At 68.8% G+C, this 450,922-nt stretch carries 410 protein-coding genes, 5 tRNA genes, 2 other RNA genes, 4 pseudogenes and 1 riboswitch (2 of these 422 only partly in view); of the genes and pseudogenes, 201 read left to right on the top strand and 220 right to left on the bottom strand.

Features of this window, described 5'->3' with window-relative positions; all coding sequences use genetic code 11:
• On the bottom strand, positions 1-1,241 hold the 5' portion of the coding sequence (locus AMK58_RS05900) for an ABC transporter ATP-binding protein (RefSeq protein ID WP_079285334.1). 307 nt of this gene lie to the left of the window's left edge; 1,241 of the gene's 1,548 nt are visible here — the first part of the coding sequence; the start codon lies at positions 1,239-1,241; its stop codon lies off the left edge, out of view.
• Positions 1,242-1,559: 318 nt separating this feature from the next.
• Here AMK58_RS05900 and AMK58_RS05895 point away from each other — a divergent pair, with 318 nt between their 5' ends.
• The 3 genes from AMK58_RS05895 (at position 1,560) to AMK58_RS05885 (ending at position 3,811) form a co-directional block, all read left to right on the top strand.
• A complete protein-coding gene (locus tag AMK58_RS05895) occupies positions 1,560-1,967 on the top strand; it encodes a GreA/GreB family elongation factor (protein ID WP_035672887.1) in 408 nt (135 codons plus the stop codon).
• A gap of 157 nt (positions 1,968-2,124) precedes the next feature.
• Positions 2,125-3,030: a CAF17-like 4Fe-4S cluster assembly/insertion protein YgfZ gene (gene ygfZ, locus AMK58_RS05890; protein WP_059398719.1), complete on the top strand. Its 906-nt coding sequence runs from the start codon at positions 2,125-2,127 to the stop codon at positions 3,028-3,030.
• Between the two features lie 160 nt (positions 3,031-3,190).
• Positions 3,191-3,811, top strand: a complete 621-nt coding sequence (locus AMK58_RS05885) for a PRC-barrel domain-containing protein (protein WP_035672880.1) — start codon at positions 3,191-3,193, stop codon at positions 3,809-3,811.
• Between the two features lie 70 nt (positions 3,812-3,881).
• Here AMK58_RS05885 and AMK58_RS05880 read toward each other — a convergent pair whose 3' ends face one another.
• From AMK58_RS05880 to AMK58_RS05865, 4 genes are all read right to left on the bottom strand, one after another.
• Entirely contained in the window at positions 3,882-4,295 is a 414-nt protein-coding gene (locus tag AMK58_RS05880) for a COG4315 family predicted lipoprotein (RefSeq protein ID WP_051140185.1), read from the bottom strand.
• 101 nt (positions 4,296-4,396) lie between these two features.
• Positions 4,397-5,095: an ATP12 family chaperone protein gene (locus AMK58_RS05875; protein ID WP_035672877.1), complete on the bottom strand. Its 699-nt coding sequence runs from the start codon at positions 5,093-5,095 to the stop codon at positions 4,397-4,399.
• A 21-nt stretch (positions 5,096-5,116) separates the two neighbouring features.
• Entirely contained in the window at positions 5,117-5,812 is a 696-nt protein-coding gene (locus AMK58_RS05870; RefSeq protein ID WP_035672873.1) for an HAD-IA family hydrolase, read from the bottom strand.
• 57 nt (positions 5,813-5,869) lie between these two features.
• Positions 5,870-7,081 carry a benzoate/H(+) symporter BenE family transporter gene (locus AMK58_RS05865; RefSeq protein WP_051140184.1) on the bottom strand — a complete coding sequence of 404 codons (1,212 nt, stop codon included), beginning with the start codon at positions 7,079-7,081 and terminating at the stop codon, positions 5,870-5,872.
• 83 nt (positions 7,082-7,164) lie between these two features.
• Here AMK58_RS05865 and AMK58_RS05860 point away from each other — a divergent pair, with 83 nt between their 5' ends.
• Positions 7,165-7,854, top strand: coding sequence for a GntR family transcriptional regulator (locus AMK58_RS05860; RefSeq protein ID WP_035672871.1), 690 nt, complete (start codon positions 7,165-7,167; stop codon positions 7,852-7,854).
• 10 nt (positions 7,855-7,864) lie between these two features.
• Here the strand turns inward: AMK58_RS05860 and AMK58_RS05855 are convergent, their stop codons facing one another.
• From AMK58_RS05855 to AMK58_RS31105, 5 genes are all read right to left on the bottom strand, one after another.
• Entirely contained in the window at positions 7,865-8,884 is a 1,020-nt protein-coding gene (locus AMK58_RS05855) for an RluA family pseudouridine synthase (RefSeq protein WP_035672869.1), read from the bottom strand.
• The gene (gene crcB / locus AMK58_RS05850) at positions 8,884-9,285 is read right to left on the bottom strand and encodes a fluoride efflux transporter CrcB (RefSeq protein WP_014240063.1); all 402 of its coding nucleotides are present in this window, start codon (positions 9,283-9,285) and stop codon (positions 8,884-8,886) included. Before crcB ends, AMK58_RS05855 begins: the two co-directional genes overlap by 1 nt.
• Positions 9,286-9,351: 66 nt before the next feature.
• Positions 9,352-10,263, bottom strand: coding sequence for a hypothetical protein (locus AMK58_RS05845; protein ID WP_059398718.1), 912 nt, complete (start codon positions 10,261-10,263; stop codon positions 9,352-9,354).
• A 169-nt stretch (positions 10,264-10,432) separates the two neighbouring features.
• Complete coding sequence (locus AMK58_RS05840) at positions 10,433-11,770, bottom strand: replication-associated recombination protein A (RefSeq protein WP_035672863.1); 1,338 nt, start codon at positions 11,768-11,770, stop codon at positions 10,433-10,435.
• Positions 11,771-11,798: 28 nt separating this feature from the next.
• Positions 11,799-12,200 carry a hypothetical protein gene (locus AMK58_RS31105; RefSeq protein ID WP_079285333.1) on the bottom strand — a complete coding sequence of 134 codons (402 nt, stop codon included), beginning with the start codon at positions 12,198-12,200 and terminating at the stop codon, positions 11,799-11,801.
• 125 nt (positions 12,201-12,325) lie between these two features.
• Between AMK58_RS31105 and AMK58_RS05830 the strand changes: the two genes are divergently transcribed.
• Positions 12,326-12,589: a hypothetical protein gene (locus tag AMK58_RS05830; RefSeq protein ID WP_035684173.1), complete on the top strand. Its 264-nt coding sequence runs from the start codon at positions 12,326-12,328 to the stop codon at positions 12,587-12,589.
• 63 nt (positions 12,590-12,652) lie between these two features.
• Here AMK58_RS05830 and AMK58_RS05825 read toward each other — a convergent pair whose 3' ends face one another.
• The 5 genes from AMK58_RS05825 to rpsM all read right to left on the bottom strand — a co-directional run bounded on the left by AMK58_RS05825 (position 12,653) and on the right by rpsM (position 15,966).
• Positions 12,653-13,231: a YqaA family protein gene (locus AMK58_RS05825; protein ID WP_014240057.1), complete on the bottom strand. Its 579-nt coding sequence runs from the start codon at positions 13,229-13,231 to the stop codon at positions 12,653-12,655.
• Positions 13,232-13,392: 161 nt separating this feature from the next.
• Positions 13,393-13,815, bottom strand: a complete 423-nt coding sequence (gene rplQ, locus AMK58_RS05820; protein ID WP_014240056.1) for a 50S ribosomal protein L17 — start codon at positions 13,813-13,815, stop codon at positions 13,393-13,395.
• A 217-nt stretch (positions 13,816-14,032) separates the two neighbouring features.
• Positions 14,033-15,052: a DNA-directed RNA polymerase subunit alpha gene (locus AMK58_RS05815; RefSeq protein WP_014240055.1), complete on the bottom strand. Its 1,020-nt coding sequence runs from the start codon at positions 15,050-15,052 to the stop codon at positions 14,033-14,035.
• Between the two features lie 131 nt (positions 15,053-15,183).
• The gene (gene rpsK, locus AMK58_RS05810) at positions 15,184-15,582 is read right to left on the bottom strand and encodes a 30S ribosomal protein S11 (RefSeq protein ID WP_012974490.1); all 399 of its coding nucleotides are present in this window, start codon (positions 15,580-15,582) and stop codon (positions 15,184-15,186) included.
• Between the two features lie 15 nt (positions 15,583-15,597).
• Complete coding sequence (gene rpsM / locus AMK58_RS05805; protein WP_014240054.1) at positions 15,598-15,966, bottom strand: 30S ribosomal protein S13; 369 nt, start codon at positions 15,964-15,966, stop codon at positions 15,598-15,600.
• Positions 15,967-16,300: 334 nt separating this feature from the next.
• Here rpsM and pyk point away from each other — a divergent pair, with 334 nt between their 5' ends.
• Positions 16,301-17,743 carry a pyruvate kinase gene (gene pyk / locus AMK58_RS05800; protein WP_059398716.1) on the top strand — a complete coding sequence of 481 codons (1,443 nt, stop codon included), beginning with the start codon at positions 16,301-16,303 and terminating at the stop codon, positions 17,741-17,743.
• Positions 17,744-17,754: 11 nt separating this feature from the next.
• On the opposite strand, the gene AMK58_RS29415 is transcribed toward pyk, so the two are convergent.
• A complete protein-coding gene (locus tag AMK58_RS29415; protein ID WP_236778186.1) occupies positions 17,755-20,085 on the bottom strand; it encodes an ATP-binding protein in 2,331 nt (776 codons plus the stop codon).
• Positions 20,086-20,287: 202 nt separating this feature from the next.
• Here AMK58_RS29415 and AMK58_RS05790 point away from each other — a divergent pair, with 202 nt between their 5' ends.
• From AMK58_RS05790 to AMK58_RS05765, 6 genes are all read left to right on the top strand, one after another.
• On the top strand, positions 20,288-20,713 hold the full coding sequence (locus tag AMK58_RS05790) for a YqaA family protein (protein WP_014240051.1): 426 nt from the start codon (positions 20,288-20,290) through the stop codon (positions 20,711-20,713).
• Positions 20,714-20,731: 18 nt separating this feature from the next.
• Positions 20,732-21,223 (top strand): YbaN family protein, encoded by a 492-nt coding sequence (locus AMK58_RS05785; protein WP_051140183.1) that lies wholly within the window; start codon positions 20,732-20,734, stop codon positions 21,221-21,223.
• A 184-nt stretch (positions 21,224-21,407) separates the two neighbouring features.
• Positions 21,408-22,871: a cytochrome c oxidase accessory protein CcoG gene (gene ccoG, locus AMK58_RS05780; protein ID WP_035672844.1), complete on the top strand. Its 1,464-nt coding sequence runs from the start codon at positions 21,408-21,410 to the stop codon at positions 22,869-22,871.
• A 32-nt stretch (positions 22,872-22,903) separates the two neighbouring features.
• Positions 22,904-23,443 carry a molybdopterin adenylyltransferase gene (gene mog / locus AMK58_RS05775; protein WP_035672842.1) on the top strand — a complete coding sequence of 180 codons (540 nt, stop codon included), beginning with the start codon at positions 22,904-22,906 and terminating at the stop codon, positions 23,441-23,443.
• 129 nt (positions 23,444-23,572) lie between these two features.
• Positions 23,573-24,139 (top strand): hypothetical protein, encoded by a 567-nt coding sequence (locus AMK58_RS05770; protein ID WP_035672839.1) that lies wholly within the window; start codon positions 23,573-23,575, stop codon positions 24,137-24,139.
• Between the two features lie 129 nt (positions 24,140-24,268).
• Entirely contained in the window at positions 24,269-25,477 is a 1,209-nt protein-coding gene (locus AMK58_RS05765) for an NnrS family protein (RefSeq protein WP_059398715.1), read from the top strand.
• Here AMK58_RS05765 and AMK58_RS05760 read toward each other — a convergent pair.
• The gene (locus AMK58_RS05760) at positions 25,429-26,187 is read right to left on the bottom strand and encodes an HAD family hydrolase (protein ID WP_035672833.1); all 759 of its coding nucleotides are present in this window, start codon (positions 26,185-26,187) and stop codon (positions 25,429-25,431) included. The two genes, AMK58_RS05765 and AMK58_RS05760, sit on opposite strands and share 49 nt — an antisense overlap.
• 167 nt (positions 26,188-26,354) lie before the next feature.
• Here AMK58_RS05760 and AMK58_RS30315 point away from each other — a divergent pair, with 167 nt between their 5' ends.
• Together AMK58_RS30315 and AMK58_RS05755 are read left to right on the top strand one after the other, a co-directional pair.
• The gene (locus AMK58_RS30315) at positions 26,355-26,495 is read left to right on the top strand and encodes a hypothetical protein (protein ID WP_155903434.1); all 141 of its coding nucleotides are present in this window, start codon (positions 26,355-26,357) and stop codon (positions 26,493-26,495) included.
• A gap of 167 nt (positions 26,496-26,662) precedes the next feature.
• Positions 26,663-27,541, top strand: coding sequence for a class I SAM-dependent methyltransferase (locus AMK58_RS05755; protein ID WP_059398714.1), 879 nt, complete (start codon positions 26,663-26,665; stop codon positions 27,539-27,541).
• On the opposite strand, the gene AMK58_RS05750 is transcribed toward AMK58_RS05755, so the two are convergent.
• The 5 genes from AMK58_RS05750 to AMK58_RS05730 form a co-directional block, all read right to left on the bottom strand.
• Positions 27,516-28,508 carry a threonine ammonia-lyase gene (locus AMK58_RS05750; RefSeq protein WP_035672827.1) on the bottom strand — a complete coding sequence of 331 codons (993 nt, stop codon included), beginning with the start codon at positions 28,506-28,508 and terminating at the stop codon, positions 27,516-27,518. The two genes, AMK58_RS05755 and AMK58_RS05750, sit on opposite strands and share 26 nt — an antisense overlap.
• Positions 28,509-28,511: 3 nt before the next feature.
• Positions 28,512-29,267: an SDR family oxidoreductase gene (locus AMK58_RS05745; RefSeq protein WP_035672824.1), complete on the bottom strand. Its 756-nt coding sequence runs from the start codon at positions 29,265-29,267 to the stop codon at positions 28,512-28,514.
• 6 nt (positions 29,268-29,273) lie between these two features.
• The gene (locus tag AMK58_RS05740) at positions 29,274-30,140 is read right to left on the bottom strand and encodes an NAD(P)-dependent oxidoreductase (RefSeq protein ID WP_059398713.1); all 867 of its coding nucleotides are present in this window, start codon (positions 30,138-30,140) and stop codon (positions 29,274-29,276) included.
• Positions 30,141-30,243: 103 nt separating this feature from the next.
• Entirely contained in the window at positions 30,244-31,362 is a 1,119-nt protein-coding gene (locus AMK58_RS05735; protein WP_059398712.1) for an NnrS family protein, read from the bottom strand.
• Complete coding sequence (locus AMK58_RS05730) at positions 31,359-31,721, bottom strand: winged helix-turn-helix transcriptional regulator (protein ID WP_035672814.1); 363 nt, start codon at positions 31,719-31,721, stop codon at positions 31,359-31,361. The genes AMK58_RS05735 and AMK58_RS05730 overlap by 4 nt, the downstream gene beginning before the upstream one ends.
• Before the next feature lie 132 nt (positions 31,722-31,853).
• Here AMK58_RS05730 and AMK58_RS05725 point away from each other — a divergent pair, with 132 nt between their 5' ends.
• From AMK58_RS05725 to AMK58_RS05710, 4 genes are all read left to right on the top strand, one after another.
• Positions 31,854-32,867, top strand: a complete 1,014-nt coding sequence (locus AMK58_RS05725; RefSeq protein ID WP_035672810.1) for a zinc-binding alcohol dehydrogenase family protein — start codon at positions 31,854-31,856, stop codon at positions 32,865-32,867.
• Between the two features lie 137 nt (positions 32,868-33,004).
• A complete protein-coding gene (locus AMK58_RS05720) occupies positions 33,005-33,424 on the top strand; it encodes a winged helix-turn-helix domain-containing protein (RefSeq protein WP_035672807.1) in 420 nt (139 codons plus the stop codon).
• 109 nt (positions 33,425-33,533) lie between these two features.
• Positions 33,534-34,190: a ribulose-phosphate 3-epimerase gene (gene rpe / locus AMK58_RS05715; protein WP_035672805.1), complete on the top strand. Its 657-nt coding sequence runs from the start codon at positions 33,534-33,536 to the stop codon at positions 34,188-34,190.
• A gap of 144 nt (positions 34,191-34,334) precedes the next feature.
• On the top strand, positions 34,335-34,592 hold the full coding sequence (locus AMK58_RS05710; protein WP_014240033.1) for a GlsB/YeaQ/YmgE family stress response membrane protein: 258 nt from the start codon (positions 34,335-34,337) through the stop codon (positions 34,590-34,592).
• Positions 34,593-34,672: 80 nt separating this feature from the next.
• On the opposite strand, the gene AMK58_RS05705 is transcribed toward AMK58_RS05710, so the two are convergent.
• From AMK58_RS05705 to AMK58_RS05695, 3 genes are all read right to left on the bottom strand, one after another.
• On the bottom strand, positions 34,673-35,452 hold the full coding sequence (locus tag AMK58_RS05705) for a PhyR family response regulator anti-anti-sigma factor (protein ID WP_035672802.1): 780 nt from the start codon (positions 35,450-35,452) through the stop codon (positions 34,673-34,675).
• A 194-nt stretch (positions 35,453-35,646) separates the two neighbouring features.
• Positions 35,647-36,159 carry a thermonuclease family protein gene (locus AMK58_RS05700; RefSeq protein WP_236778185.1) on the bottom strand — a complete coding sequence of 171 codons (513 nt, stop codon included), beginning with the start codon at positions 36,157-36,159 and terminating at the stop codon, positions 35,647-35,649.
• Positions 36,160-36,175: 16 nt separating this feature from the next.
• Positions 36,176-36,874 (bottom strand): SOS response-associated peptidase, encoded by a 699-nt coding sequence (locus tag AMK58_RS05695; RefSeq protein ID WP_079285332.1) that lies wholly within the window; start codon positions 36,872-36,874, stop codon positions 36,176-36,178.
• Between the two features lie 140 nt (positions 36,875-37,014).
• Between AMK58_RS05695 and AMK58_RS05690 the strand changes: the two genes are divergently transcribed.
• Positions 37,015-39,333, top strand: a complete 2,319-nt coding sequence (locus tag AMK58_RS05690; protein WP_035672795.1) for a xanthine dehydrogenase family protein molybdopterin-binding subunit — start codon at positions 37,015-37,017, stop codon at positions 39,331-39,333.
• Positions 39,334-39,462: 129 nt separating this feature from the next.
• Positions 39,463-40,245 carry an EAL domain-containing protein gene (locus AMK58_RS05685; protein ID WP_035672792.1) on the top strand — a complete coding sequence of 261 codons (783 nt, stop codon included), beginning with the start codon at positions 39,463-39,465 and terminating at the stop codon, positions 40,243-40,245.
• A 5-nt stretch (positions 40,246-40,250) separates the two neighbouring features.
• Here AMK58_RS05685 and AMK58_RS05680 read toward each other — a convergent pair whose 3' ends face one another.
• Both AMK58_RS05680 and AMK58_RS05675 read right to left on the bottom strand, forming a co-directional pair.
• Positions 40,251-40,574, bottom strand: coding sequence for a hypothetical protein (locus tag AMK58_RS05680; protein WP_137165192.1), 324 nt, complete (start codon positions 40,572-40,574; stop codon positions 40,251-40,253).
• Between the two features lie 180 nt (positions 40,575-40,754).
• A complete protein-coding gene (locus tag AMK58_RS05675; protein ID WP_035672786.1) occupies positions 40,755-44,102 on the bottom strand; it encodes a maltotransferase domain-containing protein in 3,348 nt (1,115 codons plus the stop codon).
• 244 nt (positions 44,103-44,346) lie between these two features.
• Here AMK58_RS05675 and AMK58_RS05670 point away from each other — a divergent pair, with 244 nt between their 5' ends.
• Entirely contained in the window at positions 44,347-45,174 is an 828-nt protein-coding gene (locus AMK58_RS05670; protein WP_035672784.1) for a polyphosphate kinase 2 family protein, read from the top strand.
• 116 nt (positions 45,175-45,290) lie between these two features.
• Positions 45,291-46,259, top strand: a complete 969-nt coding sequence (gene ppk2 / locus AMK58_RS05665) for a polyphosphate kinase 2 (RefSeq protein ID WP_035672781.1) — start codon at positions 45,291-45,293, stop codon at positions 46,257-46,259.
• A 24-nt stretch (positions 46,260-46,283) separates the two neighbouring features.
• Here ppk2 and AMK58_RS05660 read toward each other — a convergent pair whose 3' ends face one another.
• The 6 genes from AMK58_RS05660 to AMK58_RS05635 form a co-directional block, all read right to left on the bottom strand.
• Positions 46,284-48,032: a chloride channel protein gene (locus tag AMK58_RS05660; RefSeq protein ID WP_236778184.1), complete on the bottom strand. Its 1,749-nt coding sequence runs from the start codon at positions 48,030-48,032 to the stop codon at positions 46,284-46,286.
• A 151-nt stretch (positions 48,033-48,183) separates the two neighbouring features.
• Complete coding sequence (locus AMK58_RS05655; RefSeq protein ID WP_059398710.1) at positions 48,184-49,383, bottom strand: hypothetical protein; 1,200 nt, start codon at positions 49,381-49,383, stop codon at positions 48,184-48,186.
• A gap of 148 nt (positions 49,384-49,531) precedes the next feature.
• Entirely contained in the window at positions 49,532-50,239 is a 708-nt protein-coding gene (locus AMK58_RS05650) for an ABC transporter ATP-binding protein (protein ID WP_035672772.1), read from the bottom strand.
• Positions 50,239-51,954 (bottom strand): branched-chain amino acid ABC transporter ATP-binding protein/permease, encoded by a 1,716-nt coding sequence (locus tag AMK58_RS05645; protein ID WP_059398709.1) that lies wholly within the window; start codon positions 51,952-51,954, stop codon positions 50,239-50,241. The genes AMK58_RS05650 and AMK58_RS05645 overlap by 1 nt, the downstream gene beginning before the upstream one ends.
• A 13-nt stretch (positions 51,955-51,967) precedes the next feature.
• Positions 51,968-52,852: a branched-chain amino acid ABC transporter permease gene (locus AMK58_RS05640; protein WP_059398708.1), complete on the bottom strand. Its 885-nt coding sequence runs from the start codon at positions 52,850-52,852 to the stop codon at positions 51,968-51,970.
• Between the two features lie 7 nt (positions 52,853-52,859).
• On the bottom strand, positions 52,860-54,014 hold the full coding sequence (locus tag AMK58_RS05635) for an ABC transporter substrate-binding protein (RefSeq protein ID WP_035672758.1): 1,155 nt from the start codon (positions 54,012-54,014) through the stop codon (positions 52,860-52,862).
• Positions 54,015-54,083: 69 nt separating this feature from the next.
• A riboswitch (TPP riboswitch) is annotated at positions 54,084-54,181 on the bottom strand.
• 137 nt (positions 54,182-54,318) lie between these two features.
• Here AMK58_RS05635 and AMK58_RS05630 point away from each other — a divergent pair.
• Positions 54,319-54,696: an STAS domain-containing protein gene (locus AMK58_RS05630; RefSeq protein ID WP_035672756.1), complete on the top strand. Its 378-nt coding sequence runs from the start codon at positions 54,319-54,321 to the stop codon at positions 54,694-54,696.
• Between the two features lie 4 nt (positions 54,697-54,700).
• Here AMK58_RS05630 and AMK58_RS05625 read toward each other — a convergent pair whose 3' ends face one another.
• A complete protein-coding gene (locus tag AMK58_RS05625; protein WP_035672753.1) occupies positions 54,701-55,597 on the bottom strand; it encodes a DMT family transporter in 897 nt (298 codons plus the stop codon).
• A gap of 217 nt (positions 55,598-55,814) precedes the next feature.
• Between AMK58_RS05625 and AMK58_RS05620 the strand changes: the two genes are divergently transcribed.
• Positions 55,815-57,440, top strand: coding sequence for a phytoene desaturase family protein (locus tag AMK58_RS05620; protein WP_236778183.1), 1,626 nt, complete (start codon positions 55,815-55,817; stop codon positions 57,438-57,440).
• A gap of 9 nt (positions 57,441-57,449) precedes the next feature.
• Here the strand turns inward: AMK58_RS05620 and deoA are convergent, their stop codons facing one another.
• The 8 genes from deoA to AMK58_RS05580 all read right to left on the bottom strand — a co-directional run bounded on the left by deoA (position 57,450) and on the right by AMK58_RS05580 (position 65,907).
• Positions 57,450-58,772, bottom strand: a complete 1,323-nt coding sequence (gene deoA, locus AMK58_RS05615) for a thymidine phosphorylase (RefSeq protein ID WP_059398707.1) — start codon at positions 58,770-58,772, stop codon at positions 57,450-57,452.
• Between the two features lie 37 nt (positions 58,773-58,809).
• Positions 58,810-59,700: a deoxyribose-phosphate aldolase gene (gene deoC, locus AMK58_RS05610; protein ID WP_035672727.1), complete on the bottom strand. Its 891-nt coding sequence runs from the start codon at positions 59,698-59,700 to the stop codon at positions 58,810-58,812.
• Complete coding sequence (locus AMK58_RS05605; RefSeq protein WP_035672724.1) at positions 59,697-60,530, bottom strand: purine-nucleoside phosphorylase; 834 nt, start codon at positions 60,528-60,530, stop codon at positions 59,697-59,699. The genes deoC and AMK58_RS05605 overlap by 4 nt, the downstream gene beginning before the upstream one ends.
• A 15-nt stretch (positions 60,531-60,545) precedes the next feature.
• Positions 60,546-60,968 carry a cytidine deaminase gene (cdd, locus tag AMK58_RS05600; RefSeq protein ID WP_035672722.1) on the bottom strand — a complete coding sequence of 141 codons (423 nt, stop codon included), beginning with the start codon at positions 60,966-60,968 and terminating at the stop codon, positions 60,546-60,548.
• Complete coding sequence (locus AMK58_RS05595; RefSeq protein ID WP_035672746.1) at positions 60,968-61,942, bottom strand: ABC transporter permease; 975 nt, start codon at positions 61,940-61,942, stop codon at positions 60,968-60,970. Before AMK58_RS05595 ends, cdd begins: the two co-directional genes overlap by 1 nt.
• The gene (locus AMK58_RS05590) at positions 61,935-63,095 is read right to left on the bottom strand and encodes an ABC transporter permease (protein WP_051140177.1); all 1,161 of its coding nucleotides are present in this window, start codon (positions 63,093-63,095) and stop codon (positions 61,935-61,937) included. The genes AMK58_RS05595 and AMK58_RS05590 overlap by 8 nt, the downstream gene beginning before the upstream one ends.
• A gap of 115 nt (positions 63,096-63,210) precedes the next feature.
• Positions 63,211-64,746, bottom strand: a complete 1,536-nt coding sequence (locus tag AMK58_RS05585) for an ABC transporter ATP-binding protein (RefSeq protein WP_035672720.1) — start codon at positions 64,744-64,746, stop codon at positions 63,211-63,213.
• A 162-nt stretch (positions 64,747-64,908) separates the two neighbouring features.
• The gene (locus AMK58_RS05580; protein WP_079285331.1) at positions 64,909-65,907 is read right to left on the bottom strand and encodes a BMP family lipoprotein; all 999 of its coding nucleotides are present in this window, start codon (positions 65,905-65,907) and stop codon (positions 64,909-64,911) included.
• 202 nt (positions 65,908-66,109) lie between these two features.
• Here AMK58_RS05580 and AMK58_RS05575 point away from each other — a divergent pair, with 202 nt between their 5' ends.
• Positions 66,110-66,772 (top strand): LysE family translocator, encoded by a 663-nt coding sequence (locus tag AMK58_RS05575; protein ID WP_236778199.1) that lies wholly within the window; start codon positions 66,110-66,112, stop codon positions 66,770-66,772.
• A gap of 17 nt (positions 66,773-66,789) precedes the next feature.
• On the opposite strand, the gene AMK58_RS05570 is transcribed toward AMK58_RS05575, so the two are convergent.
• Positions 66,790-67,467, bottom strand: coding sequence for a DedA family protein (locus tag AMK58_RS05570; protein ID WP_035672715.1), 678 nt, complete (start codon positions 67,465-67,467; stop codon positions 66,790-66,792).
• A 254-nt stretch (positions 67,468-67,721) separates the two neighbouring features.
• On the opposite strand from AMK58_RS05570, the gene AMK58_RS05565 reads away from it, so the two are divergent.
• The gene (locus AMK58_RS05565; protein ID WP_059398706.1) at positions 67,722-69,383 is read left to right on the top strand and encodes a methyl-accepting chemotaxis protein; all 1,662 of its coding nucleotides are present in this window, start codon (positions 67,722-67,724) and stop codon (positions 69,381-69,383) included.
• A 23-nt stretch (positions 69,384-69,406) separates the two neighbouring features.
• Here AMK58_RS05565 and mrdA read toward each other — a convergent pair whose 3' ends face one another.
• The 5 genes from mrdA to AMK58_RS05540 form a co-directional block, all read right to left on the bottom strand.
• On the bottom strand, positions 69,407-71,284 hold the full coding sequence (gene mrdA, locus AMK58_RS05560; RefSeq protein ID WP_059398705.1) for a penicillin-binding protein 2: 1,878 nt from the start codon (positions 71,282-71,284) through the stop codon (positions 69,407-69,409).
• Positions 71,285-71,340: 56 nt separating this feature from the next.
• A complete protein-coding gene (gene mreD / locus AMK58_RS05555; protein WP_035672710.1) occupies positions 71,341-71,853 on the bottom strand; it encodes a rod shape-determining protein MreD in 513 nt (170 codons plus the stop codon).
• Positions 71,850-72,719 carry a rod shape-determining protein MreC gene (gene mreC / locus AMK58_RS05550; protein ID WP_035672707.1) on the bottom strand — a complete coding sequence of 290 codons (870 nt, stop codon included), beginning with the start codon at positions 72,717-72,719 and terminating at the stop codon, positions 71,850-71,852. Before mreC ends, mreD begins: the two co-directional genes overlap by 4 nt.
• A gap of 90 nt (positions 72,720-72,809) precedes the next feature.
• Positions 72,810-73,850, bottom strand: a complete 1,041-nt coding sequence (locus AMK58_RS05545; RefSeq protein ID WP_014240000.1) for a rod shape-determining protein — start codon at positions 73,848-73,850, stop codon at positions 72,810-72,812.
• A gap of 464 nt (positions 73,851-74,314) precedes the next feature.
• A complete protein-coding gene (locus AMK58_RS05540; RefSeq protein ID WP_035672704.1) occupies positions 74,315-74,857 on the bottom strand; it encodes a TIGR00645 family protein in 543 nt (180 codons plus the stop codon).
• A 183-nt stretch (positions 74,858-75,040) separates the two neighbouring features.
• Between AMK58_RS05540 and phoU the strand changes: the two genes are divergently transcribed.
• Positions 75,041-75,745: a phosphate signaling complex protein PhoU gene (gene phoU, locus AMK58_RS05535; protein ID WP_035672701.1), complete on the top strand. Its 705-nt coding sequence runs from the start codon at positions 75,041-75,043 to the stop codon at positions 75,743-75,745.
• Positions 75,746-75,938: 193 nt separating this feature from the next.
• On the opposite strand, the gene ilvC is transcribed toward phoU, so the two are convergent.
• The 6 genes from ilvC to AMK58_RS05505 form a co-directional block, all read right to left on the bottom strand.
• Positions 75,939-76,958, bottom strand: a complete 1,020-nt coding sequence (gene ilvC, locus AMK58_RS05530) for a ketol-acid reductoisomerase (protein WP_035672698.1) — start codon at positions 76,956-76,958, stop codon at positions 75,939-75,941.
• A 163-nt stretch (positions 76,959-77,121) separates the two neighbouring features.
• Positions 77,122-77,628 (bottom strand): acetolactate synthase small subunit, encoded by a 507-nt coding sequence (gene ilvN / locus AMK58_RS05525; RefSeq protein WP_014239995.1) that lies wholly within the window; start codon positions 77,626-77,628, stop codon positions 77,122-77,124.
• 50 nt (positions 77,629-77,678) lie between these two features.
• The gene (locus AMK58_RS05520; RefSeq protein ID WP_014239994.1) at positions 77,679-79,442 is read right to left on the bottom strand and encodes an acetolactate synthase 3 large subunit; all 1,764 of its coding nucleotides are present in this window, start codon (positions 79,440-79,442) and stop codon (positions 77,679-77,681) included.
• A gap of 305 nt (positions 79,443-79,747) precedes the next feature.
• Positions 79,748-80,962 carry an aminotransferase-like domain-containing protein gene (locus AMK58_RS05515; protein ID WP_035672695.1) on the bottom strand — a complete coding sequence of 405 codons (1,215 nt, stop codon included), beginning with the start codon at positions 80,960-80,962 and terminating at the stop codon, positions 79,748-79,750.
• A gap of 18 nt (positions 80,963-80,980) precedes the next feature.
• Positions 80,981-81,973 carry a tRNA (adenosine(37)-N6)-dimethylallyltransferase MiaA gene (gene miaA, locus AMK58_RS05510; protein WP_051140171.1) on the bottom strand — a complete coding sequence of 331 codons (993 nt, stop codon included), beginning with the start codon at positions 81,971-81,973 and terminating at the stop codon, positions 80,981-80,983.
• 80 nt (positions 81,974-82,053) lie between these two features.
• Positions 82,054-82,542 (bottom strand): cupredoxin domain-containing protein, encoded by a 489-nt coding sequence (locus AMK58_RS05505; protein ID WP_051140170.1) that lies wholly within the window; start codon positions 82,540-82,542, stop codon positions 82,054-82,056.
• A gap of 162 nt (positions 82,543-82,704) precedes the next feature.
• Here AMK58_RS05505 and serB point away from each other — a divergent pair, with 162 nt between their 5' ends.
• Positions 82,705-83,601 (top strand): phosphoserine phosphatase SerB, encoded by an 897-nt coding sequence (serB, locus tag AMK58_RS05500; RefSeq protein WP_059398704.1) that lies wholly within the window; start codon positions 82,705-82,707, stop codon positions 83,599-83,601.
• 87 nt (positions 83,602-83,688) lie between these two features.
• Here the strand turns inward: serB and AMK58_RS05495 are convergent, their stop codons facing one another.
• The 4 genes from AMK58_RS05495 to hflK all read right to left on the bottom strand — a co-directional run bounded on the left by AMK58_RS05495 (position 83,689) and on the right by hflK (position 87,908).
• Complete coding sequence (locus tag AMK58_RS05495) at positions 83,689-85,218, bottom strand: DegQ family serine endoprotease (RefSeq protein WP_059398703.1); 1,530 nt, start codon at positions 85,216-85,218, stop codon at positions 83,689-83,691.
• Between the two features lie 257 nt (positions 85,219-85,475).
• A complete protein-coding gene (locus tag AMK58_RS05490; RefSeq protein WP_035672689.1) occupies positions 85,476-85,664 on the bottom strand; it encodes a DUF2065 domain-containing protein in 189 nt (62 codons plus the stop codon).
• Between the two features lie 121 nt (positions 85,665-85,785).
• Complete coding sequence (hflC, locus tag AMK58_RS05485; protein WP_014239987.1) at positions 85,786-86,733, bottom strand: protease modulator HflC; 948 nt, start codon at positions 86,731-86,733, stop codon at positions 85,786-85,788.
• 11 nt (positions 86,734-86,744) lie between these two features.
• Positions 86,745-87,908: an FtsH protease activity modulator HflK gene (hflK, locus tag AMK58_RS05480; RefSeq protein ID WP_059398702.1), complete on the bottom strand. Its 1,164-nt coding sequence runs from the start codon at positions 87,906-87,908 to the stop codon at positions 86,745-86,747.
• Between the two features lie 184 nt (positions 87,909-88,092).
• On the opposite strand from hflK, the gene apbC reads away from it, so the two are divergent.
• Complete coding sequence (gene apbC / locus AMK58_RS05475) at positions 88,093-89,268, top strand: iron-sulfur cluster carrier protein ApbC (RefSeq protein ID WP_059398701.1); 1,176 nt, start codon at positions 88,093-88,095, stop codon at positions 89,266-89,268.
• Between the two features lie 140 nt (positions 89,269-89,408).
• Positions 89,409-91,217 (top strand): monovalent cation:proton antiporter-2 (CPA2) family protein, encoded by a 1,809-nt coding sequence (locus tag AMK58_RS05470; protein ID WP_035672681.1) that lies wholly within the window; start codon positions 89,409-89,411, stop codon positions 91,215-91,217.
• Positions 91,218-91,233: 16 nt separating this feature from the next.
• Here the strand turns inward: AMK58_RS05470 and AMK58_RS05465 are convergent, their stop codons facing one another.
• The 3 genes from AMK58_RS05465 to AMK58_RS05455 form a co-directional block, all read right to left on the bottom strand.
• Positions 91,234-92,031, bottom strand: a complete 798-nt coding sequence (locus tag AMK58_RS05465) for an ABC transporter ATP-binding protein (RefSeq protein WP_035672678.1) — start codon at positions 92,029-92,031, stop codon at positions 91,234-91,236.
• A complete protein-coding gene (locus AMK58_RS05460; RefSeq protein WP_035672675.1) occupies positions 92,028-92,927 on the bottom strand; it encodes an ABC transporter permease in 900 nt (299 codons plus the stop codon). Before AMK58_RS05460 ends, AMK58_RS05465 begins: the two co-directional genes overlap by 4 nt.
• Positions 92,928-93,099: 172 nt before the next feature.
• Positions 93,100-94,068, bottom strand: coding sequence for an ABC transporter substrate-binding protein (locus AMK58_RS05455; RefSeq protein ID WP_035672672.1), 969 nt, complete (start codon positions 94,066-94,068; stop codon positions 93,100-93,102).
• A gap of 80 nt (positions 94,069-94,148) precedes the next feature.
• On the opposite strand from AMK58_RS05455, the gene AMK58_RS05450 reads away from it, so the two are divergent.
• Both AMK58_RS05450 and AMK58_RS05445 read left to right on the top strand, forming a co-directional pair.
• Complete coding sequence (locus AMK58_RS05450) at positions 94,149-94,352, top strand: hypothetical protein (protein WP_035672670.1); 204 nt, start codon at positions 94,149-94,151, stop codon at positions 94,350-94,352.
• A 60-nt stretch (positions 94,353-94,412) separates the two neighbouring features.
• Positions 94,413-94,817, top strand: a complete 405-nt coding sequence (locus AMK58_RS05445) for a DUF983 domain-containing protein (protein ID WP_035672668.1) — start codon at positions 94,413-94,415, stop codon at positions 94,815-94,817.
• 3 nt (positions 94,818-94,820) lie between these two features.
• On the opposite strand, the gene AMK58_RS05440 is transcribed toward AMK58_RS05445, so the two are convergent.
• Positions 94,821-96,731, bottom strand: coding sequence for an O-linked N-acetylglucosamine transferase, SPINDLY family protein (locus tag AMK58_RS05440; RefSeq protein ID WP_059398700.1), 1,911 nt, complete (start codon positions 96,729-96,731; stop codon positions 94,821-94,823).
• Positions 96,732-96,763: 32 nt separating this feature from the next.
• Positions 96,764-97,702 (bottom strand): FAD-dependent thymidylate synthase, encoded by a 939-nt coding sequence (thyX, locus tag AMK58_RS05435; RefSeq protein ID WP_035672654.1) that lies wholly within the window; start codon positions 97,700-97,702, stop codon positions 96,764-96,766.
• A gap of 96 nt (positions 97,703-97,798) precedes the next feature.
• Here thyX and ssrA point away from each other — a divergent pair.
• The 3 genes from ssrA (at position 97,799) to AMK58_RS05420 (ending at position 99,170) form a co-directional block, all read left to right on the top strand.
• Positions 97,799-98,175: a transfer-messenger RNA gene (ssrA, locus tag AMK58_RS05430) on the top strand.
• 31 nt (positions 98,176-98,206) lie between these two features.
• Positions 98,207-98,782, top strand: a complete 576-nt coding sequence (locus AMK58_RS05425) for an SspB family protein (protein ID WP_035672651.1) — start codon at positions 98,207-98,209, stop codon at positions 98,780-98,782.
• A 10-nt stretch (positions 98,783-98,792) separates the two neighbouring features.
• Complete coding sequence (locus AMK58_RS05420; protein ID WP_035672648.1) at positions 98,793-99,170, top strand: TfoX/Sxy family protein; 378 nt, start codon at positions 98,793-98,795, stop codon at positions 99,168-99,170.
• Between the two features lie 4 nt (positions 99,171-99,174).
• Here the strand turns inward: AMK58_RS05420 and AMK58_RS05415 are convergent, their stop codons facing one another.
• Together AMK58_RS05415 and def are read right to left on the bottom strand one after the other, a co-directional pair.
• A complete protein-coding gene (locus AMK58_RS05415) occupies positions 99,175-99,882 on the bottom strand; it encodes a COQ9 family protein (RefSeq protein ID WP_051140167.1) in 708 nt (235 codons plus the stop codon).
• A gap of 1 nt (position 99,883) precedes the next feature.
• Entirely contained in the window at positions 99,884-100,426 is a 543-nt protein-coding gene (gene def / locus AMK58_RS05410) for a peptide deformylase (RefSeq protein WP_035672645.1), read from the bottom strand.
• A 216-nt stretch (positions 100,427-100,642) separates the two neighbouring features.
• On the opposite strand from def, the gene rpsU reads away from it, so the two are divergent.
• Both rpsU and panB read left to right on the top strand, forming a co-directional pair.
• Positions 100,643-100,846 (top strand): 30S ribosomal protein S21, encoded by a 204-nt coding sequence (gene rpsU / locus AMK58_RS05405; protein ID WP_012974546.1) that lies wholly within the window; start codon positions 100,643-100,645, stop codon positions 100,844-100,846.
• 192 nt (positions 100,847-101,038) lie between these two features.
• Positions 101,039-101,863 (top strand): 3-methyl-2-oxobutanoate hydroxymethyltransferase, encoded by an 825-nt coding sequence (gene panB, locus AMK58_RS05400; protein ID WP_059398699.1) that lies wholly within the window; start codon positions 101,039-101,041, stop codon positions 101,861-101,863.
• A gap of 68 nt (positions 101,864-101,931) precedes the next feature.
• On the opposite strand, the gene AMK58_RS05395 is transcribed toward panB, so the two are convergent.
• From AMK58_RS05395 to AMK58_RS05380, 4 genes are all read right to left on the bottom strand, one after another.
• Positions 101,932-102,219 carry a DUF1330 domain-containing protein gene (locus tag AMK58_RS05395; protein WP_059398698.1) on the bottom strand — a complete coding sequence of 96 codons (288 nt, stop codon included), beginning with the start codon at positions 102,217-102,219 and terminating at the stop codon, positions 101,932-101,934.
• Positions 102,220-102,315: 96 nt separating this feature from the next.
• Positions 102,316-103,710 carry an NAD(P)(+) transhydrogenase (Re/Si-specific) subunit beta gene (locus AMK58_RS05390; RefSeq protein ID WP_059398697.1) on the bottom strand — a complete coding sequence of 465 codons (1,395 nt, stop codon included), beginning with the start codon at positions 103,708-103,710 and terminating at the stop codon, positions 102,316-102,318.
• A gap of 2 nt (positions 103,711-103,712) precedes the next feature.
• A complete protein-coding gene (locus AMK58_RS05385; protein WP_014239968.1) occupies positions 103,713-104,135 on the bottom strand; it encodes an NAD(P) transhydrogenase subunit alpha part 2 in 423 nt (140 codons plus the stop codon).
• Between the two features lie 27 nt (positions 104,136-104,162).
• Positions 104,163-105,320, bottom strand: a complete 1,158-nt coding sequence (locus AMK58_RS05380) for a Re/Si-specific NAD(P)(+) transhydrogenase subunit alpha (protein WP_035673340.1) — start codon at positions 105,318-105,320, stop codon at positions 104,163-104,165.
• A 424-nt stretch (positions 105,321-105,744) separates the two neighbouring features.
• Here AMK58_RS05380 and AMK58_RS05375 point away from each other — a divergent pair, with 424 nt between their 5' ends.
• Positions 105,745-105,993: a DUF2312 domain-containing protein gene (locus tag AMK58_RS05375; protein WP_014239966.1), complete on the top strand. Its 249-nt coding sequence runs from the start codon at positions 105,745-105,747 to the stop codon at positions 105,991-105,993.
• Between the two features lie 35 nt (positions 105,994-106,028).
• On the opposite strand, the gene AMK58_RS05370 is transcribed toward AMK58_RS05375, so the two are convergent.
• From AMK58_RS05370 to AMK58_RS05360, 3 genes are all read right to left on the bottom strand, one after another.
• Positions 106,029-108,230: an anthranilate synthase gene (locus AMK58_RS05370; protein ID WP_059398696.1), complete on the bottom strand. Its 2,202-nt coding sequence runs from the start codon at positions 108,228-108,230 to the stop codon at positions 106,029-106,031.
• Positions 108,231-108,467: 237 nt separating this feature from the next.
• Positions 108,468-109,049 (bottom strand): cation efflux transmembrane domain-containing protein, encoded by a 582-nt coding sequence (locus AMK58_RS05365; RefSeq protein WP_059398695.1) that lies wholly within the window; start codon positions 109,047-109,049, stop codon positions 108,468-108,470.
• Positions 109,050-109,221: 172 nt separating this feature from the next.
• Positions 109,222-110,160 carry a cation diffusion facilitator family transporter gene (locus AMK58_RS05360; RefSeq protein WP_035676296.1) on the bottom strand — a complete coding sequence of 313 codons (939 nt, stop codon included), beginning with the start codon at positions 110,158-110,160 and terminating at the stop codon, positions 109,222-109,224.
• Between the two features lie 186 nt (positions 110,161-110,346).
• Here AMK58_RS05360 and AMK58_RS05355 point away from each other — a divergent pair, with 186 nt between their 5' ends.
• The 3 genes and pseudogenes from AMK58_RS05355 to AMK58_RS05345 form a co-directional block, all read left to right on the top strand.
• Positions 110,347-110,784: a CBS domain-containing protein gene (locus AMK58_RS05355; protein WP_035676298.1), complete on the top strand. Its 438-nt coding sequence runs from the start codon at positions 110,347-110,349 to the stop codon at positions 110,782-110,784.
• Positions 110,785-111,138: 354 nt separating this feature from the next.
• A complete protein-coding gene (locus AMK58_RS31690; RefSeq protein WP_059398694.1) occupies positions 111,139-112,146 on the top strand; it encodes a response regulator in 1,008 nt (335 codons plus the stop codon).
• A gap of 312 nt (positions 112,147-112,458) precedes the next feature.
• Positions 112,459-115,965: pseudogene (locus AMK58_RS05345) on the top strand (indolepyruvate ferredoxin oxidoreductase family protein); the annotation flags it as partial.
• A gap of 34 nt (positions 115,966-115,999) precedes the next feature.
• On the opposite strand, the gene AMK58_RS05340 reads toward AMK58_RS05345, so the two are convergent.
• The 5 genes from AMK58_RS05340 to AMK58_RS05320 all read right to left on the bottom strand — a co-directional run bounded on the left by AMK58_RS05340 (position 116,000) and on the right by AMK58_RS05320 (position 120,915).
• On the bottom strand, positions 116,000-116,926 hold the full coding sequence (locus AMK58_RS05340) for a hypothetical protein (protein ID WP_035676301.1): 927 nt from the start codon (positions 116,924-116,926) through the stop codon (positions 116,000-116,002).
• Positions 116,923-118,593 carry a tetratricopeptide repeat protein gene (locus AMK58_RS05335; protein WP_059398693.1) on the bottom strand — a complete coding sequence of 557 codons (1,671 nt, stop codon included), beginning with the start codon at positions 118,591-118,593 and terminating at the stop codon, positions 116,923-116,925. Before AMK58_RS05335 ends, AMK58_RS05340 begins: the two co-directional genes overlap by 4 nt.
• Positions 118,594-118,624: 31 nt before the next feature.
• Positions 118,625-119,287, bottom strand: coding sequence for an SGNH/GDSL hydrolase family protein (locus tag AMK58_RS05330; protein WP_059398692.1), 663 nt, complete (start codon positions 119,285-119,287; stop codon positions 118,625-118,627).
• Between the two features lie 162 nt (positions 119,288-119,449).
• Positions 119,450-120,406 carry an anti-sigma factor family protein gene (locus tag AMK58_RS05325; RefSeq protein WP_059398691.1) on the bottom strand — a complete coding sequence of 319 codons (957 nt, stop codon included), beginning with the start codon at positions 120,404-120,406 and terminating at the stop codon, positions 119,450-119,452.
• Positions 120,406-120,915, bottom strand: a complete 510-nt coding sequence (locus AMK58_RS05320) for a sigma-70 family RNA polymerase sigma factor (protein ID WP_014239953.1) — start codon at positions 120,913-120,915, stop codon at positions 120,406-120,408. The genes AMK58_RS05325 and AMK58_RS05320 overlap by 1 nt, the downstream gene beginning before the upstream one ends.
• 323 nt (positions 120,916-121,238) lie before the next feature.
• On the opposite strand from AMK58_RS05320, the gene AMK58_RS05315 reads away from it, so the two are divergent.
• Entirely contained in the window at positions 121,239-121,535 is a 297-nt protein-coding gene (locus AMK58_RS05315; RefSeq protein WP_035672621.1) for a DNA-binding protein, read from the top strand.
• Between the two features lie 61 nt (positions 121,536-121,596).
• On the opposite strand, the gene AMK58_RS05310 is transcribed toward AMK58_RS05315, so the two are convergent.
• Positions 121,597-123,519, bottom strand: coding sequence for a propionyl-CoA synthetase (locus tag AMK58_RS05310; protein ID WP_059398690.1), 1,923 nt, complete (start codon positions 123,517-123,519; stop codon positions 121,597-121,599).
• Between the two features lie 183 nt (positions 123,520-123,702).
• Positions 123,703-124,776, bottom strand: coding sequence for an extracellular catalytic domain type 1 short-chain-length polyhydroxyalkanoate depolymerase (locus AMK58_RS05305; RefSeq protein ID WP_158283094.1), 1,074 nt, complete (start codon positions 124,774-124,776; stop codon positions 123,703-123,705).
• A gap of 294 nt (positions 124,777-125,070) precedes the next feature.
• Between AMK58_RS05305 and AMK58_RS05300 the strand changes: the two genes are divergently transcribed.
• The 4 genes from AMK58_RS05300 (at position 125,071) to AMK58_RS05285 (ending at position 129,502) form a co-directional block, all read left to right on the top strand.
• A complete protein-coding gene (locus tag AMK58_RS05300; protein WP_035672633.1) occupies positions 125,071-125,427 on the top strand; it encodes a hypothetical protein in 357 nt (118 codons plus the stop codon).
• 170 nt (positions 125,428-125,597) lie between these two features.
• Positions 125,598-127,403, top strand: coding sequence for a M3 family oligoendopeptidase (locus AMK58_RS05295; RefSeq protein ID WP_035672630.1), 1,806 nt, complete (start codon positions 125,598-125,600; stop codon positions 127,401-127,403).
• Between the two features lie 93 nt (positions 127,404-127,496).
• Positions 127,497-127,898 carry a bacteriohemerythrin gene (locus AMK58_RS05290; protein ID WP_051140166.1) on the top strand — a complete coding sequence of 134 codons (402 nt, stop codon included), beginning with the start codon at positions 127,497-127,499 and terminating at the stop codon, positions 127,896-127,898.
• Positions 127,899-128,077: 179 nt separating this feature from the next.
• The gene (locus tag AMK58_RS05285; protein ID WP_035672614.1) at positions 128,078-129,502 is read left to right on the top strand and encodes an FAD-binding oxidoreductase; all 1,425 of its coding nucleotides are present in this window, start codon (positions 128,078-128,080) and stop codon (positions 129,500-129,502) included.
• Between the two features lie 42 nt (positions 129,503-129,544).
• Here AMK58_RS05285 and AMK58_RS05280 read toward each other — a convergent pair whose 3' ends face one another.
• Complete coding sequence (locus AMK58_RS05280; RefSeq protein ID WP_059398689.1) at positions 129,545-131,227, bottom strand: methyl-accepting chemotaxis protein; 1,683 nt, start codon at positions 131,225-131,227, stop codon at positions 129,545-129,547.
• Positions 131,228-131,553: 326 nt separating this feature from the next.
• Between AMK58_RS05280 and AMK58_RS05275 the strand changes: the two genes are divergently transcribed.
• From AMK58_RS05275 to queG, 5 genes are all read left to right on the top strand, one after another.
• Positions 131,554-132,900: an ABC1 kinase family protein gene (locus AMK58_RS05275; protein WP_035672612.1), complete on the top strand. Its 1,347-nt coding sequence runs from the start codon at positions 131,554-131,556 to the stop codon at positions 132,898-132,900.
• Positions 132,901-132,957: 57 nt separating this feature from the next.
• Positions 132,958-133,977, top strand: a complete 1,020-nt coding sequence (gene queA / locus AMK58_RS05270; RefSeq protein ID WP_035672610.1) for a tRNA preQ1(34) S-adenosylmethionine ribosyltransferase-isomerase QueA — start codon at positions 132,958-132,960, stop codon at positions 133,975-133,977.
• The gene (gene tgt, locus AMK58_RS05265) at positions 133,977-135,179 is read left to right on the top strand and encodes a tRNA guanosine(34) transglycosylase Tgt (protein WP_035672607.1); all 1,203 of its coding nucleotides are present in this window, start codon (positions 133,977-133,979) and stop codon (positions 135,177-135,179) included. The genes queA and tgt overlap by 1 nt, the downstream gene beginning before the upstream one ends.
• Positions 135,172-135,636 (top strand): preQ(1) synthase, encoded by a 465-nt coding sequence (gene queF, locus AMK58_RS05260; protein ID WP_035672604.1) that lies wholly within the window; start codon positions 135,172-135,174, stop codon positions 135,634-135,636. The genes tgt and queF overlap by 8 nt, the downstream gene beginning before the upstream one ends.
• A 163-nt stretch (positions 135,637-135,799) precedes the next feature.
• Entirely contained in the window at positions 135,800-136,873 is a 1,074-nt protein-coding gene (queG, locus tag AMK58_RS05255; protein ID WP_035672601.1) for a tRNA epoxyqueuosine(34) reductase QueG, read from the top strand.
• On the opposite strand, the gene AMK58_RS05250 is transcribed toward queG, so the two are convergent.
• From AMK58_RS05250 to AMK58_RS05200, 11 genes are all read right to left on the bottom strand, one after another.
• Positions 136,845-137,831, bottom strand: coding sequence for a lysylphosphatidylglycerol synthase transmembrane domain-containing protein (locus AMK58_RS05250; RefSeq protein WP_137165189.1), 987 nt, complete (start codon positions 137,829-137,831; stop codon positions 136,845-136,847). The genes queG and AMK58_RS05250 overlap by 29 nt on opposite strands.
• 36 nt (positions 137,832-137,867) lie before the next feature.
• Complete coding sequence (locus tag AMK58_RS05245; RefSeq protein ID WP_035672579.1) at positions 137,868-138,812, bottom strand: glycosyltransferase family 9 protein; 945 nt, start codon at positions 138,810-138,812, stop codon at positions 137,868-137,870.
• Complete coding sequence (locus AMK58_RS05240) at positions 138,809-140,044, bottom strand: O-antigen ligase family protein (protein ID WP_035672576.1); 1,236 nt, start codon at positions 140,042-140,044, stop codon at positions 138,809-138,811. The genes AMK58_RS05245 and AMK58_RS05240 overlap by 4 nt, the downstream gene beginning before the upstream one ends.
• Positions 140,045-140,152: 108 nt before the next feature.
• Positions 140,153-142,555 (bottom strand): methyl-accepting chemotaxis protein, encoded by a 2,403-nt coding sequence (locus tag AMK58_RS05235; protein WP_035672572.1) that lies wholly within the window; start codon positions 142,553-142,555, stop codon positions 140,153-140,155.
• 121 nt (positions 142,556-142,676) lie between these two features.
• Positions 142,677-143,900: a GNAT family N-acetyltransferase gene (locus AMK58_RS05230; protein WP_059398687.1), complete on the bottom strand. Its 1,224-nt coding sequence runs from the start codon at positions 143,898-143,900 to the stop codon at positions 142,677-142,679.
• Positions 143,901-143,905: 5 nt separating this feature from the next.
• Positions 143,906-145,561, bottom strand: coding sequence for an acyl-CoA synthetase (locus tag AMK58_RS05225; RefSeq protein ID WP_035672563.1), 1,656 nt, complete (start codon positions 145,559-145,561; stop codon positions 143,906-143,908).
• Between the two features lie 151 nt (positions 145,562-145,712).
• On the bottom strand, positions 145,713-146,195 hold the full coding sequence (locus AMK58_RS05220; protein ID WP_059398686.1) for a YbaK/EbsC family protein: 483 nt from the start codon (positions 146,193-146,195) through the stop codon (positions 145,713-145,715).
• Between the two features lie 6 nt (positions 146,196-146,201).
• On the bottom strand, positions 146,202-147,029 hold the full coding sequence (gene proC / locus AMK58_RS05215; RefSeq protein ID WP_035672594.1) for a pyrroline-5-carboxylate reductase: 828 nt from the start codon (positions 147,027-147,029) through the stop codon (positions 146,202-146,204).
• A 5-nt stretch (positions 147,030-147,034) separates the two neighbouring features.
• Positions 147,035-147,538 carry a type III secretion system chaperone family protein gene (locus AMK58_RS05210; RefSeq protein WP_014239927.1) on the bottom strand — a complete coding sequence of 168 codons (504 nt, stop codon included), beginning with the start codon at positions 147,536-147,538 and terminating at the stop codon, positions 147,035-147,037.
• Positions 147,539-147,741: 203 nt separating this feature from the next.
• The gene (locus AMK58_RS05205) at positions 147,742-148,077 is read right to left on the bottom strand and encodes an accessory factor UbiK family protein (protein ID WP_014239926.1); all 336 of its coding nucleotides are present in this window, start codon (positions 148,075-148,077) and stop codon (positions 147,742-147,744) included.
• A gap of 109 nt (positions 148,078-148,186) precedes the next feature.
• On the bottom strand, positions 148,187-151,627 hold the full coding sequence (locus AMK58_RS05200) for an AsmA family protein (RefSeq protein WP_079285492.1): 3,441 nt from the start codon (positions 151,625-151,627) through the stop codon (positions 148,187-148,189).
• A gap of 219 nt (positions 151,628-151,846) precedes the next feature.
• Here AMK58_RS05200 and AMK58_RS05195 point away from each other — a divergent pair, with 219 nt between their 5' ends.
• Together AMK58_RS05195 and AMK58_RS05190 are read left to right on the top strand one after the other, a co-directional pair.
• Positions 151,847-152,038, top strand: a complete 192-nt coding sequence (locus AMK58_RS05195) for a DUF4169 family protein (protein ID WP_035672557.1) — start codon at positions 151,847-151,849, stop codon at positions 152,036-152,038.
• Positions 152,039-152,184: 146 nt separating this feature from the next.
• Complete coding sequence (locus tag AMK58_RS05190) at positions 152,185-153,024, top strand: DUF2189 domain-containing protein (protein ID WP_035672554.1); 840 nt, start codon at positions 152,185-152,187, stop codon at positions 153,022-153,024.
• A 54-nt stretch (positions 153,025-153,078) separates the two neighbouring features.
• Here AMK58_RS05190 and AMK58_RS05185 read toward each other — a convergent pair whose 3' ends face one another.
• Positions 153,079-153,267: a DUF1192 domain-containing protein gene (locus tag AMK58_RS05185; protein ID WP_035672552.1), complete on the bottom strand. Its 189-nt coding sequence runs from the start codon at positions 153,265-153,267 to the stop codon at positions 153,079-153,081.
• A 198-nt stretch (positions 153,268-153,465) separates the two neighbouring features.
• Between AMK58_RS05185 and AMK58_RS05180 the strand changes: the two genes are divergently transcribed.
• From AMK58_RS05180 to AMK58_RS05160, 5 genes are all read left to right on the top strand, one after another.
• Positions 153,466-154,473, top strand: a complete 1,008-nt coding sequence (locus AMK58_RS05180; RefSeq protein WP_059398685.1) for an NAD(P)H-quinone oxidoreductase — start codon at positions 153,466-153,468, stop codon at positions 154,471-154,473.
• Positions 154,474-154,779: 306 nt separating this feature from the next.
• Positions 154,780-155,397 (top strand): DUF1013 domain-containing protein, encoded by a 618-nt coding sequence (locus AMK58_RS05175; RefSeq protein ID WP_035672550.1) that lies wholly within the window; start codon positions 154,780-154,782, stop codon positions 155,395-155,397.
• Between the two features lie 145 nt (positions 155,398-155,542).
• Positions 155,543-156,136: a UbiX family flavin prenyltransferase gene (locus tag AMK58_RS05170; protein ID WP_035672587.1), complete on the top strand. Its 594-nt coding sequence runs from the start codon at positions 155,543-155,545 to the stop codon at positions 156,134-156,136.
• 57 nt (positions 156,137-156,193) lie between these two features.
• Positions 156,194-156,886 (top strand): carbonic anhydrase, encoded by a 693-nt coding sequence (locus tag AMK58_RS05165; protein ID WP_035672547.1) that lies wholly within the window; start codon positions 156,194-156,196, stop codon positions 156,884-156,886.
• A gap of 199 nt (positions 156,887-157,085) precedes the next feature.
• Positions 157,086-158,456, top strand: a complete 1,371-nt coding sequence (locus AMK58_RS05160; protein ID WP_035672545.1) for a flagellar hook protein FlgE — start codon at positions 157,086-157,088, stop codon at positions 158,454-158,456.
• On the opposite strand, the gene AMK58_RS05155 is transcribed toward AMK58_RS05160, so the two are convergent.
• Entirely contained in the window at positions 158,440-160,212 is a 1,773-nt protein-coding gene (locus AMK58_RS05155) for a tetratricopeptide repeat protein (RefSeq protein WP_059398684.1), read from the bottom strand. The two genes, AMK58_RS05160 and AMK58_RS05155, sit on opposite strands and share 17 nt — an antisense overlap.
• A gap of 216 nt (positions 160,213-160,428) precedes the next feature.
• Here AMK58_RS05155 and AMK58_RS05150 point away from each other — a divergent pair, with 216 nt between their 5' ends.
• Positions 160,429-160,824, top strand: a complete 396-nt coding sequence (locus AMK58_RS05150; RefSeq protein ID WP_035672528.1) for a hypothetical protein — start codon at positions 160,429-160,431, stop codon at positions 160,822-160,824.
• Here AMK58_RS05150 and AMK58_RS05145 read toward each other — a convergent pair.
• Genes AMK58_RS05145 through AMK58_RS05135 form a run of 3 tightly spaced genes read right to left on the bottom strand, consistent with a single transcriptional unit; the run spans position 160,808 to position 162,999 of the window.
• A complete protein-coding gene (locus tag AMK58_RS05145) occupies positions 160,808-161,395 on the bottom strand; it encodes a GNAT family N-acetyltransferase (protein ID WP_035672512.1) in 588 nt (195 codons plus the stop codon). The genes AMK58_RS05150 and AMK58_RS05145 overlap by 17 nt on opposite strands.
• A gap of 13 nt (positions 161,396-161,408) precedes the next feature.
• The gene (locus tag AMK58_RS05140; protein WP_035672509.1) at positions 161,409-161,870 is read right to left on the bottom strand and encodes a TIGR02444 family protein; all 462 of its coding nucleotides are present in this window, start codon (positions 161,868-161,870) and stop codon (positions 161,409-161,411) included.
• Positions 161,871-161,913: 43 nt separating this feature from the next.
• Complete coding sequence (locus AMK58_RS05135; protein WP_014239910.1) at positions 161,914-162,999, bottom strand: ATP-dependent 6-phosphofructokinase; 1,086 nt, start codon at positions 162,997-162,999, stop codon at positions 161,914-161,916.
• A gap of 201 nt (positions 163,000-163,200) precedes the next feature.
• Between AMK58_RS05135 and AMK58_RS05130 the strand changes: the two genes are divergently transcribed.
• From AMK58_RS05130 to AMK58_RS05115, 4 genes are all read left to right on the top strand, one after another.
• The gene (locus AMK58_RS05130) at positions 163,201-163,401 is read left to right on the top strand and encodes a YdcH family protein (RefSeq protein WP_035672505.1); all 201 of its coding nucleotides are present in this window, start codon (positions 163,201-163,203) and stop codon (positions 163,399-163,401) included.
• 162 nt (positions 163,402-163,563) lie between these two features.
• The gene (gene purE, locus AMK58_RS05125; RefSeq protein ID WP_051140162.1) at positions 163,564-164,031 is read left to right on the top strand and encodes a 5-(carboxyamino)imidazole ribonucleotide mutase; all 468 of its coding nucleotides are present in this window, start codon (positions 163,564-163,566) and stop codon (positions 164,029-164,031) included.
• Positions 164,032-164,034: 3 nt separating this feature from the next.
• Positions 164,035-165,117: a 5-(carboxyamino)imidazole ribonucleotide synthase gene (locus AMK58_RS05120; RefSeq protein ID WP_035672502.1), complete on the top strand. Its 1,083-nt coding sequence runs from the start codon at positions 164,035-164,037 to the stop codon at positions 165,115-165,117.
• Positions 165,118-165,391: 274 nt separating this feature from the next.
• Entirely contained in the window at positions 165,392-167,107 is a 1,716-nt protein-coding gene (locus AMK58_RS05115) for an EAL domain-containing protein (RefSeq protein ID WP_051140161.1), read from the top strand.
• Between the two features lie 44 nt (positions 167,108-167,151).
• On the opposite strand, the gene AMK58_RS30310 is transcribed toward AMK58_RS05115, so the two are convergent.
• The 4 genes from AMK58_RS30310 to fumC all read right to left on the bottom strand — a co-directional run bounded on the left by AMK58_RS30310 (position 167,152) and on the right by fumC (position 169,911).
• Positions 167,152-167,328 carry a hypothetical protein gene (locus AMK58_RS30310; RefSeq protein ID WP_155903422.1) on the bottom strand — a complete coding sequence of 59 codons (177 nt, stop codon included), beginning with the start codon at positions 167,326-167,328 and terminating at the stop codon, positions 167,152-167,154.
• 142 nt (positions 167,329-167,470) lie between these two features.
• The gene (locus AMK58_RS05110) at positions 167,471-168,184 is read right to left on the bottom strand and encodes a DUF599 domain-containing protein (RefSeq protein WP_035672494.1); all 714 of its coding nucleotides are present in this window, start codon (positions 168,182-168,184) and stop codon (positions 167,471-167,473) included.
• Between the two features lie 103 nt (positions 168,185-168,287).
• A complete protein-coding gene (locus AMK58_RS05105) occupies positions 168,288-168,491 on the bottom strand; it encodes a ribbon-helix-helix domain-containing protein (RefSeq protein ID WP_014239903.1) in 204 nt (67 codons plus the stop codon).
• A gap of 19 nt (positions 168,492-168,510) precedes the next feature.
• The gene (gene fumC, locus AMK58_RS05100; RefSeq protein ID WP_035672491.1) at positions 168,511-169,911 is read right to left on the bottom strand and encodes a class II fumarate hydratase; all 1,401 of its coding nucleotides are present in this window, start codon (positions 169,909-169,911) and stop codon (positions 168,511-168,513) included.
• 221 nt (positions 169,912-170,132) lie between these two features.
• Here fumC and AMK58_RS05095 point away from each other — a divergent pair, with 221 nt between their 5' ends.
• Both AMK58_RS05095 and AMK58_RS05090 read left to right on the top strand, forming a co-directional pair.
• Positions 170,133-170,387, top strand: coding sequence for a hypothetical protein (locus AMK58_RS05095; RefSeq protein ID WP_035672488.1), 255 nt, complete (start codon positions 170,133-170,135; stop codon positions 170,385-170,387).
• 370 nt (positions 170,388-170,757) lie between these two features.
• A complete protein-coding gene (locus tag AMK58_RS05090) occupies positions 170,758-170,973 on the top strand; it encodes a hypothetical protein (protein WP_035672486.1) in 216 nt (71 codons plus the stop codon).
• Between the two features lie 107 nt (positions 170,974-171,080).
• Here the strand turns inward: AMK58_RS05090 and AMK58_RS05085 are convergent, their stop codons facing one another.
• Positions 171,081-171,572 (bottom strand): GNAT family N-acetyltransferase, encoded by a 492-nt coding sequence (locus tag AMK58_RS05085; RefSeq protein ID WP_035672483.1) that lies wholly within the window; start codon positions 171,570-171,572, stop codon positions 171,081-171,083.
• 98 nt (positions 171,573-171,670) lie between these two features.
• Between AMK58_RS05085 and AMK58_RS05080 the strand changes: the two genes are divergently transcribed.
• The gene (locus AMK58_RS05080; protein ID WP_059398683.1) at positions 171,671-172,783 is read left to right on the top strand and encodes a GNAT family N-acetyltransferase; all 1,113 of its coding nucleotides are present in this window, start codon (positions 171,671-171,673) and stop codon (positions 172,781-172,783) included.
• An 11-nt stretch (positions 172,784-172,794) separates the two neighbouring features.
• On the opposite strand, the gene AMK58_RS05075 is transcribed toward AMK58_RS05080, so the two are convergent.
• Positions 172,795-173,877: a glycosyltransferase gene (locus AMK58_RS05075; RefSeq protein WP_035672480.1), complete on the bottom strand. Its 1,083-nt coding sequence runs from the start codon at positions 173,875-173,877 to the stop codon at positions 172,795-172,797.
• A gap of 401 nt (positions 173,878-174,278) precedes the next feature.
• Positions 174,279-175,355, bottom strand: a complete 1,077-nt coding sequence (locus AMK58_RS05070) for a CgeB family protein (RefSeq protein ID WP_035672477.1) — start codon at positions 175,353-175,355, stop codon at positions 174,279-174,281.
• A 336-nt stretch (positions 175,356-175,691) separates the two neighbouring features.
• Here AMK58_RS05070 and AMK58_RS05065 point away from each other — a divergent pair, with 336 nt between their 5' ends.
• Positions 175,692-176,459 carry a phage tail protein gene (locus AMK58_RS05065; RefSeq protein WP_059398682.1) on the top strand — a complete coding sequence of 256 codons (768 nt, stop codon included), beginning with the start codon at positions 175,692-175,694 and terminating at the stop codon, positions 176,457-176,459.
• Positions 176,460-176,506: 47 nt separating this feature from the next.
• On the top strand, positions 176,507-177,274 hold the full coding sequence (locus AMK58_RS05060; protein WP_059398681.1) for a phage tail protein: 768 nt from the start codon (positions 176,507-176,509) through the stop codon (positions 177,272-177,274).
• A gap of 51 nt (positions 177,275-177,325) precedes the next feature.
• Here the strand turns inward: AMK58_RS05060 and AMK58_RS05055 are convergent, their stop codons facing one another.
• The 4 genes from AMK58_RS05055 to AMK58_RS05040 all read right to left on the bottom strand — a co-directional run bounded on the left by AMK58_RS05055 (position 177,326) and on the right by AMK58_RS05040 (position 182,573).
• Positions 177,326-178,633: a hydroxyacid-oxoacid transhydrogenase gene (locus AMK58_RS05055; RefSeq protein WP_035672472.1), complete on the bottom strand. Its 1,308-nt coding sequence runs from the start codon at positions 178,631-178,633 to the stop codon at positions 177,326-177,328.
• A gap of 82 nt (positions 178,634-178,715) precedes the next feature.
• A complete protein-coding gene (locus AMK58_RS05050; RefSeq protein ID WP_059398680.1) occupies positions 178,716-181,373 on the bottom strand; it encodes a DUF2339 domain-containing protein in 2,658 nt (885 codons plus the stop codon).
• 44 nt (positions 181,374-181,417) lie between these two features.
• A complete protein-coding gene (locus tag AMK58_RS05045) occupies positions 181,418-182,188 on the bottom strand; it encodes a DUF72 domain-containing protein (RefSeq protein ID WP_059398679.1) in 771 nt (256 codons plus the stop codon).
• 34 nt (positions 182,189-182,222) lie between these two features.
• On the bottom strand, positions 182,223-182,573 hold the full coding sequence (locus AMK58_RS05040) for a hypothetical protein (RefSeq protein ID WP_035683631.1): 351 nt from the start codon (positions 182,571-182,573) through the stop codon (positions 182,223-182,225).
• A 387-nt stretch (positions 182,574-182,960) separates the two neighbouring features.
• On the opposite strand from AMK58_RS05040, the gene AMK58_RS05035 reads away from it, so the two are divergent.
• Both AMK58_RS05035 and AMK58_RS05030 read left to right on the top strand, forming a co-directional pair.
• Positions 182,961-184,271: a lytic murein transglycosylase gene (locus AMK58_RS05035; protein WP_035683628.1), complete on the top strand. Its 1,311-nt coding sequence runs from the start codon at positions 182,961-182,963 to the stop codon at positions 184,269-184,271.
• Positions 184,272-184,279: 8 nt separating this feature from the next.
• Positions 184,280-184,672 (top strand): annotated as a pseudogene (locus AMK58_RS05030) (YkvA family protein); the annotation flags it as partial.
• A gap of 19 nt (positions 184,673-184,691) precedes the next feature.
• Here AMK58_RS05030 and AMK58_RS05025 read toward each other — a convergent pair.
• On the bottom strand, positions 184,692-185,111 hold the full coding sequence (locus AMK58_RS05025; protein ID WP_035683623.1) for a secondary thiamine-phosphate synthase enzyme YjbQ: 420 nt from the start codon (positions 185,109-185,111) through the stop codon (positions 184,692-184,694).
• 109 nt (positions 185,112-185,220) lie between these two features.
• On the opposite strand from AMK58_RS05025, the gene AMK58_RS05020 reads away from it, so the two are divergent.
• The 3 genes from AMK58_RS05020 to AMK58_RS05010 all read left to right on the top strand — a co-directional run bounded on the left by AMK58_RS05020 (position 185,221) and on the right by AMK58_RS05010 (position 186,632).
• Entirely contained in the window at positions 185,221-185,664 is a 444-nt protein-coding gene (locus AMK58_RS05020; protein ID WP_035683620.1) for a CoxG family protein, read from the top strand.
• A 120-nt stretch (positions 185,665-185,784) separates the two neighbouring features.
• The gene (locus AMK58_RS05015) at positions 185,785-186,411 is read left to right on the top strand and encodes a nitrogen fixation protein NifQ (RefSeq protein ID WP_035683618.1); all 627 of its coding nucleotides are present in this window, start codon (positions 185,785-185,787) and stop codon (positions 186,409-186,411) included.
• A 135-nt stretch (positions 186,412-186,546) separates the two neighbouring features.
• A tRNA-Tyr gene (locus AMK58_RS05010) sits at positions 186,547-186,632 on the top strand.
• A gap of 66 nt (positions 186,633-186,698) precedes the next feature.
• Here AMK58_RS05010 and AMK58_RS05005 read toward each other — a convergent pair.
• The 3 genes from AMK58_RS05005 to AMK58_RS04995 all read right to left on the bottom strand — a co-directional run bounded on the left by AMK58_RS05005 (position 186,699) and on the right by AMK58_RS04995 (position 188,087).
• Positions 186,699-187,058 (bottom strand): hypothetical protein, encoded by a 360-nt coding sequence (locus AMK58_RS05005; RefSeq protein WP_035683615.1) that lies wholly within the window; start codon positions 187,056-187,058, stop codon positions 186,699-186,701.
• Between the two features lie 8 nt (positions 187,059-187,066).
• Positions 187,067-187,471: a response regulator gene (locus tag AMK58_RS05000; protein ID WP_014239878.1), complete on the bottom strand. Its 405-nt coding sequence runs from the start codon at positions 187,469-187,471 to the stop codon at positions 187,067-187,069.
• Positions 187,472-187,706: 235 nt separating this feature from the next.
• Positions 187,707-188,087: a hypothetical protein gene (locus tag AMK58_RS04995; RefSeq protein WP_035683612.1), complete on the bottom strand. Its 381-nt coding sequence runs from the start codon at positions 188,085-188,087 to the stop codon at positions 187,707-187,709.
• Positions 188,088-188,606: 519 nt separating this feature from the next.
• Here AMK58_RS04995 and AMK58_RS04990 point away from each other — a divergent pair.
• From AMK58_RS04990 to AMK58_RS04980, 3 genes are all read left to right on the top strand, one after another.
• Positions 188,607-190,040: an ATP-binding response regulator gene (locus AMK58_RS04990; protein ID WP_059398678.1), complete on the top strand. Its 1,434-nt coding sequence runs from the start codon at positions 188,607-188,609 to the stop codon at positions 190,038-190,040.
• A 581-nt stretch (positions 190,041-190,621) separates the two neighbouring features.
• Positions 190,622-201,025, top strand: a complete 10,404-nt coding sequence (locus AMK58_RS31760; protein WP_059398677.1) for a SwmB domain-containing protein — start codon at positions 190,622-190,624, stop codon at positions 201,023-201,025.
• 307 nt (positions 201,026-201,332) lie between these two features.
• Entirely contained in the window at positions 201,333-202,079 is a 747-nt protein-coding gene (locus AMK58_RS04980) for an SAM-dependent methyltransferase (protein ID WP_035672449.1), read from the top strand.
• 9 nt (positions 202,080-202,088) lie between these two features.
• Here the strand turns inward: AMK58_RS04980 and AMK58_RS04975 are convergent, their stop codons facing one another.
• The gene (locus AMK58_RS04975) at positions 202,089-203,009 is read right to left on the bottom strand and encodes a LysR family transcriptional regulator (protein WP_035672446.1); all 921 of its coding nucleotides are present in this window, start codon (positions 203,007-203,009) and stop codon (positions 202,089-202,091) included.
• A gap of 106 nt (positions 203,010-203,115) precedes the next feature.
• Here AMK58_RS04975 and AMK58_RS04970 point away from each other — a divergent pair, with 106 nt between their 5' ends.
• From AMK58_RS04970 to AMK58_RS04945, 6 genes are all read left to right on the top strand, one after another.
• Positions 203,116-203,847 (top strand): SDR family oxidoreductase, encoded by a 732-nt coding sequence (locus AMK58_RS04970; RefSeq protein ID WP_035672444.1) that lies wholly within the window; start codon positions 203,116-203,118, stop codon positions 203,845-203,847.
• Between the two features lie 14 nt (positions 203,848-203,861).
• Complete coding sequence (locus tag AMK58_RS04965) at positions 203,862-204,374, top strand: carboxymuconolactone decarboxylase family protein (RefSeq protein WP_104675388.1); 513 nt, start codon at positions 203,862-203,864, stop codon at positions 204,372-204,374.
• Entirely contained in the window at positions 204,371-204,727 is a 357-nt protein-coding gene (locus AMK58_RS04960) for an Atu4866 domain-containing protein (protein WP_035672441.1), read from the top strand. The genes AMK58_RS04965 and AMK58_RS04960 overlap by 4 nt, the downstream gene beginning before the upstream one ends.
• A gap of 179 nt (positions 204,728-204,906) precedes the next feature.
• Complete coding sequence (locus AMK58_RS04955; RefSeq protein WP_051140157.1) at positions 204,907-205,536, top strand: calcium-binding protein; 630 nt, start codon at positions 204,907-204,909, stop codon at positions 205,534-205,536.
• A gap of 81 nt (positions 205,537-205,617) precedes the next feature.
• The gene (locus AMK58_RS04950) at positions 205,618-207,375 is read left to right on the top strand and encodes a type I secretion system permease/ATPase (RefSeq protein ID WP_059398676.1); all 1,758 of its coding nucleotides are present in this window, start codon (positions 205,618-205,620) and stop codon (positions 207,373-207,375) included.
• Between the two features lie 14 nt (positions 207,376-207,389).
• Positions 207,390-208,727, top strand: coding sequence for an HlyD family type I secretion periplasmic adaptor subunit (locus AMK58_RS04945; RefSeq protein WP_059398675.1), 1,338 nt, complete (start codon positions 207,390-207,392; stop codon positions 208,725-208,727).
• Here AMK58_RS04945 and AMK58_RS04940 read toward each other — a convergent pair.
• From AMK58_RS04940 to epsC, 8 genes are all read right to left on the bottom strand, one after another.
• Complete coding sequence (locus AMK58_RS04940) at positions 208,673-210,328, bottom strand: tetratricopeptide repeat protein (protein ID WP_059398674.1); 1,656 nt, start codon at positions 210,326-210,328, stop codon at positions 208,673-208,675. The genes AMK58_RS04945 and AMK58_RS04940 overlap by 55 nt on opposite strands.
• 435 nt (positions 210,329-210,763) lie before the next feature.
• Positions 210,764-210,838: transfer RNA gene (locus tag AMK58_RS04935), tRNA-Met, on the bottom strand.
• A 131-nt stretch (positions 210,839-210,969) separates the two neighbouring features.
• Positions 210,970-212,103 carry a tRNA 2-thiouridine(34) synthase MnmA gene (gene mnmA / locus AMK58_RS04930; RefSeq protein WP_035672431.1) on the bottom strand — a complete coding sequence of 378 codons (1,134 nt, stop codon included), beginning with the start codon at positions 212,101-212,103 and terminating at the stop codon, positions 210,970-210,972.
• 139 nt (positions 212,104-212,242) lie between these two features.
• A complete protein-coding gene (locus tag AMK58_RS04925) occupies positions 212,243-212,572 on the bottom strand; it encodes a ferredoxin family 2Fe-2S iron-sulfur cluster binding protein (RefSeq protein ID WP_035672428.1) in 330 nt (109 codons plus the stop codon).
• A gap of 45 nt (positions 212,573-212,617) precedes the next feature.
• Complete coding sequence (locus AMK58_RS04920; RefSeq protein ID WP_035672425.1) at positions 212,618-213,283, bottom strand: molecular chaperone DnaJ; 666 nt, start codon at positions 213,281-213,283, stop codon at positions 212,618-212,620.
• Positions 213,284-213,424: 141 nt separating this feature from the next.
• Entirely contained in the window at positions 213,425-214,537 is a 1,113-nt protein-coding gene (locus AMK58_RS04915; RefSeq protein ID WP_059398673.1) for a cysteine desulfurase family protein, read from the bottom strand.
• 27 nt (positions 214,538-214,564) lie between these two features.
• On the bottom strand, positions 214,565-215,047 hold the full coding sequence (locus AMK58_RS04910; protein WP_014239836.1) for an Rrf2 family transcriptional regulator: 483 nt from the start codon (positions 215,045-215,047) through the stop codon (positions 214,565-214,567).
• 77 nt (positions 215,048-215,124) lie between these two features.
• Positions 215,125-215,898, bottom strand: coding sequence for a serine O-acetyltransferase (gene epsC / locus AMK58_RS04905; protein WP_051140152.1), 774 nt, complete (start codon positions 215,896-215,898; stop codon positions 215,125-215,127).
• 265 nt (positions 215,899-216,163) lie between these two features.
• Here epsC and AMK58_RS04900 point away from each other — a divergent pair, with 265 nt between their 5' ends.
• Together AMK58_RS04900 and AMK58_RS30305 are read left to right on the top strand one after the other, a co-directional pair.
• Positions 216,164-216,826: an alpha/beta hydrolase gene (locus tag AMK58_RS04900; protein WP_014239834.1), complete on the top strand. Its 663-nt coding sequence runs from the start codon at positions 216,164-216,166 to the stop codon at positions 216,824-216,826.
• Positions 216,827-216,831: 5 nt separating this feature from the next.
• Positions 216,832-216,975, top strand: coding sequence for a hypothetical protein (locus AMK58_RS30305; RefSeq protein WP_156355534.1), 144 nt, complete (start codon positions 216,832-216,834; stop codon positions 216,973-216,975).
• A 12-nt stretch (positions 216,976-216,987) separates the two neighbouring features.
• Here AMK58_RS30305 and AMK58_RS04895 read toward each other — a convergent pair whose 3' ends face one another.
• Positions 216,988-218,055, bottom strand: coding sequence for an anhydro-N-acetylmuramic acid kinase (locus tag AMK58_RS04895; protein WP_035672411.1), 1,068 nt, complete (start codon positions 218,053-218,055; stop codon positions 216,988-216,990).
• Between the two features lie 106 nt (positions 218,056-218,161).
• Here AMK58_RS04895 and tyrS point away from each other — a divergent pair, with 106 nt between their 5' ends.
• Positions 218,162-219,415: a tyrosine--tRNA ligase gene (gene tyrS, locus AMK58_RS04890; protein WP_059398672.1), complete on the top strand. Its 1,254-nt coding sequence runs from the start codon at positions 218,162-218,164 to the stop codon at positions 219,413-219,415.
• A 151-nt stretch (positions 219,416-219,566) separates the two neighbouring features.
• On the opposite strand, the gene AMK58_RS04885 is transcribed toward tyrS, so the two are convergent.
• Positions 219,567-223,199 (bottom strand): YhdP family protein, encoded by a 3,633-nt coding sequence (locus AMK58_RS04885; RefSeq protein ID WP_059398671.1) that lies wholly within the window; start codon positions 223,197-223,199, stop codon positions 219,567-219,569.
• 102 nt (positions 223,200-223,301) lie between these two features.
• Here AMK58_RS04885 and AMK58_RS04880 point away from each other — a divergent pair, with 102 nt between their 5' ends.
• Positions 223,302-226,319: a bifunctional [glutamine synthetase] adenylyltransferase/[glutamine synthetase]-adenylyl-L-tyrosine phosphorylase gene (locus tag AMK58_RS04880; RefSeq protein ID WP_059398670.1), complete on the top strand. Its 3,018-nt coding sequence runs from the start codon at positions 223,302-223,304 to the stop codon at positions 226,317-226,319.
• Positions 226,316-226,798 carry a thioredoxin-dependent thiol peroxidase gene (gene bcp / locus AMK58_RS04875; RefSeq protein ID WP_035672382.1) on the top strand — a complete coding sequence of 161 codons (483 nt, stop codon included), beginning with the start codon at positions 226,316-226,318 and terminating at the stop codon, positions 226,796-226,798. Before AMK58_RS04880 ends, bcp begins: the two co-directional genes overlap by 4 nt.
• Positions 226,799-226,838: 40 nt before the next feature.
• Here bcp and AMK58_RS04870 read toward each other — a convergent pair whose 3' ends face one another.
• Positions 226,839-227,834 (bottom strand): glycosyltransferase family 61 protein, encoded by a 996-nt coding sequence (locus AMK58_RS04870; RefSeq protein ID WP_035672379.1) that lies wholly within the window; start codon positions 227,832-227,834, stop codon positions 226,839-226,841.
• A gap of 41 nt (positions 227,835-227,875) precedes the next feature.
• Positions 227,876-228,523 (bottom strand): ParA family partition ATPase, encoded by a 648-nt coding sequence (gene parA / locus AMK58_RS04865; RefSeq protein ID WP_035672399.1) that lies wholly within the window; start codon positions 228,521-228,523, stop codon positions 227,876-227,878.
• Positions 228,524-228,634: 111 nt separating this feature from the next.
• On the opposite strand from parA, the gene AMK58_RS04860 reads away from it, so the two are divergent.
• The 3 genes from AMK58_RS04860 to AMK58_RS04850 all read left to right on the top strand — a co-directional run bounded on the left by AMK58_RS04860 (position 228,635) and on the right by AMK58_RS04850 (position 232,000).
• The gene (locus AMK58_RS04860) at positions 228,635-229,606 is read left to right on the top strand and encodes an L-threonylcarbamoyladenylate synthase (RefSeq protein WP_035672376.1); all 972 of its coding nucleotides are present in this window, start codon (positions 228,635-228,637) and stop codon (positions 229,604-229,606) included.
• Positions 229,607-229,782: 176 nt separating this feature from the next.
• Positions 229,783-231,234, top strand: a complete 1,452-nt coding sequence (locus tag AMK58_RS04855) for an FAD-binding oxidoreductase (protein ID WP_059398669.1) — start codon at positions 229,783-229,785, stop codon at positions 231,232-231,234.
• Between the two features lie 100 nt (positions 231,235-231,334).
• Entirely contained in the window at positions 231,335-232,000 is a 666-nt protein-coding gene (locus AMK58_RS04850; RefSeq protein ID WP_035672373.1) for a hypothetical protein, read from the top strand.
• 16 nt (positions 232,001-232,016) lie between these two features.
• Here the strand turns inward: AMK58_RS04850 and AMK58_RS04845 are convergent, their stop codons facing one another.
• Complete coding sequence (locus tag AMK58_RS04845; RefSeq protein WP_035672370.1) at positions 232,017-233,048, bottom strand: lysozyme family protein; 1,032 nt, start codon at positions 233,046-233,048, stop codon at positions 232,017-232,019.
• A gap of 253 nt (positions 233,049-233,301) precedes the next feature.
• Here AMK58_RS04845 and AMK58_RS04840 point away from each other — a divergent pair, with 253 nt between their 5' ends.
• From AMK58_RS04840 to AMK58_RS04830, 3 genes are all read left to right on the top strand, one after another.
• The gene (locus AMK58_RS04840) at positions 233,302-235,101 is read left to right on the top strand and encodes an acyl-CoA dehydrogenase (RefSeq protein WP_035672367.1); all 1,800 of its coding nucleotides are present in this window, start codon (positions 233,302-233,304) and stop codon (positions 235,099-235,101) included.
• A 134-nt stretch (positions 235,102-235,235) separates the two neighbouring features.
• The gene (locus AMK58_RS04835; protein WP_051140150.1) at positions 235,236-235,913 is read left to right on the top strand and encodes a hypothetical protein; all 678 of its coding nucleotides are present in this window, start codon (positions 235,236-235,238) and stop codon (positions 235,911-235,913) included.
• 86 nt (positions 235,914-235,999) lie between these two features.
• Positions 236,000-236,275, top strand: a complete 276-nt coding sequence (locus tag AMK58_RS04830; protein WP_035672364.1) for a hypothetical protein — start codon at positions 236,000-236,002, stop codon at positions 236,273-236,275.
• 8 nt (positions 236,276-236,283) lie between these two features.
• On the opposite strand, the gene pcsA is transcribed toward AMK58_RS04830, so the two are convergent.
• The 8 genes from pcsA to AMK58_RS04790 all read right to left on the bottom strand — a co-directional run bounded on the left by pcsA (position 236,284) and on the right by AMK58_RS04790 (position 245,107).
• On the bottom strand, positions 236,284-237,021 hold the full coding sequence (pcsA, locus tag AMK58_RS04825) for a phosphatidylcholine synthase (protein ID WP_104675386.1): 738 nt from the start codon (positions 237,019-237,021) through the stop codon (positions 236,284-236,286).
• Positions 237,022-237,253: 232 nt separating this feature from the next.
• Positions 237,254-238,600 (bottom strand): glycolate oxidase subunit GlcF, encoded by a 1,347-nt coding sequence (gene glcF / locus AMK58_RS04820; protein WP_059398668.1) that lies wholly within the window; start codon positions 238,598-238,600, stop codon positions 237,254-237,256.
• Positions 238,601-238,607: 7 nt separating this feature from the next.
• A complete protein-coding gene (gene glcE / locus AMK58_RS04815) occupies positions 238,608-239,855 on the bottom strand; it encodes a glycolate oxidase subunit GlcE (protein WP_059398667.1) in 1,248 nt (415 codons plus the stop codon).
• 10 nt (positions 239,856-239,865) lie between these two features.
• Complete coding sequence (locus AMK58_RS04810; RefSeq protein ID WP_035672349.1) at positions 239,866-241,353, bottom strand: FAD-linked oxidase C-terminal domain-containing protein; 1,488 nt, start codon at positions 241,351-241,353, stop codon at positions 239,866-239,868.
• Between the two features lie 207 nt (positions 241,354-241,560).
• Positions 241,561-241,686: a type B 50S ribosomal protein L36 gene (gene ykgO / locus AMK58_RS04805; protein ID WP_012973122.1), complete on the bottom strand. Its 126-nt coding sequence runs from the start codon at positions 241,684-241,686 to the stop codon at positions 241,561-241,563.
• A 120-nt stretch (positions 241,687-241,806) separates the two neighbouring features.
• A complete protein-coding gene (locus AMK58_RS04800) occupies positions 241,807-242,769 on the bottom strand; it encodes an SAM-dependent methyltransferase (RefSeq protein WP_035672347.1) in 963 nt (320 codons plus the stop codon).
• 106 nt (positions 242,770-242,875) lie between these two features.
• Positions 242,876-243,793, bottom strand: coding sequence for a penicillin-insensitive murein endopeptidase (mepA, locus tag AMK58_RS04795; RefSeq protein WP_236778181.1), 918 nt, complete (start codon positions 243,791-243,793; stop codon positions 242,876-242,878).
• 180 nt (positions 243,794-243,973) lie between these two features.
• A complete protein-coding gene (locus AMK58_RS04790) occupies positions 243,974-245,107 on the bottom strand; it encodes an ABC transporter permease (RefSeq protein WP_035672344.1) in 1,134 nt (377 codons plus the stop codon).
• A gap of 144 nt (positions 245,108-245,251) precedes the next feature.
• On the opposite strand from AMK58_RS04790, the gene AMK58_RS04785 reads away from it, so the two are divergent.
• Positions 245,252-245,620, top strand: a complete 369-nt coding sequence (locus AMK58_RS04785) for a hypothetical protein (protein WP_035672341.1) — start codon at positions 245,252-245,254, stop codon at positions 245,618-245,620.
• A 71-nt stretch (positions 245,621-245,691) separates the two neighbouring features.
• Here the strand turns inward: AMK58_RS04785 and AMK58_RS04780 are convergent, their stop codons facing one another.
• The 3 genes from AMK58_RS04780 to AMK58_RS04770 are packed head-to-tail and all read right to left on the bottom strand — an operon-like array spanning position 245,692 to position 248,224.
• Positions 245,692-246,633, bottom strand: a complete 942-nt coding sequence (locus AMK58_RS04780) for an ABC transporter ATP-binding protein (protein WP_035672339.1) — start codon at positions 246,631-246,633, stop codon at positions 245,692-245,694.
• Positions 246,630-247,577, bottom strand: a complete 948-nt coding sequence (locus tag AMK58_RS04775; protein WP_059398666.1) for an HlyD family secretion protein — start codon at positions 247,575-247,577, stop codon at positions 246,630-246,632. The genes AMK58_RS04780 and AMK58_RS04775 overlap by 4 nt, the downstream gene beginning before the upstream one ends.
• Entirely contained in the window at positions 247,574-248,224 is a 651-nt protein-coding gene (locus AMK58_RS04770; RefSeq protein ID WP_035672327.1) for a TetR/AcrR family transcriptional regulator, read from the bottom strand. The genes AMK58_RS04775 and AMK58_RS04770 overlap by 4 nt, the downstream gene beginning before the upstream one ends.
• Positions 248,225-248,591: 367 nt before the next feature.
• Here AMK58_RS04770 and nifA point away from each other — a divergent pair, with 367 nt between their 5' ends.
• Positions 248,592-250,469 (top strand): nif-specific transcriptional activator NifA, encoded by a 1,878-nt coding sequence (nifA, locus tag AMK58_RS04765; RefSeq protein ID WP_059398665.1) that lies wholly within the window; start codon positions 248,592-248,594, stop codon positions 250,467-250,469.
• 22 nt (positions 250,470-250,491) lie between these two features.
• Here nifA and AMK58_RS04760 read toward each other — a convergent pair whose 3' ends face one another.
• Complete coding sequence (locus tag AMK58_RS04760) at positions 250,492-251,538, bottom strand: hypothetical protein (protein ID WP_156355533.1); 1,047 nt, start codon at positions 251,536-251,538, stop codon at positions 250,492-250,494.
• Positions 251,539-251,790: 252 nt separating this feature from the next.
• On the opposite strand from AMK58_RS04760, the gene AMK58_RS04755 reads away from it, so the two are divergent.
• The 12 genes from AMK58_RS04755 (at position 251,791) to AMK58_RS04700 (ending at position 260,777) form a co-directional block, all read left to right on the top strand.
• The gene (locus AMK58_RS04755) at positions 251,791-252,681 is read left to right on the top strand and encodes an adenylate/guanylate cyclase domain-containing protein (RefSeq protein ID WP_035672262.1); all 891 of its coding nucleotides are present in this window, start codon (positions 251,791-251,793) and stop codon (positions 252,679-252,681) included.
• A gap of 379 nt (positions 252,682-253,060) precedes the next feature.
• Positions 253,061-254,620 carry a nitrogenase cofactor biosynthesis protein NifB gene (nifB, locus tag AMK58_RS04750; protein ID WP_035672259.1) on the top strand — a complete coding sequence of 520 codons (1,560 nt, stop codon included), beginning with the start codon at positions 253,061-253,063 and terminating at the stop codon, positions 254,618-254,620.
• A 79-nt stretch (positions 254,621-254,699) separates the two neighbouring features.
• Positions 254,700-254,891, top strand: coding sequence for a 4Fe-4S binding protein (locus tag AMK58_RS04745; RefSeq protein WP_014239802.1), 192 nt, complete (start codon positions 254,700-254,702; stop codon positions 254,889-254,891).
• A gap of 44 nt (positions 254,892-254,935) precedes the next feature.
• Positions 254,936-255,469, top strand: a complete 534-nt coding sequence (locus tag AMK58_RS04740) for a hypothetical protein (RefSeq protein WP_051140143.1) — start codon at positions 254,936-254,938, stop codon at positions 255,467-255,469.
• The gene (locus AMK58_RS04735; protein WP_035672255.1) at positions 255,466-256,239 is read left to right on the top strand and encodes a 4Fe4S-binding leucine-rich repeat protein; all 774 of its coding nucleotides are present in this window, start codon (positions 255,466-255,468) and stop codon (positions 256,237-256,239) included. The genes AMK58_RS04740 and AMK58_RS04735 overlap by 4 nt, the downstream gene beginning before the upstream one ends.
• A 24-nt stretch (positions 256,240-256,263) precedes the next feature.
• Positions 256,264-256,560: a nitrogen fixation protein NifZ gene (locus AMK58_RS04730; RefSeq protein ID WP_014239799.1), complete on the top strand. Its 297-nt coding sequence runs from the start codon at positions 256,264-256,266 to the stop codon at positions 256,558-256,560.
• A gap of 23 nt (positions 256,561-256,583) precedes the next feature.
• Positions 256,584-256,895: a nitrogen fixation protein NifZ gene (locus AMK58_RS04725; RefSeq protein WP_051140142.1), complete on the top strand. Its 312-nt coding sequence runs from the start codon at positions 256,584-256,586 to the stop codon at positions 256,893-256,895.
• A gap of 34 nt (positions 256,896-256,929) precedes the next feature.
• Positions 256,930-258,081 carry a cysteine desulfurase family protein gene (locus AMK58_RS04720; protein WP_059398663.1) on the top strand — a complete coding sequence of 384 codons (1,152 nt, stop codon included), beginning with the start codon at positions 256,930-256,932 and terminating at the stop codon, positions 258,079-258,081.
• A gap of 41 nt (positions 258,082-258,122) precedes the next feature.
• Complete coding sequence (gene nifT / locus AMK58_RS04715) at positions 258,123-258,332, top strand: putative nitrogen fixation protein NifT (protein ID WP_035672252.1); 210 nt, start codon at positions 258,123-258,125, stop codon at positions 258,330-258,332.
• Between the two features lie 5 nt (positions 258,333-258,337).
• The gene (locus AMK58_RS04710; RefSeq protein WP_035672248.1) at positions 258,338-258,622 is read left to right on the top strand and encodes a hypothetical protein; all 285 of its coding nucleotides are present in this window, start codon (positions 258,338-258,340) and stop codon (positions 258,620-258,622) included.
• A gap of 14 nt (positions 258,623-258,636) precedes the next feature.
• Positions 258,637-259,818, top strand: a complete 1,182-nt coding sequence (locus tag AMK58_RS04705; RefSeq protein WP_051140141.1) for a DegT/DnrJ/EryC1/StrS family aminotransferase — start codon at positions 258,637-258,639, stop codon at positions 259,816-259,818.
• 80 nt (positions 259,819-259,898) lie between these two features.
• Positions 259,899-260,777, top strand: a complete 879-nt coding sequence (locus AMK58_RS04700) for an SIR2 family protein (RefSeq protein ID WP_079285660.1) — start codon at positions 259,899-259,901, stop codon at positions 260,775-260,777.
• A gap of 151 nt (positions 260,778-260,928) precedes the next feature.
• Here AMK58_RS04700 and AMK58_RS04695 read toward each other — a convergent pair whose 3' ends face one another.
• The 5 genes from AMK58_RS04695 to AMK58_RS04675 form a co-directional block, all read right to left on the bottom strand.
• Positions 260,929-261,555: an FMN-dependent NADH-azoreductase gene (locus AMK58_RS04695; protein WP_035672246.1), complete on the bottom strand. Its 627-nt coding sequence runs from the start codon at positions 261,553-261,555 to the stop codon at positions 260,929-260,931.
• A 149-nt stretch (positions 261,556-261,704) separates the two neighbouring features.
• Positions 261,705-262,472, bottom strand: a complete 768-nt coding sequence (locus AMK58_RS04690) for a class II glutamine amidotransferase (RefSeq protein ID WP_035672244.1) — start codon at positions 262,470-262,472, stop codon at positions 261,705-261,707.
• A gap of 305 nt (positions 262,473-262,777) precedes the next feature.
• A complete protein-coding gene (locus AMK58_RS04685; RefSeq protein ID WP_035672291.1) occupies positions 262,778-263,209 on the bottom strand; it encodes an ArsC/Spx/MgsR family protein in 432 nt (143 codons plus the stop codon).
• Positions 263,210-263,217: 8 nt separating this feature from the next.
• A complete protein-coding gene (gene draG / locus AMK58_RS04680) occupies positions 263,218-264,111 on the bottom strand; it encodes an ADP-ribosyl-[dinitrogen reductase] hydrolase (RefSeq protein ID WP_035672240.1) in 894 nt (297 codons plus the stop codon).
• Positions 264,112-264,138: 27 nt separating this feature from the next.
• Entirely contained in the window at positions 264,139-265,026 is an 888-nt protein-coding gene (locus AMK58_RS04675) for an NAD(+)--dinitrogen-reductase ADP-D-ribosyltransferase (protein WP_035672235.1), read from the bottom strand.
• A 337-nt stretch (positions 265,027-265,363) separates the two neighbouring features.
• Here AMK58_RS04675 and AMK58_RS04670 point away from each other — a divergent pair, with 337 nt between their 5' ends.
• The 14 genes from AMK58_RS04670 (at position 265,364) to AMK58_RS04605 (ending at position 280,210) form a co-directional block, all read left to right on the top strand.
• Positions 265,364-266,608 carry a hypothetical protein gene (locus AMK58_RS04670; RefSeq protein ID WP_236778180.1) on the top strand — a complete coding sequence of 415 codons (1,245 nt, stop codon included), beginning with the start codon at positions 265,364-265,366 and terminating at the stop codon, positions 266,606-266,608.
• Between the two features lie 271 nt (positions 266,609-266,879).
• Positions 266,880-267,761, top strand: coding sequence for a nitrogenase iron protein (nifH, locus tag AMK58_RS04665; protein ID WP_014239786.1), 882 nt, complete (start codon positions 266,880-266,882; stop codon positions 267,759-267,761).
• Between the two features lie 140 nt (positions 267,762-267,901).
• Positions 267,902-269,341, top strand: a complete 1,440-nt coding sequence (gene nifD / locus AMK58_RS04660) for a nitrogenase molybdenum-iron protein alpha chain (protein WP_035672289.1) — start codon at positions 267,902-267,904, stop codon at positions 269,339-269,341.
• A 30-nt stretch (positions 269,342-269,371) separates the two neighbouring features.
• On the top strand, positions 269,372-270,931 hold the full coding sequence (gene nifK, locus AMK58_RS04655) for a nitrogenase molybdenum-iron protein subunit beta (RefSeq protein WP_035672317.1): 1,560 nt from the start codon (positions 269,372-269,374) through the stop codon (positions 270,929-270,931).
• 211 nt (positions 270,932-271,142) lie between these two features.
• A complete protein-coding gene (locus AMK58_RS04650) occupies positions 271,143-271,673 on the top strand; it encodes an RrF2 family transcriptional regulator (RefSeq protein ID WP_035672287.1) in 531 nt (176 codons plus the stop codon).
• A gap of 146 nt (positions 271,674-271,819) precedes the next feature.
• Complete coding sequence (locus AMK58_RS04645; protein WP_035672284.1) at positions 271,820-273,028, top strand: NAD(P)/FAD-dependent oxidoreductase; 1,209 nt, start codon at positions 271,820-271,822, stop codon at positions 273,026-273,028.
• 439 nt (positions 273,029-273,467) lie between these two features.
• Positions 273,468-274,955, top strand: coding sequence for a methyl-accepting chemotaxis protein (locus tag AMK58_RS04640; protein ID WP_051140147.1), 1,488 nt, complete (start codon positions 273,468-273,470; stop codon positions 274,953-274,955).
• A 189-nt stretch (positions 274,956-275,144) separates the two neighbouring features.
• Positions 275,145-276,560, top strand: a complete 1,416-nt coding sequence (gene nifE, locus AMK58_RS04635; protein ID WP_035672278.1) for a nitrogenase iron-molybdenum cofactor biosynthesis protein NifE — start codon at positions 275,145-275,147, stop codon at positions 276,558-276,560.
• Between the two features lie 5 nt (positions 276,561-276,565).
• Positions 276,566-277,966 carry a nitrogenase iron-molybdenum cofactor biosynthesis protein NifN gene (gene nifN / locus AMK58_RS04630; protein ID WP_051140146.1) on the top strand — a complete coding sequence of 467 codons (1,401 nt, stop codon included), beginning with the start codon at positions 276,566-276,568 and terminating at the stop codon, positions 277,964-277,966.
• A 47-nt stretch (positions 277,967-278,013) separates the two neighbouring features.
• Complete coding sequence (gene nifX / locus AMK58_RS04625) at positions 278,014-278,415, top strand: nitrogen fixation protein NifX (RefSeq protein WP_035672311.1); 402 nt, start codon at positions 278,014-278,016, stop codon at positions 278,413-278,415.
• Between the two features lie 4 nt (positions 278,416-278,419).
• Positions 278,420-278,884: a NifX-associated nitrogen fixation protein gene (locus tag AMK58_RS04620; RefSeq protein ID WP_014239777.1), complete on the top strand. Its 465-nt coding sequence runs from the start codon at positions 278,420-278,422 to the stop codon at positions 278,882-278,884.
• 10 nt (positions 278,885-278,894) lie between these two features.
• Complete coding sequence (locus AMK58_RS04615; protein ID WP_035672275.1) at positions 278,895-279,101, top strand: CCE_0567 family metalloprotein; 207 nt, start codon at positions 278,895-278,897, stop codon at positions 279,099-279,101.
• A gap of 172 nt (positions 279,102-279,273) precedes the next feature.
• The gene (gene fdxB / locus AMK58_RS04610) at positions 279,274-279,567 is read left to right on the top strand and encodes a ferredoxin III, nif-specific (protein WP_014239775.1); all 294 of its coding nucleotides are present in this window, start codon (positions 279,274-279,276) and stop codon (positions 279,565-279,567) included.
• 52 nt (positions 279,568-279,619) lie between these two features.
• The gene (locus AMK58_RS04605) at positions 279,620-280,210 is read left to right on the top strand and encodes a nitrogen fixation protein NifQ (RefSeq protein WP_051140145.1); all 591 of its coding nucleotides are present in this window, start codon (positions 279,620-279,622) and stop codon (positions 280,208-280,210) included.
• A 34-nt stretch (positions 280,211-280,244) separates the two neighbouring features.
• Here AMK58_RS04605 and AMK58_RS04600 read toward each other — a convergent pair whose 3' ends face one another.
• On the bottom strand, positions 280,245-280,742 hold the full coding sequence (locus tag AMK58_RS04600; protein ID WP_051140144.1) for a tetratricopeptide repeat protein: 498 nt from the start codon (positions 280,740-280,742) through the stop codon (positions 280,245-280,247).
• A 281-nt stretch (positions 280,743-281,023) separates the two neighbouring features.
• On the opposite strand from AMK58_RS04600, the gene AMK58_RS04595 reads away from it, so the two are divergent.
• The 12 genes from AMK58_RS04595 to AMK58_RS04540 all read left to right on the top strand — a co-directional run bounded on the left by AMK58_RS04595 (position 281,024) and on the right by AMK58_RS04540 (position 292,910).
• Positions 281,024-281,404 carry a HesB/IscA family protein gene (locus AMK58_RS04595; RefSeq protein WP_014239772.1) on the top strand — a complete coding sequence of 127 codons (381 nt, stop codon included), beginning with the start codon at positions 281,024-281,026 and terminating at the stop codon, positions 281,402-281,404.
• 48 nt (positions 281,405-281,452) lie between these two features.
• Entirely contained in the window at positions 281,453-282,370 is a 918-nt protein-coding gene (gene nifU / locus AMK58_RS04590) for a Fe-S cluster assembly protein NifU (protein WP_035672268.1), read from the top strand.
• A gap of 3 nt (positions 282,371-282,373) precedes the next feature.
• Entirely contained in the window at positions 282,374-283,579 is a 1,206-nt protein-coding gene (gene nifS, locus AMK58_RS04585; protein WP_059398661.1) for a cysteine desulfurase NifS, read from the top strand.
• A 268-nt stretch (positions 283,580-283,847) separates the two neighbouring features.
• Positions 283,848-284,993, top strand: coding sequence for a homocitrate synthase (gene nifV / locus AMK58_RS04580; protein WP_035672220.1), 1,146 nt, complete (start codon positions 283,848-283,850; stop codon positions 284,991-284,993).
• Between the two features lie 13 nt (positions 284,994-285,006).
• Positions 285,007-285,891, top strand: a complete 885-nt coding sequence (gene cysE / locus AMK58_RS04575) for a serine O-acetyltransferase (protein WP_035672217.1) — start codon at positions 285,007-285,009, stop codon at positions 285,889-285,891.
• Positions 285,892-285,908: 17 nt separating this feature from the next.
• Positions 285,909-286,232, top strand: coding sequence for a nitrogenase-stabilizing/protective protein NifW (gene nifW, locus AMK58_RS04570; protein ID WP_035672214.1), 324 nt, complete (start codon positions 285,909-285,911; stop codon positions 286,230-286,232).
• 342 nt (positions 286,233-286,574) lie between these two features.
• Entirely contained in the window at positions 286,575-287,426 is an 852-nt protein-coding gene (locus tag AMK58_RS04565) for an electron transfer flavoprotein subunit beta/FixA family protein (RefSeq protein WP_035672210.1), read from the top strand.
• Positions 287,427-287,479: 53 nt separating this feature from the next.
• Positions 287,480-288,559 carry an electron transfer flavoprotein subunit alpha/FixB family protein gene (locus tag AMK58_RS04560; protein ID WP_035672206.1) on the top strand — a complete coding sequence of 360 codons (1,080 nt, stop codon included), beginning with the start codon at positions 287,480-287,482 and terminating at the stop codon, positions 288,557-288,559.
• A 30-nt stretch (positions 288,560-288,589) separates the two neighbouring features.
• Positions 288,590-289,891 carry an FAD-dependent oxidoreductase gene (locus AMK58_RS04555; protein WP_035672203.1) on the top strand — a complete coding sequence of 434 codons (1,302 nt, stop codon included), beginning with the start codon at positions 288,590-288,592 and terminating at the stop codon, positions 289,889-289,891.
• On the top strand, positions 289,888-290,181 hold the full coding sequence (locus tag AMK58_RS04550; protein WP_079285569.1) for a ferredoxin family protein: 294 nt from the start codon (positions 289,888-289,890) through the stop codon (positions 290,179-290,181). The genes AMK58_RS04555 and AMK58_RS04550 overlap by 4 nt, the downstream gene beginning before the upstream one ends.
• 223 nt (positions 290,182-290,404) lie before the next feature.
• Positions 290,405-290,704, top strand: a complete 300-nt coding sequence (locus tag AMK58_RS04545; protein WP_035672200.1) for a hypothetical protein — start codon at positions 290,405-290,407, stop codon at positions 290,702-290,704.
• Between the two features lie 214 nt (positions 290,705-290,918).
• A complete protein-coding gene (locus AMK58_RS04540; protein ID WP_035672197.1) occupies positions 290,919-292,910 on the top strand; it encodes a methyl-accepting chemotaxis protein in 1,992 nt (663 codons plus the stop codon).
• 50 nt (positions 292,911-292,960) lie between these two features.
• Here AMK58_RS04540 and AMK58_RS31755 read toward each other — a convergent pair whose 3' ends face one another.
• The 4 genes from AMK58_RS31755 to recD2 all read right to left on the bottom strand — a co-directional run bounded on the left by AMK58_RS31755 (position 292,961) and on the right by recD2 (position 300,269).
• The gene (locus tag AMK58_RS31755; protein ID WP_059398660.1) at positions 292,961-295,942 is read right to left on the bottom strand and encodes a DUF3369 domain-containing protein; all 2,982 of its coding nucleotides are present in this window, start codon (positions 295,940-295,942) and stop codon (positions 292,961-292,963) included.
• A 150-nt stretch (positions 295,943-296,092) separates the two neighbouring features.
• Positions 296,093-296,815 carry a Crp/Fnr family transcriptional regulator gene (locus tag AMK58_RS04530; protein ID WP_051140140.1) on the bottom strand — a complete coding sequence of 241 codons (723 nt, stop codon included), beginning with the start codon at positions 296,813-296,815 and terminating at the stop codon, positions 296,093-296,095.
• Positions 296,816-297,114: 299 nt separating this feature from the next.
• Positions 297,115-297,723, bottom strand: coding sequence for a cold-shock protein (locus tag AMK58_RS31830; RefSeq protein WP_059398659.1), 609 nt, complete (start codon positions 297,721-297,723; stop codon positions 297,115-297,117).
• Between the two features lie 350 nt (positions 297,724-298,073).
• Positions 298,074-300,269: an SF1B family DNA helicase RecD2 gene (gene recD2 / locus AMK58_RS04520; protein WP_236778179.1), complete on the bottom strand. Its 2,196-nt coding sequence runs from the start codon at positions 300,267-300,269 to the stop codon at positions 298,074-298,076.
• Positions 300,270-300,521: 252 nt separating this feature from the next.
• Here recD2 and AMK58_RS04515 point away from each other — a divergent pair, with 252 nt between their 5' ends.
• Both AMK58_RS04515 and AMK58_RS04510 read left to right on the top strand, forming a co-directional pair.
• The gene (locus AMK58_RS04515; RefSeq protein WP_035672183.1) at positions 300,522-302,693 is read left to right on the top strand and encodes a malate synthase G; all 2,172 of its coding nucleotides are present in this window, start codon (positions 300,522-300,524) and stop codon (positions 302,691-302,693) included.
• Positions 302,694-303,145: 452 nt separating this feature from the next.
• A complete protein-coding gene (locus AMK58_RS04510) occupies positions 303,146-305,137 on the top strand; it encodes a methyl-accepting chemotaxis protein (RefSeq protein ID WP_236778178.1) in 1,992 nt (663 codons plus the stop codon).
• Positions 305,138-305,479: 342 nt separating this feature from the next.
• On the opposite strand, the gene AMK58_RS04505 is transcribed toward AMK58_RS04510, so the two are convergent.
• Positions 305,480-307,624, bottom strand: a complete 2,145-nt coding sequence (locus AMK58_RS04505; protein ID WP_306345810.1) for a methyl-accepting chemotaxis protein — start codon at positions 307,622-307,624, stop codon at positions 305,480-305,482.
• Positions 307,625-308,127: 503 nt separating this feature from the next.
• Positions 308,128-308,202, bottom strand: a tRNA-Val gene (locus tag AMK58_RS04500).
• 235 nt (positions 308,203-308,437) lie between these two features.
• Here AMK58_RS04500 and AMK58_RS04495 point away from each other — a divergent pair.
• From AMK58_RS04495 to glk, 3 genes are all read left to right on the top strand, one after another.
• On the top strand, positions 308,438-309,316 hold the full coding sequence (locus AMK58_RS04495; protein ID WP_035672164.1) for an N-formylglutamate amidohydrolase: 879 nt from the start codon (positions 308,438-308,440) through the stop codon (positions 309,314-309,316).
• Between the two features lie 463 nt (positions 309,317-309,779).
• A complete protein-coding gene (gene otsA / locus AMK58_RS04490) occupies positions 309,780-311,177 on the top strand; it encodes an alpha,alpha-trehalose-phosphate synthase (UDP-forming) (RefSeq protein ID WP_035672161.1) in 1,398 nt (465 codons plus the stop codon).
• Positions 311,178-311,187: 10 nt separating this feature from the next.
• On the top strand, positions 311,188-312,162 hold the full coding sequence (gene glk, locus AMK58_RS04485) for a glucokinase (protein ID WP_035672159.1): 975 nt from the start codon (positions 311,188-311,190) through the stop codon (positions 312,160-312,162).
• A gap of 6 nt (positions 312,163-312,168) precedes the next feature.
• Here glk and AMK58_RS04480 read toward each other — a convergent pair whose 3' ends face one another.
• Positions 312,169-312,762, bottom strand: a complete 594-nt coding sequence (locus AMK58_RS04480) for a uracil-DNA glycosylase (RefSeq protein ID WP_236778177.1) — start codon at positions 312,760-312,762, stop codon at positions 312,169-312,171.
• A gap of 101 nt (positions 312,763-312,863) precedes the next feature.
• On the opposite strand from AMK58_RS04480, the gene AMK58_RS04475 reads away from it, so the two are divergent.
• Positions 312,864-313,265, top strand: coding sequence for a 4a-hydroxytetrahydrobiopterin dehydratase (locus AMK58_RS04475; RefSeq protein WP_035672153.1), 402 nt, complete (start codon positions 312,864-312,866; stop codon positions 313,263-313,265).
• Between the two features lie 177 nt (positions 313,266-313,442).
• On the top strand, positions 313,443-314,627 hold the full coding sequence (locus AMK58_RS04470) for a glycosyltransferase family 4 protein (protein WP_051140138.1): 1,185 nt from the start codon (positions 313,443-313,445) through the stop codon (positions 314,625-314,627).
• Positions 314,628-314,630: 3 nt separating this feature from the next.
• Here AMK58_RS04470 and AMK58_RS04465 read toward each other — a convergent pair whose 3' ends face one another.
• The 10 genes and pseudogenes from AMK58_RS04465 to minC form a co-directional block, all read right to left on the bottom strand.
• Positions 314,631-315,833: an aminotransferase class V-fold PLP-dependent enzyme gene (locus AMK58_RS04465; protein ID WP_035672151.1), complete on the bottom strand. Its 1,203-nt coding sequence runs from the start codon at positions 315,831-315,833 to the stop codon at positions 314,631-314,633.
• Positions 315,830-316,210: a cupin domain-containing protein gene (locus tag AMK58_RS04460; protein ID WP_035672148.1), complete on the bottom strand. Its 381-nt coding sequence runs from the start codon at positions 316,208-316,210 to the stop codon at positions 315,830-315,832. Before AMK58_RS04460 ends, AMK58_RS04465 begins: the two co-directional genes overlap by 4 nt.
• Positions 316,207-317,205: an N-acetyl-D-Glu racemase DgcA gene (gene dgcA / locus AMK58_RS04455; protein ID WP_035672145.1), complete on the bottom strand. Its 999-nt coding sequence runs from the start codon at positions 317,203-317,205 to the stop codon at positions 316,207-316,209. Before dgcA ends, AMK58_RS04460 begins: the two co-directional genes overlap by 4 nt.
• Before the next feature lie 79 nt (positions 317,206-317,284).
• Positions 317,285-318,391: a methyl-accepting chemotaxis protein gene (locus tag AMK58_RS04450; RefSeq protein ID WP_035672141.1), complete on the bottom strand. Its 1,107-nt coding sequence runs from the start codon at positions 318,389-318,391 to the stop codon at positions 317,285-317,287.
• A gap of 432 nt (positions 318,392-318,823) precedes the next feature.
• Positions 318,824-319,315 (bottom strand): annotated as a pseudogene (locus AMK58_RS31915) (methyl-accepting chemotaxis protein); the annotation flags it as partial.
• Positions 319,316-320,108: 793 nt separating this feature from the next.
• Positions 320,109-320,657: a PAS domain-containing protein gene (locus AMK58_RS04440; protein ID WP_051140137.1), complete on the bottom strand. Its 549-nt coding sequence runs from the start codon at positions 320,655-320,657 to the stop codon at positions 320,109-320,111.
• Between the two features lie 233 nt (positions 320,658-320,890).
• The gene (locus AMK58_RS04435) at positions 320,891-322,294 is read right to left on the bottom strand and encodes a CRTAC1 family protein (protein WP_059398657.1); all 1,404 of its coding nucleotides are present in this window, start codon (positions 322,292-322,294) and stop codon (positions 320,891-320,893) included.
• 238 nt (positions 322,295-322,532) lie between these two features.
• Positions 322,533-322,928 (bottom strand): cell division topological specificity factor MinE, encoded by a 396-nt coding sequence (minE, locus tag AMK58_RS32040; RefSeq protein ID WP_035672133.1) that lies wholly within the window; start codon positions 322,926-322,928, stop codon positions 322,533-322,535.
• Entirely contained in the window at positions 322,925-323,740 is an 816-nt protein-coding gene (gene minD / locus AMK58_RS04425; RefSeq protein ID WP_035672130.1) for a septum site-determining protein MinD, read from the bottom strand. Before minD ends, minE begins: the two co-directional genes overlap by 4 nt.
• Positions 323,741-323,881: 141 nt before the next feature.
• Complete coding sequence (minC, locus tag AMK58_RS04420; protein WP_211105166.1) at positions 323,882-324,643, bottom strand: septum site-determining protein MinC; 762 nt, start codon at positions 324,641-324,643, stop codon at positions 323,882-323,884.
• Positions 324,644-325,384: 741 nt separating this feature from the next.
• Between minC and AMK58_RS04415 the strand changes: the two genes are divergently transcribed.
• The 11 genes from AMK58_RS04415 (at position 325,385) to AMK58_RS04365 (ending at position 335,461) form a co-directional block, all read left to right on the top strand.
• Positions 325,385-326,122 (top strand): PhoH family protein, encoded by a 738-nt coding sequence (locus AMK58_RS04415; RefSeq protein WP_035672116.1) that lies wholly within the window; start codon positions 325,385-325,387, stop codon positions 326,120-326,122.
• A gap of 288 nt (positions 326,123-326,410) precedes the next feature.
• Positions 326,411-328,555 (top strand): bacteriohemerythrin, encoded by a 2,145-nt coding sequence (locus AMK58_RS04410; RefSeq protein WP_035672113.1) that lies wholly within the window; start codon positions 326,411-326,413, stop codon positions 328,553-328,555.
• Positions 328,556-328,591: 36 nt separating this feature from the next.
• Positions 328,592-328,813 (top strand): hypothetical protein, encoded by a 222-nt coding sequence (locus AMK58_RS04405; protein WP_035672110.1) that lies wholly within the window; start codon positions 328,592-328,594, stop codon positions 328,811-328,813.
• A gap of 72 nt (positions 328,814-328,885) precedes the next feature.
• Positions 328,886-329,488, top strand: coding sequence for an SCO family protein (locus AMK58_RS04400; RefSeq protein WP_035672108.1), 603 nt, complete (start codon positions 328,886-328,888; stop codon positions 329,486-329,488).
• 176 nt (positions 329,489-329,664) lie between these two features.
• On the top strand, positions 329,665-330,027 hold the full coding sequence (locus AMK58_RS04395; RefSeq protein WP_014239729.1) for an AtpZ/AtpI family protein: 363 nt from the start codon (positions 329,665-329,667) through the stop codon (positions 330,025-330,027).
• A gap of 12 nt (positions 330,028-330,039) precedes the next feature.
• Complete coding sequence (locus tag AMK58_RS04390) at positions 330,040-330,783, top strand: F0F1 ATP synthase subunit A (protein ID WP_035672105.1); 744 nt, start codon at positions 330,040-330,042, stop codon at positions 330,781-330,783.
• 73 nt (positions 330,784-330,856) lie between these two features.
• On the top strand, positions 330,857-331,081 hold the full coding sequence (locus tag AMK58_RS04385) for an ATP synthase subunit C family protein (protein ID WP_014239727.1): 225 nt from the start codon (positions 330,857-330,859) through the stop codon (positions 331,079-331,081).
• Between the two features lie 87 nt (positions 331,082-331,168).
• Positions 331,169-331,819 carry a F0F1 ATP synthase subunit B family protein gene (locus AMK58_RS04380; RefSeq protein ID WP_051140136.1) on the top strand — a complete coding sequence of 217 codons (651 nt, stop codon included), beginning with the start codon at positions 331,169-331,171 and terminating at the stop codon, positions 331,817-331,819.
• Entirely contained in the window at positions 331,816-332,295 is a 480-nt protein-coding gene (locus AMK58_RS04375; RefSeq protein ID WP_035672101.1) for a F0F1 ATP synthase subunit B family protein, read from the top strand. The genes AMK58_RS04380 and AMK58_RS04375 overlap by 4 nt, the downstream gene beginning before the upstream one ends.
• Positions 332,296-332,392: 97 nt before the next feature.
• Positions 332,393-333,193 (top strand): DODA-type extradiol aromatic ring-opening family dioxygenase, encoded by an 801-nt coding sequence (locus AMK58_RS04370; protein ID WP_051140135.1) that lies wholly within the window; start codon positions 332,393-332,395, stop codon positions 333,191-333,193.
• Between the two features lie 192 nt (positions 333,194-333,385).
• On the top strand, positions 333,386-335,461 hold the full coding sequence (locus AMK58_RS04365) for a sensor histidine kinase (RefSeq protein WP_059398656.1): 2,076 nt from the start codon (positions 333,386-333,388) through the stop codon (positions 335,459-335,461).
• A gap of 19 nt (positions 335,462-335,480) precedes the next feature.
• Here AMK58_RS04365 and AMK58_RS04360 read toward each other — a convergent pair whose 3' ends face one another.
• The 13 genes from AMK58_RS04360 to fdhD all read right to left on the bottom strand — a co-directional run bounded on the left by AMK58_RS04360 (position 335,481) and on the right by fdhD (position 346,477).
• Positions 335,481-336,179, bottom strand: a complete 699-nt coding sequence (locus AMK58_RS04360) for a class II aldolase/adducin family protein (protein WP_035672076.1) — start codon at positions 336,177-336,179, stop codon at positions 335,481-335,483.
• A gap of 62 nt (positions 336,180-336,241) precedes the next feature.
• Entirely contained in the window at positions 336,242-337,246 is a 1,005-nt protein-coding gene (locus AMK58_RS04355) for a WD40 repeat domain-containing protein (protein ID WP_079285104.1), read from the bottom strand.
• 84 nt (positions 337,247-337,330) lie between these two features.
• On the bottom strand, positions 337,331-337,708 hold the full coding sequence (locus tag AMK58_RS04350; protein WP_035672073.1) for a hypothetical protein: 378 nt from the start codon (positions 337,706-337,708) through the stop codon (positions 337,331-337,333).
• 11 nt (positions 337,709-337,719) lie between these two features.
• The gene (locus AMK58_RS04345) at positions 337,720-338,766 is read right to left on the bottom strand and encodes a formate dehydrogenase subunit gamma (protein ID WP_035672070.1); all 1,047 of its coding nucleotides are present in this window, start codon (positions 338,764-338,766) and stop codon (positions 337,720-337,722) included.
• Between the two features lie 32 nt (positions 338,767-338,798).
• Positions 338,799-338,993 carry a hypothetical protein gene (locus AMK58_RS04340; protein WP_035672067.1) on the bottom strand — a complete coding sequence of 65 codons (195 nt, stop codon included), beginning with the start codon at positions 338,991-338,993 and terminating at the stop codon, positions 338,799-338,801.
• Complete coding sequence (gene fdh3B, locus AMK58_RS04335) at positions 338,990-339,586, bottom strand: formate dehydrogenase FDH3 subunit beta (RefSeq protein WP_038529096.1); 597 nt, start codon at positions 339,584-339,586, stop codon at positions 338,990-338,992. Before fdh3B ends, AMK58_RS04340 begins: the two co-directional genes overlap by 4 nt.
• 20 nt (positions 339,587-339,606) lie before the next feature.
• Positions 339,607-342,495 carry a formate dehydrogenase subunit alpha gene (locus AMK58_RS04330; RefSeq protein ID WP_035672061.1) on the bottom strand — a complete coding sequence of 963 codons (2,889 nt, stop codon included), beginning with the start codon at positions 342,493-342,495 and terminating at the stop codon, positions 339,607-339,609.
• Between the two features lie 15 nt (positions 342,496-342,510).
• The gene (locus AMK58_RS04325) at positions 342,511-342,711 is read right to left on the bottom strand and encodes a hypothetical protein (protein WP_035672059.1); all 201 of its coding nucleotides are present in this window, start codon (positions 342,709-342,711) and stop codon (positions 342,511-342,513) included.
• A gap of 163 nt (positions 342,712-342,874) precedes the next feature.
• The gene (locus tag AMK58_RS04320) at positions 342,875-343,486 is read right to left on the bottom strand and encodes a TorD/DmsD family molecular chaperone (RefSeq protein WP_035672092.1); all 612 of its coding nucleotides are present in this window, start codon (positions 343,484-343,486) and stop codon (positions 342,875-342,877) included.
• A 290-nt stretch (positions 343,487-343,776) separates the two neighbouring features.
• Complete coding sequence (locus AMK58_RS04315; protein WP_035672056.1) at positions 343,777-344,346, bottom strand: DUF3306 domain-containing protein; 570 nt, start codon at positions 344,344-344,346, stop codon at positions 343,777-343,779.
• Positions 344,347-344,488: 142 nt separating this feature from the next.
• Positions 344,489-344,983, bottom strand: a complete 495-nt coding sequence (locus AMK58_RS04310; RefSeq protein WP_035672053.1) for a DUF3305 domain-containing protein — start codon at positions 344,981-344,983, stop codon at positions 344,489-344,491.
• Positions 344,980-345,606, bottom strand: coding sequence for a molybdenum cofactor guanylyltransferase MobA (mobA, locus tag AMK58_RS04305; protein ID WP_035672051.1), 627 nt, complete (start codon positions 345,604-345,606; stop codon positions 344,980-344,982). Before mobA ends, AMK58_RS04310 begins: the two co-directional genes overlap by 4 nt.
• Complete coding sequence (gene fdhD, locus AMK58_RS04300; protein ID WP_035672047.1) at positions 345,596-346,477, bottom strand: formate dehydrogenase accessory sulfurtransferase FdhD; 882 nt, start codon at positions 346,475-346,477, stop codon at positions 345,596-345,598. The genes mobA and fdhD overlap by 11 nt, the downstream gene beginning before the upstream one ends.
• 119 nt (positions 346,478-346,596) lie before the next feature.
• Here fdhD and AMK58_RS04295 point away from each other — a divergent pair, with 119 nt between their 5' ends.
• Complete coding sequence (locus AMK58_RS04295) at positions 346,597-347,292, top strand: ABC transporter permease (protein WP_035672043.1); 696 nt, start codon at positions 346,597-346,599, stop codon at positions 347,290-347,292.
• Positions 347,293-347,404: 112 nt separating this feature from the next.
• Entirely contained in the window at positions 347,405-348,241 is an 837-nt protein-coding gene (locus tag AMK58_RS04290) for an ABC transporter substrate-binding protein (RefSeq protein ID WP_079285105.1), read from the top strand.
• A gap of 78 nt (positions 348,242-348,319) precedes the next feature.
• Here AMK58_RS04290 and AMK58_RS04285 read toward each other — a convergent pair whose 3' ends face one another.
• Positions 348,320-349,531, bottom strand: a complete 1,212-nt coding sequence (locus AMK58_RS04285; RefSeq protein ID WP_236778176.1) for a D-alanyl-D-alanine carboxypeptidase family protein — start codon at positions 349,529-349,531, stop codon at positions 348,320-348,322.
• 481 nt (positions 349,532-350,012) lie between these two features.
• Here AMK58_RS04285 and AMK58_RS04280 point away from each other — a divergent pair, with 481 nt between their 5' ends.
• Positions 350,013-350,729: a hypothetical protein gene (locus tag AMK58_RS04280; protein ID WP_236778175.1), complete on the top strand. Its 717-nt coding sequence runs from the start codon at positions 350,013-350,015 to the stop codon at positions 350,727-350,729.
• A 112-nt stretch (positions 350,730-350,841) separates the two neighbouring features.
• Here AMK58_RS04280 and AMK58_RS04275 read toward each other — a convergent pair whose 3' ends face one another.
• Positions 350,842-351,603, bottom strand: a complete 762-nt coding sequence (locus tag AMK58_RS04275) for a proteasome-type protease (RefSeq protein ID WP_035672040.1) — start codon at positions 351,601-351,603, stop codon at positions 350,842-350,844.
• 420 nt (positions 351,604-352,023) lie between these two features.
• On the opposite strand from AMK58_RS04275, the gene AMK58_RS04270 reads away from it, so the two are divergent.
• From AMK58_RS04270 to AMK58_RS04245, 6 genes are all read left to right on the top strand, one after another.
• Positions 352,024-352,560: a phasin family protein gene (locus AMK58_RS04270; protein WP_051140131.1), complete on the top strand. Its 537-nt coding sequence runs from the start codon at positions 352,024-352,026 to the stop codon at positions 352,558-352,560.
• Between the two features lie 269 nt (positions 352,561-352,829).
• Entirely contained in the window at positions 352,830-353,315 is a 486-nt protein-coding gene (locus AMK58_RS04265; RefSeq protein ID WP_035672036.1) for a phasin family protein, read from the top strand.
• Between the two features lie 466 nt (positions 353,316-353,781).
• Complete coding sequence (clpS, locus tag AMK58_RS04260) at positions 353,782-354,108, top strand: ATP-dependent Clp protease adapter ClpS (RefSeq protein ID WP_035672033.1); 327 nt, start codon at positions 353,782-353,784, stop codon at positions 354,106-354,108.
• An 8-nt stretch (positions 354,109-354,116) separates the two neighbouring features.
• Entirely contained in the window at positions 354,117-356,432 is a 2,316-nt protein-coding gene (clpA, locus tag AMK58_RS04255) for an ATP-dependent Clp protease ATP-binding subunit ClpA (RefSeq protein ID WP_035672029.1), read from the top strand.
• A gap of 519 nt (positions 356,433-356,951) precedes the next feature.
• On the top strand, positions 356,952-357,221 hold the full coding sequence (locus AMK58_RS04250) for a hypothetical protein (protein WP_059398655.1): 270 nt from the start codon (positions 356,952-356,954) through the stop codon (positions 357,219-357,221).
• A 90-nt stretch (positions 357,222-357,311) separates the two neighbouring features.
• The gene (locus tag AMK58_RS04245; RefSeq protein ID WP_236778174.1) at positions 357,312-357,773 is read left to right on the top strand and encodes a DUF2155 domain-containing protein; all 462 of its coding nucleotides are present in this window, start codon (positions 357,312-357,314) and stop codon (positions 357,771-357,773) included.
• A gap of 21 nt (positions 357,774-357,794) precedes the next feature.
• Here the strand turns inward: AMK58_RS04245 and aat are convergent, their stop codons facing one another.
• Positions 357,795-358,436, bottom strand: a complete 642-nt coding sequence (aat, locus tag AMK58_RS04240; protein ID WP_035675247.1) for a leucyl/phenylalanyl-tRNA--protein transferase — start codon at positions 358,434-358,436, stop codon at positions 357,795-357,797.
• Between the two features lie 125 nt (positions 358,437-358,561).
• On the opposite strand from aat, the gene AMK58_RS04235 reads away from it, so the two are divergent.
• Positions 358,562-359,215, top strand: a complete 654-nt coding sequence (locus AMK58_RS04235; RefSeq protein WP_035675249.1) for a ribonuclease T2 family protein — start codon at positions 358,562-358,564, stop codon at positions 359,213-359,215.
• Between the two features lie 230 nt (positions 359,216-359,445).
• On the opposite strand, the gene accC is transcribed toward AMK58_RS04235, so the two are convergent.
• The 5 genes from accC to AMK58_RS04210 all read right to left on the bottom strand — a co-directional run bounded on the left by accC (position 359,446) and on the right by AMK58_RS04210 (position 364,121).
• On the bottom strand, positions 359,446-360,789 hold the full coding sequence (gene accC, locus AMK58_RS04230) for an acetyl-CoA carboxylase biotin carboxylase subunit (RefSeq protein ID WP_014241156.1): 1,344 nt from the start codon (positions 360,787-360,789) through the stop codon (positions 359,446-359,448).
• 20 nt (positions 360,790-360,809) lie between these two features.
• Positions 360,810-361,259, bottom strand: a complete 450-nt coding sequence (gene accB, locus AMK58_RS04225; protein ID WP_059398654.1) for an acetyl-CoA carboxylase biotin carboxyl carrier protein — start codon at positions 361,257-361,259, stop codon at positions 360,810-360,812.
• Between the two features lie 23 nt (positions 361,260-361,282).
• Positions 361,283-361,732: a type II 3-dehydroquinate dehydratase gene (gene aroQ / locus AMK58_RS04220; protein ID WP_014241158.1), complete on the bottom strand. Its 450-nt coding sequence runs from the start codon at positions 361,730-361,732 to the stop codon at positions 361,283-361,285.
• Between the two features lie 125 nt (positions 361,733-361,857).
• On the bottom strand, positions 361,858-362,595 hold the full coding sequence (locus tag AMK58_RS04215; protein ID WP_236778173.1) for a substrate-binding periplasmic protein: 738 nt from the start codon (positions 362,593-362,595) through the stop codon (positions 361,858-361,860).
• Positions 362,596-362,657: 62 nt separating this feature from the next.
• Entirely contained in the window at positions 362,658-364,121 is a 1,464-nt protein-coding gene (locus AMK58_RS04210) for a dynamin family protein (RefSeq protein ID WP_059398653.1), read from the bottom strand.
• Positions 364,122-364,330: 209 nt separating this feature from the next.
• On the opposite strand from AMK58_RS04210, the gene AMK58_RS04205 reads away from it, so the two are divergent.
• Positions 364,331-364,882 carry a hypothetical protein gene (locus AMK58_RS04205; RefSeq protein WP_035675262.1) on the top strand — a complete coding sequence of 184 codons (552 nt, stop codon included), beginning with the start codon at positions 364,331-364,333 and terminating at the stop codon, positions 364,880-364,882.
• Positions 364,883-365,076: 194 nt separating this feature from the next.
• Here AMK58_RS04205 and AMK58_RS04200 read toward each other — a convergent pair whose 3' ends face one another.
• The gene (locus AMK58_RS04200; RefSeq protein WP_059398652.1) at positions 365,077-365,421 is read right to left on the bottom strand and encodes a hypothetical protein; all 345 of its coding nucleotides are present in this window, start codon (positions 365,419-365,421) and stop codon (positions 365,077-365,079) included.
• A 90-nt stretch (positions 365,422-365,511) separates the two neighbouring features.
• Positions 365,512-367,947 (bottom strand): methyl-accepting chemotaxis protein, encoded by a 2,436-nt coding sequence (locus AMK58_RS04195; RefSeq protein ID WP_059398651.1) that lies wholly within the window; start codon positions 367,945-367,947, stop codon positions 365,512-365,514.
• Positions 367,948-368,452: 505 nt separating this feature from the next.
• Between AMK58_RS04195 and AMK58_RS30300 the strand changes: the two are divergent.
• A pseudogene (locus AMK58_RS30300) lies at positions 368,453-368,704 on the top strand (helix-turn-helix domain-containing protein); the annotation flags it as partial.
• Positions 368,705-369,242: 538 nt separating this feature from the next.
• Here AMK58_RS30300 and AMK58_RS04185 read toward each other — a convergent pair.
• Positions 369,243-370,418, bottom strand: coding sequence for a baeRF3 domain-containing protein (locus tag AMK58_RS04185; RefSeq protein ID WP_035675274.1), 1,176 nt, complete (start codon positions 370,416-370,418; stop codon positions 369,243-369,245).
• 173 nt (positions 370,419-370,591) lie between these two features.
• A complete protein-coding gene (gene mepK, locus AMK58_RS04180) occupies positions 370,592-371,188 on the bottom strand; it encodes a peptidoglycan L,D-endopeptidase MepK (protein ID WP_051140327.1) in 597 nt (198 codons plus the stop codon).
• A 332-nt stretch (positions 371,189-371,520) separates the two neighbouring features.
• Here mepK and AMK58_RS04175 point away from each other — a divergent pair, with 332 nt between their 5' ends.
• Complete coding sequence (locus tag AMK58_RS04175; RefSeq protein ID WP_059398650.1) at positions 371,521-372,753, top strand: L,D-transpeptidase family protein; 1,233 nt, start codon at positions 371,521-371,523, stop codon at positions 372,751-372,753.
• A gap of 71 nt (positions 372,754-372,824) precedes the next feature.
• On the opposite strand, the gene AMK58_RS04170 is transcribed toward AMK58_RS04175, so the two are convergent.
• Positions 372,825-373,409 carry an HPF/RaiA family ribosome-associated protein gene (locus AMK58_RS04170; protein ID WP_051140328.1) on the bottom strand — a complete coding sequence of 195 codons (585 nt, stop codon included), beginning with the start codon at positions 373,407-373,409 and terminating at the stop codon, positions 372,825-372,827.
• Between the two features lie 52 nt (positions 373,410-373,461).
• Entirely contained in the window at positions 373,462-373,755 is a 294-nt protein-coding gene (locus AMK58_RS04165) for a DUF2934 domain-containing protein (RefSeq protein WP_035675277.1), read from the bottom strand.
• 223 nt (positions 373,756-373,978) lie between these two features.
• On the opposite strand from AMK58_RS04165, the gene AMK58_RS04160 reads away from it, so the two are divergent.
• Complete coding sequence (locus AMK58_RS04160) at positions 373,979-375,307, top strand: polysaccharide deacetylase family protein (RefSeq protein WP_059398649.1); 1,329 nt, start codon at positions 373,979-373,981, stop codon at positions 375,305-375,307.
• A 33-nt stretch (positions 375,308-375,340) separates the two neighbouring features.
• Here AMK58_RS04160 and AMK58_RS04155 read toward each other — a convergent pair whose 3' ends face one another.
• The 9 genes from AMK58_RS04155 to AMK58_RS04115 all read right to left on the bottom strand — a co-directional run bounded on the left by AMK58_RS04155 (position 375,341) and on the right by AMK58_RS04115 (position 384,936).
• Positions 375,341-375,736, bottom strand: coding sequence for a hypothetical protein (locus AMK58_RS04155; RefSeq protein WP_236778172.1), 396 nt, complete (start codon positions 375,734-375,736; stop codon positions 375,341-375,343).
• Positions 375,737-375,808: 72 nt separating this feature from the next.
• On the bottom strand, positions 375,809-376,018 hold the full coding sequence (locus AMK58_RS30295) for a hypothetical protein (protein ID WP_137165187.1): 210 nt from the start codon (positions 376,016-376,018) through the stop codon (positions 375,809-375,811).
• A gap of 637 nt (positions 376,019-376,655) precedes the next feature.
• Complete coding sequence (locus tag AMK58_RS04145; protein WP_035675284.1) at positions 376,656-377,831, bottom strand: sensor histidine kinase; 1,176 nt, start codon at positions 377,829-377,831, stop codon at positions 376,656-376,658.
• 260 nt (positions 377,832-378,091) lie between these two features.
• On the bottom strand, positions 378,092-380,152 hold the full coding sequence (locus AMK58_RS04140) for an amylo-alpha-1,6-glucosidase (protein WP_035675286.1): 2,061 nt from the start codon (positions 380,150-380,152) through the stop codon (positions 378,092-378,094).
• Positions 380,145-382,118, bottom strand: coding sequence for a malto-oligosyltrehalose trehalohydrolase (gene treZ, locus AMK58_RS04135; protein WP_236778171.1), 1,974 nt, complete (start codon positions 382,116-382,118; stop codon positions 380,145-380,147). Before treZ ends, AMK58_RS04140 begins: the two co-directional genes overlap by 8 nt.
• Before the next feature lie 193 nt (positions 382,119-382,311).
• Entirely contained in the window at positions 382,312-382,566 is a 255-nt protein-coding gene (locus AMK58_RS04130) for a hypothetical protein (RefSeq protein ID WP_035675287.1), read from the bottom strand.
• Positions 382,567-382,595: 29 nt separating this feature from the next.
• The gene (locus AMK58_RS04125) at positions 382,596-383,771 is read right to left on the bottom strand and encodes a zinc-dependent alcohol dehydrogenase (protein ID WP_035675290.1); all 1,176 of its coding nucleotides are present in this window, start codon (positions 383,769-383,771) and stop codon (positions 382,596-382,598) included.
• Positions 383,768-384,505, bottom strand: a complete 738-nt coding sequence (locus tag AMK58_RS04120; RefSeq protein ID WP_059398648.1) for an SRPBCC family protein — start codon at positions 384,503-384,505, stop codon at positions 383,768-383,770. Before AMK58_RS04120 ends, AMK58_RS04125 begins: the two co-directional genes overlap by 4 nt.
• Positions 384,502-384,936 (bottom strand): DUF3775 domain-containing protein, encoded by a 435-nt coding sequence (locus tag AMK58_RS04115; protein ID WP_035675314.1) that lies wholly within the window; start codon positions 384,934-384,936, stop codon positions 384,502-384,504. Before AMK58_RS04115 ends, AMK58_RS04120 begins: the two co-directional genes overlap by 4 nt.
• A 204-nt stretch (positions 384,937-385,140) precedes the next feature.
• Between AMK58_RS04115 and AMK58_RS04110 the strand changes: the two genes are divergently transcribed.
• The 4 genes from AMK58_RS04110 (at position 385,141) to leuA (ending at position 389,060) form a co-directional block, all read left to right on the top strand.
• A complete protein-coding gene (locus AMK58_RS04110; RefSeq protein ID WP_035675318.1) occupies positions 385,141-385,800 on the top strand; it encodes an alpha/beta hydrolase in 660 nt (219 codons plus the stop codon).
• Between the two features lie 74 nt (positions 385,801-385,874).
• Positions 385,875-386,249 (top strand): CidA/LrgA family protein, encoded by a 375-nt coding sequence (locus AMK58_RS04105; protein ID WP_035675320.1) that lies wholly within the window; start codon positions 385,875-385,877, stop codon positions 386,247-386,249.
• Positions 386,246-386,968, top strand: a complete 723-nt coding sequence (locus AMK58_RS04100) for an LrgB family protein (protein WP_035675322.1) — start codon at positions 386,246-386,248, stop codon at positions 386,966-386,968. Before AMK58_RS04105 ends, AMK58_RS04100 begins: the two co-directional genes overlap by 4 nt.
• A 391-nt stretch (positions 386,969-387,359) precedes the next feature.
• Positions 387,360-389,060 carry a 2-isopropylmalate synthase gene (gene leuA / locus AMK58_RS04095; protein ID WP_035675324.1) on the top strand — a complete coding sequence of 567 codons (1,701 nt, stop codon included), beginning with the start codon at positions 387,360-387,362 and terminating at the stop codon, positions 389,058-389,060.
• Between the two features lie 206 nt (positions 389,061-389,266).
• Here leuA and glyS read toward each other — a convergent pair whose 3' ends face one another.
• The 3 genes from glyS to AMK58_RS04080 all read right to left on the bottom strand — a co-directional run bounded on the left by glyS (position 389,267) and on the right by AMK58_RS04080 (position 392,604).
• Positions 389,267-391,354 (bottom strand): glycine--tRNA ligase subunit beta, encoded by a 2,088-nt coding sequence (gene glyS / locus AMK58_RS04090; RefSeq protein ID WP_035675327.1) that lies wholly within the window; start codon positions 391,352-391,354, stop codon positions 389,267-389,269.
• Positions 391,355-391,358: 4 nt separating this feature from the next.
• Positions 391,359-392,246, bottom strand: a complete 888-nt coding sequence (locus AMK58_RS04085) for a glycine--tRNA ligase subunit alpha (protein ID WP_035675330.1) — start codon at positions 392,244-392,246, stop codon at positions 391,359-391,361.
• Between the two features lie 88 nt (positions 392,247-392,334).
• Positions 392,335-392,604, bottom strand: coding sequence for a hypothetical protein (locus AMK58_RS04080; RefSeq protein WP_035675333.1), 270 nt, complete (start codon positions 392,602-392,604; stop codon positions 392,335-392,337).
• Positions 392,605-392,797: 193 nt separating this feature from the next.
• Between AMK58_RS04080 and AMK58_RS04075 the strand changes: the two genes are divergently transcribed.
• Positions 392,798-393,025, top strand: coding sequence for a type II toxin-antitoxin system HicB family antitoxin (locus tag AMK58_RS04075; protein WP_038526563.1), 228 nt, complete (start codon positions 392,798-392,800; stop codon positions 393,023-393,025).
• 69 nt (positions 393,026-393,094) lie between these two features.
• Here the strand turns inward: AMK58_RS04075 and AMK58_RS04070 are convergent, their stop codons facing one another.
• Genes AMK58_RS04070 through AMK58_RS04060 form a run of 3 tightly spaced genes read right to left on the bottom strand, consistent with a single transcriptional unit; the run spans position 393,095 to position 394,980 of the window.
• A complete protein-coding gene (locus AMK58_RS04070) occupies positions 393,095-393,967 on the bottom strand; it encodes a S49 family peptidase (RefSeq protein WP_306345781.1) in 873 nt (290 codons plus the stop codon).
• Positions 393,968-394,018: 51 nt separating this feature from the next.
• Positions 394,019-394,762: a tRNA1(Val) (adenine(37)-N6)-methyltransferase gene (locus AMK58_RS04065; RefSeq protein ID WP_059398647.1), complete on the bottom strand. Its 744-nt coding sequence runs from the start codon at positions 394,760-394,762 to the stop codon at positions 394,019-394,021.
• A 2-nt stretch (positions 394,763-394,764) separates the two neighbouring features.
• Positions 394,765-394,980: a putative signal transducing protein gene (locus AMK58_RS04060; protein ID WP_014241194.1), complete on the bottom strand. Its 216-nt coding sequence runs from the start codon at positions 394,978-394,980 to the stop codon at positions 394,765-394,767.
• Positions 394,981-395,090: 110 nt separating this feature from the next.
• Between AMK58_RS04060 and AMK58_RS04055 the strand changes: the two genes are divergently transcribed.
• The 4 genes from AMK58_RS04055 to AMK58_RS04040 all read left to right on the top strand — a co-directional run bounded on the left by AMK58_RS04055 (position 395,091) and on the right by AMK58_RS04040 (position 397,125).
• Positions 395,091-396,107, top strand: coding sequence for a polyprenyl synthetase family protein (locus tag AMK58_RS04055; RefSeq protein WP_035675389.1), 1,017 nt, complete (start codon positions 395,091-395,093; stop codon positions 396,105-396,107).
• A 109-nt stretch (positions 396,108-396,216) separates the two neighbouring features.
• A tRNA-Pro gene (locus AMK58_RS04050) sits at positions 396,217-396,293 on the top strand.
• Between the two features lie 204 nt (positions 396,294-396,497).
• Positions 396,498-396,574 (top strand) — tRNA-Pro (locus AMK58_RS04045).
• Between the two features lie 137 nt (positions 396,575-396,711).
• Positions 396,712-397,125 carry a hypothetical protein gene (locus tag AMK58_RS04040; RefSeq protein WP_035675358.1) on the top strand — a complete coding sequence of 138 codons (414 nt, stop codon included), beginning with the start codon at positions 396,712-396,714 and terminating at the stop codon, positions 397,123-397,125.
• Positions 397,126-397,129: 4 nt separating this feature from the next.
• On the opposite strand, the gene AMK58_RS04035 is transcribed toward AMK58_RS04040, so the two are convergent.
• Positions 397,130-397,519 (bottom strand): carboxymuconolactone decarboxylase family protein, encoded by a 390-nt coding sequence (locus AMK58_RS04035; protein ID WP_035675360.1) that lies wholly within the window; start codon positions 397,517-397,519, stop codon positions 397,130-397,132.
• Between the two features lie 264 nt (positions 397,520-397,783).
• Between AMK58_RS04035 and AMK58_RS04030 the strand changes: the two genes are divergently transcribed.
• Entirely contained in the window at positions 397,784-399,919 is a 2,136-nt protein-coding gene (locus AMK58_RS04030; protein ID WP_059398646.1) for a hybrid sensor histidine kinase/response regulator, read from the top strand.
• A 28-nt stretch (positions 399,920-399,947) separates the two neighbouring features.
• Here AMK58_RS04030 and AMK58_RS04025 read toward each other — a convergent pair whose 3' ends face one another.
• Positions 399,948-400,136 (bottom strand): hypothetical protein, encoded by a 189-nt coding sequence (locus AMK58_RS04025; protein ID WP_035675364.1) that lies wholly within the window; start codon positions 400,134-400,136, stop codon positions 399,948-399,950.
• 162 nt (positions 400,137-400,298) lie between these two features.
• Positions 400,299-400,529: an SMc00767 family acetate metabolism repressor gene (locus tag AMK58_RS04020; protein WP_014241201.1), complete on the bottom strand. Its 231-nt coding sequence runs from the start codon at positions 400,527-400,529 to the stop codon at positions 400,299-400,301.
• Between the two features lie 363 nt (positions 400,530-400,892).
• Between AMK58_RS04020 and AMK58_RS04015 the strand changes: the two genes are divergently transcribed.
• The gene (locus tag AMK58_RS04015) at positions 400,893-401,774 is read left to right on the top strand and encodes an NAD(P)-dependent oxidoreductase (RefSeq protein ID WP_035675366.1); all 882 of its coding nucleotides are present in this window, start codon (positions 400,893-400,895) and stop codon (positions 401,772-401,774) included.
• A gap of 289 nt (positions 401,775-402,063) precedes the next feature.
• On the opposite strand, the gene AMK58_RS04010 is transcribed toward AMK58_RS04015, so the two are convergent.
• The 3 genes from AMK58_RS04010 to AMK58_RS04000 all read right to left on the bottom strand — a co-directional run bounded on the left by AMK58_RS04010 (position 402,064) and on the right by AMK58_RS04000 (position 408,007).
• A complete protein-coding gene (locus AMK58_RS04010; RefSeq protein WP_035675367.1) occupies positions 402,064-403,467 on the bottom strand; it encodes an FAD-linked oxidase C-terminal domain-containing protein in 1,404 nt (467 codons plus the stop codon).
• A gap of 266 nt (positions 403,468-403,733) precedes the next feature.
• Entirely contained in the window at positions 403,734-407,342 is a 3,609-nt protein-coding gene (locus tag AMK58_RS04005; RefSeq protein WP_035675368.1) for a hydantoinase B/oxoprolinase family protein, read from the bottom strand.
• Positions 407,343-407,452: 110 nt separating this feature from the next.
• Positions 407,453-408,007, bottom strand: coding sequence for a GNAT family N-acetyltransferase (locus AMK58_RS04000; RefSeq protein WP_035675370.1), 555 nt, complete (start codon positions 408,005-408,007; stop codon positions 407,453-407,455).
• A 335-nt stretch (positions 408,008-408,342) separates the two neighbouring features.
• On the opposite strand from AMK58_RS04000, the gene AMK58_RS03995 reads away from it, so the two are divergent.
• The 23 genes from AMK58_RS03995 (at position 408,343) to lpxC (ending at position 434,466) form a co-directional block, all read left to right on the top strand.
• Entirely contained in the window at positions 408,343-409,080 is a 738-nt protein-coding gene (locus AMK58_RS03995) for a TerB family tellurite resistance protein (protein WP_035675371.1), read from the top strand.
• Positions 409,081-409,199: 119 nt separating this feature from the next.
• A complete protein-coding gene (locus AMK58_RS03990; protein ID WP_014241208.1) occupies positions 409,200-411,026 on the top strand; it encodes an ATP-binding cassette domain-containing protein in 1,827 nt (608 codons plus the stop codon).
• Complete coding sequence (locus AMK58_RS03985) at positions 411,023-411,901, top strand: DMT family transporter (protein ID WP_035675372.1); 879 nt, start codon at positions 411,023-411,025, stop codon at positions 411,899-411,901. Before AMK58_RS03990 ends, AMK58_RS03985 begins: the two co-directional genes overlap by 4 nt.
• A gap of 22 nt (positions 411,902-411,923) precedes the next feature.
• A complete protein-coding gene (locus AMK58_RS03980; RefSeq protein ID WP_035675373.1) occupies positions 411,924-412,634 on the top strand; it encodes an N-acetylmuramoyl-L-alanine amidase in 711 nt (236 codons plus the stop codon).
• A 62-nt stretch (positions 412,635-412,696) separates the two neighbouring features.
• An RNA gene (gene rnpB, locus AMK58_RS03975) (RNase P RNA component class A) lies at positions 412,697-413,114 on the top strand.
• Positions 413,115-413,667: 553 nt separating this feature from the next.
• Positions 413,668-414,165, top strand: a complete 498-nt coding sequence (locus AMK58_RS03970; RefSeq protein ID WP_014241212.1) for a division/cell wall cluster transcriptional repressor MraZ — start codon at positions 413,668-413,670, stop codon at positions 414,163-414,165.
• Entirely contained in the window at positions 414,162-415,160 is a 999-nt protein-coding gene (rsmH, locus tag AMK58_RS03965) for a 16S rRNA (cytosine(1402)-N(4))-methyltransferase RsmH (protein WP_035675374.1), read from the top strand. Before AMK58_RS03970 ends, rsmH begins: the two co-directional genes overlap by 4 nt.
• Positions 415,157-415,882 carry a cell division protein FtsL gene (gene ftsL, locus AMK58_RS03960; protein ID WP_035675375.1) on the top strand — a complete coding sequence of 242 codons (726 nt, stop codon included), beginning with the start codon at positions 415,157-415,159 and terminating at the stop codon, positions 415,880-415,882. Before rsmH ends, ftsL begins: the two co-directional genes overlap by 4 nt.
• Positions 415,879-417,684, top strand: coding sequence for a peptidoglycan D,D-transpeptidase FtsI family protein (locus AMK58_RS03955; protein WP_035675376.1), 1,806 nt, complete (start codon positions 415,879-415,881; stop codon positions 417,682-417,684). The genes ftsL and AMK58_RS03955 overlap by 4 nt, the downstream gene beginning before the upstream one ends.
• A complete protein-coding gene (locus AMK58_RS03950; RefSeq protein WP_236778170.1) occupies positions 417,647-419,116 on the top strand; it encodes a UDP-N-acetylmuramoyl-L-alanyl-D-glutamate--2,6-diaminopimelate ligase in 1,470 nt (489 codons plus the stop codon). The genes AMK58_RS03955 and AMK58_RS03950 overlap by 38 nt, the downstream gene beginning before the upstream one ends.
• Positions 419,113-420,609: a UDP-N-acetylmuramoylalanyl-D-glutamyl-2,6-diaminopimelate--D-alanyl-D-alanine ligase gene (locus AMK58_RS03945; protein WP_035675378.1), complete on the top strand. Its 1,497-nt coding sequence runs from the start codon at positions 419,113-419,115 to the stop codon at positions 420,607-420,609. Before AMK58_RS03950 ends, AMK58_RS03945 begins: the two co-directional genes overlap by 4 nt.
• 10 nt (positions 420,610-420,619) lie before the next feature.
• On the top strand, positions 420,620-421,705 hold the full coding sequence (mraY, locus tag AMK58_RS03940; protein WP_035675379.1) for a phospho-N-acetylmuramoyl-pentapeptide-transferase: 1,086 nt from the start codon (positions 420,620-420,622) through the stop codon (positions 421,703-421,705).
• 13 nt (positions 421,706-421,718) lie between these two features.
• Positions 421,719-423,122: a UDP-N-acetylmuramoyl-L-alanine--D-glutamate ligase gene (gene murD / locus AMK58_RS03935; RefSeq protein WP_035675382.1), complete on the top strand. Its 1,404-nt coding sequence runs from the start codon at positions 421,719-421,721 to the stop codon at positions 423,120-423,122.
• Positions 423,122-424,243 carry a putative lipid II flippase FtsW gene (gene ftsW, locus AMK58_RS03930; RefSeq protein ID WP_173400344.1) on the top strand — a complete coding sequence of 374 codons (1,122 nt, stop codon included), beginning with the start codon at positions 423,122-423,124 and terminating at the stop codon, positions 424,241-424,243. The genes murD and ftsW overlap by 1 nt, the downstream gene beginning before the upstream one ends.
• Before the next feature lie 5 nt (positions 424,244-424,248).
• Complete coding sequence (murG, locus tag AMK58_RS03925) at positions 424,249-425,388, top strand: undecaprenyldiphospho-muramoylpentapeptide beta-N-acetylglucosaminyltransferase (protein WP_059398645.1); 1,140 nt, start codon at positions 424,249-424,251, stop codon at positions 425,386-425,388.
• Entirely contained in the window at positions 425,385-425,651 is a 267-nt protein-coding gene (locus AMK58_RS03920; protein ID WP_059398644.1) for a hypothetical protein, read from the top strand. The genes murG and AMK58_RS03920 overlap by 4 nt, the downstream gene beginning before the upstream one ends.
• A gap of 7 nt (positions 425,652-425,658) precedes the next feature.
• Entirely contained in the window at positions 425,659-427,074 is a 1,416-nt protein-coding gene (gene murC, locus AMK58_RS03915) for a UDP-N-acetylmuramate--L-alanine ligase (protein WP_014241223.1), read from the top strand.
• A gap of 13 nt (positions 427,075-427,087) precedes the next feature.
• The gene (gene murB / locus AMK58_RS03910; protein ID WP_035675399.1) at positions 427,088-428,014 is read left to right on the top strand and encodes a UDP-N-acetylmuramate dehydrogenase; all 927 of its coding nucleotides are present in this window, start codon (positions 427,088-427,090) and stop codon (positions 428,012-428,014) included.
• Positions 428,011-428,961 (top strand): D-alanine--D-alanine ligase, encoded by a 951-nt coding sequence (locus AMK58_RS03905; protein WP_035675402.1) that lies wholly within the window; start codon positions 428,011-428,013, stop codon positions 428,959-428,961. The genes murB and AMK58_RS03905 overlap by 4 nt, the downstream gene beginning before the upstream one ends.
• Complete coding sequence (locus AMK58_RS03900; protein WP_051140335.1) at positions 428,946-429,908, top strand: cell division protein FtsQ/DivIB; 963 nt, start codon at positions 428,946-428,948, stop codon at positions 429,906-429,908. The genes AMK58_RS03905 and AMK58_RS03900 overlap by 16 nt, the downstream gene beginning before the upstream one ends.
• An 82-nt stretch (positions 429,909-429,990) precedes the next feature.
• The gene (ftsA, locus tag AMK58_RS03895) at positions 429,991-431,253 is read left to right on the top strand and encodes a cell division protein FtsA (protein ID WP_035675408.1); all 1,263 of its coding nucleotides are present in this window, start codon (positions 429,991-429,993) and stop codon (positions 431,251-431,253) included.
• A gap of 142 nt (positions 431,254-431,395) precedes the next feature.
• On the top strand, positions 431,396-433,162 hold the full coding sequence (gene ftsZ, locus AMK58_RS03890) for a cell division protein FtsZ (RefSeq protein ID WP_059398643.1): 1,767 nt from the start codon (positions 431,396-431,398) through the stop codon (positions 433,160-433,162).
• 359 nt (positions 433,163-433,521) lie between these two features.
• Positions 433,522-434,466 (top strand): UDP-3-O-acyl-N-acetylglucosamine deacetylase, encoded by a 945-nt coding sequence (lpxC, locus tag AMK58_RS03885; RefSeq protein ID WP_051140336.1) that lies wholly within the window; start codon positions 433,522-433,524, stop codon positions 434,464-434,466.
• Positions 434,467-434,828: 362 nt separating this feature from the next.
• Here the strand turns inward: lpxC and AMK58_RS03880 are convergent, their stop codons facing one another.
• Both AMK58_RS03880 and ligA read right to left on the bottom strand, forming a co-directional pair.
• A complete protein-coding gene (locus tag AMK58_RS03880) occupies positions 434,829-435,227 on the bottom strand; it encodes a bacteriohemerythrin (RefSeq protein WP_035675418.1) in 399 nt (132 codons plus the stop codon).
• A gap of 110 nt (positions 435,228-435,337) precedes the next feature.
• On the bottom strand, positions 435,338-437,725 hold the full coding sequence (gene ligA / locus AMK58_RS03875; protein WP_035675420.1) for an NAD-dependent DNA ligase LigA: 2,388 nt from the start codon (positions 437,723-437,725) through the stop codon (positions 435,338-435,340).
• A 231-nt stretch (positions 437,726-437,956) separates the two neighbouring features.
• On the opposite strand from ligA, the gene AMK58_RS03870 reads away from it, so the two are divergent.
• Entirely contained in the window at positions 437,957-438,499 is a 543-nt protein-coding gene (locus tag AMK58_RS03870) for a hypothetical protein (RefSeq protein ID WP_035675423.1), read from the top strand.
• 93 nt (positions 438,500-438,592) lie between these two features.
• Here AMK58_RS03870 and AMK58_RS03865 read toward each other — a convergent pair whose 3' ends face one another.
• The 10 genes from AMK58_RS03865 to AMK58_RS03820 all read right to left on the bottom strand — a co-directional run bounded on the left by AMK58_RS03865 (position 438,593) and on the right by AMK58_RS03820 (position 450,431).
• Positions 438,593-439,156 (bottom strand): hypothetical protein, encoded by a 564-nt coding sequence (locus AMK58_RS03865; RefSeq protein ID WP_035675425.1) that lies wholly within the window; start codon positions 439,154-439,156, stop codon positions 438,593-438,595.
• A gap of 116 nt (positions 439,157-439,272) precedes the next feature.
• Positions 439,273-441,099, bottom strand: coding sequence for a carbohydrate-binding domain-containing protein (locus AMK58_RS31235; protein WP_059398642.1), 1,827 nt, complete (start codon positions 441,097-441,099; stop codon positions 439,273-439,275).
• Between the two features lie 221 nt (positions 441,100-441,320).
• Entirely contained in the window at positions 441,321-442,991 is a 1,671-nt protein-coding gene (gene recN, locus AMK58_RS03855) for a DNA repair protein RecN (RefSeq protein ID WP_035675426.1), read from the bottom strand.
• 8 nt (positions 442,992-442,999) lie between these two features.
• Complete coding sequence (locus tag AMK58_RS03850) at positions 443,000-443,818, bottom strand: outer membrane protein assembly factor BamD (protein WP_035675427.1); 819 nt, start codon at positions 443,816-443,818, stop codon at positions 443,000-443,002.
• A 168-nt stretch (positions 443,819-443,986) separates the two neighbouring features.
• Complete coding sequence (locus AMK58_RS03845; protein WP_035675428.1) at positions 443,987-444,724, bottom strand: protein phosphatase CheZ; 738 nt, start codon at positions 444,722-444,724, stop codon at positions 443,987-443,989.
• A gap of 200 nt (positions 444,725-444,924) precedes the next feature.
• Positions 444,925-446,112, bottom strand: a complete 1,188-nt coding sequence (locus AMK58_RS03840) for a protein phosphatase CheZ (RefSeq protein ID WP_059398641.1) — start codon at positions 446,110-446,112, stop codon at positions 444,925-444,927.
• 3 nt (positions 446,113-446,115) lie between these two features.
• A complete protein-coding gene (locus AMK58_RS03835; RefSeq protein WP_014241240.1) occupies positions 446,116-446,481 on the bottom strand; it encodes a chemotaxis response regulator CheY in 366 nt (121 codons plus the stop codon).
• A gap of 366 nt (positions 446,482-446,847) precedes the next feature.
• Positions 446,848-448,878, bottom strand: coding sequence for an aminopeptidase P family protein (locus AMK58_RS03830; protein WP_035675441.1), 2,031 nt, complete (start codon positions 448,876-448,878; stop codon positions 446,848-446,850).
• Between the two features lie 109 nt (positions 448,879-448,987).
• The gene (locus AMK58_RS03825; protein ID WP_014241242.1) at positions 448,988-449,449 is read right to left on the bottom strand and encodes a tellurite resistance TerB family protein; all 462 of its coding nucleotides are present in this window, start codon (positions 449,447-449,449) and stop codon (positions 448,988-448,990) included.
• Positions 449,450-449,516: 67 nt separating this feature from the next.
• On the bottom strand, positions 449,517-450,431 hold the full coding sequence (locus AMK58_RS03820) for a 50S ribosomal protein L11 methyltransferase (protein ID WP_035675455.1): 915 nt from the start codon (positions 450,429-450,431) through the stop codon (positions 449,517-449,519).
• Between the two features lie 305 nt (positions 450,432-450,736).
• Between AMK58_RS03820 and AMK58_RS03815 the strand changes: the two genes are divergently transcribed.
• On the top strand, positions 450,737-450,922 hold the 5' end (the start) of the coding sequence (locus AMK58_RS03815) for a PDZ domain-containing protein (protein ID WP_051140338.1). 888 nt of this gene lie beyond the right edge of the window; the window shows 186 of its 1,074 coding nt (coding positions 1-186); its start codon is at positions 450,737-450,739; its stop codon lies beyond the right edge, outside the window.

Below are 450,922 nucleotides of genomic sequence, written 5' to 3'. Positions count from 1 at the left end.
CCGATGATGAATTTCTGGAGGTTGCCGCCCGACAGCGACCGCGCCTCCGCCCGGTGGCCGTGGGTGACCACGTTGAAAGCGCCGATGATCCGCTCGGCGTAGGAGCGCGCCCGCCCGAAATGCACCAGCCCGCTGCGCACCAGCGGCTCGCGGGCGTAGCCGGAGAGCAGCGCGTTCTCCGACAGGCTCAGTTCCGGCACGGCGCCGCGGCCCAGCCGCTCCTCCGGCACGAAGGCGAGGCCGAGCAGCCGCCGCTCCCGCGGGCCGAGATGGCCGGCTGGCCGGCCCTCGATGGCGACCGACGCCGGGTCCGGCACCAGCGCCTCGCCGCTCAGCGCGGCCATCAGCTCCGCCTGACCGTTGCCGGCCACACCGGCGATGCCCAGGATCTCGCCGGCCCGCACCTCGAAGGACACATCCTTCAGGTTGGTGGCGAAGGGGTTGTCGGAGGTGGTGGAGAGGTGCCGGACCTGGAGCTTCGCCGCCCCGGCCTCGCCCTGCGGCAGCCGCTCCGGCGTGGACAGCTCGGTGCCGATCATCATCTCGGCGAGGCTGCGCGCGGTTTCCCTGCGCGGGTCACAGCTCCCCACGACGCGCCCGCCGCGCAGCACCGTGGCGGTGTCGCAGAGCGCGCGGATCTCCTCCAGCTTGTGGCTGATGTAGAGGATCGTGCAGCCCTCCGCCGCCAGCCGGCGCAGGGTCTCGAACAGGCGGGTCGCCTCCTGCGGCGTCAGGACCGAGGTCGGCTCGTCCATGATCAGCAGCTTGGGGTCCTGGAGCAGGCACCGCACGATCTCCACCCGCTGCCGCTCGCCGACCGACAGGTTGTGGACGTGGCGGCGCGGGTCCAGCGACAGGCCGTAGCGTTCCGACACCTCGGCGATGCGCGCCGACAGCGCGTCCATCGGGCCGGGCTGGTCCAGGCCGAGCGAAATATTCTCAGCGACCGTCAGCGTGTCGAACAGGGAGAAATGCTGGAACACCATGCCGATGCCCAGCCGGCGGGCGCCCGCCGGGTCGGGAATGTGGGTGTCATGCCCGTTCCACAGGATCCGGCCGGCGTCGGCGTGCAGGACGCCGTAGATGATCTTCACCAGCGTCGACTTGCCGGCGCCGTTCTCGCCCAGCAGCGCGTGGATCTCGCCCGGCCGGAGGACGAGATCGACCTGATCGTTCGCCAGACAGCCCGGAAAGCGCTTGGTGATGCCGCGCAGTTCGAGCCGGTGCGGTGGGGATGACACGGATGGGGAATCCAAGGAGACGGACCGGGTAGGGGTGAAGTCGGCAGGGCATTGCCAAAGCCATGCCACTTTCGGAGAGTCTTGCCCGTCAAGGCCGTTCGCCGTCAACAGGGGAAGCGATTGCCCAGCCTGCGGTCATTCGCCCCGTGTCGGGCGCCTGTCGCAGCCCAACAAAGCGGCAGATGACCCAACAAATCAGCAGTTGCTTCGCACACGGACAGATGCCACGCCGCCGCACGGTTGACAAGAGGCCGCCGTCGTCATCAGCTATGGAAAGGGCCGCCATTTCCGGCGGCCTTTGCTTATGGAGCTTTTGGAATGAACCGCAAGTCGATGCTCGGCGATCCGCCGCCGATCCGAATCACCCCCCACGACCTTGGGCGTCTCGACGTCCTTCTCGCCCATCTCAGCCAGCCCGCCGGCGTCATCGACTTCCTCCAGCGCGAGGTCGACCGCGCCGATGTCGCGGATTATTCCAGCGACGGCGGCACGCCCTTCGTCCGGCTCGGCAGCCGGGTCACCTTCGCGGACGATCGGGGCACGCGGCACACTGCCACACTCATCACACCGGACGAAGCGGCCCGGCGGCAGGATGGCATCTCGATCCTGACCCCGGTGGGCGCCGCCCTGCTCGGCCTGTCCGAAGGGCAATCCATCGCCTATGGCACGCTCGACGGCCGCACCAAGTCGGTGCAGGTCTTGCGGATCGAACCTCCAGCCGGCTGACCGCCTACCTGAAGGTCCATCGACCACGGCTTGCACCGTGGCGCGTCCGCGGAAAAGGCGGACGCGCCATGCAAGGGCACAGACCTCGCCACCCTTGCCTCCCCTTCCCCCTTCGCCCAACTATCGGGGACTTGAACGGGACAATCGGAGCAAAGGCATGACGGCGGAACAGGCGGGCTATGCGATCCTGGAGGACCGGGGCGTCATCGCGGTCGCGGGCGAGGACCGGGCGGCCTTCCTGCAAGGGCTGGTGTCCAACGACCTGCGCCGCGTCGCGGCGGACCGCGCCGTCTACGCCCTGTTCCTGACCCCGCAGGGCAAGTTCCTGCACGATTTCCGCATCGCCGAATCGGACGGCGCCCTTCTGCTCGACCCCGAGACGGACCGGCGCGAGGAATTCCTGCGCCGCCTGAAGATGTACAAGCTGCGCTCCAAGATCACGCTGGAGGACCGGGCCGGCGCCATGCTGGCCGTCGTCCTGTTCGGCGGCGACTCGCTTGCGAGACTGGGTTTGCCGGAGGAGGCCGGGGCCGCGATCGCCTTCGCGGGCGGCATCGCCTTCACCGACCCGCGCCTGCCGGCGCTGGGCGCCCGCGCCTTCCTGCCGCGCGAGAGCGCCGCGGCGGCGCTGGAGGCGGCGGGCTTCGTTGCGCGCGGCGCCGAGGACTACGACCGGCTGCGCCTGTCATTGGGCGTTCCGGAGGGCAGCCGCGACCTCACGCCCGACAAGGCGCTCCCCCTGGAGAACGATCTGGACGACCTCAACGCCATCTCCTGGGACAAGGGCTGCTACATGGGGCAGGAACTGACCGCCCGCACCAAATACCGCGCCCTGATCAAGAAGAAGCTGTTCCCGGTGACGCTGGACGGCCCCCTTCCCGCCCCCGGCACGCCGGTGACGCTGGAGGGCAAGGAGGTCGGCGAGATCCGCAGCGGCCATGGCTCGACGGCGCTGGCCTTGCTACGGCTGGAAGACCTCACCCGTGCGGGGCAAGACGGATTGGTCTTGACAGCCGGAGAGGCCACAGTCACGCCGGCAAAGCCAGTCTGGGCAAGCTTCTGAGTTCTTCACCACTTTTATTCCCGAAACTTGCACGGACTAGCCGAAAGATTTTTTCGATTTTCCGCGTGACCATTCCCGCCGGGGCCCTGTTGTCGTTCTGCCTTACCGAGACAAACCAAGGCACTCGACAGAAACGCCGAAACACGGAGAGGAGTGAGTTATGCGGAGGGAAATCATCGCGGCTGCGTCCGTCCTGGCGCTGATGACCGGCACGGCGATGGCGCAAACCACGTCGCCGACCACCGGCAGCCCCACCACCGGCGCCCCGACCGCGACCGAGATGAACAAGAGCGGCAGCGCCCCGGGTAACGCCACGACCGGCAGTGCCGCGACCGGCAGCGCCTCCGAGCTGACCGGCGGCCAGATGGCCAGCGCCGAGAACATGATGGGCAAGAACGTCTACGGCACCGACAACGAGAAGGTCGGCGAGGTCGAGGACATCATCCTCGACAGCAACGGCAAGGCCCAGCAGCTCGTGATCTCCTCGGGCGGCTTCCTCGGCATCGGTGAGAAGCAGATTGCCGTGGACATCGGCAAGGCCAACTGGGACGCCCAGCAGGAGCGCGTCCAGCTCTCGGGCATGACCCGCGACCAGGTGAAGGAGATGCCGGAGTTCGAGTACTCCGACACCACCACCTCGCTGAACCGCAACAAGGACAAGGCCGGCGACACGGTGAACGGCGCGGCGAGCCGCTCCTCCACCGGCACCTCCGGCACCATGACCGCTCCGGGCGGCGCCACCGGCACCCCGCCGGCCGCTCCGTCGGGCACCGGCCAGTAATCGCCGGTCCGGTCACGAAAAGCCCCCGCGGCCAAGCGCCGCGGGGGCTTTTCCCTGTTTGGAGTCATGCTTACGGACGCGCGACGTGCCAGACGTTGTTCACCCCGTCACCGGTGGTGTCCCCCGGCTTGCCGTCCTTCGCCCAGCCGTAGAGCGGCTTGCCCTTGTAGGCCCACTGCATGGAACCGTCGTCCCGGGTGACGACCGAGTAGTCGCCCATCGCCTTGGCGCCCGCCGGGGCCATCAGCGGCGGCCAGTTGGTGGCGCACTGGCCGTTGCAGGCGGACTTGCCGCCCGCATCGCGGTCGAAGACGTAGAGCGTCATGCCCTTGCTGTCGGTCAGCACGGGGCCGCCGGCCGACTGTCCGGTCTTGGCGGGCATGGCGCCCTGCGCGAAGGCGGAGGGCGCGAAGGCGGACGGCGCCGCGAGGCCGAGCGCCAGCGCGATCGCCGCGGCGGCGGTGAAATGGGTGAAGCGATGCATGGACGGAACCTCCCTGTCGTGACGGGGCGGGTGATTGGACCCGGCCCTCACTGACAGGACGCCCGCCGCGGCGCTTTATTCCGTCCCCACCCGAAGGATGATCAGGCCCGCAGCAGATCGACGAAACGGCGGCAGGCGGCGATGTCCACGCGCAGGGCGGCGCGGCGCTTGGTCGTCTCCGGGTCCTCGCCCCAGGCCTCGATCTGGAAGGTCTCGTCGAGCTGCGACACGGCGAAGGCCTCCTCGGCGTCGATGTGCCCCTCGACCAGCGCCAGCGCGACGATCAGCGAACCGCAGGAACCCGTGGCAGTCTGGAGCGCCGACAGCGTCCAGTCGTCGTAAGCCTCGACCGCGTTGCGCAGGGCGCGCAGCGCTTCGGGCGGCTGCGGCTTGGGCATCAGCCCGGCGTTGACGTGCAGCGGCGCGTCGTAGCGCAGCGTCGCCCAGTCGAGCAGCGGCTGCCAGCGCTGCGCCTGCAACTCCACCAGGTTCCGGGGATGCTCCGCGCGGTAGCAGAGCAGGTCCGTCTCCGCATAGGCGGCCACGCCGTCGACGATGGCGGCGCGCCCCTTGCCGATCAGGTCCACCGCCGTGCTGGCGAGCTGCATCAGCGGCATGCTGTCCGGGGCGATGTCCTCAGGCTGCGCGTCCCATTCGGCGGCGACGGCCTGGGCCAGCGGCCAGCTTGCGAAGACCAGCGGCGCCTTGGCCGGGCTGCGGATCGGGCGGTTGTCCAGGCGCACCTCGAAGCCGCCGCCGGCGGCCTCGTCGACGGAGGCGGTCTTGTAGAAGCGCTTCATCAGGGTCCTTCGAAGTCTCTCTTAACGGTGCAACAGGTCCAGCACGGCGCCGGCCACCGCACGCCCGCGGTGGACGATGCGGTCGGCCCCGGCGGCCTCCAGCTCGGCCACCGCGTGATAGCCCCAGGAGACGCCGACCGACGCGACCCGCGCGTTGCGGGCCATCTGAATGTCGTAGGTGGTGTCGCCGATCACAACCGTCCGCGCCGCCTCCACCCCGGTTTCGGCCAGGGCGCGGTAGACCATGTCGGGGTGCGGCTTGCCGGGACCGATGTCGCTGGTCTGGAGCGTGACGAAGCGCTCGGTCAGCCCGTGATGGGCCAGCACGGCGTCCAGCCCTCGCCGCGACTTGCCGGTCGCCACGCCGAGCAGCACACCCTCCGCCTCCAGCGCGTCCAGCGTGTCGCGCAGGCCGGGGAACAGCGGCTCGTGCAGGTCGCCGCGGTGGCGCAGCGCCGCGAAGGCGTCCTTGTAGCTTTCCGCGACGGCCACATGGCGGTCGGTGTCCAGGTGCGGCAGCAGTTGCGATACCGCCTGCACCAGCGGCAGGCCGACCATGCGGCGCACCTCCAGCGGGTCCGGCTCGCCCAGCCCGTGGGCGGCCCAGGCGGTGGTCATGGCGTCGATGATGGCGAACTGGCTGTCCACCAGCGTGCCGTCGCAATCGAACAGGGCCAGCCGCAGCGGACGGGCATTCTCTGAGCTGCTCACGGGCATCGCCTCCGGGACGCGGGTCGTACCGGACTTATGCGGCTCGCATTGGGAAAGCGCAACTCACTTCGCCGGCTGCGACACCGGGGAACGCCAATGGAGCAGATGGACCGCCCCGCCCAGCAGCAGGCCCCAGAAGGCCGAACCCACCCCGACGAAGGACAGGCCGGAGGCGGTGACCAGCATGGTGACCAGGGCGGCGGTGCGGTTCGCCTCCACCTGCACGGCGCCCATCAGGGCGGCGCCGAAAGCGCCGACCAGGGCAAGCCCGGCCACCGCCTCGATCAGGATCGGCGGGGAACGGGTGACCATCACTGCCGTCACCCCGGCGAGCCCGGCGAACAGGATGTAGCCGATGCCGCCGACAAAGGCGGCCTGCCAGCGCCGCGCCGGGTTCGGGTCGGCGTCCGGGCTGGCGCAGAGCGCCGCGGTGATCGCCGCGAGGTTGACGGTCGGAGCACCGCCCAACGCCGTCAGGGCGGAGGCCGCCCCCGTCACCAGGAAGATTGGGCGGGTCGGCGGCGCGTAGTTGTAGGTCGCCAGAACAGCAAGGCCAGGGATGTTCTGCGAGGCCATGGTGACGACGAACAACGGCAGGGCGATGCCGACCATTGCTTCCCAGGTGAACACCGGCTGGACGAAGGTTACGCCCGGCCACAGCGCGCCGGACAGCGCCGCCCCACCGGATGAGTCGAGCGCCATCGCCCCGAGCGCCACCGCCACCGCGGCGGGCACGGCGTAGAGACGCGCCACCCGCCCCACCACCGCCCAGGTCGCCAGCACCAGCAGCGCCATTCCCGGCGCCTGCGACACCGCCAGGAAGGGGGCGAGGCAGAGCTTCAGCAGGATGCCCGCCAGCATGCCGTTGGCCAGCGGCTTGGGAATCGCCGCGATCCAGCGGCCGAGCGGCGACCACAGCCCAGCCAGGACGATCAGCACACCGGTCACCACGAAGGCCCCCACCGCGGCGGGGAAGCCGCCTTCCACCGCGCCGGTGGCGGCGAGCAGCGCCATGCCCGGCGTCGTCCAGGCGATGCTGATCGGCTTGCGCCGGTGCAGGCTGAGCCCCATCGCCGTCAGCCCCATGGCGAAGCCCAGCAGGACGAGGCCCGACACCACCTGCTCCGTGCCGGCGCCCACGGCGGTCAGGCCATGGATCACCACCGCCACCGAGCTGGCATAGCCGACCAGGGCCGCCAACAGGCCGGCGCCGACCGCGCGCAGGGAAAGCCCCGTCGAAAGGCCCGTCGCCGGGACGGTATCGGAAGAGGACATGGCTTGGGACCCTCCATCGGGGGTGCAGGACAATGGGGAAGGTGATAGATTGGATCCAATATCCTGGCAAGGGGAGATCACGCATGGCGGTCAACGACGGGCTGTCGCGCCTCGTGGCGCGCGCGCGGCCGCGCCACCGCACCACCACGGAGTTCGTGGAGGCGACGCTGCGCGAGGCGATCCTGACCGGGGTCATCGCGCCGGGCACGCCCTTGCGGCAGGAGGAGCTGGCGGAAACCTTCGGGGTCAGCCGCATGCCGGTGCGCGAGGCGCTGCGCCAGTTAGAGGCGCGGGCGCTGGCCGAGTTCCACCCGCACCGCGGCGCGGTCGTCGCGGAAATCTCGGCGGCGGACGGCGCCGACATCGGGGCGATCCGCATGGCGCTGGAACCGATGGCGCTGCGCCTGTCACTGCCCGGCCTGACGGCGGCGGAACTCGATCAGGCGGAGGAGTTGATCGCGGAAATGGATGGCGAGGCCGATCCGGGTCGCATGGGGGAGCTGAACCGGCGCTTCCACATGACGCTCTACGCGCGGGCCGGGCGGCCCCGTCTGCTGGCGCTGACGGAGCAGCATCTGCTGGCCGCCGACCGTTACCTGCGCTTCCAGTTCGCGGCGCTGGGCTATTTACCGCGGTCGCAGGACGAGCACCGCGCGCTGCTGGCGGCCTGCCGGGCGGGCGACGCGGAGGAGGGGTGCCGGCTCGTCACCGACCATGTCGGGCAGGCGGCGGAGCAGCTTACGGCGTTTCTGGAGGGCCGCGAGGCGGGGTGAGCCCCCCGCCTTATTCGACCCCCTCGAACGGGTCGCCCTTCAGGCTGGCGCTGAAGCCCAGATACTTCCAGGTCGTCAGCATGTGGTCGGGCAGCGGCGCCGTCACGTCGATCATCCGGTTGCCGCCGCGCGGGTGCGGCAGGATCAGGCGGCGGGCGTGCAGATGCAGCTTCTTCTGGACCTCGGCGCCCGGCAGATAGGCCCCCTGCCCGGCGTACTTCCCGTCGCCGAGGATCGGCGTGCCGATGGCGTTCATGTGGACGCGGAGCTGGTGGGTGCGCCCCGTGCGCGGCCACATGGCGACGAAGGCCGCCTGCTTGCCCAGGTTTTCCAGAACCGAGTAGTAGGTGACGGCACGCTTGCCGTCGTCCTCGTCGCCGGCCACCCGCTCGCCCTGCGGCCCGCCTTCCTTGGCCAGCGCGAGGTCGATCTTGCCCTGGTAGGGCTTCGGCACGCCGACCGTGGCGGCCCAGTAGATCTTGCGCACGTCGCGGCCGCGGAACTGCTCCGTCAGCTTGGACGCCGCGAAGGTGTTGCGCGCCAGCAGCAGGACGCCCGAGGTGTCCTTGTCCAGCCGGTGCACCAGCTTGGGCCGCTCCTTCGCGTCGAAGCGCAGGGCGTCCAGCATGGCGTCGAGATGCTTGGTGGTGTTGGTGCCGCCCTGAACGGCGAGGCCCGCCGGCTTGTTCAGCGCGATGACGTCGCCGTCCTTGAAGAGAACCAGCGCCTGGAGCGCCGCGATGTCCTTGTCCGACATGGCCGGCTTCTTCGGCGCGGGGGCCGCGGCGGCGCCCTCCGGCTTGGCCCAGTCGGCCAGCGGCGGGATGCGGATGGACTGGCCGGCGGCGAGCCGGGTCGAGGTTTCCGCCCGCTTGCCGTCCACGCGGATCTGGCCGGTGCGCAGCAGCTTCTGCAGATAGCCGTGCCCCACGTCGGGGAAATGGCGCTTGAACCAGCGGTCGAGGCGGACGTCGGCCTCGTCGGACGTCACGGTCCGGGTTTCCACGCTGGGGGTTTTGTTCTCACTCATCAAACGGGCACCGAAACAAGAGAACGCACGACCGCAAGGCCGGCAAAGAAACCCGCGATGGTCAGAACCATCGAGGCCAGGATGTAACCCGCCGCCGCCGGCAGGGCGTTCCGCTCCACCAGCAGCCCGACGTCGAGCGTGAAGGAGGAGAAGGTCGTGAATCCCCCCAGCACCCCGACCATCAGCAGCGCCCGCAGCTCCGGCGAGGGCGACCACACCAGCGCGGCCAGCTCCGCCAGCGCGCCCATGGTGAAGCAGCCCACGGCGTTCACGATCAGCGTTCCGTAGGGAAACTGCGTGCCCAGCCAATGGCCGACCGCCGTCATCAGAAGATAGCGCGCCATGGACCCGACAGCGCCGCCGACGGCGACCGCGGCGAGCGTGGACGGTGATGCGATCACGAAACCTCCGGAACGGACGGGACGACGGGCATCCCGCTCGGATAGAGCCAGAATTGCGGCGGCTTGTCACGCGCCGGGCGCAGGAATTCCGCTATTCCGGTCGCCCACGCCGAAGATCCAGCCCTCCTGCCGCCGCGCCAGCGCGTCCATGGCCGGCGGGCTCCACACCGCCGGCCGCCCGGCCAGCCAGCGCAGCCCCGCCGCGGAGACCAGCGCGTCCGCGTCATGGTCGCTCACCGCCCCGGACAAACCGGCGGGCGGCGCGCCGAGGGCGGCCAGAGCGGCATCGACCCCAGCCCCGTCGCGGATCTTCCGCAGGCCGAAGCCGGCGCGGATCAGGAACAGGCGCGGGTAGATCTCGCAGAACACGGTGCGGCCCGGCTCCGGCGGATCGAAGGGCCAAACCGCCACCCGGTCCGGTGCCGCCCGCTTCAGCGCGCGCAGCACGCGCATCCCGGCCAGCCCGCCCTTCCCCACCTGCTTGGCGCCGATCAGCTTGTAGGGGCTCTGCGGGCTGCCGTAGCCGTCGGCGCGGCACATCCGCTCGGTCAACCGGTGCGGGTCGCGGTACCAGTCCGGCTGCGTCCCGGCGCGCCAGAAATCGGCGCCGTAGTCCGGGTGCGCCGCGAAGCCGCCCCCGGCGAAGTCCGGTTCCGCCCCGGCCACCGCTTCCACCCGGTCCCAGAGGTCGAAGGCCGTCGCCGCGTCGGGGTCGGGGAAGTAGCGACCGGCCACAGCGAAGGGCAGCGAGAAGGCGCAGTCGATCCCAACCAGCGCCGGCCCGCGCTTCAGCCCGTCGAGCAGCCAGTCGAACACGGCGGTGCGCGACCATTGCCGCTCCGTGGGCGCGACGACCCGCGGCGGCCCCTCGGCACCGCATTCGGCAACGGCAACGCCGGCGTAGCGCTTGCCGGCGGCGCCCGACCAGTCGATGGCGATGAAGCGTGAGAATGCCGGAACCGCGTCCTCCGCCGTCATACGCACGCCTCTCCTGTCATTTCACGAACCCTGATTTCGAGCGCCCGTGCTCCGACACAAAAGTGCGAGAACACCAGCGCAACCATGACCTGCGTGTTCGAACGGCCCGGCCCGCTGGTAGCCACAGCGTGGATTCTGAGAATTGCCCACTCGAAGCAGTGAAACGTGCCTACTCATCCCCGTCCGCGGCTTTGCGCTCACGCAGGCGCGCCCAATAGTCCTGGCGCTTCTTGATCTCGCGCTCGAATCCACGCTCCACCGGCTGGTAGAAGGCGCGCCGCGCCATGCCCTCCGGGAAATAGTTCTGGCCGGAGAAGCCGTCCGCCGTGTCGTGGTCGTACTCATACCCCTTGCCATAGCCGATCTGCTTCATCAGCTTGGTCGGGGCGTTCAGGATGTGCTTGGGCGGCATCAGGCTGCCGGTTTCCTTGGCGGCGCGCAGCGCGCTCTTGTAGGCGGTGTAGCCGGCGTTCGACTTGGGCGCCGTCCCCAGATAGATGACGAGTTGGGCGATGGCCAGTTCGCCCTCCGGGCTGCCCAGCCGCTCGTAGGCCTCCCAGGCGGCGGTGGCCTGGGCCAGCGCGTTGGGATCGGCCATGCCGATGTCCTCCACCGCGAAGCGGGTCAGCCGGCGCGCGATGTAGCGCGGGTCCTCGCCCCCCTCCAGCATGCGGGCGTACCAGTAGAGCGCCGCGTCGGTGTCCGACCCGCGCAGCGACTTGTGCAGCGCGCTGATGAGGTTGTAGTGCCCCTCCTGCGCCTTGTCGTAGAGCGGGGCTCGGCGCTGGATGGCGGTGGCGAGCGCGTTGTTGTCGAGACGCGCGCCGTCCTCCGGCACCGGCAGGGCGAACAGCTCTTCGCAGAGGTTCAGGCAGAAGCGCCCGTCGCCGTCGGCCATCGCCTTCAGCGCGGACCGCGCGTCCGGCGTCAGCGGCAGCGGGCGGCCCATCTCCGCCTCGGCCCGCGACAGCAGCTTCTCCAGCGCCGCGTCGTCGAGCCGGTTCAGCACGAAGACCTGGGCGCGCGACAGAAGCGCCGCGTTCAGCTCGAAGGACGGATTCTCGGTGGTGGCGCCGACCAGCGTGACGGTGCCATCCTCCACATAGGGCAGGAAGCCGTCCTGCTGGGAGCGGTTGAAGCGGTGGATCTCGTCGATGAACAGCAGCGTGCCCTGCCCGGCCGCGCGCCGCGCCCGGGCGGCGTCGAACACCTTGCGCAGGTCGGCCACGCCGGAGAACACCGCCGACAGCGGTTCGAAATGCAGGTCGGTGGACAGGGCGAGCAGCCGCGCGATGGTCGTCTTGCCGCAGCCGGGCGGCCCCCACAGGATCATGGAGGCCAGCCGGCGCGCGGCGACCATGCGGCCGAGCGGGCCGTCGGGCTTCAGCAGATGCTCCTGACCAACCACCTCGCCCAGGCTGCGCGGGCGCAGCCGATCGGCCAGCGGGCGGGGGGCACCCGCCTCGAACAGGCCGCCGGTGGCTCCGGAGTCGCCGCGTTTGCTCATCGGTAAGCCATGACCCTTGCGGACACGGTCACTGGTTGGTGGGCGCGCCGCAGCGCTGGTAGCACATGCGCAGCGAATGCTGGCAATTGTCGGTCGGCGAGAAGATGCCGCCGCGGTCCGGACGGTCGAGCCCGCTCTGCGCGCGCGCGGCCACCGAGTCCATGCAGGAGTTGTTGCTGCGCTCGCACTGGGCGCGGCAGGAATCGTCAGTTCCGACACCGCCATCGAGGCGGAGCGACGGGTCTTCGACCCCACGGGCCGGGCGCGAGGCCGCGGGCGACCCGGCAGGGGCCGCGGGGGCCGCGGTGGAGGCCGCCGGAGCACCGCCCACGGCGGCGCCGGACGAACGCCCCGGCGCGTCCGCGCAGGCGGCGAGCGCAACCAGTGCGAGGGCCAGCACCGGCCCCAGAATGAGTTTCGGACGGAACATCTCGGCTTTGACTCCCATTGTTCTTGCGTGACCCCGGACGTTGGCGGATGGTCCCCCGCATTGGACCATGCCACGGGCTCGGCGCCCACTATGCCGGGAACGCAAGCGATAAGGGAATGCCTCAAATGAGTCCCAACAATCCCGGCCCGTCACCGCGCCGCCGGACATCGACCACCATTTTCGTGGCGCTGCTGATCGGTGGCCTCTTGCTGCTTATCGTGCGCATGCTCGCCATGCCCACTGTCAGCGCCGGCGAGGTCGTGCTGCCCCTGCTGGCCGGCATCGGCATGGCGCTGGCCATCGGCGTGATGGTCATGCGCGACCGCCGCGAGCGCAACGCCCTGCCCCCGTCGGAGCGCAACCGCCAGGACCGCGGGATGCCCGACTGAGTTTGGCCGGATTGACGTTCGTCGGAGAATGAGGGTGACGCGCGGGGCCGAGCCCCGCGCCGCTCACACGAACTTGAAGCTGAGCAATCCGCCGATGATGATGACCAGCAGAACGGTCGTCACCAGCATCAGCCGCTTCTCGATGATGTCGCGCACCTGCGGTCCGTAGAAGTGCAGCAGGATCGCGATCATGTAGAATCGCGAGAATCGTGCGACGATCGAGCACAGGATGAACACCGTCAGGTCGAGGTGCGCGAATCCCGCGGTGATCGTCAGCAGTTTGTAGGGTATGGGCGTGATGCCCTTGAGGATCAGGAACCAGGGGCCGAATTCGGCGAACATGTCCTGGAAGCGCTGGAACGACTCCTGCGCGTTGTAAAGGTCGATGATCAGCCGTCCGATGCTCTCGAACAGGTAGAACCCGACCGCGTAGCCGAACAGCCCGCCGATCAGCGAGGCCAGTGCGCAGATGTTGGTGTAGCGCCAGAGCTTCTTGGGCTCCGCCAGACACATCGGCACCAGCATGACGTCGGGCGGCAGAGGGAAGAAGGAGCTTTCCGCGAAGGAGACGGCGGACATCCACCAGACGGCGTCCTTGCGGGCGGAGAGCTTGAGAATCCGGTTGTAGAGAGGTTTCAGCATACCGCGCGCGCGGCGCCCTCCCGAAGTGACGGAACCCGAAAACCGGAAACCCTCCCTCCGGGGATGAACCCGAAGGGAGGGCCGGTCGGTCACCTATATCGTCGTCCGGCGCCCGGTGGGCAACGGCGGCGACAAGATTTCACGATCGCTCAACCGTGGGCTCAGCCCTCGGCCTCGACCTCTTCCTTGATCTCCACCGGGCCCGAATCCTGGCCCTTGGCGGCGACATCGCGGTCGACCAGCTCGATCACGCCCATGGCGGCGGCGTCGCCGTAGCGGAAGCCGGCCTTCAGGACGCGGCTGTAACCACCCTGGCGGTCCTTGTAGCGGTCGGCCAGAACGGTGAACAGCTTGGTCACCATCGCGTCGTCACGCAGCTGCGCGAAGGCGAGACGGCGGTTGGCGAGGCCACCCTTCTTGCCGAGCGTGATCAGACGCTCGACGATCGGGCGCAGATCCTTGGCCTTCGGCAGGGTCGTCTTGATCTGCTCGTGCTTGATCAGGGCGTTCGCCATGTTCGAGAACATGGCCTTGCGGTGGCTGGTGGTCTTGCTGAACTTACGTCCGGAAACGCCGTGACGCATGACGGTCCTCCTTCATGGCATGGCCCCCCTCGGGGAGCCGGTGGTGAACCCGACCGCCCAGTTTTCGGCTGGTACGGCGCGGGGCGGGCCGGTTGGTGGCCCTGGGAACGATTGCCCCCTCCCCGGCCCTCCCCCGCTCTCGCGGGAGAGGAAGCTTGTTCCCTCCCTCGCCGAGAGCGGGGGAGGGTCAGGGAGGGGGCAATGGAACTTGCGAGACTTAGTACGGCTCTTCCAGACGCTTGGCCAGCTCTTCGATGTTCTCGGGCGGCCAGTTCGGGATTTCCATACCGAGGTGCAGCCCCATCTGGGCCAGCACTTCCTTGATCTCGTTCAGCGACTTGCGGCCGAAGTTCGGCGTGCGGAGCATCTCCGCCTCGGTCTTCTGCACCAGATCGCCGATGTAGACGATGTTGTCGTTCTTGAGGCAGTTGGCCGAACGGACCGACAGTTCCAGCTCGTCCACCTTGCGGAGCAGGTTCTTGTTGAACGGAACCTCCTCGTGCTTCTCCTCGGCGACCGCGTGGGTCGGCTCCTCGAAGTTGATGAACAGCTGCAGCTGGTCCTGGAGGATGCGGGCGGCCAGAGCCACCGCGTCGTCCGGCTTCACGGCGCCGTTGGTCTCGACGACCATCGACAGGCGGTCATAGTCGGTGACCTGCCCGACGCGGGCGTTGTCGACCTTGTAGGAGATCTTGCGGACCGGCGAGAACAGCGCGTCGACCGGGATCAGGCCGATCGGGGCGTCCTCCGGACGGTTCTGGCTGGCCGGGACGTAGCCCTTGCCGGTCTCGACCGTCAGTTCCATGTTCAGGCGCGCGCCGTTGTCCAGCGTGCAGATCACGAGGTCCGGGTCCATCACCTGGATGTCCGCGCCGGTCTCGATCATCCCGGCCTTCACCTCGCCGGGGCCTTCGGCGCGCAGGCGCATGCGCTTCGGGCCGTCGCCGCCCATGCGCAGGCCCATCGACTTGATGTTGAGGACGATGTCGGTCACGTCCTCGCGCACGCCGGGGATCGACGAGAACTCGTGCAGCACGCCGTCGATGTGGATCGCCGTGACGGCCGCACCCTGCAGCGAGGAGAGCAGCACGCGGCGCAGCGCGTTGCCGAGCGTCAGACCGAAGCCACGCTCCAGCGGCTCGGCCACGACGGTCGCCGTGCGGTCGGCGTCGTCACCGGGCTGGATGTCCAGCTTGTTCGGCTTGATCAGTTCCTGCCAGTTCTTCTGAAGAGCCACGGTATTACCTCATGCCATCGGGGTGGACACACGTCCGCGGGGACCGGCCGTTCCCATCCGATGGCGCCGCGATGGCTGCGGCGCCTGTCCCGGAACGGCGGGTCCCCGCGGGTGCGGAGTAGCGATGCTTCTTAGACGCGACGCTTCTTCGGCGGACGGACGCCGTTGTGCGGGATCGGCGTGACGTCGCGGATCGAGGTGATCTGGAAGCCGATCGACTGCAGAGCGCGCAGCGCCGACTCACGCCCCGAACCCGGACCCTTCACCTCGACCTCGAGGGTCTTCATGCCGTGCTCCTGGGCCTTGCGGCCCGCGTCCTCGGCGGCGACCTGGGCGGCGTAGGGGGTCGACTTGCGCGAACCCTTGAAGCCCATCGTGCCCGACGACGACCAGGCGATGGTGTTGCCCTGCGCGTCGGTGATGGTGATCATCGTGTTGTTGAAGGAGGCGTTCACATGAGCGACGCCGGCGGTGATGTTCTTGCGCTCGCGACGACGAAGACGCTGCGAAGCGGCTGAGGGCTTGGCCATGGTCCGTGCGTCCTCTTACTTCTTCTTGCCGGCGATCGGCTTGGCCGGACCCTTGCGGGTGCGGGCGTTCGTGTGGGTGCGCTGGCCGCGGACCGGCAGGCCCTTGCGGTGACGCAGGCCACGGTAGCAGGCCATGTCCATCAGACGCTTGATGTTCATGGCGACCGAACGGCGCAGGTCGCCCTCGACGCGGTAGTCGGCGTCGATGGTCTCGCGGATCTTGAGGATCTCGTCGTCCGTGAGCTGGTTCACACGGCGCTCCGCCGGGATCTCCAGCTTCGTGCAGATTTCCTTGGCCTTGAAGGGGCCGATGCCATGAATGTAGGTCAACGCAATCTCCACGCGCTTCTGCGCGGGGATGTTGACGCCAGCGATACGCGCCACGCCTGCTCTCCTCGATATCTCAACGGCAGCCCTCATGGGCCGCCTACACACCGATTGATCCCCGATCCGGACGCCGAGGCCCGAAGGCCGGATGGCAAAACACGGATACGGGACGCACAATGTCTCCCGCCGGGCCGGTTGGGCCGCGGGAGGGTGCGACTATAGAAAAAGCCGGAAATCTGTCAAGGCCGTTCTGCGGCGTTACCGTGCTTTTCCCGGTGCCCGACCATTGTGGGGAGGCGGACCGCGGTTGACAAGCCGGACGGCAGAACTTGAGATGAACAGCCCGCCCCGAACGGAACAACCCGAACGGCACATATCAGAAGGCAGACCCATGACCCGCAAAGTCATCCCCTTCCGGCGCTTCCGCCTGACCAAGATCGTCGCCACGCTGGGGCCGGCCACCGCGACGCCGGAGATGATCCGCGCGCTGTTCGAGGCGGGCGTGGACGTCTTCCGCCTGAACTTCAGCCACGGCACGCACGAGGACCATGGCCAGCGCCTCGCCACGCTGCGCGCGCTGGAAGCGGAACTGGACCACCCCATCGCGGTGATGGCCGACCTCCAGGGACCGAAGCTGCGGCTGGGCACCTTCGCCGACGGCCCCGTCACCGTCGAGCCGGGGCACCGCATCCGCCTCGACCTCTCCACCGAGCCGGGCGACGCGACCCGCGTCGGCCTGCCCCATCCGGAAATCTTCGCCGCGTTGGAGCCGGAAGCGGAGCTGCTGGTGGATGACGGCAAGGTCCGCCTGCGCGTCGTCGATTGCAGCCCCGACCACGCCGACTGTGTCGTGCTCTCCGGCAGCCGCCTGTCCGACCGCAAGGGCGTGAACGTGCCGGGCGTCGTCCTGCCGCTGACGCCGCTGACCCCGAAGGATCACGAGGATCTGGCCTTCGCGCTCGACCAGGGGGTGGACTGGGTGGCCTTGTCCTTCGTGCAGCGGCCGGAGGACGTGGCCGAGGCGCGCAAGCTGGTCGCCGGGCGGGCCGCCCTGCTGTCGAAGATGGAGAAGCCGCAGGCCATCCAGCATCTGGAACGCATCGTCGAGCTGTCGGACGGCGTGATGGTCGCCCGCGGCGACCTCGGCGTGGAAATGCCGGCGGAGGACGTGCCGAGCATCCAGAAGCGGATCATCCGCGAGTCGCGCAAGGCCGGCAAGCCGGTGATCGTCGCCACACAGATGCTGGAATCGATGATCGGCTCCCCGGCCCCGACTCGCGCCGAGGCGTCGGACGTGGCGACCGCGGTCTATGACGGGGCGGACGCGGTGATGCTGTCGGCGGAAACCGCGGCGGGCACCTACCCCATCGAGGCGGTGTCGATGATGGACCGCATCGCCCGCCGGGTCGAGCAGGACCCGCTCTACCGCACCATCACCGACGCCCAGCACCCGGACCCGCAGCAGACCTCCACCGACGCCGTCACCGCGGCGGCGCGGCAGGTCGCCCACACCATCCAGGCCGCGGCCATCGTCACCTACACCACCAGCGGCTCCACCACCCTGCGCGCCGCCCGCGAACGGCCGGAGGTGCCGATCATGTGCCTGACCTCCAGCCTGGAAACGGCGCGGCGGCTCCAGCTCGCCTACGGGGTGCACAGCGTGCACTCCGCCGACGTGGCCGACTTCAACGAGATGGTCCAGAAGGCCGCCCGCTGCGCCTACGAGGACGGGCTGGCGGTGGAGGGGCAGCGGTTGGTCATCACCGCCGGCGTGCCCTTCGGCACCCCCGGCAACACCAACATCCTGCGCATCGCCTGGGTGGATGCGCAGTAAGGGGAAAGCCGTCAGGCCGGCGGACGCTCCGCCGGCACGACGCGGGGAAAGCGCAGGGTGAAGGCCGCGCCGCGGCCCGGCGCGCTGTCGAGCGCGATGCGGCCCCTCAGCCGGCGGGTGGCGATGTTGTAGACGATGTTCAGCCCCAGCCCGCTGCCGCCCGTGCCGCGGCTGGTGGTGAAGAAGGGCTCGAACACCTTGCCATGGAGTTCGGACGGGATGCCGCGCCCGTCGTCGGCATAGACCAGTTCCACCTCGTCGCCCCCCACCGCGCGCACAGCGACGCGCAGCGTTCCGTGTTGCCCCGGAGCGTAGCCGTGGATGATCGAGTTCATCACGAGGTTGGTCAGCACCTGACTGAGCGCACCCGGATAGCCGTCGATCAGCAGATCCGCCGGGCAATCCACCTCCACGCCGTGGGCCGCCCGCTTGATGCGGACGCCCAGGCTGCGCAGGACCTCGTCGATGTAGTCGCGCAGGTCGAAGACGCGGCGCTCCTCGCTCGCCTGATCGACGGCGATCTGTTTGAAGCTCTGGATGAGCTGGGCGGCGCGGTCGATGTTCAGCAGCATCAGGTGCGCCGCCTCCCCCGCCATGTCGAGGAAGTCGGCAAAGTCGGGCCGACGCAGCGTTCCCGCCTCGAAATCGCGCCGGATGACCCGGGTCCGTTCCGCCATCAGCGAGGCGCCGGTCAGGGCGATGCCGATGGGGGTGTTGATCTCGTGCGCCACCCCCGCCACCAGCGACCCCAGCGCGGCCATCTTCTCGGACTGGATCAGATGGGCCTGCGCCTCCTTCAGGTCATGGAGCGCGCGTTCGGCCTCCTCCCGCGCGGCGTGGGCGCGCTCCTCCGCATGGACGCGGTCCGACACGTCGGTGTGCGAACCGACGATGCGGAACAGCTCGCCGTCCGGACCAAGAACGCGGATGGCGCGGCTCAGCATATGAACCACGGTGCCGCGCTTGTGGCGGAAGCGCATGATGAACTGGCATTCGCCCATCGCGCCATTGATAAGGTCGCGGGCCATCCGGGCCGACAACTCGCGATCCTCGGGCAGGATCAGCTCGGTCCAACGGGCGGCGGTGTTGACCATCTCATCCTCGCCGTAGCCGAGCATTCCCCACCAGTAGGGCGACAGCCACAATTCCCCCGTGCGCACGTCCCATTGCCAGATCCCCTCGCGCGCCGCCCGGATCGCCAGTTCGAACAGCTCCCGGCTGGCGATGATCTCCCGCTCGGCGTTCCGCCGCTCGGTCACGTCGGTGTAGGTGACGACGAATCCGCCGTCGGGCAGAGGCCGGATCAGGCATTCCAGCACGTGACCGTCGGAACGGGTGCACTCCCAGGACCGCTCGTCCGGGGCGGGGCGGGCGGGAAGCGGCGCCGCGAGGGCCGCGGACGGGCCGGTCCCGGACCCGGTCAGGGCGTCGGGGCACACGCTCCCCGGCCCAAAGGCCACCCCCTGCCCGACCCGCCGGGCAATGGCGGCGTAGGGCGTGTGATAGCTCAGGAATTCCGGCTCCACCCCCAGCAACTCCGTAACACGCCCGTTCCAGGCGACCAGGCGAAGCCCCCGGTCGAAGGCCATCACTCCCTGGCCCAGCCCGTTCAGGACCGCCCGGCTCTGGTCCCACTGGGCTTCGAGCGCCTGTTCGGTGCGCTTGCGGGCAGAGATGTCGCTGATGCAGGCGAGCATGGCATCCTCGCCCCGGAACCGGAACCGCCGGGCGGAGACCATCGCCCAGAGATCGCTGCCATCGGGCCGGCACAGCCGGGTTTCGAACCCATCCACGCCGCCCGCCCCGTCGCACAGGGCGGAAAGCAGCCGCTCCCGCTCCGCCGGATCGGTGTAGAAGGCCTTGGCGAAGCTGCGCCCCACCACGTCATCGAGCGGCACCTCGAACAGCAGGCCGGCGGGCTGGTTGACCGCCATCACCAAGCCGTCGGACAGCCGGGTTACCACCAGGGGAACGGCGATGGCCTGCATGATCGCCCGCTCCGCCTCGCCGGCCCGGTCGCCCAGAAGGTCCTCCAGGCCGAAGAAGCCGCTGTCCTCCTGCGGGGCGCCGCCATCACCGGCAAGGGTCAACACCAAGTCGCCGCCCTCGCCCTCCGCCGGAATCAGGAGTCCGCGTTCCCTATACGGCTCGACCGCAAGCGCCACCGTCTCCCCGGCGCGCAGCCGCTCCGCCGCCGCGGCGGCGTCCTCACGCAACGGAAGTGCCTCCAGTAGGGCATCGAGGCTATCCCCCGGACAACCGCCCAGCGACGCCCGGAACACGGCGTTGGCCCAGATCAGGCGCCCGTCGGCATCGAAGCGGGCAAGGCCGGCAGCGGCCATCCGCAAACACTCCCCTTCATTCCCCAAGACGACGGCCGCCGGATGAGACCGGTCGGGCGCCCCCGAGTCCATCCGCTGCGAATTCATACAAAATGAATCTACACCAGTTTATCGCGGCGGCACCATGGCGCCTCCCGCATTCCTGTATGCGCACCCATGTTCTAGCCTCCGCCACCCCCGGCCCGGAAGGACCGTCCGCCGCATGTCCGAGTTTGCCGCCTACGGCGGGCTGTTCCTCACCGCGTTCCTGGCCGCGACCATCTTCCCGGCCCAGTCGGAAATCCTGCTGGTCGGCATGCACGCCACCGGCAACTACGACCATCTGGCGCTTCTGCTGTTCGCCACGGCGGGCAACGTGCTGGGGTCCGTGGTCAACTGGGCTCTCGGGCGCTACCTGATGCATTTCCAGGACCGCCGCTGGTTCCCGGTCCCCGCGTCCATGGTGGCGCGGGCCACCCGCTGGTACCAGCGCTTCGGGGTGTGGTCGCTGCTGCTGGCCTGGATGCCCGTCATCGGCGATCCGCTGACTCTGGTGGCCGGCATCCTGCGGGTGGACATCCGGATTTTCCTGCTGCTGGTCACCGCGGGCAAGGCGGCCCGCTACGCGGTGCTGGTCCTGGCCGTGTGAGCGGCCTACATTCACCCCATGGATGACCAGACCGCCCTTGCGGAGGACGCACCCGTCTGCGCCTCCCCCCTGCGGCGCCGGCTGTGGCTGGCGCTGGGCTACGCCGCGGTCGGGCTGGGCATCGCGGGCACCGTGCTGCCCCTTCTGCCGACCACCCCGTTTCTTCTGCTGGCCGCCGGGGCCTTCGCCAAGAGCAGCCCCGCCCTGCGCGACCGGCTGTACCGTGACCCGCGCTTCGGCCCGCTGCTGCGCGACTGGCAGTCCGAAGGAGCGATCCCCCGCAAGGCGAAGGCGGCGGCGCTGATCGGCATGAGCGTGAGCTGGGCGATCGTGGCGCTGACCTCCAGCCGCCCGCTGGTTCCCATCCTGGCCGGCACCTGCATGGCGGCGGTGGCCGTCTACATCGTCACCCGCCCCTCCCCATCCCGGCCCGCACCGCAGGACGCGGCGTCCGACGACGCAGCGGCGGTGGAGGACGGAAACGTTTCCGCATTGCGAAACGAAGCTTGAGCCAATCGGCCGATGGACGTATTACAGCCGGAAATCCCGGCCGGTCACCAGCGCCGCTGAAAAATCCTTATAACCCATAGGGATTCTTCAAATCCGTTCTCGTCTTGATCCCGATCAAGAAGCGCTCGGGTCCCGTCCGCTATTGTCCGGTCTTGCGTCCCTATCCGGAGCCAAGGCAGACGATATGCCAGACGGAAGCGCTGTCACGCCGGCAAAAATCCAGTTTTTCGAGAGCCAGAAGAAGATCCACCCGAAAGCCGTCTCCGGACGCTACCGGCGGTGGAAGACCATCCTGACCTGGGTGCTTCTGGCGGTCTTCTTCATCGCCCCCTGGATTCGCTGGGAACGCGGCCCCGATGCGCCGGCCCAGGCGGTGCTGTTCGACCTGACGACGCCGCGCTTCTTCATCTTCTGGATCGAGATCTGGCCGCAGGAAATCTACTACCTCACCGGCGTGCTGATCGTGGCGGCGCTGGGCCTGTTCCTGGCGACGGCGCTGGCCGGGCGCGTGTGGTGCGGCTTCACCTGCCCGCAGACGGTGTGGACCGACCTGTTCGTCTGGATCGAGCGCGCCTTCGAAGGCGACCGGGCGGAGCGCATCCGCCTGGACAAGGCCCCCTGGACCGCGAAGAAGGTCCTGCGCAAGACCGGCAAGCACGCCGGTTGGCTGGCACTGTCCGTCATCACCGGCTTCGGCTTCGTCGCCTTCTTCACCGACGCGCCGCGCTTGGCCGTCGATCTTCTGACCTTCAACGCGACCTACGAGGCGGCGGGCTTCTTCGCGCTGTTCGCGGGCATGACCTACGTCATGGCCGGCTGGACGCGCGAGCAGATGTGCTACTACATGTGCCCGTGGCCGCGCATCCAGACCGCGATGCTGGACGAGCACAGCCTCGTCGTCACCTACGACACGCTGCGCGGCGACACCCGCGGCCCAAAGCGCAAGTCGCAGAGCTGGGACGAGCGCCGGACCAAGGGTTTCGGCGACTGCATCGACTGCGGCCAGTGCGTGCAGGTCTGCCCGGTCGGTGTCGACATCCGCACCGGCGAGCAGGCGGACTGCATCAATTGCGGCCTGTGCGCCGACGCCTGCGACAACATCATGGTGTCGCAGGAGTTGCCGAAGGGCCTGATCCGCTTCGACAGCCTGGCCGCCCAGGACACCCGCGCCCAGGGCAAGACCTACCAGTGGCGGCTGATCCGCCCGCGCACCATCGTCTACGGCCTGCTGATGCTGGTGATCACCGGCGCCATGGCCTGGAGCTACGCGCTGCGCCCGCGGCTGGACATCGCCGTGCAGCGCGACCGCGCCCCGCTCTTCGTCACGCTGCAGGACGGCACCATCCGCAACGCCTACACCTTCAAGGTCTCCAACAAGACCCGCCAGGACCGCTCCTACACGCTGGCCGCCGCCGGAATCGCCGGTGCCGAGGTGAAGGTGGTGGGCGAGCGCGACGAGGACAGCGGCAGCGCGGTCAGCCACATCTCCGCCTCGCCGGACAGCGTGGCGACCTACCGCGTCTACGTCACGGTGCCGCGCGACTCCGTGCCGGACGCCTCCACCCCGGTCACCTTCCAGTTGACCGACACCAACAACGGCGACCGGGACAGCTACAAGAGCGTGTTCCTGGCGCCGGGCAGCAAGTAAGCCTGCCGGACATTCCATAAGGACCGCCGCCCATGACCTCCGCGAAGCCCGCCCGCATCGGCATCGTCACCGTGTCCGACCGGGCCAGCCAGGGCATCTACGAGGACAAGGGCGGCCCGGCCATCCGGGAGGAGCTGACGCGCATCGTCGCCTCCCCCTGGGAGCCGGTGGCCCGCGTCATCCCCGACGACCGCGAGGGCATCGCCGCCACCCTGATCGAGCTGGCCGACCGGGAGCGTTGCGACCTGATCGTCACCACCGGCGGCACCGGCCCCGCTCCGCGCGACGTGACTCCGGAGGCGACGGAGCAGGTCTGCGAAAAGATGATGCCCGGCTTCGGCGAGCTGATGCGCTCGGTCAGCCTGACCGTGGTGCCGACCGCCATCCTGTCGCGCCAGACCGCGGGAATCCGCGGCAACAGCCTGATCGTGAACCTTCCGGGCAAGCCTTCGGCCATTCACGATTGCCTGATGGCGGTCTTCCCGGCAATTCCGTACTGCCTCGATCTGATCGGCGCGGCGCGCATCGACACTGACCCATTGGTCTGCAAGGCATTCCGCCCGAAGTCCTGAGCTTTTGCCTATACCCTTTTTGCGCGTGCGGAGAGGAATACCATACGCATGGCCATGTTGCCTTGCGGGAACCCGTGCTCACCTTTTTCGTTCGAGGGGAGCGGGGTCCCCGATCAAGGTGAGCCAGCCATGCTGTTCGATTTCGAGCCTTCGGGCATCAACGACACCTATCTGCGCCTGACCCGGCGCGGTGTTTCCTGCATCGTCGCTCCGGCCGGGGCGTGGAACGGGTTGCTTCGGGTCAACTACATCGTCGCCGGGTCGCCCGGCGGCGCCGATCCGCACATGATCTACCGCTGCCTGGACATCGGGTGGGACGACGGGCGCTTCTGCTGGAAGGGGCGCGCCGCGCCGGTCATGACCACATCCGCCATGGTCGACATCCTTCAGGAACGCGGGCTCGTCACCAGCGGCGAGGCCGAGCGGTTGCTGTTCGGCATCAACAGCCCGGCGTCGGGCGGGTCGTCGGACGAGACGCTGATCGCCCGCGCCATGCTTCTGGGCTGCACCTTCTCGCCGATCTACGAGGACGCGCCGCTGAGCAGCGGCCCGCCGCGCGTGGGCGGTTTCGCTCTGCGCACCCTGGCCGATCCCGGCGCCTTCGTGCTGACCGCCCGCGACGGACTTCCCGTGCTGGACGCGCCCGCCCGCGACGCGCTGAAGCGCCTGATGGCCGAAAACGGCATCACGGTCTGACCGCGGCTTTTTCTCCAACGCGCCAGATTTTTGTTTGGAGGGTTTCTATTTGACGGCGGTCAAAGAAGGGTGACCGCCCCCGGCGCAGTGTGACGGCATGACCGATGCCTCCAACGCGCGGGGAACGCCATGACCAGTTCCGTTGCCGACCAGCCGGACCGTCCGCCGGTCCCCCTGATCTTCGCCTATGGGTTCCGGCCCTTCTTCCTGCTTTCCGGCCTTGCCGCACCTGTCCTGCTGGCCGCCTGGATCGCCGTGCTGGCGACCGGGTCCTGGCCGGACGGCGCCGTCCCGGCGGCCTCCTGGCACGCGCACGAGATGCTGTTCGCCTTCGTGGTCGCCGCGGTGGCCGGTTTCCTGCTGACCGCCGTGCCGAGCTGGACGGGGACCAAGGCGCTGTCCGGCCTGCCGCTCGCCGGCCTGACGGCGCTGTGGCTGGCCGGGCGGGTGGCGCTGCTGCCCGTCCTCGGCGTGCCGCTGCCGGTTGCGGCCATCCTCGACCTCGCCTTCCTGCCGGCGCTCGGCGTCGCGCTGGCCGGGCCGCTGGTGGCGGCGGGCAAGATCCGCAACACCGCCTTCCTCGCCCTGCTGGGCCTGCTGACCGCCGCCAACCTGCTGTTCCATCTGGACTGGCTGGGCGTGCTGCCGGGCGGCACCGCGCTGGGCGAGACGCTGGCCATCGGCGTCGTGCTGATGATGGTCGCGGTGATCGGCGGGCGCATCGTCCCGGCCTTCACCCGCAACGCCCTGCGGCTGCGCGGGCTGGATGGCACCGTCGTCTCCCGCCCCTGGGTGGAGAAGGTGACGCTCGTCTCGACGCTGTTGATGATCCCTGCCGACCTCGCTCTACCGGGCAACGCTGTCACCGGTCTGCTGGCGCTCGTCGCGGCACTCGCCCACGCTCTGCGGCTGGCCGGTTGGCAGCCGGCGAAGACGCTCGACCAGCCGATCCTGTGGGTGCTGCATCTCGGCTACGCCTGGGTGCCGGCGGCGCTGGCGCTGAAGGCGGCGCATCTGCTGGGGGCGGGCGTGGAAAGCTCCGCCTGGATCCATGCCCTGACCGCGGGGGCCTTCGCCACGATGATCGTGGCGGTGATGACGCGGGCCTCGCTCGGTCACACCGGGCGGATGCTGGTGGTGACCCGCCCGACCGTGGCCGGCTACATCCTGCTGACCGCCGCCGCACTGCTGCGGGTGCTGGCGCCCGAGCTGCCGGGCGGCCTCTACTGGACCGCCCTGGAGGGGGCCGGCGCTGCCTGGATCGCGGCCTTCGCCTGCTACCTGTACGTCTACGCACCCATCCTGCTCGCCCCGCGGGCCGACGGCCGCCCCGGCTGAGGTCCACCGGGCTGTAGAAGGCCCATCGCGCGTGGGCTGCGTTTCCCGATGAGGCTGGTGGCGAAGCGGCGCTGGAGGTCTTCCGGATCACGGAAGATCTCCGCGCAGCCAGCCTTGCGCAGATCCTGCTCGGCAAAGCCGCCGCACAGAACCCCCACCACGGTCAGCCCCGCCCGCCCCGCCGCCTTGGCATCCCAGGGGCTGTCGCCGACCACCACCGCCTCCTCGGGCGGCAGGCCAAGCCTCTCCAGAGCCGCCTCGAAGATGTCCGGATGCGGCTTCGACCGCTCGGCGTCGTCGGACGAGGTCTCCACATCCACCAAGTCCGTGATCTCCGCCGCGCGCTTGTAGCGCTCCAGCTCGTCCCCCTTGGCGGAGGAGGCGAGCGCGATGCGCAGACCCTCGGCGTGGAGATGCTGAAACAGGCCGCGCACCCGGCGGAAACCGCGGACCTTCGGCATGTATTTGCGGGCGAACAGCTCGTGCCGGAAATGGTCCAGCTCGTCCTCGATGCGATCCAGATCCTTCTCCGGCACGAAGACCGGCATCAACTGGTCGCCGCCCTTGCCGATCTGGGAGCGCACCGCGTCGAAGTCCGCGTGGTAGCCGAAATGCCGGATCGCCTCTACCCAGGCGTGGGCGTGCAGATCCACCGAGTCGACCAGGGTGCCGTCCACGTCGAAAATGACGGCCTTCAGAACGCCGCTCATCGCCGCCTCCTCACCAAGCTTCGTGCGTATTTTCCGGGGTATTCCTTCTCGAACAAGTGGCGCGGCGCGGCGTTCCTCGGACCGATGTGCGGTGCGATAGAATTTGTCACATGGACCCGTCATAGCTGTGATCCGTTCACCCCTTACACAGATTGGGAAGAACGGACATGCCCAAGACGTTGAAGAGCTACGCCGCCCTCATCGGTCGCGCCCGCCACGCCGTCCAGCGCCTCAGCCGCCGCCGCGCCCAGCGCGTCCCGATGGAGCATCTTGACCTCGGCCTGTTCCAGAGCGACATCCGGCTGTAGCGCTACCCTTTCGGATGGGGTTCCACCAACCGGAGGGGCTCCCTTCACGCCACGCGATCGCGCTCCGCAATAGGACTCCCCCTCCGTCCTAGGCGGGCAAGCTGAATGTTTCCGCCGGAACCGGCGCGCTATCGTCGCGCCGTCCATCCAGCGGAGCCTCAGCCCCCATGACCGCCACCTTCGAGTCCGCCAGCGTCGAGACGACCAGTTTCGAGGATCAGTATTTCTCCGGCGCCGCCCTTTACGGCGACGACTTCGACGCGGCCCGGATCGCCCGCTGGTACGGGGTCGAGGCGCGGGCCCCAGAGGAGGAATTCGCGCGCACGGCGCCCGAGCGGCCCGGCTACCGCTACGAATACCACGCGCTGAATCACCGCCACGCCTTCCGCTTCCTGGCCGGGCGGCGCTTCCGGCAGGCGCTGGCCTTCGGCTGCGCGGCGGGGGACGACGTAGCGCCGATCGCCGGGCAGGTCGACCGCTTCCTGGCCGTGGAACCCATCGAGCGTTTCTGGCGGACCGACATCGCCGGCACCCCCGCCGAGTACCGCCGTCCCACGCTGGGCGGATGCATCGACTGCGCGGACGGGGCGAACGACCTGACCGTCTGCCTGCACACACTGCACCACATTCCGAACGCCGGCGCGCTGCTGGCCGAGTTCGCCCGCGTCACCGCCCCCGGCGGGCTGTTCATCCTGCGCGAGCCGATCAGCACCATGGGCGACTGGCGCCAGCCCCGCCGCGGCCTGACCGCAAACGAGCGCGGCTTCCCCGTGCAATGGCTGGAGGAACGCTTCGCCCGGCTGGGCTTCACGGTGCGGCAGCGCCGCTTCTGCTCCTTCCCGCTGACCGAGCGGTTGGGGCCGCTGCTGGGCGTCTCCCTGCCCTACGGCAACCCTTTGCTGGTGCGGCTGGACGAGGCGGCCTGCGCGCTGACGCGGTGGAACATCGCCTACCACCGCGACTCGGTCCGCAGGAAGTTTGCCCCCGGCGCCGTCTATTACGTGCTGGAGCGCGACGCCGTCACGACGACGCCAGCGCGTCCGTGAAGGTCGCGGCGTCGACGTTGCCGCCGCTCAACACCACGGCGACGGTGCGCCCCGCCGCCGGCAGCTTGCCGGTCAGCACGGCGGCCAGCCCGACCGCCCCGCCCGGCTCGACCACCAGCTTCAGCACGGTGAAGGCGTAGGCCATGGCGGCCTTCACCTCGGCGTCGGTGACGGCAAGGCTGCCGGACAGCAGGTCCTTCATCACCGGGAAGGTCAGGGCGCCCGGCGTCGGGGTCAGCAGCGCGTCGCAGATGGAGCGTTGCCCGGCGGCGTTCTCCACCCGCTCCCCGGCGGCCAGCGAGCGCGCGACGTCGTCGAAGCCCGCCGGCTCCGCCGCCCACAGGCGGGCGTCTGGGAAGCTGTGGCGGACCGCCGTGGCGACCCCGGACATCAACCCGCCGCCGCTGCACGGCGCGATCACGTCGTCGGGAACCGCGCCGATGGCCTGCGCCTGTGCGGCGATCTCCAGCCCGACCGTGCCCTGCCCGGCCATGATCTGCGGGTGGTCGTAAGGCGGCACGGTGGCGGCACCCCGCTCCTCCGCGATGGCCCCGGCGATGGCTTCGCGGCTTTCGGTCCAACGGTCGTAGAGAACCACCTCGGCGCCGTAGCCGCGGGTGTTGGCGATCTTCAGGGCCGGGGCGTCGCTGGGCATGACGATGACCGCCGGCATGCCGAGCAGCGCCGCCGCCGCCGCGACACCCTGGGCGTGATTGCCCGACGACCAGGCGACCACCCCGCCCCGGCGCTCCTCCGGCGTCAGTTGGGACAGGCGGTTGAAGGCCCCGCGGAACTTGAAGGAGCCGCTGCGCTGCAAAACCTCCGGCTTCAGCAGAACTCGGCCGCCGACCCGCTCGTTCAGCAGGGCGTTCTCCAGCAATGGCGTGCGCACGGCGAAGCCGTCCAGCCGCGCCGCGGCTTCCACGATGTCCTGGTGGCCGATGGCAAAGGAATTCGACGCGGGCATGGCTCAGCGGCCTCCGGAGACGTTGAGAAGGGCGCCGGTCACGTAGGACGCGGCGTCGGACAGCAGCCACAGCACGGTTTCGGCGACCTCGTCCGCCGTCCCGGCGCGCCCGGCGGGCGGGATCAGAGCGGGGTTGTCGAGCCGGTTGCCTTTGCCGGGGATGATCTGGATGTCGGTGTCGATCAGGCCGGGCCGCACGCAGTTCACGCGGATGCCCTCCTTCGCCACCTCGCGGGCGAGGCCGACGGTCAGGCTGTCCACCGCGCCCTTGCTGGCGGCGTAGCCCACATACTCGTTGGGCGAGCCCAGCACGGCGGCGATGGAACCGACGTTGACGATGCTGCCGCCTTGCCCGCCGTGGCGGGTGGACATGCGGCGCACCGCCTCCCGCGCACAAAGCACGGCGCCGGTCACGTTGATGTCCAGCATGCGGCGCAGATCGTCCGGCGCGGCCTCGTCGAGCCGTCCATAGGGGCCGATGATGCCGGCGTTGTTGACCAGCCCGGCGATGGGGCCGAAATGGTCCTCCGCCGCGTCGAACAGGGTGCGGATGTCCTCTTCGCGAGCCGCGTCGCCCCGCACCGCCTGGGCCTGCCCGCCGGCTTCGCGGATCGCCGCCAGCGTGGCCTCCGCCGCCTCGGCGTTGCCGATGTAGGAGAAGGTGACGGCGTAGCCGCGCTGCGCCGCCATGCGGGCGACCGCCGCCCCGATGCCCCGACCGCCGCCGGTGACGACAAGAGATTTGTGTGCCGATGACATGATTCCTCAGCCCTCCTGCGGGTTGCCGGCCAGCCGGTCGAAGATCCGGACGAGCGCGCCGTCGCTCTCGCGCCCCAGCCCCACCGCGGCGGCCATGGTGAAGAGTTGCAGAGCGGAGGCGGCCAAGGGCGTCGGAACGGTCATCCGCCGCGCGGCGTCCATCACGCTGCCCAGGTCCGTCCCGACGATGCTCAGCGGCCGTTGCGACGGGATGTGGAAGGGACCGGCGGCGATGATCTCGGCCAGCCGCTGCGGATCGACCCCGGCGCGGACGCCAAAGGCCGTGGCCTCGGCCACCGCGGCGGCGTGGATGCCGGTCAGCATCTGCTCCACGGCCTTCACGGCGGAGCCCTGCCCGTGTTCGGTGCCGACGCGGTGCAGCGTGCCCGACGCAGCGGCGATCAGGTCGGCCGCCCGCGCGAAGGCGTCCTCGGGGCCGGAGGCCATGACCACCATGCGCCCTTCCGCCGCGCGCACCGGGCCGCCGCCGACCGGCGCGTCCAGCATCAGCAGGTCCCGCTCGGCGAGGCGGCACCCGACGGCGGCGGCCATGTCCGGCGGGACGCTGGTAGAGAGGACGACCACGCCGCCCTTCGCCAGGGTCCCGGCCACCCCCTCGGCGCCGAACAGCACCTCCTCCGCCTGCTCCGCCGTGGCGACCAGGACGATGACGCGGTCCACCCGGCGCCCGACGTCGGCGGGGGAGCCCGCGGCCTCCCCGCCATGGGTGACGAGGCTCATGCATTTGGCGGCGTCGAGGTCGCAGCCGACGACCCGGAAGCCGGCGCGGAGCAGCGACAGCGCCACCCCCATGCCCATGGAGCCGAGCCCGACGACGCCCGCGCTGCGGACCGGTTCCAATGCGTCGCTCATGATCCCCCCTGCGGTCGCGCCCGCGTCTTCCCATGGCCCGTTAGCAATGGCCGTTGCGTCGGAGTGTCGGGGGCGCGGCGGAGAGCGTCAAGTGGTGGATGGCTCAGGCCCGTATCCGCTTCGGCACGCGCAGCAGCACCCACAGGACCAACAGATGCGCCCCCATCCAGGCCAGCGCCGCCGCGGGCATCAGCAGGTCCGGCGCGGTGCTGGCCGCGGCGACGCGCAGCGCGGCGGCCAGCCCGACCAGAGCGATGGCGGCGGTGGCGGGCCGGGAGAAGTCCGGCGGCAGCGCCTCCCGCTGCAGGGTCGCGCGCACCATCATGGAGGCGGCCAGCGTGCCGAGCGCGCCCGCCCCGATGACGTGCCAGCCCGCCCCGCCGGTGAGCGGAGCCAGTCGCTCGACGCCGAGAAACAGCCAGCCGAGCCCGAGCCAGCCGTAGCCCAGATGCAGGCTCCACAGGTCCGGGCGCTTCAGCACGGCGCCCGTCCGCCAGCGCGCCAGACGCGCCCAGGCCGTCACCCCGGCCAACGCCGCGCCCGCCGCCCCGATCCATGGCAGCGGACCGGTCGTCATCCCGACGGCCACGGTCAGGGCGGCCAACACCGCCCCGGCGACGCCGGCCCATTCCAGGCGCGGCTGCACCCGCTCGACCAGCATCCCGCCCTGCTTGCGGACTTCTCCCGCCGTGGCTGACGGGATGATGCGCCCGCCCATCACCAGCATCAGGATGCCGACGAGGTGCAGCGCGAACAGGGCGCCCGTCCGCCCGCCATCGCCGCCCCACCAGACCAGCGCCTCGGCCAGCGCGAAGGCGCCGATCACCGGGCCAAACAGCATGTTATGGCCGCTCTTGGCCGCGCGCAGGAAGGGCATGCCGGCCACCACGAACAGCGCCACCGGATAGGCCAGCGCCAGCGGTGCGGCAAATTCCGGCGGCAGGCCGCCCAGCACCGCCAGCCGCCCGGCCAGCCACGCGGCGAAGGCGACGCTCAGCGCCACCCCCGACGGCCGCGTCAGCAGGAAGCCGCCGACCACCGCCAGCGCGTAGCCCATCAGCATCTCGTGCGCGTGCACCGCCGGGGTCCAGCCGATGCCGAGCCAGCCGAAATAACCGGCCACCCACAACGGCACGCTGAGCGCCCCGTAAAGCGCCGCAGCGGGGAAGAACAGGCGGTGCCCCCAGGGACGCTGCGGTGGGGGCGGAACGAAGGCGCTCATGCCGCGACAACGGCCTTCGGGATGGCGGGACGCAGATGCTCCTCGCCCCAGGCCTTCAGCGCCAGGATGATCGGCTCCAGGCTCCGCCCGCGCGGCGACAGGCTGTATTCGACGCGCGGCGGCACCTCCGCATAGACGGTGCGGACCAGCAGCCCGTCCGCCTCCAGCTCGCGAAGCTGGGTCGTCAGCATGCGCTGGGTGACGTTCGGGACGCGGCGGCGGATTTCGTTGAAGCGCAGCGTGCCGTCCAGCAGATGGTAGAGGATCAGCCCCTTCCACTTCCCGCCGATGAGAGCGAGGACACCTTCCACCGGACAGCCCGGCGAGCAATCCAGGTTGGCGTGCGGGACGCGGGCCATGACGGTATCCTTTTCGACACTATGTGCGTTTCATGTGCATTCTTGCGCCCCGGTGCTGCAAGGCGCAAGTCTGTCGGCGGAGCACAACACGCCGCAACAAGCACGCAACAACAAGCACAAGGACTTGAGGCCATGCGCGCCGTCGCCTTCACCCGATCCCTGCCCATCGACGCCCCCGACGCCCTGATCGACGTGGAGCGTCCCCGCCCCGAGCCCCAGGGCCGCGACCTTCTGGTCGAGATCGAGGCCGTCTCGGTCAACCCCGTGGACACCAAGGTCCGCCGCAACATGCCGCCGGCGCCGGGCGCCATGAAGGTGCTGGGCTGGGACGCCGCCGGTATCGTAGTCGCCGCCGGGCCGCAGGCCACGCTGTTCAAGCCGGGCGACGCCGTCTTCTACGCTGGGGCCATCGACCGCGACGGCACCAACGCCGAGTTCCATCTGGTGGACGAGCGCATCGTCGGGCCGAAGCCGGCCAGCCTCGATTTCGCCCAGGCCGCGGCATTGCCGCTGACCAGCATCACCGCGTGGGAAGCCATGTTCGACCGGCTGGACGTGCGCCGCCCGGTGCCGGGGGCGGCAAACGCCATCCTGATCGTCGGCGGGGCCGGCGGCGTCGGCTCCATCGCCATCCAGCTCGCCCGGCAGCTGACCGACCTGACGGTGATCGCCACCGCGTCCCGCGAGGAGACGCAGGCCTGGTGCCGCGACCTCGGCGCCCACCATGTCGTCGATCACCGCAAGCCGCTGGCCGCCCAGGTGGAGGCGCTGGGCATCGGCGCCCCGGCCTTCGTCTTCTCGACCAACGACACCGGCGCCCACCTGCCGGAGATCGCCGCCCTGATCGCCCCGCAGGGCCGCGTCGCGCTGATCGACGACCCGGCGGGGCTGGACGTCATGGTGCTGAAGCGCAAGAGCGTGTCGCTGCATTGGGAGTTCATGTTCACCCGGCCGGTGTTCGGCACCGCCGACATCGACGCCCAGCACGCTCTGCTCAGCGAAGTGTCGCGCCTCGTCGACGCCGGCACCGTCCGCACGACGCTGGCCGAGACGTTCGGCACCATCAACGCCGCCAACCTGACGCGCGCCCACGCCCTGCTCGAAAGCGGGCGGGCCAAGGGCAAGATCGTGCTGGCCGGCTTCTGATCCGCGCCTTGCCTTTTCGGCGGGGGACGGCCAGTCTCCCGCCGAAAAGGGCGGAGCGGAGGAGCGCGCATGGCCGGGATGAACGGAAGCGGAGGCCGGGCGCGGCCCGCCACGGCGGCAGCGTCCTGGACGGCGCCATGACCCGCCTGCGCATCCGCATCGACTTCGACACGGGCGGCTCGGTCGGGCCGGGCAAGATCATGCTGCTGGAGCGGATCCGGAAAACCGGCTCCATCTCTGCCGCGGCGCGGACGCTCGGCATGTCCTACCGCCGCGCCTGGCTGCTGGTCGACGACCTGAACCGCATCTTCGCCGAACCGGTGGTCTCCGCCGCGGTGGGCGGCAAACATGGCGGCGGGACCGCGCTGACCGCCTTCGGCGAACGGGTGATCGAGCATTACCGTACGGTGGAGCGCGACGCCTTCGCCGCCGCCGCCCCCCGGCTGGAGGCGCTGGAGGGGATGCTCAACGCCGAATACGGCGCGGGAAGTGACCCGGCGGACGACGGCAGCTTTTCCGGCGACCCGGCGCTGAAGCCCGGCTGCAAGCCAGCCTGACAGTTCCTTCCAGACGGCGAGAGGGGTTGGGGCGGCGGGGGAGCCGTGGTATGGGAAGGCGGATTTTCCACCGCCCTTTCCCGCACCGTTCACGCCAAGGATTTCCGCCATGCGCCCGGTCAAGATCGCCCCGTCCATCCTCTCCGCCGATTTCGCCCGGCTGGGCGAGGAAGTGCGCGCCATCGATGCGGCGGGCGCCGACTACATCCACATCGACGTGATGGACGGCCATTTCGTCCCCAACATCACCATCGGCCCGGCGGTGGTGAAGGCGCTGCGCCCGCACACGGCGAAGCCCTTCGACGTGCATCTGATGATCTCTCCGGTGGATCCCTACATCGCCGCCTTCGCGGACGCCGGCGCCGACATCATCACCGTCCATCCGGAGGCCGGCGCGCATGTCCACCGCACCATCCAGCTCATCAAATCTCTGGGCAAGAAGGCCGGACTGTCGCTGAACCCGGCCACCCCGCTGGAGGCCGTCGACTATCTGCTGGAAGACCTCGATCTCGTTCTGGTCATGACGGTCAACCCCGGCTTCGGCGGGCAGAGCTTCATCGCCAACCAGCTTCCCAAGATCCATGAGCTGCGCCGCCGCATCGACGCGCTGGGCAAGCCCATCGACCTCCAGGTGGACGGCGGCATCAACGGCGAGACCGCCCGCATCGCCATCGAGGCGGGAGCCGACGTTCTGGTCGCCGGAACCGCCACCTTCACCGGCGGGCCGGACCGCTACGCCGCCAACATCCGCGCCCTGCGGAGCTGATTCCAGCCCTAACCCTTCTCCCTCCCGGCCATGCTCCAGGTGGGTTTATCCGCAAGGGGGTCCTCCTTCGGGCAGAACCAAACGCCGTTTTGGGCGTTATGGCTGCGTGGGATCGAGGACATCGATACTGGAGGGAGAGAGGTTATGGGTATTCTGTGGACGATCATCATCGGCTTCCTGGCCGGCATCGTCGCCAAGTTCCTGATGCCGGGCCGCGATCCGGGCGGCTTCATCATCACCACGCTGCTCGGCATCGCGGGTGCCTTCGTCGCCACCTATCTGGGCGAGGCCGTGGGCTGGTACCGGGCGGGTGAAGGCGCCGGCTTTATCGGCGCCATTGTCGGCGCCATCATCATCCTGGCCATCTACCGCATGATCGCCGGGCGCCGGACCACCGTCTAACCGGCGGCAACACGGCAGCACACATGCAAAGGGCGGCCCGACGGGGCCGCCCTTTTCGCATGTCCAATCCGAACCGCGTGTTACGCCAGCGCCACCGGGCTCGGCATGAAGACCGCGCGGGAGATCGCCGCCTGGATCGCCTCGTTGGTGAAGGGCTTGCGGACGATCTGGCCGAGATGGCGGGCGTCCGCCTCCTCCAGGTCGCCGTCGAAGGCCGTGACAAAAATGGTCCGCATGGCGCGCTTCTGGCGCAGCCGGCGGGCGACCTCCACCCCGCTGCCGCCGTCGGCCAACCGGACGTCGAGCAGGGCCAGCGTCGGCTTCTCGGCCTCCAGCAGTTCCAGGGCCTCCTGCTCGTTGTTGGCGGTGCCGCAGACGACGTGGCCCATGTCGGTGACCAGCGAGCCGATCTCCATCGCCAGGATCGGGTTGTCCTCGACCACCAGAACCCGCTGGGTCAGGGCGTTGCGCACCTTGTCGCGGGCAACGGTCAGCCGGTCCTGGCCCTCCGGCGCGGGGATCTGGAGCACTTGGGCGGCTTCAGGAACCGTCAGCCCTTCCAGCGTGATCAGCAGATACATGCGCCGCTCGCCTTCCGGCAGGGACGCCAGCGCCCGTTCGATGGGGTGCGGCGACGGGGTCGGCAGCCCGTCCCCGTCCTCGTCGAACAGCAGATTCAGCAGGGCGTAGAGCGGCACCCGCGCCCCGGCTTCCAGCCCGAAGCGGGACGGGGCCATCACGGCGACCTCGACGCAGCGCGTCACGAGATCGTCACCGCGTTCGGTCGCTCCGGTCAGCGCACGTGCGTAGCGGCGCAAGTAGGGGAGATGATCGTAAAGCTGGCGTGCGTAGACTCGCATGACCCGTTCTTCCGCGCCGGTGGGTGGGTCCGTCCGGCCTTCGGCACCGAAGGGCGCTGGCCGGTCGGCTTGATTAATAACTTGTTAACACTCTGAAACAGTATCACGCCCCCCAAGGAGGGCGAACCGAAAAAAAGGCCGAGTCCCCCTTCCTCCGTTGGCAGAGGCCAGATGGCCGAACCGGACCGCAGGACCTACCGCGCCTGCTCCCTCTGCTGACGCGACCGCCACTGCCAGGGCTTCTCCACCTGCCCCGCCCACAGCCCCAGCCGGCGGCTCTGCGCGAAGGCCTCGCTGGAGGCGTAGGCCGGCGAAAGGCTGCGGTAGGCGAAGGCCCAGCCACGCGCCACCATGGCCGCCCCCAGATCGACGCCGAGCACCCGGCATTCGCCCAATTGCTGGCCGTTGCGGTCGCGTTCGGCGATGGTGCAGGTCACCTCCTGGTCCTTGATCAGGCCGGCCAGCACCGCCGTGGCGATGCGGAAGCAATCGAGTTCGTGCCCGTAACGATTCCGGCATTTCTGCCCGACGTCGGGGGCGTCGATTCCCATGAGGCGAACCGGCGTCCCTTTGATGGACAGCGTATCGCCCTCCATGGAGACACCCTGCCCTTTTAACGTCTCGTTGGGGGTGTTGGCGACCTTGCCTTTGGTCGTCCCTCCCTGGGCATACGCCGTTCCGGTTGAGCCGACGAGAAGAATCGCCACCAAAAGACTTCGCCAGTCAGAACAAGGTCGGCGCGTCATCGGGCGGTGCATCGTCCAAGGGAGCCGCGCAGGCTTCGTCGTCGTTGCGCACGTTGTTGACGCGCGGCCCCACCGGATGAGCCTCCAGCAGCGCGTCCGGCGCCGGCTTCAGAAGCCCTTCCAGCACCGGCAGCGGGGCGGCGGGGTCCAGCCACAGGTCCCAGTCCGTCTCGTCGAGGATCACCGGCATGCGCTCGTGCAGCGGCTTCAGCACCGCGTTGGCCGTGGTGGTGACGATGGTCAGCGTCTCCAGCGGTTCCGCAGGGGCAGGGCCGCCCTTCGGCCCGTTCCAGCGCTCCCACAGGCCGGCGAAGGCGAAGGGCGCGCGGTCGCGGCGGCGGATGGCGAAGCCCTGCTTGCGCTTGCCCTCGGCCTTCCACTCATAGAATCCGTCCACGGGGACGAGGCAGCGCCGCTTGCGGAAGGCCTCCCGGAAGGACGGCTTCTCGGCCAGCGTCTCGCCGCGCGCGTTGATCAGCCGCGCCCCGATGGACGGGTCATCCGCCCAGAAGGGCACGAGTCCCCAGCGCAGGGTCACCAGATGACGCCCATCCTCCTCCCGCCGCACGGCGGGCACAGGCTGGGTGGGGGCCACGTTCCAGCGGGGCTGGAGGTTCGGCAGTTCGGGGAAGCCGAACAGCCGCTGGACCTCCGCAGCCGGCGTGGCGAGTATCATGCGTCCGCACATGGCCTAAGAATAGGTGGCCCGGCGCCCCCACGCCACCGCCGGCTTATGCCCAACCGAGGGTTTTCGCCGGCCAAGGCTCCGCCTATCTTCTCCGGGTGTCTCTCCACGCCATAGGAAAGCCCCGCCCCATGATGAAGTTCGGCATCGGCCAGCCGGTCCCCCGCACCGAAGACGCGCGCCTGCTGACCGGCGGCGGGCGCTACACCGACGACGTGTCGCTTCCCGGCCAGACCTTCGCGGTCTTCGTGCGCTCCCCCCACGCCCACGCCGACATCCGCGGAATCGACGCGGCGGACGCGGCGGCGCAGCCAGGGGTGCTCGGCGTCTTCACCGTCGCCGACCTGGAGGCCGACGGTGTCCAGCCGATCCCCTGCGCCGCAGCGCTGACCCAGCGCGACGGCTCCCCCTACGTCGCCCCGCCCCGCCCGGCGCTGGCCAAGGGACGCGTGCGCCATGTCGGCGATCCGGTCGCCGTGGTGGTGGCCGAAACGCTGGACGCCGCCCGCGACGCGGCAGAGCTGGTGATGGTCGATTACGACGACCGGCCCGCCATCGCCGGCACGGCGGAGGCTCTGGAAGCGGGCCGCCCGCAGGTGTGGGACGAGGCGCCGGGCAACCTCTGCTTCGACTGGGAACAGGGCGAGGAGGCCGCGGTGGAGTCGGCGATTGCCAAGGCCGCCCGCGTGGTGGAGCTGGAGATCGTCAACAACCGCGTCGTCGCCAACCCGATGGAGGGCCGCGCCTGCCTCGCCGCGGTGGAGGCGGAGACCGGCCGGCTGGTCATCTACGTCACCAGCCAGGGCGTGCACGGGCTGCGCAAGCAGTTCGCCCAGCTCTTCGGCCTGCCGGAATCGAAATTCCGCGTCATCACCACCGACGTCGGCGGCGGCTTCGGCATGAAGCTGTTCAACTACCCGGAATACATGGTCTGCCTGTTCGCCGCGCGCCGCCTGAACCGGCCGGTGAAATGGGCAGCGGAGCGGACCGAGGGCTTCCTCAGCGACGACCACGGGCGCGACCATGTCAGCCGGGCCCGACTGGCGCTGGACGGCGACGGGCGCTTCCTCGGGCTGCGGGTGGACACGGTCGCCAATCTGGGGGCCTACCTGTCGAACTACGGCCCCTTCATCCCGACCGACGCCGGGTCGGCGATGCTCGTCGGCTCCTACACCACGCCGGCGGTCTATGTGCGGGTGAAGGGCGTTTTCACCAACACCCAGCCGGTGGACGCCTACCGCGGCGCCGGCCGGCCGGAGGCGGCCTATCTGCTGGAGCGGTTGATCGACCACGCCGGGCGCGTCACCGGCCTCGGCCCGGCGGAGATCCGGCGGCGCAACTTCATCCCGCCGACCACCATGCCCTACGCCACGCCGATGGGCCAGACCTACGACACCGGCGAATTCGAGCAGAATCTGCGCGACGGGCTGGAGCTGTCCGACCACGCCGGCCTGCCCGCCCGCAAGGCGGCGGCGAAGGCCCGCGGGAAGCTGCGCGGGGCCGGGATCGCCACCTACATCGAGGCCTGCGCGGGCGGCGGCGCGGAGCAGGCCACGGTGCAGGTCAACGGCGACGGGCGCATCGTCCTGATGATCGGCACCCAGACCAACGGCCAGGGCCACGAGACCGCCTACAAGCAGATCATCGCCGACCGGCTGGGCGTCCCGCCGGAGGATGTCGAGGTGATTCAGGGCGACACCGACCGCGTCGCCTGGGGCGCCGGTACCGGCGGCTCCCGTTCCGTCCCGGTGGGCGGGGCGGCGCTGGCCGAGGGTGCGGCGCGCGTGGTGACCAAGGCGACCGAGGTGGCCGCCGACCTGCTGGAGACCGCCGCGGTGGACGTCGAGTTCGTCGAGGGCCGCTTCAGCGTCGTCGGCACCGATCGCAGCGTCTCCTTCAAGGAGGTGGCCGCCAAGGCCGCCGCGCAAGGCCCCATCGCCTTCACCGAGGTGGCCCGCTGGACGCCGCCGGCCAACACCTTCCCCAACGGCTGCCACGTGGCGGAGGTCGAGGTCGATCCCGACACCGGGGTGGTCGAGGTCGTCGGCTACACCGTCGTGGACGATTTCGGCACGGTGGTGAACCCACTGCTGGTCATGGGGCAGGTCCATGGCGGCGTCGCCCAGGGCATCGGGCAGGCGCTCCAGGAGCGGGTGGTGTTCGACCCGGACAGCGGCCAGCTGCTCAGCGGCTCCTTCATGGACTACCAGATGCCGCGTGCGGTGGATGTGCCGGACATCCGCATCAAGCTGAACTGCGTGCCCAGCACCACCAACGCGCTTGGGATGAAGGGCGCCGGTGAGGCTGGGGCCATCGGCGCGCCGCCCGCGGTCATCAACGCCCTCGTGGACGCGCTCTCGGACTATGGAATCGAGCACATCGACATGCCGGCGACCCCGCTGTCCGTATGGGCCGCGATTCAGGCGCGTAATAAAGCCGCCGCCGAATAACGAAGAACGGAGTAGTAACGTCATAGACCCTTTTTCCAGGCCCGATGTCACACCTTGCGTCGAATTAATTTGAGACAATATACGCACTATAATGAATTAACATAGAATCACCCCAAGAGAGAAACGGGCATGACGGCGGAGCGGATCAAGGGCGGCGGGTGCGGCGGGCAGTGCACCGAGGGTTTGGGGTTCGATTTCACCATGGCTTTCCAGCCGATCGTCGATGTCGGCGGTGGGCAGCCGTGGGCGCACGAGGCGCTGGTGCGCGGCCTCGACGGCCAGGGGGCCGGCTGGGTGCTGGGCCAGGTGACTGAGGCCAACCGCTACGCCTTCGACCAGGCCTGTCGGGTCAAGGCCATCGAATTGGCCGCCAGTCTCGGCCTGGGCCAACAGCCCGACACCCGGCTGTCGATCAACTTCCTGCCCAACGCCGTCTATCAGCCCGAAGCCTGCATCCGCGCCACGCTCGCCGCCGCCAAGCGCACCGGCTTCCCGCCGGAGCGCATCATCTTCGAGGTGACGGAGAACGAGCGGGTCGTCGACGGCGCGCACCTGAAGTCGATCTTCACCGAATACAAGCGTCAGGGCTTCCACACCGCCATCGACGATTTCGGATCGGGCTACTCCGGCCTGAACCTGCTCGCCGAGTTTCAGCCGGACATCATCAAGCTGGATATGGAGCTGACCCGCTCCATCGACACCGACCGCGCCCGCCGCAGCATCGTCAGCGCGATCCTCACCGTGTGCCGCGATCTGGGGATCACCCCGGTGGCCGAGGGCATCGAGACGCCCGGCGAGGCAAAGGCGCTGCGCGATCTGGGAATCACGCTGATGCAGGGCTACCTGTTCGCCCGCCCGGCGGTCGAGACGCTGGTGGCGCCCACCATGGACTTCGCGCCGGCGATGGCCTGAGCGGGCTACAGCATCCGCGGGCGGCGCACCGCCCGCGGCCGTGGGGCGGCGTAACGCCCCCTTTGCTCGGTCGCAAGGTTCAGCGCCTCGTGCGCGATCAGGCGGCGGTAGTCGCCGTCCACCCGCGAGAACATGGCGAAGGCAAACTTGACCGCGTCGGGGGTCGGGCTGGTGGCGGCCTCGCGGAGCGCGTTGCGCAGCATGCGCAGCTCCAGCACGCCTTTGACGCAGATGCGCTCGACCGCCTGAGCCAGGATGTCGATCGAACACAGGGACGCCTCGTCGTCGAGCCGGTACTGCACCCATCCCCCGCCAGGAAGAACCGTCACGGACCGGCCGGGTTCTAGCTTGGGTTGGGCGGGAATGCCAGAGTTTCGGTGTGGTGGTGGTGCGGGGAGTGGTTGCTACGAGCCCCCCTCCCGACCTCCCCCGCTGCGCAGGGGGAGGAGTTAAGCCCTCCCCTGCAAAGCGGGGGAGGGTTTGGGTGGGGCCCCTACGCTCCCCTTCCCTTACCGCCCTGGCGGACGGATGCGCCAGATCGCCGCCGGGTTCTGCTGCGGGTCCAGCCAGACATGCTGGAACTTGCCGATCCAGGTGAAGCGCTGGCCGGTGAACAGGTCCTCCACCTGGACATGCGCGCCGTCGTCCAGCCCCAGCTCCCACAGCGGAACCTCGATGGTGCCGCCATGGCCGTTGTGCGGGTCGAGGTTCACAGCGATCAGGATGACGTTGTCCTTGCTCTCGGTCATCTTGCCGTAGAGCAGGATGTTGTCGTCGTAGGCGTTGTAGAATTTCAGGTTCGTGAACTTATGAAGCGCCGGGTTCTCCGCACGGATCCTGTTCAGCCGCGTCACGTAATCGACGATGTTGCCGGGTTTGTTCCAGTTCCAGTGCCGGATCTCGTATTTTTCGGAGTGGTTGTACTCCTCCTTACCCGGATAGGGATCGGCCTCGCAGACGAAATACGGGGCGTAGAGGCCGTAGACGCCCGACAAGGTCCCGGCCAGCACGGCGCGCATCATGTGCGCCGGCCGCCCGCCATGGACCAGAATCGGCGGCAGGATGTCCGGCGTGTTGGCGAAGAAGTTGGGCTGCATGTAGTCCTTGGACTCGCCCTGGGTCAGCTCCGTCAGATACTCGGTCAGCTCCGCCTTGGTGTTGCGCCACGTGAAGTAGCTGTAGGACTGGGTGAAGCCGATCTTCGCCAGCCGCCGCATCAGCTTGGGCCGGGTGAAGGCTTCGGCAAGGAACAGCGCGTCGGGGAAGCGGTCCTGCACCTCGCGGATCATCCATTCCCAGAAGGGGAAGGGCTTGGTGTGCGGGTTGTCGACGCGGAAGATGCGCACCCCCTCGTCGCACCAGAACAGCACCACGTCGCGCAGCGCGTACCACAGGTCCGGGTAGGCCTCGCGGTAGAAGCTGACGTTGACGATGTCCTGGTACTTCTTCGGCGGGTTCTCGGCGTAGCGGATCGTGCCGTCGGGGCGCCAGTAAAACCACTGCGGGTGCGACTTGATCCAGGGATGGTCGGGGGAGCACTGGACGGCGAAGTCCAGCGCGATCTCGATCCCGTGCCGCCGCGCCTCCTTGACCAGCCGGCGGAAGCCCTCGAAGTCGCCGATCATCGGGTCGATGTCGGCGTGCCCGCCCTCCGTGGCGCCGATGGCGTAGGGCACGCCGGGATCGTTCGGGCCGGGGTTCAGCGTGTTGTTGCGTCCCTTGCGGAAGCTGCGCCCGATCGGGTGGATCGGCGGGAAATACAGCACGTCGAAGCCCATGCCCCGGATGAAGGGCAGCATGGTCGACACGTCGTCGAAGGTGCCGGGCCGCGACGGGTCCGGGGAGGCCGAGCGCGGGAAGATCTCGAACCACGCGGAGTAGCGGGCCGCGGTGCGGTCCACATAGACCTCCAGGTCGCAGCCGTAGCGGGACAGATACTGCCGCTCGCCGTATTTCGCCATGGCGTGGCGCGGTTCGTCCGACAGGGCGTAGGCGATCAGCTCCGGCCCATGGAGGCTGGTCATCCGCTCGACCACCCGCTCCAGCACGGCGCGGCCCTCGCCTTCATTCTGCCCGACCGCGTGCTCGACGAAGCGGCGGCCCTCGATCAGTTCCAGGCTCACGTCCATCCCGACGTCGTGCTTCTTCTTGAAGTCGGCGCGCCAGCTCTCCCAGACGTCGCGCCACGCCAGGATGCTGTATTGGTAGCGCGTGTTGCGGGTCAGCGGCAGCTTGCCCACCCAGCGGTCGTTGTCGACGAAGGTCATGGGCACCTCACGCCATTCCTCCTCGTCGACCGGGCGGTAGGTGACGGCGGCGCCGAGGACGAAGGTGCCATCGGTGTAGATGTCGGCCCACACCTCCATCACGTCGCCGACCACCCGCTTGACCGGGAAGCGCCCGCCGTCCAGCTCCGGATAGACGTTCTCGATGGTGACTCGGCGGGAGGCCAGCTCGTCCATCCAGGCGCGGGTGCCGGCGTCGTGTTCCGCCCCGCGCTCGCCCAGATGGTTCAGCTCGATGGGGCGGCTCTGCGCCGGGCGGGCGCGGAAGACGCGCATCTCCAGCGGACGCAGGCGCAGGTCGCGGCCCGGCTCGAAGGGCAGCGGCTCGGCCTCCGGGGTCACGTCCTCGAAGTCGGCGAAGCCGCCGCCGGTGCTGGCCAGCAGCGGGCCGGGGTCGATGGCGTGCGGCTGGTTCTCGTCCGGGTTGATGAGCAGGACGTTGCAACCCTCTCCGCTCCCGTTGGCCCAGCCGCCGGTGTCGCGGATCAGCCCGATCACCGGATTGTGGGGAGAGGTGACGCGCCGCTGCGGCCCTTCGACGTTCAGCGCCGGGCTGTCCGCCTTCATGGCGTTGACCGCCCCGATGAAGCCGGTCAGGTCGAGCTTCGGGTCCTCCCAATCGTCCGGCGTGGTGTTCACCACGTCCAGCTTCCGGGTGAAGCCGTACTCGTACCCCACCGGCATCATCACGCCGGTTGAGAAGGAGGCGGCGAACAGGTAGTGCATCTTCAGCTGGGCGGCCAGCCGTTCGGTGTCCTGGCTGCCGACCTCCGCCGCCAGACGGTCGGTGTCGTGGCTTTCCGGGAAGGCGATGGAGGGGGCGATCCAGCGGAACTCGTCATACTGGTCGAGCAGCCAGTCGGATTTGAAGTCCCACCATTTGGCGCTGTTGAACAGGAAGTCGAAACCCGCTCCGCAGAGGTCGCGCACCTGTTCCACCGTGCAGCCCAGCGTCTCGGCGAAGAATTTCACCTCGGGATCGACCTCGCGGGAGCGGTCGATGAGCGTCTTCCACACCTCCGCCGGGATCTGGTAGGCGGCGTCGCAGCGGAAGCCTTTCACCCCCAGCCCGATGAAATGGCGCAGGTAGCGCGTCCAATAGTCCGTCAGCCCGGCCCGCACATCCGCCCGCTCGTAGTCGAGCATGGCGAGGTCGCCCCAGACGGTCACCCGCGTCGGGTCCACCGGGTCGACGGCGCGCGGGCTGTAGAGGTCGCCGTTGGCGTCGCGCCGGTACCAGTCCGGATGCTCGCCCACCAGGATCGCGTCCTTGGCGGTGTGGTTGATGACGAGGTCCAGCATGACCGACTGTCCGTGCCGCCCCGCCTCGGCGATGAAGCCGCGCAGCAGCTCGTCCGGATGCTCCGGCGCGCCGCCCTGGATGCGGTCGTGCAGCCGGTAATAATCCTTCACGGCGTAGAGGCTGCCGGAGAAACCGGGGTAATGGATCGGGTTCAGGAACAGCCAGTCGAAGCCCATGCCCTGGATGCGGGGCAGATGCCCGGCCCAGTCGCGCATCGGGCCGACGAGCGTGGGAAACAGGTTGTAGATTCGCGGTCCGGCGGTGGCCATCGGGGAAATCCTCCTGGTCGGCAGCGGCACGCCAGCCGGTCGCCGCTGGTTGACAAGCGTGGCGCCCCCCGTGGATCGTCCGGACGACCGTCACCGGCCGAAGGACCATCACCGGAAGGACCATCGCGAGGTTGCAACGCGCGCCCTGCGGGGCGCACGCGCTCAACCCCTGCGAAGCGCGAAGGTTCCGAAACCTGACACTTGGGCCAAAACACTTGGGCCAGACATTTCGAAAGGTGCGTGCATGGGCAACGGAAACGGCAAGATCCGTCTCGACAAGCTCGATATGACGGCGGAGGGCATCGGCAGCAAGGACGACTACGAACGCCGCCTCGCCAAATTGCAGAAGGACCTGCTGCACATCCAGCAGACCTATTGGCACGAGAAGCGCCGGGCCATCCTGGTGTTCGAGGGCTGGGACGCCGCCGGCAAGGGCGGTTGCATCCGCCGCCTGACCGAACCGCTCGACCCCCGCGGCTTCCACGTCTGGCCGATCGGCGCCCCGGCGGCGGACGAACAGGGCAAGCACTACCTCTACCGCTTCTGGACCAAGCTGCCCGCCCCCGGCACCTTTGCCATCTTCGACCGCTCCTGGTACGGCCGCGTGCTGGTGGAGCGGGTGGAGGGCTTCGCCGACAAGGAGCAGTGGAAGCGCGCCTATGACGAGATCAACCAGTTCGAGAAGATGCTGACCGACGATGGGGCCCGCATCATCAAGATCTTCATGCACATCACGCCCGACGAACAGCTCAACCGCTTCCGCGAACGGCTGAGCAACCCCTACAAGCGCTGGAAGCTGACCGAGGAGGATCTGCGCAACCGCGCCCGCTGGGACGACTACAGCAAGGCCATCGAGGCGATGTTCGACAAGACCTCGACCGAGACGGCGCCCTGGCAGGCGGTTCCCGCCAACTCCAAATGGCACGCCCGCCTGAAGGTGATGGAGATCGTGACGGAGGCGCTGAGCCGCGGCGTCAACGTCGCCCCGCCGCCCATCGACCTGACCGTCGCCCGGATCGCCGCGGAGGTCCTGGGCGTCCACCTAACCTTCGACGCGAAGGAAAAGGACTGACCGCCGGCGCTCCTGGCCTCGGTCACTTCGTCGCGGTGGGCGCGCGGGCGGTTGCCTGACGCGCCGTCATCTCCTAGCGTTGGTTGGCGGGGACAACAATAAGCAGGGTGTGTTCGATGGACGAGGTCAAGACGGGTGCCGGGGCCGGGGCCGGGGCAGAGGAGACGCCGCGTAAGAAGCGCAAGGCGCTGAAGCTGAAGGACCTCGGGCTCGGTGTGCCGGCCACCGGCGGCGAGGTGCTGCGCGACGCCAAGGAGGTCGCGGCCATCGAATCCCACTGGCGCGGCCTCGGCGGCGGCAAGCCGGCGAAGGGCGGCAAGAAGGTCAAATACATCGACGAGCTGGCCCGCCTGCAGTTCGAGCTGATCAAGCTCCAGGAATGGGTGCGGGTCAACGGTCTGAAGGTCTGCGTGCTGTTCGAGGGGCGCGACGCGGCGGGCAAGGGCGGCGTCATCAAGCGCATCACCGAAAGCCTCAACCCCCGCGTCTGCCGGATCGTGGCGCTCGGCACGCCGACCGAGAAGGAGCGCGGGCAATGGTATTTCCAACGCTACGTGGCGCAGCTTCCCGCCAAGGGTGAGATCGTCCTGTTCGACCGGAGCTGGTACAACCGCGCCGGTGTCGAGCATGTCATGGGCTTCTGCACCGACGCGGAGTACCAGGAGTTCCTGCGCGCCTGCCCGCTGTTCGAGGAGATGCTGGTCCAGTCCGGCATCATCCTGATCAAATACTGGTTCTCGGTCAGCGACGAGGAGCAGGAGAAGCGCTTCACCGAGCGGATGCGCAACCCGATCAAGCGCTGGAAGCTGAGCCCGATGGACCTCGAATCGCGCAAGCACTGGGTCGAGTACTCCAAGGCCAAGGACGCCATGCTGGAGCACACCGACAAGAAGCTGACCCCCTGGTACATCGTCGACGCCGACGACAAGAAGAAGGCCCGGCTGAACTGCATCAGCCATCTGCTGCAGCAGATCCCCTACCAGGACATCGCCCCGGTCGAGCTGGACCTGCCGCCGCGGCAGAGCGACGACGGCTACAAGCGGCCGAAGAAGTCCAAGCAGAACTGGGTGCCGGAGGTGTACTGACCGTCACCACCACCGAACGGGCGGTCAGTCCCGCCCGTACAGGCTGCGCTCTCCCAGCTCCTCGCCGCGCTGCCGCTCCAGCTCCTGGCTGTAGCGGCGCAGGGCGTAGGCCTCGGTGACGTAGCCGACGATCCGCCGGTCGGTGGGCGACGTCACGACCGGCAGGGACTCCACCTCGGCGCTGCAGAAGCGCTGGAGCACGCTGCGCACGTCGTCGCCCGGCCGCAGGAAGTCGTCGGCGTGCTTGGCCAGTTCGCTGACCGGCGTTTTTGCGTCCTCCTCGCCGAGCGACGGGTCGTGCACCGCGCCCATGTCGATGATGCCGGCGTAGGACCCGTCCGGCTCCACCGCGAAGACGGTCTTGGCGGCGCCCAACGGGTGCAGGCGGCGCAGCGTGTCCAGCGTCTGGGTGGTCAGGATCGTCTTCACGTCGCCGCGCATCAGCCGCATCGCCGTCAGCTCCGACACCCAGCCGACGTCGTAGGCGCCGCGGATCGGCACGCCGCGCAGGTGGAAGCGCCACGTCGCGAAGGAGTAGCCGAAGGCCTGCCGGACCACGGTGGTCGACACCAGCACGCCGATCAGCACGCCGGACGCCGCCCAGAAATCCTGCGTCGCCTCCAGCACCAGAAGCACCATGGTGACCGGCGCGCCGATGATGCCGGCGGCCACCGCCCCCATGCCGGCCAGCACCAGCAGCATCCGGTCGAGCCCCAGTCCCGGCACCAGCAGCTCGACCACCCCATAGGCCAGCCCGCCGAACAGCCCGCCGAGAAGCAGCGAGGCGCTGAACAGCCCGCCGCGGAAGCCGGAGCCGAGCGACAGGGCCGACGCGACGATCTTGGCGGCCAGCAGCACCGCCATCGCCTCAAGCCCGCGGGCCAGCTGCGACGGGTCGGCGCCGGGCCCGGCCCCCAGCACCTGCGGCACCACCAGGGCCAGCGCGCCGAGCGCGAGACCGCCCAGCGCCGGGCGCGCCCAGACGGGGATGGGCAGCGCGCGGAAGCCGCGCTCGGCCACCGTCACCGCCTGCATGGCGAGGATGCTCAGCCAGCCCGCCAGGAAGCCCAGCACCCCGCAGGCCACATAATCCCAGCCCTCCACCGCCGCCGGACGGCCGAAGAACAGGGCCGGGGACGGGTCGGACAGCCAATGAGCCACCGCCACCGCGGCCACCGAGGCCGCCCCGATCGGGGCCAGCGTGGCGATGGTGTAGCCGCCCATGACCAGCTCGAAGGCGTAGAAGGCGCCGGCCAGCGGCGCGCCGTAGGCGGCGGAGATGGCCGCCGCCGCTCCGCAGCCGACCAGTGTGCGCAGATCCGCCCGCCGCAGATGGAGCTTTTGACCGAGCGTCGAGGCGATGCCCGCCCCCGCCTGGGTGTAGGCCGCCTCCATTCCCACCGACGCGCCGGAGCCGTTGGACAGCAGGGTCGCCAGGGTCAGGCGCAGGCTGTCGATCAGCGACATCTTGCCACCGTAGAGCGCGTTCGCTTCAACGGGATCGACGATGTCGTTGGAGCGCCAGCGCCGCACCAGCTTCACCATCACGCCGAGCAGCAGGCCGCCGACGGCGGGAACCAGCAGGGTCCGCCAGGGGTCGGCCAGCGCGGCCTCGCCCAGATCCTGCCCATGGGCCACCGAAAAGACGACGGACTGCGTCCAGACCACGGACTCATGCAGCATGGCCACGGCCAGCCCGACCCCGGCGCCGATGGCCCCGGCGAGCATCAACACGCCCAGGACGCTGTCGCGCAGGCTCCGCCGTGTCAGCACCCTGAGGAACCGCCGGCCGGGGTTTCGCGCTCTGGTCAGGGCGCCGGCCGCTTCCCCCGCGGCGCCCCGGATTCCCGTCATGTCATCCGGCATGCCGGACAATGTGTACCCTGCCTCCGCGCCGTCAACCGCGCGGCGCGGCCCTAACCCTTTAGGGCTTGCCCGTCTGGGCCGCAGCCGGGAAGGCGCCGGATGGCTGAGCCGAAGGCTGGGCAGACGGCGGATTGACGGCGAGGCGGCGCAGCACCTCCGCCAGATTGTCGCGCACCTTGTCGGCCAGCCCGATGTCGGCCTCCTGCGCCTCGTGGAACAGGATGGTGAACAAGCGGCCCGGCGACAGGAAGAAGGTCAGCGAGACGTGCATCTTGCCTTCCTTCAGCGCGCAGTCCACCGATCCGGTGCGCAGCATCAGGCCGGGAAGGTCCTCGACGGCGCTCAGCGACGCGGTCGGCGTGCCGCCTTCGCAGCGCTTCTTCATCGCGTCGACGTAGCCGGCGGACAGGTCCTCCAACTTGGAGCCCTCCTCGACCATCCGCTCGCGGATGCCGCCGACGATCGGGCCGATGCGCCACGCCATGTCGGCGGGACGCTCACCCTTCGGCACATTCTCCAGCGACACGCGCTTGACGTCGCGCACGCCGGCCGCCTTCAGCAGGTCGGCCAGCCCTTCCGGCAGTTCGTCGGGGCGGGTCGCGACCTTCTTGGTGCGGGTGTCGATGGACGGGACGGCGCCGGCCTTGTCCACACAGGTCTTCAGATCGGTGAGCACCTTCTTGGTGCCCTTCAGGGCGAAGGCCATGCGGTCGGCGTCGGAGGAGAACACCACCTCCTTGCCATTCATCAGGGCGGTGTAGAGTTCCTCGTCCTTGCCGTTGGGGATGACCAGCATGTCCGGCTTGGGCGCCAGCGCGCGGCGTTCGCGCGTCAGCTTGCCATCCACCACGACCTTGACCTTCCACTGCTCGCCGCCCGGCAGCTCGGCGCCGGGAATGCCCATGCCGAGATTGACCTCGCCCTTGATGTTCCGCGCGATCATCAGGACATGGCCGGTGTCGAAGCGGCCCTCGATGGCGCAATAGGCGAACTTGCCGTCCCGGTCGCGCGACGGGCCGCCTTCCCAACCGTCCTCAAGCTCGGCCGGCCCGGTCTTCTCGGCCGGATCGGCGGCGGCGGGCGCCGAGGGCCCGACGGTGCGGGGCGCCGGCGCGGGACCCGAGGACGGCGCCGGGTAATACATGGTCGGCGGGTTGACGGGGACCAGCTCCGCCACCTGCGCCCCATCGGCGTGGGCGGCGGCGGCGCCCAGCAGAAGAAGGGAGGAGAGTGCAGCAGCGACGGCTTTGTCCAACATGGCAGAGGTAATCCTTACGGGCAGGGCGACGCCGGAAGCTAGCCCCGCCATCCGGGATCGGCAAGCGCAAGACGAGAAAGTCACGACAAAGATCCCGGCCTGTTGCCGCAATGCCGAATTGCGTCCGGCACCACCCTCTCCAACGAAATCAGCCTCCCAAAAAGGCGTCCCGCAGCGCGTCGGTGGGCAGATTTTCCACCGGCCCGTCATGGACCGCCCGGCCAAGGCGCAGCAGCACGACACGCTCGGCGGCGGACAGGGCGCGGGCGGCGCTCTGCTCGGCGAGCAGAACCGCCGTCCCGGTCACGGCGATGGCGCGGACGGCGGCGAAGACCTCCCCGGCCAGCTTGGGCGACAGGCCGAGCGACGGCTCGTCGAGCAGCAGGACCCGCGGGCGGCCCATCAGCGCGCGGGCCACCGCCAGCATCTGCTGCTGCCCGCCGGACAGGCGCCATGCCCGCTCCTCCGCCTTGCCCGCAAGCGCCGGGAACAGGGCGAAGACGCGCTCCAGGTCCTGAGCGCGCCCGGCCCGGCCCAGCCAGCTCGCCACCTCCAGATTGTCGCGCACGCTCATGCCGGGAAAGACCCGCCGCCCCTCCGGCACATAGCCCAGGCCGCGGCGCACCCGCCGTTCCGGAGCGAGGGCGCCGATCTCCTCCCCGGCCAGCCGAACCCGCCCGCCGGTCGCCGGGACGAGGCCGAGGATGGCCTTCAGCAGCGTGGACTTGCCCGCCCCGTTGGCGCCCAGCAGGGCCACCGCCTCCCCCGCTCCCACGGACAGCGACAGGCGGTCCACCGCCAACGCCCCGCCATAGCCGGCGGTCAGCCCCTCGACCTGCAACAGGGGTTCGCTCATCACGCCCCCTCCCCCAGATAGGCGGCGACCACGGCAGGGTCGCTGCGCACCCCATCCGGCGGGCCTTCGTAGAGCGGGCGCCCCTGGTCCAGGCACAGCACATGGCCGGCGAGCGGCAGCAGGAAGCCCATGTCGTGCTCCACCACCAGCAGCGCGGTGCCCATGGCGGCGATGGCGCGCAGATGACCGGCCAGTTCCGCCTTCTCCCCGTCGGTCAACCCCGCGGCCGGCTCGTCGAGCAGCAACACGGCGGGCTGGCGGGCCAGCGCGCGGGCAAGCTCCACCCGACGGCGCAGCGCCGCGGGCAGACCGGCGCAGGGCTTGGCGGCAAGGTCCGCGGCGCCCAGCCGCTCCAACGCCCACAGGGCGTGGGCCTCGGCCTGGGCGATCGAGCCGTCGCGCTCCAGCCGCGCCGCGGCTACGGCGGCCAGAACGCTGGCGCCCTCCGGCAGGCTGACCGCTTGGAAGGTCCGGGCAATCCCGGCGCGGGCGATGCGGTCGGGCCGCTTTCCCGCCAAATCCACATTGCCCATCAACACCCGCCCGCCATCCGGAGTCTCAAGGCCGGAGATCAGGTTGACCAGCGTCGTCTTGCCGGAGCCGTTGGGGCCGATCAGCCCGGTGATGGTCCCGGCCTCCAGGGTCAGCGACACACCGTCCACCGCCCGCACCCCGCCGAAGCCCTTGGTCAGCCCTTCCACCCGCAGCAAAGGTCCATTCGGAATGGCCATTTCCGGCGGAGCTTCGGGCTTCGGCAGGGGTGCTGGGCGGGCCGGGAACAGCCGGTCAAGCAGGCCGGTCAGCCCGTGCGGCGCCAGCACGATGGTGGCAAGCAGCGCCACGCCGTAGACGATCAGATAGCTGCGCTCCAGGAAGCGGAACCACTCCGGCAGGTGGAGCAGCAGCACCGCCCCGAGGATCGCCCCGGCCACCCGTCCGCGCCCGCCGACCACGGCGATGGTCAGGACGGAGACCATGACGGGGAACTCCAGCACCTCCGGCGAGACGACGCGCTGGGTGTGCACGGCCAGCGCTCCCGCCGCCCCGGCATAGACGGCGCTCAGCGTGAAGGCGGCCAGCCGCAGCCCGCCGACGTCCAGACCCAGCGTGCCGGCGGCCAGCGGGTCATCGCGCACCAGCGTCAGCGCCCGCCCCCAGCGCCCGCGCGCCAGCCTCCAGGCGAGCAGGCCGCCCAGCGCCACAAAGCCCCAGACCACCACCGCCAGCGGCAGGCCGCGCGGCACCGCCCAGCCGAACAGGACGATCCCCGGCACCCCCGGCAATCCGTTGGCGCCTCCGGTCAGGCCGGGGCTGTTGACCGCCAGCAGGTGAACGACCTGCGCGATGCCCAGCGTCGCCAGCGCGAAGTAATGGGATTCCAGCCGCAGCACCGGCAGCCCGACGAGCAGGGCCAGCAGCAGCGGCACCAGCAACGACATCGGGAAGGTCGCGGCGAAGCCAAGCCCCCATTGGCTGCCCAGGATGCCGGTGACGTAGGCCCCGATCCCGAAGAAGGCGCCATGCGCCAGCGACAGCGCGCCGCCCAGCCCGAAGACGATCTGGAACCCGATGGCGGCCAGCGCGTACACCCCCGCCACGGTCAGCACGCGCAGCCCGTAGGGCGACGCGTACAGCAGCGCGTACGCCGCCAAGCCCGCAACCATCATCCCCTCCCCTGCGAAGCGGGGGAGGGTCAGGGTGGGGGCAAATGCCATTCCTTTCCGCAGCTTATGCACGGCGCCGCGCCGCCTCGCCGAACAGCCCCTGCGGACGGACGACCAGAATGACCAGCAGCGTGGCGTAGAGCAGCCCCAGCGCCACCGGATAGGACAACACCGACGATACCCCGACCTCGAACAGCGCGATCAGCAGCGCGCCGGCCACCGCTCCGGGGACGGAGCCCCAACCGCCGATGGTCACCGCGATGTACGCCTTCAGGATCAAGTCGCCGCCCGCCGTGGGGGTGACGAAGTAGCGGTTGGCGAGCAGCAAGCCCGCCGCCCCGGCGAAAGCAGTGCCCAGCGCGAAGGTGACCAGGATCATCGCCGTCACCGGCACGCCGCAGGCCCGCGCCATCTCCGGGTCCTGCGCCGTGGCGCGCAAGCGGCGGCCGAGTTGGGTCCGCCCGAACAGCCATTGCTGCCCGGCGATCAGCAGCGCGGCGACGGCGATGATGGCCAGCGACTGCTCCGCCACCACCAACCCGCCAAGGTCGAGCGTTCCCCCGCCCAGCAGCGGCGGTGCCGCCCGCGGCTCCGGCCCGAACAGGACGGAGGCGCCGTTCTGCAGGATGATGCCCGCCGCGATGGTGCTGATGAAGACCGCCACCGGCGGGCGGCGGCGCAGCGGCAGATAGGCCGCCGCTGCCAGCACAAGACCCAGCCCGGCCATCAGCAGCAGCACCACCGGCAGCAGGAGAAGCCCGGGCAGCGGCAGATACCCCGGCAGATAGGGCGCCAGCGCCACGCCGAGCAGCCCGCCGGCCATCACGAGATCGCCCTGCGCGAAATTCACCGCCGCGGTGGCGTTCAGCACCAGCACGAAGCCCAGCGCGACCAGCGCGTAGGCCGCACCCAGGGCGAGGCCGTTGACGAGAAGCTGCAGGGTGATCAAGGCTGGCTCACTTCACCATGCCGGTCACCACGCCGGTCAGGTTGTCGTAGCGCTTGGCGATCGCCGGCACGCGCGAGGCGCCGTCGTAGCAGACGATCACCGCGGAATGCGCCATGTTGCCCTTGCCGTCCGACTTGTAGGTCATGGCGAGGCCCTGGTGGGTCCCGGCGGACAGAGCCTTGCGCACCGCCTCCGCGCTGTCCGCACCGCCCTGCACCGCCGCCAGCACCATGCGGATGCCGTCATACTGGCCGAGCGCGAAGGCGTCCGGCTCCGCGTTGAAGGCGGCGCGGTAGGCGGCGGTGAAGGCCTCCACCTCCGGGCTGCCGCCGGAGATCGGCGAGGCCGCCGTCTCGGCGCAGACACCCTTCAACTCGGCCGGCTCCAGAAGCGCCGCCGTGCTCGGCTGGTGCATGGCGGAGCCGGCGACGATCGGCACCGCCACCCCGTTGGCCGCCGCCTGCCGGATGAACAGGGCGGTCGGGCCGGAATGCAGGTGCAGCACCAGCACGTCGGGCTTGGCGGCCAGCGCCTTGGTCAGGACCGGGAGCAGATCCTTGGCGGCGGGGTCCACCCCCTCCTCGAACACCGGCTCGACGCCGAGCTTTTTGAAGGCCTGCTCCAGATGGGCCTTGCCACTCTGCCCGTAGGCGGTCGTCTGGTAGATCACCGCCGGGCGCTTCTTGCCCAATTCCTCCGTCACGTAGCGGGCGTGGGCCTCCTTGGTCACGGCGTCGCCGGGGAAGAAGCGGAAGACCCAGGGATTGCCCTGCTCGGTGATGCTCGCCGTGCCCGACACGGTGACCAGCGGAATGCCGTAATCCTGGGCCAGCGGCAGCATCGCCAGCATCTGCGTGCCCAGCATGCTGGCCGCCACCGCCGTGACCTTGCCGCCCGCCGCGCGCTCCAGCGCCGTGACCGCGGCCTCCGGCGAGGTGCCGGTGTCGATCACCTCCGACCGCACCGCCACGCCCGCAGGCGCGTCCTTCAGCGCCAGGACGGCGCCGTTGCGCTGGCTCGTCCCCTCCAGCGACAGGAAGCCGGTCAGCGGCACCAGCACGGGGACCGAGGCCTCGCCCGCCCGCGCCGCGCCCGGCAGGAGGGACGCCGAAAAGGCCGCCGTAAAGATCGTTGCCGAGAGGATGGAAAGGAAGCGCCGCATGGATATGTCTCCTCCTGCCCGGCGAAGAACCGCGCGAGGACGAGGAGGCCTGGGGTGTAGCGGCGGCACAGCCTCGAACGCTTGGCTCCCTTCGCTGGCATGACCCAGATCAGGTTCGATGGGTGTGGTCTCAGCCCGCCTTGCGGCAGGCACCCCAGCCGTTCGTGTGCACAGTGTGTGCCCGGCGCGCGGCTGTCAAGCGGCGGCCCGGCGCCTTTTCACAATTTCGCAACGCAACAGACACCGGAGAGTCGCGCTTCCCGTGGTTCCTTCCGCCGCCCCAACCGGACAATCGCCCCGAACCATGCGGCCCACCCCGTTGCACAGCACCGTCACCCTGCACCCCTTCGCCACGGCGCGGGGCGGCTGCGGGCTGCGGGCCGTCCTGTCGGGGCGGATCGACCACGCCGCCCTGCCCGGCCTGACGCCGCTGCTCCGCCGCGTCGCCGAGGCACGGGCCGTGACCCTGTGCGTCGATCTGGAACGGGTGGAGGTCCTCGATTCCTGCGGCATCGGCGTTCTGCTGGCGCTGCGCAACGCGGTGCTCGACCACGGCGGCGCCATTGCCTTCGAGAACCACCCGCCGCGCATCCGGCGCGTGCTGGAGCGCAGCCGGATCGTCGCGCTGACGGACTGCCCGCGCGCCATCGACGGCGGGGTTGCGCTTCCCGCCGCCGCCTGACCCGTCAGTCGCCGCGGCGCAGCGTTTCCCGATAGAGGATGTAGAGCCCGCTGGCAATGATGATCCCCGCCCCGGCCAGGACCGTGGGGGTCGGCACGTCGCCGAAGACCAGGAAGCCGAGCAGCGTCGCCCAGATCATCCCCGTGTATTCGAAGGGCGCCACCACCGCGGCGCGGCCCAGGCGGAAGGCCTGGGTCATCAGCACCTGCGCCGCCCCGCCCAGCGTGCCGACCAGAAGCATCAGCCCGAGGTCGAACCCGCCCGGCCACACCCAGTCGGGAATCGCCGCCACGCCGCTCACCACCGTGGTGGTCAGCAGCAGATAGACGACGATGGCCGTGTTGCTCTCCGTCCGCGACAGGCCGCGCACCGCGATCATCGCCAACGCGTAGAAGAAGGCTGCGGCCACGCCGACGGCAATCGGCAGGAGCGGCGCGTCGGCTTCCGGGCGGGCCATCACCACCACGCCGCCGAAACCGACCAGCACCGCCGCCCAGCGCCGCCAGCCCACCGGTTCGCCGAGCAGCGGCATCGACAGCGCGGTGATGAACAGAGGCCCGGCGAAGCTCAGCACATAGACCTCGGCCAGCGGCAGATGCCGGAAGGCGTAGAAGAAGCAACCCATCGACAGCAGCCCGGCCAGCGAGCGGAAGACGTGGGCGACGGGCCGCCGGGTGCGCATCCCGCCCCAGCCACCGCGCGCCACCGAAATGCCGCCGACCAGCACCAGCGCCACCACCGACCGCGCGAACATGAGTTGCGCCACCGGATAGCCGCTGCTCAAGTATTTGATGAGCGTGTCCATGCCCGCGAACAGGAAGATGGCCAGCACGAAGCAGCCGATGGCACGGCGGGTGTCATCGTTGTTTTCGGCGGCGGCAAGAGCGGCGGCTTGGGTCATGATTGCACAGTATCTGAGCAACCATACCGCTGCCCAGTGCCGCAACCGCAGATCTGGCCCGCGCCACATCGCCCGGGGAAGGCACCGGCGATTCACGCTTCGTGAATCGACGGGCGGGCGCTTGGCGAAGCGGAGCCGGCCTTTCGCGGATCGGTGATGGCCCCGCCCGACGCTTTGGACAGTCTGGCGGGCATCCCCATCACCGCAAGGGTCCGCCATGCCGACCGTAGCCTCGCTCACCGCCACACTCGCCACCAAGGTGAAAGCCGCCGCTTGCCGTTTCCTGCCGGAGCGGGTCATTGCCCCGATCCTTGCCCGCCGTCTGGTCGAGCGGGAGCCGCACCGCTGGCCCGCGCCCGCTGTCCATGGGCAGAAGGACGGCGTCGTCGTCGTGGGCGCCGGCATCGGCGGGCTGACCGCGGCGGCCTTGCTGGCGGAGGCCGGGGTCCGCGTCACCGTCCTGGAGGCGCACGACCGGCCAGGCGGCTACTGCTCCTCCTGGGAGCGCAGGGTACGGCTGCGCGACGGGACGGTGGGGCGTTTCACCTTCGACGCCGGGGTGCATGACATCAGCGGCACCCGTCCGGACGGCCCGCTCGGGCATCTGCTGCGCACGGTCGGCGCGGCGGACGGCGTGCGCTGGCATCCGGTGACCCGCGGCATCGTCCGCGACGGTGTGCTTCAGCCACTGCCCGACGACGCCGCGGGGTTGGCCGCCCTGATCGCGCGGGAGCATCCCGGCAGCGCCGCCGGGGCCGTCGCCTTTCTGGAGGAGATGCGCGGGGTTTACCGCGACCTCTACCGCGGCTGCGCCGAGACCGGCCTTCCCCACATCCCGGACAGCGTCGCGGCGATGCGCGCCTACCCGCTGGAATGCCCGCAGGCCTTCCGCTGGCAGGACCGCGGCTTTCTGGAGATGCTGGAGCATTACGTCCCCGACGCCGGAGCCCGCGCCCTGCTGTCCAGCCTGACCGGCTACCTGTCGGACCGGCCGGAGCGGCTGGGCGCCACCCAGATGGCGCCGATCTTCGGCTATGTCTTCGATGGCGGCGCTTATCCGGAGGGCGGATCGCAGCGGCTGGCCGACGCGCTGGTCGCGGCGATCCGCGCCAAGGGCGGCGAGGTCCGGCTGCGCACCCCCGTCCGCCGCATCCTGGTCGAGGGTTGCCGGGCCGCCGGGGTCGAGATTCTGGACGGGGAGCGCATCACCGCCGCAGCGGTGATTTCCAACGCCGACGCGCGGCGAACCCTGTTGGAACTGGTGGGGGAAGAGCATCTGCCCGCCGGTTGCGTGGAGCGATGCCGGGCGCTGCGCCCTTCGACCTCCGCCTTCCTGGTCACGCTGGCGCTGGACATCCGTCCCGACCTGCCGGCCATGACCTTTCTGAAGGATGCCGGGATGGCGGTAGCCCTGCCCTCCGCCCACGACGCAAGTCTCGCGCCGCCGGGCTGCGCCTCGCTGACGCTGATGCGGCTCGACCCGGTGGGCGGCGCCTGGGACCGCTCCGCCCCCGGCTACCGCGCGCGGAAAACGCGGGAGGGCGACGCGATGATCGCCGCCGCCGCCGCCGTGATCCCGGAGCTGGAGCGCCACATCCTGCACCGGCAGGACGCCAGCGCCGCCACCTTCGCCCGCTACGCCCACACGACGGAGGGGGCGATCTACGGCACCGATCCGGCGCTCCCCACCAAGTCGCCGCTGCCCGGCCTGCTGCTGGCCGGCGGTGGGGTCTTCCCCGGTCCGGGGGTGGAGGCCTGCGTCATCTCGGGCCGCCGTGCCGCAGAGGCGCTGGTCGGGCCGGTGCGGGCGCGGCAAACCGAGGACGAACGCCGCGCCGCGTAAGCCGGCATGTTACAGCCGGATGCGATCGGCGATCAGCGGCCCGGCCGACGGGGCGGTGTCGGCCACGGTGAAGGCGCGGCGGAGCAGCGCCGCCGCGTCCTTCGCCTGCGCCGCGCTGCGCGCGTGGACGACGGCGAGCGGACGCTCCGCCGGCCCCACCGAGGCGCCCAACCCGGCGACGTCGGCCAGCCCGACCGCGAAGTCGATGGGATCGGTCGTCTTGGTCCGCCCGCCGCCCAGGGCCACCACGGCGATGCCGACCGCCCGCACGTCGATGGCCGCCACCACGCCCGCCCGCTCGGCGAAGACCGGCTGGACGACAGGGGCCGCGTCCAGATGGCGGTCCGGCGCGTCCAGCAGGTCCGCCGGGCCGCCCAACGCGTGGACCATGCGGGCGAAGCGCTCGGCGGCCTGCCCGCTGCTCATCGCTTGGTCGAAGCGGGCGCGCCCCGCCGCGACGTCCGGCGCCAGCCCGGCCAGAACCAGCAGTTCGGCGGCCTGGGCGGCGGTGACCTCGTAGAGCCGGGAGTCGGCCGCGCCGCCGCGCAGGATGTCGATGCACTCCCGCATCTCCAGCGCGTTGCCGGCGGTCAGGCCCAGCACCTCGTTCATGTCGGTCAGCAGGGCGACGGTGGGCAGCCCGGCGCCCTCGGCCACGGTGACGAGGCTGTCGGCCAACTCCCGCGCCTTGGCGATGTCGGGCAGGAAGGCGCCGGAGCCGAATTTCACGTCCATCACCAGGGCGTCCAGCCCCGCCGCCAGCTTCTTCGACAGGATCGAGGAGGTCAGCAGGTCGATGGTCTCCACCGTCGCCGTCACGTCGCGGATGGCGTAGAGCCGGCGGTCGGCGGGGGCGATGTCGTCGGTGGCGCCGATCACCGCGCAGCCGACCTCCTTCACCACCCGCTCCAGCGTCGCCCGGTCGGGCTTGGCGCGGTAGCCGGGGATGCTCTCGAACTTGTCGAGCGTGCCGCCGGTGTGGCCGAGCCCGCGGCCCGACACCATGGGCACGAAGCCGCCGCAGGCGGCCAGCGCCGGGGCGAGGATCAGGCTGACCTTGTCGCCGACGCCGCCGGTCGAATGCTTGTCGACCACCGGTCCCGGCAGATCCAGATGGTCCCAGCGCATCACCGTCCCGGAATCCCGCATGGCGAGCGTCAGGGCCACCCGCTCCTCCAGCGTCATGCCACGGAAGAAGACGGCCATGGCGAAGGCCGCAGCCTGCCCTTCGGTCACCGAGCCGTCGGTGATGCCGCGCACGAAGGCGCCGATCTCCGCCGCGTCCAGGCATGCGCCGTCGCGCTTCTTGCGAATCAGTTCCTGGGGAAGCATCCGTGCGTCCGTTCCGTGGTCTGGTCTGTCGCGCGGATCAATAGCCGGCGGTGGCCGGCTGGGCAACCACCCCACCGCCCTTGCCGTCACCCTTTCCGTCTTTGCCGTCCTTGTCCTTGCCCTCGCCTTTTCCCTCACCCTTGCCGCCATGGCCGGCGGTGGCGAGCAGCGAATCCAGCAGCGCCGACGCGCCGAAGCGGAAGGTGTCGGGCTTGGCCCAGCCCTTGCCCTGGATCGCGGTGGCGAGCGCCAGGAAGGCCGCCGCCCCGTCGGCGTCGCGGATGCCGCCCGCCGCCTTGAAGCCCACCGGCTTGCCCGACTCATGGATGACGTGAAGCAGCAGCGCCGCCGCCTCCAGCGTCGCCGCCGGCTGCACCTTGCCGGTGGAGGTCTTCAGGAAATCCGCCCCGGCGGCAATGGAATCGCGGGCCGCCCAGGCCAGCAGCTCCGGATCGGGGAAGCAGCCGGACTCCAGGATCACCTTCATCGTCACGTCGCTCCCGCAGGCCTCGCGGCAGGCACGGATCACGTTCATCGGCTGGGTGCGCGCGCCGTCGATGAAGGCGCGGTAGGGAAGCACCACGTCGATCTCCTGCGCGCCGTCCTTGATGGCCGCCTTGGTCTCCGCCGCCACCGTCGCCGCGTCCGCCTCGCCCGAGGGGAAGTTGACGACGGTGGCGATCTTCACGCCGCTGCCCTTCAGCGCCTTGCGCGCGGTCTTGACGAAGCGGGGCCAGACGCACACCGCGGCGACCTTGCCGGCGGGGGTGACGGCGCGCTTGCACAGCGCCTCCACCGTCTGCTCGGTGTCGTCGTCGTTCAGGCTGGTCAGGTCGAGCAGGCCGACGGCGCGGCCGGCCCCCTTGGCGTCGGCCTTGACGGTGGCCGCGCTGTCGAGCGCCCGTTGCAGATCGGCGGGAAGTTTCATGACCGGCGTCCTTCGTCTATGTTCAGCCCGTCGAGAAAGCCGGCCAGCAGCCGCTCCAGGTCGGAGGCGGCGGCCGAAGCGGCGCGCAGGGTCTGGTCATGGTCCACCGGCCCGTCGCCGAGTCCCACCCCCAGGTTGGTGATGACCGCGCAGCCCACGACCCGCAGGCCGCAATGCCGCGCGACGATGCATTCGGGCACCGTGGACATGCCGACCGCGTCCGCCCCCAGGACCTTCAACATCCGGACCTCGGCCGGCGTCTCGAAGGAGGGGCCGGGATAGGCGGCGTACACGCCCTCGACCAGATCGATGTTCAGCTCCAGCGCCCGGCGCCGCATCAGCGCGCGCAGGGCCGGGTCCCAAGCGTCGGTCATGCTGGGAAAGCGCGGGCCGAAGCTGTCCTCGTTGGGGCCGGTCAGCGGGTTGGCGCCCAGCATGTTGATGTGGTCGGAAATCGCCATCAGCCGCCCCGGCCCGACCTCCACCCGCAGCGAGCCGGCGGCGCAGGTCAGCACCAGCGTGTCGCAGCCGGCCAGCTTCAGCGCGCGGACCGCCGTCTTCAGCGCGTCGAAGCCGTTGCCCTCATAGGCGTGGACGCGGCCCTGCATGCAGGCGACGGGCTGGCCGCCAAGATGGCCCAGCACCAGCCGGCCCATGTGCCCCTCGACGCTGGGCAGCGGGAAGCCGGGCAGGTCGCCGTAGGGCATGACGGTCGCCCCCTCGATCCGGTCGGCGACCCCGCCCAGGCCGGAGCCGAGCACGATCCCCACCCGCGGCCGGAAGCCGGGGACCCGGTGCAGGATTTCCGCGGCGGCGCGTGCGGCGGTCATGGCGGTCAGTTCCCCTCAGAAGTCGAGATTGTCGGGGCCGAAGGAGTGCGGCAGCAACTCGTCCAACCGAAACGTTTGGCGAAGCCCTTCCGGTCCACAGACATGAATCGGCGTGTCAGGGCGGGCGAACTCGCGCAGGCGCTGGCGGCAGCCGCCGCAGGGTGTGCACAGCCGGCCGTCGCCGGTCTGGCCGCCCATCACCGCGATCGCCTGGATGCTACGGTCCCCGGCCAGGATCATCGCCCCGATGGCCGAGGCCTCGGCGCACTGACCCTGCGGGTAGGCGGCGTTCTCCACGTTCGCCCCCGCGTGGATGCGCCCGGATGCGCCCAAAATGGCCGCGCCAACCGAAAAATGGGAATAGGGCGCGTAGGCCTGCGCCATCGCGTCGCGGGCGGCGGCGATCAATGCGCCATGGGATTCGGTCGGTTCGCCCATCACCGCTCCTTCACGTAGGGGACACCGCTGGCCCGGGGCGCCACCGCCCGGCCGACGAAGCCGGCGAGCAGAAGCACGGTCAGCACATAGGGCAGCATCTGGATGAACTGCACCGGGATCACCCCCACCACCGGCAGCGGCACGCCTTGCAGGCGGACCTGCACCGCGTCGGTGAAGGCGAACAGCAGGCAGGCGAACAAGGTCGGCCAAGGGCGCCATTTCCCGAAGATCAGCGCGGCCAGTGCCAGATAACCCTTGCCCGCCGTCATGTCGCGCACGAAGCCGGCGCCGTGGGCGGTGGACAGATAGGCGCCGGCGATGCCGGTCAGCACCCCGGTGACGATCACCGCCTGATAGCGCAACCGCGTGACCGACAGACCCGCCGTGTCGACCGCTGACGGGTTCTCCCCCACCGCGCGCAGCCGCAGCCCGAAGCGCGAGCGGGTGAACACCCAGTGGGTCGCCACCACCAGAAGAACGGTCAGCCAGATCAGCACGTTAGCGTCGTCGATCAACTCCCGGTAGACGGGACCGAGGACCGGGATGCCGGACAGCGCCTCGACCCCCGGCAGATGGACCTGCGGCAGCCGGGCCTCCCCCGGCAGCAGCGGAGTCTGGCCGCCCTGGCGGAACCAGGCGTAGGCCAGAGTCGGCGCCAGCCCGGCGACCAGGATGTTGATCGCCATGCCCGACACCACCTGATTGCCCTTGTGGGTGATGCAGGCGAAGCCATGGACCAGCGCCAGCGCCACCGAGGCGGCGACGGCGGCGCCCAGCCCCAGCCAGGGGTTGCCGGTGGACGAGGCGACGGCGGCGGCGAAGAAGGCGCCGGCCAGCATCTTGCCCTCCAGCCCGATGTCCACCACCCCCGCCCGCTCGCTGTACAGCGCGGCGAAGGCGGCGAGCACCAGCGGAGTCGCCACGCGGATGGTGGCGTCGGCCAGCAGCAGGACGACGAGCAGGGCGTCATCCATGCGCTGTTCCCCCATCATGGCCTCCGCCGCGGCGGCGGAACAGCGCCTCGACCCGCGGCTTGAACAGGTTCTCCAGCGCCCCGGCGAACAGGATGACGAGCCCCTGGATGACCATCACCAGCTCCCGGTTCACGGTGGGGTATTCGAAGGACACCTGCCCGCCCCCCTGCGCCAGCACGCCGAACAGCAGCGCCGCCAGGATGATTCCCACCGGATGGTTGCGCCCCATCAGCGCCACGGCAATGCCGACGAAGCCCACCCCGCCGGTGAAGTTCAGCAGAATGCGATGCTGCACCCCCATGATCTCGTTCACACCGACGAAGCCGGCAAGCGCCCCGGAGATCGCCATGGCGAGGATGATGTTCCGCGCCGGGGAAATGCCGGCGTAGACCGCCGCCCGCTCGTTCCGCCCGACCGTGCGGATCTCGTAGCCCCAGCGGGTCCGCCACAGGAACAGATAGAACAGCGCGCAGCAGGCCAGCGCCCACAGGAAGGACAGGTTCAGCGGCGAGGCCGGGATGGCGACGCCGATCCAGCCGAGCGCCCGGTCCATGGTCGGCAGCCAGACGCCGGGATCGAACTCCCGCGTTTCCGGCGACTGCGATCCGGGGCGGATCAGCACGTCCACCAGCAGATAGGTCATGATCGCCGCGGCGATGAAGTTGAACATGATCGTCGTGATGACGATGTGGCTGCCGCGCCTGGCCTGGAGCCAGCCGGGAACCGCTCCCCAGGCCGCCCCGAACAGCGCCGACAGGGCCACCGCCCCCAGCGCCGCCACCGGCCAGGGCCAGCCGGTCAGCGCCAGACCGACCAGCCCGGCCCCCAGCCCACCGAGATAGGCCTGCCCCTCCCCGCCGATGTTGAACAGCCCGCAATGGAAGGCGATGGCGACCGCCAGCCCGGTGAAGATGTAGCTGGTTGTGTAGTAGAGGGTGTAGCCGATGGCCTCGGGATAACCGACCGCCTCGGTCACCAGCAGCGCCAGCACGTCCAGCGGGTTCTCGCCGATCACCAGGATGACCAGCCCGGACAGGACCAGGGCAGCGAGCAGGTTCAGCAGCGGCAGGAGCGCGTAGCCGACCCAGCCGGGCACCTCGCCCGGCCGGCCGAAGCCCCGGCTCGTCACCCCCTGCGCCGCGTCCTGCGCCATCCCGGCTCCATCCGTGGTCACGCCCGTTCACCAGCCGGACGGCTCGAACGTCCCTGCCCACTGGAAAGTGCCCCGCGCACGGGGCCAGCGCAAGCGGGAGCGTTCGGGGTCAACCTTACGCTGCCTCCGCCACCCCGGCCATCATCAGGCCGAGGCGCCGCTCGTCCGCGTCGTCCGGGGCGACCTCGCCCACCAGACGGCCGTCGAACATGACGAGGATGCGGTCGGACAGGGCGCGGATCTCGTCCAGTTCCACCGACACCAGCAGAATTGCCTTGCCCTGGTCGCGCAGAGCCACCAGACGGCGGTGGATGAACTCGATGGCGCCGATGTCCACGCCGCGGGTGGGCTGGCCGACCAGCAGCAGGTCGGGGTTCCGCTCCATCTCGCGGGCCAGGACGATCTTCTGCTGGTTGCCGCCGGAAAAGTTGGCGGCGGGCAGGCGCGGGTCGCGCGGGCGCACGTCGTAGGCGTCCATCTCGGCGGCGCAGCGGTCGAACAGCGCGCGGCGGTCCATCAGCAGTCGCCCGTTGAAGGCCGGATCACCCTGGTGGCCGAGGATCGCGCACTCCTGCGCCTCGAAGCTCGTGACGAGGCCGACCCGCTGCCGATCCTCCGGCACATGGCCGACGCCGAGCGCGCGCAGCCCCCGCGCGGTGAAGCGCTCGGGCGTGGCGGTCAGTTCCTCCCCGCGCAGGCGGACGGAACCGCCGGCCGGCCGGCGCATCCCGGCCAGCGCCTCCAGCAGCTCGGACTGACCGTTGCCCGACACGCCGGCAATGCCGACGATCTCCCCGGCGCGCACGGTCAGCCCGACGCCCTTCACCCGCTCCACCCCGGCGCCATCGCGCACGCGCAGGCCGGCGACCTCCAGCACCGCCGGGCCGGGCGTGACCGGCGCCTTCTCCACCCGCAGCAGCACCTTGCGCCCAACCATCAGCTCGGCCAGTTCCTCGCGGCTGGTTCGGGCGGTGGCGACGTTCGCCACCACCTGCCCGCGGCGCATGACCGTCACGTTGTCGGTCAGCTCCATGATCTCGCGCAGCTTGTGGGTGATGATGACGACCGTCTTCCCCTGCTCGCGCAGCGCGCGGAGGATGCGGAAGAGGTGGTCGGTCTCCTGCGGGGTGAGGACGCCGGTCGGCTCGTCGAGGATCAGGATGTCGGCGCCGCGGTAGAGCGCCTTGAGGATCTCCACCCGCTGCTGAGCGCCCACCGGCAGCTCACCGACCGGGCGGTCGAGGTCGACCTCCAGCCCGTAGTCGCGGGCGAGCCGGGTCATCTCCACCCGCGCCCGCGCCATCCCGGCGGCCAGGGTGACGCCGCCCTCCGCCCCCAGCAGCACGTTCTCCAGCACCGTAAAGGGATCGACGAGCATGAAATGCTGGTGGACCATGCCGATCCCGGCGGCCAAGGCATCGCGCGGGCTGCGCACCGCCACCGGGCGGCCGTCCACCAGGATGGCGCCGCCGTCGGCGGGCAGATAGCCGTAGACGATGCTCATGATCGTCGACTTGCCGGCGCCGTTCTCGCCGATCACGCCGTGAATGGTGCCCTTCGGCACGGCCAGCGACACGTCGCGGTTGGCGTGGTTGGCACCGAACCACTTGTTGACGCCGCGGGTTTCCAGGGCGGGAGAGTGTTGGGGCATGGGGTATCTTTTATGGAAAGGTTCTTGCCCCCACCCTTCCCACGGCTTCGCCGCGGGCCCCTTCCCTCCCCCGCTTCGCAGGAGAGGGGGCTTAATCCCCTCCCCTGCGTCAGCGGGGGAGGGTTAGGGAGGGGGCAATGGTCGACGACGCGGAAACTCAGCTCACGGCTGATACGGCGTCACCACCAGCTCACCCGCGATGATCTTGCGCTTGGCCTCCTCGACGGCCTTTTCCATCTCGGCCGTGACCAGTTTGCGGTTGTTCTCGTCGAGCGCGTAGCCGACGCCCTCCTCCTTCAGCCCGACGACGCGGTGGCCCGGCGTCCAGCTGCCGTCCCTGGCCGACTTCATGCAGTCGTAGACGGTCACGTCCACCCGCTTGACCATCGAGGTCAGGATCTTGCCCGGATGAATCCAGTTCTGGTTGCTGTCCACCCCGACGCCCAGCTTGCCGCCGTCCGCCGCGGCCTGGAGAACGCCCAGCCCGGTCGCCCCGGCCGCCGCGAAGACCACGTCGGCGCCGCGCCCGAACTGGCTCTTGGCCAGCTCCGCCCCGCGGGTGGGGTCGTTCCAGGCGGCGGGGGTGGTGCCGGTCATGTTTGTGAAGACCTCGCCGTCCGCCTTCACATGGCGAACGCCCTGCTCGTAGCCGGTCAGGAAGTTGCGGATCAGCGGAATGTCCATGCCCCCGATGAAGCCGACTTTCCCGCTCTGCGAGGCCAGCGCCGCCAGCATGCCGACGAGGAAGGACCCTTCATGCTCCTTGAAGGTCACCGATTGGACGTTGGGCAGCTCCAGCTTGTCGTCGATCAGGCAGAATTTCGTGTTGGGATACTCCCGCGACACCTTGTCCACAGCGGCGGACTGGGAGAAGCCGACCGCCGTGATGACGGTGGCGCCGCGCCGCGCCATGTTGCGCAGCGCCTGCTCGCGCTGGCTCTCGCTGGTGACTTCGAACTCGCGGTAGACGATCCCGGTTTCCTTCTTGAAGCGCTCTGCCCCGTTGTAGGCGGCCTCGTTGAAGGACTTGTCGAACTTGCCGCCCTGGTCGAACACCACCGCCGGCATGAACTCGTCCGCCGCCAGGGCCGGGCCCGCGGCGGGAACGGTCGCCGCCGTCAGCGACAGGGCCAGGATGCTCAGAATGCGCGTCATCGTCATCGTTCCGCTTCCCCGTTCCGGTTTGCCCGCCTGCCGGGTCGTGACTCCCAGGATATCCAACCCTCCCGACCCGTAACAGGGGGATTGCCGCCGCAGGTCACAGGCCGGACGGGCCCCCCTCCCGCGACGCCGGTTGACGGAAGGGCGGTAGGCCGCTATCACGCCCGCCATTGTCCGCAGGGGGAATCGCATATTGGATGAGGTGATCGGCGTGCATGGTCTGGTGGTGCTGCTGCAGGGCATCGTCCTTGGGATCGCCATCGCCGCCCCCGTCGGTCCCATCGGCTTGCTCTGCATCCGGCGCACGCTCCAGCACGGACCGCTGATGGGCTTCTTCACCGGGTTCGGTGCGGCCGTGGCCGACACCATCTACGGCGCCATCGCCGCCTTCGGCGTGTCTGCCGCCCTGGACTTCCTTCAGGGGCATGAGATCGCCTTCCAGCTCGTCGGCGGCATCTTCCTGCTCGTCGTCGCGATCCGCACCTTCCGCCAGAAGCCCGAGGATGAGGAGCGCGAGGCCGCCAGCGCGCCCGACACGCCGTCCTTCCTCGGCGGTTTCATGACCGGCCTGTCGCTAACCCTGACCAACCCGGCGACCATCATGGCCTTCATCGCCATCTTCGCCGGCTTCGGGCTGGGCGGCAATCTGGGGCGGGTGGACGCCTCCACGCTGGTGGCCGGAGTCTTCATCGGCGCATCCTTGTGGTGGTTCACCTTGTCCATGGGCGTCGCCGCCGTTCGCCACCGCATCTCCGACCGCGGGTTGACCCGGCTGAACCATTGCACGGGGGTGGCGCTGGCGGCCTTCGGTCTCTGGGCGCTCGGCATGGCCGTCACCGGTATGGCCGGCTGGGCCATGGGCTGATCCCTACGGGCTGAGCCTTAAGGACTGAGCGGTGCCCCCGCCACGGGAGGATCGCCGTCCGGTCCACGCGACGATTTCTGGGCGCGACGGATGCCGTGGAAATGGCTGGCCAGCCGGTACAGGTACAGCCCGACCAGGACCACCAGCAGGCCCACGGTGAAGTAGCCCACGAGGCTGTGCGCGAAAGGCCAGCGGGACAGCATGTAGCCGGTCCAGGCGAGCAGCAGAGTCCACAGGATCGAGCCGGCTCCGGAATAGAGGCAGTAGAGCGGGATCGACATCCGGCAGGCCCCCGCCGGGATCGAGATCAGCGTCCGCACCCCCGGCACCGGCTGGGTCAGGAAGACGGCGATCCCACCATGCTTTCCGAACCACTCCGTGCTTCGTCGGACCTTCTTGGGGTGGATCGTCAGCCAATGGCCGTAGCGTTTTAAAAAGGCTTCCAACCGGTCGCGGCCCATCAGACGGCTGGGCAGGAACCAGACCAGCTGCCCGGCCAGCGAGCCCAACCCACCGGCCAAGGCAACGCCGAGCAGATTGTACTCGCCCTGCGCCGCCGCGATGCCGGCCAATGGAATGACCGATTCCGCGGGAACCGGCGGGATGACCCGCGCCAGGACCAGCAGCAGGAAGATGCCGACGTAATTCATCGTGTGCATCACATCGACCAGCCAATTGGTCAGTCCGCCAGCCATTTTTGCCCACCCAGATTTTAATCCTTCAAAAAACAAACCGGCGGGCCGTCGGTTCCTGAACGATATCGCGGCGCAAAACCGCATGTCACATCCAGATGATAAATGTTTAGATGTAAAATAGGTAAGAAACTTACACACTACCGTATGCAGTCGAGGGTCTCCGTTCGATACCTGCCATGGCGCATCCAATCCGCCATGTCAAAAAAGAGAGAACCACCATGCTTCTAAGCAACCTCAAGATATCCACGAAAATCTTGTCCATCATCATCTTGCTGGGAGCCATCTGCGCGGGCATCACGGCGACGTCAGTCTCCGGATTGGACGCGCTGAGCCGCGCCACCGACGAGATCAAGGCTTCCGGCGATGACATGAGGGTCGGCGCGCGGCTGAATCGCTTGGTGGCTGAACTGCTCCGCGACGAATACCGCCTTGCCGCCAACCCGGCCGACCTGCCGGAGGTCCTGCCCTCCATCACGACGGGCCGCGAAACGCTGTCCACGAACCTCACGAGGGTCAAGGAAACCGCCGACCCCGAGCAGAAGCGCTTGCTGGCAGACTTCGAAACGGCGCTGTCGCTCTACAAGACTCAATTGGAACAGACTCTGGCTGTCGCCCGTCAGATCAACGCGAAGGGCGCCGTCGGATTCCATCAGGACATTCTCTCTTCGGTCGAGAACAGTGCCGTCGCCGCGCGGAAGCTCCAGGATCTGAGCGTCAAATACACCGCCTACACCGACGACAAGGCGGCACGGCTGTCCGACGACGCCTCCCAACTGGCGGAGCGGCGGGCCGTCCAGCTCATCGCGGCGGCCGCGGTCGGCATTCTCGTCGGGCTGCTGCTGGGCTGGCTCATGTCGCAGTTCGGCATCGTCCGCCCGGTGACCGCCATCGTCGCCTGCCTGCGTGGGCTGGCCGACGGCAAGCTGGACACCGAGGTGTACGGCACCGACCGCAAGGATGAAGTCGGCGCGATCGCCGCCACCGCGGACGTGTTCAAGCGCAACCTCCTCCACAGCCGCGCGATGGAGCGCGAGGCCAAGGAGGCGGAGGCCCGGTCCCAGGCGGAGAAGCGCGCGTCGATGCTCGCGCTGGCCGGCCGCTTCGAATCGCAGGTGGGCGTCATCGTCAACGACGTCGGCGGCGCCGCGACGGAGCTTCAGGCCACGGCCGCACAGCTCGCCTCCGCGGTCGAGGAGGTCGGCGCCCAATGCAACGCCGTGGCCGGAGCATCGGAGGAGGCCAGCGCCAACGTGCAGACGGTCGCCTCGGCGTCGGAGGAGATGTCCGCCTCCATCCACGAACTGGCCGAGCGCGTGACCCGTGCCGCCGCCCGCTCCAAGGCCGCGGCGGATGGGGCCAATCTGGCCCAGGCCCAGCTCGATTCCCTGTCCGCCGCCATCGAGCAGGTCGACCAGATCGTCGCCTCCATCAACGCCGTCGCCGCCCAGACCAATCTGCTCGCGCTGAACGCGACCATCGAGGCCGCCCGCGCCGGGGAGGCCGGCAAGGGCTTCGCCGTGGTGGCGAGCGAAGTGAAGAATCTCGCCAACCAGACCCACGCGATGACCGAGCAGATCGGCAACCAGATCGCCGCGGTGAAGAGCGCCTCCGGCCGGACGGTGGACGCGATGCGCGCCATCATCACCCAGGTGGAGGACATCGACCGCTCCACCGCGGAGATGGCCGCTTCCGTCGAACAGCAGAGTGCCGCGACCGGCGAGATCAGCCGCAACGCCCAGCAGGCCGCCAGCGGCACCGCGGAGGTGTCCAGCAACGTCGCCGGCATCCAGCAGGCGGAGTCGGAGACCAGCACCGCCACCCACAGCGTGAAGGAGGCGGCCGACCAACTGGCCGAACGCGCATCGAGCCTGAAGCGCGAGGTGGATCAGTTCCTGTCCGAGGTGCGCGCGGCCTGACCGGCCGCGCGTCTCCAGAGCCCCTAGCCCCGGGTTCCCCCCGGCGGCGGGGGCGGCGGGGCGCTTTCCGCCACGGCGGCGCGGCCCGGATCGCGTTTCTGGCATTCCAGAAGGATGTCCCGCGCGATCGGCGCCGCCGCGGTGGACCCCCCGCCGCCATGCTCCACGAACACCGCGCAGGCGTAGCGCGGGGAGCTGACCGGCGCATAGGAGATGAACAGCGCGTGGTCGCGCTCCCGCCAGGGCAGGTCCTCGTTCTTCTTCACGCCGGTGCTGCGCTCGGCCATGGTGATGCGGCGAACCTGGGCGGAGCCGGTCTTGCCGGCCATCTCATAGCCGGGTTCGGTGATGCGCGACTTGTAGGCGGTGCCGTTCGGCGCGTTGGTCACCTCGTAGAGGCCGCGCAGGACGAGGTCGAGATTTTCCTTCTTGACCCCGATCGGCGGCCAGCTCGTCTGTTCGCCCGACAGCGCCTTGATCTGCTTGGTCAGGTGGGGCTTCACCGCGAAGCCGCCGTTGGCCAGCCGCGCGGTCATGGCGACGAGCTGCATCGGCGTGGACAGCACGTAGCCCTGCCCGATCGCCGCGATCAGCGTTTCGCCCTGCGCCCAGGGCTTGCCGAGCGCGCCCTTCTTCCAGTCGATGGAGGGGATCAGGCCCGGCCGCTCGTGCGGCAGGTCCAGCCCGGTCAGCTGCCCCATGTCGAAGCGGTTGGCCATCTCGGCGATGCGGTCGATGCCGATGCGCCGCGATACGTCGTAGAACCACACGTCGCAGGAATGGCGCAGCGCGCCGACGACGTCCACCGTGCCGTGCCCGCCCTTCTTCCAACAGTGGAAGCGGTGGTCGCCGAGGTCCATGTGGCCCGGGCAGAAGACCGTGTGGTTGCGGCTGATCAGGCCAGACTCCAGCGCCGCCAGAGCCACCACCGGCTTAAAGGTGGAACCCGGCGGGTACTGCCCGGCCACCGCCTTGTTGTTCAGCGGGGTCGCCTGGTTGGACAGCAGCTCCTCCCACAGCTCGGCGCTGATGCCCATGGTGAACTGGTTGGGGTCGTAGCTGGGATGCGAGCACAGGGCGTAGATGCCGCCGGTGTGCACGTCCATCACCACGCAGGAGGCGCTGACCTCCTGCGACAGCCGTTGCTGCACGAATTTCTGCAGGCCGATGTCGATGGTCAGCTGGACCTCGCGGCCCGGCTGACCCTCGTCGCGCGACAGCTCACGGATAACGCGCCCGACCGCATTGACTTCGAGCTGGCTGGTGCCCGCCGTGCCGCGCAGCGCCTTCTCGTGATACTTCTCCATCCCGGCCTTGCCGATGCGGAAGCCGGGCAGCGACAGCACCGGGTCGCCGTTTAGCTCCGCCTCCGACACGGCGCCGACATAGCCCAGGATGTGGGCGGTCGCCTCCGCCTCCGGGTAGTGGCGGATCTCGCCGACCTCGATGGCGACGCCCGGCAGGTCCGGCGTGTTCATCTCGATGGTGGCGACCTGTTCCCAGGTCAGGTTCTCGCGCACGGTGACCGGCACGAAGCGGCGCTTGCGGTGCAGCTCGCGCATCACGCGGCGGCGGTCGCCATCGGTCAGCGGGACGATCTTGGAGATCTTGTCCAGCGTGTCCTGGATGTTGCGCGTGCGCTCCGACACCACGACGACGCGGTAGTTCTGCTGGTTCACCGCCAACGGCGCGCCGAACCGGTCGACGATGGTGCCGCGCGACGGAGCGACCAGCCGCAGGCTGATGCGGTTCTCCTCCGCCAGCATGGTGTAGCGCGCGGATTCCACCACCTGAAGGTAATAGAGCCGCCCGACCAGAGCGGACAGACCGGCGAGCTTCAGCCCGCCCAGCACGGCGGCGCGGCGGGTCAGCAGGCGGTAGCGGTCGGTGTCGCGGTCCATCGCAGTCAAAGGCTCACATCCTCTGCCAGATCATCCCTGCCCGTCACCCTTGCCGGCTATCCCTGCAGAAACGCACGGTGGACGCGGATCAGCATCCAGGCGATCGCCGGGAAGAAGGCCATGGTCAACAGCGCCTGGAACAGCGCCGGCCGGAACGGCAGCACCGTCGCCTGGAGCGCCGAAAAGGCCAGCCATTGAATGCAGGCCACGCCCATCATGACCAGCCCGAAGCCGAACCACATCAGGGCGAAGGTGCTGGACGCCAGCACGCGCCGCTGGCTGGACACCGCCCAATGGACCAGCACCAGCACCAGCGCGTTCACCCCCAGCGGTCCGCCGGTCAGCAGGTCCTGCAGCAACCCGATCAGGAAGGCGGTGCCCGGCCCCATCAGGTCGGGCCTATGAATCGCCCAATAATAGACGGCGATGGCGGTCAGGAAAGGCGCCACCGACGCATAGCCGGGCAGCGGCACCGGGATCATCCCGGCCAGCGCCAGCATGACCGTCACCGCGAACGGGGCGAGATTCCGCCCCGTCTTGTCCAGCCGCTGCCACAGGGTCAGCGTCATTTCGACTCGGATGACGGTTCCGACTCGCTTCCCGGCAGGCTGAACTCGACCAGCTGCAGGTGCTCGACCCGCGAAAGATCGACGTTCGGTTGCACCCGGACGCCACGTTCACCAGCCGAGGACACCACGCCCACCGGCAGGCCCGGCGGGAACTGCCCGCCATGACCGGAGGTCACCACCCGCTCGCCCACCTGCACCGGGGCTTCCGGCGGCAGGTAAAGGAGCCGCGTCTGGTCGGAATTATCGCCCGCCATCACCGCCCGCTGGCGCGAGCGCTCCAGCACCACGGGGATGCGTGTGTTGATGTCGGTCAGCAGGAGGACGCGCGCCGACCACTCCCCGACCTCGATCACCCGGCCGACCAGCCCGCTGCCGGCGATGGCCGCCTGCCCCTTGCGCACCCCGTCGCGGCGGCCGGCGGTGACCACCAGCGTGCGCAGGAAAGAGCTGCCGGGAGCGGCGATGACGCGTGCCGTGATGAAGGAGGAGGACGGCTCCGGCGTCGCCTTCAGCAGCGAGCGGAGGCTGATGTTCTCCGCCTCCAGCCGCAGCGCCGCCTGCTTCCACTGCAGCAGCCGCGCGTTCTCCGCCTTCAACCGCTGGTTCTCCTCGAAGGCGTTCTGCACCTCGACCACCGACTCCACGACATGGGCGGCGGTGGCGGCGGGGCGCGAGATCGCGTCGAGGATCGGGGCGAAGGCGTCGGTCACCCGAGCGCGCGCGCTGTCCACCGACAGCGCGTCGATCCGGCCCACCATCATCAGGGCGATGGAAGCGAGCACCAGCAAGAGAAAGGAGAAGCGCTGGGCGAGCGCCCGCAGCGGAGCGGCAAGGCGCACGACGGAACCGGAATTGCGAGGCTTCACAGGATCATCCCGTCCAGGTACGCGATCCGCCCCCGGCTACGCCGGCGAATGGACGAACCACCGGGGGAACCCAACCGAGCAATACACCAATCAGTAGGCGCTGACCAAGACGTTTCGCAGCGTCTTCATCTCTTCCAGCGCCCGCCCGGTGCCCAGCGCGACGCAGGACAGCGGGTCGTCGGCGATCGACACCGGCAGGCCGGTGGCGTGGCGCAGGACGAAGTCCAAGTTGCCCAGCAGGGCGCCGCCGCCGGTCAGCACGATGCCCTTGTCCACGATGTCCGCGGCCAGTTCCGGCGCCGTGTGCTCCAGCGCGACCTTCACCGCCTCGACGATGGCCGACACCGGCTCCGCCAGGGACTCGGCGATCTGCCGCTCGGAGATGATGAGCTCCTTGGGCACGCCGTTCATCAGGTCGCGGCCCTTGATCTCCAGGATGCGGCCCTCGCCGTCTTCCGGCGGGCAGGCCGAGCCGATTTCCTTCTTGATCCGCTCCGCCGAGCCTTCGCCGACCAGCAGGTTGTGGGTGCGGCGGATGTAGCCGATGATGGCTTCGTCCATCTTGTCGCCGCCCACGCGGACCGAGCGGGAATAGACGATGCCGCCCAGCGACAGGACGGCCACCTCGGTGGTGCCGCCGCCGATGTCCACGACCATGGAGCCGGTCGGCTCCGTCACCGGAAGCCCGGCGCCGATCGCGGCGGCCATCGGCTCCTCGATCAGGAAGACGCGGCGGGCGCCGGCGGCCTCCGCCGATTCCTGGATCGCGCGGCGCTCCACGGCGGTGGAGCCCGACGGCACGCAGATGATGACCTGCGGGCTGGCGAAGCTGCGCCGGTTGTGCACCTTGCGGATGAAGTGCTTGATCATCTCCTCGGCGACTTCGAAGTCGGCGATGACGCCGTCGCGGAGGGGGCGGATGGCCTGGATGTTGCCGGGCGTGCGGCCCAGCATCATCTTCGCCTCGTCGCCGACGGCCAGCACCTGCTTCTTGCCGCGGACGTTGGCGATGGCCACGACCGAGGGTTCGTTCAGAACGATGCCGCGGCCCTTGACATAGACCAGGGTGTTGGCCGTCCCCAAATCGATCGCCATGTCGGCGGAAAGCACGCCGAGGAGTTTGGAAAGCATGGACCCGACTAACTCTTCATTGCGGTTGAGACGGCCTTGCCGGCGATGTGCCCGCTCCGATGCGGAGGGCCACGCCCGCCAACGGTTCCATAGACGAATGCCCCTTCGCGCTCAAGCGGAGAGTGCAGCCGGCACGCCTTGCCGAGCCCTGTTGCCGACGCCCGTGGGGCGGGTGCCGGCGCCGGTCCGGCGCTCTGGTCGATGGGAGGCGGTCCTTGAGGCAAGGCCGGTCCCGGCGGAATGTCCAGTCCCCGAGATGCTGGCGGATCGCCATCATTCGGTGCCCGCCACACTGCCGTGTCAGGGTTAATTTTCCGTCAACAGGAGGAGGAAGCCTCCGGCGTCCGGCCAAACGCCCCGCTCGCGGCGGGGGTATCCTTAGGCTGATTCCCAACCCGCCGCAACGGCTTTGTGTCGGGTTTGAAACCGCTCCGGCGCCCCGGTGCCGGCCCCCTCCGGCGGCCTCAATGATGGTCGGATTTCGCCGCGGCCGCAGCCTTGCCGTGCGCTCCGTGATGGCTTCCCTCCAGCCGGTCCATCAGGGCCAGCAGGACGCCCGACACCACGAAGGTCATGTGGACGATGACCATCCACATCAGGTTTTCCTTGCTGGTGTTGTCGATGTTCATGAAGCTCTTCAGCAGGTGGATGCCGGAGATCGCCACGATGGAGGCGATCAGCTTCAGCTTCAGCCCGCCGAAGTCGACCTTGCCCATCCAGTCCGGACGGTCCTTGTGATCGGCCACGTCGATCTTCGACACGAAGTTCTCGTATCCCGAGAAGATCACCATCAGCAGCAGGTTGCCGGCCAGCGACAGGTCGATCAGGGTCAGCACGGCCAGCAGCACGTCCTTTTCCTGCATCTCCAGCACATGCGGGACGATGTGGAAGATCTCCTGCGTGAACTTCGTCAGCAGAAGCACCAGCGACACGACGAGCCCCAGATAGAAGGGGGCGAGCAGCCAGCGGCTGGCGAAGATGATCTGTTCGAAACGGCGTTCGATCATGACGGTCGGCGTCCGTGCTTGGTCATAAGGGGTAGAAGGGCCGGACTCTTGCCATTTCGCACATGCGAAATCAACCGTTCCCGTGCGGCGCCCGCCGCGCCACCCCGCGGCAACGGCACTGGCCTGCGGGGCTGCGAGACGGTAAGATTTCCGGCCGTCCGCCGCACCGATAAGGCCAGCCCCATGAAGCACCCCGCCCCGCACATCGTCACCGCGTTCGAAGACGCCATGAAGCGGCTGAAGGCCAGCATCGTGCAGATGGCGGGCGCCGCGGAAACCCAGCTGGACGGCGCGCTGACCTGCCTGACCCAGCGGAACCCGGAGCAGGCCCGCGCCATCGTCGAGTCAGACGCGCGGCTCGACAGCTACGAGCACGAGATCGAGGCGAACTGCATGCGCATGCTGGTGCTGCGCCAACCGGTGGCCGACGACCTGCGCGAGGTGATCGCCGCCCTGAAGATCGCCGGCAATCTGGAGCGCGTCGGCGACCACGCCGCCAACACCGCCCGCCGCGCCGTCTCCGTGGCGGAGTTTCCCGAATCCCCGGCGATGAGCACCCTGCCCAATCTGGGCCGCCTGGTGCGCCAGCGCCTGACCACCGCGGTGGATGCCTACGTGGACGGCGACGTCGAGCTGGCGCTGCGCGTCTGGCGCACCGACGACGAGGTCGACGCGCTCTACACCAGCCTGTGCGAGAGCATCAACCAGTCGGCGGCCCGCCTGCCGGAGATGTTCACCGCCCACATGCATCTGCTGTTCATCGCCAAGAGCCTGGAGCGCATCGGCGACCACGCGACCAACATCGCGGAGGTGGTGCATTTCGTGCACACCGGCCGGCCGCTGCTCGACGAGCGCCCGAAGGCGGATCGGTCGCGGGGGGATGTGTAAGGGAAAGCGAGCGGTTGCCCCCTCCCCGACCCTCCCCCACTGACGCAGGGGAGGGAACTGCCGCCGCTGCGCATCGTCTCCCTCTCCTGCGCAGCGGGGGAGGGCCGGGGTGGGGGCAAGACAGTGCAGCGGCCCCACAAACGAAAAAGCGCGCCTCGCGGCGCGCTTTCCCGTTTCTCGATCCAGGAACCGATCAGTTCTTGGACTTGTCGACCAGACGGCGCTCGGCGATCCAGGGCATCATGGCGCGCAGCTTCTCGCCGACCTGCTCGATCGAATGCTCGGCGTTGCGGCGGCGGGTCGCCTTGAAGGACGGCTGGCCGGCCTTGCACTCCAGCATCCAATCGCGGACGAAGCGGCCGGTCTGGATGTCCTCCAGAACGCGCTTCATCTCGGCCTTGGTCTCCGGGGTGATGATGCGCGGGCCGGTCTTGTAGTCGCCGTATTCGGCGGTGTTGGAGATCGAGTAGCGCATGTTGGCCATGCCGCCCTCATACATGAGGTCGACGATCAGCTTCACCTCGTGCAGGCACTCGAAATAGGCCATCTCCGGGGCGTAGCCGGCCTCGGTCAGCGTCTCGTAGCCGGCCTTGATCAGCTCGGTCAGGCCGCCGCAGAGCACAGCCTGCTCGCCGAACAGGTCGGTCTCGCACTCTTCCTTGAAGGTGGTCTCGATGATGCCGGCGCGGCCGCCGCCGATGGCCGAGGCGTAGGACAGGGCGATGTCCAGCGCGTTGCCCGAGGCGTTCTGGTGCACGGCCACGAGGCAGGGCACGCCGCCGCCGCGCTGATACTCGCCGCGGACGGTGTGGCCGGGGCCCTTCGGCGCGATCATGAACACGTCGAGGTCGGCGCGCGGCTCGATCAGGTTGAAGTGCACGTTCAGGCCGTGCGCGAAGGCCAGGGCGGCGCCTTCCTTCAGGTTCTTGGCGAGATCGTCGCGGTAGAGGTCGGCCTGCAGCTCGTCCGGGGTGAGGATCATCACCACGTCGGCCCAGGCGGCGGCCTCGGCCGGGGACATGACCGTGAAGCCGGCGTTCTCGGCCTTCTTGATGGTGGCCGAGCCGGGGCGGAGGGCGATGCGCACGTCCTTCACGCCGCTGTCACGCAGGTTGTTGGCGTGGGCGTGGCCCTGGCTGCCGTAGCCGACGATGACGACCTTCTTCCCCTTGATCAGGTTCACGTCGGCATCACGATCATAATAGACGCGCATGGTGGTCTTCCTTGGATTTTTCGATCTGGTGGTGCGAGTTTTGCGCAGCGGAATTACTCCACCGGCGAAAGGGCCGCGTCAAGCAGAACACTGTTCGGTAGGCGGATAAAGGACGGCGGGCTGGGTCGCTTCACACTCATGGCCCGCCGTCATAAGGCCGGGATCAGAACCCGGTGGCTCCCTTGGACATGGCGACGACGCCGGTCCGGCTGGCCTCGACGAGGCCGAGCTGGGCCATCAGCCCGACGAAGTCGTCGACCTCCGCCGTCGTGCCGGTCAGTTCGAACACGAAGGATGTCAGGGTGGCGTCCACCACCTTCGCCTTGAAGATGTCGGCCAGGCGCAGCGCCTCGATGCGGCGCTCGCCGGTGCCGGCAACCTTGACCAGCGCCAGTTCGCGCTCCACCGACGGTCCCTCGTCCGTCAGGTCGTGCACCTTGTGCACCGGCACGAGCCGGTCGAGCTGGGCCTTGATCTGCTCCACCACCATGCGGGTGCCGGAGGTGACCAGGGTGATGCGCGACAGGTGGTCGGCGTTGTTCACCTCCGCCACCGTCAGGCTTTCGATGTTGTAGCCGCGGCCCGAGAACAGGCCGATGACGCGGGCCAGCACGCCCGGCTCGTTGTCCACCAGCACGGCGATGGTGTGCTTCTCGATCTTCTCTTCCACGATCCGTACTCCGCCAGAGGGCCTTCAACCGTTCGTCTTGGTCGCCGCGATCAGACCAGCACCATGCCGTCTTCCGGCGTGGCGTCGGACGGGCTGTCCTCCGGACCGAACAGGATTTCGTTGTGGGCCTTGCCGCCGGGGATCATCGGGAAGCAGTTCTCCTTCGGGTCCACGGCGATGTCGATGATGCAGGGGCGGTCGGTGACGGCGAGCATCTTCTCGATGACCTCATCCACCTCGGCCACCGTGGTCGCGCGCAGGCCGACGCAGCCCCAGCTTTCCGCCAGCTTCACGAAGTCGGGCAGCGCCTCGGAGTAGCTGTTGGAGTAGCGGGAGCCGTGCAGCAGCTCCTGCCACTGGCGCACCATGCCCATGTACTTGTTGTTCAGGATGAAGATCTTGACCGGGGCGCGGTACTGCACCGCCGTGCCGATCTCCTGCATGTTCATCAGGAAGGACGCCTCGCCCGACACGTCCACGACGATGGCGTCGGGGTGGGCGAGCTGCGCGCCGATGGCCGCCGGCAGGCCGTAGCCCATGGTGCCCAGGCCGCCGGAGGTCATCCAGCGGTTCGGCTCGTCGAAGGGCAGGAACTGGGCGGCCCACATCTGGTGCTGGCCGACCTCGGTCGTCACGTAATGGTTCTTGCCGCGCAGCGCCTCGCGCAGCCGCTCCAGCGCATACTGCGGCTTGATGACCGCCTCGGTGCGGTTGTAGTTCAGGCAGTTGCGGGCGCGCCAGCCCTCGACCTGACCCCACCACTCCTTCAGGGCGGTCTGGTCGGCGCGCTTCTGGCGGGCCTTCCAGATGCGGATCATGTCTTCCAGAACGGCGCCGGCATCACCGACGATGGGGATGTCCACCGCGACGTTCTTGTTGATCGAGCTGGGGTCGATGTCGACGTGGATCTTCTTCGAGCCCGGCGCGAACTCCGACAGCTTGCCGGTCACGCGGTCGTCGAAGCGGGCGCCGATGTTGATCATGACGTCGCAGTTGTACATGGCGAGGTTCGCCTCGTACGTGCCGTGCATGCCCAACATGCCCAGCCACTGCGGGTCCGACGCCGGGAAGGCGCCCAGCCCCATCAGGGTCGAGGTGATCGGGAAGCCGGTCATCTTCACGAACTGGGTCAGCAGCTTGGCTGCGATCGGGCCGGCGTTCACCACGCCGCCGCCGGTGTAGAAGATCGGGCGCTTGGCGGTGGCGATCAGCTCGATGGCCTCCTCCACGCGGGCAATCTCGGGCTTCACCTGCGGGCGGTAGGTCTTGTGCTTGACCTCGGTCGGCGGGATGTAGGTGCCGTCGGCGAACTGCACATCCTTTGGGATGTCAACCAGCACCGGGCCGGGACGGCCGCTGCGCGCCACGTAGAAGGCCTCGTGCATGGTGCGGGCGAGCTGGTTGACGTCCTTCACCAGGTAATTGTGCTTGGTGCAGGGGCGCGTGATGCCGGTGGTGTCGGCCTCCTGGAAGGCGTCGTTGCCGATCAGGTGGGTCGGCACCTGCCCCGACAGGCAGACCAGCGGAATGCTGTCGCACAGCGCGTCGAGCAGGCCCGTCACGGCGTTGGTGGCGCCGGGGCCGGAGGTCACCAGCACGCAGCCCACCTTGCCGGTGGAGCGGGCGTAACCCTCCGCGGCGTGCACGGCGGCCTGCTCATGCCGGACAAGGATGTGCTTGATATCGTTTTGCTGGAAGATGGCGTCGTAGATCGGAAGTACCGCGCCGCCCGGATAACCGAAGATGATGTCTACGCCCTGATCCTTCAGGGCCTTGATGACGATCTGCGCGCCGGTCAGCTTCTGTTCGGGCATAGCTCACGACCTTCCAATGGGGGCCCCTCTTTTCACGGGCGGCCCTGTTCCTTCTCAAACCCCGGCGATGGCCTGCTGGGAAAACAAGGGGTTATCCCCAAAGGCGAAGGCCGGGACCGGCAAACTAGACAATTCGTCCGTCTTTGGTCAACCCATTTTGCGAATGATCGAAAAGATTTTTTGCCGCAGTTTTTCCAAATATTTCGCAAGCTGGAAAGACCGCCCTCCCCGTAAAGCCGCCCGCAAACGCGAACGGCCTGCCCCGCGGGTGCGGAGGCAGGCCGTTGCGCAAGAGATGGCGGAGGTTACGCCGCGACGGTCTGAAGAAGGCCGCAGAGGCGGCGGATGCCTTCGCGGATGCGCTCCGGGTTGTTGTTTGAGAAGCTGAGACGCAGCGTGTTCTTGCCCGAGCGGTCGGCGTGGAAGGCCGAGCCGGGGACGAAGGCGACGTTGGCGTCCTTGATGGCGCGGGCCAGCAGGTCCACCCCGTCGGTGCCCTCCGGCAGCTCGATCCAGACGAACATGCCGCCTTCCGGCTTGGTCCAGGTCACCCCAGCCGGAGCGAACTCGGCCAGCGCGGTCAGCATGGCGTCGCGGCGCTCCTTGTAAGCGGCGCGCAGCCGGCGGATGTGGCTGTCGAAGTTCTGCGACACCACGTCGTGCAGCACGATCTGGTTGATGGTGCTGGTGTGCAGGTCGCCGGCCTGCTTCATCAGAACCAGCCGGTTGATGACCTCGGCCGGGCCGTTGATCCAGCCCACGCGCAGCGCCGGCACCATCGTCTTGGAGAAGGAGCCGCAGAAGAGCACGTTGGTGATCTTGCCGCCGTTGCGGGCGGCGTCCAGCGCCGCGAGGGACGGGATCGCCTCGCCCTCGTAGCGCAGCTCGGTGTAGGCGGCGTCCTCGACGATCGGCACGCCGTGCTTGGCGCAGAGGTCGAGCAGCGCCTCGCGGCGGGCCAGCGAGATCGTCGTGCCGTTGGGGTTCTGGAAGTCGGGGACGAGGTAGAAGAATTTCGGCTTCTGCTCCAGCGCCGCCTCAACCGCGGCGAGGTCCGGCCCCTCGGCGTCGCCGGGAACGGAGAGATACTGCGGCTCGTAGGGCGAGAAGGCCTGGAGCGCGCCGAGATAGGTCGGGCGAGTCACCAGGATCTTTTCGCCCGGCCCGATCAGCAGCTTGCCGACGAACTCCAGCGCCTGCTGCGACCCGCTGGTCACCAGCACCTCGTCCAGCCCGGCCTGGATGCCGCGGCGGCCCATATAGGCGCCGATCCATTCGCGCAGCGGTGTGAAGCCCTCGCTGATGGTGTACTGGAGAGCGCCGCCGGCCCCGTCGTTGGACTGGAAGATCTTCTCATAGGCGCGGGCGATGGCCGCGGTCGGGAAGAAATCGGGGTCCGGGATGCCCCCGGCGAAGGAGATGATCTCCGGCCGCTGGAGCAGCTTCAGCAGCTCCCGGATTTCCGAGGCTCCCATACCGGCGACGCGACCGGCAAACACGTTTCCCCAATCGACCGTCACTTTCAATCCTCCTGAGGGTCAACGACGCAACGTCGTTTCAAGATAGGTCAGTATTGCTTCACTAAGTGGTCTTGTGTAGAGCGAATTGATCGTATGGCAGCCATGCAGCGCGGAGGCCGGCGGCCGCGCCGCGAGCTGGTGGCGGAACCAAGTGACCTGCCGCTTCGCGTAGCGGCGGGTGGATTGCTGTGCCAGCGCAATGGCTTCGTCGAGCGTCAGCGCGCCGCGCAGATGATCGCGCAGTTCGGGAACGCCCAACGCCTTCATCGCCGGCAGGTCGGGATCGAGGCCGAGCGTGTCGAGCCGCCGCACCTCCTCCAGCGCCCCCTGCCCCATCATCACGCGGAAGCGGCGGTCGCAGTTGGCGTAGAGCGCGTCGCGCGGCGGATCGATCACCAGCACGGAGAACAGCAGACCCTCCGGCGCGCCCTCGGCGCGCTGGGTCTGCCAGTGGGAGAGCGGGTGGCCGGTGGCCTCCAGCACCTCCCAGGCGCGGGTCAGGCGGGTGGTGTCGCCGGGGTTCAGCTTGGCCGAAGCGGGATCGCGGCGCAGCAGTTCCTCACGGAACGCCTCGCCGCCCAGATCGCGCAAGCGGGCGTGGGCGGCCTTGCGGACCTCGTCGGGAACGGCGGGGACGGCGCTCAAGCCCTCCATCAGCGTGCGCAGGTAGAGGCCGGTGCCGCCGACGACGATGGGCAGCCGTTCGGAGGCGTGCGCCGCGGCGATCTCGGCCAGCGCCATGTCGCGCCAGCGCGCGGCGGACCCGCGCTCCGCCGCCGGCAACACGCCATAGAGGCGGTGCGGGGCCTGCGCCAGATCCTCCGCCCCCGGACGGGCGGTCAGCACGTCGAGTTCGGCGTAGAGCTGCATGCTGTCGGCGTTGATGACCGTGCCGTGGCGCGCCAGGGCGATGTCGAGCGCCATGCCCGACTTGCCCGAGGCCGTCGGGCCGCCGATCACCACCACATGCCGGTGCTGCACATCCCGGTTGCGCGGGCTGTCCTCTGCCATGTCGCCTTGCCTGACGTTCCTCCGGCTACAGCGTATGGCAGGGGAAGGCTCGGCTTGGCAAGGGCGACCGGTGCGGGGCCTCAGCGAACCGTGATCGTCCCGGTCATGCCGAAGCTGCTGTGCAGCGGTTCGTGGCAGGCCAGGTCGTAGGTTCCGGCCTCGACCGGAACGAACTCCACCACGTCGGTCTGGCCGGCGGGAATCTCCAGATTCACCAGGGCCGGCGTCTCGACGGCGCCTTGCGCGGTGGTGACCCGGCGCACCGCGATGGCCTTGAAGAAGCCTTCGGAGGTGAAGGTGTGCGCGACGGTCCCGCGGTTCTCCAGCGTCAGGCGGTACGGGGTTCCCCGCTCGAAGGCCAGACGGTCGGGCTGGAACCGGAACTCGTCCAACTGCACGGTCACGGGGCGGGCCTGCGCCCAATCCACCGCCGAGACACGCGCTCCCACCTCGCCGACATAGCCGGGCGGCGGGCGCTGCGCCAGATCGGTCCCGGCGCCGCATCCGGCCAACAGCAGGGTGAAAGCAAGAATGGACGGGATAAGAAGGGTGGCAGGCCGCTGGATCATGGACGAACCCTCCCGCGATTTGAGCGGAAACGCGGCGGGAGGCGCGCGGGTCCCCGGCGCGGAATGTCTACGACGCTTGGCGGAGTGGGTTGGCGCAAACCCCTGGCTGTGCTAGGGAGCGCGCGCGCCCTTTCCCCACGGCTCTTCCAGGATCGCCCCGCCATGAGCGCTGTCGTTACGCTGATCGCCGCCGCCTCCGCCGTTCTCGACGAGCAGGCCGTGCAGGCCGCCCGCGCGTCCCTGACCGCGCTGGGGGCCGACACCGCCAAGCCGGACTGGCTGGCGCCGGACCGCGCCTGCGACATCGCCGAGGAAGGCTTGGTGCCCGAGCAGGCCGAAGCCGCCGTCCGCCGCGCGCTTGGTGGCCTTGCCGTGGACGTCATCGCCCAGAAGCCGGGCAACCGGAAGAAGCGCCTGCTGGTCGCCGACATGGAATCGACGATCATCGAGCAGGAGATGCTGGACGAGCTGGGCGATTACGTCGGGCTGAAGGACCACATCGCTGCGATCACCGCCCGCGCCATGAACGGCGAGATCGACTTCAAGGGCGCGGTGCGCGAGCGGGTCGCCCTGCTGAAGGGCCTGAACGAGAGCGTCGTCGACGAGGTGTGGCAGCGCGCCACCCTGATGCCGGGCGCCAAGACTCTGGTTTCCACCATGCGCACCAACGGGGCGACCTGCGTGCTGGTCTCCGGCGGTTTCCGCTGCTTCACGGAGCGTGTACGCCAGTGGGTCGGCTTCGACGATGACCGTGGCAACGTGCTGGAGGTGGTGGACGGCGTCATGACCGGCGCGGTGGTCGAGCCGATCCTCGACAAGGACAGCAAGCTGGAGGCCCTGCTCGCCTACGCCGGGGAGCGCCACGTCCCGACCGTCGAGACGATGTCCGTCGGCGACGGCGCCAACGACCTGCCGATGCTGCTGGCCGCCGGGCTTGGCGTTGCCTTCCACGCCAAGCCGACGGTGGCCGCCCAGGCCCGCGCCCGCGTGGACCATGGCGACCTGACCGCCCTGCTGTTCGCCCAGGGCTACCGGATCGGCGAATTCGTGGAGGGCTGACCGCCCACCAACGCACCTCACAAAGCGAAAGGGCACCGGCGGTTTCCCGCCGGTGCCCTTTTCGTTTGGCCGCAGCCCAGTCCCCGATCAGCCCTGGCTGAGCGGGATGGCCACGAAGCGCAGGTCGCCGTGACGATCCACCAGCAGCAGGATGGACTTCTTTCCTTGCTCCTTGGCCTTCTGGATCTTCGCCGTCACATCCTCCGGCTTGCGGACCTCCTCCTGGCCGACCTCGATGATGACGTCGCCGGCGCGGATGCCTTTTTCCGACGCGGTGGAGTTGCCGGCCACCTCGGTCACCACGACGCCCTTCAGCTCGGGCTTGATCTCGAACTGCTGGCGCAGCTCCGGGGTGATGTTGGTCAGCTTCAGACCCAGCGTCTCGGTCGGCTTCTGGGCCGGCGCCTGCTGCGGCTGGCGGCGCTGCTCCTCGGGGTTTGCGGCGAGAAGACCCGATTCCTCGGCGGCCTCAAGCTCGCCCACCTTCACCTGAAGCTGCTGCGACTTGCCCTTGCGCCACACCTCGATCGGGACGGCCTTGTCGATCGGCGTCTCGGCGACGACGCGCGGCAGGCGGCGCATCTCGTTGATTTCCTTGCCGTCGAACTTGGTCACCACGTCGCCCGCCTGGATGCCGGCCTTGGCCGCCGGGCCATTCGGGGTGATGGAGGCAACCAGCGCGCCCTTGTGGCCCTGCAGCCCCAGGCTCTCGGCGATCTCCGGGGTCACGCCCTGGATGCGCACGCCCAGCCAGCCGCGGCGGGTCTTGCCGTACTCGCGGAGCTGCGCGACCACCTGCTTGGCGAGGTTGGACGGGATTGCGAAGCCGATGCCGACCGAACCGCCCGACGGCGAGAAGATCGCCGTGTTGATGCCGATGACCTCGCCGTTCAGGTTGAACATCGGGCCGCCGGAATTGCCGCGGTTGATCGAGGCGTCGGTCTGCAGGAAGTCATCGTAGGGACCGGCGTTGATGTCGCGCTGGCGGGCCGAGATGATGCCGGCGGTGACTGAGCCGCCCAGGCCGAACGGGTTGCCGATGGCCAGCACCCAGTCGCCCACGCGCATGGCGTCCGAATCGCCGAAGGGAACGGCGACCAGCGGATGGTTGGTGGTGATCTTCAGCAGGGCGACGTCGGTCTTCGGGTCCTTGCCGATCAGCTCCGCCTTGATGTTGGTGTCGTCCTGCAGGATGACGGTGATCTCGTCGGCGTCCTGGATGACGTGGTTGTTGGTGACCACGTAGCCGTTCTTGGCGTCGATGATGAAGCCGGAGCCGAGCGAGGTGGACTTGCGCGGCTGCTGCGGCTGGTCCTGCTGCTGGCGGTCGAAGAAGTCGCGGAAGAACTCCTCGAACGGCGAGCCCGGCGGGAACTGCGGCATCTCGGGACGGGCGCCCTGCTGGCGCTGCGGCACCGCCTGGCTGGTGGAGATGTTGACCACGGCGGGCAGCAGCTTTTCCGACAGGTCGGCGAAGCTGGTCGGCGCCGGGCGCGACTGGGCCATGGCGGGGGTGCCGACGGCGGCGGACAGCCCCAACAGGAGAGCGGCGATCAGCGGCACGACGCGCAGCCGGCTGCCAAAATCGGCGCGGTGGATGGGGTGGTTCGGGTTCAACTCAGCTCTCCCTGCCGGACATCCGGCACCTTCTTGTTCCAATCGGCCATCTGTTCCAATCGGCTCGCGGTTTCATGCGAATCGCGGTCCGAGGGGGCGCTTCACCGATCCGTGTGCCGGATGTAATCCCCGCGCGTCACCGCTTCAAGCAAAGGCGCACGGGTCCCATCCGCCACGGAGGACGCGCGAGTATAGAAGTCGGAGTATGGCCGGAAAATGGCGGCGCGGTCCAGCGACGCGCGCGCGGCAAAAGGGTGTCAGGCGCCCCGCAGAAGCCAGACAAGTCCGACGCCGGCCACCGCCGTCACCAGCCCGACGGCGCGCAGCCGGTTCTCCGGCATCGTCAGCGCTTCGACGATCAGACGCCGCATAGCGGACGGGAACAGCGCGTAGAGCACGCCCTCGATCACCAGGACCAGGGCCAGCGCGGTGAGGAAATCCGTCATCGGTCGGGCGGCATTCCGGAGAAGGAATCCAGGGCGGGACGACAAAATTGGGGTGGGAGAACGGGAGCCCCCACCCCGCCCCCTCCCCCGGGACGGGGGGAGGGGAATCGAGCGCGACGTCTTACTGCTGCTGGGCGGTCGCCGGGGCCGGGGCCCGCTGAGGCACGGCACCACTGCCCGAGGCTGGAGCCGGCTGGCCGTTGCCGCCGCCGGTGATGTCGCCGAAGTAGCGGAAGAACTCGCCGGTCGGGGACAGCACCATGGTGGTGTCGTCCTTGTTCAGCGACTTCCGGTAGGCTTCGAGCGTCCGGTAGAAGCTGTAGAACTGCGGGTCCTGAGACGTCGCCTCGGCGATCATCTTCAGCGCCTGGTTGTCGCCTTCACCGCGCAGGATCTGCGAATCGCGCTGCGCTTCGGCCAGGATGACGGTGCGCTCGCGGTCCGCGCGGGAGCGGATCTGCTGCGACTGCTCCTGACCTTGGGCGCGGGCCTCGGCGGCTTCGCGCTCACGCTCCGACCGCATGCGGGCGAAGATCGACTGGCTGGTCTCCTCCGGCAGGTCGGCGCGGCGGATGCGGACGTCGACGATCTCGATGCCGAAGCGCTTCGCTTCGTCGTTCACCTGCCCGCGGATGTCGTTCATCACGCGCGGACGCTCGTCCGACAGGATGGCGAGCAGCGTCACGCTGCCGAGAACGCGGCGGAGCGCCGAGTTCACGATGGCGTTCATCCGCGTCTCGGCCACCGCCTCGTTGCCGGCGGTCTGGTAGAAGCGCAGCGGGTCCAGGATGCGGTAGCGCGCGAAGGCGTCCACGTCCAGGCGCTTCTGGTCGGCCAGGATGACCTGCTCCACCGGCGGATCGAGGTCGAGCACGCGGCGGTCGAGGATGCGGACTTCCTGGATGAAGGGAACCTTGGCCTTCAGGCCGGGTTCGCGGATGACGCGCATCGGCTCGCCGAACTGGAGGACGAGCGCCTGCTGCGCCTCGTTCACCGTGAACAGCGAGGCCGAGGCGAGCACGCCCGCGGCGAGGATGCCGATGCCGGCGACCAACAAAGTGCGGTTCATGGCATCCCTCCTCAACGGGCCGGCTGCTGGCCGGCGGGCCGCGCCGGAGCAGGCTGGAGCTGGTTGAGCGGCAGATAGGGAACCACGCCCTGGGCACCCTGCGCGTTGCCGTCGATGATGACCTTGTTGGCGCCGCTCAGGATCTCTTCCATGGTCTCCAGATACATGCGCTTGGCGGTCACGTCCTTGGCCGTCGAGTAGGCGTCGAAGACCTTGCGGAAGCGGTCGGCGTCACCCTGGGCCAGGTTCACGACCTGCTCGCGGTAGGCGGAGGCTTCCTGGATCAGCCGTTCCGCGTCGCCTCGGGCGCGCGGGATCACGTCGTTCCGGTAGGCCTCGGCCTCGTTGCGGGCGCGCTCGCGGTCGGCGCGGGCACGCTGCACGTCGTTGAAGGCATCGATGACGGGCGACGGCGGGTCGGCCTTCTGCAACTGCACCTGCGTCACCTCGATGCCCGCTTCGTAGTCGTCCAGCATGGCCTGGAGGAGCCCGCGGGTGGAGGTTTCGATCTGCTGGCGGGCCTCGGTCAAGGCCGGCTGCAGGTCGGTGCGGCCGATCACCTCGCGCATCGCGCTTTCCGCCGCCTTCTTCACGGTGGCCTCGGGGTCGCGGATCTTGAACAGATACTCACCCGCGTCCTTGATGACCCAGAAGACGGTGAAGTCGATGTCGATGATGTTCTCGTCGCCGGTCAGCATCAGCGACTCGTCGGGAACGTCGCGGTCGCCGCGACGCCCGTCGCCGGCCGAGCGGTAGCCGACCTCGATGCGGTTGACGCGCGTCACCTTGGGCATCAGCACCGTTTCGATGGGCGCCGGCAGGTGGTAGCGCAGACCGGGCTGCTCGGTGCGCACCCATTGGCCGAAGCGCAGCACGACGCCCTGCTCGTCCGCCTCGACGCGGTAGATGCCGCTGGCCAGCCAGACCGCGGCCAGCAGGCCGACGACGAGCGCGATGCCCCGGCCGCTGCCGACGCCGCCCGGCATCACCCGCTTCAGGCGGTCCTGGCCGCGGCGCAGCAGATCCTCCAGGTCCGGCGGCTGCGGCCCTCCGCCGCCGCCACCACCGCCGCCACCGCCACCCGGCGGACGGCCCCACGGATTCTGACCGCCACCACCCGGCGGAGGACCCCAGGGGCCGCCACCGCCGCCCCCTCCCTGATTGCTCCACGGCATTCCGTTCGTTCCCCTTCGCGCTCTCTCAATTCTTGGGACGGAAATTCCGGAAAACAAATCGTTTCCGGACCGTCCGATCCCTTTACCATTATTGTCCGCCGGCCCTATAGTGCCCATCCCATTCGGGGAAGGATTTCACCGACGGATATCCGCCAATATCGGGAAGGAAGCGGAGTTTTCAACCATGGCGCAGGTCAGCGAAGCTCAAGTCCTTGAAGCTCTGAGGACGGTTGTCGATCCGGAACGGGGCAAGGACGTCGTCAGCCTCGGCATGCTTTCCGGCCTTGTCGTGCGTGACGGGCACGTCGCCTTTTCGATCGAAGTGGACCCCAAGCGCGGCGCCCAGGCCGAGCCGGTGCGCCACGCCGCCGAGAAAGCGGTGGAAGCCCTGCCGGGCGTCCTGTCGGTCACCGCGGTCCTGACGGCGCACCGCCCCGCCGGGCAGGGTGCCGCCCCGCAGCAGGGCCACGGGCATTCCCACGGCGGTCACTCCCATGGCGGCCAAGGCCACTCCCACGGCCATTCCCACGGGCAGCAGCAGGCGGAGCAGAAGCCGCTGGTGCCGGGCGTGAGGGCCATCGTCGCCGTCGCGTCGGGCAAGGGCGGCGTCGGCAAGTCCACCACGGCCAGCAACCTCGCCCTCGCCATGGCGGCGAACGGGTTGAAGGTCGGGCTTCTGGACGCCGACATCTACGGCCCGTCCATGCCGCGCATGCTGGGCATCTCCGGCCGGCCGACCAGCCGCGACGGCAAGATCCTGGAGCCGATGGAGAACTACGGCATCAAGGTGATGTCGATGGGCTTCCTGGTGGCTGAGGACACGCCGATGATCTGGCGCGGCCCGATGGTGATGAGCGCCCTGCAGCAGATGCTGCGCGATGTGAACTGGGGCACGCTCGACGTTCTGGTGGTCGACATGCCGCCGGGCACCGGCGACGCCCAGCTCACCATGGCGCAGCAGGTGCCGCTGGCCGGGGCGATCATCGTCTCGACCCCGCAGGACATCGCCCTGCTCGACGCCCGCAAGGGGTTGAACATGTTCCGCCGCGTGGACGTGCCCGTCCTCGGCATCATCGAGAACATGAGCTACTTCTGCTGCCCGAACTGCGGGCACCGCACGGACATCTTCAGCCACGGCGGCGCCCGCAAGGAGGCGTCGGACCTGGGCATGGAGTTCCTCGGCGAGGTCCCGCTGCATCTCGACATCCGCGAAACCGCCGACCAGGGCCAGCCCATCGTGGTGTCTCAGCCCGAATCGGAGCACGCGAAGGTCTACCGCGGGATTGCCAAGCGCCTGTGGGAGAAGATCGCCGGCGAGCAGGGCCCGGCGCGGGCGGCGCCGCGGATCGTGGTGTCGTAAGGCATCGGGGTCATTGCCCCCACCCTCCCCACTTCGTGGGTCCCCTCCCTCCCCCGCTTCGCAGGGGAGGGCCTAAGTTCCCTCCCCTGCGAAGCGGGGGAGGGTTAGGGTGGGGGCAAAGCCTTTAAGGGGTGGGCCCGATGCCGGATTTCGTGACGTTGGTGGTGCTGCTGGCCGCCGTGGTCCTGGCGGTGCCGGTGGCCAAGCGGATCGGCTTCGGCGGGCCGCTCGGCTATCTCGCGGCGGGGCTGGCCATCGGGCCGGGCGGGCTCGGGCTGGTGACGGACGTCGAGGCGATCCGGCACGTCTCGGAACTCGGCGTCATCATGCTGCTGTTCCTGATCGGGCTGGAGTTGCGCCCCGCCCGCCTCTGGGTGATGCGACGATCGGTCCTGGGGCTCGGCGGCGCGCAGGTCGCGGTGACCGCCGTCGTGATCGCCGCCGCCACCATTGTCCTGTTGGGATTCACCCCCGCCGCCGCTGCGGTGACCGGATTCGGTCTTTCCCTCTCCTCCACCGCCATGGTGCTGCCCATGCTGGCGGAGCGGGAGTTGCTGACCACCAACGCCGGGCGCAGCGCCTTCTCCATCCTGCTCTTCCAGGACCTCGCCATCATCCCCGCCGTGGCGCTGCTGCCCCTGCTCGGTCATGGCGCCGGAGAGGTGCCGGACGCCGGAACCGCGTGGCTGGCCGTGCTGAAGGCCGGCGGAGCGATCGCGGTGATCCTGGCCGGCGGGCGCTACCTGCTGCGCCCGGTGCTGCGCATCGTGGACGGCGCTCGGACGCCGGAGATCTTCACCGCCACCGCCCTGCTGATCGTGCTGGGCACCGCCCTGTTCGCCGCCTGGGCGGGGCTGTCCATGTCGCTCGGCGCCTTCATGGCCGGGGTGCTGCTGTCCGATTCGGAGTACCGGCACGAGGTGCAGGCGGACATCGCGCCCTTCGAGGGGCTGCTGCTCGGCCTGTTCTTCGTGTCGGTGGGCATGGGGGCCGATGTCGCGGCGCTGATGGCCGAGCCGGTGCGTTACCTGTCGCTGGCGCTCGGGCTGATGGCCTTGAAGGCGGCGGTCCTGTTCGGACTGGCCCGCCTGTCCGGGCTGCGTCCGGGCGGCTCGACGCGGCTGTCCACCGTGTTGAGCCAGGGCGGCGAGTTCGGCTTCGTGCTGTTCGGGCTGGCCGTCGGCGTCGGGGCGATGAGCGGGGGGCAGGCGGCGACGGCCATGCTGGTGGTCACGCTGTCGATGATCGCCACCCCCTTCGTCTTCGCGGCGGAGGAGCGCTGGCTGGCGCCGCGGCTGATCGTGAAGCCCGTCCGTCCCTACGATACCATCGCGCCGGACGGCGAGCCGCCGGTGCTGATCTGCGGCTTCGGCCGGGTCGGGCAGATCGTCGGGCGAGTGCTGCGGCTGCGCGGCATCCCCTTCACGGCGCTGGAGCAGAGCGCCGAGCAGGTCGACGTCGTGCGGCGATTCGGCAACAAGGTCTATTACGGCGACCCGTCGCGGCTCGACCTGCTGCGCGCGGCCGGGGCCGACAAGGCCAAGGTGCTGGTGGTCGCGCTGGAAGACATGGAGCAGTCGCTGCGCGTGGTGGAGCTGGCGACGCGCCATTTCCCGCACCTCGTCATCCACGCCCGCGCCCGCAACCGCCGCCACGCCCATTTCCTGATGGACCGCGGGGTCACGCATTTCGTGCGCGAGACCTTCGATTCCAGCCTGCGCCTGACCGGCGGCGTTCTGGAATCGCTGGGCCTGCCGCCGGAGGAGACGCGGCACACGCTGGAGACTTTCCGCGAGCATGACGAGCGCACGCTGATCCGGCAGCACGCCGTCCATCACGACGAGAACCGCCTGATCCAGACCTCCCGGCAGGCCGCCGCCGAGCTTCAGGCCCTCTTCGAGGCCGACCGCGAGGAACCGGAGGGAGAGCGGGACCGCAAGTCTGTCTGACGCCCTTCCCCCTGCCTCAGCCGATCAGCAGGCTGTCGTCGGTGATGTCCTCGCCGCCGCGCTGCTTGGCGAACAGCGCCAGCAGGTGCGGCACGTCCAGCCCGGCGCGCTGCTCCCCCGACACGTCGAGCACGATCCGTCCCTCGTGCAGCATCACCGTGCGGTCGCCGTAGTCCAGCGCCTGCCGCATGGAGTGGGTGACCATCAGCGTGGTCAACCGGTTCTCCTCGACGATGCGCTTTGTCAGGCCCAGAACGAACTCCGCCGTTCCGGGGTCGAGCGCCGCCGTGTGTTCGTCGAGCAGCAGGATCTTCGACCCGGCGAGCGTCGCCATCAGCAGGCTGACCGCTTGGCGCTGCCCGCCGGACAGCAGGCCCATGCGGTCGTGCAGCCGGTTCTCCAGACCCAGCCCCAGCTCCGCGATGCGCTCGCGGAAATGCCGGCGGCGGTCGCCGCGCAGGGCGGAGCCCAGGCCGCGGCGGCGCCCGCGGGCGGCGGCCAGCGCCATGTTCTCTTCGATGGTGAGCGCGGTGCAGCTTCCGACCATCGGGTCCTGAAAGACGCGAGCGACCAGCGAGGCGCGCTTCGGTGTCGCCCAGCGGGTGACGTCCACCCCGTCGATGGCGATGCTGCCCTCCTCGGCGATCACGTCTCCGGCCAGCGCGCCCAGGAAGGTGGACTTGCCGGCGCCGTTGGAGCCGATGACGGTGACGAACTGCCCTTCCGGGATCGTCAGGTCGACGCCGCGCAGGGCGTGCTTCTCCAGCGGGGTGCCGCGCCCGAAGGTGACGTGAATGCCGTTGACCGTGATCATCGGGCGGCCTCTCTCTTCTTCGACGCAGCTTTCAGCCGCATCCGCGGCAGGATCAGCGCCACCGCGACCAGGACGGCGGTGACGAGGTTGAGGTCGGAGGCCTGGAGCCCGATGGCGTCCGCCGACAGGGCCAGCTGGACCGCCAGACGGTAGAGGATGGAGCCGACGACGCAGCCGACCAGCGCCCACAGCATCGCGCGGGCCGGCAGCACCGTCTCGCCGACGATCACCGCCGCCAGACCGACCACGATGGTGCCGATGCCGGTGGTCACGTCGGCGAAGCCGTTGGTCTGGGCGAACAGCGCGCCGGCCAGGGCGCACAGACCGTTCGACAGAGCCATGCCGGCGTAGATGTGGAAGTCCGTCTGCACGCCCTGCGCGCGGGCCATCCGGGCGTTGACGCCGGTCGCCCGCATGGCGAGGCCGAATTCGCTGTTCAGGAAGCGGGACAGCAGCAGGACGATCACGACCACCACGACCAGCACGACCAGCGGACGCACCACATGGTCGGGCAGCCCCAGCCCGTAGAAGGGCGTCAGCACCGTGTCCTGCATCAGCAGCGCCACGTTCGGGCGGCCCATGATGCGCAGGTTCACCGAGAACAGCGCGATCATGGTCAGGATGCTGGCCAGCAGATGCAGGATCTTGAAGCGGACGTTCAGCGTCGCCGTGACCAGCCCGGCCATCGAGCCGGCCAGCGCCGCGACGAGGCTGGCGATCCACGGGTTGACCCCGGCAACCAGCAGCGTGGCGCAGACCGCCGCGCCCAGCGGGAAGCTGCCGTCCACCGTCAGGTCCGGGAAATCGAGCACCCGGAAGGACAGGTACACGCCGAGGGCGACCAGCGCGTACACCAGCCCGATCTCAACGGCCCCGAAAAAGGCGATTTCACTCATGATCGGTCCTTGGGGCGTGTCGCGGCGGGCCCCCACCCAAACCCTCCCCCGCTCCGCAGGGGAGGGCTTTCTCCTCCCCCTGCGAAGCGGGGGGAGGTCGGGAGGGGGGCCCGTCCCAACCACTCCCCCTCAATAAAGCAACTTGCTGCGAAACACCTTACCGCGAAACAACTTACTGCCCGACCACCTTGGTCGCGCGCTGGATCACCGCCTCGGGAATGGTCACGCCCATCGCCGCCGCGGACTTCGGATTCACGAACAGGTCGGTGCCCTTGGCGAAGGTCACCGGAACGTCGCCCGGCTTCTCGCCCTTCAGGATGCGGACCACCGCCTCGCCGGTCTGGCGGCCGACCTGCCGGTAGTCGAAGCCGATGGAGGCCACCGTGCCGCGCGCCACGCTGTCGGTGTCGGCGGAGAAGACCGGCAGCTTGGCCTGCTGGCCCACCGCGACGACGCTCTCCAGCGCCGAGACGACCGTGTTGTCCAGCGGCACGTAGATCGCGTCGGCCTTGCCGACGAGGCTGCGGGCGGCGGGTTGGGCGTCGGCGGATTTGGTGGCGGTCGCCTCGACCACGGTCAGCCCGGCCTTCTGTGCCTCGGCCTTCAGCGCCTTGACCAGCGAGACGGAGTTCGGCTCGCCGGCGTTGTAGAGGACACCCAGACGCTTGACCGACGGCACGATCTCGCGGATCAGCGCAACATGCTCGGCCACCGGGGCCATGTCCGACACGCCGGTGACGTTGGCGCCCGGCTTGTCGAGGCTGCGGACGAGCTGCGCGCCGACCGGGTCGGTCACCGCGGTGAAGACCACCGGAATGTCGCGGGTCGAGGCGACGACGGCCTGGGCCGAGGGGGTGGAGATCGGAACGATCACGTCCGGACGGGCGCCGGCGAACTGGCGCGCGATTTGCGCGGCGGTTGCGGGGTTGCCCTGGGCGCTCTGATACTCGACCTTCAGGGTGTCACCCGGCGTGTAGCCCGCGGCCTTCAGCGCCTCGATCACGCCGTCGCGCGTGGCGTCCAGCGCTGGATGCTCGACGATGGCGGTGATCGCGACGGTCTTGGTCTGGGCGAAGGCGGCGGCGCTGGTCAGCGCGACGGCCGCCGTGGCGGCGGCGAGAAACAGGCGGGTGATCGTCATGGCTCCAGGCTCCCGGAGGGGGTTTGTGCATCCCGTAGACGCCCAGGGGCCGGTCCGTCAACTGCCGGAGCAGGAATCCGATGAGCGAAGACCCGCGCGACGCCCGACTCCAAGCCCGACTCAATGCTCTCGAATCCGCCATTGCCGACATCGAGGCGGAGGCCCGCGCCGCCGCGCACGCGCTGTGCGCCCATGAACTTCAGATGCGGCTGGAGAACATCGCCCGCCGCGTGGAGGCCCTGCGCGCGGCGCAACCCCGGAGTGCGGGCGACGGAACGGCGTGACGATCGGTCGCTCCCTCCCCATATGAGGCCCTTCGGGGATCGGAACGCAGGGGAGCGGTCATGACGGCGGAAGACAGGGCGGCGGCGGTCGGAGCGGAAGACGGCGCGCGGTCGAAGACGACGGCGGCGCTGCGCGGGCTGATGGGGCAATGCCCGGCCTGCGGACGCGGGCGCCTGCTGCGGAACTACCTGAAGCCGGTGGACCACTGCACCCATTGCGGCGAGGCGTTCGGCCATCTGCGCGCCGACGACGCCCCACCCTGGATGACCATCCTGATCGTCGGCCACATCATCATCCCCGCCGTCCTGTCGGTCGAGCAGAGCTACGAGCCGGCGACCTGGGTGCATCTCACCATCTGGCCGTTGCTGACCCTGTTGCTGACCGGCCTGCTGCTGCCGCGCTGCAAGGGCGTGGTGCTGGGGCTGCTGTGGAGCACCGGCGCGCCGGGGTCGGAGCGCGCCTGATCCTCAATCGAAGCTAAGCGAGAAGCTCGCCCGCCCCTGCCCGGCCTGGAAGCGCTGCCACATCACCCCGAAGGCGGCCTCCAGCGCGCGGGTGAAACGCACGCCGTTCAGCGCCGGGGAAGCCGCCAGCCGGTCCCGCAGCCCGCCACGCAGGGCCGCCAGCCCCGCCGGGTCGGCCACCAGCGCCGCCGCCTTGGCGACGTAGCCGTCCGGCCCGTCGGCCACCAGATCGGACAACCCCGCCGAGGCGAGATGCGTCACCGAATGACGGGCGCAGAAGCGGTCGCCGCCCAGCGTCACCACCGGCACGCCCATCCACAGCGCCTCCAGCGTCGTCAGGCCGCCGGAATAGGGGAAGGGGTCGAGCGCCAAGTCGACCTCCCCATAGCCGGCCAGGAATTCCCGGTGCGGCGCCCCGCCCCGCAGATCGACCCGCGCCGGGTCGAGCCCGGCCCGCTCGAACAGCGCCAGTGTGCGCGCCGCGGTGCCGGCGTCGTCCAGGCCCGGCGTGCGCAGCAGCAGCCGGGAGCCGGGGATGGCGCCCAGCACGCGCGCCCACAGCGCCGCGACCTCCGCGTTCAGCTTGGGCAGCGCGTTGAAGGACCCGAAGGTGGCGTGACCGCGCGTCGCCAGCGGCAGCGGAGTCACGGCCGGCGCGTCCTCGGGCGGCGCCCAGGGGACGTAGGCGTCGGGCATGCGCACGATCCCCTCGATGCACCAGCCGTCCGATCCCGGCGGGCTCTGCCGCGAATCGGAAATCAGATAGTCCATGGCCGGCAGGCCGGTGGTGCCGACATAGCCCGCCCAGGTCGCCTGCACCGGCGCCACGCGCCGCGCGAAGACCGGCAGGCGGTTGCCGAAGGTCTGCCCGGCCAGATCGACCAGGATGTGGATGCCGTCCGCCTGGATGCGCTGGGCCAGAGCCGCATCGTCCAGGCCGGTGGTCCAGACCCAGTGGTCGGCGTGGGCCATCAGCCGCTCGGTCTTCCAGTCCGGGTTGGCGGTGTTGGCGTAGCAGACCACCTCGAAGGCCGAGCGGTCGTGGTTCGCCAGCACCGGCTCCAGGAAGAAGCCCACGGGATGGGCGCGGAAGTCCGGCGAGACATAGCCGATGCGGATCTTCGGCGCCGGAGCGGCCACCGCGGGCGCCGGACGGTCGGGGTAGCGGGCGCCCCAGTCCGCGTGGGCCTGGGCGATGGCCGGCATGGTCAGCCCCGGCGCGTACTGCATCAGATAGAGGCGCGAGGCGTGCAGCGAATCGACGCTGCCATGCTGCGCCACCACGGCGTCGATCTCCGCCAGGGCCTCGTCCGCCCGCCCCTGCATGGCGAGCACGCGGGTGGCGCGGTTCGCCCGCACCTCCGCCCGGCCCGGCGCCAGGGTAAGCGCCGCCCCATAGGCATCGTCGGCCTCGCCCAGCCGGTTCATCTCGGCCAGCGCGTTGCCGAGGTTGTAGGGGTGCGCCCAGTTGGCCGGGTCGAGCCGCCCCGCCCGCCCGTAGAGCGTCACCGCTTCCGCCCGCCGCGCCTGGGCGCGCAGCAGCACGCCGAGATTGGCGACGGCGGCCAGAGTCTTCGGGTTCAGGGCGATGGCGCGGCGGAAGAAGGCCTCCGCGCGCGCCGAATCGCCGGCCCGGCGCACCGCCTCCGCCATGGTGAGCAGCCCGTCCATCGCCATTTCCAGCGACGGGTCGAGATTCAGCGCCCCGGCGTAGGCGTTGGCCGCCCCGGCGACGTCGCCCAGGCTTTCCATCACCAACCCGTAATTGGCCCACCAGACGGGGACCGAGGGGTAGGCGGCGATGGCCTGACCGATTCGGTCCAGCGCCTCATCGAACCGCCCGGCCTGCGCCGCGACGAGACCCTGGCGGTGAAGTCCATCGGCCTCGTGCGGAGACATCTTGGGCGGCGTCATGGCGGCTGGTCCTTGCAGGGTTGGAGCGGGCGTTACTCGGCGCGGCCGAGCTGGTCCATCAGCTCCCGCCACTCGCGCTTGGACAGGCCGCTGGCCTCCTGGGTCACCGCCTCGCCCGACAGCAGGCGCTTCACGACCTCCAGACCGGTCTTTGACATGTGGGTGCCGCCCAGCCGGTACTCGCTGAAGGCGTCGAACACGGCGGGGACCCAGCGCTTCACCACGTCCAGCATCGCTTCCGCGTAAACGCGGATCTCGTACTGGGCGTGCGGGTCGGCGCGCAGGCTGAGGAAATGCAGAAGGTTGTGGAGATCGACCTTCCAGTACCACTGGGTGTAGTAGTTCAGCGTCAGGTTCATACGCGCCAGCTCACGCGCCAGACCCTGGCGGCCCTCCTCGATGGTGGTGCCGTCCTCGCGCTGGTTCAGCATTTCCTCGTAATGGGCGTAGACCATCTCCGAATCGTCGCGCAGCAGCTTCATCACCGACGCCGCCTCGTCGCCCTGAAGGACGTCGCCGCGACCCTGCCGGTTGACGACGGCCTGAGCGCCCAGGTTCTCGGGCGTCGGGATGTAGAACTCGCGGTCGAGGATGGAGTAGCGCGCGGAGTATTCGTTGACGTTCGCCGTGCGGTGGCGAATCCACTGGCGGGCGACGAAGATCGGCAGCTTGACGTGGAACTTGATCTCGCACATTTCGAACGGGGTCGAGTGGCGATGGCGCATCAGATACTTGATGAGACCGGCGTCCTCGGTGACCTTCTTGGTGCCCTTGCCGTAGGACACGCGCGCCGCCTGGACGACGGCCGAATCGTCGCCCATGTAGTCGACGACGCGCACGAAGCCGTGGTCCAGGACCTCCAGCGGCTCGTAGAGGATCTCCTCCAGGGCCGGAACGGTGGCGCGGCGGGTGGTGGCGGTGACGGCGCGCAGGCGGTCGATCTCGGCGCGCTGCTCGGGCGTGATCGGCATGGGTACTCCGGGGACTGAAATTCGGGCGGCACTCTACGTCCCTGAATCGGACCCGTCATCTCTTTCGCGGCGGGCTCCGGTCAGAATCCGCCGCACCCCCTTTCCATATCCGGATGAAGGGCCTATATTGGGTCCGTCGGCAGCAGCCGACTATGGCGATAAACGCCTTGCGGAATAAGCGTTGTGGACCCGGGGGCGGTACCCGGCGCCTCCACCAAACAAACCACCGGTCTCTCGGGCGTTGCCGTAGGGAGCGGGTTCGTTGGGGGCGAAATAGGATCGACACGCGTGGTAAAGGCATGGTCTTCGCCCGGCATGGTTCCGCCGTTATCGGGCCATTGCAATAGTTGCCAACGACAACGTTGCTCCGGTCGCCGTTGCCGCCTAACAGCGGTAACTGACCGAAATCAATCCCCGATGGGTAGCACCTGAGGGTGGGGCCGTGGGCCGCCTAGCAACAGAAGGCCCACACTTACCCGTCTGGCGTTAAGGACCCGCCCAAGAATGCCGAGAGAGCAGTTGCGTTATGACCGCATGGTCGAGGCCGCCCTGCGCGGTGTCGTCCGTGACGCGCTCCGCCAGGTGACGGACCGCGGGCTCCCCGGCGATCATCACTTCTACCTGACCTTCCGGACGGGTTACCCGGGCGTCGACATCCCCGAATATCTGTCGTCCCAGTATCCCAACGAGATGACCATCGTCATCCAGTACCAGTTCTATGGGCTGGAGGCGCTGGACGATCATTTCGAAGTGACGCTGAGCTTCAACAACGTGCATGAGCGGCTGGTCATCCCCTACGCCGCCATCACCACCTTTGCCGATCCGTCCGAGAATTTCGCCCTCCAGTTCCAGCCCGTGGAACCCACCGAGTCGGCGGAGATCGCCACCATTCCCGCGCGCGAGGCGCCGGAGAAGAAGGCGATGGATGGGGTGAAGCCATCGATCACGAAGCTGGCCAAGTCCGACACGACCAAGTCCGACACGGCCAAAGCCGACGCCGGCAAGCCCGACCCGGATCGTTCCGGCGAGGAGCCGAAGCGCGGCGAGGTCGTGACACTCGACGCTTTCCGCAAAAAATAGGCTTTCCGCCATGGCCACGGTCAGCGAACTCGTCCGTTTCCTGTGCGAGTCGCTGACGCCGTTGGGGGCCATCACCGCCCGTCGCATGTTCGGCGGTTACGCGGTCTATTGCGACGGCGTCGTCTTCGCCCTGGTCGCCCGCAACATCCTGTATTTCAAGACCGACGACGGCAACCGGCCGGATTACGAGGCGCTGGGCCTGCGCCCTTTCAAGCCCTTCGACGAGAAGCCGACGGTCCTGCCCTATTTTCCGCCGCCCGACTCGGCGCTGGACGACCCGGACGAGCTTCTGTTCTGGGCTCGCCCGGCCCTGGCGGCGGCGATCCGCACCGCCGCCGCCAAGAAACCGTCCCGCAAGAAAGCTGCCCTTAAGAAGGCCGAAGCCTGAGCCGTCAGATGTTCTCCGCCATATGGGCGGAGGCGGTGTCCACCGGAGTAGCGCCGGCACGCTGGCGGATCTGACGGGCAAAGCGCGCGGGACTCGGCAGATGGCTGAGCAGACGGCCGGCGCGGCCCATGGCGGACATCGCCTTGCCCATGCTCATGACGTCGCCGAGCCGGCGGTCCACGAAGGCCCAGGTCTCGGCATGGCCCTCCGACCGGTCGTCCAGCCAGTAGAAGGTCGCGGAGCTGAGCACCGCGGCCAGCGTAGCCCGCTTGGTGTAGTGGTTGAAGTCGGTGGCCGTGTCGCCCGCCGCGAACCACATAGCGTCAACCGTGCGGTAGAGCATGGTCAGCCCCATGCCGAGATTCTGTGGCATGGCGAGATAGGCGAGCAGGCGGCGCTTGGCCTCCATGTGCGGTTCCAACACCTCGAAATGGGTGCGGATGGCGAGCGCGATCTTCTCCCCCACCCTCATCTCGTCGAGCGGGTGCTTGTCCAGCTCCGCCAGCATGCGGCGGTCGGTCCAGGAGCCGAAATGCTCGACCAGTTCCGGCACGCCGCCGGGGAAGGCGCGGTGCATGGTCCCCGTGTCGTAGCCGGCCATCTGCGCGCCGTCGCGCAACGCCTGCTGGCTCCAGCCGTCGAACACGATGTTGGGAAGCGTGGAGAGCAGGATGTCGTCCCGCACCGCGTCCATATCCAGCGCAGCGTCCATGTCAGTCTCTCCCCTCCTGCTGTTCCAGCGCCTCGGTCACGTGATGCGCCTCGTCGGTGAAGGCCAGATAGCGCAGATCGGTCATCCGGTCGATGTAAAGCACGCCGTCCAGGTGATCGCACTCGTGCTGGATGACGCGGGCGTGGAATCCCGACGCCTCCCGCTCGATGGATTCGCCGTCCAGCCCGACGCCGCGGTAGCGGATGCGCGCGAATCGCGGAACGACACCGCGCAGTTCGGGAATCGACAGGCAGCCCTCCATCCCGAGTTCCATCCCATCGTCCAGCGGCTCGATCACCGGGTTGATGAGGACGGTCGGCTCCACCGACTCGCCGCCGGAACGCATGGCGGGAACGCGGAACACGATCATGCGCAGCGATTCGTGCACCTGCGGGGCCGCCAGACCGACTCCGGGTGCGTCCAGCATGGTGTCGATCATGTCGGAAGCCAGCCGCCGGATCTCCGGGGCCGTCGGGTCGGGCACGGGGTCTGCGACCTTGCGCAGCACCGGGTGCCCCATGCGGGCGATCTTCAACAGGGCCATGCCCTATTATCTGGGCGCCGCGGGCCGCCGGGCAACCGTTTTGCCCACGCATTGTCGCAGCGGAACACGCAGGGTTGGAAGACTCCGCTTCACAGGCGGCCCCGTCCGTGCTACATAAAGGTCCACACAAGGGGTGCGCCCGAAAGCGCATGCCTGTCGCATGCCTGTTTGTTGCTTCATGGCAACTCGGCTCACTTGATAAAGGTGACGGTTAACGTGCAAGTTCTGGTCCGAGACAACAACGTCGATCAGGCCCTCCGCGCGCTGAAGAAGAAGATGCAGCGCGAGGGCATTTTCCGGGAAATGAAGCTGCGCCGGAACTACGAGAAGCCCTCGGAGAAGCGCGCGCGTGAGAAGGCTGAAGCGGTGCGTCGCACCCGCAAGCTGCTCCGCAAGCGTATGGAGCGCGAGGGCTATTAATCCTCAGGCGCGTTTCGCGCCGGATTGACAGGCGCGCTTCGGCGCGCCGGGCATCCAAGCGCGTTCGCGCGCTTGCCCCTCTTGTGTCTTGCACCTGCCGCCCCGCGCCTGCGCGTGGGCGGTTTTGGTGCATCTGCGGTCCGCTTCACCGCACAAATGTCTGCCAAGAAAATACAAAGGGGAGGGTCGCCAATGAGCGCATCCAAGGACACTCCGCGCGTTTCCGTGCCGGCGCTGCGCGCGCGCAAGGGCGGAGAGCCGATCGTCTGCCTGACCGCCTACACGACTCCGGTCGCCCGCCTGCTGGACCCGCATGTCGACCTGCTTCTGGTCGGCGACTCGCTGGGCATGGTGGTCTACGGCTTCGACAGCACGCTTCCCGTCACGCTCGACATGATGATCGCCCATGGCGCCGCCGTGGTGCGCGGCTCGCGCCACGCCTGCGTGGTGGTGGACCTGCCCTTCGGCAGCTACCAGGAAAGCCCCCAGGTGGCCTTCCGCAACGCCGCCCGCGTCATGGCGGAGAGCGGCGCCCAGGCGGTGAAGGTGGAAGGCGGGCTGGAGATGGCCGAGACGGTGGCCTACCTGACCACCCGCGGCGTGCCGGTGATGGGCCATGTCGGATTGCTGCCGCAGTCGGTCAACGCGCTCGGCGGCTACAAGGCGGTGGGCCGCGATCCGGAAGCGGCGGAGCGCATCCGCGCCGACGCCCGCGCCATCGCTGACGCCGGCGCCTTCTCCCTGGTCATCGAGGGCACGATGGAGTCGCTGGCCCGCCAGATCACCGAGGATGTGGCCATCCCGACCATCGGCATCGGCGCTTCCCCCGCCTGCGACGGGCAGGTTCTGGTGTCCGACGATATGTTCGGCCTGTTCGGCGAGTTCCAGCCCAAGTTCGTGAAGCGCTACGCCCAGCTCGGCACCGCCATCGGCGAAGCCGCCGCGACCTACGCCGCCGAGGTGAAGGCCCGCAGCTTCCCCGGTCCGGAGCATTGCTTCGGCATCAAGAAGGCGTAAGGGCCCATTCCCTTCCCGAAAGAAAAGCCGTGCGGCTCCGCACGGCTTTTTTCTTGTTCCGGGCCCCCTCAGGCGCCGTCCACCACGATCATGCGGAAGTCGGCGGCGTCCTTCCGGGCCTCGCGCGCTTCACGGTATTCGGGGCTGTCGTAGAAGGCCTTGGCGGTGGCGTAGTCCGGGAATTCAAGGATGACCACGCGGTTGGGCTGCCAGCCGCCTTCCAGCGCCTCCGCCTGCCCGCCGCGGGCAATGAAGCGCCCGCCATTCTTGGCGACCGCGTTCGGGGTCAGCGTCTTGTAGTTTTCGTAGGCCGCGGGATTCGTCACGTTCACGTCGGCGATGATGTAGGCGGGCATGGCGTCCTCTCTCCGTTTCTTGTGATGGCAAAAAGAAACCCCCAGGGCGCGCCGGCCCCGGGGGTTCATCCTACGCCACACCGGTAAGGGTGCGGGTTACTCCATCGACTTCACGACCTCTTCGGTGACCTTCTTGGCGTCACCGAACAGCATCATGGTGTTGGGGCGGAAGAACAGCTCGTTCTCGACGCCGGCGTAGCCGGCGGCCATGCCGCGCTTGATGAAGAACACCGTCTTGGCCTTCTCCACGTCGAGGATCGGCATGCCGTAGATCGGCGACTGCGGGTCGGTCTTGGCCGCCGGGTTGGTCACGTCGTTGGCGCCGATCACGAAGGCCACGTCCGCCGTGCCGAAGTCGCGGTTGATGTCCTCCAGCTCGAACACCTCGTCGTAGGGCACGTTGGCCTCGGCCAGCAGCACGTTCATGTGCCCGGGCATGCGCCCCGCCACCGGGTGGATGGCGTACTTGACCTCGACGCCTTCCTTCTTCAGCAGGTCGGCCATCTCGCGCAGCGCGTGCTGGGCCTGGGCCACCGCCATGCCGTAGCCGGGGACGATGATCACCGACTGGGCGTTCTTCATGATGTAGGCCGCGTCCTCCGGCGAGCCGGCCTTCACCGTGCCGCGCTCGCCGCCGCCGGCCGCCGCCGCCGACGCCCCGCTGTCGCCGCCGAAGCCGCCCAGGATGACGTTGAAGATCGAGCGGTTCATGCCCTTGCACATGATGTAGGACAGGATGGCGCCCGACGAGCCGACCAGCGCGCCCGTGACGATCAGCAGGTTGTTCTGCAGCGTGAAGCCGATGCCCGCCGCCGCCCAGCCGGAATAGCTGTTCAGCATCGAGATCACCACCGGCATGTCGGCGCCGCCGATCGGCAGGATCAGCAGGAAGCCGAGCGCCAGCGCGACCAGCACGATGATCCACATCGCCACGCTGGAGTTGCTCTGCACCAGCCAGACGATGAGCAGGATGGTCAGCACGCCGAGGGCGGCGTTGAGATGGTGCTGGAAGGGGAAGACCAGCGGCTTGCCGGTGACCAGGCCCTGCAGCTTGGCGAAGGCGACGATCGAGCCGGTGAAGGTGATGGCGCCGATGGCGGTGCCCAGCGCCATCTCGACCAGCGAGCCCTTGGCGATGGCGCCGGGGACGCCGATGCCGTAGGCCTCGGGCGAGTAGAAGGCCGACAGCGCCACGAACACCGCGGCCAGACCGACCAGCGAGTGGAAGGCGGCGACGAGCTGCGGCAGGGCGGTCATCTCGATCTTCTTGGCGATGACGTAGCCGATGCCACCGCCGATGGCGATGCCGAGCACGATCATCCAGTAGGACTGGACGATGGGCAGGGCCAGCGTGGTCAGCACGGCGATGGTCATGCCGGCCATGCCGAAGAAGTTGCCCTGGCGGGAGGTCTCCGGGCTGGACAGGCCGCGCAGCGCCATGATGAAGCAGACCGAGGCGACCAGATAGAGAAGGGCGGACAGGGTTTCCATGGTTACTTGCCCTTCTTCTTGAACATCGACAGCATGCGCTGGGTGACCAGGAAGCCGCCGAAGATGTTGACGCTGGCCAGGATGACGGCGAGGAAGCCCATGATCTTGGAGAAGCCGAACCCCGCGGGGCCGGCGGCGATCAGGGCGCCGACGATGATCACCGAGGACACCGCGTTGGTCACCGCCATCAGCGGCGAGTGCAGCGCCGGCGTCACCCGCCACACCACGTAGTAGCCGACGAAGCAGGCCAGCACGAACACCGTCAGGCCGGTGATGAAGAAGTTGCCGTGGCTCGCCGCGTCCGCGACGGGAGCGGCGTGGCCGAGCGCCGCGGCCTGGGCGGCGAGCGCGTCGATCTGCTGGCTGGCCGCGGCGAGCTGGGCCTTCAGCTCAGCGACGCGGTTGGACAATTGAGTCTGATCCATGTGTCTCTCCCTAATTCCGTCCGGCCTTTAGACCGTCTGGCCGGCGAAGGCGGGATGGACGACCTGCCCATCGCGGGTGAGCGCGATGGCCTTCACGATCTCGTCGTCCCAGTTGAGCGTGACGCCCTTCTCCTTGTCGTGCAGCGACTGCAGCAGCGCGAGCAGGTTCTTGGCGTAGAGCAGCGAGGCGCTCTCGGCGATGCGGCTGGGGTAGTTGGCGTGGCCGACGATCTTCACCCCGTTGTCGGTGACGACCACCTTGCCAAGCTCCGAGCCCTCGACGTTGCCGCCCTGCTCCACCGCCAGATCGATCAGCACCGAGCCCGGCTTCATCGAGGCAACATGCTCGCGCGTCACCAGGATCGGCGCCTTGCGGCCGGGGATCAGCGCCGTGGTGATGACGATGTCCTGCTTCTTGATGTGCTCGGCCACCAGCGCCGCCTGCTGGCGCTTGTAGTCGTCCGACATCTCCTTGGCGTAGCCGCCCGCGGTTTCCGCCTGCTTGAACTCGTCGTTCTCGACCGCGACGAAGCTGCCGCCCAGCGACTGCACCTGCTCCTTGACCGCCGGACGCACGTCGGTCGCCGAGACGATGGCGCCCAGCCGCTTGGCCGTGGCGATGGCCTGCAGACCGGCGACGCCGACGCCCATGATGAAGGCGCGCGCCGGCGGCACCGTGCCCGCCGCGGTCATCATCATCGGGTAGGCCCGGCCGTACTCGCTGGCGGCGTCGACCACCGCCTTGTAGCCGGCGAGGTTGGCCTGCGAGGACAGCACGTCCATGACCTGGGCGCGGGTGATGCGCGGCATGAACTCCATGGCGAAGGCGTTCACCCCGGCCGCCGCGTAGGCCGCCACGTGGTCACGGCTGTTGTAGGGGTTGAGGATGGCGAACAGCAGCGCGCCGCGCTTGATCAGCGCCAGCTCGTCGAGGTCCCCTTCCCCGGCCAGCAGCGGGCGCTGCACCTTCAGCACGATGTCGGCGTCGGCCAGCGCCGACGCGGCGTCCGGCGCGATCGTCGCGCCGGCGTCCTGATACACCCGGTCCGGCAGGTTCGAGCCCAGACCGGCGCCGGTCTCCACGACCACTTCCAGGCTGAGGGCTTTGAGTTTCTTGACCGTCTCCGGAGAAGCCGCGACGCGATTCTCCCCCGCGCGCCGCTCCCTGGGTATGGCGATTTTCATGGTTCTTTATCTCCCCTGCCGCAAGTGGCCGATTTGCGTGCAATCGGCCTAGACCGTCGGCATCAATGCCGGATTTATGTGACTTTGTGAAGCTCTTGAGCGTCGATGGTATTACCAGCGGTGATGGGTGCGGCGCAACAGCCCGGAGAGGGTTGGCACGCCCGCGTGCAACGGAAAGTGCAAGGTCGCCGCTTTCGCAAGGTCCCGCCATCGGTCTTTCGCATCAGGCGTCCATCCGAGGCAACGGTCGTCGCCACGGACGCATCCCACTATCCGGGCACACCCGGCCGAGGCGCTGCTGCGGTTTGCCGCGCCCTGTGGCATCCGCGCCGACGGTGCCGGGAGTCGCTTGCCATCGACGGCGCCCGCCGATATCGTCCGCGCCGGATTCCCCGGAAGCACCCAATTTGAGGTTACCCTTATCATGTCCGACGTCGGCGGCATTGCGGCGGATCGCCTGAAATCCTTCGTGGAGCGCATCGAGCGCCTGGAAGAAGAGAAGCGCGGCCTGCAGGAGGACATCAAGGAGGTCTACTCCGAGGCCAAGGGCACCGGTTTCGACACCAAGATCATCCGCCAGATCATCCGGCTGCGCAAAATGGACAAGGCCGACCGCCAGGAGCAGGAAGCCATCCTGGAACTCTACAAGGAAGCGCTGGGGATGGTGGAGTAACCACCCCCAACTCCTTCCCCGTTACGCCGCCCCGATCAAGCCGCAGCGTCCGTCAGGGCGCCGGCGGCCAGCCGGTCCATCACGTTGCCCAGCAGGGCAAGACCGGCCCCACCGTCGAGCGACAGGATCGACTCGGGGTGGAACTGCACGGCGGCGAGCGGAAGCCGCCGGTGCTCGACCGCCATCACCAGACCGTCGGCGGTCTCCGCGGTCACCGTGAGGTCCGCCGGCAGCCGGTCGCGCCGGGCCACCAGAGAGTGGTAGCGCCCGACCGTCAGCCGCTCCGGCAGGCCGGCGAACAGCGCGCCGCCCAGCACCCGGACCTCCGTCGCCTTGCCGTGGACGGGCTCCGGCAGCACGTCCAGCGCGCCGCCGAAGCGCTCCACCATCCCTTGCAGGCCCAGGCAGACGCCGAACACCGGCAGGCCGAGCGCCAGCGCCGCGTCGATGGTGCCCGCCACGTCGAAATCCGCCGGGCGCCCCGGACCGGGGGACAGCACGACCAGATCCGGCCTCCGCTCCGCCAGCGCCGCCCGTGCGTGACTGTGACGCAGCGTCGTCACCGAAGCGCCCGTCTGGCGCAGATAGTCGGCCAGCGTGTGGACGAAGCTGTCGTCGTGATCCACCAGCAGCACCCGCCTGCCCTCCCCGCCACGGGGAGCCGCCGGCAGCGTGGGCGCCGCACCCGCCGCCGTCCCGCGGATGGCGTCGCGGAAGGCGGCGGCCTTCAGGCGGCACTCCGCGTCCTCCGCGTCCGGATCGCTGTCGGACAGCAGCGTCGCCCCCGCCCGCACGTAGGCAACGCCCTCGGCCATGCGGATGGTGCGCAGGGTCAGGCCGGTGTCCATCCCGCCGTCGAAGCCCAGCCGGCCGAAGGCCCCGCCGTACCAGCGGCGCGGCGATTGCTCCGTATCCTCCAGGAACTGCATGGCCCAGCGCTTGGGCGCGCCGGTCACCGTCACCGCCCAGCTGTGGGTGAGGAAGGCGTCCAGCGCGTCCATTCCGGACCGCAGCCGTCCCTCCACATGGTCCACCGTGTGGATCAGACGGGAGTACAGCTCGATCATCCGCCGCCCGATCACCCGGACGGATCCCGGCTCGCACACCCGCGCCTTGTCGTTGCGGTCCACGTCGGTGCACATGGTCAGCTCCGCCGCGTCCTTGGCCGAGGTCAGCAGGCGCAGGACCTGCGCGGCGTCGCCCAGCGCGTCGGCCCCGCGCGCCACGGTGCCGGAGATCGGGCAGGTTTCCACCCGCCCGCCCGCCACCCGCACATACATCTCCGGGCTGGCGGCGACGAGGAACTCGCCCCGCCCGAGGTTGACGAAGGCCTCGTAAGGCGCCGGGTTGGCGGCGCGCAGCCGCCGGAACACCGACGAAGGCGCGTCGGCGCAGGGCTCGGCGAAGGTCTGGCCGGGCACCACCTCGAACAGGTCGCCGCGGCGGAAGGCGGCCTTGGCGCTCTCGACGACGCGCTGATAGTCACCGGGCGCGTGGTCGCAGCCGGCCTCGGCGTTGGTGTCGGGACGGTAGGGGTGGTCGCGCCCGCCGCACTCCAGCCCCTCGGTGCTGCCCGCCGCCGTGATGAACTCATACGCGACGAGCCGGGCGAGTCCTGCGATGGGGTCCAGCGCGACGAGCCGGTCCGGCAGGTAGAGCAGCAGATCGCGCTGGTCGTCGGGCCGCTCCAACCGCTGGCGGATCGGCTCGAACTGGAAGGCGAGGTCGTAGGCGAAGGCCCCGTAGAGCCCGAGCAACGGGTCGTCGGGGGCGGCAAACAGATCCAGCACCGCCCGCAGGACCGAGAAAACGGAGGGCTGGCGGCTCCGCTCCTCCTCCGGGAAGGGGTGCTGGGGCTTGCGGACGAGGGCAGTGACCCGCGACGGCGCCTCCTCTAGACCGGCCAGGGCCTCCAGGCCACGCAGGGCCTCGGCGACGGCGGGCAGCAGCACTTGCCCCCGCCCGTTCAGCGCGTCGATGCGCAGCGTCCGCCCACGCGCCGTGAGCGCCAGCGGCGGGTCGGTGAAGCCCAGCGCGTGACGGCGGTAGCGGCCCGGCGCCTCCACCCCGCTGGACAGCAGCAGGCCGCGGCGGCGGTCCAGCGCGTCGATCACCGGGTCGAGGGCGGTCCGCGGGTCGAGCGCCGTCGCCCGCCGCGTGACGGTGACGCCGCCGCGCGTCTGGAAACGCAGCGGTTCGAGGAGGTCGGGCGAGGCAAGAAGGTCGGCGGGGTACATGGCGGGGTCTCCGATGGTCGATCCGTTGGCGGACGGACACCCGGAGTTCCTTTGCTCGACACCTGGATTCCCTGGTCAGGAAAAAGGCCGCCCGGAAGCTCCGGGCGGCCTTTCGATACTTTGTGCGCTCACGCGCGTCGGCTGGCCGGCCCGGTTAGACGGGCCACCACCAACGACACGACAGGGAGGGCGCAACGAAAATCATGGCGTCGAGTTCGCCACAGGGATGCGGTCCTGTCAAGCCCCCTTGCCCAGCCCGGTCGGGTCGGCGGGCGCGTGCCACGCGCGGCGTTCCGCCACCGCCTGCCGCAGCGCCGTCACCGCACCGGACAGCACCGTGGCGGCGATGACCGCGGCGACCAGATGGTCCGGCCAGCCCTGCCCCATCGACCAGGCGCCCGCCGCCGCCATCATCACCGCGGCGTTGGCCAGGACGCCGTTGCGGGCGCACAGCCAGACCGCGCGCAGCGACACTCCGCCGCGTCGTCCGGCGAACAGCAGGACCGCCACTGACAGGCTCGCCCCCATCCCGAGCAGCGCGACGAGGCTCATCACCGGCGCGTCGGGAACGGTGCCGGCGGTGGCGCTCCACGCCGTCGCGGCCACCACCGCCAGCCCGAGCATGGTCAAAGCCACGCCTTTCGCCAGCGTGGCCCAGCCGCGGTACTGCAGCCCCCGCCCCATCATCCACAGGCCGACGCCGTGGGTCAGCGCGGCCGCCAGGAAATCCAGCGCGCTCGCCCGCAAGGCCATGGACTGCGTCTCCAGCCCCGCGGCCAGCGCGACGGCGGCCATCAGCCCGTTGACGAGCAGCGCCATGCGCAACGTGCGGCGGTAATCGGCCTGCCGCCCACCGTTTGAACGCCCCCCGCTCCCGCAGGAGCCTCCGCAACAATCACCGGCCATCCCGCCGCCCTCCGCCCGCGCCACGCGCTCCGTTTATCAAGGGTACTCTAATGTACGCGGCCCGGACCGTCCACCGGACCGGCCGTCATTCTGCCCACTCCGGGTCGCTGGTGAAGACGATGGTGAGCCAGCGGTCCGGACCCTCCCCGCCGATGGCCGCCCCGACCTCGTCGCGGATCCCGTCCCACACCTCCAGCGTGCGCGGCGGCCAGCCACGCGGGACGATGAAGAACAGCTCGATCTGCCGCCCCCGGCCCACCCGCGCGACGTAGGCGCGATAGGAAATGAAGCCGTGCCGCCCCACGATGTCCGACGCGACGGCGTCGACGTGCCGCTTGAGGTCGGCGGGGGTGACCAGCAGGACGTCGGCCAGCGCCCGCCGCATCGTGCCGACCGGGATCGGGATGACCACCAGACAGACCAGGGCCAGCGCCGCCGGGTCGATGTAGGGCGACATCCATTGAAGCCGGGTGCCTTGGATCAGGTGACCGAAAACGAAGGCGACGAGCAGGGCCGCGGTGAGCGCCGCCGACATGATCCAGGCCTTCGCGTCGAGGGCCAGGAAGTCGGAGCGGACCGTCCGGTTCGCCCGCGTCGCGAAGACCGCCATGCCGGCCGCGACGAGAACGGTCACCGCCGCGTAGACGATCGCGTGGTCGAAGGCGAGATCACGCCCGCCGGCCATCAGACTGCCCACGGCGTTGATGAGCGCATAGATTGCCGCCCCCATCAGCAGGGTGGCGTTCAGCCCGAGGACCATGGGTTCGAGATGCCAGAAGCCCATGGTGAAACGCTCGGCCAGCTTGCCGCGGCGCGGGCCGCCAGTGCTTAAGGTGGCGGTCGAGGCGGCGATCAGGTTGGACACCAGCAGCGTCACCATCGTCATGCTGGCGTCCACCAGCGAATAGATGCCGTCGAAGACGATGGCGAAGGAGCCCGACAGCAGGCCGAACAGAATGCCGGCGCCCGCCAGCAGCACCGTGACGGCGATGGACAGGCGAAGAACCTTCTGCTCGGTGGTCATGCGCGCTCTCCCTTCCCCGTCCACACGTCGCTCGGCGTCAGCCATTCATGCATAGCGGCCCTGACGGGGCGGCAAAACCGGTTTTCCAATCCGGACCGCCAAGCCCTTGCCGGAACCGCCGGCCGCTCCAGGCTCATTCCGAATCGGACCCCGCCGATTCGCCAACCCCAAAGAGGGAGGGTGGACATGACCGTCGTTTCCGAGGTTCTGAACCGCAAAGGCCATAACGTCGCATCGATCCTGCCGTCCGAATCCATCCGGGCCGCCGCTCGCACCCTGACCGACCGGCGCATCGGCGCCCTGGTGGTATGCGACCGCCGGGGCCGGCTGGCCGGCATCCTGTCGGAACGCGACATCGTCCGCGCCGTGGCGATGCATGGCGCCGACGCGCTGGACATGCCGGTGGAGGATCTGATGACCCGTCAGGTCAAGACCTGCCGGCCGGAGGACACGATCAAGGACCTGATGCAGATGATGACGCTGCGCCGCCACCGCCATGTGCCGGTGTGCAACGAGGCGGGCGACCTCGCCGGCGTGATCTCCATCGGCGACGCCGTGAAGGCCCGACTGGACGAGCAGGCCCACGAGGTGGCCGTTCTGAAGGATCTCGCATTGGTCCGCTGAAGCGGATTGCAATCCGCTATGGACCGCGACGGCGGTCCCGGCCGCACATGCGGCCGAAGCCCATCTGTCGCGGGAACATCGTTCCCGCTGGCGGCAGGCGGATGCCATCGGCATCCGCTGAGAGCCGGCGAATGAGATGATGTGAATCCAAAGCGAACGGACGTTCGCTTTGGAGGCACTCCAGACCTCGACCAAGTCCCCGGACGGGGGAGCCGAAGACCAGGCGCACTCCATGAGGCGAAGAGGCTCCCCCGGTCGTGCGCCGATTGGCGCTAATACGTCTCCGCGTCCTGAAATCCCAGGGCGGCGTTCGGATATTCGGTAACGCTTCGTTCCCGAACCTTCGGACCCGACATGCCCCGCCGCTACCCGACCCACCTGAAGATCCTGGTCGTCGAGAACAACCCGCTGCTGCTGCGGGCGCTACGGGACATGCTGGAGCATTGGGGCGTCGGTCAGGTCGCCTCCGCCGCCAACGGGCAGGAGGCGATGGAACTGCTGCGCCGGGAGCCCTACGACCTGATGGTCACCGACTGGGTGATGGAGCCGGTAGGCGGCGGGCAGCTCGTCCGCTGGGTCCGCGGCTCCGCCAGCTGCCTCAGCCCCGATCTGCCGATCATCGTGCTGACCGCCAACGCCGACGTCGCCACCGTGCGCGCCGCCTGGGACGCCGGGGCCGACACCGTGCTCGCCAAGCCGGCCTCCGCCGCGACCATTGCCCGGCGAATCGAAACCGTACTGACCAACCCGCGCCGGGGCAGCCGCTCTCAAGCCGAGGCGGGCACGGCGAAACCGACGAACAACAACACGCCTCCACCCTCCCGCCCGGCGCCGGCCCGGCCGTCGATCTCCTCCGCTCCGGCCCCCCTCCGTCTGCCGCCTCCGCCGCCGCGCCTGCCCGGTCCGCCCACCACGGGAACGGGTCCGTTGCGCTCAACCGACCCGAAGATGGTCCGTCTGGTGCTGGCGCTCGACCGGATGGAAAGGGCACTGGCCAACCCCGACGCGCTGGGCACGCGGCTCCGCCACGCGGTGTCCGACCTGCAACTGGCCGCCGCCGGCAACGCCGCGGCCACCGCCATCGTCGCATCGCTGTCCACCTGCGTCACCTGGGTGGAGCATGATGGGGAAAGCTTCCAGGAAGCGGTGCAGGCTCACATGGACGCCCTGCGCTGGACCATCAGCATCGGCGGCGGGGCGGACTCCTCCGCGGCCCTGCGGGTGATGATCGGCGCCCTGCGCGCCATGGTGCGCAGCCTCAGCCTGCGCGACGGCAACGGACCCACCCTGTGGCCGGACGAGGCCTTCGGGACGCCGGATCACGGGGGCGAGGCGGGTCAATCTTCCCTGCCGCCGGTCTGAAGACTACCCATATCCAATAAGTGGCCCCCACCCTAACCCTCCCCCGCTAACGCAGGGGAGGGCCGGGGTGGGGGTAAGGTTTCGGCACCAATGGATGCGAGCGGGAATGTCCCGCAGAAGGGCGATTCCCGCCCGTCCGTTTCACAGCGCTGCGAGCGCCGGACCATTCCTTGCTTTTTGCAGGAGGAGGCCCGGCGCCGGTTGCCGAATAAGACAGCCTTCGTTACCTTTTTGCTTGTCGAACAAACACAAGAAGCGGCGCGGCGAACGCGCCCCGAACAGCGCTTTTCAGGGCGCCACAAAGGGGATGGAACAATGGCTCTCGCAACCGTGACCCTTGACGACAAGTACGCGCTTGAACAGGGGCGCGTGTACCTGACGGGAACCCAGGCGCTGGTGCGCCTTCCGATGATGCAGCGCCAGCGCGATCTTGCCGCCGGGCTGAACACCGCCTGTTTCATTTCGGGGTACCGCGGATCGCCCTTGGGCGGCTTCGACCAGAATTTGTGGAACGCGCGCAAGTTCCTGGAGAAGAACCACATCCAGTTCCAGCCCGGCGTGAACGAGGAGCTGGGCGCCACCGCCGTCTGGGGCAGCCAGCAGGTCGGCATGTTCCCCGGCGCCAAATACGACGGCGTCTATTCCATGTGGTACGGCAAGGGACCGGGCGTGGACCGGTCGGGCGACGTGTTCAAGCACGCCAACGCCGCCGGCACCTCGCGCAACGGCGGCGTGCTGGTGCTGACCGGCGACGACCACAACGCCAAGTCCTCCACCTTCCCGCATCAGTCCGAACACGCCTTCATGCACGCGATGATCCCGGTGCTGAACCCGTCGGGCGTGCAGGAGATCCTGGATTACGGCCTGATCGGCTGGGCGATGAGCCGCTATTCCGGCTGCTGGATCGCCATGAAGACGATCGCCGAGACGGTGGACACCTCCGCCTCGGTGTATATCGACCCGCACCGCGTCAGCCCGATCGTCCCCGCCGACTTCACGATGCCGCCGGGCGGCCTGAACATCCGCTGGCCCGACCCGCCGCTGGAGCAGGAATACCGGCTGATGAAGCACAAGCTGTACGCCGCCCTGGCGTTCGCGCGTGCCAACCGGCTGGACAAGGTGATGGTGTCCTCCCCCCGCCCGCGCTTCGGCATCGTCACCACCGGCAAGAGCTATCTGGACGTCCGGCAGGCCTTCGACGAGCTGGGCATCACCGAGGAGATGGCCGCCGACTGGGGCCTGACCGTCTACAAGGTCGGCATGCCCTGGCCGCTGGAGCGCGACGGCGTGCGCCACTTCGCCGAGGGGCTCGACGAGATCGTCGTGGTCGAGGAGAAGCGCGCGGTCATCGAGAACCAGCTCAAGGAGCAGCTCTACAACTGGCACCCTGACGTCCGCCCGAAGGTGGTCGGCAAGTTCGACGAGCATGGCGAGTGGATTCTCCCCTCCGCCGGCGAACTCTCCCCAGCCCAGATCGCCGTGGTCATCGGGCGCCGGCTGGAGCGCTTCGTGGACAACGAGAATCTCAAGCGCCGCGTTGCCTTCCTCGACGCGCAGGAAAAGCAAAAGGCCCATCAGGCCCGCGTCATCCGCAAGCCGACCTTCTGCTCCGGCTGCCCGCACAACACCTCCACCCATGTGCCGGAGGGCAGCCGGGCGCTGGGCGGCATCGGCTGCCACTACATGGCGACGTGGCTGGACCGCAAGACCGACACCTTCACCCAGATGGGCGGCGAGGGGGTGCCCTGGGTTGGCCAGGCGCCCTTCACCGAGGAGAAGCACATCTTCGCCAACCTCGGTGATGGCACCTACTACCACTCCGGCATCCTGGCCATCCGGCAGGCCATCGCGGCGAAAGCCAACATCACCTACAAGATTCTGTTCAACGACGCCGTGGCGATGACCGGCGGCCAGCCGGTGGACGGCACCCTGACCGTCCAGTCGCTCGCCAACCAGCTCCGCGCCGAGGGCGTGGGCCGCATCGTCGTCGTCTCCGACGAGCCGGAGAAGTATGGCATCGGCGACGGCCTGCCACAGTACACCAGCGTCGAGCACCGCGACGACCTGGACCGTGTGCAGAAGGAGATGCGCGAGGTTTCGGGTGTCAGCGTCCTGATCTACGACCAGACCTGCGCCACCGAGAAGCGCCGCCGCCGCAAGCGCGGCAAGATGGTCGACCCGGCCAAGCGCGTCATCATCAACGAGCTGGTCTGCGAGGGCTGCGGCGACTGTTCCGCCAAATCCTCCTGCGTGTCCGTGGTGCCGCTGGAGACGGAATTCGGGCGCAAGCGTCAGATCGACCAGTCGAGCTGCAACAAGGACTATTCCTGCACCAAGGGCTTCTGCCCCAGCTTCGTGACGGTGGAGGGCGGGCAGCTCCGCAAGCCGAAACCGGCCGCGGCCAAGGCCGGGGCCGACCCTTCGGACCTGCGTACCCCCACCCTGCCCACGCTCAACCGGCCCTGGGGCATCTACGTCACCGGCGTCGGCGGCACCGGCGTGGTGACCATCGGCGCCCTGCTCGGCATGGCCGCCCACATCGAGGGCAAGGGCGTCGGCGTGCTCGACATGACCGGCCTCGCCCAGAAGGGCGGCGCGGTGACCAGCCACATCCGCATCGCCGCCACGCCGGAGGACATCCATTCCGTCCGCATCGCGGCCGGCGGGGCCGACGCGGTGGTCGGCTGCGACCTGATCGTCGCCGGGGCGGGCGACGCCCTGTCGAAGATGGCGCACGGCCACACCCGTGCGGTCATCAACACCCACGACACCATCACCGTGGACTTCCTGAAGAAGCCGGACTTCACGGTTCCGGTCCGCGATCTGGTGGCCGACATCCGCAAGGCCTGCGGCGAGGGGGCGGTGAACGCCTTCGACGCGACCAAGCTGGCGACCGCGCTGTTGGGCGACAGCATCGCCACCAACCCCTTCCTGATGGGCTACGCGTGGCAGAAGGGGCTAATCCCGATCACCGCCGAGGCCATCTTGAAGGCCATCGAGCTGAACGGCGTGGCGGTGAAGATGAACACCGACGCCTTCAACTGGGGCCGCCGCGCCGCCGTCGATCTGGCCGCGGTGGAAGCCGCCGCCAACCCGCCGCAGGAGCAGGCCGCCGCCAACGACCTGTTCATCCTCGACCAGCGCCGCCCCTCGGCCAGTCTGGACGAGGCCATCGCCCGTCGCACCGCCTTCCTAACCGACTATCAGGACGCGGCCTACGCCAGCCGCTACCACGCGCTGGTCGACTGGACGCGGCGCGTCGAGGGCCAGAGACTCCCGGGCTCCACCGCCCTGACCGAGGCCGTGGCCAAGGGCTACTTCAAGCTGCTCGCCTACAAGGACGAGTATGAGGTGGCCCGGCTCTACACCGACACCGGCTTCGTCGAGCAGGTCGGGCGGATGTTCGAGGGCGACTACAAACTGGTCTTCCACATGGCCCCGCCGGTGATGGGCGAGAGCGGCGAGGACGGCGGCGAGCCGAAGAAGAAGCGCTTCGGCCCGTGGATGCTGAAGGCCCTGCGGCTGCTCGCCAAAGGCAAGCGCCTGCGCGGCAGCCCGCTCGACCCCTTCGGCTGGCTGGCCGAGCGCCGCATGGAGCGCCGCCTGATCGCCGACTATGAGGCCATCATGGGCGAAATCCTGCACGGCCTGACCCGCGACAACCACGCCACGGCGGTGGAGATCGCCCGCCTGCCGCAGGAGATGCGCGGCTACGGCCCGGTGAAGGCCCGCAACGTCGAAGCGGCCAAGGCGAAGGAGGCCGCCCTGCTCGACGGCTTCCGCCAGCCCGCCGCCCCGCAACCGATGGCGGCTGAGTGACCGACCGGGTGCGGGCGGCTTGCCTCCCGCACCCTCAGCGCGGCTGCAGGACGCCGATCTCCGCCAGGGCGGCGCGGTTGCGGGTGACGGCAGCGGCGAGATGGCGCAGATGCTGTTGCTGAAGGGCCGGATTGGCGAAGGTGCGCAGATAGCCCTTCAACACATGTTCCCCGAAGTTCAGCGCGAGGTCGGCGTCCAGGTGATGCCCCTTCCGCGATGAGGCGTGAACGGCCATGACGGACCGCCCGTCGAGCACGAAGTCGTGACGATCCCGCGGGTCCGGCATCGTCACATCGGCCAAAGGCGCGTCGTAGACCTGCCACAGGCGCGCGTCGAGCACCTCCACGCAAGCGGGATCGGGCAGAACCAGCGCGTTCAGCACATTCTGCTCCCACAGCGCGTGCTGCTCCACGCCCCGGCAGGTCATCGCCCATTGCGCCAGCAGCCCGCGCGATACCCACAGCATGAGGCCCGACGACAGGTAGGGCATTCCCAGGTCGACTCCGCGGCCTCCCAGCAGACGCTCCGCCGGTGAAACGTAATGGCCGCCGTTGCGCAGTTCCTCCATCATTCCGCCGACGGTCATACGGTCCACCGTACCGGTGAGCGCGAGCGCCTTGCCGCCCACCCGGAGCTCCTCCGCCAGCCGCTCGGCCATGGTGAGGTCAAGGGCTCCCACCATCATGTCCGCGTCCAGCCACAGCAGGCTGTCCCACGCCTCGCCCGAGCAGTATTCCGACAGGTGCCCCTTGCACAGGTAGGGATGCGCATCCGCCGGCAGGATCTTCGGGCGGTCGAGCAGCAGGCCGGCGGCGCGCAGGTAATCGCGTTGCCCATCGGTCAGGCCGAAATCGCAGACGCGCACCCGCTCCAGCGGAAAACGCCCCGTCAGCCCCTCCAGGAAGGCCAGCGTGGTGATGAAGTAGCGCGCGTTGGCGCCGGTCACGCACAGTGTGCTCATGATCGATCCTGCAAGGGTCCGTTCAGCGCCGCCAGATCGCGGCGCAGCCGCTCCACCGGCTCCGTCCAGTCGCCGAACAAGGCTTGGCGGTAGAGGCGCGCGGTCGGGTACCAGGGCGAATCCACCCGTTCATGCATCCAGCGCCACTCTGCCCCCTGGTCGAGCAGCACCGCCACCGGCTTTCCCAGCGCTCCGGCGAGGTGGGCCACGGCGGTGCAGGGGCTGATCACGATGTCCAGCGCCTGGATCGCCGCGGCGGTGTCCGCGAAATCGCGAAGCTCCGTCCCCAGGTCGAGGAACGGGCCGAGTGGAGTGTGGCGCTCAAGGTCCGCACGCCCGTTGGCGACCTGGAGCAGGACGGTGGTCACGCCGGGAAGGCCGGTCAGCGGCAGCACCGCCTCCAGCCCCGGCGAGCGCTGGCGGTGATAGGGAAAGGCGACCGAACCGTGCCAGACCAGCCCGGCCTTCATCCCCCGAAGGCCGGCCAGCCGATCCACCCAACGCCGCGCCGCCGTATCGGGCACCCGCAGATACGGAACGGCGGAGGGCACGTTGTCCAGAGTTGTGCCCATCCGATGGATCAGGCTCATGATGGGGACATGGACGTCATGGGCCGGCGGCGGTCCGTCGAGTCCGGACAGGTCGTCCACCACATCCGACGCGCGGAACAGGTCGAGCAAACCTTCCGGCCCGTGAAACACCACGCGCATCCCCTGCGCCCGCAGCAGCGGGGCGTAACGGATGAACTGGATGGCGTCACCATAACCGCGGTCGGCGTGGATCAGCAGCGTCCAGCCCGGCTTGACCCGACCGTCCCAGACCGGCCGGCTGTAGGATCGCGACGGCGTGAAGGTCGGCAGGCTCAGCCGCGCCTCGTAATCCGCCGCTCCGTCGCGCAAGCGCCCGGTGAGCATCCGCAGCATACCGAGCCCCGCCCGCGCCGCGTCCATCCCCGGCGACAGACGCAAGGCGCGGTCGAAGGCGGCCTCCGCCAGGACGACCGCGTGCCGTCCCAGCCCGGCAAAACCCAAATTGGCCCAGTGCTCGGACGCGGACGGATCGAGCACGACGGCCCGCCGCAGAGCGATGCGCGCCTCGTCCTGCCGCCACGCCGCCAGCAGCGCCGCCCCCACCACCCCCCAGGCGGCCGCCGTGCCACGCAGCACCGCCAGCCGGGCCAAGGCGTCGGCCGACGCGTCCGGCCGTTCCGCCGTGCCCAGCGCCTCCGCCAGATTGTTCAGGCTGCGGGCGTGGCCGGGGGCCAGCACCAGCGCCAGCCGGTAGAGCGCCGCCGCCGCAGCGACATCCCGCATTCCCAGCCGCAGATTGCCAAGGTCGCAGACCAGATCGGGCGACAGCACGCCGCGGCGCACGGCGCCGGCCAGCAGGGCTGCCGCCCGATCCGGCCGCCCCTGGCGCTTGAGGCATTCCGCTTGGCTGCGCGGGTAGTTGGGGTTGTCCGGCGCACAGGCGGACGCCCGGCGGAAGCGCGCCTCCCCTCCGGCGGCGTCGCCCGCGGAGACGGCGAGCACACCCAGGACGTTCCAGGCCTCGCCATGGCCAGGGGCCAGAGCGAGGGCGCGGACGACTCGTCGCTCCGCCTCCGCCCGGTCGCCCCGCTGAAGCGCGGCAGCGCCCGCGCGGAGGAAGTCCATCGCGTCGGTCACGCGACCTCCCAGGATGACAGTCGGATCCGGATCATGGCAGGTCCAGCGCGTTCAGCGCCTCCGCCCAGACCTCGGCGGCGCGGATGGGATGCAGATGGTGGTCGCCGGGGTTCGGGCTGCGGAACGCCTCGGCGACCAGCCCGCTCTCCGGGTCGGTGATGCGCGGCGTGATGTCGATGAAAGGCAGGCCGCGCGCCGCCGCCTCGTCGCGCAGGCGGGCATTGTAGCGGTGGGTCAGTTCGGTGCGCTGGCGCAGCGTGGCGGTGACCTCATGACGGGCGCGGGCGACCTTGCCGCGGGTCTCGCCGTCGCGGATGGTTGGCAGCACCGCCCCGGTCAGCACCAGCGTGGGATAGCCGCCCTCCAGCAGATCGTCCACGAAGGCGGCACAGGCGGCTACCGATTCTTCCAACTGCCGCTCAACGCCGTCGCCGTGCGTCTGCGCCCGCCACCAGATGACAAACCCGCAATCGACTTCGCCAATCTGGATCACCGGAAGGGCGTTCGGATCGGCGGGCAGCAGCGCGTCTTTGAAGAGAGTGACCGCGTGCGTCTGGCTTTCCGGGTTGCGCAGCCCGATCGAGGTCGCTCCGGGAATCAGCAGACAGCGTGCCGGCCGGTTGAGCAGACGCAACGTCGCGGCGATCTCGAAGGCTTGCACATGGCTGTCGCCGATGAAGAACCAGTCCCGCATGCCCCACGATCCACGCCGTCACGAACGCATTGTGGAGCGGCAGCGGGGCAGGAGTAAACCGGGAAACGAAAAGCGGGGCGCCATCTCAACTTGAGCGCCCCGAGTGTCCCGTTATCTTGGAGAAGCGCGCGAGGGGCCGCGCCCCTCGCGCGCTTCTCCACCTCAGCTGTCCTTCGGCTTGTGCGTATCGCTGATCGGCTGGACGCCGGCGGGCGGCTGATCCTGCTGCTGCTGGGGCTGCTGGTCCTGTTGCGGCTGCGGGTTCTGCTGGTTCTGCTGGTTCTGTTGCTGCGGCTCAGGGGGGCGCGGACCGGCCTTGACGTCGTTGTAGACGGCCTCGGCGACGCGCAGCAGGTCCTCCTTGGACATCCTCCCGGCCAGCGCGTAGGCCAGCGGGCCCTCCACCCAGTAGATGGTTGCCACGTCGCCGTTCTGCGAGAAGCCGAACTTGGCCGGGTTGCCGGAGCGCGGGGCGCCGACGAACAGGGTGACGCGCTTGTTCGCCTCGTTCACGTACATGTACTGGGCGCCGGCCCCCAGCTCGGTGGGCAGCGACCGCCCGCCGATCAGCCGCAGGCCGACCTTGCCCAGGTCCGGGCCGAAGACGTCGCGCCCGACGCGCTTGGACAGCCAGCTGTTCAGCTCGTCCTGGTTGTCGGCGCCAAGCTCGACCTGGAAGCGCTCGTCGGAAGTGTAGAAGCGGTGGGCCTGGGTGGCCTCCTCCGCAAAGGTCTGGAGCGTCTGGCGCTGCTGGACGACCGGCGACTGGTCCACCGCGCCGCGGCCCAGCCAGCCGCCGCCGGCCCCGCCGACGATCAGCATCACCGCCGCGGCCATGCGCACCCAGTGGCGGGCGTGCCAGGGGGCGGCGTTGTCGTTGCCGGGCATCCGACCGCGCAGCTTGCCCGTCAACTCCTCGACCGGGCCGCTGGCCGGCTCGCGCAGCACCGGGTCGAAGAGCTCGTGCAGCAGCGCGGCCTGGGCGCGGTAATCCTCGGCCCGGCGGGCGGCATCCGGGTCGTCGGCCAGCCATCGCTCCACGAAGAGCCGGCGTTCCGGAGCCAGTTGCCCATCCACGTAGGCGTGCAGTTCGTCGTCCGTTACGCAATGCGCGTTCATCACTTCACCCGCCTGAGGGCCACCGAGCCCTCGTTCGCCAGCTTCGCCCTGACCGCCTCGCGCGCCCGCGAGAGGCGCGACATGACGGTCCCGATCGGAACGCCGAGCGTCTCGGCGACCTCCTCGTATTTCAGGCCCTCCAGCGCGACGAGGAGCAGCACCTTGCGCTGTTCCTCCGGCAGGTCGTCGAGCGCGCGCATCATCTCGCGCAACTCCACACGTTCCTCCTGCCGGGCTGGCGTCACCAGCTTCGACTCGACGCTGTCCACATCGACCTCGTCGGGCCGCGACGCTTTGGAGCGGACCTGATTGACATGGACGTTGTGCAGGATGGTGAAAAGCCACGCCCGCAGGTTCGTCCCCGCCTTGAAGGTGTCGGCGCGCGCCACCGCCCGCGTCAACGCCTCCTGCACCAGATCCTCGGCATCCGAACGGTTGCGCAGCAACGCGCGCGCGTAGCGGCGCAGCGACGCAATGTGGACTTCCAGCTCGACCCCGAACGTGCTCAACCGCGCACCCGATTGTTGCCTCGAAGGCTCCACGGACCGCCGGGTGGCGGATCATGGCACTCCTTCAGGTAGGAACGGGTGGCGCGGCCTCCCAGGGCCGAGCCCCATTCAGGACCCGGTACGCCAGGATGAACGCCCCCCGCTCATCGTTTATTCCAGACTTTGATGCCCGTGCAGCAAAAATTCGGCGGAAAGGTGGCGGGACCGAAAACGGCCACCCTGGAGCGCCGCCTTGTGGCAAATCGCCGCTGCGCGCGGATGAACCGCCTGTTCCGGCACGCGGCTTGGCACAATCCACCGCACTGCGTCATAAGGGCGGGGCCATGGCACGCCATCACGACACCATCGAGATCCTGGTCACCGCCCGCCATCTGGAGGCCCAGGGCATCCGTCCGACCACGCGCATGCTGCGCTTGGCGCTGGGCGGCGGCAGCAACGCGGCCATCGCCCAGGCGCTGGCCATGGCGGAGCTGACCCCTCTGGAAGACCTGATCCGGCGCCGCCGCGACCAGCTCGACCTCGACATTGCCAACGCCCGCCGCGCCCTGGCCGAGCTGGAGGCCGAGCAGGCCCGGCTGGACGAGCTGGACGACTCCTTGAGCGCGCTGGACAGGGCCTAGCCGAAAAAGAAAACCCCTCCCCCGGACGGCGCCGGGGAAGGGGCTTCGAACGCCGGATCGGTCAGCCGGCCTGATGCGTCTTGGCGTAGCCGAGCGACTGCAGCGCCTCGGCGATCTCCGGCAGGATGCCCGGATCGTCGATGGTCGCCGGAGTCTTGTAGTCCTGGTTGTCGGCGATCTTCTGCATGGTGCCGCGCAGGATCTTGCCGGAGCGGGTCTTCGGCAGGCGTTCCACCACCACGGCGCGCTTGAAGTCGGCAACCGGCCCGATCTGCTCGCGCACCAGCTGGACCACCTCCTTGACGATCTCCTCGTGCGGGCGGGTCACGCCGGCCTTCAGGCAGAGGAAGCCCAGCGGCACCTGCCCCTTCAGGTCGTCGGCGACGCCGATCACCGCGCATTCCGCCACGTCCTTGTGGCTGGCCAGAACCTCCTCCATGCCACCGGTGGACAGGCGGTGGCCGGCGACGTTGATGATGTCGTCGGTACGGGCCATGATGTAGACGTAGCCGTCGTCGTCGATGAAGCCCGCGTCACCGGTCTGGTAGTAGCCGGGGTAATCGGACAGGTACGACGTCCTGTAGCGGTCGTCGGCGTTCCACAGCGTCGGCAGCGTGCCCGGAGGCAGCGGCAGCTTCACGCAGATGGCGCCGATGTCGCCGCGCGGCACCTCCTTGTTCTCGGCGTTCAGGATCTGCACGTCCCAGCCCGGCATCGGGCGGGTGGCGGAGCCGTACTTGATCGGGAAGAGATGCACGCCCAGCGGGTTGCCGGAGATCGCCCAGCCGGTCTCGGTCTGCCACCAATGGTCGATGACCGGAACGTTCAGATTGTCCTCGGCCCAATGCAGCGTGTCGGGGTCCGACCGCTCGCCGGCCAGGAACAGGGCGCGGAAATGCGACAGGTCGTACTTCTTCAGCAGTTCGGCGTTGGGGTCCTCGCGCTTGATGGCGCGGAAGGCGGTCGGGGCGGTGAACAGCGTGCCGATCTTGTGCTGCTCGATCACCCGCCAGAAGGTGCCGGCGTCCGGCGTGCCCACCGGCTTGCCCTCGAACACCACCGTGGTGCAGCCGTGCAGCAGCGGGCCGTAGACGATGTAGGAGTGGCCGACGACCCAGCCCACGTCCGACGCCGCCCAGTACACCTCGCCCGGCTCGACGTTGTAGATGTTCTTCATCGTCCACTTCAGCGCCACGGCGTGGCCGCCGTTGTCGCGGATCACGCCCTTCGGCTGGCCCGTGGTGCCCGAGGTGTAGAGGATGTAGAGCGGGTCGGTCGCGGCCACCGGCACGCACTCCACCGGTTCGGCCTTGGCGACGGCCTCCGCCCAGTCCACGTCGCGGCCTTCGACCAGGGTCGCGGTCTCCTGCGGCCGCTGGAAGACGATGACGCTGGACGGCTTGTGCTCCGCCTGCTCGATGGCGGCGTCGAGCATCGGCTTGTACTTGACGACGCGGTTCGGCTCGATGCCGCATGAGGCCGAGACGATGGCCTTCGGCCGGGAGTCGTTGATGCGGGTCGCCAGCTCGTGCGGGGCGAAGCCGCCGAACACCACCGAATGCACAGCACCGAGACGCGCGCAGGCCAGCATGGCGACCAGCGACTGCGGGATCATCGGCATGTACAGGATGACGCGGTCGCCCTTCTCCACGCCCTGGGCGCGCAGCGCGCCGGCGAAGCGGGCGACCTGATCCTGAAGCTCGGCGTAGGTGATGGTCTGCACGGTCTTGGTGACCGGGCTGTCGTAGATGATCGCCGCCTGGGCGCCGCGTCCGGCCTCCACATGGCGGTCGACGGCGTTGTAGCAGGTGTTCAGGACGCCGCCGGTGAACCAGCGGTAGAAGGGCGCGTTGCTGTCGTCCAGCACCTTGTCCCAGCGCTTGATCCAGGTGATGTCTTCCGCCGCCTCGCCCCAGAATCCGTCGGGATCGGACAGGGAACGGGCGTGGATCTGGTTGTAGCGATCGGCCGAGCTTTGGCTCATGGGGGGCGTCCCTTATATTTTGTTTGGTTCGCGTTTCTCCGCAGCCGCGCAATGAACGTTCACGCAGCGGCCCCAATCTGCGTCAGATCTGCATCGTTTGGCAAACGGCATTCCGGAAGGTGCGGCGGGCTGTCGCACCACTTTGGTGAGTGCCGAACCCGCCCGCCGCCCTTCCGGCGGGTGTTACTGTTCCAGTTGCAGGAAGCCGGCGGCCAGCGCCGCGCCGCAGAGGCCGACATCCTCGATGTAGGTCTTCGTCTCCGACACCCGCACCCGCCCGCAGGGGCGCTGCGGGTTGCCGGTGTCGATGGGCATGACGTGGCCGACGTCCTTCAGAAGCACCGTCTCCACCCACAGGGCGTTGGCACCCGCCGGGGCGTAGCCCTGCCGCACGGCGCGCGCCGGCCAGGACGGCTCCTGCCCGATGACCACGGGGGCATCCGCCTTCAGCCCATGGAAGGCCGTCCATTGGTTGGTCAGATAGAGGGCGTTCTGCGGGTCCACAGTGCAGTCCGCCGTCCCCTGGACGATCAGCACGCGCGGACGCCCGACGGGGTGTCGGGCGCGCTGGACCGCCTTCGTCCATTCGCGGCTGTCATAGCCGCCGGAGCGCGCCTTCACCTCGGCGCAGGCGCGCATAACCGAGATGCCGCAGAGCGACGCGGCCGACTGCATGCTCTGGGCGCACAGTGCCGGAACGCCAGCGAAGAGCGCCCCGCCCGCGAAGAGCTGCGGAAAGTCGGCCAGCAGGGTCGCCGCCATCCCTGCCCCCGCCGACAGGCCGGTGACGGACACCCGCTCCGCGTCCACCACCGGACCGTTGGCGCCCAGCCCCTTGCCGGAGACGACCGCCCCGACCATCGAGGCGATGGCCGCCGCCTCGCTCGGCACAAAGCCTTTCAATGGGCTGTTCAGCCGGTCGGCGAAGTTGAAGCAGCCGAGCGGGTTGCCGTAACGCCCGAAGCCCCCGGTTCCCACCATGGACAGCAGATTGTGCTTCTGCGCCGGCAACAGGGCGACGAAGCCATGGGCGTCGGCCATATCCTTCCAGCCCGAATCCTCGAAGAAGGTGCGGGCATCCTGCTCGCAGCCGTGCAGCAGGACCAGCAGCGGCGCCTTGCCGCGCGCCCGCGCGCTGTCCGGCACATAGACCAGGGCCGACAGGGCCGTGCCCTGCGCGTCGTAGCTGCCGGCGGGCAGTTCGACGGGCATGGCCTGCTGCGGCTGGGCCGCGGCGACGGGAAGAAGCCACGACAAGAGGAAGAACGCCGCCAAAACCGGCTTTCGTAAGCGCACCAATAATGTCATCGCCGCCCCCTTCCCACATCGGGAGAATTGATTCGCAGGGCATCAAATTGCCTCACCAATTTCCATTGAAGACGCGCAACAACCACTTGTGAACTGCCAATTTTTAAAAGGCCGTCCCGATCGCATACTTGCGTATGGCTGCGTTCATTTTACACAGGCCGCGACGTCCCGTCCGTCATCGGGTTCCCTCGGTGGCGGCCTTGTCTCTGGCCTATTGGAGATTGGAACGCTATGCATGTCGCCATGAGCAGCGACCCGCCCGTCTTCGGCATCCGCCCGATCCTGACCGTCGTCCACCCGAACGGCGAACGGCTGATCGTGGCCCGGCTGACCAGTCTCGGCGGGTCCAGCCAGTCCAACCGCTTCGTCCTGCGCCGCGCCGATTTCCGCGCGCCGTGGGAGCAGCCGGACAAGGGCTATTTCGGTTATGCGGAGGTCGCCCGCGCGCTCGACGCTAACGGCTGGCGCGGCTGTACCATCGAGGCGATGCCGACAACCGACCTCGAGGAGCGGCGGACCCGTCAGCTCGCCCGCAAGAAGCTGCACCTGCAATGCGTGGAGGCGGCCATCCGCCGCGCGCAGGAAAGCCAGGCTCCCTGAGCGGGTCCCGCAGCGCAGCCTTCCCCCGGACCCGCGCGGCGCTTATATCCGGTTCCAAAGCTCACGACGGCCCAAGCCCAGAACGGCAAAAGCCCAGAACGGAGGGACAGATGACCCGCAGCGCCACCCGGCACCCGATTGGCGTTCCCCTTGGCGGTCCGCAGACCGGCATGCCCGACACCGCCCTGGCCGCCACGGGGGACGGGCCGGACCTCGGCGCCCTGCCCTCCTGGGACCTGACCGACCTCTATCCGGGCATGGAGTCGGCGGAACTGAAGGCCGACCTGGAGCGGATGGAGCGCGCCTCCAAGGACTTCTATGAACAATACGCGACCAAGCTCGCCGGGCTGGACGGCAACGCCTTCGCCGCCGCCATCCGCGAGTACGAACACATCGACGAGGTGCTGTCGCGGGTGATGTCCTACGCCGGGCTGGTCTACAACGGCAACATGACCGACCCGGCCATCGCCAAGTTCTACCAGTCGGCGCAGGAGCGGGTGAACGGCATCTCCACCCACCTCGTCTTCTTCACGCTGGAGATCAACCGGCTGGAGGACAAGGTGCTGGACGCCAAGGTGAAGGCGTCGAAGGAGCTTGCCCGCTACGCCCCCTGGCTGCGCGACGTCCGCCTGTTCCGCGAGCACCAGCTCTCCGACGAGGTCGAAAGGCTGCTCCATGAGAAGCATGTGGTCGGGCGCGCCGCCTGGAACCGCCTGTTCGACGAGACGATCGCGTCCTTGCGCTTCCCCATCGGCGGCAAGGAGCTGACCTGCGCGGAGGCGCTGAACCGCCTGTCCGACCGCCGCCAGGAGGTCCGCAAGGAGGCTGGGGCGGTGATCGGCCGGGTGATGGGCGACAACATCCGCCTGTTCGCCCTGGTCACCAACACGCTGGCCAAGGACAAGGAGATCGACGACAAGTGGCGCAACTACAAGGCGCCGACGTCGGCCCGCAACCTGTCCAACCGCGTCGAGGACGAGGTGGTGGATGCTCTGGCCGCGGCGGTGAAGGACGCCTACCCGGCGCTGTCCCACCGCTACTACGCGATGAAGGCCAAGTGGTTCGGGCAGGATCACCTGGACTACTGGGACCGTAACGCCCCGCTTCCCGACGACACCGACCGCAGCATCCGCTGGGACGAGGCGCGCGATCTGGTCCTGGGCGCCTATGGCCGCTTCTCGCCGGATCTGGCGGCGCTCGGCAAGCGCTTCTTCGACAACGCCTGGATCGACGCGCCGGTGCGCCCCGGCAAGGCGCCGGGCGCCTTCGCCCACCCGACGGTGCCAAGCGTCCACCCCTATCTGCTGGTCAACTACCAGGGCAAGACGCGCGACGTGATGACGCTGGCGCATGAGCTGGGCCACGGCGTGCACCAGATCCTGGCCGGCGGCCAGGGGCACCTGCTGTCCGACACGCCGCTGACCCTGGCGGAGACCGCATCGGTGTTCGGCGAGATGCTGACCTTCCGCGCCCTGCTCGACCGCGAGACCGACCCGAAGCGCCGCAAGATCATGCTGGCCTCCAAGGTCGAGGACATGCTGAACACGGTGGTCCGCCAGATCGCCTTCTTCGACTTCGAGCGCCGCGTCCACACCGAGCGCCGCGAGGGCGAGTTGACGGCGGAGCGGCTGGGCGAGATCTGGATGGCGGTGCAGACCGAAAGCCTCGGCCCGGCGCTGCGCTTCGACGAGGGCTACCGGAACTACTGGTCCTACATCCCGCACTTCATCCACTCGCCCTTCTACGTCTACGCCTACGCGTTCGGCGATTGCCTGGTGAACTCGCTCTACGCGGTCTACCAGGAGTCGGAAAAGGGCTTCGCGGAGAAGTATCTGGCGATGCTGTCGGCGGGCGGCACGCTGCGCCACCAGGAGCTTCTGGCTCCCTTCGGGCTGGACGCCAGCGACCCGGCCTTCTGGCAGAAGGGGCTGAACGTCATCCGCGGCTTTGTTGACGAGCTGGAAAATCAACCCTGACCGGAGTTTCCCACCGGGTTTTCTTGACGGACGTCAAGAATCCCTAATCGTGGGATGGGTATGGTGCCTCCAACGATCCCTTCGGAGAGCACCATGCCCACCCTCTCGATCCCCGCCTGGAGCCCATCCCTGGAAGTCGGCAACGCCATCATCGACGCCGACCACAAGGAAACCGTTGAGCTTCTGGCCGAAGCCGCCAAGGCGTCGGACACCGACCTGCCCGCCCATTTCACCGCCTTCGCCCAGCACCTCCGCGACCATCTGGCCCGCGAGGAGGAGCTGATGCACCAGTACGGCTTCCCGCCGACGCCCATCCACGTCCACGAGCACAACCGCGTCCGTCTGGAGCTGGAAGGCATCGCCAAGCGCATGGCCGCGGGCAATCTGGCGCTGGTCCGCGGTTACCTGACCGAGGTCGTGCCGGAGTGGTTCATCAACCACAAGAACACCATGGACAGCGCCACCGCCGCCTGGATCCGCAGCCAGGGCGGCTGATCCACCGCCCTCCACCGTGAAAGCCGCGCGAACACCGAATTGAGGGGTGGCTCCGTCCGGAAGAACACCGGAGGGAGCCCTTTCCCGGATGGCCTGAACACGGGCGAAAATTTACCCTTGTTGCGCCAATCCGCTCCGAATGTTCGCGAAAATTGCTGCTTTGACGTGGGAGGTGCTTGATGGGCGATTTCACGCTTCGCACCGCCGACCGGCGGGACGCGACCCTTTCCCAGGAAGCCGTCAACGATCTTGCCGCCCGTCTGCGCGGCCCGCTGCTGACCCCGCAGTCGCCGGGCTATGACGAGGCCCGGACGATCTGGAACGCGATGATCGACCGCCGGCCCGGCCTGATCGCCCGCTGCGCCGGGGCCGCCGACGTCATGCAGGCGGTGCGCTTCGCGCGGGAGAACGGGCTGCTGGTCTCCGTGCGCGGCGGCGGTCACAACATCGCCGGCAACTCCCTGTGCGACGGCGGCCTGCTGATCGACCTCGGCGCGTTGCGCTTCGTCCATGTCGACCCGGTCAGCCGGACCGCGCGGGTGGCGCCCGGCGCCACGCTGGGCGATCTCGACCGGGAAACGCAGGCCTTCGGGCTGGCCGTGCCGGTCGGCATCAACTCGACCACCGGCATCGCCGGGCTGACGCTGGGCGGCGGGTTCGGCTGGCTGACCCGCAAATACGGGCTGACGGTGGACAATCTGCTGGCCGCCGACGTGGTCACCGCCGACGGGAAGTTCCTGCGGGCCAGCGCCGACGAGAACGCCGACCTCTTCTGGGCCATCCGCGGCGGCGGCGGCAATTTCGGCATCGTCACCTCCTTCACCTTCCGCCTGCATCCCGTGGGGCCGATGGTGTTTGCCGGGCTGGTCGTCCATCCCTTCGCGGGGGCCGGCGACCTGATGCGCCGCTACCGCGACGCCACGGCGGCCCTGCCGGACGAGGCCACCGCCTGGATGGTGCTGCGCAAGGCGCCGCCCCTGCCCTTCCTGCCGCCGGACGTGCACGGCAAGGAGGTGGTGGTCATGCCGATCATCTGCGCCAGCGACGACGAGGCGGCGGCCCGCAAGGCGCTGGAGCCGGTGCTGTCGCTGGGCACGCCGGTCGGCGAGCATGTCGGCCTCATGCCCTACGCGGCGTGGCAGGCGGCCTTCGACCCGCTTCTGGTGCCGGGCGCGCGGAACTACTGGAAATCGCAGAACTTCACCGGGCTGGAGGACGGGTTGATCGACCTTCTGGTCGAGGAGGCCGCGAGGCTGCCCTCCGACCAGTGCGAGATCTTCGTCGGTCTGCTCGGTGCGGCGGCCAACCGCGTGCCGGCGGACGCCACCGCCTACCCGCACCGCGACGCCCTCTTCGTCATGAACGTGCACGCACGCTGGAACACCCCGCCGGAGGACAGCGCCTGCATCCAATGGGCGCGCGGCGTTTCCGACCGGACCGCCCGCTACGCCACGGGCGGAGTCTACGTGAACTTCGTCACCGACGACGAACAGCGCGTCCAGGCCGCCTACGGGCCGAACTACGAGCGCCTGCGGGCGCTGAAGGCGACGTACGACCCGACCAACCTCTTCTGCGTGAACCAGAACATCGCGCCGGGCGGGTGAGCGCGGTGCTTCCTGCGGAACAGTGGCGCCGGCTTGCCGGCGTCACGCCGCGTGCATCTGCTGCAGGAAGCGCTCGATCTCCACCCGCAGCGTTTCGCTCTCCTCCTGCACCTCGCTGGCGGCCTTGAAGACGTCACCGGCCATGCGCCCGGTGTCGGAGGCCGCCCGGGCGACGTCGATGATGTTGTCGGCCACGACGCGCGTCCCCTGCGCGGCTTCGTCGACGTTGCGGACGATCTCGGTCGTGGCCGCTCCCTGCTGTTCTACGGCGCCGGCGATGCTCGTGGTCAGTTCCCTCATCCGCACGGTGGTCGCGGAGATGCCGCGGATGGCCGCCACCGCCACGGCGGTTTCGGTCTGGATGGCGGTGATCTGGGCGGCGATCTCCTCGGTCGCCTTGGCCGTTTGGTTGGCGAGGCTCTTCACTTCGGAGGCGACGACGGCGAAGCCCTTGCCGGCCTCTCCGGCCCTGGCCGCCTCGATGGTCGCGTTCAGTGCCAGCAGGTTGGTCTGCGAGGCGATGTTCTGGATGAGGCTCGTCACTTCACCGATCCTCGCCACCGCGTCGGCGAGGCTGCCGATTTTGTGATTTGCCGCGGCGGCGTCACGGTCGGCGGTCGTGGCGATGGCGCTGCCGTCGGAGACCTGCCGGGCGATCTCGTGGATCGACGCGGTCAGCTCATTGCCGGCCGCCGCCACGGTTTCAACGTTGGCCGTCGCCTGTTCGGCGGCCGACGAGACGGTGGCGCTCTGCCGCTGGGTTTCCTCGGCGGTGGCGGACAGGCTGTCCGACGACGTGTGCAGGGTTCGCACGGAGGCCGTGACCCGGTCGAGCAATCCGGTGACGATCCCATCGAAGCGGCGGGTGAACTCCTCGATCCGGCGCTGGCGTTCGCCGCGGCGGGCGGATTCCTCCTTCTCCGCGGCTTCCAGACGGCGCTTTTCGATGGCGGAGTCCTTGAACACCTGGAGAGCCGTCGACATGCCGCCGATTTCGTCGCCGCGGCCCTGTCCCTCGACAATCGTGTCGAGATTGCCGTCCGCAAGCGCCCGCATCGCACCCGTAAGCCTCTCGATGGGGCCGGCGATGGTGCGGCGGGTCAGCAGGACCGCCAGCCCAAGGCAGACGACGATGCCCACGGCGCCGATGATCATCGTCCACAGGCGCGAGTCCTGATAGCCGGCCGTTGCCATGTCGGCAGCGCTGTCGAGATCCTTGTCCGCCCTTTCCAGAAGTGCGCGCATGCGGGACAGAAGATCGAGGAAAGCGGGTTCATACCGCTTTCCCATCACGGCCATCGCCTCCTGGTCCTTGCCGCCCAAGGTCAGAGAGCGGACCTCTTCCGCGATCTTGGACATGACGCCGGTTTGCTGGTGCGCGGCGGCGATATCGGCAGCCAGCGACGGGAGCGTCTTGCCGGCCATGTCCAGCCGTTGGTCGAGCAGTTTTTCCTGCCGGACGATCTCCTCGGCCAGACTGCGCATGCGCGCCGGGTCCGCTTCGGAGATCATGGTGTAGAGCAGCCGCCCGGTCTCGTTGAGCGTCGAGGTGCCGCGGGCGAGCCACAGGCTCGCCTTGGCCTCGCCGTTGATCAGGTTGGTGTAGCTCTGATCGAGGCTTCCCATCCGGACCAGCCCGTTGGTGCTCAACGCAACCGCAAGCACGGCCATCAGGCCGATCACCAGAAGCACCTTGTTGACGATCCGGAAGTCCTGAAACCGCATCTGTTCCCCCGTTGCACCGGGCTTCGCGCCACATACTCCGGTATGCGGCCCGATTGATTATGAAAGAATTAAAACACATTCTCTGTCGCCTGAATTTAATGAAAAGAAGATAAATGCGTTAAAAAAGGAAATATTCAATCTTTGATAGCGTGCTTTTATGATTCCGATCCATTTGAGTACAAAGGAAACCGGAGACCAGAGGACGCCGCCGCGCTTCTGAGATTCGGCGCGACGAGCGCCGGGTGCCGATGGCGATGTCCGGTCCGCGGTGCCGGAACGTCGCCGGGGGACTCGCCTTTCGGCCCCGCCGCACCCACCTATTCGGCATGCCGAACACGGATGAGAACAGGCTTGGCGGCCGGATCGCGCGGTATGCGCGGGTCGGGACCGCCGTGGGGGGCCTTGCGGCCCGTTTCGCCGGAGAACGGGTGCTGGGCATCCCCCTGGAGCGGGATCGCCACGCCGCCGAACTGCGCGCCGCGCTGGGCGGGCTGAAGGGACCGTTGATGAAGGTGGCGCAACTGCTGTCCACCATCCCCGACGCCCTGCCCCGCGAGTATGTGCAGGAGCTGTCGCAGCTCCAGGCCGACGCGCCGTCGATGGGCTGGCCCTTCGTCAAGCGCCGCATGGCGAGCGAGCTGGGCCCCGCCTGGCACAAGCGCTTCCGGCACTTCGAACAGACCGCCGCGGCAGCGGCCTCGCTGGGGCAGGTGCACCGGGCCGTCGGGCTGGATGGGCAAAGCCTCGCCTGCAAGCTTCAATACCCGGACATGGCCTCCGCCGTGGAAGCGGACCTGCGCCAGCTCGGCCTGATCTTCGCCATCTTCGAGCGCACCGACAGCGCCATCTCCACCAAGCAGATCCAGGCGGAGATCGGCGCCCGGCTGCGCGAGGAGCTGGATTACGAGCGCGAGGCCAAGCACGCCCGCCTCTACCGCGCCATGCTGGCCGACACCTCCGGCGTTCATGTGCCGGCGGTGGTGCCCGACCTCTCAACCCGCCGCCTGTTGACGCTGGAATGGGTGGAGGGGCGCAAGATCCTGGACTTCGTCAAGGATCAGCCGGACGCCCGCGACACGCTGGCGATGAACATGTTCCGGGCCTGGTACGTGCCCTTCTACGGCTACGGCATCATCCACGGCGACCCGCATCTGGGGAACTACACGGTGCGGCCCGACCGCTCCATCAACCTGCTGGATTTCGGCTGCATCCGCGTCTTCCCGGCCCGCTTCGTGAAGGGGGTGATCGATCTCTACGACGCGCTGCAGACCGGCAACCAGGACAAGGCGGTGGAGGCCTACCGCACCTGGGGCTTCGCCAACCCGACCAAGGAGCTGGTGGACGTGCTGAACATCTGGGCGCGCTTCGTCTACGCCCCGATCATGGACGACCGCAGCCGCCGCATCGAGGAGACCAACTCCGGCCATTACGGCCGCGAGACCGCCGCCAAGGTCCATGCCGAGCTGCGCCGCGTCGGCGGGGTGGAGGTGCCGCGGGAGTTCGTCTTCATGGACCGCGCGGCCATCGGGCTGGGCTCCGTCTTCCTGCATCTCCAGGCCGAGGTGAACTGGTACCGGCTGTTCCAGGAGATGATCCAGGGCTTCGACGTGGACGTCCTGCACGCCCGCCAGACCGCCGCCCTGACCGCCCAAGCCCTTCCTTTGCCCGAATGAACCCCGACTCGTAATGCTTCCCCCCTCCCACCGCTTTGGTCTATACGAGCGGCTCCCATGAAGACCGCCGATTTCGACTTCGACCTTCCGCCGGACCGCATCGCCGAGCATCCGGCCAAGCCGCGTGACGCCGCCCGTCTGCTCGACGTGGCGGAGCGCCTGCACGACCGCACCGTGCGCGACCTGCCCGCCCTGCTGGAGCCGGGCGACCTGATGGTCGTCAACGACACCCGCGTCATCCCTGCCCGGCTGGACGGCCGGCGCGGCGAGGTGCGGGTGGAGATCACCCTTCACAAGCGCGAGGGCGAGCGGGAGTGGGCGACCTTCGCCCGCCCCGGCAAGCGGCTGAAGCCCGGCGACGTGATCGCCATCGCCGACGACCTCAATGCCGAGGTGGTCGCCAAGGACGGGATGGAGGTCCGCCTGCGCTTCTCCAAGGGCGGGCCGGCGCTGATGGAGGCGCTGCACCGCCACGGCCGAATGCCCCTGCCCCCCTACATCCGGCGCGAGGCGGACGAGCAGGACGCGGCGGACTACCAGACCGTCTTCGCCGCGCGCGAGGGCGCCGTCGCCGCTCCCACCGCCGGGCTGCACTTCACGCCGGAGCTTCTTGCGGCGCTCGATGCGCGCGGCGTCCGCCGCGTGCCGGTGACGCTGCATGTCGGGGCCGGCACCTTCCTGCCGGTCAAGGTGGACGACATCGCCGAACACCGCATGCACAGCGAGTGGGGCGAGATCTCCGCGGAGACCGCCGAGGCCATCAACGCCACCCGCGCGGCGGGCGGGCGGATCGTGTCGGTCGGCACCACGGCGCTGCGCATCCTGGAAACGGCGGGGCTGGACGACCGCAGCATCCGGGCCTTCAGCGGCGACACCGACATCTTCATCACCCCCGGCTACCGCTTCAAGATCGTGGACCTGCTGTTGACCAACTTCCACCTGCCCCGCTCCACCCTGTTCATGCTGGTCTGCGCCTTCGCCGGCATGGACCGGATGAAGGCGGCCTACGCGCACGCCATCGGCCAGAACTATCGTTTCTTCAGCTACGGCGACGCGTCGCTGCTCCGGAGGGTGTGATGACCGGGATCGGGTTCGAGCTTCTGAAGACCGACGGGCGCGCCCGGCGCGGGCGGGTCTCCACCGCGCATGGCGCCATCAACACACCGGCCTTCATGCCCGTGGGCACCGCCGCCACCGTCAAGGCGATGACCAGCGACGCGGTGAAATCCACCGGCGCCGAAATCCTGCTCGGCAACACCTACCACCTGATGCTGCGCCCCACGGCGGAGCGCGTCGGGCAGTTGGGCGGCCTGCACCGCTTCATGAACTGGGACAAGCCGATCCTGACGGACAGCGGCGGTTTCCAGGTGATGTCCCTGTCGGACCTGCGCACCATGACCGAGGAGGGGGTGACCTTCAAATCCCACCTCGACGGCAGCAAGCACCACCTGACGCCGGAACGCTCGATCCAGATCCAGCACCTGCTGGACAGCAACATCACCATGTGCCTGGACGAGTGCACCCCCTTCCCGGCGACGGAGGCGCAGGCGGCCAGTTCCATGCGCCTGTCGATGCGCTGGGCGAAGCGCAGCAAGGACGCCTTCGTCGAGCGGCCCGGCTACGGCCTGTTCGGCATCGTGCAGGGCGGCGTCTACGCCGACCTGCGCGCGGAGAGCGTGGCCGCGCTGTCCGACATCGGCTTCGACGGCTACGCCATCGGCGGGCTGGCCGTGGGCGAGGGCCAGGAGACGATGTTCACCGTGCTCGACTTCACCGAGCCGCTGATGGTCAAGGAACGCCCGCGCTACCTGATGGGCGTCGGCCGCCCCAGCGACCTGATCGGCGCGGTGCGGCGCGGCGTCGACATGTTCGATTGCGTGATGCCCACCCGCTCGGGCCGCACCGGTCAGGCCTTCGTGCGGCGCGGCACCATCAATATCCGCAACGCCCGCCACGCCCACGACGAGCGGCCGCTCGACGAGGAATGCGGCTGCCCGGCGTGCCGCAACCACAGCCGCGCCTATCTGCACCACCTGTTCAAGGCGGGCGAGATGCTGGGGCCGATGCTGCTGACCTGGCACAACCTGCATTACTACCAGGACCTGATGGCCGAGCTTCGGCAGGCCATCGAGGACGGCCGCTTCGAGGAGGTCGCAAGCGCGCTGGAGGCCCGCCTGAACGAGGGCGACGTCCCGGCCACCGAGGACCCGCTGGCCCACCTGAAGGTGAAGCCGGCCAAGCCCGCAAAGCCCGCGAAAAAGGAATCCGCCGATGTCTGAGAACATCTATGCCGGCCTGACGCAGCTCGGCGGCGCCACCGTCCAGCCGAAAACGCCGGAAGAGGCGGTGCTGGAGCGCGTGCCGAACCCGAACCCCGGTGAGAATTACGTCGTGCGCTTCACGGCGCCGGAATTCACCTCGCTCTGCCCGATCACCGGCCAGCCGGACTTCGCCCATCTGGTCATCGACTATGTGCCGGGCGAGTGGCTGGTGGAATCCAAGTCGCTCAAGCTGTTCCTGACCAGCTTCCGCAACCACGGCGCCTTCCACGAGGCCTGCACGGTCGGCATCGGCAAGCGTCTGGTGGATGAGCTGAAGCCGGTGTGGCTGCGCATCGGCGGCTACTGGTACCCGCGTGGCGGCATCCCCATCGACGTGTTCTACGCCACCGGCGAGCCGCCGAAGGGGGTGTGGATTCCGTCGCAGGACGTCCAGACCTACCGCGGCCGTGGTTGAACCGGGAGTGTAACCCTCCTAAATCCCCTCTCCCCTCTGGGGAGAGGGTTAGGGTGAGGGGGCTGCGCTTTTGCCGAGCCTCACGCCATGCGCATCCTCCTCACCGGCCCTCCGGGCCACCCTCTCCCCAGAGGGGAGAGGGCTAAGCGATCAAGCCATCACCATGCCCGACCCAGCCACCTCCATCCGCGAAGCCATCCGCGACCGCGCCCTGTCGCTGGGCTTCGACGCGGTCGGCTTCGCACGGGCGGAGCTGGGCGAGGAAGCCAAGGCACAGCTGGCCGAGTTCCTGCGCCAGGGCCGGCACGGCGACATGGGCTGGATGGAGGACAAGGCCGACCGCCGCGTCCATCCCCAGGCGCTGTGGCCGGAGGCGCGCACCGTCATCGCGCTCGGCACCAGCTACGCCCCGGCGGAGGACCCCCGCGCCCTGCTGGCGCACCCCGACCGCGGCATCGTGTCGGTCTATGCGAGGAACCGCGACTATCACGACCTCATCAAGGGCCGCCTGAAGACGCTGGGCCAATGGATCGCCCACCGCTTCAAGGCGGAGCTGAAGGTCTTCGTCGACACCGCCCCGGTGATGGAGAAGCCGCTGGCCGAGAAGGCCGGGCTGGGCTGGCAGGGCAAGCACACCAACCTCGTGTCGCGGTCCCACGGCTCCTGGCTGTTCCTGGGCGAGGTCTACACGACGCTGGAGCTGCCGCCGGACCCGCCGGGGGTGGACCGTTGCGGCCAATGCCGCCGCTGCCTGGACGCCTGCCCGACCGCCGCTTTCCCCGCTCCCAACCAGTTGGACGCGCGGCGCTGCATCTCCTACCTGACCATCGAGCACAAGGGACCGATTCCGGAGGAGCTGCGCCCGCTGATGGGCAACCGCATCTACGGCTGCGATGACTGTCTGGCCGCCTGCCCCTGGAACAAGTTCGCCAAACGCTCCCGCGAGGCCGCCTTCCTGCCGCGGGCCGAGCTGACGGCACCGCGGCTGGCCGATCTGGCGCAGTTGGACGACGCGGGTTTCCGGCAGGTCTTCAGCGGCTCGCCGATCAAGCGGATCGGCCGCGACCGCTTCGTGCGCAACGTCCTGGTGGCTCTGGGAAACAGCGGCGACGCCCGCCACGCCGCAGCAGCCGAAAGGGCGGTCGAGCGGCTGCTCGAGGACTCCAGCGACGTGGTGCGGGACGCCGCCGGCTGGGCGCTGGCCCGGCTCAGGGCCGCGCAGAGCCCTTCAGGCTGAGCCAGAGCAGGCCGCCGGGCAGCGACGAGAGGGTGACCGACAGGCCGATCATCAGCGACAAGGCCAGCGCGTCGGTGCCGCCGAGGCCGTAGAGCGCGAAGCCGGCGACGAAGGCCCCTTCCCGCACGCCCCAGCCGTTCAGCGAGATGGGCAGCGCCGCCGCGAAGATGGTCATCGGAACGACGGCCAGCGCGTCCGGGACCCGCAAGGGAATGCCCAGCGCCTGGGCGTAGGCGATCACCGCGAAGACGGTGCAGGCGTGCACCGCCGCGCTGTGCAGCAGACCGGCCAGCGCCGCCCGGCTGACCAGCGCCGCGCGCAACCGTGCGACCTGCGCCTGCATCGCCCGGACCGGCGGACGCAGCAGGACGCCCGGCAGCGGCAGGCGGTCCGCCTGGAGCCCCACCACCATGGCGACGGCGAGCAGCGCCACCGCCACGGGCCCAGCCCAGGCAACCGAGGGCGGCGCGGTGGCGACGAGGTGCGGCAGGCCGAGGAACAGCAGCAGGATGCAGCCGATCAGCGCCAGCAGCCGATCCAGCACCAGGGCCAGCACCACGGCGGCGGAGGACGCCCCGCCGCGGTAGGTCAGCCAGCCGCGCACCACGTCGCCACCCAGCGCCCCCGGCAACACTTGCCCGAAGAACAGACCGGTGAACATCAGCCGCATCGCCAGCCCGTGCGACACCCGTTCGCCCGCAGCCCACAGGGCGTCGCGCCAGCGTTCCCCGGCGCAGACCACGGCGAGCAGCTTCGCCATGAAGCCGGCGGCCAGCCAGACGGGGTCCGCTCCGGTGACGCGCGTCAGCAGGGCCGGCCAGTCGGCGTTGACGCCCAGAACGCCGAGAACCGCCAGGGTCACCGCCAGCTTGGCGAGCAGCATCAGGCGCCCACCCGGCTTTCCGGCGGGCAGGGTGACCGCGTCGGCGGGCATGGCGCTGACGTCCTGACTGCTCAAAACCTTCACGGCTCCTGCAAAACGATCGGCGGCACTCTACCGGCTCGACGGAAGAGCGTCCATCGCCGCCAGCACCCCCCCAACGTCCATGTCAGCGAAGGATGGCCGGTGGTGGACGACCATGCACGGCCCGTTGGCCTGGATCGGGACGGAGGCATCGCAATAGAGACCCAGTGTGGGACAACCGACGGACGCCACCAGATGTGTGGGGCCGGTGTCGTTCCCGACCGCCGCCCAGGCCCGGCGGGCCAACCCGGCGATCTCCGGCACGCTGGTGCTGCTGGTCAGGTCCACCGCCTGCGGACAGGCGGCGGTGATAGCCCGCGCGAGGTCCGCCTCGATGGCCGTGCCCAGCACGACCGGCGTGACCCCGCGGGCCGCCAGCAGACATGCCAGCTCACCGTAGCGTTCGGCTGGCCAGCGCTTGTCGGGGCGCCCGGGGGAGGAACCGGGAATCAGCAAGGCGTAGGGTGCGGTAAGGCCGAAACCGCCGGTGTCGGCGTCGAGCCAGGACAGGTCCGGCACCGCCTCCGGCACGATTCCGAAGGGGGCCAGTTGCCGGGTGTAGCGCTCGATCACCGGCACCTTGCGGCGACCCGGATACTGGTCGCGGTGCGAAGCGCCCCAGGCCGTGCCCGACCATTCCGGCCAGGGGCCGGGGGCGAGCAGCCAGAAATAGCGGTCGATGCGCGGCTGCGCCTGAAGGTCGTAGACCCGGTCGAAGCGCCCGGCGCGCAGCAGGCGGCGGACGCGCCGATAGGCCCCGAGCGACCGCTCGCGCGGATCCTCCAAGACCTCGTCGAACAGGCCGCTGAGGCGGGCGAGCGGGGCCAGGGACGGCAGGGTCATCAGCGCCAGATGGTCGGCGGCGTGGTGCCGCCGGATGGCCGAAAAGGCGGTCTGTGCCAGGAAGAAATCTCCGAAGGCACCCAGCTTGATGACCAGAACGCGGCGGGGTTCGTTGCCGCTCTCCACCGTCATTCGCCCCCCGCCGGGGTGCGCGCGGCCAAGCGGAGCATCAGGCCGGCGGCAAGCATGCCGCCCATCCACCACGCCTGCCAGATGCCGTAGGCCGTGCTCGCCATTGCCAACGCCGATGCGAAGAGAGCCAGTGCGAAGGGTTGCAGCCGCCGCTCCATCCGCCCCGTGCCGAACAGGAGCAGCAGCGCCGCCGCCAGGGCCAGCGCGGCGCCGAAGGCGCCAAGCTCCAGCCAGACCTGAAGGAAGGCGTTGTGGGGGTGCAGCGGCAACAAGCTGTCGGTCAGCGTGCCGAAACGGGACACCGCCCCCTCCGGCTCCAACGCGCGGGAGGCGTCTATGCCCTGTCCGAAGAAGGGAGTCTCCAGCGCCCGATTGGCGGCCATGCCCCAAATCTCCACCCGGTGCTGCGCTGATCGGAACAGCCAGTCGGCGCCGTCCAGGTTCAGCACGCGATCGAACAGCAGCACCAGCGGCAAGACGAAGGTGAAGGCCACCGCGAGGACCGCCGCCAGCACCCCGCGGACGAGACGCGGCGACCAGACGGCGAGCGCGAAGACCGCCCCGCCCGTGACGATGCCCAGCATGGCCGAGCGGCTGGTCAGCAGCAGGCAGGCCGCTGCGAAGACCGCGGGAAGCGCGACGGCCAGCCCCCGCCGTCCGGCCCGATCGAGCGCCATCGCCGCCGGCCAGACCAGCAGACAGAGCAAAACCGCCGTGCGCTTTGGCACGTTGGTCTCGGCAATCTCGACGCCCGCCGGCACGTGGTTCCACCAGCGGTGCAGCGGGAAATCCAGCGCGGCCTCCACCGCGAACAGCAGGACCCCGGCGAACACGCCGATCAGGAACAGGCCGATCAGCCGACGCGCCTCCACCCCCGGCAGCGAGGACAGCCACGCACCGCCGGCCAGCGCGCCGAGGCCGATATAGGCGATCTCCACCACCGTCAAACCGGCGCGCGGCGACGGGCTCCACAGGATGGAAAGGGAGGCCAGGGCCAGAAAGGCCAGAACCAAGGCGGTGCCGGGCATCGCCCGTTGCAGCCGCCCCAGGGCGCCACGGCGGGCCAGACCGGCCAGTCCCACCAGGGCGATCAGAACGGCCCAGACCGGCAAACCGCGCGGCGCCATCGAGGCCAGCGGGCCGAGAGACGCCACCGCGACGCCGGCGACACCCGCCAGAATCGCGTCGGGTGTGCCCCGGGCGGAGTCGCGCTGTGACAAGGAGAAGTCCATGAGATCTCGCGTCCGTGAGGCTCGGCGCGGCTTAACAGATGCCCCGTGCGAAAGCAACGGGGACGGGTCGGGGGATTTTTCGGCCCCCGGCCCCCCGGCGGACCGCGATCAGGCGGTCCGCACCTTATTCAGGAAGCCCTGCACCTCGGACCGCAGATGCTCGGCCTGACCAGCCAGCGTCCGGCTGGCGCTCAGCACCGCGTCGGCGGCGCCGCCGGTCTTGGTGGCGGCGTTGGTCACTTCGGCGATGTGGTGCATCACCTCCTGAGTGCCCTCGGCGGCCTGGTTGACGTTCTGGGCGATCTCGCGGGTGGCGAGACCCTGTTGCTCCATGGCGCGGGCGATTTCGCTGACCGTGCTGCTGATGGTGCCGACCGCGTCGGAGATGGTGCGGATGGCGCCCACCGCCCCGCCCGTCGCCGCCTGCATCTGCGCCACCTGGCTGGAAATCTCCTCGGTCGCCTTGGCGGTCTGGCCGGCGAGGTTCTTCACCTCCGTCGCCACCACCGCGAAGCCCTTTCCGGCCTCCCCGGCCCGCGCCGCCTCGATGGTCGCGTTCAGGGCCAGCAGATTGGTCTGCTCGGCGATCTCGCCGATCAGGTCCACCACCTGCCCGATGCGCTGCGCCGCTTCGGCCAGCCCTTCGACGATGCCGTTGGTCTCCGTCGCCTTGGCCGCCGCCCCCACCGCCACCTGCGAACTGCTGTTGAGCTGGCGGGAAATCTCGGCGATGGACGAGGACAGTTCCTCTGCCGCCGCCGCGACGGTCTGCACGTTGCTCGACGCCTGTTCCGACGCCGCGGCGACGGCGCTCGACTTGGCCGTGGTCAGGGCGGCGTCGGACGACATCTCCTGCGCATCGCGGCCCAGATTGCCGGCGGACTCGGTCAGCGACAGGACGACGCCCGACACCGCCTGTTCGAAACCGTTGGCGAACTCGTTCATCGTGCGGCGGCGGTCTGCGTCGATCTGCCGGCGCATCTCCTCCCGCTCGCCCTCCATGCGCTGCATCTCCAGGGCGTTCTCCTTGAAGACGCTGAGCGCGTCGGCCATGGCGCGCAATTCGTCCCGGCGGTCGCCGCCGGGGATGTCCACCGTCAGGTCGCCTTCGGCCAGCCGGCCCATCGCCTTGGTCATGGCGTGCATCGGGTGGGTGATGGCGCGGTCGATGATCCAGGCCATGACCATGCCCAGAGCCAACGCCACGGCGGCACCGATGATGATGATCAGTTCCGCCCCGCTCCGCCCGTTCTCGCGGTCGTCGCGCTGGATGGAGACGAGACGGGCCACCTGCTCGCTGACATCGCCCGCGGCCTTGGCCATGGTCCTGGAGGCGGTGCGTTGGTTCTCGCTGGCGGTGACCAGGGCGGCGAACTCCCCGTCGAAGGCCTGCGCCGCCTCGGTGATGGCGGCAATCAGCGCACGCCCTTCCGAATCAACCAGCACGGCTCCGGCCTGGGTGGCAAGCGCCAGCGTCTCCTTCACCGCGCCGTGCACCCGCCCGCGTGCGTCCTCCCCGCTCATCAGGATGAAGTCGCGCTGGCCCAGCATTGCAGCCTGCGCGCCCTGGATCAGGCGCATGGCGATGCCGCGCAGTTGAACGGCCTCGTTCACCTCGCTCTGGGCGAAATTCGCGGCTTCCTGGAGCGCACTGGAGACCATCGCCTGGTTCTCCTGCATCTCGTGGGCGAGGTTCTGGATCTCGTGCGCATGGCGATCCAGCGCCTGGATGCGGCCGCTGGCCGAATCGCCGACACCTTCGGCGCCAGCCTGCTCGAACACCATCCGGTAGGCGCCGGCGATGGTGACGATCCGTTGGGCCAGCTCCTCGTCGTTGGTGCCGACGAGATCCTTCTCAATGGTCTCCGCGTTGGCCAGCAGGGCGGCGATGGCCTCCCCGGCGGCGGCCATGGTCGCGGGATTGCGTGTGTGGGCGAAGTCGGACTGGAGGCGTCGCGCCTCCAACACCATCTCGATCAGCCGGTCGGCGCGGTCGGAGGTGTCGCGGCTCTGCCGCACGGCGTGTTCCGCGTCCTTCAGGCTGACCATGTTCTGGTCGTAGCGGTCGGACTGCTGGTTGCCGATCTTCTCCGCGATCTCCCGCAGGGCCTGGGCACGCGTCTCCATGCTCTGGGTGCGGGCGCGAGCCTCCTTGTCCTGGGCGACGAAGTTGGCGAAGGCGCTGCGATAGCCGGCGATGCCCGACAGGATCTCGTCGACCAGCCGGATGCTGCCGGCGTCCTCCAGCGCAGACCGCGTGCCCTGCGCCTCGTCGCGCAGCCGGTCCAGCATGCCGGGCACGTTGTCGGCGGCCTTGGAGTCCCGCTCGGTGACGAAACGGGCTTCCTCGATCCGCACGGTTTTTAACCGGGCGTCCAGTTCGGCGGTGTGGGCTGCCAGATCGACGCGTCCGGCGTAGGTGCGCAGGCTGTTCCAACCAACGAACGCCACGGCAACCGTCATTAGAAGGACCGCTGCAAAACCGAGCGCAATCCGCGTTCCAATCGTCATGAAATCGGGCTCCCCCGGATCGTACGGCCTTATGCTTTGGCCGTCGTCATGCCTTTGTCGCTAAGGGATACATCAGAAAGGGTTAATTTCTGGTTTGATAAACGCAACTGGTATCACCGCTTCAGAAACGGTCCGGCATCCAGGGCGCCGGCCCCGAGAAAAACAGCGCCGCCAGCGCCAACGCCTCATCGTTTCCGCGCAGAAGGCCAACCTGACGGAGAGCGTGCGGCCCCTTGTGCCCGCTGTAGAGGCTGGAGAGCGCGGCGATGGACAGAGACAGCACCGCTCCATCCGTCTTTCCGCCGGCCTTTTCAGCGCTGTTCGGAGCCCTCGGCAACCGGCGCACGGCGGCTCTCCCATCGGACAAGCACAACCGGAAGCAGCCGGAATTCTCCGGAATCAGCGCATCCGATACATCAAGGACCAATTCTCCCACAACCCTTGATGGGTAGCCGCGGCTTTCCAGAGCGCACGGCACGTCAAGAATACGCAGCAACCATTCGTCGCAGGCTTCCGTACGCACCCCGCGTTCCGGCGCCAGCAGAACCAGCGGATCGTCGGGTCCGCCGCGCCACGTCACGCGGTCGATCTGCGCCCGGTAACCGGCCAGGAACCCCTGGGCCAGCCGCACCGCGCGCGGGCTGATGAGGCAGAGATCCGCAACATGGAGTTTTCTATCAGCGGGTGGCGCCACCGCAACGTAGCCCTCGGGGCCGCCAGAACCACCAAAAGTGTAAACATCGGACGGAACTCCGTCCGGGCAGAGGGCGAAGCTCCAAAGCCCTTCATTGCGCTCCACCAGACCGTTGTTGGTGGAGAGCAGGCTGCGGCGTAGCGCCGCAAGGGGGCTGGCGTCGCTGGCCTCGGTCCGGCGAATCCATCCGTCTCCCGGCGGCGGCCCGGCGGAAAGGACGGCCGGCGGGGCGCTCCAGTCGAAGGACACCCCACCCCGCCCGAAGCCGAGGCGGGTGTAGACCGGCAGGGTCGCCGGATAGAGCACCGACAGCGCGGCGCCCCCGGCCCGCGCCTCCTCCAACAGGCCGCGCATCAGTGCGGTGCCGTAGCCGCGCCCGCGCTCCGCCGGATCGACAGTCACCGCCGCCACGCCGCAGGACGGCACCGGGCGCCCGCCGAACCACTGGTCCATCGGCCAGACGGCGGCGCAGGCGACGAGCCCGCCGGCGCGCCCCGCCTCCGGTCCGGCACGCAGGCCGCGCATCACGTCCGGCCCGAAGAGCTCCACCGACCGGTCGAAATACTCGCGGGGAATGCCGAAGCCCTGGCGGACCAGGGTCGTGGCGTCCGCCCGCTCCTCGGGCAGAAGGGGGCCGAAGCCCCCGGTCATAGCGGTCACGCCTTCTCCCCGTTGAGCGCACGGGCCTGATCGCGCAGCACGTATTTCTGGATCTTGCCAGTCGAGGTCTTCGGCAGGGCGGTGAAAACGACGGTGCGCGGGCACTTGAAGTGGGCCAGATGCTCGCGGCAATAGGCGATCACCTCGGCTTCCGTCAGCTGCTTGCCCTCCTTCACGGTGACGAAGGCGCAGGGCGTCTCGCCCCACTTCTCGTCCGGGCGGGCGACCACGGCGGCCTCGACGATGTCCGGATGCTTGTAGAGGACCGATTCGACCTCGATGGTCGAGATGTTCTCGCCGCCGGAGATGATGATGTCCTTCGACCGGTCCTTCAGCTCGATGTAGCCGTCGGGATGCCAGACGCCGAGGTCGCCGGTGTGGAACCAGCCGCCGGAGAACGCCTCCTCGGTGGCCCGCGGGTTCTTCAGATAGCCCTTCATGACGGTGTTGCCGCGCATGAAGATCTCGCCCATCGTCACGCCGTCCTTGCGGGTCGGCTGGAGCGTGTTGGGGTCGGCGACCATCAGCCCTTCCAGCGTGGCGTAGTTCACGCCCTGCCGCGCCTTCAACGCCGCGCGCTCCTCCAGCGGCAGGTCGTTCCAGTGCTCGTGCCAAGCGCAGATGGTCACCGGGCCGTAGACCTCGGTCAGGCCGTAGACGTGGGTGACGTCGAAGCCCATCCGCTCGATCTTCTCGATCACCGCGGCGGGCGGGGCGGCGCCCGCGGTCATCATCTTCACACCGCGCGGGATCTCTCGCTTCTGGTCCTCCGGCGCGTTGACGATCAGGCCCATGATGATGGGGGCGCCGCACATGTGGGTAACGCCGAGGTCGGCCAGAGCGTCGTAGATGCCCTTGGCGGTGATCGTGCGGACGCAGACGTTGGTGCCGGCCATGGCGGTGACCGTCCAGGGGAAGCACCAGCCGTTGCAGTGGAACATCGGCAGAGTCCACAGATAGACGGGATGGTGCGGCATCGCCCAGGTCAGCACGTTGCCCATGGCGTTCAGGTAGGCACCGCGGTGGTGGTAGACGACGCCCTTTGGGTTGCCGGTGGTTCCGCTGGTGTAGTTCAGCGCGATGGCCTGCCACTCGTCGGCCGGCATCGGCCATTCATAGGCCGGGTCTCCGGTCTCCAGGAACTGCTCGTAGGTCTGCTCCCCGATCAGTTCGCCACCCTTGGCCTGCGGGTCGTCGATGTCGATGACGATCGGGCGGCGCTTCGGCTCCAGCATATGGACGGCCTTGGAGATGACGCCGGAGAACTCCCGGTCGGTCAGCAGCACCTTGGCCTCGCCATGCTCTAGGATGAAGGCCAGCGCCTCGGCGTCCAGGCGGATGTTCAGGGCGTTGAGGACCGCGCCGGTCATCGGCACGCCGAAATGCGCCTCGAAGGATTCCGGGGTGTTGGGGGCCATGACCGCGACCGTGTCGCCCAGCCCGATGCCGCGCTTCGCCAGCGCCGAGGCGAGGCGCACGCAGCGCTCGTAGGTTTCCGCCCAGGTGCGGCGGACCGGGCCGTGGATCACGGCAATGCGCTGCGGATAGACGGCGGCGGTGCGGCGCAGGAACGAGAGCGGCGACAGCGGCACCGTGTTGGCGGCGTTCTGGTCGAGGTCGGTCTCGTACGGGTTGTGCCGGGCGTCAGTCACGGGGGGCCTCCCTGATGCGTCTCTGTTCAAGAACTCGTTGGGAAGAGTCTTGCCAGAGAATCCAGAGGCTTGGAAGAGGGGTGGCCCGGCGATGCGCGGTCATGCCGCGCTGCGGCATCCTGCCCGGTTGACCGGCTCGCTTGTCGGGCGGTCAGTCCTTGCGGATGGCTTCGACCCGCCCGCCGGTGATGGCGACGAGTTGCGCCGGGGTCAGGCGGAAGACCGCGTTGGGAGTGCCGGCGGCGGCCCAGATGGCGTCGAGGCCCATCAGGTCGGCGTCGATCAGAACCAGCGGCGGCACGGCGTGGCCGATGGGCGGCACCCCGCCGATGGCGAAGCCGGTGGCCTCGCGAACGAAGTCCGGATCGGCCCGCTCGATCTTTTCGCCGATCAGCCGGCCGACCGCCTTTTCGTCCACCCGGTTGGCCCCGCTGGCCACCACCAGCACCGGCCGGCCGCTGTCCTTCGCACGGAAGATCAAGGACTTGGCGATCTGCGCCACGGCGCAGCCGACGGCGTTGGCCGCGTCTTCCGAAGTGCGGGTGCTGCCCTCATGCTCCACCACCGCGTGGCCATGGCCGAAGCCGTCCAGCAGGGCCTGGACGCGTTGGGCGGAGGGGCTGAGGGCCGCCATGACGCCTTACTTCGCCAGTTCGCGGGAACGGTTCGCGGCGGCGGCGACGGCGCGGTCGAACAGCGGCTGCATGCCGTCCCCGGCCATCAGCACGTCGAGCGCCGCCTGGGTGGTGCCGTTGGGACTGGTCACCGCCTTGCGCAGGTCGGCGGCGGCGATCGGGGACTGGTGGAGCAACTCGCCCGCCCCCGCAACGGTGGCCCGCGCCAGACGCATGGCAAGCTCGGCGGGCAAACCGGCGGCCTCGCCGGCCTTCGCCATCGCCTCGACCAACAGGAAGACGTAGGCGGGGCCGCTGCCCGAGACGGCGGTCACCGGATCGAGGAGCGACTCGTCCTCAACCCAGGCAACGTCGCCGACCGCGCGCAGCAGCGAATCGCACAGCGACTTCTGCACCTCCGTCACCACCGGGTTGCCGACGGCGACGGTCATGCCGCGGCCGATGGCAGCGGGCGTGTTGGGCATGGAGCGGACGATGGCCGCTCCCTCTCCCAGCGCCGACTCGAAGGAGGCGATGGTCTTGCCGGCGGCGACGGACAGGAACACCGTGCCGGGGCGGACCAGCGCCCGGTAGGCCGGAAGGACCGAATCCATCACCTGCGGCTTCACCGCAAGAACCACCACGTCCGGCGTGAATTCGGCGGGCACGCTGTCCGGACCGCTCGCCAGGATGACGGCGGGGTTGCCGCGCAGGGACTCCGGCAGGCCGGACGGTTCGACCACGGCGACGCTGGACGCGATACCGGCCGTCAGCCAGCCGTCGAGCATCGCCCCGCCCATCTTGCCGCAGCCGGCCAGCAGCAACGTGCAACCCTGCGTCCCAACTTGCGCCATGGCGGTCACGCCTCCCCTGCGGTGTCGAGGATGGCGGCGGATACCGCCTCCGACGCGGACTTGCCGCCCCAGATCACGAACTGGAAGGCGGGGTAGAAGCGCTCGCACTCCGAGAGGGCGATCTCGACAAGGTCCTCAAGCTGCTCCACCGTCGCGCCACGCGAACCGCGCAGCAGCATGGTCTGGCGGAACATCGGGGTGTGCTCCTCGGCGCAAACGTCGAAATGGCCCAACCACATGCGCGCGTTCACCTCCGCCAGCAGGTCGTTCACGGAGGACCGGCGCGCCGCCGGGACCTTCATGTCGAACTGGCAGGAGAACTGCATCGCACTGACGTCGGATTGCCAGACGAAATAAAGACGGTAATCGCACCAGCGCCCGCCGATCTCGACGATCAGCTCGTCCTCGCCGGCCCGCTCGAAGGGCCATTCGTTGGCGGTGACGATCTCCTCGACGATGTCCAGGGGATTGTGCGCGGATGAGGGGGTGTCGACGGCAACAGCCGACATATCGGCGTCCTCCTGTAAAGGCGCGGTGGACGGAACCGCCCCGGGGCCGGTCCGCCTTCGCGCAAGAAGGTGAAGCCCCGAGATGTTGTGGCTGGCAGACGGATGCATACCACCCAATGCACCGTGCCAAAAGGGTCTGGCCGGCGCAACTGGTTTTCGGCGGTGCATCCGTGAAGGTTCGGAGACGTTGACGAAGGACCGGATCAGACCGGTCCGGTGCCTCCTCCGGCAATGGGGCCGACCGCGGGGGCGGCGGTGCCCGACGCCGGCTTCGCGTCACGACCGGCCTGCAGTCCGGCCACCGTGGCCTCCAGCGCGGCGAGGCGCTCGGCCATGGCCTCCTGCTCCTCGCGGGCCTTGGCGGCCATGGCGCGGACGGCCTCGTACTCCTCGCGGCTCACCACATCCATCCGCGACAGAACGCGCTCGAACTGCTGGCGCATCTGCGCCTCAGCTTCCTCGCGCAGGGACGACAGCGCGCCGAGCGCACCGCCCGCAACGCGGGCCAGATCGTCCAAAATCTTATTGTCCACCTGCATCGACTCAAAATCCGCTTCTTGTCTGCCGCATTATGGGACCCGCCCCACGGAACTTCAACGGGCTTGGACGCAATGCGTCACGGGGCTTGCGCCACGTGCGTCCTCACTCTCAACGCCGCAGCCCGTCGATCAGCCCCTTCAACAGCGCGTCCGGCTTCGGGGCGTTGCCGCCGCCGGGAATCGGCAGATCCTTCGGCACCACCTTGTTCAGCAGCCCCTCGGCGGCGCGGCGGGCGAAATACTCCTGCACCTCCTGCATCTCGAAGGAGCGGGTAGGCTTGTCGAGCGCGCCGGTCATGCGGACGGTCAGCGGGGGAAGCGACTGGTCGGACTGCACGGTCAGGCGGACGCGCATGTCGATGGTCTGCGCCGGCAGGTTGACCTGCCCCGCCGCCACCGCCTCGCCCAGGTCGGAGGTCAGCCGCGTGTCCTCGGTGCGCGCCACGCCCTTGTCGATGGCGAAGCTGCCGTCCAGCCGGGCGAAGCGGGTTTCCCCGCCCTGAAGGCCGCCCATCACCGCGCCCAGCAGCTCCTGCGGGCGTTCCAGCTTGGTCAGCCGGTCGCGCAGAACGCCGAGATCGAAGCCGCGCAGCAGACCGTCACGGGCGCTGATCCGGCCCTGGCCGGCCAGCGCCTTGAGCATGGCGTCGCCGCCGGCCCCGCTGGTCGTCAGGTTGGCCTCGGCGTCCAGCACGCCGCCGGCGATCTCCAGCGCTCCGCCGCCCAAGCCGCCGCCCACCGCCTCGGCCAGCTTGGCCTTGGACAGCGTGATGGTGGCCTCGGCGGTCGGCGTCTGGTTGCCCGGCGCGGCAAGCCGCCCTGTGGCGCCGAGCTGGCCACCCATCAGGGTGCCGTCGAACCGCTCCACCGTCAGCACGCCGTTGGTCACGGTGGCGCGCAGAGCCGGATTCTCGATTCGCGTACCACCCTTGACGAGGGCGGAGGAGGTCAGCGCGAAGCGCCCGTCGAAGCGGCGCAGCCCACTGAAATCCCCCGCCGCGGCGGCTGAGGCGCCCGGCGGTGTCACGGCTGCCGGAGAAGTGGCGCCGGCAGGGCGGGCGGCGGCGGGAAGCACCGCCAGCCGGTCCAGCTCCAGATCGCCGGTCTGCAGGTCGGCTTCCACCCGCGGCTTGCTGCCGTTCAGGTCGGCGCTGGCCTTGCCTTTGACCGTAACACCGGCCAGCACGCCCTGGATGTTGCCCAACGTGAAGGCTTTCCGCGTCCCCGCCAGCTCCGTGTAGAGGTCCATGGGGCCATAGGAGCCGGACACGGCATCATCGGCGAACAGGCTGGCCAGCCGGGCCAGCTCCGGGTGCTTGGCGCGCAGTTTCAGATCGACGGATGGATTCTTCTCGACGCTCAGCACCGTGCCGCCCACCTCAAGCGAGCCTTCGGCCGCCTCCGCCCCCAGCTCGACCGCCAGACGCTCGGCGTCGCCCGAAAGGCGGGCCTGCGCCTTCACCGCGCCCAGCCGCTCCGGCGCGGGGGCACCCTCCGGCCAGGGAACGGCGCGCGCCACCCCCTCCAGGCTGGCGGCCTCGGCGTTCAGCGTCAGATGGGCGCCACGCAGCGGCTCCAGCCCGGCGATCTGCCCGTCCAGGCGGAGCTTCACCCCGGCGGCGTCCTGCACCGTCGCCTCCTTGATCGACAGGGCGCCGCCCGCGGCGGTGGCGTCGAGCCGAAGCCCCTGGACCGGCGTGTTGCGCACGGTCAGTTGGCCGACCGACAATTCCAGGTTCGCGTCGACACCGGCCAGCAGCCGGGCCGGTGACATGGATGAACGCCCGTTGCGCGCGGATGTCTGGGCGGCACCGTTGGCCGAAGCGGGAGCCGCGGCGTTGCCCCCGCCATTGGCGGCAGGTGCGGCCTGGGCCGCCGCACTGTCGCCCGCTTGGGGCAGATAGGCGTCGAGGTTCAGCCGGTCGAGGTCAAGCCGCGCGCCGAAGGCGGGCCGCCCGCGGTCGACATAGGCGACGGCGCCGGTCAGGCGGCTGGCGTCTACCCGCAGGTCCAGGCCGTTCACGTCCAGCCTCCCGGGGCGTCCCTGCAACTGCGCGGCAACCGAGGCCCGGCGCAGCCGGTCCGCCGGAACGGCGCGGACGTCCACCCGCAGCCATTCCAGCACAGCGCGCAGGTTGTCGGCGTTCGCCTCCATCCGCAGATTGAGATTCGGCTGGCCGTTGGCCGCTGCCAGCTCCCCCGCCGCCACGATATCGGAGCCGCCGGGCAGCAGTGCGCTGACACGGTCGATGTTCAATGTGCCGCCGGTCAGGCTGGCTTCCACCCGCCCCTGACGGATGATGCCGCCGTTGTAAGTGATGCCGTCCACCGCGAGGTCGAGCTTGGCGTCCAGCGCGTCCGGCAGGGAGAAGCCGCCGGGCTGGGTCGCGCCGCCGGTCGGGGCCGGGGCGCCGCCGGATGGAGCGCTGGGCGGCGCGCTTTTGACCGTGTTTCCATTGCGGGCGGCGGGCTGGGCGCCGGCATCCGAACCCCCGCCGGCGCCCGCACGGTCCAGCCAGGCGTCAAGGTCGAGCCGGTTCAGGGCCAGCGTCAGTTCTGCCCTTGCCGGCGTTCCGCTGCGCAGGGTCGCCGTGCCGGTGGCGCGCGTGTCGCCGAGCTGCGCCTCCAAATTGGTGAAGCTCGCCGCGGTCGGGGACGCCTCGACCGCCGTGCGGATGCCGAAGGACTGGGCGAGCAAGGCGGTCGCCTTCCTGTCCTCGCCCGCGGCCGAGCCTTTGCGGACCAGAGCCAGCGCGCGGGACAGGTCGCTTCCTTCGACGCGCAGGTCACCCTGGGCGCGCGATCCGCCGCTGCCCGGCGGGTTGGTCACGATTCCCGCGAAGCGCAGCGTGGCGTCGGTGTCGGCCATCGACAGCGTCGCCCGGACCTGGACGGCGGCGCCGTCGATCAGGCGGCTGACGAACATCTCCCCGCGCAGCGGCACGCCGCGCGCCCGGAAACCGCCCTGCCCCTGGAACGGCCCGGTGAAGCTGCCGGCGACGATCCGCGCATCGATCTGGTCGATCACCTCCGACTGACCGGTGCGGGCGTCGCGGTAATGGATGGTGCCGTTCTGCACAGTCACCTGATCGAAGCTGACCGCAGAGGCCAGCCCATCGCCCGATCCGCCCGGCCCGGCACCCGCCGTACGGCCGGTGCCGGCACCCGACAGATCCCAGTTGAAGCGCCCGTCGGGCAGCGTCTCGAACAGGAAGGTCGGGTCGATCAGCCTGATGCTCTGCACCTGGATGTGGCCGCCGAGCAGCGGGCCGAGGGCCACGCGGACGTCCAACTCCTTCAGGCGGGCCATATCCTCCTCGGACCCGCCGGGCGCATTGGCCAGACGCGCGTCGCGCACCGTCAGCGCCGGGGCCGGCAGCAGGGACAGGCCGATGTCGCCCTTCAGCTCCACCTTGCGGCCCGTGGCGGCGGACACCTTGTCCGCGATCTGGGCCTTGTAGGCGTTCCAGTCGATCACGCTCGGCACGATCAGCACCGCGGCCACCAGCAGGCCCAATAGAATCAGCGCCGCGATCAGGAGTTTCTTCACCGGTTGCCCCGCCTTCCCCACCGTTCGGCTGTTAAGTCGCCGTGTTCCTGCCACAAGATGTCCGCCACAAGCCGCGGGAACCCCCGGCGCCCGCTCCGGTCTTCCGGGTGGCACGGGGTTCCGCTAAACTATCGTCCCGAAAGAAAACAAGCAATTTGGGCATTCCAACGGCCGAGTTGTCCAAAAGACGATATGCCCCGCCCTCAGGAGACGCGCCCCATGGCCGATGTCGTGAACCTGAACCGCTTCCGGAAGATGCGCCAGAAGGAAGAACGTGAAAAAACCGCCGAGGCGAACCGCATCCGCTTCGGGCGCACCAAGGCCGAGAAGCTGCGCGATCGTCAGGACGCCGAGCGCCGTGAAGCGGATCTCGACGGCAAGAAGGTTGACGGCGAAAAGGCTGGCGAGTGACGGCCAAGCCCGTGCTTTGGTATCGCTTTTGTGACAATTAGGTATTCAAACAATTCGTCCGTAAGACAATCTGGAACGCTGCGGACCGCTTTGCTACACTCCCCTCCTCACGAGAGGCGCAATGGGCAAAGGGGAGGACCATCATCATGGTCGACATGTCGTCTCACCGCGGTGCGTCCCAATTCCATCGGCCGATCCGGCGCAAGGAACCCTCCGAGTTCCACAAGCCGGCCCCCTATCTTCCGCGAATCCGCAGCGTCGACGTCGACCGCCCCTGGGTGTGGCTGAGCGCCGGCTGGCGCGACATGTGCGCCAGCCCCACGATCAGCGCCGTCTACGGCCTGCTGGCGGTGTTGTCCAGCCTCGCGCTGGTGGCCGTGCTGTCGATGCAGGACATGCAGTATCTGGTCCTGCCGATGGCGGCGGGCTTCATGCTGCTGGGACCGGTCTTCGCCGTCGGCCTCTACGAGACCAGCCGCCTGCTGGAGCGGGGGGAGACGCCGACCCTGATGAAGGTCGCCGGGGCCTACCGCCGCAACGGCGTGCAGATCGCCGGGATCGGGCTGGCGCTGATGCTGGCCATGCTGGCCTGGATCCGCATCGCCTTCCTGATCTTCGCGCTGTTCTTCGCGACGGAACCGCCGGCCTTTGACCAGCTCGTCGACCGCGTCTTCTTCTCGGCCCAGACGATCCCGTTCCTGCTGACCGGCACCATCGTCGGCGGCGTCATCGCCACGGCGGTCTTCGCCATCAGCGTGGTGTCGATCCCGATGCTGCTCGACCGCGAGACCGACAGCTTCACCGCCATGGCGACCAGCGTCGCGGTGCTGCGCGAGAATCTGCGGACCATGGCCGGCTGGGCCTTCCTGATCGTGCTGTTCACCGCGGCGGGGATGGTCACCGGCTTCCTCGGGCTGGCGCTGGCCCTGCCTCTGATCGGCCACGCCTCCTGGCACTGCTACCGCGATCTGGTCGGCGCGGACTGAGATTTCACGGACCGATGCCCCTCTCCCATCCCGGGCGAGGGGCTTTTCCCATTATCAGGACGGCTTCTTGAAGAAGGCCTCGGCGGCGTTCTTCTGCGCCTCCTTGCTGGCGATGGCGGCGCGGGCGCGGGCGATCTCCGCCTCCAGCCCGGCGATGTAGTCCTTCAGCTCCGCCACGCCCAGCGCGGTCAGGTCCTTTAGCGCCGGCTTGGCCTTGCGCGGCTCCAGATCGTCAATGTCCATAGGGCTTCTCCTCCCGCGTGCGCATCCCTGCCCCGCGCCGTCCGCTTCCCGCCCGTCGGAAAGGCCGGCGGGGCGTGCTTGTCAGCGCCGGTGCGGAATTCTAACTTTGGACGCCTGCGGACACAAACGGCCCGGCCGCCCGGAACGGCGACAGCCGGAACGGTGGACACCGCGTCAACGAGGAATGGGGGAGACACCATGGGCATCGCCCTGCCGGACAGCATGACCTGCGTGGAGATTTCGCAACCCGGCGGCCCGGAGGTCCTGCGCACCGTGCAGCGTCCCGCCCCGGTGCCCGGCCCCGGCGAGGTGCTGGTGGCGGTGGAGGCGGCGGGCGTCAACCGCCCGGACATGCTGCAGCGCCAGGGCCGGTACGACCCGCCGCCGGGCGCTTCCGACCTGCCGGGCCTGGAGATCGCCGGGCGCGTCGTCGCCCTGGGCGAGGGCGTCACGGAGTGGGCCGCCGACGACGCGGTCTGCGCCCTGATCTCGGGCGGCGGCTATGCCCAGTATTGCGTGGTTCCGGCGCTGCAGCTCCTCCCCGTGCCGAAGGGCTATGGCATGGTCGAGGCCGCGGCCGTTCCGGAGACTTTCTTCACCGTCTGGACCAACGTGTTCGAGCGCGGCGCGCTGAAGCCCGGCGAGACGCTGCTGGTCCATGGCGGCTCCAGCGGCATCGGCACCACGGCCATCCAGCTCGCCAAGGCCTTCGGGGCCAAGGTCTTCACCACCGCCGGCAGCGCCGAGAAGTGCCGCGCCTGCGAGGAACTCGGCGCCGACCGGGCCATCGACTACAAGACCGAGGACTTCGCCGCCGTCATCCAGAAGGAGACCGGCGGGCGCGGCGTCGACGTGGTGCTGGACATGGTCGGCGGCGACTACATCGCCCGCGACATCGGCATCATGGCCCCGGACGGGCGGCACGTCTCCATCGCCTTCCTCCAGGGACCGAAGGTCTCCATCAACATGTTCCCGGTGATGACCAAGCGCCTGACCCTCACCGGCTCCACGTTGCGCGCCCGCTCGGTCGAGGAGAAGGGCCGCATTGCCGCCGCCCTGCGCGAGAAGGTCTGGCCGCTGCTGGAAGCCGGCACGGTAAAGCCGGTGATCCACAAGGTCTTCACGCTGGAGCAGGCGTCCGAGGCGCACGCCCTGATGGAATCCAGCGCGCACATCGGCAAGATCGTCATGACGGTTGGCGGCTGACCGTCACCGCACCCGCGAACCGTTGGATTGCGAAGGGATCCCCGGATTCACAGCCGGGAATCCCCTTTCAAGCATTTTTTTCGCTTCATTCTTGTTCCCGAACAGCCGGGTGGGCTTGCTAAAGCGCGCCAAGACGGTTAGCAGAGGGATCGGTGTCCGGGTTTTCCCGGCCGCCTGCCCGAGCACGCTTACATCGACCGGTTCCGGCCCTATATGGAGGGCGAAGCTCGGGACCATCCGGTAAAGTATGGCCGATCGCGCCACCCGCCAGCGGGTGCGGTCGGGTTGGAGTTGTCAGGAGGGACGATGGCACTGCCCTTGATGCCGAAAGCGACGGCCGTCTGGCTGGTCGAGAACACATCCTTGACCTTCGAGCAGATCGCAGCCTTCTGCGGCCTGCATTCCCTGGAGGTCCAGGCCATCGCCGATGGCGAGGTGGCGGTCGGCATGGTCGGGCTGGACCCGGTGGCCAACGGTCAATTGACCAAGGGCGAGATCGAACGCTGCGAGCGCAACCAGGATCTGCGCCTGAAGCTGCTGGTCCCCGACCTGCCGCTGCCGGCGGCCCGGTCCAAGGGGCCGCGCTACACCCCGATCACCAAGCGCGGCGACAAGCCGGACGCCATTTCCTGGCTGCTGAAGCACCATCCGGAGCTGTCGGACGCCCAGCTTTGCCGCCTGATCGGCACGACCAAGCCGACCATCGCGGCCGTGCGTGACCGCACGCACTGGAACGCCCCGAACATCAAGCCGCGCAACCCCGTGCTGCTCGGCCTGTGCACCCAGCGCGAGCTGGAGGAGGCCCTGGCCCTGGCCGTCCGCCGCGGCGGCGTTCCGCTGTCCCAGGAAGAGCGCGAGGCGCAGGACGGCGAGGAAGGCTACGGCGACGAGTCGCCCTATTCGGAACGGCAAGAGGCGCGCTGACGCCGCTTACCCGGCCCCTCTCCCCCGGCGGGAGGGGGGCTTTTTGCTTGTGTGCGCCGGGAGCGGCCCGTCCCACCGCCCCCGGCTTCCGGTCCGTGAAGACCGCGCTCTGGACGACGCCCAGCCCGCGCGCTACTTCTTCGGAATGACTGCACCCTCCCGTCTTGTCGTCGGCATCAGTGGAGCCTCGGGCGTGATCCTGGGCATCCGGCTGCTGTCCGTTCTGCGCCGGATCGGCGTCGAATCGCACCTCGTCGTCAGCCGCTCCGCCGAAGTCACCCTGGCCCATGAGACGGACATGAAGGTGGCGGAGCTGCGCGCTCTCGCCGACGTGTCCTACGCCGCCGCCGACATTGGCGCGGCCATCGCCAGCGGCAGCTTCCGCGCCATGGGCATGATCGTCGCCCCCTGCTCCATCCGCACGATGAGCGAGATCGCCACGGGCGTGACCTCCACCCTGCTGACCCGCGCCGCCGACGTCACGCTGAAGGAGCGCCGCCCGCTGGTGCTGATGGTGCGCGAGACGCCGCTGCATCTCGGACACCTGCGCACCATGACCCAGCTGGCCGAGATGGGCGCGGTGATCGCCCCGCCGGTCCCCGCCTTCTACAGCCGCCCGCAGACCATCGACGATCTGGTGGACCACGCCGTCGGGCGGGCCCTGGACCTGTTCGGGCTGGACGCGGGCATCGTCCGCCGCTGGGGCGAGCCGGCGCCTGCGGAGGTTCTGGAAACATGACCCGGCCTGGGCTATACCGCATCCGCTAAATCCCGACCGAAGAGGGGTATCAGAACGATGCCACACACCCGCGACCAGGACGTTCCGATTCGTCAGCTTCTCGCCGGGATGAAAGGCTTCCGGGCGCGCTATTACGAGCGCCGGCCCGACAGCATGCGCCAGCTCGTCGAGGAGGGGCAGAAGCCGAAGATTCTGATGATCGGCTGCTCCGACAGCCGCGTCGATCCGGCGCTGCTCACCCAGGCGGAGCCCGGCGAGATGTTCGTCGTCCGCAACGTCGCCAACCTCGTCCCGCCCTACCAGCCGGACGGCAGCTACCACGGCACCTCGGCGGCCATCGAATACGCCGTGCGGGTGCTCCAGGTCAGCCACGTCATCGTGCTGGGCCACGCCCTGTGCGGCGGCATCCAGGGGCTGATCCGCCTGCGCAAGGGCGAGCCGGACCAGAACGACTTCGTGTCGCCCTGGGTGTCGATCGCCAGCGCGGCGCTCGATCCCTACATCCCGCCCGCCCAGGGAGAGACCGACGAGGACCGGCGCAAGGCCGAGTTCGAGCGCCTTCAGCAGAAGCCCGACGTCATCGAGCGCGCCGCGGTCCGCACCTCGGTCGACAATCTGATGACCTTCCCCTTCGTCCGCGAGCGGGTCGAGGCCGGGACGCTGGAGCTGCACGGCTGGTGGTTCGACCTCGACAGCGGCGACCTGTGGGCCATCAACTCCCAGACCAAGATGTTTGAACCGGTCGATTGAGGCCGGTCGATTGAGGGTGCCGGGTGGGCGAAAGCTGCCCAGCGGACGGTGAGAAGCCAAGTCCGCCGGGAAATTTCTGCCCATCCCATCGCCCTGAGGCCCGCACACCCCCCTCCTCTGCCTTCTGGCACAGTGGTTGCATTTCTCGGTTCGGCGTGTTCCGACGGACGCGCACGGACGGAAATGAGGCGGCCGGACCATGGGCATCACCACGATCTTCAACAATGGCGTTCTTGGGCTGACGGCGCAGAACCGCGCCCTGGGCACCATTTCGAACAACATCGCGAACGCCTCGACGTCCGGTTTCAAAGCGTCGGAAACCCAGTTCTCCGACTTCGTTCTGAGCGACCGCACCGGCAACAAGGACCCCGGCAACGGCGTGCGCGCCTTCGAGCGGCTGGACCACAGCGGCGGCACCGTCACCCGCACCGACATCACCACCAACGCGGCCATCGTCGGCAACGGCTTTTTCCTTGTCCAGGACTTGGACGCCCAGGCCGGCACGACCGCGACCACCACCCGGACGAGCGACGATTCGGTTTTCCTGACACGGTCCGGCGACTTCTCTCCCGACAAGGAAGGCCGTCTGGTGAACGGCGCCGGCAAGGCACTGATGGGGTTCAAGCTCGACCCCGCCAGCGGCACCGGCTCCTTCGGCAGCCTGAGCAGCATGACTCCGGTCTCGCTGAGCGGATTGCAGGACTACCGAGAAGCCTCGACCCAGGCGTCGCTGAATCTCAACCTGCCCTACGACCAGGAGCCGGTGACCGGCCAGATCACCACGGCGAACACGACCGGCGTTGTTCTGAACATGGTGGACAAGAACGGCGCCGACGGGGCGATGGCCTTGCGCTTCCTGAAGACCGGGCAGGCGGAGGACGGCACCTCGACATGGCAGGTCTTCAACGCCGGCGTCATCGGCGCGGACGGCAAGCCGGTGGGCAACGGCAATGTGAACGACCCGACCACATGGCAATCGCTCGGCACGCTGAACTTTGCCCGCAACGGCACGCTGACCGGCGGCGCCACCGGCGCCCCAGTGACACTGACGCTGAATCCCGGCGGCGACTTCGCCCAGACGACGCTGGATCTCGGCTCCTATGGGAAGATGAGCAATTCCATCACGACCATCGCCGGCATGGATCTGGGCATCGTCCAGGGCAACAACGGCATCCGCGCCGGCACCTACCAGGGGGCGGAGCTGACCGCGGACGGCTTTGTCGCCGCGAACTTCCAGGGCGGAAAGCAGCGCTACATCTACCGCATCCCAGACGCGACGGTGGTCAACCCGACCGACCTGGAAAGCGTGTCCGGCACCATGTTCCGGACCACCGCCAATTCCGGCGCCATCCGCCTGAACTCCTTCGGCAACCTGACCAACGAGACCGGCACCAGTGCGCCGAAGACCGTCGGGGCGTCGCTGAACACGGCCAGCGTCGAGGGTTCGAACGTCAAGATCGAGGAGCAGTTCACCACGCTGATCCAGGCGCAGCGCACCTACTCCGCCGCCTCCAAGCTGGTGTCCACCGCCGACGAGATGACCACGACGACGATCACGCTGAAGTCCTAAGGGCCGCATTCCGCAACGCGTCGGCGACGCGCCCGGCCACCTCCGCCCAATCGCCGACGCGCGTCTGACGGAACAGCCGGGCGTTGGGGTACCAGGGGCTATCCTCCCGCTCCAGCAGCCAGCGCCAGTCCGGCGAGTGCGGAAGCACCACCCACACCGGCACGCCCAGCGCCCCGGCCAGATGCGCCGGTCCGGTGCAGGAGGAGATCACGAGGTCGAGGTTGGCCATGATCGCCGCGGTGTCGGCGAAATCGGCGATGTCCGGGCCGAGATCGGTGAAGGAGGACGGCATCGGCACCCGATCCAAATCCTCGCGCCCCGGCCCCTTCTGGAGCCCGTAAAAGCGCACGCCCGGCACGTCCAGCACCGGCCGCAGCCCGGCCAGCCGGGGCGAGCGCAGCGCGTCGCCGGGAAAGCGCGGGTTGCCCGCCCAGACCAGCCCGACCCGCAGGCCCGGCCCGGCCGCCAGCCGATCGCTCCAGGCGGCAGCGCGTTCCGGGTCGGGGTGCAGATAGGGCACGGTGGCCGGTACGTCGTCCAGCCTGGTCCCGAAGGCGCGCGGCAGGCTCATCAGCGGGCATTCCAGATCGAAATCCGGAAGCGGGTCGCCGCGGGCAATCAGTTGCCCCATCCCCGGCAGGCCCGACAGAACGCTCATCAAGGGCCGTTGCACCTCGACGATCACCCGCGCCCCGCGCGCCGCCACCAGCGGGACGTAGCGGACGAACTGCAGGGTGTCGCCCAACCCCTGCTCGGCGTAGAGCAGGACGGTGTGCCCGGCGATGTCGCCGCCGGTCCAGGTGGGCTGGGCGAAGCGGCGCCAGGGGGGTTCCGCCCGTGCGTCGTGGCGGCGCCAGTCGAACTCCGGCCAGCCACCCTCGCAATCGCCGACCAGCAGCCGGGCGAAGCCGCGGTTCCAGCGCATCCCGGCATCGTCGGGGCGGACCTCCAGCACCCGGTCGAAGTCGGCCAGAGCCTCCGCCGGTCGGGCCATGGCGAGCCACGCGGTGCCGCGCGCCGACCATAGGGATGGGCCGCAAAAGCCGCGTTGCTCCGCCGTGGCGAAAGCCGCCAGCGCCTCGTCGAACCGCCCCTGCCCGGCGAGCAGCGATCCGAGATTTCCCCACGCCGCGCCATAGCCGGGGGCGAGGTCCAGCGCCGTGCGGTAGGCGGCCTCCGCCTCGTTCCAGCGCTTCCGCGCCGCGCGGGCGGAACCGAGCATCATCCAGGCCGCCGACGATCCCGGCGCCAGCGCGGCGGCGCGGCGGGCCGTCCGCTCCGCCTCCTCCGCTCGCCGTCCGGCCAGGGCCGTCTCGGCAAGGTTCACCAGGGCATCCGCCGAGGCCGGGAGCAATGCCAGCGCCCGCTGTGCCGAACGGGCGGCCTCCGACACCCGGTTCAGGTCGCGCAGGGCGCCGGCCCGGCTGGCGTGGGCGTCGGCCAGCAGTGGGTCCAGCCGCAGGGCGCGGGCGTAGCCGGCCTCTGCCGCCGCCGCGTCCCCCATGGTCTGAAGCGCGCCGGCCAAATTCGATTGCGCGCCCGCCGAAACGGGACGCAACGCCAGCGCCCGGCGCAACAAACGCGCCCCTTCCGCCGGACGCCCCGTCTGCGCCTGAAGCACCCCGAGAAGCTGGGCGGCGTCGGGCTGTTCGGGGTCGGCCTCCAGAATCCGTCCGTAGAGCGTCGCCGCCTCGGCCAGGCGGCCCGACTGGTGATGGTCGATGGCGGCCAGAAGGGCCTCGATGATCGTCGCCATAGGAAGTGCTCGACGGCTTGAGAGGTACCGGAGGCCGGTGGTTCATGCGGGCCTGCGGCCGGATTTGTCACAAGTCCTGCCGTTCCCGCAACCCACCCACGAGAAGCCCCGCGTTGCGTTTCACTTTTGCTAAAATTATGCTGCATCCATCGCCCCGAAACATACTGGGGTATTCAGCGCGAGGACCGCGTCCCGCCCATGAAAAGCACCTTGCCGATGAAAAGCACTTTGAACATCTGCGCACTCGCCTTGACCTGTGCCCTCGTCCCGGCGGTCCTGACCGTGGAACCGGTTGCGGCCAGCGACAAGCCGGCCGGTGGCGGCGGGTGCCCGTGGGCGCAGGATGTCAAGCTGGACCTCAACGGCAAGACGCTCACGCTGAACCAGGACGCCTTCTCCGCGAAGGGGGAGCCGTTGGACCTCGAGGGCTATCAGATATTCCCGCTGCTCGACCAGTTGAAACTGCGCATCCTCGGACCGCGCGGGCAGGAGTGGGAGGCCGGACTGACCCGCCTGTCCGGCGGCAAGCGTTGCCAGGCCTTCTACGTCGGCAAGCCCTTCCAGGTCTCCGACGAGACGAGCGACCGCAACAGCCTCATCCTGGTCCGCTGACACCAATGCCGATCCCATCCTGCCAGCGGTTACGTCCGATCCGGTAAAGGACGTGCCGCTTCAGGCGATGCCCGTCGGGTACCCGCGGGTGGTCGAAGTCGCCCGCCGCGTCACGCTCCATGCCCAACCGTTCCATGACCCGCCGCGACCGCCGGTTCTCCGGTACGGTGAAGGCCACGATCTCGTCCAGCCCGGCCACGCCGAACCCGTAGGCCAGCGCCAGCCCGGCCGCCTCGGTCGCCAGCCCCTGCCCCCAATGGGCGGGATCGAGCCGCCAGCCCACCTCCACGGCGGGGGCGAAGGGCGCCTCCCACGTCACGTGGGCCAGACCGACGAAGCCGATGAAGGGGCTGTGGCCGGGTCGCTCCACCGCCCAGAAGCCGAAACCATGCCGGTCGAAATGCGCGCCGATGCGCTGGATCACCGCGTCGCTGGTCGCCCGGTCGGGTAGCGGCAGCAGATGCTCCATCACCGCGGGGTTCTGCGACAGCGCGTGGAAGGCCTCGCTGTCCCCGTCGCGCCAGGGGCGCAGGATCAGCCGGGAGGAGGTGAGGACGGCGGGAGTTGTCATCGCACCGGTTCTGTCAGGGCTCGGGCGGCGTGCCGAGCGCCGCCAGCAGCGCCATCACCGCCGGGTCCCCCTCCGGCACCAGCCGGTAGAGATTGGCAGCGGCCAGCGCGGCGCCGTCGCCGCCCGGCGCGGGAGTGAGCCCGGACAGGGCGAAGAGACGGTCTTGCTGGACGCGCTCCGCCTCCAGTTCCGCCGCCTTCAGGCGCTTGTAGAGGGTGTCGTCCTCCCCCTTCGCCCGGCGGCGGATGGCGCGCAACGGGCGGACCATCCCGTCCCGCCAGGGAGCGACCGCGGTGTCGATCCGCGCCAGCTCCTCCGCCGGCAGGTCGGCGTTGCAGGCCATGCCCGCCCAGGCGGCGAACAGCAGAAGGTTCACGTCCTGGCCGAGCCGGTCCTGAAGGTCAAGGCAGGCGGCGGGCACGCCGGGCCGTCCGTAGACGGCGAGCGAGAAGTCCCAGAGCGGGTTTTCCGACATCGCCGCGCCTGCCTCCCCATATGGCCTCCCCACAGGCCTCCACTCAGTCGCCCAGGCTGATGCCCAGGCCGCGGGCGGTCTTGACCATGGCGCCGTCCAGCTCCACGCAGGCGTATTTGGCGATGGCCTCGGTGATCGGCACATCGATGACGCCGCGGTCCGACCAGGCGACCATGCGATCGAACTTGCCTTCGGCGATCAGGTCCACGGCGTGCACGCCGAAGGCCGAGGCGACCAGACGGTCGCGCGGGCTGGGCATGCTGCCGCGCTGGACGTGGCCCAGGACGGTGACGCGGGTCTCCGCCCCCGTCGCCTCGGCGATCTTCTCGCCGATGTAGTCGCCAATGCCGCCGTAGCGCTTCTGGCCGCCCTGGAACAGCTTCTGCACGCCGGTGCCGTCCACGGTCTTCACCGCCTCCGACACCACGACCAGGGCGAAGTTGCGGCCCGTCGAGCGCACCTGCTTGATCTTTTGGGCGATCTTCTCGATCGAGTAGGCGATCTCGGGAATCAGCACCACGTCGGCGCCGCCGGCGATGCCCGCGGCCAGGGCGATGTGGCCGGCGTCGCGGCCCATCACCTCCAGCACCATGACGCGGGCGTGGCTCGCCGCGGTCGGCTGGAGCCGGTCGAGCGCCTCGACCGCCACGCCGACGGCGGTGTCGTAGCCGACCGACACCTCGGTCAGGCCGAGATCGTTGTCGATGGTCTTGGGGATGCCGACCATCTGGAAGCCGCCCTTGTCGGCCAACTTCTTCAGGATGGCGAAGCTGCCGTCGCCGCCGATGCCGATCAGCGCGTCCAGCCCCAGCTCGCGGTAACCGCCGATGATCTCGTCCGACCGGTCCTTCTGGGTGCCGTCGGCCATCGGGTAGGCGAAGGGGTCGCCACGGTTGGTCGTGCCGAGGATCGTGCCGCCCATGCGCATCATGTTGCCGTCAACCTGCGGCAGGTCGAGCACCTGATACTGCACTGGACGCTGCAGCAACCCCTGGGTGCCCTCCTTGATGCCCAGGACCTGCCAGCCGTAGGTCAGGACGGCCCGGTGGACCACCGCGCGGATGACCGCGTTCAGCCCGGCGCAGTCGCCGCCGCTGGTGAGAATGCCGATGCGCTTGCCTGCTGTCATGGAGACTGTCCCGTGTCGTCTGGAACCGCTGCGAAAGGTAGTCATACCAGAACGTTGCTCCACCGCAATGGTTCTGGTCCTCCGAGTATATTACATTCCGGCGACCGGATTATAACCCTGCGAAGAATGAGTGGTTTCGCACTGCCGTTGCGCCGGAAATCTGGTATAGTCCCCGCCGCTCAGCCAGCGGGCCCCGCGCGTATGAACGAACAAGAGATGCTGAAGGAAAAACTGGCCACGCTTCGCAGCGAGCATCGCGACCTCGACGACGTGATCGCCCGACTGCACGAACGTGCGCCGTTCGACCAGCTTCAGATGCAACGTCTGAAGAAGCGCAAACTCGCGCTCAAGGACCAGATCATGGTTCTGGAAAGCCGTATGCTGCCCGACATCATCGCCTGAGGCGGTTTTTCGGCGGAGAACATGGCCCGGCGCATCGCGTCGCGCTGGACTCCGCGTGCGCGCTTTCTATAATGCGCCGCTTTCCGGACCTAGAGGAAAGCGCGCGCCGTGTCCGCATCCATCGCCGCCACCACCGACCGCAAGCCGCTGGTCGGCATCATCATGGGCAGCCAGTCGGACTGGACCACCATGAAGCACGCCGCCGAGACGCTGACCGCGCTCGGCGTCCCGCACGAGGTCCGGATCGTCTCCGCCCACCGCACCCCGCAGCGTCTGGTCGAATACGCCACCACCGCCCGTGAGCGCGGCCTGAAGGTGGTCATCGCCGGGGCCGGCGGCGCCGCGCACCTGCCGGGCATGGCCGCCTCCATGACCCCCCTGCCCGTCTTCGGCGTCCCGGTGGAAAGCCACGCGCTGAAGGGCATGGACAGTCTGCTGTCGATCGTCCAAATGCCCGGCGGCGTTCCGGTGGGCACGCTGGCCATCGGCAAGGCCGGCGCCATCAACGCAGCATTGCTCGCCGGCTCGGTCATTGCCCTGATGGACCCGGCAGTCGCCGAGGCGCTGGACGCCTGGCGCGCCCGCCAGACCGCCGCCGTCGCCGAAGCCCCTGTCGACGAGCCCGCCTGAACCATGGCCCACCGCATCCTTCCGCCCGGTTCGACCATCGGCATGCTCGGCGACGGCCAGCTCGGCCGCATGACCGCGCTTGCCGCCGCCCGGCTGGGCTACAAGACGCACGTCTACGCGCCGGGATCGCAGGGCAGCCCCGGCGCCCAGGTCGCGGCGGCCGTCACCTCCGCCGGCTGGGACGACCTCGACGCGCTGGAGGCCTTCGCCCGCTCCGTCGACGTGGTGACGCTGGAATGGGAGAACGTCCCGGTCGCCGTGGTCGAGCATCTCGGCCGCTTCACCCCCGTCCATCCCGGCGGCACGGTGCTGTCGGTCGCCCAGGACCGGGTGGAGGAGAAATCCTTCGTCAACGCGCTGGGCATCGGCACCGCCCCCTGGCGCGCCGCCCGCAACGCCGACGAGGTGGCGAAGGCCGTGGCGGAGATCGGCCCGCGCTGCATCCTGAAATCCACCCGCCTCGGCTATGACGGTAAGGGGCAGGCCCGCATCGAGCCGGGCAGCGACCCGGCGGAGGCCTGGGCGGCCATCGGTTCCGACGCCGGCATCGTGGAGGGCTTCGTCTCCTTCACCTGCGAGGTGTCGGTGATCGTCGCCCGTGGGCTGGACGGCAGCATGGCGGCCTACCCCGCCGTGGAGAACCGGCACAAGGACGGCATCCTCGACAGGACCATCGCTCCGGCCCGCGTTCCCGCGGAGACGGCGGCCGAGGCCGAGCGGGTCGCCCGCCGCATCGCCGAGGCGCTGGACCTCGTCGGCGTGCTGGCGGTGGAGATGTTCGTGACGCCGGACGGCGGCGTGCTGGTCAACGAGATGGCACCGCGCCCGCACAACTCCGGCCACTGGACCATGGACGCCTGCCATTCCTGCCAGTTCGAGCAGCTCGTCCGCGCCGTCTGCGGCCTGCCGCTCGGCTCGGTGGAGCGGGTGGCGGACGCCGAGATGGAGAATCTGATCGGCGCCGACGCGGACCGCTGGCCGGCGCTGATGGCCGAGCCGGGCGCCCGCCTGCATCTCTATGGCAAGGCGGAGTCCCGTCCCGGCCGCAAGATGGGCCATGTGACCCGGCTCCATCCCCGCTCCTGACCCTTCCGGTCGATTCTCCGCTTTTGATCGCTGCGGCGGGCCGTTTCCTGTTCGGAAATGGCCCGCCGTCGTTTTTTTCTCGCGGCGGGTGCGATAATCCGGCGCGGCTCAAAACCATATTTCTCTTTAAATCATTGAAAATTCTAGGTTCCGAACTTTTCTTCGGAATGGCGGGGCAAATCTTGCTGCTTTTTTCAGAACGGGAACACGGCTAGTCTCCATTCAATGAATGACGCAATTCGATAAACTTTTTCTCAATTTCGGGCTATTGCCGATGCAGCTTGCGCATGACTCGATCAGACGCCCGGTGCCGCAGACCAGCACGCAGGTCCGACGCCCGTCGCACCGCGAGCGTGACCGCTTCGTCGGCTTTGCCTTCGCCGCCGCGGATCTGCTGATCGAGACGGATGCGCGGGGAAACATCCTGTTTTGCGCGGGTGCGCGCTGCCGCCTGACCGAAGGCGACGTGGCGGGTCTGGTCGGCACCAGCCTGCTCGATGTCGTGGCGCCGAACGACCGCAAGTACGTCACCGTCCTGTTCAAGCGCATCCAGGACAAGGGCCGCATCAAGCCGGCGCGCGTCGTGTTCCAGGGATGCGACGGCAACCGCTTTCCAGCGCTGCTCGGCGGCTGCCGGCTCGATTCCTGCCCCGGATCGCTGTTCCTGACCGTTCTGCTGGCCTCCGGGCCGCGCAACACGAACGAGGCGCTTGCCGCGGCGGGGCAGCTTCTCGATGGCAATGCCTTCAGCCACATCCTGGAGGATCGCATCATCAAGGCGCGGGAGAAAGGGCTGGACAACGCCCTGACCCTGCTGTTGATCGACGGGCTCCAATCGATGGTGGACGCCCTGCCCGAGGGGGCGGCGAGCGAGGTGATGCAGGGGATCGAGGCCTATCTGCGGGCGATCTCCGCCAACGGCGACAGCGCCGGTCAACTGGCCACCGACCGCTACGGCGTCGTCCACGCCTCCGACATCGACGGGCAGGAGGTGCAGGCCCACATCACCCAGATCATCCAGAGCGCCGGCGGCGAGCTGCCCGGCGGCATCCGCACCTGGTCGCTGGACGTGTCGGACGAACGGCTGGACCCGGCCGACGCGGCGCGCGCGCTGGTCTACACGGTGCAGGCCTTCGCGTCGGCCCAGGGCGGCGAGTTCACCATCTCCAGCCTGGAGGACGGCGCCAAGCGCATGCTGTCCGACGCGGTGGACCGCATCGGGCGGCTGCGCGCGACCATCGAGAAGCGCGACTTCTTCGTGGTCTATCAGCCCATCGTCGATATCGGGACGCGGACGGTTCATCATCTCGAAGCGCTGACGCGGGTGGAGGGCACGCTGTCCCCGGCGGACTTCATCACCTTCGCCGAGGATGTCGGGCTGATCTACGATTTCGACCTGCTGCTGACGCAGTCGGTGCTGGACACCATGCACGCCCACCGCAAGGAGCCGACCCTGCCGGACGTGGCGATCAACCTGTCCGCCAAGACGTTGATGAGCCCGATCTTCCTGCGCCAGTTCCTGGCGGTGACCGAGCCCTATGGCGAGCTTGCCCGCAAGCTGCTGATCGAGGTGACCGAGACCGTCGTCGTCACCGATATCGCCAAGCTGAACGAGGTCCTGCAGAAGCTCCGCGCCGCCGGGTTCCGCATCTGCCTGGACGATGTCGGGGCCGGATCGACCTCCTTCCAGTCGCTCTACGGCATCCAGGCCGACTTCGCGAAGATCGACGGGCACTTCGTCCGCGGCGCCGTGCACAACGGGCGCGACATGGCGATGCTGCGGTCCATGGTGGACGTGTGCCGCCAGCTGGGACTCGGGCTGATCGGGGAGCAGGTGGAAGGGCCGGAACACGCGCAACTCTTGACGGAGCTGGGCGTGTCGCTGGCCCAGGGCTACCTCTACAGCCGCCCGTCCCGCGACTTCGCCTATTTTGCGAAGGACTGGACGAAGATGGCCGGCACAGGCGGCAAGGTTCTCAGAAAGGGCTGACGCGCGGCGGGAACCGGCCACTCCCGCCTGTTGTCAGGCGGACATCAGGCCAGTTCGTGCGCCGCATCGATGCAATGGCGCGCCTGATCGAGCAGCTCGCGGTTGCGGTCCATAAACTCCTTGGCGGCGCCGCAGGCCCCCGGATGCAGCCGGACCTCCGCCAGAAGCCGTTCCGCCTCGTCCAGCGAATTCAAGACCGATACCGCTGTGTCGATGTCCATGGCCGATCCCCTCAACATGGCGTGCTGCAGCGCACGCATCCATCAAGCGGCTATGACAAAAGCATCAATTTGCACTGCAGCGTATTGGCCATAACGTCGCAGATTTAGAACATTTTAACATATTTATCGCCAAAAACGTGCATCAACGCCGCTCGCGTCTCTCCAGCGCATCCACCTGTACGCGGATGACCTTTTCCGTTGCCGAGAAGCCCTGCCGACGGGTCAGGACGACGATGACCGCCGCGGTGGACACCATGAAGAACCAGGGGCCGAGCATCCAGGCCAGCGCCGCCATGGCGAAGTAATAGGCGCGCATGCCGCCGTTCAGCGCCTTGACGGCCAGCGTCATGGCGGCGGCGATGCTGTCCGCCATCGCCGTCTTCTCCTCCGCCGGCACCGGGGGCAGCGGGGCGGAGCCGATCAGGGCGCAGCAGTAATTGTACTGGCGCAACGCCCAGGTGAATTTGAAGAAGCCGAAGGTGAAGATCGCCACGAGCAGCAGCATCTTCAGCTCGAAGAACTCGCGGCTGGTCGGCACTGTGAAGGACAGCGTGCCGACCAGCTTGTGGGCGTTCTCCACCGCGCCGAAGGCGCCGACCAGACCGGCCAGCACCAGCATGTTCGTGCTGGCGAAGAAGGTGCAGCTCTGCATCGTGTGGCCGACGAGCTGCGAATCCATGATGCGGTTGTCGCGCTCCAGCATCCGCTCCATCCAATGGCGGCGCACCTTCTTCAGATGCTGGTTGACGACCATGCGCCCGCCCAGCATGTGGTCCTGGACCAGCGTGAAGCCCGCCCAGCAGGCCAGGAACCACAGGAAGGCGACGATATCGAGAAGGGTGATGTCGGGCGTCACGGGCGGACACTCTGGCACGGGGGGAAGGGGGCGGTCCGGCGCAAGGGTGTAGCCGTCCCCCCGCCGCCTGTCCAGGGGCGCCCCCGGCGGGGGCAGGATGCTCCTACCCGCGCCCCTGCACCGCGTTCAGCACATGGACGCGGATCGCGCTCGACAGGTTGCCGCTGCGGGTCGAATCGATCTCCTCGATCAGGGCGTTGACCGACATGCCCCGCGCCTGCGCAAGGCCCTTCAGCGCCTCCCAGAATTCCTCTTCCAGGGAGACGCTGGTCGGGTGCCCGGCGATGAGGACGGAGCGCTTCTTCATGGACGGCGCGCAGCCCCGCTCACCGGGGCTTCACCATGGTTTCCGGCTTGACCCACTGATCGAACTGCTCCTCGGTCAGGAGGCCCAGCGCCACGCCGGCCTGTTTCAGGGTCGTTCCCTCCTTGTGGGCCTTCTTGGCGATCTTCGCCGCGTTGTCGTAGCCGATGTGCGGGTTCAGCGCGGTGACCAGCATCAGGCTCTCGTTCAGCAGTTGGCCGATGCGCTCGCGGTTCGCCTCGATGCCGACCACCGCGTTGTCGGTGAAGCTGTTGCAGGCGTCGGCCAGCAGCCGGATCGACTGGAGCACGTTGTAGGCGATCACCGGCTTGAAGACGTTCAGCTCGAAATGGCCGGTGGCGCCGGCGATGCTGACGGTGGTCTGGTTGCCCATCACCTGGGCGCAGACCATGGTCATCGCCTCCGACTGGGTGGGGTTCACCTTGCCGGGCATGATCGAGGAGCCGGGCTCGTTCTCCGGCAGAGCGATCTCTCCGATGCCGCAGCGCGGGCCGGAGCCGAGCAGGCGGATGTCGTTGGCGATCTTCATCAGCGACACCGCCAGCGTGTTCAGGCTGCCATGCGCGTCCACCAGCGCGTCGTGGGTCGCCAGCGCCTCGAACTTGTTCTCGGCGGTGACGAAGGGCAGCCCGGTGATGGCGGCCACCTCCTCGGCGAAGGCTTCGGCGAAGCCGGTCTTGGCGTTCAGCCCGGTGCCCACCGCCGTGCCGCCCTGGGCCAGCCGGTAGAGCTGGGGCAGCGACGCCTTCACCCGCTCGATCCCATAGGCGATCTGGGTGGCGTAGCCGGAGAACTCCTGCCCCAGGGTCAGCGGCGTGGCGTCCTGGAGGTGGGTGCGCCCGATCTTCACGATGTCGGCGAACTCCGCCGCCTTCGCCGCCAGCGCCGCGTGCAGGTGCTCCAGCGCCGGCAGAAGCTCGTGGTGGATCTGCTCGGCCGCGGCGATGTGCATGGCGGTGGGGAAGCTGTCGTTGGACGACTGCCCCATGTTGACGTGGTCGTTGGGGTGGACCGGCTTCTTCGAGCCCATCTCGCCGCCCAGCGCCTCGATGGCGCGGTTGGAGATGACCTCGTTGGCGTTCATGTTCGTCTGGGTGCCGGAGCCGGTCTGCCAGACCACCAGCGGGAAATGATCGGCCAGCGTGCCGTCGATCACCTCCTCCGCCGCCTCGACGATGGCGCGGCCCAGCCGGGGGTCGAGCACCTCCAGCGCCATGTTGGCGAGCGCCGACGCCTTCTTCTGGATGCCCAGCGCGCGCACCAGCGCCGGCGGCATGCGCTCCCCGCCGATGCGGAAGTTGCGCAGCGAGCGCTGCGTCTGGGCGCCCCAGTAACGGTCGGCGGCAACCTCGATCGGTCCGAAGCTGTCGGTCTCGGTGCGCATCCCGGTCTTGCCGGTCATGGTCAGGTCCTCGTCGGTTCGAACATCGTTCCGGTCAGCGAATTTTTTCCCGAATCGCCCGCCGGGCAAGGGGAATCAACGCGGAGTCCCCTTTGGGCAAGGGGCCGGCCGAATTTGTTCTTGTTGCGTTCCGTTTCCTGCGTTACCGTTTCTGCGTGACCGGCCCTGCTGTCCCATCCCGCCCCTCTTCCGCTGCCCCTCTCCAGCCCTGGGAGATTCGAATGAGCGACTTCGCCATGGACCATGTCCGCGCCTTCATCGCCAAGACCCGCGTCGCCGAGATGACGGCGAAGGGCTGGTGCGTGGTCGGCCCTGGCGAGGAAGGCTCCCTGCTGATGGAAGGGCCGCAGCTTGGCGGCGCGCCGGTGCGCCTGTCGGCCTTGGTCAACGATCTGTTCGACGATCTGGTCGCCCAGGCGCTGGAGCGCGCCGACCGCATCGACCATGCCGCGGGCCGGCTGCCGCGCGCCGCATAAGGAGCTACGCTCTGCGCACCAGGCCCCGCAAAGGATGTACTCCGCCCGGCGAGGCGGCCTGTTAACATCCCGCCGTGGCGGCTTAAGGCTTGCGGACGCCGCCGTTAAGGCTCCGCTTCCCTCCCGCCTATGACGGTCCGGCCGCTACGACCTTCGCCGGAAGTCCTTGAAAAGTCTCGCAGCCTCAAAAAAGGCGCCCGTTCATTTCAAGAAAAGTGGTAATCCTTCCGGGTAAAAGCTCCCTATATTTGTCGGTCGCGGGGTTACCCCTCAAGACACCAGCCCCGCGGAGCCCCCGTTAGTAAGTCGTTAACCGGGCCATGGCCAAATAGAGACATCACGAACACACAAGACAAAACGGAGTTTTAAAATGCTGATCGCCACCACCACCGAACAGATTACCTCGTCCTCTCGCGTTCACATCGCCCTGGTCGATGAATTCATCCAGCTGGCGCAGAACCGGATCGACGGCCAGAACGACCCCTTCGTCCGCGAAAGCCTCGCCGACCTGCTGTCCACCCTGCGCGAGGAGCGGTCCGGCTACCTGGACCTGCTGAACGCGGTGATGCCGGCCAAGGCCGCCTGAGGGTCCCGCAGGACCAAGGCATGAGTACCGCGTGGTGGCGATGAGGTCGGGGCCTTCAACAAGCCCCGACCGTCAGCCCACCGAAACAGTCAGATGCTTACGCTCCCTCAAGCCTCATCCGCCTGCGCGGCCAGTGCTGCGATCGCATCGCCGGTGAGACGGTAGGGAAGCCACTCCTCCATCTGTTTGAAGCCGATGCGCAGATAGAAATCGCGCGCCGGGTTCCAGTGCAGCACATTCAGGTCGACACGGCGGCAGCCCCGCTCGTCCGCCAGTTTCGCCACCGTCGCCAGCAGCTTGCGGCCCACGCCATAGCGCCGCGCTTCCGGGGTGACGTAGAGATCCTCCACAAACAGACCGGCCCGCCCTTCCCAGGTGGAATAGTTGCGGAAGCACAGCGCGAAGCCGACGGGCTCCCCGTCCAGTTCGGCGATCAGCGCCTCGAACACCGGACGCTCGCCCCAGCCGTCGCGCCGGAAGTCCGCCTCGCTCGCCTTCACGGCGTGGGGTTCGTTCTCGAACACGGCGAGTTCCCGGACGAAGCGGAGGATGGTCGGGCAATCGGCCTCGATGGCCGGACGGACGGTCACGGTGGGCATGGCAACTCCAAGTCTCACGATGGTGCGACGATAGCCGCGCCGGCCACACGGCAACAACCGCTTTGCCATCCGCCGCAGGTGGGCCTAGGCTGCGCGCCATGCGGGACATCCAGACCATCGGTGGCTTTACCGTCCGCGAAGCCCGGCCCGGCGAGCGCCACGCCCTGCTGGCCCTGGTCGCGCGGATCGATGCGGAAAGCGATTTCCTCCTGCGCGAGCCCGGCGAACGGCCCTTCTGGGCGCGCGATCTCGCCGCCTTGCAGGCGTCCGGCAGCTCCACCATCTTCGTCGCCGAGGCCGCTGGCAACCACCCTCCGGACCTTGTCGGCTATCTCAGCGCCCATGGCGGACGGTTCCGCCGCAACCGCGGCGCGGTGACCCTGGCGGTCGGGGTGCGGCGCGACTGGAACGGTCGCGGCGTCGCCACAGCGCTGTTCGATGCGGCGGAGACCTGGGCGCGGCGGACCGGCGCGCACCGGCTGGAACTCACCGTGGCTGACAGCAACAGCCGCGCCCTGTCCCTTTACGAACGTCTCGGCTTTCTCGACGAGGGGCTGATGCGCGACGTCCTGCGCGTCAACGGCGCGTGGCGCAGCGAACGGCTGATGGGCAAGATCATCGGGGCGGATGGCGTTCCCGAATGGCCCGTACCGGCCCCCGACCCGACCGTCGAGGCGCCACACCAAGAGCGGATCGGGCGGCTGGATATCCGCCCCGCCCTGCCGACGGACGCTGCCGCCTACCTCGCCTACGACCGCACGGTGCGGAGCGAAACCCACTTCCTGATGCGCAGCGCCGCCGAATCCCTGCCGGACGTTGCGGCGGCCCGGCGCTTTCTCGCCGAACAGAGGATCGGCGACCGGACGGCGACCCTGCTGGCCATCGCGGACGGCACCATCGCCGGGTCGCTGTCGCTGTGGACCGGCGCCTACGCCCGCACCGCGCATGAGGCCGGTCTGGGGCTGGCGGTGCGCCGGGACTTCTGGGCGCGGGGGGTTGGTGGACGGCTGATCGCCGCGGCGGACCTCTGGGTGCGGGCGCGGCGGCTGCACCGGCTGTCGCTCTGGGTGTTCAGCCACAACGGCCGCGCCCGGCGCTTCTACGCCAAGCACGGCTTCGAGGAGGAGGCGGTGGCCCGCCGCCACAGCCTGATCGACGGGCGGCTGGCCAACCAGCTGTCGATGGCCAAGCTCTATGGAGCCAAGCCGTAAAGGAAGGGGCGCTACGCCACCCCCGCCGCTGCCGCCGTCCCTCCCGCGACGAGTTCCTCGAAGCGCGCCAGATAACGTTCCGTCATGCCGTCCAGCGAGTAGCGGGCGCGGGCGACGGCGCGGCAGGCGTCGGGGTCCAGGCCCTCACAGTCCTCGATAGCGCGGGCCATCTCCTCGGCGTCCTTGACCAGGAAGCCGGTGACGCCCGGCTCCACGAGGTCGGCCAGGGCGCCGGTCGGGAAGGCCACCACCGGGGTGCCGCAGGCCAGCGCCTCCAGCGCTGCGACGGGGGTCGGCTCCGACAGCAGGCTGGGCGCCAGCAGGCAGCGCGCCGCCCCAAGCATCCAGCGCTTGCGCCCGAAGCCGATCCGCCCGAGGAAGCGGCGCTTGGGGTCCAGCCGGGGCCGGATCTCCTCCTGAAGGTAACGCTGCTCCTCCGCACCGCGGGACAGGCCGCCGCAGAGAAGGAGTTGCATGTCGATTTGCCGCGCCGCGTCCAGCGCGATGTGGAAGCCCATCTCCGGTTCGATGTCGCCCAGGCAGACGGCGAAGCGGCGTTTCGGCACGCGGATGTGCAGACGGTCGACCGCCACCCCGATCTCCAGCGGCGGCAACAGGGTCAGCTCCGGCGAGGCCCCCCGCACCTGCGCGGCGGACACCGGCTGGAGGTGCAGCTTCGCCCGCCGCGAGATCAGGGCCTCCGGCCGGTAGCGGTCCAGCGGCAGATAGAGCGTCGCCAGGACCGGAACGTCCTGCGGCGGCAGCAACACGTCGAAGTCCCGGACATGGATGTGGACGAGGTCGGGCGCGTGGTCCTCCACCGCTCCGGCGACCACGGTGGCGACGCGCCTCAGAACGGCGGCCTGCGCCCGCTCGTCCGGCGCCTGCCCATGCGCGCCGCCATGGACGCGCGCCAGAGGGATGAGCGTCCCGGCCACAGCCGAATCCTCCGGCGCGATGACGACGGAGCGGTGCCCGGCGCGGACCAGGGCGGCGTCGATGGCGCCGGCCACCTGCTCCGCCGTGCCTTCATTCTCCGGATCGGCGCCGACCGGCGCGAAGGGGGAAGCCACGGTGAGAATGGTCAATGCCATCGCGCGGCCTCCGGCAAATGAAGGCCCAAAGGGGCGCCGACGCTTGGGTGACGTTCTCCTGCCGGTCTGTTCCTACGCATCGCCGCTTCGTTCATCCCATGTCCCTATGGTGTTATTCATTGGAACTTATTGTCTGACGCACGCTCTTCTTTCTCTCCGACATCTTGGCGGCCTGGAGAAAAGCTGGAATCGGGACAGTCCTGTTGCCATTGCCCCGTTATTGTTTTCTACGAAAATGCGCCGCCGGTAACCGGGGTATTGGAAGTGGATCGACTCGCGGAAGGGATAGCCGTCCTGCACCGGGTTGCCGACCTCGGAACCGGGAACCCGACCGGACGGTCAGGACGCCAAGGGCGGCTTACTTCCAACAGAGGCAAGCCGGGCAACCGGGGAACGTCGGATCAATCGTCGCCGCCCCCCTTGATGTCGAGGATGGAGCGCAACTCCCGCACCCGCCGTTCCGCCGTGTGCTCCTCCAGAACGCGCGACCGCGCGCGCTGGGCCAGCGTGGCGAGATGGCCGCGCGGCAGCATCATCGCCGTGGTCACGTCGTCGGTTTCCCGTGCGACCAGGATGTCACGCCCCGGTTCGAAGAAGGCGCCGATCCCCTCCCATTCGTCGGAGATCACCGGAACGCCGCAGGCTGCCGCTTCGAACAGCCGGACGGACGGGCACCAGCCCATCGCCTTCAGCGGTTGGCGCGTCACGTTCAGCGTCAGGGTGGAGGAGCAGAAGAAGGCCGCATGCTCCGCCGGGGGCAGATGCCGGACGCGCTGGATGTTGGCGCCCCAGGACGAATCGTCGGGATAGCCGCCGCCGGCCAGGATGAACCGCCGCCGCCCCAGCCGCCGGGCCGGCTCAAAGAACAGCGCTTCCAGCGCCGCGCGCCGGTCCTCGACCCAGGCGCCGAGGTGGCAGAGGTCGCCGAGATAGCGCCGCACCGGTTCGGCGGGACGGTGCAGATCCGGGTCGACCCAGGCGTAGAGCGGCGCCACGAACCGCGCGCCCAATTGCGTCTTCAACGCCTCCAGCGCCTGCCCGCCGGTGCTGCTCAGCACGGTGTCGAATCCGCCCAGCCCTTCCGGCGGCAGATAAGCCGGCCGCTCCCCCATTTCGGAGCGGGACAGGGTGATGTGCGTGTCGAGGTCGTAATAGACGGTGCGCTGCGCCTTCGACCCCAGCACGAGGTGGGAGGCCGCTGCCCCGTCCGCACAACCGGAGGTCACCATCGCAACGTCCGCCTCGTCGGCGTGACGCTGCGCCGCCTCCGCCACATTCTCCCAGCGGTCGTAGAGCAGAAGCTCCCCGCCGGGGATGTCCCACAGGTCGCGGTGCTCCGCCCGCTCGGGCGTGTCGCGCTCCAGGAAGACGACGCGGTTGCCCCGCCGCGCCAGGGCCTTGACCAGCCCCCGCCACAGCGTGGCGTGCCCGTTGCTCCAAGAGGAGCTGATGGATTGTCCGAAGATGATGATTTTCATGATGTTGGCGCCCTGCCTCCGCCCCCGAGCCTCCATCCCGATGGCCCTTCCGGAACAACGTGCCCCGTCCGATCGTGTTCCGGGAGCCGAACCCACGCGGAGGGGGTGCCCCAAAGGTCCGCCATCGCGGCCAGCAATCCGGCTCCTTCGCCGGCTCTGCACGCTTTGCGTGTTGTTTGCAGAAAGGACCCGACTATGAACGAATTTGTATAAAAATGTCGTTTAACCACCTAAGCGGGATATGGAATAATAAGTTCGTGAAAAAAGAAAATCATTCACTTGTGTGTCAACCAAACGTCAAAGCTCAAAAAGCAATCCCAACGCGAAGGACACATCATGCGTAAGGCTCTTTTCACCGCCGCGCTTGCGATGGCAAGCGGCATGGCTCTGTTCAGCACGCCCGCCGCTGCCTGCAATGACGAGTCGTACATCGGCACCATCTGCACCTTCGCGTTCGACTGGTGCCCCCGCAACTACATCCCGGCCGATGGTCGGACGTTGGCGATCCGCGAGTATCAGGCGCTGTTCGCCCTGGTCGGCTTCCGCTACGGCGGCGACAACGTGAACACTTTCGGCATCCCCGATCTGCGCGGCCGCGCCGCCATCGGGTCCGGGACCGGCCCCGGCCTGACGAACATCGCCATCGGCGCCAAGGTCGGCCAGCAGGAGCTTCTGCTGTCGGCGGCGCAGGTCCCGCTGCAGCCGCACACCCACACCGCCACCTTCACAGGCACGGGCGGCGGGTCGGGCGGCTCGACCACCGTTCCCTTCACCGGCACCGTCAGCGTTCCCATCACCAACGGCGGCAGCCCGGTGTCCGCCCCGACCTCGGGCACCGTCTATCTCGGCGACGCCTCGATCGACGACGGCGGCGCCGGCATCACCCTGAAGGGGCCGTACAACACCAGCGGCCCGGGCACGGGCGCCAAGGTCGCCGGCACGGCCAGCGGCTCCATCACGGTGCCCAACACCGGCATCACCGGCGGCACCGTGGCGGTCGCGCCCGCCTCGGCCGGCGCCACCCAGAAGGTTTCCACCCAGTCCCCGGCGATCGGCCAGACCGTCTGCATCGTGGCCAACGGCCTGTACCCGAACCGTCCATAACGGATCGCAGCAACAGAATCCGCTTCTCCCAACGCCGAGGACACATCATGCGCAAGACTCTCCTCTCCGCCGCCTTTGCGATGGCTGGCGGCATGGCCCTGTTCAGCACCCCCGCCGCCGCCTGCAACGTGGAGCCCTACATCGGCACCATCTGTACCTACGCGTTCGACTGGTGCCCGCAGGGCTATGTGGTGGCCGACGGCCGCACGCTGGCGGTCCGCGAGAACCAAGCGTTGTTCGCCCTGATCGGCTACCGCTACGGCGGCAACAACGCGGATCTCTTCGCCGTCCCCGACTTGCGCGGCCGCGCCGCCATCGGGTCCGGCACCGGCCCCGGCCTGGCGAACATCGCCATCGGCGCCAAGGTCGGCCAGCAGGAGCTTCTGCTGTCGGCGGCGCAGGTCCCGCTGCAGCCGCACACCCACACCGCCACCTTCACAGGCACGGGCGGCGGGTCGGGCGGCTCGACCACCGTTCCCTTCACCGGCACCGTCAGCGTTCCCATCACCAACGGCGGCAGCCCGGTGTCCGCCCCGACCTCGGGCACCGTCTATCTCGGCGACGCCTCGATCGATGACGGCGGCGCCGGCATCACCCTGAAGGGGCCGTACAACACCAGCGGCCCGGGCACGGGCGCCAAGGTCGCCGGCACGGCCAGCGGCTCCATCACGGTGCCCAACACCGGCATCACCGGCGGCACCGTGGCGGTCGCGCCCGCCTCGGCCGGCGCCACCCAGAAGGTTTCCACCCAGTCCCCGGCGATCGGGCAGACCGTCTGTATCGCGACGACCGGCCTGTACCCTAACCGTCCGTAACACCAGTGAGGGCGTCCCCTTCCCACAGGAAGGGGCCGCCCGCCGCTGCGCTTACCAATAGGTCATGGCGTCGGCGTAGAGCTCGCGCAGGTTCTCCTCCGTCACCGGGCGGGGGGCGATGGTCAGCAGCCGTTGCTGGGCCAGCGCGCCCCTCACCAGATCCGGGATGTCCGCCGCGCCGTAGCCCAGCGCCGACAGGCCGTTGGGCAGCTGGGTGGCGCGCATCATGGCGATCAGCCGGGCGGCCAGAACGGCGCCGCCATCCGCCGGGGACACGTCGCGCACCTCCGCCCCCAGCGCCTCCGCCGCACGCAGATGGCGCTCGGGCTCGGCGGAGCCGGTGAAGCGGAAGGCGGCCGGGGCGTTCAGCACCACCGAAATGCCGTGCGGCACCATCGGGTTCGCCTTCTCGTAACCGCGCGCCGTGAAGCGGTGGTTCATCCCGGCGACGGAGTAGGACATGGCGTGCGGGATGTGCACCCCGGCGTTGCCGAAGGCCAGACCGGCCAGAGTCGCCGCGAACATCAGGGCGTCGCGCGCCTCCTCGTCCGCCGGGTCGTTGACGGCGCGCTCCAGATACTGCCCGCCGAGCCGGATCGCCTGGAGGCTGCCGATGTCCGACCAGGGGTTGGCGCCCTGGTAGGGCGGGCGCGGGTTGGCCGCGTCGGGCTTCGGGCGGGAGCGGTAGGAGCGCGCGGTGTGGCTCTCGATGGCGTGGGTCAGCACGTCGAAGCCGGTGGAGGCGATGACGCCCGGCGGCAGGCTGTCGATGGTCGCCGGGTCGACCAGCGCCAGATTGGGGCGCAGGTAGCGGGAGGAGATCCCGGTCTTCACCCGCATCTCCACATGGTCGAAGATGGCGACGCCGGTCGTCTCGCTGCCGGTGCCGCAGGTCGTCGGGCAGGCGATGTGCGGCTTGACCGGGCCGGGCACCGGGCGCCCCTCGCCCAGCGGCTTGTTGACGTAGGCGAGGAAGTCCGCCGGGTGGGTGGCGTAGAGGTTGGCCGCCTTCGCTGTGTCGATCACCGACCCGCCGCCGACCGAGACATAGCCGTCGAACCGGCCGTCGCGGGCGAAGTCCGCCGCCTCCAGGAAGGACGCGCTGGTCGGCTCCACCGCGCAGCGGTCGAAGACGGCGACGTCCAGCCCGGCCGCCTTCAGCGAGTCCAGCGCCGCCGCGAAGGGCGCGATTCCGGCCACATGGGGGTCGGTGAACAGGGCCACCCGGCGCATGCCCATGGCCTTGGCGTCGTTCCCCGCCTCCGCCAGCATGCCGCGGCCGAACTTCATCGAGGCGGCCTCGACCGTGAAGCCGCTGTCACCGTTCGGCAGGATGGGATGGGCGATGGGGCTGGTCATGGTTGCGGGCCTCCCTGGTTTTTCTGTGTTCGTTTCCACCATCGGAGCGCGAGAGGGGCCGCCTGTCAACCCGACCGTTCGCTCAGGCGACTGTTTGCCCTCCCTGCGGCGCAGTGCCTTGGAGCCGGCGGTAGAGATAGCCGACGCCGATCAGGCTCAGCCCCAGCCCGAGGAAGGAGGCGACGCGGTACAGCCCGCCCAACTCGGCCATGTCGCTGAGGAAGACCTTGGCGACCACCGCCAGGATCAGCGCCATCGCGGCGTGGCGCAGCCAGCCCAGCCGGTACCGCAGGGCGGCGACCAGCATCAGCACCGCCGCCACCAGGAACCCGACGGAATAGCCGTACCATTCGGCGTCCGGCAGGTCCGGGCCGGAGAGGACCGGCCCCTGGAAGGCATGGCGGATCTCCAGTGCCAGATTCATGCCGAGCAGCATCAGAGGCAGCAGCGCGACCCACGGGCGCAGACGGGCCGGCAGCGGCTCCACCCACAGGAACAGCAGCCCGAGCAGGGCCGGAAGCCCATAGGCGAGCAGCAGCGTGTTCGCCACCGGCCACGCGCCCACCGCCTCGTCGCTCCACAGCGGGTTCAGGGCAACGAGATGCAGCGCCGCCGCCTGAAGCGCCGCCAGTCCGGCCAGGATGCGCCGTCCCCACACCGCCACGGGCCGCGCCCGCCAGCGCCGCCCCGTCGCCAGCAGCAGGGCCAGCGCCAGCCAGACCAGCGTGTGCAGCGCCACTTCGCGCAGCGTGTCGGGCGGCTCGTCCAGCGTGCCGCGGGTCAGCGCCTGGATGCCGAGCGACAGCAGCAGCGTGACGAAGGCCAGCCCGCCGGCCTCCAAAAGCGCGACCACCCCGTCGTCGCCCTTGCCGTCCGGCGCGGAGCGCAGCCAATGGGCGGCCAGGAAGAAGCCCGCCGCCGGCAGGCCGTAGCCGTAGACGACCCAGCCGAGCCCGTCCTCCCCATACTCCAGCACAGACGGATTCAGCGCCAGCCTCACCAGAACGGCGCCCGCCACCAGCAGGATCACCGCGCGCAGCGAGCGCAGGCCCATCCGCCGCTCCAGCCACGCCAGAACCGGCACCTGAGCGGCCAGCGCCACGGTCAGCCACGCCTCGCGCAGCATCATGACGGCGCCGAGGCTGAGCGCCCCGACAGCCCCGGCGGCGAAAGCGGCCAGCCCCAGACCGACGCCCGGCTGGTGGCGGTGGCGGGCCAGTGGGCCGGTTCCGGCGACCAGCAGCGCCGCCAGCGCCAGGCTGGCCATCGGCCACAGCGTGTCGGCCTGCGACGGGTCCAGCCGCCAGTAGGCGAGCGCCAGAAGCACCACCGGCATCCAGGCCGCCAGCGACGACCACAGCGCCGCCCGCGTCGACCGCCACAGGGCGATGAAGCCACACATCCCGTACAGCAGGGCGAAGCCGCCCACCGCCCACAGGAACCGCCCGGACTGGAATGGCAGCCCCGCACCCGGCGATGGAACGATGGGATGCCCATCGGCGGTGACGGCGGGCGGCGGCAGGGGCCAGCGCGGCACCGTCCAGCCGGCGAAGGCGAGCAGAACCGCCAGCGCGCCGATCCAGGCGACGCCGGCGATCCGCTCGATCCGCCGCCCCGCCGCGACGCAGAGCAGCCCGAACAGGGCGAGCATCACCAGCGAGCCTGTGCGATGGCCGTCCACGGTGACGAGCATCGCCATCAGCAGCCCCAGCACCGCCACCGCCGCGACGGCCAGACGGTCGGCGCGCGGGCGCCCCCTCCAGCGCAGCATGTCGAACAGGGTGGTGCGCGGCATCGCCTCGACCGGCCCGGCCAGCAGGGCGGGCATCAGGAACAGCCCGGCGGTCAGCAGCAGGTAGATCCCGACCGGCAGGGCGTCGCCGGGGTTCCAGCCGCCGACGTACCAGACCGGCACCCAGCCCGCCGCCCCGACCAGCGTGCCCAGCCCCAGCCAGCGCCAGCCGCGCCACAGCACCACCGTCATGCCGGCGCCCGACAGGGCCAGCAGATAGGCGAACAGCCCCCAGGCCGATCCCCCGATGGACGAGACCAGCAGCGGCGTCGCGAAGCCGCCGAGCAGCCCCAGCGCCGCGATGTAGGGACCCTGCAACAGCGACAGCGCCATCCCCAGCGCCGCCAGCCCGCCGAGCAGCGCGAAGGCCAGCGGCGGGGCGAACAGGTCGTAGAGCACATAGCCGCCATAGACGCTGGCGAAGCCGGTGAACAGCCCGGCCGCGGTCAGGGCCGGGGGCACCGGATCGCGCCCTCCCGGCTCCGCCCCTCCGCCGCGCTGCCGCAGCCATTCGCCGCCGACCATCAGCGCCGCGGCGGAAAGCAGGCCGAGCGTGACGCGCACGCCGGGGCCGAGCCAACCCTGCTCGATCGACATCTTGATGAAGAAGGCCGCCGCCAGGGCGACCGTGGCCCCGCCCAGCCAGATCAGCCAGCGCCCGGCCAGCGCGTCCTCCAGCCGGCTCCACACGGACAGCGGGGGTGGAGAGGGCTCCGGTGGTGGTTGGATGGGCGGCGGTTGGATCGGCGGCGGCTCCGGCGGAGCCTCCACCATGACGGCGGTGTCCGCGGCGGGAACCTCGACCGGCGCAGCGTCGACCGTCACCGGCCCCTGCACCCGCTCCAGCGCCTGCCGCAGCCGGGCGATCTCGCGCTCCTGCGCCGTCAGCCGGCGGTTGAACCGGTGAGCGACGATGGCTCCGATCAGCACCAGAAGAATGACGTCCATGCCCGACCGCCCCGGCTGCGCTTGCGTTCGCGCAACGATAGCGGTCAGACGCCGGGCTTGTCTCTCTGACCTGTGGAGGCACCCAAACGGCTCATCAGCGTCAGCGCGTCGTCGACCGCGTGGAAGTCCGCTGTGTTGTCGAAGACACACCAGACCGGCCGCTCCCGCGCCTCGTCGCGGAAGCGCCGGGCCAGCCGGTCCAGAAGGTCCAGCGGGTAGGCGCTGCGGTACATCACCGGCGAGCCGTGCAGGCGCCAGTAACGGAAGCCGTCCCAGCCCGCCGGCTCCGCCGCCGCGGGCACCGGGGCCGGGTCGGCGGCGGCGCGGGCCACGGCGTGATCGACCAGCAGGCGGTCCGGCTCCGCCGCGAACCAGCTCGGGTGCCGCGGCTCGCAGACGACGGGGCCGGCGAAGCGCTCGCGCAGGGCCGCGAAGAAGGGACCAGCCACCGCCGGCTCGAAGCGCAGCGTCGGCGGCAGTTGCACCAGCAACGGCCCCAACCGGTCGCCGAGATGCCCGACCTCGTGCAGGTAATCGTCCAACGGGCCGGCACAGTCCTTCAGGCGCTGCTCATGCGTGATGGCGCGTGGCAGCTTGACCGCGAAGCGGAAGTCGGGCGGCGCCGAGGCCGCCCAGCGCTCCCAGGTCTCCGGCTTGTGCGGGCGGTAGAAGCGGCTGTTGACCTCGGTCATCGGGAAGACGCGGGCGTAGCGCTCCAGATGCGTGCCCTCCGCCGGGAAGGCCGGGGCGGAGGGTTTCGGGATGCTCCAGCCGGCGCAGCCGATGCGGATTCTGTTGATGGTCCCTTCGGCCAAACCTCTGCTCTCCCTGGGCGTGTGCGTTCCCGCCTTAGAACAGCGTCGGCTGCCGCTCGTCCCGGCGTGCGGCGCCACCCGATCGGTCCGCGTCCGCGATCAGCCGGGCCATCTCCCGGCGCGCCTTCTCCACCTCGTAGCCGCCGCGGTAGCGCCCGATGAAGCCTTTCCGGCAGGCCCGGCTGAAGCGCTGCGACGCGGTTTCCCAGTCGTCGCCGGGGCGCAGCCAGCTCACATAGGTGGTGCCGGTCCGCGGGTCGGTGCGCAGGTAGCGGCCATGCCCCTTCGGACCCCGCACCCACTGGCCGGGATTGAGGCGCAGAGCCCCCCGCGCCAGCAGCAGGGACACCTGCGGGGTGAGTTCGATGGTCGGAAAATACGGCATGGCGAACCCTCTCGGCGGCGCGCCAGGGGGCGGGCCGCGAACGTCTCTTTTCTGGTTTCGGAATGCCCTGGATATGGGGATTTCAGCCCGTTTGTTCAAGTTTTGTTCATGATTAAGCCCGCACTGATTGGGCGTCGCGTCACTCCGTCGGATGACAAAATCCGACACGGATTTCACGGATTTCCGAAAGCCCTCAAGCGCACGGCTGGTCGAGCCGCATCGCTCCGTGAAATCCGGTTTGATCCGTGCAATCCGTGTCGATTCTTGCCTGCGTCTCCCGCGCGTGGCGGGTGAGCGTTGCTTCCGGAACCGGAACTTGTCCGTTGAGTGAACGGGCCGTCCGTCCTAGGCTCCGGCACAGCTTTTCCCTGTTGGTCACGAGAGCGCATGCGCCCCCTGCTGTCCCTTCCCGTCCGCCTCCTGCTCGCCACCACGATCCTGGCCGGTTGCCAAACGACGGGCGCCCCGCCCGTGTCGGCGACCACCACGTCCGGAACCGCAAAGGCGTCCGCCGCCGCCCCGGCCAGTGTGGCGCCGGTCCAGCCCGCCGTCAGCTTCGCCGACTGGCTGAAGTCCCTGCGCGCCGAGGCGCTCGGCCAGGGCATCCGCGCCCAGACTTTCGACCGCGCCTTCGCCAACGTGAAGCTGTCGGACCGGGTGGTCGAACTGGATTCCTCCCAGCCGGAGTTCAACCGTCAGCCCTGGCAATATCTGGACAGCGCGGTCAACGACCGCCGCGTCCAGGCCGGGCGCCAGCGCATCCAGGACAACGGCACGCTGCTGCGCCGCGTCAGCCAGCGCTCCGGCGTCCCGGCGGAGATCCTGGTGGCCTTCTGGGGCGTGGAGACCGATTTCGGCAACTTCACCGGCGGCTTTTCCGTCGTCGACGCGTTGACCACGCTGGCCTACGAGGGCCGCCGCGCCAGCTACTTCCGGACGGAGCTGCTGGCCGCCCTGCGCATCCTCGACAGCGGCGACATCCCGCCGGAGCGGATGAGCGGCTCCTGGGCCGGCGCCATGGGCCAGACCCAGTTCATGCCGACCATCTTCCTGAAGCACGCCACCGACGAGGACGGCGACGGGCGGCGCGACATCTGGGGCAGCCTGCCCGACGTCTTCGCCTCCACCGCCAAGTTCGTGCAGGCCAACGGCTGGCGCGCGGGCGAGCGCTGGGGCGAGGAGGTCACCCTGCCCGCCGGCTTCCCCTACGAGCAGGCCGAATACAACATCGCCAAGCCGGTGTCCGAATGGCGCCGCCTCGGCGTCCGGCCGGTCGGCGGCGGCGAGCTGAGCGGCGGCGAGGAGGAACGGGCGGCCGTCCTGATGCTCGCCGGGGCGCAGGGGCCGGCCTTCCTGGCCCGGGAGAATTTCCGGGCGATCATGAAGTACAACCCCTCGACCAGCTACGCGCTGGCGGTGGCGCTGCTGTCCGACCGTCTCGCCGGCCGCTCCGGCGTGCAGGGGAGCTGGCCGCGCCACGAACCGGCGCTGAGCCGCGACGAGCGGATCGAGCTTCAGGAGCGGCTGGCCTCGCTGGGCATGGAGCCGGGAACGGCGGACGGCATCGTCGGCGCCAACACCCGCAACGCCGTGCGCCGCTTCCAGCAGTCGATCGGCGCCGTGCCGGACGGCTTCGCCACCAAGACGCTGCTGGAACGGCTGCGCCAGTCCGCCGCCCCCGTCCCGGCGGCGGGTTGACGGCAGGCCGGATGCTGGCGACGGCGAAGGGTTGGGCGCGGCGGATCAAGCGCGACGTGATCGCGCTCTATCTGGCGGCGCGCGACCCGCGGACGCCCTGGTACGCCCGCGTGGCCGCCGCCGCGGTGGCGGCCTACGCGCTCAGCCCCATCGACCTGATCCCCGATTTCGTGCCGGTCCTCGGCTATCTGGACGACCTGCTGATCGTGCCGCTCGGCATCCTGCTGGTCATCCGCCTGATCCCGGCGGCGGTGCTGGAGGAACAGCGCGCCACCGCCGCCCGGCTGGCCGACCGGCCGGTCAGCCACGCCGCCGCCGCGCTGATGGTCGGGATCTGGCTGATCGCCGCCGTCGCCCTGTATTGGTGGCTCGAACCCCATGTCGCGGGTTGGCTGGGGTAGACGCGCGGGCGCTTGGCCCTCATTCGCCCAGCAGATGCAGCGCCAGGGTCCGCTCGTGGGGCTGGCGGCGGTGCTCGAACAGATAGATCCCCTGCCAAGTGCCCAATGCCATTCGCCCCTCCAGCACGGGGATGGACAGTTGCACGGTGGTCAGCGCGCTGCGGATGTGGGCGGGCATGTCGTCCGGCCCCTCCAGGATGTGGTCGTAGAGCGCCGGGTCTTCCGGCACCAGCCGCTTGAAGAAGCGCTCCAGATCGCCGCGCACGCTGGGGTCGGCGTTCTCCTGGATCACCAGGGAGGCCGAGGTGTGCCGGCAGAAAACGGTCAGCAGACCGGTCGCCATGCCCTGGTCGGCGACCCAGCGGGCCACCGGCTCGGTCACCTCGACCAGGCCCTGGCCGCGGGTTCGGGTGGTCAGCGTCGTGACGGCCTGCCGCATGATTGTCGCCCTCCGTGCTCGATTGCGCGTCTTGGAAGCGGGTCATCCATACACCAAATCGCTTGGCATTTCCGGCCCGACAACTGGCCCGACCAACAACAGGTGATCCATGGAACTGAACGGCCAGTACCGGATTCCGGCGGCGCGCGAGCGGGTCTTCACCGCGCTCTGCGACCCCGCCGTGCTGCAACGCTGCATCCCGGTGCTGGAGGAGATGGACCGGCTGTCGCCCACCGAGTACAGCGCGCGCGTGCGCGCCACGGTCGGACCGCTGAACGCGCGCTTCGCCGGCAACGTCCGGGTGGCGCCGGAGGACGCGCCGCGCTTCTACATCCTCTACGCCGAGGGCAAGGGCGGCCTCGCCGGAGCGGTCAAGGGCGAGGCCCGCATCACGCTGGAGGAGGTGGACGGCCACACCCACCTGTCCTTCACCCTCGCGGCGGCGCTGGGCGGGGCCGTCGGACGGCTGGCGGTCAAGCTGGTCAAGGCCAAGGCCGACCGCGTCATCGACGGCTTTTTCGAGCGCTTCACGGCCGAGGTCCTGAACGGCTGAGGCGGATGCCGGGCATGCCTCGACAGCGCACCCGCAAAAAAACCACTTCGCAGTTGCGGAAATTTGATCCACCATCATGGTCATGACCGAACAACCCCCCGATGCGGGAGTTCGCCGACCATGATTGCCGACATCGCCGACCCCGCGGTCTTCTCGCTCCACCCGCCCGCCGACGCTCTGGACGGCGTTCCGGATGGCCCGGCCCTCGACCGGTTGTTGTTCAGCCGCATCGTGGGTCTGGCCGCTCAGCATCCCGGCGGCGCCACCGCCTCCCTGGGACTGGCGCGCGAGGCGCTGGCCGAACTGATCCGGCGGCACGCGGCGGGCTTCGCCCATCTCCTCCCCACCCTGCCGGACCACAGCGGCGAGGACGCCATCGAGGAGGAGGATTTGCGGGCCTTCCTGCTCGACCACCGCGCCGCCGGAACCGTCGAGGAGGAATGGCTGGCCGCCATCGTCGCCCGCCGCACGCTGGGGCCGAACCATCTCTGGCAGGACATGGGCTTCGCCAACCGGCGGGAGCTGAACGCCATGTTCCGCCGCCATTTCCCGTCGCTGGTCGCGCTGAACAGCGGCGACATGAAGTGGAAGAAGTTCTTCTACCGCCAGCTCTGCGAGCGCGAGGGGCTGATGCTCTGCAAGTCCCCGAACTGCGAGGTGTGCGACGACTTCAGCGCCTGCTTCAGCGCGGAGGACGGCGACCCGCTGAGCACCCTGGCCCGCGTGGCCCGTGGCGAGGGGGCCTGAACAAAGATGCCCGGCCGATGAAGAAAGCCGCTTGACCGGAGCGCCGCTACCCGTTAGATAACGCCACCCGCCGGACGGAAGGCCAAGCAAGGCCCGATGAACGGCAGGTCTCCGATGGTCGCGTCAAGCATCAGCGGAAGGGTGGCCGAGTGGTTAAAGGCAGCAGACTGTAAATCTGCCCGCGTAAGCGTACGCTGGTTCAAATCCAGCCCCTTCCACCATCTGACGCGGCCGGTTCATGACAGGGTCATGACCGGCCGTTTCCTTTTCCAAACAATGTTGAATTGTCAGCGCGGCTGCGCGCCCAGATCCTCGAAGGTCAGGCCTTTGTCGGTGCGGGTGAAGCGGCCCTTGCCGTTGACGGTCATCGCCGTCGCGCCCGGCTGCGGTGCGAAGGTCGCCGCGTAATAGCAATCATACTGCTTGTCGTCCGGCTTCGGGGCGCCGTTCCGGTATTTGGTGTCCACGCAGCCCTGCTTGCGGAAGCCATCGAACCCGCGGAAGCCGCCCTGCCCCTGGCCGTCCAGCGCCCGCTTGGTGTGGGTTTCCACCAGCTTGCGCATGTCGGACTCGCCCGGCTCCCCCGAACAGGCGGCCAGCGGCAGCACCGCCAGACCGCACAGCACCACACGCCGCAGGCCCCGCATCTCCTCTCTCACTTGCCGGCCAGCAGGCGGTCCACCCGCTCCTTCAGGGCGCCGAAGGACGGCGGCTTCACGACGAAGCCGTTGACACCCAGGGACATGGCCTTCTTCACGATTTCGGATTCCGTGTGGTTGGTCAGGAAAACCACCGGCGTGCGGCGGTTCCGCACCTCGGCGCTGGCCCGCAGCTCGGCCAGGAACTGCAGGCCGGACACCGGCTTCATGTCGATGTCGCAGACGATCACGTCGGGGGTGGCGCGGATGCACTCCCGCATGCCGGTCTCCCCGTTGTCGGCCTCGGCGATCGAGCGGAAGCCGATCTGCGAAAGGATCTGCATAATGGTCCGGCGCACGAAGGGCTGATCTTCGATGACCAGGATGCTGTACTGCCCGTAATCGACCGGCTTCCTGTCCATCGCCGCACCCTCCTTCGCCCGAGCCCGGGAAACTGGCCAAGCACTGGTGGGACCAGCCCATGGTCATACAGTCGAACACTGATAATGCGAGTTCGCCCAACGAGCAACCAAAGGACGGTTACAACTTTTAAAGAATGGGGGATTCTCCCCAGCAGGGCACGGCGAAGGGCCGCGCGAAACGGCACGGCCCCTGATTTTCCGTAGGGATGGAGCGCATTTCCGGCTCCCGCCGATGCTACCGTCGACTGGACCCCTGCAACCCCAGGAGGGTGGAGATCACACCGGCGACGAACCGACGTTCCGGGTGCAACTCATGCACCGCCACCGCGCGCCCGGCGAAGGACAGAGCCGCCTTCGCCATGCCCGCCGGGTCCGGGCAGGCTTCACCGTCGATACGGAAACGCGTGATAGTCTTGGTCAGCTCGTGCATTGCCGTCAACGGCGGGATGCACATCAGGAAACGGGCGCTGGCGACCGGCGTGAAGCCGCAGCGCTCGAACATGGTCTGCACGGTCACCGGAGCCCCCTCCGGCCCTTCGGTCCCGACCTGATAGCGGAGCAGCCGCTGCGCCCGTTCCTCCACCGCCTCGGACCAGCCGGCGGTGGCCGTAATCATAGGGTTGATCAAACCTGCCTCCAAATGCACCAGCCACGGGCCGCGCAGGCGCCAGGAACGTTAAATTGTTCGCTGAACGAACAAGGTCAAGAACATCCCGCATGGTGGAAACCTGCATCCGTTTGCTCACGAAGCAACCGGCGTGCCAGCGCAGGGCGGCGGCAACGCAGAGCCGCCCCTTTCCCTCGCCGGATTCCCGCATCGCCTTAAAACTCCACCTGATTAGCCTGTGGCGTCGCGGGATTTAACGGCGCAGCTTTCGTCCCAGTGCCGCCGGCTGCGCTTTCTGGGCAACCAGGACACGTTACATATGCGACAATCTGCCGCTCTTTTGGGCATAGGGTGTCGCTGCTCTGCAACCGACACCCTGAAAGCGATGATCAGGACCTTTGCACGCGCGTGAATCGTTATGTCCACGAAAAACAATTCCTGTTCTGCGCTGTTGTGATCTGACGCACGTGAATTCATGAGCCGGAAGTTGTTGTGCGGCGGTGAGCGGGGGCCATCGTGGAGACATATATGCCGAAACATGCGGACTCGGATGAACCGGGCAAAGGTGAATCAGCCACCAGCAAGGCCTTGCGGGACAGCCTGGAAACGCTGAACCGCAACCTTGCCGAGGGGGTCCGGACCGCGGAGCGTCTTCAACGCGACGCCGGCCGCCTGGTCGAGGAAAGCGCGCGCCTGGCCGCCGAACTGTTCGAGCAGCGCCGCGCGATGGAGTTGCTCCGCGACCGGCTTCATCGCGCCGAAGACCGCCGCGCCGCGCGGGAGGAGGAACTGCGCCGCGCCCATGAGACGGCGGAGCGCGCCGACCGGGCCAAGGCGCGCTTCCTGACCGCCGCCAGCCACGACCTGCGCCAGCCGATCCAGGCGGCGGCGCTCTATGCCCACATCCTGCGTGGCGCCATCGGTTCCAACCCCTCGGCCAGAGAGGCGGCGGATCTGCTCCAGGCCTCCATCGACAACCTGAGCGGCATGCTGAGCGGCCTTCTGGACCTTGCCCGGCTGGAGGCCGGCGCGGTGGACGTCGCGGTCACGGAATTCCGCCCCGACGCGCTGATGCGCCGTCTGGCCCAGGAATTCCGGGAGAGCGCAACGACCGAGGGGACAAGCCTGCACGTCTACCCCTGCGGCTTGGCGGTGCGAACCGACCCACGGCTGCTGGAACGGATACTGACCCATCTGCTGTCCAACGCCATCCGCCACGGCGGGGGAAACGGACGGCGCGTCCTTCTGGGTTGCCGTCGTCGCCCCGGGGCACTGGAATTTCAGGTGTGGGACGATGGACGGGGCATTCCCCCCGACGCCCGCGCCGCCATTTTCGAGGAGTTTCACCAGCTCGACAATCCGGAGCGCAGCGCGGCCAAGGGGTTCGGCCTCGGTTTGCCGCTGGTGGCCCGCATGGCGCGGCTGCTCGGCCTGACGCTGGACCTAAGGTCGCAGGTCGGTCGGGGCACGGTTTTCATGGTGACCGTTCCGCGTGCCGCCCTTCCGCCCGACCCCGACCGCCGCCTCACCGCCGCCGCGCGCGCCATGGCTGCGGCCGCCACCAGCGTGGCGGCGGCATCCCCGACGGACCGGATGAGGGGCCGGCGGGTGTTGCTGGTGGAGGACGACGAGCGGGTGCGCCACGCCATGACCATGCTGCTGAAACGCTGGGGCGTCCAGGTGATCGCCGTCGGATCGGTGGAGGAACTGGCCGCCCGCCTGCCCCGGATGCGCAGCCGGCCCCACGTGGTGCTGGCCGACCATCGCCTGCCTGGCGGCCAAACCGGCCGCACGGTGGCCGAACTGGTGCGAAGCCGCTGGGACGTGCCGGTCGTCATCATCACCGGCGACACGGCGCCGGAACGGCTGCGCGAGGCGCGCTCCATCGGTTGCCGCCTGTTGCACAAACCGGTGGAGCCCGCCGATCTTGCCACCACGCTGGGCGACGTCATGGATTCGTAAGCGGCAGGAGCGGCAGGCGGCCCCTCCAGATCCATAAACATATTATTTTCATGGCTTTTTTTGATCCGGGAGGGCCGCCTGGGTGCGTCCATGTTGCCTCCGCCCTCTCATCAAGTGAAGCCCATGGCCTGGCATCCTCCTTCGCAGAAGGAGAGGGAACCGACCGAGACGATTGGCTTTCCCACCCGTCATCACCGCACCTTCCGCCGATGCAGCGGATAGCAAACTGGGGACTTTTTTTACTACCACAATTTCTTATTGCACTACCTTTGCTGGCCCTACCCTCGAAACCATCCAGATCACCACAATGAATCCATAATAAAAATACCGAATCACCTTCCAAGACCGGATATTTAACAAAGAATTAATCTACGCAAAAGATGCAATATGCTGCAATTTGAAACATTGCAATGAGCATCTATGCTTTCCAACAGCCCAAATATGCTGTGTCAAATGCTCATTCCATGCTTGACCCGTATTGACCAGGATGCCCAATTCTGGATATGTGAAATCTAAAGGGGTACCCATTTCTTAAGTGGAGTGCGTACTCCGGATCGCACCCCATTCAGGATACGTCCGCCATGACCGAAGCGTCCGCCGTCGCCTTTACCACGTGCGTCACCACCTCTGGTCGCTTCTCACGCACCGCAACCGAGATCGCCATCATCGACACTGCCCTTTCCGGCTGGCGGGATCTTCTGGCGGGGCTCCCCGCCGGCGTGGAAGCCGTGCTGATCGGTGAAGGCCGCGACGGTGTGGCGGCGATGGCGCAGGCTCTGGCCGGGCTCCACGGCATCCGGGCGCTCCATGTGCTGTGCCACGGCTTCGAGGGCGGCTTGCAACTCGGCACGGCGCGGCTCGACGAGGCGTCGCTGACCGCGCGCGAGGCGGAGTTGACGGCCATCGGCGCCTGCCTCGCCCAGGATGGCGACATCCTGCTCTACGGCTGCAACGTGGCGAGCGGCCACGGCGAGTCGTTCCTCGACGCGCTGGCCGACATCACCGGCGCCGCCATGGCGGCCTCCCGGACCCTGACGGGCGCCGCGGAGTTGGGTGGCGATTGGGATCTTGCCTGGATGCGTGGCACGGTGCGGACCGAAGCCCTGCGGATCGAGCAGTATCGCGGGGTGTTGGCCGCACCGTTCTTCGACTTGGCGGTCGCCTACACCGGCGAGAACACCATCACCCTCAAGTACGAAGACACCCTGGACAGCACGAGCAACCCGCTGCTGACTCATTTCGTGGCGACCGATGGCACCGTGAACGCGGGCACCGGTTCCATTCTGATCAATGGAACGGCAGTCGCCCTGATCAGCGCCGTGGTTTCCGACAACCTCGTGACCCTCACCGTCGGCCAGCAGTTCCAGCTGAACGACGCCATCGCCTTCCGCTACGAGGACCCGGCGGGTGACGACCTGACCGGCGTCATCCAGGCCCCCTATGGCTTGGACACCTTTTCGGTGGACGTCTCCGTTACGGTTCTGTCCGCCCGCCCTCCGGCATTCCTCTCCTCATCCGCGCAAAGCGGAGGCAACAAGGTCGTCCTGTCCTTCGATCAGGCGCTGGATGAAAACAATCCCCCGTCCATCCAGCAGTTCTTCGGCTCCTCGACGACATCGGGACAGATTCGCATCAACGGCGTCTACTACACTGTTTCCGGCGTCGACGTCATTGGCAGCAACGTCATCGTTGAGGTTGGAAACGGCTACATTTTCCAAAGTGGGGATGCTGTCTCCCTCCGTTACTACGACGGCGATACTGTGGACAGCACCACCGCCATTCAGAACCAAGGCGGCGTCGATATTCCGGATTTCAGAACCAGCTTCACGGTTCAACTCCATGCCCCCACCTTGACCGCCGCGGGCGGCACGCCGACCTACAGCGGTTCCCAGACGCAGCCCCTGTTCTCATCGGCCACCGCCAGCACCAACGACAGCGGGCAGATCTTCACCGCCATGACGGTTACCGTGACCGGCATGCTGGACGGCGTCAACGAAGCGTTGTACTTCACCGTGCCCGGCATGATGGGTTCGCTCGAACTTTACTTGGTCGATGGCGCGTCCCACTTTATTGACCCCGTGCAGATGAGTGGGACAAGGGTCACCGGGACGGTGTCCGTCAGCAACGGCACAGCGACCATCCGAATCACCGGCATGGCCCTGTCGGATGCCGAAATGGCCTCGCTCATCAACGACATCACCTATTACAACGCGGCCGGAACTCCGTCCGACGGCCAGCGCATCATTGCCGTCACCGGCCTCACCGACGACGGCGGCAGCGTCGACACAGGCGACATCACCGGGGTCTCCGCAACCATCAACGTCGGCACGCCAGCTTCGAGCCTGCCTACCCTGACGGCGACGAGCACCGCGCCGACCTATATCCAGAACGCTGCGCCCGTGGACCTGTTCTCCGGTGTGGCCGCCGACACCAACGACATCGGACAGGTCTTCACCGGCCTGATCCTGACGGTCACCAACGTCGTCGACGTCGAGTGGCTGTCCCTCGACGGCATCATCCCCATTTCCCTGTCCTCCAACGCCGCCGGGACGCCTGTGACGGCGCCGGGCCTGACGGGGGCGGTCCTCACCACGTCGTACAGCGGCACGACGGCGACGGTCACCCTGAGCGGGTTCAGTCTCACCGGCACCCAATTGGCGGCACTGATCGACGGCATCGCCTACGTCAACGCCGGCGACGCGGTCAACGGCATCGTCACGCCCGGCAACCGTGTCGTCACCATCACCAGCGTCACCGACGACGGCGCCAGCAACAACACCGCCCCCCTCACCGGCGTCTCCGCCACCGTGAGCGTCGCTGGCGCTCCCACGACCTCCGTCGCGCCGACGGTGACCCTCACCACCGAGGACACCTACGGCCAGTCGGTGGCTCTCGGCACCGTCACGGCCGATCTGTTCGACGGGGTGACCGCCTCCACCGTCGACGGCGGGCAGACCTTCACCGGCATGGTGCTGACGGTCCACGGCGTCCTCTTCGGCGCCAACGAGCGTCTCACGGTCGGCGGCAGCTCCATCACGCTGACGGCGGGGACAGGCGTCTTCTCCAAGGGCAACTATGCGGTGACGGTGGTGAACGGCGTCGCCACGGTGACGCTGTCCGGCATGAGCCTGACCGACGGCGAGATGAACGCGCTGATCGACGACCTCGGCTACGCCTGCGACAACGCGGGGCTCGGCATGGCCCCTTCCGACCAGTTCGCCCTCACCGACACGCGCTCCATCGTCCTGCGCTCCATCACCGACAGCGGCGCCTCCAACAACACCACCATGGTGAACAAGGTCGCCACGGTGTCGCTGGGTCAGAAGGACTCGCAGTCCCCGATGATCACGGTGACGCCGAACAATCCGACGGTCACCTTCGCCCCAGGCACGACGACCGCGGTTTCGTTCACCGTGACCGTCGCCACCGCGGCGACCGTCGGGGACGGAGCCCTCTTCTTCAACGTCAAGGCGCCGGACGGCTTGACGATCTCGAACGTCAAGATGAACGGCGGCATGCCCGTCTTCGCCTTCGGAGCCTCGCCCGGAACTTACACCCTGACCTTCAACGTGACGACCACGGGCACGACCACCAGCGGTGCGTTCCCCATCAGCATCACCGCGGGGTACAGCGATAGCATCTCCCCCATCCCGACGATCGCGGTCAAGTCCGGTTCCACGATGGTGACCATCGCCGAGCCCGCCCCCGTCCTGCAAAGCGCGGCGGTGGACGGCACGGCGCTGGTGCTGACTTACGACATGGCGCTGGACGGAACGAACATCCCGGCGGCAAATGCCTTCGCGGTCCAGATCGGCGGCAACACGGTCTCCGTCACCAACGTCGCGGTGGACGGGGCCAACAAGACGGTCACGCTGACGCTCGGTCAGGCGGTCGCCCACACCGACACGGTCACCGTCGCCTACACCGACCCGACCGCCGGCGACGACACCAACGCGGTCCAGAGCACCACGGGCGCCGATGCCGCGACCTTCGCCGCACAGGCGGTCACCAACAACACGCTCGACCCGAACGGCACCCCGCCCACGCTGACGCTCACGCCGGTCGACGGCTACGGCCAGCTCATAATGGGCAACCCGGTCTTCGACCTGTTCGATGCCGTCACCGCCTCCACAGTGGACAGCGGGCAGACCTTCACCGGCATGGTGCTGACCGTCCACCATGTCGCGGGCACCGGCAGCGACGAGTTCCTGACCATCGCCGGAACCGACATCACGCTGAGCAACGGAACCTCGGGCAGCTTCACCGGCGGCAACTACGCGGTGACGCTGGTGAACGGCGTGGCCACGGTGACGCTCAGCGGCATGGCGCTGAGCAACAGCGCGATGAGCACGCTGATCGACGGAATCGCCTACAAGACCACGGCCTTCACAGTCTCCAGCCTCGACCAGTTCAACATCGGGTTCAGCGAAACGCGTCCCATCGTCCTGCGCTCGATCACCGACAGCGGCGCCGCCAACAACACGACCGAAGTCAACAAGCTCGTCACCGCATCGTTCGGGATGCAGCCGGGCAGCCTCTCCCCCATCACCATCACGCCGGACAACCCGACCGCCACCTTCGCCAGCGGCACCCCGACCCAGCTTTCCTTCACGGTGAACATCGGTACGGCGCTGACCCTGGTGGGCAGCACCCTCCACTTCGACGTGGCCGCGCCCAGCGGTTGGACGATCGCGAATCTCCAACTCGACGGGTTTGCGAACAACACCCTGGCCGGCATCATTCCGATCGGGGTCCATACGCTGACCTTCGACGTGACGGCGTCCGGCACCGACACCTCCGGCCACTTCCCCATCAGCATCTTCACCTCCACCAGCGGTCTGATTCCTCAGGCGTCTGTTTCGTCCGGCTCCGTCCTGGTGGCGCTCGCCCCGCCCGCCCCGGTCCTGCAGAGCGCGGCGGTGGACGGCACGTCGCTGGTTCTGACCTACGACGTCGCGCTGGACGCCGCGAACGGCCCGGCAGCGGGCGCCTTCGTGGTCAAGGCCGGCGGCAACACCGTCACCGTCACCGGCGTCGCGGTGGACAGCGCCGCCAAAACGGTCACTCTGACGCTGGGTCAGGCGGTCCAGCAGGGGCAGACGGTCACCGTCAGCTACACCGACCCCACCAGCGGCAACGATGTGGCGGCGATCCAGAACGCGACCGGCGGTGCGGACGCGGCCACTGTCACCGACCAGTCGGTGACGAACAACACCCCGGACACGACGCCTCCCTCGATCACCAACGTCACCATTCCCAACCAGCCGGCCAAGGTCGGCGACACGGTGACCGTGACGATCACGGTGGCGTCGGACAGCGACACCTACACGCTGGGCAACGGCAGCACGGTCGGCGGCTTCGCGCTGGGCAACCTGACCAAGGTCAGCGCCACCACCTACACCGCCACCTTCACCGTCACCGCCGACGGCCTGCGCACCGGCGACCGCGCCGCCGCCGACGACATTCCGGTCAACATCGTCCTGGTCGACAGCGCCAGCAACGCCAACACCCCCTACACCACCGCGATCAGCCAGACCAACGACCGCATCGACACCAACGCCCCGCCGACGCTGGTGGTGCCGACCACCCCGCCGACGCTGGTCGACACCGCCGCCGACGACAGCTTCCCGATGGTCGACGGACAGCTCTCCGCGAGCGACCTGGAAGGCGACACGCTGACCTACTCCATCGCCGGATCGCAGGCCTCCCCGCTCCAGTACGGCAGCGTCACGCTCAGCAACGGCGTCACCTACGACACCTGGTCCACCGGGCCGGGCGGCACCTCCTACGTCAACAGCCAGACCGGCCACTACGCCTACGTCTTCGACGCCGCCTTCCTCAACGGCGTGCCCGCCGGGCCGATGCAGGGCACCAGCACCTTCACCGTCTCCGACGGCAACCGCACCGTCTCGCAGCAGCTCACCCTCAACTTCACCGGCGCCAACGACAGCCCCATCCTGTCCGGCGACGTCCGCAGCTTGGCCACCATCGACCAGGGCATCGCCGACGCCGCCAACACCGGCACCACCGTCACCGCCCTGCTCGCCTCCGCCGGCACCGCCACCGACGCCGAGTACGACAGCCCGGTGCCGATGGTCCCCGTCCTTCCGCTGGGCATCGCCGTCACCGGGGTGACCAACACCAACGGCACCTGGCAGTACAAGGTCGGTACCGGCGCCTGGACCGACATTCCCACCGGCTCGTCCAACGGCGCGGCGCTGCTGCTCGCCGGGTCGGACCGCGTGCGCTTCGTGCCGAGCGGCTCGGGCTTCACCAACACCGACACCGGCGGCCTGACCTTCAAGGCGTGGGACCTGACCAGCGGCACGGCGGGCGGCACCGCCGACACCAGCGCGGACGCCTACAGCACGGGCAGCGCCACCGCGACGATTACCGTCGACGCCGTGCCGACCCTGACCGCGACCGGCGGAGCCAAGACCTTCGGCGTCGGGGTGGATGCGTCGACCAGCCTGTTCAGCGCCGTGGCGGCCTCCACCGTGGAGGCCGGGCAGAGCTTCCGCGGGGTGGTGTTCACCGTCAGCGGCGTGGTCGACGCCACCGAGGTCCTGAGCATCGGCGGCATCGACGTCGCCCTGACCAACGGCGCCACCGCCACCCTGAGCGGGCTGGGCGTCGCGGGCGGCGACGCCGGCGTCACCGTGTCGGTGGTCGGCGGCGTCGCCACGGTGACGGTCAGCGGCCTGGAGCGCAGCGACGCGCAGATGAACGCGCTGCTCGGCGGCGTCACCTACACGAACACCAGCGCGACCGCGACGCTGGGCAACCGCACGGTGGCCATCGCCAGCCTGACCGACAGCGGCGGCGCCACCGGCAGCGCGACCATCTCCGGCGTCAGCACGGTGGTGAGCGTGGCCGACGTGACGCCACCCGCGGCTCCGGTCGTCACCAGCGCGGCGCTGACCAAGAGCGCCACGCCGATCATCGCCGGCACGGCGGAAGCCGACAGCACGGTCACCGTCACCATCGGCGGGGCGACCTACACCACCACCGCCACCGGCGGAAACTGGAGCGTCAATCTCGCCACGGCGACGCCGGCCTCCGGGGCGCTGAACCTCAACGCCAACGGCGCCAACCCGGTGTCGGTCACCGCCCGGGACGCGTCCAACAACACCTCCACGGCCGGCACGCAGACGCTGACCATCGACACCACGGCGCCCGACGCGCCGGCGGTGACCAGCGCCGCGCTGACCAAGAACGCCACACCGATCATTGGCGGCACGGCGGAAGCCGGCAGCACCGTCACCGTCACGGTGGGCGGCGCCACCTACACCACCACCGCCACGGGCGGAAACTGGAGCGTCAATCTCGCCACGGCGACGCCGACGACCGGCTCGCTCAGCCTGAACGCCAACGGCGCCAACCCGGTCTCGGCCACCGCCACCGATGCGGCGGGCAATACGTCCGCACCGGGCACGCAGTCGCTGACCATCGACACCACCGCTCCGAACGCTCCGACCGTCACGACGGCGCTGAGCAACAGCACGACGCCGATCCTGACCGGCACGGCGGAGGCCGGCAGCACGGTGACGGTCACCATCGGCGGCGCCACCTACACCACCACGGCGACGGGCGGAAACTGGAGCGTCAATCTCGCCACGACGACGCCGACCTCCGGCGCGCTGAACCTGAACGCCAACGGCGCCAACCCGGTCTCGGCCACCGCCACCGATGCGGCGGGCAATACGTCCGCACCGGGCACGCAGTCGCTGACCATCGACACCACCGCTCCGAACGCTCCGGCGGTGACCAGCGCCGCGCTGAGCAACAGCACCACCCCGGTAATCGGCGGCACGGCGGAGGCCGGCAGCACGGTGACCGTCACCATCGGCGGCGCCACCTACACCACCACGGCGACGGGCGGAAACTGGAGCGTCAACCTCGCCACGGCGACGCCGGCCTCCGGCGCGCTGAACCTGAACGCCAACGGCGCCAACCCGGTCTCGGCCACCGCCACCGACGCGGCGGGCAACACGTCCACGCCGGGCACGCAGTCGCTGACCATCGACACCACGCTGCCAAACGCCCCGGTGGTGACCAGCGCCGCGCTGAGCAACAGCACGACGCCGATCCTGACCGGCACGGCGGAAGCGGGCAGCACGGTGACCGTCACCATCGGCGGCGCCACCTACACCACCACGGCGACGGGCGGAAACTGGAGCGTCAATCTCGCCACGACGACGCCGACGACCGGCGCGCTGAGCCTGAACGCCAACGGCGCCAACCCGGTCTCGGCCACCGCCACCGATGCGGCGGGCAACACGTCCGCACCGGGCACGCAGTCGCTGACCATCGACACCACCGCTCCGAACGCTCCGGCGGTGACCAGCGCCGCGCTGAGCAACAGCACCACCCCGGTAATCGGCGGCACGGCGGAGGCCGGCAGCACGGTGACCGTCACCATCGGCGGCGCCACCTACACCACCATCGCCACGGGCGGAAACTGGAGCGTCAATCTCGCCACGGCGACGCCGGCCTCCGGCGCGCTGAACCTGAACGCCAACGGCGCCAACCCGGTCTCGGCCACCGCCACCGACGCGGCGGGCAACACGTCCACGCCGGGGACGCAGTCGCTGACCATCGACACCACGTTGCCCGATGCTCCGGCGGTGACCTCGGCGGCGCTGACCAGAAACACCACCCCGGTGATCACCGGCACGGCGGAAGCGGGCAGCACCGTCACCGTCACCATCGGCGGCGCCACCTACACCACCACCGCCACGGGCGGAAACTGGAGCGTCAATCTCGCCACCGCCACACCGGTCACCGGTTCGCTCAGCTTGAACGCCAACGGCGCCAACCCGGTGTCGGCCACCGCCACCGATGCTTCGGGCAACGTCTCGGCGCCGGGCACCCAGTCGTTGGTCATCGACACCACCGCCCCCAACGCTCCGGCGGTGACCTCGGCGGCGCTGACCAACAACGCCGCGCCGACCCTCACCGGCTCGGCCGAGGCCGGCAGCACCGTCACCGTCACGGTGGGCGGCGCCACCTACACCACCACCGCCACCAACGGCGGCGCCTGGAGCCTCAACCTCGCCACCGCCACACCGGTCACCGGTTCGCTCAGCCTGAACCCCAACGGCGCCAACCCGGTGTCGGCCACCGCCACCGACGCGGCGGGCAACGTTTCGGGTCCCGGCACGCAGTCGCTGACCATCGACACCACCGCGCCCACGGCCACCGTGCTGTTCGAGGACGACAGCATCGACGCCATCGAGCAGTCCAGCGTCGCCTTCACCATCAGCGGCGGCGAGGCCGGGACCAGCTTCACCTGGACGATCACCTCGGCGGGCGGCGGCCAGGTCACCGGCTCCGGCGTGATGAGCGGCCCGACCATGCGGGTGACCGGGCTGGATCTCTCCGGCCTGGGCGACGGCACGCTCACCCTGACGCTCGGCCTGACCGACCCGGCGGGCAACGCCTCGGCACCCTTCACCGCGACGACGCAGAAGCTCACCGCCACGGTGGAGAAGCCCGCCCCCATCGCGCCGCCGCCGGTCGCCACCGTGGACGGCGCCACCGTCAACGGCTCGATCACCACCGGCGACGACGGCAAGCGCGTCACCACCGTGACCATCGCGGCCAGCAACGAGGAGCGGGTCGAGGACAGCAGCACCGCCAACGCCGACCTCGCCGACGTGCCGGTGGTGCGCGAGCAGGTGGTCGACCGGCAGACCGGAGCGGTGTCCACCGTCACCACCCTGACGGTCAGCGTTGCCAGCGGGGTGGCCGTCACCACCTCGGGCAGCGCCGAGCGGCAGACCGCCGCGGAGGCCCAGACCGGACTGAGCGGGCTGATCGCCGCCATCGAGGCGCGCACCGACACCGGCACGGCCTCGCGCGGCAACCTGACCGGCGGCGGTTCGGGCTTCCTCTCGGTGCTGTCCGCCCAGGCCCAGCTCCTGGTGCGCGCCATCGACTTCAGCGCGCCGGGGGTGGCCGCCGGCCAGGCGGTGCAGACCAAGGTGACCGGCAACACGCTGGGCGGCACCGGCACCGCCAGCACGGCGCCGACCGCGGTGGTGCTCAACACCACGGCGGTGGCCGGGCCGGTGACCATCCAGCTCGACAACGTGGAGTTCGCCGCGGTGGTCGGCGCCGCCACGCTGGTCGGCGGCGACGGCGAGCAGATCGTCTACGGCGACGACCACGAACAGTTCATGTATCTGGGGGCCGGCGACGACATCCTGCACGGCGGCGGCGGCAACGACACGATCGCCAGCGCCGGCGGCAACGACACGCTGTACGGCGACGACGGCGACGACGTGGTGATGGGCGGCGAGGGCGACGACTGGCTGTTCGGCGGGGAGGGCAACGACCTGGTCGGCGGCGGGGTCGGCAACGACGCGCTGTTCGGCGGGACGGGCCAGGACATCCTGTTCGGCGAGGACGGCGACGACACGCTGAGCGGCGAGGAGGGCGACGACACGCTGTCCGGCGGGTCGGGCAACGACCTTCTGTTCGGCGGGGAAGGCAACGACTTCCTGATCGGCGACGAAGGCGACGACACGATCAGCGGCGGCGACGGCAACGACGTGGCACTGGGCGGGGCGGGACGCGACCTCATCGGGCTCGGCGCGGGCGACGACCTGGCCAGCGGCGGCGACGGCGACGACACGCTGTTCGGCGAGGCCGGCAACGACACGCTGTTCGGCGGGGCGGGCAACGACCTGCTGAACGGCGGGGCCGGCAACGACGTTCTGTTCGCCGACGGCGGAGCGGACACGCTGTGGGGCGGCGAGGGCGCGGACGTCTTCGCCTTCGGCCGGTCCTCGGGCGGGTCGGTGGTGATGGACTTCCAGGCCGGGGTGGACCGTCTGGCGCTCTACGACGCCGGCATGGACCTCGGCGCGGTGATCCGCTCGGCCCGGGTGGAGGGCGGCAACACCACCCTCGACATCGGGTCGGGCAACCGCATCACCATCCTCGGCCAGACCGGAAACGTCGCCGCCTGGTTCGGCTGAGCGGGCATAAACGCCGGCCGGAACGGCGGGTGCCGGGGCCTTCGGGCTCCGGCACCCGCCGTTTCCGTTTCTAGGTGGCCGTGGGCTGGGATGCGAGCCGCAAGCTGTGGGGGCGGTCTCCGGAAACGCAGGCCCGTTCAATCGCGGAGAATGGCACAACCCTGGTGAGAACTTGTTGAGGCGCGCCCCGCAGGTTATCCTGCAATTCCGCGCAGGCATCGCTACACCACTCTCGCTCGCCGCCCTCATCCTTCGTGCCGAGGCGAGTCCGCCCACTCCCAGCATCCGTTCAAGGACGTCTTCCAAAGTGGACATTCCTCGAATATTCACCATCACTGAAAGCGCCCACCGCATTCACAACCCGATCACACCGGAAAAGCTCGCCACGCTCGGCGCGGCGCTGCGGTTGGAGTCCGGAGCCCGGGTGCTTGACCTCGGCAGCGGTTCGGGGGAGATGCTGTGCAATTGGGCACGCGATCACGGCATCACCGGCACCGGCATCGACATGAGCCGGTTGTTCACCGAACACGCGAAGCTCCGTGCCGTTGAACTCGGCGTCGCCGATCAGGTCGCGTTCATCCACGGCGATGCCGCCGGATACGTGTCCGACGAGAAGGTCGATGTGGCCGCCTGCGTCGGTGCCACCTGGATCGCCGGTGGTGTCGCCGGCACGGTCGAGCTTCTGGCGCGGAGCCTGCGCACCGGAGGGATCATCCTCATCGGCGAGCCCTATTGGCGGCAGCTGCCGCCGACGGAAGAGATCGCCAAGGGGTGCCTCGCCACCGCCATCGCCGACTTCCTCACGCTTCCGGAGCTTCTCGCGTCCTTCGACCGCCTTGGCTGCGACGTCGTCGAGATGGTTCTGGCCGACCAGGACGGCTGGGACCGCTACGAGGCGGCCAAATGGCTGACCATGCGCCGCTGGCTGGACGCCAATCCCGGCGATGACTTCGCGAAGGAGATTCGAGCCAAGCTGACCTCGGAACCGGTGCGCTACGCCACCCACACGCGGGACCATCTGGGCTGGGGCGTGTTCGCGCTGATGCCGCGGTAACGCCTCGACTCACCCCTGACGGGACGCCCTCGGCGACGCGCCGTTCCGCGCCCGCAGATGGTCAATGAGCGCGCGCAGCCGCAGCGGCACCGTCCGGCGGCTGGGATAGTAGAGGTGGAAGCCGGCGAAGGGCGGGCAAAACGCCTCCAGGACCGCCTCCAGCGCGCCGCGCTCCAGATGGGGCCGGAACGTTTCCTCCATGCCGCAGGTGAGCCCGGCGCCGGCCAGGGCCAGCCGGACCATCATCCCCATGTCGTTGGTGGCGACCCGCGGATTGACCGCGATGTCGAAGTCGCGGCCGTCCTCGGTGAACTCCCAGCGGTAGGGTGCCACGTCCGGCGCCGGACGCCAGCCGATGCAACGGTGGGCAAGCAGGTCGCGCGGATGGGCTGGACGGCCAAACTCTGCCAGATAGGTCGGTGAGGCCACCACCAGCTGCCGCTGCGGGGCGGAGACCGGGATCGCGATCATGTCCTGCTCGATGGCTTCGCCCAGCCGGACGCCCGCGTCGAAGCCCGCCGCGACGATGTCGAACTCCTCGTCGGTCACCAGGATGTCGACGCCGACCGACGGGTAGGCGGCCAGGAATCCGGCCAGCGCCTCGCCCTCCAGGATGCTTTCCGCGATGGACGAAACGGCCAGCCGCAGCGTCCCGCCCGGTGCCCCATGCGTCGAGGCGATGACCTCCAGCGCCGTGCCGATCTCCGCCAGCGCCGGCCGCGTCGCGGCGAACAGATGCGCGCCGGCGTCGGTCAGCCGAACGCTGCGCGTCGTCCTTTGAAGAAGCGGCACGCCGATCCGGTCCTCCAGCCGGCGGACCGCCTGGCTGACGGCGGAACGGGTGACGCCCAGGCGCTCGGACGCCCGGCGGAAATTAAGCGTCTCGGCCACCGCCAGAAACGCCGCCATGCCTTCGAAGGGATCGCTCATTGGTTAGAGAAGCTAACCAGCTCGTTCAGGATTGGCAACTCGAACGATCGGCCATCGGATCATAGCTTTCTCTCCGTCACCGCAACGATCGACAGAGGAGCAGACCATGACCGCGATCACCGACAAGACGATCCTCATCACCGGCGCGTCCAGCGGCATCGGCGAGGGCACCGCCCGCGTCCTCGGTGCCGCCGGGGCGAAGCTTGTGCTCGGCGCCCGCCGGACTGACCGGCTGGAATCCCTGGCCGCCGACATCCGGGCCGGGGGCGGAACCGCCGAGGTCCGCGCGCTGGACGTGACGAGCCGCGAGGACATGGCCGCCTTCGCCGCCTTCGCGCAGGAGCGGTTCGGGCGCATCGACGTGCTGGTCAACAACGCCGGGGTCATGCCCCTGTCCCCCATGGCCTCGCTGAAGGTCGAGGAATGGGACCGCATGATCGACGTGAACATCCGCGGCGTCCTCTACGGCATCGCCGCGGTGCTGCCGGTCATGAACGGCCAGGGCTTCGGCCAGATCATCAACATCGCCTCCATCGGGGCGCTCGCCGTCTCACCGACCGCCGCCGTCTACTGCGCGACGAAATACGCGGTGCGGGCTATTTCCGACGGGCTGCGCCAGGAGAACGAGCGGCTGCGCGTCACCTGCGTCTGCCCCGGCGTCGTGGAATCGGAGCTGGCCCACACCATCACCGACCCGGAGGCCGAGGAGCTGATGCGCAGCTACCGCGCCGTCTCCATCAAGCCGGACGCCATCGGGCGGGCCATCCTGCACGCCATCGAGCAGCCGGATGACGTGGACACCAACGAGATCGTGGTCCGGCCCACGGCCAGCCATTGAGAGGGAGAATCAGCATGACCCACGCCACCGACACCCTCACCCGTCATCCTGTGCGCCTGCGCACCCTCGTCACGGCGGGGCTGCTCGCCGCGGTTCCCGCGATGCCCGCCCCCACCCTGGCCAGCGCCCTGACCACCGAGGAGCGCGCCAAGCGCGGCGGCGAAGTGATCCGCAGCCTGAACAACGGCCATCCCCAACCCACCCTGGAGCGGATGCGCGAGGAGTTCCCCTTCCTGGCGGAGGCCACCGAGGCTTACGCGCTGGGCGACGTCTGGTCGCGGCCGGGGCTGGACACGCGGACCCGCCAACTGGCCGCGGTCGCCGCCTTCGCCGCCATCGGCGAGACGGCCTTCATGAAGATCCACGCCGGCTACGCCCTCAACGCCGGCGTCTCCGAGGACGAGTTGAAAGAGATCGTCTACATGGTGACCGTCCCCGCCGGCTTCCCCCGCGCGATCACCGCCGCACGCACCCTGTCGGAGCTGTTCGCCGAGCGCCGCCCGCCGACGGAAGGAGGCACGCCATGAAACGCGCGTTCGCCAGAACCGCCACCCTGACCGCCGCCCTGCTCGCCTCCGGCGCCGAGGCCCTGCCCGACCGCAAGGCGCTGGCCCAGACCGCCGACCGGCCTGAAGTGCAGCAGGCAGATCACCCCTATGTCGGCCTGTGGGTGACCGAAGACGGTCGCGTCCGCCACGAGCTTCTCCCCAACAACCGCTACGTCGAGGCGCGGGGCAGCCGGGAGAAGGCGTACCAGGGCCGCTATCGGGTCACCGGCGACCACATCGACTATTGGGACGACACCGGCTTCACCGCCGACGGCGACTTCATCGACGGGGTGCTGCACCATGGCGGGATGATCCTGCACCGGCGGCGCTGACCGCCGGGTCTTTTTCCCTCCTTTTCAAAATTGTGAAGTGGACAACAGTGCCGGATGCCCGATCCGGGAAGAATGGCTGTGCAAGGGCGAGGTCTTCGGAACGAACCAGCAAAAGGAACGCCGAAGAACACCCCTCCCCCTTGCATGGCACAATCCCCTGATCCGAAGGAAACGCATCAATGGCAAACGTCTATGGCACCAACAACGCCGACTATCTCGACATGATCAAGTACGGCGTCAGCAATGACTACGTGCAGGGTTATGACGGCAACGACACCATCCTCGGCTGGTCCGGCAACGACACGCTGGACGGCTGGAACGGCAACGACGTGCTGTACGGCGAGTCGGGCAACGACCTGCTGATGGGCTATTACGGCACCGACACGCTCTATGGCGGAAGCGGCAACGACCAGCTCTACGGCGAGAGCGGGTACGACAAGCTCTACGGCGGCGACGGCAACGACACGCTGAGCGGCGGCGACACCTTCGACGACCTCTACGGCGGCATGGGCAAGGACCAGATGACCGGCGGGGCCGGGGCCGACTGGTTCTTCTTCGAGACGAAGGACAGCGGCGACATCTACGCCGGCAACGCCGACACCATCACCGACTTCAAGGACGAGGACCAGATCTGGCTGAAGGGCAGCTACAGCTACGCCGGCTCGACCAGCGCGCCCGCCGACGGCCAATACAGCATCTGGCAGAAGGACGGCAACTACGTCGTCACGTGGAACGCGGCGAACGACACCGGCTATCACGACCTGATCGTGAAGGGCGACAACCCGATGGGCGACATCTCCTTCTACTGAGCCGCCTGACTGAGGTCCCGGGCGCGCCGTCCTTCCCGGCGCGCCCCTTTCCCTTCTCCGGACGACAGGAGCGCCCTTCCCATGGCCGCACGGGAATCCCGCCGCAGCCCATCCACCGGCCCATCCGCCCACCCATCGGCCCACCCACCGGCCCTGCGCGCGATCCGCCGGCGCATCACCACCGGCCTCGCCGCCGCGGGCGGGTTCAGCGTCTTTCTCGCCCTCATCCAGCTGGCGATGCCGCTCTACACGATGCAGGTCTACGACCGCGTGCTGGGCAGCCGCAGCGTGGAGACCCTGGTGGCCCTGTCGCTGCTGGCGCTGGGCTGCTTCGCCGTGTTCGGGCTGGTCGAGGCGATCCGCGGGCGGCTGACCCAGGCCATGGGGCATCTCGCGGCGCGCAGCCTGACCATGGACGCGCTGGAGGCGTCGATGGGCGGCCTGCTGCGCGGCGGCGCCAGCCGCCCGTCCCAGGTGCTGCGCGACCTCAACGAGCTGCGCCAGTTCCTCTCCGGGCCGAGCCTCACCGCGCCGCTCGACGCCGCGCTCAGCCTCGTCTTCCTGCTGTTCCTGACGCTGATCCACCCGCTCTACGGCCTCGTCTGCGGCGGCAGCATCCTCTGTCTGGTCGGGGTGAGCCTGCTCGGCCGGATGCTGACCATGCCGGGTGCGGCGGAGGCCAACCGCGCCCTGTGCCGCCATGGCGCCGAGGTCGAGGCGGCGTCGCACGGCGTGGAGGCCGTCGCCGCCATGGGCATGATGGGCAATCTGCGCCGCCGCTGGCAGGCGGTCCAGGACGACCATCTGCGGCTGGTCAACCGGACCGCGGGACGGGCGCAGGCCGTCGCCTCCCTCGCCAAGGTCTGCCGGATGACCGCCCAGGTGGCGATCCTCGCCGCCGGAACGATGCTGGTTCTGGACCGGCAGGTGTCACCGGGCAGCATGCTGGCCGCCTCGATCCTGATGGGCCGCGCGCTGGCGCCCTTCGAGCAGTTGATCGACTCCTGGCGCAACTGGTCCTCGGCCCGCGAAAGCCTGCGCCGCCTGCGCGGCCTGTTCACGGCGGACGCGGCGCCCGCGCCGGGCGTCCCCCTGCCCCGCCCCAGCGGTCCTCTGCTGCTGGACCGCGTAACCTACGTCCCGCCGGGGTCGGACCGTCCGACGCTGCGCGGCCTCTCCTTCTCGGTGGAGCCGGGCGAGGCGGTGGGCATCGTCGGCCCCTCGGCGGCGGGCAAGTCGACGCTGGCCCGGCTGCTGGTCGGCGTGCTGGAGCCGACCCAGGGTGGCGTCTACCTCGACGGTCACAATGTGTGGCGCTGGCACCGCGACGACTGCGGCCGTCATGTCGGCTACCTGCCGCAAGGCGTTGGCCTGCTCGGCGACACCGTGGAGGACGCCATCGCCCGGCTGGGCGAGCCCGACCCGGCGCTGGTCACCGCGGCGGCGCGGCGGGCCGGCGTGCATGAGATGATCGGCCGCCTCCCCGACGGCTACCGGACGGCGATCGGCGAGGGCGGCGCCCTGCTCTCCGGCGGGCAGAGGCAGCGCATCGCGCTCGCCCGCGCCCTCTACGGCGACCCCCGCCTGCTCGTTCTCGACGAGCCCAACGCGAACCTGGACCAGGCCGGCGAGGCGGCGCTCCTGCGCGCCATCGCCGAGGCCAAGGCCGGCGGCGCCGCGGTGGTGGTGATCGCCCACCGCCGCTGCGTCCTCGACGCGGTGGACCGCATCGTCGTGCTGCGCGACGGCATGATCGACCAGACCGCGACGCGGGCCGAGATGGTCCGGCGGCTGGGAACCACCACCCCGCAGCCGGCCGCCGCTGCCGCCACCCCTTGATTGGAGACATCGAGATGACGACGACCGACACGCTGCTGGGCCGAAGCGCCATTCCGGCGGAACCGCGCCGCGCCGAGCCCTCCATTGGCGGAGCCGTGCGGGCGGGCTGCGCGGTGATCGCCCTGGCGCTGGGCGCCGGGCTCGGCTGGGGGTTCCTCGCCCCGCTGGACAGCGCCGCCCACGCGCCGGGCACGGTGGTGGTGGACGGCAACCGCAAGACCATCCAGCATCTGGAAGGAGGCATCGTCGCCGAACTGGCGGTGCGCGACGGCGATACGGTGGCCGCCGGCCAGACCCTGCTCCGGCTGGAAGGGACGCAGAGCCGCGCCACCCTGGAGGAGCTGACGAACGAGCAGGCCGCCGCCCTGGTCCGCATGGCCCGCCTGCGCGCCGAATACGCCGGGCAGCGCGCCTTTTCCGTCCCGGCGGAGTTGGTGGATGGGAGCGCTGCCGCCCGGCGCGCCCTGGCCGTGCAGCAACAGTTGTTCGCCGCCCGCTGGACCCGCCATGACGGCGACATGGCCGTGCTGCGCGAGCAGCGCCTCCAGGCCGAGCGCGAGGTGACTGCCCACCGCGCCCAGGAGCGCGCGGCGGCCGAGCAGATCGTCTACATCGAGGAGGAACTGGCCGGCGTGCTCGATCTCTTCAACAAGGGTCTGGAGCGCAAGCTGCGGGTCCTGTCGCTGAAGCGCGCCATGGCCGACCTGGCCGGCACCCGCGATCAATCCCACGCTCGCGCCCTGCTGGCCGAGCAAGCGGTGACGGTCGCCGACACCCAGCTCCACGCCAAGGAGACGGCCCGCCGCTCCGAGATCGCCGGGGAGATGGAAGAGGCGCAGAACGCCCTGGACCAGACCGCCGCCCGCCTGAAGGCCGCCCGCGACGCGGTGGAGCGCACGGAGATCCGCGCCCCCGTCCCCGGCCGCGTGGTCGGTCTGATGGTGTTCACCGTGGGCGGCGTGGTGAAGCCGGGCGAGCCGCTGATGGACATCGTTCCGGACAGCGGCCCGCCGACCATCGAGGCGCGGATCGACCCTCTGGACATCGACGTGGTGAAGGCTGGCCAGACCGCGCAGGTCCGCCTCAGCGCCTTCAAGCCGCGCCGCACCCCGTCGATCGACGCCACCGTGGTGGACGTCTCCGCCGACCGCCTGACCGACCCGACGACCCATGCCCCCTACTTCGTGGCCCGCGTCCGCCCCCTGCCCGGCGCGCTGAACCGCCTCGGCCCGGCGGCCCTGCATCCGGGCATGCCGGCCGACGTGCTGATCGCGACCGGCCAGCGCCGGGCCATCGATTACGTGCTGGCGCCGTTGCAGGACGCGATGGCGCACGCGTTGACCGAGGATTGAGGAGCGCCCCGCCCATCGGCAAGTCGTTGCAGTTCCCGGACGACTTCAGACACGGGGCCGGACCAGTCGCCCACACGGCTTTGCCGGAACAGGCGGACCGTCGGGTACCAGGGGCTGTCCGTGCGTCCGAGCATCCAGCGCCAGTCGGGGGCGAAGGGCAGCAGCACCCAGGTCGGCCTGCCCAGGCTGCCAGCCAGATGCGCCACGGCGGTGTCCACGGTGATGACGAGGTCGATCGACGCCAGAGCCGCCGCCGTCGCCGCGAAGTCGGTCAAGAGGGGCGAAGCGTCGAAGGAGGCTTCAGGCCAGGACGCCAGATCGGCCGCCGCCGGGCCGACCTGCAAGGACACCAGCTGAACACCGGGCACCTCCCGAAGCGGCGCGAGGGCGGCAAGAGGAAGCGAGCGACGGCGGTCGTTGGCGTGCTCGCGTCGTCCGGCCCACACGAGGCCGCAACGAATCCGGGCGTTCGGCGCCACGGCAGCCAGACGATCCGTCCAGATGGTCGTCGCGGCTTCCGATGCCCGCAGCATGGGGACGGCCGGCGCGGCGGGAAGGCCGCGGTTCAGCAGCAACGGCAGGCTCATCAACGGCGCGTGCACGTCGAAGGGCGGCAGGGTGCTCCCGCCCGGGAAGTCGGCGGCGCGCGGGATCACCTCCACACCATCGACGGCTGGAGACGCGCGCAAGAGGGACAGAAGGGGCGGCTGGACCTCCAGCAGGACACGTGTCGGCCCCGCTTCCCGCACCAGAGGCACAAAGCGCAGGAACTGGAGCGTATCGCCAAGCCCCTGTTCGGCATGGAGAAGGATGGTCCGGCCGATCAGCGGCCCACCGTCCCACGCCGGCCGGTCGAACCGGCGACGCTGGTTTTGCATGGCCGGCGCTTTCCAGCGCCATTCGAACTCCCGCCATCCATTCGCGAAATCGCCGAGCAGCAGCCGCGTCAGCGCGCGATTCCAATGGGCGTCGGCGTTCCCGGGATCGAGGGACAACGCGCGACCGTAACAATCCAGCGCCTCGTCCACAGCGCCGAGTTCACCCAGCGTATTGCCCAGGTTGTTCAGCGCGCCCCTGTGTCCTGGCACCTCGTCCAGAACCTCGCGGTAGCGGCGGGCGGCCTCCTCGAGCCGGTTCGCCCGCTCGAACGCGACGCCGAGGTTGAACAAAGCGTCGGGGGCGCCCGGCGTCAGGCCGAGAAGCCGCTCGAAGCAGGCGATGGCCTCCTCCGCGTCGCCGCGCTCCGTCAACGACACGCCCAGATTGTTGAGCGCGTTGGCGGAGGTTGGCGCGCCATTGAGCGCCTTGCGATGGCACGACACCGCCTCGTCGAGACGGCCACGCCCACGAAGCGCAAGCCCGAGGTTGCCGAGCACGCCGGGGTCGTTGGGCGCAAGCCGCAGGGCCGCACGCAGGCTTTGCTCCGCTTGTTCCAGCTGTCCTTCGACCAGATGGATGGCGCCAAGGTTGCCATGCGCATGCCGTGTCTCGGGGGCGCGGGGATAGTGGCGGATCATGTCCCGGTACAGCGCCTCGGCACCACGCAGATCCCCAGCCATATGCTTGGCCAACGCAGCTTGCAGGTTCGTCTTGGCGCTCATGGTGGGATGAGGGTCTCGATTTCCGGGGAGCGGTGGCGGCATGTGCCCGCTCGCCAACCCTACTCGAACGGCAACCCCGACGCCACCCGCTGCCCGGCGCGACATGCTCGCGCAGTTCCTTCAGACCGCTCCGCTCCGAAGCCCATATTGTCGGTGCTGGATGAGCCAGCACAAGCGCGCGTGGAACCGCCTAAACCATGCAGGAAGGCACAGCGAAGAAGCCATACGAGTGACCGCGACATTCAGGCTGCACCTGATCAGTGGACGGCGGACATTACGAAGCTGGAGGACACCCGGAAAAGTGAAACGGCGGGCGCATTTCGGGAACAGCCCGGCAACCTGTGATGCCCGACTGAATGTCTAACTTGGCATGAAGAGTCGTACTTGAGAAATGAAAAAGGCCAGCCAACCCATTGGATTGACCGGCCTTCATGATGGTAGCAGCGGAGGGATTTGAACCCCCGACCAAGGGATTATGATTCCCCTGCTCTACCACTGAGCTACGCTGCCATCGTGCTTACCATCATCTCCCGGCGCGGTCCGTTTCGGTGTTGGCCGCCGCGGTTCGTGCCGGGGCCGCTTATGTATTCCAGGGGGGCCGGGGTGTCAACGCTGAAATTTCACTTTTTGCGAAGTTTTCGTCAGGCCCCTGTTCCGGCGATCCAGCCGCCGCCCAGCACCCGGTCGCCCTGGTAAACGACGCAGGCTTGGCCGGGCGCCACGCCGTATTGCGGCTCGTGCAGTTCGGCCTGCGCGGTGCCGTCCGCACCCAGCCGCCACACCGCCGGGGCCGACGGCTGGGCGGAGCGGAGCTTCACCTCGACCTCCAGCCCCTCGCCGGGGGCCAGGGCGGGGCCGAGCCAGTTCACCTCGCGGATCGTCACCACGCGGCGCGCCAGCTCGCGGCGCGGGCCGACGACGACGCGGCGCTGGCCGGGCTCCAGGCGCACGACGAACAGCGGCTCCTCCTCGCCCCGGATGCCGCCGATGCCCAACCCCTTGCGCTGGCCCACCGTGTAATGGACCACGCCGCGGTGGCGGCCCAGGACGCGCCCGTCGACATGGACGATGTCGCCGGGCTCGACCGAACCGGGGCGCAGCTTGGCCACCACGTCGGCGTAGGAGCCGTTGGGGACGAAGCAGATGTCCTGGCTGTCCGGCTTGGCCGCCACCTCCAGCCCATGGCGCTCGGCCAGGGCGCGGGTCTCCGGCTTGGTCAGGCCGCCCAGCGGGAAGCGCAGGAACTCCAGCTGCTCGCGCGTCGTGGCAAACAGGAAGTAGCTCTGGTCGCGGCCGGGATCGATGGCGCGGTGCAGTTCCGCCCCCGCCGCCCCCTGGACGCGGCGCACGTAATGGCCGGTCGCCAGCGCATCGGCGCCGAGGTCGCGGGCGGTGTTCAGCAGGTCGCGGAACTTGACCCGCTGGTTGCAGCGCACGCAGGGGATCGGCGTCTCGCCGCGCAGATAGGTGTCGGCGAAGTCGTCGATCACGTCCTGGGAGAACTTGCCCTCGTAATCCAGCACATAGTGCGGGATGCCGATGCGGTCGGCGACCTGCCGGGCGTCGTAGATGTCCTGCCCGGCGCAGCAGGCGCCCGGCTTCTGCAGGGCGATGCCATGGTCGTAGAGCTGGAGTGTGATGCCGACCACGTCGTAACCCTCCTCCCGCAGAACGGCGGCGGTGACGGAGGAGTCGACGCCGCCGGACATGGCGACGACCACCCGGGTGTCCTGGGGACGCTTGGCGATGCCGAGGGAGTTGGCGTAGGAGATCATGGCGCCCTATATGGGCTGGTTCCCAAAAAATTCACCACCGGAGAACCGGTGCGCTCCAGCCCCGCGACGGGGGCGGCGCGCCGGTTTCCCGGTGGCGGGTTCAAGCCGTGGCAGCCCCGCAAGGCGCCGCGGCGGCAGGTCAGCGCATGGCGTTGTTGGTGCCGCCGGGAAGGCGCACGGCCAGACCGTCCAGTTCCTCGCTGATGATGATCTGGCAGCCCAGGCGCGAGGTCTTCGTCAGGCCGAAGGCGAGGTCGAGCATGTCCTCCTCGTCCTCCGAGGCCTCGTTCAGCACGTCGAACCACTCCGGCTCCACGATGACGTGGCAGGTCGAGCAGGCGAGCGAGCCCTCGCAGGCGCCTTCCAGGTCCAGGCCGTGCTTGTGCGCGACCTCGAGCACGGACAGGCCGAGCGGGGCGTCCACCTCGTGGCGGGTGCCGTTCGGCTCGATGAAGGTCATCTTGGGCATTGGGGTGCTCTCCTGAACAAAGGCGTCGGTGTGCGGTGGCAATGGTTAGGGTGACTTCGGAGCAAGGCCGGAACGCCGCGTCCGGGATTCGGCCGCCAACACTTCCAACCGCTCCAGCCGCGCGAGGATGCGCGCGGCGTTGTCGGTCTGCCCGTTGCGGAAGGCAATGGCAAGATACTTGATGCAACTTTCCACGCGTTGCCCGATGTCCTGGGCAAGCCGGTCCACCGCGGCGGCGTCCGGGACGCCGTCGAGCCGGTCGACGAGCGCGGTCACCTCCTCGTCCTCCTCGGCGGACAGGACGGCGGCGGGGGCGTCCAGCAGGTCCAGCAGATAGCGGGCGCGGCGCACCGGGTCGTGCAGCGTCTCATAGGCTTCGCCCAGCGCGTCGGCCTGGGCGCGGGCGTTGGCCTGCTGCCGCGCGCCGCGCGCCGCGAAGCGCTCCGGGTCCATGGCGCGGGAAAAGCCGGCGTGCTGGCGGGCCAGAGCCTCCGGCTCAATGTCGAAGCGGCGCTCCAGCCCCAGCCGGGTGAAATGGTCGAGCGCGCGCGGCGCCTGCACCGCGCCGCAGGAATGACAGAACATCGCGCGCGCCGCGACCGAACGGCCGCACAGCCAGCAAGGCTCCAGATCGCCGTCGATGGCCCCGGCGATGCCCTTGGGAGCCTCGCCCTTGGGAAAGCGTGGCGGGCCGGAATCGGATGTCGTCATGCTTGCCGTCCGTTGAAACGCTGCACAGGTCGGCCGCGAGGGCGGCGGGTCGCCGTCCCTTCGGCCGGGTGATACCCAGAAGCGGGGCGCCGCGCAACCTTACACGGCCCGCGGCGGGAGGGGGAGGTCATGGAGAGGCGATTACGCCGCAGGGGCACGGGCCAGCCTTGCCGCCATGGCGGCGTAGGCGGCGGCGAAACGCTCCACCGCCGCGTCGTCGCTGTCCCAGCCCAGGCTGATACGGATGGCGCAGGCCGCATCACCCGCGCTCTCGCCCATGGCGGCCAGGACGTGGGACGGCTTCACCTTGCCGCTTGAGCAGGCCGACCCGGCGCTGACCGCCACCCCGGCAAGGTCCAGCGCCATCACCTGCGTCTCCCCCGCCACGCCGGGCAGCAGCAGGTTGCTGGTGTTGCCGACCCGCGCCGCGCCGGCCCCCATCACCCGCGCAGCCGGAACGGCGGGGAGCGCTAGCGCCTCCAGCGCGTCGCGCAGGGCGGTCAGGCGGGCGCTGTCGGGAAGCTCCTCCCGTGCGAGGCGGGCGGCGGCGCCGAAGCCGGCAATGCCGATGACGTTCTCGGTTCCGGCGCGGCGGCGCTTCTCCTGCCCGCCGCCGCGGATCAGCGCCTCCGGCTCCAGCCCGTCGGCGAGGATCAGGGCGCCCACCCCGGCGGGGCCGCCGATCTTGTGGGCCGACAGGGTCAGCAGGTCGGCGCCGAGCGCCCCGAGGTCGAGCGGCAGGCGCCCCGCCGCCTGGACGGCGTCGCAATGGAGCAGCGCGCCATGGGCGTGGGCGACCCGCGCCGCCTCGGCCACCGGCTGGATCACGCCGGTCTCGTTGTTGGCGAGCATCAGGGAGACGAGCGCGGGGCCGCATCCGTCGCTGAGCAGGCGGTCGAGCGCGGCGAGATCGGCGACGCCGTGGTGGTCCACCGGGATGCGGGCGGCGCCTGGCACCGCCTCCAGCACCGAATCATGCTCGATGGCGGAGGTGACCACCGCCCGGCCGGGAAAGCCGCGCAGCGCCAGATTGTTGGCTTCCGTCCCGCTGCCGGTGAAGAAGACCTGGGCGGGCCGCACCCCGGCCAGGGCGGCGACCTGGACGCGCGCCTCTTCCACCGCGCGGCGGACCGTGCGGCCGAAGCCGTGCACCGACGACGGGTTGCCGGCGAGATCCATGGCCTGGATCATCGCCGTCTTCACCGCCGGCTTCAGAGGCGCCGAGGCGTTGTGGTCGAGGTAGACGCGGGTCATCGGGACGAAGGGCCGAAGGGCGCTCCCTTACTCCGCCGCGACCGCAGCGCCCTCGTCCGCCGGCTGCGGGCCGCGGATGGTCAGGCTGCTGGTGCCGATGATCCGGCGCTCCACCACGTCGGCCACGGTGACCGAGCTGAGATACATGTGGATCTGGTTGCCCAGTTCCTCCCACAGGTCGTGGGTCAGGCAGCGCGAGCGGTTGGTGCGGCAGCCCTGCGGCGTGCCGTTGGCGCAGCGCGTCGTGCGGATCGGCTCGTCCACCGCCAGGATGATGTCGGACACGCGGGTCGCGTCCGCCGGATGGGCCAGCAGATAGCCGCCGCCGGGGCCGCGCACGCTCTTCACCAGACCGCCCTTGCGCAGCTTGGCGAACAGCTGCTCCAGATAGGAGAGCGAAATCTCCTGCCGGTCGGCGATGTCGGCAAGGGCGACGGGGCTCCCCTGGCTGGTGGCAGCAAGATCGACCATGGCCATGACGGCATAGCGTCCCTTGGTGCTGAGTCTCATTTTACCCTCCTTACCCTTCCTTCACCCCGGCCCGACCGTTCAGCGGATCGGCGCCAAGCCTTATGTTTGTGTTTGGTTCAACAGGACGCCGCCGGACCGCCGTCGGCGGACACCGGCTCGCGCACCCCATTGTCGGGCCGGGCGCTCCCGTTGGGAACGCCCGATGTTTCGTATACGGATGAATTATGCGCGTCACCGCGCTCCGATTCCAGTTCCTCGACGCGCCGGCGCAGGGTCGACACCTGATCGAGCAGGCCGTTCAGCGCGCGCGCCACCGGATCGGGGATGTCGCCGCAGGGCGTGCCGTAGGGCATGAACTTCTGCGTCTCGACACGGTCGCGCGTCACCACCGCCTTGGCCGGGATGCCGACCACCGCGATGCCCGGCGCCACGTCCGCCACCACGACGGCGTTGGCGCCGACGCGGGCGTCGCGCCCGATGGTGATGGCGCCCAGCACCTTCGCCCCCGCGCCGACGATCACGCCGCTCTCCAGCGTGGGATGGCGCTTTCCCTGGTTCAGCGAGGTGCCGCCCAGCGTCACTCCGTGATAGAGCATCACGTCGTCGCCGATCTCGGCGGTCTCGCCGATGACGACGCCCATGCCGTGGTCGATGAAGAAGCGGCGCCCGATGGTCGCCCCCGGGTGGATCTCGATCCCGGTCAGCGCGCGGGCGATCTGCGAGACGGCGCGCGCCATCAGGTGCCAGCGGCGATCCCAGCAATAGCGCGCGACGCGGTGCAGGACGATGGCGTGGAAGCCCGGATAGCACAGCGCGACCTCGGCCCGTGACCGCGCGGCCGGGTCGCGGGCCATGATACCGTCGATCTCTTCGCGAAGATGCTTGAACACCGGAACACCCGCCGTGGTATAGTCCGCCCTCTTGCCGGAAGAGGTGATCTTTCGCAAGAGCCCTCGACCCGTGCCTCGCCGGTCGCGCGGGTTGCCCTGTAAGGACGCATCGACGCATATATGATGACCAAGCAAAACGGTCAAGAATTGTGTGCGAAAAATCCATGCTTGTCCATGGGCAACCACGTCCGCTTGCCGTGGCGTCCGCCCGCCGCTCCGCCGGTGGTCCGGATCACCTTATATTCGCGTCAGGATCGCCGTTCCCATGCCTGAAGTGATGATCAACGGACCGGCCGGACGTCTGGAAGGGCGCTACACACACGGCACGATCCCCAACGCGCCGATGGCCTTGCTGCTGCATCCGCACCCGCATCACAACGGGACCATGAACAACAAGGTGGTCTTCACCCTGTTCCAATCCTTTACGAAGCGCGGCTACTCGGCCCTGCGCTTCAATTTCCGGGGGGTCGGCCGCAGCCAGGGCACCTACGACAAGGGCGAGGGCGAACTGGCCGACGCGGCGGCGGCGCTGGACTGGCTGCAGACCCACAACCCCAACGCCCCGGTCTGCTGGATCGCCGGCGTGTCCTTCGGGGCGTGGATCGGCATGCAGCTTCTGATGCGCCGCCCGGAGATCGACGGCTTCGTGTCCGTCTCGCCGCCGGCCAACCTGTTCGACTTCTCCTTCCTGGCGCCCTGTCCCTCCTCCGGCCTGATCATCCACGGCGACAAGGACGAACTGGTTCCGGGGGCGGCGGTGAACAAGCTGGTGACCAAGCTGTCGCACCAGAAGGACATCCGGATCGACCACCGCGTCGTGCCCGGCGCCAACCATTTCTTCGCCAACCGCAGCGACGACCTGGCGGTGCAGGTGGACGACTATCTGGACCGCGCGATGGGCAACCCCGTCGCCGCCGTGGCGGAGTGAGCGCCGTGGCGATTCTTCGCCTTGCCGTCGTTGCGGCTGTCGCGGCGGTTCTGTTGTCTGGCTGCAGCAACGCCCAGATTGCCAGCACCTTCGGCAACTGGTGCAAGCACGCCGACAACTGCACCGACAACAGCCGGACGCGCCCGTAGCGGTCCCAGCCCTCACGCCACTGGGTGGAAGCGCCCGCCGCTCATCGGCCGCGGGACACCCGTGGTGGCCGGCAGGCTGAGCGGCAGCCCCTTGCGGCTGCGCACCGCCAGATAGGCGAAGGCTTCGGCCTCCAGCGCGTCGCCGTTCCAGCCCACCGCCTCGACCGGATCGACCGGCACGCCCAGCCGGTCGGTCAGCATGCCCATCAGCGTCGCGTTGTGCCGCCCGCCGCCGCAGACCAGCCAGCGCAGCGGCGCCTCCGGCAGATGCGGGACGATGCGGGCGACCGACGCGGCGGTGAAGGCGGTCAGGGTCGCCGCTCCATCCTCCACCGACAACCCGCGCACGGGCGCCGGATCGAAGGCGTCGCGGTCCAGCGACTTCGGCGCCGGCTGGTCGAAATAGGGATGGGCGAGCAGCGCCGCCAACGCGCCCTCGTCCACCTTGCCCCGCGCCGCCAGCGCGCCGCCGGAATCGTAGCGGGCGCCTTGGCCGGACAGCACCCAGTCATCCACCAGCGCGTTGCCCGGCCCGGTGTCGCAGGCGATGACCGCGTCCGCGCCCTCCCCGATCCAGGTGACGTTGGCGACCCCGCCGATGTTCAGCACGGCCAAGGGGCGCGGCAGGGCTTCGGCCAGCGCGCGATGGAACAGCGGCACCAGCGGGGCGCCCTGCCCGCCCGCCGCCACGTCCGCCGTGCGGAAGTCGTTGACCACGGCGACGCCGGTCGCCCGCGCCAGCCGCGCGCCGTCGCCGATCTGCCAGGTGCGACGCTGCGCCGGGTCGTGAAAAATCGTCTGGCCATGGAAGCCGATCAGGTCCACCGCTGCGGCCTCCGTCCCGGTCTCCGCCAGCAGGCGGCGCACGGCGTCGGCGTGGGCGTCGGTCAGGGCGCGCTCCACCGCCTCCACCGGCCCCTTCCCGCCGAGGCAGGAGCGCAGGTTGGCGCGGAAATCATCCTCGTAGGAAACGGTGACGAAGGCCAGCGGCTCCACCCGACGCTCGCCGTCGGTGCGGACCAGCGCCGCGTCGATCCCGTCCATGGAGGTGCCGCTCATCAGCCCGACGACCGTCTGCATTCTTTACCCCAATCCCCAATCGAATCAGCCCCGAGAATTGTGGGGCCGCGCGTTCCATGCTAACAGACGCGACCCTGGACCCTACCACGACAGCCGGATCGCGGCCATGACGACGCTGACATCGGATTTCCTCCGCACGCTGCAGGAACGCGGCTTCATCCACCAGTGCACCGACCTCGCCGGGCTCGACGAGCGCGCGGCGAAGGGGCCGATCATCGCCTACATCGGCTTCGACTGCACGGCGGACAGCCTGCATGTGGGCAGCCTGCTGCCGATCATGATGCTGCGCTGGCTGCAGAAGACCGGCCACAAGCCGATCGTCCTGATGGGCGGCGGGACGACCAAGATCGGCGACCCCTCCGGCAAGGATGAGGCGCGCCAGCTCCTCACCGACGAGGCCATCAACGCCAACATGGCGGGCATCAAGCGCATCTTCGGGCGCTACCTGTCCTTTGGTAACGGGCCGACCGACGCGGTGATGGTCAACAACGCCGACTGGCTGGACGAGCTGAAATACATCCCGCTGCTCCGCGACATCGGCCGGCACTTCACGATCAACCGCATGATGACCTTCGAATCGGTCAAGCTGCGGCTGGATCGCGAGCAGCCGCTGACCTTCCTGGAATTCAACTACATGATTCTCCAGGCCTATGATTTCGTGGAGCTGTTCCGTCGCGAGAAATGCATGCTCCAGATGGGCGGGTCGGACCAGTGGGGCAACATCATCAACGGCGTCGAGCTGGGCCGCCGCACCGACGGGGCGGAGCTGTTCGGCCTGACCACCCCGCTGCTGACCACCTCGTCGGGCGCCAAGATGGGCAAGACCGCCGCGGGTGCGGTGTGGCTGACCGCTGACAAGCTCAGCGCCTATGATTTCTGGCAGTACTGGCGCAACACCGAGGATGCCGACGTCGGCCGCTTCCTGCGCCTCTACACCGAGCTGCCGCTGGACGAGGTGGCGCGGCTGGAAGCCCTCGAAGGCGCCAGCATCAATGAGGCCAAGAAGATCCTCGCCCACGAGGTGACGAAGCTGGCGCATGGCGAGGAGGCCGCCCTGGAGGCCGCCGAGACCGCCCGCCGCACCTTCGAGCAGGGCGCCGCCGCCGAGGGGCTGCCGACCATCGACGTGCCCCGCGCCGAGCTTGAGGGCGGCGTCGCGGTGGTGGACCTGCTGGTCTCCGCCGGGCTGGCCGCTTCGAAGGGCGAGGCCCGCCGTCTCATCAAGGGCGCCGGCGCCAGGATGAACGACGCCGCCATCCCCGACGAGGCCGCCAAGGCCACCACCGCCGACCTGAACGCCGACGGCGTCATCAAGCTGAGCGCCGGCAAGAAGCGTCACGCGCTGGTCAAGGCGGTGTGAGAGACCAATGCTCCCTCTCCCCTCTGGGGAGAGGGTTAGGGTGAGGGGGTTGCGCGTGGCGGAGCGTCCGGCAAAAGCGCAACCCCCTCACCGGCCCTCTGGGCCACCCTCTCCCCGGAGGGGAGAGGGTTAGATTGCCCCCGTCCGCCCCCTACTTCACGAAAGTCCCCGGCGAGGGCGCTTCCTTGCCGTCGCCCCCCTCGCCCAAAAAGAACAGGTTGCGCAGGAAGCCCGGCGCCAGCATGGCGAGCGGGTTCACCGTCACGTCCGGGTCGGCCAGCGGGCCGCGGACGTGCCAGGTGGCGCTGAAGATGCCCTGCCCCTCGCCGCCGCTCAGCGCGTCGCCCAGCAGAGGAATCTGGCCGATCAGGCGGTTCAGCCCGTAGATGGGCACGATGGTGCCGCGCAGGTTGGCGGTGTCGGTCTCGATGTCCACCTCCCCCGTCAGCGTCAGGCCGAGTGCGGAGCCTGAGGTGCGCAGGTCCTTCACGGTCAGCAGGCGCCCGTCCTTGCGGTAGTCGCTGACCGCCCGCCCAAAGCGGATGCCCTTGCCGCCGCCCATCAGCTCGGCAAAGCCGGAGGGGGAAATGGAATTCAGGATACGGGCCAGGACCGGCGGATCGACCAGCGCGTAGTCGGTCAGTTCCAGCCGACCTTCGATGGCCGCATCCGCCCGCGGCTCCACCGTGCGGCCGGTGATCGTCAGCGCACCGCCCTGCACCCGGTCGTTGATATCGAGCGCGCGGAAGGTTGCGCCGGCGTCGCTGGCCGAGATGGCCACGTCGTAGAAGCCCTGGGCACCCGGCAGGTACCGCAGGGACACCGCCCCGTCGCGCCCCGCCTTCGCCGTCACGTCGAGCGCCGTCCAGGACAGGCGGTCGCGCTTGATCCGCCCGGCCACGTCGGACAGGTGGCGGCCATCCCCGAAGACGACGCGGTTCAGCGTCAGGTCGAAATCGAGCGGCAGCGGTTTCTCATCGCTCGGCCCCTGCTTCTTGCCGCCGGGCGGGTCGGCCTTGCCGGCCAGGACGCGGGCGTCCAGGCTCTGGCCGGTGATGGTCCCGGAATAGCCGCTCTTGCCGCCGTCATGCACCGTCACGTCGGCCTTCAGGTCGGTCTTGCCGACCGACATCTGGCTGACCGCCACCTTGGTGACCGCCATGGTCTGCGGCGCGAGGTCGACGACCGCCTGGGCGCGCAGCCCACCGGCATCGACCGACAGGCCGGTGATGCGGGTCACCCGGTCCTTTTGGAACTCCAGCGCCAGCTTGCCGGTGCCCGGCACGCCGGGCTTCTTCTCCCAGCCCAGCTCGTCGATGCGCAGATGGGTCTTCTCCAGGTTCAGCCCGGCGGTCAGCCCGAAGCGGCGGCGCTGGTCCACGGTGAACAGAACGTCCGCTCCCAGCGGCCCCGCCACATGATCGCCGAGGTCGATGCCGTGGCTGCGCAGGTCCTGGGCGTCCACGTCGCCCTTCACGGCGATGCGGGTGCGCGGCCCCTTGGCGGTGGAGGTGAACTGCTCCTTCCAGTCGATGGTGACGGGGATGCCGTCCAGCTTGGTGTTGCCCTTCACCGTCATGGCGTTCATGTCGAGCGCCAGCGTCAGGTCGCCCTCGGTCGCGGTCAGGCCGGCGGCCACCTTCTCCACCCCGACTCCGCGCAGCTTGGCCGCGACGTCGAGGTTCAGCTGCTCCACCTTCAGGTCGACCAGCAGCGGGAACTGGAAGTGGAGCTGCGCGTCGGCCTGCCCCTGGGTGCGCTTCGGGTCGAGGTCGAGGCGGCTGGGATAGCCCAGCGGCGGGCTGTCGAGAACGGTCAGGATGGTGCGCACCGGCCCGCGGATCGGGACGCGGATGTCCATGGTCTCCTTGCCGGTGTCCAGCCCGCCGATGACGATCGTGCCCTCGCCAAGCTGGACGTCGTCGATCCGCCCGCCCTTGGTGTGGATGGTGAAGGTCTTGCCGTCGGTGGACACCTCAGCCCCCAACCCGGTGACCTTGGGCAGCGGGTGGAAATAATCCACCGTCATGTCCTCGGCCTTGATGCCGGCCTGGAAATGCGTCACGTCGATCGCCGCCAAGTCGGACAGCGGCCCGCTGGCCCGGACGGTCGCCGTCGCCTCCGGAACGACGCCGCGCGAGAGGTTTTGGGTCACCCACTCCCGCGGGTTCTTCCCCACCCCGAGCGGCCACAGCCGGGGCAGTTCGTCCGCCGGCACCCGCTTGGCCTTTACGGCCGCCTCGACCGACAGGCGGGCGTCCGGCGTGCCGAACTCGGCGATGGTGGCGTGCGCCGTTCCCTCCACGGTCGGCCCACCGAGATCGATGGCCAGCCGCTCCACCTCCAGCTTGCCCGAGGAGCGGTCGCCGGCCACTGTCAGGGCCGCGGAGGCGACGGGCAGCGGCTCCGGGAACAGGTCCGGCCGAACGACGCGCCCGGCGCCGGCCTTCAACTCCGCACGGCCGTTGCGCGGTTGCCCGTCGGGGTCCAGCTCCACGCTGGCCGTGCCGGACAGGGGAAGCTGCGCCGCGGCGAGCGGCGCTAGCGCCGGGGCGAGACCGGCCAGGGTGGCGGGCACCAGCCCGTCGAGCGTTGCGGCGACCGACGCGCCCTTGTCGGGAACCTGCGTACCGTCGAGGGCGAGCGAAGCCCGCGTGCCATCCGCCGTCAGGTCGAGCCGCAGGCTGCCGCTGCGCTGCCCGCCCTGCTCCCGCAGGTCGCCCCGCCCGGTCATCGCCATCCCGTCGAACGCGAGGTCCAGCCGCTCCAGCTCCGCCCGCCGGCCCGGCACGTCCAGCCCGCCGCGCAGCCGCACACGCTCGACGCGGTAGGGGTCGGGCCGCAGCGCGGGCAGGCTGACCTCCCCGGCGCCGCCCTGCAGGTCGAAGCTGAAGCGCACCGGCTCGAACCGCGAATCCAGCGTCGCGTCGATGCGCCCGCCCAGGGGAACGGTCACCGCCGACAGCGGCGCCAGCAGCGGGCCGATCTTGGCCAGCGCCGCCGGCTGCAGCCCGTCGAAGCGGGTGGACAGCGCGGTTTCCGCGTCGGCCATGCGATGGACGCCCGACGCCTCCACCGCCGCCGTCCGCCCGTCGAGGTCGAGCAGCAGCTGCGCCCCGCCGACGATCTCCGTCCCGTCGCGGGTCAGCACGATGTCGGCGCGGTTGGCGTGCCAGGACAGGCCCAGCATCCGGTTCGTCACCGTCAGGTCGGCGCCGATGATGGTCAGCCGCCGCAGCAGGCCCAGCGGGCGGGCAATATCCGGGGGCTGCATCAGGGTGGAGACGATCTCCCCCGCGAAATCAGGGCCGCCGTCCGGCTCCTCCTTCTCCGGCGCGCCGGGGGACGGGAGCGAGCGCACGTCGAAATCCAGGCTGCCATCGGCCCGGCGCACCACCTGGAGGCGCGGCCGCACGAGGTCGAGCCGGGTCGGCGACAGCTTGCCCTGGAACAGCGCGCGCACGGAGAAGCCGACGCCCAGCTCCGGCACCGCCGCAAGCTCGTCGCCCTCGGCGTTGACCGCGTGCACGTCGATGGCCCGCAGGTCCAGGCGGGTCAGCCCGTCGCTCTCCTCCTCATCCACCCAGGACAGGACGAGCTGGCCGACATCGACGCTGTAGCGGCCCTGCGGGTCGCTCAGCGCCCGCTCCACATAGGGGGTCAGCGGGTCGAGGGCGATCGGCCCCTGGGCCAGCCGCCAGGCGAACAGCCCGCCGGCGGCGCCGACGACGACGACCGCGCCCGCGGTGGTCCAGGCGAGAATCTTTGCGGTGCGCCGGATCACGGTCGGTGTCCCGGCGACGATGCCCGCGCGTTGTCACAGTTGACCGGACCCTCGCGACCGCGCACCTTCCTGCTCAGTTCTTGTGCAGGGATAGCCGCGACCATGACCACCACGCTGCCGAAACCCTTCGACACCGGCCTTGCCGAACGCGGCCTGGAGCGCTGGCGCGCCGAGGCGGCGAACGCCGCGGACAATGACGGCAACAACGACGGCGACAGCACCGGCGACGCCTTGCGCGCCTGGGCCGAGGCGTACGCCGATTCGGCCGAGGGCCGGGCTCTGATCGACGCGGTGTGCGGCAACAGCCCGTATCTCGGCCAGATCCTGACGCGCGAGTTGCCCTTCGTCCGCGAGATGGTGACGCGGGGGTACGACGACGCCTTCGCGACGCTGCTGCGCCGGCTGGAGGCGGACTGCGCGGAGGAACGCAACATCGACCGGCTGATGACCGCCCTGCGCATCGCCAAGCGGCGGGCGGCGCTGCTGATCGCCATCGCCGACATCACCGGCGCGTGGGAGCTGGAGGCCGTCACCGGCGCGCTGTCCGACATCGCCGAGACGTCGGTGCGGATGGCGGCAAACCACCTGCTGCGCCGCGCCGCGGAGGCGGGCACGCTGACGCTGCCGGAACCGCAGCGGCCATGGGTCGGGTCGGGCCTGATCGTGCTTGGCATGGGCAAACTTGGTGCGCGCGAGCTCAACTATTCCAGCGATATCGACCTGATCGTCCTGTACGACGACGCCGTCGTTCAAACGCCCCAGCCGGACAACCTCGCCCGCACGTTCATTCGTATCGCGCGCGATCTTGTCCGCATTATGGATGAACGGACCAAGGACGGCTACGTCTTCCGTACAGATCTGCGGCTGCGCCCCGATCCCGGAGCCACGCCGCTGGCGGTGTCCGTCTCGGCGGCCGAAATTTACTACGGCAGCGTCGGGCAGAACTGGGAGCGCGCGGCCATGATCAAGGCCCGCCCCATAGCCGGCGATCCGGAAGCGGGGGCGCATTTCCTGCGTTTCCTCGAACCGTTCGTGTGGCGGCGCCACCTCGACTTCGCGGCCATCCAGGACATCCATTCCATCAAGCGTCAGATCAACGCCCACAAGGGCCATCGTGAAGTGACGGTGAACGGCCACGACATCAAGGTCGGCCGTGGCGGAATCCGCGAGATCGAGTTCTTCGCCCAGACCCAGCAGCTGATTTTCGGCGGGCGCGACATCCGCGTGCGCATCGCCCCCACCCTGCTGGCCAACAAGGCGCTGTGCGCGGTCGGCCGCGTGCCGGAGGCGGCGGTGGAGGAGCTGGAGGAGGCCTACCGCTTCCTGCGCCGGGTCGAGCACCGCATCCAGATGACCGACGACCGCCAGACCCACCAGATCCCGGCGGACGACGAAGGGGTGGCGCATCTGGCGACCTTCCTCGGCTACGCCCAGGTCGAGGATTTCCGCGCCGACCTGCTGGCCCAGCTCGGCCGGGTGGAGGACCGCTACGCCGAATTGTTCGAGGAGGCGCCGTCGCTGTCCGGTCCCGGCAACCTCGTCTTCACCGGCACCGACGACGACCCCGGCACGGTGAAGACGCTGGCCGGCATGGGCTACCGCGACCCCAGCCGGGTCATCGCCGTGGTTTCCACTTGGCACCGCGGGCGCTACCGCTCCACCCGCTCGGGCCGCGCGCGGGAACTGCTGACCGAGCTGGTGCCGGCCATGCTGAACGAGCTGGCGAAGACCCCCGCCCCGGATGATGCGCTGGTCAAGTTCGACAGCTTCCTGGAGCGGCTGCCGGCAGGAGTCGGGCTGTTCTCGCTGTTCATCGCCAACCCCTGGCTGCTCGCCCTGGTGGCGGAGATCATGGGCACGGCGCCGCAGCTGGCCGAGACGCTGTCGCGCAACCCGTCGCTGCTCGACGCCGTGCTGTCGCCCGATTTCTTCGACCCGCTGCCCGACGCGGCCGGGCTTACGCCGGAGTACCAGCGATTCATCGCCGGGGCGCACAACTTCGAGGACGTGCTGACCCTGTCGCGGCGCTGGACCAACGACCAGCGCTTCCGCGCCGGGGCGCACATCCTGCGCGGCATCACCGACGGCGACCACTGCGGCCCCTTCCTCGCCGATCTGGCCGACGTGGTGGTGCCGGAGCTGGCCGCCCGCGTCGAGGAGGAGTTCGCCACCCGCCACGGCCGCATCCCCGGCGGCGCCTGGGTGGTGGTGGCGATGGGCAAGCTGGGCAGCCGGCAGCTCACCATCACCTCCGACATCGACCTGATCGTCGTCTACGAGGTGCCTCCGGGAACGCGCCAGTCGGACGGGACCAAGCCGCTGGCGCCCAACGAGTATTACATCAAGCTGACGCAGCGCCTGACCAACGCCATCACCGCCCCGATGGCCGACGGGCGGCTGTACGAGGTGGACATGCGGCTGCGCCCGTCGGGCAACGCCGGCCCCCTCGCCACCGCGCTGGACGCCTTCACCGCCTATCAGGCCAAGGACGCCTGGACGTGGGAACACATGGCCCTGACCCGTGCCCGCGTCATCGGCGGCGACCCGCCGCTGGGCCATAAGGTCGAGTCGGCGATCCGCGGCGTGCTGACCGGGCCGCGCGACCCGGCCAAGGTGCTGCGGGACGTCGCCGACATGCGCCGCCGCATCGACAAGGAGTTCGGCACCGCCAACCCGTGGAACGTCAAGTACGCCCGCGGCGGCCTGATCGACATCGAGTTCACCGCCCAGTATCTCCAGCTCCGCCACGGGCACGCGCATCCGGAGATCCTGTCCATCGCGACCAGCCGCGCCCTGCTCAACGCCGCCGCGGCCGGGCTGCTGGCCCCGGAGGTGGCGGAGGAGCTGGCGGCGACGCTGAAGCTGTGGCGCCGCGTGCAGGGTTTCCTGCGCCTGACCACCGACGGCGTGCTCGATCCGCGGCAGGTTTCGCCCACCCTGCGGGAGGGTCTGTCCCGCGCCGCCTTCCCGGACGAGGAGCCGGCGGTTGACTTCGCCGCGCTCGACAGCAGAATCCGGGACATCGCCGCCCGCGCCCACCGCCATTTCGTGGCGCTGGTCGAGGAGCCGGCGTCAAGGCTGCCTCCCCCAGAGACCAACGAAGAAGCCAAACTCCCATGAGTGATATCCAGACGCCCGCCATCGAGGCCGGCACCCCCGCCCCGGACTTCACCATGCCGACCGACGGCGGCGGCAGCGTCACGCTGTCCGCCCTGCGGGGCAAGCCGGTGATCCTGTACTTCTACCCGAAGGACGACACCTCGGGCTGCACGTCGGAGGCCTGCGGCTTCCGCGATCAGCTTCCGGACTTCAGCGGGCTCGACGCCGTCATCATCGGCGTGTCGAAGGACAGCGTGGCCAGCCACGACAAGTTCAAGGCGAAGTACGAGTTGCCCTTCACGCTGGCCTCCGACAAGGAAACCGGCGTCGCCGAGGCCTACGGCGTCTGGGTCGAGAAGAGCATGTACGGCCGCAAGTACATGGGGCTGGAGCGCGCGACCTTCCTGATCGACAAGGACGGCATCGTCCGCAATGTCTGGCGCAAGGTGAAGGTCACCGGCCATGTCGCCGCGGTGCTGAAGGCTCTGCAGGCGCTGTAGTCGTTTCGCGATGCGGTGGGGGACACCATCCCTCGCCGCTTCAGCGGACGCCAACCCCGGCAAGGCATTCGCGCAACGCGTCGAGCGGAACGACGTAGTCCCGCTCGATGATGTCATGATGGCTGTCGGGCCGTTCCGGACAGGCCAGATCGAGATAGCGCATCCCCCGCTGGGCGGCGAGATTTCCAAAGAAGGGTTGGAGAACGCGCCCGCGAAGTTCGATCAGGGTGGCGCCCTGCGGCGCGAACAGGATGTTGGTCAAGGCTGCGCCGTGGCTGCCGACGATCAGTTCCGCCCCGCTGAACAGGGCGAATTGTTCCTCGAACGTGAGGCTTCCCGGATCGACGGCCAGAAAGCCCAGCGGCTCCAGCGCGTCGGCCACCTCGTCCTGGTTCACGGCAAAGCGCTTGGTCGTGTTCCTCCGCAGGACGAACAACCGCTTCACTCCGGATGGCGTCGGCAGGACGTCGCGGGCGTGGTTCAGAACCACGCTCCAGATCGCCACCGCCTGCGACCGCAACGGAAGCGGCACGAGGCAATCGGAATAACCGCTCCAATCGCTGCGGCTGACATGCAGATCCAGCGTGTCGAGCTTGAGCCCGGCCATGAAGAGGCGCAACGAGGCCGCCTGCCACGGGTTGGGCGGGCCGTCCATGATGACCCGCCGCTCCGCGCCATCCGGAGCGATCGCGCCGAAGACCAGACGCGGCAGGTGATCCAGGCACCAGTGGAAATAATTGTCGTTGCCACCCATCGCCAGATATTTGCCGGGCGGCTCGGGCTGGGCGAGCGCCTTCAGGAACACCGGCGAGGGGGGCTGCCCCACCATCCCGTAGGCAATCTCCTGGAACATGCCGAAATGCGGCCGGAAGCAGCGCAGATCCGGCGTCACCGGGAACATCAGGTGGTTGTTCAGAACACAGCGGTCGAAGACCGCCGCGACCGGGTCGCCGTCGCCGCCCCGCAGGATGCGGCCAAGATGCGGGTTGGCCGTCAGATGCTCGACGAGATCAACGCTCTGTATCGTGCCGTCCATGCAAGCCCCCTGCGTAAGCGCCTCTGCCAGCGACCAGAAACTTACCCGGCGCGCCGCAAGATCTCCTCGGCCAGCGCCTGCATCTCCGCCGCCGCCTGGGTCTTGCGCGCCGCCTCGGTTACCGACAGGCCGGACAGCAGGGTCCCGGCGTAGGCGGTGCGGTTGCCGATCTGCGACTCCGCGATGTCAACGGCCGGCGGGTTGACCAGCTCGCGCACCCGCCCGATCAGTTCGTCGGCGATGCGGGCGCGCGGCGGCACACGGTTCAGCACCAGCAGCAGGCGGCGCTTCTCCTGCGCGGCGAGGTCCAGCGTCGGCTGCACCGCCCACAGGTCCATCGGGCTGGGCTGCACCGGGGCGAGGACGAGGCTGGCGGCGCGCACGGCGATGCGCGCCTCCGTCTGGGCGTGGGGCGGGCTGTCGATCAGCACGATGTCATGGTCGCGGGCCAGCTTCTCGACCTCGGTCTGGGTGCGCCAGCCGGTGATCTGGACATGGGTGAAGCCGGGCTGCCCACCCGTGGCCTCCGCCCGCACCGCCTGCCAGCGGGTCAGGCTGCCCTGCGGGTCGATGTCCACCGTGGCGACCGAGCGCCCAAGCTGCATCCAGGCAATGGCGAGGTGTGCCACCAGCGTGGTCTTTCCGGCCCCGCCCTTCTGCTGAGCCACGGTGAAGACCTTGCCCGCCATGCCCACACCCATCATTTGGTTGTTTATCGCGCACACCCGTCATAAGGCTTGGACAGAGACGGCGCAACCGCGCGAATTGACTTCATCCTCCCACGCTTTACAAATCGCCCCGTGACCGACAAGCATCCCGACATCATCCCCGCCACGCCCGCCGGCCTCGCCCGCGCCGGCGAGGCCCTGCGCTGCGGCGAACTGGTCGCCTTCCCGACCGAGACCGTCTACGGCCTCGGCGGCGACGCCACCGACGACCGGGCCGTGGCCGCGATCTTCGCCGCCAAGGGCCGCCCGCAGTTCAACCCGCTGATCGCCCATGTGCCGGACCTGGAAGCGGCCGAGGCCATCGCCGTGCTCGACGAGCGCGCGGTGGAGCTGGCCCATCAGTTCTGGCCCGGCCCGCTGACCCTAGTCCTGCCCCGCCGCCCGGAGGCCGGGCTGTCGCTGCTGGTGTCCGCTGGGCTGGACAGCGTGGCGGTGCGCGTGCCCGCCCACCCGGTGGCGCAGGCGCTGCTGAAGGCCGCCGGCAAGCCGATCGCCGCGCCCAGCGCCAACCGCTCCGGCGCGGTCAGCCCAACCGCCCCGCACCACGTCATCGAGAGCCTGGGCGACCGGGTCAGCATGGTGGTGGCCGGCGGCAAGTGCCAGGTCGGGGTGGAATCCACCGTGCTCGACCTGACCGGCGACACGCCCGTGCTGCTGCGCCCCGGCGCGGTGCTGCGCGAGGAGATCGAGCGGCTGATCGGCCCCATCCAGGTCTCCGCCGGCAACCCCGACGCCCCGAAGTCGCCCGGCCAGCTGGAAAGCCACTACGCCCCCAACGCCCCGGTGCGGCTGAACGCCACCAGCGCCGAGGAGGACGAGGCGTTCCTGACCTTCGGCCCCGACCGCTTCATCCGCGGCGGCAAGGCCCGGCTGAACCTGAGCCTGCAAGGTGACCTGAACGAGGCGGCGGCGAACCTGTTCGCCCATCTCCGCGCGCTCGACCAGGAGGGCGCCCGCGCCATCGCGGTGATGCCGATCCCGGACGAGGGGCTGGGTGTGGCCATCAACGACCGGCTGCGGCGGGCGGCGGCCCCGCGGGCATAGTGGAAAAACGCACGGCGAGGCGATAAGAGTCTCGCAACGAGCCCCCACCCTCCCGCGTCGCGGGTCCCTCCCTCCCCCGCTGTCGCAGGGGAGGGACAGAAAGCCCCCTCCCCTGCGACAGCGGGGGAGGGTCGGGGTGGGGGCAATGCTCTCTCCAGCCCCCGGACCGTCCGCCCATGACCTCCGCCAGCCCTGCCTCCAGCCCTGACGCCGCCAGCCTCTCCGCCGCTCTCGACCGGATCCGCGCCATCGTCGGCCCGAACGGCCTTCTCACCGCGCCGGAGGACATGGCCCCCTACCTGTCGGAATGGCGCGGGCGCTTCAAGGGCAACAGCCCGGCGGTGGTCCGCCCGGCCAGCACCGAAGAGGTCGCGGCGGTGGTGAAAATCTGCGCGGAGGCCGGCATACCGGTCGTCCCGCAGGGCGGCAACACCAGCCTCGTCGGCGGCTCCATCCCCTACGAGGAAGGGCGCGAGATCGTCATCAGCCTGTCGCGGATGAACAGGATCCGCGGCATCGACACGCTGAACTACACCATGACGGTGGAGGCCGGCGTCGTGCTGAAGACCGCGCAGGAGGCCGCGAAGGACAAAGACCGCCTGCTGCCGATGAGCCTGGGGGCGGAGGGCACCTGCCAGATCGGCGGGCTGATCTCCACCAACGCCGGCGGAATTAACGTGCTGCGCTACGGCAACATGCGCGACCTCGTGCTGGGGCTGGAGGTGGTGCTGGCCGACGGGCGCATCTGGAATGGCCTGCGCAGCCTTCGCAAGAACAACACCGGCTACGACCTGAAGCATCTGTTCATCGGGGCGGAGGGCACGCTGGGCATCGTCACCGCCGCGGTGCTGAAGCTCTACCCGCGCCCGCGCCAGGCGGAGACGGCCTTCATCGCCGTGCCCAGCCCCGCCGCCGCCATCGAGCTGCTGGCCCGTCTGCGCGAGGCGTCGGGCGACGCCGTCGCCGCCTTCGAGCTGATGTCGCGCCGCTGCCTGGAGTTCGCGCTCAAGCACGTCGCCGGCACCATCGACCCGCTGTCGGAGCCGTCGCCCTGGTACGTGCTGACCGAGCTGACCGCCGGCACCCAATCCGACGCCTTCCGCGAGACGGTCGAGGCGGCGCTGGGCGAAGCCTTCGAGGCGGAGCTTGCCACCGACGCCACCATCGCCCAGTCGGAGACCCAGGCCAACCAGCTCTGGTTCATCCGCGAGGCCATCGTCGAGGCGCAGAAGTTCGAGGGCGGTTCGATCAAGAACGACGTGTCGGTCCCGGTGTCGCGCGTCGCCGAGTTCATCGAGCGCGCCGAGGCTGCGGTAGCCGCAGCCTGCCCCGGCATCCGCCCCACCCCCTTCGGCCATGTCGGGGACGGCAACATCCACTTCAACCTCAGCCAGCCGGAGGGCGCCGACACCGCCGCCTACCTCGCCCGCTGGGACGAGATCTGCCACGTCGTGAACGAGGTCATCTTCGACCTGGACGGCTCCATTTCCGCCGAGCACGGCGTGGGCCGCTTCAAGAAGGACGAGATGCCGGTCATCAAGAGCCCGGTCGAGTTCGACCTGCTGCGCGCCATGAAGGCGGCGCTCGACCCCAAGGGCCTGCTGAACCCCGGCAAGATGCTGCCGTAAGGGGCTGCCGCAAGAGGTGCCCTGCCCGCCTCGGGCAACCTTTCACGGTTCCGGCCTGTTCGTCGTCGTGCAGGTCGGTAACCGCGGAACGGAGGCGGCGATGCTTCTCGCGATGTCGGCGTGGATGCGCCTGATGCTGGGCGAGGCCGAGATGGCGCCGGTGCCCGGCACGTCCAGCACATGCGCCCTGCCGCCGGAGCGGGAGCGCATCCGGCGGGCGGTGCATGACGCCGTGACCGCCCATCCGCTGCACCGCGAGCTGGTCCACACCCACCGGCTGGGCGGCTGCCAGTATTACGCCTTTGCCGGGGCGATGCTGCTGGAGGCTCTGGGCCACGGCCGGGCCGAGGTCGCGCTGGGCCGCGTGGCGTTCCGCAAGTCCGAGGCCCATGGCCGGGGGCGCTGGCTCGGCTATCCGGCGGCACCCGCCGACGTCCGTCCTCCCGATCCGGCGCAACGGCGACAGGAGGCGGAATCCTTCCCGTTCCATGCCTGGATTTGCCTGACCGGCCCCGGCGGGCGGCGGGTCCTCATCGACTTCGACCTGACCAACGTGCTGCGGGAGGTAAGGCTGCGCGAACCGCGCCATGCGGCGGGCCTGCGCTATCGGTCGCCGGCCTTCTGGGGAAGCGCCGCGGCGGCGCACCGGGCAGGGTTGCGGTTCGAGCCGCACCGCCGCCTGACCGCCGACGCGCTGCTGCCCGGCGACCGCCGGGTCTTCGCGGCCATCGCGGCGGATGCCCGCGATCGGCTCAAGGGCGCGTAGCCCGGCGTTCAGCTGATCAGGCCGCCTTCGCCGTTGTCGTGTCCGATGTCCCGGCCGCAATCCCCTGGCCGACCACCTTGGACAGGCCCAGCCCGAGGCCCAGCCCGGTGTGTTCGTTCTGATCCGTGCGGACCGGCTGGTCGCGCATGCGGCGGTTGTCCTTGTCCTCGCCGTCCGGGCGGCGGCCGCGGGCGGGCCTGCCGGAGATGCTGTCCACCTCGTCCGGCGTTTCCAGCGCGTTCAGGGCCAGCACATGGTAGATCGACAGCGGCGTGCCGTTCAGCGCCTTCTGCGGCATGCTGGGTACCTGGACGGTGAAGCCGTCCGGCATGTCCTGGCGGCGCACCCGGTCGATGGCGGTCTGGGCGGGGGCGAAGTCGGCGTTGGGCGACTCCGCGAACTTCGTCGCGAAGCGGTCGTAGATGTCCTTCAGCGACTTGGCCCGGCCGGTGTCCTTGTCGAAGAACACCGCCTTGTTGGCCGAGGCGGCGTCGGGGAACAGCTCCTTGGCGGCGCGGTTGGGGTTGTCCCGCATGGCGTTCAGGAACTTCGACGCCCCGCCGGCCCCGAGGAAATGCGCCATGTAGAGTTCCGTGGAGCCGACCTTCCCTTTGACCGTGTCCTCCAGATACTCCTTGTTGTCGCGGGTGTACTCCGCCGCCATCAGGGCCGAGGCGTTGGGGTCCTTGCGCAGGTCGAGGATCTCGCGCTTCAGGTCGGGATCGGTCACGTAGGGGCGCCCGTCGCCGCGCGTCTGAATCGCATTGGCGTACTTGGCGTAGCCGTGGTCCGCCCCATGGTCGCGCATCGTCGCCAGCCATGTGCTGTCGATGAACTGGTAGAGCCCGGTCGCCGAGGAGGAAGAGGACTTCACGTCCGTCCGGTACCCGCTCTCCACGGCAGCTTTTTCCATGAGGTAGGAAAAATCGACCCCGGTCTTGGCGCTGGCGTTGCGGACCGCCGCCTCGACGTTCTCCGGCCCGCGGCTGGTCTTCGCGGCCTGGACGGCGGATTCGGCCTGACGGGCAAGGGCGGCGGCGATGGTCATGGGTGGAACCCCTGTGAGCGGTGCTGCCCCACCCCTGCAACTGGGATGCCAAGTCCGGGACCCTCTCCTGCGTCGCAGCCGCGCTGTTCGCACCGCAACCCAGATGCCAATATTCCTGTCCGACGGTGAGGCTCGCCATGCACCATTCGGTACGGTATGGTGACGCGCACGTAAACCGCCCAAGACGCGTCACGGACCATCGGGCACGCGCAATCGGGCACGCACAATCGGGTCACGGGAGGCCGCTCCATCCATGATTCCCTACACCGCTCCGGTCGATGACCTCCGCTTTGTCCTCAACGAGGTGGTCGGCCTCGAAACGGTCGCCGCGCTTCCGAACTGCGATTCGGCGGCCCCCGATCTGGTGGACGCCGTGCTGGAGGAAGCCGGCAAGTTCGCCTCCGGCGTGCTCGCCCCGCTGAACCGGGTCGGCGACAAGGAAGGCTCGGTGCTGGAGAACGGCGTGGTCCGCACGCCGACCGGCTGGAAGGACGCCTACAGCCAGTTCACCGAGAGCGGCTGGAACAGCCTGCCCTTCGAGCCGGAGTATGGCGGGCAGGGCCTGCCCTGGACCGTCGCCTTCGCGGTGAACGAGATGTGGCAGGCGGCCAACCTGTCCTTTGGCCTGTGCCCCCTGCTGACCCAGGGCGCTGTCGATCTGCTGACCGAGCACGCCAGCGCGGAGCAGAAGGCGCTCTACCTGCCGAAGATGATCGCCGGCGAGTGGAACGGCACCATGAACCTGACGGAGCCGCAGGCCGGCTCCGACCTCGCCGCCGTGCGCACCCGCGCGGTGCGGGCCGAGGACGGGACCTACCGCATCACCGGCCAGAAGATCTTCATCACCTACGGCGAGCATGACCTGACGGACAACATCGTCCATCTGGTGCTGGCCCGCCTGCCCGACGCGCCTCCGGGCATCAAGGGCATCAGCCTGTTCATCGTGCCGAAGTTCCTGCCCAACGCGGACGGCACGCCGGGCGCGCGCAACGACCTGCGCTGCGCCAGCCTGGAGCACAAGCTGGGCATCATGGCCAGCCCCACCGCCGTGATGGCCTTCGGCGACGACGGCGGCGCCACCGGCTTCCTGGTCGGCCAGGAGAACCGCGGCATCGAATACATGTTCACCATGATGAACAACGCCCGCCTCGGCGTCGGCATCCAGGGCGTGGCGATCGCCGAGCGCGCCTACCAGCAGGCCCGCGACTACGCCAAAGGCCGCGTGCAGAGCAAGGATCTGGCCGACCCCAAGGGTTCCGGCGTCGCCATCATCCGCCATCCGGACGTGCGCCGGATGCTTCTGGACATGCGCGCCAAGACGGAGGCCGCCCGCGCGCTGGCGCTCTACGCCGGTACACAGCTCGACGTCTCCCGCCACCACGAGGACGCCGCGGTGCGCGCCGCCGCGACCGCCCGCGTGGACATCCTGACCCCCATCGTGAAGGCGTGGAGCACCGACATCGGCTGCGACGTCGCCTCCACCGGCGTGCAGATCCACGGCGGCATGGGCTTCATCGAGGAGACCGGCGCCGCCCAGCATTACCGCGACGCCCGCATCACCCCGATCTACGAGGGCACCAACGGCATCCACGCCAACGACCTGACCTTCCGCAAGACCGGCCGCGACGGCGGCGAGTCGGCCCGGACCTTCATCGCGGAGATGCGCGCCACGGTGGCGGAGCTGGAGAGCATCCCCGGCGACGACATGGAGGCGATCCGCACCAACCTGTCCGCCGGGCTGGACGCGCTGGAGCAGGCGGTGGCCTGGGTGGTCAAGACCCAGGCCGACGGCGACCTGCGCGCCGCCGCGGCGGGGGCCGTGAACTATCTGAAGCTGTGGGGCACGGTGGCCGGCGGCTGGATGCTCGCCCGCTCTGCCGCCAAGGCGCTGGAGGGGCTGCGCCAGCCCGGCGCCAACGCACCCTTCCTGGAGGCCAAGCTGGTCACCGCCCGCTTCTACGCCGAGCAGATCCTGGCCCAAGGGCCGGGCCTGCTGCTGCCGATCCTGACCGCCCACCGCACGGTCATGGCGCTGAGCGAGGACCAGTTCTGAACAGGGTTATGATCCGACATTGTGACGATTTTGTCACAGTCAGCTGAAACGCGGCCGGCGACTCATGCCGGCCGCAACCTTTGCGGTTGGTCCGCGTTCCCCATTCGATCGAGACGTCCCAGGGGAAACGCCGCATGCGCACCGCCGCCCTTCTCGCCTTCGCCCTCGCCGTTGCCGGAGCCTCCGCCGCCACCGCCCAGACCATGGATGGTCCGGTCGAGTCCCCCTTCCATGTCGGCGCGCAGGCCAGCACGCTCGGCCTGGGGCTGGAGGCCGGCTACCGGATGAATCCGATGTTCGGGCTGCGGCTGGGCGGCAACATGTTCACCTTCAGCACCGACCGCAGCATTTCCGGCGTCGATTACGATCTGGATGTGAAGCTGCGCAGCTTCGGCGCGGTGCTGGACGTCTATCCGGTCGCAGGCACCGGCTTCCGCATCAGCGGCGGCGCGCGCATCAACTACAACAAGGCCGACCTGACCGGCACCCTGTCCGGCCCGCGCAGCTTCGGCGGGGTGGTGGTCACGCCGCAGCAAGCCGGCCAGCTCGACGGCGAGGCCAAGTTTGACCGCTTCGCCCCCTATGCCGGCATCGGCTACAACGGCACGGTGTTCAGCCCCAACTTCAGCGTGGGCGTGGATCTCGGCGTGCTGTTCCAGGGCAAGCCGCGGGTCAGCCTGAGCGCCCCCGGCGTGGCGACCACGCCGGCCATCGCCGCCGTGCTGGAGGACCAGCGCCGCGAGGTCGAGGATTCGATCCGCGCCGCCCGCTTCTGGCCGGTGGTCGCCATCACCGCCTCCTACCGCTTTTGAGGAACGCTCCCCTTTTGATGGAGAGCGGGCACCAAACGCCCCCGTGAACCGTTACGCCTCCATGGATCAATTGTGGAGACCATTCCATGGCTCGTCGTAACGGGATTCGCACCGCCGTCCTTGCCCTTCCCCTCCTGGCCCTGCCGCTGCTGGCCGCCTGCGACGACCAGCAGTCGGCGGAAAGGACCGGCCAGGAAATCGGACGCGCGGTGGACCAGACCGCGGAGCGCGTGGGCGAGGCCGCCAAGGGCATCGGCGCCGAGGCCGGCCGCATGATGCAGGACGCCGGCGCCGCCATCCAGCAGAAGGCCCGCGACGCCAAGGACGACGTCAACCGGGAGACCACTCCCGAAAAGCCCTGAGGCGCGCCTTACGCCTCGACCGGCCCGCGCAGCGTCCGCCACAGGCAAACCGCCGCGTAATAGGCGCTGCTGGCCAGCCAGACATACCAGACGGCGTCGGGACGGTCCGGATAGAGGACCACCAGCGCCGCGCTGGAGGCCAGCCACGCGCCGCTGACCAGAAGATTTAGGCGCATCCAGCGGCGCACCCGGAAGGGATGCAGGAACTTGACCGTCGTGAAGGTCAGCAGGCCGAGGACCAGCACCACCGCGGTGTTGATCCACGGTTCGAGCGCCAGAATCCACAGATAGAGCGCGACCACGTTCCAGATCGCCGGAAAGCCGACGAAATAGTTGTCACCGCTCTTCATCCCGGTGTTCGAGAAGCAGTAGAGCGAGGTCATCATGATGAAGGCGGCCAGCGCCACACCCAGCCCGTCGGGCAGCAGGCCGAAGCGGTACATGAAGACCGCCGGAACGACGACGTAAGTCAGATAATCGATCACGAGGTCGAGCGCCGACCCGTCAATGCCCGGCAGCACCTCTTTCACCGAGGCGCGGCGGGCCAGCGTGCCATCCACCCCGTCGACCACCAACGCCAGCCCCAGCCAGCCGAGACACGCCTTGGCCTCGCCGTTGACAGCGGCGAGCAGGGCCAGCAACCCCAGCACGACGCCGCTGCCGGTGAAGGCGTGCACACCCCAGGCCGACAGCCGCCGCAAGACTCCGTACCCGCCGTCGCTGTCGTCCTTGAACCCGCTGTCCACTGAGCGCCTCATCATCCCGTTGGCGCCAACCTAGCCATACGCCGCAAAAAGTCCAAGGGGGTCGGTGGGTCCCCTCGCAAGGAGGCCGGATGAGCCAAAATAGCCCTCTCCCCTCTGGGGAGAGGGTGGCCCGAAGGGCCGGTGAGGGGGTTGCGCATGGCGGTACGTCCGGCACAAGCACAACCCCCTCACCCTAACCCTCTCCCCGGAGGGGAGAGGGGATATGGCCGACCTACTCTGCGGCGCGCGGCGCAGCACCCGGCGCCTGGGCGGGACCGGCGAAGGCCGGGCTGTCCCTCAGCGCGTCGGGTTTCGGGCCGCCGGTTGCCCAATCCAGCAACTCGACCGTGTGGACGATGGGCAGCCCGGTCCCGGTGGCGATCTGGGTGATGCAGCCGAGGTTGCCGGCGGCGATGGCGGCGGCTTTCGTGCTTTCGATGTTGCGCACCTTGCGGTCGCGCAACTGAACGGCGATCTCCGGCTGGAGCATGTTGTAGGTGCCGGCGGAGCCGCAGCAGAGATGCGCTTCGGGGATTTCCTTCACCTCGAAGCCGGCACCGCGCAGCAGATGGCGCGGCGGGTCCTTGATGCGCTGGCCGTGCTGCATGGAACAGGCGGAATGGTAGGCGATGGCCTGCCCCGTCTCGATCACCGGAGCGGACAGGCCGATCTCCGCCAGGAACTCCGTCACGTCGCGGGCGATGGCCGCCACGCGCAGCGCCTTGGGCGCGTACTCCGCGTCCTCGCGGAATTGGTAGGCGTAGTCCTTCACGGTGGTGCCGCAGCCCGAGGTGTTGACGATGATGGCGTCCAGCCCTTCTCCGTCCATCTCGGCGATCCAGGCGTCGATGGTCTTCTTCGCAGCCGCGTCGCTGAGGCCAGTCTTGCCCATATGATGGGTCAGGGCGCCGCAACAGTCGGCCCCCTTGGCCACCACCACCTCGACCCCCTGGCGGTTCAGCAGGCGGATGGTCGCCTCGTTGATCTGCGGGGCCAGCACCTGCTGGGCGCAGCCGACGAGCAGGGCGGCGCGCTTGCGGCGCGGCCCGACCGCCGGATGGCTGCCCGCGCGGTCGCTGTGGCTCGGCCCCGGCACCGATTTCGGGGCCAGCGCCAGCAGCGCGCCCAGCCGCCCCGGCAGCAGCCCGGCGAAGGGCTTGCCGAACCAAGCGGCGATCAGGGCCAGGCGGAACAGCCGCGGGTTGGGCAGCACGCGGGCCAACAGATCGCGGATGGCCCGGTCGGCGGGCGGGCGGGCGTGGGTCGCCTCGATATGGGCGCGGGCGTGATCGACCAGATGCATGTAATTGACGCCCGACGGGCAGGTCGTCATGCAGGACAGGCAGGAGAGGCAGCGGTCGACGTGCTTCACCTGATGCTCGGTGGGCGGCCCGCCCTTTTCCAGCATGTCCTTGATCTGGTAGATGCGGCCGCGCGGGCTGTCCAGCTCGTCGCCCAACAGGACGTAGGTCGGACAGGTCGCCGTGCAGAAGCCGCAATGGACGCACTTGCGCAGGATCGCTTCCGAGTCCCGGTAGTCGGCGTTGGCGAGCTGGGTGAGCGTGAAGTTGGTCTGCATGGATGCCTTACACTCCCGCGTACATGCGGCCGGGGTTCAGGATGCCGCAGGGGTCGAAGCTCTCCTTCACCCGGCGGCTCAGCGCCATCACCGGTTCGGGCAACGGGTGGAACACCTCCGCCGTGATCCGCACATCCTCGGGCGCGCGCACCAGCGTCGCGTGGCCGGCGGTGCCCAGCGCGCCGCGGATCGCGGTCGCGGAGTCGGCGGTCGGCGCCACCGCCGCCCAGATCAGCCCGCCGCCCCAATCGAAATACAGCTCCGCATCCAGCGCCCAGCGGATCGACTCCGCCACGCGCGGCCCTTCGGAAGGCTGGACGGAGATTTTCCAGACGTGGCGGGAGTCATCGCCCCCACCCCGGCCCTCCCCCGCTGACGCAGGGGAGGGGCCAAAATACGCCACGTCCCGAACCTCCTTCCACACCGCCCGCGACTCGTCCCGGTCCAGCACGGCGTCGGCGCCAAGCTCCTCCGTCAGCGCGGCGACGCGGGCGGTGACGGACGGGCCGAAGCCCTCCACCCGCACCAGCGTGACCGCGCCGCCCGCCGCCGCGACCGCCCGCACATGGGACCGCGCCGCCACCGCGGCCGGCAGATGGGCGGCGCCGGACACGTCGTAGGGGCTCTGCAGCGCCGCGGTCAGCACCGCGACAGCCCCGGCGTCCTCGCGCCCGGCCAGCAGCAGAGTCCGGACATCCTCCGGCGCCGGCAGCACCTTCACCGTCAGCTCCGTCAGGACGGTCAGCGTGCCGAAGGAGCCGGCCATCAGCTTGGGCACGTCGTAACCGGTGACGTTCTTCACCACCTTGCCACCGCCCTTGTAGAGGTCGCCGCGCCCGTTCACCCCCTCGATGCCCAGCGTGTGATCGCGGGCGGAGCCGGCGCTGATGCGCCGCGGCCCGGCCAGCCCGCAGGATATCACCCCGCCCAGCGTCCCCTGCCCCTCCGGCTGCCCGAACAGCGCCCCGAGGTCCTGCGGTTCGAAGGCGAGCTGCTGCCGCCGTTCGGCCAGCATCGGCAGGATTTCGGCCATCGGCGTGCCGGCCCTGGCGGTCAGCACCAGTTCCTCCGCCTCGTAGGCGACGACTCCGGACAGGCCGGACAGGTCGAGCGTGCAGGCGGTCTGGATCGGACGCCCGAGGCCGCGCTTGGACCCTGAACCGGCGACGTCCAGCGGCGTCCCCTCCGATAAGGCCCAGCGCACCGCGTCGGCGGCCTGAACCGCCGAGTCGGGCTTGACGGTGGTCACGGTCATACGGACGCCCTCAGAATCGGGGGATATCGGGGAAACGCAGTTCCCCCTTGTGGATGTGCACGCGGCCAAGCTCGGCGCAGCGGTGCAGCTTGGGGAAGACCTTTCCAGGGTTCAGCAGCCCGTCGGGGTCGAAGGCGCATTTGATGCGCTGCTGCTGATCGAGATCGACCTCGTCGAACTGGTCGGTCATCAGGTCGCGCTTCTCCACGCCAACGCCATGCTCGCCGGTCAGCACGCCGCCGACCTCGACGCACAGGCGCAGGATGTCGTTGCCGAAGGCCTCCGCCCGCTCCAACTCGCCCGGCTTGTTGGCGTCGTAGAGGATCAGCGGGTGCAGGTTGCCGTCCCCGGCATGGAAGACGTTGGCGACCCGCAGCGCGTAGCGGTCGGACATCTCCTGCATGCGGTGCAGCACCAGGGGCAGCGCCTTGCGCGGGATGGTGCCGTCCATGCAGTAGTAGTCGGGGCTGATGCGCCCCACCGCCGGGAAGGCCGCCTTGCGCCCGGCCCAGAAGGACAGCCGTTCCTCCTCCGAGGTCGAGACGCGGGAGTAGCAGCAGCCCTTGGACCGCGCGATCTCCGCCACCTGGTCGATCAGGTGGTCGACCTCCGCCGCCGGGCCGTCCAGCTCGACGATCAGCAGAGCCTCCACGTCCAGCGGATAGCCGGCGTGGACGAAATCCTCCGCCGCGTGGATCGCCGGCCTGTCCATCATCTCCATGCCGCCGGGGATGATGCCCGCGGCGATGATGGCGGCCACGCAGTCGCCGCCCTGCTCGCTGGTCGGGAAGCCGATCAGAACGGCGCGGGCGGTGGCAGGCTTCTTGAGGATGCGCACCGTGACCTCGGTCACCACCCCCAGCAGCCCTTCGGAGCCGGTGACGATGCCCATCAGGTCGTAGCCGCCGGCGTCGAGATGCTTGCCGCCCAGCCGCAGGATGGTGCCGTCCATCAGCACCATCTCCAGCCCCAGCACGTTGTTGGTGGTCAGCCCGTATTTCAGACAATGCACCCCGCCGGAATTCTCGGCGATGTTGCCGCCGATGGTGCAGGCGATCTGGCTGGAAGGATCGGGCGCATAATAGAAGGCCTCATGCGCCACCGCGTTGGAAATGCCGAGGTTGGTCACCCCCGGCTGGGTCACCACGCAGCGGTTGGCGAAGTCGATGTCCAGGATGCGGTTGAACTTGCCCATCCCGAGCAGCACGCCGTCGGCCAGCGGCAGCGCCCCGCCGGACAGGGAGGTGCCGGCGCCGCGCGGCACCACCTTCACCCCCATTTCCTTGCAGGTCCGGAGCACCCAGCTCACCTGCTCCGTCGTGCTGGGAAGAACCACGACCATGGGAAGCTGGCGGTAGGCGGTCAGACCGTCGCATTCATAGGCGCGCAATTCGCTTTCGTCGGCGATCACCCCCTCGCCGGGCACGATGGCCCGCAGCGCTGCGATGATCTCGCGGCGGCGCGCGATGACGCCGTCGTCGGGCGCGGGCATCCGCATGATCGGCCGTCCTCCCCCATGATTCGCACCGGTTGGCTCCGGATGCATTCCGTAACCAGTGGTATCATTGCCGGTGGGACGCGCACAAGCCGGTGAGGGATCGGCCAATGGGCGAGCCGATCCCCCAAAACGCAAGAGCCGCGCCCGAAAGGCGCGGCTCTTGCGAGAAACCCGAAGCTGTCGGCCGGGCGGACCCGGCCGCCGGTCTCAGCCCTGGCGGGCCTTGAAGCGCGGGTTCTGCTTGTTGATGACGTAGACGCGGCCCTTGCGGCGGATCACGCGGCAGGCCTTGTGGCGCGTCTTCATCGACTTGAGAGAGTTAACGATCTTCATAGTTCTTCATCCTGGTCGGTCGGCGGCTCGATCGAAGGCGCGCACCATAGTGCGGCGCACCCCCGCTGTCAACGGCCCCCGTCGCGGTTGCGTTTCCCGCCGGACGCGGCCGTTTCGACGCTACTCCGCCGGTTTCAGCGCGTAGAAACGGCACACCTTCATGCCCGCCTCGATGGCGGACACGCGGCGGACCCACAGTTCCACCTCGTCCATCACGGCGAGCTTGGTCTCGTGGTCGAGATGATGGCGCTCCAAGTGCTCGACCAAGCCCTGGATGGCGCTCACGATCAGGCCGCGGTGGGTGTCGGTGATGTCTTCAGCGATTCGCAGGTCCAGGTTCCGCTGGGCGAAGGCGGCGGCCATCTGGTCCTTGGACCACAGATGCGGCTGCATCGGCTCCTTGTCGCACCAGACCTGGACGGCCTTGGCTCCGGCCAGCGCCGGGTCGATCACGTAATCGGTCATCAGCAGATGGCCACGCGGCTTCAGCGCCAGCTCCATCCCGTCGAACAGCTGGTCCTTGCCGTGGACGGAGAACATCCCCTCCTTGTAGACGATGGCGTCCACGCGCTTGGGATAGCTGAAATTCTCCGGGTCGTAGGATTCGATCGGGGCCTTCTTCTCCAGCCCCTCCTTGAAGGAGCGGATCATCCCCTCCTTCGCCAGAACTTCCGCAGCTTCCAGCCCGGTGACCCAGCAGCCGTACTTGCTGGCCATGGTGCGGCTGGTGCCGCCCAGACCGGCGGACAGGTCCAGCACGCTCATCGCCGGATTGAGGCCCAGCGGCTTCACCAGATAAGGGATGTGGTCGTGGCCACCCGGCGTGTTGAAGCCCTCGCCCCACAGCTTTTCCGCCACCTCGATCCGCGTGGCGCTCCACAGCGGCTTGCCCCAGCGGTTCACGCCGGGACCATGGCCCCGCGCGGCGGGCTGGGCTGGGCCGGCGGTCGGCGGCTTGCCGTCCTCCTCCCCGCCCCTGCCCTTCAGGCCGGAAAGATCATATCCCTCCCACCAAGCGTGAAGGCGGGTCTTGAGCTTGATGCGGGGAGCGCCCGCGTGATCGTTTCCGCTCTTGTCGCTCATCGCCTTCGCGCCTGCCCCGTTGCCTGGACCGCCGGACGACTGGTTCGTTCCGACTTTCACAGTATCCGGGTGCCCTGCACGTGCAAGCGCAAAATCCGGCGTCACGTTACCGCACCGTCTTCTCCCCGTGCGCATCGTCCATGGCGGCGACCCGAGTCCCGGCGGCGCGCAACACCGCGGTGCAGGCGGGCGGCATGCTGACGTAGCGCGGCTGCGGCTTGCCGTTGTGCTTCTCCACCACCGGATAGACGGAGCCGAGCCAGGATTCGACCTCGTCGCCGCAGCCATCGCCGTCGGGAATGTCGCGTTGGTCCTCGCATTGCGGGCTTCCCGCCGGGCAGCCCAGGCGGATGTGCATGTGCCCGTCATGGCCATGCCATGGCCGCAGCTTGCGCAGGAAGGTCCGGTCCGGCCAGGAATGGCGGCACATGGCGAGCTTGATTGCCGGGTTGACGAAAACACGGGTCACCCGCGGATCGCTGGCGGCGATGCGGACCAGTTGGGACTGCCGCTCCGACCAGTCCTCGGTGACGCGGACACGGTCGTAATCGACATACTTGATCTCGGTCAGGCTTTCCCGTGCGTTGCGGCCCATCGGCGGGTGGTCGAGCCGCAGCCAGACGTCGGCGTCCAGCCCGATCTGGTGGCTGGCGTGGCCGAAGCTCATCGGGCCGCCGCGTGCCTGCCCCATGTCGCCGATCAGCGCGGTCCCCAGCCCCGCCGCCGCAACCTTCCGCCCGAAGCCCTTCAGATAGTCGATCAGTTCCGGATGGCCGTAGAAACGCTGGCGGGACATGCGGATGACCTGATAGCCGGTGCCTTCCCCCGGCAGGGCCTGCGCGCCCGTGATGCAGCCCGCGGCGTAGCCGCCGATGGACTGGGCCGGCCCCAGGGCGGGGCCGCTCACCTGACTCCAGGCAATGGAGTTGGGGGCCGGCGGCGCGGGCTTCTTTTTCTTGTGCGATCCGGCCTCGGCCGGACCGGCGAGAGCAGCGGCGATCAAACCGGCTGCGATCAGGGCCACCGCGAGAATCCCAACCGTCGGGCCAACCGCCAAGCGCCGCATCATCTTCCCCCACGGACCGCCAATCGGGAAAGATTAGAGCCAATGATCCTTAACGAAAAGTGAGGCTCACGCTCATGTCACAGCCAAATTCGACTTGGCGGTAACGATGACGGGCAACACCCAGCCCCTGTTTACTGCTCAGTCCAAGGTCTGCCGGTACCGCTTCAGCGCGACGACCGTGACCACCGCAAGGAAGGCCAGCAGCGCCGCCACCTCCCCCACGATCTCCGCCGGGCCGTTGCCTTTCAGGAGGATGCCGCGGACGATGCGCAGGAAATGGGTCAGCGGCAGGATCTCCCCCACCGCCTGCGCCCAGCCGGGCATGCCGCGGAAGGGAAACATGAAGCCGGACAGCAGCATCGACGGCAGAAAGAAGAAGAAGGACATCTGCATCGCCTGAAGCTGGTTCTTCGCCACGGTGGAAAAGGTGAAGCCCACCGCCAGATTGGCGGCGATGAACAGCACCAGCACCGCCGACAGCAGGGCCAGGCTGCCGACGATGGGCACGCCGAACAGCAGCCGGGCGGCCAGGACGATGATGACGACCTGGATGTAGCCGACCAGGATGAAGGGCACGATCTTGCCCAGCATCACCTCGAACGGGCGGACGGGCATCGCCAGCAGGTTCTCCATCGTCCCGCGCTCCCGCTCGCGGGTGACGGCCAGCGCGGTCATCATCACCATGGTCATGGTTAGGACCACCCCCATCAGTCCGGGCACCACGTTGTATTGGGTGATGCCCTCAGGGTTGTAGCGGCGGTGGACCCGCAGCTCGACCGGGTCGGGGGTGGAGCGCAAAGGAGCCAGCGGACCGATCAGATCGGGGTCCAGCGCCTGCCGCGCGAGGGTCGACAGGGCGGACAGCGCGTTGCTGGTCGCCGCCGGGTCGGTCGCGTCCGCCTCGACCAGCAGCACCGGCCGCTCCCCCCGCTGCAGGTCGCGGGCGAAACCGGCGGGGATGGTGACAGCGAACTGCACCCGTCCTTCGGCCAGCAGACGGTCCAGCTCGGCCGGGCTGCCGGCGCTGCTGGTCACATCGAAGTAACCGGAATTCGCCATGGCCGACACCAGCGTGCGGGCGAAGGGGCTGGAGTCGGCCGCGTGGACGGCGGTCGGCAGGCTCTTGGGGTCGGAGTTGATGGCGAAGCCGAACAGCACGAGCTGGAGCACCGGCACCCCCACCATCATGGCGAAGGTCAGCCGGTCGCGCCGCATCTGGATGAACTCCTTCACCATCACCGCGACGAAGCGCGAGAAGGAAAACCGCGCCATGATGCCCCTCCAAGACCGTGCATTTCAAGAAAGAAACACAACTTTTTACTTCAACGCCCCATCGGGCAACTTGGCTCCCATTGACATATCGAAATTGCTTCCAGCACCGTCCAAAAGGATTAATTCTTATGCGGGAGAATTGCCATGACATCTATTTTTGCCAAGGGTGCCGCCGCCGTGGCCGCCCTGTTCCTGCTTCATGGCGCCGCCCTGGCCGGGCAGCAGGATTTCACCATCGCGAACGAGACGGGCTACGCGCTGAAGCACATCTACGTCAGCGAGTCCGCCAACGAGAAGTGGGACGAAGACATCCTCGGCCGTGACGTCCTCGACGACGGCGAAGAATTCGAACTGAGCTTCGACAAGGCCGAGAAGACCTGCAAGTGGGACATGAAGGTCATCTACGACGACGGCGAGTCGGCGGTCTGGCAGAACCTGAACCTCTGCAAGATCTCCAAGCTGACGCTGCGCTGGAACAAGAACACCGGCGTGACCTCCGCGTCGATCGAGTGATCGCGCACCGTCCCCGCACCGGCTGTCGCGATGGTGCGGGGACGGTTCTGCCCTGCCCTGCGGCGGCTCGGTCATGCGAAGTTGTCCGTGCTGCGATTCATCAGATGGATGAACACATCCTCCAGCGTCGGCTCCGTCCGTCGCACCAACAGGGCCGGGTCGCCGGCCCAGGGGCGCAACGCCTCCTCCAGTTCCGCGCCGTCGCCGCCGCTGACATGCAGCCGGGTACCGAAGGCGGCAACCATCTCGACGCCCGGACGGTCGCGCAACTCCGCCGCGACGCGCCCGAGGTCCGGTCCGTCCGCCCCCCGCGCGCCGACTTCGTAGGTGACCAGACCCGAGTTGGCGATCACCTCCTCCACGCTGCCCTGGGTCATCAGCCGGCCGTAGGCGAGATAGGCGATGGCGTGACAGCGTTCCGCCTCGTCCATGTAATGAGTGCTGACCAGCACGGTCAGCCCGTCGCCGGCCAGCCGGTGAATCTCGTCCCAGAACTCCCGTCGCGCCTTGGGGTCGACGCCGGCGGTCGGCTCGTCGAGCAGCAGCAGCTTCGGCTCATGCAGGATGCAGGCGGCCAGCGCCAGACGCTGCTTCCAGCCGCCGGACAATTCCCCGGCGAGCTGCGCCCGCCGGTTGCCCAGCCCAAGCCGTTCCAACGCCCCGGCGACCTTGGTCCGCCGGTCCGGCAGCCCGTACATGCGGGCAACGAAATCCAGATTCTCGGCGATGCTCAGATCCTCCCAAAAGCTGAACTTCTGGGTCATGTAGCCGACCTGCCGCTTGATGGCGGCGCTCTGGCCGCGGATGTCGAGCCCGAGGCAGGTCCCCACCCCCGCATCGGGTGTCAGCAGCCCGCAGAGCATGCGGATGGTCGTCGTCTTGCCCGACCCGTTCGGCCCCAGGAAGCCGTAGATCTGCCCGCGCGCCACTTGGATGGAGAAGCCGTCCACCACCGTCTTGGCGCCGAAGCGCTTGACCAGACCGCGCACGTCGATGGCGGGCTCCCCGGTCATGGCGGCAGTTCCACGTCCACCGGCAGGCCGGGGTTGAGCGTCGCCCCGTCCTCCAGCCGCGCCTCGACGCGGACGACCAGCTTCTCGCGGCTGCCGACGCTGTAGATCACCGGCGGGGTGTATTCCACCCGCGGCGCCACATAGGTCACGCGCGCCGACAGGCCGGGCGGGCAGCCGTCGCAGCGCACCGTCACCCGGTCGCCCGGACGGACGCGGGCCATCAGCAGTTCCGGAACGAAGACCACCAGCTTCCGCTTTCCCGGCGGCAGCAGCGACACCACCGGGGCGCCCGCCGGCACCCATTCGCCGGGGTTGAACAGCGTGTCCTCGACCAGCGCCGCCTCGGGCGCCGGCGGGGCCAATTCGGTGAGGCGCTTGTCCGCCTGGGCCAGGGCCGCCTCGGCCTGGGCGACGGCGTTCTCGGCGGCGCGGATCTGCTCGGGACGGGCCGGCAGGTTGGAGACGGCCAGTTGCGCGGTCAGCTCCTCCAGCCGCGCGCGGTCGCCGTCGCGGCTGGCGCGGGCGGCGTCCAGCCGGTCGTCGGAGCTGACCTTGCGCGCCACCAGCGTCTGCTGCCGCGCCAGTTCCACTTCGGAATAGCGCAGCGCCGCCTCGGCCTGCGCGCGCTGGGCGGAAACCACCGCCAGCTCGTCGGGGCGCCGGCCCGTCCGCAGGTCGGCCAGCTCCGCCCGCGCCTGCCCCAGCGCGGCGGCCAGCCGGTCGCGCTCCGCCCGCGCGCTGGTGCGGTCGAGCGCGAAGAGGGGCGCGCCCGCCTCAACCCGCCCGCCGCGCGTCACCGCCAGCGTGTCGAGCGTCCCGGCCACCGGGGCGGCGATGCGGAGATATTCCCCTTCGGCGTAGCCGTGGGCCAGCGGCACGGCGTCCCCGCCGCCCAGCCCGAGGACGGCCAGGGCCGCCGCCAGCGTTTCGGCGATCCAGCTCATGACGGCGACCCTCCCTCCGGGGCGAGCGTCCGGCGCAGCGCGTCGAGATGGGCGGCCAGCAGCGCCGCCACGTCCGGCGGGCGGCCCTCCAGCGCTTCGAAGGAGGAGCGCCACAGCGCGCTCATCAGCATCGGTGCGACGATCAGGCGGACGGTCGAGTCGACGTCCACCGGGCGGAACTCCCCGCGCGCCATGCCGCGCTCCAGCACCGCCGCCAGCAGGGCGAAGGCGCGGCGGATCACCTCGTCGTAATAGAAGCGGGCGAGATCGGGAAAATTGCCGGCCTCGGCGATGATCAGCTTGGGGATGGCGCCGGCGCGCGATTTCAGGATGCGCGTCGCGAAGAGGGTCAGCAGCGTTTCCAGAACGGCGAAGCTCGGCCCCTGCGCCCCGGCCAGCAGACGCTCGGCCATGTCCAGGTTGGGCAGGATGGCCTCGCGGACCACCGCCTTGAACAACTCCTCCTTGTTCGGGAAGTAGAGGTAGAGCGTGCCCTTGCTGACCCCGGCCTGCGCCGCGACATCCTCCAGCCGGGCCGCCGCGAAGCCGCGCTCGCCGAAGACGGTCAGGGCGGCGTCGACGATCTCCCGGGGGCGCGCCTCCTTGCGGCGGCGCCAGCGCGGAACGGCGGGATCATCCTCCGGCATACCGTCCTCCAGGGTGGAGAAAATATTACTGACCGGTCAGTTATTAGATGTTCAGCGGCAGAAACTCCAGTTTTCTCAAGGGTTGCGCCGTTCTGCCGCAGCCATAAGTCATTGTGCGCCGCAGCAACTGATATGCAAAAGGGCTTGCCTTTCGACCGAGAGTTTCCGAAACTTTCGACAGTCCGCAGCGCGAACGGCTTGTCACGGAAGCACGCGCGGCGGGCGCACCGGTGGTCAAAGGCGCCGATCAGCAACGAGCGCACACCCCACCCCGGGAGGAACGGTTCAAGGCGCCGTGCCGGGATCAATTCGACGAGCGCGCCGGTGCGCGGCGTCCGGAGTCCCGGTTGAGCAGGGGGTGTCGATCATGCCGGGTGCAATGCGCCAGTCCACGTCGAACCTGGAACTGCTGACCATCTATGAGGTCAGCAAGATCCTCGGTTCCTCTCTCGACCTCCAGCAGACGTTGCGCGAAGTGCTTCGCGCGCTGGCCTACCAGCTTCAGATGCACCGCGGGCGCGTCTATCTGGTCGGCGAGGACAATGTGCTGCGTCTCGTGGCCGCGAACGGCCTGTCGAACGAGGCCGCGGCGCAGATCGAATTCCGCGATGGGGAAGGCATCACCGGCCGCATCCTGAAGACCGGCATGCCCGCCGTCGTCCCGAATCTGGCGGAGGAACCGCTGTTCCTCAACCGCACCGGCGGGCGCGAGGACCTGGACGAGCAGGTGGCCTCGCTGGTCGGCGTGCCGATCAAGGCGGCGGGGGTGGTCGTCGGCGTGCTGACCATCGACCGCATCTCCGACGAGGGGCCGCAGGGCCATTTCGGCAGCGACGTGCGCTTCCTGACCATGGTCGCCAACCTGATCGGCCAGACCGTGCGGCTGCACCGCACCGTGGCCGAGGAGCGCCGCTTCATGATGCGGGAGACCTTCCGCATGCAGAAGGAGCTTCGGCCGGTCGCCGCCCCGATCAACGACGTGGTCTGCACCAGCCCCAACATGCTGGAGGTGATGGCCCAGGTCCACCGGGTGGCGCCCTTCAAGTCCACCGTGCTGATCCGCGGCGAGAGCGGCACCGGCAAGGAGCTGATCGCGCGGGCCATCCACAACATGTCGCCGCGCAAGGACGCCCCCTTCATCCGCGTGAACTGCGCCGCCCTGCCGGAATCGCTCCTGGAATCGGAGCTGTTCGGCCACGAGAAGGGCGCCTTCACCGGCGCGCAGAAGGACCACAAGGGCCGGTTCGAGCTGGCGTCGGGCGGCACGCTGTTCCTCGACGAGATCGGCGACATCTCGCCCAACTTCCAGGCCAAGCTGCTGCGCGTGCTGCAGGAGCAGGAGTTCGAGCGGGTCGGTGGGTCCAAGACCATCAAGACCGACGTCCGGCTGATCTGCGCCACCAACCTGAACCTGGAGGAGGCGGTCGGCCACGGCAAGTTCCGCGCCGACCTGTATTTCCGCATCAACGTGGTGACCATCCACCTGCCGCCGCTGCGCGAGCGCCGCCAGGACATCGGCCCGCTGGCCCGCCATTTCGTGGCGAAGTTCGCCAAGGACAACGGCATGGCCCTCGTCATGGAGGACGAGGCGCTGGAGGTGCTCAACCGCTGCACCTGGCCCGGCAACGTGCGCGAGCTGGAGAACTGTATCGAGCGCGCGGCCACCCAGTCGCGCGACGGCATCATCCGCACCGAGTCGCTGTCCTGCAGCCTGAACCTCTGCAACTCCTCGGTGCTGTTCCAGTACCGCACGTTGGGCGCGTCGGTCGGTGGCCTCGCCCCGTCGATGGGGCCGGGGGCCATCAACCGCGTTCCTCCCGGACGCCCCGGCGGTCCGGCGGCGGCCAACGCGCCGAAGACCCCGGCCATGCCCGCCCCGGTGCCGGAACCGGCGGGTGCCGGCGGCGGCGCGTGGCCGGCCTGCGCGTCGGGTTGTTCCGCCGGCCCCTCGCCGGTCTGCGGCGCCGCCCAGCCGGTGGTTCCGGTCCCCCTGATCCCGCTGCCCCTGCCCGAGCCGAGCGCCCCTGCCGCCGCGGCCCCGCCCCCCTCCCCTGCCGCCGCTCCGCCGCCCGCCGCGGAGGTGCCGCTGGACGAGCCGGAGTCGGGATCGCTGCGCGATCGCCTGCTCTGGGCGATGGAGCGCACCGGCTGGGTGCAGGCCAAGGCCGCCCGCCTGCTGGGCATGACGACCCGTCAGGTCAGCTACGCCCTGCGCAAATACAACATCGAGATCAAGCGCTTCTGAGGGACGGGCGACAGCAGGCCGATCAGTAACGGGCGGCCAAACCGATCATGTACGCGCGATCCACCGGCTCTCCCTGAGCGATGGCGGTGCCCGCTGATGAAGGCGTGGGGAGGTCCTGGGGGCGCTGGATATGGTCGGGGGGACGGTCGACCTGATACACCGTGTGCCCTCCCAACTCACCGACCTTGCGCATTTCCGCAAAGGACGCCTGGAGAAACTCGCGCAGCGTCCTGCCGTAATCGAGGGGATTCGAATAGTCGCGGGCATCCGGCGGCGAAGCGCCCGGCAGCGCGGTCAGGGGCTTCACCAGGGCGTCATCCACCGAATAGTCCTGATCGGCCGCCACCGTTCGGGAGGTCGGCACGCCCGCCCGCTCCGACAGGATGGCGGCGGCATCCTCTTCGCCGGTCTTGCGCAGCGCCTTGTCGATCGCGTCGAGATCGACCCCCAACGCCTTCAGACTGTAGGTGGCATCCCCCTGCTTTTTGGTGGAGTTCAGGCGGGAATCGGAAAAGTCCATGGAGAAGAAGCCCGGCATGATGTGGCGCGACATCCCCATCCGGTCCTTCGCCAGGAGCGGATTCATCGTCCTCGCCGCCAGATCGTTCGACGCCGACGCCCGTTCGTCCTCGCTCATCGCCGCGGTCAGCTTGTCCATCAGCGACGACCGCCGGGCCAGCGTCTGGGACAAGGCACCGCGCAGATCGTCGACGCTGGTCGCTTCATCGAAGAAAAGATCGGCGTGATCGTTGTTGTACATGCGCTGCGTCGCGCCCATCGCGCTGACGCGGGCCTGCTTCAACCGCTGCGTGAGGGCATCGTTGACCGTCTCGCCACTGATCTTTCCGCTGTCGACGAGATCGGCCAATTGCTGACGCTGAGCGTCCGAAAGCGCGCCGAAGGCGGCCAAGCCGTCACCGCGAAGCGCCCCGCCCAACCCGCTCAGCGCCACGCGATCGGAGGCGGCGCCGCCACTCGCGGCGACCGCCTCGGACGATGAGGGCGCCCTGGTGGATCGGGACAGGACCGGAAACGACGAGGCCGCCGACGCTACACCCGATACTGTCATGATTCCCTCCGTGAGAGCCACGCCGGCGGCGCGCAGACAACACCCCTGACCTGCATCTTATGAGGGAAAAAATAAACACGCAACATAACCCTTGAGGGCCGGTCGGCGCTCGGGCTGCGGCAAGGCGCCCGCGCGGCACGCGGGTCCCAACGTCTCTGTAACCGTTACGAACGGTTGTGATATGACGGTGGAACATCGGCTGTACGCTGTGCCCCGCTTTCCGCAACCTCCAGCTTCGGGCCATTGCACGGGATGGAAAAGCCCCTCGCGCTCCTCTTCGTGGACATCGCCGACAGCACGCTGCTCTATGAGTTGGCGGGCGACCGCAAGGCGGCGGCGCTGACCCAGCGGGTGCTGGAGGACCTGCGCCGGATCGTCGGGGAGAACGGCGGTACGGTGGTGAAAAGCCTGGGCGACGGGCTGTTGGCCTGCTTCCCCATGAGCGACAGCGCCACCCGCGCCGCGCTCGCCATGATGGAGCGGCAGGGGGAGTTCGGGCTTCGCCTGCGCGCCGGGCTGCATTTCGGCCCGGTGATCGCCGGCCCCGGCGACCTCTACGGCGACGCCTGCAACGTCGCCGCCCGGCTGGAATCCATTGCCCGCCCCGGCGAGATCCTGGCGACCGACGATCTGGTGGATCGCCTCTCCCCGCCCCTGCGCGAACGGGCCCGCCTTCTGAACAGCGTCGCGGTGAAGGGAAAGGCGGCTCCGGTCCGCGTCCACCAGATCCGCGACGGCGACGCCGCGCCGGAGGCAGAGGACAACGCCACCGTCGGTCTGCCCCTGTCCGAACCCGGCAAGGGGCGCGGCCTGCCGTCCCTGCGCCTGTCCGGCCGCCGCGCCGACACGACGCTGACCCCGCTGCTGCCGCGGATCACGGTGGGGCGTGACGAGGGCTGCGGCCTGCGCATCCCCTCCCGCCGCACTTCGCGCCAGCACGCGGTGATCGACTTCAGCCGCGGCGGCTTCCTGCTGACCGACCATTCGACCAACGGCACCTTCATCCGCACGGGCGACTCCCCCTCCCTGCTGCTGCGCCGCGATTCGACGAAGCTGACCGGCAGCGGGCTGATCGGGTTCGGGGGAGAGCCGCTGCGGCCGGACGAGGATCATGTCCTGACCTTCCAGGTGGGGAGCGCGTGACTCCCCCCCTTGTCATAGGGCAGTGCAGGCGGCCTTCTTAACCCTCCCCCAGGGGGAGAGGGTGGCCCGTAGGGCCGGTGAGGGGGTTGCGCTTCTGCCGGACATAGCGCCAAGCACAACCCCCTCACCCTAACCCTCTCCCCGGAGGGGAGAGGGGACTTCAAACACGATTGCCGCCCCATGTCGGGTCCCCGACAGGCGGCGTGTTTGTCGGCCATTGTTGGGCTTTGTCCGCCTTTGTCGGATTGCCGACATGGAGCACAGGGCCGACACTGCCGTCTAACCCTCTGAAACTCCACACTTCACCCGGTTGGCCCCGAACTTGCTTTTAACGACCCGACCAAGGGCGCCGACGGCGCGGCTGGGAAGGGAGTGGACGATGGCCAACGTTATTTCGCTCGACAGCATCCTGGGCGTGGGTGAGCTGAAAGCCGCCGCCGAGGCGCCGCCCACCGCCGCCGCCTCCGGCTGCGCGTCCTCCTCCTGCGGGTCGTCGGACGGCCCCGCCGACATGGCGCCGGAGGTGTGGGAGAAGGTGAAGAACCATCCCTGCTACTCCGAGGAGGCGCATCACTACTTCGCCCGCATGCACGTCGCCGTGGCGCCGGCCTGCAACATCCAGTGCAACTACTGCAACCGCAAATACGACTGCTCGAACGAGAGCCGGCCGGGCGTGGTCTCCGAGAAGCTGACCCCCGATCAGGCGCTCCGCAAGATCATGGCGGTCGCCAAGGAAATCCCGCAGCTCTCCGTCATCGGCATCGCCGGCCCCGGCGACAGCCTCGCGGCCGGCGGCAAGAACACCTTCAAGACCTTCGAGATGCTGGCGAAGAAGGCGCCGGACCTCAAGCTGTGCCTGTCCACCAACGGTCTGGCCCTGCCCGACCATGTGGACACCATCGCGAACTACAACATCGACCACGTCACGATCACCATCAACATGGTCGATCCCGAGGTCGGGCAGCATATCTACCCCTGGATTTTCCACGACCACAAGCGCTGGACCGGCCTGGACGCCGCCAAGATCCTGCACGAGCGCCAGATGCTCGGGCTGGAGATGCTGACCTCGCGCGGCATCCTGGTGAAGGTGAACTCCGTCATGATCCCGGGGATCAACGACGAGCACCTGATGGACGTGAACAAGGCCGTGAAGTCGCGCGGCGCCTTCCTGCACAACATCATGCCGCTGATCTCCGACCCGGCGCACGGCACCCATTTCGGCCTGACCGGCCAGCGCGGCCCGACCGCGCAGGAGCTGAAGGTCCTGCAGGACCAGTGCGAGGGCGGGGCCAAGCTGATGCGCCACTGCCGCCAGTGCCGCGCCGACGCGGTCGGCCTGCTGGGCGAGGACCGCGGTTCCGAATTCACCATCGACCAGATCGAGGCGATGGGCGAGGTGGAATACGACCAGGAGGCCGCCCGCACCTACCGCGAGCATGTCGAGGGCGAGCGCGCCGGGCGCCACGCCGCCAAGGCCGCCGCACAGGCCGACGTCGCCGAGACGGTGGGCACCGAGGTGCAGCCGATCCTGATCGCCGTCGCCACCAAGGGCGGCGAGCGCATCAACGAGCATTTCGGCCACGCCAAGGAATTCCAGATCTACGAGGTCGGTCCGAAGGGCGCCAAGTTCGTCGGCCACCGCCGCGTCGACCAGTATTGCGAAGGCGGTTCGGGCGACGAGGACGCGCTCGGCGGCGTGCTGTCGGCGATCAACGACTGCACCGCGGTCTTCGTCGCCAAGATCGGCGGCTGCCCGTCGCAGAACCTCAAGGACGCGGGCATCGAGCCGGTTGACCGCTTCGCCTTCGAATACATCGAGGAGTCGGCATTGACCTACTTCAAGGACTACGCCGAGCGCCTCGGCCAAGGTGCGATCAACGCCCGCGAGGGGCAGGACGCGGTGATCCGCACCGGCGCCTTCACCGCCCGGCGCGCCTGACACCCAAGAGACCGACCAGAACCCACGGATTTACCCGGCGGCCCACCGCAACAGCCGCCCCACCTGCAAGGAGAGTGTCATGGCTTACAAGATCAAGGCTTCCGACTGCACCGCCTGCGGCGCCTGCGAGGCCGAGTGCCCGAACAACGCCATCAGCTTCAAGAAGGGCGCCTACGCCATCAACGCGGACCTGTGCACCGAGTGCAAGGGCCAGTTCTCCAGCCCGCAGTGCGCCTCGGTCTGCCCGGCTGACTGCTGCGTCCCGGCCTGATCGCCCGAAACCCCTCTCCCGCCCCATCACGGGAGAGGGTTTCCATGGAGCGCACCGCCATGCTGGACGAGGTGGATGAAGGCTGGCTCAACCGCCGTTACTACGGCGGCGACCTGCCGCCCGAGGCGGAGCGGTTCCTGCATCTCGCCGCCGCCAACCACGCCGACGCCGAGGCGGCGGAGCGTCATCTCGCCCGCGCCGCCGAGTTGGCGCCGGGGCACCGGCTGGTCGATCTCGGCCATTACAAGTTCCACTTCTACAAGGCGAACCTGGACACCGCCCTGCTCTACGGCGAGCGGATGCTCGGCCACGCCATGGCCGCCATCGGCCTGAACCACACCGACTGGCGCACGGTCGGCCCGGATCACGGTGACTTCGCCGGTCTGGAGCCGGCCCCGCGCCTGTTCCTGTTCGCCCTGACCGCGGTCGGCTACCTGCATCTGCGGCTGGGCCGTCTGGCCGAAGGGCGCGAGGCCCTGAACAAGGTCCGGGACCTGGACCCGAAGGACCGCTTCGGAACCACCCGCCTGCTCGCCGCCGCCGACCGCCATGAAGCCGGCCCGGAGGACGACGCATGAGCGACGACATCGACAAGGCGCTGGACTGGCTGGGCAACCCCGTCGATTGCGACGGCTGCGCCCACCGCGCCCGTCTGGCCGAGGGGCGCTGCGAACCGCTGCGCGCCTGCGTGCAGGACCGCTACGCGAAGCGCATCCAGCGCTTCTTCCAATGGAACGACGATCTGGCGGGCGAGCATCTCGACCATCCCTATTTCGAGGTCCGCGCCAACGCCGCGCGCTTCGCGCCGATCTTCATCGTGCCGCGGCTGATGGACGACCCCGACGAGACGGTACGCGCCGCCGTCGCCCGCCGCCTGCCCCGCCGCCTGCTGCTGAAGATGCGCGGCGACCCCGACCGCGAGGTGCGCATCGCCGTCGCCTCCCGTTTGGAGGACGCCGACCTCTCGCCGCTGATGCGCGACCCCGACTATTCCGTGCGCCTGCGCGTCGCCCGCCGCGTGCCCGAGGGCATGCTGCCGGCGATGATGCACGACGAGGACCCGGAAATCCGGCTGGAGGTCGCCAACCGCATCGGGCTGGAGTGGCTGATGAGCATGGCCTGGGACGACAGCGCCCGCGTGCGCATGGTCGTCGCCCGGCGCCTGCCGCCGGAAAAGCTGGCCGCGCTGATCCGCGACGCCGACTGGTGCGTGCGCTTCGTCGTCGCCAGCCGCCTGCCGCCCGAAGACCTCGCCCCGCTGACCGAAGACCCGGTGGACGACGTCCGCACCGTGGCGCAGAAGCGCCGCGCCGGACTGCCCGCCACCGGCGACCTGATCCCCGACTGACGCCCCCGCACCAAGGAGCATCGAATGCGCGAGCGCGCCCGCGATCCGAACGAGACGATCGAACTGGAAGACCGCCCCGCCTTCGAGGAGGGCCAGAAGGTCCGTGCCCTTCGCGACGTGCGCAACGACGGCACCTATCCCGGACGCCCGATGGGCGACTTCCTGATCCGCACCGGGGACATCGGCTATGTGAAGTCGATCGGCACCTACCTGCAGATGTATTACATCTACGGCATCGATTTTTACGAGAAGCGCATCATCGTCGGCATGCGCGCCAAGGAACTCGAACTGGTCGACGCCCGCTGCAACGACCCGCAATGACCGTCTTGCCCAAGGAGCACCCGATGAGCGACGCCGTCACCGAAGCGAAGAAGCCCGGCTTCATCCCGCCCCGCGAACCGCTCTACGACTGGGGCCTGGCGGTCACCGCCGCGGTGGACCTCCACAACGACGGCAGCCACCCCAACGCCGAGGACGGCGCGCTGCTGGCCCCCAAGGGCACGCCCGGCATCATCGTGCGCATCGGCCATGCCGAGGGCACGCAGATCCCCGTCTATCTGGTGGAGTTCCCGGCCGGCGTCGTCGTCGGCTGCCTGGAGGAGGAGATCACGCCCGCCGACGGCCGCCGCCGCGGTGTCCCCGGCGTGATGGACTGACCGCCCCCTCCCCGCCACGGCCCGCGATGGACCCATGATCTATCTCGACAACAACGCGACGACCCCGCTGGCACCCGAGGTGCGGGAGGCGATGCTGCCGCACCTGTCCGGGGAGTTCGGCAACCCCTCCAGCCCGCACGCCCCCGGCATGGCCGCCAAGCGGGCTGTGGGCGAGGCGCGCGCCCGGGTGGCGGCGCTGGTCGGCGCGAAGGCGGCGGACATCCTCTTCACCGCCAGCGCGACGGAGGCCAACCACACGGCCCTGCTCGGCACGTTGCGCGCCGTCGCGGCGGAGCGTCCGGAGCGCCGCCACCTCGTCACCACGGCGATCGAGCATCCCTCGACGCTGATGCTGGCGCATGAATTGGAGCGGCAGGGCTGGCGGGTCACCGTCCTGCCGGTGGACGGCACCGGCACCATCGCGCTCGCCGACCTGCGCGACGCCGTGACGCCCGACACGGCGCTTGTGTCCGTGATGTGGGCGAACAACGAGACCGGGGCGATCCAGCCGGTCGGCGCCGCCGCCGACATCGCCCAGGCGCGCGGCGCCCTGTTCCACACCGACGCGGTGCAGGCCGCCGGGCGGCTGCCGATCAAGGTCGACGCGGTGAACGCCGACCTGCTGACCCTGTCCGCCCACAAGATGCACGGGCCGAAGGGCATCGGCGCCCTCTTCATCCGCAGGGGCGTGCCCTTCGCCCCGCTGATCCACGGGCATCAGGAGCGCCACCGCCGCGGCGGGACGGAGAATGTGCCGGCCATCGTCGGCTTCGGCGCCGCCGCCGCCCGCGCCGCCGCCACCGTGGCGGAAGCCGGAGGCATGGCGATCCTGCGCGACCGGCTGGAGCGCGGCGTGCTCGCCGCCTGGCCGGGCAGCCGGGTCAACGGCGAGGGGGCGGTCCGCCTGTCCAACACCAGCAACATCCGCTTTGCCGACCCGCAGGGCCGCCCGCTGGACGCGGAGGAGCTGCTGATGCGGCTCGACCGCGCCGGCATCGCTGTCTCCATGGGGTCGGCCTGCGCGTCCGGCGGCAACGAGCCGAGCCACGTCCTGACCGCCATGGGCCTGTCCCCGGCGGAGGCCGCGGCCAGCCTGCGCTTCTCCCTCAGCCGCTGCACCACGGCGGAGGAGGTGGAATCGGTCCTCAACGAGTTTCCCGCGCTCTACGCGCGGATGGCGGCCTGACACCCGCGAGTGCCCAAAACGAACGACGACTGGAGAGTGACATGAAGGTGATGGTGCGCAAGGCCGGTGAGCAATACACGATCTACGTCGCCAAGAAGGACCTGGAGGAGCCCATCACCGAGATGGAGAAGCCGGGCCTGTGGGGCGGCTGGGTCAAGGTCGCCAACGGCTGGACGCTCGATCTGCCGGAGATGCCGGCGGACACCCGCCTGCCCATCACCGTCGAAGCCAAGAAGCGCGGCGCGGAGTGACGGCCATGGCGCTGACCCCGGAACGGATCGATGCCATCGCCGCCCTGGCCGGCCGCCTCTTCGCGGACGGCACCCGGCTCGACGCCGTGGTCCGCGCCGTGCGCGAGGCGCACCCGGACCTGTCCAACGTCACCGGGGCGCACGCCGCGGTGATGGCGGAGGACGCCTTCCGGGAGGAGCCCGGCTTCAACCTCTACCTCGTGGACGGCACCAACCATTGCTGGCTCATCACCAACAAGCCGGAGACGGCGACCGGCGTGGTGATCGCGCAACGGGACGAGGACGACTGAATAAGGATCGCGGAATGACGATGCCCGAAGAAGACGCAGGCGGCGAGCTTGGCGATTACATCCCGCTGATCGACCCGGACATTTCGGAGGCGGAGGTGGCGGTGCTGGGCCGCATCCTCACCTCCGGCAGCCTCGGCGACGGGCGGATGACGGAGGGATTCGAGCAGGCCTTCGCCGCTTGGCTCGGCCGCGCCCACGCGGTCGCGGTGTCCAGCGGCACCCTCGCCACGCTGATGGTGCTCAAGGCCTATGGCATCGGACCGGGGGACGAGGTTCTCTGCTCCCCCTTCGGCTGGCACCAGGTGCAGCACGCCATCGCGCTGGCCGGCGCGGAGCCGGTCTTCGTCGACATCGACTATTGGCAGCACACCATCAACCCGGCGAAGGCCGAGGCGAAGATCACGCCGCGGACCAAGGCCATCCTCGCCGGCAACGTCAACGGCCACCCCGCCCATTGGGACGAGCTGCGCGCGCTCGCCGCCGACAAGGGGCTGATCCTGATCGAGGATTCGACCGAGGCCATTGGCTCCTCCTACAAGGGGAAGCTGGTCGGCAGCTTCGGCGACTGCGCGGTCTTCGACTTCTCCGAGCCCGGCGTGCTGGTGACCGGCGAAGGCGGGATGATCGTCACCGACGACCGCAACCTCGCCCACCAGCTCCGCTACCTGCGCCGGCGCGAGATGGAGCACCGCAACACGGTGGTCATCACCCGAACCATCCCCTTCCAGGCGGGCATGAGCAACCTGACCGCCGCGCTGGGCCTCGTCCAGTTGAAGCGCCTGCCGGAAATCCTGGCGAAGCGCCGGGAGGTGGTCAGCCACTACGAGGCGGCCATGGCCTCCTTCGAGGGCATCAAGCCGCCCTACAAGGGGCCGGGCGCCGACGACGTGCACCCGATGGTCTACGCCGTCCACCTCGGCACCCGCTTCACCGCCTCGGGGCGCAAGGCGGTGCTGGAGGACTTGGCGACGCACGACGTCGAGGCGTCGGACTACGGGCAGGCGCTCTACACCCAGCAATACTACCAGGAACGCGGCGCCAGCCGGGCCGACTGCCCGGTCTGCCAGAAGACGGTCGACCGCGTGCTGGCCCTGCCGCTGCACCACAAGGTCACCGCCGACGAGGTGCAGTTCATCGTGGACACGCTGAAGGACGCCACCGTCAACACGGGGGCGGGCGCGGCGATCTATTTGTGAAACGCTTCCCCTTTATCCCCTCCCCCGCCCGGCGGGGGAGGGCCAGGGAGGGGGCAAACGCCAGCCGAACGGGGTTAAGCATGACCGACACCGCCGTCATCGACAGCACGGACACCGATACCATCATCGCGGAGATCGCCACGGCGCTGAAGGCGCGGGGCGCGGTGCCCTATCTCGGGCCGGGCGCCTTCGCGCTGCTGCCGGAGGCCGACTGCCCGATCCCGCACACCTCGCTGGAACTGGCGCAACGGCTGAACGCCAAGGTCGCCGCACCGGGCCGCATCCGCAGCCAGCTGACCGCTGTCGCCCAGTTCATCGAATCGCGGCGCCACCGCAAGACGCTGGACGGCATTTTGAACGAGATCTTCAAGCGCGAGGTCCCGGCGACGCCGGTTCACGCGTGGCTGGCCACCCTGCCCGCACCGCCGATGATCGTCGATGTTTGGTACGACAACACGCTGGAAAGCCTGCTGACCGCCGCTCCGGACCGGAGCTGGGGCCAGATCCAGGGACTGTCCCACCCGCAGGGCGTCGGCGAATGGGTGAAATACTACGCGCCGGGCGGCGCGGAGGTCGAAGCCGCCGCGGCATCCGGCTGGGAGACCCTGCTCTACAAGCCGTCGGGCAGCGCCGCCCCGGCGGGGAACTACCTGATTTCCGACAGCGACTTTGTCGAGATCCTCACGGAGATCGACATTCAGACGCCGATTCCCGCCGTCGTGCAGGAACGACGGGCGGGCCGGAGCTTCCTCTATCTCGGCTGCCGCTTCGACCAGGAAATCCAGCGCACCTTCGCCCGCCAGATCGCCAAGCGCTCGTCGGACAAGCACTGGGCGGTGATCGAGGGCGAGCTGTCGAAGAACGAGGCGCGCTTCCTGGAGCTGCAGAACATCACCCGCCTCGACCTGCCCCTGGACGAGGCCGTCCGGCGGATCAGCGAGGCGATGGGGGCCAATTAAAGCGAGCGCGTCGCGAAGCTCCCCTCTCCCCTCTGGGGAGAGGGTGGCCCGAAGGGCCGGGTGAGGGGGTTGCGCTTGTGCCGGACGCTCCGACACGCGCACCCCCCTCACCCTAACCCTCTCCCCGGAGGGGAGAGGGGACAGTCACCTTTTACGCCGCGACCGGGGTCGCCAGGGCGTCGATTTCCTGTTGGGCGGCGGCCAGCGCCTTGGCGCGGGCGTCCGGACCCATGCCGACGCCCTCGGCGCGGATCACCGTCACGTCGGTGACGCCCAGGAAGCCCAGCACCGTGCGCAGGAAGGCCTCCTGATGATCCAGCGCGCTCATCGCGGCGTTGGTCGAGTAAACGCCGCCGCGCGTCGAGGCGATATAGACCTTCTTGCCGCCGGCCAGGCCGACCGGGCCGGTCTCGGTGTAGCGGAAGGTGCGGCCCGCCTGGGCGATGCGATCGATCCAGGCCTTGAGCTGGGTCGGGACCGTGAAATTGTACATCGGGGCGCCGATCACCACGACGTCGGCGGCCAGGAACTCGTCGACCAGCGCGTCGGTCAGGGCCAGCTCCTCTTGCTGGCGGGCGGTCAGGCCCTCCAGATTGCGGAACTTCACCACCTGCATCAGCTCGCCGGTCAGGTGGTCCGGCGGAGCGACGGTGAGGTCGCGGACGGAAACCTCGGCGTCCGGAGTCCCCTGGCGCAGCGCCGCGACGATCGAGGCGGTGAGCTGGCGGGAAACGGAGGCGTCGCCCAGCGGGCTGGAGTCGATGCGAAGGATCTTCATGGTCACGTCTTCCTGTCCGGGAAGCGGGGCGCCGGGCCGGCACCGTCACCGCTTCGGTTTGTCTCGGGAGTGACCATAAGCCCGCTTACGCCAATCGATTGAGCCCCGATTTCGCCAATCTTCGTTGCACGGAACAGAACAATCCCCGGTCAGCGCACCCGATTGCCGCCCTTGAACACGACCATCTCTCCCCCCTTCATGACGGTCCAATTCTCGTCGCGGGTCAGGGGGCGGGTGGCGACGACCGTCACCACGTCGTCGGGCGTCGTCTCCTTGGCGAAATCGACGCTCATGTCCTCGTCGATCAGCGTCGCCGGGCCGAAGGGGGCCTTCCGCGTCAGCCAGGCGAGGTTGGTCGCGCAGTGGCACCACAGGTACCGCCCGTCGCTGAGCAGCATGTTGAAGACGCCCAGCGTGCCGAGGTCGGTGGCGAGGTCGCGGATCAGCCGCATCAGGGCGCCGCTGCTCTTGGGCGGCTCCGGATACTGCATGCGGATCTGGTCGAGCAGCCAGCAGAAGGCGTGCTCGCTGTCCGTCGTCCCGACCGGCTCGTAGAAGGTCAGCGTCCGGTCCTTGATGCCCTTGAGCTGGCCGTTGTGGGCGAAGGTCCAGACGCGGCCCCACAGCTCCCGCGTGAAGGGGTGGGTGTTCTCCAGCGACACCCGGCCGCGATTGGCGCGGCGGATGTGGGAGATCACCACGCAGGACTTGATCGAATAGCTGCTGACCAGCCGCGCGATCTCCGACTCGCAGCTCGGCGCCGGGTCGTGGAAGGCGCGGCAGCCCTTCCCCTCGTAGAAGGCAATCCCCCAGCCGTCGCGGTGCGGACCGGTCTGCCCGCCGCGGCGCATCAGGCCGCGAAAGCTGAAGCAGATGTCCGTGGGCACGTTGGCGCTCATGCCCAGGAGTTCGCACATGGATCGGCCCCCATCGCTGAAATGTCGGGTTTCAAACAGGACGGGGGCAAACCTACGACAGTCCGGGTTGTCCCGTCACCCCTTTGCGGGTGGTGGACTCAGTGATCGCCTGAACGCAGCGCGCGGCAAAGGCGGACAAGAATCGACACGGATTGCACGGATAGAGACACGGATTTCACGGAACCGTCCGATCGCGGGATGCGCAACGTAAGGCCACATGCGCCGATCCGGCGGATTCCGTGAAATCCGGCTTTGATCCGTGAAATCCGTGTCGGTTCTTGTCCTCCAACGGAGCAGCAAAATCGTCAATCGGTTGTCTTGGGTGGTGGGCAGGGCGGCATCCCGGCGCGGGCGCAGCCTTCCAGCTTGCCCTCCGGCGCTCCGGCGGCCAGCCCGATCCAGGCGTCCACCCGCTCCGCCTCGAAGCCGCAGTCGCGGCGGTCACCCACCTGCATCAGCGGACGGCGGATCAGCAGCGGCGTCCTCAGCATCAGCGCCAGGGCGGCAGCCTCGTCCAGCGCGTCCGGATCGACCTCCCCGCTCTTCACCGCCGGGGCGGCGCGGTTGAACCACTCGGCCACCGGACGGTCGCCGAAGAAGGAGCGCAGACGGTCCGCCGTCCAGGGTTCGGACAGCAGGTCGCGGGCGTGGACGGTGTGCCCGGCCTCCGCCAGCAGCGCCTTCTGGCGATTGTTGCCGGCGCAGCCGGGCTTTTCGAAGAAGATCACGTCGGCCATGGTCGCGGTCACCCCTGCTTGAGCGCCGGGGCGCGGGCGAGCAGCCCGTCCACCTGGGCGCAGATTTCGTTGTAGACGTCGCGGTCGAGCTTGCGCAGCCAGCGCGGCGGGATGGTCTCCACCCCGTAAGTGGCGCCGGCCAGCATGCCGGCGATGGCGCCGGTGGTGTCGGCGTCGCCGCCCTGGTTGACGGTCTCGACGACGCAGGATTCCACGGAATCGGTCTGGAAATAATAGTGCATGACCGTCTGCATCGTATCGACGATGTAGGCGGTGGCGAGGCCCCGGTAGGGCTGGAACTTGAACTGCCGGTGCTTCGCGATGAGCTTGTTCGACTCGTCGCGCACGTCGCGCACATCGCCCCCCAGCACCAGACGGCGGACCATATGGCCGAGCGTCAGGGTCGCCGCGTCGGACATCGCGTTGCAGTGGGTGATGTGCGCCTGCTCCACCGTCCAGCGCTCGAAGGCCGCGTCGTCGCCCAGCGTCGCCAGGGCGACCGGCAGGTTGCGCATCGCCGCCCCGTTGCCGGCGTGATACTCGCTCTCCGGCTCCGACAGGGTGCCGTGCATGATGAAGCGGCGGATGCCGCGCCGTGTCGTGTCCCCGACATCGACGGGAACGCCCTTCAGCCAGACGGCGAACTCCTCCGCCGCGCGGCGGGCGTCCCACTCCGGGGCGGCCAGGATGGCGCGGCCGAGATGGATCGACATCTCGGTGTCGTCGGTCACCTGCCCGGCGGGCAGCTTCAGCCAGCCGCCGCCCTTGATGTGCTTGTGCACGCCGTATTGGTGGGCGATCTCGCCCTTTGTCAGAAACTCGACGGTGGCGCCCAGCGCGTCGCCGCAGGCCAGCCCGAGATAGGCGCCCAGCGCGCGCGAGCGGATGGAATGGTCAGTCATGGGCCGGATCTGTCCCGTGATCGGTTGTCAGAGAAGCGACACCCCCACCCTGTAGTCCCCGCCGACGACCAGATACTCGCCCTCCCCCTTGAAAGGGTAACGGGGCAGGATGTCGCGGAAGAAAACCACCTTGGTGAGCGGCACCCAGGTTTCGAGGATGTAGTCCCCGAACTGGCCGGCGATGTCGCGCTCGATGGAAAAGGAGCTGAGGTTGTTGAGGCGCAGAACCGCCGTGCGCTTGTCGGGGCGCGCGACGATGTGGTGCTCCTCGAAATCGTTGACGCCGCGGTAGAGCCGGATGTGGCTGGCGCGGGACGGCATCGGCGCGTCCGGCCAGCCGCGGCGCATCCACCACTGGCAATACTCGTACAGCAGGTCGAGCTGCAGGTTGATGTTGTTGTTGTGGAAGCGGGTGGCGACCTTCTCCTCGCCGTAGGTCCGCCACGCGTCGGAGGCGAAGCGGAGGATCGGTTCCTTGTGATAGGTGGGCAGCAGGCCGAAGCGGCTCTCCACCCAGCCCTTCAGCACCGCACCTTCGGCGTTGTTGCTGTCGAACAGCCAGCCCTTCAGCAGGCGCAGGTAGCTGGCGCGGTAGCGCCGCCGCCCGTCCGTGCCCTCGGCGCCGGAGAAGTCCGGGTTCAGCCCGAAGGTGAAGGCCATGTAGTGCTGGAATATGTCGGCGGCGATCAGGCTGTTCGGGCTCTCGTCGAGCGCCTCGAACAGCACGGCGTGTTCGCTGCGCGTGCCGCCGATGCGCAGGCGCCGCGGCTCGTCGTTGAAGGACTCCGCGCACAGCGTGTCCGCCGTCACGTTCAGCAGGTTGGTGCGATGCGCCTTCAGCGCCAGCGGCGAATCCGGATCGATCAGCCGCCCCCGCGCATCCCTCAAGCCACCGCTCGCCGAACCGTCCGCCATCGCGCTCTCAAATCCACAATTCTTTCATGGATACCGCGAACCGGCGCGTCCGCCAAGGGTTCGCGTCACCGCAGGGCGATGCCGCGCAACCCGCAATACATTTCGAATTCAAAAACAATTCGATTAAACAGCAGAAACAACTTTTGGCTTACTCCAAATATCTTAAAAATATCCGTTTGAACGGATTATGAGACGACACCATAGTTCTTCAATCGGGATTCAGTGCACCGCAAGACGAGGCAAGGCCATGTGGCCGATGAAGCGTAAGGAACAGGAGACGCGCAACCGGGCGGTACAGCCTCCGCGCGTTCTTCTTCCTTCCGCCGTCTCGGAAAAGATGCCGATGCGTTCGGGGCGGGCGCCGGTTCCGCTGCGTGGCGCCAAGGAAGCCCGCGACGCCGTGACGCTCGCCCGGCTGCTGCGCGGCACCATCACCCCACTGCGCGGCGACGAGGTGCTGGCCCTGCTGGAACCCCACCGCCCGCGTCTGGTGCCCAAGCCGGTCAACCCGCTGGCCGCCATGCTCGGCCAGCCGCAGGGCCGCCTGCTGGAAGCGCTGCTGCGCCCGACCGCGCCGATCATCCTGGACGTCCTGCTGCCCCGCCTGCGCGACCATCTGATCGACCGCGTCGTCCACAACAAGGGCACCGCCGAGGATGGGCTGCCCGGCGCGCTGGAGGTGGCCACCGCCCTGCGCGCCCTGGTCGCCCTGCTGCGCGGCGCCGGGCGCGGCGCCGTGCTGTCGGTGGTGTCGGCCATCGAGGCGGACGCCCGCGCCGACGCCGACCGGCTGGTCCGCGGCGAAGCGCCCGTCGCGGTCGCGGAAGAGGACCCGGCAGGCGCCACCGCCGGCGCCATGGACAGCCTCGCCCACGCTCTGCTGCGCTTCGAGGCGCGGCGGCTGATGCTGGAGACGCTGGGCGCCACCGTCGCCCTGCGCGACGTCGTCTACCAGTCGCGCCGTCTCACCCGCCACGCGCTGCGCCGGGCAGCGGAGGCCATGGACGGCTTCGGCGCCGACCGCGGCATCAAGGCGCTGCACGCCAGCCTCGCCGCGCTGGCCTCGGTGGACGGGCTGCTCGTCGTCGCCCTGCGGAACCTGGACGATCAGGAGGAGCACCGCGAGGAGGCCAACGCCTTCGTCGAGCCCGCCGACCGCAAGGCGATGAACGATTGCCTGTCGGCGGCGTGGCGGCTTTCCGACACGCTGTTCGATCTTGTCGGAAAGGCGGCCAACGGCGGCGACCTCGACGAGCTGCTGTTCGAGGCGCTGCTGCGCCAGCTCCGTTCCCTGCACCAGTTCTGCACGGATCTCGACCATGCCGGGCGTCCGGCGGTGCTCGACACGCTGGAACGCCGTCTGGCCGAACGCAGCCGCGCGCTGGCCGGCATCGCCGGGGAGCGCCTCGTCGGCATCCTGCTGGCCCGCCCCGCCGACCCGGCCAAGGCGCGCCGCCTGCTCGCCCGCGGCCAGTCGCTGGCCCAGCTTCTCTATGACATGGGCCAGGACGGCGACGAGTTGGAGGCGTTGGCGCTGCGCCTCGTCGTCGCCCGCGACGCGCTGAACCACGCCGCCGCCTGACGCTGGCTCTGACGCTGGCGGACGACATTCGTCCATCCCTTCCTTTTCATTGCGAGAGACCCGACAAAATGTCGGGCTTTGTCGGGTATGTCACAGGCCCGACAAAGCGGACCGCGCTCGTCCGCAATCAATTTTCTTGTTCAATTTCAATGATTTAAAAATTTTTCGCGAACTGGCACGGGGGATGCAGAGAAGGGGTCGAAGCGGCCGCTGGGCAGGCCGCCCCGGAATTGAAGACACCCTGTAGACCCAAGCAAAGGAGTAACCTCCCATGTCTTTGCGCCAGATTGCGTTCTACGGTAAGGGCGGTATCGGCAAGTCCACCACCTCCCAGAACACCCTGGCCGCGCTGGTCGAGCTGGATCAGAAGATCCTGATCGTCGGCTGCGATCCGAAGGCCGACTCGACCCGCCTGATCCTGCACGCCAAGGCGCAGGACACCGTGCTGCACCTCGCCGCCGAAGCCGGCTCGGTCGAGGATCTGGAGCTCGAGGACGTTCTCAAGATCGGCTACAAGGGCATCAAGTGCGTCGAGTCCGGCGGTCCGGAGCCGGGGGTCGGCTGCGCCGGCCGCGGCGTGATCACCTCGATCAACTTCCTGGAAGAGAACGGCGCCTACGACGACGTGGACTACGTCTCCTACGACGTGCTGGGCGACGTGGTGTGCGGCGGTTTCGCCATGCCCATCCGCGAGAACAAGGCCCAGGAAATCTACATCGTCATGTCCGGTGAGATGATGGCGCTCTACGCCGCCAACAACATCGCCAAGGGCATTCTGAAGTACGCCCACAGCGGCGGCGTGCGCCTCGGCGGCCTGATCTGCAACGAGCGCCAGACCGACAAGGAAATCGACCTCGCCTCCGCCCTGGCCGCCCGCCTCGGCACCCAGCTCATCCACTTCGTGCCGCGCGACAACATCGTGCAGCACGCCGAGCTGCGCCGCATGACGGTGATCGAGTACGCGCCGGACAGCCAGCAGGCCCAGGAATACCGCCAGCTCGCCAACAAGGTCCACGCGAACAAGGGCAAGGGCACCATCCCGACCCCGATCACGATGGAAGAGCTGGAAGAGATGCTGATGGACTTCGGCATCATGAAGTCGGAGGAGCAGCAGCTCGCCGAGCTCCAGGCCAAGGAAGCCGCCAAGGCCTGATAACTGGGTCCCCCACGGGGCGCAGTTCTGAACTGGCCCCCTCCCCAGCCCACCCCGCCCCTGTGCGCGGGGTGGGAGAGAGGGGGCTCGGTCCCGCGCTGCAGTAGCGCGGATAATGAGTGCAGCAGGAGACTGGCACCATGAGCCTGTCCGTGAACGAAGGCGTCGACGTCAAGGGTCTCGTCGACAAGGTTCTCGAAGCGTATCCCGAGAAGTCGCGCAAGCGCCGCGCCAAGCACCTGAACGTGCTGGAGGCCGAGGCGAAGGACTGCGGCGTCAAGTCGAACATCAAGTCGATCCCCGGTGTGATGACCATCCGTGGTTGCGCCTACGCCGGTTCCAAGGGTGTGGTGTGGGGTCCGATCAAGGACATGATCCACATCTCCCACGGCCCGGTCGGCTGCGGCTACTACTCCTGGTCCGGCCGCCGCAACTACTATGTCGGCGACACCGGCGTGGACAGCTGGGGCACGATGCACTTCACCTCCGACTTCCAGGAGAAGGACATCGTCTTCGGCGGCGACAAGAAGCTGCACAAGGTGATCGAGGAGATCAACGAGCTGTTCCCGCTCGTCAACGGCATCTCCATCCAGTCCGAGTGCCCGATCGGCCTGATCGGCGACGACATCGAGGCGGTCGCCCGCGCCAAGTCCGAGGAACTGGGCAAGCCGGTCGTTCCGGTCCGTTGCGAAGGCTTCCGCGGCGTCTCCCAGTCGCTGGGCCACCACATCGCCAACGACGTCATCCGCGACTGGATCTTCGAGAAGACCGAGCCGAAGGAAGGCTTCGTCTCCACCCCGTACGACGTCACCATCATCGGTGACTACAACATCGGTGGCGACGCCTGGGCCAGCCGCATCCTGCTGGAAGAGATCGGCCTGCGCGTGATCGCCCAGTGGTCGGGCGACGGCACGCTCGCCGAGTTGGAGAACACGCCGAAGGCGAAGGTGAACCTCATCCACTGCTACCGCTCGATGAACTACATCGCGCGCCACATGGAAGAGAAGTTCGGTATTCCGTGGATGGAGTACAACTTCTTCGGCCCGTCGCAGATCGCCGAGTCCCTGCGCAAGATCGCCGCTCTCTTCGATGACACCATCAAGGAGAACGCGGAGAAGGTCATCGCCAAGTACCAGCCGATGGTCGACGCCGTCATCGCCAAGTTCAAGCCGCGGCTCGAAGGCAAGAAGGTGATGATCTACGTCGGCGGCCTGCGTCCGCGCCACGTGGTCGACGCCTACCATGACCTGGGCATGGAGATCGTCGGCACGGGTTACGAGTTCGCCCACAACGACGACTATCAGCGCACCCAGCACTATGTGAAGGAAGGCACGCTGATCTACGACGACGTCACCGCCTTCGAACTGGAGAAGTTCGTCGAACTGATGCGTCCGGACCTCGTCGCTTCGGGCATCAAGGAAAAGTACGTCTTCCAGAAGATGGGCCTGCCCTTCCGCCAGATGCACTCCTGGGATTACTCGGGTCCGTATCACGGCTACGACGGCTTCGCGATCTTCGCCCGCGACATGGATCTGGCCATCAACAACCCCGTCTGGGGCATCATGAAGGCTCCGTTCTAAAGCGGCCTCTGGAAGATAGGAGTAATGAGCATGTCCCACCCCGTTTCCCAGAGCGCCGACAAGGTCATCGACCACTTCACGCTCTTCCGTCAGCCCGAATACAAGGAGCTGTTCGAGCGCAAGAAGACGGAGTTCGAGTACGGCCACTCCGACGAAGAGGTCGCCCGGGTTTCCGCGTGGACCAAGACGGAAGAGTACAAGGAAAAGAACTTCGCCCGTGAGGCGGTCGTCATCAACCCGACGAAGGCCTGCCAGCCGATCGGCGCGATGTTCGCGGCCCAGGGCTTCGAGGGCACCCTGCCCTTCGTCCATGGCTCGCAGGGCTGCGTCGCCTACTACCGCACGCACCTCACCCGCCACTTCAAGGAGCCGAACTCCGCGGTTTCCTCGTCGATGACGGAAGACGCGGCGGTGTTCGGCGGCCTGAACAACATGATCGACGGCCTGGCCAACGCCTACGCGCTGTACAAGCCGAAGATGATCGCCGTGCTGACCACCTGCATGGCCGAGGTCATCGGCGACGACCTCTCCGGCTTCATCAACAACGCGAAGAACAAGGAAAGCGTCCCGGCGGATTTCCCGGTTCCCTTCGCCCACACCCCGGCCTTCGTCGGCAGCCACATCGTCGGCTACGACAACATGATCAAGGGTGTTCTGACCCACTTCTGGGGCACGTCGGAGAACTTCGACACCCCGAAGAACGAGACGATCAACCTGATCCCGGGGTTCGACGGTTTCGCGGTCGGCAACAACCGCGAGCTGAAGCGCATCGCCGGCCTGTTCGGCATCCAGATGACCATCCTGTCGGACGTGTCGGACAACTTCGACACCCCGGCCGACGGCGAGTACCGCATGTATGACGGCGGCACCCCGCTGGAGGCCACGAAGGAGGCCGTCCACGCCAAGGCCACCATCTCCATGCAGGAATACTGCACCCCGCAGTCCCTGCAGTTCATCAAGGAGAAGGGCCAGCAGGTCGCCAAGTACAACTACCCGATGGGCGTCACCGGCACCGACGAGCTTCTGATGAAGCTGGCCGAGCTGTCCGGCAAGCCGGTCCCGGCGGAGCTGAAGCTGGAGCGCGGCCGTCTCGTCGACGCCATCGCCGACAGCCACACCCACCTGCACGGCAAGCGCTTCGCCGTGTACGGCGACCCGGACTTCTGCCTGGGCATGTCGAAGTTCCTGATGGAGCTGGGCGCCGAGCCGGTGCACATCCTGTCCACCTCCGGCTCGAAGAAGTGGGAGAAGCAGGTTCAGAAGGTGCTCGACGCCTCGCCGTTCGGCAAGTCCGGCAAGGCCTACGGCGGCAAGGACCTCTGGCACCTGCGCTCGCTGCTGTTCACCGACAAGGTCGACTACATCATCGGCAACAGCTACGGCAAGTATCTGGAGCGCGACACCAAGATCCCGCTCATCCGCCTGACCTACCCGATCTTCGACCGTCACCACCATCACCGTTATCCGACCTGGGGCTACCAGGGCGCTCTGAACGTGCTGGTGCGCATCCTGGATCGGATCTTCGAGGATATGGACGCCAACACGAACATCGTCGGCGAGACCGACTACTCGTTCGATCTGGTGCGCTGATCTCCCCCGGCCGGCGCGGGGCCTCCATCCCCCCGCCCGGCCGCTTCCCCGGAGAGCCGGAGCCCACCGCAAGGTGGGCTCCGGCTTTTCCATGTCCGGCCTGCCACCTCGCCCATAAACTCGGATAAACATTATCCGCGTTTTCCGTCTTGCGCTTGGGAACGCGGACTGATACGGTCTGTGTTGTCGAGACCGTTGGACGGGCCACGCCATGGCACACCTCACCGCAAGCGTCGAATACGGCATCCACTGCCTGCTCTGGCTGGCCGCCGCCGGCGACACGCCGCTGAGCAGCCGGGATCTGGCGGAATTGCAGGGAATCTCCCCCTCCTTCCTCGCCAAGATCTTTCCGAAGCTGGAGAAGGCGGGGATCGTCACGGCCAGCGAAGGGGTGCGCGGCGGTTACCGCCTCGCCAAGGCGCCGGAAGACATCAGCTTCCTCGTCATCGTCGACGCCATCGAGGGCGAGAAGCCGCTGTTCGAGTGCCAGGAGATCCGCGGCCGTTGCGCGGTCTTCGACGACAGACCGCCGGACTGGGCGACCTCCGGCGTCTGCGCCATCCACGCCGTGATGCTGAAGGCCGAGAAGGCAATGCGCGACACGCTGGCCAAGGAGACTCTGGCCAGCGTCGGCGAAACCTTTGGGCGCAAGGCCCCGCCGGAATTCCAGGGCGACGTCCAGACCTGGATCGACGCGCGCCTCAGCGCCCGCGCCGCGTCACGGACACGGCATACACCGTAGCTGGCCACCCTAGCCGGCCCAACCATCACGCCTCACCCGATGCCCTGAAACACCTCCCGGACCTCCGCCGGACGGACGGGATGGCTGCCGCGCACCCGCGCGCCAGAACGCCTACTCCTGTCCGGCTTTCAGAAGGACACACAGTCATGACCCAGCAGATCGTCATCGCCGGTTCCGGTTTCGCCGGATTGTGGGCCGCCTTGTCCGCCGCCCGCGCCGTGGCGCTGGCCGGCCGCGACGGCGACGTCGCGATCACCGTCGTCTCGCCGACCCCTCAGCTCCACATCCGCCCCCGCCTCTACGAGGCGGTGCTGGAAGGCATGGCGCCGGACCTCGCCGCGCTGTTCGAGGCCGTGGGTGTCCGCCACGTCCCCGGCGTCGTGACAACGATCCACGCCGACCGCCGCGCGGTGGACGTCACCGGCACCGACGGCGCCCGGTTCACCCTGCCCTACGACCGCTTCGTCCTGGCCGCCGGCAGCCGCCTGTTCACCCCGCCCATTCCCGGTCTCGCCGAGCACGCCTTCAACGTCGACCAGTTGGACAGCGCGCACGCCCTGGACGCCCATCTGAAGGCCCTGGCCGCCCAGCCGGAAACGGCGGCGCGCAACACCGTGGTGGTGGCCGGCGGCGGCTTCACCGGGATCGAGACGGCGGCGGAGATGCCGGACCGGCTGCGCGCCATCCTGGGCGCGGACGCCAAGGTCCGCGTCGTGGTGGTCGAACAGGCGCCGGCCATCGGACCCGATCTCGGCCCCGTGCCGCGCCCCGTCATCGAGCAGGCACTGGCCGAATGCGGCGTGGAGATCGTCGCCGGCACGGCGGTCGCCACCGTCGACGCTGGGGGCGTCACCACCTCCACCGGCGAGCGCATCGCCGCCGCCACCGTCGTCTGGACGGCGGGAGCCCGCGCCAATCCGTTGGCGGCGCAGATCACCGGCGAGCATGACCGGTTCGGGCGCGTTCCCGCCGATCCGTTCCTGCGGGCGATCGGCAGCGACGGCATCTTCGTCACCGGCGACGTGGCGCTGGCCGCCACCGACGACCGCGGCAACGTCGCCGCCATGTCCTGCCAGCACGCTTTGAGCCTGGGGCGCGTCGCCGGGCACAACGCCGCGGCGGAGCTGGTCGGCCTGCCCACCCACCCCTACAGCCAGCCCAAATACGTGACCTGCCTCGACCTCGGTCCCTGGGGGGCGCTCTTCACGGAGGGCTGGGACCGGCAGGTCCGGCTGACCCGCGAGGAGGGCAAGGCGGTTAAGCGCGAGATCAACACCAAGTGGATCTACCCGCCCCAGCCGGACCGCGACGCCGTCTTCGCGATCGCCAACCCCGACTATGTGATCGTTCCCTGACGATGGCCCTGTGGAGCCGCGCCCCTTGCCATCGCAGGGACGCGGCTCCGCGCAGGCATTTCTTCCGGTGGAACATCCAAGCCACCTGTTCCCACTTTCTTTGCGGGCGCACTCTCACCACAGCTTTTCATGGAAATGTGGCAAGGCGTATGATTTTTCTTTGCTTCTGCGCAGACTCACGCGATGCCCGTCGATTGAAGAAAGTCATCACTGAAATCTTTGAGCCATAAGCACCCACTACCGACAAAATACCCACAATATCAACAAAAAATTGCACCCGATTACCTATCGACAAAACGGCGTAACTTAGCGAATACAATCATCGCCGAAACGATACGGCACTCCACGGTGCCGCATGAACGCCAATTAATTGTTTTTTATGCAAATTGACGATAACCTCAAATCATCATTCCCTTCTTGCCCCATAAGGACAATCAACATGCCCTTTAAAGCCTTTCTAAGGTCGGCAGACACGGAAGCAACGGAAATAACCGCCGCATTAGACAAATCTAATGGCATCATCACCTTTGACACATATGGCAACATATTGTCGGCGAATGATCAATTTCTCCGATGTATGGGCTACAATCTTGAGGAAATCAAAGGGAAGCACCATCGCATCTTCGTCGACCCGAAACTCCACGGCAGCTTGGATTACGAGGATTTCTGGGAACGCCTGCGCCGCGGCGAGTTCCAGTCCTCCCTCTACAAGCGCATCGGTAAAGGCGGGCGGGAAGTCTGGATCGAGGCCTCCTACAACCCGATCAAGAACCGCCAGGGCGTCACCCACAAGGTGGTGAAGGTGTGCACCGATGTCACCGAGCGCCATCTGGAGCACATCGATCTGCGGGGCAAGGCGGAGGCCATCTCCAAGTCCCAGGCGGTGATCGAATTCACCCCCGACGGTACGGTCATCACCGCCAATGAGAATTTCCTGTCCCTGCTCGGCTACACGCTGCGGGAGATCGAGGGGCGCCATCACAGCACCTTCGTCGATCCGGCGGAGCATGGCGGCGCGGACTACCGGGCCTTCTGGGAGAGCTTGCGGCAGGGCCGGTTCCAGGCCGCCCAATACAAGCGGATCGGCAAGGGCGGCCGCGTTGTGTGGATTCAGGCGTCCTACAACCCGGTGTTCGACACCAGCAACCGGCTGTCCAAGATCGTCAAGTTCGCCACCGACATCACCCACCAGGTGGAACTGCTGGACCAGTTGAAGGCGCTGATCGACAACAACTTCACCGAGATCGACGCCGCGCTCTCCGCCGCCGGCCGGCAGGCCGAGGACGCCGCCCAGCGGTCCGGCGCGACGCAAGGCACCGTCCAGACCGTCGCCGCCAGTGCCGAGGAACTCGCCGCGTCGGCCCGGGAGATCGCCGACAGCATGATCCGCTCCCGCCAAGCGGCGAGCACCGCGATGGACGAGACGGGGAACGCCGACCGGGCGGCGGCACGCCTGACGGAGGTCGCCAAGGCGATGGGCGGCATCGTCGATCTGATCAGCTCCATCGCCAGCCAGATCAACCTGCTGGCGCTCAACGCCACCATCGAGGCGGCGCGGGCCGGCGAGGCCGGGCGCGGCTTCGCGGTCGTCGCCAACGAGGTCAAGAACCTCGCCAACCAATCGGCCAACGCGACCGCCCAGATTTCCAAGGAGATCGAAGGCATGCAGGCCGTCTCGTCCGACGTGGTCGCGTCGCTGGGCAACATCCGTCAGGCCACCAGCAACCTGATGGAATTCGTCACCGTCTCCGCCGGAGCGGTGGAGGAGCAGAGCGCGGTAACCGGAGACATGTCCACCAACATGCAGAACGCGTCGGCCTCGGTCAGCGCCGTCGACCACAACATCGGCGCCATCAACTCCGCGATCACCCAGATCGCGTCGGCGGTCTCGGAAACCAAGGAAGCCGCCAAGGTGTTGGCCCGTTGACGGCACGCGCTGCGCGCGTCCGGCCATCGCCCCGGGCTGTGCGATACCCGACAAAGTCCCCGATTGTCGGGTATCGCACACGAGGCCGATCTGCTTAACTTATTGAATATAAACAAATCACTCCTTGGCACACCTCCTGCATATGACTGACCCACAGGCGCCGATGTCGGCCAATGGCGGGAGAAGGTCATGCTCCAGGAAAAGCTCCAGGACGTCTTCAACGAGCCGGGTTGCTCCACCAACCAAGCCAAGTCGGAGAAGGAGCGGAAGAAGGGTTGCTCCAAGGCTCTGAAGCCGGGAGCCGCCGCCGGAGGCTGCGCCTATGACGGCGCGATGATCGCGCTCCAGCCGATCGCCGACGCCGCCCACCTCGTGCACGGGCCGATCGCCTGCCTCGGCAACTCCTGGGACAACCGCGGCACCAAGTCGTCGGGCTCGCAGCTCTACCGCACCGGTTTCACCACGGACATGTCGGAACTCGACATCATCCACGGCGGCGAGAAGAAGCTCTACAAGGCGATCAAGGAGATCGTGCAGCAGTACGATCCGCCGGCCGTCTTCGTCTATCAGACCTGCGTCCCCGCCATGATCGGCGACGACATCGAGGCGGTCTGCAAATTCGCCGCGAAGAAGCTGGGCAAGCCGGTGATCCCGGTGATGGCGCCGGGCTTCGTCGGGTCGAAGAACCTGGGCAACAAGCTGGCCGGCGAGACCCTGCTCGACCACGTCATCGGCACGGTGGAGCCGGAGGTCACGACCCCGACCGACATCTGCATCGTCGGCGAATACAATCTGGCCGGCGAGCTGTGGCTGGTGAAGCCGCTGCTCGACGAGATCGGCATCCGCATCCTGTCCTGCATCTCCGGCGACGGGCGCTACAACGAGGTGGCGCAGGCCCACCGGGCGCGGCTGACCATGGTCGTCTGCTCGCAGGCGCTGGTGAATGTCGGGCGCAAGATGCAGGAGCGCTGGGGCATCCCCTATTTCGAAGGCTCCTTCTACGGCGTGTCGGACATGTCGGACACGCTGCGCACCATGGCCCGCATGCTGGTGGAGCGCGGCGCCGACAAGGCGATCATCGACCGCACCGAGGGCGTCATCGCCCGCGAGGAAAGCCGCGTCTGGCGGCGGCTGGAGCCTTACAAGCCGCGCTTCGACGGCAAGCGCGTCCTGCTGTTCACCGGCGGCGTGAAGAGCTGGTCGATGGTCACTGCGCTGGAAGGCGCCGGGCTGACCATCGTCGGCACCTCCACCAAGAAGTCCACCAAGGAGGACAAGGAGCGCATCAAGAAGATGAAGGGGGAGGAGTTCCACCAGTGGGACGACCTGAAGCCCCGCGACATCTACAAGATGCTGCGCGACAGCGAGGCCGACATCATGATGTCCGGCGGCCGGTCGCAGTTCATCGCGCTGAAGGCCAAGGTGCCGTGGCTCGACCTGAACCAGGAGCGCCACACCCCCTACGCGGGCTATGACGGCATCGTCAACCTGTGTGAGGAAATCGACAAGACCCTGTCCAACCCGATCTGGCGGCAGGTGCGTCTGGCCGCCCCCTGGGACATGAAACCGGATGCCAAGCCGGACGCCCGGCCGGTGGGAGCGTAACCGCCATGGGCACCATCCAGCGCTTCCCCCACTCCGCCAAGGCGGCCGCCACCAACCCGCTGAAGATGAGCCAGCCGCTGGGCGCAGCGCTCGCCTTCCTCGGCGTGGACCGCTGCATGCCGCTGTTCCACGGCAGCCAGGGCTGCACCGCCTTCGGGCTGGTCCTGCTGGTCCGCCATTTCCGCGAGGCCATTCCGCTCCAGACCACGGCGATGGATCAGGTCTCCACCATCCTCGGCGGCTACGAGAATCTGGAGCAGGCCGTCCGCACCATCCACGAGCGCAACGCGCCCGCCCTGATCGGCGTCGCCACCACCGGCGTGACCGAGACCAAGGGCGAGGACATGGCCGGGCAGTATTCGCTGTTCCGCCAGCGCAACCCCGCCCTGGCCGGGCTGAAGCTGGTCTTCGCCAACACCCCCGACTTCTCCGGCGGGTTCGAGGACGGCTTCTCCGCCGCGGTGACCGGCATCGTCGAGGAGGTGGTCCAGCCGTCGGAAACGACCGTGAAGGGCCAGATCAACGTGCTGGCCGGCTGCCACCTGTCGCCGGGCGACGTCGAGGAGCTGCGCGACATCATCGAAAGCTTCGGCCTGTCGCCGATCTTCCTGCCGGACCTGTCGCTGTCCATGTCGGGCCGCCAGCCGGACGACTTCACGGCGACCTCGCTGGGCGGCGTGACGGTGGAGCAGATCGCGTCCATGGGCGCGTCGGAACTCACGCTGGTGGTGGGCGAGCACATGCGCGTCGCCGCCGCGGCGCTGGAGCTGAAGACCGACGTGCGCAGCGTCTTCTTCGACCGGCTGACCGGGCTGGAGGCGTCGGACCGCCTCGTCCGCACCCTGTCGGAACTGTCGGGCCGCCCGGTGCCGGCGAAGCTGCGGCGCCAGCGCGAGACGCTGGTGGACGGCATGCTCGACGGGCATTTCTTCTACAGCCGCAAGCGGATCGCCGTGGCGCTGGAGCCGGACCTGCTCTACGCCGTCACCAGCTTCCTGGCCGACATGGGGGCGGAGGTGATTGCTGCGGTGTCGCCTACCCAGACCGCCGTGCTGGAGAAGCTGAAGGCCGCGACCGTCATGGTCGGCGACCATTCCGACGTGGAGACTCTGGCCCGCGACGCCGACCTGATCGTGTCGAACTCGCACGGGCGGCAGGGGGCGGCGCGCATCGGCGTGCCGCTGCACCGCATGGGGCTTCCCATGTTCGACCGGCTGGGCGCCGGGCTGAAGGTCCATGTCGGCTACCGCGGCACCCGCGAGCTTCTGTTCGAGATCGGCAACCTGTTCCTGTCCCGCGAGATGGACCACGACGAGCATGGCCATGCTCACGGTCATCCTCATGGGGACGGGCATGAACACGGCCAGCACTGCGGGAGCGGATCATGCGGATGCAGCGCCGGCTGAGTGTGGTGGGCCAGGCCGAGGAGGGCCGGCCCCGCAAAGGAGGTTCCATGAAGGTCGCTTTCTGCACCCAGGACATGCAGCACGTCGACGCGCATTTCGGGTGGGCCAAGAACATTGTGGTCTACGAGGTGGACAAGGCCGGCTACACGATGGTCGAGACCTGCCAGTTCGGCGGCTCGATGTTCGAGGACGGGAATGAGGACAAGCTGATCCCGAAGCTCGACGCGCTGGCCGACTGCGCCATCGTCTACCTGTCGGCCATCGGCGCCTCCGCCGCCGCCCGCGTGGTGGCGAAAAAGATCCACCCCGTGAAGGTGGAGGCTACGGAGACCATCACCGCCCTGCTCGACCGTCTGGTCGAAACCATCAACGGCAACCCGCCGCCCTGGCTGCGCAAGGCCCTGAACGCCGGCCAGCCGCAGGAGCTGGCCTTCGACGAGGAGGATTGAGAGCATGACCGACACCACCGTGGCCGCCGGGAGCGATCTCGCCGAGGCCTTTCTGAAGACCCTGGTCATGCTGTTCCGCGCCGAAGACAGCTACGGCGCCTGGGAAGGCAAGAGCGACGAGACGATCCTCGCCCCCTTCATCCTCGACAAGGAGGCCCGCGCCGCCATCCCGATCATGGGCGACCCGGACCCCGACACGCTGTGGCGGCTGGAGCTGTTCTACAAGGCCGTCGGCATCACGGTCGAGAAGCAGACCGGCCACATCGCCTCCCCCATCATGAAGATGAGCCACGAGGGCTTCGGCCGCATGGTGCTGACCACGGGCCGGCTGGTCGTGGTGTCGAAGCACCTGCGCGACGTCCACCGCTTCGGTTTCCCGTCGCTGGAGAAGCTGGCCGCCGACGGCGCGAAGGTCGTGGAAGAGGCCGTGGCGCTGATCCGCAAATACCCCGACGTCGCCGATCTGTGAGGATTCCGCCATGTCCGACATCGACGCCCTGAAGGACGAGGTCAAGAAGCTCAACGCCCGCGCGACCCAGAAGAAGATGGACCTGCACGACCTGTCGGAGGAGTTGCCGCAGAACTGGCAATCCATCCTCCAGGTCGCCCAGGAGACCTACGACGCCTACAAGACCCTGACCGAGAAGCGCGCCGCGCTGAAGGCGCTGGAGACGGCGTCCGCCTGAACACACCTTGCCCCCTCCCCGACCCTCCCCCGCTCTCGCGGGAGAGGGTGCCGTTTGCGAAGCGGCGGCAGTCCCCTCCACCGCCAAAGGCGGGGGAAGGTTAGGGAGGGGGCAACGGCAATGCCCATTCCCACCAAAAACCCCAACAACAAGCCCGATTGAGGAGCAGACGATGGCTGAGTTCGTGACCGGCACCACCCGCGGCGGCGCCGCCTGGACGCCGAAATTCGTGGAAAGCATCGACCAGAAGATGTGCATCGGCTGCGGCCGCTGCTTCAAGGTCTGCGGCCGCGACGTGCTGGAGCTGATCGGCATCACCGAGGACGGCGACATCGTCGACGCCTTCGACGACGAGGCCGAGAAGAAGGTCATGAGCGTCAAGAACGCCGGCAACTGCATCGGCTGCGAGAGCTGCGGCAAGGTCTGCTCCAAGAACTGCATCACCCACTTGCCCCAGGCGGCCTGACGGCCGCCCAACTTTGCTTGAGACGGCCTGACCGCCCCCGGAGAACGGAGCCATGGGCATCCTGCACGCCGCCCCGCCGGGGGCGGGCGATACCACGCGGCTGTACCGCTGGCTGACCGACCGCCAGGGGCGCAGCAACGTCTTCGACGCGCATCTGTTCGCCTGCATCCTGTCCCGCCGCTGGTCGGCGGGTCCGGGCGCGTTGGGATTGGACGACCGGGCGCTCGGCCAGCTTCTCGACCGCTATTTCCCCGGCGCCTTCGCGGCTGGTCTGCCGGTTCCCGACAGCTCCCCTACCCCCTTGCCGCCGCTTCTCCGGAGCGAGGCGGACGACATCGCCACCCTTCTGCTCGCCCACCGCTCGCTGGGCATCGAGGAGGAGGCATGGCTCGCCGCCATCGTGGCTCGGGCCATGCTCGACGAGGGTGAACTGTGGCGGGATCTCGGCCTGGCTGGACCGAGCCATCTCGCGGCGCTGATGGAGCGCCATTTCGACTCGCTGGCCCTGCTGAACGCCACCGGCACCCGCTGGAAGGCCTTTCTCTACCGCTTCCTCTGCGCGCGGGACGGGCTGATTCCCTGCGGCGCCCCGGTCTGCCGCGATTGCGGCGCGGAGGCCGTGTGTTTCGGGTCGGGTGACTGACGAACCCGATCCGTCAATCACCTCCCTTCCCAAGTCATTCCTCCCCCAGGCCCTTCGCCAGCGCGGCGATGACGCCGTAACCGACCCGGTCCTGCGGGTCGATCTCCGTCAGCTTGGCGAGGATCGCCCGCGCCTCCTCCACCCGCCCGCTGCGCAGGCTGATGAAGGCCAACGCCTTCAGGGTGAAGAGGGTGAAGCGCGGCGGCCCCTCCGTCGTCCAATCCGTGCTGTCCGCGCGCAGGCTCCGCCAGTCACCGGCATAGCCGCCCTCGCGCGCCGCCGCGTCCAGCCCGATCATCGCCACCCGCTCCGCGTCCGCGAAACGCTTGCGGTTGAAATAGAATTTGTAGAGCGCGTAGAAGACCGGCAGCACGCGCGGCCCCATCCGGTGGGCCTCCCACAGCAGGGCCTCGCAGGCCGCGGCGTCGGGGCGCGCCTTCACCGCCTCCTGCAGCGTTTCGTCGATGTGCTCGGGCACCTCGCCGAAGGCCATGCGCCCGTTGGACATCCGCAGTTCGACCGGCCGCTCCATCACCCGTCCCCTTCCGTTGTTTTGCAAAACCGTGCGCCCGACCGACAATCCTGTATGGCTCGCAAGCCGCTTTCGCAAAAGCCCATAATCAAATTGTGCGTCCTTTCGTCGCAGGATGTCGCAAAGCCGACATGGTCCCGACCCGACAATTGTCGGGAAAACACCAGCCGCCCGACCTGACAATCATTTAAAATCAAAGACTTAAAATTTGGCACGCTGCTTGCTGATCCTATGACCAGGAACGGTCGGCATGCCCGACAGAGCATTTGGAGGCGGCAGACATGGTGACCCTGACGGATGCGGCGGTGAACACCCTGGAGCGCGTGCTGGCGAAGTCCGGCGGCGCCGCGGCCGGCCTGCGCATCGCGGTGGCCGACGGCGGCTGCGCCGGCATGAAATACCAGATGGGGCTGGAGGCCACGGCGGGCGACGAAGACGCCGTGCTGACCTTCGGCCCGGTGACGATCTTCGTCGATCCGACCAGCCAGCCCTTCCTGACCGGCGTGGTGGTCGATTTCGTCGAAGGGGTCGAGGGCGCGGGCTTCAAGTTCGACAACCCGAACGCGACGGGCAGCTGCGGCTGCGGCAAGTCCTTCTCGGCGGGTCCGGGGGGCAGCTGCTCCTCCGCGCCGGCGGCCGGCGGCTGCGGCACCGCCCACTAACCCCGAACTCTCTCCCCCCACCCGGTAATGCGGGAAAGGCAAGGCGTCATGTGGAACTACACCGACAAGGTCAAGGAACACTTCTTCAACCCGAAGAACGCCGGCGCGTTGGATGAGGCGAACGCCGTGGGCGAGGTCGGGTCGATCACCTGCGGCGACGCCCTGAAGCTGATGATGAAGGTCAACCCCGACAGCCAGGTCATCGAGGACGCGAAGTTCCAGACCTTCGGCTGCGGCTCGGCCATCGCGTCCTCGTCGGCGCTGACGGAGATGATCATCGGCAAGACGGTGGACGAGGCGCTGGCCGTCACCAACCGCGACATCGCCGAGTATCTGGGCGGCCTGCCGCCGGAGAAGATGCACTGTTCGGTCATGGGTGCCGAGGCGCTCCGCGCCGCCATCGCCAACTTCAAGGGCGAGGACTGGGTCGACGACCACGAGGAAGGCGAGTTGGTCTGCAAGTGCTTCGGCATCGACGCGGCGATGATCGAACGCGCGGTGACCGTCAACAGCCTGACCACGCTGGAGGAGGTCACCCACTACACCAAGGCCGGCGGTTCCTGCCAGACCTGCCACGAGAAGATCGAGGAGGTGCTGGAGGCCGTGCTCGCCAAGACCGGCGCGTTGGCCCCGCCCAAGCCCCACGCCCCCGGCACGGTCGGGCTGGACGCCATCAAGCCGCTGGCCCCGAAGGCCGAGGCCGCCCCGGCCAAGCTCACGAACGTGCAGCGCATGCAGAAGATCATGTTCGCCATCGAGGAGCTGCGCCCGCAGATCCAGCGCGACGGCGGCGACGTGGAGCTGGTCGACATCGACGGCAAGGACATCTACGTCCGGCTGACCGGCGCCTGCTCCGGCTGTTCGCAGTCCGCCGGCACCATGATGGGCGTGCAGGCCAAGCTGGTCGAGGCGCTGGGCGAGTTCGTCCGCGTCAAGCCCGCCTCCCTCCTGCCGGTGGGGGCCTGAGCCATGACCGCACAGGGAATCTACCTCGACAACAACGCCACCACCCGCGTCGATCCGGACGTGCTGGCGGAGATGCTGCCGCTGTTCACCGAGCAGTTCGGCAACCCTTCCTCCATGCACGGCTTCGGCGCCGCGGTGGGCGGCAAGATCGAATGGGCGCGCAAGCAGGTGCAGGCGCTGCTCGGCGCCGCCCATGACAGCGAGATCGTCTTCACCTCCGGCGGCACGGAGAGCGACAACACCGCCATCCTGTCCACGCTGGAGGCCTATCCGAAGAAGAAGAGCATCGTCACCAGCGTGGTCGAGCACCCCGCCGTCCTGGCGCTGTGCGACTATCTGGAGAAGAAGCGCGGCTACACCGTCCACCGCATCGGCGTCGACAACCGGGGCAACCTCGACCTCGACGCCTACAAGGCGGCGCTGGGGCCGGACGTCGCCATCGTCTCGATCATGTGGGCGAACAACGAGACCGGGACGATCTTCCCGATCGAGGAGCTGGCCCAGCTCGCCAAGGCGGCGGGGGCGGTGTTCCACACCGACGCGGTGCAGGCGGTCGGCAAGATCCCGATGACGCTCGCCACCAGCGCGGTGGACATGCTGTCGCTGTCCGGCCACAAGCTGCACGCGCCCAAGGGCATCGGCGCGCTCTATGTCAAGCGCGGCCTGCGCTTCCGCCCGATGCTGCGCGGCGGCCACCAGGAGCGCTCGCGCCGCGCCGGCACGGAGAACGCGCCGGGCATCGTCGGGCTGGGGGCGGCCGCACAGCTCGCGCTCATGCACATGACCGACGAGAACACGCGGGTGAAGGCGCTGCGCGACAAGCTGGAGCAGGCCATCCTGGCCGCCGTTCCCAACTGCTTCGTCACCGGCAACCCGGCCAACCGCCTGCCCAACACCTGCAACGTCGCCTTCGAGTACATCGAGGGCGAGGCAATCCTCCTGCTGCTCAACGAAGCCGACATCGCCGCCTCGTCGGGGTCGGCCTGCACCTCCGGGTCGCTGGAGCCGAGCCACGTGATGCGGGCGATGGGCGTGCCCTACACCGCCGCCCACGGCGCCACCCGCTTCTCCCTGTCGCGGGAGACGACCGAGGAGGAGATCGACCGGGTGATCGCGGTGGTTCCCGGCATCATCGCGAAGCTGCGCTCGCTGTCGCCCTACTGGTCGCAGGCGGGCGCCCCGAAGGAGTTCGCCCCAGTCTATTCGTAGAAATATTTATTCGTAACACCGAGATCGCAGGCCGGGCCGGGCCCGCGCCCCGGCAACCCGCCCGACGACACCCGCCGGGACGCGGTTCCCTGGCCCGGTCTGCGACACACCTTCTGGCTCCGATGCCCCCACCCTCCCCACTGCGTGGGTCCCCTCCCTCCCCCGCTTCGCAGGAGAGGGCCTTGATCCCCTCCCCTGCGAAGCGGGGGAGGGTTAGGGTGGGGGCAAGACCCACCGCCGATTACGCTCAGATTGAGGATGTGACCGAATGCCGATGGCCGGTTCCACCATCATCAACGACACGACGCTGCGCGACGGGGAGCAGACGGCGGGGGTCGCCTTCACGTTGGACGAGAAGATCGCCATCGCCCGCGCGCTCGACGAGGCCGGCGTGCCGGAGCTTGAGATCGGCATCCCCGCCATGGGGCCGGAGGAGCGCGAAGGCATCCGCGCCGTGGCCGCGCTGGGGCTGAAGGCGCGGCTGATGGTCTGGTGCCGCATGCACGACACCGACCTGAAGGCGGCGCTCGACTGCCGGGTCGGCACCGTCAACCTGTCGATGCCCGTCTCCGACATCCACATTACCAAGAAGCTGAAGCGCAGCCGCGCCTGGGCTCTCGCCGAGATCGAACGCAAGGTCAAGACGGCCCGCGACCACGGGCTGGAGGTCAGCCTGGGCGGCGAGGACTCCTCGCGCGCCGACATGGATTTCCTGATCGCCGCCGCGACCGTGGCGCAAGAGGCCGGCGCCCGCCGCTTCCGCTTCGCCGACACGCTGGGCGTGCTCGATCCCTTCCAGACGCGCGCCTGCATTGAACGGCTGCGCCGGGCCACCGACCTGGAGATCGAGATCCACGCCCACGACGACCTCGGCCTCGCCAACGCCAACTCGCTGGCCGCCGTGCTGGGCGGGGCGACCCACGTCAACACCACCGTCAACGGGCTGGGCGAGCGCGCCGGCAACGCCCCGCTGGAGGAGGTGGTGGTGTCGCTGAAGGTGCTCTACGGGCAGGACTGCGGGGTGGACACCCGCGCGCTGGGGGCGATCTCCGACCTCGTGGAGCGCGCTTCCAACCGGCCGGTGGCGGTCAACAAGTCGATCGTCGGCGACGCCGTCTTCACGCACGAGGCGGGCATCCACGTCGACGGGCTGCTGCGCGACCGCGCCACCTACCAGAATTTCGACCCCGCCGAGGTGGGGCGCGAGCACCGCATCGTGCTGGGCAAGCATTCCGGCACGGCGGGGGTGAAGATGGCCTACGGCCAGCTCGGCATCGCCTGCGACGACGCCACCGCCCAGGCGGTGCTGCCGCGGGTCCGGGCGCTCGCCACCCGCGCCAAGCGCGCCCCGACGGCGGAGGAGCTGCGCGCCTTCCACGACGACGCTACCCGCTGGAGCGTCGTCACTTCGTGATCCGGAGGACCCCATGGCCGCCATCGACGCCCACCCGGACCTCGCCATGAATGAGACCAGCCTCTGGCGGCTGCTGCGCGAGGATGTCGCCTGCGTCTTCGACCGCGACCCGGCGGCGCGCAACGTCCTCGACGTGCTGACCTGCTATCCCGGCATCCATGCGCTGGTGGTCCACCGGCTGTCCAACGCCGCGTGGCGGCGGGGGCTGCGCTGGCCGGCGCGTTTCCTGTCCTATCTGGCCCGCGCCCTGACCAACATCGACATCCACCCCGGCGCCACCATCGGCCGCCGCTTCTTCATCGACCACGGGGCCGGCGTCGTCATCGGCGAAACCGCGGAGATCGGCGACGACGTGACGCTCTACCACGGCGTGACGCTGGGCGGCACCTCCTGGACCAAGGGCAAGCGGCACCCGACGCTGGGCGACGGCGTGCTGGTCGGGTCCGGGGCCAAGATCCTGGGGCCGATCACCGTCGGCGCCCAGTGCCGCGTCGGCGCCAACTCCGTGGTGACCAAGGACGTTCCGGAGGGCATGACGGTGGTCGGCATCCCCGGCCGCGTCGTCCGTCCGGACACCCAGCGCCGGCTGGCCGCCCACGGCATCGACCTTGACCACCATCTGATGCCCGACCCGGTCGGCAAGGCCATCGCCTGCCTGATCGACCACATCAACCGCATCGAGGCCCGGCTGGAAGCCCACGCGGCGGAGGAGGCCGCGCGCCCCTCCACCCCCCATTCGGCCCCGCCGTTAAGCGCGATCCGGCTGGACGACCTGCCGCTCGACGGCATCGTCTGCCGGAGCTGCGGCAACCTGTGCGATCAGGACACCTGCGGCGACCGCAATCACGCCCCCCATTCTCCCGACACCGGCGCGCGCGCCGATCATTACGTCATCTGAACGGAAAGGACCCCGCCATGAGCTTCAAGGACGATCTGGAGGATCTGGAGACCGCGGAGGACTTCCTGCGCTTCCTCGGCGTCACCTACGAACAGCGCGTGGTCAACGTGAACCGCCTGCACATCCTGCAGCGCTTCCACGACTACCTGTCCGCCGACACCGGCATGGAGGGGCTGGACGACGAGGGCATGGCCGCGCGCTACAGCGCCCATCTGGAGCGCGCCTACCAGGACTTCGTGGCGTCCAACGCCATCGCCGAGAAGACCTTCAAGGTTCATCAGGAGGAGGCGCGCAAGATGGCCGACCGCTTCGTCCCGCTGGATGCCCTGCTGCCGACCTGATCCGTTTTATCGTTCAATTCCAGGACGGCCTGCGGACCCGCCTTCCGGCGAGCGTCCGCAGGCCGTTCCGCTTTCCGGCCATCCATCGCCGCCGGGCGTTGTCGGGTTTGTCCGGTAGGCGACAGAGGCCGGACCGGGGGCGGAGATCGGGCCGGACCGCCCCAACTCCCCTGTTGAGAAGCCGACACGTCCGGTCTTTGTCGTTTTTGCGACAATCTCTCAACAGCCATAAAATCAATAAAATACAATAACTTACCGCATCCGCTCAGAACTGGCACGCCGCTTGCTGGTAGGACCATAGCCACGCCGCGCGACAGGCGGCGGAATGTCAAGGAGACCGGGATGCACATCGTTGTCTGTATCAAACAGGTGCCCGACAGCGCCCAGATCCGCATCCACCCCGTGACGAACACGATCATGCGTCAGGGCGTCCCGGCCATCATCAACCCCTTCGACCTCTTCTCGCTGGAGGAGGCGCTGCGGATCAAGGACAAGGTCGGCGCCCGCGTCACCGTCCTGACCATGGGGCCGCCGATGGCCGAAACCTCGCTGCGCAAGGCGCTGTCGCTGGGCGCCGACGATGCGGTGCTGCTGACCGACCGCAAGTTCGCCGGATCGGACACGCTGGCGACCTCCTACGCCCTGACCTCCGCCATCAAGAAGCTGTCGGAAGAGGAACAGGTCGATCTGGTCTTCTGCGGCAAGCAGACGGTAGACGGCGACACCGCGCAGGTCGGTCCGGGCATCGCCACGCGGCTGGGCTTCCAGCAGCTCACCTACATCACGAAGATCGAATCGATCGATCAGGGGGCGCGGGAGATCGTCGTGCACCGCCGGTCCGAAGGCGGCGTGCAGGTGCTGAAGACCGCCCTGCCCTGCATGATCACGATGCTGGAAGGCACGAACACCATCCGCTTCGGCAAGATGGACGACATGTTCCGCGCCGCCCGCTACGGCCTGAAGACGTGGAACAAGGACACCACCGGCGCCGAAGAGACGAAGGTCGGGCTGAAGGGCTCGCCCACCGTCGTGTCGAAGGTCTTCGTGCCGAAGCCGCGCGCCCAGAAGGCGACGATGGTCGAGGCCGAGGCCCCCACCGCCGAGGCCCAGGCCGCCGCCGCAGTCGAAGCCATCTTCGGCGCCCAGCCGAAACTCGCCGACGAGCTGCTCGCCCGCGCCGCCGCCGGCCTGTGACGCGCTGGCCTTGACGCGCCGTTCCTGACGAATCCTCCGCCGGAGACATCCCGATGAGCGAACCAAGCAAGCCGCAGGGACGCAAGTTCCAACTGCCCGAGCACCTGAAGGAATACAAGGGCATCTGGGTGATCGTGGAGCAGGAGCGCGGCTCCGTCCATTCCGTGTCGTGGGAGCTGGTGGGCGAAGCCCGCAAGCTCGCCGACAAGCTGGGGGTCGAGGTGGGGGCCGTGGTGCTGGGCGCCGACAGCCCGGAGCTGAACGCCATCTGCGGCGACGCCTTCACCTACGGCGCCGACGTCGTCTACAAGGTGACCGACCCGGTCCTGGCCGACTACCGCACTGATCCCTACACGCGGGTGATGACCGACGTGGTCAACACCTACAAGCCGGAGATCGTGCTGCTGGGCGCCACCACGCTGGGCCGCGACCTCGCCGGCGCCATCGCCACCACGCTCGCCACCGGCCTGACCGCCGACTGCACCGAGCTGGACATCTACATGGACAACCGCTCGCTGGCGGCCACCCGCCCGACCTTCGGCGGCACCCTGCTCTGCACCATCCAGACGCTGGCCTACCGCCCGCAGATGGCCACGGTGCGTCCGCGCGTGATGTCGATGCCCGACCGCGACGACAGCCGCAGCGGCCGCGTGGTCGAGGTGTTCCCGAACCTGCGTGAGACCGACGTCATCACCAAGGTGCTGAGCTTCATCGCCGACCGCGAGCAGAACGAGGCGCAGCTCGCCTTCGCCGACATCATCGTCGCGGCGGGCAAGGGGCTGGGCAAGCCGGAGAACCTGAAGCTGGTCTTCGACCTCGCCAAGGTTCTGGGCGGCGAGGTCGGGGTGACCCGTCCGCTGGTCCAGGCCGGCTGGACCGGCTTCGACCGCCAGGTCGGGCAGACCGGCAAGACGGTGCGCCCGAAGCTCTATATCGCCGCCGGCATCTCCGGCGCCATCCAGCACCGGGTCGGCATGGAGAAGTCCGACCTGATCCTGGCCATCAACACCGATCCCAACGCGCCGATCTTCGACTTCGCCCATCTCGGGCTGGTCGGCGACGCGCTGACCATCCTGCCGGCCCTGACCGACGCTTTCGGCAAGCGCCTCTCGGTCAACCGGCTGGCCGGCTGAACATCCGGACGAACAGGAGCCACAAGGACCATGGTCGAAAAGTTCGACGCCATCGTCATCGGTGCCGGCCCGTCCGGCAACGCGGCGGCCTACACTCTGGCCAAGCAGGGCCTCAACGTTCTTCAGCTCGAGCGCGGGGAGTATCCCGGCGCCAAGAACGTCCAGGGCGGCATCATGTACGCCGCCGAGCTGGAGAAGATCATCCCGGACTTCCGCGAGGATTGCCCGACCGAGCGCCACATCATCGAACAGCGCGTCTGGCTGCTCGGCGATGACAACTACATCGGCACCAACTACCGGTCGGACGCCTTCAACAGCGACAAGCCGAACCGATACACGATCATCCGCGCCAACATCGACAAGTGGTTCTCCGAGAAGATCCGCGAGGCCGGCGGCCTGCAGATCTGCGAGACCACGGTGACGGAGCTGATCCGCGACGCCTCCGGCAAGGTCATCGGCGTGCGCACCGACCGCGAGGGCGGCGAGATCCACGCCGACGTGGTCATCATGGCCGACGGCGTGAACGCCCTGCTCGCCCGCCGCACCGGCTTCCAGCAGGAGCTGGCGCCGCAGAACGTCGCGCTGGCGGTCAAGGAAATCCTGTTCATCGATCCCGAGCTGATCCAGCAGCGCTTCGGCCTGAAGGACGAAGAGGGCGTGGTCATCGAGATCATGGGCAAGGTGACCAAGGGCATGGTCGGCACGGCGTTCCTCTACACCAACAAGGAATCGCTGACGATCGGCATCGGCTGCCTGATCTCCGACTTCAAGCAGGGTGCCATTCCGCCCTACAAGATGCTGGAGGACCTGAAGAACCACCCCGTCATCAAGCCACTGATCGAAGGGGCGGAGATGAAGGAATACGCCGCCCACATGATCCCCGAGGGCGGCTACAAGGCGGTTCCGCAGCTCTACGGCGACGGCTGGATGGTGGTCGGCGACGCCGCCCACTTCAACAACGCCGCCCACCGCGAGGGCTCCAACCTCGCCATGGCGTCGGGCCGCATGGCGGCGGAGACGGTGATCGAGCTGAAGCAGGCCGGCAAGCCCTTCAACGCTGCCAACCTCGCCGCCTACAAGAAGAAGCTGGACGACAGCTTCATCATGAAGGACCTGAAGAAGTACCGGAACCTGCCGGGCATCATGCACGAGAACAAGCAGTTCTTCGGCGCCTACCCCGACACGCTGACCGCCGCCGCCCACAGCTGGTTCACCGTGGACAGCGTGGACAAGAAGACGAAGGAGAAGGAGATCATGAAGTCCTTCGTCAAGAAGCGCTCGATCATGGGTCTGGTCGGCGACGCAATCAAGCTGGTGAGGGCCGTGCGATGAGCATCGTGGTCAAGATCGAAGAGAAGCTGTACCAGAACCGCTACATCGTGGACGAGAGCCGGCCGCACATCCAGATCCGCAACGACGCGGTCTGCAAGTCCTGCGAGTCCCAGGCCTGCACCATCTGCTGCCCGGCGGCCTGCTACAGCAAGAACGAGACGGGCAGCGTGACGCTGGCCACCGACGGCTGCCTGGAATGCGGCACCTGCCGCGTGGTCTGCCAGGACAAGGAAAATATTCAGTGGGACTACCCACGGGGCGGCTACGGCATCAGTTATAAGTTTGGTTGAGGAACGCACCGGCGGTCCTACGGCCTTCGCCGCTGGTCCGCCGGTCGTCTCCCTCTCCTATCCGCCATGACTGAAACCCCTTCCCGCTCCGCGGGGAGGGGTTTTCTTTGTCGCCGGGGATCGTCGCTCCCATCCGAATTTTCAGCCCGCCCGACGGGTGCAGAAGGGACGAAGGCTGCACATATCCGTTGTATCGAGACCCGCGGAACGAGGGAGACGGAACATGCAGCTTCGTGTCTGCTTCGAGAACATGAAGTCGGTCAACGTCAACGACGCGTCCATGATGCGACATTACGCCGAAAGCTACCTCGCTGACTTCCGGCCGGAATGGGCAGGCTTCATCATGCTGCCGCACAACGAGACGCAGCGCGCCACGATGGAGCCGGCTTGGCAGATGCTGATCCGCAACGCCACACCGGACATGGAACGCCGTCTGCTGGAGTATGTCCGGGGCAATCCGATGGCCGCCTACCATGTGCACATTTATCGCCGGGATCACGGCAACGAAATAAAGGTTCACTGAAATTTTCCAAACCCTCCCTATGACAAAGACCAATACAAAGCATAACGCAGGATAGATATCAAAAAGGCCGCCGCTTGATGTCCAACATATGACCGCTTACAACGAAGGAATGGCGGCGGCCTTTTGAATTTATTTACTTATTGAAGCTCACATTGGCGCTCGAAAAGAAACGGACGCAGGCGGATCCGAATCCGCTGCACAAAGGGAGCGCTTTATGAGATTCACCATCAAATTCATTTTGCTCTCGGTTCTCAGCCTGCTGGGCGCCCTGCTGGCGCTGAGCGATCTGGCAGGGTTGCGCGCGCTCAACGTGGCGAACGGGAATCTCCGCACAGTTCACGATGAGCGCGTTCTGCCCTTGCGAGACCTCAAGATCATCTCCGACGCCTATGCCGTCTTCATCGTCGATGCCTCGCACAAGGCGCGCAATGGCAACTTCACCTGGAACGAAAGCCTGTCTTCCATCCGCAAGGCCAAGGATGACATTCGCGAGCGCTGGAACGCCTATCTCGGCACCAACCTCGACCAGGAAGAGACGGCGCTGGTGAATGGGATCAAACCGGAAATGGCCAAAGCCGACGCGGCGGTGGAACGGCTGATCGGCGTCCTGTCGGGTCGGGACGCCGCTGCCCTCGACGCCTACGTGAAGAACGAACTGTACCAGACGATCGATCCCGTCACCGATGGCATCAGCCAACTCATCGACCTTCAGGTGCGCGTCGCCGGGGAGCGCTATGCGGAGGCTCAAGCCACCCACGCCACCGCCAATGTAACCTCCCTGGTGCTCCTGGGGATCGGCGCTGTGATGGTGATCCTGGGCATGGCGGTGGTGGTGCTCCGCGTCGTACGGCCGGTGGCGCGGCTCACCGAGACGATGCGGCGCATCGTCGGAGGCGATTATGACACCATGGTGCCGGCCACCGACAGGCGGGACGAGATCGGCGCGATGGCACAGGCGGTGGAGGTGTTCAAGGCCAACGGGTTGGAGAACCAGCGCATGCGCCGGGAGCAGGAGCGCCAGCGCGAGCAGGCCGAGATCATCAAGCGCGATGCCCTGGAGAACATGGCACAGACGGTGGAGCGCGAAACCCGCAACGCCGTGGATCAAGTGTCCGAACGCACCGGGCAGATGGAACGCAACGCCGCGGCCATGGCCCAGTCGGCGAGCGCGGTCGGGGCGAACAGCCAGTCCGTGGCCACCGCCGCGGAGCAGGCTCTGCGCAACGCGCAGACCGTCGCCGCCGCCTCGGAGGAGCTGACCGCCTCGATTCGCGAGATCGGCGCCCAGGTGGCGCAGGCCAGCAGCATCACCCGAATCGCCGTGGAGAAGGGCGATCTGGCGCGCGGCACCATCCAGTCTCTGTCCGACGCCGTGCAGAGGATCGGCGACGTTGCCCAGCTCATCCAGAACATTGCCAGCCAGACCAACCTTCTGGCGCTGAACGCCACCATCGAGGCCGCAAGGGCCGGCGAGGCTGGCAAGGGATTCGCCGTGGTGGCCAGCGAGGTGAAGAATCTGGCAAGTCAGACCGCACAGGCGACCGAGGACATCGCCCAGCAGATCGGCGAGATCCAGGCGGCGACCAGCAGCGCCGTGGCCGTCGTCTCCACCATCACGGGCAGCATCACCGAAGTGGATCAAGTGGCGGGAGCGATCGCCGCCGCGATGGAGGAACAGGCGGCTGCGACCCAGGAGATCAGCCGCAGCGTCAGCCAGACCGCCGACGCCGCGCGCGAGGTCTCCCGCCGGATCGCCGAGGTGTCGAGCGAGGCGAAGGCCACCGGTGACCACGCCGCCGACGTGCGCGTCATCGCCGACGACGTCTCCGGAAGCATCGACGAGTTGCGCGGCATCCTGGTCCGTGTCGTCCGCACCTCGATGAGCGAGGTGGACCGCCGCCGCGAGGCCCGCTACGCGGTGGAACTGCCCGCCCGCGCCGACACGTCCGCCGGCAACCGGATCTGCCGCGTGCAGAACCTGTCCTCCAGCGGCGCCGCCCTGCAAGTTTGGAACGACGCCACGAACGGTTCGCGCGGCACGCTGCACATCGACGGATTCGGCATGCCCCTGCCCTTCACCGTCGTGACGGCCGGGGCACAAAGCTGCCACGTCCGTTTCGAGGTGCCGGATGAGGCGAAGGCCGGATTTGAACAACGGTTCAACGCGCTGGTCCGTGACCGCGCCCTGCGGCCGATGGCGGCTTGAGGAACCGTTTGGGAGCCGCGTGATCGACTGATTGGGCCGGCGCCGGTTCGCTACGCCGGCGCCATCCCATGAATGTAGGCGGCGGCGCGCCCAAGCTCATGGTCGGCGCGGGCGACCAGTGCGCCGACGCCGTCCAGCCGCCGGTCCACGCAGGCCAGTTCGATGGCGTCGCTCGCCGCCGCCAGATCGCGCGCCCCCACCGTGCGCGAGGACCCCGCCAGCTTGTGAGCGGCCTGGCGCACGCCGTCCCAATCCTCCACCGCGTGGGCGGCGACCAGACGGTCGCGGCTGGCGCTGTTGGAGACAATGAACTCCTGCAGCAGTTGCCCGACAAACTCCATATCCCCGTCGAACAGCGTCGCCAGCACGCCCACGTCGATGGGTGGCGCGTCGGGACGGGAGTCCGGCGTCGCGACGGATACCGAGGAAATCGGGGCCGGTTCGGACGCGGACATGGACGGCAGATGGCGATCCAGCAGGCGGCGCAGCTGGCCGATCTCCACCGGTTTCGACACGGCGTCGTCCATTCCCGCGGACAGACAGCGCTGCGCCTCGCCGGCCATGGCGTTGGCGGTGACCGCGATGATGGGCAGGCGGGGCCGCCCTTTCGCCGCCTCCTCGGCGCGGATCAGGCGTGTCAGCTCGAAGCCGTCCATCTCCGGCATCTGGCAGTCGGTCAGCAGCAGCGCGTAATCGCCGTCGCGCCACAGGGCCAACGCCTGGACGCCGTCCTCCGCCAAATCCACCGTCTGCCCGAGCAGGGCGAGCTGCCGCTGGATGACCTGCCGGTTGGTCGGATGGTCCTCGGCCACCAGGATGCGGGGTGGAGACGCTGCTCCATCCTCCGCCAAGGAAACCGCCGTCGGTCCGGGATGACCCGCCTCGGCCTCGACCACCGGCCCACGGCCCGCGGCGGCCAGCACGGCGCGCACCAGGTGGCCGCGCCGCACCGGTCGGGCGAGCCCGACCGCATCGATCAGGGCGCCACGCCCCCCCAGCAGCACCCGCCCGCGCGCCAGCCCCGGCGCTGCGGCGTCCAGCGCCTGCAAATCCGCTTCCGAAGTGGTGAGCACGACGTCGCAGGCCCCCCCCGGCGGCAGGGCCTGCATCCCCGCCGCCGCGTCCGGCGCGTCCAGCAGCACGGCGCCGTCGGTGTTCAGGTAGCGGGCGAGGAACCGCCGCTCCTCCCCATCGGCGGCCAGGAGCAGCACCGACAGCCCGGCCAGCGGCGGAGCCGAGACGCCCGCGGCGTCGCCATCCGCGGCGAGATCGGCGGTGAAGGTGAACCAGAAGGTGGACCCGCGGCCCGGTTCGCTCGCCACCCCGACCTCGCCACCCATCAGCTCGGCGAGACGGCGGCAGATGGACAGCCCCAGCCCGGTGCCGCCGAAGCGCCGGGTGGTCGAGGCCTCCGCCTGGGTGAAGGGGCGGAACAGCTGGACCTGCGCCTCCGTGGCGATGCCGATGCCAGTGTCGGTCACGGTGATCCGGATCGTCGCCCGCCCGTCCTCGAAGCGCGCCAGCTCGGCGCGGATGCGGACCGAGCCGGAGGGGGTGAATTTCACGGCGTTGCCGGCGATGTTGAACAGCACCTGCCGGATGCGCACCGAGTCGCCCATGACCAGCGGCGGCAGGTCGGGATCGACGTAGGTGACCAGCGTCAGGTCCTTCTGCCGCGCCGCCGGGGCCAGCGTCTCGGCCACGCCCTCCACCACCGCGGACAGCGACACCGGGGCGTGCTCCAGATCCAGCCGTCCAGCCTCGATCTTCGAGAAATCCAGAATGTCGTTGATTATGGTCAGCAGCGCCCCCGCCGAATCGCGCACGACGGTGACCAGTTCCTGCTGCTCGGGAGTCAACGGCGTGTATTCCAGCAGCTCCAGCATGCCCTGGACGCCGTTCATCGGCGTGCGGATCTCGTGGCTCATGGTCGCCAGGAACAGCGACTTGGCCTGATTGGCCGCCTCCGCCTCCGCCCTTGCCGCCTCGGCCGCCTCGGTCGCGGCCACCAGCTCGCGGGTGCGGTCGGCCACCTGATTTTCCAGGTTGCGGTTCAGCGCGGTCAGTTCCTCGTACAGATGCACGTTGTCGAAACCGACCGCGACCTTGGAGCAGAAGACCTCCAGCAGCCGCCGCTCGTCCTCCGTCAGGGGGCGCCGGTGGCTGATGTGGAACACCGTGTCGTGGTGCCGCGAGGTGGAACGGAAGACCAGCAGGCTGCGCTCCCGCTCATAGCGGTTCCGCCCGTCGGCCAGCGCCTGGGTCACCGCCTCCGCCGCCTCCGCCGGCAGGGCGGCACGCACCGGCTTGCCCTCCGCCGCAGCGTGGATGCCGCCGGCCCCAAGCACCAGCGGGTCGCGCGCGGCACCGCCGGTTTCCTCCTCCGTCCAGCGGCTGCACAGGGCGATGCCGTCGCAGGGAGGGCAGATCTCGGCGATCTTCGACACCGCGCCGCGGACGAACTCCGCCATGGTCCGCTTGTCGAGCAGGGCGGAGGAGGCGTCCAGGATGCGCTCCAGCCCCAGGCGGTGGTCCTCGATGGCGGTGATGTCCTGATAGCCGCGCAGAGCGGCGACGACCGAGGTGAACAGCTTCTGCGCCGTCAGCTCCGTCTTCGATTTGTAGTCGTTGATGTCGTAGTTCAGGATGACGTCGCGTTCCGGCGCCTGCCCCGGCTGGCCGGTGCGCAGGATGATGCGCACGCGCCGGTTGTTCAGCTCGCTGCGGATCATGCGCACCAGCCGCAGGCCGGCATCGTCCGATTCCATGACCACGTCCAGCAGCACCACGGCGATGGCCGGATTCTGCTCCAGCAGGCTGCGCGCCTCGGCCGCGGTGCCGGCGGACAGGAACTGCGCCGGGCGGCCTTCGAAAGTGAAGCCGCGCAGCACCATCTTGGTGGTCGCGTGAATGGCCGGATCGTCGTCGACGATCAGGATGATCCAGGGATCGGCGGGCTCCGGCACCGCTTCCTTCGCCGTTTCGGCCTCGATACCCGGCTCGTCGTCGGCGAAAAGAAACTCGTCGCTCATCGAACTCCCTCCGCGCCACCCGCAGCCTCCAGTCGCGGAAGGATATCACAGGGCCGCCGCGCGTGAACATGCAACTGCGGCCCGCCGCAACCCCTCATCGGCAAGGTGCCGCGGACGGTGACAACCCCAGACTGCGCTCCGCCCGTTCCGTCAACCGCCTTGCTCGCTGCCCCCGGAGTCCGCGTTGCAGAAGCGGCGCAGCGCGTCCAGGTCGGCGACAGACACCGTCCCGCCCTGCGTCTCCACCCCCACCCCGCGCAGCTTCGCCAGCGCGCGGGAGAAGGTTTCCGGCTGCATGCCGAGGCGCCGCGCGATCAGCGCCTTGTCGAACGGCAACGCGAAGCTGGTGGCGCCACCGCCCTCCGGGCAGAAGCGCAGCAGGAAGCTTCCGACCCGCTGGGCGGTCGGCTGAACCTGCAACTGCTCGATCTGCTGGACGAGATGGCGCAGCCGCACCGACAGCGACCCCAGCATCGCGAAGGCGATCTGGTCGTCCTCACGCAGACAGCGGGCGAAGCCCTCCGCCGTCAGGGTCATGACGCGCGAGTCGGCGACCGCCTCCGCGCAGACCGGAAACTTGCCGCTCGCGAACATGGCCGCCTCGGCGAAGGTCTCGCCGGGGGCGACGATGGTCACCACCGCCTCCGCCCCGTCGCGGGTCAGGCGGTAGAGCTTCACCCAGCCGTCGAGCAGCGCGAAGAAGCGGTCGGCATCCTCGTCCTGAACGAACAGGGTGGTGCCGCGCGGCACCGTGCGCACCTGCGCGGTGCTGACGAGAAGTTCCAGCGACCGGTCGGGCAGACGCCCGAACAGCGCGTTGGACCGCAACGTCGCGGCGTCCTGGGGCCGGTAGCCCGGCGGATCGTTCCTCATGCCTTCCCTCACCTCGTCACCTCCCCACAACCCCGGTACAGGTACCCGGTCGCCAGGACTTTCCGCCGCGCCGGCGATGATCGCTCCGCGCCGCCGGCAAGCCCCCGGATACCGCCGCGGTCCAGGACCCGCCGGGTCCAAACCGCCCAGGCACTGTCGCAGCATGCACAAGGTTTGGGCAAGATGGGGATTCACCGCAACGATGCGGATGCCTTTGGCGTTGCCCTCGGGAGCCCGAAATGAATCGGGGCGCTTCCTTGCGGAAGCGCCCCGACCGTTCTTCAGAGGCTGAAGACGGTTTAGCGGTACTCGACCTTACCGGCCTCCGGACCCTTCTGGCCCTGGCGGACGGTCACGCGCACCTGATCGCCTTCCTGGAGCGTCTGCATGCCGGAGCGACGCAGAACGTTCACATGGACGAACACGTCCTTGCCACCAGTGCTCGGCGTGATGAAGCCGAAGCCCTTGTCGGCGTTGAACCACTTGACGGTGCCGTCGACCTCTTCGCCGCCGCCGGCGTCGTTGCCCCAGCCGCCGCGGTCGTAACCGCCGCCGCCGCCGTAGCCGCCACGGTCATAGCCGCCGCCGCCAAAGCCGCCGCCGGCGCCCGTGCGGGCCGGACGGGCCGGAGCGCGGGAGGCGGTGGACGTGTCCACGGATTGAATGGAAGCAACCTGCGGACCCTTGGGGCCGCGGGCAAGGTCGCAAACGATGGTCGCGCCTTCGTCGAGCGCGTCATAGCCGGCGGCCTGAACCGCGGAGACGTGCAGGAAGGCGTCGGGCGAACCGTCCTCGGGGGACACGAAGCCGAACCCCTTGGTGGGGTTGAACCACTTCACAGTGGCGGTGACGTTGGCCTTGGTGATCTCGGGAGCGCGGTAGCCCTGGCGGGGCGGGCGGTCGAACATGTGTCTTCAAGCTCATAAAGGATGCCGAATTATCTTTGTCACAGGGTACGAGCCGTCCGTCAAGCACGCCAAAGGCCAGACGCCCTTTCCTGCGACATTCGGCCAGGGGAAATCCGCCCGTTCGGAAGGGGTGCCGGTCCCGAAGACGCCCGGTGCCGCCCTTGGCGGACGAGGGGTGCTCACTCCCACCCCAGCCCCGGAACAACAAAGTTTTCTTTTGCGAATTGAACAGCTTAGAACATTTTCTACAGCGCGCGACGGAGGGCGCTCCGCACACCGGGGCAGGCATCGCAAACGGCGCGCGCATACGTCTGTGATAAAATCCCGACATGGTTGTCTTTCGCCAAGGGTCATAGAGGCGTCAGCCATTCCCCCAGTTTCGTCCAGCGCCGCCGCCCCTGTGTCCCACGCACCGCCATGGCGAGCGCGCGGCGCTGGCCGAGCATGACCACGAGCCGTTTGCCCCGCGTCACGCCGGTATAAATCAGGTTGCGGTGGAGCATCGTGTAATGCTGGGTCACCACCGGAATAACGACCACCGGGTATTCGGACCCCTGGCTCTTGTGAATCGTCGTGGCGTAGGCCAGGACGATCTCGTCCAATTCTCCGAAATCATAGGTTACCGGACGGCCGTCAAAGGTGGCGGTCAGCACACCTTCTTCGGCGTCAACGGCGGATACGATGCCGAGATCGCCGTTGTAGACCTCCTTGTCGTAGTTGTTCTCGACCTGCATGACCTTGTCGCCGGGGCCGAAGGTCCAGCCGAATCGCTCGACTCGGGACTCGCCCGGCGGGTTCAGCACCCTCTGCAATTCGATGTTCAGCGACCGCGCGCCGAGGCCGCCGCGGTTCATCGGGCAGAGGATCTGTACGTCGCGCACCGGGTCGGCGCCGAACCGGCGGGGAATGCGGTCGCGGACCATCTCGATCAGCTTCGCCACCCCGGCCTCCGGAGTTGCCGCCTCGACGAAGTAGAAGTCGCTGTCCTCCCCGGCCTTGGGCATCTCCGGCATCTGGCCGGCGTTGATGCGGTGGGCGTTGACGATGATGCGGCTGGTCGCCGCCTGCCGGAAGATCTCGGTCAGCCGGACCACCGGCACCGCGCCTGAGGCGATCACGTCGCCCAGCACCTGCCCCGGCCCAACCGAGGGCAACTGATCCACGTCGCCGACCAGCAGCAGCGCTGCCCGCCCCGGCACGGCGCGCAGCAGGGCGTTCATCAGCGGCACGTCGACCATGCTGGTCTCGTCCACCACCAGCAGGTCGCAGTCCAGCGGGTTGGTCTCGTCGCGCTTGAAGCCGCCGGCCTGCGGGTCGGTTTCCAGCAGGCGGTGGATGGTCCGCGCCTCCATGCCGGTGCTCTCGCTCAGCCGCTTGGCGGCGCGGCCGGTGGGGGCGGCCAGCGCGATTGAGACGCCCTTGGCCTTCAGCATGGTCAGGATGCTGTTCACCAGCGTCGTCTTGCCCACCCCCGGACCGCCGGTGATCACCAGCAGCTTCGACGTCGCCGCCTGGCGCAGCGCCTCGCGTTGCCCCTCGGCCAGCGTGATCCCGGCCTTCGCCTCCACCCAGGGAATCGCCTTCTCCGCGTCGATCTCCGGCCAAGGCACGGGGCCGCCGGCCAACCGGCGCAGCCGCTCGGCGATGGCCCGCTCCGCCCGGTGCAGGCTGGCCAGGAACAGGCAGGGCTCGCCGCCCAGGCTGTCGGCGACCACCGCGCCGTCCTGCCGCTCCAGCTCCGCCGCGGTCTCCAGGATGGACGCGTCGATCTCCAGCAGCTTCACGGCCATGGGGATCAGCTCGGCCACCGGCACGCCGCAATGGCCCTGGTCGGTCGCCTCGGCCAGCGCGTAGGCGATGCCGGCCCGCGCGCGGATCATCGCGGTCTTCTCGATGCCCAGCCGGGCGGCCACCGCGTCCGCTGTCTTGAAGCCGATGCCACGGATGTCGCGGGCCAGCCGGTAGGGGTTCTCGGTGATGAGCTGGATGGCGTCCGGTCCGTAGGTCTTGAAGATGCGCACGGCGCGCGAGGTGCCGACCCCATGGCTGTGCAGGAAGACCATGATCTCGCGGATCACCTTCTGGTCGGCCCAGCCGGCGATGATGCGCTGGGCCCGCTTCGGCCCGATGCCGGTGACCTGCCGCAGCCGGTCCGGCTCCTGCTCGATCACGTCGAACACCGCCTCGCCGAACGCCTTGACCATCTTCTTCGCGTAGACCGGCCCGATGCCGCGGATCAGGCCGGAGCCGAGATACTTCTCGATCCCCTCCACCGTGGTCGGCGGCGTGGCGCGCAGGAAGTCGGCCTTGAATTGGAGCCCGTGGTTGCGGTCGTTCACCCAGGCCCCGCTGGCCTGCACGAACTCCCCCGCCCCGATGGTGGCGGCGTGGCCGACCAGCGTGACGAGGTCACGCTGCCCGCGCACCTTCAGCCGCAGCACGCAGAATCCCGTCTCCGGGCTGTGGAAGGTCACCCGCTCCACCAGCCCGGACAGTGGTTCCCGCGGGGGGCCCGCCGCGGTGGAAGCATCGCCGGATATGCTCATGCCACCCAACATAGGCGCTGGCAGGCCTTTGGAGGAGTTCCCCGCGCAACCGCCGCAGCGCGGCAATTCGCCAGGACAATTCCGAGGAAGACCGCAGCGCCGCGAATGTGTACCTTGTCGCGCGAAACCCGCGCCGGACGCCGGACCGAATGGACCGTGCCGGAGCGGGATTGCGGTGAAAAAACGTCAGCCAAAGAACGACAAACCGAAAAACCGCGGTGTCTACGACTTCGGAAGGAAAGAGCAGCAATGGTGACGGAACGCATTCAGGTTGGCGGCTTGCAAGTTGCCACGGAGCTTCACCGCTTCATCGAGAACGAAGCCCTGCCGGGAACCGGCGTGACGCCGGAGCAATTCTGGTCGGGCCTTGATGCCATTCTCCACGATCTGGCCCCGCGCAACCGCGCGCTGCTGGCCAAGCGGGACGCGCTCCAGGCCCAGATCGACGAGTGGTACCGCAGCCGCCGCGGCCAGCCGCTGGACCGCGCCGCCCACACCGAATTCCTCAAGGAGATCGGCTATCTCCTGCCGGAAGGCCCGGACTTCGCCGTGACGACCGAGAACGTCGATCCGGAGATCTCCACGACCGCCGGCCCGCAGCTCGTCGTGCCGGTGATGAACGCCCGCTACGCGCTGAACGCCGCCAACGCCCGCTGGGGCAGCCTGTACGACGCGCTCTACGGCACCGACGCCATCCCCGACACGGACGGGGCGGAGCGCACCGCCGGCTACAACCCGAAGCGCGGCGAGAAGGTCATCGCCTTCGCCCGCGACGTGCTGGACCGCGCCGCCCCGCTGTCCGACGGATCGCACGCCGACGCCGCCGGCTACACGGTGGACAACGGCCGCCTCGTCGTCGCGCTGAAGGACGGTCGCGCCACCGGCCTCGCCGAGCCGGAGCGTCTGGTCGGCTACAACGGTGCGCCGTCCGCCCCGACAGCCATCCTGCTGGCCGACAACGGCCTGCACATGGAAATCCGCATCGACCGCAGCCACCCGATCGGCAAGACCGACGCGGCGGGCGTCGCCGACCTCGTGCTCGAATCCGCCCTGACCACCATCCAGGACTGCGAGGACTCCGTCGCCGCCGTGGATGCCGAGGACAAGGTGCTGGCCTACCGCAACTGGCTGGGCCTGATGACCGGCAGCCTGACCGCCAGCTTCCCCAAGGGCAGCGGCACGGTGGAGCGCCGGCTGAACCCCGACCGCAGCTACACCAGCCGCAACGGCGAGACGATCACCCTGCCGGGCCGCAGCCTGATGCTGATCCGCAACGTCGGTCACCTGATGACCAACAGCGCGGTTCTGCTGAAGGACGGCAGCGAGGCGCCGGAGGGCATCCTCGACGGCATGATCACCTCGCTGATCGCGCTGCACGACGTCAAGGGCGCCCGTCTCAACAGCCGCGCCGGCTCGGTCTACATCGTGAAGCCGAAGATGCACGGGCCGGAGGAGGTCGCCTTCGCGGACGAGCTGTTCGCCCGCGTCGAGGACGCCCTGGGCATCGCGCGCAACACGCTGAAGATGGGCATCATGGACGAGGAGCGCCGCACCACGGTGAACCTCAAGGAGTGCATCCGCGCCGCGGCGGCGCGCGTGGTGTTCATCAACACCGGCTTCCTCGACCGCACCGGCGACGAGATGCACACCGCCATGGAAGCCGGCCCGATGATCCGCAAGAACGACATGAAGTCGTCCGCCTGGATCAAGGCCTATGAGGACTGGAACGTCGACACCGGCCTGCTTTGCGGGCTGAAGGGCCACGCCCAGATCGGCAAGGGCATGTGGGCGATGCCCGACCGCATGGCCGACATGCTGGCCGCCAAGGTCGCCCACCCGCAGGCCGGCGCCAACACCGCCTGGGTGCCCTCGCCCACCGCGGCCACGCTGCATGCCCTGCACTACCATCAGGTCAACGTCGCCGCCCGCCAGGAGGAACTGGCCCGCCGCGAGCGCGCCAGCCTGGACGCCATCCTGACCATCCCGCTGGCCGACCGCCCCAACTGGTCGGAAGAGGAGATCCAGCAGGAGCTGGACAACAACGCCCAGGGCATCCTCGGCTACGTCGTGCGCTGGATCGACCAGGGCGTCGGCTGCTCCAAGGTGCCGGACATCAACAACGTCGGGCTGATGGAGGACCGCGCCACGCTGCGCATCTCCAGCCAGCACATCGCCAACTGGCTGCTCCACGGCATCACCACCGAGGCGCAGGTCATGGAGACGATGAAGCGCATGGCCGCCGTGGTGGACAAGCAGAACGCCGGCGATCCGCTCTACCGCCCGATGGCCGCCGACTTCGACGGCAGCGTCGCCTTCCAGGCTGCCTGCGACCTCGTCTTCAAGGGCCGCGAGCAGCCGAACGGCTACACCGAACCGGTGCTCCACCGCCGCCGCATCGAGGCCAAGGCGAAGGCCGCCGGCTGAGCCGACACGCCATCCGGCGCGCATCGGAGGCCCTTCCCCGTTCGCGGGGGAGGGCCTTTTTCTTTGCGTGCCCGCAAGAAAATGACCCAAGCTTGGACATAAAATCAGGCGCGTCCGGTTATAAAACCCATATATTCGGTCATAAATATGACCAGAAACCCCTAAAATATTCTTCCCAGCACACCCACGACTTCAAACACCCAATCACCACGCATGGCATTTTCACATGGAATACAACCGTTACTCATAACGAGAGCGCACATCAGGGCTTCGTAATAGGATAAACGGTAAACTTGATTTCAAGTTTGATTGGATGAATTGTCCATTCGACACATCTGACAGCGGCAAGTCCGCAGCAGAAATATATGGAATGGAGCATTGTTATGAATTTCTTGCACGCCATGACGATCAAACGAAAGACAACGCTGGTCTCTGTGTTTGTTTTTTTCGTCATGGCGATCGCAACTTTCCTCGTCGGGACCGAAACATCGCGGCAGGAACAGCACCTGTCCCATGTCCGCCAGACCGCCGATGAGGTGAGCCGCAAGGTGGTGCCGCTGAGCGAGCTGATCGCCAACATCCGTTACGACGTGGCGCAGGTGCAGCAGTGGTTGACCGACGTGTCGGCGACCCGTGGGCTGGACGGGCTGGACGATGGTCCGGCGAAGGCGGACGAGTTCGCAAAGGCCTTCGCCCAGCATGCCGAGAACGCCCATGCCGTCGCCCGCGAACTGGGGCTGTCGGAGATGGTGCGGAGCATCGCCGCCACCCAGGCCGCCTTCCCCCCCTTCTATGAGCTGGGCCAGCGCATGTCCCGCGCCTACGTCGACGGCGGCCCGGTGACGGGGAACGCCATGATGGGTCAGTTCGACGCAGTGGCCGAAAGCATGGACAAGGAGATGGAGCGGCTCCTCTCCACTATGGAGGAGGTTCGCGGGGAACGGCTGAACAGCCTCGACGCGGCGGTGACCGACATCGAAGCCTCCGCAGCCACGCTGAAGACCCTGCTGGTCACGACGGCCACGGTCACGCTCCTTCTGATCGCCGCCTCCATCGTCTTCCTGCGGCTGGCGGTGGTCGGGCCGATCGACCGGATGCGGCTGACCATGACCCGCATGGCCACCGGCGACTTGCGGGCGGAGGTCGGGTTCGAAAGGCGCGGCGACGAGATCGGCCAGATGGCCGATGCCGTGCGCGTCTTCCGCGAAGCCGGCCTGGAGAACGAACGCCTGCGCGCCGAACAGGAACGCGCCCGCGTGGCCGGCGAGGAGGAGCGGCGCCAGTCCCTGGCCGCCATGGCCGACACAGTGGAGCGCGAAACCCGCACCGCCGTGGAGCAGGTCGCCCGGCACGCCGGACAGATGGCCAGCAACGCCGAGGCGATGGCCGCCTCCGCTGGAATGGTCAGCGACAACTCCCAAACCGTCGCCGCCGCGGCGAACCAGGCGCTGGTCAACGCCCAGACCGTTGCCGCCGCAGCCAATGAACTGTCCGCCTCCATCCGGGAGATCGGCCGGCAGGTGACGGCGTCGGTGTCGGTGACCGGGCAGGCCGTGGAAAAGGCCGGATCCGCCAGCGCGATCATCGGGCATCTCTCGGAGGCGGTCGAGCGCATCGGCGCCGTCGCCCGCCTGATCGGCGACATCGCCAGCCAGACCAACCTGCTGGCGCTGAACGCCACCATCGAGGCGGCCCGCGCCGGCGAGGCCGGAAAGGGCTTCGCGGTGGTGGCGCAGGAGGTCAAGAACCTCGCCAACCAGACCGCCCGCTCCACCGAGGAGATCGCCACACTGATCACCGACGTGCAATCCGTCACCAGGCAGGCCGTGGACCGGGTGGGCGAGGTCGCCGCGACCATCGATCAGGTTTCCGACATCTCCTCGTCGATCGCCGCCGCGGTCGAAGAGCAGGATGCCGCCACCCGGGAGATCGCCCGCACCGTCAACGAGACCAGCCACGCCGCGCAGGAGGTGTCCAGCCGCATCGCTCTGGTGTCCGACGAGGCCAACCAGACCGGCGAACGGGCCGACGGAATGCGCGCCGCCGCCGGCGACGTGGCGCAGAGCATCGACGATCTGCAAAGCGTTTTGGTGCGCGTGGTCCGCACCGCGACCAGCGACGTCGACCGCCGCCGCAGGGCACGCTTCCAGATCGACCTGCCCTGCACCATCGACGGCGCCGTCGCCGGTACGGACTGCAAAGCGCGGATCGCCAACCTGTCATCCGGCGGCGCGATGATCGTGGACGCGCCGATGATCGCGGCGGGCACCCCCGGCACCCTGCGCGCGCCCGGCCTGTCCCGCCCCGTGCCCTTCACGGTGAAGTCCTGCGAGCCGGGACGGCTGCATGTGAAGTTCCACGTGCCGGAGGCCGACCAGCCGGCGCTGGACCACGATCTGGAAACCCTGGCGCGCGGCATGGCGCCGAACCGCAGCGCGGCCTAGAAGCGCCTTCGGTCACTCATCGAACCGTTGCTCCCCCCGGCAAAACCTAAAAGGGGGGCAACGGGCGTCCGTGCGTGAAGGCCGGCATTTTCCGCGAGCACACGACCGTGGAGTCGGCCGGTGGTTCGGGTACGACGCGCCGGTGGCGGTGGCTGGGCTGTCCGGAAGCGTGCGTCCACGACCGGCTTTTGCGCGCGCTCCGGCAGGAGCCGGGCGCCACGGAACACGGCCGGCCTCCCGGCGAAAGTGGACCAGACGAACCGGCCGCCCCCGGCGGTTGCTGGCCGGCCTCGCCCCAACGTCACATCCCCACGGCCCCACGCCCCTTTGAAACCGAAGCGGTCAGGCGGCCCGGATCTTTCCCAGGAAACCATGCACCACGCCACGCAGGCGTTCCGATTCGACGCTCAACTGGCCGGAGACGGACAGCACTTCCTGCGCGGAGTGGCCGGCCTCGGTGGCGGCCCCGCGCACGCCGGTGATGTTGGCCGACACGTCCTGGGTGCCGGTCGCGGCCTGCTGGACGTTGCGGGCGATCTCCAGGGTCGCCGCGCTCTGCTCCTCCACCGCGGCGGCGATGTTGGTGGCGATGCCGTCGATCTGCGCGATGATGGTGCCGACGCCCTTGATGACCGTCGCCGTATCGCCGGTGACACGCTGCATCTCGTTCACCTGGAGGGCGATGTCCTCGGTCGCCTTGGCGGTCTGGTTGGCGAGATGCTTCACCTCACCCGCCACCACCGCGAACCCTTTGCCGGCCTCGCCGGCGCGGGCCGCCTCGATGGTCGCGTTCAGCGCCAGCAGGTTGGTCTGCGCCGCGATGTCCTGGATGAGTTGGACCACCATGCCGATCTTCCCGGCGGCCTCGGTCAGGCCGAGAACCTGATCGTTGGCCCGCTGGGCCGCGGTCACCGCGTCGCGGGCGATTTCGGCGGACCGGTTGACCCGCTCGCCGATTTCGCGGATGGACCCGGAAAGCTCCTCCGTCGCAGCGGCCACGGTCTGGACGTTGACATTCGCGTCGTCGGCGGCGCTGGCCACCACCGCCGCCTGCTGGCTGGTCTGCGTGGCCGTGGAGGTCATGGCCTGGGCGGTCACGCCCATCGCCTTGGCCGCGGTGTCGACGCCTTCCACCACGCTCATCACATTGGACTCCAGATCGTCGGCCAGCGTCAGCATGGCGGTGCGGCGCTCCGCCTCCGCCTGCCGCTGGTCGGCGGCCCGCTGCGCGATCATGCGCTGCAGATCGGTCAGCATCTTGCGCAGCGCGTCGGCCAGGGTGCCGATCTCATCTTCCTGCCGAACCTCGAGCGTCTGGTTGAAGTCGCCGTCGGCGATCCCCTCGGCGAAGCGGACGCAGGCGCGGACCGGACGGGCGATGCGGCCGGCCATCATCCACATCAGACCGACGGCCGCGACGATGACCAGAAGCCCGACGCCGACCTGCCACAGCATGCCGGAATCGGCCCGGTCGTTCAGCGCGCCGCCCAACGCGTTGGCGTCGGCCAGGACGATGTCCTTCGGCACCTGGATCAGCACCGACCAGGGCTTGCCCGTGCGGCCCATCGGGATGGGGGCGAAGGTGCGCAGCAGGCCGCTCTCAGCCTGCACCTCGACGTGGGCGGTCCCACCCCGCACATAGGCGAGATCGTCTTGCCACGCGGCGTCGAAGGACGAGATCGACTGGCCGATCAGGTTCGGTTTGCCGCTGTGGGCGACGATCAGCCCCATGTTGCTGATGATGACGACCTCGCTTCGCCCGTCGAAAACCGCCTTGCTGACCTTCGCGGTCAATTGCTGGACGAAGTCGAGGTTGAAGTCGGCGCCGGCCACGCCCTGGAACTTGCCGCCGACGACCACCGGAACGGACAAGGTGGCCAGGAAGACCTGCTTGCCCTGCACGACGTAGGGCAGCGGGTCAAGAACGCTTTCCTTTCCGGTCTCCTTGGGGCCGATGTACCACCCGCCCTTCATGACGCCGTTGGGATGCAGGTCGCGGCTGTCGTATTCGACAAGCGGCTGCATGGCGATCCGGCCGTTCCGGTCGCGATTCCAATAGGGAATGAAGCGCCCCGTCGCGTCGTTTCCGGATTCCCGATGCCCATTGAAGGCGGCGTCGTCCCCGTCCAGCGCGTTGGGTTCCCACGCGGTGTAGGTGCCGTTGAACAGCTCGTTGTTCTGCAGCACGTTGAGCAGGATGCCGTTGATGGCGTCGCGCCGGGTGGCCACCGGGGCGCTCCCCGTGTTCCCGGGATCGACGATGGACGCGAAGCTGTGGGCCATGGTCCGCGCCGCGTTCAACGCCGTGTCGAACTCCGCCCGGATCAGCCCGGCTTGTGAAGAGGCGAGATTGAGCAGTGATTCCTTGGTCTTGCGCTCCAGGATATCGGCGACCTGGGTGTTGACATAGGTGTTGGTGGTGTTGGCCGACAGAACCCCGAAGCCGACCAGGACACCCACCGTTCCAATCAGGCACAGCCCTGCCAACCCGGCAATCTTTTGTTGAATGGTTCTTATTTTCATCGGGAGTTCCGCCTTGCGCATGATGCGTTCAGGCGGGATAATTCCCTAAAAATTATAATGACATGTTAAATATACCCTACAATTTGCGTCATAGTACTTATGAATGATATGGAAACTATTTCCAAAATTCTTTGCCTGATTTTCAACCTCCGATCTCTGGCATCGGAGATGCTATCAGAGCGAAGCATTCATTGCAGCGCGACTGGGTTCATATCTGTCGTGACTGCATAATGTTTGAAACAGGTTGGCAGGTTTTGCCGCTCCCAATGCTGATCGACATCGTCGCCCTGGGGAGGAGAAACGCTTTTCCAGTCCCGATGGTTGTCGGGAGCTCAAAACTCTCGGAAAGCGGGGAGAGGCACCGTCGCTCGTCGCGAGCTCGACCGAATTGAACGGGGCCGGATATAATTGAACGGGGCCGGATATGGAGAAGGCCGGACACCCGTTGGGGTTCCGGCCTTCGAGGATGGTGGGCGCGACAGGGATTGAACCTGTGACCCCTACGATGTCAACGTAGTGCTCTCCCGCTGAGCTACGCGCCCATCCGTGCCGCCGGTCGGTTCGGGGTTCGGCATCCGTCTTGCGACCCGTCCGGCGTGGGCGTGGGGTGTACCATCATCCTGTAGGCCTGGCAAGCCTCGATTTCACTTTTTTGCCGCCCGGCAGCGGACACCGTCGTTTTTTTCCGCCGAGGGAACGGGCCGCGCTTCACATCTGTCGAGACGCGAGCGGGACGGCGCGTGACAGAGCCGTCCGGGTCCACTACATCACAATGCCATGGATGCTTCCGTCGACGCCGCCACTCCGGAGCCGGCCTTCGAACTTCTGGCCCCGGACGAACAGACCAAGCCGCTGGTGCTGGCCTCGCCGCACAGCGGCAACCGCTATCCGGCCGAGTTCCTGGCGGCGGCCCGCCTCGACCCGCGCGCCTTGCGAAAGTCGGAAGACTGCTTCGTCGACGAGATTTTCGCCGGCGCCCCGGCGCTGGGTATACCGCTGATCCGCGCGCTTTTTCCCCGCGCCTTCCTGGACGTCAACCGCGAAGCCTACGAGCTGGATCCCGAGATGTTCGCGGACCCGCTGCCGCCTTATGTGAACACGCGCTCGCCGCGCGTGGCCGCGGGGCTGGGCACCATCGCCCGCGTGGTTGCCAACGGGGAGGACATCTATCGCGGCAAGCTGCGCTTCTCTGAAGCGGTGCGGCGGGTGGAGCAATGCTACACCCCCTACCACGCCGCGCTGCGCCGTTTGGTCGAGGACACGCGTGCCCGCTTCGGCCACGCGGTGCTGATCGACTGCCATTCCATGCCCTCTCCCGGGCTGGGCGACCGCGACAACCGGCGCAGCGACATCGTGCTGGGGGACTGTTTCGGCAATTCCTGCGCCCCCGCGGTCACCGAGACGGCGGAGCGATTCCTGCGCGGCCTGGGCTACACGGTCAGCCGCAACGCGCCCTACGCCGGCGGATACACCACCCGCCATTACGGACGCCCCCGCCAGGGCATCCACACGCTCCAGATCGAGATCAGCCGCGACCTCTACATGGACGAAGCCACACTGTCGCGCCTGCCCTTCCTGACCGTCCTGACCCGGCACATGCACGAGATGGTGGACAACATCGCCCACCTGCCGTCCGACCCCCTTGCGCCGCGCTGACCAGCCTTCCGCGCGCCGAACGGCGCACAAAAAAAGGCCGGGGCAAAGGCCCCGGCCCGAGTCTAGGGAGGAAACGCCCAAGAAGTGCGTTACGGCATCGCCCGCATCGCAGATACGACCGATGCCGCACTGCACAATATGATGAAGCCCCGCCCAGGGATCAAGAGGGAAAATGTTTTTGCATGTCAGTCAATGGTTTAACCAAAGTTAAGACAAAGCTTCGACGTGGCGCAAACAGCCGTTTATGCTGCATTGCACACAAAATCCCGGCCCTGCTCCCACACAATCTGGGGCTGGCGGCGCGTCCGCCAACCCACCCCGGTCCTTCGGCATAACCCATCCGACCGATGGGGAACCAACCCCCCACACGGTCGTTTTGTCCCTGCGCGTCCCGGGGTCCGCCCCGACACGCGCCATTCGGCCGCCCCACCATGCGGCCGTCCGGCACCGGAGAACCACCCACGTGAGCAGACTGGTCGTCGTATCCAACCGCGTCGCCCCCATCGATGAAGGCAAGCAAGCCGCCGGGGGCCTCGCCGTGGCCGTGCTGGCCGCGCTGAAGAAGACCGGAGGCATCTGGTTCGGCTGGAGCGGCACGGTGGTCGAGGAGGAGTCGCAGAGCGAGCCCCGGCGCACCGACGTCGGGCGCCTGACCTACGCGACGCTGGACCTCAGCCGCCGCGACTTCGAGGAATATTACAACGGCTTCGCCAACCAGACCCTGTGGCCGCTGTTCCATTACCGCGTCGGCCTGATCGAGGTCAGCCGCCGCACGCGCGAAGGCTACAAGCGGGTCAACGGCTATTTCGCGGAAAAGCTGGTTCCGCTGCTCAGCCCCGACGACATGGTGTGGGTCCACGACTACCACCTGATCCCCTTCGGCGAGGAATTGCGCCAGCGCGGCTGCACCCAGCGCATGGGCTTCTTCCTGCATACGCCTTTCCCCGCCCCGGAAATCCTGGTGGCTCTGCCGAATCACCGGGAGCTGATCCGCGAGCTGTGCGCCTACGACCTCGTCGGCTTCCACACCCATGTGGATCTGCGCAGCTTTGCCGACTACATCCGGCAGGAGCTGGACGGCGAGGTCGAGGACCGCGGCCCCGAGGGCGGCATGCTGATCCACGCCTTCGGGCGCACGCTGCTGGCCCGCGCCTTTCCCATCAGCATCGACACCGAAAATCTGGTGGGCATCGCCGAGACCGCCATGCGCTCCCGCCACACCCAGCGGCTGAAGGAAAGCCTCGTCGGGCGGCGGCTGATCATCGGGGTCGACCGGCTGGACTATTCGAAGGGCCTGCCACAGCGCTTCCAGGCCTTCGAGCAGCTCCTGGCGACCTATCCGGAGCATTGCAACCGCGTCTCCTTCCTCCAGGTGGCCCCGCCGAGCCGGGAGGACGTGCCGGAATACATCGCCATCAAGCGCGAGCTGTCGGAGCTGTCGGGCCGCATCAACGGGCGCTTCGCCGAGTTCGACTGGGTGCCCATCCGTTACTTGAACAAGAGCTTTGGGCGGCGTGTGCTGGCCGGCTTCTACCGCACCGCCCATGTCGGGCTGGTCACCCCGCTGCGCGACGGTATGAATCTCGTCGCCAAGGAGTATGTCGCCTGCCAGGACGCCGACGACCCCGGCGTGCTGGTGCTGTCCACCTTCGCCGGGGCGGCGCGGGAACTCGATTCGGCGCTGATCGTCAATCCCTTCGACATCGAGGCGGTGGCCGACGCTCTGCAGCGCGCCCTGACCATGCCGCTGCCCGAGCGCAAGGAACGCCACGCCGCGATGATGCGCATCCTGCGCAGCCACGACATCGGCTGGTGGCGGGAAAGCTACGTCGATGCCTTGACGCGCGCGCCGTACGGGTGAAACTGATTCTATGACCACAGACAGCAATGCCGTTTCCGGCCCCGTCACCCTGGTCGCCGACATCGGCGCCACCAACGCCCGCTTCGGCCTGATCGACGGCACGGGCATCCACGGTTCGCGCGTGCTGCGTTGCGCCGACTTCCCGTCGCTGGAGGCGGCGGCGCTCGCCTATCTGGGCGGCGTGGCGCACGACGCCCGGCCCAGCCGCGGCGCCTTCGCCATCGCCGGTCCGGTGACCGGCGATGCGGTGTTGATGACCAACCGCGGCTGGTCCTTCTCCACGGCCGCGGTGCGCGGCACGCTGGGGCTGGAGCGGCTGGCCGTCATCAACGATTTCACCGCCGTCGCCCTGTCGGTGCCCCGCCTCACCGCCGCCGATGTGCGCCAGGTGGGCGAAGGCGCGCCAGAACCGGGCCGCGTCGTCGGGGTGATCGGGCCGGGCAGTGGGCTGGGCGTGTCGGGGCTGGTGCCAGGACCCGAGGGCTGGACCGCACTCGCTGCGGAGGGCGGTCACGTCACCATGGCCCCGGTCAGCGACCGCGAGAGCGCCGTTCTGGCCCAGCTCCGCAAGAGCTTCGACCATGTGTCGGCGGAGCGGGTGCTGTCCGGGCCGGGGCTGGTCAACCTCTATCAGGCGCTCTGCGTCCTCGACCATCAGGAGCCGGAGCCCTTCACCCCGGCCCAGGTGTCGGACGCCGCGACCGCCAACACCAACCCCCATTGCGTGGAGGCGGTGGAGATGTTCTGCGCGATGCTCGGCACCGTGGCGGGCAACCTCGCGCTGACGCTGGGGGCGCGCGGCGGCATCTACATCGCGGGCGGCATCGTGCCGAAGCTGGGCACCCTGTTCACCCACTCCCGCTTCCGCAAGCGCTTCATGGAGAAGGGCCGGATGCGCGACTTCCTGGCCCCCATCCCGACCTACGTCATCACCCACGAGCTTCCCGCCTTCCTCGGTCTGGCCGAGGCCGCGGATCGGGCGTAACGGCGCTTACGCCGTCAGCCGCGAGGCGGCCAGTGTCAGGTCGGCCAGGAAGGTCGGCTGCTCGGCGAGCTGGCCGCGCAGGATGTAGCTGGGGTGGAAGGTCGCCACCACCTCCGCCCCCGGCACGAGACGGCAGGGCTGGACCGTACCGCGGAGCTGCATGATCCCGTTCAGCCCGGTCAGCGCCCACAGCGGCGTGCGGCCCAGCGCGACGATGACGCGGGGGGCGAAGCCCTCCAGCGTCCGCTGCAGATGCTCGATCTCGCCGGAGAATTCCCCCAGCACCCAGTCGGAGGTGCCGAACGGCCCCCAGCGCTCGTCCAGCGCCCGCCCCTCCTTCTTGGCGCGGGTGCGGGAGGCGAAGAAATGCCCCACCTTGTTGCCCGGCGGCTGGTAACGGAAGACGTTGGCGACGAGGCATTCCGCCCTCTCCACCCCGGCGGCCTTCAGCGTCTCGTCGAGGAGCTGGCCGCTGCGCCCGACGAAGGGCACGCCCCGCCGGGCCTCCTCCGCCCCCGGCGCCTCTCCCACGATGGCGAGGCGCGGCCCGGCGGCGGTCTTCGTGGGCTGTTGGTAATCGGCAAAGGGCAGGTCCGTCATGCGCGCGTCCATGGCTGGTCGTGAGGCTTGCCGCCGCGAGGCTTCGGCCCCAGCATTGTTCGAAACAAGGAGTCCGAACCAACAACACAGGAGGACGCGAGATGGCGACACAACAGGAACTGGCGGGAAAGAGCTGCGAACCCTGCCGCGGCGGCATCCCCCCGATGGACCGCGCCATGGCGGAAACTTATCTGGTGCAGGTGCCCGGCTGGTCGATCAGGCCGGACCCCGACCGGCTGGAGCGCGACTACCGCTTCTCCAATTTCCGCGAGGCCCAGCATTTCGCCATGCGCGTCGGCGACCTCTGCGAGGCGGAAGGCCACCACGCCGAGATCCTCTACGGCTGGGGCCATTGCACCGTCACCTTCTGGACGCACAAGATCAAGGGCCTGCATGAGAACGACTTCATCATGGCCGCCAAGGTCGAGGGGCTGATGGACGAACCCTACGCCCCGGTCTCGGAGTCCATGGGCGACGTCTCTCCCACCGCGCGGCACAGGTGATTTTTCCCCTCTCCCCTCAACTTTCTCCCCTCTCCCCTCCGGGCAGAGGGTTAGGGTGAGAGGGTTGCGCGTGGCGGTACGTCCGGCTCAAGCGCATCCCCCTCACCCGGCCCTTCGGGCCACCCTCTCCCCGGAGGGGAGAGGGTTACGCCACCACGCCAGCCCGAAGGACGAACCATGCCCACCGCCCAGCCCGCTGTCATCCAATGGGGCCTGTCCAGCTACAGCGGCTGGGGAGTCAACGGGCTGCAGCTGGCGCTGAGCTGGACGCGCAGCGGGCGGCTGGTGCCGGTCTGCTCGCTGCCGCTGCGGCTGGAGGACATCGCGCTGTCCCCGCTGGAATGGCGGCGCATGGCCGGCTTCGTCCGCGAGTCCGAGGCGCTCTGCCGGCAGATCGCGCCCCATGCGGGCCAGGAGATCGGGGTGTCGGTGCCGGTGCTGCGCGGGCTCGGCAACAACCTCGTCGGCAGCCGGTCGGCGGAGGGCGTGACGCTGAAAGGCCAACCCACCGTCGGCGTCTGCTATCTGGAGGACAGCGTCATCGACGCGGAAGGCCGGGCGCGGGCGGAGCCATGCGCGGCCATCGTCGCCGGGTCCAGCTTCGTCGAGCGGGTGCTGACCAGCGCCGGCATCGGGCGGGTGCAGACAGTGCTGCAAGGCGTCGATCCCACCCACTTCCACCCGGCGCCAAAGGTCGGCTGGTTTAAGGACCGCTTCGTCGTCTTCTCCGGTGGCAAACCGGAGTTCCGCAAGGGGCAGGACCTCGCCCTGCTCGGCTTCCGCGCCTTCGCCGAGCGCCATCCCGAGGCGCTGCTGCTGACCGCCTGGCACAACCCCTGGCCGGAGAGCGCCCGCTCGCTGGAGGCCAACCCCGCCGTGGCGCCGGTGCGTTTCCACGAGAACGGGCAGTTCGACGGGGCCGGCTGGGCCGCCGCCAACGGCTTGCGCGCCGATCAGGTGATGGACCTCGGCCCGGTGCCCAACGCCGATATGGCCCGCATCCTGCGCGAGGTCGATGTCGGCCTGTTCCCCAACCGCGGCGAGGGCGGGACCAACCTCGTCGCCATGGAATGCATGGCCTGCGGCGTGCCCGCCATCCTGTCGGCCAACACCGGGCACCTCGACCTGATCGGGGCGGACCGCTGCGTCCCGCTGACCCGACAGGGCGCCGTCACCACCTCCTTCGGCACCGACGGCTGGGGCGAGAGTGACGTGGAAGAGATCGTCGCGGCGCTGGAAGGCCTGTGGACCGACCGCGCCCGCGCGGCGGCCATCGGGCGGGCGGGCGCCGCCTTCCTGGCCGAACTGACCTGGGACCGCTACGCGGACGGCGTGGCCGACGTCGTTGAGTCGGTTCTGTAGCGCCTACAGCGCCTTCACCGCCGCCAGCAACCGCTCCACCTCCGCCTCGTCGTTGTAATAGTGCGGAGAGGCGCGGACGACCTCGGTCAACCCGCGGGCGTCCATGTCGAAAGGGGTCGACGGCGCGGAGGACACCGACAGGTTGATCCCCTGCCCGCGCAGCGCGGCCTTGATGGCGCGCGGGTCGTGGCCGTCCACCGTGAAGGTGACGATGGCGCAGCGCTCCGCCCCGAGATCGCGCACCGTCACGCCGGGAAGCGCGTCCAGACCGTGCCGCAGCCTGTCGGCCAGCGCGAAGGCGCGGTCGCGGATCGCCTCCAGCCCCCAGGACAGCGCGTAATCCACCGCCACCCCCAGACCGAGCCGGGCGGCGATGTTGCTCTCCCACATCTCGAAGCGGCGGGCGTCGGGGCGCATGGTGTAACGGTCCGGCCCGGCCAGCGCGCCGCCGCTGTGGTCGAGCGTGTACGGCTCGATGCGGTCGAGCCAGTCCTTGCGCACATAGAGGAAGCCGGTGCCCCGCGGCGCGCGCAGGAACTTGCGCCCGGTCGCCGACAGGAAGTCGCAGCCCAGTTCCTCGACGTCCACCGGCATCTGCCCGACCGTCTGGCAGGCGTCGAGCAGATAGGGAACGCCGTGCCGCCGCGCCACCCGCCCAATGGCGGCCGCCGGGTTGACCAAGCCGCCGTTGGTCGGGATGTGGGTGATGGCGATCAGCTTGACCGGCCCCTTTCCCGGCTCCCCGATCATCGCCTCCAGCGCTTCGACGGAGGTCTGACCGGTCTCGTCGCTGGGGATCACCTCGACCGCCACGCCGGTGCGCCGGGAGGCTTGCAGGAAGGGGATCAGGTTGGCGGCGTATTCGGCGCGCGCCGTCAGGATGCGGTCGCCGGGCCGGAAGCCCTCCCCCGGCAGGGCGGCCAGCGCGTTGAAGGCCATTCCCCAGGCCACCGTCGCGTTCTCCGCCAAGGCCACCTCCTCCCGCGAGCAGGCGATCAGGCGGGCCACGGAGTCGTAAACACCCTCCAGCCGGCCGTTGGCGTGCTCGGCCGCCTCGTAGCCGCCGATGGTGGCCTCCAGCGCCAGATGCGCGGTCACGGCGTCCAGCACCGGCTGCGGCGGCAGGGCGGCCCCGGCGTTGTTGAGATGAACGACGTGCCGGGTTCCCGGCGTCTCCGCGCGGGCGCGGGCGATGTCTATGGTCATTGGTCCTTCCCCTGCCCCGGTGTTTCCGGTGTCTGTTTCTCGCCGATGTGCACCGCCAGCCAGACGGTCTGAGCGGTCGGATCGGTCCAGGCGACGCGATGCCGCCGCCGGGCCGGGATCATCAGCCAGTCGCCGGGCCCGAGCGCGCGCTCCGCCTCGCCCTCAAGCTGCAGCCGGGCGGCGCCCTGGACGACGAGCACGAACTCGTCCCAGTCCTGATCGTACCAGAAGCCGTCGGGGGACGCCTGACCGGTGGACAGGATGCGCTCGATGCGCACCGTCCCCGACGACGCCGACTCCGTCAAGGTGGTGAACAGCTCGTTCGGCAAGGAATCAAGGGGCAGGCCCGCCAGCAGGTTGCCGGCCGGGACGGTCATCCCCAGAGTTCGGGGGCCGGCGGACACAGCGTGCCGCCGTCGTAATGCAGGGCCGGCGTGCGGTCCTCGGCCAGAAGCAGCGGCCCGTCGAGGTCGACGTAGCGCGCGCCCTGGGCCAGCAGCACGGCCGGCGCCATGGCGAGCGAGGTGGCGACCATGCAGCCGACCATGATGTCGAAGCCAGCCTCCTGTGCCGCCCGCTTCAGCAGCAGCGCCTCGGTCAGGCCGCCGGTCTTGTCCAGCTTGATGTTGACCACCCGGTAGATGCCCTTCAGACGGTCGAGCGAGTCCAGCCCGTGGCAGGATTCGTCGGCGCCCAGCGGCACCGGGCAGTCGATGCCGCGCAGCGCCTCGTCCTCGCCGGCGGGCAGCGGCTGCTCGATCAGTTCCACCCCCAGATCGGCCAGCACCGGGGCGAAGCGGTGGAGCATCTCCAGCGTCCAGGCCTCGTTGGCGTCGACGATCAGGCGGGTGGTTGGGGCGGCCTCGCGCACCGCGCGCACGCGGTCGAGGTCGCCCTCCCCGGTCAGCTTCATCTTCAGCAGCGGATGGTCCGCCGCCCGCGCCTTGGCGGAGGCAGCCATCGCCGCGGGCTCGTCCACGCTCAGCGTGTAGCAGGTGGTCAGCTTCCTCGGCGCGTCGGGCAATCCGGCGAGCCGCCATGCCGGTTTGCCCGCCTGTTTGGCCTCAAGGTCCCACAGCGCGCAATCCAGCGCGTTGCGCGCGGCCCCCGGCGGCAGAAGGGTGCGCAGCCGCTCGCGGTCCAGCCCGTCCGCCACCGCCCCGGCCAGGGACTCCAGCGTCCTGACGGTCTCGTCCAGCGTTTCCCCGTAGCGGGCGTAGGGCACGCATTCCCCACGGCCCCGCTTGCAGGATTCAACCACCTCGGCGACCACGACCTCGGCCTCGGTCTTGGCGCCGCGCGATATGCGGAAGGTCCCCGCGATGGGGAAGGTATCGCGGCGGACATAAAGACGGCGGGCGGTGGACGACATGAAACTCTCCAGCAACGCGGCGGACCCGAAGTGTAAGCAAACCCGCCGCGATGACCAGAGCAGGGTGCGAATGCCAGCCTTACCCGTGAAGCCCGGCGCCGTTCATTCCTATTCGCCCACCCATACCGGCGGTTGCAGGCGCCTGCTGCTGGCGCGGGTCCGGGTCCTGCACGATCACCCCGTACCAGCCCAGCCCCTTGTAGGTTTCGTAACCCGGCGTCAGCGCGTAGCCGTAGGTGCGTCCGGACCCGTCGGCGTAATGGCCCATGCTCTCGCCGCTGCGGCGGAGTTGGACGGTCTCGCTGAGGATGCCGCGCCCGTCGGACGAAGCGATCACCCGGTGCCGCGCGTCGAGCAGAAGGCAGCGCGAGCGGGAGCGCTCCTCGTCCTCCAGCCGCACGCCCTGGACGACGGCGGCGGCCTGGGGTTCCCAGTCGAAGAAGATGCCCAGCACGCCGATGGGATCGCCATCCGCCTCGCCGCCGCGCCGGATCGCGGTGGCGTAGGTGGCGACCACGCGGTCCTCCAGGCGGCCGTTGCGCGACACGTCGCCCACCGTGAACTCGCCGCCGTTGCGCGTGGCCAGCGCCTGACGGAACCACCCCTCGTCCCCCACGCGGGCGCCCTGGGCGCCGGGGTAGCGGCCGGGACGGCCGGTGGCGATCACCTCCCCCTTCAGGTCGGCGATCCACAGGTCGAGATAGACGGTGTAGGATTCCAGGATGACGCTCAGCCGGTGCGAGGCGTGCTGGCGGTTCACCTCCGTCGGGTCGGCGGCGCAGTCCACCACCGCGCTGTCGGTCGCCCACCAGCGCACGTCGCAGGACCGCTCGTACAGGTTCCGGTCGATGATCTCGATCATGTTCAGCGACAGGTCGGCCAGACGCCGCCCGTGCATTTCCTGCACCATGGCGCTGCCGGTGGTGGTCAGGTGATCGACGCGCGAGACGATCTCCGACCGCAGCTCCTTGGTGATGGTGTTCACCTGCTTGGAAATCTCGGAAACCTCGTTCGCGACAACCGCGAACCCGCGCCCGGCGTCGCCGGCCCGCGACGCCTCGATCAAGGCGTTCATCGCCAGCATCTTGGTGCGGCGGGTGATGTCTTCGATCAAAGACACTTTCCGGGAAGCGACATCCAGGACGCCTCGGGAAAGCTCGAACAGTTCGTTTCCGGCCACACTCATCCCGAACACCTCTGTGAGTTTGGGTGGGATATCTTTTTTAGACGTCTAACCATCAAACGCTGTGCCAAACGCCCTTTCGGAACCATCGGAACGCGCAAAGCCGCGGAACGCCTGCGTTTAGGGGCGGCGCTCCGGGTTCAGCCTCAACGTTTCTGAGATGTCAGTTTCGAAATTGTGATGAATTCGGCGTCATATTGGAGTCCGAACAATCACACGCGGCACCATCCTCGCTGCGCCGCACCCCGCGCACCGCGTGCGCCGCAACAAAAGCACCGGTTTCTCCTAAAAAATGAGGCAAAAGGTCGCACGACCTCCGTCCGCCGCTCCGGCGCTGCTCAGCATACAAGCAAACGCCCAGCGGCCGATCAATGCCTACCGTATAAGCAAGCGCAAAATCCGGGACAAAAAAGCGGCGGATCGCACAAGATCGCGTCAGGCGACCTTGTGCATCTCGTCCAGGAAAAGCTGAACCTCGCGGGTCAGGCGGTCGGCCTGGACGGTCATCCGCTCCGACGCGGCGAAGACCTCGTGGGCGGTGCCGCTGGTGCGTTCAGCGGCGGTGGTGACGTCCTGGATGTCCACGGTGACGGCGCGGGTGCCGGCGGCGGCCTGATCCATGTTGCTGACGATCGAGCGGATCGCCGAGCCCTGCTGTCCGATGCCCGCGGCGATGCCGCCGGCGATCTGGTTGATGTCCTGGATGGTGTGGCCGATGCCGACGATGGAGGCGACCGCCACGTCCGTGGAGGACTGGATGCCGGCGATCTGTCCGGCGATGTCGCCGGTGGCCTTGGCGGTCTGGTCGGCCAGCCGCTTGACCTCCTGCGCCACCACGGCGAAGCCCTTGCCGGCCTCCCCGGCGCGGGCGGCCTCGATGGTGGCGTTCAGCGCCAGAAGGTTGGTCTGGCTGGCGATGTCGTTGATCAGGGTGACCACCTCGCCCACCGTCTTGGCGGCGCCCGACAGCTCGGCGATCAGCGCGTTGGAGCGCTCGGCCTCGCCCGCCGCGTTGGCGGCAACCTTGGCGACCTCCTCCACCTGCCGGGCGATCTCCCGGATCGACGCCGACAACTCCTCCGTCGCAACGGCGACACTGCCGACCGAGGAGCCGGTCTGCGACGCGGCGGCGGCGACCGAGGACGCCTTGCCGGTGGCGGTCTGGGCGTCGGACTCCATGGTGCGGGCCGACATTTCCAGCTGGTGGGCGGTGCCGGACACCTGTTCGCACACCGCGCGGATCTGCGTCTCGAAGCGGTCGGTCACCCCGGCGAAGCCCTTCACCTTGACGGCGATGGCGTCGGTGGCGGTGTTGATGGTGCGCGACGCGTGCAGGAAGTTGCCCTGCATGCCCTTCAGCACGATCCGCCGGAAATACTTGTTGGCCGACACGTAGCTCATCGAGGCGGTGGCCTCGCGGATGAAGGCGTCGGTGCGGTCGATCGAGTCGTTCAGGGCGTGCATCAGCTCGCCGAGGTCGCCTTTCTCCCGCACATTGACGACCCGCGCCTCGAAGTCGCCGCGCGACACCGCTTGGCAGACGGCCACCGCCTGCCCCACCGCGGCGCGGGCGCGCACCATGCACAGCATGACGCCGACCAGCGCGGCCAGCGCGGCGGCGCCGATCCCGATGCGCAGCGGCGCGCCGCCGACGTCCAGCGCATCGGTCACCAACAGCGCTGCGACGAGCAGCGCGGCGACCGCCCCGAGCGCGAACGCCTTAGAGAGAGAAGACGAATTCGTCATACCCGATCCCCTTCTCCGTCAGCAGCCCGACAACGGTGGCGAAGGCCTCGTTCATGCCCTGCTTGCGGTCTTCGTGGCGGTTTTCGATGTCCAGAAGCGTGCGGTAGAGCGGCACCACCTTGTCGATGGCGCTGCGGTCCGGCACCCGGCGCGACGAGTGGTAGCCGACGAGCCGACCGTTGACGTCGTAGCTGGGGGTGACGTGGGCGAAGACCCAGTAATGGTCGCCGTTGCGCGCCCGGTTGACGACGTAGGCGAAGATCTCCTGCCCCGCCCCCAGCGTGTCCCACAGCAGCTTGAACACGCAGCGCGGCATGTCCGGATGGCGGACGATGGAGTGCGGGGCACCCATCAGCTCCGCCTCGCTGTAGCCGGCCACGCGCTGGAACACCCGGTTGGCGTAGGTGATCCGGCCCTTCAGGTCGGTCTTGGAAACGATCACCTCATCGGCGTCGAAGAACCGCTCGACCCCGGTCAGGGTCCGGTCGCGGGGGCCGGGACTGAGAACAGCGCTGTGTGCCATGTGCCTGCGGTCGCGGGCCGAGAGCCCGGCGCCCCCTTATTGGTTCGCGGTCGGTTACAGGGCGTACATCTCCCCATCCGCGCGTTCCCGTCGGGCACTGGCGGACGCCGCAAAATAAAGACCATGCAGGTTATACAAAAGATTAAATTTGTTGCCGGACGGAAATATGATTCAGCTCAACCGTCCGCCCGACATCGCTCAACCCTTGACCGGACGCAAGATTGTGCCTCGCCTCACTCCGGCGGATAGGGGACGGTCAGCAGCCGGCCGATGGGCGGGTTCTCGACGATGGCCGTCATGCCGTCCGGCCAGCGCACCTCCAGCCGCTCCACCCCGCGGGCGCCGCCCAGCCCGAAATGGGCCACCGGCTCCATCTGGCAGAGATAGCCCGACCCGGCGCAGACGGACCGCACCTGCCGCCGCCCGTTGGCCGTGCAGGTGACGACGGCGCCACGCGCCGGCGCGCCGTAGGGGGTCAGCGGCAGCACGCGCAGCCACCCGTTGTGGTTCGCCGCTGTGCGGTAGAGCGACAGGGGCTGCGGCGATCCGCCGCCATGCCCGCCGCCATGCCCGCCGCCCACCCCATTGCCATGGGCGATCAGCAGTTCCAGCCGTCCGTCGCCGTCGATGTCGGCCACCGCCGCCCCGGTCCCCAGCCCCTTGGGCTCCAGCGCGTCGCCGATTTCGATGGCCTGCCAGCGGTCGTCGCGCCAGCCGAACAGGCGGTTGGGCTCGCCGTGCAGGTTGAAGAACAGCTCCTCATAGCCGTCGTTGTCGAAATCGGCGGCGATCACGCTGGACACCCGGCCCGGAAAGGACATCTCGGGATCGGCCTCGTCCACGAAGCCGCCGCCGGAGCGCTGGACGAACAGGCGCTGCGGCCCCTCCCAGGCGCCGACCAGCAGCCCGAACCCGCCATAGCCCGGCCCGTCCACCGCGGTCACCGCCCGTCCGGCGAATCGCGAATCGGCGACCCCCCGTTCCTCGGCGATTTCCTCGAAGGTACCGTCGCCCAGATTGCGGAACAGGAAGTTCGGGCCACCCTCGTTGCAGGCGAACAGGTCGACGCGGTCGGAGAGGAACGGCAGCGCGAGCAGCCCGCGCCCGGCGCCGATCAGGTCGATGCCCGCGTCCTCTGCCGCATCCTCCAGCCGCCCGCGCCGGCTCAGCTCGAACAGGCGGAAGGGGCCGCCGTCCGCCGCAACGACGAATCCGTAGCGGCCGTGGCCATGCCGGTCCATGGCGATCACCGAGCGTCCGGCGACGCGGTTCGCCATGCCGGCGTTCTCCGGCTGGGCCAGCAAGTCGAGCCAGTGCTTGCCGAAGCAGGCGAACAGCCGGTCGCCCATCTCCTTCGGCCCGCTCGCCCGGTCGGAGTTCAGGACATACAGTTCCTCCCGCCCATCGCCGTCCACGTCGGCGGCAGCGATGGCCACCGCGCAACCCGAGGCGTCGGCCAGCAGCGGCCCGGCGATGTCCACCAGCCGGGAGCCGTCCCATTTTAGGATGAGGTTGTTGGTGGCGTAGCCCGTGACCACCAGTTCGAATGCCCCGTCACCGTCGACGTCGGTCACGGTGATGCCATTGGACAGGCGCGGCTGGTTGCCGTCGATCAGCCGCGAGCATTCGAAGAACATTGGCCGCCACTCCCTCACTGCCGCGACGACGCCCGGGGAGGGTTTGACCCGTGAGGGCCGGTCCCTGACGGGCTCTCATCCGTTGATACCTCTTCGAACGGCGGAGGTAAACCCGCACGGAAGTCCAGCCCGGCAAGGAGCTGCGGCCTATGACCGCGCAGGCAGCGTTCCGGCGGGCATGAAAAATCCCGCCGCAGCGGGCCGGCTGCGGCGGGATTGGTCTCGGATCGCGCGACTCTCAGCGACGCTTCTTGACGCCGCCGTTGGTCAGCGAGCCGCCGGCAGCCAGCTTGACCGCATCGGACTCGTCGCCGTCCTTGGCCGCCGGACGGTTGCCGGCCACCGCCAGCTTGGCGCTTTCCTTCAGCGCCTTGGCGGCGGCCTCGCGGGCCGGCAGCTCGATGTTCAGCTCCAGCGTCGAGCAGTCGCCGCCGCGGTCCAGCTTCACCTCGACCTTGTTCTGGTCGATGTCGATGTACTTGGCGATGACCGCCAGCAGCTCCTGCTGGAGCATCGGCAGATAGTCCGGCCCCGTCCGCCCGGCGCGCTCGTGCGCCATGACGATCTGGAGACGTTCCTTGGCCTGGACCGCCGACGCGCGCGGGGCGGAGCGGAAAAAGCTGAAGATGCTCATGCGGACCTCCGGAGGAGGCGGCTGAACAGGCCCTTCTTCTGCGGCGTGACGAAGCGGTGCTCGACGTCCTCGCCCAGGAAGCGGGAGACCGCGTCCAGATAGGCCTGGCCGGCGTTGGACGCCTCGTCGAGGATGACCGGCATGCCGACGTTGGAGGCGCGCAGCACGGCCTGGCTTTCCGGGATCACGCCGAGCAGCTGGATCGCCAGGATCTCCAGAACGTCGTCGACCTTCAGCATCTCGCCGCGCTCCACCCGCTCCGGGTCGTAGCGGGTGAGGAGAAGCTGCTGGGTCACCGGCTCCAGCCCCTGCTCCGCCCGGCGCGAGCGGGAGGCCAGCACGCCGAGGATGCGGTCGCTGTCGCGGACCGACGAGACTTCCGGGTTGGTCACGATCACCGCGTGGTCGGCGAAGTACAGCGCCATCAGCGCGCCCCGCTCGATGCCCGCCGGGCTGTCGCAGACGATGTAGTCGAAGTCCTTAGACAGTTCGTTCAGGACCTTTTCCACGCCTTCGCGGGTCAGGGCGTCCTTGTCGCGGGTCTGCGAGGTCGGCAGGATCGACAGGTTGTCGATGCGCTTGTCCTTGATCAGCGCCTGGCTCAGCTTCGCTTCGCCGTTGATGACGTTGATGAAGTCGAACACCACGCGCCGCTCGCAGCCCATGATGAGGTCGAGGTTGCGCAGCCCGACGTCGAAATCGATGACGACCGTCTTGAAGCCGCGCAAGGCGAGTCCGGTCGCGAAAGCGGCGGAGGAGGTCGTCTTGCCGACGCCGCCCTTGCCGGAAGTCATGACGATGATCTTGCCCAACGGAGCTTCTCCCACGTTCCTAAATGTTGCCGCCAAGGTCCGGTTACCGGTTTACGCAGATCAGGGTCTGTGCCGGGCACGCTTTGCGTGACACCGTCCTCGCACAGAGGGCCGTTCGACAGAAAGCGCTCAAAAGCGTCATCATTGGGGCTCCATGTGAAGATAGCCGTCGCGCAGGAAGATCTGCACCGGCTTCTTCAGCACGTCGTTCCCGAAATCCTCGCTGACGCGGTACAGCCCGGCCACCGAGACGACCTCGGCCTCCAGGCTGTGACAGAAGATGCGCGCGTTGGTGTCGCCGGACACGCCGGCCAGAGCCCGGCCGCGCAGCGCGCCGTAGACGTGGATGTTGCCGTCGGCCACCACCTCCGCGCCGGGGGAGACCGGGGCGGTGATGACCAGATCCGTCTTCTCGGCGTAGATCTGCTGGCCGGAGCGCACCGGCTCGGTCACCAGCAGCGCCGGGCGGTAGACCGGCTCGGGCGGCGGGGCCGGGATCGGAGCGGCGCCGGCCTGCGGGTCGGCGGCGGGGGGAGCCGCGGACTCCAGCTTGGCGGCGCGGCCGGCGGGCATCGGGGTCAGCCCGGCGGCGAGCGCCCCCTCGTGGACCGCGCGCGGCCCGCCCCGGAAGCCGACCGGCAGCAGGTACAGCGCGCGCAGGTTGGTCACCAGGGCGGCGATGTCGAAGCGCGGGGTGTCCTCCGTCAACTCCTCGAAATCGAGGACGACGGGGGCGTTGCGGAAGAAATTGGGCGCCTGCCGCACCTTGACGGCGAGCTGGGTGAAGAAGTCCGGCGACGCCGGATCATTCACCTTCAGCACCATCATGGTGAAGGAATTGCCCCGCAACTGGAACGGACCGTCCCGATCGGCACCCTGCCTGGCGCTGCTCACCGCTGCCATCCTGCTTGTGTTCCTGCCGAATCCGTGTCGTCCGCATGTCTGGGGCCATCGGCCAGGCACCAGGGCGGAAGGGTCAACCACCCGGGTTCTAGCGGCGCGGACCCCATCCGTTCAAGCCTTTCCCGGCGCCGATGGAGTGACAACCACCGGACACACGCGCCATGGGCCGGAACAGGGGGTCCCCGTCCGGGCTGGAGGTCCATGTGTTGCGTCAGCGGAAGGTCTCACTACAAAGTATGGTAATGGAACTGGATTCGCCGGGCAAAGGGTTTTGCGGGGATATGCCCTTTTCGCGCTGCGGCATCTTTCCCTCGTGGCGACACCCGCAGAGATGGTTCGCGCGCCCTCGGCACATCCCCTTGTCGCGGTGCCGGCGGGTTCCCTCCGCCTCTGGCGGTAGTCCGTTGCCGCTGCGCTCCCACCTGCGACTCATCCACAACATCTTGTGTGAATCTTTTGCGATGCCCGCAATTCCGCCTGACGTTCGTCGCCGCACGCCCTATGTTTGTGATGTGAGGTTCCTATTCTGACGAAGAGGTTCCGCTTGCATCCTGCTTCGTTCCCGAGCGTCCGAATGTCGCCGGCACCCCATGACGGGCGCAGCCGACGGGACGCACGCCTCGCACCGGCAAGCCAGACTCCGGCCATCCTGTTGCACAGCAGCATCGACGACCTCCCCCTTGCGGGAGGTTTTTTTGTGCCCGGAGCCGCCGCCCACCAACGTGACGTTAGGAGAGCGATATGGCCAGACGCCAGACCAAAGGCAGCGCCGTTTCAGCGTCCGAGTCGACGGTCCACCCACTGTTCCCCGCCGCCGGCTGGGACCCCGTGGGCGGCGACGACCGCCGCGACCAGAGCTATCTCCGCAAGGTCAAGCCCCAGAGCCCCAACCAGAAGAGGCTGATGGAGGCGATCAAGGACCATAACCTCGTTGTGGCGCTCGGCCCCGCCGGCACCGGCAAGACCTACCTGGCGATCTCCTCCGCGGTGGAGGCGCTGGAGGAGGGCAAGGTCGACCGCATCGTGCTGTCGCGCCCCGCCATCGAGGCGGGCGAGAGCATCGGCTATCTGCCGGGCGACATGCACGAGAAGATGGCCCCCTTCCTGCGCCCGCTCTACGACGCGCTGAGCGAGCGGCTGGGCGCCAAGCGTCTGCGCGCCCTGATGGCCGACGGCACCATCGAGATCGCGCCCGTCGGCTTCATGCGGGGGCGCACCCTGAACAACGCCTTCGTGGTGATCGACGAGGCGCAGAACTGCACCTACGCCCAGATCAAGATGCTGCTGACCCGCCTGGGCTGGCATTCCACCATGGTCCTGACCGGCGACCCCGACCAGACGGACCTGCTGGACAACCTGTCGGGTCTGGCCGACATCGCGCGCCGGCTGGAGGCGGTGGAGGGCATCGCCGTCGTCCGGCTGAGCGACACCGACATCGTCCGCCACCCCCTGGTCGCCAGCATGCTGACCGTGCTCTGACGCCATCGGCAAACGAAGGGCATCGACGCGCAACCGCCCCACCGGTTCGCAACTGCGGGAGGCCTTCGGGCCTCCCCTTTCTTTTTCACGGCGCCGCGTTCTTTCTCTTCCAAACTTTTGAACGGCAGCCCGCGACCTTTTCTCACCCCAGGTTGATCCGCCTTGACGACGATCAGGCCCCCGGAGCAAAAGTAACAAAAAATTTAGCAGAATTTTCGGACGGTCGTTGCGCCGCCCGGAACCGGCGCCGGTGTGCCGGACATAAGGAAGATTCCGGAGGAACGTCAGGTGTTCGAGCGCATCAGCATCAAGGGTAAGATCTCCGTCATCCTGGGCGTCGCGGCCGTCGGCCTCGCTCTGATCGCCGCCGTCAGCCTGTTCGGCCTGCGCGCCGAGATGATGAAGGACCGTCAGGACAAGACCCGCAGCGTGGTGGAGGTCGCGCACAGCCTCGTCGCCCATTACGAAGAGATGGAGCGCAAGGGCGCGCTGACCCGCGACGCCGCCCAGACGGCGGCCAAGGACGCGTTGCGCCGGCTGCGCTACGCCGGTTCGGAGTATTTCTTCGTCATCGACCGCGCACAGCGCATGATCATGCACCCCATCCGCCCGGAGATGGACGGGCAGGACCAGTCGCGCACCGCCGATCCGAACGGCAAGCTGCTGTTCGTCGAGATGACCCGCGTCGGCGTCGCGGCGGAGGGCGGCTTCGTCGATTATCTGTGGCCGAAGCCGGGCCAGGCTGAACCGGTGCCGAAGATCTCCTACGTGCGCGGGTTCGAGCCCTGGGGCTGGCTGATCGGGTCGGGCATCTATGTGGACGACGTGGCCGCCGCCTTCCGCGAGGCCGCCCTGTTCCTCGGTGGGCTGGGGCTGCTGATCGCTCTCGTGGCGACGGGCATTGCCCTGCTGGTCAGCCGGGCCATCGTCAGCCCGCTGCACGCCATGACCGGAGTGATGCAGACGCTTGCCGGCGGCGACACGGCGGTGACGGTGTCCGGCACGCGGCGCAGCGACGAGATCGGCGTCATGGCCCGCACCCTGGAAATCTTCCGCAAGAACCAGATCGATCTGCAGCGCCATTGGGAGCGCCAGCAGGTGGAGCACCGCGTGACCGGGCAGCGCGCCCGCGCCCTGGAAAGGCTGACGGAGCGGTTCGACGCCACGGTCAGCGCCATGGTCGGCACGGTCGGGCAGGCGGTGCAGGCGCTGGAGAACACGGCGCGCTCCCTGTCCGACACCGCCGACCGCAACATGCGCGAGGCGGCATCGGTCGCCGGGGCGTCGCAGCAGGCGTCGGTGAACGTGCAGACCGTCGCCGCCGCCGCCGAGGAGCTGAGCAGCGCCATCGCCGAGATCGGCACCCAGGTCGCCACCTCCTCGCACATCTCGCTGGAGGCGGTGACCGCCTCCCGCCAGGCCAGCGAGCGCATCGACGGGCTGGGCCACGCCGCGCAGAAGATCAACGAGGTCGCCGACCTCATCACCAGCATCGCCAGCCAGACCAATCTGCTGGCGCTCAACGCCACCATCGAGGCGGCGCGGGCCGGCGAGATGGGCAAGGGCTTCGCCGTGGTGGCGGGAGAGGTGAAGAACCTCGCCGGCCAGACCGCCAAGGCGACGGAGGAGATCGCCGCCCAGATCAGCGAGGTCCAGCACGCGTCCAACGGCGCCGTCACCGCCATCCGCGAGATCGCCGGGATCATCGCCCGCAGCGACGAGATCGGCACCTCCATCGCCGCCGCGGTCCAGCAGCAGGGTGCGGCGACCGGCGAGATCGCCCGCAGCGCGGGTGAGGCGGCGCAGGGTACGCGGCAGGTCTCCACCAGCATCGACGAGGTTTCAGCCTCAGCTTTGGAGACCGAGAAGGCCGCCAACAGCCTGCTCGACGCCGCGGAGAGCTTGGCGCAGCAAGCCGGCGCTCTGCGCGCCCTGGTGGACGCCTTCCTGGTCAATGTGGAGGCGATCAACAGCGCGGAGTTGGCCACCCTCTTCGCTCCCGCCGGGGAGGAGGTCTTCATGCCCTGGAACGACACGCTGGCCGTCGGGCAGGAGGACATCGACAACGACCACATGATCCTGGTGGCGCTGATCAACCGGGCAGCCCGGCGTATCAGGGGTGGCGAAGTGCCGCAGGCCATCGGGTCGGCCATCGACCAGCTCGTCGCCTACACCATCCTGCATTTCGAGGAGGAGGAGCGGGTGATGCAGCGGTCGGGCTATCCCGACTTCGTCCAGCACAAGGCGCAGCACGACGCCCTGCGCAAGCGCGTGGCCGAGCTGAAGCAGCGCTTCGAGGCCGGAGAGGCGCGGGTCGGCGACGACCTGCTGGCCCTGTTCCGTGACTGGCTGACCGGCCACATCCAGCGCTTTGACAAGCGCATCGGGCATCATCTGACTCGGCCGGTTGAGCCGACGAGCAAGGCGGCTTGAGGAGCCGGGAACGAGGGGCGTCCGGATGGAGATGAGATGTTAGCCGATGCCCTTGTGGAGATCGTGACCCAACCGCTGGCCAAGGCCACGGTCGACTTCGTCGCCTGGAAGCCCCGCCTAGCCTGGCTGTTCCTTGCCTTGGTGCCGGGCGGCATCGCCGCCACCGGTACGTTGACCGGCACTGCGCTCGCACTTATTGCACTCGCGTCTGCCCCTGCGGCGCTGGCGCTGCGCTGGGCCGCGCGGCGCCTCTGGTGAGCGCGCGACGCTCTCGCCTTGGGCAGATTGTCCTCTTGACCTGGACCGTGCGCCGCCCCATTCCAGTCGGTCATGAAAGCCCGACTCATCCGCATCGCCGCCGCCTCCGTCGTGGGGCTCGTGATCGCCGCCGGCATCGCCTGGTGGCAGGTCGACAACGCCTCCAGCACGGTGCAAAGCAGCGTGCCCATCGGCGGCCCCTTCACCCTGACCGATCAGGACGGCAAGACGGTCACCGACGCCGAATACCGCGGCAAGTACCTGCTGATCTATTTCGGCTACACCTACTGCCCCGACGTCTGCCCGACGGAACTGGGCACGATGGCCCGCGCCATGGATCTGCTCGGCGTGCAGGCGGACAAGGTGCAGCCGATGTTCATCTCGGTCGACCCGGAGCGCGACACGGTGGCGCATCTGAAGGACTATGTCGGGCTGTTCCACCCCAATCTGGTCGGGCTGACCGGCACGCCGGAGCAGGTCAAGGCGGCGGCCAAGGCCTACCGGGTCTATTACGCCAAGGCGCCCCAGGAAGGCGGAAAGCCGGAGGATTACTTGATGGATCACTCCAGTTTTCTTTACCTGGTGGGCCCCGACGGGCGCTTCCTCGGGGTTTATCCGGCCGGCACCACCGCCGACCGCGTGGCCCAGGATCTGGGCACCCGCATTGCCGGCTGACGGAAAACATGAGCGGAGCCGCACCCTTTGACCCGGTAATACCAAGGTTTCGGCGCGGTTTTGTTGGGTTTTCAAGCACTTGTATTAAGGGTTTTGCGACTTGACAGGGTTGTGCCCTGTCCGTATGGTCTCGCCGCTTTCGCGTGGCTGCGAGACAACGGGGACAACGAAGCGACATGAGCGACGAAAAGCCCCCGCCGTCTCTGGCAGAGCTTGACGCCCGACTGAAGAAGGCGCGTGAAGGGAAGGAATCGCAGAGCGGTCCGGGGAAATATCACCGGCTGCCGCAGAGTCCTCTCGGCATCGCCTTTCGAATCGGGACCGAGCTGGTCGCTGCCATGATCGTTGGCGTCGGTGGCGGGCTCCTGCTCGACCGCTGGCTCGGAACGGCGCCCTGGGGATTGATCGTCATGTTCTTCCTCGGCGCGGCGGCCGGAATTCTGAATGTCTACCGGGCCATCACCGGGCTCGGATTAGCCCCCGGCTACCGCCGGGCCCGTGAGGATGACAACGAGCGTCCCAACGGCGACGCACACTGAGCGAGGACGACCTTGGATCCGCTGCACCAGTTCCAGATCAACCCGATCCTCCAGATCGTGATCGCCGGGTATGACGTGTCCTTCACGAACTCGGCCTTCTTCATGGTCGTGGCGGTCGCGCTGATCTACGCGCTGCTCGTCTTCGGCATGTCTGGCCGCGCCCTGGTTCCGGGCCGCCTGCAGTCCCTGGCCGAGATCTTCTACGAATTCGTCGCGAACATGGTTCGGGACAACGCCGGGCACGACGCCCGCCCCTACTTCCCGTTCGTCTTCGCGATCTTCATGTTCGTGCTGTTCGGCAACCTCGTCGGCATGATCCCGTTCACCTTCACCTTCACCAGCCACATCATCGTGACCTTCACGCTGGCGGCGACGGTGTTCGTGTTCGTGACCGTCCTGGCCCTGATGAAGCACGGCCTGCATTTCTTCAGCTTCTTCATGCCGCACGGCGCGCCGCTGGCGCTCGCCCCGATCCTCATCCCGATCGAGGTGATCTCCTACCTGATGCGCCCCGTCAGCCTGTCGATCCGACTGTTCGCCAACATGATGGCCGGTCACACCATGCTGAAGGTGTTCGCGGGCTTCACGGTTATGATGATCAGCGGCCTGGGCGCCGTCGGCTTCCTCGCCGGCCTCGTTCCGCTGGCCATCAACATTGCGCTGACCGGCTTCGAGTTCCTGGTCGCGTTCCTGCAAGCCTACGTCTTCTCGATCCTGACCTGCCTCTACATCCGCGACGCGCTGGAACTGCACTGAGCCCCAGCGCCGACCCGGATCACCTTGTTACCTTTTCCACCACAGTTCACCCTTACCTAGAGGAATGAGTACCATGGAAGCTGAAGCCGCCAAGTACGTCGGTGCCGGTCTGGCCGTTATCGCCCTCGCCGGCGTCGGCCTGGGTATCGGCAACATCTTCTCGACCCTGATCGGTTCGATCGCCCGCAACCCGGCCGTCCAGCCGAAGGTCTTCCCGATCGGCATTCTGGGCTTCGCGCTGACGGAAGCCGTCGCGCTGTTCGCCCTGCTGATCGCCTTCCTGATCCTGTTCGCCTAAGGCCAGAGCGAACTTTCAATTTCGCTCTGACGCGGCGCCGGGCTCTCGAAGTTTCGGCGCCGCATTCTTGCCTAGGGGGACCGATCCATGCCGAACCTGTTGGCCAAGCGACGGCTGGTCCGCTGGTCGGGTGCTGCGGGCGCCTCGCTCGCCACTCTGACCGTGCTTGCCGGTAACGTCCTGGCGGCGACGGCGGAGCACGCGCCGGAAGCCGCCCATGGCGGCGAGCACGCCGCCGGCGGCCTGCCGCAGCTCAATCCCGCCACCTTCCCCACCCAGATCTTCTGGCTGGCGCTGACCTTCATCACCCTCTACTACCTCCTGTCCAAGAAAGCGCTGCCGCGCGTGGCCGAGGTTCTGGAGGAGCGCCAGGAGCGCATTTCGCGCGACCTGAGCAAGGCCGCTTCGCTCAAGGAAGAGGCCGAGGCCGCCATGGCCCAGGTCGATCAGTCCCTCGCCGGGGCCCGTTCCGAAGCCCAGGCCCTGATCGCCCAGGTGGCCGCCGAGATCGACGCGAACAACCACGCCCGTCAGGCCCAGTTGAACGCCGAGAACGCCGAGCGTCTGCGCAGCGCCGAGGCGAACATCGCCGCGGCCAAGGAGCAGGCGATCGCCAACGTCCGCTCCATCTCCGCCGACATCGCCCGTGACGTCGCCGGCCGTCTGGCCGGGCTGAACGTCGACGCGGCTCAGGCCGACGCGGCGGTCGCCGCCGTGATCGAGGAGCGCCGGTCATGAACACGCCCGAAATGTGGGTCGCCATCGCCTTCATCATCTTCGCCGCCCTGGTGTGGAAGAAGGCGGCCGGCGCGATCACCGGTCTTCTCGACTCCCGCGCCGAGAAGATCCGTGCGGAGCTGGACGAGGCCCAGCGCCTGCGTGAAGACGCCCAGGCGCTGCTCGCCAACTACCAGCGTCGCCAGCGCGACGCGCTGAAGGAGGCCGAGGCCATCATCGCCCACGCCCGCGAGGAGGCCGACCGCCTCCGTTCGCAGGCCGGCGCCGACCTCGAAGCGTCGCTGAAGCGCCGCGAGGCCCAGGCCATGGACCGCATCGCCCAGGCGGAAGCCGGAGCGCTGGCCGAGGTCCGCAACCTGACCGTCGACATCGCCATGGACGCCAGCCGCCGCATCCTGGAAACCGGCATCCAGCCGGCCCAGGCGGACAAGCTGATCGACCAGTCGATCGCCGAGCTGCCGAAGCACCTGCACTGAGATCGTTGCTCCACCGGCAACGGTCTTTCGAAAAACCCCGGCCTAGGCGCCGGGGTTTTTCTTTGGTCGAATGGTCCGGCAACCCGGAGCCCATTCCATGACCACGATCCAGCCGGCCACCGCCCTGCCCTCCCCCATTCCCAGCGTCTTCGTCTCCCACGGCGCTCCCACCCTCATCATCGAGGATTCGCCGGGCCGCCATTTCCTGGCCGGACTGGGCAAGCGGCTGGGCCGCCCGAGCGCGGTGATCGCGGTGTCGGCCCACTGGACGACCCGCAGCCCGTCGATCAGCGGCGCCGCGCAGCCGGACACCATCCACGACTTCTACGGCTTCCCCCGCGCCCTCTACGCGATGCGTTACGCTGCCCCCGGCGCCCCGGCGTTGGCCGACCGCGTGCGGGCGCTGACCGGCGCCGCGGTGGATCCCAGCCAGGGGCTCGACCACGGTGCCTGGGTGCCGCTGATGCTGATGTACCCAGAGGCCGACATCCCGGTCGCCCAACTGTCCGTCCAGCCCGGCGCCACCGCCGCCGATCACATCGCGCTGGGCCGCGCCCTAGCGCCCCTGCGGAAAGAGGGCGTTCTGATCCTGGGCAGTGGCGGCGCCGTCCACAATCTCGGCGACTTCCGCTTCGGCCAAAGCGACGTGGCGGGCTGGGCGGAGGACTTCGCCGGCTGGCTCGACGGGGTGCTGACGGCGGGCGACGAGGCGTCGCTGGCCGGCTGGAAGACGCTCTGCCCGCAGGCCAAGGCGGCGCACCCCACGGACGAGCATTTCCTGCCCCTGCCCGTGGTCTTCGGCGCCGCCGGGAACGCGGTGCGGACGGAGCGGCTTCACAGTGGATTCGAGCATGGCAGCCTCGGCATGCACGCCTACGCCTTCCACGGCACGGTCTGAAACAGTCCCGGAGATGTTTAAAGGGGGTTGAACCCGACGCACTTGTCTGTTTGCGCCGTTGCCTCGCCAAGCTACAATCCGCGCCACCCGTCCGTGCACACGGAGGGGTTTCTGACAACGTCGGGCTTTTCCCGCCCGCAACCTTCGGCCGGATCTCGTGGCTTACCAACGACAGCGCGTACGGGACGTGGCGTGAAGCGGAACGGAACCCTGCCCCGGTCCGGCGACGCCCCCTCCTCCCCCTCCGGTGCCCCGGCCCGGCCCACACGCTCCCGTCCGGGGCTCGGTTTCCTGCGCCGCCTGGACGAGCTGACGCTCGCCGCGCGCGTCGGGCTGGGATTCGGCGTGGTCCTGGCTCTCGTCCTTCTGCTGGCGCTGATCGGCGTGGCCGCGCTCTACGGGGTCAGCCGCGAGGTCGGCACCTTCTCCGGTTACGCCGACGCCTCCCAGACCGCCGCCGACCTGGACATCGGGCTGCGCGACCTGGAGGTCTCGGTCCGCGACCATCTGGCCGAGGGCGACCAGCAGAGCCTGCTCGACGCCGGGCTGCGCCGCGACGGCCTGCTGGAACGGCTGACCGCCCTGGCCGGCATGGTGCAGGACAACGCCGACCACCGCTCGGTGGAGAGCGCACGAACGGCGCTGGACGCCTATTGGAGCGGCTTCGAGGCGCTGGTCGCCCTGCGCGGCGAGCGCGCCCGGCTGACCGAATCGGTGCTGGAGCCGCAGATTTCCCAGATCCGCGCCGGGCTGGGCCGGCTGAAGGACGCGGGCGGCGTCGATTCGGCGGCGCTGGCCGGCGATGCGACCGTCGCCATCCTGATGATGCAGGACCATCTCGGCCGTTACGTGGCGCGGCGCGACGACCGCGACTCGCTGCGCATGCGCGCCGAGCTGGGCAACGCCCGCGCCAAGCTGGCCGAGATGAACCGCTATCTCTGGGTCCCCGGCACCCGCCAGACCATCGACGAGGTGGAGGCGGCGCTGGCCGGCATCGACGGGGTGCTGGACAACATCGAGGCCTCCCTGACCGACGAGGATGGGTTGCGCGCCGAACGGCTGACGCCCAACGCCGCCGCCGTCGCCGCCCACGCGGCGGAGATCCGCCAGCGCAACGACGCCGTCGCGGCGGAGCTGCGCGGCGGTCTGGCCGACCAGTCCTGGCGCACGCTGCGCATCGCCCTGTGGGCGGCGCTGGCCGTCACGCTGGCCGGTCTGGCGATGGTCTGGTTCGTCAACCGCCGGGTCGCCCGCCCGGTCTCCGGCATGGCCGCCGCGGTGACGTCGCTCGCCGCCGGGCGGACCGACGTCACCCTGCCGCCGGACGACGGGGCCGACGAGGTGGCCGCCATGTCCCGCGCCGTCCGCGTCCTGCGCGACAACACGGCGGAGATGGAGCGCCAGTGCCAGGAGGCCGCCGAGCGGCACGGCCAGCTTCTGCGCGACAAGGAGCGCGCCGACGCCGCCAACGAGGCGAAGACCCATTTCCTGGTCAACATCGGGCAGGAGCTTCACGCCCCGCTCAACGAGATCGTTGCCTCCAGCCAATCGCTGATGGGCGAGTTGCACCGGCTGGGCGCCGGTGAGCTGGCGACCGACATCGAGCAGATCCAGTGGACCGGCGAGCAGATGCTGACGCTGGTCGACGCCATCCTCGACTACGCCCGGATCGAGGCCGGCAACATGGACGTCGTGCTTCAGGATTTCGACGTGCACCGGCTGCTGATCGAGGCGCGGGAGCGCACCCTGCCCGCCGCCGACCTCAACGGCAACGAGGTGACGCTCCAGGCCGAGGCCGCGACGCTCGGCCAGATGTACTCGGATTTCGGCAAGGTCCGTCAGGCGCTTCTCAACCTGCTGGACAACGCCTGCAAGTTCACCCAGGGCGGCGCCGTCCGATTGACCGCCGAGCGGATCGAGCGCGATGGCGAGCCCTGGCTGCGCTTCACCGTGACCGACAGCGGCAGCGGCTTCGCCACCGCCCAGACCGCCCGGCTGTTCCAGCCCTTCGTCCAGGGCGGCAGCGGTACCAAGCGGCGCGGCGCCGGGCTCGGCCTGACCCTGGTCGGCCATTACGCCGCCATGCTCGGCGGCGACATCGAGGTGGCGAGCGAGCCCGGCCAGGGCACCCGCGTCGCGGTGGCCCTGCCTGCCTATTACCAGCCTCCGGCGGAGGAGCGCCCGCTCCAGGTCGGCACCGCTGGGGCGGCCAAGCGTCCCCTGGTCACCGTCGCCCCCCTGCGCCCCGTCGCCCAACTGGCATCCTGACGCCGGGCGCCGCGGTCCGTCAGGTCTCGCGCGGGCGGGCGGTGTCCTCCGGTGCGGCGTCCTCGTCGGGCGGCAGGCCGTACTTCATGCGGCGCATCTTTTCGGCGACGCGCGCGATCTCCTCGGGCGGCAGGATGACCGGCTCGCCCAGCAGATGGGCGTGGAGATACTGACGGGCCAGGGTCTCCACCTCCACCGCCAGCGCCAGCGCGCCTTTCAGCGTCTTTCCCAGCACGATCATGCCGTGGTTGGCCAGCAGGCAGGCCAGCCGCCCCTCCAGCGCCGCCAAGGCGTGGTCGGACAGTTCCTGCGTCCCGAAGGTGGCGTAAGGCGCGCAGCGGATCGAATCGCCGCCGGCCAGAGCCACCATGTAATGGAAGCTGGGAATGCCCCGGCCATGGACGGCCAGCGCCGTCGCGAAGGTCGAATGGGTGTGCAGCACCACGTCCACGTCGGAGCGCGCCTTCAGGATGTCGCGGTGGAAGCGCCATTCCGACGAAGGCCGCCGCCGGCCCACATAGGTCCCGTCGAAGCCCATCTCCACGATGTCCTCGGGCGCCGTCTCGTCATAGGGCAGGCTGCTCGGCGTGATGAGGAAGCCGCCCTCCACCCGCACCGACAGGTTGCCCGAGGCCCCCTGGTTGATGCCCGCCCCGTTCATGGCAAGGCAGGTCTCGATGATGGCGCGGCGCTGCGCCGGGTGGGATAAGCTGGTCATGGGTGGAGGTCTCGTTTGCGGAACGGCGGAGTGGCGAACGGGCCATGGGTGGGAGCAGCCTGTCAAGGACGCTCGGCGCCGGCCTTCCCCATCAGGTCCCAATGGCGGACCACCGCGTCGTAGCCGGCGGACAGGGCACCCTGCCCGTCCGGGGTGAAGGCGACCGCCAGGACCGGCTTCTCATGGCCGCGGAAGGAGGCGAGTTGCCGACCGGTGGCGATGTCCCACAGCCGGACGCGGCGATCGCCTCCCCCGCCGGACAGCAGGGTTCTGCCATCGGGCGAGACGGCGACGGAGGTGACGAAGCCGCTGTGCCCGTAGAGCGTGCGCAGGAGCGCGCCGGCCTCCAGGTCCCACAGCCGCACCGTCTCGTCGCTTGACGCCGTGGCGGCCAGCCGTCCGTCGGGGGACAGGGCCAGACCGTTCACGCTGCCCTCGTGCCCCTCCAGCACCGCCTTCTCCTGGCCGCTCGCGGCGTCCCAGACGCGGATCTGGAAGTCGTAGCCGGCGGAGACCAGCCGACCGCCGTCCGGGGTGTAGGCCACGGCGTTCACGTTGGCGCCATGCCCCTCCAGCACCCGCAGCGCGGCGCCGCTTTCCGGGTCCCAGACGCGGATGGCGAAGTCCCATCCCGCGGAGGCGAAGCTCCGGCTGTCCGGGGCTACAGCCAGACCGGCGACGGTGCCGGTGTGGCCTTCGAAGCGGTGGAGCGGCCGGCCGCTCTCCAGGTCCCAGAGGATGATGGCGGCGTCGCGGCTGCCGGTCAGGGCCCGCTTGCCGTCCGGCAGAAAGGCCACGGCGGTCACCCCGGCGGCGTGCTCGTGGAAGGACGCGATTTGCTCGCCGGAGGCGAGGCTCCAGAGGACGGCCGAATAGTCCCAGCTCCCCGTCAGGACGCGGGCGCCGTCGGGCGACACGGCGACGGCGTTGACCATGGCGCCATGGCCGATCAGGTCGGCGGCGCGGGACAGCAGAGGGGTGGCAAGGACGGGAGCGGCGGCGGCCAACGCGAGCAGCAGCCGGCGGGGGTGGAATGGCGGGTTCCCTGGATGATGCCCAAACCCCATGCCCGAACCACCTCCCGGAAAGGAAAAGACCGGCGGCCTCTCAGCCGCCGGTCAGGGGGTAACAGGTATCGGCGCTGGACGTTCTCAGCGCCAAGTGTGTCCGCGGGCGACCGCGGGGTTGTTGGAGGTCCGGTTCGGCTCGTAGCTGCCGCCCTGGGGCAGGCTGTAGCCCGCCGCGTGGTGGCGGAAGGGCGGCAGCGCGAGGCCGGTCGCCGCGTCCACGGTCAGATTGTTGACCATGAAGGCGGCGTTGCCGGCGGTCCCCGGCATCATGGCGGCGACCTTGTAGACGGCGGTGCCGTCCTCCAGCGCCGCCTCGGTCACGCGCAGGACCTGCACGTTGTAGGTCTGCTCGACGATCCGCTTCACCTCGTCCGCCGGTTTCGGAGCGGAGGCGGTCTGGGCGGCGGCCGGAGCGGCGACCGCCCCGGCCAGGAGCAGGCCGATCAGGAAAGAACGCATGACGGGTGTCCTCACTCGGCGGGCGCGCGGTGGCGGCCGTGGTGCGAACGCGGAGTCTCGCCCGTCACCTCCTGAACCCACAGCGAATGGTGCTCGCGCGCCCACTGGAGTTCGACGTCGCCCGTGCCCATTGCGTCGAAGGCGCCTTCCATGCCGACCGAGCCGATGTAGATGTGGGCGATGATGACCGCGGTCAGCACCACCGCCACCGCGGCGTGGATCAGCTGATAGAGCTGCATGTCGGCCATCGAGGCGAAGGAGAAGGGCCACAGGAGTTGCACGCCCGTGAAGCCCAGCGCCGCGCCGCCCAGCACCGTTGCCCAGAAGATCACCTTCTGGCCGGCGTTGAACTTCTTCGCCGCCGGATGCACGCCCTTGCTGAACAGGCCGCCGGCCTTCAGCGCCCAGGTGATGTCGTTGCGCTCCGGGATGTTGTGCTTCACCCACATCACGAAGATGAGGAGGATGCCCAGCATGAAGGCGAAGCCCAGGTAATTGTGCGCGAACTTGCCGTACTGGGTCATCGTGGCGAACGCCTCCGGCCCCAGCAGCGGCAGCACGGTGTAGCGCCCGTACAGCACGTTCAGCCCGGTGAAGGCCAGGATGACGAAGCTGCCGGCGGTCAGCCAGTGCACGCCCCGCTCGAAGGCGTTGAAGCGCTGGATGGTCCGGCCGGTCTTCTGGCCGTCGATCCGGATGCGCCCGCGCACCAGGAAGAACAGCACCAGCAGGCCCAGCATGCCGCCCAGCACCCAGCCGCCGTAGGTGGACAGCGGGCCGTTGCGGACCGAGCGCCACAGCTCCCCTTCCGACTGCACCAGCACGCCGGCGCTCTTGTTGGGAATGGAGACATAGCCCTGCTCGCCCGAGCGGACCCCGCGCCACATGTCGGTCTTGGAGGTGCCGTCGGCCGGCTGGCTGGCGACCGGCGGGAACGCCTCCGCCGCCGAAGCGGAGGAGACGCTGGCCATGACCAGCGTCAGCGCCAGCATGGCAACGCCCAGCAGAACGATGTGCAGCGTCCTGCCGACCCCGCCCTTGGAATGATTCGACGTCATTGCGTCAGCCCTTCCCTTGAGAACCGCGCCAATCAGAAACGCTGGCCGGCCGAGCGCTGCTGGAGCGCCTGGACCTGATCCGCGGACAGATGCGTGTCCGCAGCGCCGCGGTAGGCGCCCTTCTCCAGATGGATCGGGCGCGCCTGCTCCTCCTCGTTGCACCCCGCCAGAAGCGGGGTGACGAGAAGGAGCGCCATCGCACAGACGGTGCGGCGGATCACGGTCACGACCCCGCCTTCATCTGATAGGCGGTGCCCCAGCCCCAGGCGCCGGACCCGAAGCCGCGGGCGACCACGCGCTCGCGGTAGATGTCCGACACCTTGTCGCCGTCGCCGGCCAGCAGGGCCTTGGTCGAGCACATCTCGGCACAGAGCGGCAGCTTGCCTTCGGCCAGACGGTTGCGGCCGTACTTCCGGTACTCCGCGTCCGTGTTGTCGGCCTCCGGACCGCCGGCGCAGAAGGTGCACTTGTCCATCTTGCCGCGGGTGCCGAAGTTGCCGGCCTGCGGGTACTGCGGGGCGCCGAACGGGCAGGCGTAGAAGCAGTAGCCGCAGCCGATGCACAGGTCCTTGTTGTGCAGGACCACGCCCTGCTCGGTCTGGTAGAAGCAGTCGACCGGGCAGACGGCCTTGCAGGGCGCGTCGGAGCAATGCATGCAGGCGACCGAGATCGACCGCTCACCCGGCTTGCCGTCGTTGATGGTGACGACGCGGCGGCGGTTGATGCCCCAGGGCACCTCGTGCTCGTTCTTGCAGGCGGTGACGCAGGCGTTGCATTCGATGCAGCGGTCCGCGTCGCAGAGGAATTTCATGCGGGCCATGGTGATGAACTCCTAGCGTCTCAGGCCGCCGAGATCCGGCAGAGGGTGGTCTTGGTTTCCTGCATCTGCGTGACCGAATCGTAGCCGTAGGTCGTGGCGGTGTTCGCCGCCTCGCCCAGCACGATCGGGTCGGCGCCCTGCGGGTACTTGGCGCGCAGATCCTGGCCCTGGTAATGGCCGCCGAAGTGGAACGGCATGAAGGCGACGCCGCGGCCTACACGCTCGGTCAGCATGGCCTTGACCTTCACCTTGCCCTTTTCCGCACCCTCGACCCAGACCATCTGGCCGTCCTTGATGCCGGCGTTGTTGGCATCGAACGGGTTGATCTCGACGAACATGTCCTGCTGCAGCTCGGCCAGCCAGGGGTTCGACCGGGTCTCGTCGCCGCCGCCCTCATACTCGACCAGACGGCCGGAGGTGAGGATGATCGGGTACTCCTTCGACACGTCGCGGTCCTGGATGGACTTGTAGAGCGTCGGCAGGCGCCAGGACTTGGTGTCCTTGTAGGTCGGGTATTCGGCGACCAGATCGCGGCGCGGCGTGTAGAGCGGTTCGCGGTGCACCGGCACCGGGTCCGGGAAGTTCCAGGCGACGCAGCGGGCCTTGGCGTTGCCCGGCGGGTTCAGGCCGTGCTTGATCGCCACGCGCTGGATGCCGCCCGACAGGTCGGTGGTCCAGGACACCGCGCCGATCTTCTCGCCGCCGATCTTCTTGATGACGGCCATCTCGGCCTCGGTCAGCTCCCCGGTCCAGCCCAGCTTGTCGAGCATGGCGTAGGTGACTTCCGGGTAGCCGTCCTTGATCTCCGACCCGACCGGGTAGGAGCCCTCGGCGAGCAGCGTCACGCCGTTGCGCTCCACGCCGAAGCGCGCGCGGAAGGCGCCGCCGCCCTCGGCAACCGGCAGGGAGGTGTCGTAGAGGTTGGCGGTGCCCGGATGCTTCATCTCCGGCGTGCCCCAGCAGGGCCACGGCAGGCCGTAATAGTCGCCGTCGCACGGGCCGCCGTTGGCGCGCAGCGTGGTCTTGTCGAAGGTCGCCTGATGCTGCATGTGCAGCTTCAGCCGCTCCGGCGACTGGCCGGTGTAGCCGACCGACCACATGCCGCGGTTCCACTCCCGCGTCGTGTCCTCGATGTCCGGCTCGTTGCCGTGGAGCTTGATGTTCTTGAACATCGGCTCGGCGAAGCCGAACTTCTTGGCGAACAGGTACATGATCTCATGGTCCGTCTTCGCCTCGAAGAGCGGCTCCATGATCTTGTCGCACCACTGGACCGAGCGGTTGGACGCGGTGCGCGACCCGACGGTCTCGAACTGGGTGGCGGCGGGCAGCAGGTAGAAGTTGTCCTTGCGGTCGGACAGGACGGCGGTCATCGTCGGGAACGGATCGACGACGACGAGCAGCTCCAGCTTCTCCATCGCCTTCTTCATGTCCGGAAGGCGGACCTGGCTGTTCGGCGCGTGACCCCAGAAGACCATGCCCTTGATGCTCTCGGGCTGGTCCATGTTCTCCTTGGCTTCCAGGACGCCATCGAACCAGCGGGACACCGGGATGCCGGTGGCCTCCATCAGCTTCTTGTCCTTGAAGCGGGCCAGGACCTCCTCATACGGGACGTCCCAGACGCGCGCCCAGTGGCGCCACGCGCCCTCCGCCAGACCATAGTAGCCGGGCAGCGAGTCCGAGGTGACGCCGAAGTCGGTGGCGCCCTGCACGTTGTCGTGGCCGCGGAAGATGTTGGTGCCGCCGCCCGTCACGCCGACGTTGCCCAGAGCGAGCTGGAGCACGCAGTAAGCGCGGGTGTTGTTGTTGCCGATGTGGTGCTGCGTGCCGCCCATGCACCAGACGAGCGTGCCCGGACGGTTGGAGGCCAGCGTGCGGGCGACGCGCTTCAGCTGCGAGCCCGGAACGCCGGTGACCTTCTCGACCTCTTCCGGAGTCCACTTGGCGACCTCGGCGCGGATCTCGTCCATGCCGTAGACGCGCTTGGCGATGTACTCCTTGTCCTCCCAGCCATTCTCGAAGATGTGCCAGAGGATGCCCCAGATCAGGCCGACGTCGGTGCCGGGGCGGAAGCGGATGTACTCGTCGGCCTTGGCCGCGGTGCGGGTGAAGCGCGGATCGGCGACGATCAGCGGGGCGTTGTTCTGCTCCTTGCCCTTCAGGACGTGGAGCATGGAGACCGGGTGGGCCTCCGCGGCGTTGGAGCCGATGAAGAACATCGCGCGCGACTTCTGGATGTCGTTGTACGAGTTCGTCATGGCGCCATAGCCCCACACGTTCGCCACGCCGGCGACGGTGGTGGAATGGCAGATGCGGGCCTGATGGTCGACGTTGTTCGTGCCCCAGAAGGCGGCGAACTTGCGGATCAGGTAGGCCTGCTCGTTGCTGTGCTTGGCCGAGCCGAGCCAGAAGACCGAATCCGGGCCGGACTTCTCGCGGATCGCCAGCAGCTTGTCGCCGACCTCCTGGATGGCCTGGTCCCAGGAGATCCGGGTCCACTTGCCGTCCACCATCTTCATCGGGTAGCGCAGGCGGCGATCGCCGTGGGCGTGCTCGCGCACCGCCGCACCCTTGGCGCAGTGGGCGCCCAGGTTGATCGGGCTGTCGAAGCTCGGCTCCTGGCCGATCCACACGCCGTTCTGCACCTCGGCGGTGACCGTGCAGCCGACCGAGCAGTGGGTGCAGACGTTCTTGACCAGCTTGACCGGCGCGCCCGCGGCGGGGGTGGCGGTCACCGCCTCGGCCTTCTTCACCATGCCAAAGGGCATGGTGGCGGCGATGGCGGCGCCACCCGCGGCGATGCCCGAGGTGCGGAGGAACGAACGACGGTCGACGGTGTTACCGGTCAGGCCGGAAACCATCTTCGCCAGCGAACGGCCGCCGGAAGCAGCCGCCTTCTTCTTTGTCAGCATGTGCGGCGGTCCTTCTTAGAAGCGGCTCAGTTCGTAGACCGTCCGGACGTGGTCGGTCTCGCGGTAGCCCTGGGCGGGAGCGGGCTCGGCGGCCTGCACCGGCTCCGCCCCCGTCATGGCGCCCACGGCGGCGGCACCCAGCGCGCCGACGCCCAATCCAGCCGCGCGGAACAGGTCGCGCCGCGCCAGCGTGGTCTTTTCCTTCTTGTCCGTCATAGCTTCACCCTATTCTTCGCGGCTTCCCCGAGACTGAAGACCGATGGGACGCCCGGTTTCCGGGCCTTGTTTTGAGCGTTTCCGGACCGGCCTTGTCGTGGACCGGTCTCGTTGTTTTGGTGTCTGTTCGGCGGCGGTGCCGGTGTGCGGTCGGGCCGCCCCGTCACGCCGCCATGTCGAAGGCCTTGCCCTCGACCTCCAGATACCGGTGACCCAGCGTGCCCACCGCGCGGTAGAAGGCGGCGGACGGCGTGGATTCCAGATCGGTGAAGAACCGGCCGGCCCAGGAGCCGATGTGGCGGTCGAAGAAGCGGCGCTGCGCCTCCAGATCGGCCGGGGCGTCGAAAGCGCCGGTGATCAGACCCGCCATCATTTCGGCCAGGGCGGCGATGTGGTCTTCGGGTTCCTTGACCTCGTCGGCGCGGGCGATGCCCAGCAGCGCCATGTCGCCGCGCAGCTCGGCCAGCGGCTTTTCGTGAAGGAAACCCGTGAGATAGTAGGACCCGTAGGGGGACAGGATGCCGCCGCCGACGCCGATGAAGAGGGTGTTGAACTCCTCTTCCACCGCGGCGGCGTCCGTGCCGCGGGCGGCCTCGGCCAGACCGCGCAGCGCCTGCCCGAGGGGGCTCGCGTCGCCGTCCAGTGTCGACAGAGCGGCCAGGAATTCCCCGCCGGGCGGGCGGGCAAGCAGATGCGCCAGCAGCGCGTAGAGCTGCGCCCGCTGCATCTCTTCCGGCGGCAGGGCCGACGGATCGTGTTCACCGGTCACGGACACGGCGTTCATCCCTCCCGACACGACGAAAGGACCAGATCGGCAAAACTCCGGCACCCGGCCCCACCCGTCGCGACAACGGCGGCGCATTGGCTCGCCCGTTGCAGGCTCACGGCGTCATGGGCCGGCGCCCGAGACGCCCTGGACCGACAACCTCATATTGCACCTGCGAAAAGCCTCGCCATATCAGGAGCTTAACGTTCAGGATGGGGCTATTAAAGGGCAGATTCGCGGTGTTTGTCAACAAAGGTTGACTCAGAAGTGTGCTTACCGCGACTTGGGCTGGACTATCGCTATGCTCTTTTTATCATATCGATACCCGGTTCCGGCGAAGCAGAGGGGGGCTGCTCGGGCTCCGGACCTTCGGGAAGCGCCACAATTTCTTTCCCGTCTTCATCGGCATCGCCCATCTCGCCGGTCGCCTGCTCCGCCTTCTCCGCCGCTTCCTCGGCGGCGTCGAGGAAACCCTTGCCGACACGGTAGAGCGTCTTCACCGGCGAGGACCCGGTGAACAGGCTGGCGTAGTCGTCGGCGTAGTCCTTCAGCCCGTCGTCGTTGGCGAAGACCGGGTCGGAAGTCCACAGCTTGCGCAGCGCCTGCCGGTGCAGGTCCTCCGGGACCTCCGCCCGCAGGAAGGGGGTGAAGTCGGACTCCAGCGTCAGCTCCTCCACCGGGGGGAGGTCCTTCAGCGGGTCATCGGATTCCGGTGGGGCTTCGGGGGAGGCCTCAGCCGGCTCGGCCGTCGCATCCACCGGGAGTTGCGCGGTCGGTTCCTCAGGCGGAGGCTCCACCGGCTCCGGGGCGGGAGCGACGGGCTGCCGCTTCAGGCGGGACCAGCGGGAGAGGAAGGATTCGTCGGTCATGTCGGTGCGTCTCGGGGATCGCCGGACCTTGCCCCCACCCTAACCCTCCCCCGCTCCGCAGGGGAGGGAATCAGCTCCTCCCCCTGCGAAGCGGGGGGAGGCCGGGAGGGGGGCGCGGCGCCGGAGCCCCATCAAGAATTCATCACCCCTGCTTCGGAAAGTGCCGCTTGCGCTCGCGCTTCACGAAGGGGACATCCACATGGTGCTGCTCGGTGAAGTCGCGGACCAGCGCCGTGACCTCCGGCGGCATCGGCACCGTCTCCACCATCTCCACGCCGCTCACCTGATAGGCTTCGCATTCGTGCGCGGAGGCGGTGACGACGAAGGGCACGACGCCCCCCGGCTCGCCCGTCTCGTCCGGGCGCAGCACGACCCAGAGGCGCGGCGGCTCCTGCGACAGGTTGAGCTTGTAGCCTTCGGTGTCGCTGCGGAACAACTCCAGCGGCAGGGTCGCGGCGTGGAAGTGCGCCCAGCCCTCACCCTCGCGCAGAAGCCGCCAGGGGCCGTCGAGCGGCGGTGCGCCGGGAATCACCGAGACCGGACGCCACGCCCATTCCGCCCAGGCGCTGGTGCCCTTGCGGCGCTCCAGCACGATGCCAAGGGCCATCGTCTCGGTTCTGTTCAGCGCTTCACTCATCGGACCAGTCCCGCCGCCATCAGCCGTTCCGCCTCCGCCAGATCGTCGGGGCGGTTCGTGTTGAAGAAGGGGTCTACCGGATCGGTGGCGAAGTCGGCAACCGCCAGACGGTACCGGGCGGTCCAGGCGTCCACCTTGCGCATGTCCTCCTCCACCATGGCGCGGCGGAGGTCATCGGCGAGGTCCACCCGCCATAGCCCGAAGACCGGATGCTCCTGCCCGTCGGAGCGGGCGCAGGCGAGGTCGGCGCCCTCACGCTCCACCGCCCCCACCAGACGCGCGACCAGATCGCCGGGAATGAAGGGCGCGTCGGTGGCGAAGCTGGCCAGCAAGCGGCAGCCCGGCGCGTTGGCCCGCGCCCATTCCATCCCGGTCAGCACCCCGGCCAGCGGCCCGGCGAAGCCCTCCACCACGTCCGCCGCCACCGGCAGGCCGAAGGCGGCGAAGCGCGCCGGGTCGCCGTTGGCGTTGAGCACCAGCGGCCCGACCTGCGGGCGCACGGTGGCGACGATGCGCTCCAGAATGCTGCGCCCGCCGAGCGTGCGCAGGCTCTTGTCGCCGCCGCCCATGCGCCGCGACAGGCCGCCGGCCAGCAGCACGCCGGCAATGCCCTCAGTCCTCATCGCGGCTCCCCTTGCGCTGGTGGCGCCCGCCCTCATCCCCGACCGCGGCCGGGTCGGCGTCGAAGTCCAGCCGGTCGGTGCCGGCCAGGGCGAGGAAGCGCTTGCCCTTGGCCCGCCCGACCATGGTCAGGTTGGCCTGCCGCCCAAGCTCTACCCCCCAGGCGGTGAAGCCGGAGCGGGAGATCAGGATCGGGATGCCCATCTGCACCGTCTTGATGACCATCTCGGAAGTCAGGCGCCCGGTCGTGTAGAAGATCTTGTCGTGCGCCGGCACGCCGTGCAGGTGCATGTAGCCCGCCACCTTGTCCACCGCGTTGTGCCGCCCGACGTCCTCCATGTAGACCAGCGGGCGGTCATCCTGACAGAGCACGCAGCCATGGATGGCGCCGGCCTCCAGATACAGGCTGGGCGTCAGGTTGATCTTCTTCGACAGCGCGTAGATCCAGGAGGTCTTCAGCCGCGCGTCGGGGTTCAGCCGCACCGACTCGAAGGTCTCCATCACGTCGCCGAAGGCGGTGCCCTGGGCGCAACCGGAGGTCAGCGTCTTCTTCTTGAGCTTCTGCTCGTAGTTCGTCGCGCGCTCGGTGCGGACGACGACGGTGTCGATCTCCTCGTCGTAGTCGATGCCGGTGATCCGGTCGTCGCGCTTCAGCATGTTCTGGTTGAGCAGATAGCCCACCGCCAGATAGTCGGGGTAGTCGGCGATCGTCATCATGGTGACGATCTCCTGCCCGTTCAGGTACAGCGTCAGCGGCCGTTCCACGGTGACCGACGCCTCCACCGGGCGCCCGTCCTGATCCAGCCCGGAAACGCGCTCCGTCAGCTTGGGATTCGCCGGGTCCGGCCTTATGGTGAATTCCGAGAGGTCCATGACCGGAAGAGTGGGGAAGATTGCGCGCCGGGGCAAGCGGCGGATGATCGGCTCCCGCAAGACGGAAGCGATGCGGCCCCGATTTGACGCGCGAGCGCTTGGTATGCACGAGTACTTTTATGCATGAGTTCGGTCTGGCCTTCGTCACCGCCTTCCATCTGATCGCCGATTTCGACCCCGGTCTGGTGGGGATCGTCGGCCTGTCACTGCGCGTCAGCCTGACCGCCGTTCTGCTGTCGGCCCTGATCGGCCTGCCGCTGGGCGCCGCCGTCGCCGCCTTCCGCTTTCCGGGACGGCGCGCGGTGACCCTGTTCCTGAACACGGCGATGGGGCTGCCGCCGGTGGTGGTGGGGCTGATCGTCTATCTGATCCTGTCGCGCTCCGGCCCGCTGGGCGTGCTGGGGCTGCTGTTCACCCCGACCGCGATGATCGTGGCCCAGACCGTGCTGATCGTGCCCATCGTCGCCGCCCTGACCCGCCAGATCGTCGAGGATCTGCTGATGGAGTATGGCGACCTGCTGCGGGTGATGGGGACCGGGCCGCTGACCACCCTGGTCACCCTGCTGTCGGAGGCGCGCTGGAGCCTGCTGACCATCGTGCTGGCCGGCTTCGGCCGGGCCTCGGCGGAGGTCGGGGCGGTGATGATCGTCGGCGGGAACATCGACCGGGTGACCCGCGTCATGACCACCTCCATCGCGCTGGAGACCAGCAAGGGCGACCTGCCGCTGGCGCTCGGCCTCGGAGTCATCCTGATGACGCTGTCGCTGTCAGTGAACCTCGCCGCCGCCATGGTGCGGGAGACGCGGCGAGCCTGAGCGGCCGCCCACGCGCCGGTTCCGGAAAATTTGCAAAGCCGTTCGAACTTTCCCATAGTCGCCGCCACAGCCCGCAACCAAGGCGGGCAGAAACATGGAGAGGGATAGTCCGATGCTGCGCCGTTCTTTCGTGCTGGGATGCGCCGCCGCGGCGGCTCTGCTGCTCGGCTCCGCTCAGCCGTCCACCGCCGCCGACCGCTTCATCACCGTGGCCTCCACCACCTCGACCGAGGATTCGGGGCTGTTCAAGTCGATCCTGCCGAAATTCACCGAAAAGACCGGGATCGAGGTCCGCGTGGTCGCCAAGGGCACCGGCCAGGCCATCGACATCGCCAAGCGCGGCGACGCCGACGTGCTGTTCGTCCATCACAAGCCGTCGGAGGACAAGTTCGTCGCCGAGGGCTTCAGCACCGAGCGCAAGCCGGTCATGTACAACGACTTCGTGATCGTCGGGCCGAAGGCCGACCCGGCCAAGGTCGGCGGCAGCAAGGACGTGTCCGCCGCGCTGAAGGGCATCGCCGCCGCCAAGGCCCCCTTCGTGTCGCGCGGCGACGACAGCGGCACCCACAAGTCGGAGCAGGCGCTGTGGAAGACCGCCGGCGTCGATCCCACGACGGGTGACGGCTGGTACCGCGCCATCGGCCAGGGGATGGGCGCCACGTTGAACACCGCCGCCGCGGTGAGCGGCTACGCCATGACCGACCGCGCCACTTGGCTCAGCTTCAAGAACCGCGGCGACCTCGACATTCTGGTGGAGGGCGACAAGCGCCTGTTCAACCAGTATGGCGTGATGCTGGTCAACCCGGCGAAGTTCAGCCACGTCAAGGCCGCCGACGGGCAAGCCTTCGTCGACTGGCTGGTCTCCGCCGAGGGCCAGCAGGCCATCGCGGATTACACGATCAACGGCAATTCGCTGTTCTTCCCGAACGCCAACGAGCCGGGCGTCTGACCGTCCACCGCTCCGCGGGCACGAAAAAAGGCGCAGCCCCGCGGCTGCGCCTTTTTCATAGGACGGAAAAAAGCGGGGTTACAGCTTCTCGTTCGGCGACACCGGAACGCAACGGTGTCCGTTGCGGGTCAGCTCCGAGCAGACCTTGCGGGCGGTCCCCTCGTCCAGCCCGACCATGCGGGCACGGTAGACGGTGGCGCCGTTCGCCTTCACCGGGGTCACCGCCGGCTTGGCGGCGCGCAGCAGGAAAGGCGCCTGCTTGGTCGCCTGGGTCAGCGCCCGCTTGCTGGCCTCCCGCGTCGAGAAGGCGCCGACCTGCACGCCCCACTTCGACCCGTCGGCTTTCGTCGTGTCGGCGTCCTCGTCGCGGGCGCGGGCCGGCGGACGGACCGCGGCGGGGGTGGAGACGGTGGAGGCGAGCTGCGCGATGGTTTCCGGCTTGGCCGGCGGCCTGCCCTTGGCGACAGCGCGCGGCGTGTCCTCGTCACCGGCACGGGCGACGACCGGCGCCTCGGAGCCGCGACTCGGCTTGTCGAACGCCTTGTCGAGGATCGCCTCCATGCGGGCGTCGCGCGAAGCCGCGGACTTGCCGCCCAGCACCACGGCGACCAGCCGCCGCCCGTCGCGCACCGCCGACGCCGCAAGGTTGAAGCCGCTGGCCACGGTGTAGCCGGTCTTGATGCCGTCCATGCCCTCGTAGCGGGACATCAGCCGGTTGTGGTTGTTCAGGCTGCGCCCGCCATAGACAAAGGCCCGGCGGCTGAAATAGGGGTAATAACGGGAATGGTCCGACAGCATCGCCCGCGACAGGATGGAGAAGTCGCGCGCCGTGGTCACCTGCTGCATGTTCGGCAGGCCGTTGGAGTTGCGGAACACGGTGTTGCGCATCCCCAGCTCGCGGGCCTTGCGGGTCATCATCTCGGCGAATTTGGCCTCGCTGCCGCCCAGCGCCTCCGCCAGAACGACCGAGGCGTCGTTGGCCGACTTGGTGACCAACCCGAGGATCGCCTGCTCCACCCGCAGCGTCTTGCCGGCGCGCAGCCCGAGCTTGGTCGGCGACTGCGCCTCCGCCCAGGCCGACACCGGAAGCGCCTGATCCAACCGCAGCCGCCCCTCGTCCAGCGCGTCGAAGGTCAGGTAGAGCGTCATCATCTTGGTCAGCGACGCCGGGTAGGTCAGGGTGTCCGCGTTCTCCTCGTGCAGCACCTCACCGGTGCGCGCGTCCACGACGATCGCCGCGTATTTCGCGGCCAGCGCCGGCAGCGGCGCCAGGACGGACACCGCCAGCACCGCCAGGGCGCCGCACAGCCCTCTAACGAAAGGGGTAATGCTGAAGGCACTTCCCAGAGTCGAACGTCCATTCGCCAAACGTTCTGTGGCCTGTTCCCCCTCCGTTTCACGCCCGCGCCAAGCGAACGCCAAATGCAGGCTTCGAACGGTCTGGCCCGTTACGTTCATGATGCCCCCGCCAAAGGCTAATACTTGCTGTTTGGCGCAATGGTAAATTCCATGGAAATCAGTGTCTAGCGACAATTCGTTAATTTGCCGCTTCGATTTCTTCGGCGGCGCTGTGACGAAATTGGATGAGGCACGGACCCGTACGGGGCGAACCGCGTTGAAGGAGCGCGACCGCCGATCCATCTTCCCGGAAGCGCAGGACCATTTCCCCTCCCGACTGGACGCGAGGCACCTCATGACCCGCCCGCCCGTGCGACGCCCGACGATTCCGCGCGCTGCCCCACGGGACGGACGAAGAGGGAGGTTTGCCGGGGTGGCGGGACTGGCTGCGGCGGGTCTCCTTGCCGGTTGCGCTTCGGTCGGGCCCACCGACAACCCGGTGGCGCGCAAGCTCACCTGGGTCAGCTACCTCAACGGCGACGACCTGCGCGCCGCCTGCACCAAGGGGGAGACCGACCGCTACCGGCTGGTCTTCAACGCCGACTACCAGAAGCATGTGAGGACCTACGACATCGTCGGTGACCGCGGCACCGGCGGCGCGATGGTCGAGGCGCGCGTGCTGGAGGCCACCGACCTCGCCCGCATCGATCTGGACGACCCGGCGGCGGTGGCCCGCGGCCCGGTGGCCAAGGCCCAGCTCTCGCCGCGCCAGTTCGCCCTGTTCGTCCTGCGCCTCTACGAGAGCGGCGCCTTCGAGCCGGCGCCGAGCGGGGTGCGCCTGCCGTCCAACGGCGTCTACTGGCTGATCAACGGCTGCCGGCGGGGAAGCTGGTTCTTCAACGCCTACCCCTACCCGTCCGACCGCTTCTCCGACATCCGTTTCGACGGGCCGCTGAAGGAGCTGGACGGCGGCGTCCAGGGGACCGGCGTGCCCTTCCCCGCCCTGCCGCGCCCTCAGGACGCGCCGCGCACCCTGCCGACCGGCGGACAGCGGGACAGCGCGGGCGTGGTGTTCGAGGTCCAGGTCGGCCGCAACGGGCTGGTCGGACCGACGGCGCCTTTCGGCAACTGGCTGTTCGCCGGGAAGTAGGGGGGATGGCAAGGTACTTGCCCCCACCCCGGCCCTCCCCCGCTGACGCAGGGGAGGAAGAACAGTCCCCTCCCCTGCGATATCGGGGGAGGGTTAGGGTGGGGGCAAAGGTTCAGACCACCTCTTCCTCAGCGACATCCGCCCGCGCGCCCGCGGCCAGCAGCGTGTCCACCCACGGACCGTCCGGCATGCGGCGGGCCAGTTCGGTGATGTTCCGGTTCCACCACAGGCGCTGCTCGACCAGATCGTCGTAGTCGAAGTTCGACTGGCGCCACAGCCGCTCCTGGGCGTTGAAGGTCACCATGTCGATGGGAAAGCCGACGTCGTTGGACGAGAAGCGCGTGCTGTCGAAGGACAGGTAGGCGATCTTCAGCGCCGTCTGCATGTCCGTGTTGTAGGACAGCGCGCGGTCCAGAATCGGCTTGCCGTAGGCGGTGGCGCCGATCGACAGGTAGGGCGTGCGTTCGTCCACCTCGATCCAGTTGCCCTCCGGATAGACCAGGAACATGTAGGGCTCGCGATCCTCGGCGAGCTGGCCGCCGATGATGGCGTGAAGGTTGAAGGCCAGCTTGGATGCCTCCAGCGACTCCTTGTCCTCCGCCGCCACCTGGCGCAGGCAGGCCGTGAAGGCCGACAGCGCGTCCAGCATGGTCGGGTAGGTCTCGCCACGGCGCCGGGACATGTCGCGGCGCAGGTAAGCCAGCGTCTTGTCGCGCACGCTGCGCAGGCCGGAATTCAAGATGAAGAAGCGGTCGCCGCCGCTGCCCACCATGGTCACCTTGCGCGCGGACGACAGCTGCGAGCCGCTGGTGATGCGCCCATCCGACAGGCCGATCAGGCCGTCGCGGGTCTTGATGCCGAGGCAATAGGTCATGAAAGAACGTTCCCGAACTGAAAGCTGCGACGTTCCGCCGCGGTTGGTCTGACCTTTGGCCGAAGCGCGTCCCTTCGGCGGGCAGGGTATGATTGGGCAGGATTGGCGGTAAAGCTTTCGTAAAGGCTCCGCCCAGTCGAGCCGAAGTGGATCGGATTTCCCATTGGGCGGAACGGTGGAGCTTGCGCCGTACCCGCCAAGCAAAGGGACCGGGCTCAACTGATATATTGTGCGGCGCACAAGATTCTTTGTTGACTCCACGGACATCTGCCCATAGTTTAGCCATTGCTGCACTGCAGCATTTTCGGGCCCGGAGCCGTCCGGGCCTCCCCAACGCAGCCGGTCTGCGCCCCGCAGGCGGACGGTCCGCCGGTCCGGGTTGATGCGCGCCGGGCTTCGACCAAGGAAGGAACGCAAGGCATGACGACCGTGACGAAGGCCAAGCCGGCCCCCGCCCCCACCCAGGCGTTCGAGAGCGCCGCCGCCCAGGCCAAGGAGCAGGTCGAGGGCTTCGTCAAGGCCGGCCAGGAGCAGGCCGCGAAGACGTTCGAACAGACCGCCTCCGCCACCAAGGAGCAGGTCGAGAAGCTGTCCGCCCAGCTCCTGAAGATCTCCTCCGAGCTTCAGGCTTTGAACAAGGCCAACGTCGAGGCGCTGATCCAGAGCGGCAGCATCGCCACCCAGGGCGCCGAGGAGCTGACCCGTGAGGTGACCGCCTACGCCCAGGCCTCCTTCGACAAGTCGGTCACCACCGGCAAGGCCTTGCTGACCGCCAAGTCGCTGAAGGAGGTCGTCGATCTCCAGAGCGAGTATGTGAAGGCCAGCTTCGATGCCTTCGTCGCGGAGTCCTCCCGCCTCCAGGGCATCGGCACCCGCGTCGCCACGGCGGCCCTGACCCCGCTGAAGGACCGCGTGTCGGTCACCGTCAGCACGCTCTCCAAGCCGATCGCGGCCTGATCCGCCACAACGGCGAAACCACGGAGCCCGGCCGTTTTACCGACGGCCGGGCTTCGCGCGTGAAGGGGCCGGCTGGAACGCGCCAAAGTTTTTGTGCGGTGCACAAAATCCCGTTGACAGGCGCCGAGCCCTGCCCTAAGTTTAGTCATGCTGCATTGCAGCATCGACCTGACGCCCGAAGCCACGGGGTCGCTGGTCGGATCATCCGCGCGGTCGCCAATCGGTGGGTCCGGCGCGGGTCAACCCGATGAAATTCGAGGAGCCGTTCCATGACCGACAAGTTCGCCGCCGCCACCAAGACCTTCGAAGACGCCGTGTCCGCCGCCAAGCAGAACGTGGACGGCCTGGTCAAGTCCCAGCAGGAGCAGTTCGAGAAGGCCTCGGCCCAGATCCTGAAGGGCTTCGACGAGCTGACCGCCCTGACCAAGGGCAACGTCGACGCCGTCGTGAAGTCGGGCACCATCGTCGCCAAGGGCGCCGAGGAAGCCGGCAAGCAGGTCGCCTCCTTCACCCAGTCCTCGCTGGAGAAGAGCGCCGCCACCGGCAAGGCCCTGCTGGCCGTCAAGACCATCCAGGAGCTGGTCGAGCTGCAGAGCAGCTTCGCCAAGGCGAGCTTCGAGACCTTCGTCAAGGAGAGCGCCAAGCTGCAGGAACTGTCGCTGAAGACCGCCAAGGACGCCTTTGCGCCGATCAACGACCGCCTCCAGGTCACGGTCGAGACGCTGTCCAAGCCGGTCGCGGCGAAGGCCGCCTGATCCAGGCCGGCCCCAGACATCTGCCTGAGACAAAATGACCCGGAGTCAGCAATTCCATAGACCCGGCCGCGAGGCCGGGGCGGCTCCCACCTCCATCGCCCCCGGGACGCTACCGTCCGGGGGCGTGGACGGCGCAAGGCGGTACCGCTTTAAATCCTGCCGCCTCACGGCATTGTGAAGTTCCGGGAAAGCCCGGCGGTGCAAACCGCCGGGCTTGTTTGTTTTCGGGCGAGGAGCATCTACAGGACGCCGGCACCGGGCGCCGGCCGTGCCATTTTTGGTACGCCGGTGCGGCAATTCTGCCGCAAAACGGTTGTTCTCCACCAATTCCGGGGTAGCCGGGCAGGTTTCGTTCCGAATGGGCCTCTCCCAAATGGGGACTCACCGAAAACGGCCCCTTCCCACCGCGCCCGGAGTTCTCATATCATTCATGCGACGTACATCGCGATGCTGACCTGTTGAGACCATGGCCGAAAACGACAAACACGGCGACGAGGGCACCACTACGGGCGTGGTCATCAAAACCAAGCCTAAGACTAAAAAGCCCTCGATGTATAAGGTCTTGATGTTGAACGACGACTACACACCTATGGAATTCGTCGTTCATGTCTTGGAGCGCTTCTTTGCCAAGTCGCGCGAGGAGGCGACACGGATCATGCTGCATGTGCACCGGCGGGGCGTGGGCTTGTGCGGCGTGTTCACCTACGAGGTGGCGGAGACGAAAGTCACGCAGGTTATGGACTTTGCGCGCCAGAACCAGCACCCGCTGCAATGTACGCTAGAAAAGGATTAAGGCCACAGATGCTGTCGCGTAACTTGGAACAGACGCTGCACCGAGCCCTGGCCCATGCGAACGAGCGCAGGCACGAATACGCGACGCTCGAACACTTGCTGCTCGCATTGACCGAGGATGCCGATGCAATGGCCGTCTTGCGCGCTTGTGGGGTCGATCTGGACCGCCTGCGCGCCGAACTCTCGGATTACCTCGACAACGAGCTTGCGAACCTGATCACGAACAGGCCCGATGATGCGAAGCCGACGGCTGGCTTCCAACGGGTGCTGCAACGCGCGGCCATCCACGTCCAGTCGTCGGGGCGTGAAGAGGTGACGGGAGCAAATGTGCTCGTCGCCCTGTTCTCTGAACGCGAAAGCCACGCGGTCTATTTCCTGCAGGAGCAGGAGATGACCCGTTTCGACGCGGTGAACTACATCTCTCACGGAATCGCGAAGGCCCCGGGCCGCTCGGAAGCGAAGCGCGTTACCGGAGCCGACGAGGACGCGGCGGCGGAGAAGGTCGTGAAGAAAGGCAGCGAAGCCCTAGAGGCTTATTGCGTCAACCTGAACAAGAAGGCGGCCAGCGGGAAGATCGATCCGCTGATCGGACGGGAGCAGGAGGTCGAACGGACCATCCAGATCCTGTGCCGGCGGTCGAAGAACAACCCGCTGTATGTCGGTGACCCCGGTGTCGGCAAGACCGCCATCGCCGAGGGGCTGGCCCGCCGCATCGTCCATGGCGAGGTTCCGGAGGTGCTGAAGGGCGCCACCATCTTCGCGCTCGACATGGGCTCCCTGCTCGCCGGTACGCGGTACCGCGGCGACTTCGAAGAGCGCCTCAAGGCCGTCGTCTCCGAACTGGAGGCCACGGAAGGTGCCGTCCTCTTCATCGACGAGATCCACACGGTCATCGGCGCCGGTGCGACCTCGGGCGGTGCGATGGACGCCTCGAACCTGCTGAAGCCGGCCCTCGCCTCCGGCTCGCTGCGTTGCATCGGTTCGACGACCTACAAGGAATACCGGAACTATTTCGAGAAGGACCGGGCGCTCGTCCGGCGCTTCCAGAAGATCGACGTCAACGAGCCGACGGTCGAGGATGCGATCAAGATCCTCCAGGGGATCAAGACCTACTACGAGAAGCACCACCGGGTGAGCTACACCAACGACGCGATCCGTTCGGCGGTGGAGCTGTCCGCGAAGTACATCGGCGACCGCAAGCTGCCCGACAAGGCCATCGACATCATCGACGAGGTCGGGGCCGCGCAGATGCTGCTGCCGGAGAACAAGCGGAAGAAGAAGATCTCCGTCAAGGACGTGGAGGCGGTGGTCGCCAAGATCGCCCGCATCCCGCCGAAGTCGGTCAGCCGCGACGACAAGGAAACGCTCCTCAACCTGGAGCGCGACCTGAAGACCATGGTCTTCGGCCAGAACAAGGCCATCGACGCGCTGGTCTCCGCCATCAAGCTGGCCCGCGCCGGCCTGCGCGAACCGGAGAAGCCGATCGGCAACTACCTGTTCACCGGCCCGACCGGCGTCGGCAAGACCGAGGTGGCCCGCCAGCTCTCCCTCACGCTGGGCATCGAGCTGACCCGCTTCGACATGTCGGAGTACATGGAGCGGCACACGGTCTCCCGCCTGATCGGCGCCCCTCCAGGCTATGTCGGGTTCGACCAGGGCGGCCTGCTGACCGACGCCATCGACCAGCATCCGCATTGCGTGCTGCTGCTCGACGAGATCGAGAAGGCGCATCCGGATCTGTTCAACATCCTGTTGCAGATCATGGATCACGGCAAGCTGACCGACCACAACGGCAAGACGGTGGACTTCCGCAACGTCATCCTCATCATGACCTCCAACGCGGGCGCCTCGGACATGGCCAAGCCGGCCATCGGCTTCGAGCGCGAGCGTCGGGTCGGCGAGGACATGGAAGCGGTCGAGAAGCTGTTCACGCCGGAGTTCCGCAACCGTCTGGATGCGATCATCCCCTTCGCACCGCTGACCCAGGAGGTCATCAACCGCGTGGTGGACAAGTTCATCATGCAGATGGAGGCGCAGCTCGAGGACCGCGGCGTCACGATCGAACTCGACGATCAGGCCCGCGAGTGGCTGGGCAAGAAGGGCTACGACCCGCTCTACGGCGCGCGTCCGCTGGGCCGCGTGATCCAGGAGCACCTGAAGAAGCCGCTGGCGGAGGAGCTGCTGTTCGGCAAGCTCGCCAAGGGCGGATTGGTCAAGGTCACCGTGAAGGACGACAAGCCCGCCTTCGACTACACCGAGGGCTCGCGCAAGCGGCGCTCCGGCGACGAGGACGAGGACGAGGTCGTGCACGAACTGGCGGAGTGACGCCGCTTCGCACGGAGCGTGAAGAAGAGGGCTTCGACAGCCTGTGTGAAAACCCCAGCCCGCTTGGGCTGGGGTTTTTCACGTTTACAGGGGGTGCGGTCAGATTGCCCTAGCCAGCGCAGGATCTACGGGCGTTGCTTCACGCGGGCCGCAAGCAGGGCTTTGGCAAAGCCGAGCGTCGCCAGATCCAGCGTGCCGACAAACATGTCCACCACCCGGACCATCGCATCCGGCACGATCAATCCGTCCAGCGTTTATGGGGAAAGCGTTGCCTGATAGCGCGACGCACCTTCAATCCGGCCTGACATGACAATGCCCGCAGCTTGCGCTGTGGGCATTGTTGCTTAGCCTTCAAGCGCCGGGATCCTGTTTTCACACTGGCTGGCAAGGGTCCTTTTTCGCTTGCCTCATCCACTTTTTCCCAGCGCCCTTCGGAACAGCCGCGGCCACGCTGCCGTTTCCCTCCGCAGATCCAACACGGCACACATCACGCCAGACCCATCACAGAGGAGATCAGCGATGAAAGCCCGTTTCCTGGTTCTCGGCCTCGCCCTGCTCGCCGCCGCCTGCGGAGTCAACACCGAGGAGAAGGCCGCCAGCGGCGCGCTGGGCGGGGCTGCGGCGGGCGCCGTGATCGGCGGGCCGGTCGGCGCGGTGGTCGGTGGCGCCGCGGGTGCCGCGGGCGGCACCGCCACCCAGAAGGTCGAGGAGAAGGAGGGCACCGCCGGTCCGTCCACCAACACCGCACCCTATGGCGGCACCCGCCCCAGCGGTAGCATCACCCAGTAAGCGGGCACGGAGTAGACGGGGAGACGCTTCCGGGATAGAAGGCTGTCGGGTTTCGGCCCACGCCGTTCGACATCACGGAAGCGATCCCCAGTGACGACGATCCAAGTGACGACGACTCCGAAAAGCCTCATCGGCTCAATCATTGGCAAACGCGTTCGCGGCGCGGCCTTGGCGGCAACGCTGCTCAGCCTGCCAGCCTTGATGAGCCTGACCAGCCCGGCCGGTGCCGCTCCGGTGCCGGAGGAGATGGTCAGCCGCCCCGCTGCCAAGCTGCAGGGGCTGGACAAGATCACCGCAAGGACCTCCACCTTCACCATCGCGGTCGGCGAGACCAAGGCGCTCGGCAGCCTGCGCATCACGCTGCGCGCCTGCAAGGAGAACCCGCCGATCGAAACTCCGGAAACCGCCGCATTCCTCGAAGTGATCGAGAACAAGCCCGGCGAACAGGCAGAGCCGGTGTTCAGCGGTTGGATGTTCGCCTCCAGTCCCGCCCTGTCGGCTATGGAGCACCCGATCTACGACGTCTGGGTCCTGTCCTGCGAGGGTGACTGAGCCCAGCCCAGGGCCCCACCCTCAGCCCTCCGCGCCCAGCAACGCCGCGATGGCCGTGCCTTGGTCCACGCTGCCGAAATTTGTCGGCACCGCCAGGGCGGCGGCCAATCGGCGGCGGTACTCGGCGCGCGGGATCTCCACGGCGCCGAACTGACTCAGATGCTCCGTCACGAATTGCGCGTCCAGCAGCGTGTAGCCCGCCGTCCGCAACCGAGCAACCAGATGCACCAGCGCCACCTTGCTGGCGTCGGTGACGCGGCTGAACATGCTTTCCCCGAAAAAGGCGCCGCCCAGCGCCACACCATACAGGCCGCCGACGAGTTGGCCGCCGCTCCAGCACTCCACGCTGTGGGCGCAGCCGCGCTCGTGCAGTTCGGTATAGAGGCGCAGGATATCGCCGTTGATCCAGGTCTTCGGGCGGTCCGGCGTCGGTTCCGCGCAGGCCTCGATCACTGCACGGAAGGCCGTGTCGAAGCGCAGGTCGAACGGGCCGCGCCGCACGGTCCTGCGCAGCTTGCGCGGGACGTGGAAGCCCTCCAGCGGCAGAACGCCACGCCGCTCCGGATCGAACCAGTACAGCTCCTCGGAGTCGGCGTTCTCCGCCATCGGGAAAATGCCGGCGGCGTAGGCGCGCAGAAGCAGCGATGCGGACAATTCGATCATCGCGGACACTATAGCCGTTTGCTCCCTCGCCCCCGCAACGTTATCTCAGCGCACCACTTCCGCGCGACAGGTGGCTCCCACCATGGTATGCAACGGAAAGAGGTGTTCATCGCAGGAGATCCAACATGAAGACGGTTCTGTCAGCCATCGTCGTATCGATGGTTGTGTTTCTCTCAATGACCGGCGCGTCATGGGCGCAGCGCAAGGCAGAGCCCGGCACCTTCGATTACTATGTGTTCAGCCTGTCCTGGTCGCCCACCCACTGCGCCAAGAATCAGGGCGACGCCGACCCCGACCAGTGCGGGGTGGAACGCAGGTTCGGCTTCATCGTCCACGGCCTGTGGCCGCAATACAGCAACGGCGGCTATCCGGCCACCTGCACCCGCGACCGCACGGTCCCCCGCGCCGTGGTGGACGCCACCATGCCGGTGATGCCCAGCGTCGGCCTGATCGTGCATCAATGGACGAAGCACGGCACCTGCAGCGGCCTGCCCGTCACCGATTACTTCGCGCAGGTCCGCAAGGCCTTCGCCAAGGTCAAGATTCCCGAGGCACTCCAGGCCCCGAAATCCGATCTGTCGATCCCCGCGACCCAGGTGGAGCGCCTGTTCGTCCAGGCCAACCCTGGGCTGGAACCGGAGTCGGTGGCGCTGATCTGCTCCAAGCGCGACGTGGCCGAGGTGCGGCTGTGCCTGAACAAGGATCTGTCCTTCATCCCCTGCGGCGCCAAGGTGGTCGACCGCTGCCGCCGCGACGCCCTGCTGACCGCGGCGCCGTGACGGGGTGTCGGATTCTCGCGGGCGACAGGTGCTTCACGGATTTCGCGGATTTCTTTGGGCTTGCTCAGCGCACGCTGATCGAACAGGCCTGCACTGGGCACGACTATAAAAATCCGTGAAATCCGTGAAGACCCTGTTGTCATCCGAGAATCCCGCACCCGCAAAAACGAAAAGAGCCCTTCCTCCCCATCGGGAAGGAGGGCTCTTTTCATTGAACCGCTTGGCGGATTTTACTTCTTCATGCCCATCAACTGCTCAAGCCAGTGGATGTCGTAGTTGCCATCGATGAAGGCCTGCTGCGCGATGATGCGCTGGTGCAGGGGCAGCGTGGTGTCGACGCCGCCGATCACGTACTCCTCGATCGTCCGGCGCAGCCGCATCAGGCACTCGTTGCGGGTGGTGCCGTGGACGACCAGCTTGGCGATCAGGCTGTCGTAGTGCGGCGGGATGCGGTAGCCGTCGTAGAGCGCCGAGTCGACGCGCACGCCCAGGCCGCCCGGCGCGTGATAGCCGTCGATCTTCCCCGGCGACGGGATGAAGGTCTCCGGATGCTCCGCGTTCACGCGGCACTCGATCGAATGGCCCTGGAAGCGGATGTCCGCCTGGCCGTAGCCGAGCGGGGCGCCGGTCGCCACGCGGATCTGCTCGCGCACCAGATCGATGCCGGTGATCATCTCGGTGATCGTGTGCTCGACCTGCAGGCGGGTGTTCATCTCGATGAAGTAGAACTGCCCGTCTTCGAACAGGAACTCCATCGTGCCGACGCCGCGGTAGCCGATGGCCGCCGCCGTCTTGGCCGCCAGATCGCCGATGAAGGCGCGCTGCTCGGCGTTCAGGGCCGGCGACGGGGCTTCCTCGATGACCTTCTGGTGACGGCGCTGCACGGAGCAGTCGCGCTCACCGAAATGCACGCAGTTGCCGTGCTCGTCGCCGAGAAGCTGGATCTCGATGTGCCGGGGCTTGCCGAGATACTTCTCGATGTAGACCTCGTCGTTGCCGAAGGCGGCGCGCGCCTCGCCGCGGGCGAGCTGGTAGGCTTCCTTGAGCTGGTCGGGGTTGCGGGCGACCTTCATGCCCTTGCCGCCGCCGCCCGCCGCCGCCTTGATGAGGATCGGATAGCCGGTCTCGCGGCCGATCTTCTCCGCCTCCTCCAGCGTCGGCACCGGGCCGTCGGAACCGGGGACCACGGGCAGCCCCTGCTCCATCACCGTCTTCTTCGCGGTGACCTTGTCGCCCATGATGCGGATGTGCTCCGCGGTCGGGCCGATGAAGGTGAAGCCGTGCTCCTCCACCATCTCCGCGAACTGGGCGTTCTCCGACAGGAAGCCGATGCCGGGATGGATCGCGTCCGCCCCGGTGATCGACGCCGCCGACAGGATCGCCGGAATGTTCAGGTAGCTTTCGCGGGCCGACGCGGGGCCGATGCACACGCTCTCGTCCGCGAGGCGGACGTGCATGGCGTCGGCGTCGGCGGTGGAATGCACCGCCACGGTCTGGATTCCCATCTCACGGCAGGCGCGGTGGATGCGCAGAGCAATCTCACCGCGGTTCGCGATCAGGACCTTCTCGAACATCGCCAAGGGATGATCCCCGCTCACTCGATGATCATAAGGACTTCGCCGAACTCCACCGGCTGGCTGTCGGAGATCAGAATCTCGACGACCGTGCCGCCCCGCGGGGCCTTGATGGGGTTCATGACCTTCATCGCCTCGATGATGAGGACGGTCTGGCCGGCCTTCACCGTGTCGCCGACGCGAACGAAGGGCGTGCCGCCCGGCTCGGCCGCGGCGTAAGCCGTGCCGACCATCGGCGAGGTGACGGCGCCCGGATGGCTGGCGGGCTTGCCCGCCGGGGCGGCGGCCGGGGCCGTGGCGGGGGCGGGAGCGGCGACCGGAGCGTGCACGGCCACCGCCTGGGCGGCCGTCGGGCGGGTGACGCGGATCCGCTTCTCGCCCTCGGCAAACTCGATCTCGCTCAAGCCCGTCTCACGCAGGAGATCCGCGAGCTTGCGGACCAGATCGCCGTCGATGTCGAAGCTTGCCATGGTGTTCGTTTTTCCCGTGTTCCTTAGTCGCGCTCGAGGATATTCGCCATGGCGTCCAGCGCCAGCAGATACCCGTGAGGGCCGAAGCCGCAGATCATCCCCTTGGCCACCGCGGAAATGTGCGAGTGGTGGCGGATGGCCTCACGCTTGTAGATGTTGGAGAGATGCACCTCGACGATCGGCAGCTCGGACAGGATCAGCGCGTCCATGATGGCGACGGAGGTGTGGCTGTAGGCGCCGGCGTTGATGACGATGCCGTCATGCTCCGTCCGCGCCTGCTGAATCCAGGAAACGAGTTCGCCCTCGTGGTTCGACTGCCGGAAGTCGATGGCCAGCCCAAGCTGTTCGGCACGTTCCTGGCATGCGCCTTCCAGGTCGTCGAGCGTCATGGAGCCATAAATGTGCGGTTCGCGCACGCCCAGCATGTTCAGGTTCGGTCCGTTCAGGACCAGAACGGAAGCGTCGATGGCCACGGGCCACGCCCCTTTTCCAAGATCGAGTCCGCGCGTTTATAGCACTTTGCGTCGCGCTGGCAATGGCGCATGGCGCGCATGTTGCGCCCAATCGGCGTGTTCTGCCCCCTTCGACGCCGATCGCCTCACGGCGAGGCGGACAAATGGCGGCGCAGGATCTCCTCGAAAGCGCCGCTATCCTTCAATTTTTTCAATCCGGCATTGAAGGCTGCCAGGATCGCCGTCGCCTCCGGCAGCGAACGGGAAAGAATCAGGTGCTGTCCGGCACGGGCGTAGGGCAAGGGCGCGATGCGGATCTCGTCCCCGACCATCGCCTTCGCCACCGCGCTCCGCCCGGTGAACTCGTCGATGACGAAGGCGTCCACACGGCCCGAGGCGACCATCCGAACGCAGGCCGGCAGGTCCCCCGGGCTTTCCCGCGTCAACGCGCCCGCCGCGGCCAACGTCGCCAGTTCCGCCGGCAAGGCGTGGCCGACCGGCGCGCAGACCGTACGGCCCCGGAAATCCTCCGGAGTGTGAAACACCATGCTGCTGTGGGCGGACAGATAGACGAGTTGCCGCACCTCCAGCAGCGGGTCGGAGAACAGCATCTCCATCTCGCGGTCCGGCGTGCGGACATAGGGAAAGGTGCCGAGGAACTTGCCCGCCCGCACGCCGTCGTAGCCGCGGCGCCAAGGCATGAAGCGCACACCATAACGCAACCCGACCTCGTCGAAGGCGCGGCGCACGATGTCGGTCAGCAGGCCGCCCTCCGACAGATCCTCCCCGGTGAAGGGGGCGAAGTCGTTGCCGGTGACCAGATCCAGGGCCGAATCGAGCGGTGCCGCCCGGACAGGACCGAACACCGCCAGCAGCAGGAGCATGGCCAGAAGACACCGCCGCCCCGCCATTGCCCGTCCCACGATGCTCTCCGGCGAACGTCCGCTTACTCCGCCGGGGCGCGGTTGCGCCGCCCGGCGGGGTCGGTGAACAGGTCGTTGATGCGCTGGACATGCTCCGCCACCGCCTCGCGGATGGAGAAGATGCGCTTCTCGGCGCCGCCGCTCCAGCCCACCGGCTTCTTGCGGAAGATCGAGCGAAAGAAACGGGTGTTGCGCAGGAAGCCCTGCTGGAGGTTCAGATCGACGTCGCCGTAGCGCTCCGGCAGGCTGCGGGCGACCCGCCGGGCCATGAAGGAGCGCAGCCAGAAATGGCCGGCGCCGAACAGGCCGCCCAGCACCACCAGCGCCGCCAGCACCCCGACCGGAAGGCCACCGGCCCAGGCCGGCTGCGACTGGGTCAGCCAGGTGAGGAAGGCCGACACCGTATCGCCGCCGGCGAGGCTGGCGATCCCGCCAAAGAACAGGGCCAGCAGGGCCAGCCACACCGCGTCGCCGATCAGCACCAGCTTGCGCCAGCGCTTCATCGCCGCGGCGAGCTGCGGGACGATCTCACCCTTCAGCTCCTTCACAAGGCTGTCGATCATGCCGACGATGCGGTAGGCGCGGGCGACCTCCACCTCGTTGATGCGCACCTGGAGTTCGGCGAGGTCGGAATCGCGCCGCGCCTCGTAGCGGGCGCGCACCGCGTCGTCGGCGATGGCGACCGCCGACTTGCTGTCGTAGAGCGCGTAGAAGCGGCCCGACACCAGACCGGCCTGAGCGATGGCGCGCTGCCACGCGCCAAACACCGCCTCCAGATTGTCTTCCTTCGCCGTGGTGTCGATCTGGTTCAGGATGTAGCAGACCTTGCGCGCGTCGGCGCGGTCCACCGTCTTCGCCACCAGATGCTTCAGCGTGTCCTGCATCGCCCCCGGCTCCGGGTGGCGCCCGTCGAAGAACACCAGCACGAGGTCGGACAGCTCGACGATGTGATCGACCAGCCGCAGCACCGAGCGGCGCTGGTCGTCGGCGTCGAAGCCCGGCGAGTCGATGAAGATCTTGCCGCGCGCCCGATCGCCGGACAGCGTCTTGAGCTGAAGGTAGTTGTCGATGCGCTTGCCCTCGCCCGCCGCAACCTTCTCGATCTCGTCGGCGATCCGGTAGAAGGGAAAGCGCGGGTCGGCGTTCAGCGCGGTGCCCGGCAGTGCCTCCCGCCGGGTTTCCGGCCCATGGCAGATCACCGTGAACTTGTCGTCCACCGCCTGGTTGCCGGTGTTCTGCAGCGGCGCACCGAGATAACCGTTGAGGAAGGTGGACTTGCCCGCGGAGAAGGTGCCCAGCACCGCGATCATCGGCCACCAGGGGATGCGCGTGGTCAGCGACTCGTACGGCCCCAGCAGGCCCAGCCGAACCAGCACCCGGTCGAAATTGCGAAAGGTCGGAATGACCGGGAGAAGGTTCGGGTTTTCCGCGCGGAGATGCGCGTCCAGGGCGGCGAGGCGCTGCTGGAGGGCTTGCCTGGGGGTCATGGCCGGCCGGGTCCCGTCTGCTGTGAAATGGGGTGACGTCTCGTGTCGGAGGCATTCTCTAGCACGAGGCGCCGTTGCGATGGACAGCGAAATCGCCATGACCGGAAACGCCGTGGCGGCGGTGCAGCACCGGCCGGCGCAGCATCGGCCGCCTGAGACCTTCTTTGGTGGTATGGATCGGAAACGGCGTCTGAAACGTTGTTTTCGGCATGGCTGCCGAAAACGACCCCGACACTGATTCCCTGCGCCTGACCGCGGAGGAACTCGCCTTCCTGCTCAGCGATCCGCAGAGCCGCGCGGACCGGGAGGAACGCAACGCCCGCGCCAATCGGAACCGCACCGAACGGCGGCGCAGCGATCCAGCCTATGCGGAGCGGCTGCGCAACGAAGACCGCTTGCGCCAGCGGAGACACCGCGCCAAGGCGGCCATCGGCCAGCCCGAACGGGAACCGGACCCGCCCGTTCCCCTGCCCGCCCTGTCGACGACGGACGCCCTCCGTCGCTTGGAAGCCCATTTGGAGGAGGCTGCCACCCCGCAGGCGGCCCAACTGCGCCGCCGTCCGGAAGCCTTGCGGCGCTACGCCGCGGCGTTCGAGCTGTACCGCGCCCTGTCGGTCCGCGGGGAGCGCCCCACGCGTGGTGCCCTCGCCGCCGCCTTCGCCACCAAGCTCGGCCTTACCCTCACCCCGTCGCAGATCCAGAAGCTGCGCGATCAGGTGGAAGGGTTCGCCCGTCCGGGCGGCCCCTGGCACGTCGGCTGACCGGCGGGGCGGAAAGGCCGATACAGCGCGTCACGCAGACAGACCGACGCAGCTCCTGTTCGGCTCGCAAACGGATATTAACTCGTTATTAACCATGAATTAAGGGGCTGTTAAGCCTTTTCGAGGGCTCCACCGCCCATCGGAAACCACATCGGTGCGCTGCGTGACAGGCTGTATCGGGCTTTGCCGCCGCCCTACAAGTCGGTCGGCGCATTCGGCACCGGGGGTTCGGACTTCGGCGGTGCAGGTTCGGCCGGTGCGGGACGGGAGCGGTCGAGCCGGCGGATCACGATGTCGCCCTCCGGCGTGACTTCGGGAGGAGCGAACATCGGCACCTGCCGCACCCACCCCTCCAGAGCCTTCATCAGCAGCTCCACACCCTGGCGGGCCTGTTCGCCCGGCGTGGAGGGCGCGCCGGGAGGAGGCGCGGCGCCGGGTGGGGGCGGCGTTTCGGCGGCCCCTACCGGCCCCGCCCACAGGGCGCTGGCAAGAACCAGGGGCACCATGATTTTCATGAAGTTGAGGCGGCGCGCGGTCATGGGTTCGTCACTCCTGGTTGGTGTGATGGCCTTCCCTGACAAACGTCCGCGCCGCCTTTTTCATCGCACGCTTTTTTCAGCGCGACCCGGTCAGAACTCCTTCCAATCGTCCTCGTCGGCGGAAGCGCGCTGGAGGGTCGCCGAAGCCGCCTTGCCCGCCGCCGGACGGGCCGGAGGCGCCGCCTTGCGAGCGGCGGGCTTGGCTGGCGCCGGCTTGGTCGGGGCAATGCTGCGCCGCAGAGCCGGAGCCCCGCCGCCTTGATGACCGGCGGGAGCCGCCATGAAGGCCGCGGCGTCCAGCTTGAAGAAGCTGACCAACGACCGCAGGTCCGTCGCCTGGTTGGCGAGCGACTGCGCAGCGGCGGTGGTTTCCTCGACGAGCGCAGCGTTCTTCTGGGTCATCTCGTCCATCTGCGAGACGGTGGCGTTGATCTCGTCGAGCGCCGCCGCCTGCTCGCTCGACGCCGAGGCCATCTCGGCGATCAGCCCGGCGACCTGCTGGACGCCCGACACGATGCCCTCCAGCGCGTCGCCGGCCTTTTTGACCAGCTCCACCCCGTCCTTCACCTGGCTGTCGCTGTCGAGGATCAGGCCCTTGATCTCCTTGGACGCCTGGGCGGAGCGCTGGGCAAGGTTGCGCACCTCCTGGGCCACCACCGCGAAGCCGCGCCCGGCGTCGCCGGCCCGCGCCGCCTCGACCGCCGCGTTCAGCGCCAGCAGGTTGGTCTGGAAGGCGATCTCGTCGATCACCCCGATGATGTCGGTGATCTTGCGGCTCGACGCCTCGATGCGCTTCATCGCGTCGATGGCCGAGTCCGCCACCGTCCCGCCAGACTCCGCGGCGGTGCGGGCGTCGGCAGCCATGCCGTTGGCGCGCTGGGCGTTGTCGGCGTTGGAGCGCACCGTGGCGCCCAGTTCCTCCATGCTCGCCGCCGTCTCCTCCAGCGAGGAGGCCTGCTGCTCCGTCCGCTCCGCGAGGTCGCTCGACCCCAGCGAAACTTCGGACGCGGCGCCGGAAATCGCGTCGGTGGCGCGCAGGATCTGGCCGACGATCTCCGACAGCTTGGCCGAGGTGGTGTTGACGTCGGTCTTCAGCGTCTGGAAGGCGCCCTGGTAGTCGCGCTCCACCCGCTTGTTGAGGTCGCCCTGGGCGAGCGCGCTGAGCACCGCGCCGAGGTCGGCGATGACCGCCTCCACCGTGTCGGTCAGGCGGTTGATGCCCTCCGACATCGTTCGATAGAAGCCGTCCTTGCCGGACAGATCGAGGCGGCGCGACAGGTCGCCCTTCGACACGCCGTCGATCAGCGCGGCGATCTCCTCGCCGATCGCCGTCTCGCGGGCGCGTTGCGCCTCGTCGGCGCGGCGTTCGGCTTCAAGGCGCTCGCGCTCGGCCTCGTCCATCGCCTTCTTCTGGATGGCGTTGTCCTTGAACACCTGAACCGCCTGCGCCATCCGCCCAATCTCGTCGCGGTTGGCCAGGGCCGGGATGGTCACCGTCAGGTCGCCGCCGGCGAGGTTGGTCATCGTCTCGGTCATCGACACGACCGGCTTCACGATGGACCGCGCCACCGCCCAGGCCAGCAGCAGGCCGAACAGGAAGGCCCCGGCCGCGATTGTCACGTTGGCCGACAGGGTGCGGTCCATGCTGCCGGTGGTTTCGGCCAGCACGCCGTCGCGGTCCTTGCCTTCGATCGCGACGGTGCGGTCGGAGAGGTCGGCGAATTCGACGCCGCGGGCGCCCATCACGTCGACCAGCCGGGTGTTTTCCAGCATGACGGCGGCGGTTTCGCGGAACAGCGAGACGTAGCGGTCGGAGAGCTGGTCAGCGGCCAGCGCCGCGGCCCGGCGCGCCGGGTTGTTCAGCCGCTCGGTCGCCCGGCGGATGGCCTCGCCGAAGGCGTCGTCGCGGGCCGACACCTCGGTGATGATCGACTCGTTCGGGCTGGTGAAGAAGCGCGATGCGGCCAGCCGCGCCATCAGCAGCTGCTCCTGCGCGAGGGCGGCGTTGGCCGCCGCCTCGTGCTCGCCGTCGGCGATCAGGGTGGAGACGAGCTGCGACACGGTCTCGCGCGCCTTCTCGCCCGCCGGGACGAGCTGCTCGGCGTAGAGGCGGTCGCGGCGCAGGCGAAGCTCCGCCAGCGTGTTGAAGTCGGTCACGTAGCTGGCGAAGACCTGGTTCATCCGCTCCAGCAGGGCGCGGCGCTCACCGGTCGTTCCGTCCAAGGCGCTCCGCAGATCCTTGACCAGGGTCGCCTGGACGGCGCGCACCTGGTCCGCCACCTTCGGGTCGCCGAACGTGTTGAAGGTCAGAGCGAGGCGGCGCATCTGGGCGACCTGCGCATCGATGGAGCTGACCTGGATCGAGTGGTTGCTCACCGCCGCGTAGGATTCGAAGCCGTCCCGCGCAACCCCAAGGCCCCGGACGCCGATGGCGACCACCACCGCCAGCAACAGCAGAACCACGAGGAAACCGAAGTAAATGCGGGTTCCGACCTTGAAGCGTCCCGCCAGACTGCTTGTCTGCATCGACCTGATCCTTTGCATGCGATCCGACGACGCAGAGGAGCGTCGCCGCCAACCGCCGTCGCCGACCTATCGGCCACCGACCGGCAGCGCCGGCCCGATGCCGTCGGTCCGGCGCTGCCTGTGGCGCGAACTTTATCCCATGCGACCTATCCGAATTTGATTATCAAAGTGTTTCCACACCAACCGGCAGGCTCGAAATCACCACAATTCGATATGTTCAGCACGGTCAGCGCCCGGTTTCCCTCTGTTTGTTTCCCAACCGCCACCACCATCGGCCGCGCAACCGGCACGCGCGTCACCGGCAAAACACCGCAATCAGCGTTTTCAGTATCCTGGAGCCGCAAGGGTGCCAGAGAGTCCATATGCCGCTATGCCTGTCCAAGTCATGGCATCAGCGCAGTAATTTCAGAGATTCCGCTTGCCTGATGGAAAGTTCTGTGTGAACAATCCTAACGACATTCTCAAATCCTACATATTTATTCGCAAGCATTGGAGTCCCGCGTCCATGAGCGAACCTGCGGTACGCAAAAGAGGGCGACGCGGATCGCCTGAGTCCTGGTCGGTTGACGCTCATGTCGGACAGCGTGTGCGCATGCGCCGCACCTTGCTGGGCATGAGCCAGGAGAGGTTGGGCGAAGCCATCGGCCTGACGTTCCAGCAGGTCCAGAAGTACGAGCGAGGCTCCAATCGCATTTCCGCGGGAACGCTTTATCGCCTGGGACAGGTACTTGATGTCCCCGTCAGCTTCTTCTTCGATTGCTACGACGACCCGCAGGCCCCCGTCGGAAAAACGACCGCACCGGACAACACCAGGCTCAGCGACAGTTCGATCAGCCGCCGTGAGGCGCGCATGCTTCGCTTGTGGCGGGCGGCCCCCGAGGGCGTGGGCGACGAGCTTCTATCGCTCCTGAGCTGCTTGTCTCCCCATCTGCATGACACACGGGAAGAGGACGATGGCAGGCCAACAGACGCCGCGTCCTCAGCCGCCATACCGACAATGGCTTTTGCGCGAGAGGGGATCATACTGACGGCCCCGGTGTCGCCGAAGACCGTCCCGGCGGTGCCGGTCGGCAAGGCGATTCTGAAGGCCACCGTCAAGCCCCGCGCCAAGGCCGAGACGGCAACCGGCGGCAAACGGCGGCGTCACGGTGCCGTCTGGGACCCGGCGGACATCTACCGCGCGGGGAAGGCGCCCACCGGCAAACCCAGCAAGGCACCCACCTGACGGTGGAACGAGAACGGGGCGGCGCCACCGGACGCCACCCCGTCTGCCGGAAAACTTCAGGACCTCAGAATCAGAAGCGCAGGATCGCTGCGGTCGAGGCCCCCGACGGCAATTCCGCCTTGGTCACCACATGCACCTCTCCACCGCGCAGCAGCGTTTCGGTGGCAGCCTCCTCGACGAGGTCGATGGCGCCGTCCGTTTCATGGTGCAACGGGAAGGCCCGGTGATAGTCCTCCCGGAAATGCCCCCAGACCTTGTCCTTCTCGGCCACCAGAAGGACCCCGACCCGCCCCTCGCGTGCCGCCACCATCACGTCCTCGGCCCGCGTCGTCGTCCGCTCCGCCATGTTGCGGTCGCCGTAAAGGGCGTTGAACCGTTCCACCGCCGTCCGCCGGGTCGACTCGAACATCGGCCGGACCACCGCATAGGAGCGGCGATGCAGGTCGTCGATCTCCAGCGCGTCGGGGTTCGTCACGACCCCATCCTCAAGCATGCCCTGAAGATGCGCATCCTTGCGCAAATGCCCCTGGATCTCCTCGTCGGCCACCAGAACCAGCGGACCGCGGAAGGGCTTCAGGTGACCGCGCACGCGGTCGGCGACCCGCCCGAGATACTCGATGAGATGGGCCTTGCGCAGTTCCTCGGGGTCTTCGCCGAAGTTGTGCGTCTTGACCATCGACACGCCGCCGCGGTCCGTGCGGTCGGCGTGGCGGGCCGGCGGGGCGGAATGCAGATTGTTCTCGTAATTGGTTTCGGCATGGATTTCCGCAACACCCTGCGGCAGGCCGGCATCCTCCTCCGCGATGCCGTGCCGCGTGGCGCAGAACAGGCGGGCCCGCCCGGCGGTGACGGCCAAGATCATGAAGGCCCCGTCGTCCGCCAGCAGCGGCAGCAGCGGCCGCAGAGTGAAACGGGAGTTGACGACCACCTCCTCCGGCAGTTCGACGGGCACACGGTGAATGGCCGACACGCCCTTGGCCAGGAAAATCGCCAGACCACGGTCCATGTGGCGCCAGAACTCGTTCTGCTCCAGCAGATCGGAGGCCGGCTTGAGGAAGGCCTCGGCGTCGGGCCGGCGCAGGCCGTGCTTCTCGCACAGTTGGTCCTGGGCCTTGGTGAGCAGGTTGCGCAGCCGGATCACGTCTTGGCGGATGTCGCGCCCGGCGATGTGGGTGGGCAGGAAGATGGACACCGCCGGGGCGGCATCGACGGTCAGGAGTCGTTCCAGATCGTGTTTGCAGAACATCGCCTTCGTCGCCCTCCGTGTTGCTCGTTCGGGGAATTCCGATTGGAGCAACCGGTGCGCCGGGCCATGGTTCCGGGGTGCCTATCGACTGGGCAGGCGCCCGGAACAGGGCGTACGGCAAGTCAGCCTATGACGCCCGTGACCATGCCCTCACCGCACAAGGGGTCTTAAGGTCACCAGGTGCGGACCGGCCCGGTGTCGATGTGCACGAAGCCGCTGCGCGGGTAATAGCCGACGCCCCCGGCCTCCATGCTGCGGGCTGCGGTGGCGATCGCCTTCAACTCGACATCCGGCAGCATCACGTCGATGGCCATGCCGCGGGTGTGGTAGCTTTCCTTCGCCACCCCGCGCGAGCGGCGGCGGGCCATGGCGTTGGTGCGGCGCGAGCGGTAGCCGCAGATGACCCGGAAGGGCTCGTCGCTGTCCAGCGTCTGGTGCAGGCGGGCCAGCACGTCGAACAGGCGCGGATCGTAGCGGCCGACCTGCTTGGCCCGATGATCGCGCAGCAGCACGTCCAGCTTTTTCAGAGCGTCCGGTCGATAGGCACCATCGGCCCAATAGACTCCGCTGAACTGTTCGTTGGTGTTGATGTTGTGCAGGGTCAGGCGGCGGACGCCGCCGGCCAAGGGGGCCGCGAGGGCCGGTGCGGCAGGCACCAGGGCCGGAACGGCCAAAGCGGTCAGAGCGGCGGCGGCGAAGGTCAGAAACCCACGGCGGCCGGTCTCGCGCCCATTCATCGGCGCGGCACGGTCGTCATTCCCCAAAAGCATCACTCCCTATGCATTTTGGTGATCGGGCCGCACCGTTCCAGCGCCGGGCGCCCCCTATGGATTGTCCGAATAAGACCAAAATCAGTATGGTCATAGCGAACGACTATTCCCTATAGGCTAGGGCTTGACCGGGATCAACCCGAAAATGGCCCGAATCGGTCACAAATCGGCCTCCAGCGCCCCCACCCGCAATGGTTGCTCCCTGGCCGGAGGCCGTACGCCGATTTCCCGACCCTTTGGATTCGCCTCGCCGCCTCGCCGGACGGGGCCTCACGTACTACATTCGATAGAAAGGACGGGGGATCGGACCTCCTGCCAGACGAGGACGGATCATGCACACATCCCAGACGCTTCCCGACCAACGACACCGGCCGGCGCCGGTCCTGGCCGCGCTGACGCTGGCGCTGTCCGTGATCGCCGGCACGGCCGCCACCCAGGCCGCCGCCGAGGCGGCCCCCTACCGCGACACGCTGACCGGCTGGGCCGACCGGCTGGACGCCGTCGCCACGGTGCTGGAGGCGGAACCGGAACGTTCCATCACCCGCATCGGGTCCGGCCCGCTTCTCAAGAAGGGCAGCAGCGGCGAACGCGTGGAGCGGCTGACGCAGCGTTTGGCCGAACTGGGTTTCCTCGACCGGCTGCGCCGGGGCGATCTTTACGACGAGGAGGTGGACACCGCGGTGCGCGCCTTCCAGTTCAGCCAGCGCATGAAGGTGGATGGGCTGGTCGGCGGCGGAACGCGGGTGGCGCTGGACCGCAGCCCGCAGGAGGCGGCCGCCCAGATGCGGCGCAGCGCGCTGTCCATGCGCGCCTTCCGCGACACCGCTCCAGACACCGTGATCCTGGTGAATCTGCCCAGCCAAACCACCACGCTGGTCCGCGACGGGGAGGAGGCGCTGACCATGCGCTCGATCGTCGGACGCCCGTCGCGCGAGACGCCGCTGCTCCAGGACCAGATCACCCACGTCATCGTCAACCCGACCTGGACCGTGCCCCCCACCGTCCTGAAGGAAGACAAGCTGCCCCTGCTGCGGTCCAAGGGCACGCCGGGCATTGCGAACGCGGTGGTCTATCTGGACGGCGCCCCGGTGGAGCCGGCCGTCGTGGACTGGCGCAACGTCTCGCCGCGCCGCGTGCGGATCGTCCAGCAGCCGGGCGACCACAACGCGCTGGGCCGGTACCGGTTCAACATGACCAACCCCTACAACATCTATCTGCACGGGACCAATGAGCCGAGGCTGTTCGACCGCGAGATCCGCACCGTCAGTTCCGGCTGCGTGCGGCTGGAGGACGCCCGCGGCATGGCCGAGGCGCTGCTGGAGACCGAGCATGTGTCCACGGCGCGGCTGGACCGCATGCTGGACCGGCAGGAGCCGCAGTGGATCAAGCTGACCCAGCCGGTGCCGGTGCGCTTCGTCTATTGGACCGCGACGGTGGACGACCGCGACGCCGTCCGCCTGCATCCGGACATCTACGACCTGAACGAGGACCCCGTCCCCGCCGCGATGCCGGACCCGACCGGTCCGACCTCGGCGGACCCGATGCCCCCGGCCCAGAGAGCCTAGCCCAACGACAAAGCTCCCAAAGAAAAAGCCCCCGCCAATCGGCAGGGGCTTTCTCCGCAGAGGCCTTGTCGTCAGGTGGCCCGCAACTCGGTGTCGGACCCGGAGGCGCGCCAGACCTTGGCGGCGGTCGGGCCGGTGTCGCCCGTGGCTTCCACATATTTCACCGGATCGCCGGTCTTGAGCTGGTCCAAGTCCACGTTCAGACAGCTGTTCCGGTGGAAATAGAGCTGTGTCCCGGTGTTGGTCGTGATGAATCCGTGGTCCTCGGTCGGGTTGATCTGCGAGACACGGCCCGGCTGTTCCGGATCATGGACCTTCACATCGCGGCGCATCTTGTCCTTGTATTCCTTCAGTTGCCGCTCCGCGGCTTCGAAGGCGTCGCGGATCGAGGTGCGGGCGTCGGGATTGGCGTAGCGTTCCTTCGCCTTGTTCGGCTTGCGGCTGACCACGATGTCCTGGCCCGGCACCATCAGCTCGATATGGACGTCGAAGACGTTGCCGGTCTTATGCTGGCGGTGCTGGGCTTCCACGGCGACCCGCATGCCGACCAGCCGGTCGAACAGCTTTTCCGTCTTCTCCGCCCGTTCGCGGATGTAGGCCTCCAGTTCCGGCTGGGAGTCCATGTTGTGGAAGGCGATTTCCAGGTTCGTGTCCATGGGGAATCCTCTTTAAGCACGGCGTGAGAAAGCGGCGCAACGCGGGCCGCGTTCAGATGTCGCGGCTTTGGCCGGGAATGCGGAACTCCTCGCCCTGGTCGGCGATGCCCGGCATCTCGCCCTGGTTTTCCATGCTCAGCACGGGCTCCACCGGTTCGGTCCGCTCGGCCGTGTCGTCGGGGCCGCGGGCCGGATTCGGGCGCAAGGTGTCCCGGTAATTGTCCTCAATGGCGATTTCCTCGCGGGCCAGCGTCCAATGATCCGCGGCGCGGTCCTCCGGACGGCCTTCACGCTCCCAGATCTGGTGAGCGCGCGCTCTGATCCGGCTTTCCAAATCATCCGCCATCCGGGCTGCCTCCTTTCGGTTCTCGTTCCACGCCCGCCATGCCCTTGAACACCCCCGATGAGGTGAGGCATGGAGCAGGCGCGCTTCCCGTCAACCGTGCCGGAACAGCGAAGGTTCCTCCCTAAGGGTTTGCCGGAGCATCGAAACCGCCGGAGGTTGCGCCGTTTGAATTAATCCCGAAGGGGTGGTATTCGACGGGAGCGACGACCCGGAGGATAAACGCGTGAACCGGCCTGACCACGGACGCTCCCTCACGTCCTGCTTCTTCACGGGCCGTCTCGCCACGGCCCTGCGCCGCTTCCGTTCCCTCCTGTTCGCACTGCCACTGGCCGCGGGCGTGGTAACCGCTCTTCCGAACACCGCCGCCCAGGCCGCGGATGGTCCGTCGTTGCTGCAGCTTGGCCTTTTCCAAAGAGAAGGCGATGCCTGGTGGGCTTGGGACAGTCTGCGCCGCCGCTCCCCCGAATTGGCGGACGGGCTCAACCCTGCGGTCGTACCGCTCGACGCGCGGCGCCAGGGCGAAGGCGTCGCCCTGCGGGCCACCACGCCGATCGGGCTGGACGTGACGTCGCTGTGCCGCCGCATGGTCGGTGCCGGGTTCGGCTGCCTCGTCCTTGACGCCGCTCCCCTGCCCGCGCCATCCCAAGCCCCCTTGGAAAAGGCCCCGGCGGAGCGGGCACCTGTCGACAGCGCCCAGTCCGCCCCGGCCCGCTCCGGCGGCGAAGCCAAGCCGGACATCGCCATCACCTATCCGCCGGAAGCCGCCCGGACCATGGCCGCCATCGAGAAGTCCGGGCGCCGCAAGGGCCGGCTGGGCGCGGTGATTCCCGATACGGCGCTGGACGTCATGCCGGCGACGCTGAAGGAAGAGGGCTGGAACCTCTGCGCCCTCACCTTCGACGACGGGCCGCACCGGGTGGTCACCCGCCAGATCCTGGACGTGCTGAACCGCGAAAAGATTCCCGCAACCTATTTTCCGGTCGCCAGCGTTGCCGAGAACCAGGGCGAGGTGATCCGCGACTTCCTCGCCGCCGGGCACGAGATCGGCAATCACAGCCTGACCCACGCCGATCTGCGCGCCATGGCCCCCGACGCCCAGCGGCACGAGATTGCCGAGGCCAACCGCATCCTGCGCGGGTTCGGCGCCAACCCGGTGCTGTTCCGCCCTCCCTACGGGCGCTACACGCCCGATTTGCTGACCATCGCCCGCGAGGAAAGCATGAGCCCGGTCCTGTGGACCGTGGACACCCGGGACTGGCAGGTCCGCGACCCCGACCGCATCGTGCAGCATGTGAAGACCGAAGCGGGAACCGGCAGCGTGCTTCTGCTGCACTCCACCTACCCGTCCACCCTCAATGCCCTGCCCCGCGTGATTGCCGCGATGCGCGCAAAGGGCTGCGAGTTCGTCACCCTGTCGGAATGGATCGAGCGGATGCACCAGATCGCCACGCCGGCGACGGCCATGGCCCCGACCCTGGTGAATGCCGGGGTGAATGCCGGGTTAAAGACGGGTGCGAAGACCGGCGACGCGGCCCTCCGCACCGCCAATTGAGCCGCGCGGGCAGCCGGAGCCGGGCCAGCCCGACTACTTTCCGGTCTTCTGCTTACGGATCTGCAGATACTTGCGGATGGTCGCCTCAACCTCCGGCGGCAGCATGTTCCAGGCGCCGGACACCGATCCGCCCTTGACCTCCTCGATGGTCACGGTGGCGGCAAAGGTGAACTTGCCGCAGGCGTCGTCGACCCGCACCGTGATGCGGGCGGTCTGGCTGGGAATCAGGGACCCATCGAAGCCGGTCGCCACGAAGCCCTTGTGACTGACCCCGGCCAAGGGAAAGCTCTTGCCGTCGAACTCGATCACGTTCGACGGGCCAGGGGACGCGCTGGGACGGCGCGGTGCCGCCTTCTTCTCGTCCTTGACGGTCACCTTCAGAAAATCGAACAACCCCATGCACAGCCCCCGCCGAACAGCGCCGTCCATCGCCACGGCGTCATCACTTTATGCGCGGACTTACAAAAGGGGGCAACCGTGATTTCCCCGACCGGCGGCGCTTCAACCCTGCGGCGAAGCCGCTCTCCCGCGACGTTCCGATCCGGCGGCCAGAGCGTCCTGCGCCCGCCGGACGCACAGCAGGGCAAAGGGAAGCAGGACCAGAAGGACCGCCACCATGCCCAGCGCCACCGCCAGCACCCCCGCCATGTCGGCCCCGCCCAAATGAGCGGCGAGGGTCAGCAGCAGATGGAGGATCAACGCGGACAGCATCAACGCCCCCAACGCCGGAACGGCAAATCCCTGCACGCGCCGAAACCGCAACTCACCGGTCGCCGCGTGCCACGACCATCGCGGACGCGCCGCCGGGCAAGACGTCCCATAGACATCCAGCATGGGCACCCCTCCCGTCGTCGCTCATCCAGGGCCGGTTGATTTGGAGCAATACGGCAGGATGAGGCGTGACCACTATAGCGACAAAAACGCGCGAAGCCTAAAATCTGAAGTACTTATTCTGATTGGACGGGCCTCCCGCCAAAGGTTATGGGCTGGGGGCCGGCTCCCTCACCTCCCGCTTAGGCTCTCCACAGAGTCTGTGGATAACTGTGTTGACAAGGGCCGGCTTTTCCCGATTCGAGTCAAGCGCGACAAGGCCATAGCGCGATTTGCCCAAATTTTGAGCATGTCACACAAACCATTGAAATGCATTGCCTTTCCAGAATTGAGGGGGTGTTGCAGCGCTCACGCCTGTCAATTGGATTCTGATGCCGGACTCCCGGCGCGGCGATTTCGCGCGGGTCTGTGCCCTGTTGACAACTGAATGTTCGGATTCCCCGCATGGGGCACCCCGATCCCGCCGTCTCTCACCCCGGCGGCGGAAACGGTTCGGCTGACCATCCGTTTGCCGGTATTACAATCCGGCGCAAACCCCTCGGGTCAGGGTCACGGTGACCGCGGTTCCGCCGCCCGCCTTGCTGAAGACGCGGATGCCGCCCCCCATGCGCTCGACCAGAGCCTTGCAGATCAGCAGACCGAGACCGCTCCCCACCTCCCCATCGGCACCGGGGGCGGCGTGGTGCGGGTCGATGCGGAACAGATGGGGCTGCAGATCCTCCGGAATGCCCATCCCGTTGTCCTGGACCCGCACGGTCACCCGCCCATCCGCCAGTGCGGCGGACAGCATGACCATGCTTCCCGAGGGGGAGAAGCGCACCGCGTTCTCGACCAGATGCTTCAGCACGGTGCTCAGCGCGGACAGGTCGCCCAGCACCGGGGTGGCAACGATGCGGTTGACGATCAGGATGTCGCGGGCGCGGGCGCGCGGCGCCAGTTCCTCCAGAACGTCCTGAAGCAGGCCGCCCAGCTCATAGCTCCGCAGATCGAGCGGCACCTGATTCAACTGCAGGCGGGACCACAGCGACAGGTTCTCGATGGTCCGCATCATCTGCCGCCCGGCGTCGCTGCACAGCGCGGCATAGGCGCCAAGATGCGCGCTCCCCACCGCCGAGCCGCCGCCTGCCGGGTCGGGGAGCGCCACGTCGGAGGAGATCATCTGCGTCGCGCCGAGGATGGCGCTCAGCGGGTCCTTCAGCTCCTGGCAGATCTGCCCCAGGAAGCGGTTCATGCGCGCGACCGCGTCCGCCAGTTGGTCCACCCGCAGCGCGCGCTGCGTCTCTTCCTCGAAGCGGCGGGCGATGTCGGTAACGAAGATGCAGAAGCCCGGCGCCGGCCCATCGTCCGAGTCGGCGTCGCCGTCCAGCCACGAGTCGTTGAAGATCACGCGGAGCGGCATCCCGTCGGAGCGGATGAGGGTAACGTCGTAGCTGCGGTGCGGGGTCAGGTCGCGGATGGCCGCCTGCCGCTCCAGGACGCTCCGGCTTTCCTCGGCCACATAGGCCAGAAGATGGGTTCCGACCAATTCCCCGGCCCGGTAGCCGAGCAAGGCGCACAGCGCCGGGTTGACGCCGACGGTGACCAGTTCGCGATCCACCACCCAGCAGGCCTGCGCGCTCCGATCCAGAATCCGTCGGCTCAAGCGGTCCCAATCGACCGCCGGGCGCGTGGGCTTCGACAGCAGTGCCAGCATGACCCCTCCCGTCCTCATCCTGTGCGGGTCGGTCACACGGCCGTGTGTTCATCCGTTTTCTTTTCGACCCACTACCAATGATAGGCACGGGTGGCAGAAACCTTCAACAAAATGTGGGTTTCGCGAATGTTATAGCGCCGTCATCGATCCGCGCTTTTCCCACAGCGTCGCTTTCTGTTCAGTAACCGAACGGCCTTCGCACCCTCTCTGCTTAAGTTCTTATGACGCTTTTCATAGGCGTTGTGTTGGGAAGACCGGCGTCAGCGATCCTCCGCCGTCGCCGCCCAGCAGCGCAGGACTTCCGCCACGCTCCAGGCCTGCGAGATGCAGCCGCGCGGGCTGAAGGGCGGTTCGGCGTCGAAGATCTCGGAGATGGTCCCGATCCCCGCCTGGTCCAGATGCGGCAGGAAGCCCTGGAGCAGCTCCCGCGCCCCCGCCTTGTCCTCCGGGTGCAGTTTCAGCCATGAGTCGACGTAGGGGCCGATCAGCCAACCCCACACTGTGCCTTGGTGATAGGCGGCGTCGCGGGCGCGCAGGTCGCCGAAGTATTTCGGCTTGTAGTCGCGCTGCCCCGGCGCCAGCGAGCGCAGCCCGACCGGGGTCAGCAGGCGCTGCCGCACGGTCTCGACCACCGGCTCCCAGCGGGCGCGGTCGAGCACCGGGTTGTCGAGCGAGACGGCGAAGATCTGGTTGGGCCGGCAGGCGTCGTCGTCCCCCCGCTCCCCGTCCACCACATCGTAGAGGTGCCCGGCGTGGGCGCACCAGAAGCGCGCGTTGAAGGAAACGCGGGCCTGCTCCGCCAACTCCGCCAGCGGGCGGGCGGCCTGGGTGTCCCCCTCCTCGGTCAGCCAGCCGGCGGTCAGGCACAGGGCGTTGTACCACAGCGCGTTGATCTCCACCGCCTTACCCCGGCGCGGCGTGACCACCCAGTCCTCGACCTTCGCGTCCATCCAGGTGAGTTGGTAGCCCTCCCGCCCCTGGCGCAGCAGCCCGTCGCCGGGGTCCACGGCGATGCCGAAGCGGGTGCCGCGCCGGTGATGGTCGATCACCTCGACCAGCCGCGGCAGCAGCAGTTGCAGCGTGTGGCGGTCCCCGGTCGCCTGGACGTAGCGGTTCAGCGCGTGGAAGAACCACAGGGTGGCGTCGGCGGTGTGGTACAGCCCCTCGTCCTTGCCGTCGGGGAACATGTTGGGAATCAGCCCGTCGCGGATGTAGTGCGCGAAGGTGCGCAGGATCCAGCCGGCCTCCATGTGGCGCCCGGTGGTCAGGGTCAGCCCCTCCAGGCTGATCATGGTGTCGCGGCCCCAGTCGGTGAACCAGTGGTAGCCGGCGATCACCGTGCGCACCTCGTCGCCCTCGGCGCGGGCGCGCATCTGGTCGGCGACGCGGCCCGCCGGCACGAACAGGAAGCTGTCCGCCGACAGCACCAGCTCCGCCATCGCCCCCTCGCGCAGCGACGGATGGGCCGTCCCGACGATGCGCCGCCGCCGCTCCTTCTCGAAGCGCAGGACGTCGGCGGGCGGCAGCGCCCACAGCCGCTGCCACGGCTCGGTCGCCGCGACGAAGCTCAGCGTCTGGCCCTGGCTGAGGGGACCGCTGAAATAACCGGGCGTCCACAGCGAGCCGCGGGATTCGTAGCCGCGCTCCGCCTCCACCGGATAGACGATGTCGCGCCGCGCCCCGCCGTCCAGCGTCAGGGGAAGCTCCGCCCCCTCGATGGTCATGCGCAGCACCGGCAGTTCCGGCCCGGCCCATATCTCATACTCGTGGCCGCGGGCGGTGACGCGGTAGTCGCGGGCCAACGGCTCGTCCACCGCGGATTCCAGTTTGCGGAAGGCCATCACCGGGCGGAGCCGAAGGCAGATCGGCTGCGGCGCCTTCACCACCCGGTAGGTGACATGGACGATGTTTTGCAGGTGCGGCAGCACGATCTGCTTTTCGATCACCACGTCGCCGATCTCGTAGCGCCAGACCGGCAGCCCGGATTCCATGCGGAATTCGGCGAGGCCGGAGGGCGCGGCATCGGACGGGTAGTTCGGGTCGGGCCACTGGTCCGCCTGCGGGTTGTGGCCGGTCAGCCGCCGCTCGGTCCCGTCGCGCTCGATCAGCACGTCGTTGAGCTGGCTCAGCATCACCACCCGGCCCAGCGGCGCCGGCAAAGCCGCCACCAGAAGCCCGTGATAGCGCCGCGTCACCGCCCCCGAGAGGGAAGAGGAGGCGTAGCCGCCCAGCCCGTTGGCAACCAGCCATTCGCGGGACAGCGCGGCGTCCGGCGCGGATCGCAGGGCGTCGCGGGTGATCTTGCGGATGAAATCAACCATGGGTCTCCTGAGCGCTCGCGCCGTTGTCTTCGCCCCGTTCCTCGTCCGGAACTCCGTCCTTGGCGGCCAGAACGACCGTGGCATGGCCGGGAAGCCGCCAACCGCCGTCCGAGGATTCCAGCGGGGCGATGCCGCAGCCGCCGTAGCGGGGGTCCTCGCTGGACCACAAAGGCGTCCAGTCCCTGCCAACCGGCGGAGCCAGCAGCGGTTCCGGCAGGATGTCCAGCCGCAGGTCGCGGCCCAGATTGACCAGCAGCAGCCGGTCGTCCCCCGCCCCGCCCTCCTTCGACCCGAAGAAGCGCAGGACGAACGCCTCTTCGCCCAGCACGGCGCCGTCCAGCCCGCCGTCACCCTGCGCGCGGAACACCGGGTCCTCGCGGCGCAGGCGCAGAAGGTCGCGGTGCAGCGCCCAGACCTCGGCGTGGGTCTCCCGTTCCGCGTGGTCGAGCTTGCAGCCCCGGAAAGTCTCCTCGTCCTGCGGGAGCGTCAGATGGGCGCGCATGGCGGGGGTGGCGAGGCTGGGAAATTGGGACAGGAACTCCGCCCGTCCCGCCTCCACCTTGGCGGCCAGATCGGGTTCGTGGTCGGCGAAGTAGTGGAAGGGCGCGCTGGCCGCGAACTCCTGCCCCTGGAACAGCATCGGCGTGCCGGGACCCAGCAGCGTCAGCGCGGTCAGCGCCCGGAAGCGCCCCGGCGTGGTCAGGGCGTGGATCCGCTGGCCGCGGCCCGAGTTGGCGATCTGGTCGTGGTTCTGGAGGAAGGTGACGAAGGCCGGGCGCGGCAACCCGTAAGCCGGCAAGCCCCGCCGCTTGCCCTGCCAGCGGTACCATTGCCCCTGGTAGAGGAAACCGTGCTTGGTGGCCGACAGGAGTTCCTGCGGCGTGCCGCGGTAATCGGTGTAGTAAGCCTCGTTCCGCCCGGTCAGCGCGACCCGGGCCGTATGGTGGAAATCGTCGTTCCACAGGGCGTCGAGCCCGCAACCGCCCCGCTCCACCGGTGTGGCCATGGTGGCCAGCTGGGGTTCGTTCTCCCCGATCAGCAAGGTGCCGCGCCCGCGCGCCGCCTGACGGACAGCCTGTCCGAACTCCTGGATGATGTGCGGGGTGGAGCGGTCGAATATCTGCTGGGTGGCGTCCAGCCGCAGCCCGTCCAGATGATACTCGTCGACCCAGAAGGCGGCGTTCGCCCGGAAGAACTCCCGCACCGGGCCGCAGTTCGGGCCGTCAAAGTTGAGCGCGTCCCCCCACTCGTTCTTGTAGCGGGTGGTGAAGTAGTCCGGGGAGAAGCGGGACAGGAAGTTCCCGCTGGGGCCGAAATGGTTGTAGACCACGTCGAGGATCACCGCGAGGCCCAGGACGTGGGCGCGGTCCACGAAGCGCCGCATGTCGTCCGGTCCGCCGTAGAGCCGGGTCGGGGCGAACAGGTCCACCCCGTCGTAGCCCCAGCCGAAGCGGCCGGGAAACTCGGCCACCGGCATCAGTTCGAGAACCGTCACCCCGAGCTCCGCCAGACTTGGCAGTTCGCGCGCCGCCGCCGCCCAGGTTCCCTCCGGTGTGAAAGTGCCGATGTGCATCTCATAGACCACCTGCCCGCGCAGGCCGCACCCCGTCCAGCCGGCGTCGGTCCAGGCGAAGGCGGACGCATCCACCACCTGCGACGGCCCCTCCGGCCCGTCGGGCTGGAAGCGGGACGCCGGGTCGGGGAAGGCCGGGCCGTCGTCGAGCTGGAACCGGTAGAGGCTGCCCACCGGCACCCCTTCGACCATCGCAGAGAAATAGCCGTCCCCCTCCGCGTCCAGCGCCAGCGCGCGCTCCTCCGGCCCGACCAGCAAGCGGACGTTGCGGCAGGCGGGCGCCCAGACCCGCGCCAGCACCCGGTCGCCGGGCGCCGGTTCGACGCCTATGGGGCAACGGCGGACGGCGAAGGCCGAACCGCCGGTGTGCGCTGCATCGGGAGGACTCGACACGGGACGTTTCCACCGCACTGTTTCGACCATCGCCCCAACAGGCGCCGACCGGCTTCGTCCCATGAACGATAAGGGTGATGGCGAACATCTTCGGCGTCACCGAGGGGAGCGCCACGAGATGTTGTGCGCGGTCTTGGTCACCCGCCCCTCGGGCGACTCCGTGGGAGACCATCCCGCCGCCGTTGCACGAGGCTTACACCCGCTCCCCGAAGCTCTCCGCCGCAGCGTCGATCACCGCAGGGTGGGCGCGCAGCCGGTTGAGGGCGGTATCCCGCTGGGAATCGTCCAACTCCAGCGTGACGATGACATCGACGGCGCCGCCACGCTCCGCGTCGCGTTCCTCGCGTGCGGTCTGGACGACATGGCCGCAGCGGTCGCGCAAGCCCCCGACGATCTCCGCCTCGACACCGCGCCCCTTCTCCGCCGGGTAGGCGTAGACGATCTTCATGGCCTTCCACCCTTCACTCTGGCCCGCCGTCAAGGCGCGAAGACGACCCGCATGCAGTCGTCGGCCTTCTCCTTGAACATGCGGTAGCCCTGGGGCGCGTCGTCCAACGCCCATTTGTGGGTCAGCAGGTAGGCGGGATCGAGATCGCCCTTCTCGATGTGCTCGAACAGGCGCTTGACGTAGCGCTGGCCGTGCTGCTGCCCCATGCGGAAGGTCAGCGCCTTGTTCATCGCCGCCCCCATCGGGAACTTGTCGATGAGGCCGCCATAGACGCCGACGATGGACAGGGTGCCGCCCTTGCGGCAGCACTGGATCATCTGGCGCAGGACGGCGGGCCGGTCGCTCTCCAGCCGCAGGACCTGCTTGCCGCGGTCGTAGAGATCCTCGATCGCCGAGGCGCCGCTGTCCGCTTCCATGCCCACCGCGTCGATGCAGACGTCCGGCCCGCGCCCGCCGGTCATCGCCAGCAGGGCGTCGTAAATGTCGACGCGGCTGTAATCCAGCGTCTCCGCCCCCGCCTTCATCTGGGCGGCGCGCAGCCGGTCCGGAAAGCGGTCGATGCCGATCACCCGCTCCGCCCCCATCAGGAAGGCGCTCTTCATCGCCATCTGGCCGACGCCGCCGCAGCCCCAGACGGCCACCACGTCGCCCGGCTTGATGTTGCCCATGTCGGCGGCCATGTAGCCGGTCGGCACGGCGTCGGAGACGAACACCGCCTGCTCGTCCGTCACCCCCTCCGGCACGCGGAAGCAGTTGGTGTCGGCGAAGGGGACGCGGATGTATTCGGCGTGGCTTCCGGCGTAGCCGCCGAAGGCGTGGCTGTAGCCGAAGATGCCGGCGGTGCAGTGCCCGTAGGCCATCTCCTCGAAGGCCGGCTGCGGGTTGGAGTTGTCGCAGAGCGAGAACTCCTCGTGCTCGCAATGCCAGCATTTGCCGCAGCCGATGATCGACACGGTGATGACCCGGTCGCCACGGTTCAGCCGCGTCACCTCCGGCCCCTTCTCGACCACCTCGCCCAGGAATTCATGGCCGATGATGTCGCCGGCCCGCATGGTGGGGACGTAGCCGCCGATCAGATGCAGGTCCGACCCGCAGACCGAGGACAGGCCGACCTTGATGATCGCGTCCTGCGGGGCGAGGATCGTGGGGTCCGGCACCCGCTCCACCCGCAGGTCGTTCACGCCGTTCCAGCAGAGCGCTCTCATCCCGTCACCTCCCGCAATCGTGCGTCGGCCCCGCCCCGCTCGGCCCGCCCGCTCGGCTGGCCCTTGATGGTGGGAAGCTCGCCGACCTCCATGATCCGCTTCAGGCGGCGCAGCGCCTCGCGCGCCTGTTGCTCCGGCGCGGCGCCGAACAGGCGGGACACGGCGTTGCCGCCGGTGCCGCCCGGCGGATGGTAGGCCAGCGTCAGGCTGACCTCCGTCCCGCGCCCACCCGGCGCCGGACGGAACAGGACGGTGCCGCGATGCGGCAGGTCGGCCCCCTCCAGCGTGTGCCAGGTGATGAGTTCGTTCTCCCGGACCTTGTCGAGCCGGCTGTTCCAGACCACCGGAACGCCGCCGGGGCCATGGGCCTTCCAGCGGCTCTCCGTGTCGGACAGGATCTCCACGGCGTCGAGGTGGGGGAACAGCGCCGCCAGATGGCGGACGTTGCGCCAGTGGCGGAACAGCTTGTCGGCCGGGACCGCGATGGTGACGTTCGCCTGGGTAATCGTCGGCTCCCGGCGCAGCGCCGGCAGCGCGGCCTGCCGCAGCGGGCTGGACAGCGGAACCCCCGCCGCCCCGGCGAGGAACAGCCCGCCGCCGAGCGCGGCCAGCGCCCAGCTTCCCCGCCGCGCTCCGGCGAAGCCCAGCGCCGTGCCGCCGAGGATGGCGGCCCAGCGTTCGAGCGTCCCGGCGGAGCCCTCCGGGCGCCGCCCGCCGTCCCGGCCCCTGGTCATTGCCCGTCCTTCTTTTTCAGCAGGTCCAGTTCGTACAGCCCCTTCATCAGGTCGCGGTGCAGGTCGATGCGCTCCGCGATGTCGGTGTAGTGGGTGGCGTCCGGGGCCCGCCCGGCCTCGTCCAGCGCGCGGTCCCACTGGTTTCCGGCGAAATCGCCACGCCCGACGAACATAACGGCGCGCAGTTCCATCCGCTGTTCGGGGGTCAGGTCCTCCAGCATCTGGTTCAACTGGCTCAACGCTCCACTGGCGTCGGAAGACAGGATGCTGAGGGCGTCGAGATCGGTCGGGTTCCGCGAACCGCGTTCGCTGGTCTGCTCCCCGAGGTCGATGTTGCGCATTCCCGCGAGGAAACGCTGGCGGTCGGCCACGGCCTCGTACGCGAGGTCGGCGGCCTGCTTCACGGTATCGACCGAAATCTGTTTGAGCATGTGTCGCACTTCTTTTCAGTTGCACGGCTTTGCCCGACGCCAACAGCCGGGCTGGGGAGGCGCCGGAATGCGGCCCGTGTCGCGGACCGCCTCTCGGCACAACCGGAGACGGTGCGGCGAGGTTCCGAACCAACACGCCGGAGCAACAGAGATGCCCGGTGACGTGTTAATCCCCGCAAGACCTTGGCAAGCCGGAGAACACCCATGCCGCTCCTGTCGGCGCAGATCGGTGACACTGTGGACGAGGGGTTCGCCCCCGTGCGTCTGGACACCGACCGCGGCACCGTGGACGCCCGCCTCTACGCCGCCCCGGACGGGCACAAGGCGGCGGGAACGCTGGGGGTGATCTGGCTGGGCGGGGTCGGCGGCGGCTTCGACACGCCGGCCCGTGGGCTCTATCCGCGGCTGGCTGAGGATCTGACACCGGACGGGATCGCCTCGCTGCGCATCCGCTACCGCAACCCCCGCGCGCTGGACGAGGCGGTTTACGACACGCTGTGCGGCCTGACCTTCCTCGGCCGGATGGGCATCCACCATGTCGCCCTGGTCGGCCATTCCTTCGGCGGAGCGGTGGCGATCCAGGCCGCGGCCTCCAACCGCGGCGCGGTCTGCACGGTGGTGACACTGGCGACCCAGGGGCTGGGCACCGACGCGGTGGGGGACCTGAGCTGTCCGGTGCTGCTCGTCCATGGCGAGGCCGACGAGGCACTGACGCCGATGTGCTCCATCCACGTCCACCGCATGGCGCGCGAGCCGAAGAAGCTGGTCCTGATGCCCGGCGCCGGCCACTGTCTGGACGAGACCGCCGAGGCTGTCTGCCGCGAGGTGCGCGACTGGCTCAAGGCTCAACTGCTGGAGCGGTAGGGCATATCCTCTCCCCCCGCGGCACCGTCCGGGATTAGGCTGCGGCCACCGCCCTGAAAGCCCGGAGCCTGCCGATGCTCGGCACACTGACCCTTCTTCTCTGCTGCCAACTGGCGGGGGAGCTGACCGCCCGCCTGCTGCATCTGCCCGTGCCGGGGCCGGTGCTCGGCATGGTCCTGCTGTTCGTCGGCCTGCTGGTCCGCGGCGGCGTGCCGGAGCCGTTGCAGGAGACGGCGGGCGGCATCCTGCGCCACCTGTCCCTTCTCTTCGTTCCGGCGGGCGTCGGGGTGATGGCGCACCTGAACCGGCTGGAGGCGGAGGCCCTGCCCATTGCCGCCGCCCTGCTGGGCAGCACGCTGATCGGCGTCGCGCTGACCGCCTGGGTGATGAGCGTGCTGAGCCGCCGCGGCCCCGACGCCGAGACCGGCAGTGGAGAGGACGCGTCATGAGTCCCGATTTCCACGAGATCTGGGTCTATCTGTCGGCCAGCCCGCTCGCCGGCCTGACCCTGACGCTGGCCGCCTATCAGGCGGGGATGTGGGTGTTCGAGCGGTTCGGGCGGCGCCCCGCGCTGAACCCGGTGATGATCGCGGTGCTGCTGATCGCCGCGACGCTGATGGTGGCGGGGATCGACTACCGCACCTATTTCGACGGCGCCCAGTTCGTGCATTTCCTGCTCGGCCCCGCCACGGTGGCTCTGGCGGTCCCGCTCTACCGCCAGTTCCAGCAGGTCCGCCGCTCCGCCGTGGCGCTGCTGGTCGCCCTGCTGACCGGCTCCGCCGCCTCGGCGCTAAGCGCGGTCGCCATCGCCTGGGCGCTGGGCGCGTCGGAGCGGACCATGCTGTCGCTGGCGCCGAAGTCGGTGACCTCCCCCATCGCCATGGGCGTGTCGGAGCAGATCGGCGGCCTGCCCTCCCTCACCGCGGTCTTCGTGATCCTGACCGGGATCATCGCCGCGTCCTTCGGCACCTGGGTGCTGAACCTCGTCCGGGTGAAGGACTGGAGGGCGCGCGGCTTCGGCATGGGGGTGGCCGCCCACGGGATCGGCACCGCCCGCGCGCTCCAGGTGAACGAGGTGGCGGGGGCCTTCGCCGGGCTGGGGATGGGGCTGAACGGGCTGGTGACGGCCATCCTCCTGCCGGTCCTCTACCGCCTGTTTTTTGGCTGACCGTCCGGTGGGCGGAGCAACATTTCCGTGAATCGCGGCTTGACAGAGCAAGCCTGCCTGCGCAGAGTGTGGCCCATGATCCGCATCGACCACACGAACGCCCTTCTGCGACTTATCACCCCGGCGCTTTGAGCGTCCGGGTCGTCCGCGTTCGTCTGCCCTGTTCCCTGGTCGAAGTGTCTGTTTTCCCATGAGCACCTATTGCACGCGTCCTTTCGGCACGCGCCCTTGCGGGGTGAAGCGTGTCTCCCGGCTGGGGCCGGGGCTGCGACTTAGGAACGGTCGCTGAGCCGCCCGGCAGCTCGGCGACCGTAGTCCCGCCGGTCCCCACACGACACGAGACAACGCCCCGCAGCAAAAAACCGGGGCTCCCAAGGGATCACGAAGCGTCATGAACCACATCGCTACCCCCGCCGCCGCCTCTTCCGCTGCCAAGCATGAGAAGTACGTCCCCTTCGCCCCGGTGAAGCTGACCGACCGCCAGTGGCCGAACCGGACCATCGAGAAGGCGCCGGTCTGGTGCTCGGTGGACCTGCGCGACGGCAACCAGGCGCTGATCGAGCCGATGGGTCCGGACCGCAAGCGCGCGATGTTCGACGCGCTGCTGAAGATGGGCTTCAAGGAGATCGAGATCGGCTTCCCCGCCGCCTCGCAGACCGATTTCGACTTCTGCCGCGAGATCATCGAGGGCGGCAAGATCCCCGACGGCGTGACCATCCAGGTCCTGACCCAGGCCCGTGAGGAGCTGATCCGCCGCACTTTCGAGGGCATCAAGGGGGCCAAGCGCGCCATCGTCCACCTGTACAACTCGACCTCCGAGCTGCAGCGCCGCGTCGTCTTCGGGCTGGACCGCCAGGGCATCGTCGACATCGCCGTCGCCGGCACCAAGCTGATCAAGCAGCTGGCCGCCGAGCATCCGGAGACCGAGATCGTCCTGCAGTACTCGCCGGAGAGCTTCACCGGGACCGAGCTGGAGTTCGCCCTGGAGATCTGCGAGGCGGTGATGGAGACCTGGGGCGCCGACGCCGCCAACAAGGTCATCCTGAACCTGCCGGCGACGGTGGAGATGTCGACCCCGAACATCCACGCCGACCAGATCGAGTGGTTCTGCCGCAACATGAAGAACCGCGACGCGGCGATCATTTCCCTGCACCCGCACAACGACCGCGGCACCGGCGTCGCGGCGGCGGAGCTGGGCATGCTGGCCGGCGCCGACCGCGTGGAAGGCACCCTGTTCGGCAACGGTGAGCGCACCGGCAACGTGGACGTCATCACGCTGGCGCTGAACCTGCTGACCCAGGGCGTCGATCCGGAGCTGCGCATCGACGACATCAACGAGATCGTCCGCGTCGCCGAATACTGCACGCAGTTGCCCGTCCATCCGCGCCACCCCTACGCCGGCGAGCTGGTCTTCACGGCCTTCTCCGGCTCGCACCAGGACGCCATCAACAAGGGCCTGAAGGCGCTGGCCAAGTCCAACCACGGCACGTGGGAGGTTCCGTACCTGCCCATCGACCCGCAGGACCTGGGCCGCAGCTACGAGGCGGTGATCCGCATCAACAGCCAGTCGGGCAAGGGCGGCATCGCCTATGTGCTGGAGAAGGATTACGGCATCCAGATCCCGCGCCGCCTGCAGATCGAGTTCTCCAAAACGGTGCAGCGCATCGCCGACGAGACCGGCAAGGAGCTGGCCCCCGCCGACATCCACAACGCCTTCAAGGCTGAGTATCTGGACGTCGACGCCCCGCTGGCCCTGATCGAGCATTCGACCGAGCCGCGCGGCCCGAACTCCGGCGCCCGCGTGCTGAACGTTGTGGTCTCGCGCGACGGCGTGGTCAGCACGCTGAAGGGCTCGGGCAAGGGTCCGATCGACGCCTTCCTGGACGCGCTGCGCCAGGGCACCGGCATCGACCTGCATGTGGTGGACTACCGCGAGCACGCCGTCGGCGAGGGTGAGGACGCCCAGGCCTGCGCCTATGTCGAGGTGAAGACCAAGGACGAGCGCACGCTGTTCGGCGTCGGCATGGACGCGGACATCGTGACCGCCTCGCTGCGCGCCCTGGTCAGCGCCGCGAACCGCGCCTCGCGGTAAGGCGTTTGGGGGAAAGAGAAAGGGGCGCCCGGCTGGGGCGCCCCTTTTTTGTTGGGGTGGTGGGGAGTGTTCGCGACGGGCCCCCACCCTGACCCTCCCCCGCTGCGCAGGGGAGGGAAACTTGGCCCTCCCCTGCGCAGCGGGGGAGGGAGGGACCCACGCGCAAGCGTGGGAGGGTGGGGGCAACCAGAACAGCCCCCTCCCCATCACCCCTCGATGCGCGAGAAGTCCGCCACCGCGTTCAGCGTCGCCCGGATCTGGCTGAGCAGCCGCAGGCGGTTGGCGCGCAGGTCGGCCTGTTCGGCGTTCACCGTCACCTTGTCGAAGAAGGCGTCCACCGGGCCGCGCAGGCGGGCCAGCGCCGCCATGGTGCCGGTGAAATCCTCCTTCTCCAGCAGCGGCCGGGCCGTCTCGCCGGCAGCGGACAGGGCGCCGTAGAGGTCCTTTTCCTCCGCGAGCGTCAGCAGGGCCGGATCGACCGGCTGGTCGTAGGCCTTGCCGTCCTTCTTCTCCTCGATGCGGACGATGTTGCTGGCGCGCTTGTAGGCGGCGAGCAGATTCGCCCCCTCCTCCGACCCGACGAAGGTCTGGAGCGCCTTCACGCGGGCCAGCAGCCGGACGAGATCGTCCTCGCCGCCCAGCGCAAACACCGCGTCCACCAGATCATGCCTCACGCCCTGGTCGCGCAGCGTGACCTTCAGGCGGTCGGCGAAGAAGGCCATCAGGTCGGTGGCGACGCCGTCGGCGGCGGCAAAACCACCGACCGTGTAGGCGCCGTGCGCCGCCTTGAAGAGCTGCGTCAGGTTCAGCCGCAGCCCGTTCTCCAGGATTAGCCGGATGATGCCCAGCGCCGCACGCCGCAGGGCATACGGGTCCTTCGACCCCGTCGGCTTCTCGTCGATGGCGAAGAAGCCGACCAGCGTGTCGAGCTTGTCGGCCAGCGCCACGGCGACCGACACCGGAGCGGTCGGGCAGGAGTCGGACGGGCCGAGCGGCTTGTAATGCTCGGCGATCGCCTCGGCCACCGCCGGGTTCTCGCCCTCGCCCAGCGCGTAGTAGCGGCCCATGATGCCCTGGACCTCGGGGAACTCGCCGACCACTTCGGTCACGAGGTCCGCCTTGGACAGCAGGGCGGCGCGGGTCGCGGCGTCCACGTCAGCGCCGATGGCGCGGGCGATCTCGGCGGCCAGCACCTGGACGCGGGTGACCTTCTCCGCCACCGTGCCGAGTTTGGCGTGGAAGGTGATGGCGCCCAGCTTGGACACGCGGTCTTCCAGCTTCGTCTTGCGGTCCTGGTCCCAGAAGAACTTGGCGTCGGACAGGCGGGCGCGCAGAACGCGCTCATTGCCGGCGACGATGGCCTTGCCACCGTCCGCCGTCACCGTGTTAGCGACCACGACGAAGCGCGGTGCCATCTTCCCGGCCTTGTCCAACAGGGCGAAATACTTCTGGTGCGTGCGCATGGAGGTGATGAGAACCTCCGACGGCACGTCCATGAATTTCTCGTCGATGGTACCGACCAGGGCGACCGGCCATTCGACGAGGCCGGCGACCTCCTCCAGCAGCCCGTCGTCGGGGGAGAGGGTCAGCCCCTCCTGCGCGGCGAGCGCCTCGGCGTCGGCCTTGATCTTGGCCTTGCGCTCGGCGCGGTCCAGAACGACGTGGGCGTCGCGCAGCTTGGCCTTGTAGTCGGCGAAGTCGGTGACCGTGAAGGCGTCCGGCGACAGGAAGCGGTGGCCGCGGGTGCTGTTGCCGAACACCAGCTTGCCCTGCGCGCCGCCCAGGTCGAACGAGCCCTCCAGCACCGCGCCGCCGAACAGCGCGATGATCGAGTGCAGCGGGCGCACCCAGCGCACCGTGCCGGTGCCCCAGCGCATCGACTTCGGCCAGGGGAAGTCGCCCATGACCACCGGGATGATCTCGGCCAGCACCTCCGCGGTGGCGCGGCCCTTCTTCTCCGCCACGGCGAAGTAGAAGACGCCCTTGCCGGTGTCGCGCTGCTCGCACTGGTCGAGGCTGGTCAGGCCGGCGGACTTCAGAAAGCCGGCGACCGCCTGCTCGGGCGAGCCGACGCGCGGCCCCTTCTTCTCCTCGCGGACGTCGGCGGTGCGCTCGGCCAGGCCGTCGATCACCAGCGCGAGGCGGCGGGGGGTGGAATGGGCCTCGGCCGTGTCGAAGCTCAAGCCGTTGGCGGCCAGCTTCTCGGTGACGAGGCGCTTGAGGTCGTCCGCCGCGCGCGCCTGCATGCGGGCCGGAATTTCCTCGGAAAAGAACTCGATCAGAAGTTCGGGCATGATGTTACTTGGCCCCCCCGGCGGTCCACGCCTCGCAGCAGGCTTTCGCCAGCGCGCGCACGCGGCCGATGTAGGCGGCGCGCTCCACGACGCTGATGACGCCGCGCGCGTCCAGCAGGTTGAAGAGGTGCGACGCCTTGATGCACTGGTCATAGGCCGGCAGCGCGACGCCCTTGGCGATCAGCGACTGGCACTCCGCCTCGGCGTCCTTGAAATGCTGGAGCAGCATGTCGGTGTTGGCGTGCTCGAAGTTGTGGGCCGAATACTCGACCTCGGCGCGCTTGAACACGTCGCCGTATTTGACGCCCTGCCCGTTGAAGTCCAGATCGTAGACGTTCTCCACGCCCTGCACATACATGGCCAGACGCTCCAGCCCGTAGGTCAGCTCGACCGCGACGGGGTCGCACTCGATGCCGCCGACCTGCTGGAAGTAGGTGTACTGGGTGACCTCCATGCCGTCGCACCAGACCTCCCAGCCGAGGCCCCAGGCGCCCAGCGTCGGGCTTTCCCAGTCGTCCTCGACGAATCGGATGTCGTGCAGAGACGGGTCGATGCCCAGCACCTTCAGGCTTTCCAGGTAAAGCTCCTGCGGGTTGGCCGGCGAGGGCTTCAGGATCACCTGATACTGGTAGTAGTGCTGGAGCCGGTTCGGGTTCTCGCCGTAGCGGCCATCCTTCGGGCGGCGCGAGGGCTGCACATAGGCCGCCTTCCACGGCTGCGGGCCAAGCGCGCGCAGCGTCGTCGCCGGGTGGAAGGTGCCCGCACCCACCTCCATGTCGTAGGGCTGGAGGATCACGCAGCCCTGCTCCGACCAGAACTGGTGGAGCTTGAGGATCAGGGCCTGAAAGGACAGGCCGCGGCTGTCTTGGGAAGACCCGCTCGGGGAGGCCATCGGCGGTCACTTATGATTGGTGTGGAAAAACGCGCCGCACGATACGCGGCGGTATCCCCGGAATCAAGCGCCCGCCAGGGGTTGCGGCTCAACGCCCGTAGGGGCAGACCGGCCGGCCGCAGGCCACGGCGGAGCGCGGGGCGACGTAGGCGCCGCATTCCGGGCACTTCTCCATGTCCTCCGCAGCCACCTGGGGCGACCCGCCGCCGCTGGTGGAGGTGGGCTTTCCGGAGCCGCGACGCTCCCGCTCGCGCAGGCGCTCCCGCCCGACCGCGCCGACGCGGTTGTACCAGCGCCAGCCGAACCACACGGCGCCGATCACCAGGATCAGGAACAGGATTTTGGACAAGCTGAACATGGACGCAGGATTAGGGGGTGCGAGGCCACCCGGTCAAGAGCGGCCTTCACCCCGAACGCACCTCGAACGGTTGAACCATCGAAAATGGATCGAACTTCGAAAGAAGCGCCCGTCCAGCGCAAAGAATCCTTGTCGTCCGCAGCGGAAGCGGCACCTAATGGATGAAAACCGCGCGCAGAGGAGACGCAACGTCATGAACGCCAGCGCCTATCCGGTCATCGTCCGCCCCCTGCCCCCGGAACAGGGTGTCGGCTATGTGGCCGAGGTGCCCGACCTGCCGGGCTGCACCGCGGGCGGCGCCACCCCCGCCGACGCCAGCACGGCGGCGCTCGACGCCATCGCCGCCTGGATCGAGAACGCCCGCCGCACCGGCGCGCCGGTCCCGCCCCCGTCCGAACGCCTGCGTGAAGTCACCCAGTGAGAGTCCGGAGCCCCGGTAAGAGGGAATGAGCCCTCGAACCGGGCCTCACGGCGACCACAAACGGAAAACTCAGAGGCCGTAGCGCGACCAGAGCGCGCGCTCCTCGACGGCGGACAGAGCCGCTGCGGGAAGCGCCGCCGCAAGATTGTCCAGAGTGTTCGCCCCCACCGGCGCATCCACGCGGAAGCCCATGCGGCGGAACCAGCGCCGGTCCTCCTGCACCACGCGCAGCCGGACCTTCTCGCCGAAACGGCCGCGCAGCACGCTGCGCAGGTCGCCGATGCCGTCGATCAGCCCCAGTTCCAGAGCGCGCCGCCCCGCCCAGAAGGCGCCGGAGAACAGCTCCTCCTCCGCCCCGGACAGGCGGGCGCCGCGACGATCGCGCACCATCGCCTTGAAGGCGTCGTGGATCTCCGCCTGGATCGCCTTGAGATGGGCCACCCCGTCCTCCCGCTCGGGCGAGAAGGGGTCGAGAATCACCTTCTTGTCGCCCGCGGTGTAGAGCCGCCGCTCGATGCCGTAGCGCTCGATGAACTCGTGCGCGCCGAAGCCGGCGGACACCACGCCGATGGAGCCCAGGATGCTGCTCTCGTCCGCCCAGATCTCGTCGGCCGCGCAGGCCAGCCAATAGCCGCCGGACGCCGCCGCGTCCTCGCAGAAGGCGAACACCGGCACCTTCTTCTCGGTGGCGAGGTCGCGGATGCGCTTGGCGATCAACGCCGACTGCACCGGCGACCCGCCCGGCGAGTTGACGACCAGCGCAACCGCCGCCTGACCCTTCGGCGCGAAGGCGCGTTCGATCAGCCCGGCCATGCTGGACATGGTCAGACCCTGGCGGAAGGCTCCGGCCTGACCGATGACACCGGACAGGCGGAGGACGGACACGATCGGCCCGGCGTCGCGCCAGGGGCCGAACGGGAGTTTGGCGAGCAGCTTCGTCATGTTCATCGCCGGTTGAAATGGTGCCGCTGAGGCTGGATTGAAAGCGCCGACTTAAGGGATCAGCGGGCCCATGTCGCGCAGAATCCGTTGCGCCTGCCCGCCATAGGCGCCATCGGGGCCGTGCAGCACCAGCCCGGCGGTGAATCGCGCCGGCGAGCGCCCCCCCTTCTGCACCGCCAGCAGGATGCGCCGCGCCTCCTCCCCCGCCTTCGGCCAGAGCGGGACGAGCGTCAGTGAGCCGAATCGGGCGCCGTGGAGCGCGGTCAGGATCTCGTCCACCCGGTCGGCCCGGTGGACCATGGTCAGCGTGCCGCGCGGCTTCAGCATCGCGGCGGCGAAGCGCACCCAGTCGATCAAAGCCGCCTCCCCCTCCACGTTCGCCGCGGCCTTCCAGGGGTCGGGCGGCACGCTGGCCGCCCCCGCGCGCAGATAGGGCGGATTCATCATCACCCGGTCGAAGCTCCCGGGAATCAGCTCCGGCGGCGGGGCGAGCAGGTCACCCTCAAGGACGCCCACCCGGCCATCCAGCCCGTTGAGGGCGGCGTTGCGCCGGGCGAACGCCGCCGCCTCCGCCCGCTTCTCCAGCCCGACGACCATGACGCCCGGCACGCGGGCGGCGATGCACAGCGCCGCCGCCCCGGTGCCGGTGCCGACGTCCAGCACCCGCTCCCCCGCCCCGGCGGCGGTGACGGCGGCGAGCAGCACCGGGTCGATGGCGGCGCGGTAGCCGGCCTGCGGCTGGTGCAGGCGGACGCGCCCGTCGAGAAGCGTGTCGAACGCCGCGTCGCTTTCCATCGTCACGCCCCCAGCTCCTCCCCGGCGTCGCGCAGCAGGCGGCAGGCGGCCGCATGATCCTCCTCCGCCACCATCAGGCGGCGGGGGATGGCGCCGATGGAACCCTCCAGGATGCTGGTGTGGGTGTCCAGCACGATCCCCTCGATTCCCGCGTCGGTCAGCAGGGCGAGAAGCCAGCTCAGACGGACCGGATCGGTGGTGCGCAGAAGTTCCTTCATGAAATCCCGGCTGTTCTGTGCCCTTATTCGCCTTGCGGACTTGACCGAAGAGGCTATGCCGTTATGCTCCCTGCCGGAATTCGTCACGTCAATCATCATTGGAGTCGACCTTGGCGGTCGTGACCAACCTCGAGCCGAAACGGCGGAAGTCCACCCCGCTCGACGATCTGACCGCCCTGGTGGCCGATGACCTGAGCGCGGTGAACGAGATCATCGTCCAGCGGATGCATTCGTCCGTCGATATGATCCCGCAACTTGCCGGCTATCTCATCGCCGCCGGCGGCAAGCGCCTGCGCCCCGTCCTCACCCTCGCCGCCGCCGAGCTGTGCGGCTACAAGGGCGAGGATCACAAGATGCTGGCCGCGGTGGTGGAGTTCATCCACACCGCCACCCTGCTGCACGACGACGTCGTGGACGAGAGCGACCTGCGCCGCGGACTCGCCTCGGCGAACGCGGTGTTCGGCAACAAGGCCAGCGTGCTGGTCGGCGACTTCCTGTTCTCCCGCAGCTTCGAGCTGATGGTGGAGGTCGGGTCGCTGGACGTGCTGCGCATCCTGTCCAAGGCGTCCGCGGTGATCGCCGAGGGCGAGGTGCTGCAGCTGCGCACCACCAACGACACCGAAACCAGCGAGCAGGCCTATCTGGAGGTCATCAAGGCCAAGACGGCGGAGCTGTTCGCCGCCGCCTGCCGCGTCGGCGCCGTGGTGGCCGACCGCCCGCAGGCGGAGGAGCTGGCGCTCTACGACTACGGCATGAACCTGGGCATCGCCTTCCAGCTCGTCGACGACGTGCTGGATTACTCGGCCTTCCAGGCGAAGCTGGGCAAGACGGTCGGCGACGACTTCCGCGAGGGCAAGATCACCCTGCCGGTCGTGCTGGCCTTCCGCCGCGGCAACGACGAGGAGCGGGCCTTCTGGCGCCGCACAATGGAGGAGCTGGACCAGCAGGAGGGCGACCTGGAGCGCGCCCAGGAGCTGATGGCCAGGCACAACGCGCTGAAGGACACCGTGGAGCGCGCGCGCCACTACGGTTCCATCGCGCGCGACGCGCTGGGCCTGTTCCCGGACACGCCGGTGAAGGCCGCCCTGCTGGAGGTGCTGGATTTCGTGATCGAGCGCGATTTCTAAGCCTCGGGAACTTTTTCGCCGCGGGGGGTGATTTTCACGTTGCAGCCCCCCACTCAAGCGGCTATATACGCGGCCCACGGTGACGCCGGCCACGGCGCCACCGACGGACCGGAGAGTAGCTCAGCCTGGTAGAGCACTGCTTTCGGGAGGCAGGGGCCGGAGGTTCGAATCCTCTCTCTCCGACCAACACGAAAGGGCCGATGCGGCGACGCATCGGCCCTTTCGCTTTTCCGGCCCGGCAACCAGCCGTTGCGGCGGCCTTCCCGCCGGCTTTCGCGGCCCGGCAAAAAAAACATTCCGCAAATGCCGCTTATTCCCATTGCAGCCCGCGGGCAATGGGTCTATACACCCGCTCCACGGCGACGCTGGCAACGGCGGCACCGATTGGACCGGAGAGTAGCTCAGCCTGGTAGAGCACTGCTTTCGGGAGGCAGGGGCCGGAGGTTCGAATCCTCTCTCTCCGACCAGTATGAAGGGGGCCGATGCGGCGACGCATCGGCCCCTTTCGCTTTTGGCTCTTTCGCTTTTCCGGCCCACCGCCGCGGCACAGGCCGCGCTCCCGCCTGTTGTCCCTGATAAGCGACACAAGACGGGGAGCGGACCCATGGAACAGGCGATCGGACAGGAACCCCAGGCGGCGGGCGGCCCGGTGGGGACGGAGATCGACCCCAAGGCGGTGGTGGTGTCCCGCACGGTGCGCGACCTGCTCCAGCCCCACGGCTTCCGCCCCCGCGACATCGGCAGCGGCGTGGGCGGCGGCATGGCCTGGAACCGGCGCGGCGGCGACGACACCCACGAGATGATCACCTGCAACGGACGGTTGTCCGGCGACCCCGAGCGGGCGGAATGGACCGCCGGGCGCTACGGCAACCGCGGCGGCTTCGTGGAGGTCACCGGCCTGACGTTGCGCGGCGCGCTGGACGCCGTGGCGGTCCTGCCCCGGCCGGTGCGGGTGGACGGCTCGCTGGCCGAGGGCATCTACCCGTCGCTGGAGGACGCCCTCGACGACATCGCGTGACGGGCTATTTCAGCGCCTCGTCGATCTCCACCTGATAGCCCTTGGCGAGGCGGTTGGTCTCGTTGGCCATGCCGATGACGGCCATCAACTCGCCGAACTGGGCGTCGGTCATGCCGGCGCGGCGCGCCGCGGCCTCGTGCGAGCGGATGCAGTAGTCGCAGCCGTTGGTCACGCTGACCGCGACGAAGATCATCTCCTTGACCAGCGGGTCCAGCGCGCCGGGGGCCATCACCTCCTTCAGGCTCTCCCAGGTGCGCCTCAGCGTGGGCGGGTGATGGGCGGTCATCTTCCAGAAATTGTTGACGTCCGGCACGTTGCGGGTCGCCTTGATGTCGTCGTAGACGGCGCGCACCTCGGGAGCGGCGTCGGCGTGTTCGATGGGCTTCAGGGGCATGGTTGATGGTCTCCGCGGCTGGGCTGGCATCGGTGAAAAGCACCGGCTGTGCCTCATTGTCGCCGCATCCGCACGGCTGAGCCATGCGGAATGGTCCAGGCTGCACATCCCACCTCCTGAAAGTCATAGGGCTGCCGGAAAGTTCAGGTTGCCCCGGCTGTCGCGGACCGGCATAGCTACCTGATCGCGGTGGCCCGCGCATGCGCCCCGCCCCATCGCCACCTGCGATCGCCCCCCCGCCGTCAGCCCGCAGCCCTGCAGCCCATGCCTCTTCGTTACCTCGACGCCCTGGCAACCGAATCGGCGGGAATGGTGCGCCTTCTGCGCATCCTCCTGGTGGCATCCGTCGTGCTTCCCACGCTGCTGTTCACGGCCATCGCCTGGCGCGACTTTCACGAGGAGGAAGCGCAGGCCGAGCGCAACATCCGCAAGACCGTGCTGATCCTGCACGAGCACATGCAGAAGGTTTTCGACACGGTCGAACAGGTCCTGGACCGGTTGGACGAGCGGACCGCCGGCATGAGCTGGGACGAGATCGGCCGTTCCGATGATCTGCATGGCTATCTGAGGACTCTGGTCGAAGAGGTCCCACAGATCGGCGTCGTCGGGCTGGTCGATCCCAACGGCGCGCTGCGCAACGACAACCGCCTGTTCCCGGCCCCGTTGGTCAACGTCGGCGACCGGGAGTATTTCCGCACCCAGGCGGCCAGCGACGCCGGCATCCTTGTCAGCGAGGCGATCACCGGGCGCGGATCGGGCAAGCGGCAGTTCAACGTCACGCGCCGCCGCGCCGCCACGGGCGGCCCGGAGGGGCCGTTCAACGGCGTGCTGCTGACCGCGGTGCTGACCGACTATCTGGCCGATTTCTATCAACTCGTCGTCGCCGGTCCGAAGGAGGCGATCTCCCTCGTCCGCCACGACGGCTCGGTTCTGGTCCGTTTCCCTTCGATGGGCGATCGGCAGGCCCGTCATGCCGCGGACAGCTTCCTGCTCGGCGCCATGGCGGCCGGGAAGACCGAAGGCGTATTCCGCACACGGGGCCGCCTCGACGGCGTGGCGAGACTCAACGGCTTCATGCAGGTCACGCCCTACCCGATCTACGTCACCTACGGCATCCCGATCGCCGAGATCCGGGCTGGCTGGGCGCACAACGTCCTGACATACGCCGCTTTCACCGTGCCGGCGATGCTGGCTCTGATCGGCATCACCCTGTTGGCGCTGCGCCGCGCGCAGAGCGAGATGCGCGCCGTCCGCCGCTGGACCGAGGAGGCCCGCGCCCGCGAGTCCCTGGAGAGCGCGCTGCGCCAGTCGCAGAAGCTGGAGGCGCTGGGCCAGCTGACCGGGGGCGTGGCCCACGACTTCAACAACTTGCTGACCGCCGCCCTGGCCAACCTGCATCTGATGGAACGGCATCTGCCGGCGGAGGGCACGTGCTATCTGGACGGCACCCGCACCGCGCTGGAACGCGCCCGGACGCTGACCGGGCAATTGCTGGCCTTCTCGCGCCAGGAGGCGGTGGACCCCAAGGTGATCGATCTGGGGGATGCCTTGCGCGCCATGGCCGATCTGCTGGAACGCTCCATCCGCGCCGACATCGCGCTGGACTGGGCGCTTCCCGCCGCTCCGCTGCCGGTTGAGGTCGACCCGGTCCAACTGGAGCTGGCGGTGCTCAATCTCGTGGTGAACGCCCGTGACGCGATGCCGACGGGCGGACGAATCCGCATCGCGGCCCGACCGGAGGAAACGCCCGACGGCCCGCTGGCCGTTCTGGAGATCACCGACACCGGCGGCGGCATGCCGCCGGAGGTTGCCGCCCGCGCCTTCGAACCCTTCTTCACCACCAAGCCGCACGGCAAGGGGACTGGCCTGGGGCTGTCGATGGTCTACGGCTTCGCCCGGCAGTCGGGCGGCAACGCGACCATTTCCAGCGCGCCGCACCGCGGCACGGTCGTCCGCATCACACTGCCGGTGTCCAGGCGGGTGCCGGAGCCGGAAGCCGTGCCGGACGCGGCGGAGGCGGTCCCGGCCGGCCCGGTGCGCCTGCTGGTGGTTGAGGACAACGCATTGGTCCTGATGGCCACCGTGGAGGGGCTGACCCGGGAGGGCTTTGAGGTGGCGACCGCCGATCACGGCGCCGCCGCGCTGGAGATCCTGGAGCAGGACAACGCCTTCGACGTGATCGTGAGCGACGTGGTAATGCCCTACGGCGTGTCGGGAATCGATCTGGCGCGGCGGGTCCAGGAGCGCTGGCCCGACATCCGGGTTCTGCTGATTTCCGGCTACAGCCCGGAATCCCTGACAGGCCTGAAGGCCGACACCGCCGTCCTGCCCAAGCCCTTCACCCCGGACCAGCTCGCCGCCCGCGTCCGCGCCCTGCTCCGCTCCGCGAAGACCGCCTGACCGGGGCTGTTCCGAGCGGACGGGAGGGTCAGAGCAGAACGCTGATGAACATCGGCGCCCACAGCACCGCCGACCAGACCAGCCCCAGGAAGATGCCGTGGGTGAGGTCGGTGAAGGTCGGTTCCGACAGGCAGTGCATGCGCCAGAACGCTTCGCGGTCGTTCATGCCCTGACGCTGCCCCTGACGCTGCGGGGTGTGGTTCTGAGCGTCCTTCATGACCGTTTCCTTGCTGGGGCCAAAAGGAAGGAACCGGCGAAGAGCGCCGCGGTTCCGCACCGCGACGGGAACAATGGTGGGACAGGATGGGGCATGCCGAAAAGAGAAAGGCCTCCCTGTCCTTTCGGACGGGAGGCCTTCCGGTCGGATGGGATGAGCCGCTTACTTGGTGCGGATCATCGGGGTGAGCTGGTCGCCCCAGTTGCCCGTCGCGTTGTGATAGCGGGCCGTGCGCATCAGCTCGACCGTCACGCCGGCTTCCACGGCCTTGACGACGGCGTCGTTCAGGCGGTGCAGGCTGTTGGCGAGGACGCGGATGGCGCTTTCCTGCTCGTCCGTGAGGTTCGAACGCTCGTCCGGCGGCGCATCCTGGAAACCCGACTGATTCGTCATGCGGCTATCCTTCCCTTGTTCTCCGGCCCGGGTCTTGCGGCCCCGGCTCTGCCCTGGTTCACCGGCGCCGTTGCGCCGGCATGGCCGGGTGCTGCGCTGCAAACCCGGCATTTACGTCTTAACACATCACGCGCCGGTAGCAAGGGCGCGGCAAGACAACCTCGTTCGAAAGAGTCATGCCTCCCGCGGCAGAGTGCCGCTGCCTGGGGATGCCGGATGGGGGAAGGGCTGCGGCGCTCTTCAATCGCGCGGCACTCGGCGCACGGCGTTTGATCGGGACGCGCAGCGGGCCTAGCTTGGCGGCACAAGGGCACACGCCGACAAAAACGATCCGCAGCCGATACAGCAAAGAAAGACAGGACCATGGCCGACACCGCGACCGATTCCCGCTCCGTCGCCTTTCTGGGGCTTGGCACGATGGGCTTTCCCATGGCCGGCCATCTGGCCGTCCGGGGCGGCCACCGGGTGACCGTCTTCAACCGCACCGCCGCCAAGGCCGACGCCTGGACCGCCCGCTTCGGCGGCGCCAGCGCCGCCACCCCGGCCGAGGCCGCCCGCGAGGCCGAGCTGGTCTTCCTGTGCGTCGGCGGCGACGACGACGTGCGGGCGGTGGCCGGCGAGGCGATGACCGCCATGAAGCCCGGCACCATCGTCGCCGACCATTCCACCGTCTCCGCCACCGTCGCGCGTGAGATGGCCGAGCTGGCCCGCGAGCGCGGCCTGTTCTTCCTCGACGCGCCGGTGTCCGGCGGGCAGGCCGGGGCGGAGAACGGGGTGCTGACCGTGATGGTGGGCGGCGACGCCGACGCCTTCGCCCGCGCCCAGCCGCTGATGGCCTGCTACGGCCGCTCCGTCACCCACATGGGGCCGGCGGGCGCCGGTCAGCTGACCAAGATGGTCAACCAGATCTGCATCGCCGGCCTGCTGCAGGGTCTGGCCGAGGGCATGGCCTTCGCCCAGAAGGCCGGGCTGGATGGCCACAAGGTCGTGGACGTGATCGGAAAGGGGGCGGCGCAGTCCTGGCAGATGGACAACCGCGCCAAGACCATGCTGGACGGCAAGTTCGACTTCGGCTTCGCCGTGGACTGGATGCGCAAGGACCTGGGCATCGTCCTGGGCGAGGCCCGCAACAACGGCGCCAGCCTGCCCGTCACCGCCCTGGTGGACCAGTTCTACGCCGAGGTGCAGGGGATGGGCGGCAACCGGCTGGACACCTCCAGCCTGATGACGCGCCTGACGCGCTGAGCGGAGAGGACGGGGCGCTCGCTTGAACGCGACGCGCGGGACACGCGGGCAAATATCGACACGGATTTCACGGATCGAAACCGGATTTCACGGAACCGTTCGGCTTGGTGCGTTTGAGACGCAGCCGGATCGAAGAGCCCGTGAAATCCGTGTCCAAATCCGTGAAATCCGTGTCCAAATCCGTGAAATCCGTGTCCAAATCCGTGAAATCCGTGTCGATCTTATCAGGCAACCGCGCGGCGCACCTCGTCAAGCGAGAGCGCCGCGGTACACCCGCCCCGCCCCGACTTTACACCCGGACGACCTTGCCGGGGTTCATCCGGTTCTCCGGGTCGAAGGCGCGCTTCAGCTCGCCCATCACCGCGAAGGCGTCACCGGCTTCCTTCTCCAGGAACTCCATCTTGCCATAGCCGATGCCGTGCTCGCCGGTGCAGGTGCCGCCCATGGCGAGCGCCCGGTCGACCATGCGGTCATTCAGGCGCTTGGCCTCGGCCAGTTCCTCCGGCTTGTCGGGGTCGATGACGTAGACGAGGTGGAAGTTGCCGTCGCCGACATGGCCGACCAGCGGGGCCAGCATCGAGGATTCGGCGATGTCCTTCTTCGTCTCCAGGATGCAGTCGGCCAGCCGCGAGATCGGCACGCAGACGTCGGTCGGCCAGCCCTTGGAACCGGGGCGCAGCGCCAGCGCCGCGTAATAGCCGTCGTGGCGGGCCTGCCAGAGCTTGGAACGGTCCTCCGGACGGGTCGCCCAGGTGAATTCGCTGCCGCCGAACTCCGCGGCGATGGCCGCGACCATCTCCGCCTGCTCCTTCACGCCGGCGGCGGTGCCGTGGAACTCGAAGAACAGGGTCGGGGCGACCTTGTAGTCCAGTTTGGAATACTTGTTCACCGCGTCCATCTGGACCTCGTCCAGCAGCTCGATGCGGGCGACCGGGATGCCGGACTGGATGGTCTGGATCACCGTGTCCACGGCGCCGCGGATGTCGTTGAACGGGCAGACCGCCGCCGAGATCGCCTCCGGAATGCCGTAAAGGCGCAGCGTCACCTCGGTGATGATGCCGAGCGTGCCTTCAGCACCGACGAACAGGCGGGTCAGGTCATAGCCGGCGGCGGACTTGCGGGCGCGCCCGCCGGTCTTGATGATCCGGCCGTCGGCCAGCACCACGGTCAGCCCCAGCACGTTCTCGCGCATGGTGCCGTAGCGCACGGCGTTGGTGCCGCTGGCGCGCGTGGAGGCCATACCGCCCAGCGAGGCGTCGGCGCCGGGATCGATGGGGAAGAACAGGCCGGTGTCGCGCAGATGCTCGTTGAGCTGCTTGCGGGTCACGCCGGCCTGGACGGTGACGTCGAGGTCCTCCGGGCTGACCCGCAGAACCTCCTTCATGTTCGAGACGTCGATGCAGACGCCGCCGGCCAGCGCCGCGACGCCGCCCTCCAGCGAGGTGCCGGTGCCGAAGGGGATGATCGGCAGCTTGTGCTTCGCGCAGAGTTTGACGATGGCGCTGACCTCCTCGGTGGAGGCGGCGAAGGCGACGCCGTCGGGCGGGAAGTTGGGGTGGTAGGACTCGTCCTTGCCGTGATGCTCGCGCACCGCCGCGGCGGTGGTGAAGCGGTCCCCAAGCAGGGCCTTGAACTCGGCCTTCATCTCGTCGGTGAAGGCGACGCGAGGCTGGGCGGCGGGTACGGCGGTCATGGACGAATCTCCCCGGGGGTCCTTTTGGCACGATGCCGTGCGGTGGTAGGACCGGAGAAGCTAAGCCCCGCCGCCCGCGCAGACAAGCGACTCGCGCGCATGGGTGGGGGGCTTGCCTTGTATCGCCCTCGCCCCTCCGGGGAGAGGGAGGGGACCCGCGCCACAGGCGTGGGGAGGGTGAGGGGGTTGAGCTTTTGCCGGACCTACGCCATGCACAACCCCCTCACCCTGACCCTCTCCCCGGAGGGGAGAGGGAATTGGCGCCGTTACGCCTCCTCGTAGCCGCCGCCGCCCGGGGTCTCGACGACCAGCACATCGCCCTCCCCCATGGCCGTCTTGTCCTGGGGACCGAGTTCCTCCACCGAGCCGTCGGTGCGCTGGACCCAGGTGCGGCCGATCTGGCCGGGGGCGCCGCCCTTCAGGCCGAAGGGGGGAACCCGGCGGTGGTTGGACAGGATGGCGGCGGTCATCGGCTCCAGGAACTTCAGGCGCCGCACCACCCCGTCGCCGCCGCGCCAGCGCCCCGCCCCGCCCGATTCGCGGCGGATGCGGAAGCTGTCCAGCAGCACCGGGAAGCGCCATTCCAGCACCTCCGGGTCGGTCAGGCGCGAGTTGGTCATGTGGGTGTGCACTGCGTCCGTCCCGTCGAAGCCGGGACCGGCGCCGGAGCCGCCGCAGACCGTCTCGTAATACTGGTAGCGCTCGTTGCCGAAGGTCGTGTTGTTCATCGTCCCCTGGGCCGAGGCCAGCACGCCGAGCGCGCCGTACAGCGCGTCGGTGACGCACTGGCTGGTCTCCACATTGCCGGCCACCACCGCGGCGGGGTAGCTCGGCGACAGCATGGTGCCCGGCGGAATGACGATTTCGATGGGCTTCAGGCAGCCCTCGTTCATCGGGATCTCGTCGTCCACCAGCGTGCGGAAGACGTAGAGCACCGCCGCCCGGCACACCGCCGTCGGGGCGTTGAAGTTGCTGGTGAGCTGCGGGCTGGTGCCGGTGAAGTCCACCCGCGCCGACCGCTCGTCCTTGTCGATGGTGATGCGGACCTTGATGACCGCGCCGTTGTCCAGCTCCTGCACGAACTCGCCGTCGGTCAGCACGTCGATGACGCGGCGGACCTGCTCCTCGGCGTTGTCCTGGACCAGCTTCATGTAGGCGTTGACTGTCTCCAGCCCGAACTGGGCGACGATGCGGCGCAACTCGCGCGCGCCCTGCTCGTTGGCGGCGATCTGGGCCTTCAGGTCGCCCAGGTTCTGCGCCACGTTGCGCGCCGGCTGCGGCCCGGCGGTGAAGAGGGCGACGACCTCCTCCTCCAGGAAGCGGCCCCGCTCGACGAGCTGGATGTTGTCGAGGAGGACGCCCTCCTGGTCGATGGTCGTGCTGTCCGGCGGCATCGAGCCGGGGGTGATCCCGCCGACGTCGGCGTGATGCCCGCGCGAAGCCACATAGAACAGCACCCGCTCGCCGGCCTCGTCGAAGACCGGGGTGATGACGGTGATGTCCGGCAGATGCGTGCCCCCGTGATAGGGGTCGTTCAGCATGTAGACGTCGCCAGGGTTCATCTCCCCGTGGCGCCGCTCGACGATGGCGCGCACGCTCTCGCCCATGGAGCCGAGGTGCACCGGCATGTGCGGGGCGTTGGCGATCAGCCCGCCGTCCGCGTCGAACAGGGCGCAGGAGAAGTCCAGCCGCTCCTTGATGTTCACCGAATAGGCGGTCTTCTCCAACGTGAAGCCCATCTGCTCGGCGATGGACATGAAGAGGTTGTTGAAGACCTCCAGCATCACCGGGTCGGCCTTGGTGCCGATGGCGAGGCGCTGCGGCAGCTCCTCGAAGCGGGTCAGCACGAGGTGGTTCTTGCGCGTGACCTCGGCGATCCAGCCGGGCTCGACCACCGTCGTGGCGATCTTCTCCTTGATGACGGCGGGGCCGGTCACGCGGTTGCCGGGCTGGAGCTGGTCGCGGTCGTAGACCGGCGCCTCGCGGTCGGCGCCGCCGGTGTGCAGGGTGACGGTGGCGAGGCGGCGAGGCAGCGCGCCGGTGACGCTGGGCAGGTCCTGGTCGTCGGCGCTCTCGGTGCGGCCCACCGCCTCCACCGACACGGCCTCGACCACCAGGGCCTTGCCCTCCATCATGAAGCCGTAGCGCTGGCGGTGCGCCGCCTCGAAGGCGGCGGCCATGGCGTCGAGCGGCCCGAAATCGACGACCAGCGGGCTGTCGGAGCCCTCCACCTTGATGTGCGCCTTGCGCAGGACGGCGAGACGGTCCTCCGGCACGCCCTGGCGGGCCAGCTCCATGCGCCCCTCGGCCTCCAGCGCGGCGAGCGTGGCGGTCAGCTCGTCCACCAGGGCGTCGTCGAGCCGGGCCTCCACCGCGCGCTCGCGGATCGCCACCGTGTCGGCGAGGCCGATGCCGTAGGCGGACAGCACGCCGGCGTGCGGGTGCAGGAAGACCTTCCGCATGCCCAGCGCGTCGGCGACCAGACAGACATGCTGCCCCGCCGCCCCGCCGAAGCCGTTCAGCGTGTATTGGGTGACGTCGTAGCCGCGCTGGACCGAGATCTTCTTGATGGCGTTCGCCATGTTGTCCACGGCGATCTTCAGGAAGCCCTCGGCCACCTGATGCGGGGTCATCTCGGTGCCCAGCGCCTCGTTCACCTCCTCGGCCAGATCGGCGAACTTCTCGCGCACGATGGCAGCGTCGAGCGGCTGGTCGGCCTCCGGCCCGAAGACGTGCGGGAAGAAGTCGGGATGCAGCTTGCCGACCATCACGTTGCAGTCGGTCACGGTCAGCGGCCCGCCGCGGCGGTAGCAGGCCGGGCCGGGGTTGGCGCCGGCGCTCTCCGGCCCGACGCGGAAGCGCGCCCCGTCGAAGAAGCAGACCGAGCCGCCGCCCGCCGCCACGGTGTGGATGTGCATCATCGGGGCGCGCATCCGCACCCCCGCCACCACCGTGTCGAAGGCCCGCTCATACTCCCCGGCGTAGTGCGACACGTCGGTGGAGGTGCCGCCCATGTCGAAGCCGATGACCCGGTCGAAGCCGGCCATGCGCGCGGTGCGCACGGCGCCGACGATGCCGCCCGCCGGGCCGGAGAGGATGGCGTCCTTTCCCTGGAACCAGCGCGCGTCGGTCAGCCCGCCGTTCGACTGCATGAACATCAGCCGCACGCCGTTCAGCTCGCCCGCCACCTGCTCGACATAGCGGCGCAGGATCGGCGACAGATAGGCGTCCACGACGGTGGTGTCGCCGCGCCCGACGATCTTCATCAGCGGGCTGACTTGATGGCTGACCGAGACCTGGGTGAAGCCGATGGAGCGGGCCAGCGCCGCCACCTGCTTCTCATGATCCGGAAAGCGGTAACCGTGCATCAGAACCACCGCGGCGGCACGGAAGCCGTCCTGGTAGGCCTGCTCCAGCTGGACCCGCACGGCGCGCAGGTCCACGGCCTTCAGCACCGTGCCGTCGGCCTTGACCCGCTCCGGCACCTCGGCCACCCGCTCATACAGCAGCTCGGGCAACACGATGTGGCGGGCGAAGATCTTCGGGCGGGCCTGGTAGCCGATGCGGAGCTGGTCGCCCAACCCCTCGGTGATCAGCAGCAGCGTGCGCTCGCCCTTGCGCTCCAGAAGCGCGTTGGTGGCGACGGTGGTGCCCATCTTCACCGCCTCGACCGCCTCCGCCGGAATCGGCTGGCCGGCGGCGAGGCCCAGCAGGTCGCGGATGCCCTGGATGGCGGCGTCGCGGTAGCGTTCCGGATTCTCCGACAGCAGCTTGTGCGTGACCACCGACCCGTCCGGGCGTTTGGCCACGATGTCGGTGAAGGTGCCGCCGCGGTCGATCCAGAATTGCCACCGGCCCGGCTGTTGGGGCGCCATATCCCACTCCCTGATGTCTTGGCTTTACGGGGAGTGTGACCATACGCCGCCGCCGGTCAAGACGGGGTGCACGAAAGGGTGGGATGCGCCCCCTCCTCCTGCCCGTCCGGTCAGGCCGCCTTGAGCAGCGCGGGCAACCCGTCCAGCACGGCGTTCACCGCACCCGCTCCGTCCTCAAACGCCTCCAGCGCCAGCGAGAATTGCGAGGGACGCGGCAGGTCGATGGTGATGGCGAACTCCCCGCCGTCGCGCTCCATCGTTCCGCCGAAGCGGCGCGACAGGGCGCGCATGCGGGTGTTGTCGGACAGGCACATCAGGTGGACCTGCCGGATGCCCCGGTTGGCGGCGATGGACAGCGAGCGGCGGACCAGGGTGGAGCCGACGCCCCGCCCCTGAAACCCCTTCTCGACGCTGATCGCCAGTTCCGCCGCGCCGGGCCACAGCAGCCGGTCGAAGCACAGCTCCACCGCGCCGCGCAGCGTGCCGCGGTCGAACAGGCCGAGCAGCGTGGTCCGCGTCCAGTCGAGCGATTCGCAACGCTGAGCGATGACTGCGTCGGAGACGGTGCCGGTGAAGCGGGCGTAGCGGTCCGCCTTGTCCAGCCGCAGCAGATGCGCGCGGTATTGGCCGCGTTCGGCGGGGAGAAGCTTGCGGATGGCGGACATGGGGGGACTCGTGGCGCTGGTGATTCGGGACATCGCACCGCTTCGCGTCGTCCGCTTCCCCCGTCGACGGCCTGAACCGGCCGCCCTCTTTTGTTGCGGCGCAACATGGAGAAGACGGGAACCAAGGGCAAGGCCCCTGGCGATGACGGCACGACTCTACGGCACGACTCTGTTGCAGCGCAGCAACATCCCGCCTCGCCGGAAAATCCCATACCCCCAACGGATGAAAAGGGCGCGGCGCGCGAAGATTTTGGGAAACAACGAAAAAGTATGGACTGGTTGGCGCGGTGTCGGACTGCCGGTATGCTGATCCAGCGGTCGAAAGGCGGATAAAAATGAGCATCTGGGGCAGCGTCCTGGGCGGGGCGGCCGGTTTCACCATTGGCGGCCCGATCGGGGGCCTGATCGGTCTTGCCGCCGGCTACGCGGTGGGGCGCGGCATCCGCGGCCTGTGCGGCCCGGCGGATGGGACCAAGTCCATCGCTTTCACCATCGGTGTGATCGCCCTGTCGGCGAAGATGGCCCGCGCCGACGGCGTGGTGAAGCGGGTTGAGGTGGATACCTTCAAGCGCCTGTTCCGCGTCCCGCCGGAGGAGCTGGACACGGTGGGCCACGTCTTCGACCTCGCCCGCAAGGACACCCACGGCTTCGAGGAATACGCCCAGCAGATCGCCGGCCTGTTCGAGGACCGCCGCGCCGTGCTGGAGGAGTTGCTCGACAGCCTGCTGGCCATCGCCGAGGCCGACGACGAGTTGCACGAGACCGAAGTCGAGTATCTGCGCACCGTCGCCCACATCTTCGGCTTCACCGACGAGGAGTTCGAGCGCATCGTCGCCGGCCACCACATCGCCGGCACGCCGAACGAGACCGATCCCTACGGCGTGCTCGGCGTCTCCCGCCGCGCCGGCGACGAGGCGATCAAGGCCGCCCACCGCCGTCTGGTGCGCGAGCATCACCCGGACGTGCTGATCGCCCAGGGCATGCCGCAGGAGTTCGTGGATCTGGCGACGCAGAAGATCGCCGCCATCAACGCCGCCTTCGACCGGATCGAGAAGGAGCGCGCGCGCGGCTAAAGCCAGGCGTCGCGCCTTCCTTCCCGGCCGACGCATCCCCGCCCCGGCGCAATCGGGTGTCGCGAGCCTGCGGACCGCACGCTATATAAGCACACCTCCGCACACCGTACCGTTGGGTCATGGCTCCTCCCGCTCCGATCACCGCGCTCCAGGGCGTGTCCGTCACCTTCGGTGGCCGTCCGCTGTTCGAAACCATCGACCTGTCCATCGGACGGGGCGACAAGGCCTGCCTGGTCGGGCGGAACGGGTCCGGCAAATCGACGCTGATGAAGGTGCTGGCCGGCATGATCCAGCCGGACGGCGGCACCGTCTTCACCCAGCCGGGCGCCCGCATCGCCTATCTGCCGCAGGAGCCGGACTTCACCGGCTGCGCCACGGTCCACGACTACGTCGCCGCCGGCCTGCCCGCCGACGAGCGGGACGAGACGCACCGGGTGGACGCCGTGCTGGACCGGCTCCAGGTGCCCGGCCATCTCGACCCCAACACGCTGTCGGGCGGCGAGGCGCGGCGCACGGCGCTGGCCCGCACGCTGGTCGGCGCCCCCGACGTGATGCTGCTCGACGAGCCGACCAACCATCTCGACCTTCCCACCATCGAGTGGCTGGAGGAGGAGCTGCTGGCCTACCGCGGCGGTCTGCTGCTGATCTCGCACGACCGCAGCTTCCTGAACCGGCTGGCCAAGCGCACGCTGTGGCTGGACCGCGGCACGGTGCGCGCCACCGACCGCGGCTTCGCCGAGTTCGAGACCTGGCAGGCCGAGGTCTTCGAATCGGAGGAGATCGCCGCCCAGAAGCTCGACCGCAAGATCGAAGGCGAGATGAAGTGGCTGCGCGAGGGCATCTCCGCCCGGCGCACCCGCAACATGGGCCGCGTGCGCGCCCTGCTCCAGCTCCGCACCGACCGCGCCGAGCGAATCAAGGGCGGCCAGCAGGCCAAGCTCGCCGTCGCCGAGGCCGAGCGCGGCGGGCGCCTCGTCATCGAGGCCGAGCGCATCTCCAAGGGCTTCGACACGGCGGACGGCCGCAAGACCATCGTCAACGACTTCTCCACCCGCATCCTGCGCGGCGACCGGGTCGGGCTGATCGGGCCGAACGGCGCCGGCAAGACCACGCTGCTGAAGATGCTGACCGGCCAGATGGAGCCCGACGAGGGCACGGTCCGGCTGGGCACCAACATGGAAACCGCCTATTTCGACCAGCGGCGCGACGGGCTGGACCCGGAGGACACCATCCGCAAGGTGCTCTGCCCGTTCGGCGGCGACAGCGTGATGGTCAACGGCCAGCCGCGCCACGTCGCCGGCTACATGCGCGACTTCCTGTTCGACACGCGCCAGCTCGACAGCCCGGTCAAGGCGCTGTCCGGCGGTGAGCGCAACCGGCTGCTGCTTGCCCGCCTGTTCGCGCGGCCGAGCAACATGATGATCCTCGACGAGCCGACCAACGACCTCGACATGGACACGCTCGACCTGCTGGAGGATGTGCTCGGCGATTATCAGGGCACGCTGCTGCTGGTCAGCCACGACCGCGACTTCCTCGACCGGCTGGTCACCAGCACCATCGCGGTGGAGGGGGACGGCGTGATCGCCGAGTATCCCGGCGGCTATTCCGACTATCTGGTGCAGCGCCCGCCGCCCAAGGAGAAGGCCGCCGCCCCGGCCAAGGCGAAGCCCGCCGCCGCCCCGGCGGCCGCCAAGCCGAAGGGCAAGCTCAGCTACAAGGACCAGCGGGAGCTGGACGACCTGCCCGCCCGCATGGACAAGCTGACCGCCGAGGTGGCGAAGCTCGAAGCGGCGCTGGCCGATCCCGACCTGTTCGCCCGCGACGCCGCCAAGTTCCAGAAGACGTCCGATCAGTTGCAGGCGAAACAAAACGAGCTGGCCGCCGCCGAGGAGCGCTGGCTGGAGCTGGAGGCCCTGCGCGAGGAGCTGGAAGGCGGCCGCGGATGAGTCTGCGCGACTCGCTGCTGGCGCTCCTGGTCATGGCGACCTGGGGCCTGAACTTCGTCGTCGCCAAATGGGGTCTGGCGGAATTCCCGCCGCTGTTCATCATGGCGCTGCGCTTCCTCGCGGTGGCCGCGCTGATCCTGCCCTTCAAGCGGATTCCCTGGAGCGCGGTGCGCCCCATCGCGATCCTGTCGGTGACGCTGGGGACCGTGCATTTCCCGCTGATGTTCACCGGGTTGAACGGCATCGACGCGGCCACCGCATCGCTGGCCGCGCAGGCCCAGGTGCCCTTCTCCTCCCTGCTGGCCGCGCTGGTCTTCAAGGACAAGCTGGGCTGGCGCCGCGCCGCCGGCATGGCCGCGGCCTTCGCGGGCGTCGCGGTGATCGCGGGCGAGCCGCGGCTGTCCGGGTCGCTGGTGCCGCTGTTCATGATCCTGGGCGCCAGCTTTGCCTTCGCCGTGGCCAGCATCCAGATGAAGCTGATCGTCGGGGTGGACGGCTTCGCGCTGAACGGCTGGATGGCGCTGTTCGCCGCCCCGCAGCTGCTGCTGCTCTCCATCCTGTTCGAGGAGGGGCAGATGGCCGCGCTCACCGACGCCACCCTGTGGGGCTGGGGCGCCATCGCCTACATGGCGGTGGGCGTGACCATCGGCGCCTATGGGATGTGGTACCCGCTGCTGCGCAAATACTCGGTCAACCAGACCATGCCCTTCCTGCTGACCGTTCCGGTTTTCGGCGTTCTGGCGGGCGTTCTGCTGATGGACGACCCCTTCACGCTCCGTCTGGTCCTGGGCGGGCTGTTGACCGTGGGCGGCATGGCCGTCATCGTGAAGCGGCGCCCGACGACGTTGGCGGAGAAGGTGACGAATCCGACCTGAGGAAGCCCGACCCGAGGACACCATGACGCGCACGGGCACCGGATGCATTGACCGCCCCTCCCCCAACCACGGGCCGCGGCCCGAGGGGGTGGGGGTGGAGCTGCTGATTCTCCATTACACGGGGATGCCCACCGCCGAGTCGGCGCTGACCCGGCTGTGCGAGCCCACCGCCCAGGTCAGCGCCCACTACACGGTGGACGAGGACGGCACCGTCTACGCCCATGTGCCGGAGGACCGGCGCGCCTGGCACGCCGGCCTGTCCTCCTGGCGGGGCCGGGCCGACGTCAACAGCCGCTCCATCGGAATCGAGATCGTCAATCCGGGGCACGAGTTCGGCTACCGCCCCTTCCCCACCGTCCAGATGGCCGCCGTGGCCGATCTCTGCCTGGACATCATGGGCCGGCATGGAATCGCGCCGGCCGATGTGATCGGCCACAGCGACATCGCCCCGTCCCGCAAGGAGGACCCCGGCGAGCTGTTCGACTGGCCAGGGCTGGCCGCGCGCGGAATCGGGCTGTGGCCCCAGCCCACTCCGGCGGACGATTCGCCGCTCGACTCGGCGGAATCCGCAGAGGATGTGGCGGCGCTTCTGGGACGCTATGGGTACGACACCGCCGAATCGCGGGTCCTGCTGTCCTTCCAGCGCCATTTCCACCCCGAGCGCCTGACGGGGGAGCCCAATCCCGAAACGCTGCGCCGCCTGCGCGCGCTCCTGCGGATGACCGGGCGCTGAGAATCCGAATCGCCCCTGAACACCGTTGCGAATCGAACGGCGACCCTATACACAGTGCCGCGCCAGATGGCCGGATGGCCGCCTTCGACCTTTTGGATCGGGGGAGGAAAGTCCGGGCTCCACGGAAACACGGTGCCGGCTAACGGCCGGCGGGGGCGACCCTAGGGAAAGTGCCACAGAGAGCAAACCGCCACCGGCCTCGTGCCGGCGGTAAGGGTGAAAGGGTGCGGTAAGAGCGCACCGCGCGCCTGGCAACAGGGGCGGCACGGTAAACCCCACCGGGAGCAAGACCGAATAGGGGCGGCACGGCCCGCCATCTCCCCTGATCCTTGATCGGTTGGGATGGTCTGGGGCCAAGCGCGTTTCCGCGCCGCCGCCCGGGTTGGTTGCGTGAGGCGCCGGGCAACCGGCGTCCCAGATGAATGGCCATCCATCAGGGTAACCTGAGGACAAAACCCGGCTTACAGGCCATCTGGCGTTTATCCCCACCACCTCCGGACAACGGACCACCCCTTTTCCGCAGCGCGGGACTGGGATGGCGTCCCCTTGTCCACAGATGTCCCCAGCTTCATCCACAGCCGGTGGATAACTGTGGGGCAAATTCCCATGCCGTCCCATGCCTCACCACAGCAGGTTACCCCAGCAGGCTATACCATTCGTAGGGTGCGATTCGCCTTTATGGAAAGCCACATGGTGGGAACCATTCGCGGGACTCACGGAACATCCTGCGAACTCTGTGGGGCAACGCCGCGTAATCGCTCATTAGCGCGCTGGTATATTGCCGATTCTCGCCGATTCGGTTCACCTATTTGCACGCTGGCAACACATCGCCCCAAAAGTCTTGACAGCACCATATGAATACTGGAGGGGGCGTTGACGCCCAAACTGTCCCATGCTATCCCATGAAAGCCCAGTTCGGAGGGGGAACTACCCAACCAAGGTAGCCAAACCGGGCGCGTTCAGCGGCAAGAGCGGATAGGGCTTCGCGACGGCGAAGACCGGCAACGGGATAAGGGGGGCGTTCGTCAGGCCGATGGCCATTTTCCTGTCCACATACGTCAACAAAGTTGACAGGAAAGGCCGCTGCTCCATCCCGGCGCAGTTCCGGCAGTCGCTTGCCAAGACGTCGGCTCCCGGTACCGTCTATCTCTGGCCTTCGCTGAATCATCAGGCGCTGGAAGGCGCCGATCAGGATTATCTCGACGTGCTTTCCGAAAGCTTGGAATCCCCCGATCTGGATTCGGACGAGCGCGACATGATCGAGACCTTCATCTTCGGCAAGCTGATCCCCGTCTCGCTGGACACCGAAGGCCGGATCGTCCTGCCCAAGGAACTCGCCGAATTCGCTGGAATCGATGAGGAAGCCGCCTTCATCGGCCGCCGCAAGACCTTCCAGATCTGGGAGCCCGGCGCCCTGAAGGCCCATGAACAGACGCTGCGCGACCAGGTCGTGCGCAAGGACATTTCGCTGAGCCAGATCGTCGCCAAGGCGTCCCGCGCCGCCGCCGGCCGGGCAGGGGAGGGCGCATGATCACCCCCGCTCCCACCTCCGCCGCCCCGGCCTCCCCGCACATTTCCGTCCTGCTGAACGAGGTCGTGGACGCGCTCTCCCCGCGCGACGGCGGCGTCTATGTGGACGGCACCTTCGGCGCCGGCGGCTATGCCCGCGCGATTCTCGACCGGGCCGACTGCCGCGTCTGGGGAATCGACCGCGATCCCGAAGCCATCGAACGCGGCCGTAAGCTCGCCCTCGCCTATCCGGGCCGGCTGGAGATCGTCGAAGGCCGATTCGGCGACATGGACCGGCTGCTCGCCGAGCACGGCGTCGAATCGGTGGACGGCGTGGCGCTGGACATCGGCGTCTCCTCCCCGCAGATCGACGAGCCGGAGCGCGGCTTCTCCTTCCGATTCGATGGCCCGCTCGACATGCGGATGGGACGCGATGGGCCGACCGCCGCCGACGTGGTGAACACCGCCACCGAAGCCGAGCTGGCCGACATCGTCTTCCATTACGGCGAGGAGCGCATGGCCCGCCGCGTGGCCCGCGCCATCGTCGCCGCGCGTCTGGACACCCCGTTCGCGCGCACCAAGCAGCTGGCCGACGTGGTACGGTCGGTGGTGCCGAAGGGGAAGGGCGACGCCATCGACCCGGCGACCCGCACCTTCCAGGCGCTGCGCATCCATGTGAACGACGAGCTGGGCGAGCTGCGCCGCGGCCTCGCCGCCGCCGAATCGCTGCTGAAGCCCGGCGGCCGCCTCGCCGTCGTCTCCTTCCATTCGCTGGAGGACCGGGAAGTGAAGACGTTCCTGAAGGAACGCTCCTCGCCCCCGCCCTCCCCGTCCCGACACGCGCCGAGCCTTGCGGCGGACGCGCGTTCCCCATCCTTCCGGCTCCTGTCGCGCAAGCCCATCGTGCCGACGGACCAGGAAGCCCACAGCAACCCACGCGCGCGCTCTGCCCGGCTGCGCGCGGCTGAACGCACGGCGGCGCCGGCCTATCCGGCGCCCGGCAAGGAGGCGGCATGAAATACAAATCCGCACTTTTCTGGGGTGGCCTGATCGCCGCCGCCGGCTTCGTCCTGTTCGAGACCAGCTACGAGGTTCAGGAGCTGGAGGAAAAGCTGGGCTCGCTCAACCGCAAGATCATGGTGGAGCAGGAGGCCATCCAGGTCCTCAAGGCCGAATGGAGCTTCCTCAACGACCCGACCCGCCTCGAGAATCTGTCGCGCGAGCATCTGGCGCTGCAGCCGACCGAGGCGCGCCAGTTCGTGGCGATGAACATCGTCCCGATGCGCCCCTCCCCCACCGTCGCGCCGGAGGAAGCCCCGCTGCCGCCGATGGTCCGCAACCAGACGCCGGGCAAGGTGCCGAACGTGGCGACGGCCTCGACCGGGGACAGCGTCGTGGGCGCCGGCGCCATCGTTCAGGGTGGCATTCAGGGTGGCGTGGTGATCCCGGCCTCGGCCTCGCCGATCAAGCCGGCCCCGATCAAGCCCTCGGCCATCGTGCCCGCCTCGGCCAAGGTCCCGCCGCTTCCTTCGGCCGCCAAGTCCGCCCCAGCACCGGTGGTGACGACCAGGCCGACGGAAGTCGCCACCAAGCCGCCGGTCACCTCCCGGACGCTGGCGCCGCCCGCGGCCCGTCCGCAGCCGCAGCAGGCCGGCTTCCAGGCCGCCCCGCCGCCGGCCGCGCCGGCCCAGCATGACAGCATCGGTCTTCTCGTCGCCCGTCTCGGAGCCAACCGATGAGCGTTCCGCCGCCCGGCGTCGATCCCGCGCACGGCGCCTACAGCGTTCCGCCCCCGGCTTCCAAGCCGCGGACGTCGCTGTCGGTCGCGCTGGAGCAGAGCCGGAACCGGTTGATGGTGACCGCGGCCATGGTCGCCGTGGTCTTCTCCGCCATCGGCGTGAAGCTGGTGGACGCGACGCTGTTCAACCACGCGGCGGAACCGCGCCCGCGCATGGCCGCGGAGGTCGACGCCCCGCCGGTCAACCGCGCCGACATCGTGGACCGCAACGGCAACCTGCTGGCGACCTCGCTCGCCACACAGTCGCTCTATGCCGACCCGAAACTGGTGAGCCGCCCCGACGAGGTGGCGCGCAAGCTGACCACCGCCCTGCCGGAGCTGGACTACAAGGACCTGCTGACCAAGCTCAGCGGCGACAAGCGGTTCGTCTGGATCAAGCGCAACCTGACGCCCAAACAGCAGGCGGCGGTGTTCCGGCTGGGCCTGCCCGGCGTCTATTTCGAACGGGAGGAGCGCCGCTTCTACCCGGCCTCGAACCTGACCTCGCATCTGGTCGGCTTCACCGGCGTGGACAACAACGGCCTCGCCGGGCTGGAGCAGCAGTTCAACAAGCGCCTGACCACCGACCCGAAGCCGCTGCAACTGTCGATCGACCTGCGCCTTCAGCACATCATGAAGAAGGAATTGCAGACGACGATCGAGGAGTTCAGCGCCATCGGCGCCACCGGCATCATCTATGATGTCCGCAACGGCGAAGTCATGTCGATGGTCTCGCTGCCCGATTTCGACCCGCACAACCCCACGGGACTTGACCCGGACACGCTGTTCAACCGCGCGACGCTCGGCGTGTACGAGATGGGCTCCACCTTCAAGATCTTCAACACGGCGATGTCGCTGGATTCGGGCAAGATCCGCGTCTCCGACACCTTCGACACGATCAACAACATCAAGGTGGGCCGTTTCACGATCCGTGAATACCATCCCTTCCGCCACAACCTGACGGTGGCGGAGGTGTTCCAGGAATCGTCCAACCTCGGGTCGGTGCGCATGGCCATGTCTCTGGGCGTGCAGCATCAGAAGTCCTTCATGACCAAGCTGGGCATGACCCGCCCGACCTCGCTGGAGCTGCCCGAGAACGGCTGGCCGCTGGTGCCGAATCCGTGGCGGGAGGTCAACACCATGACCATCTCCTTCGGCCACGGCATGTCGGTCAGCCCGATGCACACGGTCAATGCGGCGGCCTCGATCATCAACGGCGGCGTGCTGCACCCGCCGACCCTGCTGAAGCGCGACCCCGCGGTCGAGATCCCCGGCGAGCAGGTCATCAGCCCGAAGACCTCGGCGATGATGCGCCGCCTGTTCCGCTTCGTGGTCACCGACGGCACGGCGAAGTCGGCCAACGCCAAGGGCTACGTCGTCGGCGGCAAGACCGGCACGGCGGAGAAGCAGAAGGGCCGGAGCTACGCGCGGAACTCCCGCATGTCGTCGTTCCTCGGCGCCTTCCCGATGCACGATCCCCGCTACATCGTCTATGTCCTGGTGGACGAGCCGAAGGGCACCAAGAAGACCTACGGCTTCGCCACCGGCGGCTGGGTCGCCGCTCCCGCGGTCGGCCGGATCGTGAAGCAGATCGGCCCGCTGCTGGGCGTCCAGCCGGTGGACGAGGCTTCCCCCGAGGTCATCAACGCCACCTACATCAACACCGCCGGTCAGACGACCCCGCCCGCACCGCCGCCTCCGCCCGCGCAACCGAAAGGCAGCACCGTTGCTTCTGTCCCACCTGCTGGCAACAAGCCGCGCTGACACGGCGTCCGCCACCGAGGCACCCGCCGTCGAAGTGACCGGGCTGACCGCGGACAGCCGCGCGGTCAGGCCCGGTTTCGTCTTTGCCGCCCTGCCGGGTGCGAAGGCGGACGGGCGCGCCTTCATCGCCGATGCGCTCGCCAAGGGCGCCGTCGCGGTGGTGGCGCCCATCGGGACCGCCCTGCCCGCCGGCAGCGCCGCGACTCTGGTCGCGGACGAGCAGCCGCGCCGCCTCTTCGCACGCCTCGCCGCCGCCTTCCACGGGCGGCAGCCGGACACCGTGGTCGCCGTGACGGGGACCAACGGCAAGACCTCCACCGTGCAGTTCGCCCGCCAGATGTGGGACCTGATGGGCCTGAAGGCGGCCAGCCTGGGCACGCTCGGGCTGATCGGGCCGGGGCTGGACGATTACGGCGGGATGACGACGCCGGACCCGGTGTCGCTCCACCGTGACCTCGCCGCCGTCAAGGACAAGGGGATCGAGCATCTGGCGATGGAGGCGTCCAGCCATGGGCTGGAGCAGTTCCGACTCGACGGCGTCGTCCTCAAGGCCGCGGGCTTCACCAACCTCACCCGCGACCATCTGGATTACCACGGCACGATGGAGGCCTACCTCCAGGCCAAGGCGATGCTGTTCGGACGGGTGTTGCCTGATGGGGGAACCGCCGTCCTGAACGCCGACAGCGGCACCTTCGCCGAGCTTGCCGGGATTTGTTCACAGCGCGGTCACCGCGTCTTCGGATACGGTCTGGCCGGTCGCGAGATCCGGGTGAACGGGGTCGAGCCGCTGGCCCACGGCCAGCGCCTGGACCTGACGGTCCTGGGCCGCGACATCACCGTGGACCTGCCGCTGGCGGGCCGCTTCCAGGCGTGGAACGTGCTGTGCGCGCTCGGCCTGGTGATCGGCTCCGGCGCGGACCGTGACGAGGCTCTGGCCACCCTGACCCGCCTGGACGGCGTGCCGGGACGCCTGCAGCACGTCGCCACCCACCCCTGCGGGGCGGCGGTCTATGTCGATTTCGCCCACACGCCCGACGCGCTGGAAACGGTGCTGGTGGCGCTGAAGCAGCACGCCCGGAACCGCCTGATCGCGGTGTTCGGGTGCGGCGGCGACCGCGACCGCGGGAAGCGGCCGGTGATGGGGGAGCTGGCCGGCCGTCTGGCCGACCGCGCCATCGTCACCGACGACAACCCGCGCACCGAAGTGCCGGCGGCCATCCGCAAGGAGGTCCTGGCGGGCCATCCGGCCCTGGAGGAGATCGGCGACCGGCGCGAGGCCATCCGCGCCGCCGTCCGCAGCCTCCGGCCCGGTGACGTCCTGGTCATCGCCGGCAAGGGACATGAGCATGGTCAGATCGTCGGGACGGAGGTCCTTCCCTTCGACGACGCGACCGAGGCACGAGCCGCCGTGGCGGAGGTTGGAGCAGCATGAGCGAGGCCAAGACCGTCCTGTGGACCGCCGAGGACGCCGCCGCCGCCACCAGCGGCCAGGCGACGCGCTCCTGGGCGGCGACCGGGGTCAGCATCGACAGCCGCAAGGTGGCGCCGGGCGACCTGTTCGTCGCCATCAAGGGGCCGAACTTCGACGGGCATGACTTCGTCGCCAAGGCGCTGGAGGCCGGCGCCGCCGCGGCGCTGGTCAGCACCGTGCCCCCCGGCGTGCCGGGCGACGCCTCCCTTCTGGCGGTGGAGCAGGACACGCTGGCGGCGCTGGGCGATCTCGGCCACGTGGCGCGGCTGCGCACCCAGGCCAGGGTGGTGGGCGTCACCGGCTCGGTCGGCAAGACCAGCACCAAGGAGGCGCTGCGCCACGTCCTGTCGGCGCAGGGCCGCACCTTCGCCACCGAAGGCAGCCTGAACAACCATTGGGGCGTGCCCCTGTCGCTGGCCCGCATGCCGGAGGACAGCGAGTTCGGCGTGTTCGAGCTGGGCATGAACCACGCAGGCGAGCTCGGCCCGCTGTCGCGGCAGGTCATGCCCGACGTCGCAATCATCACCACGGTCGAGGCGGCGCATCTGGAGTTCTTCGACTCCGTCGAGGCGATCGCCGACGCCAAGGCCGAGATCTTCGAGGGCATGAACCCCAACGGCGTCGCTGTACTGAACCGCGACAACCCGCATTTCGCCCGTCTGCTCGCCGCCGCACGCACCCAGGGGCTGAGCCGCATCTGGAGCTTCGGCTCTCACGCCGACGCCGACGCGCGTCTGGTGGACTGCTCGCTGCACGCAACCTGCAGCGCCGTGACCGCGGTCATCCGGGGCGAGCGCATCCAGTATTGCCTGGCCCTGCCCGGCCGGCATTGGGTGATGAACAGCCTCGCCGTGCTGTTGGCGGTGAAGGCGCTGGGCGCCGACGTCGCCGCGGCGGCCCGCGCCCTGTCCACCATCGCGCCGGTCAAGGGCCGCGGTACGCGCAAGCGCGTCCAGGCCGCGCGAGGCGCCTTCACCCTGATCGACGAGAGCTACAACGCCAGCCCCGCCGCCATGACCGCGACCTTCGCCGTGCTCGGCAAGATCGACCCCGGGGCCGGCGGCCGGCGCCTCGCCGTGCTGGGCGACATGCGGGAGCTGGGCGACCGCGCCGACACCCTGCACGCCGCGCTGGCCGAACCGCTGCGCGCCGCGCGTGTGGACGCGGTCTACGCCTGCGGCCCGCACATGCGCGCCCTGTTCGACCGCCTGCCTGCCGCCCTGCGCGGCGCCTGGACGGAAACCAGCGCCGAGTTGGCCCCCCTCCTGGCCGGTGCGGTGCGCGGCGGCGACGTGGTGCTGATCAAGGGGTCGCTGGGCAGCCGCATGGCGACGGTGGTGGACGCCCTGTCCGCCCTGGACATCAAAGACAGCAAACAAACCGAAAAGAACAACAACGGCTCCTCGCCCGCGGCTGACACGGATCAGACCGCGGCGCACGGGCACAAAGGCTGACCGCTTCACGATGCTCTACAACCTGCTCTTCCCTCTGGCGGACGTCTTCACGCCGTTCAACCTGTTCCGGTATCTGACCTTCCGGACGGGAGGCGCGGTGCTGACGGCGCTCGTCATCAGCTTCGTGTTCTTTCCGCGCCTGATCGCGTGGCTGAAACGCAAGCAGGGCGAGGGCCAGCCGATCCGCTCCGACGGGCCGGAAAGCCATGCGAAGAAGAAGGGCACGCCCACCATGGGCGGCCTGATGATCCTGATCGCCGTGTCGATCAGCACGCTGCTGTGGGTCGACCTGACCAACGCCTACACCTGGATCGTGCTGCTGGTGACGATCGGCTACGGGCTGATCGGCTTCGGCGACGACTACCTGAAGCTGACCAAGCGCAACACCAAGGGCCTGTCGGGCCGCTTCCGCCTGACCTGGGAGATCATCATCGGGGTCTCCGCCGCCGCCGCCATCATGTATGTGTCGGCGCCGCCGCTGTCCGGCGGTCTGGCCGTGCCCTTCGTGAAGGACTTCCTGATCCAGCTCTCCTGGTTCTTCATCCCCGTGGGCGCCTTCGTCATGGTCGGCGCCTCGAACGCGGTGAACCTGACCGACGGGCTGGATGGGCTGGCCATCGTGCCGACGATGATCGCGGCGGGCTGCTTCGGCCTGATCGCCTACCTGACCGGCAACGCGATCTTCGCCAACTATCTCCAGATCCACCATGTGCCCGGTGCTGGTGAGCTTGCCGTTTTCTGCGGGGCTCTGGTCGGTGCGGGGATCGGATTCCTCTGGTACAACGCGCCCCCCGCCATGGTCTTCATGGGCGACACCGGCTCGCTGGCCCTCGGCGGCGCGCTGGGAGCCGTCAGCGTGGTCACCAAGCACGAGATCGTGCTGGCGATCATCGGCGGCCTGTTCGTGCTGGAGACCGTGTCGGTGATCGTCCAGGTCGCCTCGTTCAAGCTGACCGGAAAGCGCGTGTTCCGCATGGCGCCCCTGCACCATCACTTCGAGAAGAAGGGATGGGCGGAGTCCACCGTGGTCATCCGTTTCTGGATCATCGCCTCCATCCTGGCCCTCGTCGGCCTGTCCACGCTGAAGCTCCGCTGAGGGTCGCCGCCCGATGATCAACCTGTTCTACATGGAAGGACTGCCGGTGGCGGTCATGGGGCTTGGCAAGTCGGGCCTCGCCACGGCGGAGGCGCTGACCCAAAGCGGCGCCGAGGTGTGGGTGTGGGACGACAACGAGTCCAGCCGCGCGGACGCGCTGAGCAAGGGCTACAAGGTCGTCGACCTGACCACGGCGGACCTGACCGAGCTGACCACCATCGTCTGGTCGCCGGGCATCCCGCACACCCACCCGAAGCCGCATCCGGTCGCCCTGCGCGCCCGCGCCGCGAACATCGAGCTGGTCTGCGACATCGAGCTGCTGGCCCGGTCGGAGCGCGATTCGGCCTACATCGGCATCACCGGCACCAACGGGAAGTCGACCACCACGACCCTGATCGGCCATGTGATGGAGGCCGCCGGGAGGCGCATCGCGGTCGGCGGCAACCTGGGCACCCCGGCGCTGACCTTCCCCTCCGTCGGGGCCGGCGGCAGCTACGTGCTGGAGATGTCGAGCTATCAGCTTGAGCTGACCTACTCGATCACCTTCGACGTGGCGGTGCTGCTGAACATCACGCCGGACCATCTGGCCCGCCACGGCGGCATGGACGGCTACGTCGCGGCCAAGAAACTGATCTTCCACCGCCAGACCAGGCCGCGCACCGCGGTGATCGGCGTGGACGACCCGACCTGCCGGGCGATCTGGGAGGAGCTGAAGGCCAAGAGCGACCAAGTGATCTGGCCGGTTTCCGCCCTGGGTCCGGTGGCCGGCGGCGTCTACGCCGCGGACGGCTGGCTGGTCGACGACACCTTCGGCGTCGCGGAGCGCGTGGCCGAGCTGGCCGCCTTCCCGGCGCTGCTCGGCACGCACAACTGGCAGAACGCCGCCGCGGCTTATGCCGCCTGCAAGGCGGCGGGCGTGCCGACCCCGGCCATTGTCGCCGCCATGACCACCTTCCCCGGTCTGGCCCACCGCCAGCAGCTCGTCCGCACCATCGACGGCGTGCGCTTCGTCAACGACAGCAAGGCGACCAACGCCGACGCCACGGAGAAGGCGCTGGCGACCTTCGACCCGATCTACTGGATCCTCGGTGGTCAGGCGAAGGAGACCGGGCTGGACGGGCTGGAGGCCTATGCGTCACGCGTCCGCCACGCCTTCCTAATCGGCGAGGCGTCGGACCGCTTCGCCGTGTGGCTGGAGGCCAACAAGGTTCCGCACACCCGCTGCGGCACGCTGGACGTGGCGGTCAACGCCGCGGCGGAGCTGGCGCTGGCCGAGGCTCTGCCCGGCGCCTGCGTGCTGCTGTCGCCGGCCTGCGCCTCCTGGGACCAGTTCGCGAATTTCGAGAAGCGCGGTGAGGCCTTCGCCGACGCCGTGAACCGCCTCGAAGGCAACGCCGTTCCGGGGGACCGCGCCTGATGATGACCTTCGACCGCACCGATCAATCCATCTTCGGCCGCTGGTGGTGGACGGTCGACCGCTGGCAGCTCGCCGCGCTGGCGGTGCTGATGGCGCTCGGCACGGTCCTGATCACCGCGGCCAGCCCGCCGGTGGCGGAGCGCATCGGCATCCAGGACACCTTCTACTTCGTCGAACGCCACCTGATGATGCTGATCCCCAGCGTCGCCATCATGTGCGGCGTCTCGCTGCTCAGCCCGCGCGGCGTGCGGCGGGCGGCGCTGGCGGTCTTCCTGATTTCGGTGGCGCTGGTCTATGCGACGCTGGTCGTCGGCGTCGAGATCAAGGGCGCGCGGCGCTGGATCCACATCCCCGGCCTGTCGATCCAGCCGTCGGAGTTCGTGAAGCCGGCCTTCGCGGTGGTCGGAGCGTGGCTGTTCTCGCTGTCGCGCACCAACCCCGGCTTTCCCGGCACGATCCTGTCGATCCTGCTCTACGGCCTCACCGTCGGCGGCCTGCTGCTTCAGCCCGACCTGGGCATGACGGTGGTGGTGTCGGCGGTGTGGTTCTCGCAGTTCTTCCTGGCCGGGCTGAACATCATGCTGGTCGGCGGCCTGGGCGTGCTGGGCGTCGCCGGCCTCGTCGGCGCCTATTTCACGCTGCCGCACGTCCACAGCCGCATCAACCGCTTCCTCGACCCGTCGAGCGGCGACACTTATCAGGTCAGCCGTTCGCTGGAGGCCTTCGCCAACGGCGGGCTGATGGGCACCGGCCCCGGCCAGGGAACGGTGAAGTATTCGCTGCCGGACAGCCACGCCGACTTCATCTTCGCCGTCGCCGGCGAGGAGATGGGGCTGATCTTCTGCCTGATCATCATCATCCTGTTCGCCTTCATCGTGCTGCGCGGCTTCGCGCGGGTGTTCAACGACACCAACTACTTCGTGCTGCTGGCGGCGAGCGGCCTGCTGATCCAGTTCGGCCTGCAGGCGGCGATCAACATGGGCTCCGCCCTGCATCTGATGCCGACCAAGGGCATGACGCTGCCCTTCATCTCCTATGGCGGCTCCTCGCTGCTGGCGCTGGGCTTCGGCATGGGCATGGTGCTGGCGCTGACCCGCAAGCGCTTCGGCCCGGCGGAGTGACGCGCATGGCCGACACCACACAACGTCCCATCATCCTCGCCGCCGGCGGCACCGGCGGGCACTTCTTCCCGGCGGAAGCGCTGGCGCGCGAGCTGCTGGCCCGCGGCGAGGCGGTGGCGCTGGTCACCGACAAGCGCGGCCAAGCCTTCGGCGACAGCCTGCCGGAGGTGACGGTCCACCGCATCCGCTCCGCCGCCCCCGGCGGCAACCTGCTGGCCAAGATGAACGCGGCGTGGCAGATGGGCCTCGGCCTGCTCGGCGCCAACGCGCTGATGCGCCACCTGAAGCCGGCGGCGGTCGTCGGCTTCGGCGGCTACCCCTCCGTCCCCACGGTCTACGCCGCCGCGCAAGGCCGCGTGCCGGTGATGCTGCACGAGCAGAACGCCGTGCTGGGCCGCGCCAACCGGATGCTCGCCGCCGCCGCACGCCGCATCGCCGTCGCCTTCCCCGAGGTCGCCGCGGTGAAGGCGGAGCACCGCCCGCGCCTCGTCCGCACCGGCAACCCGGTCCGCCCCGCCGTCGCCGCCCAGCGCGACGCCGCCTACGCCGTTCCCGCCCCCGGCGGCCCCGTCCGCATCCTGGTGATGGGCGGCAGCCAGGGCGCGCGCGTCTTCTCCGAAGTCATTCCCGAGGCGCTGGGCCGGCTGCCCGCCGATCTCCGCGCTCGCATCCATCTGGCGCAGCAGTGCCGGCCCGAGGATCTGGAGGCCGCCCGCGCCGCTTACGCCGGCATGGGCCTCGGCGGGCTGGAGCTGGAGAGCTTCTTCCGCGACGTGCCGGACCGGCTGGCCGCCTGCCATCTCGCCATCACGCGGGCCGGCGCCTCGACCATCGCCGAACTGACCTGCATCGGGCGCCCCGCCATCCTTGTGCCATATCCCCATGCCATGGACGACCACCAGACGGCCAACGCGCGGCAGCTCGCCGCCGCCGGGGCCGCCTGGGTGATGGCGCAGCCGGACTTCACCGCCGACGCGCTCGCCGCCCGCCTGACGGAGCTGCTGGAGTCGCCGGACGCCCTGACCGCAGCGGCGCAGGCCGCCCACGGCTGGGGCATGGCCGACGCCGCGCGCCGGCTGGCCGACGCCGTGCTCGACATGATCGCCAACCCGAACCACGCCCGAACCAAGGAAGCCGCGGAATGATCAAGGCAACGCGCAGCACCATCGCACGCCCCCGCTCGTCCCGGCCCCCCTCGTCCCGGCCCCTGGGCGACTGGCCGGCGGACATGACGCGGACCGAAGGCGCCTGGAGCAACCGGCCGGAATGCCCGCTGCTGCCGCGCGCCGGCGCCGGTTTCCTGCGCGACCGCCTGCACGTCACGATCGGTTCCCAGCCCCTTCCCTACGGCCTGTCCGACATGGCCGTGGATGCCACCCTCAGCCTGATGCTCCGCCGCGGAAAGTAATCCAGACATGCGCGCCCTCCCCCTCTCGATCGGCACCATCCATTTCGTCGGCATCGGCGGCATCGGCATGAGCGGCATCGCCGAAGTGCTGCGCAACCTCGGCTACACCGTCCAGGGCTCCGACCTGGCGGAGAGCGCCAACGTCAAGCGCCTGCGCGGGCTGGGCATCCAGATCAGCATCGGCCACCGCGCGGAGAACATCGCCGGGGCCGCGGTCGTCGTCGTCTCCTCCGCCGTCAAGCGCGACAACCCGGAGGTCGTCGCCGCCCGCGCCGCCCTGGTCCCGGTCGTCCGCCGCGCCGAGATGCTGGGCGAGCTGATGCGTCTGAAATGGGCCATCGCCATCGGCGGCACCCACGGCAAGACCACGACGACCTCGATGGTCGGCAACATGCTGGAGCACGCCAACCTCGACCCCACGGTGATCAACGGCGGCATCATCAACGCCTACGGCACCAACACGCGGCTGGGCTCGGGCGACTGGATGGTCGTCGAGGCGGACGAGAGCGACGGCACCTTCATCAAGCTGCCGGCCTGCATCGCCGTGGTCACCAACATGGACCCGGAGCATCTGGACTATTACGGCACCTTCGACAACATGCGGGCCGCCTTCGACAGCTTCGTCCAGAACATTCCCTTCTACGGCTTCGCCGCGCTCTGCATCGACCATCCGGAGGTGCAGGCGATGATCCCGCGCGTGTCGGACCGCCGCATCATCACCTACGGCTTCAGCCCGCAGGCCGACGTGCGCGCCGTGAACATGCGGCTGGGCACCGAGGGCGCCGAGTACGACGTGGTGATCGACGACCGCCACACCGGGGAGAGCCGGACGATCATCGGCGTCCGCCTGCCGATGTACGGGCCGCACAACGTCCAGAACTCGCTGGCCTGCTTCGCGGTGGGCAACGAGATGGGCCTGCCCGACGTGGTGATGCGCGACAGCATGGCGAAGTTCCAGGGCGTCAAGCGCCGCTTCACCAAGACCGGCGAGTCGAACGGCATCACCGTCATCGACGATTACGGCCACCACCCGGTGGAGATCGCCGCCGTGCTGAAGGCCGCGCGCACCGCCGGCACCGGCCGCACCATCGCCGTCGTCCAGCCGCACCGCTATTCGCGCCTCGCCAACCTGTTCGAGGAGTTCTGCACCTGCTTCAACGACGCCGACGCGGTGATCGTGGCGGACGTCTACGCCGCCGGGGAGCAGCCGATCGAGAACGTCAACCGCGACAGCCTCGTCGAGGGCCTGCGCATGCACGGCCACCGTCAGGTGCTCGCCCTGCACGGCCCGGACGAGCTGCCGCAGCTGGTCCGCGAGATCGCGCGGTCCGGCGACCTCGTGGTCTGCCTGGGCGCCGGCAACATCACCCAGTGGGCCAACGCCCTGCCGGGCGAGCTGGACAAGCTGTCGGGCAAGGCGTGACGGGTTTTCTCCGATGACAACCACCACCGTCTCCCTCATCGACCGGATGCCCGCCTGCCGCGGACGGCTGACCGCCGCGGCACCGCTGGCCAACGTGACGTGGTTCCGCGTCGGCGGTCCGGCAGAGGTCATGTTCCGGCCGGAGGACGCCGACGATCTGGCGGGCTTCCTGGCCGGACTGCCGGACGATGTGCCGGTGACGGTGCTGGGCGTCGCGTCCAACCTGCTGATCCGCGACGGCGGCATCCCCGGCGTGGTGATCCGGCTGGGCCGCGGCTTCGCCGGCATCGCGGCGGACGGGCTGACTCTGGAGGCCGGCGCCGCGGCGCTCGACCTGAACGTCGCCGCCGTGGCGCGCGATGCCGGTGTCGCCGGGCTGGAGTTCCTGTCGGGCATCCCCGGCACCATCGGCGGCGCGCTGCGCATGAACGGCGGCGCCTACGGCCATGAGATCAAGGACGTGCTGGTCTCCGCCCAGGGCGTGACCCGCCGGGGCGAGCGCGTGTCCTACGACAACGCCGGCATGGGCTTCACCTACCGCCACGCCGGGGTGCCGGAGGACGTGATCTTCACCGGCGCCACCCTGCGCGGCGCGGCTGGCGACCCGGCGGAGATCGCCCAGCGCATGGCGGAGATTTCCGGCAAGCGCGCCGACACCCAGCCGGTCCGCTCGCGCACCGGCGGCTCGACCTTCAAGAACCCGCCCGGCCACAAGGCGTGGGAGCTGATCGACAAGGCCGGCTGCCGCGGGCTGACCATCGGCGGCGCGCAGGTGTCGGAGAAGCACTGCAACTTCCTCATCAACCAGGGCACCGCCACCGCGGCGGAGCTGGAGGCGCTGGGCGAGGAAGTCCGGCGCCGGGTGTTCGAGACCTCCGGCGTCACGCTGGAGTGGGAAATCAAGCGGGTCGGCGTGGCCCGCGAAGGAGCGTCCGCATGACCACCCCCCACAAGAAGCATGTCGCCGTCCTGATGGGCGGCTGGTCGGCGGAGCGCGAGGTGTCGCTGGTCAGCGGCGCCGGCGTCGCCAAGGCGCTGGAGGAGGAAGGCTACCGCGTCACCGCGGTGGACGTGCAGCGCGACCTGGAGGGGTTGCTGCGCGCGCTGACCGACCCGCGTCCCGACGCGGTGTTCAACGCCCTGCACGGGCGCGGCGGCGAGGACGGGACGATCCAGGGCGTGCTGGAATTCCTCGGCATCCCCTACACCCATTCCGGCGTGCGCGCCGCCGCGGTCGCCATGGACAAGGCGATGACCAAGGCGCTGCTCGCCCCGGTCGGCGTGCGCTCGCCCAAGGGCCTCGTCCTGACCAAGGGCGAGCTGACCGGCGGCGCCCACCCGATGCCCGCCCCCTACATCGTCAAGCCGGTGGACGAAGGCTCGACCGTCGGGGTCACGCTGGTGCGCGAGGGGCAGAACAGCCCGGTCGGCGACGCCTGGACCTTCGGCGAGCGCGCCCTGGTCGAGGAGTTCATCCCGGGCCGCGAGCTGACCGTGGGCGTCATGGGCGGGCTGGACGGCGAATGCCGCCCCCTGACCGTGACGGAGATCCGCTTTGAAGCACAGGTGTATGACTACACGGCTAAATACAGCGCCGGTCATGCCGTTCATACTGTGCCCGCGCAGATTCCCGAGCATGTCGCGGAAGAAGCCAAGAGGTTGGCGGTCCTGGCCCATCGGACCCTGGGGTGCCGCGGCGTTTCGCGCAGCGACTTCCGCTGGGATGATCGTAAAAGTGGGACCGACGGACTCTTTTTCCTGGAAATCAACAACCAGCCGGGCATGACGCCGCTGTCGCTGGTTCCCGAACAGGCCGCATCCGTGGGGCTCACCTACGGGGCTCTCGTCGCTTGGATGGTGGAGAACGCCGCATGTCAACTCGACTGAGCATCGATCCGCAGTTCCGCCCCGGTTTCGGGGGCTCTGCGAACCGGGGCCGCGACGATAGGCCCGTTCCGCCGCGCGCGATGGCGAAGTCGGCCCAGAAAGGCAACCGCCGCCGCGCCTGGCCGCGCTGGACCCGCCCCGCGGTCAAGGCGGCCATCCTGCTGACGCCGGTCCTGGTCGTCGCCGGCATGGCAGCGTCGGCGTGGCAGCGCGGCACCATCGCCGAAACCACCGCGGCGCTGCAGGAAAGCCTGATCCAGACCAGTGCGTCCGCCGGCTTCGCCATCGCCGATGTGTTGGTCGAGGGCCGGACCGAGACCGACCCGGCCTCCATCCTGCGCGTGCTGGGCGTGCAGCGCGGCGACCCGATCCTCGCCGTCACGCTGTCCGACGCCAAGGAGAAGCTGGAAAGCCTGCCCTGGGTGGCCTCGGCCTCCATCGAGCGCCACCTGCCCGACATCCTGTTCGTCCGCCTGACCGAACGGCAGCCGATGGCGATCTGGCAGCACGACCGCAAGTTCACCGTCATCGACCGCGAAGGCCGCCCGCTGGCCGACGCAACCGAGCTGGCGCGGCGCGGCAACCGCCGGATCGAGACGCTGCCGCAGGTCGTTGGCGCCAACGCGCCGATGCAGGTGCCGAAGCTGCTCGCGGCCCTCGACAACGTGCCGGCTCTGCGCGAAAAGGTGAGCGCCGCCTCCTGGGTCGGCGACCGTCGCTGGGATCTCAAGCTGAAGAACGGTGTCGTGGTGAAACTGCCGGAGGCCCGCATGCAATCCGCGTTGCGCCAGCTGGCGGAGATGGACGCGACGGGACAGGTGCTGGACCGCGACATCGTGGCCATCGACCTGCGCCAGAACGACCGCGCCGTGCTGCAAACCTCCGCCACCGCCGTCCTGCCCTGGACGGAGGAAGAGAACAAGAAGAAGCCGGGCAAGAAGACGTGATCCTCCGCCTCCCCTCTTTCTGAACCCCTCTTTCTGAAACGCGAACGACCGGACGCATCGAGGCCATAGGGTTGTGCTGAACATGGGCTTCAACGGGGCGAAAAAGCCAAAACGAGCCACGCGCGGCGGGATCATCGCCGCGCTGGACGTCGGCTCGACCAAGGTGTGCTGCCTCATCGCCCGCGTCGAGGATGCGGGAGGCGTGCGCATCGTGGGGATCGGCCACCAGATCGCCACGGGCGTGCGCGCCGGCGCCATCATCGACATGGAAGCGGCGGAGACGTCCATCGGCGCCGCCGTCCACGCCGCGGAGCAGATGGCCAACGAGACGATCCGCGACGTGATCGTCAATGTGTCCTCCCCGATCTCCCACGGCTTCAACGCCGAGGTTCCCGTCTCCGGCCAGGAGGTGACGGAGAGCGACGTCCGCCGCGCGCTCGCCCACGCCCGCAGCCTGCAGGTCGGCCCGGACCAGGCGCTGGTCCACGCGATCCCCGTGGGCTTCGCGCTCGACGGCAGCCGCGGCATCCGCGATCCCAAGGGCATGTACGGCGAGCGGCTGGGCGTCCAGGCCCACGTCATCACCTCGCCCGCCGGGGCCGTGCGCAACCTGCAGACCTGCGTGGCCCGCTGCCACCTCGACATCGAGGGTCTGGTCGCCAGCCCCTACGCATCCGGCCTCGCCTGTCTGGTCGACGACGAGATGGAGATGGGCTCCGCCTGCATCGACATGGGCGGCGGCACCACGACAATCTCCGTCTTCTCCGAAGGCACGCTGGTCTGGTCGGACTGCATCCGTCTGGGCGGCAACCACGTCACCAACGACATCGCGCGCGGGCTGACCACGCCGGTCGTCCATGCGGAGCGCATGAAGACGCTGCACGGCAGCGCCATCAACAGCCCCGCCGACGAGCGCGAGATGATCGACGTTCCCCAGGTCGGCGAGGAGGAGCGCCTCGGCGCCAACAACCTGCCGAAATCCTATCTGGTGCGCATCATCCAGCCGCGGCTGGAGGAAATCTTCGAGCATGTCCGCTCGCGGCTGGAGCATTCCGGCTACGCGAAGCTGGTCGGCCGGCGCGTCGTCCTGACGGGCGGCGCCAGCCAGCTTCCGGGCATGCGCGAGTTGGCGCAGCTGATCCTGGACAAACAGGTCCGCATCGGGCGACCGACGCGGATCACCGGTCTGAACGAGGCGCAAGGCGGTCCGTCCTACTCGACCGCCGCGGGCCTCCTTCTCCACGCCGTGCGCAATCCGGCGGAACTTCCCGTGGCGGGCCATGAGGCTGGCGCCGGCACGGGGTTCTTCGGGCGCGTCGGCCTGTGGCTGCGGGAGAACCTATGACCCACCGGACATGGTTCCCGGCCCTAAAAAGGCTCCTGCCGCACCACGCCATTCCTGCCTAAAAACACCACCCGGACCCAACCGGGCAAAGAACCCGCGACGCAAAGCATCGAACCAATCAAAAGGTTGTGGAGGCCATAACATGATCAACGTGACCATCCCCAGCATCGAACCCGAGCTGAAGCCCCGCATCACCGTCTTCGGTGTCGGCGGCGCCGGCGGCAACGCCGTGAACAACATGATCAAGTCCAACCTCGAAGGCGTGGACTTCGTGGTCGGCAACACCGACGCGCAGGCCCTGAAGGGCTCGCTCTGCGAGAAGCGCGTCCAGCTCGGCACCACCATGACGCGCGGCCTGGGCGCCGGCTCCAAGCCGGACGTCGGCCGGGCCTCCGCCGAGGAGCAGCTCGAGGAGATCATCGGTCACCTCGAAGGCGCCAACATGGTGTTCATCACCGCCGGCATGGGCGGCGGCACCGGCACGGGTGCGGCCCCGGTCATCGCCCGCGCCGCCCGCGAGCGCGGCCTGCTGACCGTCGGCGTGGTGACCAAGCCCTTCCACTTCGAGGGCGCGCACCGCATGCGGCTGGCCGAATCCGGCATCGCCGAGCTGCAGCAGTATGTTGACACGCTGATCATCATCCCGAACCAGAACCTGTTCCGCATCGCCAACGAGAAGACGACCTTCGCGGACGCCTTCAAGATGGCCGACGACGTTCTGCATTCCGGCGTGCGCGGCGTGACCGACCTGATGGTGATGCCCGGCCTCATCAACCTGGACTTCGCCGACATCCGCTCGGTGATGACCGAGATGGGCAAGGCGATGATGGGCACCGGCGAGGCCGGCGGCGAACGCCGCGCCATCGAGGCCGCCGAGGCCGCCATCTCCAACCCGCTGCTCGACGACGTGTCGATGAAGGGTGCCCGCGGCGTCCTCATCAACATCACCGGCGGCTACGACATGACCCTGTTCGAGGTGGACGAGGCGGCGAACCGCGTCCGCGACGAGGTCGACCCGGACGCCAACATCATCTTCGGTTCGACCTTCGACAGCTCGCTGGACGGCGTGATGCGCGTGTCGGTGGTCGCCACCGGCATTGACGCCGCGGCGATGTCCAACCCGCGCACCCTGCATCCGGTCAACCTGTCGCTGGTCTCCGACCGCAACGGCGGCAATGGCGGCCTCGCCAAGAAGCCCGCCGGCGCGGCCGGCCTGACGCAGGCCGCCCCGGCGCCGCTCGCCTCCGGCTCGGTTGCCCCGGCGATCCCCGGCGCCGGTCTGGCCCCGCGCCCGATGGGCGGCGTTCCGCAGCCCCAGGTCCAGCCGCAGGTCCAGCCCCAGCACCATCCGGCCGAGGTCCAGCAACACGTTCCGGTCCAGCAGCCCATCGACCCGATGGTCCAGCACGCCCCGCAGCATGCGCCCCACCCGCACATGCCGATGGGGCACGACGCCATGCAGCCCATGGAAGCCGCTCCGGCCCGCAACGTCGCCACCGGCCCGCTGCACAGCGAGCGCCGCGACGGCCACTTCATCGCCCCGAAGGCCGCCGATCCTGGCCCGCGCCAGCCGATGAACGCCCCGCCGATGTCGAGCCAGCTCGCCGCCGCCGCCCAGACGGAGCCGCCGGCCCGCAAGCCGAACTTCCTGTTCGGTCTGGTCACCGGTCTGGCCGGCCGCAAGGCCGAGCCGGCGCCGCAGCCGGCCCCGCAGCCGCAGCATCACCATCAGCCCCAGCACCACCAGCCGCAGCACCAGCAGCCGGTGATGCCGCAACCGCCGATGGCCGCCCCGCAGCCGCCGATGGCCCAGGCCCCGCGCCCGCAGGTGATGGGCGACGGCACCACGCAAAAGATCGACGAGGAAGCGCTGGACATCCCCGCCTTCCTGCGCCGTCAGGCCAACTGACGCGTCAACGAGGCTGGCCCAATTGATCTGAGGGCAACAGCAACCCGCCGGTCGCCGCCGCCTCTTTCGAAGCGGCATCGGCGGGTATCCACAACCTGTTAGACTTCAGCCGCCTCCAGAGCTTCGCAAGAACGCTCCGGGGGCGGTCTTTTCGTGTCTGGGGGACGCCGGTTTCGCGTCCGGCGATGGCGCTCTACCGCCCTGCAACAAACGGTAACAAAGAGTGATTTGTCCTCCACAGGGGCCAATGATACCTAGCATATGCGGTCATAAGCGATGACCCGCCCCGCCCTCGGCGGAAACCGGCGGCAAATCGCGGACCGACCGCACAAGACCAAGATTGAAACGGGACAGACACCGTGGCTCAGAATCGCATCAAGACCGAAGGCATGCTGCAGCGTACCCTGGCGAAGCCGGTGCGTTGCTCGGGCGTCGGGCTGCATACGGGCGCGACGGTCACCCTGACGATTTCCCCGGCCGAGCCGAACACCGGCATTGTCTTCCGGCGCACCGATCTCAGCGGCCCCGCCGCGGTGATCCCGGCGCGCTGGGACCATGTCGTCGATACCAAGCTGTGCACGGTCATCGGCAACGCCCACGGCACCACCATCGGCACCATCGAGCATCTGATGTCGGCGCTGGCCGGCTGCGGCGTGGACAACGCCGTGGTCGCGCTGGACAACATCGAGGTGCCGATCATGGACGGCAGCGCCGCCCCCTTCGTGGAGGCCATCGAGCGCGTCGGCACCGTGTCGCAGAACGCGCCGCGCCGGGCCATCCGCATCTTGAAGCCGGTCACCGTGACCGAGGGCAACAAGAGCGCCACCTTCACGCCGGACCACACGACGGGCTTCAGCTTCGAGATCGACTTCGCCAGCAAGGCCATTGCCCAGCAGAGCCATGAGATGGAGCTGGACGCCGAGACTTTCCGCGACGAGATCAGCGCCGCCCGCACCTTCGGCTTCCTGCACGAGGTCGAGGGGCTGCGCAAGATGGGCCTTGCCCGCGGCGGCTCGCTGGACAACGCGGTGGTCATCTCCGGTGACGAGGTGATGAACGAAGGCGGCCTGCGCTTCGACGACGAGTTCGTGCGTCACAAGATCCTGGACGCGGTCGGCGACCTCTATCTGGCCGGCGCGATGTTCGTCGGTCACTTCCACGGCGTCCGGTCCGGCCACGCCCTGAACAACCAGCTGCTGCGCGCGCTGTTCGCCGACACCAGCGCCTGGTGCTACGAAACCCCGCCGAGCACGGCGCTGCCGGGCGCCGTCTGGCACGCGACCGAGCGGCTTGCCGTCGCCTGACACGCGCTCCACAGCGTCACGCTTCCCCTGCCCTCCCCTTCCGGGGAGGGCATTTTCGTTTTGCGCACCCCCCTCCCCTCTTGGATTCGCGCGAGGCGAGACGCACGCACACTCCCCTCCCCTTCCGCTGAGCCAAAGCGATGACTTTTGCGCAAGAGGACGAAGAATTATAAAATATTTAATTATATCAATATTTTATTTGGTCTTTTTAAGATTCCAGCTGAGGCAAGGCGATCGAATGCCCTCTTCTCTTTGAGGAGAGGATTCGGGGTGAGGGGGTTGCGCTTTTGCCGAACGCAGCGCCACGCGCATCCCCCTCACCCTTCCCTCTCATCAGAGAGGCAAGGGCCACGTCAGCGGACTCACCGATCCGCGGCGTAGGCGCCGAAGCGGGTGTCTTCCTTCAGGATGTGCTTGCCGAGCCAGTCGGCGCAGAACTCGAACACCTCGTCCCCCGTGATGGTCTCACGCTGGGCGTGGAAGCGTTCACGGTAGGACTCGACATTGCGCGTCAGGGCGTCGTGCAGGGCCTTGTGCGCGGCGAAGGTCGGGTAGCCGGCCTCGGCCATGTGTGCTTCTTCGCGTGCGAAATGATCCTTGGTGTAGTGGATCAGTTCGTCGAGGATCGCTTCTATGACGTCAGGAGAGGCGCGGTTTTCGTCCGCACCCAGCTTGTTGACGATATCCACGAGAACGCGATGATCCTCATCGAGTTCTTCGATGCCGACGCTCATCCAGCGCGACCATTGAATGGAGTCCATGGCGATCCCCCGTCTCGTTCTTCTTATGGCGCTTCGACCCTTTATGGAACCGGCGGCGAGGGGCGTCAACGCGGCACTCAGCCGCGCCGCCCCTCCCTCTCCACCGCCGGTCAGCCGGCGATCAGCTCCGCCCACTCCTGCTCGCTGAGGATGGTCACGCCGAGGTCGCGCGCCTTGGCGGCCTTGCTGCCCGCGTCCGCCCCGCAGATGACGTAATCGGTCTTGGCCGAGACCGAGCCGGCGACCTTGGCGCCCAGCGACTCCGCACGGGTCTTGGCTTCGGTGCGGGTCATGGTCTCCAGCGTGCCGGTGAAGACCACCGTCTTGCCGGCGACGGGCGAGCCGCTGGCCGCCTTCGGGCGTTCGGCGTCGGCCACCCGCACGCCGGCGGCGCGCAGGTCGTGGATGATGGCGCGGTTGCGCTCTTCCAGGAAGAAGCCGGCCAGTTCCTCCGCGGCGACCTCGCCGACGTCGGGGATGGCGACCAGTTCACCCCAGCCGGGACCGGGCTGCGCGCCGACGGCGGCGAGCATCGCCGTCTTCCAGTCCGCCAGGGCGCCGTAGCGCTCGGCCAGCGCCTGGGCGGCCCGGCTGTCCACCTTCTTGATGCCAAGCAGCTTGATGACGCTGTCCAGCCGCAGCGCCTCCTGACCGGCGTAGAAGTCCAGCTTCGGCAGGTTCTCCGGATCGGCGAACCAGGCGAGCAGAGCGTCGGCCTTCACCGGGCCGAGGCCGTTGAGGGCGTGCAGGTCGCGCCACGCGTCGCCCGGCATGTTGGCGACGGCGCGCTCCATCCCCTCCAGCCAGCCGTCGATCGAGCCGTAGTGGCGGGCCAGCGACTTGGCGGTCACCTCGCCGATGTGGCGGATGCCCAGCGCGAAGATGAAGCGGTGCAGGTCGATGCGCGCGCGCCGCTGGTTGATGGCGGCGAACAGGTTCTCGACCGACTTCTCCTTCCAGCCCGGACGGCCGAGGATGGCGATCTCCCCCGCCGCCACCCGGCGCTCCAGCGTAAAGATGTCCACGGGAGAGCGGATCAGCCCATCCTCCCAGAACTCCTCGATGGTCTTCTCCCCCAGACCTTCGATGTCGAAGGCGTTGCGCGACACGAAATGGCGCAGCCGTTCCTTGGCCTGGGCGGCGCAGATCAGCCCGCCGGTGCAGCGGCGCACCGCCTCGTCCGGTTCGCGCACGGCGAGGCTGCCGCAGACCGGACAATGGTCGGGAAAGACGTAGGGCACGGCGTCGTCGGGGCGCTGCCCCTCCACCACCCCGACGATCTGCGGGATCACGTCGCCGGCCCGCTGGACCGTCACCAGATCGCCGATGCGGACGTCCTTGCGGGCGATCTCGTCCTCGTTGTGCAGGGTGGCGCGGCTGACCACCACGCCGCCGACGGTGATGTCCTCCAGTTCGGCCACCGGGGTCAGGGCGCCGGTGCGGCCGACCTGGATGGTGATGCCCTTCAGCCGGGTCTGCGCCTGCTCCGCCGGGAACTTGTGGGCGATGGCCCAGCGCGGCGCCCGGCTGACGAAGCCCAGCCGCTGCTGAAGCTCCAGGCTGTTGACCTTGTAGACCACGCCGTCGATGTCGAAGGGCAGCGCCGAGCGCTCCTCGCCGATCTTCCGGTAATGGGTCAGCAGCGCCTCGGCGCCGTCGCACAGGTTGGCCGGGCGGTTCAGCGAGAAGCCCCAGCCGCGCAGCCGCTCGCGGATGCCCCACTGGGTGTCGGCGATCGGCTCCGACAGCTCGCCCAGCGCGTAGCCGAAGAAGCAGAGCGGGCGCGACGCGGTAACCGTCGAATCCTTCTGGCGCAGCGACCCGGCGGCGGCGTTGCGCGGGTTGGCGAACAGGTCCTCCCCCCGCTCCGCGTAGGCGCGGTTCATCGCCAGGAAGTCGTCGCGGTTCATGTAGACCTCGCCGCGCACCTCCAGCACCGCGGGATAGGGCGCCTCCAGTGTCTGCGGCACGTCGCGGATGGTGCGGACGTTGGCGGTCACGTCCTCGCCCTCCGTCCCGTCGCCGCGGGTGGCGGCCAGAACCAGCCGGCCGTTTTCGTAGCGGAGCGAGCAGGACAGCCCGTCGATCTTCGGTTCGGCCACGAACTCCAGCGGGGCGTCGTCGGACAGGCCGAGGAAGCGGCGGACGCGGGCGACGAACTCGTGCGCCTCCTCCGGCTCGAAGGCGTTGCCGAGCGACAGCATGGGCAGCGCGTGCCGCACCTTGCGGAAGGCCGCCGCCGGGGCGGCGCCGACGCGCAGCGAGGGCGAATTGGCCCGGCGCAGCTCCGGATAGCGCGCCTCGATCCCGTTGTTGCGGCGGACCAGCGCGTCGTAGGCGGCGTCGGAAATCTCCGGCTTGTCCTGCTGGTGGTAGAGCCGGTCGTGGTGGGCGATTTCCTGGGCCAGCGCGGCCAGTTCCGCCTGCGCCTGCTCCACCGTCAGCTCCTCCACGGGGATGCTGCGGAGCGCGGCGGGGGTGTCGAACAGGTCGTTCATGGCGGGTCTCTTCGGTGCCTTCTCATGAGGACGGCGCTGGATCGACGGGCGCCGCCGGGGGCGCAGCATAGCGCCGCGGGGGCGTGCCGTGGAGTCCGGCCTTGAGCCGGTCTGGCATTCGGCCCCGTCCGCACCAACCTTGAAACCGCAGACATGGAGCAGACCTAGAAAAGTGCGGGGGCGCGAGGGTTGCGTGTATGATGAGCCGGCGCCCGTGAACGGATGTGCTGTATGACCGAGCCGACCAGCCGTGCGACCGCCGGCAACCTGACCCCCAGCAGCCTGACCATCGACGATCGATTCGTCATCGCCGCGGCGCTTGACCGCATCCTGTATGACGATCCCGACCATTTCGCGACGGAGGACGCGCGCCTGCTGCGCCGCATGATTCCGCGCACCCCCTCCCCCTGGCTGCGGCTGGGTTTCCGTGCGGAGAGCCAGGGGCCGTCCATGTCGGGCCGGGCCGCCGGGGTGGGCGACGTCAAGATGGACGGCGACAAGAAGGTGGTCGAGGGCGGCGTGGGCGAGGCCCCGGTCTGGCGCTGCGGCCAGTACAAGATCTCCAACCACGGCGACGATCTGGAGATCTGGCAGGTGATGAGCGACGAATTCGCCGAGGAGCCGAAGGGCGCCCGCCTGGAATACGGCGCCACGGGCACGCCGGAACGCCTGACCTTCTTCCAGCCGCGGGATTTGGAACTGCGGATTCCCTTCACGGGGATCGCGGTTGGCCTGCGGCTGGGTGGCTGGCAACCGTGGAAGAAGGCGTCGTAACGCTCCATCCGACCGGTGCCGAAGACGTTGGACCGCACTTCCCAAGACCCAACGTCTGGAGATGCAAACCGGTGGACCGCTTGGCTCACCCGCTCAGATGTTCGTCCACTGATTGCCCGGCCGGTTGACGACCGCCTGGGTCTGCGGCGCGAACGCCGCCACCTCGATGGAGAAGATCACGCCGGGGTCCAGCAGGCCTGAAATCCAGGACGGCGGATTCTGGCCGTTGCTGTTCGTATCCCGGCGGATCGGCGCACCGGGCATGGTGTCGTAGATCATGCCATCGGCGGTGGTCACATACATGTGTTCCGGCAAGCGCTGCCCGGGCTCGAAATGCCCCCACAGCTTGATGCGCGTGCCGGGAGTCGGCACCAGCCCGAACTCCCGGCACAGCAGGCGCAGACTGCGCGACGGAGGAACCGCCGCTCCGCGTAGGCATTGCCGAATCTCGTTGTTCGTGACCACCCGCAGCCCGGGCGCGATGTTGTTGTTGGCGGTCACGGGTGGGACACCCAGCAAATCGGACGTCAACAGGTTGCCCAATTGTGCGTATCGGTTGTTGACGTCTTCTTGCTGGGCCGGATCACCGGACAAGGCGAAAACGTGGCACGCCATGTCCATGTAATTCGCGCTGTCGGTGAGATACTGCTTGGGCATAAGGTCCTCCTCATGTGCGATAAGATTCCTGCCGGCGACCGGACGGCCCGCGCCGGCAGGAGGTCACATTGAGAAGGACGAGGAGGACAGTCCGGCCGTGAAGGCCGGCGCGCCCGTTACGCCGCGTCGTAATGATGCAACGGATCAATGTGCTGGTCGAGGGCGGCGAAGTGGCCGTAGAGGTCGGCTCCGCCCGTGTGGTCCAGCGCGGCCGTGGCGTGGTCCGGGTGGGCGGAAGCGGCCTCCAGTCCTTGGGTCACCAGATGCTGGTAGACAGCGTCCTGGGCGTCGCCGACCTGGGTGGCGGCCATCGTGGTGGCGGTCGCGGAGGGAAACCAGCTCTTGTCGGCGTCGACGACCAGCGTGCCGTTCCACCACAGGCCGGCCTGCCCCTTCACCACGTCCTTGCCGTCCAGCGCACCCTTGTCGTAGGTGACGTTCGACGCCGTGGGGGCGACGGCGTGGCCGTTGATGGTGACCTTGTTGACGAACAGCGAGCGGTCCTGCCCGTTCACCACGGCGTCGTTGTCATACTGCACCTGGACCTTGTGCGCCTGATCGGCGGTCAGGTTGGTGGCGAAGGTGAAGTCCTTGGCCGCCGTGCCGACCGTGGCGCCGCCGATGGCCTTTCCGTCCACCAGCAGGTTGAAATGGGCGTTCACCCCACCCGCCGCGGCGCCGGAGGCGTTGACCGTGATCGTCGTGTTGGCGGGCGCCGCCCCAACCGGAAAATTCTGGGCCGGAAAGTCCTTGGCCGGGGCATCGACCACCAGTGTGCCGCCCCACCACATGGACGACTGGCCCTTGACCACGTCCTTGCCATCGAGCGCGCCTTTGTCGTAGGTGACGTTGGCCGCGGTCGGGCTGTGGGCGGTGCCGTTGATGGTCACCTTGTTGACGAACAGGTTGCGGTCCTGGCCGTTCACAAAACCGTCGTTATCGTACTGGATCTGCACCTTGTGCGCCTGCTCGGCGGTCAGGTTCGTGGTGAAGCTGTAATCCTTCGCCGCCGAATCCACCGTGGCCTGCCCCACCGTCTTGCCGTCCACCAGCAGCTTGAAATGGGCGTTCACCCCGCCGGCCGGTGCGCCGGAGGCGTTGACGATGACCGTCGTGGCGCTCTGCTCCGTCGCCACCGGGGCGGACTGGGCGATCTTGGCCAGCAGGGCGTCGGTGTCCAGTTCGAAGTAACCGGCGGTGCCCATGGCCTTGCCGGTGCTGCGGGCGAGGTTGAGGAACTCGTCCTGGGTCAGCCGGGTGCCGGTCTGCTCCACCCACGCCTGCTGCGCCTTCGCCACCGCCGCGGTGACCGCCGGAGCGGCGAAGGAGGAACCGTTGGCCGTGTAGGTGACGCCCGAGAGGTTGGTGATCCGCACGTCGGTGCCGTCGGCGCAGACATCGGTCAGGGACGGGCTGCGCTGCGCCCAGGACGGGAACGCTCCGTCGCCGGTCGAGGCCGAGACGCAGATCTGGTTCACGTCGGCCGAGTAGCTGGAGACGCCCTGCGTCACCCCGCCATCGCCGCTGTTGCCGGCGGCGGCCACGGTCAGCACGCGCTTGGCGGCCAGCGCCGCCAGCTCGTCGGAGATCGAGGTGGTCGCCGCGGTCGTCTGCGCGCCGCCGCCCAGCGAGAGGTTCACGGCCGTGACGTTGTACGCGTCGGCGTTGGCGACGACCCATTGCAGGGCCTTTTCGATGTTGGCCTCGCTGGCGCCGCTGCCGTCGTCGGGCATGACCTTGAGCGCAATGATGCCGACGTCGGGCGCGTTCTCCAGGATCTCCGCGGTGACCAGGGCGCCGTGCGTGTTCGCGTTGGCGACCATGACGTCGTTGTCGTTTCCGTAGAAGTCATGCTGGTAGACCAGCCGGCCCGTGTTCCAGGCGGAGGACAGGCCGCTGTCGATCACGACGACGTTGCCGGCGGAAGCGGAGCTGTTCGACATCTTGCCAACCTTGTTCGTTCTTGGGAGAACAGCGCCCGTTTCCGGACGCGCAAGGGTGGACTATGCGTGTTTTGCTGTGGCCGCCGTATGACCGCTGCGGGCGATTGCTGTGACTTAATACCGTCACGCCAAACTTCATCTTGGGCGCGGCGCCCAGTCCGGCGCTCCGGCGAGCGAATGAAGGGAGACGGTCCGCTCATTCGCTCGCCGCTATATGGATGCTACCCCCGCCCGGCGATCAGGCTGTCGGCGGCGGCGCGGGCCTCGGCGGTGACGGTGGCGCCGGACAGCATGCGGGCGATCTCCTCGCGGCGGTCGTCGCCGTCCAGTTCGACCACGCCGGTCGTCACCTGCTCGCCCTTCACCGACTTCTGCACCTTGAGGTGGATGGAGCCGCGTGCGGCGACCTGCGGGCTGTGGGTGACCACGAGCACCTGGAGCCCCTGCCCGAGCGTCTTCAGCCGCTCGCCCACCGCGGCGGCGACGGCGCCGCCGATGCCGGTGTCCACCTCGTCGAACACCAGAGTGCCGACGGTCGAGGTCTGGGCAAGCACCACCTTCAGCGCCAGCATGAAGCGCGCCAGCTCACCGCCGGAGGCGATCTTGTTCAGCGCGCCGGGCGGCGAGCCGGGGTTGGTGGCGACCTGGAAGGCCACGCGGTCCATGCCCGACGCCGTCCAGTCCGACTCGTCGGCCAACGGCTCGACCAGCGTGCGGAACTTCGCCTTTTCCAGCTTCAGCGGTGCGAGTTCCGTGGCAACGGCGGCATCCAGGCGGCCGGCGGCCTGCTGGCGCTCCCGGTTCAGCGACTCGGCGGCCTTGCGGTAGGCGTCGCGGGCGACCTCGGCCTCGCGGGCGAGGCGGGCCAGCAGATCGCCCTGATCCTCGATCAGCAGCAGACGGTCGGCCATGTCCTTGCGCAGGGGGGCCAGAGCATCGACGTCCACCCCGTGCTTGCGGGCGGCGGCGCGCAGGGCGAACAGCCGCTCCTCCAGCTTCTCCAGGGCCTGCGGGTCCATGTCCACGTCGGAGGACACGGCCTGGAGCCCGGCGATGGCTTCCCCCGCCTCGGTCGCGGCGCGGTCCAGGGCGGCGATGACCGGGTCCAGCTTGCCGGCGGCCTTGTCGGCGATGCGGCTCAGCGTGCGGATGGCCGAGGACAGGGCGCGCTCCACCCCGCGGTCGCCCGACAGCTCCCCATAGGCGGCGTTCAGGGCATCGACCAGCTTTTCCCGGTGCATCAGCACGGCGCGGGTCTCGGCCAGTTCCTCCTCCTCGCCTTGCTTGGGAGCGAGGGCATCCAGCTCGGCCACGGCGTGGCGGAGATACTCCTCCTCCGAGCGGGCGCGGGCGATCTCGGCGGCGGCGTTGGCGCGCGCGTCCTCGACCTGCCTCCACGCCCGGTGGGCGGCGGCGACCTGGGCGGCGTGGCCGGACAGCCCGGCGTAGGCGTCCAGCACGCTGCGGTGGGTTTGCGGATTCAGCAGGCCGTGGGTGTCGAACTGGCCATGGACCTCGACCAGCTCCTCACCCAGCCGCTTCAGCAGGCCGACGCCGACCGCCTGGTCGTTGACCCAGGCGCGGCTGCGCCCGTCGGCGCTGACGGTGCGGCGGACGACCAGCCGCTCCTCGGGGTCGAGCCCCTGCTCCCTGAGGATGGCGAGCGCCGGGTGGTCGCCGGACAGGTCGAACTCCGCCGTCACCGACGCCTGGTCGGCGCCGTGGCGGACGAGGCCCGAATCGGCCCGAGCGCCCAGCGCCAATCCCAGCGCGTCGAGCAGGATCGACTTGCCTGCACCGGTCTCGCCGGTGAGGACGCATAAGCCCTTGCGGAAGCCCAGCCCCAGCCGTTCGATCAGGACGACGTCCCGGATCGTCAGCGACGCCAGCATGGATCGTCCTAGAACAGGGAGCTCCAGGCTCTGCTGATCCAGGACTTCTCGTTTCGCTCCGGACGCACGTTGGCGTCCACCAGCAGTGCGTAGCTGTCCGTGTACCATTCGCTGCCGGGGAAGTTGTGGCCGAGCACGGCGGCGGCGGTCTTCGCCTCGTCCGTGATTCCCAGCGCCAGATAGCACTCCACCAGCCGGTGCAGCGCCTCAGGGACGTGGGAGGTGGTCTGGTAGTTTTCAATCACCGTGCGGAACCGGCCGATGGCGGCGGTGTACTGACCCTGCTTCAGATAGAAGCGCCCGACCTCCATCTCCTTGCCGGCGAGATGGTCGTTGGTCAGGTCGATCTTGATCTTGGCGTCGCGGGCGTACTGGCTGTCCGGAAAGCGGCGCACGACCTCCGACAGCGCGTCGAGCGCCAGACGGGTCATGCGCTGGTCGCGGCGGACGTCGGTGATCTGCTCGTAATAGGACAGCGCCCGCATGTAGTAGGCGTAGGAAACGTCGGGGCTGCCCGGATGAAGCTGGATGTAGCGGTCGAGCGCCAGGATCGCGTCGTCGTATTTCAGATCCTGGTAATGGGCGTAGGCCGCCATGATCTGCGCCTTGCCCGCCCACTCGGAATAGGGGTGCTGGCGCTCCACCTCGTCATAGAGCTTGGCGGCCACCTTGAACCGCTCTTCCCGCATGGCGGCGTCGGCCTCTTGGTAGATCTGCTCGGCCGGACGCTCGACATACTGGTCCTCGGTTTTGGTCGAGGAGCAGGCGGTCAGGGCGGAAGCCAGGAGGAGGGCCGCAAGCGGCAGACGGGAAAAACGGCAGGGCATGGTCGTCGCGATGCTTTCGAAGTTGGCCCTATATAGCACGCCGGGGCGCGGGGGCGGCAAGCCGCTTCGGCGAACAAATTTCGAACCTCGCCGTCACGGTGCGACCCGACGCCCGGTGCGGAGGGCCGGAATGGGGCGCCGATCAGCCGAACTGATCAGCCGAACCGGTCAGCCGAACAGGGCGTCGATGTCGGCCTGGCTGATGTTGCCCATCTCCTGATGGTCGGCCGGGCCGTGCAGTTCCAGCGTCTCGTCCATCTTGGTGACCGTGGGCGGCAGCGGCATCGCCTCGAACTCGCGCTTGTTCCAGTGGCTCATCATCGCGTCGACGCGCTCTTCGATGAAGGACAGGGCGCGGACGACCTTGGTGATGCGCTGGCCGGTCAGATCCTGGAAGTTGCAGGCCTCGTAGATGCGGACGATCACGTCGTTCATGTCGTTGACGCGGTCGGCGTGGTAGCCCTCCGGCAGCGACGACTTCAGCTCGTGAACGACCTCCTCCAACTCCTCGGCGCAGGCCATGATGGTGTTGGTCGCGGCCTCCGTCGCCGAGACGACGGCGTTCAGTTCCTGGGACGCCTGCACGAACTTGTCGTCGCCGGCCAGCGGGTGGCGGATCGCCGCCATCTCCACCTTGGTGGCCTTGATCCGGCCCGAGATGTCGGCGATCTCGACCTGGATCTGGTCGATCTGCTGGGCGTCCATGGTCAGGAAGCGGTCGAGCTTCGCGCCAAGGTCGCTGATGGCGCGGATGACGTCGCTGTTGTCCACCGCGACCGGACCGGAGGGCAGCGACGCCAGCGCTGGCGCCAGGGCGGAGGCGTCATCCACCACCGCCTGATAGGGATTGCCGGTCCGGCGGGCCTTTTGAAGCTCCGCCATGAAGGGTTTCGAGAGATTCCTCATGCGGGCTGCGCCTCTTTCCGAAGGGACGTCCGGGGCATCCGCGCACGCCGGCCCGTCTGGTCAGGACTGCCCGCCAAGGCCGGCATCGGCCCGGCGGGCGACGATCGTCATAGCAAACTTCATGTCCCAATTCGCCCGCCGATTGGAGCGGCGGCAACTCTTCACAAATCCGACGCCGGACCGTCTTGTTGACCGTGAGGTCAGCCGAACAGGGCGTCGATGGCCGCCTGATCCAGCGGCGCCGGAGGCTCGTCCGCCGCAGGCGGCGGGGCCGCCGCCGGCTTGGCAGCCGGGGCCGGCTTCGGGGCGGGCTTGGCCGCCGAGGCCGGCTTCGGCACCGGCTTCTTGGCGGCGGGGGCCGGAGCCGGAGCGGGGGCCGGCGGAGCCGCGGCCGGAGCGGGAGCCGGACTGTCGAACAGGCTGTCAATGTCCGCCTGACTGGCCTTCGCCGGAGCGGCAGGGGCCGGTGCTGGGCTGTCGAACAGGCTGTCGATGTCCGCCTGGCTGGCCTTCGCCGGAGCGGCCGGAGCCGGGGCCGGGCTGTCGAACAGGCTGTCGATGTCGGCCTGACTCGCCTTGGCTCCGGTCTGGCCCGCGACCGCCGGAGCGGGGGACGGAGGCGGAGCGGGCGGCGGTTCGGGAGCTGGCGGTGGTGCCGCCATCGCCGGGCTGTCGAACATGCTGTCCACGTCGGCCTGGCTGACGCCGAGACCGTCGAGCTGGGGACCGTTCAGCAGATGGGAGTCCGGCCGGGTGTCTGTGTTCTCAGGCGCGATCTGGAGGCCGGCGAGCTTCTCGACGCCCCAGATGTTGATCATCGCGTTGACCCGCTGCTCGATGTAGCGGAGCGCGTTGACCACCTTGCTGGTGCGCTGGCCGGTCAGGTCCTGGAACGAGCAGGCGGTGAAGATGTTGGTCACCTCCCCCTCGATCTCGGAGCACAGGCCGGGGTCGGCGCCGTCCGCCTTCAGCTTGCCCGACAGGTCCATCAGCCGCTCGGCGGCGTTCAGGATTTCGAAGGACGCGCGTTCGGTGGAGATGACGATGGCGTCCAGCTCGTTGGTGGCCGACGTGATCTTGTCGCCACCGGCATCGGGCGGACGCAGGGCCGCGACCTCGCGCCGCGCCTGCTCGATGGAGGCAGCCATCTCCATCAGCTCGCGCCGCAGCACCTCGACGTGCTTGGAAGCTTCCACCACCTCGCTCTGCTGATGCCAGGAGCTGCGGAACTCCAGCAGCATCTTGCGCACCTCCTCCGCCGCGGCCCCATGGGCCCGGCGGTGGAAGCGGCGCAGGAAGGCTCGCCCCTTGGTCGTGCGGGCGATCGCTTCCTCGATCTGGTCGAACTCTTCCTCGGAAAGCTGCGGAAGCTGATCCAACCCAACCACTCCTTACCCGCCGATGACGGCCTGGATCTTCTGCTTCAGGGTATCGGCGTTGAAAGGCTTGACGATGTAGTTGTTCACACCGGCCTGCTTGGCGGCGATCACGTTCTCGGTCTTGCTCTCGGCGGTGACCATGATGAAGGGGGTCGAGGCGAGCTTGGCGTCGGCGCGGATCTCCTTCAGGAGCTGCAGGCCGGTCATCGGCTCCATGTTCCAGTCGGAAATGATGAGGCCGAACTTGCTCTCGCGCAGCTTCTGCAGGGCCGAGACGCCGTCGCCGGCCTCGTCGATGTCCGTGTAGCCGATCTGGGTCAGGAGGTTCCGCACGATGCGCCGCATGGTGGCGTAGTCATCGACGACAAGGATCTTCATCTACGCGTCTCCGCATTCTTCCGTTGCTAGGCCCCGGCCCGGCGTTCAGCCCGCCCGGCGCTGCATGGCGTGCGCCGAGGTCGGTCTGGTCCGACTGTGATGCCTTAAGTCTGCCGAAAAGTCATCCCTCACGGCCACAGTGACGTACGCCCGTAAATATCGGGTTACCAAGACCGCCGAATTTCCGCCGCGCCCCGGCGCGATGAGGCATCGCTCCAAGGCACGGACGCGCGTCCGGCGGCGGTCCGAACGGACATACCCCTGCGTCGGGTGGGGACCTTGCCAGATTTCACAGGCGAACGCACGGGCTGATTCTCGCTCCATACGCCCCTGTTCGCCGGCATGGTCCACCCTAGGCCATTTCCCTCAGACGATGATCGGCGATGTCGCCTGTCTCAACCAATGCGACACTTCGACCTCCCCGTCACCCGCGAGCCGAGGCTCCAGCGCCTCGCGCACCTGGGTGTGGTAGGCGTTCAGCCAAGCGATCTCCGCCTGGGTCAGCAGCGCCGGCTCGACCAGATTGCGGTCGATGGGGGCCAGGGTCAGCACCTCGAACCCCAGCATGGGCCGCTCGGCCATGGGCAGGTCGAGCGGCTGGACGACGATCAGGTTCTCGATGCGGATGCCGTAGGCGCCGGTCTTGTAGTAGCCGGGCTCGTTGGACAGGATCATGCCGGGCTGCAGCGCCACGCTGTTCGGCACCTTCGAGATCCGCTGCGGCCCCTCGTGCACCGACAGGTAGCTGCCCACCCCGTGGCCGGTGCCGTGGTCATAGTCTAGTCCCAGCGACCACAGCGGCAGGCGCGCCAGCGCGTCGAGCTGCGACCCGGTGGTGCCGCGCGGGAAGCGGGCCGTGCTGACGGCGATGTGGCCCTTGAGGACCAGCGTGAAGCGCTCGCGCATCTCCGGGGTCGGCGCGCCGATGGCGATGGTGCGCGTCACGTCGGTGGTGCCGTCCTGATACTGGGCGCCGCTGTCCAGCAGGAACAGGGTGCCCGGCTCCAGCCGGCGGTCGGTCGCTTCCGAAACCCGGTAATGGACGATGGCGCCGTTCGGCCCAGCCCCGGCGATGGTGTCGAAGCTGAGGCCGCGGAAACGGTCGTTGGCGCGGCGGAAGGCCAGCAGCCGGTCCGCCGCCGCGATCTCTGTCACGGTGCCCGACGGCGCCTCCTGCGACAGCCAGTGCAGGAAGCGTACGAGCGCCGCGCCGTCGCGGATGTGAGCGGCGCGGGTGCCGGCCAGCTCCGCATCGTTCTTGCAGGCCTTGGGCAGGGCGCAGGGGTCGGGGTCGCGCTCCAGCTTGGCGCCGGCCATGTGCAGCCGGTCGAAGATCCAGGCCGAGGTGCTCGCCGGGTCGGCCATCACCTTGCGCCCTGCACGGCCCAGCCCGTCGAGCGCGGCGCCCAGCTCGTCCGGGTCGCGCACGGCGACCTGGTTGCCGAGATGGGCCTCGACGCCCGGCGCCAGCTTGCGGCGGTCGATGAACAGGTCCACCTGCGTGTCGTCCTTCAGGATCGCGAAGGACAGCGGCAGCGGGGTGCAGGGCACGTCCGCCCCGCGCAGGTTGAGCAGCCACGCGATGGAATCGGGCTGGGTCAGCACCACGGCGCCGATGCCGTTGCGCGCCAGGTCACCGGCGATGCGGGCGCGCTTGTCGGCGGGGCTGTCCCCGGCGAAGACGAGATCTTGGGCAACCACCGGGGCCAGCGGGGGCGGCGGCTGGTCCGTCCACACGCGGTCCACCGGGTTTTCCGGGCAAGGCACCAGCGACAGGCCGATGCGCTCCATCTGCTGGCGGGTGCGCTCCACCCAGCCGGCGGTGTGCAGCCACGGGTCGTAGCCGAGCCGTCCGCCCTGCGGCAGCGCCTCCCCCACCCACTCGGTCAGCGGATCGTCGACCAGATGCCGGTATTCGTAGAGGTCGCCCGACACTTCCGTCTTGACCTGGAGGGTGTAGCGCCCGTCCACGAAGACGGCGGCGCGCTGGCGCCCCACCACGGCGTGGCCCGCCGATCCGGTGAAGCCGGTCAGCCAGGCGAGGCGCTGGGCGCGCGGCGGCACATACTCGCCCTGATGCTCGTCGCCGCGCGGCACGATGAAGCCATCGAGGTCGGCGTGCGCCAGGACGCCGCGCAGGGCGGCGATGCGGGCGGCGTAATCCGGCGCCCCAGCGACGCGTCCATCGGCAAGCTCGGCCTTCAGGGCGCGGAGCTGCCCGGCGAGATCTTCCGGAAGCCGCGCCCCGACCAGGACCATCCAGCCGTCGGGGTCCTCCCCCTCCGGCGCGGCGAGCACCCCGGCGACGAGGCTGCGGATGTCCGCGGGGGTGTGGGGCAGGCCCGCCTGGGCCAAGAGCTGCGCCAGGGTTTCGTCGCCGCGGTAAGCGCTGGACACGGGGGCTGATCCTCATCCGGTGAAGCCGTCCGCGACAGGCTAGGCAGGGACGCCCCACCGCGCAAGCGCGGGAAAGGGCATAGCCGCGCGAAGGCCCCGGCGGGACGCCCTACAGCCCCGAATCGTCGGGCAGGCCCAGCCGCTCCAGGACGCGCTTGCGGGCGAGGCCGCGATCGACGTCGGGCACATGCAGCAGGCCGCCGATGCGGCGCAGCAGATTGGCTTCCAGGTCGTTCAACTCGCCGTCGGCGTAGGCCACCTCCCACAGCATCTCGATGATCCACAGCCGCTTGTCCGGAGGGCAATGGTCGTTGATCACCGTGACGTAGCGGTAGTAGGGGGAGGCTCCCTCCGTGTCGAACACGGCGGCGGACAGCAGGTCCTGCGCCTCCTCCTCGCTCAGGTGGAAGTGGCGGCGGGTGACGTCGAGGATGCGCTCGCGCTCCGCCTGGGAAATGGTGTTGTCGGTGCGTGCGGCCTCGACCAGAAGGGCGGCGGCGGCGGCCTCCAGCCTGTGGCGGTCGTCGCCGGGGTCGTTCTCCTGGAACAGCGCCCTGATCCGGTTCAGCATCGGTCCTCCGCGGGTCGTCCATATGTCCGGAAGACATTGGCGACGGGAGGACCGAAATCCAGGGGCCTCAGCCCTTTACGGCCTTCCGCTTCGGGCGCTTCACCACAAGGGTGGTCCATTCGCCGACCGGGATGCGCGCGACCAGATGCAGGCCCTGGGTGCGGTGCGCCTGGATGACGTGGCGCTCCTGCCGGTTCAGCAGGCCGGCCAGAACGGCCACGCCGCCGCGCTGCAGATGGCGCTTCAGTTTCGGCGCCATGCGGGCCAGCGGGCGGGCCAGGATGTTGGCGGTGATCAGGCGGTAGGGCTTGTGCTTGCCCACGATGGCGGTGTGGTAGCCGTCGCCGCCCTGCGAGCGGATGCGCGCCTTCACCCCGTTGAGGGCGGCGTTGACGCGGGTGACGCGCACCGCCTCCGGGTCGATGTCCACGGCGGTGACGGGCACCCGCCAGCGCTTGGTCACCGCCAGCGCCAGGATGCCCGAACCGCAACCCATGTCGAGCGCCCCGCCCCGCCCGGCGCGCGGCAGGCTCATCCGTCGGGCCAGCCGGTCCAGCGCCATCAGGCAACCCTTGGTCGAGCCGTGCTCGCCGGTGCCGAAGGCGGTGGCGGCGTCGACCAGCAGCGGGATGCTGCCCGCCGGGACAATCCCCTCATGGTGGGAACCGTGGACGAAGAAGCGCCCGGCCTGGATCGGCGGGAAGCCCTGATAGCTGTGCGACACCCAGTCGATGAGGGGCAGTTCCTCGACGATCAGCTTCGGCTCGGGAATGCCCATGGCCTCGGCCAGAACGGCGACGCGGGCGTTCAGCCGCGGCTCGTCCGGCTGCCCGTAGACCGTCGCCTCGACCAGCCAGTCGCCGTGCTCCTCCAACTCGAAGGTGGACACCGCGTCGGCGTGATCGCCAATCGCCTCGGCGAACGCGGGGGCGTGGGCTTCGGGAATGACGAGCGCGATGCGCCAGAGCTTGGAGGAGGACATGGGGAAGGTCGCCGATGATGGGGTGGTCGTTGTCTGGTGGGAGACTTAACCACAGAGACGCGGAGACACAAAGATTTCCTGTGGCCGGGCTGGGTCGACCGCAGCCTGCGACGTTTTGGCCGATGGAAGCGCGGCACAGGCTCGCCGCCGCTTTTCTTACCACTTTTGAGCGGGCACACTGCACCCGGAGATCAGCGGATCAAGGGTTCCGCAAGAGCGACACGGGGGAGACGGGCTTGATGCAGCGCGTTTGCAAAGCGGCCAGGGCATGGATGGCGGCGTTGGCGGCGTCTTCGGGAGCGGCAATGCTGTTGGGCTGCGCGCTCGATCCCGCCGGGCTGGCGATCGGAGCGATGAACGCGGCGAGCATGCCGTCGGAAGCATCGCTGGTGGCCGATATGGTCCCCTCCTACCGGGGCACGGGCTGCCAAGCCCTGGCGTCGCTCCAGAAAGGGTACATCGACCAACTGCCCACGGTGGACCCGGCGTAC

Origin of the sequence: Azospirillum brasilense, assembly GCF_001315015.1 — a bacterium.
Lineage (GTDB): Bacteria > Pseudomonadota > Alphaproteobacteria > Azospirillales > Azospirillaceae > Azospirillum > Azospirillum brasilense.
The sequence above is the reverse complement of the archived record's forward strand: the minus strand, read 5'-3'. Positions and strand labels throughout refer to the sequence as shown.

Excerpts from the sequence above, each read along its gene's own strand:
- AMK58_RS05895 (WP_035672887.1), top strand. The coding sequence starts at position 1,560 with ATGAACCGCAAGTCGATGCTCGGCGATCCGCCGCCGATCCGAATCACC.
- ygfZ (WP_059398719.1), top strand. The coding sequence starts at position 2,125 with ATGACGGCGGAACAGGCGGGCTATGCGATCCTGGAGGACCGGGGCGTC.
- AMK58_RS05885 (WP_035672880.1), top strand. The coding sequence starts at position 3,191 with ATGCGGAGGGAAATCATCGCGGCTGCGTCCGTCCTGGCGCTGATGACC.
- AMK58_RS05880 (WP_051140185.1), bottom strand. The coding sequence starts at position 4,295 with ATGCATCGCTTCACCCATTTCACCGCCGCCGCGGCGATCGCGCTGGCG.
- AMK58_RS05875 (WP_035672877.1), bottom strand. The coding sequence starts at position 5,095 with ATGAAGCGCTTCTACAAGACCGCCTCCGTCGACGAGGCCGCCGGCGGC.
- AMK58_RS05870 (WP_035672873.1), bottom strand. The coding sequence starts at position 5,812 with ATGCCCGTGAGCAGCTCAGAGAATGCCCGTCCGCTGCGGCTGGCCCTG.
- AMK58_RS05865 (WP_051140184.1), bottom strand. The coding sequence starts at position 7,081 with ATGTCCTCTTCCGATACCGTCCCGGCGACGGGCCTTTCGACGGGGCTT.
- AMK58_RS05860 (WP_035672871.1), top strand. The coding sequence starts at position 7,165 with ATGGCGGTCAACGACGGGCTGTCGCGCCTCGTGGCGCGCGCGCGGCCG.
- AMK58_RS05855 (WP_035672869.1), bottom strand. The coding sequence starts at position 8,884 with ATGAGTGAGAACAAAACCCCCAGCGTGGAAACCCGGACCGTGACGTCC.
- AMK58_RS05845 (WP_059398718.1), bottom strand. The coding sequence starts at position 10,263 with ATGACGGCGGAGGACGCGGTTCCGGCATTCTCACGCTTCATCGCCATC.
- AMK58_RS05840 (WP_035672863.1), bottom strand. The coding sequence starts at position 11,770 with ATGAGCAAACGCGGCGACTCCGGAGCCACCGGCGGCCTGTTCGAGGCG.
- AMK58_RS31105 (WP_079285333.1), bottom strand. The coding sequence starts at position 12,200 with ATGTTCCGTCCGAAACTCATTCTGGGGCCGGTGCTGGCCCTCGCACTG.
- AMK58_RS05830 (WP_035684173.1), top strand. The coding sequence starts at position 12,326 with ATGAGTCCCAACAATCCCGGCCCGTCACCGCGCCGCCGGACATCGACC.
- AMK58_RS05825 (WP_014240057.1), bottom strand. The coding sequence starts at position 13,231 with ATGCTGAAACCTCTCTACAACCGGATTCTCAAGCTCTCCGCCCGCAAG.
- rplQ (WP_014240056.1), bottom strand. The coding sequence starts at position 13,815 with ATGCGTCACGGCGTTTCCGGACGTAAGTTCAGCAAGACCACCAGCCAC.
- rpsK (WP_012974490.1), bottom strand. The coding sequence starts at position 15,582 with ATGGCCAAGCCCTCAGCCGCTTCGCAGCGTCTTCGTCGTCGCGAGCGC.
- pyk (WP_059398716.1), top strand. The coding sequence starts at position 16,301 with ATGACCCGCAAAGTCATCCCCTTCCGGCGCTTCCGCCTGACCAAGATC.
- AMK58_RS29415 (WP_236778186.1), bottom strand. The coding sequence starts at position 20,085 with ATGGCCGCTGCCGGCCTTGCCCGCTTCGATGCCGACGGGCGCCTGATC.
- AMK58_RS05790 (WP_014240051.1), top strand. The coding sequence starts at position 20,288 with ATGTCCGAGTTTGCCGCCTACGGCGGGCTGTTCCTCACCGCGTTCCTG.
- AMK58_RS05785 (WP_051140183.1), top strand. The coding sequence starts at position 20,732 with ATGGATGACCAGACCGCCCTTGCGGAGGACGCACCCGTCTGCGCCTCC.
- ccoG (WP_035672844.1), top strand. The coding sequence starts at position 21,408 with ATGCCAGACGGAAGCGCTGTCACGCCGGCAAAAATCCAGTTTTTCGAG.
- mog (WP_035672842.1), top strand. The coding sequence starts at position 22,904 with ATGACCTCCGCGAAGCCCGCCCGCATCGGCATCGTCACCGTGTCCGAC.
- AMK58_RS05770 (WP_035672839.1), top strand. The coding sequence starts at position 23,573 with ATGCTGTTCGATTTCGAGCCTTCGGGCATCAACGACACCTATCTGCGC.
- AMK58_RS05765 (WP_059398715.1), top strand. The coding sequence starts at position 24,269 with ATGACCAGTTCCGTTGCCGACCAGCCGGACCGTCCGCCGGTCCCCCTG.
- AMK58_RS05760 (WP_035672833.1), bottom strand. The coding sequence starts at position 26,187 with ATGAGCGGCGTTCTGAAGGCCGTCATTTTCGACGTGGACGGCACCCTG.
- AMK58_RS30315 (WP_155903434.1), top strand. The coding sequence starts at position 26,355 with ATGCCCAAGACGTTGAAGAGCTACGCCGCCCTCATCGGTCGCGCCCGC.
- AMK58_RS05755 (WP_059398714.1), top strand. The coding sequence starts at position 26,663 with ATGACCGCCACCTTCGAGTCCGCCAGCGTCGAGACGACCAGTTTCGAG.
- AMK58_RS05750 (WP_035672827.1), bottom strand. The coding sequence starts at position 28,508 with ATGCCCGCGTCGAATTCCTTTGCCATCGGCCACCAGGACATCGTGGAA.
- AMK58_RS05745 (WP_035672824.1), bottom strand. The coding sequence starts at position 29,267 with ATGTCATCGGCACACAAATCTCTTGTCGTCACCGGCGGCGGTCGGGGC.
- AMK58_RS05740 (WP_059398713.1), bottom strand. The coding sequence starts at position 30,140 with ATGAGCGACGCATTGGAACCGGTCCGCAGCGCGGGCGTCGTCGGGCTC.
- AMK58_RS05735 (WP_059398712.1), bottom strand. The coding sequence starts at position 31,362 with ATGAGCGCCTTCGTTCCGCCCCCACCGCAGCGTCCCTGGGGGCACCGC.
- AMK58_RS05730 (WP_035672814.1), bottom strand. The coding sequence starts at position 31,721 with ATGGCCCGCGTCCCGCACGCCAACCTGGATTGCTCGCCGGGCTGTCCG.
- AMK58_RS05725 (WP_035672810.1), top strand. The coding sequence starts at position 31,854 with ATGCGCGCCGTCGCCTTCACCCGATCCCTGCCCATCGACGCCCCCGAC.
- AMK58_RS05720 (WP_035672807.1), top strand. The coding sequence starts at position 33,005 with ATGACCCGCCTGCGCATCCGCATCGACTTCGACACGGGCGGCTCGGTC.
- rpe (WP_035672805.1), top strand. The coding sequence starts at position 33,534 with ATGCGCCCGGTCAAGATCGCCCCGTCCATCCTCTCCGCCGATTTCGCC.
- AMK58_RS05710 (WP_014240033.1), top strand. The coding sequence starts at position 34,335 with ATGGGTATTCTGTGGACGATCATCATCGGCTTCCTGGCCGGCATCGTC.
- AMK58_RS05705 (WP_035672802.1), bottom strand. The coding sequence starts at position 35,452 with ATGCGAGTCTACGCACGCCAGCTTTACGATCATCTCCCCTACTTGCGC.
- AMK58_RS05695 (WP_079285332.1), bottom strand. The coding sequence starts at position 36,874 with ATGATACTCGCCACGCCGGCTGCGGAGGTCCAGCGGCTGTTCGGCTTC.
- AMK58_RS05690 (WP_035672795.1), top strand. The coding sequence starts at position 37,015 with ATGATGAAGTTCGGCATCGGCCAGCCGGTCCCCCGCACCGAAGACGCG.
- AMK58_RS05685 (WP_035672792.1), top strand. The coding sequence starts at position 39,463 with ATGACGGCGGAGCGGATCAAGGGCGGCGGGTGCGGCGGGCAGTGCACC.
- AMK58_RS05675 (WP_035672786.1), bottom strand. The coding sequence starts at position 44,102 with ATGGCCACCGCCGGACCGCGAATCTACAACCTGTTTCCCACGCTCGTC.
- AMK58_RS05670 (WP_035672784.1), top strand. The coding sequence starts at position 44,347 with ATGGGCAACGGAAACGGCAAGATCCGTCTCGACAAGCTCGATATGACG.
- ppk2 (WP_035672781.1), top strand. The coding sequence starts at position 45,291 with ATGGACGAGGTCAAGACGGGTGCCGGGGCCGGGGCCGGGGCAGAGGAG.
- AMK58_RS05655 (WP_059398710.1), bottom strand. The coding sequence starts at position 49,383 with ATGTTGGACAAAGCCGTCGCTGCTGCACTCTCCTCCCTTCTTCTGCTG.
- AMK58_RS05650 (WP_035672772.1), bottom strand. The coding sequence starts at position 50,239 with ATGAGCGAACCCCTGTTGCAGGTCGAGGGGCTGACCGCCGGCTATGGC.
- AMK58_RS05645 (WP_059398709.1), bottom strand. The coding sequence starts at position 51,954 with ATGGCATTTGCCCCCACCCTGACCCTCCCCCGCTTCGCAGGGGAGGGG.
- AMK58_RS05635 (WP_035672758.1), bottom strand. The coding sequence starts at position 54,014 with ATGCGGCGCTTCCTTTCCATCCTCTCGGCAACGATCTTTACGGCGGCC.
- AMK58_RS05630 (WP_035672756.1), top strand. The coding sequence starts at position 54,319 with ATGCGGCCCACCCCGTTGCACAGCACCGTCACCCTGCACCCCTTCGCC.
- AMK58_RS05625 (WP_035672753.1), bottom strand. The coding sequence starts at position 55,597 with ATGACCCAAGCCGCCGCTCTTGCCGCCGCCGAAAACAACGATGACACC.
- AMK58_RS05620 (WP_236778183.1), top strand. The coding sequence starts at position 55,815 with ATGCCGACCGTAGCCTCGCTCACCGCCACACTCGCCACCAAGGTGAAA.
- deoA (WP_059398707.1), bottom strand. The coding sequence starts at position 58,772 with ATGCTTCCCCAGGAACTGATTCGCAAGAAGCGCGACGGCGCATGCCTG.
- deoC (WP_035672727.1), bottom strand. The coding sequence starts at position 59,700 with ATGAAACTTCCCGCCGATCTGCAACGGGCGCTCGACAGCGCGGCCACC.
- AMK58_RS05605 (WP_035672724.1), bottom strand. The coding sequence starts at position 60,530 with ATGACCGCCGCACGCGCCGCCGCGGAAATCCTGCACCGGGTCCCCGGC.
- cdd (WP_035672722.1), bottom strand. The coding sequence starts at position 60,968 with ATGGGCGAACCGACCGAATCCCATGGCGCATTGATCGCCGCCGCCCGC.
- AMK58_RS05595 (WP_035672746.1), bottom strand. The coding sequence starts at position 61,942 with ATGGATGACGCCCTGCTCGTCGTCCTGCTGCTGGCCGACGCCACCATC.
- AMK58_RS05590 (WP_051140177.1), bottom strand. The coding sequence starts at position 63,095 with ATGGCGCAGGACGCGGCGCAGGGGGTGACGAGCCGGGGCTTCGGCCGG.
- AMK58_RS05585 (WP_035672720.1), bottom strand. The coding sequence starts at position 64,746 with ATGCCCCAACACTCTCCCGCCCTGGAAACCCGCGGCGTCAACAAGTGG.
- AMK58_RS05580 (WP_079285331.1), bottom strand. The coding sequence starts at position 65,907 with ATGACGATGACGCGCATTCTGAGCATCCTGGCCCTGTCGCTGACGGCG.
- AMK58_RS05570 (WP_035672715.1), bottom strand. The coding sequence starts at position 67,467 with ATGGCTGGCGGACTGACCAATTGGCTGGTCGATGTGATGCACACGATG.
- mrdA (WP_059398705.1), bottom strand. The coding sequence starts at position 71,284 with ATGGACCGCGACACCGACCGCTACCGCCTGCTGACCCGCCGCGCCGCC.
- mreD (WP_035672710.1), bottom strand. The coding sequence starts at position 71,853 with ATGACGCTGACCCTGTGGCAGCGGCTGGACAAGACGGGGCGGAATCTC.
- AMK58_RS05545 (WP_014240000.1), bottom strand. The coding sequence starts at position 73,850 with ATGCTTTCCAAACTCCTCGGCGTGCTTTCCGCCGACATGGCGATCGAT.
- AMK58_RS05540 (WP_035672704.1), bottom strand. The coding sequence starts at position 74,857 with ATGATCGAACGCCGTTTCGAACAGATCATCTTCGCCAGCCGCTGGCTG.
- phoU (WP_035672701.1), top strand. The coding sequence starts at position 75,041 with ATGAAGCACCCCGCCCCGCACATCGTCACCGCGTTCGAAGACGCCATG.
- ilvC (WP_035672698.1), bottom strand. The coding sequence starts at position 76,958 with ATGCGCGTCTATTATGATCGTGATGCCGACGTGAACCTGATCAAGGGG.
- AMK58_RS05520 (WP_014239994.1), bottom strand. The coding sequence starts at position 79,442 with ATGCCCGAACAGAAGCTGACCGGCGCGCAGATCGTCATCAAGGCCCTG.
- miaA (WP_051140171.1), bottom strand. The coding sequence starts at position 81,973 with ATGGCAGAGGACAGCCCGCGCAACCGGGATGTGCAGCACCGGCATGTG.
- AMK58_RS05505 (WP_051140170.1), bottom strand. The coding sequence starts at position 82,542 with ATGATCCAGCGGCCTGCCACCCTTCTTATCCCGTCCATTCTTGCTTTC.
- serB (WP_059398704.1), top strand. The coding sequence starts at position 82,705 with ATGAGCGCTGTCGTTACGCTGATCGCCGCCGCCTCCGCCGTTCTCGAC.
- AMK58_RS05490 (WP_035672689.1), bottom strand. The coding sequence starts at position 85,664 with ATGACGGATTTCCTCACCGCGCTGGCCCTGGTCCTGGTGATCGAGGGC.
- hflC (WP_014239987.1), bottom strand. The coding sequence starts at position 86,733 with ATGAACCGCACTTTGTTGGTCGCCGGCATCGGCATCCTCGCCGCGGGC.
- hflK (WP_059398702.1), bottom strand. The coding sequence starts at position 87,908 with ATGCCGTGGAGCAATCAGGGAGGGGGCGGCGGTGGCGGCCCCTGGGGT.
- apbC (WP_059398701.1), top strand. The coding sequence starts at position 88,093 with ATGGCGCAGGTCAGCGAAGCTCAAGTCCTTGAAGCTCTGAGGACGGTT.
- AMK58_RS05470 (WP_035672681.1), top strand. The coding sequence starts at position 89,409 with ATGCCGGATTTCGTGACGTTGGTGGTGCTGCTGGCCGCCGTGGTCCTG.
- AMK58_RS05465 (WP_035672678.1), bottom strand. The coding sequence starts at position 92,031 with ATGATCACGGTCAACGGCATTCACGTCACCTTCGGGCGCGGCACCCCG.
- AMK58_RS05460 (WP_035672675.1), bottom strand. The coding sequence starts at position 92,927 with ATGAGTGAAATCGCCTTTTTCGGGGCCGTTGAGATCGGGCTGGTGTAC.
- AMK58_RS05455 (WP_035672672.1), bottom strand. The coding sequence starts at position 94,068 with ATGACGATCACCCGCCTGTTTCTCGCCGCCGCCACGGCGGCCGTCGCG.
- AMK58_RS05450 (WP_035672670.1), top strand. The coding sequence starts at position 94,149 with ATGAGCGAAGACCCGCGCGACGCCCGACTCCAAGCCCGACTCAATGCT.
- AMK58_RS05445 (WP_035672668.1), top strand. The coding sequence starts at position 94,413 with ATGACGGCGGAAGACAGGGCGGCGGCGGTCGGAGCGGAAGACGGCGCG.
- AMK58_RS05440 (WP_059398700.1), bottom strand. The coding sequence starts at position 96,731 with ATGACGCCGCCCAAGATGTCTCCGCACGAGGCCGATGGACTTCACCGC.
- thyX (WP_035672654.1), bottom strand. The coding sequence starts at position 97,702 with ATGCCGATCACGCCCGAGCAGCGCGCCGAGATCGACCGCCTGCGCGCC.
- AMK58_RS05425 (WP_035672651.1), top strand. The coding sequence starts at position 98,207 with ATGCCGAGAGAGCAGTTGCGTTATGACCGCATGGTCGAGGCCGCCCTG.
- AMK58_RS05420 (WP_035672648.1), top strand. The coding sequence starts at position 98,793 with ATGGCCACGGTCAGCGAACTCGTCCGTTTCCTGTGCGAGTCGCTGACG.
- AMK58_RS05415 (WP_051140167.1), bottom strand. The coding sequence starts at position 99,882 with ATGGACGCTGCGCTGGATATGGACGCGGTGCGGGACGACATCCTGCTC.
- def (WP_035672645.1), bottom strand. The coding sequence starts at position 100,426 with ATGGCCCTGTTGAAGATCGCCCGCATGGGGCACCCGGTGCTGCGCAAG.
- panB (WP_059398699.1), top strand. The coding sequence starts at position 101,039 with ATGAGCGCATCCAAGGACACTCCGCGCGTTTCCGTGCCGGCGCTGCGC.
- AMK58_RS05395 (WP_059398698.1), bottom strand. The coding sequence starts at position 102,219 with ATGCCCGCCTACATCATCGCCGACGTGAACGTGACGAATCCCGCGGCC.
- AMK58_RS05390 (WP_059398697.1), bottom strand. The coding sequence starts at position 103,710 with ATGGAAACCCTGTCCGCCCTTCTCTATCTGGTCGCCTCGGTCTGCTTC.
- AMK58_RS05385 (WP_014239968.1), bottom strand. The coding sequence starts at position 104,135 with ATGGATCAGACTCAATTGTCCAACCGCGTCGCTGAGCTGAAGGCCCAG.
- AMK58_RS05380 (WP_035673340.1), bottom strand. The coding sequence starts at position 105,320 with ATGAAAATCGCCATACCCAGGGAGCGGCGCGCGGGGGAGAATCGCGTC.
- AMK58_RS05375 (WP_014239966.1), top strand. The coding sequence starts at position 105,745 with ATGTCCGACGTCGGCGGCATTGCGGCGGATCGCCTGAAATCCTTCGTG.
- AMK58_RS05370 (WP_059398696.1), bottom strand. The coding sequence starts at position 108,230 with ATGTACCCCGCCGACCTTCTTGCCTCGCCCGACCTCCTCGAACCGCTG.
- AMK58_RS05365 (WP_059398695.1), bottom strand. The coding sequence starts at position 109,049 with ATGGCGCTGCTCGTCAACGGGCTGATGGCCGCCGTCGCGCTGGCCGCG.
- AMK58_RS05360 (WP_035676296.1), bottom strand. The coding sequence starts at position 110,160 with ATGACCACCGAGCAGAAGGTTCTTCGCCTGTCCATCGCCGTCACGGTG.
- AMK58_RS05355 (WP_035676298.1), top strand. The coding sequence starts at position 110,347 with ATGACCGTCGTTTCCGAGGTTCTGAACCGCAAAGGCCATAACGTCGCA.
- AMK58_RS31690 (WP_059398694.1), top strand. The coding sequence starts at position 111,139 with ATGCCCCGCCGCTACCCGACCCACCTGAAGATCCTGGTCGTCGAGAAC.
- AMK58_RS05340 (WP_035676301.1), bottom strand. The coding sequence starts at position 116,926 with ATGAGCACACTGTGCGTGACCGGCGCCAACGCGCGCTACTTCATCACC.
- AMK58_RS05330 (WP_059398692.1), bottom strand. The coding sequence starts at position 119,287 with ATGCGGGACTGGTTCTTCATCGGCGACAGCCATGTGCAAGCCTTCGAG.
- AMK58_RS05325 (WP_059398691.1), bottom strand. The coding sequence starts at position 120,406 with ATGAACGCGCATTGCGTAACGGACGACGAACTGCACGCCTACGTGGAT.
- AMK58_RS05315 (WP_035672621.1), top strand. The coding sequence starts at position 121,239 with ATGGCACGCCATCACGACACCATCGAGATCCTGGTCACCGCCCGCCAT.
- AMK58_RS05310 (WP_059398690.1), bottom strand. The coding sequence starts at position 123,519 with ATGAGCCAAAGCTCGGCCGATCGCTACAACCAGATCCACGCCCGTTCC.
- AMK58_RS05300 (WP_035672633.1), top strand. The coding sequence starts at position 125,071 with ATGAGCAGCGACCCGCCCGTCTTCGGCATCCGCCCGATCCTGACCGTC.
- AMK58_RS05295 (WP_035672630.1), top strand. The coding sequence starts at position 125,598 with ATGCCCGACACCGCCCTGGCCGCCACGGGGGACGGGCCGGACCTCGGC.
- AMK58_RS05290 (WP_051140166.1), top strand. The coding sequence starts at position 127,497 with ATGCCCACCCTCTCGATCCCCGCCTGGAGCCCATCCCTGGAAGTCGGC.
- AMK58_RS05285 (WP_035672614.1), top strand. The coding sequence starts at position 128,078 with ATGGGCGATTTCACGCTTCGCACCGCCGACCGGCGGGACGCGACCCTT.
- AMK58_RS05280 (WP_059398689.1), bottom strand. The coding sequence starts at position 131,227 with ATGCGGTTTCAGGACTTCCGGATCGTCAACAAGGTGCTTCTGGTGATC.
- AMK58_RS05275 (WP_035672612.1), top strand. The coding sequence starts at position 131,554 with ATGCCGAACACGGATGAGAACAGGCTTGGCGGCCGGATCGCGCGGTAT.
- queA (WP_035672610.1), top strand. The coding sequence starts at position 132,958 with ATGAAGACCGCCGATTTCGACTTCGACCTTCCGCCGGACCGCATCGCC.
- tgt (WP_035672607.1), top strand. The coding sequence starts at position 133,977 with ATGACCGGGATCGGGTTCGAGCTTCTGAAGACCGACGGGCGCGCCCGG.
- queF (WP_035672604.1), top strand. The coding sequence starts at position 135,172 with ATGTCTGAGAACATCTATGCCGGCCTGACGCAGCTCGGCGGCGCCACC.
- queG (WP_035672601.1), top strand. The coding sequence starts at position 135,800 with ATGCCCGACCCAGCCACCTCCATCCGCGAAGCCATCCGCGACCGCGCC.
- AMK58_RS05245 (WP_035672579.1), bottom strand. The coding sequence starts at position 138,812 with ATGACGGTGGAGAGCGGCAACGAACCCCGCCGCGTTCTGGTCATCAAG.
- AMK58_RS05240 (WP_035672576.1), bottom strand. The coding sequence starts at position 140,044 with ATGGACTTCTCCTTGTCACAGCGCGACTCCGCCCGGGGCACACCCGAC.
- AMK58_RS05235 (WP_035672572.1), bottom strand. The coding sequence starts at position 142,555 with ATGACGATTGGAACGCGGATTGCGCTCGGTTTTGCAGCGGTCCTTCTA.
- AMK58_RS05230 (WP_059398687.1), bottom strand. The coding sequence starts at position 143,900 with ATGACCGGGGGCTTCGGCCCCCTTCTGCCCGAGGAGCGGGCGGACGCC.
- AMK58_RS05220 (WP_059398686.1), bottom strand. The coding sequence starts at position 146,195 with ATGGCGGCCCTCAGCCCCTCCGCCCAACGCGTCCAGGCCCTGCTGGAC.
- proC (WP_035672594.1), bottom strand. The coding sequence starts at position 147,029 with ATGGCGCAAGTTGGGACGCAGGGTTGCACGTTGCTGCTGGCCGGCTGC.
- AMK58_RS05210 (WP_014239927.1), bottom strand. The coding sequence starts at position 147,538 with ATGTCGGCTGTTGCCGTCGACACCCCCTCATCCGCGCACAATCCCCTG.
- AMK58_RS05205 (WP_014239926.1), bottom strand. The coding sequence starts at position 148,077 with ATGCAGGTGGACAATAAGATTTTGGACGATCTGGCCCGCGTTGCGGGC.
- AMK58_RS05195 (WP_035672557.1), top strand. The coding sequence starts at position 151,847 with ATGGCCGATGTCGTGAACCTGAACCGCTTCCGGAAGATGCGCCAGAAG.
- AMK58_RS05190 (WP_035672554.1), top strand. The coding sequence starts at position 152,185 with ATGGTCGACATGTCGTCTCACCGCGGTGCGTCCCAATTCCATCGGCCG.
- AMK58_RS05185 (WP_035672552.1), bottom strand. The coding sequence starts at position 153,267 with ATGGACATTGACGATCTGGAGCCGCGCAAGGCCAAGCCGGCGCTAAAG.
- AMK58_RS05180 (WP_059398685.1), top strand. The coding sequence starts at position 153,466 with ATGGGCATCGCCCTGCCGGACAGCATGACCTGCGTGGAGATTTCGCAA.
- AMK58_RS05175 (WP_035672550.1), top strand. The coding sequence starts at position 154,780 with ATGGCACTGCCCTTGATGCCGAAAGCGACGGCCGTCTGGCTGGTCGAG.
- AMK58_RS05170 (WP_035672587.1), top strand. The coding sequence starts at position 155,543 with ATGACTGCACCCTCCCGTCTTGTCGTCGGCATCAGTGGAGCCTCGGGC.
- AMK58_RS05165 (WP_035672547.1), top strand. The coding sequence starts at position 156,194 with ATGCCACACACCCGCGACCAGGACGTTCCGATTCGTCAGCTTCTCGCC.
- AMK58_RS05160 (WP_035672545.1), top strand. The coding sequence starts at position 157,086 with ATGGGCATCACCACGATCTTCAACAATGGCGTTCTTGGGCTGACGGCG.
- AMK58_RS05155 (WP_059398684.1), bottom strand. The coding sequence starts at position 160,212 with ATGGCGACGATCATCGAGGCCCTTCTGGCCGCCATCGACCATCACCAG.
- AMK58_RS05150 (WP_035672528.1), top strand. The coding sequence starts at position 160,429 with ATGAAAAGCACTTTGAACATCTGCGCACTCGCCTTGACCTGTGCCCTC.
- AMK58_RS05145 (WP_035672512.1), bottom strand. The coding sequence starts at position 161,395 with ATGACAACTCCCGCCGTCCTCACCTCCTCCCGGCTGATCCTGCGCCCC.
- AMK58_RS05140 (WP_035672509.1), bottom strand. The coding sequence starts at position 161,870 with ATGTCGGAAAACCCGCTCTGGGACTTCTCGCTCGCCGTCTACGGACGG.
- AMK58_RS05135 (WP_014239910.1), bottom strand. The coding sequence starts at position 162,999 with ATGACAGCAGGCAAGCGCATCGGCATTCTCACCAGCGGCGGCGACTGC.
- AMK58_RS05130 (WP_035672505.1), top strand. The coding sequence starts at position 163,201 with ATGAACGAACAAGAGATGCTGAAGGAAAAACTGGCCACGCTTCGCAGC.
- purE (WP_051140162.1), top strand. The coding sequence starts at position 163,564 with ATGGGCAGCCAGTCGGACTGGACCACCATGAAGCACGCCGCCGAGACG.
- AMK58_RS05120 (WP_035672502.1), top strand. The coding sequence starts at position 164,035 with ATGGCCCACCGCATCCTTCCGCCCGGTTCGACCATCGGCATGCTCGGC.
- AMK58_RS05115 (WP_051140161.1), top strand. The coding sequence starts at position 165,392 with ATGCAGCTTGCGCATGACTCGATCAGACGCCCGGTGCCGCAGACCAGC.
- AMK58_RS30310 (WP_155903422.1), bottom strand. The coding sequence starts at position 167,328 with ATGGACATCGACACAGCGGTATCGGTCTTGAATTCGCTGGACGAGGCG.
- AMK58_RS05105 (WP_014239903.1), bottom strand. The coding sequence starts at position 168,491 with ATGAAGAAGCGCTCCGTCCTCATCGCCGGGCACCCGACCAGCGTCTCC.
- fumC (WP_035672491.1), bottom strand. The coding sequence starts at position 169,911 with ATGACCGGCAAGACCGGGATGCGCACCGAGACCGACAGCTTCGGACCG.
- AMK58_RS05095 (WP_035672488.1), top strand. The coding sequence starts at position 170,133 with ATGAGCGACTTCGCCATGGACCATGTCCGCGCCTTCATCGCCAAGACC.
- AMK58_RS05090 (WP_035672486.1), top strand. The coding sequence starts at position 170,758 with ATGCTGATCGCCACCACCACCGAACAGATTACCTCGTCCTCTCGCGTT.
- AMK58_RS05085 (WP_035672483.1), bottom strand. The coding sequence starts at position 171,572 with ATGCCCACCGTGACCGTCCGTCCGGCCATCGAGGCCGATTGCCCGACC.
- AMK58_RS05080 (WP_059398683.1), top strand. The coding sequence starts at position 171,671 with ATGCGGGACATCCAGACCATCGGTGGCTTTACCGTCCGCGAAGCCCGG.
- AMK58_RS05075 (WP_035672480.1), bottom strand. The coding sequence starts at position 173,877 with ATGGCATTGACCATTCTCACCGTGGCTTCCCCCTTCGCGCCGGTCGGC.
- AMK58_RS05070 (WP_035672477.1), bottom strand. The coding sequence starts at position 175,355 with ATGAAAATCATCATCTTCGGACAATCCATCAGCTCCTCTTGGAGCAAC.
- AMK58_RS05065 (WP_059398682.1), top strand. The coding sequence starts at position 175,692 with ATGCGTAAGGCTCTTTTCACCGCCGCGCTTGCGATGGCAAGCGGCATG.
- AMK58_RS05060 (WP_059398681.1), top strand. The coding sequence starts at position 176,507 with ATGCGCAAGACTCTCCTCTCCGCCGCCTTTGCGATGGCTGGCGGCATG.
- AMK58_RS05055 (WP_035672472.1), bottom strand. The coding sequence starts at position 178,633 with ATGACCAGCCCCATCGCCCATCCCATCCTGCCGAACGGTGACAGCGGC.
- AMK58_RS05050 (WP_059398680.1), bottom strand. The coding sequence starts at position 181,373 with ATGGACGTCATTCTTCTGGTGCTGATCGGAGCCATCGTCGCTCACCGG.
- AMK58_RS05040 (WP_035683631.1), bottom strand. The coding sequence starts at position 182,573 with ATGCCGTATTTTCCGACCATCGAACTCACCCCGCAGGTGTCCCTGCTG.
- AMK58_RS05035 (WP_035683628.1), top strand. The coding sequence starts at position 182,961 with ATGCGCCCCCTGCTGTCCCTTCCCGTCCGCCTCCTGCTCGCCACCACG.
- AMK58_RS05025 (WP_035683623.1), bottom strand. The coding sequence starts at position 185,111 with ATGCGGCAGGCCGTCACGACGCTGACCACCCGAACCCGCGGCCAGGGC.
- AMK58_RS05020 (WP_035683620.1), top strand. The coding sequence starts at position 185,221 with ATGGAACTGAACGGCCAGTACCGGATTCCGGCGGCGCGCGAGCGGGTC.
- AMK58_RS05015 (WP_035683618.1), top strand. The coding sequence starts at position 185,785 with ATGATTGCCGACATCGCCGACCCCGCGGTCTTCTCGCTCCACCCGCCC.
- AMK58_RS05005 (WP_035683615.1), bottom strand. The coding sequence starts at position 187,058 with ATGCGGGGCCTGCGGCGTGTGGTGCTGTGCGGTCTGGCGGTGCTGCCG.
- AMK58_RS05000 (WP_014239878.1), bottom strand. The coding sequence starts at position 187,471 with ATGGACAGGAAGCCGGTCGATTACGGGCAGTACAGCATCCTGGTCATC.
- AMK58_RS04995 (WP_035683612.1), bottom strand. The coding sequence starts at position 188,087 with ATGATTACGGCCACCGCCGGCTGGTCCGAGGCGGTGGAGGAACGGGCG.
- AMK58_RS04990 (WP_059398678.1), top strand. The coding sequence starts at position 188,607 with ATGCCGAAACATGCGGACTCGGATGAACCGGGCAAAGGTGAATCAGCC.
- AMK58_RS31760 (WP_059398677.1), top strand. The coding sequence starts at position 190,622 with ATGACCGAAGCGTCCGCCGTCGCCTTTACCACGTGCGTCACCACCTCT.
- AMK58_RS04975 (WP_035672446.1), bottom strand. The coding sequence starts at position 203,009 with ATGAGCGATCCCTTCGAAGGCATGGCGGCGTTTCTGGCGGTGGCCGAG.
- AMK58_RS04970 (WP_035672444.1), top strand. The coding sequence starts at position 203,116 with ATGACCGCGATCACCGACAAGACGATCCTCATCACCGGCGCGTCCAGC.
- AMK58_RS04965 (WP_104675388.1), top strand. The coding sequence starts at position 203,862 with ATGACCCACGCCACCGACACCCTCACCCGTCATCCTGTGCGCCTGCGC.
- AMK58_RS04960 (WP_035672441.1), top strand. The coding sequence starts at position 204,371 with ATGAAACGCGCGTTCGCCAGAACCGCCACCCTGACCGCCGCCCTGCTC.
- AMK58_RS04955 (WP_051140157.1), top strand. The coding sequence starts at position 204,907 with ATGGCAAACGTCTATGGCACCAACAACGCCGACTATCTCGACATGATC.
- AMK58_RS04950 (WP_059398676.1), top strand. The coding sequence starts at position 205,618 with ATGGCCGCACGGGAATCCCGCCGCAGCCCATCCACCGGCCCATCCGCC.
- AMK58_RS04945 (WP_059398675.1), top strand. The coding sequence starts at position 207,390 with ATGACGACGACCGACACGCTGCTGGGCCGAAGCGCCATTCCGGCGGAA.
- AMK58_RS04940 (WP_059398674.1), bottom strand. The coding sequence starts at position 210,328 with ATGAGCGCCAAGACGAACCTGCAAGCTGCGTTGGCCAAGCATATGGCT.
- mnmA (WP_035672431.1), bottom strand. The coding sequence starts at position 212,103 with ATGATCTCCTACGCCAACTCCCTCGGCATCGCCAAGCGTCCCCAGGAC.
- AMK58_RS04925 (WP_035672428.1), bottom strand. The coding sequence starts at position 212,572 with ATGCCCAAGATGACCTTCATCGAGCCGAACGGCACCCGCCACGAGGTG.
- AMK58_RS04920 (WP_035672425.1), bottom strand. The coding sequence starts at position 213,283 with ATGACGACATCCGATTCCGGCCCGCCACGCTTTCCCAAGGGCGAGGCT.
- AMK58_RS04915 (WP_059398673.1), bottom strand. The coding sequence starts at position 214,537 with ATGACCCGCGTCTACCTCGACCACAACGCCTCGGCGCCTCTGAAGCCG.
- AMK58_RS04910 (WP_014239836.1), bottom strand. The coding sequence starts at position 215,047 with ATGAGACTCAGCACCAAGGGACGCTATGCCGTCATGGCCATGGTCGAT.
- AMK58_RS04900 (WP_014239834.1), top strand. The coding sequence starts at position 216,164 with ATGCCTGAAGTGATGATCAACGGACCGGCCGGACGTCTGGAAGGGCGC.
- AMK58_RS04895 (WP_035672411.1), bottom strand. The coding sequence starts at position 218,055 with ATGCAGACGGTCGTCGGGCTGATGAGCGGCACCTCCATGGACGGGATC.
- tyrS (WP_059398672.1), top strand. The coding sequence starts at position 218,162 with ATGACGACGCTGACATCGGATTTCCTCCGCACGCTGCAGGAACGCGGC.
- AMK58_RS04880 (WP_059398670.1), top strand. The coding sequence starts at position 223,302 with ATGACCACCACGCTGCCGAAACCCTTCGACACCGGCCTTGCCGAACGC.
- bcp (WP_035672382.1), top strand. The coding sequence starts at position 226,316 with ATGAGTGATATCCAGACGCCCGCCATCGAGGCCGGCACCCCCGCCCCG.
- AMK58_RS04870 (WP_035672379.1), bottom strand. The coding sequence starts at position 227,834 with ATGGACGGCACGATACAGAGCGTTGATCTCGTCGAGCATCTGACGGCC.
- parA (WP_035672399.1), bottom strand. The coding sequence starts at position 228,523 with ATGGCGGGCAAGGTCTTCACCGTGGCTCAGCAGAAGGGCGGGGCCGGA.
- AMK58_RS04855 (WP_059398669.1), top strand. The coding sequence starts at position 229,783 with ATGACCTCCGCCAGCCCTGCCTCCAGCCCTGACGCCGCCAGCCTCTCC.
- AMK58_RS04850 (WP_035672373.1), top strand. The coding sequence starts at position 231,335 with ATGCTTCTCGCGATGTCGGCGTGGATGCGCCTGATGCTGGGCGAGGCC.
- AMK58_RS04845 (WP_035672370.1), bottom strand. The coding sequence starts at position 233,048 with ATGACCATCGCCGCCGCCCTTGCCCGTCAGGCCGAATCCGCCGTCCAG.
- AMK58_RS04840 (WP_035672367.1), top strand. The coding sequence starts at position 233,302 with ATGATTCCCTACACCGCTCCGGTCGATGACCTCCGCTTTGTCCTCAAC.
- AMK58_RS04835 (WP_051140150.1), top strand. The coding sequence starts at position 235,236 with ATGCGCACCGCCGCCCTTCTCGCCTTCGCCCTCGCCGTTGCCGGAGCC.
- AMK58_RS04830 (WP_035672364.1), top strand. The coding sequence starts at position 236,000 with ATGGCTCGTCGTAACGGGATTCGCACCGCCGTCCTTGCCCTTCCCCTC.
- glcF (WP_059398668.1), bottom strand. The coding sequence starts at position 238,600 with ATGCAGACCAACTTCACGCTCACCCAGCTCGCCAACGCCGACTACCGG.
- glcE (WP_059398667.1), bottom strand. The coding sequence starts at position 239,855 with ATGACCGTGACCACCGTCAAGCCCGACTCGGCGGTTCAGGCCGCCGAC.
- AMK58_RS04810 (WP_035672349.1), bottom strand. The coding sequence starts at position 241,353 with ATGCGGATGCCCGCGCCCGACGACGGCGTCATCGCGCGCCGCCGCGAG.
- ykgO (WP_012973122.1), bottom strand. The coding sequence starts at position 241,686 with ATGAAGATCGTTAACTCTCTCAAGTCGATGAAGACGCGCCACAAGGCC.
- AMK58_RS04800 (WP_035672347.1), bottom strand. The coding sequence starts at position 242,769 with ATGAGCGACAAGAGCGGAAACGATCACGCGGGCGCTCCCCGCATCAAG.
- AMK58_RS04790 (WP_035672344.1), bottom strand. The coding sequence starts at position 245,107 with ATGGCGCGGTTTTCCTTCTCGCGCTTCGTCGCGGTGATGGTGAAGGAG.
- AMK58_RS04785 (WP_035672341.1), top strand. The coding sequence starts at position 245,252 with ATGACATCTATTTTTGCCAAGGGTGCCGCCGCCGTGGCCGCCCTGTTC.
- AMK58_RS04780 (WP_035672339.1), bottom strand. The coding sequence starts at position 246,633 with ATGACCGGGGAGCCCGCCATCGACGTGCGCGGTCTGGTCAAGCGCTTC.
- AMK58_RS04775 (WP_059398666.1), bottom strand. The coding sequence starts at position 247,577 with ATGAGCTGGATCGCCGAAACGCTGGCGGCGGCCCTGGCCGTCCTCGGG.
- AMK58_RS04770 (WP_035672327.1), bottom strand. The coding sequence starts at position 248,224 with ATGCCGGAGGATGATCCCGCCGTTCCGCGCTGGCGCCGCCGCAAGGAG.
- nifA (WP_059398665.1), top strand. The coding sequence starts at position 248,592 with ATGCCGGGTGCAATGCGCCAGTCCACGTCGAACCTGGAACTGCTGACC.
- AMK58_RS04760 (WP_156355533.1), bottom strand. The coding sequence starts at position 251,538 with ATGACAGTATCGGGTGTAGCGTCGGCGGCCTCGTCGTTTCCGGTCCTG.
- AMK58_RS04755 (WP_035672262.1), top strand. The coding sequence starts at position 251,791 with ATGGAAAAGCCCCTCGCGCTCCTCTTCGTGGACATCGCCGACAGCACG.
- nifB (WP_035672259.1), top strand. The coding sequence starts at position 253,061 with ATGGCCAACGTTATTTCGCTCGACAGCATCCTGGGCGTGGGTGAGCTG.
- AMK58_RS04745 (WP_014239802.1), top strand. The coding sequence starts at position 254,700 with ATGGCTTACAAGATCAAGGCTTCCGACTGCACCGCCTGCGGCGCCTGC.
- AMK58_RS04740 (WP_051140143.1), top strand. The coding sequence starts at position 254,936 with ATGGAGCGCACCGCCATGCTGGACGAGGTGGATGAAGGCTGGCTCAAC.
- AMK58_RS04735 (WP_035672255.1), top strand. The coding sequence starts at position 255,466 with ATGAGCGACGACATCGACAAGGCGCTGGACTGGCTGGGCAACCCCGTC.
- AMK58_RS04730 (WP_014239799.1), top strand. The coding sequence starts at position 256,264 with ATGCGCGAGCGCGCCCGCGATCCGAACGAGACGATCGAACTGGAAGAC.
- AMK58_RS04725 (WP_051140142.1), top strand. The coding sequence starts at position 256,584 with ATGAGCGACGCCGTCACCGAAGCGAAGAAGCCCGGCTTCATCCCGCCC.
- AMK58_RS04720 (WP_059398663.1), top strand. The coding sequence starts at position 256,930 with ATGATCTATCTCGACAACAACGCGACGACCCCGCTGGCACCCGAGGTG.
- nifT (WP_035672252.1), top strand. The coding sequence starts at position 258,123 with ATGAAGGTGATGGTGCGCAAGGCCGGTGAGCAATACACGATCTACGTC.
- AMK58_RS04710 (WP_035672248.1), top strand. The coding sequence starts at position 258,338 with ATGGCGCTGACCCCGGAACGGATCGATGCCATCGCCGCCCTGGCCGGC.
- AMK58_RS04705 (WP_051140141.1), top strand. The coding sequence starts at position 258,637 with ATGACGATGCCCGAAGAAGACGCAGGCGGCGAGCTTGGCGATTACATC.
- AMK58_RS04700 (WP_079285660.1), top strand. The coding sequence starts at position 259,899 with ATGACCGACACCGCCGTCATCGACAGCACGGACACCGATACCATCATC.
- AMK58_RS04695 (WP_035672246.1), bottom strand. The coding sequence starts at position 261,555 with ATGAAGATCCTTCGCATCGACTCCAGCCCGCTGGGCGACGCCTCCGTT.
- AMK58_RS04690 (WP_035672244.1), bottom strand. The coding sequence starts at position 262,472 with ATGTGCGAACTCCTGGGCATGAGCGCCAACGTGCCCACGGACATCTGC.
- AMK58_RS04685 (WP_035672291.1), bottom strand. The coding sequence starts at position 263,209 with ATGGCCGACGTGATCTTCTTCGAAAAGCCCGGCTGCGCCGGCAACAAT.
- draG (WP_035672240.1), bottom strand. The coding sequence starts at position 264,111 with ATGACTGACCATTCCATCCGCTCGCGCGCGCTGGGCGCCTATCTCGGG.
- AMK58_RS04675 (WP_035672235.1), bottom strand. The coding sequence starts at position 265,026 with ATGGCGGACGGTTCGGCGAGCGGTGGCTTGAGGGATGCGCGGGGGCGG.
- AMK58_RS04670 (WP_236778180.1), top strand. The coding sequence starts at position 265,364 with ATGCCGATGCGTTCGGGGCGGGCGCCGGTTCCGCTGCGTGGCGCCAAG.
- nifH (WP_014239786.1), top strand. The coding sequence starts at position 266,880 with ATGTCTTTGCGCCAGATTGCGTTCTACGGTAAGGGCGGTATCGGCAAG.
- nifD (WP_035672289.1), top strand. The coding sequence starts at position 267,902 with ATGAGCCTGTCCGTGAACGAAGGCGTCGACGTCAAGGGTCTCGTCGAC.
- nifK (WP_035672317.1), top strand. The coding sequence starts at position 269,372 with ATGTCCCACCCCGTTTCCCAGAGCGCCGACAAGGTCATCGACCACTTC.
- AMK58_RS04650 (WP_035672287.1), top strand. The coding sequence starts at position 271,143 with ATGGCACACCTCACCGCAAGCGTCGAATACGGCATCCACTGCCTGCTC.
- AMK58_RS04645 (WP_035672284.1), top strand. The coding sequence starts at position 271,820 with ATGACCCAGCAGATCGTCATCGCCGGTTCCGGTTTCGCCGGATTGTGG.
- AMK58_RS04640 (WP_051140147.1), top strand. The coding sequence starts at position 273,468 with ATGCCCTTTAAAGCCTTTCTAAGGTCGGCAGACACGGAAGCAACGGAA.
- nifE (WP_035672278.1), top strand. The coding sequence starts at position 275,145 with ATGCTCCAGGAAAAGCTCCAGGACGTCTTCAACGAGCCGGGTTGCTCC.
- nifN (WP_051140146.1), top strand. The coding sequence starts at position 276,566 with ATGGGCACCATCCAGCGCTTCCCCCACTCCGCCAAGGCGGCCGCCACC.
- nifX (WP_035672311.1), top strand. The coding sequence starts at position 278,014 with ATGAAGGTCGCTTTCTGCACCCAGGACATGCAGCACGTCGACGCGCAT.
- AMK58_RS04620 (WP_014239777.1), top strand. The coding sequence starts at position 278,420 with ATGACCGACACCACCGTGGCCGCCGGGAGCGATCTCGCCGAGGCCTTT.
- AMK58_RS04615 (WP_035672275.1), top strand. The coding sequence starts at position 278,895 with ATGTCCGACATCGACGCCCTGAAGGACGAGGTCAAGAAGCTCAACGCC.
- fdxB (WP_014239775.1), top strand. The coding sequence starts at position 279,274 with ATGGCTGAGTTCGTGACCGGCACCACCCGCGGCGGCGCCGCCTGGACG.
- AMK58_RS04605 (WP_051140145.1), top strand. The coding sequence starts at position 279,620 with ATGGGCATCCTGCACGCCGCCCCGCCGGGGGCGGGCGATACCACGCGG.
- AMK58_RS04600 (WP_051140144.1), bottom strand. The coding sequence starts at position 280,742 with ATGGAGCGGCCGGTCGAACTGCGGATGTCCAACGGGCGCATGGCCTTC.
- AMK58_RS04595 (WP_014239772.1), top strand. The coding sequence starts at position 281,024 with ATGGTGACCCTGACGGATGCGGCGGTGAACACCCTGGAGCGCGTGCTG.
- nifU (WP_035672268.1), top strand. The coding sequence starts at position 281,453 with ATGTGGAACTACACCGACAAGGTCAAGGAACACTTCTTCAACCCGAAG.
- nifS (WP_059398661.1), top strand. The coding sequence starts at position 282,374 with ATGACCGCACAGGGAATCTACCTCGACAACAACGCCACCACCCGCGTC.
- nifV (WP_035672220.1), top strand. The coding sequence starts at position 283,848 with ATGCCGATGGCCGGTTCCACCATCATCAACGACACGACGCTGCGCGAC.
- cysE (WP_035672217.1), top strand. The coding sequence starts at position 285,007 with ATGGCCGCCATCGACGCCCACCCGGACCTCGCCATGAATGAGACCAGC.
- nifW (WP_035672214.1), top strand. The coding sequence starts at position 285,909 with ATGAGCTTCAAGGACGATCTGGAGGATCTGGAGACCGCGGAGGACTTC.
- AMK58_RS04565 (WP_035672210.1), top strand. The coding sequence starts at position 286,575 with ATGCACATCGTTGTCTGTATCAAACAGGTGCCCGACAGCGCCCAGATC.
- AMK58_RS04560 (WP_035672206.1), top strand. The coding sequence starts at position 287,480 with ATGAGCGAACCAAGCAAGCCGCAGGGACGCAAGTTCCAACTGCCCGAG.
- AMK58_RS04555 (WP_035672203.1), top strand. The coding sequence starts at position 288,590 with ATGGTCGAAAAGTTCGACGCCATCGTCATCGGTGCCGGCCCGTCCGGC.
- AMK58_RS04550 (WP_079285569.1), top strand. The coding sequence starts at position 289,888 with ATGAGCATCGTGGTCAAGATCGAAGAGAAGCTGTACCAGAACCGCTAC.
- AMK58_RS04545 (WP_035672200.1), top strand. The coding sequence starts at position 290,405 with ATGCAGCTTCGTGTCTGCTTCGAGAACATGAAGTCGGTCAACGTCAAC.
- AMK58_RS04540 (WP_035672197.1), top strand. The coding sequence starts at position 290,919 with ATGAGATTCACCATCAAATTCATTTTGCTCTCGGTTCTCAGCCTGCTG.
- AMK58_RS31755 (WP_059398660.1), bottom strand. The coding sequence starts at position 295,942 with ATGAGCGACGAGTTTCTTTTCGCCGACGACGAGCCGGGTATCGAGGCC.
- AMK58_RS04530 (WP_051140140.1), bottom strand. The coding sequence starts at position 296,815 with ATGAGGAACGATCCGCCGGGCTACCGGCCCCAGGACGCCGCGACGTTG.
- AMK58_RS31830 (WP_059398659.1), bottom strand. The coding sequence starts at position 297,723 with ATGTTCGACCGCCCGCCCCGCCAGGGCTACCGCGCTCCCGAGATCACC.
- recD2 (WP_236778179.1), bottom strand. The coding sequence starts at position 300,269 with ATGAGCATATCCGGCGATGCTTCCACCGCGGCGGGCCCCCCGCGGGAA.
- AMK58_RS04510 (WP_236778178.1), top strand. The coding sequence starts at position 303,146 with ATGGCGATCGCAACTTTCCTCGTCGGGACCGAAACATCGCGGCAGGAA.
- AMK58_RS04495 (WP_035672164.1), top strand. The coding sequence starts at position 308,438 with ATGGATGCTTCCGTCGACGCCGCCACTCCGGAGCCGGCCTTCGAACTT.
- glk (WP_035672159.1), top strand. The coding sequence starts at position 311,188 with ATGACCACAGACAGCAATGCCGTTTCCGGCCCCGTCACCCTGGTCGCC.
- AMK58_RS04480 (WP_236778177.1), bottom strand. The coding sequence starts at position 312,762 with ATGACGGACCTGCCCTTTGCCGATTACCAACAGCCCACGAAGACCGCC.
- AMK58_RS04475 (WP_035672153.1), top strand. The coding sequence starts at position 312,864 with ATGGCGACACAACAGGAACTGGCGGGAAAGAGCTGCGAACCCTGCCGC.
- AMK58_RS04470 (WP_051140138.1), top strand. The coding sequence starts at position 313,443 with ATGCCCACCGCCCAGCCCGCTGTCATCCAATGGGGCCTGTCCAGCTAC.
- AMK58_RS04465 (WP_035672151.1), bottom strand. The coding sequence starts at position 315,833 with ATGACCATAGACATCGCCCGCGCCCGCGCGGAGACGCCGGGAACCCGG.
- AMK58_RS04460 (WP_035672148.1), bottom strand. The coding sequence starts at position 316,210 with ATGACCGTCCCGGCCGGCAACCTGCTGGCGGGCCTGCCCCTTGATTCC.
- dgcA (WP_035672145.1), bottom strand. The coding sequence starts at position 317,205 with ATGTCGTCCACCGCCCGCCGTCTTTATGTCCGCCGCGATACCTTCCCC.
- AMK58_RS04450 (WP_035672141.1), bottom strand. The coding sequence starts at position 318,391 with ATGAGTGTGGCCGGAAACGAACTGTTCGAGCTTTCCCGAGGCGTCCTG.
- AMK58_RS04440 (WP_051140137.1), bottom strand. The coding sequence starts at position 320,657 with ATGGCACACAGCGCTGTTCTCAGTCCCGGCCCCCGCGACCGGACCCTG.
- AMK58_RS04435 (WP_059398657.1), bottom strand. The coding sequence starts at position 322,294 with ATGTTCTTCGAATGCTCGCGGCTGATCGACGGCAACCAGCCGCGCCTG.
- minE (WP_035672133.1), bottom strand. The coding sequence starts at position 322,928 with ATGAGCATCTTCAGCTTTTTCCGCTCCGCCCCGCGCGCGTCGGCGGTC.
- minC (WP_211105166.1), bottom strand. The coding sequence starts at position 324,643 with ATGGCAGCGGTGAGCAGCGCCAGGCAGGGTGCCGATCGGGACGGTCCG.
- AMK58_RS04415 (WP_035672116.1), top strand. The coding sequence starts at position 325,385 with ATGGCCAGACGCCAGACCAAAGGCAGCGCCGTTTCAGCGTCCGAGTCG.
- AMK58_RS04405 (WP_035672110.1), top strand. The coding sequence starts at position 328,592 with ATGTTAGCCGATGCCCTTGTGGAGATCGTGACCCAACCGCTGGCCAAG.
- AMK58_RS04400 (WP_035672108.1), top strand. The coding sequence starts at position 328,886 with ATGAAAGCCCGACTCATCCGCATCGCCGCCGCCTCCGTCGTGGGGCTC.
- AMK58_RS04395 (WP_014239729.1), top strand. The coding sequence starts at position 329,665 with ATGAGCGACGAAAAGCCCCCGCCGTCTCTGGCAGAGCTTGACGCCCGA.
- AMK58_RS04385 (WP_014239727.1), top strand. The coding sequence starts at position 330,857 with ATGGAAGCTGAAGCCGCCAAGTACGTCGGTGCCGGTCTGGCCGTTATC.
- AMK58_RS04380 (WP_051140136.1), top strand. The coding sequence starts at position 331,169 with ATGCCGAACCTGTTGGCCAAGCGACGGCTGGTCCGCTGGTCGGGTGCT.
- AMK58_RS04375 (WP_035672101.1), top strand. The coding sequence starts at position 331,816 with ATGAACACGCCCGAAATGTGGGTCGCCATCGCCTTCATCATCTTCGCC.
- AMK58_RS04370 (WP_051140135.1), top strand. The coding sequence starts at position 332,393 with ATGACCACGATCCAGCCGGCCACCGCCCTGCCCTCCCCCATTCCCAGC.
- AMK58_RS04360 (WP_035672076.1), bottom strand. The coding sequence starts at position 336,179 with ATGACCAGCTTATCCCACCCGGCGCAGCGCCGCGCCATCATCGAGACC.
- AMK58_RS04355 (WP_079285104.1), bottom strand. The coding sequence starts at position 337,246 with ATGGGGTTTGGGCATCATCCAGGGAACCCGCCATTCCACCCCCGCCGG.
- AMK58_RS04350 (WP_035672073.1), bottom strand. The coding sequence starts at position 337,708 with ATGCGTTCTTTCCTGATCGGCCTGCTCCTGGCCGGGGCGGTCGCCGCT.
- AMK58_RS04345 (WP_035672070.1), bottom strand. The coding sequence starts at position 338,766 with ATGACGTCGAATCATTCCAAGGGCGGGGTCGGCAGGACGCTGCACATC.
- fdh3B (WP_038529096.1), bottom strand. The coding sequence starts at position 339,586 with ATGGCCCGCATGAAATTCCTCTGCGACGCGGACCGCTGCATCGAATGC.
- AMK58_RS04330 (WP_035672061.1), bottom strand. The coding sequence starts at position 342,495 with ATGCTGACAAAGAAGAAGGCGGCTGCTTCCGGCGGCCGTTCGCTGGCG.
- AMK58_RS04325 (WP_035672059.1), bottom strand. The coding sequence starts at position 342,711 with ATGACGGACAAGAAGGAAAAGACCACGCTGGCGCGGCGCGACCTGTTC.
- AMK58_RS04315 (WP_035672056.1), bottom strand. The coding sequence starts at position 344,346 with ATGACCGACGAATCCTTCCTCTCCCGCTGGTCCCGCCTGAAGCGGCAG.
- AMK58_RS04310 (WP_035672053.1), bottom strand. The coding sequence starts at position 344,983 with ATGAGTGAAGCGCTGAACAGAACCGAGACGATGGCCCTTGGCATCGTG.
- mobA (WP_035672051.1), bottom strand. The coding sequence starts at position 345,606 with ATGAGGACTGAGGGCATTGCCGGCGTGCTGCTGGCCGGCGGCCTGTCG.
- fdhD (WP_035672047.1), bottom strand. The coding sequence starts at position 346,477 with ATGGACCTCTCGGAATTCACCATAAGGCCGGACCCGGCGAATCCCAAG.
- AMK58_RS04295 (WP_035672043.1), top strand. The coding sequence starts at position 346,597 with ATGCATGAGTTCGGTCTGGCCTTCGTCACCGCCTTCCATCTGATCGCC.
- AMK58_RS04290 (WP_079285105.1), top strand. The coding sequence starts at position 347,405 with ATGCTGCGCCGTTCTTTCGTGCTGGGATGCGCCGCCGCGGCGGCTCTG.
- AMK58_RS04275 (WP_035672040.1), bottom strand. The coding sequence starts at position 351,603 with ATGACCTATTGCCTCGGCATCAAGACCCGCGACGGCCTGATCGGCCTG.
- AMK58_RS04270 (WP_051140131.1), top strand. The coding sequence starts at position 352,024 with ATGACGACCGTGACGAAGGCCAAGCCGGCCCCCGCCCCCACCCAGGCG.
- AMK58_RS04265 (WP_035672036.1), top strand. The coding sequence starts at position 352,830 with ATGACCGACAAGTTCGCCGCCGCCACCAAGACCTTCGAAGACGCCGTG.
- clpS (WP_035672033.1), top strand. The coding sequence starts at position 353,782 with ATGGCCGAAAACGACAAACACGGCGACGAGGGCACCACTACGGGCGTG.
- clpA (WP_035672029.1), top strand. The coding sequence starts at position 354,117 with ATGCTGTCGCGTAACTTGGAACAGACGCTGCACCGAGCCCTGGCCCAT.
- AMK58_RS04250 (WP_059398655.1), top strand. The coding sequence starts at position 356,952 with ATGAAAGCCCGTTTCCTGGTTCTCGGCCTCGCCCTGCTCGCCGCCGCC.
- aat (WP_035675247.1), bottom strand. The coding sequence starts at position 358,436 with ATGATCGAATTGTCCGCATCGCTGCTTCTGCGCGCCTACGCCGCCGGC.
- AMK58_RS04235 (WP_035675249.1), top strand. The coding sequence starts at position 358,562 with ATGAAGACGGTTCTGTCAGCCATCGTCGTATCGATGGTTGTGTTTCTC.
- accC (WP_014241156.1), bottom strand. The coding sequence starts at position 360,789 with ATGTTCGAGAAGGTCCTGATCGCGAACCGCGGTGAGATTGCTCTGCGC.
- accB (WP_059398654.1), bottom strand. The coding sequence starts at position 361,259 with ATGGCAAGCTTCGACATCGACGGCGATCTGGTCCGCAAGCTCGCGGAT.
- AMK58_RS04215 (WP_236778173.1), bottom strand. The coding sequence starts at position 362,595 with ATGCTCCTGCTGCTGGCGGTGTTCGGTCCTGTCCGGGCGGCACCGCTC.
- AMK58_RS04210 (WP_059398653.1), bottom strand. The coding sequence starts at position 364,121 with ATGACCCCCAGGCAAGCCCTCCAGCAGCGCCTCGCCGCCCTGGACGCG.
- AMK58_RS04205 (WP_035675262.1), top strand. The coding sequence starts at position 364,331 with ATGGCTGCCGAAAACGACCCCGACACTGATTCCCTGCGCCTGACCGCG.
- AMK58_RS04200 (WP_059398652.1), bottom strand. The coding sequence starts at position 365,421 with ATGACCGCGCGCCGCCTCAACTTCATGAAAATCATGGTGCCCCTGGTT.
- AMK58_RS04195 (WP_059398651.1), bottom strand. The coding sequence starts at position 367,947 with ATGCAGACAAGCAGTCTGGCGGGACGCTTCAAGGTCGGAACCCGCATT.
- AMK58_RS04185 (WP_035675274.1), bottom strand. The coding sequence starts at position 370,418 with ATGTTCTGCAAACACGATCTGGAACGACTCCTGACCGTCGATGCCGCC.
- mepK (WP_051140327.1), bottom strand. The coding sequence starts at position 371,188 with ATGCTTTTGGGGAATGACGACCGTGCCGCGCCGATGAATGGGCGCGAG.
- AMK58_RS04175 (WP_059398650.1), top strand. The coding sequence starts at position 371,521 with ATGCACACATCCCAGACGCTTCCCGACCAACGACACCGGCCGGCGCCG.
- AMK58_RS04170 (WP_051140328.1), bottom strand. The coding sequence starts at position 373,409 with ATGGACACGAACCTGGAAATCGCCTTCCACAACATGGACTCCCAGCCG.
- AMK58_RS04165 (WP_035675277.1), bottom strand. The coding sequence starts at position 373,755 with ATGGCGGATGATTTGGAAAGCCGGATCAGAGCGCGCGCTCACCAGATC.
- AMK58_RS04155 (WP_236778172.1), bottom strand. The coding sequence starts at position 375,736 with ATGGACGGCGCTGTTCGGCGGGGGCTGTGCATGGGGTTGTTCGATTTT.
- AMK58_RS30295 (WP_137165187.1), bottom strand. The coding sequence starts at position 376,018 with ATGCTGTCCGCGTTGATCCTCCATCTGCTGCTGACCCTCGCCGCTCAT.
- AMK58_RS04145 (WP_035675284.1), bottom strand. The coding sequence starts at position 377,831 with ATGCTGGCACTGCTGTCGAAGCCCACGCGCCCGGCGGTCGATTGGGAC.
- AMK58_RS04140 (WP_035675286.1), bottom strand. The coding sequence starts at position 380,152 with ATGGTTGATTTCATCCGCAAGATCACCCGCGACGCCCTGCGATCCGCG.
- AMK58_RS04130 (WP_035675287.1), bottom strand. The coding sequence starts at position 382,566 with ATGAAGATCGTCTACGCCTACCCGGCGGAGAAGGGGCGCGGTGTCGAG.
- AMK58_RS04125 (WP_035675290.1), bottom strand. The coding sequence starts at position 383,771 with ATGAGAGCGCTCTGCTGGAACGGCGTGAACGACCTGCGGGTGGAGCGG.
- AMK58_RS04120 (WP_059398648.1), bottom strand. The coding sequence starts at position 384,505 with ATGACCAGGGGCCGGGACGGCGGGCGGCGCCCGGAGGGCTCCGCCGGG.
- AMK58_RS04115 (WP_035675314.1), bottom strand. The coding sequence starts at position 384,936 with ATGCTCAAACAGATTTCGGTCGATACCGTGAAGCAGGCCGCCGACCTC.
- AMK58_RS04110 (WP_035675318.1), top strand. The coding sequence starts at position 385,141 with ATGCCGCTCCTGTCGGCGCAGATCGGTGACACTGTGGACGAGGGGTTC.
- AMK58_RS04105 (WP_035675320.1), top strand. The coding sequence starts at position 385,875 with ATGCTCGGCACACTGACCCTTCTTCTCTGCTGCCAACTGGCGGGGGAG.
- AMK58_RS04100 (WP_035675322.1), top strand. The coding sequence starts at position 386,246 with ATGAGTCCCGATTTCCACGAGATCTGGGTCTATCTGTCGGCCAGCCCG.
- leuA (WP_035675324.1), top strand. The coding sequence starts at position 387,360 with ATGAACCACATCGCTACCCCCGCCGCCGCCTCTTCCGCTGCCAAGCAT.
- glyS (WP_035675327.1), bottom strand. The coding sequence starts at position 391,354 with ATGCCCGAACTTCTGATCGAGTTCTTTTCCGAGGAAATTCCGGCCCGC.
- AMK58_RS04085 (WP_035675330.1), bottom strand. The coding sequence starts at position 392,246 with ATGGCCTCCCCGAGCGGGTCTTCCCAAGACAGCCGCGGCCTGTCCTTT.
- AMK58_RS04080 (WP_035675333.1), bottom strand. The coding sequence starts at position 392,604 with ATGTTCAGCTTGTCCAAAATCCTGTTCCTGATCCTGGTGATCGGCGCC.
- AMK58_RS04075 (WP_038526563.1), top strand. The coding sequence starts at position 392,798 with ATGAACGCCAGCGCCTATCCGGTCATCGTCCGCCCCCTGCCCCCGGAA.
- AMK58_RS04070 (WP_306345781.1), bottom strand. The coding sequence starts at position 393,967 with ATGACGAAGCTGCTCGCCAAACTCCCGTTCGGCCCCTGGCGCGACGCC.
- AMK58_RS04065 (WP_059398647.1), bottom strand. The coding sequence starts at position 394,762 with ATGGAAAGCGACGCGGCGTTCGACACGCTTCTCGACGGGCGCGTCCGC.
- AMK58_RS04060 (WP_014241194.1), bottom strand. The coding sequence starts at position 394,980 with ATGAAGGAACTTCTGCGCACCACCGATCCGGTCCGTCTGAGCTGGCTT.
- AMK58_RS04040 (WP_035675358.1), top strand. The coding sequence starts at position 396,712 with ATGGAACAGGCGATCGGACAGGAACCCCAGGCGGCGGGCGGCCCGGTG.
- AMK58_RS04035 (WP_035675360.1), bottom strand. The coding sequence starts at position 397,519 with ATGCCCCTGAAGCCCATCGAACACGCCGACGCCGCTCCCGAGGTGCGC.
- AMK58_RS04030 (WP_059398646.1), top strand. The coding sequence starts at position 397,784 with ATGCCTCTTCGTTACCTCGACGCCCTGGCAACCGAATCGGCGGGAATG.
- AMK58_RS04025 (WP_035675364.1), bottom strand. The coding sequence starts at position 400,136 with ATGAAGGACGCTCAGAACCACACCCCGCAGCGTCAGGGGCAGCGTCAG.
- AMK58_RS04020 (WP_014241201.1), bottom strand. The coding sequence starts at position 400,529 with ATGACGAATCAGTCGGGTTTCCAGGATGCGCCGCCGGACGAGCGTTCG.
- AMK58_RS04015 (WP_035675366.1), top strand. The coding sequence starts at position 400,893 with ATGGCCGACACCGCGACCGATTCCCGCTCCGTCGCCTTTCTGGGGCTT.
- AMK58_RS04010 (WP_035675367.1), bottom strand. The coding sequence starts at position 403,467 with ATGACCGCCGTACCCGCCGCCCAGCCTCGCGTCGCCTTCACCGACGAG.
- AMK58_RS04005 (WP_035675368.1), bottom strand. The coding sequence starts at position 407,342 with ATGGCGCCCCAACAGCCGGGCCGGTGGCAATTCTGGATCGACCGCGGC.
- AMK58_RS04000 (WP_035675370.1), bottom strand. The coding sequence starts at position 408,007 with ATGTCCGCCATCCGCAAGCTTCTCCCCGCCGAACGCGGCCAATACCGC.
- AMK58_RS03995 (WP_035675371.1), top strand. The coding sequence starts at position 408,343 with ATGAGCATCTGGGGCAGCGTCCTGGGCGGGGCGGCCGGTTTCACCATT.
- AMK58_RS03990 (WP_014241208.1), top strand. The coding sequence starts at position 409,200 with ATGGCTCCTCCCGCTCCGATCACCGCGCTCCAGGGCGTGTCCGTCACC.
- AMK58_RS03985 (WP_035675372.1), top strand. The coding sequence starts at position 411,023 with ATGAGTCTGCGCGACTCGCTGCTGGCGCTCCTGGTCATGGCGACCTGG.
- AMK58_RS03980 (WP_035675373.1), top strand. The coding sequence starts at position 411,924 with ATGACGCGCACGGGCACCGGATGCATTGACCGCCCCTCCCCCAACCAC.
- AMK58_RS03970 (WP_014241212.1), top strand. The coding sequence starts at position 413,668 with ATGGCCATTTTCCTGTCCACATACGTCAACAAAGTTGACAGGAAAGGC.
- rsmH (WP_035675374.1), top strand. The coding sequence starts at position 414,162 with ATGATCACCCCCGCTCCCACCTCCGCCGCCCCGGCCTCCCCGCACATT.
- ftsL (WP_035675375.1), top strand. The coding sequence starts at position 415,157 with ATGAAATACAAATCCGCACTTTTCTGGGGTGGCCTGATCGCCGCCGCC.
- AMK58_RS03955 (WP_035675376.1), top strand. The coding sequence starts at position 415,879 with ATGAGCGTTCCGCCGCCCGGCGTCGATCCCGCGCACGGCGCCTACAGC.
- AMK58_RS03945 (WP_035675378.1), top strand. The coding sequence starts at position 419,113 with ATGAGCGAGGCCAAGACCGTCCTGTGGACCGCCGAGGACGCCGCCGCC.
- mraY (WP_035675379.1), top strand. The coding sequence starts at position 420,620 with ATGCTCTACAACCTGCTCTTCCCTCTGGCGGACGTCTTCACGCCGTTC.
- murD (WP_035675382.1), top strand. The coding sequence starts at position 421,719 with ATGATCAACCTGTTCTACATGGAAGGACTGCCGGTGGCGGTCATGGGG.
- ftsW (WP_173400344.1), top strand. The coding sequence starts at position 423,122 with ATGATGACCTTCGACCGCACCGATCAATCCATCTTCGGCCGCTGGTGG.
- murG (WP_059398645.1), top strand. The coding sequence starts at position 424,249 with ATGGCCGACACCACACAACGTCCCATCATCCTCGCCGCCGGCGGCACC.
- AMK58_RS03920 (WP_059398644.1), top strand. The coding sequence starts at position 425,385 with ATGATCAAGGCAACGCGCAGCACCATCGCACGCCCCCGCTCGTCCCGG.
- murC (WP_014241223.1), top strand. The coding sequence starts at position 425,659 with ATGCGCGCCCTCCCCCTCTCGATCGGCACCATCCATTTCGTCGGCATC.
- murB (WP_035675399.1), top strand. The coding sequence starts at position 427,088 with ATGACAACCACCACCGTCTCCCTCATCGACCGGATGCCCGCCTGCCGC.
- AMK58_RS03905 (WP_035675402.1), top strand. The coding sequence starts at position 428,011 with ATGACCACCCCCCACAAGAAGCATGTCGCCGTCCTGATGGGCGGCTGG.
- AMK58_RS03900 (WP_051140335.1), top strand. The coding sequence starts at position 428,946 with ATGTCAACTCGACTGAGCATCGATCCGCAGTTCCGCCCCGGTTTCGGG.
- ftsA (WP_035675408.1), top strand. The coding sequence starts at position 429,991 with ATGGGCTTCAACGGGGCGAAAAAGCCAAAACGAGCCACGCGCGGCGGG.
- ftsZ (WP_059398643.1), top strand. The coding sequence starts at position 431,396 with ATGATCAACGTGACCATCCCCAGCATCGAACCCGAGCTGAAGCCCCGC.
- AMK58_RS03880 (WP_035675418.1), bottom strand. The coding sequence starts at position 435,227 with ATGGACTCCATTCAATGGTCGCGCTGGATGAGCGTCGGCATCGAAGAA.
- ligA (WP_035675420.1), bottom strand. The coding sequence starts at position 437,725 with ATGAACGACCTGTTCGACACCCCCGCCGCGCTCCGCAGCATCCCCGTG.
- AMK58_RS03870 (WP_035675423.1), top strand. The coding sequence starts at position 437,957 with ATGACCGAGCCGACCAGCCGTGCGACCGCCGGCAACCTGACCCCCAGC.
- AMK58_RS03865 (WP_035675425.1), bottom strand. The coding sequence starts at position 439,156 with ATGCCCAAGCAGTATCTCACCGACAGCGCGAATTACATGGACATGGCG.
- AMK58_RS31235 (WP_059398642.1), bottom strand. The coding sequence starts at position 441,099 with ATGTCGAACAGCTCCGCTTCCGCCGGCAACGTCGTCGTGATCGACAGC.
- recN (WP_035675426.1), bottom strand. The coding sequence starts at position 442,991 with ATGCTGGCGTCGCTGACGATCCGGGACGTCGTCCTGATCGAACGGCTG.
- AMK58_RS03850 (WP_035675427.1), bottom strand. The coding sequence starts at position 443,818 with ATGCCCTGCCGTTTTTCCCGTCTGCCGCTTGCGGCCCTCCTCCTGGCT.
- AMK58_RS03845 (WP_035675428.1), bottom strand. The coding sequence starts at position 444,724 with ATGAGGAATCTCTCGAAACCCTTCATGGCGGAGCTTCAAAAGGCCCGC.
- AMK58_RS03835 (WP_014241240.1), bottom strand. The coding sequence starts at position 446,481 with ATGAAGATCCTTGTCGTCGATGACTACGCCACCATGCGGCGCATCGTG.
- AMK58_RS03825 (WP_014241242.1), bottom strand. The coding sequence starts at position 449,449 with ATGCTGAACCGGATCAGGGCGCTGTTCCAGGAGAACGACCCCGGCGAC.
- AMK58_RS03820 (WP_035675455.1), bottom strand. The coding sequence starts at position 450,431 with ATGTCCTCCTCCAAGCTCTGGCGCATCGCGCTCGTCATTCCCGAAGCC.